Source organism: Campylobacter vicugnae, from assembly GCF_002139875.1.
Classification (GTDB): domain Bacteria; phylum Campylobacterota; class Campylobacteria; order Campylobacterales; family Campylobacteraceae; genus Campylobacter; species Campylobacter vicugnae.
Window position 1 is genome coordinate 55,522 of sequence record NZ_CP018793.1, and the last position, 461,373, is coordinate 516,894.

The window sequence follows — 461,373 nt, forward strand, 5'->3', positions numbered from 1 at the left end:
AAAAATTGTTCTTACTATAACTACAGATGGTCAGGTATCACCTTTAGAAGCGTTTAAAAACTCAATCGAGGCTATGTATAAGCAAATGGCTATATTTAACAATATTTTAAATATAGATATAAATATGGCTATGACATCATCTCAAGGCTCTAGTGAGCATTCAAAACTTCTAGAGAACATTGAGAATTTAAATCTATCAGCTAGAAGCTTTAATTGCCTAGATAAAGCTGAGATTAAATTTATCGGTGAACTTGCTTTAATGGAAGAGAGTGAGCTAAAAGAACTTAAAAATCTAGGTAAAAAATCTCTTGATGAGATTAAAGCTGTAATGGCTGAAATTGGCTATCCATTTGGTGAAAATAAGCTAGGTGATAGCAAAGAATCGCTCAGAAAAAAGATAGCTGAGTTAAAATCATAAAAGCGAAGGAAATATAATGAGACATAATCACGGATATAGAAAACTAGGCCGCACTAGCTCTCACCGTGCTGCTTTGCTTAAAAACCTTACGATTGCAATCGTTAAGGCTGGTAGAATTGAAACTACACTGCCAAAAGCAAAAGAGCTAAGAAGCTACGTAGAGAAATTAATCACAAGAGCTAGAAAAGGCGACTTCAATGCTCATAAATATGTATTTGCATATTTACAAGATAAAGAAGCTACTAATAAACTAGTAACTGAAATTGCACCAAAATATGTAAATAGAAATGGTGGCTACACTAGAATCATCAAAACACGCGTTAGAAAAGGCGATGCTGCTGAAATGGCTTATATCGAGCTAGTTTCTGAATAATATTTTGCTAGGAGCAATCCTAGCACTATTTTCATTTAAATTTAGTTTAACATTACCTTCTTTATATTTATTAAATTTCCTATATAAAATACTAAATATTTTACTATATTAGCGATAAATCATTGCATAGCTGGAACTTCTTATTATTTTTATATAATTGATATAGCACTACGGTTGTGCTTAGCTAAGTTTATCAATTATTGATTAAGCCCAAAAGTCTAGTAATTTAGAAAATTAAACGACAAAAAATCAAATATATTCTCTAATAATATAGAAATTTATTTTATTTAAATTTAATTAGTAAAGCATTTAATTTTAAAACTAGAAATTTATCTTTAATATATGTAATTAATAAAGATACATATAAAGCAGAATATGCTAGTAATAAATTTATCAATCAAGATAATCTAATCAGCATAGCTTCTACCATAGTAGAGATTAAATAATAAGATAGAGCTTATTTAGCTCTATCTTAAAAAGCCTAAATATATATAGTTTATTTGTTAAAATATAGCCTAAAATAACAGCTTAATATATCTAGTTAAGGTTTTAAATATTTTATAGTAAATTAAAATTAAATTTGATACAATCGGCAAAGTATGTAGTTTATCAATATTTTGCTACTTTATTATTCAATGGAGTCATAAATGAAAAATATATTTACAATTCTATTACTCTCGCTACTATTTATAGGGTGTGCCATATCTGAAAAAGGCAAGACTCATGAGCTTGTGATTTTGCATACTAATGACCATCATGGTGCTATTTTGCCTATTAATTCTAAAGGTGGGTTAGCTCAACGCTCAACATATATTAATAGCGTTAAATCTACTAGTCCTAATCTTTTAATCCTTGATGCTGGAGATATGAATACTGGTAGCGTTGTATCTGATATGTTTGATGCTTTGCCTGATATAGAGGCATATAATGCTATAGGTTATGATGCTGTTACTTTGGGTAATCATGAATTTGATGGTGGGTATCAAAAGCTATTAAAACAGATTAAACATTCTAAATTTAAATGGCTCTCAGCCAATGTATTAGATCAAAATAAAACTCCAATTGTAGATCCTTTTATAATTAGAGATTTTGATGGTTTTAGGGTTGGAGTTTTTGGAATTACTACTTTACAAACTAAGTCAAGTTCATCTCCGGGCTCTGAATTAATATTTGAAAATGAGATAAGTAGCGCTAAAAAATATATAAAAATTCTAAAAGATACCTATAAAGCTGATATTATCATAGCTTTAACTCATCTAGGTTCAGATAAAGAATCACCAGAGCAGATAACATCTATAATGCTAGCCAAAGCTACTAGCGGCATTGATCTTATCGTAGATGGGCATTCTCATACCAAATTTCAAACTCCATTATATGTTAATCAAACCGCTATAGTCTCAGCAAATGAGTGGGGTAAATATGTAGGCAAGGCAAAGCTAATAATAAAAGATAAAAAACTAGTTGATATACAATGGAAAGATACAGCCATTACAGAGCAAGAGTTTGTTGCCGATCCTAAAATTTCTAAAATATTAAATCCATATATAGAAGAGGCAAACCAAAGCTTAAACGAAGTTATCGGCGTCTCTAGCGATAAATTTGAATTTAAAAACAATATAACTCGCTACCAAGAGAGCACCATAGGCAATCTTGTCTGTGATAGTATAGTTGGATATCTCAAAGATCATAATATTAGTGTAGATTTTGCGATGATGAATGGTGGAGGTATACGCTTTGGACTACCAAAAGGAGAGATAAAAAAAGAGGATATCCTTACAGCATTGCCATATAAAAATAATATATATGTGGTAAAAATTGATGGTAAAACTCTTTTAGAGCTTTTTGATGCAGTTGCTAAAGTGCCACAAGGAAGCGGATCATTTATGCAAGTATCTTCGGCTGTTTCTCATACTATCTTGTATGAAAAAGATAATAAAAATGGCAAACTTTTAAATCTTAAGTTAAATTCAGCTCCTATAGATATAAATCGCACCTACTATTTAGCGACTAATGACTATGTGATTTATAGCGATCCACGCTATAAAGATATATTTAGCAATTTAGAAATATTTGATAATTCAGTGCTACTTAGTCAAGTGGTAATAGACTATATCAAAAGCCAAAAAACCAAAATAACCCCAATAATAGATGGTAGAATTACAATAATTAAGCAATAATTCTAATTTTGCATAAATCCCCAGCCTATTCATTAGTATTAAGGCTGGGTTAATATATTCTCTTTAGCCATAAAGCTAGTGAATTATGATATAATCTAAGCTATATTTTAAAATTAAGGAGTGTAATTTGGCAAAGATTAAGTTATCCGCACTTGCGTGTGCGATTCTTGTTGGGGGGGGCAGTTAGTTGCTGAGGATTTCTATGACATACCAGAAATAGATCTTAGCCTTTCTATGGATACTGGCCACTTGCAGTCTGTCGACATTAACAGTGAAGAAAAATGGATAATGGGTGATGCCACGGATGCAATTATTAATGTAGATAACAATGGAGAGCTAATATCTTATATTATATCCTTTGTTCAAGCCGATATAAACATTAAAAATAATTCAAATGCAATTTTTGAAAGGCACCCATCTAGAAGTGAAAATCTTGCAAGTTATGAAAGTAAAATATATGTTGTTAATAATAGTAAACTAGAGATTAATAATAATGCAGAATTTTATGATGGAGCGCATCTTATTGTTAAAGATAACTCAAATGCTACAATTAATGCCACACTAACCGTAAATGACTCTGGTACTATTGAATTTGTAGATGGCGAATTTGTTGTAAATGATGGTGGTATTAAGATTGATAAATCAAATTTAAATGTTGAAGGTGAAGCAACTTTTGGTAATTCTGATACAGAGTTAAATAATAGTTCAATTGTAAATTTCAAAGATAAATTAAATCTTTTTGATAGTGCTATGCTTCTTAAAAATGGTAGCACATTAGATGTTGGCGGCGTGGCTGACTTTGAAGACTCTGCTCTTGTTGTTCAAAATGGTTCTAAGGTGATGTTTAATGATAGCTTTACAATGAAAAATGAAGCTGAAAAAAGTATAATTATACTAGATAATGGTTCAGAAATTAATGTCAAAGGGGATTTTGAAAACCATGGTGTAATCTATTATGGAGCGAGTGCAGATAATGTCCCTAAAATCACAGTTGATGGTAAAACAACTTTAAAAGATACCACAGAGATTGGAGTCTATGCAACAAGTGGCGATATATCAAATTTAAATCAAGTAGTATTTTTAGAGAGTAAAGAAGCGATAGAAAATCAAGCAACCGATGAAAATATCTATGCAATGTATTTTGATCCAAATAATGAAGATGCAAATGAAGAGGGCTTAGTAAAATATGATCAAAATATAATTGATGCTGTTTTAAATTTAAGTAAAGATAGCAAAAAGCTATTAGCTCAAATTTAAATGTCTGATGATATGCAAAACAAACCAATTAACGAAAAAATCGATTTTGTAGCTAAGTCTGCTCAAACAACAGGTGTAAATCTAACCGCCCAAGATTTAGATATCATCACATCACTATTTGCTATAGAAGATGCTAAAGGCAATGGCTTATTAGCAACTGAGGTTATAAAGCTAGCTGCTCAAGCCGCACAAGGTAATCAAGAAGCTGCTCAAACAATATCTAAAACAATATCTAAAACCGCTCAATCTATTCAAAAGAACTCACAAGATTCTATAACTGCTACTTCAAATTTGATAAATACATTTAACTTGGCTACCAAAAATGAAGTAAGCAAAAGAATTTCAAATGTTACAACTCGCTCAAATGCGAGCCAACTTGCAAATTTTATTGAATCTCTTGAGGGGCAAAAATTTGCTGATGCTAGCAGTGGTGTGCTTCTTTCAATGATGGCTGATGAGATGGCTGCGTATCAAAACTCATTTTATCTAAATGCCCTAGGTGCTAAAGGCGACTTTAAAGATGGCACAAATCCAAAAATCTACGGCGCAATTTTAGGCTATGATAGAATGATAGATGACTTGCTAATTGGTGGTTACTTCTCATATACAAACTCAGAAACTGAAAATATCGAGCTTGATAGCGATATCTATGAACTTGGTCTTTATTCTAGATATTTTTTAGATAATAATGAATTTGGCTTTAATATAGCTGGAGGTTATGGTAAAAATGATTTAAGCTATACTCAAAATATATTTGGGATAAATAAAATCTTGCAATCTAATTTTGACTCATCATATATTGCTTTAGGATTAGATTATGGTTATAGATTTGCTATCAATGATAATGCAAGTATTAAACCATATATTGGAGCAGACTATCTATATTCTAAAACTCAAAACTACACTCTAAAAGATGAAACCGGAGCAGACTTTCAAGAAGTACAAAGCAATACAGTTAAGAATTTAAAAGCTAAACTAGGTCTTGAGATGGTTAAAAGCTTTGATGAAATTTCAATCTATGCAGATGCTAAAATCAAAAGAGATTTAATCAATGATGAAGGATTTACTAGAAGCTCATTTGCAGGTTCAAGTGCTGGATTTAATATCCAAGGCAATGATAAAAAACATACAAATTTCGCAATTGATACTGGAATTGTATATAATGCAACTAAAAATCTAAGTATAAATCTAAACCTAGGAGCTGATGTAAATAGCGATGATAAAATATATAGCACAAGCTTTGGAGCTGCTTATAAATTCTAACAATTCGAGCCTAGAAATAGGCTCTATTTAATCTAAATTTTTTATACTGCTATATAATTATTAAAAATACAAAAGGATAAAAATGATACCATTTAGCGATGAAGAGCTATATGAGCCAGTTTTAGAAAGTCTTAAAGTTGTAATGCCTATGCTTGAGCGTGATGGTGGCGGTATGAAGCTTTTGGGGATTAAAAATGGAGTTGTTTATGTGCAATTAACAGGACATTGTAACGGCTGTGCTGCAAGTGGTCAGACGCTTAAATTTGGGATTGAAAAGCAGATTCGCAACGATATTCATCCAGAATTAACAGTAGTAAATATTCCAATTGGTCAAGAATTTGATATTCAAAAGATTTAAATCAAAAGTCCTATATTTAGCAAATTTAAATTTGACTAATTAAATAATAATTATAAATTATATTGCAAACTTTAGATATCATATAGGTTTTGTCAAAGTAATAATTTAAATATTTAATATGCATAATGCTTAAAATAGGGCTTAGTAATAGACGCTATTTAAACTAAATTTTTTATATTTTGTGTATAATTAACCAAAAAATCTAAGTTATAGCATAATGCTTTTAAGAGGAAATAGATGGGGCAAGATTATAAAGAGATCGCAATCAAGCTATTTAAACAGGGGAAATTTGATCTAGCAAAAATAAGCTTTAATATTGCATTTAATGAGACTCCAAGCGATGAATTGCTGGCATTTATAGAGCTTTGTGATATGGCAAAAGATAGCCCAAGCGATGCGCTTACACTATTTGAGATATATTTTGATCCAGCTAATGATGATAGCGCTCAAAGCATTAATGAGATTATAGATATTATGCAAAGCTCAGTCCAGCAAAGCACTATGGAGATAGAGAGTCAAAATGCTATTACCTATGCAGATTTTAAAAATTTATTAAATCAAAATGATTTTAGAACTCTTTTTGAGAGCATACTATTTTCTACAAGAATTATAATTACACATAAAGATGAGCTTTTTGAGCTTGTAAATTTTTTGGTTGATCATGGATTTTTAGATATTGGATTAAAATATTTAGAGGGTTCGGCTAAGATGTTTATGGGTGATGAGAGAATGGAGCTTATGCTAGAAAAGATTAGAGGTAAAGATGAAAATAGCCTTAAATAATACATTTATTACTGATAACTCTAAAGATGTTGAGTCTAGATGCTATTTTGTAGTAACTAATTCAAATTCTAAATATGCCGATGATGCCTTAGATAGTGGTGCGAATTTAATTAGTCCAAAGCAAGCTATGGAGCTTTTAGGGCTTAAAAATTGTATAAAAATTATTGGAATTACTGGCACAAATGGAAAGACTACAACTGCGTTTTTACTCGCTCATACTCTATCAAATTTAGGTCATAAAAGCGCAGTTAGCGGGACATGTGGCTCATTTATAGATGATAGACAAATAGCTAAAAAAGGATTGACAACAAGTCAAATTCTAGAGACTATAAGTTATATAAAACAAGCTGTTGAGAGTGGATGCGAGTATTTTATTATGGAGGTTAGCTCTCATGCTATAGCACAAAATCGCATTGAGGGATTAGAGTTTGAGTTAAAGATTTTTACAAATCTAAGCCAAGATCATCTAGACTATCATAAAAGTTTTAGTGAGTACGCTAGAGTAAAATCTAGCTTTTTACTAGATGAATGTAATAAAATTATAAATGGTGATGATTTAAATATTAGTTATAATAATACAAACTTGCTTACATACTCGCTTTTTAGCGGAGATATTTACGCAAGTAGTTTTGAGTTAAAAAGCGGTATAAATGCTACTATAAAAAACAGTACCGAAGAGGCCAATTTAAGCCTTGATTTACACGGTAAGTTTAATCTATATAATGCGCTTGGAGTAATTGGCGCTACTAAAAAGCTTTTAAATTTGGATTTACAATCTATATGCGATGGGCTTAAGGGCTTTAAAGGCGTAGCTGGTAGAATGGAAATAGTATCTCATAAACCAGCTATTATTGTAGATTTTGCACATACTCCAGATGGGATTGAAAAGGTCTTAAGCTCACTAGAAGAAAGTGAGCTGATTGTGGTTTTTGGTGCTGGAGGTGATAGGGATAAAAGCAAGCGTCCTATAATGGGTCAAATAGTTGCAAAATATGCTAAGGTTGCAATCGTAACAAGCGATAATCCTCGTAGCGAAGATCCAAATTCAATAATAGAACAAGTCGCTTCTAAAATGCCGCCAAATACCATTAAAATTACCGATCGTAAAGAGGCCATTAAAAAGGCAATAGATATACAAAATGGCGAAATTTTGCTAATTTTAGGTAAGGGCGATGAGGATTATCAAGAGATAAATGGAGTAAAATATCCATTTAGCGACCAAGAAGTTGTCAAAGAGATATTAAATAAAAAGGATAAATAATGAAAATAGAAATGTTAGCTAGTAAAATTCACAGAGCTACAGTTACGGATGCGAATTTAAACTATGTAGGCTCAATTACAATAGATGAAAAATTAATGAAAGCTGCTAATTTGCTTGAGTTTCAAAAAGTTGAAATTTTAGATGTAAATAATGGTGAAAGATTTGCTACATATGTGATAAAAGGGGATAAAGAGGGCGAAATCTGTCTAAATGGAGCAGCTGCTAGAAAAGTTTGCATAGGAGATATAATTATCATTGTAAGCTATGCTACAATGAGTATTAAAAAAGCTAAGAAATTTATACCAACTATCGTTCATGTAGATGCTAATAATAAAATAGATAACTAAAAAAGCCAATTTTAAAGGCTCTTTTGCTATAATCGCCAAAATTTAGAAGGTAGATATATGTTTAAGGATTTTGATTTTTCAAAGATGGGTGAAATGCTAGCTCAAGCTCAGCAAAAGGCAAATGAATTTGAAGCTCAAATCGCTGCAAAGGAGTTTGAGAGCAAGTCTGGCGGTGGGTTAATTAGTGTAAAAATTAATGGTAAATCTGAAATTTTAGATATTTGCATAGATGATTCCTTGCTTGAAGATAAGGATAGTTTGCAAATTTTGTTAATCTCAGCTGTAAATGATGCTATAAAATTAGCAAATGATGAGAAGCAAAGTGCAGCTGCATCGTTGCTTGGTGGATTTGGAGGTATGAGATGATTAGAATTTTGGCTATTATTTTTGCTGCAAGTGCGTTGCTATATGCTGCTCCAGAGCCTACTATTGCTGATAGAGCTGCGATATATGAGAAGATGAGAGAGTCGCAGTTTAATTATAAAGATAATATTGCAATCGCTTTAAATGGCGAATATGCAGCTGTTGTATATGATAAGAAAAATCCATTAAATAAAAAAGATTATATCAAATTTGATCCATATCTTGGACTATATCTTATTAAGCCTGGATTTACTCTTCGTGGGGCATTTATGCTAGATGAGCTTGATAGCAGACAAGATATGTGGGTTATGACTTTAGAAGAAAATATTGTAAATATGGGTCATATTAAGAGTTTTGGTAGTGAGCTTGGTCAATTTGATGAGTTGAGTTTTAATACTGGTAAAGCTGGAATGTTGGTTTGTGATTGTGCTTCTATGGTTGGTATTAGCCTTGGAGATAATAAGTTTATCCCAAATAGATATCTAAAGCATTTTGCTCGTTATGATGATGTATATTATGGTGATATTGGAGTTAAATTTACCGAGAGCAACTCTACTATTAAGGTATTAAGCGCAAATCCATTTGGTGCTGGAAAAGAGCTTAGAAGTTCTGATGAGGTTTTATCAGTAAATGGCAAAAAGCCTACTAGTCTAAGAGAGATAAATGAGATGATATTGTTTGCTGATAAAGGATCGGTGCTTAAATTTGATATCGCTCGCGGTTCGCAAATTTTGCACTATGATATCAAGATGTCAAATATCACAGCAAAAAATATCCCTGATGATAATAAAACTACTGAGATCAAAAAAATCCCACCAAAACCAAAATTTTTACCTGAATTTGGTATAAACATAAATAAAAATATGGTAATAACTAGCATAAAAGCAAACTCAAAAGCTAGTAAGTTGGGTTTAAAAGTTGGCGATAAAATTATGCAAATAGATGGAGTAAATGTTAAAAATGCACTTCATGTAGATGAGATTATGAAAACTAAAAATGCTCAAACTTACTACCTAATTTCTAGAGATGATTTTCAGTTTTTTGTACGAGTAAATAGATGAACTTTCTAGAGTATCTAGAATCAAATTTACCTAGCGTAGAGAGTTTTCATCCATATTTTAATGAAGCTCTTGCTTGGGTTTTAAAAGCTGGAGGAAAGCACTTTCGCGCTCAATTAGTAATTGGCACTGCAAGGGCCATTAATCCATCGTGCGATCCATATGCAGCAGCTTTAGCTGTGGAGCTTTTGCATACATATTCGCTTATTCACGATGATCTTCCAGCAATGGATAATGCTAATCTTCGCCGTGGCGTGCCAACCTTGCATGTAAAATATGATGAAGTTACTGCAATCTTAGCTGGAGATGCGCTAAATACTGCGGCATTTGGAGTGTTGGCTAATTCAAATTTATCACCACAAATTGCTATAAAATGCATACAAGTGCTAAGTAAAAATGGCGGTCTTGATGGAATGATAATTGGTCAAGCAATTGATTGCTATTTTGAAAATAAAAAATTAAGCTTAGATGAGCTTGAGTTTTTACATCTGCATAAAACAGGCGCATTAATTGCTGCAAGTATGCAAATTGGTGCAATAGTAGCTGGTGCAAGCGATGAAGAGTCAAATGATATATATAAGGCTGGTTTAAAACTAGGTCTTGCATTTCAAATTCACGATGATATAATAGACGCTACAAGTAGTAGCGATAAAGCTGGAAAACCTACAAATAATGATAGTTCCAAAAACTCATTTACAAATTTACTTGGTGTTGATAAAGCCATAGAAGCTAGAGATGAGCTAGAAAAGCAAATTATCAATCAAATTCAAAATCAAGATGTAAAAGAGTTGGTTTCAAACTTAATAAACAAATACCTAAAAGGATAAAAATGTATAAAAAACAAGCAGATACAATAAGATTTTTATGTGCTGATATGGTGCAAAAGGCAAATTCAGGTCATCCAGGTGCGCCAATGGGGCTTGCTGATATAGTTACAGTTTTAAGCACTCATCTAAACCATAATCCTAAAAATCCAAATTGGTTAAATCGTGATAGATTAGTCTTTAGCGGTGGTCATGCTAGTAGTTTGGTATATAGTTTTTTACACCTTAGCGGGTATGATGTTAGTATAGATGATTTAAAATCATTTCGCCAACTCCACTCTAAAACGCCAGGCCATCCAGAGATTGAGACTCCAGGGGTAGAGATTGCTACTGGGCCACTTGGTCAAGGTGTTGCAAACGCAGTTGGTTTTGCTATGGCTGCAAAATCAGCTCAAAATTTACTAGGTAGCGATATTATCAATCATAAGGTATATTGCCTATGTGGAGATGGTGATTTGCAAGAGGGGATTAGCTATGAGGCATGTGCGTTAGCTGGCAAGCATAATCTTGATAATCTTGTAATAATTTATGATAGCAATGAGATCACAATAGAAGGCAATACTAATATAGCTTGGGCCGAAGATGTTAAGGTTAGATTTGAAGCAGCTGGATTTGAAGTTGCTAAGATAGATGGTCATAGCTATGATGAGATTGAATTTGCTCTAAAAGAGGCTAAAAATAAAACCAAACCATATCTAATAATAGCCAAAACTAAAATAGCCAAAGGTGCTGGCGAGCTAGAAGGTAGCCATCATGCACACGGCGCTCCACTTGGTGCTGATGTAATAGCAAAAGCTAAAGAAGTAGCTGGTTTTGATCCAAATTTAAGCTTTTTTATAGATGATGATGTGAAGTTTTGGTTTAATCTTGCGCTAGAAAGAGGCGACTTGGCTAATGCTACTTGGGATAAGCTTGTAAGCCAGTTAGATGATGAGAAAAAAGAGCTTTTACACTCTTTATTAAATCCTGATTTTAGCAAGATTGAATTTCCAGCCCTAAAGGGTCAAAAAATGGCTACAAGAGATAGCAATGGTAAGATTTTAAATGCTATTGCTAAGGCACTACCTGGATTTATCGGTGGTAGTGCTGATCTTGGCCCAAGCAATAAAACTGAGTTAAAAGATTTTGGTGATTATCCAAATGGTAAAAATATACATTTTGGTATTAGAGAACATGCGATGGCAGCAATCTGTAATGCATATGCTAGATATGGTATTTTTATTCCATTTAGTGCGACATTTTTTATATTTAGTGATTATCTTAAGGCTGGTGCTAGACTTGCAGCTCTTATGGGGCTTAAGCACTATTTTATATGGACGCATGATAGTATCGGCGTGGGAGAAGATGGCCCAACTCATGAGCCAATTGAACAGCTTAGCACATTTAGAGCAATGCCAAATTTCTATACATTTCGCCCAGCTGATGGTGCTGAAAATGTGGAGTGCTGGAAGGTTGCGCTTAATTTAAATGCTCCTTGTGCGTTTGTATGCTCAAGACAAGGATTAAATCCTTTAGATGAAGCAAAATTTGGTAGTGTAGCAAATGGCGCATATCTAATTAAAGAAAGTCAAAATCCGCAAATTACATTAGTAGCTAGTGGTAGTGAGGTAGGATTGTGTCTTGAGGCGGCAAATTTACTTGAAAGTATTGATATTGGTGTAAATGTGGTATCTGCACCGTGTTTTGATCTATTATGTGAGCAAGAGTCTAGCTATATTAACCGCATATTTGCACCACAAACAAAAATCTTAGCCGTAGAGGCTGCAACGGCACTTGAGTGGTATAAATTTGCTGATAATGTATTTGGAATGAGTTCATTTGGCGCTTCTGCTCCAGCTGATGAGCTATTTAAGCATTTTGGATTTAGTGCTACAAATGTAGCAAATATTGCTAAAGAGATGTTAAAATAAAACCCCTAGCCAAATGGCTAGAGGTTATAATACAAATTTAGAGTACTTTTTAAGTAGTGAAAATAGCTCTAAACGCTCACTATCACTACTTACTAGCACGCTTAGATTGAAGCTTTTAAATTTACCATTTTTACTGCTATTTGATGGAGTTATTTTATGGTTTCTCTCTCCTACACACTCTTTAGTTATGTTTTTTTCATCAGCATTACTATCAAAAATAACCTTATACTCCCAAAATGTAGGATATACGATATCTGGTTTTTTGCCATTTAGATCGCAAATTTTAGCCATTTTTTCTCCTATATTCGCCACTTTTGCCGCCACTTTTTGATTCTAAAGCGATATTGCTAATTATCATTGATTTATCAATTGCTTTAATCATATCATATATGGTAAGTAGTCCAATGCTTACAGATGTCAAAGCCTCCATCTCTACTCCAGTTTTGCCTTGAGTTGCAACTTTGGCAATAAGCCTAAATCCTGGTAAATGCCCCATATCTTCTATATCGATATCGACTGAATTTAAAGCAAGAGGGTGGCACATTGGGATTAAATCACTAGTGCGTTTAGCCCCCATAACAGCAGCTATTACTGCAGTTTGTAAAACAGGACCTTTTTTACCAGTATTTTCTTTAATAGCTGTGTAGGCTTCTTTAGACATTGTAATAGTCCCACTTGCCATAGCAATGCGTTTAGTGATATCTTTATCAGCGACATCGACCATTTTTGGCAAATTTTTTTCATTTAAATGAGTTAGCATTTTTATCCTTTTTTAATTGATTATATCAAATTTTATCTTAATAGTTTTACTTAAGCTTATATTTATCATATATTAAAAAATTAATTATATAATTCAAGTTCCTAAACAAATAACCTCCTTTTTGTAAAAACACTCACTCTTTTGAGTGAGTGTTTTATTTAGTTTTTTAATCAATATTATATTTTTTATTGTTTTATGGGCAGATGTCCGAGTGGTTGAAGGAGCACGCCTGGAACGCGTGTAAGGTGCAAGCCTTCGGGGGTTCAAATCCCTCTCTGTCCGCCATGAATTATAAAAAATATATTAAAGTTTTAATTTATATGGATTGTTTAAATAAGAAAAGACCGCCGAAGCGATCTTTATGGTATTAGAGTTTTGACTCATAGCGTCTAAGCATATAAAGTCTTTTAAGCATTTTTTTACGAGCTGAGATTTTTTGTTTTTTACGAATTTCAGTCATAGGCTCAAAAAAGCGTCTAGCACGAACTTCAGTAACTACTAAGTTACGGTCAGTTTGTTTTTTAAAGCGTCTATATGCTTCATCAAAAGACTCATTTGGATGTACCTTAACTCCTGGCACGATCCTCACCACCTTTCGTTGAAATTTTTGAGTGCAGATTATATCTAAATTTAACTTAAATTTATATTTTATAATTATAAAATAATCTTATTTAACCATATTTTAAAATAAGAAGTTATATAATCAACAATAAAATCACACAAGGAATAACAAATGTCTTGTAAGCCTACGCATTACACTAAACGCCGTTATAGCGTGTATGCTATTGTTACTTTGATTGCTTTGGTGCTTCCATTTATTCGCATTAATGGCAATCATCTATTTTTGCTAAGTTTTGATAAAAAACAGTTACATCTACTCTTTACTTCATTTGATATGCAAGAGCTATATTTAATGCCGTTTTTGCTTATTATTTTGTTTTTAAGTATATTTTTTATGACTACTTTAGGTGGTAGGGTTTGGTGTGGATGGACCTGTCCGCAGACAATTTTTCGTGTAATTTATAGGGATTTAATTTGCACTAAAATCCTTAAAATTCGCAAAAATATCAAAGATAAACAAAAAGAATTTGACGAAAATATAATCAAAAAAACTATCTCAGTAATTATTTGGGCAGCTCTTGCATTTGTAGCTGCTAGTAATTTTATGTGGTATTTTGTACCACCTGAGGATTTTTTTACCTATCTTGCTAATCCAGCCGAGCATAAGCTTTTAGTTGGAATTTTAATAGGTATTACAACATTTTTAGTTTTTGATGTGGTATATTTGGCTGAGAATTTTTGTATATATGTTTGCCCGTATGCTAGAGTACAAAGCGTTATGTTTGACAATGATACAATTCAGGTGATTTATGATGAAAATCGTGGTGGTAAATTATATGATGGACATACAAAATTAGGTAAAAAGCCAACTACTCCAGGTGCTGAGTGTATAGGTTGTGAGGCATGTGTAAGAGTATGCCCAACTCATATAGATATTAGAAAAGGTATGCAACTTGAGTGTATCAACTGTCTTGAATGTAGCGATGCTTGTAGCGAGGTAATGGGCAAACTAGGCAAAGAGAGCTTAATTAATTGGACTAGTGCTAAGGCTATTAAAACTAAAAGCAAGGTTAAATATTTTAGATTTAGAACAATTGGCTATATGGTTGCATTATCTATTGCTGTGATTGCGCTAGGACTAATGACAACCAAAAAAGAGCATATGCTATTAAATATAAATAGAGCTACTCAACTTTATAGTATTAAGGTGCTTGATGATAATACACCAAAAGTGCAAAATGCATATACATTTTTAATACAAAATACTGATAATGTTGAGCATTCATACTATTTTGATGTTAATGAAACTAGAATTAAAATCGATAGACCGCTTAAGTCAATTACATTAAAAGCTGGTGGAAAGAAAAAAGTAATTGTAGTGCTTAGCACAACTCAAACATTAGTAGATGATACAAGACGAGATACTCCAATAGATATTACAATTAATGCATATGCTAAAGATGCTAAAGAGACAATTAGTGTTGATCGCAAAACCATCTTTGTGTATCCTAAACAGATTGAATTAGAAAAGGCTATACAATCAAAATAAATTCACCTAAAAGGAGACTAATTGCTCTCCTTTTAGATAATGAATATCAAAAATAATTTAGCATATTAATTTTTTCTTAACAAAATTTTTGTAAAATATCAAAATTTAATTCAGTTCAAATACACAATTTGAAAGGTTATTATTATGAATAAATTTGGCAAATTTTTAACTCTTGGCTTTGCTGCTTTGATGATAGTAGGTTGTAGCGATAGCAAAAAAAGCAATGCTCCACAAGCAGCTCAAGCACTTCCAGTAAGCGTAACTGTGGCAAAAATGGGCGATATTCCTATTAATCTTGAATTTAACGGCCAAGTTGTAAGCGAAATGGATGTAATAATCAAAGGCAAGGTATCTGGCTCTATTGAGAAGCAGTTTTTTACCCCAGGTAGTATGGTTAAGCAAGGTGATAAATTATATCAAATTGATGAATCAAAATATAGAGCAATCTATAATGATAGATTAGCAAATTTTAAAAACGCTAAAGCTCAATATGATAGAGCAGTAAATCTAAAAGCTAAAAATGCAATATCGGCTAAGGAATTTGACGCAGCTAGTAGCGCATACGGCTCAGCTTTAGCAAATTTAAATAACGCTAAAATTGATTTAGATTACTCTGTGGTGACTGCACCATTTGATGGAGTTATTGGCGATACACTTAAAGATGTTGGTTCATATGTTAGCACTACTGATAATGATTTAGTTCGAATCACAAAACTAAATCCAATATTTGTTGAATTTGGAATATCAGATCGCGATAGGCTTGATATTGATGAAAAAAGCAAAAGCGGTCAGTGGAAACAGCTACATTCAACCGTGCAGATAAAGTTAGCTGATGGTAATGAGTATAATGGAACTATAAGCTTTCTTGATAGTGTAGTAGATTCAAAAAGTGGAACTGTAAAAGCAAAAGCTAAATTTGATAATAACCAAACTCAAATTCGCCCAGGCGTATTTGCTGCTGTAAAAGTATATGGATTTTATCAAAAAGATGGATTTAAAATCCCGCAAATTGCAGTATTGCAAGATTTAGTAAATCCATTTGTATATGTAGTAGAAAATGGCAAAGTATCAAAAAGAGCTATTAAAATAGCATCTCAAGATGCCGTTAGCGTGGTTGTATCAAGTGGATTAAAAGATGGAGATAAGGTGATTTTGGATAATTTTAAAAAGATTCAAGATGGCTCACCAGTCCAAATAGTAGAAACAAAAGGCGAGTAGATGTTTTCTAAATTTTTTATCAATCGTCCAGTTTTTGCCTGCGTAATATCTATTATTATAGTTTTAGCAGGTCTTATCGGTCTTAAAAATGCTGCTATAGAGGAGTATCCACAGCTTACGCCACCACAAATTGTGGTGCAAGCTACATATAGTGGCGCAGATGCTCAAACTATCGCAAGTGCAGTTGCAGCTCCATTAGAAGAGGCTATAAATGGCGTTGATGATATGATATATATGCAAAGTACATCAAGTTCAGCTGGTACAATGAGCTTAAATATTTTCTTTGAGATTGGCACAGATCCTCAAACTGCTTCAGTAAATGTAAATAATAGAGTAAGTCCAATTTTATCAAAACTTCCAGAAGAGGTTCGCAGAGTCGGTGTAAAAGTAGATGAAAGAAGTAGTAATATCTTAGAGGTTCTAGCTTTTTATGACCCAAGTAAAAAGATGAACGATACTGAACTATCTAATTATGTAAGTATCAATGTAGCTGATGAGTTAAAACGCGTTAAGGGTGTAGGTGATGCTGTTGTAATTGGTAATAAAGAGTACTCTATGAGAGTATGGATAAAGCCAGATTTATTAAAGCATTATGATATGACTGTTAATGAAGTAATTTATGCTATCCAAGAACAAAACTCACAATATGCAGCTGGAAAGATAGGTGAACAACCTATGGCTACTGGAAATCCATATGTATATTCTATTAAGCCAGAAGGAAGACTAACTCAAATTAGCGAATTTGAAGATATTATAATTAGAGCTGATTTAAACGGAAATATTATTAGGTTAAAAGATGTTGCTAATGTTGAGCTTGGAGCTCAAAGTTATGCATTTTCTGGACGCTTTAATGGCGGTAGTATGATTCCAGTACTTATATTTTTACAAAGTGGAGCCAACGCTTTAGAAACCGCCCAAGCAGTTCAAGCCAGAGTTGAAGAGTTAAAAGATAATTTTCCAGGAGATATGACTTATAGAATAGCATATGATACGACTGAGTTTGTTCAAGTTTCAATTGATGAGGTTGTTAAGACTTTTATAGAGGCTATTATTTTAGTTATAATTGTTATTTATATGTTCCTTGGAAATATTAGGGCTACATTTATTCCACTGCTTACTGTTCCAGTATCAATTTTAGGTGCGTTTGCTGGAATTTATGTAATGGGATTTTCGGTAAATTTAATTACACTTTTTGCACTTATTTTAGCAATTGGAATTGTCGTTGATGATGCTATTATTGTTATAGAAAATGTTGAGCGGATACTTCATGAAGAGCCAAATTTAAGCGTTAAAGAGGCTACGATGAAAGCCATGGATGAGATTATGGCGCCTGTTATCTCTATTGTACTAGTTCTTTCAGCGGTATTTATTCCAGTTTCATTTATGGAAGGGTTTGTTGGGGTTATACAAAAGCAGTTTGCACTTACACTAGTTGTCTCTGTATGTATTTCTGGGTTAGTAGCACTTACTCTTACACCTGCGCTTTGTGCAATAATTTTACGCAAAAAAGAGAAACCGCCATTTTGGTTTGTCCGTAAATTTAATGAATTTTTTGATTTTTCGACTAGGATTTTCTCTGCTGGTGTAGCTAAGATTTTACGCCATGTTGTTATTAGTTTGATTAGTGTAGCGATTATTATATTTATGATGATTGAGCTATTTAAGGTTATTCCTAGTGGGCTTGTACCAGCTGAGGATAAAGGTAGTGTATTAACTATTATCAATCTACCTCCAGCATCAACTCTACCTAGAACGCTTGAAGATGCCGCGTTTATAGAGAGTATAGTATCTAAAAATCCAAATGTAAAAAGCGTTACTACACTAACAGGCTATGATATGATGGCTGGATCGCTTAGAGAAAATGCTGGTATGATGTTTATCACACTTCAGCCGTGGGATGAGCGTCCAGGTAAAGAGAATGAAGCTGCGACAATAGCAGGGCAGTTTATGGGAACTCTATATGGTTCTGATAGAAACTCATTAGCCTTTGTTACGACTCCGCCTCCTATTATGGGATTATCAATGACTGGAGGATTTGAGCTTTATGCGCAAAATATCACAGGTAAAAACTATAACCAAATAGAAGCTGATGTGCAAAGAGTTGTGGCTAAAGCAAATCAAAGTCCGGTTTTAACTCAAGTTAGAACTACGCTAGATACAAATTTCCCTCTATATAATTTAACTTTAGATAGAGAGAAAATCAAGATGATGGGAATCTCATTTAGTGATATATTTGATACGATAAATTCAACTATCGGTCAGTATTATGTAAATGATTTTAATATTCTTGGTAAAACATATAAAGTAAATATTAGAGCATATGAGAGTTATAGAGATTCGCCTGAGGATTTAGGGTTGCTTTATGTGCGTAGTAGAAGTGGCGATTTAGTGCCATTAGATTCTATTATGACTCTTACAAGAGGTTTGGGGCCTGATAATGTAGATAGGTTTAATGGTTTCCCAGCGGCTAAGATTATGGGTGAGCCAAGACCTGGATACACTTCAGGTGATTCTATTAAAGAGATTGAAAGAATCATTAAAGAGGAGCTTGGTAAAGAGTATAATATAGGCTGGGCAGGCTCAGCATATCAAGAAGTTAGCAGCACTGGTAAGGGTACTCAAGCCTTTGTGTTTGGACTTATATTTGTATTTTTGATTCTTGCAGCGCAGTATGAGAGATGGCTAATGCCACTAGCAGTTGTAACGGCTGTACCATTTTCGGTATTTGGAGCGTTAGCATTTACATATTTAAGAGGGCTTAGCAACGATGTTTATTTTGAGATTGGGTTACTTCTTTTAATAGGCTTAGCAGCCAAAAATGCAATTTTGATCGTTGAGTTTGCGATGCAAGAGCATATTGGAGGAAAGAGCATTAAAGAGGCTGCAATTAATGCTTCAAAGATGAGATTTAGACCAATTGTTATGACATCGCTTGCCTTTACATTGGGCGTTTTACCTATGGCAATTGCTACTGGAGCAGGTGCTGCATCACGCCATGCACTTGGAACTGGAGTAATTGGCGGGATGATAGCAGCTACTACAATTGCCATATTCTTCGTTCCACTCTTTTTTTACATATTAGAGAGTTTTAATGAGTGGCTAGATAGCAAAAGAGCTAAATTTGGAGTTGAAGATGAATAAGATTATAACGATTTTGATAGCAGCACTGATTGGCGGCTGCTCTCTTCGCCCTGATATGATTGAGATACAGCAAGAGTATAGATATCAAATGGATGTTTATAGTGTGAGTGAAAAGTGGTGGGAGAGTTTTGGTGATGAAAAGCTAAATGCTCTAATCCAAAAATCTTTAAAAAATAATAGTGATTTATTAATAGCGCTAAACAATATAGAAAAAGCTAGAGTTAGTCTAAGACTTGATAGAATAGAGTATTTACCAAATATATCTTTGCAAGGCGAAGCTAGCAAGAGCGATAAAGGCTATAATAATCCTACTGTTGAACAATTCTCTCTTAGTGCAGTATTAAGCTATGAGTTGGATTTATGGGGTAGAGTAAGAAATAAAGCCAATGCTAGCGAAGCTATATATAATGCGACTAAATTTGACTATGAAAGTGCAAGGATTAGTTTAGCAAGCAGTGTAGCAAATTCATATTTTTTACTTATTTCTTTAAAAGAACAAGAAAAAATATTACAAGATACGCTAGATTCATACATTAAAAGTGTAGAATATAGAGCCGTTCAGCTAGAATCTGGCGAGATAGATGAGTTAGTTTATGCTCAAACTGTGGCTGCTGCTGATGGAGCTAAAGCTCAATTGGCTCAATTGCAAATAGAAATTTCACAAGCAAACTCAGCATTAGCTATATTAGTTGGCGAAAGCTTAGATGAAATTTTATATGCAAATGTAGATACTGCTAGTAATTTACCGACCTTGCCAGATGTGCCAAGTGGTATAAGCTCAGAAATATTACTAAAAAGAGCTGATATTGCTAGTGCAATTGAGAGATTAAGATCAAGTAATTATTTAATCGGAGTGGCTAGAACGCAGTGGTTGCCTCAAATATCTATTACAGGACTATTTGGATATACTAGCAATGAGCTTGATGAGTTGATTAGTTCTAATAGATCTGTATGGAATATAGGCGGTAGTTTAATTGCTCCATTGCTTGATTTTGGCCGTGTGTATAATAATGTAGAGCTTGCAAATTTAGAACAAAATGCTTCATTTTTAGCCTATGATAAAGCAGTCAAGAGCGCTTTTGGCGAGATTAGAACTGCACTTGATGGTAGAAAAAATTCTATTATAAAAGCAACAAGCACTGCTAATTTAGTCGCAAGCCAACAAAAGGTCTATGATATAGCCAAAAATCGCTATGATGCTGGATATAGTAGCCATTTAGAACTTTTAGATTCTCAAAGAAATTTACTATCAGCCAAGCTTAGTTTATCAAGTGCAAATTTAGAAGCTGCAAATAGCGTTGTAGCTGTATTTAAAGCATTTGGCGGAGGATTTGAGTATAAGCCAGATGATGAGATAAATGAGCTTTTAGGAGTAAAATCAAATTTAAAAAATTAAATTAATTTTTTAAAAATTTATGATATAATTAAGCCATTTTATTTTAAATTTTTAAGGAAATAGCTTGGATAGTTACCCCATTTTTATGATATTTTTGGCGGCTGTTTTTATATTTTTAAACGGCTTTTTTGTTTTGTCTGAATTTTGTATTGTTAAAGTTAGAAGATCACGCTTAGAGGAGCTTGTAAAGGAAAAACGCCCAAATGCCAAGCTCGCTCTAAGAATGTCAAATTCTCTTGATACTTATCTTAGTGCTACTCAGCTTGGGATTACGCTTAGCTCTCTAGCACTTGGTTGGATTGGCGAGCCAGCTGTAGCCGATATAATCCAAGAACCACTTAAATCTGCTTTTGGTATTGATAGTGAAACTACCTTACATACAATTTCATTTATTATAGCTTTTAGTTTTATTACTCTTTTACATGTTGTACTTGGTGAATTAGTGCCAAAATCAGTAGCCATCGCCAAGGCTGAACAAGCAGCGCTTTTAATCGCTAGACCATTATACTTTTTTTGGATTATATTTTTTCCTGTTATTCGTACTTTTGATTTTATTGCAGCTATGTTTTTAAAGCTTATTGGCATTAGACCAGCTAGAGAGAGTGAGTTAGCGCATTCTGAAGAGGAGATTAAAATCATAGTAGGCGAGAGTTTAAAAGGTGGCGTGCTTGATAGTATGGAAAGCGAGATTATCAAAAACGCCGTTGATTTTAGCGATACGGTAGCCAAAGAGATTATGACGCCTCGTAAAGATGTAATTTGTCTAAATAAAAAGCTAAGCTTTGAAGAGAATATGAAGATTGTGGCTCAAAGCAAATATACTAGATTCCCATATATCGATGGAAGCAAAGATAGTGTTTTGGGTATGATACATATTAGAGATATTTTGCAAAATGATTTAGATGGAAATATAGAAAATCTAGATAAAATTGTAAGAAAGCTTATTATCGTACCAGAAAATAGCTCAATTTCTAAAATTCTAGTAATGATGAATAAAGATAGAATTTCAGCTGCGCTTGTAGTTGATGAGTATGGCGGCACTGCAGGTTTGCTTACAATGGAGGATATTATAGAAGAGATTGTAGGCGATATCAATGATGAGCATGATGACAAAGATCAAAGTTATAAAAAAATCTCTGATGATATTTATGAATTTAACGGAAGATTTGAGATAGAATCAGTTGAAGAGATTATGGGTATTCGCTTTAATGAGGAGACCGAGCAGCTTACAATTGGAGGTTATGTGTTTAATCTATTTGAGAGATTGCCAGTTGTAGGTGATACCATTGAAGATCAAAATTGTCTATATGAAGTTATCAAAATGGATGGCGCTAGCATAGGTATAGTCAAAGCTACCTTATTAAATTCTGATGATAGTGAAATATTTGATTAATATACTACGCTTTTGGCGTAGTATATTTCAAATTTTATTTTTATAAATTTTTTAAAATATATCTATTATACATAAACTCTAAATTCAAGCCATAAAAAATTTCTAATAATTAATTTAATTTTAAATAAAATAATTAATATATTTTTCTAATCTCGTTTTTTTTTTTTTTTTTGATAACCTACCGTTTGCAAATCAAATTTAAGAAAGCAAAAAGTAGAAAATGAAGATTAAGGTAAATAAGTTTGTTAGAGAGTATTTGGAAGAATTTAATGTCTTAATGAGCTATCCAAATGGTAAAGTTTGTCGCTATAAAGATGATGAAATAATAAATGTGCCAGATACAGGATTTATGGAAGAGTATTCTACTATAAATAAAGGTAATAATGCTTGTCAAATGGGTAGTTTTAGCTATTCAAATGCAATTATTCCAAGATTAGATATAAAAATGGGACGATATTGTTCTATTGCAAATGGTTTAAGTTTTATTGCTGGAAAGCATCCTTTAGATGCTATCTCAACATCATCTTTTATATATGATTCAAATTTTTATATTTTTAAAGATGCCAGTATAGAGCGTATCAAAAAATCTTATACTCATACTCCATACGGAATGCTTATTCCGCCATCACCACCAACAATTTTTGAAAACGATGTATATGTTTGCACTAATGCTCTATTAAAGCCTGGAATTACATTACATACAGGATGTGTAGTTGCTCAAAATGCTATTGTGACAAAAGATGTGCCCCCATATGCTATCGTAGGTGGAAGTCCTGCTAGAATACTTAAATACCGCTTTGATGAATTGACTATTAAAAGACTTTTAGAGTTAAAATGGTGGGAATATCATTTTGCAGATTTTGATAACATAGATCCAAAAAAAGATATAAATTACTATTTAGATGAATTAGAAGATAGAATTATAAAACGGATAATAAAGCCATTTGACCCTAAAAAGATGCAGTTTGAAGAGTTAATTCAAAGAAGCAAACAACAAATTTTAATAACTAAGCCAACTTCGCAATCTTCTTTACAACCAACACCACAAGAGCAGATAAAATTATTGCAAGATAAGATAAATAACTTAGAAATAAACTACCAAAAAGCTCTAAAAACCAAAAACCACCTAAGTTACAAACTAGGAGAAGCACTCATAAGAGCTAACAAAAATTGGTATAAAGGTGGATATGTTAAATTTATATTTGAAGTTATTAAAATTAAAAAAGAACATAAAGCAAATATTAATAATACCCAAGGCAAAGCGTATCAGTGATTTTGATACGCTTTTCAAATGGAGTTGGCGAGAAGTACTTGCATTTTTCTATATAAATATAAGTAGAGTAGGCAAGCCCAAGATCATCATATAGTTTTTTAAGATTTACAAATTTGAATTTATCTACCATTTTAATCTCAAGTATATCATGAAGATTAGAGCCATTAGAAGCTACTAGATGAGAACTAGCTACCCCAGTAAAAGAGCAAAATGCACTAGCAAGCACAAATCCATCTAAATTTGTGCAAGATTTTAGCGCATATTGATATTTTATAGGAATTGATTTTTTATGTAAAAATATAGTTCTAGAATCTTGATATGAGGCTGCAACGATATTTTTCCAAAACTTATAAGCGCCATTTGAGATCTTGCATATAGTAGAAAATTCGCAATTAAGCACATAATCATCTAAAAAACTATTTGATGATAACGTAAATTTAACCACTTTTACTCCAAAATTTCTCATATTTTAATAAATAAATAGAAAAAATTCAAGAATTTCATAAATTTATAAAATTTCTCAAATTTATCCACCTATTTAAGCAACTTTTAAGCATATCTCTTATATAATTCCAGCTCACGAATTGAGAAACACCTTAACCATCTTTTAAACTTGGTTAAATCATCTCTTTATCGTTTTTGTTTTTTAATTTATATAATGTTAAACTATCTTTTATAGTCAATCTTTGAAATCTAAACAAGTGATCGATTGAGCCAGAATCTATATTATATAATATTAGATTCAACACTTATATACATAATATAAAGTTTTTAGATTAAAACTTCATAATACTTAAGTAGTTTATCTACTTTAATTTTTTATGGAGAGTTTGATCCTGGCTCAGAGTGAACGCTGGCGGCGTGCCTAATACATGCAAGTCGAACGGACAAGTAAGAGCTTGCTCTTATGAGTTAGTGGCGCACGGGTGAGTAATGTATAGTTAATCTGCCCTACACTGGAGGACAACAGTTAGAAATGACTGCTAATACTCCATACTCCTTCTTAACACAAGTTAAGTCGGGAAAGTTTTTTCGGTGTAGGATGAGACTATATTGTATCAGCTAGTTGGTGAGGTAATAGCTCACCAAGGCTATGACGCATAACTGGTCTGAGAGGATGATCAGTCACACTGGAACTGAGACACGGTCCAGACTCCTACGGGAGGCAGCAGTAGGGAATATTGCTCAATGGGGGAAACCCTGAAGCAGCAACGCCGCGTGGAGGATGACACTTTTCGGAGCGTAAACTCCTTTTGTTAGGGAAGAACAATGACGGTACCTAACGAATAAGCACCGGCTAACTCCGTGCCAGCAGCCGCGGTAATACGGAGGGTGCAAGCGTTACTCGGAATCACTGGGCGTAAAGGACGCGTAGGCGGATTATCAAGTCTTTTGTGAAATCTAATGGCTCAACCATTAAACTGCTTGAGAAACTGATAATCTAGAGTGAGGGAGAGGCAGATGGAATTGGTGGTGTAGGGGTAAAATCCGTAGAGATCACCAGGAATACCCATTGCGAAGGCGATCTGCTGGAACTTAACTGACGCTAATGCGTGAAAGCGTGGGGAGCAAACAGGATTAGATACCCTGGTAGTCCACGCCCTAAACGATGTATACTAGTTGTTGCTGTGCTAGTCATGGCAGTAATGCACCTAACGGATTAAGTATACCGCCTGGGGAGTACGGTCGCAAGATTAAAACTCAAAGGAATAGACGGGGACCCGCACAAGCGGTGGAGCATGTGGTTTAATTCGAAGATACGCGAAGAACCTTACCTGGGCTTGATATCCTAAGAACCTTGTAGAGATACGAGGGTGCTAGCTTGCTAGAACTTAGTGACAGGTGCTGCACGGCTGTCGTCAGCTCGTGTCGTGAGATGTTCGGTTAAGTCCGGCAACGAGCGCAACCCACGTATTTAGTTGCTAACAGTTCGGCTGAGCACTCTAAATATACTGCCTTCGTAAGGAGGAGGAAGGTGTGGACGACGTCAAGTCATCATGGCCCTTATGCCCAGGGCGACACACGTGCTACAATGGCATATACAATGAGACGCAATATCGCGAGATGGAGCAAATCTATAAAATATGTCCCAGTTCGGATTGTTCTCTGCAACTCGAGAGCATGAAGCCGGAATCGCTAGTAATCGTAGATCAGCCATGCTACGGTGAATACGTTCCCGGGTCTTGTACTCACCGCCCGTCACACCATGGGAGTTGATTTCACTCGAAGCCGGAATACTAAACTAGTTACCGTCCACAGTGGAATCAGCGACTGGGGTGAAGTCGTAACAAGGTAACCGTAGGAGAACCTGCGGTTGGATCACCTCCTTTCTAGAGTACAAAGTGATGATCTCACAATTATCACTTCAAAGGAGTCTCAATCACACTTGTTTAGGTTTGAGGGATTGACAAGGGGAATTAGCTCAGCTGGGAGAGCGCCTGCTTTGCACGCAGGAGGTCAGCGGTTCGATCCCGCTATTCTCCACCATAATCTATTATAAAGATAGTATATTTATTAAAGCCTAATCAGAGAGTTTAGCTTAAACTTTCTTATTAGACTTTATAAATAGTCTAAAGTTATTTAATTTACCATTGTTAAAAGTCACAATCAAGTTTTAATATTTAAAACAATTTTACAGGACTTGTTAAAGCTTTGAATTTGATTTGATTGCAACTACTCTATATTATGTTATCCCAATATAGTTTATATAGAGTATAAATATTAACTTCACAAGCTATTAAGTTTTTAAAGCTTACTTAATAGTATGTTAATGCTTTCCGTCTTATTAAATTTAAATTCAAATATTATAAATCTAAATAGAGATAAATAGGAACTAAGAGATTAATTCTTAAATAGTTTTAAATAACTTCTTTATAATTATCTATTTTATTCTTATCTATTTAACTTTATCTTTAACAAGGAAGTGATGCGAATTAGAATATACATAATAATCTAATAAAAAAGGTAAGCTACTAAGAGCAAATGGTGGATGCCTTGGCTAGTAGAGGCGATGAAAGACGTGCCAGGCTGCGATAAGTCTCGGGGAGCCGTCAAGGGGCTTTGATCCGGGAATTTCTGAATGGGGCAACCCAGTATATAGTGATATATACTACCGCAATGCGGAGCGAACGTTGGGAATTGAAACATCTTAGTACCAACAGGAAAAGAAATCAAAAGAGATTACGCTAGTAGCGGCGAGCGAACGCGTAAGAGGGCAAACCACTAGCTTGCTAGTGGGGTTGTAGGACTGCAATATAGACTTAAACAAACTAATAGAATAAGCTGGAAAGCTTAAGCGTAGAGGGTGATACTCCCGTATATGAAAGTGCGTTTATACTTAGCAGGATCCTGAGTAGGGCGGGACACGTGTAATCCTGTCTGAAGCTGGGTAGACCACTATCCAACCCTAAATACTACTACTAGACCGATAGTGCACAAGTACCGTGAGGGAAAGGTGAAAAGAACTGAGGTGATCAGAGTGAAATAGAACCTGAAACCATTTGCTTACAATCATTCAGAGCCCTATGATTTATCAGGGTGATGGACTGCCTTTTGCATAATGAGCCTGCGAGTTGTGGTGTCTGGCGAGGTTAAGGAAACCCGGAGCCGTAGCGAAAGCGAGTCTTAATAGGGCGTATAGTCAGATGCTGCAGACCCGAAACGATGTGATCTATCCATGAGCAGGTTGAAACTGGTGTAAGAGCCAGTGGAGGACCGAACAGACGGCCGTTGAAAAGGCTCCTGATGACTTGTGGATAGGGGTGAAAGGCCAATCAAACATCGTGATAGCTGGTTCTCTCCGAAATATATTTAGGTATAGCGTTGTGTAGTAACTTTGTGAGGTAGAGCACTGAATGGGCTAGGGCATACACCAATGTACCAAACCCTATCAAACTCCGAATGCGCAAAGTGTAATCACAGCAGTCAGGCGGCGAGTGATAAAATCCGTCGTCGAGAGGGGAACAACCCAGACTAACAGCTAAGGTCCCTAAATCTCATTTAAGTGGAAAACGATGTGGAGTTACTGAAACAACCAGGAGGTTGGCTTAGAAGCAGCCATCCTTTAAAGAAAGCGTAATAGCTCACTGGTCTAGTGATTCTGCGCGGAAAATATAACGGGGCTAAAATGAGTACCGAAGCTTTAGACTTGTTTTTACAAGTGGTAGGAGAGCGTTCTATTCAGCGTTGAAGGTATACCGGTAAGGAGTGCTGGAGCGGATAGAAGTGAGCATGCAGGCATGAGTAGCGATAACTCAGGTGAGAATCCTGGGCGCCGTAAACCCAAGGTTTCCTACGCGATGCTCGTCATCGTAGGGTTAGTCGGGTCCTAAGCAAAGTCCGAAAGGGGTATGCGATGGAAAATCGGTTAATATTCCGATACCAATTATTATGTGCGATGGAAGGACGCTTAAAGTTAGTGGAGCTAGCGGATGGAAGTGCTAGTCTAAGGGCGTAGGTTGAGTTATAGGCAAATCCGTAACTCTCTATCCGAGACCTCAAAGGCTCTTGACGCTCTTCGGAGTAGATGGAGAATCCATGATACTATCGAGCCAAGAAAAGTTTCTAAGTTTAGTAATAATTGCCCGTACCGTAAACCGACACAGGTGGGTGGGATGAGTATTCTAAGGCGCGTGGAAGAACTCTCTTTAAGGAACTCTGCAAAATAGCACCGTATCTTCGGTATAAGGTGTGCCTACCAGTGTATTAAGATTTACTCCCAAAGCATTGAAGGTTACAACAAAGAGTCCCTCCCGACTGTTTACCATAAACACAGCACTCTGCTAACTCGTAAGAGGATGTATAGGGTGTGACGCCTGCCCGGTGCTCGAAGGTTAATTGATGGGGTTAGCATTAGCGAAGCTCTTGATCGAAGCCCGAGTAAACGGCGGCCGTAACTATAACGGTCCTAAGGTAGCGAAATTCCTTGTCGGTTAAATACCGACCTGCATGAATGGCGTAACGAGATGGGAGCTGTCTCAAAGAGGGATCCAGTGAAATTGTAGTGGAGGTGAAAATTCCTCCTACCCGCGGCAAGACGGAAAGACCCCGTGGACCTTTACTACAGCTTGACACTGCTATTTGGATAAAGATGCGCAGGATAGGTGGGAGGCTTTGATCCATAGACTCTGGTTTATGGTGAGCCATTGTTGAGATACCACTCTTCTTTATTTGGGTAGCTAACTAGCTTGAGTTATCCTCAAGTAGGACAATGTCTGGTGGGTAGTTTGACTGGGGCGGTCGCCTCCCAAAATGTAACGGAGGCTTACAAAGGTTGGCTCAGAACGGTTGGAAATCGTTCGTAGAGTATAAAGGCATAAGCCAGCTTAACTGCGAGACGTACATGTCAAGCAGAGACGAAAGTCGGTCTTAGTGATCCGGTGGTTCTGTGTGGAAGGGCCATCGCTCAAAGGATAAAAGGTACCCCGGGGATAACAGGCTGATCTCCCCCAAGAGCTCACATCGACGGGGAGGTTTGGCACCTCGATGTCGGCTCATCGCATCCTGGGGCTGGAGCAGGTCCCAAGGGTATGGCTGTTCGCCATTTAAAGCGGTACGCGAGCTGGGTTCAGAACGTCGTGAGACAGTTCGGTCCCTATCTGCCGTGGGCGTAAGAAGATTGAGGAGAGTTGACCCTAGTACGAGAGGACCGGGTTGAACCAGCCACTGGTGTATCAGTTGTTCTGCCAAGAGCATCGCTGAGTAGCTAAGCTGGGATGTGATAAGAGCTGAAAGCATCTAAGCTCGAAGCCAACTCCAAGATGAATCTTCTTTTAAGAGCTCTAGTAGACTACTAGTTTGATAGGCTGGGTGTGTAATGGATGAGAGTCCTTTAGCTGACCAGTACTAATAGCTCGTTTGCTTATCTTATAAGCATCACTTCCTTGTTAAGGATAAACTTTTATTCTTAATAGGTTCTGTTTGATATTAAGACAGTGATTTTTAACAATATTATTTAACATTAGTAGTGTTAAATAAGATATTATAATTAATATGATGTTTTATTTAACACTGCTCGTGGCTATACAGATGAGGAAACGCCTTGCTCCATCTCGAACCAAGAAGCTAAGCTCATCATGGCCGATGATACTCTCCCTTACTGGGATGTTGGAAAAGTAGGTTGCTGCGAGCTTTGTTGTATTCTATATCTTATTTTATTCTATAATCAATATTTATTATATAATCAATGTTTTATATTCTTTATCTGTTTTACTAGTATGTTTTAGGTTTATATCTATTTATATCTATTTATATCTATTTATATCTATTTATATCTATTTGCCATTATTTTTCTTATATCTAGGGTTTTATATTTTTATAATATTTAGTTTATGCTATGTTAAAAGCTACTTTTTATTATATTAGTTTGATTGTATGTTTTATTATTTTATGTGTAAAGATTTAAAGCTAAGGTGATGTAAATTAAATTGATATTTAGCTAATAAAACTATATTATATTTAATATATAATGGTGATAGGTTTAAAGTGGAAGTTGTATGATTATCTAAATTAAATTCTAAAACTATAACCCATAATCTAATTTATATTAAAATCTATGTTTAGTGGCTAGATGGATTTAGGGGGTTGTGCTTTTTGTTATGATGGTTTTTGCTTAAAATAAATATTGTTACTGATTTTTACTAAATTTAGATAAAATTATCAAAATTAATTAACTTAACTAAAGGACAATAAAATGAGTGATATTTTTACTGCTAATATTCCGGCTAAGGGTTATGCAATGCTTTCAAAGGATTCTAAATTTAGCCAATTTGAATTTACTCGCCATAGCGTAGGTGATAGTGATATTTTGATTGAGATTTTATACTCAGGTATTTGTCATAGCGATATTCATACGGCACGAGATGAGTGGGGTGGAACTATATATCCGTGCGTTCCAGGCCATGAGATAGCTGGACAAGTTATCGCAGTGGGTAAAAATGTTACTAAATTTAAAGTTGGAGATTACGCAGGTGTAGGCTGTATGGTAAATAGTTGCCAAGAGTGCGAAGCGTGTAAAAATAGCCAAGAGCAATTTTGTCAGCGTGGTCAAACAGTTTATACCTATAATTCAAAAGATCATTTTCACGAAGGCAAAAATACATATGGTGGCTACTCAAATAATATCGTAGTTAATCAAAATTTTGCTATTAAAGTTAAGGCAAATGCACCACTAGACAAGGTAGCTCCTTTGCTTTGCGCTGGTATTACTACATATTCTCCACTTAAATTTTCTAAAATTAAAGCTGGAGATAAAGTTGGAGTAGCTGGTTTTGGCGGTCTTGGAATGATGGCTTTAAAATATGCTATAAAGATGGGCGCACAAGTAAGCGTATTTGCTAGAAATGATAAGAAAAAAGATCAAGCCCTAAATCTTGGAGCTACAAATTTTTATACAACGACTAATATAAATGAAGTAAAAGAGCGTTTTGATCTTATCATCTCAACTATACCAACTTCATATGACCCAACTGCATATATTGATCTACTTAAATTTGGTGGTGAGTTAGCTATAGTTGGGCTTCCTCCGCATAAGATAGCACCTAAAATAAGCATTATTGATTTAGTTCATAAGGCTGGTAAAAAGATTTATGGTTCGCTAATTGGTGGAATCAAAGAGACTCAAGAGATGATGGACTTTTCACTTGAAAATGAAATTTACCCTGAAACTATAATAGTATCGCCATCGCAAATCGATGAAGTATATGAGAAGCTCGCAAATGGCTCTGGGGAATTTCGCTATGTAATTGATATGAGAGCAAAATAGGCGTTAGTGTGGCGTTTGTAATCTTTGCTATATCGATGATATTAATCTATACTAGGCCATGTGGCTTTCCGGCGTGGGCTAGTGCATTAGCTGGTGGAATTGCTACTATTATCTTTGGCGTGGTGAGTATTCCAGTAGCTTTTGGAGTTTTGATGATGGTATGGGACTCTACGCTGGTGCTAGTAGCGCTTATTATCATCGCTATGGCTTTAGAAAAGATGGGATTTTTTGATAGTTTAGCTAGTAAGATTATATTGCTATGTGCTAAGGGTAATGATGGATACAAGGTTAGTACGCTTAAGTTTTTTATTATTATGATGTTATTTGGGTTATTTGTAGCGACATTTTTAGCAAACGATGGAGCGATTTTAGTTCTTACGCCACTAATTTTTGCTATATTTTCTAAGGATAAAAGCAAATTTGACCTAACTGCGCCACTAGTTGTATTTTTGCTATTTTTTGGTTTTTTGAGTGATTTTGGCTCTAATGCTTTGATTATCTCAAATCTTACAAATATTATAACTGCTAAGCTTTTTCATATCTCCTTTGGTGAGTATTTTAGCTCTATGATTTTGGCTCAATGTTTTGTTTTTATAGCTGCTTGTATGCTTTTTTGGGTTTTTATGGCTAGAAGGCTACCTAAGGAATTGGAATTTAATCTACCTTGTAAGGAGCTTAGTAAGGCTAGATTCATAATTTTGCTTAGTTTGCTTGTATCTTTGCCTTTTGGTAGTGCGATTTTTGAAGCAATGGATTTACCTATTAGTATGTTTATGATGTTTATAGCATTTATTGCTATAATGATGCAAAAAAGTGGAAAATTTGAGCTTTTCAAGCAGGCTCCATTTGGTGTAGTTATCTTTAGTGTAGGTCTTTTTGTAATGGTTTATGGCGTTGGGATGGCTGGAGTTTTGGATTTTTTGCGTTTAAATATTGAAAATCTTGCTAAATTAGATCGCTTTTTATCTTTGCTTAGTGTGGCTGTTGGTTCTAGTATTGGCTCAGCGCTAATCAATAATCTTCCTATGGTAATGCTAGGCGACTTAGCGCTTAGAGAGTTTGGAGCAGATAATGGGCTTGTATATGCACATCTGCTTGGATGTAATATCGGCTCAAAATTAACTCCAATTGGCTCGCTAGCTACACTGCTGTGGCTTGCAAGTTTAAAAAGATATGGAGTAAATATCAGGCTAATTGATTATTTTAAATTTGCTTTTATTTTTAGTTTTGGAGCTCTTTTGGCAGCTATTTTTGGGCTTTGGATCGGTCAAAGAATATGACTTTTAGAACGCATTTGGCTATTGGAGCGCTTGGGGTTATGGGGTTTGTAAGCGTGATTGATTTAAGTAAAGCTGATATGATGCTAGCTACTGGATTGATTTTGCTTGGGTCTGTATTGCCTGATATTGATGAGCCTAGAAGCTTTATTTCTAGAAAATTTCCTTTGATATCTAGATTAACAGCGATCTTTTTTGAGCATAGAGGGCCTACTCATTTTTTATTTATTCCAGTATTGCTCTTTATGGCGTGGGCGATTTTTGGGGTGATGGCTTGTGGGGCTTTGGGTTTTGGGATATTGATGCATCACATAGGTGATATGCTTACACCTAGTGGGATTTGTGGATATTTTTACCCTTTTAAAAAGCGATTTGTGATGAGAATTTTGCCTAAAAATTATGCTATTAAAACCGGCTCAAAACTTGAATTTAGCGTAGTATTACCTGCTATATTAGCACTAGATGGAGCGCTTGGTGCTAAAGTTTTAGGCATTGATATTGATATGGCAAAGATTTTAGATATTATGAGCTTGATTGGAGTTTAGCAGTGGGCTAAATTTACAATCAAACTCCTAAAGAAATTGCTTTGTATTATACTTTTTAAATATTTTTTTCATTTTATATATTTTTAGTAGCACGCTTAGGGCACCTTTTTTATGCTTTCTAGCGTATATTATCATCTCACCTAAAATACAACACAAGCCAAAAAGCTCACTAGAGATATTATCGCTACTTAAATTTGAATCATTTTGTGGATTATTTATTAGATTTTTAATGGCAAAATAGCCAAAAATCCCACTACTTACTCTTAAAATCTCAGCGCCTAAAGCTGCAAATAGCTTATACTCTTTTATATCTTTTTTCATCTCTAAAAGCTCATCTTTAAAATATGGAGTATCTAGGGCAAATTCCCACCAAATATCGTTTATATTTCTATTTTGGCTATCTGTATAGCTTTGTAAAAATCTCCATGGCTTTTCGCCATAGTGGATGATTTTTGGCTCTTTGTAGCTTTGCATAAACTCAGCTCTAGTGCAGTTTAGGCGATGTGGGTTTTCATCCTTGCAGATAGAAAAGCAAAAGCTAATTGATGAAAAATTATAAGCAATTGGTAGTTTAAGTAGTTTATCATTTGGGATTATAGCATTTAGTAGATCTTGGTCAGCAGCTTTTATGTATGTGCATTTTTGTGCTAAGGATTGGCATTTTTGTTCTATTTGGTTTTGTTTGTAGGCTTTGGTATTGATAAGTAAAAAGCCGGCATTAAAATAGTCATTTGTAAATTTATGCGTGATAGTTTGGTTATCTTGCTTATATTTTATTTTGCGTTTTTTACTGCCTGGGTCATTTATTGCAGCTAAAATATTATCTCCTAAATCAATAGCAAAAAGCTCCCTAATATCAAACAAACACAGCATATCAGCATCTAGATACAAGCATCTATCTATGCTAGGGTCTAGATAGGATTCAAGCTTTAATCTATAATATGTTAAAAAATTACTATGGGCTGCTCCAGAGATTGGAAAGTTAGAAAACTCTTTATCATCTATTATATGGGTTAGAATTTGGCATGGATATATTTGATTAAGCTCGCTTTGAAGGGAATTTAGTTTGTTTTGAGTTTGGCTTGATATATTATCGCTAAGAATGTGAAAGATATAGCCTTCTTGCTTTTGCTCATTGCTTAAATCATCAAAATTAATAGCTTTATAACTGCTAAATGAGCTATCTTTTGGCGCATCAAAGCCACTATTTTTACATATATCTTTAAAGCTTAAATTTGTATTTGTATTTTTAATTATACTATTTATAAGTACTGCTGTATATTTGATATAATTCTCATCTGAACTAAATATAATATGAAACATTTTAAGCCTTTTTTAGCTTGAATTATAGCAAAATATGGTAAGATTTAACTCATTAATTTTACTTGCCAACTTTAAGGGGTGTATGATTTTGAAGAAAATATTGATAGTTGTTCCTGATTTAAGTATAGTTGGCGGCAGGGAGCGTGTTGTAGCGAATTTGAGTAATGAGCTTGTTAAAAATTATAAAATTTATATAACTAGTATATTTAATGCTAATAAAAATATAGTATTTGATTATAGTAAAAATATAGAATTAATAAAATTATCTGATATTAAAGAAATCACCTTACCAAATGTAAAAAACCAATTTTTTAAAATTTTACGTGAATTAGCTAGACCGTTAGTTAGATTTGCAAATAGAATAATTATAAAAATAATGAGCAGGCGTTTTATAAAATTAGCAAAAAAAATTGAGCCAGATTTTATTATCGATAATAGTGATAGTTTTATCAATGGTAAATTTGTTTTAAAAAATAGTGCTGTAATTAAACTTATTCATGGCAAATTTGATATTTATAAGAATTTTAATTTAGATGGTTTGCAAAATTTTGTATTGCTTTCTTCTCAAGAGCTTGATAGCTATAAAACAAAATACCCAAATTCTAATTTTTATATCATTCCAAATTTCCTCCCAAATATCTCAAATTTAAATACTAATTACTCACAAAAAGTAGTTGTAAGCGTAGGTAGGCTATCAAAAGAAAAAGGCTTTCTTCGTTTAATAGATATTTGGAAATTAATTCAAGATAGCAAAGAATTCAAAGATTGGAAACTACATATTGTAGGAGATGGTGAGTTAAAAGAGAAGATAGAAAATAAGATAAAAGATCTAAATTTAACTAACTCTATAATATTAAAACCATTTACTAAAGATGTAGAGAGTGAGTATCTAAGTGCTAGTATATATGCTATGACAAGCCATTTTGAAGGGTTTGGAATGGTTCTTATAGAGGCTCAGTCTTATGCATTACCAACCATATCATTTGATATTGCAACTGGTCCAAGAGATATAATAGAAGATGAAAAAAGTGGATATCTGATAGAAGATAACAATCTTAATGAATACGCAACTAAACTAAAAACTCTGATGAGTGATGAAAATCTAAGAGCTAAAATGGGAGCAAAAAGCAAAGAGATAGTTAAAAGTAAATTTAGTAAAGATGTTGTAATGAAACAGTGGATGGAGTTGTTTGAAAGGTTAAAAAATGCAAAATAGCCCAAAAGTATCAATCATAATTCCAGTATATAATGTAGAAAAATATTTAAGAGAGTGTTTAGATTCAGTAGTTAATCAAACTCTAAAAGATATAACAATAATCTGTGTAAATGATGGTTCAACTGATTCTAGTTTAGAAATTTTAAAAGAGTATGCTAAAAACGATAGTAGAATTCATATCGTAGATAAGATAAATGGCGGACTTGGTGCAGCTAGAAATTCAGGTATAAAATATCTAATAGATAATAATATAAATCCTAAATATATCTATTTTGCAGATTCAGATGATTGGCTAGATATTCAAGCTTTAGAAAAACTATATAATAAATCACAAGAGTCAAATTCGGATATATGCATAATGAGTTTATTGCTATACATAGAGAAAGATAAAAGAATAGAATCAAGTGATTATTTTAAAACCGATTGTTATAAGATTAGAAAAAATAATGTATGTGATTATAGTGAAATTAAAAATGCATTATTTGGACGCTTTGGAGCATTTTTAAAATTTTATTCATATGAATTTTTAATAAATTCCCTATGGGAAAATGAAGAATTCTATCCACAAAATTTACTTTTTGAAGATGTATATCCGCATATTAAATCCTTAATACTAGCTAAAAGAATCGCATTTTTAGATGAGGCTTTGTATTATTACCGTATTAGAGAAGGCTCCATAATGACGTCTAGTGCAAAAAGCAAAAGAACTTTTGATATTTTTAAATCAATTTATATGGTGGAAAATTTTTTAAAAAATAAGCAACTGCTAAATGAATTAAAAGATAATTTTATGGAATTCATATGCGAATTAATTCAAGGGCATTATTTTTGTTGTCCATTGGAATATAGGGATGAATTTGCTACAGAAGCCAAAAAATATTTATCTAAATTTGATGATTCTTTTTATTCGCTAAATAAAATAAAAAAACAGCATTTAAAGTTAATGTTAAATTTAAATAATCCATATGATAAAAAATTAATTAAAATAAAAAATAAAATTATATATAGATTTAATAGGTTAAAGTGGAGTTTGGGAATATGAAAATTTTGCTAATTATAGATGATGCAACTATTGTTGGCGGAGTTGAAAGAGTTGTATCGAATTTGAGTAATACTTTTTTGGAAAATAAACATGAAATTTGCGTTATTAGTTTATATGGATATGATAAAAAAGATCGAAAACTCCCATTTTTATATGAAGAACAGATTAAGCTATATTTTTTAAAGCATATACATTCTAAAGAGCTTCGGTCTTTGCAAGTATCTAATATATTTTTAAAACTTTTGAGAGAGATTTTGCGACCAGCTGTTCAAACTATAAATTTTTTTATAAAAAGAAGCAAATTATCGGAATTTAAAAATATTATTTCAAATTTTAAACCAGATTTTATTCTTGATAATTCATATTCTTCTATATTTGATAATTATTTGTCTAATCAAAAAGCTATAAAAGTAATTCATATTGGTTTTGATATTTATAAAAATGTAGAGTTAAAACATGAAAACATAATATTACTCTCATCTAAAGAGCTTGATAGCTATAAAACAAAATACCCAAATTCTAATTTTTATATTATTCCAAATTTTCTCCCAAATATCTCAAATTTAAATACCAATTATTCTCAAAAATGTGTAGTATCAATAGGTCGTATGGATAGGAGTAATCAAAAAGGCTTTCTTCGCTTAATAGATATTTGGAAGTTAATTCAAGATAGCAGTGAGTTTAAAGATTGGAAACTACATATCGTAGGAGATGGCGAGCTAAAAGAGAAGATAGAAAATAAGATAAAAGATCTAAATTTAACTAACTCTATAATATTAAAACCATTTACTAAAGATGTAGAGAGCGAGTATCTAAGTGCTAGTATATATGCTATGACAAGCCACTTTGAAGGACTCCCTATGGTGCTTATAGAAGCTCAGTCTTATGCCTTGCCAACCATAGCCTTTGATATCGCCACAGGCCCAAGCGATATAATAGAAGATGATAAAAGTGGATATCTGATAGAAGATAATAACCTTAATGAATACGCAACTAAACTAAAAACTCTAATGAGTGATGAAAATCTAAGAGCTAAAATGGGAGCAAAAAGCAAAGAGATAGTTAAAAGTAAATTTAGCAAAGATGTTGTAATGAAACAGTGGATGGAGTTGTTTGAAAGGTTAAAAAATGCAAAATAGCCCAAAAGTATCAATCATAATTCCAGTATATAATGTAGAAAGATATATATCTGAGTGTTTGGATTCTTGTATTAATCAAACCCTGCAAGATATAGAGATTATAATCGTAGATGATTGTGGAAGCGATAAAAGTATAGATATAGTAAAAGAGTATGCCAAAAAAGATAGTAGAATAAAGATTATTTATAATAAACAAAATCAAGGGCCATTCGTTAGTAGGAATAATGCTGCTATACAAGCTAGTGGAGAATACTTTTTATGTTTGGACTCGGATGATTTTTTAGATTTAAAAGCTTGTGAGATAGCATATAATGCTACTAAAGATGGGTATTATGATATTGTTAAATTTAATGTTTATAATTATGATGGAAATACTTGCTGGCATATGGAGTGGGTAACTTTAAATAATTATAGTTTTGAGTCCTTAGAAGAATATGCTAATTATATTTATAGACAAAAAGATTATCCTAGATGGAATTTGGCTTTTATGATGGTTAAAAGAGATATCTATTTAAAAGCTTTTGAAATTTTAAATTTAAAAGATAGAATTACAATGGCAGAGGATGCTTTGATGAGTTTTGTACTTTGTAATTTATCTAATAAATTTTGTTATATTTGTGATATTTTGTATTACTATCGTCAAAATGAGAATTCAACAACTAAAAGTAGCTGTAATAATGTAATTGAAAAAAATATACAAGACCTTATATTTGTAATTAATAAAATAAAAGAAATTTCAAAAAAGTATAAATTTAATACTAAAATTACTAAATTATATATAATTTATTTGCGATATTGCGAATACAATATAAGGAAACAGCATAAAAAAATCAATAAGATTATATTTAAAATATATAATAAATATTTTAAATATAATAGAAGTTTAAGAGTTAAATTTGGGATTTAAAGGCATAAAGTGGGCAAGATTAAAGTATCAATAATAATTCCAGTATATAATGTAGAAAAATATTTAAGAGAGTGTTTAGATTCAGTAATTAATCAAACTCTAAAAGATATAGTAATAATCTGCATAAATGATGGTTCAACTGATTCTAGTTTAGAAATTTTAAAAGAGTATGCTAAAAACGATAGTAGAATTCATATCGTAGATAAGATAAATGGCGGACTTGGTGCAGCTAGAAATTCAGGTATAAAATATCTAATAGATAATAATATAAATCCTAAATATATCTATTTTGCAGATTCAGATGATTGGCTAGATATTCAAGCTTTAGAAAAACTATATAATAAATCACAAGAGTCAAATTCAGATATATGTATAATGGAGATTGCGCGATATATTGAAGCAACTAATAAAATAGACAAAGAAGATCCTTGGTATACAAATAAGTGTTATAAAATTAGAAAAAATGATGTATGTAGTTTTGATGAAATTAAATCAGTTTTATTTTCTAGTTGTTGTGTGGCATATTGTCATTTGTATTCATATCAATTCTTAATAAATTCCCTATGGGAAAATGAAGAATTTTATCCACAAAATTTACTTTTTGAAGATGTATATCCGCATATTAAATCCTTAATACTAGCTAAAAGAATCACATTTTTAGATGAGTCTTTGTATTATTACCGTATTAGAGAAGGCTCTATAATAGCATCTAGCGCAAAAAGTAAAAGAATTTTTGATATTTTTAAAACTTTTGATTTAATAGAAAATTTCTTAATAGAGCAGAATTTAATGAATGAATTAAAAATTGATTTTTATAATTATGTATGTTGTAGTATAAATTCGAAGTTATCTTTGATCGATTTTAAAAAGGAGTTTGCTAAAGAAGCTAAAAAGTATTTATCTAAATTTAATGACTCTTTTTTGTCATCTAAAAAATTAAAAAAACAGCATTTAAAGTTAATGTTAAATTTAAATAATCCATATGATAAAAAATTAATTAAAATAAAAAATAAAATTATATATAGATTTAATAGGTTAAAGTGGAGTTTGGGAGTTGGGGGGGGGGTGCTAAGAGAGTTATATGCAATTTTAGTAATTCTTTAATTACTAGTGGATATGAAGTGATGGTTTTTAGTATTGCACTTAGCAAGCAATGTCCTTATGAATACCACCAAGAAGTTGCAATTAGATTTATTAAAGAAAATGTAAAATCTAAAGGATTGGCAAAGGTTTTACACGAGATAAAAAGATTAATAATGCCTATAAAAAAATGGAATGCAATCAAAAAAGAGTTATATTTAAACAAATAATTAATGAATTTAATCTAGATTTTATAATATGCCACACTCATTTTGATACTAGTTTGACTAAAATATTTAAAAAAATGCAAGATAAAATTATTAAAGTTGTACATAATTCTTTTGATACTTATGAAAAATGGCAAATAGATCTAAATATTTATAAAAATAGTTTTTAAAATTTATGATAAATATTTTAGATTTAAACGAAGACTAAGAGTTAAATTTGGAGTCTAATACTTATTAACATAAATACTTTGATTAAAGATTATTATGCTCATTTTATTTACTTGTAGCGATGGCAATCTGGCAAATAAGCTAAAACTAAAAACTACTACATAATAATTAGATAGTGAGATTAAAGCCCTAAACCTCCCACCCATCAAGTGCATTTTGTAGCGTATCAATTGTAGTTTCTATCATTCCAGCTAGGCTAAAGAAGTAGTATCCATGCTGACGCACATACTCAAAAATTTTCTTATCACGCTCATTTTTGTTGGCTTCAGGACGCACCATCATAGCAGTAAATTCAAGCTCTTGATGCACGCAAAAGTTATACGCAGTATACATATATAAATCGCCAAAGCTCTTATCAGCGTCTAATGTAGCCTTTAAGCGATCAATTCTATCTTTTAGCTCGTAGAATTTGGCATATCGCGGCTCTTTGTTAGCGGCTAAATCTCTATCAGCACTCTCTACTAATTTGCTAATTCTTTTAAATAGCTCTTTTATCAGCTCGTTTCTTTCCTTGCCAACTTTGATGAAATTCTCTATAATCTCTTTTTGTTTAGCTAGTTTGATCTGACTATCTTGGGTTGAGATTGGCTCAGGTTTTACTAATATTTTTTCTATGTTTTTAGATATGATTTCATCTACAAGCTCTTTAAAAGGCTTTTCTATAGTTCCTTTTATTCTAGATCCACCCTCAGTGGCATTATATACCTTAACATCAGTATATGAACTAAGCGTATCTATCATCATTTCAAAATACTCTCTAAATAGATCCCAAGTCTTAATAGATTTAACATAAGTTTTACCACCATATCCTAAGACTGTAGTGATATTTGGCTCATACTCTTTAGATGAGATAGTAGGTGAAGTCTCGCCCAATACCATTCCCTTAGCATGTGTAGTTCCATCGCTTGCCATAGCTAAATCTTGACCTATAAATATTATTTGCTTACACCCTAGATCAATAGCTAAATCAAATGCAAAGTGAGCCGTACTTGGTCCTTTACACATATAGTTTTTGCTATCTTCTTGCAATGCATATTCAAATCTTAAAGGCTTATGAGCAAAAGCCACATCTCTGCCATTTAAAAGCTTAATGGTGTTTGGATGAATAAGCGAACTTACTACAAATGTTATGCCATTATCAAATTGACTTACTTGAGTATCAAAAAATTTCCCACTAAGTTCTATTCTCTCCATAGTAGTAACAAAGTCTGGTTTTAGATTATTTTGTTTTAAAATCGGATATGAAGCATCAGCAGATATGATAATAGCATATGGTTGGACTCTTCTTAAAAGCTCAAGTTGCTTAGTTAGACTAGGTCCTGTAGAGACTATGATGGCTGTTTGATTGCGATTTTGATTTAAATTTAAAATATCTTTTAAGCTATAATTAGCATAAAATTTAGGCATATTTTCTACTACATGCTTGATTCCTATTAGCGTATCTTCTGCAGAATTACCAGCTGCTTTAATATTTAAAAGCTGTACATTTAACAAGTTTTTATTTAAAGAGTTAGCACTTGTTTGATAATTTTTAGCATAGTAATCATTATAGATATGAAAGTCATAGCTTCTAAGATTGTAGGTAATATCTTTTGAATTGCAAAGTATATGCAAGTAGGCTTCATTTAAAAAACTAGGACAAAAGGTCAAAAATCTATCATCTTTTATATCTTTACTAAAGTCATTTAGATGAAAAACTATAAAAAATATCTCTAATTCTGGTTCAAATACTACAATCTTTTTATGATTTTTATTCTCTAGCAAAGATTTATAGAAGTTTCCATTACCAAGACCGTAGAAAATAGCGATGGATATAAAGCATACTCTTTTTTAAATTTATCTAGCATTGCTTGAGTGTGTTGTGCTGGAGAGCCGCTATAAATAGGCTCTTTGGTGTGAGTATTGATGATATTTATATCTAGGGTGCTTTTGCCAGCAAATACATCAAATTTGCTATTGCTTTTTAAATCATAAATAGCTTTAGCTAGTATGAAATTTATAGAACAGAGCGCAATTATATTATTGATAAATGGAGTTGTTCCACCATTTGCTTTAATATCTTGATCGATTGCGTTATGAAGCTCTTTTACCGCATTTGGATCTACTTGGTGATTATAATTTTTATGAAATATATTATCCATTCCATCGCCTTATTAGATTGTGCTTTATTTTTAGACTATCTAGCCATTTGGCTATTATGAAATTTTCAGCCTCATCAATGCTACTAGGCTGTGTATAGTATCCTAAAATTGGAGGCGCAATTCCTACTCCAAGAGCTGCAAGATCTGCCATTTGACGCAGTGAAATAGCACTTAAAGGGGTTTCTCTTACGGCTAAGATTAGATTTCTTCTTTCTTTTATCATTACTGCAGCTGCTCTTAAGAGTAGATTATCACCAATTCCGCAACTAATCTTAGCCAAAGTATTAATAGAACAAGGTGCTACTATCATAGCATCATACATAGCTGAACCACTAGCTGGAGCTGCGCTAATATCATCTATATCATAAATTTGAATTTGCTTATTTATCTCTATGCTTAGACTCTCTTTTTGCATCGATAGTTTGGCATTTTGGGTGATGATTAGGCTGGTATTGATATTTAGACTTGCTGTAGTATTAGCTAGTTTGATACCAAGATGAGCCCCGCTAGCTCCGCTGATTGCTACTATTAGCTTCACTCTATTATATGTCCTACAAATTTAGAGTAATTATCTATTATATCTTTACCTTTTCTAAAGCCTAGGGCACACCCTTCAAAGGCAAAAAACATACCAGCTTGATAGCTATTGCCGTTTTCATCTTTAGCAAAATCAGCAAACTCTTGATATAAAAATTTGCCATTTGCATACTCTCCATCATTTTGTATCTCTATGCTACCATCGCTATTTATTATAGATACATTTGCACCCTCTCTGGCTAAAAATGGCTTTTTGACCTGCTTTTTGCCATTTAATGGCTCAAAGCTTGATTCTAAAAGTAATGGGTGATTTGGATATAAATCCCATAAAATTTTCATAATTCCTTTACTTTGAAATAATAAAGTATAGGCTGGATTTAAAATTATGGCTTTTTGGTTTTTGATTATGTTTTTTATGATTAACGCTAGGTCGCTCTCATCAATGGCAATCATCTCCCATGGAATTAGCTTAAACCAGTATTCCCAGTTTTGTCCATTCCAAAATATACCATTTTCATCATCAAAGCTCACCTCACTGGCAAAGGCAAAATCACACTCAAACCCAGCATCTCTAGCTGAAGCCTCAAGCAGTCTTGTAGTATTTTCATCTTCGCTACTACCAGCTATAGAGCTAAAAAGAATCTTCCATCCTTCATAATACTCATCAAATCTACTAGTATCTTCTTCAAGAGTGATTAGGCGTTTGAAGTTTTCAACTAGTGCTTCATAGACATCATTAAACTGAGCTGCCTCATCAAGATTGTTAAATTTAAGCATTGCCCATTGGATTATCGCTGTTTCAAAAAGACTTGTAGGCGTATCGGCGTTAAATTCAATTAATTTAATAGGCTTACCATCTATACCCCCAGCTAAATCAAATCTACCATAAAGATGCCAATGAACATCATTTTCCCAGCTAGCTTTAATGATATCCACTAGATTAAATGGAATCCCAAGTTCATGGAATAGATCATTATTAATAACATACTCAGCAGCAACTACATACATATCATATAGCTCATTTGTCGCTTCATAAAATGCCTCGGCTTCATCTTGGGTTATGCTTACTAGCTCATTAGATATATATCTGCTACCATCAAGATCGGTATGCCAGCCAAAGCCGATACTTTCTAAATATCCATTATCAAGTGGTTCAATTTTTTTAAGCTTCACTTTTATCCTTTTTATTTTTACATTTATTGTAGCTTTAAGCCATCAAATATATAGTTTATAATCAAACCTAATTTATTAAACACTCTTTGCAATTTCTTGCATTTTTGCCATTAGCTTTGTGCGTTCAGACTCGCTTGGATTGCCATAGAGTAGCTGATTCATAGCTTACATAAAGTCAAATGTAGCAAAAAGCTTAGAGTCGCTATTTGCCATATTTGATGCGTTTGAGATGGCTGAGGTTAATTTTGAATTATCGCTAGATAGATCTTGCAAAATTTTATCAAATTTGGCATTTTGACTCATAATAGCTTGGTTTTTAGCTATATTTATTAGCTTGGTATTTAGTTCATTATTAATTATCATATCTTTGCCTTTGTGAATTTAAATAAAACAAGCAAAATCTAAGCCAAAATCATCATCCTCCAGTAGCTTGGCTTGAGCCACTACCACTTCCACCGCCAAAAAATCCACTTCTACCACTATTTCCAGCTTTTGAAGCAGCGCTTGCAGTTCCAGCTCTATTAAAGCTATTTACGCTTCTATTATATGCACTTGGATTTTTATATGCATTTTGGCGACTGTTTTGATAGGCTGGATTATTAAATAGTTTTGAGCCTATCCAGCTTCCTATTATCGCTCCAGCTGCGCTAGCTAGTATCGCTTCGCCTAATCCTAGGCCACCGCTTCCGCTACTTAGGGTTGAGTTTGTTAGGCCACTTTCTCCAGCTTCAATTTTGGCATTTTCTTCTTGAAGTAGTTTATCTATTTCAGCTTGACTTAGTAGTCTTTCGCTCATTGTGCCATCTGCACCAGCCTCACGCAAGAATATTCTAGTCTCATTGCTTGGAAACTCATCAGCAATCTTATAGCTTCCATCGCTATTTTTTTCTATAAAAACAGTTGCGCCTTGCTTTTGAACTGTCTGTTCTAAAGATGAGCCTGTAGAGCCACTCTCTCCACATCCTGCCAAACCAAAGGCCATTATAGCACCAACTCCACTGGCAACGCCTATATCTTTTAATCTTTTGATATGTTTCATAGCTTTCCTTTATTGTAAAGTTTGATTATAAAAATATATATTAAATTCAAATTTAACCTATCTCATATTTTAGCTTATACTCGCCAAATTCATTTTTAGTAAATATCTCTTTATTATAATGACTTTCAACAATTTGCCAAAATTTAGATTTACTAATACCGATAAAATTACAAAAATCCTCTACACATCTAGGATCTAATGCATGATCTCTTTCTTTTACTAGCTCAATGGCTTTGGCTCTATCTAATAGCCCATATCTTACCAACCTAGCAGCATAATCTGTAGCTGTGGCATGGCCAAATTTAGGATATTTCATCCATGCATGCACAGTATATGCTACAGTATCAACCTGGTCAAAATCCTCAATAGTATGGGTTCTATCCCATTCGCTTTTTAAATCGCTAAAGCCTCTGCTTTTTGCAAAAATATAGTTAGAATATGAGTTCCATTTAATAAAATAGCTTAGATATATTGGCTCAAGGCTATCTATATAGTTTGAACTAGCTGGATCATAAAATAATTGCAGATCTTTTGGGTCTATATCTACCCCGCTTAGATCTATATCGCTAGCTACGCCATTTAAAAATATATCCTTAGCACTTGGAGTCTCAGCTGCGTCGCTACCACCATACTCATAGCTTACATTTTCACCATAAATTAAAAGTGGAGTATTAAATTTAGCTGCCATAGCAAATGGATAGCTATATATTAGGCGATCTATATACCAAGTAGGTTTGCCATATTTTTCAAATGTATATAGCATTAAGGCTTTTTGAGTTTTGATATTTGGTTTTAAAGAGATTATATGGCAACCAAACTCTTGACTTAAATTTCTTAAATTACTCTTTCCAGCATTTGTCATTGTAAAATTATCTTCAACGCTAAAAAGAACCGGATTCATTCCAAGCTTCTCTTTCATTATATGCACTTGAAAATGGCTATCTTTGCCGCCACTTACAGCAATAGCGCAATCATAATCATTTGAGCCATTTCTGCCCCTATGCTTATCACATAAAGCCTCAAGCTCTTTAAATCTGGCTTTATAATCGATTTTTTGTTTATTTTCGTGATTTATACATGCGCTACACTTTAGTCTCTCATCGCTTAAAGTAGTAAATTTAATCCCAGGCCTACTATCTGGCATAACGCAAAAATCACAATATCTCATCAACCCCCCCCCTAAAACTTTATTCATTCATATATCCTTTTTAAATTATTTAAATTTGCACTTGCATTTAAAAGTAGCATATCAGCAATGACTAGTCTAGCCATAGCAGTAGCTACTACACTCCCACGCACGCCGATGCATGGGTCATGTCTGCCACGAAGCTCACATATAACCTCATTGCCATCTAAATTTATTGTTGGTTGGGCTTTAAAAATGCTTGGCGTTGGTTTAAAATGGCTTTTTATAACTATATCATTGCCATTACTAATTCCGCCTAAGATTCCACCGCAATGATTGGTGATAAAGCCATTTTTATTCATACAATCATTATTAAAACTTCCTAGCATAGTAGCAACATTTATTCCATCGCCTATCTCTACGCCTTTGACTCCATTTATCCCCATCATCGCACTGGCTAAAGCAGCATCAAGTTTATTATAAAGCACCTCCCCAAGCCCAGCTGGGGCGTCTTTTATGATGGTTAAAACAGTAGCGCCTAAGCTATCATTATCATTTTTTGTGTTTAAGATTAGCTCTTTAGCGCTATCTTGGTTACTTTGATCAGCCCAAAAAATTTCACTAGAATTAGCAAAATCAAAATCAATCTCTTTTGCTTTTATATCTCCAATTTGCGTTACACAGCTTTGTACGCTTATGCCAAATTCGGCTAGCAACAAGGCCGCAAATGCCCCACCAGCTACACGGCACGCACTCTCTCTAGCGCTACTTCTGCCACCGCCCCTATGATCTCTAATGCCAAATTTAGCAAAATATGTATAATCGGCATGTCCTGGACGAAATAGATCTTTGATATTATCATAATCTTTGGAGTGTTGAGAGGTATTAGCAATTACAAATCCAACTGGACATCCAGTGGTAAATCCATCATAAATTCCACTTAAAATCTCAACCTTATCGCTCTCTTTTCTAGATGTAGCGTATTTGCCTCCTGGGCGTCTTTTATCAAGTTCATTTTGTATAAACTCCATATCAACTTTAATGCCAGCTGGAAGGCCATCTATTATTCCACCTATGGCCGTTCCGTGGCTCTCTCCAAAAGTGCTTAATTTAAGCTTATTGCCAAATGTATTCATAATTGACCTTTAAATTATATTTTTTAACATCTCTAAAGCCTTTAAAGCACAAGCTTGTTCGGCTGCTTTTTTGCTATTTCCAGTAGCTCTTGCTATCTCTTTGCCATTTAATAATACTGCCATTTCAAAGCTTTTTTTATGATCTGGCCCACTAGAGCTAATTAGTTCATATTTTGGTGCTGTGCCTATTTGGGCTTGGGTTATTTCTTGAAGTGTAGTTTTGTAATCTTTAGTTAGCGAGTTTAGATTGATATCTGGAAAGTTTTTTTCTAATAAATCTATAAAGATTACTTTGACGCTATCTAATCCACTCTCTAAGTATATCGCTCCCATTAAAGCTTCTAAGGCGTCGCTTATTAAGCTTTGTTTATCTCTACCGCCGTTATTTTCTTCAGCTGGTGAGAGATATAAAAACTCTCCAAGCTTAAGCTCTTTAGCGATTTTGGCTAGACTATCTTCATTTACTAATGAGGCTCTTAGTTTGCTTAAATCTCCTTCGCTTTGGGTGCTGAATTTATGATAGAGATACTCACCAACTATTAAATCTAGCACCGCATCGCCTAAAAATTCAAGCCTTTCGTTATTTATAGAGCTTTTGATGCTTTTGTGAGTTATGGCCTCTTTTAATAGATTTATATTTTTAAATTCATATTTTAGAAGCTTTTGAATTTGCTTTAGTTTGTCCATCTATTGCTCCTGTTTTTGTAAATTTGTCGCAGCTTCTCTAGCTAGCTTATCACATAGTTCATTTTGTGGATGGCCAGCGTGAGCTTTTATCCAATGAGCTTTGACTTGATGAGTTTGGATTAGACTATCAAGCTCTTGCCAAAGCTCTACATTTTTGACATTTTTATATCCTTTTTTCTTCCAGCCATCTAGCCATATATTTATCCCATTTGCTACGTAGCTACTATCAGTATAGAGATTTACACAGCATGGCTCTTTTAATGCTTTTAAGCCATTTATTACTGCTAAAAGCTCCATTTGATTATTTGTAGTATTTGGCACAGAACCACTGGCATTTTTGCTGTGAATTCCAAACTCTAAAATATAGGCCCAACCACCAGGGCCAGGATTATTTAAGCAACTTCCATCACTAAAAAGCGATACTGTCTTCATCGCTCTCCTTTATAACATTTGGAATAATAGCACAACTTCCAAGCCTAGCGCAGTGATTACATCTATAAAAAAATAGTGGATATGAGCTTTTGCACTCGCTACAAATATAGCTAAAGCTTAGTGTAGCATTTAGGCCATTTGCATTGGCAGTTTTGAGAAGTTTTAGATTAAAATCATTAATTGGTATATCATTTTTGCCTTTAGCACTATATAGCTCCATATACTCATCACCATCTAATACTCCATCATTTGTGTATAAAATATCTATGCAGTGGTTTAAATTTGGTTTTGATTTTATCTCATTTATATCTTTATTATTTGCTATATATAGCTCTAATATCATACGATCTATTAGCTTAAACTCGCTAGAGAGTTTTTTAAATTTGGCTATTTTTTGATCGAAATTTATATCGCTATTTTTAAGTTTTAATGCCTTTGTATAGGCGATTTGCTCAGCAACTTCTATCTCTTGTTCGCTTAGAGCGTCTAAAACCTCAAGGCTTTGATCATACATTCTAAGTTTTTCAAACCCAAGCCCAAGATGGCTAAGCGCATCAATATTTTTAGGACTGATTTTAATCGATTCTAAAAATACCTCTGTGGAGCGTTGTATAAAACCAGCTTTTAGATAAACTTTGCCTAAATTTAAGAATATAAACTCTTTTTCGCTCTTTTTAGTTGCTTTTTTAAGAGCAATTAGATATATGCTAATAGCTTTGTTAAAATCTCCACTTCTAGCAAATATCCCAGCTAAAACTCCAAGCGAATTTGAATCTATATCAAGATTTAGTAGCATATCTTGATATTTTTGGTCTAGATTGCTTTGAGATTGAAATTTATTGACAAATTTATCTATGCTATTTTTTTGATCTTTAAGCGAAAAAACTCCCCAAAAATAGCTAAAAATAGCTACCAAAAGAAGTACGCTAAAAAGCACAATAAGCCCAAAAATAGGATCTCTATACTCAATGAAAAAAAAGTCCAAACCAAACTACCTTGCTAAATTTAATGGCGATTATAGCTAAATCAATGTATAATCTCGCTTATGATATCTAAAAATAGTATAGAAAATTTAAAAAATATAGTTGATATTGCTGATGTTGTAGGCAGTTATATACCGCTTAAAAAATCTGGTGCAAATTTTGTATGTGTCTGTCCATTTCATAATGACAAACATCCATCAATGTCTATAAGTCCTAGCAAAGGTATATATCACTGCTTTTCTTGTAAAGCTGGTGGCGATGCTATTAAATTTGTTATGGAGTATGAAAAATTAGGATATGTTGAAGCTATTGAAAAACTAGCAAGCATATATAATGTCGCATTAGAATATACAAGTAGCAAAAATGAACCAAAGATAGATAAGAAAATTTTAGAGAATTTAAATTTGCATTATAAGACGCTTTTGTATAAAAATCCTGAAGCCCTAAACTATCTAAAAAGTCGCTCCATCACTGATGCTATTATAGAAAAGTGGGAGCTAGGCTGGGCAGCAGGCTCACAAAATACTCTAAATTTACTTCAAAATGAAAACATAGAGCCAAAAGAGGCTTTAGAAGTTGGCGCTATAAAACAAAATGAAAGTGGATATTACGCTAGTTTTATCAATCGTATAACCTTTCCAATATATAATCATCTTGGGCGTTTGGTTGGTTTTGGTGGTAGGACAATTAGCGATAATCCAGCCAAATATATTAATAGTCCGCAAAGCCAAATTTTTGATAAATCAAAGATATTTTACGGCTATGATAAGGCTAAGAGTGAAATATATAGGTCGCATTCTATTGTAATTTGTGAGGGTTATATGGATTGCATTATGCTACATGCTGCTGGAATAAATAATGCCGTAGCAGTTTTAGGTACAGCCCTTACTCAAAAGCATATACCTTTAATACAGCGTGGAGATATCAAAGTAACTCTAAGTTTTGATAGCGATAGTGCTGGAATTAATGCAGCCTTTAAGAGTGCAAGATTGCTTATGGAGCATCAAATAGATGGTAAAGTAGTATTAATTAGTGGTGGCAAGGATCCAGCCGAACTAGTAGCAAGTGGCAAAGATATGGAGCTAAGAGATATGTTAAGTGGCGGTGTGGAGCTTGGCGAGTTTTATATAACTCAACTTGTAAAAAATTTAAATCCCAAAACCCCAATAGAGATAGCAAAATCACTAAAAGCTATTCAAGAGTTTAGCTTTGGTTTAAATCCAATTGTAGCTGATGCGTATGTGCCTTTAGTATCTACACTTTTAAGGATCGATCCAGGCTCATTTAGACTAAGCAAGACTACAAAAAGAAGAGATAATTCAAATTTAGCAAAAACTCAAACAAATATTCAAATTCAAAATCTTCCAATTATAGAAAAAAAGGATATTGCAGAGCTATCAATTTTAAAAAATATGCTTAAAAATCCTGAGTATTGTCAGATTGTAGAGCAGTATTATGGGGTTGAAATTTTTAAAGATAAGGCTACATATAGAGCAGTTGTAGGTTCGCAAAGTCAAAATAATGAGTATATAAGAGAGCTAGAGTTAAGCCAAAATTTAGAAGAGTATAAGAGTGTAAATGAGCTTCATAATGCTATTAGGCCACTTGCAGTAGGATATTATGAAAGGCTTTTAAAAAACAAAAATCTAACAATTGAAGAGATAATAGAGTGTAAAAAAAGAATATCAATGTTAAAAGGAAAAAGATGAAAAGAAAGTGTTTAGCACTATTTAGCGGCGGGCTTGATAGTATGCTAGCTATAAAATTAATTACAATGCAAGGTATTGAGGTTCATGCTTTAAATATAGATATAGGATTTGGCTCAGATCCGGTTAAAAATGAGATATTAGCTAGACGCGCAGCTATGGCTGGAGCTAGTTTTGAGAGTGTAAATGTGCGTAGTAAATATCTTCAAGATGTGCTATTTAATCCTAAATTTGGCTATGGAAAGCAGTTTAATCCATGTATTGATTGTCATGGATTTATGTTTAAGACTGCAATTTCTATGTTAAAAGATTATGGTGCTAGCTTTGTAATTAGTGGTGAAGTAGTAGGTCAAAGACCGATGAGCCAGCGAAATGATGCGATGGTGCATGTCAAAAATTTAGCCGATGATAGAGATGATATAGTGCTTAGACCATTATGTGCTAAGCTTTTAAAACCTACAATGCCAGAGCGTGAAGGCTGGGTAGATAGAGAAAAATTGCTAGGATTAAATGGTCGTGGCAGAAACGCTCAGTTAAATTTGGCTAAAGAGTTTGGATTTGATGAGTTTGAAAGCCCTGGTGGAGGCTGTCCATATACAATGGAAGGATTTAGTAATAGGATTAGGGATTTTATCAAATTTGATAATAATATGAGTGAAGATGATCTACAAAGCTTAAGATATGGTAGGCATTTAAGACTTCCTGATGGCGCTAAAATGATAATAGGCCGTGATCAAAATGATAATGAAAAGCTTGAAGCTTTAAAATTAGAAAAGATGGATAGTATAAATTATGATGGAATTATAGGAGCGCATAGTTTTATAGATAAAAATGCAAGTGATTTAGATAGAGCTTTGGCTGCAAAATTAGCAATTAGTTATTGCAAAAGCGAACCAAATGTAGTGTATAAAGCCAAAATAGGCGATAAAATTATAGAAGCTACAAAATGTGATAAGAGCGAAGCTGCAAAATATTTTATCTAGGATTGGCGTGGGTAAATTTCAAAAAGTCTATATAGAAATTAGCGATGTTTGTGGGTGCGAGTGTAGCTTTTGTCCTTCGCCAAATATAGCTAAATTTGGAGCGATGGATCTTGAAGTTTATAAAAGCATTTTATCTCAAATAAAAGGCAAAACCAAAGCTATATGCTTACATCTTTTGGGTGATCCTTTGGCTAATGCTAATTTAGATCTTTATTTAAATTTGGCTCTTGATAGTAATTTTAATATCGACTTAGTAACAACTGGTAAATATCTTAAAAACCATGATTTTGCCATGCTTTGCAAGGCTCATCAAATATCGTTTTCTCTAAGTGCATTTTTAGATAAAAATGCCAAATTTAAAGATGATTATATAGATAATTTGCTTGAGTTTTGCAAATTTAAAAACGCTATAAATAGCGAGATTTTTATCAATTTTAGAGTGCAAAAACATATGCTAAATTTAGATAAATTTCATCTAATAAAGGATAAATTTGAGCAGTTTTTTGGCGTTAAGATTGATTATCAAAATAATAGATTTCGTTTAGGATATAAGATATTTTTGAATTTCAAAGAGTATTTTGAGTGGAGAGAGCCAAATAGCCAAAATATACAAAAATATTGCCACGGCCTCTCATCTCAAATTGGGTTTAAAAGTAGTGGCGTAGTGGTGCCATGCTGTATAGATGCAAATGCTGATATAAAATTAGGCGATATAAAAAAGCAAAGCTTAGATGAGGTTTTAAACTCGGCAAAAGCTGTAGCAATAGTAGATGGATTTAAGCAAGGCAAAGCCATAGAAGAGCTATGCAAAAAGTGTGAATATAAGGCGGTTTTGGACTAATTTAGGCTAGTGTTTTTAATTTACTTAAAATTTAGCCTTAGTAAATATAAAATTTAAATTATTTAAGCTAAATTTAATCTATTAATAAAACAAATTTAACTCTGAAATTCAGCACTTTTAAGTGAAATTTAAGTAGATAGCCTTAAATTTCAACTTCTTAATCTAGCAAATTTAAAAATTCGCCCTTATATGCTCTTTGTAGCTATTTATATACTCATCTGTCTTTGGATTTTTAATTACATCATTACAAATAAAGCTTGGCAATGCCTTCATACCGTAAAATTCCATCGCCTTATGCATAGCAAAGGTTGCGCCATCATATCCACACCTTCAAAAAACTCATTTTTATCCTTAAATGCCGTAATTGGCGCATTCCAAGTGGTGCTTATCATATATTTTTTATTTGTAGCTAGTCCGCCTGTACCAAAATCTTTATCATCATCTAAAATTAAACTTTCATCTTTGCTCTTTTAATTTTGTGATTTTAATTATATATTTTAAAATATTTTCTAAAACAAGCATTAAATTTCAAGTGCGAGTTAAGAGATTTGGCAAATTTTAGAATTAGCCATAAATTTAAGCTTTTGCTTTAAGTTTTTCAAAGTCAAACTCATCAGGGTGGTTTATAGCGTAGTTAAATTATACTTTGAAATCTATCTTTGAATTTTCTATATTTGCTTCTATGTTTTTTATTACAGAGCTTAAATCCTCTTTTAGTGTATTTTCATCCATTAGAAGTCCTGCTTTTGCTAAAATTGCTTTTTGCTCAGCATTTAGTGAGCTTACTCCGCCCATAAATTGTTGTAAAAGAGCTTTAGCTAGTAAGTCTTCGCCGACATTTATTTGTTCTATTTTATCCCCTATCATAGCTGTTATAATGTCTGTTACATCTTGTTCGTGTTCGTTTTTATCCATTATCTCACCATAAGCTATTTTACCATCACTATTTTTATCATTTTGTATTGTTTTATTTAGCTCCTTTTCTATGCTATCACTTGCGTATTTTCCAGCAGCATAAGATGAAGAATGCTGATTTTTAAAACTATCTCCAAGTTTCATATAACTCTCTGTGCTAGTAGAAGTATCAGTCATAGAATAAAGATTAAAAACTCCGTGCGAAGTAAAACCAGAATTTGTATTTGCTAACTCATCTTGACTTAGGTATCCATCGCCATTAGCATCGCTACTAGCATATCCACGCTTGTAAGCTATATCGCCAAACCACCCAGCCACAAAGCTTTCAGCCTTACCACTAAGTATTTGCGAACCATCGCTTTTAGTAAAGAAATCTTGTTTTCCAAATACTCTTTGGAGTTTTTCTAAATTTTCATCGCTAAGTCCAATTTTTATAAATTCCCCACTTGTTTCATCTTTGAAATAGACTTGATTTTTAAAAGTGCTTTCATTAAAATTAACCTTAATACTAGTGTTAGTAAGGCTATCTATGCTCTTATCAAGCTCTGCTAATTCAGTCTTAGAACGATTTTGCACATCTTGACTAAGTACTCCATACACGAAATTATTAGAAATGGTCTCATAGCCATAATATTTCATATTTGTAAGATTCATTGATAGCCTTTTATTGTTTAACGAATGCAACCTATCCACGCACAAAAGGCATTTGAATAGATACTTTGATGATTTGTTTGTGGATTGGTATTTGCGTTTTGATTATTTGAACTTGCAGTGTGAATATCTAATTGATAGCGTATATTACCATATCTATCTACATAATAACCAGCAAAAGCAGAACTAGCCAAAGTGGCGACTAAAACTGATGAAAAAAGTAATTTTTTCATATTTTCTTCTTTCTTTATTGTTAAGCTTGTTTTTATTATAACAAAAAATCAAAATTATTAAATGATTTTTGTAGTATTTGTTACAATTTTTTAATCAAGTGTTACTATTTTACACAAAAATTATCTTAAATTAATAAATTTAGCTATTTTATATTAGAAATTTTTCTTATAAATTGCTTTAATATAGATTATAGTGTTACATTTGCTATGTGCTTAAGAGTTTAATATATAAAATCATTGGCTAGAAATTTAAGCTTTTGCTTTAAGTTTTTCAAAGTCAAACTCATCAGGGTGGTTTATAGCGTAGTTAAATTTTTGCCTATCGATTTTTTTATCCCAAATTCCTACGATTAGACAAGCCACTGCGTTGCCACATAAATTCCCCACCGCACGCATCTCGCTCATAAATTTATCCACTCCAAGTAGCACCGTTACAGCCACCACAGGTATAACATCATGCATAGAGCCAAGCGTCCCAGCAAGCACTACAAAGCCTGAGCCAGTTACTCCTACGGCACCCTTGCTTGTAACCATCAAAATTAGTAAAATACTAAGCAAATGCGAAAAACTAAGCTCTATATCAAAAGCTTGAGCTAAAAATATAACACAAGCTGAGAGATAAATATTTGTACAATCTAGGTTAAAAGAGTAGCCAAAAGGGGTGATTACACCGACGCAACCTTTATGAATTCCAGCACTTTCAAGCTTTTTCATAAGTGGGGCTAAGGCAACTTCGCTTGAGCTAGTAGCAAAGACAACTAGCACCTCTTTAGCAATAAACCGCATAAATTTAAATATATTTACCTTAACAGCGTAGCAAATCACACCAAGCACCACAAAAATAAAAACCAAACACGACACTAGCATAGTCCCAAGCAGACTTAGCATACCTATCAAACTCTCAATGCCAAATTTGCCAATGAGATACGCCATCGCACAATACGCCGCTAAGGGGCTTAGCCACATAAAGATACTAAGAGCTTTTAACACCCAGTTTTGAGCCTTTTCAATAGGATTTATGAAAAAATCTTTGATTTTCTTTGGTGAAAAGCTTAACACAATTGCTAAAAACAAAGCCATGAAAAGCACTTGAAGTGTGTTTGCTTTGATAAATGGGGTGATAACGATACTTAGGGCTAAAAGAGTATTTTTAAGCATACCTATCATAAATCCAAATCCGCTAAGCGTGTTTAAGTCATCATAAGGTAAAAGCGGAGCTTTTGGCACTGCGTTTGCTAATATCGACCAGATCGAGCCTACATCTTTAGAAGCTCCAGAGAATTTCTCAACACTACTAGTATCAAAGGAGTTAGCATCTAGATGCATTCCCGCTCCAGGTGCTAAGAGCAATGAGCCAAAAATGCCCATAGCTAAGGCTATCGTGCTAACTACTTCAAAGTAGATAAAGCCCTTTAAGCCTATGCTACCAAGGTCTTTTAGACTATCTAAGCCTACAATACCTGAAATAATGGTAAGAAAGATAATGGGTCCTACCATCCACTTTAAAATCATTATAAAATAGTCAATTCCAAATTTACTATCAATTCCAATTTGCGGAAAAGTATAACCTACAAAAATACCAAGCACTATTGCTAAAACAACCCAAAATGCGAGATTTTTTAATACTCCAAGCATACTAAAACCTTAAAAAAATGATAAATTTTATCACAATAAATCTTAAATTTTTTAAGAAAATCAAGTGGAATTTTGAATAATCATTAGATTTTTGGTTTAGGTATTTTTGAAATGTTGTTTTATTTTTAATTTCATTTTTTGATATAATGCTAAATTTTATAAAGCTAAATTAAGTGAGTTTATAATGTTTGATATACAAAAAGCAAAGCAAGATAATAACTTTAGAGAGTTAAAGCACTCAAGCATAAGCTCAAAATTTCTAAACTTAAATGGCAAAAGACTGCTAAACTTAGGCAGCAATGACTATCTTGGGATAGCTAGTAATAGGGCATTAAGAGATGAATTTTTGCAAATTTGTTTAGATAGTGAGTGGTATTTTGGCTCTGGGGCTAGTAGGCTAGTTTATACTTCAAGTGATGAATTTGAGCGTTTGGAGAGTTGGTTTGAGAATAAATTTAAAAAAAGTGCGTTAATTTTCAACTCTGGGTATTGTGCGAATTTAAGCTGTATTAGTGCCTTAAATAGTGATGATACGCTCTTTATAGCTGATAAATTAATTCATGCTAGTATGATTGATGCATTAAAATTATCAAATGCTAATTTCAAACGCTACGCCCATAACGATAATGAAGCATTAGAGAGTTTAGTTAAGCAAAATTATGATAAATTCAAACGAATTATAATTCTAAGCGAAGCTATTTTTAGTATGGATGGGGATAGGGCTGATATAGAGTTTATGCTATCATTAAAAAGGCGTTATGATAATATTATGTTATATATAGATGAGGCTCACTCGTTTTTTGCCTTAAATGAGCTTGGAATTTGTGGCGATATGAGCTGTGATATTGATTTTATCCTTGTTACGCTTAGTAAGGCTGTAGGAAGTAGTGGAGCTGTGCTTTTAGGTAGCAAAGAATATAAAGATATATTTATAAATAGTGCTAGAAGCTTGATATATTCTACTTCTATACCACCTATAAATGTAGCTTGGAGCAATTTTATTCTAGCTCAAGATCACTCAAAACGGCGTGAAAATTTAGTAAATTTGATAAATTATTTAAATCTCAACTCAACCCATATCTGCCCTTTTGTCGTTGGAGAAAATGCCAAGGCCTTAGAGCTTTCAAAGGCGTTAAACGAGCTTGGCTACTTTGTCCCAGCTATCCGCCCACCAACAGTCCCAAGTGGCAAGGCAAGACTTAGAATTAGCTTAAGGGCGGATTTACAAGATAGCGATTTGATGAGTTTAAAAAGGCTTTTAGATGAAAATTGATCTTATTAAAGAGGCTAAAAAACTCATTGTATTATTCTTGGGTTATGGCTTTGATAAAAGTAGCATTAGCCACTTAGAGCTTGGAGATTATGGGCTTTTGGTGGTTAGTGATTATAGTGATCTTAGTTTTGATAGAGAAATTTTAGCCAATAAAGATATATATTTAATCTCTTGGTCTATGGGTGTTTGGGCTGCAAATTTGGCACTAAAAAATACCCCCTTAAAAGTCGCAATTGCCATAAATGGCACCCCTTTTGGAATAGATGAAAAATATGGGATTAAAAAAGATATTTTTTATAAAAGTATAAGCGAGTTTGATTTTGAAAGCTTTAAAAAACTCTGTTTTTTAGGCATTAATGAGCAAAAATTTAAAGATTTTACATTTAATCAAAATGCTAAAATCGAGCTTATAAATCTTTATAAAAACGCTATTTTGCCTTGTGAGAACGCTATTTCGTGGGATAGGGCTTATATTAGTAAGCGTGATTTAGTCTTCGATAATCGGGCGGTTTTAGAATATTTTAAGGATAAAGCTAGGATTATAAACGCTCCGCATTTTATATTTTTTAATTTTAAAAGCTTTGGAGAGATAGTTGAAATTTAAAAGTGCGAAATTTTATGACCTTTATGCCAAACCGCAGATTTATGCGGCAAATGCTTTGATACAAACTCTTAAAGATTATAGACAAAATTTCGATGATATTTATGAGATTGGTGCTGGAAGTGGGGTTTTGACAAGATTGATTATGGAGAATTTGAGTTATGAAAATTTGATTTTAAATGACCTTTATGAGAGTGAATTTATGAGTAAATTTAGCACTCAAATAGGCGATATTACCCAGTTAAAGATTAAAAATAAACAAGATTTAATCATCTCAAGCTCAGTTTTTCAATGGATTAATGCCCTTGAGAATTTGGCTAATAAGCTCAAATTTAGCTTAAAAAGTGGTGGGATTTTGGCTTTTAGTATATTTATTGATGGGACTTTAAAAGAGCTTTCAAGTTTTACAAATCAGAGTTTAGAGTATAAAAATTTAGACCAACTAAAAGCAATTTTTAGTAAAAATTTTGAAATTCTAAATGCACAAGAGAGCCAAATCAGGCTAAAATTTAACAATCTAAAAGAGCTTTTAACTCACCTTAAACATACTGGAGTAAATAATATAAAGGGCGAATTTAAGCTTACAAAAAGCAGTATTGAAGCCTTAAATTCACACTTTAACAATGATTTTAGCTTAAGTTATAAATTCGCTATTTTCATCTGCTTAACATAATCAAAATCCTCCAAGCACCTCATCTATGCTTTTTACGCACCTTTTTATCGCCTCATCCATCTCATTTTTTTGAATATTTAGCGGTGGATTAAAGTATATAACATCGCCAAGTGGCCTTAGTATAAGACCATTTTTTAAAGCTTTTTTATAAATTTGATATCCAGTTCTTAAGGCTTGGTTAAATGCCTTTTTGCCATCTTTTTGCTCCACTAGCTCAATTGCGTTTATCAGCCCAATAGTGCGAATTTGACCTACATTTTTATGCGAGCTTAGAGCAGAGTTTATCTCATTTTTTAGATAGATTGCGTTTTGTTGGGCTTGGCTTAATATATTTTGACTCTCAAATATATCCAAAACCGCATTTGCCGCAGCGCATCCAAGTGGATTGCCGCTATATGTATGAGAGTGCATAAAGGCCTTGCCTTGCGAGTATGGTGCATAAAAAGCATCATAAATCTCATTAGTAGTAGCCGTAATAGACATTGGCATATATCCGCCAGTTAGCCCCTTTGAAAGTGTCATAATATCAGGGCTAATATTTGCGTGCTCACAAGCAAACATCCGCCCAGTCCGCCCAAATCCAGTAGCGATCTCATCAGCTATTAGTAGCACTCCATACTCATCGCAAATTTGCCGTAGCTTTTTAAGATATAAGGGTGGATATATTTTCATTCCAGCAGCAGCTTGAAGTATAGGCTCAACTATCAAAGCCACGCTCTCATGGCCATACCTTTCAAAAACTGGCATAACATAATGCTCAAAATATTTAGTAGCTATCTCATCGCAACTACCATCAAATTGGCTTCTATACATATCAGGGGCTTGCAAGCGAATAGCCTTCATCAGCATTGGCTCATAAATTTTAGCATACAAATCAAGAGCCCCAACGCTCAAAGCACCGATAGTTTCGCCGTGATAAGCATTACTTAGACAGATAAATTTATCCTTATGCGTATTGCCTACTTGGTGCTGATATTGAAACGCCATCTTAAGCGCACTCTCTACAGCCGAGCTGCCATTATCTGAAAAGTTAAATTTATCTAGCTTGGGCGGAAGAATTTGCCTTAATCTACTAGCTAATCTCACAGCACCTTCGTGCGTGAAATTAGCAAATATCACATGCTCAATCTCATTAAGCTGATTTTTAATAGCATTGTTTATATACTCATTTGAGTGCCCTAGTAGATTACACCACCAAGAGCTGATTATATCGATATACTCTTTATCATTTTCATCATAAATTTTAACCCCATTGCCACGCTTTATTACAATTGGTGGTAGCTCCTTATAATCATACATTTGCGAACACGGATGCCATATTAGCTCCAAATCCATCTTTGCTATATCTAAAAGCATATTTATCCTTAATTAAAAATATCTAAAATCTCATTTTTGCTTATATCCAAGCTTAGCTCATCTCTTTTTACGCAAGATAAAATTTTTAGACCAAATAGCTCATTTATCATCTTTTTATTATCTATGCAAATGGGGCAATTTTCATCAAAATTATTTAATATCGCGCCCTTTATATTAACGCCATTTTGCCTTAGATAAAAGCTAGTTAGCCCAGTTTGATTTATCGCTCCAAGGGTTGCATCTGATACTATTATAACGCTTAAATTTAAAGTTTTTACCAGATCAAGTAGCATTATCTTCTTATCATCATATCTAAGCGGACATATCGCACCACCGGCTCCTTCAACTACCATAAAATTGCAAATTTCATCTAGCTTTTTAAATTTAGATATGATAATATCCATATTTACGCTCTTATTCTCATTTTTAGCCGATAAATGCGGAGAATAGGGCTTGATAAAATTATAAGCACTCATTTGAGAATAGCTAAGCTCAATCTTAGAAAACTCACGCACAAACTTCACATCAAGCGGGATTATCTCCCCATTATCATCTATCAAATTTCCGCTAGAAACTGGCTTGAAATAGCTGGTATTTAGTCCAAATTCACGCATTTTCTTTACTATTAACGCACTTATATAGCTCTTACCTACATCGGTGCCAGTGCCTAAAATAAATATCTTTTTACTCATCTTACTTCCCTTAGATATTATAAATTTGTATTTTAAGATTTTAAGGCTAAATTTTACATATTTTTAACCAAAATATCATAAAAATTTTACAAGCTGATTTTATAATTTCGTCATAATTTATCATATGGAGTTTTTTATGGAAAGAAGAAATTTTTTGAAAGTTTCTAGCGCTGTTTTGGCTTATGCGGGATTTTTTTCGCCTTCTAGTGTGTTAGCCAATGAGAAAAAACATTTAATAGGATTTAAACAAATCGCCCCTAGCACAAGCGATAGCGTCATAGTCCCTGAAGGATATGAGGCTAAAAAGTTAATTAGTTGGGGCGATGCGCTCTTTAGCAAGGCAACGCCTTTTGATGAGAGCAAAACTATCAATAAAGCAGCCATAGCAAATGCGAATTTGGTATTTGGCGATAATACCGATGGTATGGCGTGGTTTGGCCTTGATGAAGATAGAGCGATTTTAGCTGTTAATAATGAGTATATGAATCCAGAAATAATGTTTAATCACCATGGCAAAAATATGAGCTTAGATGATGTTAAGTATGAGCAAAATTCCGTTGGAGTAAGTATATTTGAGATAGCTAGAGATAGCGATGGGGATTATAGCGTTGTGCTAGACTCACCATACAATCGCAGAATCACAGCTAATACCAAAATGGAGATCCAAGGCCCAGCTAGAGCTAATAAGCTTATGAAAACAAAAGCCGATAAGAGCGGTAGCGAAGTCTATGGAACTATAAATAACTGCGCTAGTGGCAAAACGCCATGGGGGACATATCTTACTTGTGAAGAGAATTTCAATGATTTCTTTGGGTCTAGTGATGAGAATTATGCATTTAATCCAGCACAAAAACGCTATGGCCTTAGCGTAAAAGGTGAGAATTATGAGTGGAAACTAGATGAGAGATTCGATATCGCTAAAAACGAAAATGAGCCAAATCGCTTTGGTTGGATAGTAGAGATAGATCCATATAATCCAAACTCAACCCCAATCAAACGCACCGCCCTAGGCAGATTTAAACACGAAAATGCCGAAGTAGTAATAGCCAAAAATGGCGAAGTCGTGGTATATATGGGCGATGATGAAGTTAATGAGTTTATGTATAAATTTGTCAGCAAAGCCAAATACAATCCAAACAAACCAAATAGAGATATTTTAAACGAAGGCACACTATATGTAGCCAAACTAAAAGATACCGACGATTTTACAGGCGTAGGAGAGTGGGTGGCTTTAGAATATGGCAAAAATGGCTTAGATAGCAAAAATGGCTTTCATAATCAAGGCGATGTCTTGATAAATACTAGATTAGCAGCTAGCATAGTCGGTGCTACACCTATGGATAGACCTGAGTGGATAGCAGCTGACCCAGATGGAAAATACCTATATGTAACCCTAACTAACAACACCAAAAGAGTAGAAATAAGCGAGTCAAATCCAAGAGCCAATAATATCTATGGCCACATCCTAAGATGGTCCCCAAAAGGCGATAATCACGCTGATAGTGGCTTTAAATGGGATATATTTTTGCTTGCGGGAAATCCTTTGAAATATCCAAATGATTTAAGAAAAGGAACTAGCAATATCAATGTAGAAAATATGTTTAATAGCCCAGATGGATTGAAATTTGATAAATTTGGCAGACTTTGGATACAAACAGATGGTAAATACTCAAATAAAGGCGATTACGAAGGGATGGGAAACAACCAAATGCTATGCGCTAATCCTATCACCGGCGAGGTTAGAAGATTTTTAACCGGCCCAGTTGCTTGTGAGATTACGGGCATTGCCTTTAATGAAGATTATGCAACTATGTTTGTAGGAATCCAACACCCAGGCGAAAATCTAGCTAGTAGCCACTACCCAAATGGTGGCAACTCAACCCCACGCAGCACAATAGTCCAAATCCGCAAAAAAGATGGCGGAGTGATAGGCTCGTAAATAATATTTAATTTCAAAGCCCATATTTGGCTACTTTGCCAAGTAATAAAGAAAATTATTTTTAAGCTTAGTGGGGGCTTTTTGTTAGATTTGATGGCACTACGAACCCCCCCCCCATATGAAACATAGCTTTTAATGTTATAATACTATTTAAATTTTTATCAAGACATTTATTTTGGGGTGCGATATGAAATTTGTATTTAAAGATTATAAACTACTAAGTCTAGATGAGAGCTTTGAGATTTTAAGCATTAGAAATAATAAGGCAATTAGAGGTATTAGCTTAGATAGTGGCGTAATTGATATACAAATTCACAATAGCTGGATTTTGAATTTGCCAAAAGGCTCATACTTTGCGATGATATTTAATGATGATATTGTGGGTGGGGTGAGTTTTAATAATGGCTTTTGGGGGATTTTTTATAAAGAGAGTGCCCAGCCTTTGATAAGATCAATTTTTGCTTATCTATTTTTATCAAAAATTTTAAAAGATAGCGATTTTATCTACTCTAAGATTAAATCAAACAATCAAAACGCCTTGAGATTTAATCAATTTTTTGGCTTTGATATAATCAAAAGTGATGGGATCTACACCCTAAAATTAGAAAAATCCAAATTTATCTCACTAAATAACAAGCTAATTAATAGGGTAAAATCTCTAGCTGATAATAGCAAGGTGGAGTTTATCTAAGCTTTCTATCTTTTTTAAAGCGATTAGTAAGATCAATTTTTTTAACTAAATTTATTTTAACAGGTACTTTATATCTCTCTAGCTTAGCTTTGCAGTGAGATTTAATGAGCGCTTTGGTGTCATCTTTATTTAGAGTGCTTACTACATCGCATACTACCATTTCTCCAGTGATTAAAGATGGCTTAGAATATACTATCACATCACTAATTTGTTCAAGTTCCATTATGCAAGTCTCAATCTCACAGGCTAAAAGCTTATTGCCAACTACATTAATTAGCTCCTTGCTTCTACCTAAAATTTGCAAAAAACCATCCTTGTCAATATCAACTAAATCCCCGCTATCAAACCACTGATTGATATTTTCATCGTGATTTAAATAGCCTAAAAACATAGTATCAGATCTTAAAAATAGCCTTCCATCTACAATCTTATACTCATTTGGATCAAGCTTAAAGCGTGTTGAGCTTGAGGATTTGGATATAGTGCGTAGTATTCCAGTCTCGCTAGTGCCAAAAGTTTGAATAAATTTAAGATTTTTAAATGTTGATTTTAATCTTTTTAGTAGGTTTTGATTCATGCGTTCAGTGCCGTAAGTTATCAGCCTTAAAGAGCTTAAATCATAATTTTGATACTCCTTGCTAATTAATAATAAATTTAAAAAGCTTGGAGTAGTTGGCAATATATTGACTTTAAATTTTTCTATACTTTTGCATATATTTTGCGGGGTAAAATCTTTTGCTATGACAAGAGTAGAGCCACTTATGAGTCCAGCAAGTAGGCTATTTATCCCACCAATATGATCAAAAAGCAAAAATAGCAAAACTCTTAAATTTCGCTCTTTTTTATCTTTATGACTATTAATTAATCTGCTTAAATCATGCAATATCGCCTTTGGCTTGCCTAAAGTAGCACTAGAAAATAGTATTAATCCATTTTTATTTTTAAGTTTGTTATTTATAGGATTTGAGGTTTTTAGATCTATTATTTTGCGATCTAAAGTGATGAGTTTGTGAGCATTAGAGCTATCTAGATAGCTTTTGGTATGCGCTATATTTGGTATCATTGCTATAGTGTTTTGATTTAGATAAAGAGCGATAAATAAAGCGATATTATCAAAGCTATATTTTCCATAAATTGCTATAATTTGATTGCTATTTTCATCTATATTATTGCTATTTTTTAACTCTTTTGCAATTTTTATTATAAGATTTGTAATTCTTGATTGCACTGCCACCCCCCCCCTATGCATTTTAAAAAGCGTAAAAATTTGCTAAAATTTTACTAAATTTAACCTTTGTATATGTTAAAATAATAAAAATCAACAAAAGGTATCAATATGCAAAATATAGTTATATTTGGCACTGGAGCAGCTGGTAGAGCGATATATAGAGCTTTAAAAGATGAGTTTAATATAGTTGCATTTATAGATAATAATCCTAATAAACAAGGCACAAAATATTGCGATATAGAGATTTATAGCGTGCAAAATGTGGTAAATCTTAAATTTGATTATGTATATTTGGGTGGAATTTGGGCTGATGAGATGGAGGCTCAACTCTTAAATTTAATAGATAAAAGTAAGATAAAAGTTTTAGATGAAAAGGATATATCATTTTCTACTCCATCTCGTCAGGTAGCTACTGATGAGATTATGAGAGTGCTCGATGGCTATTTTAAAGAGATTAAAATGGACTATTTTTTGTGTAATTCTGCCCTTATTTCACTGCTTCGTGGTAACTCTTTAAGCGTAGTTAGTGATGTGGATTTATATGTGATGAATTATGCTGATTTGGAGTATTTAGCCAGAGAGCTTCCGCATTTTTTAGGTAGTGAATATAAGCTAAATTTACGCTATGTCAAAGGCGACGCAGCTGTAAGAACAGATGGCCAGATTAAGCGAATTTGTATCACAAATAATCTATTAGAGAGTATTGTTATAGATATTGGTCTATTTGATGAGTATGAAAATTTTATGGTGTGCGATTATGATGATGGGAGATATTTTTATTTTCCAAAGGAGATTTTTGAAGGCGGATTTACTAGGCTTGAGTATATGGGTTTTGAGCTAAATGTATTAAAGCATTATAATGAGTATTTAGAGTTTATGTATGGTAAAAATTACTTAGAAATGCCAAAAAGATTTAGCTCAAATGACTATTTAAATTTAAAAACCAAGGACGAATTAGAAGCACTTATAGCGAGGCAATGACTCTAATGCAGACGCAGTTTTGCCCTGGTGTTGGGGCAAACTCGCTACTTTCATCAATATCAACAATTTTAAAGCCATTTTGGATTAAATTTGCTTTAAATATATCTGGGTCTATAAATCTTCTATAATGCCCATCGCTTATAAACTCCCTCTCTCCCACAGCCTTACCAACTCCAAATTTATCATCATTTATACTTCTAGCTTCTACTACAAAAAGCCCACTAGGCTTGAGTAAATTTTTGACATTTTTTATCAGCCCTAGCTCAGCGATATCATCAATAGCATGTAGCGTAAAACGGCTATAGCATATATCAAATTTATCTTTTAGGTTAAGTGGCGCAGTAAAATCAGCACAAATCCAGCTAGCTTTTTGGTTTTGTTTTTGCAAATTCTCAATAGCAATATGCGAACCATCAATAGCTACAACATCAATACCTTTAGCGTTAAAGTATAAAGAATCCCTACCATTACCACAGCCAAATTCGATCAAGCTTGCTTTGTTTTTATTGCGCAAAAAATTATTAAATATGAATTTAGCAAATTTGCTAGGCTCTTTAATCTCATCGTGTTCTAAGCTATAAAACTCATCCCAATAGGCACTATCTCTAAGCATCAAAAACCATCCCAAATATTATCACACCCCAGCATAAAACAGCACTACTAATAGCTATAAATACAGCTGCACTCCCGCAATCTTTGGCGATTTTGGCTAAAGGGTGAAAATCTGGAGTGATGATATCCACGCAAGCCTCAATAGCGCTATTTACGCACTCCATAGCAAGGATAAAAAGCAAGCTTACCCCAAGTATAATCTGCTCTATACCACTAAGTGGCAAAAACCAAATAGCTATAAATAAGGGTATAATGATAAATAGCTCAATTCTAAATGAGTGTTCATTTTTTACCATCGCTTTTAAGCCGCTTAATGCGTATATTGTATTGCTATAAAAGTGGTATTTAGGTTTCATTTTTATCCTTAGGATATGCAAATTTGCTAAATTATATCTTTATTTTTTAAATTTTGCTTTTAAATTATTTAGGATCATCTGTAAATGGATTGTTCTTATAGATTATAAAATACCTTCCACTAAACATCAAAAAGACAAGACCTACAAAAATAGCTGGCACTGTAATGTAAAAACTATCCCAAAAATCTGATAAAAATACCCTAGAAATCACTGCTATAAATAAAAACCCAAGCCCCATTTTGCCACATATTGGCAGATTTAAAACAACTTGACCACTATGGCGAAGAGATGATACATTAAAGATAAAAAATACAAACCCAAGAAGAGTCCAAATAGTAATCCCGTGCAAAATCTTGCTACTAAAATCAAGCCCTAAAAGCAAATTTAATCCAAAAGCGCTATATAAAATCCCACTACCTAAAAGTAAAATATAGTAAATCAATGTATAATGCACACTAAGAAAGAATTTATAGTGCCATTGAGCTAGCAAACTAAGAGTGATAAGCCCAGCTCCAAAAGCTATAAATCCTTGTGTTTCTAAATTTAAATTTAAAAGAGTCGCATAAGCTAAAGTAATAATTGATAAAAATGATATATTTTTTAAAATTGGATTTGGAATAAATGTATATGTATTATTATCTTTGCCAAATTTTTTATCAAGTGCAAGATTGCCAAGCGTCATACTAACTCTAAAACCAATTAAAATAATTCCAGCTACATAGCAGTGCAAAAGCGCATAAGAGTTAAGCCCATAAAATAGCCCTAAAATTTCAACCAAAGTGATACTAAATAGCAAAAAGATTAAGGCAAAATTATCATAATTTTTACCTAAAATAAGCCAAAAAGATACAACTAAAGCTAAAAAACTCCAAAAAATAGCTATAAAAATATGCCCATTAAATCCTAAAATTTGAGATATTAAAGCTAAAATTAAAATGAGAAATCCACTTATACTATAACTCATTAAACTTTTTTTATAATTAGCCCAATCAGGCACAGCAGTAAATAAAAATCCGCAAAAAGCTGCAGCACAAAAAAGCTCTAAAAATATAAATTGATGAAAAGATATAAAATCCCCAATCCTAAATATCAAAACCAAAGCACCAAAAATTGCTAAAATACCAGCAAAAATATAGTATATTCTCATCGGATGAGCAAAAAAATCATAAATCAAACTATCTTTAATCAAAGTATATTCTCCCTTTAAATTCACTATCAAATAGCGATTTAATCATATTTTCGTCCAAATTTTCTTGAGTAATTTGTAGTGATTTTTCTATATTCATTCCATATCTTGATAAAAATATAATTCTATTAGAAATCTTACACGCTTCATACACATCATGAGTAACTAATATTACACTAATACCGCTATTTTTGGCTATTGATTTTAATTTGTTAATTAGTATTTCTCGCATAGCAAAATCAAGCCCACTAAAAGGCTCATCAAGTAGCATTAAATCAGCACCTACAACAATAGCTCTAATAAATGCTACTCTAGCTCTCATACCGCCACTTAGCTCTTTTGGATATCTGCTTGCTTCTTGCTTGCTAATGCCTAGCTCTTCAAGCATAGAATAGATCTGGTTTGGATCTGGCTTTTGCATTACTATGGCGATATTTTCATAGGCATTAAGACTCTCAAAAAGTCTATGCTCTTGAAACATATAGGCTATTTTTTTACATATTTTTATCTTTCCATCATTTGGCTTTAAAAGTCCGCTAATAACTCTTAAAAATGTACTTTTACCACATCCACTTGGACCAAAAAGCGTAACAATCTCGCCTTTTTTAACATTTAAACTAAAATTTTTTATAATCTCTTTTTGAGCTATATGGTAGCTTAAATTCTCAACACTTAAAACACCCATTAGTTCTCCTTAATCCAAGGCAAAAATATAATATTAATAGGTTTTATAACAAGAAAATTAAAAAGCAAAATTATCCCTATCATAATAACTACATAAGCCAAAACCTCAGTAGTATCAAGGTAGGCTCTAGCATCAGCTATCTTAGCTCCTACGCCATCACTAGCACCAAGAAGCTCGGCCATTATTGCTATTTTAACCCCCATAGCTGTTATGATATTTAGCGAATTTAAAAGATAGGGTAAGATATGCGGTAGATAGTAGGCTTTTAATCTTTTGATTAAATTTAATCTATAAGCTATACAAACCTCATTTAGTCTATTATCAAGCGTAATTACACTTAGCATAGAATTAGCAAAACTCAAAGGAAAAATTGCTATAAATACAGTAAAAATCACACTCATATCTCCAAACTCAAACCAAAACAGAGCCAAAACAATCCATATAATCGGTGGCATAGCTAAAAATATATCCATCAGCGGTTTAAAAATTTTGGCTAAGGTTTTAAAACTACCTGCAATTACGCCCAAAACCCACCCAATAATAAAGGCCAAAACTATACTAATAGCTGTTCTATATATTGTTAGTGAAATTTGGCTATTGCTACTTGTAATTAGCTCAAATGAACGCTTAAGCACATCAAGTGGAGCTGGTAAGATAAAACTACCGCTAAACTCAGAACCGATCTGCCATACGCCTAAAAATATAGCTATAAGTCCAAGTCCGCTAAGCCCTTCAATTAAATAGTTACTAATTTTATGCAAAGGGCTTAGCTTAATCTCAATTCCATCTTTTATTATCATAGATATAGCTCTTTACTAGGCATTTTACCTCCTATTAATTTTGGGTTTATATCATAAATAATATCAAAAAATAGATCTAAATTTTGAGCGATATCTTGACATCGTTCTACTTTTAAATTCGCATAATTTAGAGCTTCTTTTATTGCTGGTTGCGGGATAGGAAGGTATTTAGAGCCAAATTGTGCTGCTAGATCAAAACTAGAGTTTATCCATACTAAAGCCTCTTTTAAATCCTTATGAAAGGTATTGAAAAATTCCAAATTTTCTTGATAAAACTTGCCATTTACTATTAATCCAGCTTGTGGAATTGTAGGAACTTGTTTAAATGTATCAGCCCAAATTTTTTGTATATCTAAAGATCGTTTTACATCTACTCCATTTTTCTTAGCTGTTAAGCTCATTGCTGAGGCCATAGGCTCTGATATAAGGATATTATCAAAATCTTTTTTAAAAAACATCATCATCGCCTCAGGTGGAGTCTGGACATATGTGATATCGATTTCATTTAAATTTATGCTATTTTTTATACATAATGCTCTAAAGACAATATCTGGCAAATCATTTTTAAAGGCCATAATTAGCTTTTTGCCTTCTAAATCTTTTAATGAGTTTAAATTCTCACCCTTGCTAAATATATAGTTTAATCCATTTGTTAAGATATTTAGCATTTTTACATCAAGCCCTTGATTTGCCAAATTTAGCCCTACATTTATAGGTGATGCTGAAAGCAAAAACGAACCACTAGCAAACCCAGCTCTTAATTGGTCTGGATTTCTCCACTCTTTATAGTTTAAATTTATTAAATTTTTTGCCTCTCCTTGCTTCATTGCTACAGCCACAACAAGCGATATAATCGCAGGTGCGTTCCATATATCAAGTCTTAATTTTTCACTGCTAAAAAGTAAATTTGGGATACTCAACGCCCCAATGCTAAAGGCTATGCTATGTTGTAAAAATTCTCTTCTACTACTCATAAAATCTCCCATAAATAAGTTTATAATCATACAAAAATTATCCTAATAATTATTAAATTTTTTCTATTTTTTAGCTTATAAATATAATTTTAATTGAATTTGATTTATTTATAAATAGAAAGAATTAATTTGCCTACCTTGTTTGGTAGGCTTTGAGATTATTTTAATTAATTTTTTAACTCTTTATCATAATCCTTGCCAGAAAAGATTCTAACTCTATTAGTGTTAAATTCATCACTAAATATACTCCTACTAGGCTCAAAATCCTCGCTTGTAATACCTAAAATATCCATAAATCCATGGATAAAATCATCGCTCATAAATGGCTTATTTTGGGCTTTTTTGATCTTTTCTATTATTTGTGGATTTTTAGCCTTATCACTAAGATATATCATAAATGGAATTTCAATCATATATCTAGATGCTTTAGCAGAGTTATGCCCCTTAGATTCTCTAAAGTCATATACTTCATCAGCATGATCGCTAATATAAAAGATAATCGCATTTTCATCTTTATAGAGTTTAAAAATTTCGCTTACTACATAATCATTGTAAGCTATGGCGTTGATATAATCTAGCTTCTCTTTTAGCCCTTTATTGCTGATTTTATCACCATTTGGATATTTATCTAAATTAGCGTTTTTAAGCTCATCCATATCAAAATATTTTATATTTTATTATTTTTATCAAATCTATTAGCATAGCTCATATGTGTTCCCATTAGATGGAATATATGAAATTCCTTATCAGCTTGAACTCTATATTTGTTATACACTTCTAATAACTTTTCATCAAAATTATTTTTTAACTCAAGACTAGTGGCAACCCTAGTAAATTCTCTAATCTCAGCACGATCAGATATAACCTCAGGTATATTACCCCATATAGACACAGCCTCTTGATTGCTAAACCACTGCGTTTTATATCCAGCGATTTTCATTAGATCTATGATATTCATATGTTCATACCATTTTATGCTTTGGCTATTTTCATAGTTGCTAAATGTTAGTAGCTTTGCTAAAGCTGGATTGGTATATGACTCAGGCGAAATAGTATCGCTAAACTCAAATAGATTACCACTATCTTTAAAAGAGTTTAAATTTGGCGTAGTATCAAGCTAAACCCATATAGACTTTGGTAGTTTCTTTGAGTAGATTCGCCAATTATTAGCACGACTTTTGGGATATTAAGAGTTGTAGTTAGATTATAATCTTTTTGCATTTGAGTATCTAGAGTTTTAGCTAATGCTCTAAATTCATTTAGATACCTGTTTTGTTCAGTTATTCCATCTTTGATAGTTAAAAACCATCCGCCAAGCCTTAGCCTCTCATCTTCTAAATATTTTGTCCCTTTTGAAAAAATAGCAACTGATATGATAAGAAAAAGGATAAAATATACTTTTGAATTTAGTGGTTTTGGATTAAATTTAAAAGGAAAATAGAAAAATAAAATAGAAGCCACAATAAAGCCAAATAGAGCCAAAGCAACATTTAAACTAAAATAGCTTTGCATAAACTCAGCAGCTTCACTTGCTTGCGAGGCTAAAAGCGTATCAAAAAATATTGGATTTAGATAGTTTGAAAAATTGATAAATAAAAATATCTCAACAATACCAATAAATGCATAAATTAACACAAAACAAGTCTCTAAAATATTTTTAAATTTAATTGGTAAAAAGCTAAAAAGATAAAATAGACAAAAAAATAGCCCAAAAGTTTGGAAAAATATCTTAATAAATTGCTTTAATCCCCACTCTATGCTAGGCTCAAGCAAAGCAAAAAGCAATGCATTAACAATAGCAATATACTAAAGTTTGCGATTTAATAGCATTTGTATTATCCTTTTGTAGATTAAAAGCCAGTATTGTAGCCAAAATTTATATAATTCCCAAATGCAATTGTAGATAATTACACCACATAAATAGCTTTTTATCTTAAATTTGATAAAATAGTGGCTTTAATTTTATTATCAGGTGCAAAATGGCTACCAAACAACTCTCCTTAAAAGCTCTTAGTATTCCTATATTTTTTGAACTATTTTTGCGTTATTTATCGCTGATTATAAATACCTTAATGGTCGCTGCATACTCAAATTTTTTAGTTGGAGCTATGGGTGCTGGTAATCAAATTCTTGATATTTTTATAACTATTTTTGCATTTTTAAGTATCGGTTGTTCAGTTGTCATCACTCAAGCAATTGGAGCTAAAGATAAAATCCTAGCTAGAAAGGTAATCCACCAAAGTCTATTTTTAAATTCAATTTTAGGTTTAGTTTGTTCAATAGGTATTTTGTGGCATGGAGATTGGATTTTAGAATTAATGAATGTGCCAAAAGAGCTAATGAGCCAAAGTATAATCTACTTGCATATGCTTGGAATTTGCCTATTTTTTGATGCTGTTGGGATAGTTTTGGCATCAATAATTCGTGTTTATAATAGAGCTTATAGCGTGATGTTAGTAACTGTATTGATGGACGGCATTACAGTTATTGGCAATTACTATGTGTTGCATTATACGCAAAGTGAGCTATTTGGCGTAGGGTTATCTACGATTATAGGGCGTGTTGTAGCTATTATTATTTTGGTATTTATGCTAGTTTGCCTACTTAAATTTAAACCTACGATAAAAGAATTTATAAAAATTGAGCGTGATGTATTTAATAAAATTATAAAAATTGGTGGCTGGGCAGCTGGGGAGAATCTATTATGGATTATTCAATATACTATTGCTTTTGGTTTTGTAGCTAGTCTTGGCAAGGAGAGCTTGAGCGTCCAAACCATATATTTTCAAATTTCTTTATTTATAATGCTAATTGGTCAAGCAATCAGTATAGCAAATGAGATAATAATTGGCAAATTAGTAGGTGCTAAAAAACTACAAATAGCATATAAACACACTTGGCGTGCTTTATATATAAGTATTTTAGCATCATTTTTAGTAGCACTTGCTAACTTTATATTTAATCAGCAGACAATGAGTGCGTTAAATTTAAATATAGAATTAAAAGAGCTAATGATTCCACTATTTACTCTATCTATATTCTTAGAAGTTGCTAGAACATTTAATATTATAATGGTTAATTCACTTCGTGCTAGTGGAGATGCGAGATTTTGCTTTTATAGCGGAGTTGTATTTATGTTTGGGGTTTCGCTTCCAGTAGGTTATATTTTGTGTTTTAATTTTGGACTTGGAATTTTAGGTGTTTGGATTGGATTTTGTGCTGATGAGGCGCTGCGTGGTATCACTAATGCATGGCGTTGGAAAAGCAAAAAATGGCAAGATAAAGCCGTAGTTTGATATAATCAGATAAAAATTATATTAATCAAAATTAAACCAAATTTGAGCAAAGTTTTGAGCAAAAAATATACTCCAAAATATGCTAAAATCGTATTTTAAGTTTAATTTAATTGACAAAAAAATTAAATTTCATTACAATTTCATTTAACATTTTTATCTTTTTGGGAAGGAGGATAAAGTGCAAGGTAATAGTAATAACTCTACATTTATGTGGTTTTTAGTTGTTTTAGTAATTATCATTGCAGGTGCTGGATATACTTTTTATAATGCCAAAGGTATGTCGTATTTTAGCGATGATAGTGCAGCCTGTAACAACTGCCATGTTATGAATGATGTATATGCTAGCTGGCGTAAAAGCCCACACTCAAGAGAGATTAACGGCAAGCCAATTGCAAGCTGTAATGACTGCCATTTACCAAATGAGTTTGTAAATAAATGGATAGCCAAAGCTCAAAGTGGTGTTTCTCACGCTTATGCATTTACCTTTAATCTAGATGATTTACCGCAAAATTTCACTGCGACTAAAATGAGTAAAAATATGGTACAAGCAAACTGTGTACGCTGTCACTCTCAAATGGTATCAGTAGTGGTAAATCCAACAACAACTGTAAATCATGCCAATGAACAGCTAAGCTGTGTAAAATGCCATGCTAATGTAGGTCATACACGCGGATTTTAAGGCTGATTTAAATACTTTGATAACAAAGTAAATTTAACTTTTATAGAAAGGATAAGAGTATGAAAAAGGCTCTTTTGGCGGTATTAGCTATTGTTGTCTTGATCGGCTTTGTGCTATTTAACAAAGACATTTCAAGCAAAAAAGCTCAGCCTGATATGGCTGGCGTAGTCTCTAAAGAAGTGGTGAATATGAGCGATGATGATCCACGCTTTGATGTTTGGGGTAAAAATTTCCCTGAATATGTAGATATGTATTCAGCAGTTGAAAATGAAGCACCATTTGAGACTGAATTTGGTGGTAACCACGCATATTCTAAACTAATTAGATATCCACAACTTACAGTTTTATGGGCTGGATATCCATTCTCTATGGACGCAAATGAAGAACGCGGCCACTTCTGGATCCAAGTAGATCAAATGGATACAGCAAGAAACAATAAAGACTTCTTAAATTCACACGGTTTTGCAGGTTTTGGTGGTCAGCCAGCTGCTTGTATGAACTGCCACAGCGGTTGGACAAAATGGCTAGAAAATAACGCTGCTCTAGGCGATACACCTCGTGAAAAATGGGTATCATTTAACAGTGCTAAATACTGGACAATGATCAAAAATGTACCAGCTCTAGAAGGCATAGCAGAAAATAGCCCAGAACATAGCGGCCCTCACGGCGGTAAAAGAATGGGTGTTGCCTGTGCTGATTGTCACGTACCAAACACAATGGAACTTCGTGTAACTCGTACAGCTCTAATTAACGCTTTAACAAAATGGAGAGGCTACGAAGCAGATCCAGTAACTGGTGTTAAAGCTACAAGAAGTGAAATGAGAACTCTAGTTTGTGCGCAATGCCACGTTGAATACTACTTCCGCCCAACTGGTGAGAAAGTAAAAACTATCGGTGAAACAATCGCTAATGATACTAGCAAAAAATGGTGGAACGGCACTCAAAAAACTTATGATGAGTTTGATAGCTGGAGAGATGGCAACAAAGCTACTGAAATTGAAGTTGCAGGTATTGAGCTAGTATTCCCATGGAAACAATGGGGTAAAAATGAGCCATTTAGAATTGAAATGTTTGATGAGTACTATGATGAAAACTCAACTCGCAGCATATTCCCACAAGATTGGGCTCACAAAATTACTAAAGCACCAATGCTAAAAATCCAACACCCTGAAACAGAGCTATACTCAAGCTCAGTTCACGCAGCAAATGGTGTAAGTTGTGCTGATTGTCATATGCCATATGTAAGAAAAGGCTCAAGCAAAATGACAAATCACAATGTAACTTCTCCGCTTAAAGATATCAACGCTGCTTGTAAAAGCTGCCATACTCAAAGCGAAGAGTACCTAAAAGCGCAAATCACTGATATCCAAAGATCAATCGCATTTGATCTAAGATCTGTGGAGTATGCTACAGTAAGCCTAATCAACGATATCAAAAATATGCGTGATAGACTTGCAACTCTACCTGAATTCCAAAAAGATGGCAAAGCAGATGATAAGAAAATATCTGCAGTGCTAAAAGAAGTTTTAGAGTTACATAGAAAAGGTCAAATGAGAGGTGACTTCATAGGTGCTGAAAACTCAACAGGTTTCCACAGCCCAAGAGAAGCTAGCAGAATGCTACTTCAAGCTCTAGAAATGGCTAGAATGGGTCAAACTAAACTAGCTGAAATAGCGCTACAATACGGATTTAGCGATTTTAAAACTAGCAACCTAGGTTTTGAAGATATTCAAAAACTAAACCCAGGCGATATTCGCTATAAAGTTGATCTAAATGACGCTCGCCAAAGCACAGGTAAAAACCATAAAGCAGGCGATCGCTACTATGAACATCATAATATAAATGATGGTCCAGATGCTAAACTTTTAGAGCTAGATAAAAACAACAAACCTTACAACTATAAGGTTCTTGACTAATCTAGATAATAGGGCGGGGCTTAGGCTCCGCCTTTTATCCATAAATCAAATTTCATTCTATTAAATCCAATAATCATAATACAACTATTATCGCTTTTTATATCAATAAAAAAGAATTTATAATTTTGATAATTAATATTATTATAAGTATTCTTTAGCTACTATTTTACGATCAAATCAACAAAAGGAAAAATAGATGAAAAAACTACTTTTAACTGCGGCTTTTGCTTGTATGGCTTTAGCTAATGAGATAAATTTATATAGTGGCAAGGGACTAGATCCAAAACTTGCTAATATATTTGAATCCCAAACAGGTATTAAAATCAATATCATCAAAGATAAAGAGCAAATGGCTAAAATGAACGCACCAGATTCTAAAGCTGATCTATTTATGGGTATGGATGTAAGCACATTTGCCAAATTGCAAAATGATGACAAGCTTGCTCCAGCTAAATCTAAAATCATAGACTCCATCGTCCCAGCAAATTTAAAAGATAAAAATAACGAATGGATAGGATTATCTAAAAGAGCTAGAGTAATCGTCTATGACAAAAAGGCAATTGATCCAAAATTAATCCAAAATTACGAAGATTTAGCAAAGCCAGAGCTAAAAGGCAAGCTATTAATGCGTACTTCAAATGTATCATTTAATAGATCTTTACTAGCATCTATCATTGCAAATGATGGCGAAGACAGAGCCAAAGAGTGGGCCAAAGGAACTCTAAATAATCTAGCTAGAGATCCAAAAGGCGGCGATAGAGAACAAGCTCGTGGCGTATATGAAGGCATTGGAGCAGTAGGTGTGATGAATAGCTACTATATCATCACGCTACTAAATTCTAAAAAGCAAAGCGACCAAGAAACAGCCAAAAGTCTAGGCGTGATATTCCCTAATCAAGATGGCCGTGGAACTCATATAAATATCACTGGAATCGCTCTTTTAAAATCTAGCCAAAATAAAGACGCAGCTATTAAATTTATCGAGTTTATGCTAAGCAAAGAGGCTCAAGAGATTTTAGTATCTACAAGCCACGAATACCCAGTAAATAAAGATGCTAAACCAAGCAAAGAGATTACAGCATTAGGCAAATTTAAAGAAGATAGCATATCGCTTAATAAAGTTGCTAATGAGCTAGAAAACGCACAAAAAATCTATAAAGAATTAGGCTGGAAATAGTTTAATATATAATTTTATATTTTTATTGCGATAATAAGCTACCGTTAAAGCTATGCTTTACGGGGCTTTTTAAATTTGCTTTTTACATTGTATAATTTTAGCAAAATTACCACAAAATAAATTCATTAAAATCCTATAAATATAAAATTTTTTCTTAATAAGCCTTGATAAACAAAGAGATTTTTCTACCGCAAAATAATATTCAGCGCTAATTAAGTCAAATTTAAGTATAATCTTGTCGAAGTTCGTAGGGGCGACGGAGTAGCGGATTTTCCGCTCCGCCCTATCTTTCATTCACATATTTTAATAAATCACTGCCAAATTCTCGTAACAAATCATCTAAAAATATATTTATATTATCAGGGTGCAACCCTATCCAAACATTATGAATTTCTGTGGTAATTCTAGGTGAGATATGTCCGTTATTTGAACGAATTTTAAGTATATTTTCCCAATGAAATGAGCGATTTCGAAGTGTTTTTAAAAGATCAAGCGATATTTTTACTTTATCTTTATTGCTAAATTTATGCTTTATCCCATTTTTACGGTAAAAATTTCTATTATATTTATCATATTTTACAAAATCCATATCCTTTAAATTCATTATTTTGCTTAGCAATTTTTGCTTATGTATAATAAAAATTATATTGCCTAGTGATAGTCTAGATATATTTTGCGAATGAGACAGCTTGCTATCTACCATTTGAGAATAATCTTTACTTATCCAGTCATCGCCAACTTTAAGACACATTAAACGATCAAGCTGGTTTCTAAGCACTATCTCGATAAATCCTAGCTTATGTGCTATACTGCCAATAAGATTTAGATTTTTCCTATGCTGCTTGATATCAAACTCATAGGAGGCTAATCTATCTTTTGAAAATAATTCCATAGCTCTACTAAAATCCATCAAATTCCTTTATTTTTATTCTTTTTTGCTGTTAAATTTTACTTTTTTGAGTTGAATTTATCTTTAAATTTTTATCTTTTTTGGAAGTGTGCTATTGCGAGTGATGCGTGATAATCTCATTATCATCACACAAAACAAATCGCAAAAAATTAAATTTTGGAACGCATTTTGCTTTTGATAAGACCAAATAAATTTTAAAATACAAAGGATCACTCATGATGGGAGCATTATGGTCTGGAGTTACTGGTCTTCAGGCACACCAAGTAGCGATGGATGTAGAAGGTAATAACATAGCAAATGTAAATACCGTAGGTTTTAAATATTCTCGTGCTAGTTTTGCTGATCTTTTTAGTCAAACCCAAAAGGTAGCCACAGCACCTCAAGGTAATCTAGGTGGTAAAAACTCTATGCAAATTGGTCTAGGCTCTACTGTAAATACAGTTACTAAAATATTCAAGCAAGGTACAATCCAAACTACAGACAAACAAAGCGATATGGCTATCCAAGGTGATGGATTTTTTGTAGTATCAGCTGATGGCGGTAAAACCTATATGTATACTAGAAATGGTGACTTTAGCTTAGACTCTCAAGGTAATTTCGTAGATCGCAACGGCTATATAGTCCAAGGCTGGATGAGAAATGAAGATACCGGCATAATCGATCCTACAGGCCCACTAGATAATATCGTAATAGAACCAGGTATGTCTATGGAAGCCAACCCTACTAGTGAGCTAGCTATCATCGCCAATCTAAATTCCGGCTCAAACATCGGAACCAAAAACTCTCCTATCTATACACTAGATCAGTATAATGACTTTTTAGATATCAACGGCAATGGCTTATGGGATGATGGCGAGGCTAAAAATCCAAATGATTTAAATAACAATACCTATTATATTAACTCAAACAAAGAAGTAGCAGTTAAAGAAGCCGGCGTAGATCTAGGCGTAGTCTTTAATGGTGCTGGTGAAGGGCTAAACCTAAGAGAAGGTCAAGGTATGTGGGTTAGCTATGCTGATGCGAAGGCTACATTTGGGCCACTTAATAATAATGCTAATAATCTAGATATACATATATCTATTAATGGTATAGAGATACCTAAAACTACTGTAACTAAAATGGATGATGTAGCTAAAAAGATAAATGAATTTACCAATCAAACTGGGGTTCGTGCTACAGTAATTAATGGCAATGAATTACAACTAACTAATAATAACAATCAAGGCACTACCGATGCTTCTAAAAATATCAAAATTAGAAAGCTTGAAGGCGATACTACATCTATCCAAACAACAAATGTAATAACAGCATATAAATATACCTACTCATCAGCTGCTGGTACTAATGCAGGGCATAGCTATAGCGATAGCGCTGCAAGGGTGGTAAAAACTACAGAAGATCTAAGAAAAGCTATGCAAACAGACGCTAGAGAGTATGTCAATTATAGTGGTACTAGAGTATCAAACGCAGTAAATGGCGCTACATACTTTGTAAATGCTGTTATAGCTAGGATTGATGGCGGACAAGGTGGTTTTGCTCCTGGTAACCAAAATACAATAGAGCAAGCTATAGAGGATTTAAATAATGCTATTACAGATCAAACTTTATTTGCTAATCTTCAAGGTAAGGGCGTAGTATCTGCGCCTATATCTGAATCAGCTGTTGCGTCTATAAATAATATTATAAACGATATAGAGGCAATTGGTGCTGATGCTGGAAATCAATACAATAGTGTAAATGATCTAAAAGAAGCTTTAAGAGAATTAATCACAGATGATAAGCTAGCTGCTATGGCAGCAGCTGAGTGGGACTCTCCACGAGATGCTGATGGTAATGGTAACTTTAATAACAACACTGCAAATGGCTTACCTGGTGCAGATCAAGATAATACAAATAGCAACGCTACATATAGAGATATAAATCTAAATGATGGAGTGCAAGTAACAGTAAATGAAAAGGGGCAATTCGTATTTAAAAACCCTTCAGGAGATGCAAGTTACGGACAAAATGATGGGCACACTATAGTCAATCAAAATCAACAAGGTGGTACAGATGTAAAAGATAGCCCAAATGCCTTTACTGATGCTAATGGCGTAAAACAAACTCCATCAAATCAAGATACATATATAAATGATTATAATATGCAAATAGCAGTAACTGGATATAGCAATATAGAAGAAAATATCAATGAAAACTCAGCTCTAGCTGATGTATTTAAAAGCCTTAGTGGTGGTCTAAGCACAGGAACAAGCGAGAGAATCTCAAGCAACCTTACAATGTCTAGCCACGCAGCTACAACTGAGATATATGATAGTCTAGGCTCTAAGCATGAGATTAAATTTGAGTGGAGAAAGGTCAGCTATAGCCCAGAAAATGGTACCGAGTGGTCTTTGCTTATTCAAGTGCCAGAACCAGGTGTATTAAATGCTGATGGAGCAGTATCAAATGTAATATCTGGCTCAGCTAGATTTAATAACGATGGAACATTGCTAGGATTTACTCCTACTACTTTGACATTTACAGCAAATAACGGCTCAGCCCCAGGTCAAAACATAGAGCTAAACTTTGGTAAGATAGGCGACTCAAATGGTCTAAGAAGTAACGACAATCCAAGTGCTACTGATAATATCGTACAAGATGGCTACGCAGCAGGAAATTTAACTGGCACTAGAATAGATGAGTCTGGTACTATCATAGGAAGCTTTAGCAACGGTAGGAGCTTTGGTCTAGCGCAAGTAAGCCTTGCAGTATTTACCAATAATGAAGGTCTAGAGACTAGAGGTGGTAATATATTTAGCCAAACTGCCAATAGTGGTGATCCGGTATTTGGTGCTGCAGGGACTAGCAGACGTGGAACTATCACAGCAAGTGCTTTGGAGATGAGTAATGTGGATTTAAGCCGTGCATTAACCCAGCTAATCGTAGTCCAAAGAGGCTACCAAGCCAACTCTAAAACTATAACTACAAGCGATCAAATGCTTACTAGCTTATTGCAGATTAAGCAGTAATTTAAAGCGGTACGAGTAGCGTGATAGTCAAACGATACTAACTATCGTTTGGCGACGCTACGAGACATAAAAGCGAAGCTACCTTGCGTGATAGTCAAACGATACTAACTATCGTTTGGCGACGCTACAAGAGATAAAAGCAGAGTCGCCTTCTCATATAAAACTTTGCAAAATCGGTATTTAAATTTGGATATTTATTTAAATTTAGATTGTTAAAATAGATAGGAATAAAATTAGACTTGATTTTATAGATCAAGTCTAATATATTTTTATAGTCAAATGCTAAAAATGTAGAGAAATCAAAAGCCTAAATTCACTCCGCCACCATCATTTATCTGATAATTAGCATCGCGACCTATATTGTATCCAGCGCCACTTCCGCCACCAAGTGGGCGACAAATATTGTCTTTTTTGACGCTACCTTGAGTAATTTTGCCATAAGAGAGCTTTGGGTCTGCTCTAGTGATCTCTATAGTTCCGACTTTTGTTTCTACTCTAGAGTCTGATGTGCTTTCTTTGGTGTAGCTATCTTGGAGTCTTTCGCCCTGTGAAAAGCACTCATAAACATCTCCTATATTAAGCTTTTGTGTAAATACAGCTTCACCGCCATTTACTGCGGCTACTTTTAGCGGATATATTGCATTTAGTATATCTTGGCTTATTTTAGATGCTATTTTTGCGATAGCAGATTCACTGGAGTTGATATTGTTTTTTACATTTACGGCCATTGTTAAGGAATTTGAGTATTTGATCTGGCGAGTAGCAAATAAGATCACTTGATAATCTACAGCAACTTCTATTTTTGCAGTAGTTTTGCCAGTTAGATTGCTTGTTTTTGTTTGTCCTTGAGCGCCAGCTATATTAAAAAGTAAAAAATAATCACTCCCAATTACATTTTTAAGCTTATATATCTCATCGCTTGCAGCATCTGCTGAACCTATAAGAGCCTTTTCCATAGCGTAATAGCCGCTATTATCTCGGTCAAGTATATTGAATTTACGACTTTCTAATAGATCTGCTATTATGTATTTTTTGAGTCTTTCGCCTAATTGTCTATATTCATGCGAAGAGCTATCAAATACGCTCACAGATCTCCTGGATTTAGAGCTTAATCCAGGAGCTTTGTAGGATTTTGTAGTTTTTGAGTTTTTGATAGCAACCTTAGCTACCCAATTACCCTTGCTATCTTGATAAGCATCAATTACTTCGTAACTATCAGCTCTGCCTTTTGTAGCTTTAGTAATATTTTCATTGTAGCTATCTACCATATCTGAGCCGCTATTGCTATTAACTGAAATAATATTGGATTGTTTAATGGAATTGATATTAACTCCACTCATTTTGCCAATAGCTTCTACAATAGCATTATTTATAGCTTCTTCTCTAGTTACTCCATGCCCTTCACCTGTGCTTGTTTTGGTTACTGTTTTTGTAACTACTGAGGCGCTAGAAGTGCTGGCAAATAAAGCAAAAATTACGAAAAATAAAATATGCTTCATATCAAACTCCTAGAAATCGTCTATAGTATTTACTATACGAGATTTGCGTTCTATAGTATTTCCTGGCTGTGTTTCAGTCCGTATTTGACTCGCGCTGCCATTATCGTTGTTATTAGAAATCATATCTGTGGTATTTTTATAAGAAGCATAAGAATAAGCTCTTACAACCCCAACATGTGGTATGCCATTTTCATCTACTAAATTCCAGCGTCGTATAGTGCGAGTACCTCTAATATCGCCTCTTGTTGTAGCTCTGATTTTTTGGCTAACTTGATCTATTATATTAGCTATAGCTTGGCTGGTAACTTGTTCTCCGCCTTCTGTGAGATTTGTTTTTTGAGTGATTGTCTCTTCTAGAATTTCTCCTGTTTTAACACTATCGCTAAAAGATAGATTAACATTCATAAATTCTTGTATCGCTTGATCTGCTTTATTAAGAGCTGTATTTTCTGCTATTTGCATTTTTCTATTTGCAAATCTACCCTTTGTATCTTCTAGGGAAATTCCCCAACGACCATAGCTTAATAGTACAGGCGCTCCTGTTTCATCATAGACTAATCTTAGTCCATATTCTTGCAAGAATCCCTCTTTGTCTTTTGGTAAAAATTCTGTGATTTTCTTGCCTTTTCCTGTAATTAATGAAGGTCTTTTTAGTCTCATATCCCTTGCTATATCTCTTGTTTTTTTGCTCATTACAGCAACGACACCTATCTCATACCCATCTCCAGCAGATGCTTTTGCTATGTAAGTTTGCACTGGCACTAATCCGCTCATACTGCCAAAGGCTTTTTGCATAATATCTTGAGTAAATTTTTCAGCATATAGAGTCTTTTTTCTTTCTTCTGTTAGTCCTTCTACCTCAACTCCTAATTTTTTTAGTTCATTATCTAATTTTGCGCCGGCTAATTGCGTTACTTTATCAAATATCTGTTTCATTGTTCCGCCTTTTGGCAGTTCTTCAAATTCCATTTTATTTGTAGAATCATCTTTTTCATAGCTACTTATAGTTTCACCTGCATGCTTACCAAAGGCATCTCTGATAAAGTTTCCTTGCAGTGATATCATAGCTTTGTTGTATCCGATTTCAGCGGCTTTAGCAAAATCGCTATCATTTTGGCTAAAAGGTATATCTGCTGTTCCATAGTAGAAAGTGCGCTGCTTCTCATCTGTTACTCCCCAGTCAATTCCCATATCGTTTGCAAAATCATCTATAGAATCTTGAACACTTTTTGGCTCTACATTGACCATGCTAGCATCTGAAATTTGATTTTGGCTACTTATATCAGCTTGAGTTAGCTCAGCTGGTTTTTCTCCTTGAGCAAATAGCAAACTAGCTGCAACAAGCGAACATAATATAATTTTTTTCATTTTGTTATCCTTAATATAAATATAAACCCTAGCCGAAGCTAGGGCAGAGATAGAGTGATAAATTACCAGCTTACGCTTTTGCTTGAACCGGCTTTATTGATTGTTTTTTCATCTTCCCAATATACCAATCCAGATGTAAGATCAGTTAAACCTAGCAAAAAGAAATACTCAACTTTTGTTTTGCCATTGTTTAATTTTATATTATCTTGACGAATTTTGCCAAATAGTGAAAAATCAGGCGAAACTAAAGTGCCTTTTTTGGCTATTGTTTTTTGATTGAACTCATCATTATCTCTTAGCTCTCTGACATCTTCGCTCATTGAATCAAGCGCCCCACCTGCAGCTACAGCAGAAGTTAATACGAATTTGCCAGATCTTCTCATAGCTTGAGTGATTTTGCGAGTTAGTTTTTCAGTGTCTAGCCTTAAGGCTGTGTCGTTTTTGATACGGCCGATAGCTACAACTTTTCTAACTCCTGGCTTTTGGTTTGCAAAAGCTGGATCGCTTAAAAGGCTATTTATCATAGTTTCAGCTGCAAGTTCAAAGTCTTCAGAGCTTAAGCCCATAGTTGCGGTGTCGCCTTGGTTTATATTGCCAGAGTTGTCTGTATACATAGGTTGTGGAGTACAACCACTAAATATAAATGTAGCTGCTGCTACACTAACTAAAAGAAGTTTTTTCATTTTGTTCCTTTTGAAGTGAGATGTATTTTAAAGCTTTTTGCTCTTTGATCTTGTGCAAGTTTGTTTATAATTAGCTCACGATTTGAATTTAAGCGAATATTTTTATAGTGATCATCTATAGCATTTCTCAATACAAAACCTTGCTCGTCTAGCCAATCTACTTTATATGATAGATTAATTGCGGATTTGCTTTTTAACACTATTTCACACTCTAAAAGACCATTGTTATTAAAGCGTTTTTTTACGCTTTGAACAATCTTTGGATCAATAGCTTCAAAAGTTACCAAGCTAGAATCATAATAAGAATCTTCTAAGACCACATCGGTAGTCTTGTTTGTGCAACCTGTAATTAGTGTTGCAAATATTGTTATAATAAGTAGTAATTTTTTCATATTATCTCTCTTGTACTATTACTTGTGGTTGTGTTTTTTTGTCTATAGAGCGAACCCAGATAAGCGCGTTTTTCTTTTTATCTACCTTGCCGCTAGCTATTGTAGCGCCAGTGGAATCTTTTATGGTATATGAGCCATTGTTTGGCACCATAGCAATATTTGCTGTTTTAGGTAGAGTTTGCCATACTCTAGTATCGGCTACATTTATAGCAGACATAGTCGCGCTAGTAAGCAGTGAAAGCATACCATTTCCGTCATTTGCTACAGCAGCGCTGGTTGCAGATTTAGCCGCCATTGATAATATAGATTTTGTTATAATCCCTGGGAGCTCTATTTTAAACTCAGTAGCAAAGATATCATCAAAATTGCTTACTTGCGCGGCTTTATTGTTGTTTATGGATATATTTTTATAGCTTGCGTCTCTCTTTTTTAGCGTAGGTAGAGCAAGATTGAGTGTAGCTATATTGTTAGAAGACATTACATAAGGCATATTTATTCTAAAGTTTTCTTTGATCGTGCCAAGACCATCTTCATAAGCTAAAAATATATAACGCTTGCCATCATCTCTAGTTCTTTTGGCTTTATTTTGTAGGGTTCTATTTATGTTGGCAAAGGTTCTATTTTTAGGATTTGCTATAGCTATTTCTCTGAATTTATCTGCTGAATTTGCATAATCACCATCTAAAAAGAAAAAGACCGATGCAAGATAGGTAGCATATGGATTTGTAAATTTTTCGCTTGTTTTAAACTCGGCAAATAGTTGAGAATATTGCTCTTGTATTACTTTAGAGTTTTTGGCATTTTCTTTGTAGTTTGGATCATCTTTTTTAGCTTTTTCTAGCTCTTTTTTGTTGGCTGCTATTTGAGCTGCAAAATAATCTTTTGCTTTATCTTGACGGAGCAAGGCTCTATTGAACTCAACTCTAGCATTTTCATAATCGCCTAAACTCATAAAATTTAGCCCTTTATATACATTTACCATTATACGCTCATATAGATTGCCATCATAATCAGTAAATGTATCATTTAAAAGCACGCCTATAGCGTTTTTAGTAACTTTGCTAGTAGTGCTTTCTAAATCCACATCAAATTTATAGCTATCTTCTGCTAAATCCAAAAATTCATTACTTAATTCAAATTTTCCACAACTTCTAGCTACTGATGCGGCATTGATAGATAGATAGATTGGGTCATCTCCATCTTTTGCTTTTTGTAGCTCATCTGCTAAATAATTTTTAGTATCGCAAGCTGGAGTTTTAAAATCTTGAACAAAATCTGTTGGTTTATTGGCAATAGAAAAAGCAGTGCTAGAACACCCGCTTAAGCCTATACCTACAGCTGCCAAAATGGCACAAGATAACACTATATTTTTACGCATTATTTTCCTTTTATATTAGAGGTGAGAGTAAAAATTATATAATATAAACAAATAATAAATATTAAATTATGACTTAAAATAAAATTTAAATTTATGATTAATGAATGTCTTTATATTTTTTTAAATTTTTATGAAAACCAGTTGGAGTATTTATATGGATTTTAATTCAAATTTGAGATAATCAACTACAAATTCCTATCTAATAGCTTATCAAATAGATTTATCTTGCAAGGCTCCATATTTTCATTGCGCAAATCTTTCTGCGATGCTTATGTTATAATGTCAAAAGTAAAAAAGTGGTATAAAATACTTATAGGCAATAACAGGACAGACAGCAGCAGAGATTATATACTCAAAAGCTAATAAAGATAAAGAGCATATGGGTTTAGCTACTTGGAAAAACTCTCCAGATGGCAGGATATTGCAATCAGATGTGTTAATAGCCAAAAATTATTTAAGCGAAAAAGGGATAAAAGCGTTAGAAAGGGCTGTTAGTGGGTATTTTGATTATATAGAAGATTTAGTAGAGCGTGGAAATATATTTAATATGGAGGAATTTGCTAGTAGTGTAAATGAATTTTTAGAGTTTAGAAAATATAATATTTTACAAGATAAAGGCCAAGTCTCTAACCAGCAAGCTAAGCAAAAAGCCATAGCAGAGTATAGTGTATTTAATAAAACGCAAAATATAGAATCTGATTTTGACAAAGAAGTTAAAAAAATGCTAGGTGCAAGTAAACAAATAGACTATTTTGCTTAGATTTGCCATTAGATAGCCTTTGATATGGTAATTTACTCTAAAAGTAACCTAATAAAAATACAGCAACCTAAAAAGTAACCTAATTCATTGGAAATTATTATACCACAATTGAAACTAAAAATAATCAAAAAACTAATAAAGTATGATAAAAAGGGAATTGAAACGAATTAAAAAAGATTGATTGAAACTTAAAAGAAGCTTAAGTGGTGGAGTTAAGCGGGATCGAACCGCCGACCTCTTGAATGCCATTCAAGCGCTCTCCCAGCTGAGCTATAACCCCATTTTGAAAATATTTGAAAATATTACACTTATTTTGCTTAGAATTTTATGAAATTTAATTAAATTTAGTGAAATTTTTCAAAATCAAATTAAATTTTAAGTTTTCTTTTGATATTATTCAACTTTCAAAATTGATGCGGGAATAGCTCAGGGGTAGAGCACAACCTTGCCAAGGTTGGGGTCGCGAGTTCGAATCTCGTTTCCCGCTCCATAATTGCCCAGGTGGTGGAATGGTAGACACAAGGGACTTAAAATCCCTCGGAAATTACTTCCGTGCCGGTTCAAGTCCGGCTCTGGGCACCACTAATATATGGCGACATGGCCAAGTGGTAAGGCAGAAGCCTGCAAAGCTTTTACCCCCAGTTCGAATCTGGGTGTCGCCTCCAGTTTTACAGGATTTAGATGCGTTATATATTTTGTGCTTTTATCTTGTTATTATGCGGATGTTCTAATACTTGGCACGGAGTCAAAGAGGATTCTAAAGAAGCCTATGAGTGGTCCAAAGATAAGGTCAATCAAGGTGCTAGCTGGGTAGAGCAAAAAACTTCTAAATAATTCACTCGGGAGATGGCTGAGTGGTCGAAAGCGGCGGTCTTGAAAACCGTTGAGGTGTGAAAGCCTCCAGGGGTTCGAATCCCTTTCTCCCGGCCACTTTTAATCTATAACTTTTAAGGCTTTTTATGCAAAGCACTACAAAAATACATGGATTTTCTAAATTTAAATTAATTATTGTTTTAGCTTTTATGTCTAGTATAGCACCGCTATCTACAGATATGTATCTGCCAGCACTATCGCATGTGCAAAGTAGTTTTGCTGCTAGTGAGTTTCTTGCTCAGCTTAGCCTTGCTAGTTTTTTTATAGCATTTGCTTTGGGGCAGTTAATTTATGGTCCTCTTAGCGATACTTTTGGTAGAAAAATTCCACTAATTATCGGGATCGTTCTTTTTATCGTTTCAAGTCTTGGGTGCGTGCTAGTAGATAATATTTATGTTTTTATCACTTTAAGATTTTTTGAAGCACTTGGCGGATGTGCTGGGGTTGTGATTGCTAGGGCGATTGTAAATGATAGTTTTGATATCAAAGATGCAGCTGGTGTATATGCTTTAATGATGGTATTTTCATCGCTTGCGCCGATGTTATCGCCTACATTTGGCGGAATTTTGCTTGAGTATTTTTCTTGGCAGAGTATCTTTGCAGTGCTATTTATTTTAGGTATTTTGTTGCTTTGTTTTATTATTTTTGGGCTTAGAGAATCTACTATAACGCGTATTAAATTTTCTCATAAAGCTACTATGGATAGCTATAAATTTGTATTTAAAGAGCCTATTTTTATACTTTATTGTCTGCTTGGGGCTCTTTCTTCAGCTGTGCTTTTTGCTTATATTACTGGGTCGTCGTTTGTATTTATAGGCTATTTTGGGCTAAATGAGATGCAGTATGGGCTATTATTTGGTATTAATGCATTTGCTTTTGTACTATTTGCTAATATTAATGCTAGACTTACTAGAAGTTTTGAGTGTGAAAATTTGCTTAAATTTGCTTTATTTGCAATGCTATTAGCTCTTATTATGGCTAGTTTTGGGGCATTTATGAAGCTTGGGTTTTGGGTTTTTGAGATAGGTATTTTTATAACTATTGGTACTTTAGGATTTATATTGCCAAATTCTACGACTTTAGCAATGGCAAGGTTTAAAGATCACTCCGGTACCGCATCAGCTGTACTTGGAGTAATGCAGTTTGGGTTAGCTGGAGTGATCGCTTTTGGCGTGGGTATTTTTGAGGCAAATACCCCGCTATTTTTGGCTTTGGTTATGCTTTTACCGTGCGTTATAGCAGTTATTTTGCTTTATAAACGCACTCATCAAAGATAAATTTATGCTCATCAGGTAGTGCAGCGTAGATGGCGTTTGCAAGATTTTGAATCTCCCAAAGTGCGCTTTTAGAACTTCTTAAGCTTATAAAGTTTTGCAAACTTCTAGCATTTATACTCCAGGTAAGCTCAGTTTTGTAGCTTTCTGGCAAGCAGTATTTAGCAATATCAATACTGATATTTTGAGATAGAATTTGGCGAAGATTATTAAGTGCGTTTATGCTAGCATTATCTACATCTGCGTTACCGCTTAGCACTAGGTAGCGGCTTGCATTTTCCCAATCATTTTGTGCAAATTCACCCTCATTTTTTAATTCTTTTAGAGTATAGCGTGTGCTTTTGACACTTAGGCTTGCCATTCTGTGGCGTGCTAGTTCTTGAAGGAGCGCTCTGCTAATTCCTTTGATATAGAAGTTATAGTGTAGATGTTCTAAGGTGCTTGCATGCTTTAATTTGTTTCCTACTCTATCTATAAGAGCGATATCAATCTGGCCACCGTTATCGCCCTTATCAAAGCTTTGCCAGCAAGTTCTAATAGCGTTTGAACAGACCCAAAGTGGAGTATGGTTTAGTAATTTTACTTCCATTTTATCCCTTTATTTATAGATAACTACTTGGTCTAAGCTTTGGCGAATTTTAGCTGGTGCTACTTCATCGCTATAGCCTAGAGCAATTACAAGAACAGGTCTAAAATTCTCTCCTAAATTTACAAAGTTATTTAACTTATCAGCATCAAACCCAGCTACAATGCAGCTTTTAACACCTAGACTTTGAGCGATATTTACCATATTGGCGCTTGCCATATAGCATTGTAGTGATGCGTAGTGCATTAGCTCTTCATTGGTTTGTGGGTTAAACCTTGCTGCGAAGTGATCAAGGGCTTTTTGAAGTCTCTCAGGAGTGCGAGGTTTGCGATCTACTTGAGTTCTTATAAAATCACAACCCTCTTTTAAATCATTGCGTGCGATTATGATTATAGCGTGGCTACATCCGCTTACTTGGGCTTGATTATTACAGATTTGCCCTAATTCTTTTAAATCATTTTCTTTGCTTACAACCATAAATTTCCAAGGCTCCAAACCACACGAGCTAGGACTTAATCTAGTAAGATCTAAAATTTCATTAATGATATTATCATCAATTTTTTGGTTATTAAATTCTCTACATGAATAGCGTTCTTGCATTATTTTTTTCATTTAATTTCCTTTAATTTTTATGGATTATAGCTTTATTTTGTCAATATTTGGTTAAAATTTTTTAGACTGTATGAAATTTTAATTTTATTAATAAAAAATATGTAAAATCATAGGCTTAAATTTTATTATTAAGGAAGTATTTATGAAAAAAATATTGTTTGCATCTTTGTTGATTAGTTCAGCTATGTATGCAGAAGTCATCGCATATGGACCTGGTGGCCCAGCTCCTGTTTTAAAAGAATTAGCAACTGAATTTGAAGCTAAAAAAGGCAAAAAAGTTAAAATAGTTGCAGGTCCTACTGGTCAGTGGATTAATCAAGCAAAAGTAGATGCTGATATTATTTTTGCTGGTAACTCATCTATGATGGATGGATTTATTAAAGTATTTGATGGTAATTTAGATGTTAAAAATGTAGAAGTTTTAAATATTAGAGAGGCTGGAATAGTAGTTAAAAAAGGCAATCCTAAAAATATAAAAAGTTTTAAAGATCTACTTAAAGATAATATTAATGTAATGGTTGTAGATGGTGCTGGTCAAGTGGGTCTATATGAAGATATGGCGCTTAAAAATGGTAAAAGAAAACATCTATTAAAACTTAGAAAAAATATAGTGTATTATGCGCCAAATTCAAAAATGGCAGTTGATCGCTGGAATAGTGATGATAGCATAGATGCACTTATAATATGGTCTCATTGGACTAAAGTTTTAGGTGAAGATAAAGTAGATTTTGTACAAGCTGGTAAAGATTCTATAATTTATCGTGCAGCAGAGATAGCTGTAACAAATAGCACAAAAAATAGAGAAGATGCTATGGAATTTATAAAGTTTGTCCAATCTAAAGATGCTCAAAAAGTATGGAAAAAATGGGGCTGGGAAGTAAAATAATTTAAATTTAAAAAGGCATGGAGATGACTCCTGCCTTTTATATAAGTAGGTTTATTTTTTTGCCATTCTTTTGCGTACTGTTGGGTCTAAGTAGCGTTTTCTTACTCTAATATTTATTGGAGTAACCTCTACTAATTCATCCTCTTCAATCCACTCTAAAGCACGCTCTAAGCTTAGTTTGCGTGGTGGCACTAGCTTGATTGCGTCATCGCTTCCGCTAGCTCTTACATTGGTTAGATTTTTACCTTTAATTGGATTTACATCTAAATCATTTGGTCTGCTATGTTCGCCAATAATCATACCTACATAGACTTTTGTTTGCGGTTCGCAAAATAGCACACCACGATCTTGAAGGTTAAATAGCGAATATGCAAGAGCGACGCCATTTTCCATGCTTACTAATGCACCATTGCTTCTATGTTCAACTGTACCAGTAAGTGGTCTAAACTCTAAAAAGCTGTGATTCATCACGCCTTCACCTTTGGTATCGGTCAAAAATTGACTTCTAAAACCGATTAATCCGCGTGCTGGAATCTCAAATTCGATTCTAGTTTGACCATCGCCAGTAGGATTCATACTTACCATCTCAGCTTTTCTTTTGCCAAGTTTTTCAATTACTGCTCCAGTGCAGTCATCTGGAGCATCTATTACAAGTAGCTCAAATGGCTCACATTTTACTCCATCGATCTCTTTTACAATTACTTCTGGCCTACCAAGACAGAACTCAAAGCCCTCTCTTCTCATATTTTCAGCTAAAATTGTAATTTGTAATTCACCACGACCGCTTACTTTAAATTTACCTTCGCCTATATTTTCATATTTCATAGCGATATTGGTTTTCATCTCGCTCTCTAGACGCTCATCTATCTTATTTGATGTTACATATTTGCCCTCTGTACCTGATAGCGGGCCATCATTTACGCTAAATACTACGCTTAAAGTAGGCTCTTCTATATGAAGTGGATCAAGTGGCATTGGTGAGTTAGGATCTACTACGCTATCTCCTACATCAAGAGCATCAAATCCGGCAATTGCTACGATATCTCCACTGCTTGCTGTATCTATATCTGTGCGTTCAAGTCCTAAAAATCCAATAAGTTTGCTAATTCTACCTGTGGTTTTGCTACCATCTGCTTTAGCTAGCATTACGCTTTGGTTTTTACTAATTGTACCATTAAAGATTCTAGCAATGCCGATTTTACCAACATAATTATCATAATCTAGTGTGAAAACTTGAAGTTGCAGTGGATTTTCATCTTTGCCACTTGGAGCTGGAACATGATTTATAATAGTTTCAAATAAAGGTTCCATATTGATATTTTCATCTTCTAGCTTATGTTTAGCATAGCCATTTTTTGCCGCAGCATATACGATTGGAAACTCAAGCTGTTCATCATTGGCATCAAGTGCGACAAATAGATCAAAAATTTCATTGATAACTCTATCAGGATCGCCAGCTGGTTTATCGATTTTATTTACTACAACGATTGGGCGAAGACCTAAAGATAGGGCTTTTTTTACAACGAATTTGGTTTGTGGCATTACGCCTTCTTGTGCATCTACAAGAAGCAAAACTCCATCAACCATCTTTAAAACACGCTCAACCTCACCACCAAAGTCGGCGTGTCCTGGAGTGTCAATGATATTAATTTTATAATCTTTATAGCGAATAGCTGTATTTTTGCTAAGAATTGTGATACCACGCTCACGCTCTATATCATTGCTATCCATAACTCTTTCACCTATATTTTGGTGTTCTGTGAATGTGCCTGATTGTTTAAGTAGCTCATCTACCATTGTTGTTTTACCGTGGTCAACGTGTGCGATGACGGCGATATTTCTGATATTTTCCACTAGATTTTCCTTAAATATTTTCAATTTTTAGGGGCGATTATATCTAAAAGTTGCTAAATTTGCTTTGAATTTAATAAATATAATACAAAGCCTAAAAATCGGAATAGAATTTGCTATATAAAACCAAAATTATTTAAGTTAGGATATTAAATGCAAGGTCTAAATGAAGCTCTAGCAAGCCTAAATACCACTAATCAAGTTCAAAATAAACCAGTTAAAGCTGATCAAAACAACGCTCAAAGTGAGCAAAATGATAGCTTTTATAAGATGATTGAAAATAGTGTAAAAGAGTATGAAAGCTCTCAAAATGAGCAAAGTCAAGACTCCACATCAGATACTACAAGAGATATGGAGTCTAAATCAAACACACAATCAACTAGCCCAAAAAGTCAAAAATCTGGTAAAAATGATAATATCAAAAATGATAAAATAGCACAAAATATCGTACAAACAACTAATCAAAATCCGCAAAACATAGATGAAATAATGCTTGAAAATGCTGATTTTATCACTCTTCTTGGGCTTTTAGAATCTCAAAATGGAAGTATGAAAACAGGCATTAGTAATCTAGTAAGTGCAAATTTAAATAAATTTTTAGCCACTGAAAAAAATATAAAAGAGCTAAAAGGGGCTAAAAGTTTGCAAGATTTACTAAATTTAAGTGAAAAATTTGGACTAGGATTAAGCAAGATAAAGATTACAAAAGATGGCCTTGAAGCTTTAAAAGGTGAGTTTAAAAATCTGCATTCTAAGGGATTTTTTAATAATGTACCTGTATTAAAAAACCCAATTGAAGTGCATGCTATGACAAAAAAAGATATAGAAAAAACTATTCAAAAAATAGAAAATAGTGATAAAAATCTTCTAAGTAAGTTAATGCTAGGCCAAAGTGTAGAAGTAAAAAAAGATAATAAAACTATAATAAATGATGATGAGATAAAATCTCAAGCTAAAATAGAGCCAAAAGCAGAAGCAAAAATTGATTTAAAAGATCTATTAAAAGAGACTTTTGCTAGTAAAGATGATAGTAAAAAAGCAGCATTAAACGAGCAAGTAAAATCTGATATAAAAACTCAAACAGTTCAAAATTTAAGCAAAGATACTCAAAATATTGAGCAAAAAACTCAGCCAAATTTAACTACTCAAATTGATAACCAAATCAAAGAGAGTATTAAGCAGCCAACTACTCAAGCAAGCACTAAATCTCAAAATATCTCAAACATTGATGAGTATCTAGCAAATATAATGCAAAAAGCAATCAAAGAAAGTGGCGAACAAAGCGCCAAACCAACACCAGCTACTATTATAGCAGAATCTATGAGTAGTTCAAATGATTCAAATTTAAGCGAGCAAAGTAGTCAAAATTTTGATCAAAATAGTCAATCTAATACACCAATAAAAGATATTGTAAATAGTGCTAAACTAAATGCAAAAGAGTTAAATTTAAAACATGTGTTTGATAATTTTGCTACACAACTTCAAGAAAAAATAAGTGAATATAAACCGCCAATTACTAGATTCCATCTTACTTTAAACCCTGGCAATTTAGGCGAAGTAGAGATTACACTAATAAATCGCGGTTCAAATTTGCATATTAATTTTAATTCAAATAATCAAACAATGCAGCTTTTTATGCAACATCAGGCTGAATTTAAGGCAAGCCTTGTAAATATGGGCTTTAGTGAGTTGTCAATGAATTTTAGTGATAATGCAAATAAAGAACAAAATCAAGGTGAAAATAAAAGACAAAAATTTAATATCAATGAAGATGAACAAACTGAACAATCTCAAAGTGAAGAGACAGTTTTAGAAGTAGTATTGCCAAAATATTTTTAAATTTGGAATGCTAATTGCTTAAAATAGGAAAATATAAGAGAAATTAGGAGAAAAGTATGGCAACATCTATAAACCAAACACCACAATTTACTACAGATCTTTGGGCAGCAAATGAGGCAGCTCAAAAAGCAGATGCTGTTACAGGTGGAGTAAATCCAAACTCGCAATTAGATAAAGATGCCTTCTTAAAACTTCTTTTAGTTGAACTTCAACATCAAGACCCAACCGAGCCAATGGATAGTGCTAAGATGCTTGAGCAAACTAGTCAGCTAGCTACAGTTGAGATGCAAGAAAAAACTAACCAAGTTATGACACAACTAAGTGAGCAGATGCAAGCAAGCGCTTCGCTAAATGCTATGAGTGCATTAGGCAAGATGGCGAACTTAGCTAACTCTGTAGCTAAAGATACTCCAACCTCAGAGGTTGATTTTAGCCTATATTTTCCAGTAGAGGCAAAAAGCGGGACAATAGAGATCTATGATACGCTAGGTAATGTAGTTCGTAATGTTAGTATAAGTGATGTTAAAGCTGGTGTTAGTCAATTTAGATGGGATGGTAAAAATAACAATGGAGAGCCGACTCTTCCAGGAGAGTATCTAGTAAAAGCTAAATATTTAGATGCTAATGGCGGTAATAGAGAGACTGTTTTAGGCCAGTATCCAGTAGAAGCAGTTAAATTTGATAAAGGCGTAGCATATATTAAAGTAGCTGGTGAGTATATAGATATGAATAGCGTACTTGAATTTACTGAACCAATTGCTTATAATGTTACAAACTCAAACCAAAATAGCAGCTCAAGCAGCGATAAAGATGATGAATCAGATAAACCAGTAAATGATAAAGATTCAAAAGATGAAATCGCTAATAATGATAGTCAAAAAGATGAGGTTACTCAATCATGATAACAGCATTTTATAATGGTGTAAACGGTGTAAAGACAGCTGAATTTGGCCATAACACAATTGGAAATGATATCTCAAATATCAATACTGTAGGTTATAAATCCTCAACTGCTGAGTTTAAAAGCCTATTTTATACCACATTAGCAAGTGCTTCAAAATCTCCTGTAAATTCACAAATAGGCTTAGGCTCAACTAAGATGGCTACGGCTTTAAATTTCACTCAAGGAAGTTTGCAAACGACTGATAAGGTCTTTGATATGGCTATTGATGGAGATGGATTTTTTGGCTTAATTGGAGTTGATGGTGAGCAGTATTTTACTAGAAATGGCGATTTTACTAGAGATGTAAATGGTGATATGGTAAATAGAAGCGGTATGTATCTATTAGGAACTACAGCAAATTTAACTGGCACAACACTTGGCAAGAGCGCATTAGATAAGTTAGGCGTAAGAGATGGCAATGTAGAAGCCTATACTTTAGATGTAGGAGAGAGTATAGAATTAAATGCTGTAAATGCCCAAACTAAGATAAATTTACCAGATGTATTATATGTCCCAGCTACCCCAACTACAAAAGTAAGCTATGCTGGATATCTAGACTCAACAATAACAACTGAACATCAAAGTGTAGAGCTAAATACTCAAGCATTAGAGATAGAAGTAGATAAGGATAAAGGTACGATATCAATTGCAGGTAACCTTCATCAAACTCCTGAAATTCACTATCCAAACTCGCTTAGTAAAGATGTTATAATCACTATAACTGACCAAAATGGTAAAAGCGTAGAGGTTAAAACTCAGACTTTAGATGGTGGGGCTTTTGTGGCGAATTTTGATAATACTACTGCTATGTTAAATTTAGATGGCGAATTAACTTATACTGCTAGTGCAGTTGTCCCTCAACAGATTGCTAATACTCAAAAATTTACTACCGATATTTGGGCGCCAAATGGGGATAAGAATTTACTACAACTTGAATTTACAAAGCAAGTTCCTCAAGCTGAAAATATAGCATTTGATGCAGTAGCAACAGTGCTAAGTCCTACTGGAGAGATTATTAGCGCTACTCAAGGCGTATTAAGTTATAATGAAAAAGGAGCGCTAGTTAGCAATACTTTAGGTGCTATTAGCAATGGTGGAGTAAATTTGGATTTAAATTTAGGCACCCCATATAATGCAAATGTAGCAAATACAGGCTTTGATGGACTTCGTCCAGCCCAGCAGAACAATCCAGAATTAAGAGTATCAAAAGATGGCAAACCTGAAGGCCTACTTCATGAATATACTATGAGCGATAATGGAGATATTTTGGCTGTCTTTGATAATGGAGATATGGCTACAGTGGCTAAGGTTGCTTTATATCACTTTCAAAACAATCAAGGCTTAAGCAAAGCTAGTGAAAACACATATCAAGCCAGTGCTAACTCAGGCGATCCGATATTTTATACCGATGCTAATGGCGATATAACTTATGGAGCTGTAATTAGAAATTATACTTTAGAGATGAGTAATGTCGATTTAGGCGTATCTTTAACTGATATGATCGTAATGCAAAAGATGTTTGATGCTAGCTCAAAATCCATCACAACTGCTGATGAGATGATAAAAAATGCTATAAATATGAAACGCTAAAAAGCAATATTTATAACTTTACTTTAGCGGCTTGTAAATTTATATTATAGTTTAATAAATCTAATAGCACAAAGGAAAGTATCCTTTGTGTTTTATTCTATTTTTAATTTCTATTTTGCTTTATTTTTATATTTTCACTCAATCGGCAACAACACCATTGCATATTTAATATTTGGTGTTGCATTGTTTGTATTAATTACTAAATAGACAAAATTTCATCAGTAAATATAAGAGCTATTTTGACTTAATACTTAATAGAATTGATATTTTATATATTTTATATAGTAGATATATTAAGCAATTTATTTGTATAATTGGCTTTTTGAACTTTTAGGAAGGAGTTAGTATGCAAGGTTATTCTTTAGCTTCATCTACTTGGGATGAAAAAGAGTTAAATGCCATAAATGAAGTTATCAAAAGCGATATCTTTACTATGGGAAAAAAAGTCGCACAATTTGAGCAAGATTTTGCTAAATTTGTCGGTTCAAAATATGCTGTGATGACAAGTTCTGGTTCTACAGCCAATCTAATTGCAACTGCAGCACTATTTTATACTAAAAATAATAAATTACAAAGAGGCGATGAAGTCATAGTTCCAGCAGTTTCTTGGAGTACTACATATTATCCATTACATCAATATGGATTAAAGCTTAAATTTGTAGATATAGATTTACACACGCTAAATTATGATTTAGAAGCTTTAAAAGATGCAATTAGTGATAAAACTAAAATGATAATGTGTGTAAATTTGCTTGGAAATCCAAATGATTTTGATGCGATTAAAGCAATTATCGGAGATAGAAATATTATTTTATTAGAGGATAATTGCGAATCTATGGGCGCAGAATATAATGGCAAACAAGCTGGCACTTTTGGCATTATGGGAACATTTTCTACATTTTATTCTCATCATATGGCGACAATGGAGGGCGGATTTGTTGTAACAGATAATGAAGAGCTTTATCATATATTATTATGTCTTAGAGCGCATGGATGGACTAGAAATTTACCAAAAGATAATCTAATAGCACCAAAAAGCGATGATTGGTTTAGTGAGTCATTCCGCTTTGTGTTGCCTGGATATAATGTCCGACCAGTTGAGATGAGTGGAGCAATTGGTATAGAACAGCTTAAAAAGCTTCCAAATTTCTTAAAACATAGAAGAGAAAATGCAAAACTATTTAGTAAATATTTTGCAAATCATCCAGATTTTATTATGCAAAAAGAGATCGGTTCTAGTTCTTGGTTTGGATTTTCACTAATTATTCGCCCTGAATCTAAATTAAAAAGAGCTGATATTATCAAATTTTTAGAGGCTAATAATATAGAATATCGCCCAATTGCTACTGGTGATTTTACACAAAATGAGGTTATAAAATATTTTGATTATGAGATTCATGGTGAGCTAAAAAATGCCAAATATCTACAAGAAAATGGATTTTTTGTAGGTAATCATCAAGTAGATATAAGCCAACAAATAGAATTATTCAATAAAGTTGTGGGGGGGGTTCTGTAGCTAAACCTTTAACTATCGCCATTTACACTTCACTTCAAAAGGCTGCATAATGGCGATAGAATTTGATATCCAAGAATCTAAAAAATTAAAAGGTGTATATATAATTACTCCAAATAAGTTCAAAGACCTACGTGGTGAAATTTGGTCTGCATTTACTAGCCAGACTATTGATAAACTTCTTCCAAATAACCTTAGATTTATACATGATAAATTTATTCATTCTAGACATAATGTAATTAGAGGCATACATGGCGATAAAAATACTTATAAATTTGCTACATGTGTATATGGGCAGATTCATCAAGTTGTAGTAGATTGCCGTGAAGACTCTCCTACATATTTACAATATGAAAAGTTCATAATAGATGCCAATAACCAGCAGATGATTTTGGTACCTGCTGGATTTGGCAATGCACATTATGTAAGCTCTCAAAGTGCTGTATATTATTACAAATGTGCTTATATCGGTAAATATACCGATGCAGATGAGCAATTTACTTATGCTTGGAATGATCCTAGAATAGCTATTGATTGGCCTACTACTAATCCAATATTATCAGAGCGCGATATATTAGCAATGCAAAAATAAAAACTATTAGCCAAATTTAAGTAGAAATTTGGCTAATAAATGCAATAATCGAAATTTAAATTTGCCAATTATTAAGGAATTAAATGGATAAAAATTCTAAAATTTATATTGCTGGACATAGGGGTTTAGTAGGTAGTGCAATTTTACAAAAATTTAAAGATGAGGGTTATTTAAATTTAATCTACAAAACGCATGATGAATTAGACTTAACAGATCAAATGGCTGTTAAAGAATTTTTTGAACAAGAAAAACCTGATTTTGTGATTCTCTCAGCAGCAAAGGCTGGCGGAATTTTGGCAAATAATACTTATAGAGCAGATTTTATTTATCAAAATTTAATGATAGAGTGCAATGTGATACATCAAGCATACTTAAGCGGAGTTAAAAAATTGCTTTTTATCGCTTCGACAACTGTATATCCGATGAATGCAACATTGCCAACATCTGAGAATAATATGCTAACTGGCGATTTAAGTTATGCTAATAAACCATATGCTATATCAAAGATAGCTGGTTCTTTAATGTGCGAGTCTTATAATCTACAATATGGTACAAATTTTATCACAATAACTCCAACTAATTTATATGGAAATAATGATAAATTCGACTTAGAAAAATCTCATGTAGTTCCTGGAATTTTGCGTAAAATGCACTTAGCAAAGCTACTAAATGAGAAAAGATATAATGAGCTTTTGGCTGATTTAAATTTAGAAACTTTAGATGAGGCTTTGGAGTATTTGGCTAAATTTGGAGTTAATGCAAATAGTGTAGAGATTTGGGGTGATGGCACGCCTACAAGAGAGTTTTTGTATAGTAGCGATTTGGCCGATGCGGTAATGTTTATTATGCAAAATATTGAATTTAAAAATCTACATAATAATCAAAAAGAGATTCAAAACACTCATTTAAATATCGGTCCAAATGAGAATATAACTATTAAAGAGTTAGCTATGCTTATTCGCGATGTTGTAGGTTTTAAAGGTGAGCTTGTCTTTAATGCAAATTTACCAAATGGTGCTATGAATAAGCTAACTGATTGTTCTAAAATTCATAGTCTTGGCTGGAAACATAAAATAAATTTAAAAGAAGGAATAGAAATGATGTATCAATGGTATAAAAATAGTATTAGGGGGGGGGTAGAGTCTAAATTTATAAATTTAACTTATACAACTTCATTTGATACAATAAATAACTTAAATTTCATTGCAGATTCTAAAAGGATTTGCAATGGATAAAAATTCTAAAATTTATATCGCCGGACATAAAGGAACTTTAGGTATCGCTCTTTTAGATGAGTTAAAAAGCGATGGATTTGTAAATATCATTACAAAAACCAAAGAAGAGCTAAATTTAATTAACCAACAAGCTGTAAATGATTTTTTTGAACAAGAAAAACCTGAATATGTGTTTTTATGTGCTGCTAAATTAGATACATTAGGTCTTTTTACTCCTGCTGAAGTAATATATGAAAATATTATGCTTCAATCAAATATACTTCAAGCTGCTTATGAAAATAATGTTAAAAAATTAATCTATTATGGATCAGCTTGGGCATATCCACAAAGTGCTATAAATCCTATTAAAGAAGAAAGTTTATTAGAGTCTAAATTAGATGATAAAGCAACTGCTTATGGGTTATCTAAAATTATTGGTACTAAAATGTGTGAGGCATATAATTTACAATATAAAACTGATTTTATTGTTTTATATCTTGCAAATTTATATGGCCAAACTGCAGAATTTGATCTACAAAAAGCAAAAGTTCTTCCAGCATTACTACGCAAATTTCATATCGCTAAACTTTTAAATGAAGAAAGATATGATCTTGTATTAAAAGATTTAAAAATGAATTCATTAGAAGAGGCTTTGGAGTATTTAACCAAATTTGGAGTTAGTAAAAATAGTGTTGAAATATGGGGGAGCGGTAGAGTAATAAGAGAGTTTATACATGCTAAAGACTTAGCAAAAGCTTCTATTTTTATAGCTCAAAATATTAGTTTCAAAAATTTGAAAAATTATAATGAACCTCATTTGAATGTAGGAAGTGGCGAATTTTTAAGTATTAAAGAATTGGCTTATTTAGTTAAAGACATAGTTGGTTTTAAGGGCGATGTTATTTTTAATACAGATAAACCAGATAGTACTATGAATAGAATGCTCGATAGCTCAAGATTAAGATCTCTTGGCTGGAAACATAAAATAAATTTAAAAGAAGGAATAGAAATGATGTATCAATGGTATAAAAATAGCATTAGGGGGGGGGTAGAGTCTAAATTTACTTTACGCTTAAAATCTACCAACGCAACCTTGCAAAGAGAGGTTGCGTAATGGCGATAGAATTTGATATCCAAGAATCTAAAAAATTAAAAGGCGTATATATAATAACTCCTAGCAAGTTTCAAGATTTAAGAGGTGAGATTTGGTCAGCGTATTCAAGCGACGCTCTATTGAAACTTTTGCCAAATGGCTTAAATTTTGTGCTTGATAAATTCACTCTTTCAAAACCAAATGTATTAAGAGGAATCCATGGCGATCATAAATCATGGAAGCTAGTAACTTGTGTAACTGGAGAGATACATCAAGTTGTCGTAGATTGCCGCAAAGACTCTCCAACATATTTGCAATATGAAAAATTTATTATTAATTCAGATAATCAAAAATTAATTTTAATTCCTCCGCGTTTTGGTAATGCTCAATATGTTAGTTCAGATTGCGATTCAATGTATTATTATAAATGGGCATACGAAGGCGAATATGTAGATGCTAAGGATCAATTTACATTTGCTTGGAATGATCCTAGAATAGCTATTGATTGGCCAACGGATAAGCCAATTTTATCTAATAGAGATATAGAAGCAATGACTCAAGATCATACAAAAGGATTTTAATGGATAAAAATTCTAAAATTTATATCGCCGGGCATAGAGGAACGGCTGGTACGGCTCTTGTAGATAATTTAAGAGCTAGAGGTTTTAATAATTTAATACTTAGAACTCGTCAAGAGCTTGATTTAACCAATCAAGAGGCAGTTGCAGATTTGTTTAAAAATGAAAAACCTGAATATGTGTTTTTATGTGCCGTATTACCATGCGGTGCTGCAAATGTTGCTCAAAGAGCTGATTTTATCTATGTAAATTTAATGATGCAAAATAATATCATTCATCAATCTTATTTACATGGAGTCAAAAAGCTTATATGCTATGGTTCGGGATATATGTATCCATATTCTGCTCAAAATCCTTTAAAAGAAGAATATATGATGCAAAGCAATCTTGAATATAATGCATACACAATGGGAATAGCCAAAATAGCAGGGGCAGCAATGTGTGAAGCGTATAATATTCAATATGGAACTAATTATTTATGCTTAGCACTTAATAATCTTTATGGAACTAGGGCGAATTTTGACTTTGGTAAAAGTAGAGTTTTACCTGCATTAATTCGTAAATTTCATCTTGCTAAGATGTTAGAAGATGATAATTTTGAAGGTGTTTTGGCAGATTTAAATATGAATGAAAAAGAAGCAACTGAAATTCTAAATAATTATGGAATCGCCAAAGATAGTGTAGAAATTTGGGGGACCGGTAAGGTTAAAAGAGAATTTATCCATAGTGATGACTTAGCCGATGCTAGTATTTTTACTATGGAAAATATTAATTTTAGCGATTTAGCTAAGGGCAAATATCCTCAAAATACTCATATTAATATTGGCTCTGGAGTTGCTTATAGTATTGCAGAAGTAGTTGATATGATTAAAGGCATTGTTGGATTTAATGGTCAGTTATATTTTAATACATCTAGACCAGATTCAACAATGGATAGATTGATGGACGTTTCTAAGATAAATTCACTAGGATGGAAACATAAAATTGAGTTAGAAGAAGGCATTAAAATGATGTATCAATGGTATAAAAATAGCATTAGGGGGGGGGTAGAGTCTAAATTTATAAATTTAACTTATACAACTTCATTTGATACAATAAATAACTTAAATTTCATTGCAGATTCTAAAAGGATTTGCAATGGATAAAAATTCTAAAATTTATATCGCCGGGCATAGAGGCTTAGTAGGTAGTGCAATTGTAGAGGAATTGCAAAAGCAAGGATATACAAATTTAATATATAAAACCCATAATGAACTGGATTTGATTAATCAAAAAGCTGTAAATGAATTTTTTGAACAAGAAAAACCTGATTATGTATTTTATAGTGCTGCTTTTGTAGGGGGATTTATTAAACAAAAAAAATATCCCGCTGAGTTTTTATACAATAATATCACAATGCAAAATAATGTAATTTGGGCTGCTGCAAATAATGGAGTTAAAAAATTAATTTATTTAGCTTCTGCATGTGTTTTTCCTAAGGATGCGCCATTGCCATTAGAAGAAAGATATATGCTCGAAGGTGCTTTTCAACCTAATAATGAAAGCTATGCTATAGGCAAAGTAGCAGGAATTAAACTATGTGAATATTTAAATCTAGAAAAAGGGATGAACTTTTTATGTGTAGCACCAACTAGTATTTATGGTGAAAATGATAATTTTGATATCGAAGATTCTCACGTCCAAGCTGGCATATTTAGAAAAATTTATTTAGCAAAAATGCGTAATGAAAATAATATAAACGCTCTTTGTAAAGATTTAAATTTAAACCAAAAAGAGGCCTTAGAATTTTGCGATAAGCACGGTATATTTGACAATCATATCAAGATGATTGGTACTGGTGCTGCAGCTAGAGAATTTGCCAATTCTAGAGATTTAGCTGGATTTTGTATATATTTAGCACAAAATATAGACTTCAAAGATCTTTGCGAATATGATGAAAAAGATAATCTTATAAGTTCATTTGTAAATTTTACAGATGGAGAGCCAGTAAGTATAAAAGAGCTATCGTTTTTAATTGCTAAGTTGATGGATTATAAAGGTGAGTTAATTTTTGAAAAAGAACTAAGTCGCAATGATGGAACATTGAGAAAAACAATGAGTAGGAAAAAATTTAATAAACTCGGATACCAAAATAAAATTTCGCTAGAGAAAGGATTGCAGACAATGATTAATTCGTACAGTATGGGGGGGGTAGAGAGTAAATATCTTCAATTAAAATTTGCTTTTTTATATAATATAATCTTAAAATATAACTTACTGACTTTACTTCTCTTCTATAAAACCTATAAATCTTTAGAAGGAGAGAAGTGATGTTTTTATATGATTTTTTACAAGATTACTACAAAAAAATCTATGTAGATAATATAGAGATTTTCAAAAATAAAAAGATATTAATTACTGGCTCTAATGGGCTTATAGGGTCAAATTTTGTTAATTATTTTTATTTTCTAAATATAAATTTTAATTTTAATATTAAAATTATTGCTCATTCATTTTCAAAGCCTGTTGATTGGCTGCCTAAAGATAATAATATAATGTATTTGCATTCTGATTTAAATAAAGAATCTTTTGATTTTCATTTCGATTATCTTATCCATGCTGCAACATATGGTCAGCCAAAAAAAGTTCTAGATAATAAAATAGGAACCGTATTGCTAAATACAACAACGCTTATAAAGCTTTTGAAGTTAGCACATAAAAATTCGGCTAAAGTACTATTTTTAAGTTCTAGTAGTATTTATGGGGAAACTAGTGTAATTCCAACTCCTGAAAATTATAATGGAGATTTAAATACATTCAATCCAAGTTCGCTATATGCAGAATCCAAAAGAATGGCTGAGACAATCTGTAAGGCTTATATAGATGATTATAATATGGATATAAAAATTGCCAGAATTGCTATAGCTTATGGTCCTGGAGTTAAACTTAATGATAAAAGATTTTTGAATGAATTTATTAAAAAAGCTTTAGATTATCAAGAAATTGCAATGATAGATAGAGGTGAGGCTAAAAGGCAGTTTAATTTTATTACCGATTGCATTGAGATGTGTTTAAATATATTACTTCATGCAAAGGAATATATTTATAATGTAGGCGGAATATTTGATGAGAATCAAAATAAAATTGTTAGTATAGCAAATATTATAGGAGATTTACTAAATGCCAAAGTCATTGTGCCTGAATATGAAAATATACAAAACTTACATGCTCAAAGCATAGTTAATTTAGATATTCAAAAATATATTAATGAATTTAAAAAGAATTCTTTTGTATCTCTTAAAGATGGTATAGAGTTAAATATAAAATGGATAAAAATGTTAAAGGATAATATATGAATTTAAAAGAAAAATCTAAAGAAGTTAGAATTGAAACTTTAAAACTTCACCAAAGAGCTAAAGAGATTAGAATCGCATCTTCTTTATCTCCTATTGAAATTTTTGTTAGTTTATTTTATGGTGGAATATTTTCATTTTATCCTAAAGATCCATTGAATGATAAAAGAGATAGATTGATTATATCAAAAGGCCACGGTTCTATTTGTTTGTATCCAATTTTAGCTGATTGTGGGTATTTTTCTAAGAACGAGTTATTAAATATTTCAAAACCAGGTAGCTTTTTAGGTAGTATTCCAGACCCTGTAATTCCCGGGTATGAAACTATAAATGGTTCTTTAGGGCACGGTCTTGGCGTAGGGAGTGGAATGGCATATGCACTAAAAATTTCAGATAAATGTCAAAAAGTGATAGTTGTAGTAGGAAATGGAGAATTGCAAGAAGGTTCTAACTGGGAAGCAATTATGTTTGCAGCTAATCATAATCTAGATAACTTAATTTTAATAATGGATTCAAATAAAAAGCAAATGCTAGATTTTAGTATCAATATATTAGATATTGAGCCTTTTAAAAATAAATTTGAAGCTTTTGGATGGGAATGTATAGAAATTAGCGATGGTCATAATTGCGATTTAATAATTGATGGTTTGCAAGAGGCATTTAGCAATAAAAATAATAAACCAAAAGTTATTATAGTAAATACCATTAAGGGTAAAGGTGTGCCAAGTTTAGAACAAAGTCCATTAGCACATGTGTTATCACTAAGTGATTTAGAAATAGATGAAGCAATAAAAGGAATAGAAAATGAATAAAACAATGAGAGATACATTTTTTGATTCTTTATATGAATCAATGATTGAAAATGAAAATATATATTTAATTACAGCTGACTTTGGTGCTCCAATGTTAGATAAAATTCGAATATCATTTCCGCAAAGATCAATTAATGTTGGTATTGCCGAACAGAATGCAGTTAATGTTGCAACAGGTTTGGCATTAGAAGGTAAAATAGTGTATGTGTATGGAATAGCACCTTTTATTAGTATGAGACCATTTGAGTAGTTGCGAATAAATTTAAGTGCTTTAAGCTCTTTAAGGAATTTAAATGTAAATATTGTTAGTGTTGGTGCGGGCGTAAGTTATTCTGTTAGTGGTCCAACACATCACTGCTTAGAAGATTTGGGAATTATAAAAACTTTGCCTAATTTTGAAGTTTTTTCTCCTAGTGATTCAAGTTTAGTTAAAACATACTTTAATTACACAATAAATATTAAAAAGCCAAAATATTTGCGTTTTGATGTACATAATTTACCAAACTTAGAATTTAAAATGGATAATTTTGATGATGGTTTTAGAATTTTAGAAGGCAAAAATAATATAGTATTAATATCAACGGGTTATATGTCTAATAAAGTTTTTAATCTTAGTAAAGAATTTGATATAACTTTGATAGATATGTACTCCTTAACTAGTTATAATAAAGTCAAGCTATTTGATTATTTGCAATATTTTGAGCATATTATTACTTTAGAAGAAGGATTTGCAAATAGTGGAGGTTTAGATAGTGAGATTAACTTTAATATAAAAAATAAAAATATTATCAATATGGGCTTTCCTAAAAAATATACATTTGAAATAGGAAATAGAGAACAAATTCATAGTCTTAATGGAATTGGTATTATAGATATTCAAGAAATTATTAAAGACTTAATTAAATAAAATTTAGAAATTATTTAGTAATTAAATGCTACCATAATGCAATCTAATTTTAAGGAAATTTAATAATGAAAGCTTTAATTACTGGATTTACTGGACAAGTTGGCTCTCAAATGGCTGATTTTTTACTAGAAAATACAGATTATGAAGTTATAGGTATGATGCGTTGGCAAGAGCCGATGGATAATGTTTATCACTTAAGTGATAGAATCAATAAGAATGATAGAATTAGCGTATTTTATGCCGATTTAAATGACTATTCAAGTATCCAAAAACTTTTTGAGACTCATCGTCCAGATGTTATTTTTCACTTAGCCGCACAATCTTTTCCTAAAACATCTTTTGATATTCCTATTGAAACTTTACAAACTAACATTGTAGGAACGGCTAATATTTTAGAAAATATTAGAGTTTTAAAGCAAAAAGATGGCTATGATCCAGTTGTGCATGTATGTAGCTCTAGTGAGGTATATGGTAGAGCAAAAGTAGGTGTAAAACTAAATGAAGAAACCCCATTTCACGGTGCTAGTCCATATAGCATTAGCAAAATTGGAACTGATTATTTAGGTAGATTCTATGGAGAAGCGTATGGAATAAAAACATATGTAACAAGAATGGGAACTCATAGCGGCCCAAGGCGTAGTGATGTATTTTTTGAAAGTACGGTAGCAAAGCAGATTGCACTTATTGAAGCAGGATTGCAAGAGCCAATTATAAAAGTTGGAAATCTCTCAAGTGTTAGAACATTTCAAGATTGCAGAGATGCTATTAGGGCATATTATTTGCTTTCAGTAGAGAGCGCTAAAGGTAATGTGCCTTGTGGAGAGGCATTTAATATTGCTGGAGAAGAGGCGTTTAAATTGCCTGAAGTAATTGAGATTTTACTAGGATTTTCTACTAGATATGATATTACAGTGCAAGAAGATGCTGCTAGATTAAGACCAATAGATGCTGATTATCAAATGTTTGATAATACTAAAATTAAAAGCTTTATTAATTGGAAACCAGAAATTCCAGCTAGAAAGATGTTTGAAGATTTGCTAAATCATTGGCGAGATGAGATTAGAAAAGGCCGAATTCCGTTAAATCGTTGATTTGTGAAATTAAGCAATTATTCAAGCTTGTAAGTGAGGCTTACAAGCTTGATGTTGTTATTCATAATAACGCATAATTTTATAGCCATTTTCTTGCAAAAATGCATCTTTGTGCATTAATTTTAAATCGCTTTGCATCATATCATTAACTAAGTCGTGTAAATCAAATTCTCTTTTCCAGCCTAGCTCACGCTCAGCCTTACTTGGATCGCCAAGCAGCAAATCAACCTCTGTAGGTCTAAAATATCTGGGGTCAATTTTTACAACTATTTGTCCGATTCTTAAATGCTTACTAGATAAATTTAGCTCTTTTAAGCGTTCTAAGTCTAATTTGGTAATGAAGCCTACTTCATCAATTTCTTTACCCTTAAAGTCTAAAATAATACCACAATATTTAAATGCAAGTTTGACAAAATCACGAATTTTAGTTGTTTTACCTGTGGCAATTACCCAATCTTGTGCCTCTTTATATTGTAAAATCATCCACATCATTTTAACATAGTCTTTTGCATGACCCCAATCTCTTTTTGCATCTAAATTACCTAGATATAAAATTTTTTGTAAATTTAGTGCTATTTTTGAAACGGCTCTTGTAATTTTTCTAGTTACAAATGTCTCACCTCTTACTGGGCTCTCATGATTAAATAAAATTCCATTACAAGCAAAAATATCGTAAGCCTCTCTATAATTTACTGTAATCCAATAAGCATACATCTTAGCCACTGCATATGGAGAACGCGGATAAAATGGCGTTGTTTCACTTTGTGGAATTTCTTGCACCTTTCCATATAGCTCAGAAGTAGAAGCTTGATATATTTTAGTTTTTTGTATTAAATTTAAAAATTTCACAGCCTCTAATATTCTAAGAGTTCCTAAAGCATCAGCATTAGCTGTATATTCTGGTGTTTCAAAGCTAACATGCACATGACTTTGCGCAGCTAGATTATATATTTCATCAGGTTGAATATCGGAGATTAATCGTGTTAAATTCATAGAATCTGTCATATCGCCAAAATGTAAATGAAAATTATGCCGACTCTTATCATGATGCCCATCAAATAGATGATCAACCCTATCGGTATTAAACAAAGATGAGCGACGCTTAATTCCATGCACTTCATAGCCTTTGCTTAATAAAAATTCGCTTAAATAAGCACCATCTTGTCCTGTAACGCCGGTAATTAAAGCCACTTTAGCCATTATTTATCCTCTCTTCCAAAATCATCATCAAATCTAATAATATCATCTTCTTTTGTATATTCACCTACTTGCACTTCTATAAGAACTACTGGAATTTTTCCTTCATTGCTAAGCCTATGTTTTTGCCCCATTTTTATATAAATAGATTCATTTGGTCTTACTAATTGAGTTTTTCCATCTATTTCTACTATTGCTGTTCCACTGAGTACTATCCAATGTTCATTTCTATGAAAATGCTTTTGCAAGGATAATCTTTTGCCGCATAGAACTTCTATGCGTTTAATTTTATAACCTTGATTATCTTCTAAAATTGTATATTTCCCCCATGGTCGGTAAATTGTTAGTGGATTTTTGCTTAAATTTTCATTATCTTTTATATATTCATAAATTTCTTTAACTTTTTGAGCTGAATTTTTTTGAGTAACTAAAAGGGCGTCGCCTGTATCAACTATAATAAGATTTTCTATATCTATCCCAGCAATGAATTTATTGTGATTTGAGCTAAAGAAAAAATTATTTTTACAATTGATGAGTTTATTATTTGAGTTTATAAAGTTATCATTATCGCCTTTTATTTCTTCATGTAAAGCATCAAAATTGCCTACATCATTCCACTCTATATTAGCTGGAATGATTTTTAATTTTTTGGTTTTTTCCATAAGTGCATAATCGATGCTTATGGATGGGATTTTTTGCATATATTCTTTAGGTATTTTTATTAAATTTTTCTCTTTTATTGCATTATTATAGGCATGTAGGCAAGATTTATATATATCATTTGATAATAGCCTCATCTGTTCTAAAAATATAGAAGCCTTAAATAAAAATATGCCGGAATTCCATAAATAATTTTGTTTATTTATAAACTGCTGAGCTGTTTGCAGATCTGGTTTTTCATGAAATTCTATAACATCATAGTCATTATGTTTAATATAGCCATAGCCAGTATGTGCGCAGCTAGGCTTAATACCAAATGTTACTATAAAATTATCATTTGCAAAATTTATACCTTTATTTATGGTTTCTTTATAAGATTTAATATCTTTAATTAAGTGATCACTTGGCGTTATAAGCATGATCTCATTTGGTGGCAGACTAAGTGCTGCGAGTGTAATAGCAGCAGCAGTATTTTTTGCTATCGGCTCCAATATGTAATTAATATTATCATTTTTTAATTGATTATGAGCTAGAAAATATTGTTCTTGATTAGCAACTATTAAAGTCTTATTGCAAAAACTAGCATTCCTTTTAAATGTTAATTCAAATAATGAGTTATCATTAAAGATTTGTAGAAATTGTTTAGGCATTAATGTTCTACTAATTGGCCAAAGTCTAGTGCCATTACCGCCACATAAAATAATGTTTATCATTCAAAATCCTTAGTTTAAAAAAAGGGGACGATTAATTATAATTTTTTATTAAATTGATTTAAAAAGGATTATTTATGGTTGTTGCGTATATTAGAGTTAGTACAAATAAACAAGATTTAGAGGTTCAAAAACGCCAAATTATTAAATACTCTAAAGAAAAATGTATAAAAATTGATAATTTTATCAGTATTGAAATGAGCTCTAAAAAATCAGCAGAAAAAAGATTAATAAAAAATTTGATAGAAAATTTAGGAGCAGGTGATTTACTTATAACTACTGAAATTTCTAGATTAGGTAGAAATATGCTTGAAGTTATTAATTTAGTTTTAGAATTACACAATAAAGGTGTTCAAATTTGTTTTTTAAGACAAAAGGAGCTTAATAATTTTAATAATCCTACTTTTAAACTTATTTTATCAATCTATGCGTATTTAGCAGAAATGGAAAGAGATTTTATATCTCAAAGAACAAAAGCGGGTTTGGATAATGCTCGTTCTAAAGGTAAAAAAATTGGACGACCAAAAAATTCATTAAGTAGTTATTACGATAAAGATATTAAAGTAATTAAATATTTGATAAAAAATGGAAATTCTATTAAAAATATTTGGATAAAACTTGGCTATAATAAGCATAAAAGCTATGGGGGGTTTTATGCTTTTTGTAAAAATAGGTATTTGATTTAATATGATTTTTAAGCTAAATTCTATTATAATTAATCGTCCCTTTTTTACAAAATACTTAGGATGAATAATGAAAATTATACGCTCACAAACTCCACTCAGGTTAGGTCTAGCTGGTGGGGGGACGGATATAAATTTATATTGTGATAAATACACTGGATATGTACTAAATGCGACAATATCGCTATATGTGCATTGTACATTAATAGAGCGCAATGATGGCAAAATTATATTTGACTCAGCAGATACTAAATCTTATGGCGAGTATCCAAGTGTTATGTATCTAGAAAATGATGGCAATGGTGATATTTTCAAGGCTGTTTATAATAGAATCGTAAAAGATTTTACTCATAAACCGCTTAGTTTTTCACTGCATACTTACTCAGATGTTCCTAGTGGTAGCGGTCTTGGTGGAAGCTCTACTTTGGTTGTAGGTGTGATTCAAGCATTTGTAGAATGGTTGAATTTACCTCTTGGAGAGTATGATATAGCTCATTTAGCTTATGAGATAGAGCGCGAGGATTTAGGTATTGTAGGTGGCGCTCAAGATCAATATGCAGCTACATTTGGCGGATTTAATTTTATGGAATTTTACGATCAAAAAAGAGTAATTGTAAATCCATTAAGAATTAAAAATTGGATAGCTAGCGAATTAGAGGCTAGGACTGTGCTTTATTTTACCAATATTACTAGAGAAGCCAAAGATATAGAAGAGCATAAAAAGGGCAAACTAGGAGATACAAAATCCCTTGAGGCTATGCATGCAATCAAGCAAGATGCAGTAGATATGAAAGAGGCTTTATTTAGAGCAGATTTTAATAAAATAGCTCAAATTTTAGGTAAATCATGGCAATCTAAAAAGGTTATTTCAGAAATAGTAACTAATGATGAATTAGATAGAATATATAATCTTGCTATGAGTAATGGCGCATATAGTGGTAAAACAAGTGGAGCTGGGGCTGGTGGATTTATGTTTTTCTTAGTCGATCCAGTAAAAAAATATAATTTAATTAAAATTTTAAATCAAGAACAAGGCTATGTGCAAGACTTTTCATTTACTAAAGAAGGAACAAAATCGTGGAAATTATAAATAATTATATAAAAAGTCATTTTAAAGATTCTATTGCAGTTAAAAATCAAATTTTGCAAGATGAAGCTATTATAGAATTAATTAAAAAAGTTGCTATAGAGATTACTGATGCCTATAAAAATGGCAATAAAACGCTACTTGCTGGCAATGGTGGAAGTGCTGCTGATGCACAGCATATCGCTGGAGAGTTTGTAAGTCGTTTTTACTTTGATAGACCAGGAATTCCAAGTATAGCATTGAGTACTGATACAAGCATTTTAACAGCAATTGGCAATGACTATGGATATGAGAAGCTGTTTGCAAGACAAGTGCAAGCTCATGGAGTAAAAGGCGATGTATTTATAGGTATTTCTACAAGTGGCAATAGTGCAAATATCATAGAAGCTTTAAAAATTTGCAAAGAAAAAGGAGTAATAAGCGTAGGATTAACTGGACAAAGTGGTGGTAAAATGGCAGATCTTTGCGATTACTGTATCAAAGTCCCTTCAAGTTCTACTCCAAGAATTCAAGAATCGCATATTGTTATAGGTCATATCATTTGTGCTATTGTAGAAGAAGAGATATTTGGTAAGGGATTTAATTAGTGGATACAACCAAAGAAGCAATTATTCTATGCGGTGGGCTTGGAACGCGTCTTAGAAGTGTGATATCAGATATTCCAAAGCCAATGGCGCCAATAAAAAATAAACCTTTTTTGGCGTTTGTATTAGAATATCTAAAAAAACAAAATATTTCTAGAGTTGTTTTAGCGGTTTCATATAAATATGAAATTATACAAGAATATTTTGGAAATTCTTATCTTGGAATGCAGATATTATATAGCATAGAAAAGGAGCCTTTAGGCACTGGTGGAGCTATCTTAGAGGCTTTAAATTTAATAAATAGCGATAGTTGCTATGTATTAAATGGTGATACTTTTTTTGATGCAAATTTAGATAGATTAAAATTAGATAATAGCGATATCTGTGTAGCTTTAAAGCCTATGAAAAACTTTGATAGATATGGAAGTGTTGATATAGATAATAATAGCTATATTTCTGCTTTTAATGAGAAGAAATTTACATCAAATGGATTGATAAATGGTGGAGTTTATTTAATTAAAAAAAATATATTTAACTCATTTAATTTACCTAATAAATTTTCATTTGAAGAGTTTTTTCAAGAAAATTTTTTAATTTTTAATGCTAAAGCTACTGTTTTTGATGATTATTTTATAGATATTGGAATACCACAAGATTATAAAGCCTTTATAGATAAAAACTCTTAGAAATGATGCCTTTAAATTGTTTATATATATGTAAAATGATAATTAAAATTTATAGTTAATCTTTGAAATATAGTTTAATATTATGAATAATATAAGATAAATAGTCATTGCATAAAAATTCTAAATTTGGATATTTGATGTGATTAAATTTATATTATAATTATTTTGAATAATAAGATATTTATATAACCCAAGATTTTAGGATTTGTATAAAATCTTGGGTAGCAATATAAGTATTATTAACGTTTTTTACACTCTTTTTGAATATTTTTGCATTTAAACCATAACTTTATATATCCACCTTTATACCAATTTTTACTAGCTTCTATCATAGCTTCTCCAAGTTTGTATGTTAGGCACTCTTTTTCTTTTAGGGCTTCTTTATAATCTGGATATGACTCTAGTGGTGGGAGCTTTAAGCTTGGATTAGCTTTAATTTTTTCATTATAGGCTATTTGTTCTTTTTTATGCATATCTTTTATATAGCTTAATATATAAGGCATTCTTATATATCCCCATATGCTTTTAGAATTTTCTATCATAGCTTTGCCAAGCTTATAGCTTAGTTGGTTGTGGATACGGGATTTGGCGGTATATATACTTTGTTGTTTTATATTTTCCTTACTTGTTAGTTGTAGAATTTTAATTTTCTTTTTTAATTCTTTATTTTCTTGGATTGCATTGCAATCATATCCTAGCTCTTTTTCTAAAATTTGTGCTTTGAGTTTTTTATTTATTAGATCTTGTTCTAAATTTGAAATCTCTAAGGATTGTTTTTTGATAGGATAGGAGTTGATTTGGTTGTTTAAAATATTAATAATTTCCTTATTTTTTGATAGCTCTAAATTTAGTATATCGATTTTTTTTGTTAGTTCTGGTAATTTATTAGCATTATCTAATATACTTTGTTTTGTTTCTACAAAAGGGTCAAATTTGACATTTTGATATAATTCTCTTAATATAATAAAATCTTTAAAACAGATATATCTTATTGGAACTACAAAATAATCACTAGAAAATCTTGGAGTGATTACATCGCAATCAAAATTATTTATCCAACAAAGATCGCCTTCATTTACAAATCTCATATCTATAAATGGCAAATGTCTAAAATAATTATTAACGCACCAAGTAATTTTATCTTTAATGCCCAATTTATCTTTATGAAAATCAAGATAAAAATCTATATAATCACTCAACTTAAATGGATTAATAAATAAAATATCTGGTCTTGTATATATATATATATCGTAATTTATATTATTTTCTTTTTCATATTCTCGTCGTATTTGATTTACTCTTTTTACACTAACATACATTCCATGACCTAAACTAGGATCGTATGTATCAAGTTTAATTTTTGCAGGTTTATAAATATTTTTTATATCCATAATACATTCAGAACTTAATTTTTTATTTTCCATAGAGGCATAAACTCTATTTTGATGTCTGCTATATTGAGTTTGATATTCATCCCAAGTATGTATAAAAATATCTATATTAGCATAGTATAAATTTGGTTTGATAAAATTATTAAAAAATGATTCATATGTTTTTTTGTAGGTTCGCATATGCCCAAAAAAGTGTATAGCAATTTTTTTCATATTTACTTTCCTTGATTTATATAAACTACTTATAGTTTTACATCTATAAAACTTTATTTTTATGTTCTTTTATAATCGAAAGAGCTTTAAAAATAAATAAAATAAAACCTCCTTTATACCAATTATGTCCTGCTATAATTAATTCTTTTCCGAGCTTGTAACTTAAATAATTAGTATATTTATTAGCATTTGATAATTTCTTTTGTAGCTTATTGATATTTTCTTTATGAAAATTTATCTCATTTTGTAATAATTCTACTGATTTAGATTTTTCTGAAATAATTGTTTTATAAGTTTGATTCTCATCTTTTAAATTTTGAATAAATGAATGTTTAATCATCTCATCATATTCATCTAATTTAGTGTTTTCTCTGCACAATAAATACTCCATGTTTTGTCTATATTTAATAAAAATATTTAATGGATTATCTGGATGTTTATATGCGGTAAGAGCACACATAGTTCCATCATGGTAATTACTCACCCAAAATAGATCGCTTTCATTAGGAAATCTAGGATCCATGACAATAAAATTTAAAGGATATCTAAAATGCCAACAACCAACAAAATTAAATTTATCTGGCAATTGCTTATCTTGAAAAGATGGATGAGTGGCATAAAAATTAAGATATTCATTTAATCTAAATGGTTTTAAAAAATATATATCTGGCCGTGTAGTTAGAAAAAAGTCATATTTAATATTATTCTCTTTTTCATACTCCAATCTTAATTGATTTACTGCTCTAATTTTATGATATCTTTGTGCTTGTTTTCCATTATCTTTTTCAAAGACTATTTTTTTTGGATTATAGATATTTATAACTTCGTTCATATCTTCTTTAGTTAAAGGTTTATTGGATAAAGTTGGGAATAAATTTTGTTTAGCATGCCAAGCATTCGAATCTGTAACATTAAAAACATCCCAAGTATGGATGAAAATATCAACCATATACCCATCTTTAATATTTGGATATATAATATTATCTAAAAAACTTTTGTAAGTTTGTTTGTATGTTCTCATATGTCCATATAGATATACGGCTATCCTCTTCATCTCATATTCCTTTTATTCACATCATTTACTTTTAAATTTTGATAAATTCAATCATTTCATTTAAGCAATTGTTTGCTAAACAAAGAATTCTATCTGTACCCCCCCCAGAAGTAGAAGCTGCTAAAATATTGTTTCTTAAAAGATATAATTCTAAATCTATATCATCTTTTGATATGTTAAATTCATTTTTAAGAATATTGATGGTTTCTTTTATTTTCTCTCGTTTTTCAAGATAGATATATATTCTAAGTTTAGCCCAAGTTAGCATTAATTTATCATTGCTATCTATTTGCATATTTTCTAAAGTATCTAGTACCCACTCTATCTCTTCTTTAGAGTTTTTATTATTAGATAGCACACCTTTTATAAGCTCAATTTTAATATGAGTATTAAACTGAGTTTTATCTTGGATACTTAAAAGAAATTTACTAGCCTCATAGCCATTATTTGATTGTAATGCACAATATAGATATTGTTCTATATCATTTATATCTATATTTTCAAAATTTTCCAAAATATATCGATATCTGCAAGATGCTTCATAAAAACACTCATATTCTAAAGCATCTTTAGCTTTTTGCCTTATTTGCTCTATTGTGATTTTTGATTCATATGGCTTATCAAGCTCTACTATTGCTTGATATATCCTCTTGCAACACTTACCATCTCTAAAAGCAAATGTATTTTCTATATTTGATCTATATGGCTCACCTACTTGACAATTATTTTTTATTAAAATTTCAAGCTCTATTAAAAGCTCTTCTTGGGTAGTGACAACAGGGCCAAAACCATCTCTTTTATAATCAAAATATCCTTTAGTATATGTATGACTATTAAAGAACTCCTCTTCATCGAATTGATAATAGATTACTGGTTTTTTAAGATATCCCATTTCAAAGGCTGCACTAGTATAATCAGTTATCATTAAATCTGATTCTTGAAAATATTTTTGAAATGATTCTCCATCTTCTCTGTATCCAATTTTAATATAATTTGGAATATTTAAATAATTTAATATATCTCTCATATTAAAGTGCGGTACAAATGTAATTGTATAATTATAATCATTGGCTAGTTTTTCTAACGCATTGCTATTGAGTAAAGATAACCATTTAATAAAATATTCAGATTCTAAGAAATTATCTGCTATTTTTCTATCAAAAGTTTTTTCTCTAGGTAGAACTAAATAATTTCTCCATGTAGGCATAATCATTATATTTTTATTATTAGTCCTATTTCCAGCTAGCAAGGCATCGTGTCTTGCCTGACCTGTTAAAGCTACTTCTTTTTTTGTTAATTTATAACGAAATTTGCTATTAAATAAAGAATCAAATTCTTCATAAGTCGTACTAGTTCTTAACTTTATAGGTAGTTTGTTAAAATATTCCGATATATCTACCGCATCGGTGCCATGACCTAAGAATATAAACTTTTGCGCTATATTTAATTTTACTTGATAGCCATTTGGTGTGTGAGAGCTTATGAAAAATTTGCATTTTTTAGCAATTTGATAAAACTCTGCGCTATAACACTCAATTAGATTAAAGCCATCTTTTTCTAATCTAATCCAATCTGGGCAATCCCTCATTAAAGCAAAAACTATTTTTTGATTTGGATAATTTTTTGCTACATATCTGTATAATCGTTCGGCATTATCATCAGCTTCTATATCTCTATCGATAAAAAGCCATACATCTTCTATATTATTATATAGATCAAATTCTTTGCGAATGCTATTGATGCTATGATCATAATTTTTAAATCCTATCATAGATTGCTTACCATCAATAAAGATTTGTAACTTATCTTTTGCAAATTTAGGAACATGCACCCAAAGTAATTTTTCATAGCAAAAAATTCTATCTAAAAAATTATGCTCTATAATTTTTTCATAATCAGGATAAACTTCATTGCCATCAAATCTTATCGATTCTATAGATGTTTTTTGTCTGCTATAATATTGCACAAGAATTTGTTCTTTAACGCAATCATAATCTATTATATAAGATATATTATATGGCAATGTATCTTGTTTAAAGCAATTTAAAATTCCAAATTTATAAAAATAATTATTTCCATTGGCATTAAAAGAGGATATGACTTCACTGTCTGTTAATTCAAATATCTTACTTAATAAGTTTTGATATTGCTCTTTTTCTTGATCGCTCAAAAAGGCAATTTTTTGAGCATTATCCACAAGATTTCTAATTTGATATATGATCATAGAAAAAGCGGAGTATTGCGCGTGCAAAAATAAGCCATTATTTTTATTTCTGCTATCAAGCAATGTTTTTAAACAAATATTTATGGCATCAAGGTAATAGGCTTTATCTTTACTGCTTCTATTCATTGTGGAGTTAGCAACTTCTCTTTTTCTTATATAGTATATGCATTGTGGTAAATATGCAACTTTTTGATTTAAATTGCAACTTAAATAATAATCAATAGTAAAAGCCATATCTTCATAATATTGAATTTCATAGAAGTTGATATTATTATCTAATATATTTTTTATTAAAAATATGGAGCGCGTAGAACTTTGAACTTCCATTCTTAGATTTTGTATATCTTTTATAACAAGCCCTTTATCATGTTTAAAATGTGATAATGGATGCTTTTGATAACTCTTAAATTGTTCAAAATATAACATCTGTTTAGCATGAATAGTAACTATATTCTTATTCTTCGCCAAAAATTCATCTACTTCATAAAAATAGTCCCTATCTAAAAAATCATCTGGATCAGTAAATGTAACCCAGGTAAATTTATCTTTTAGATTAGGGTCTTCTTGGAGTAGTTTTAGTCCTAAATTTCTAGCACTTGCTTGACCGCCATTTTCTTTATAAATATATGTTATGTTTTTTGGATATTTTTTTTGATAATGTTTTATGATTTTAGCTGAATTATCGCTGCTGCCATCATCTACACATATAATATGTATGTTATTTTTAAAATCCAATCTTTGATTAATGATAGAGTTAAAATAATCATTTAAATATTTTTCTACATTATATACGGCTGAAACAATAACATATTTAGAATATCCATTTTTCTTTTTTGGAGTTATTGCTTTTGCTTTATTTTTTATAGGGATATATTTTTTTAAAAACATATCTTTAAAAAAGAGCTTTGGATCTCTTTGTAATTTATTTATCTTTTTTTGTAGTGACATATCTTTCCTTTTAAATAATTTTTGCTAGTTTTATTCCCAATTTATACGCTTTATGGTTTAGCACTTTTAGTGCATAATCTTTGTCCCAGTAATTATCTATATCAAATTTACATTTTTTAGCATATGCTTTGTCCTTTAAAATTTGATATATATAAAATGGTGTTTTTAAAAAATTTTTTAATGAAATTTTGCTGCTAATTAATACTAGTCCAATCCAATAATATACACTTGATTGCACAAGGGCAAATGCACCTATATTATGATCTTTGGCATACTTTTGTGCGAGCGGTAGATATCTTTTATATCCTAGTGGGTCATTTAAAAAGTTTTGCAAATTTAAAGCAAGCATACAATAGCGATTTAAAAATGTCTTTTCTAAAAGATTATATATTTCTTTATCATCTTTAAAACTATCTATGAGAGATGAAAGCATAATAGCGGCTCCACCAGCTCGGTAATATTTAGAAAAAATCATAGGATTATCATAGAAATATCTTAGATATTTTCTTAATCTAAATGGGATAGAATTAATGTTAATCTTGCCACCATAGTTCATGGTGCTATCGTTTCTAATTATGTAATTATATAGCTTTTTAGGATATACTTTAATCTTATTAGCATTAGAAAATAGCATAATACCAAAGTAGTTATCCTCTTCACGAACATCTAAATATCTTAAATTTAGTTTTTGTATATAATCTGTATCTATCATAACCCAGCAGCCACTAGCAAAGCTATGTAAGTCTATTTTAGAGCTTAATTCCAACCAATCTTTATTTGATATAGTGATTTTGTTTTGAAGATTATAGTTTTCAATACTAGCTATTATATTTATAATAAAAATTAATTTTTATTATAAATATATATTTTTTACATATAGCCTGCATAGATTTAATTGGTTTTTAAGAGATTTTTATATAATATTATTAGATTTTATTATATTCAAATAAAGGTTGAAAATTAATATGCATAATAAAAGCGTAGGCATAGTTATACCTATTTATAATGCTGCTAAATATTTAGAAAAATGCCTACATTCTATTAGCATACAAACTTATAAAAATATAAAAATATTATTAATAGATGATGGTAGTACAGATAAAAATGTAGATAAAATAATCAAATCCTATATTCAAAAAGATAATAGATTTATAGGTATCAAAATATCAAATTCAGGTCAAGGTATAGCTAGAAATATTGGAATAGAACACTTTATAAATACTGATAAAACAGACTATATTCTCTTTGTGGATTCTGATGACTATATAGACGAAAATTGCATAGAAGAGCTAATAAAAAATATTGATGATGCTGATTTTATATGGTTTGATTTTAGATATAAATTTGAAAATATCAAGCCACATAGCAATCCAACTAGTATTGAAAACTATAATCTTCAAAACAAAATTACTATATCAAATAAAGATTGGTTGGAGTTAAGTGCTTAATAAAAGCAGCTCTATAAAGGATTAAACAATGAAGCGTGTCTTAACATTTGGAACATTTGATCTATTTCATTATGGGCATTTGATGGTTTTACAAAGAGCTGCAGATTTAGGAGATGAGCTATTTGTAGGAGTATCATCTGATGCATTGAATTTTTCTAAAAAAAATCGCTATCCTATATATTCTCAAATGGAAAGAATGGAGATAATTAAATCTTTAAAGTGCGTAACCGGAGTGTTTTTAGAAGAGTCGTTGGAGCTAAAAAGAGAATATTTACTTAAGTATAATGCCAATATTTTAGTAATGGGTAATGATTGGGAAGGTAAATTTGATGAATTTAAAGATATAGTAGATGTTGTTTATCTGCCTAGAACACCTAGTATATCTACTACAGAATTAATAGAAAAGATTCGTATATGAGCATTAAAAATATAATTAAAAATACATATATAGAAACAAAAGGATATTTATATTGTTCTACTTTTATATGTTTTTTAATTAATTTGTATATGCAAAAATCAGCACAACAACGATACGCAAAGCAATTAATTAATATATTAAATAATATGCAAAATTATTTTGCATATTATTATAAGGCAAAATATAATTTTTATTTTGCCAATTATGAAGTAAGTCTTAAAAATATTAATATTTTTTTGAAAAAATATCCCTATCATGTAGAAGGTGGATATCTAAAGTCGCAAATTTTATATTGCATGGGAAATAAAGAAAATTCTTGGAAAATTTTAGAAAATATTTTAGAATTTAGCACAAGATTAAAAACTTGGCTTGTGCTTAGTAAAATAGTAGAAAATGAAGATGATTTTAATAAATTTGAAAATTTATATTATAAATATAATCAAAATACAAATAAACAAATTACGCTATATCTTATACATGCTGGAATCAAAGGCATGGCTTATAAACGGACTAAGTATTATTTAGAAAATTTAATTTTAAATCATAAATTTAGTTCTAAAAATAAAATATCAAAAAAAGAATTAAATAGTAAAGATGCAATAAACGCTCTAAAAGATATTAAAAATTTTTTTAATAAATTAAATATTAAAATATTTTTAGTTAGTGGTACTTTTTTAGGTTGTATAAGAGAAGGAAAAATACTATCTCATGATTATGATATAGATATAGGAATTTTTAATGAGTCTATAAATTGCGATATTGCTAAAGCTATATGCAAAGAAGGTCTATTTTGCATACATGAATACAATACCCCTGGTATTATAAAAGTAAAGCATATAAATGGAATTTTAATAGATATTTTTATACATTACAAAGAAGATGATAAAGTATATCATTTGGGCGGCAAAGCTAAATGGTATAATACGCTATTTGAGCTTAAAGAGTATGAGTTTTTAGGTGAAAAATATTTTGGTGCAAAAGATTCTAATCTATATTTAACTGAAAATTATGGAGAAGATTGGAGAATCCCAAAGACTTCTTTTGATAATGTATTAGATACGCCAAATGCTATAATAATTAATGATGATCTATATATTTTACATCTTTATAAACTATTAATGAGTAAATATTCTATATATCACCAAGAAAAAATACTTAATGAACTTTACAAGTATGATGAAAATAATTTTATAAATAAATATAAAATTCATAAAGGATATTAGATGTTAAACCCTCTATTTAATTACTATTTTTCTATGGGAGCTTTATATTATCATCGTAACAAAAACTATCAAAAGGCACTTGATTACTATATTAAAGCAAATTCTTATAATAAAAATAATGCTAAATGTATTTTTAAAATCGGAATGTGTTATTTTAAAATGCAAGATTGGAATAATGCAAAAACATATATTCAAAATGCAATAGCATTAAATCCAAATCAAAAACACTGGAAAAAACAATTAGATCAATCTCAAAACCATATAGAATCTGGCGGCATATCCCGTGGTAAGCTTTGGTGGAAGGAAGTAGAGGATTTAAAAGATGAGATTGCAACTAAAGGCGGTAATTTTGCAAGATATAAAAATCTTGCTATTGCTCTTGAGATGATGTTAAGGTTTAAAGAAGCTGCATTGGCCTATTCCCAAGCATTAAAATTATTAAAAGATTTATCTAGTATTGATGCTGAATATTATTATAAAATGGGTTATTGTTATGAAAAAGGCATGGAGAATCAAAGCGATTTAGATTTAGCAAAAGAGTTATACAAAAAAGCAATATCCATTGATGAAAAATTAGAATCAAATTTATATGGAATAGGCGTATTCCATCAAAATAAAGGTCTATGGATAGATGCTAATAAAGCATATTTAGAATATTATAATGATAATATATCAACTAACCACGATGATAATATGCTATATAAAATAGGAATGAGTTTTGATAGGCTTTATGATTGGGAAAATGCAGCTATATATTATGAAAAAGCATTAGAGATTAATTATCATAGGCCTTATACTCATTATAGATTGGGTTTTGTTTATGAGAGACAAAAAGAGTATGAAAAAGCAGCTTATTATTATCAAGAAGCTGTAGCTCGCAATAGCGAACATAAACCATATTGGTATTATAGGCTGGGGTATTGTCTTAATAAATTAGGCAAATTTGAAGAAGCAAATAAAGCATTTATAGAACAAAATATAACTTCGCAAAACCCGTATGGTGTTGATGATAAAATATTAAAAAATAAAGCTTTTAAAGATAGAGCTATATATACTCATTATCTGGAAAATACCGCAATCATATCAAAAACTATATTGTATGAAACATTCCATGGCAGACTCATGAGTTGTAATCCATATGCTATATTTTTACATTGTATTAATAGTGTTGATTTTAAAGACTTTACGCATATATGGGTACTTGAAAGCGCTTATGATATGAAACCTGAATTTAGAAAAATGAAGAATATAATCGTAATCAAAAGAGGAAGTCATACATATCTAAAATATCTAGCACAATCAGAGTATTTAATTAATAATACAACTTTTCATTCATATTTTACTAGAAGAGAAGGACAAAAATATCTAAATACATGGCATGGGACACCTTGGAAATCGCTTGGCAAGCATATTAAAACCAGTTTTATGGAGCATGCTAATACTCAAAGGAATTTTTTACAAACTACTCACATAATAAACCCTAGTAAATTTGTAGAAGATGTCATATTGAAAGATTATGATATAGATGGTACTTATAATGGCAAAACTCTTATTAGTGGCTATCCTAGAATAGACTTAACCTTAAAAAAACAATTGCAATTAAAAGAGAGATTTGGTATTAAAGAAGGGGAGAAGGTTTTATTATACGCTCCTACATTTAGAGGACATTTTGGAAGTCCAAGATTTGAGGCTCAAAGCATCATGAAACACTTAGAAAAGTTGTGCATAATGCCCTTTAAAGTTCTCTTTAAAGGGCATCATGAAACACTTAGATATATAGAAGGGGAGAATTTAAATTTTTGCAGCGCAAATGATAGAGATATAGATACAAATGAACTTTTAAGTATTGTGGATGTATTGATTACTGATTATTCTAGTATTGCATTTGATTTTATGCTGCTTGATAGACCTATTATATATTTTACATATGATTATGAAGAATATAAAAATGAGCGTGGATTATATTTTGATATAAACGAGATTACACAAAATCGCTGCGATACTATAGATGATGTGATAAATCTATTATCTAATAAAGAATTTTTAGATAAGAAAAATAGATATATGCACCTAAAAGATAAATTTTTTCCTTATGAAGATGGAGATGCTACTAAGCGTGTTGTCGATTTCTTTTTCTTTAATAAATATGATGATATATCATCAAATAAAACAAATGATAAGATAAATATTTTATTTTTCGAAGGACCATTTATGCCAAATGGTATAACAAGCTCAATGAAAAATTTGATCAATAATATAGATCAAGAAAAATATAGAATATTTTTATCAATTGAACCAAATAGCATAGCTCCATATCCTGAGAGATTAGAGCAATTTAATGATATCATTGATAAGGTTCATGTTTTGCCTAAAGTAGGTGCCAAGAATCTTACATTAGAAGAATCTTATATAGAAAGTAAATTTAACCCAAAATCAAACAAAGAACAAGAAAATATCTTACAAAATATTTATAAAAGAGAATTTAAACGCATTTACGCTGATAGTAAATTTGATATAGTTATTAATTTTGAAGGTTACAATGTCTATTGGGCTAGATTGTTTGCATATGGTACAAAATTAAAGAAAATTATTTATATGCATAATAATATGCTAGGAGAATTTAATAAACGATTTCCTAGTTTAGAAATGGTATTTTACACTTATAAATATTATGATAAACTAATATCAGTATCAAAAGAGACAAAAAATACAAATCAAATAAGTTTATCAAAAAACTACAATATAGATTTAAATAAATTTGACTATATAGAAAATGCGATAAACTATCAAGAGATTATAGAAAAAAGTAATATAGCATTGCCTGCTAGTATTGAAAATGCTTATTTTCAAAATAGATTTAAGGTATTTATAAATGTAGCTAGATTATCTATAGAAAAAGATCAAGAAAAATTAATTCGTGCTTTCAAAGATGTGAATACAAAATATCCAAATACCAAGTTAATAATACTAGGAGATGGACCTTTAAAAGAAAAATTAGAAAATTTAATCAAAAGATTAAAATTAAAAAAATCTGTATTTTTACTTGGTAGAATATCAAATCCATACCCTTATTTAAAAAAAGCAGATTGCTTTGTAATGAGTTCAAATCATGAAGGGCAAGGTTTGGCTATGATAGAAGCTTTAATTCTAAAAAAACCAGTTATTAGTACTAATTTTTCTTGTGCTTATGATGTATTAGATAGTGGTAAATATGGATTAATTGTAAATAACAATATAAATTGTTTAGCAGAAGCTATGAAAAAATTTATATCTCAAGGATTAAAATTTAATACATTTAAGTACAAAGAATATAGTGAAAAAGCAATACTCGATTTTTATAATATTATTTAGTAGAGATGACTACACATCTCTACATTCTTGATAAAATTTATTCATTAAATTAGTATTGTATATAAATGGATTAAAGTTGTTGCATAATTTTTTTCCATTTATATAGTCTATCATGGCATTTTTCAACCCTTCTATGGTGTTATCTACTAATATTCCACCATTTTTCTCTAAGACGCTTCTATTGCCTGCGATATCAGTAGCAATAATATATTTATCTAAAACCAATGACTCTAATAAAGTTACAGGCTGCCCTTCATGATTTGAACTCATTACAAAGCAATCTGCTTTTTTTAAATAAGGGTATGGATTTGATATTCTACCAAGTAAAAATACAGATTTTTTTAATTTTAATCTTTTGATTAAATTTTCTAATTTTTCTTTTAAAGGTCCATCTCCTAGTATTATTAACTTGGTATTTGGATATTTTGTATTCACATCTTTGAAAGCACGAATTAATTTTTCTTGATCTTTTTCTATAGATAATCTAGCTACATTTATAAATACCTTAAATCTATTTTGAAAATAAGCATTTTCAAAATAATATTTATATATAATATATAATCAATATTTAGGAGTGCGATATGACTTGGGGACAAACCGAACCAAATATAGTATGGAAAGATGAAGATTTAATAGAAATAGCTCACGATAAAAATGCTTTTCAAAGTTCAATTTCTAAATGGTCATTAAAAGATGATGCAAAGCGAGCTATTAAATCAGATCTTAAAGTAGATGATTATGCTTTTCATACAGGAATAGAAAATAATCCTTGGTGGATAGTAGATTTAGAGAATACTTACGATATTGAATATATTAAAATAATTAATAGAAAAAATTATCAAGATAGACTAAAATCAATTAAAGTAGAATTTTCAATAGATAAAAATTTATGGTTTGCAATAGATAGAAGTTTATATGATTTTAGGGGGGGGTATGATACTATAATTATTCCTTTGCACTCCTATATCCAAGCAAGATATATAAAAATTTCCTTAGAATCTAAAAATTATTTACATTTTAAAAAAATAGAAATATTTAAAAGAAAATATCCTGCCTTAATTGTAGCAACTAGGTTTGATGGTAGTGGCGGTAGGTTAATGGCTATGCTAAATGCAATGTATATTGCAAAAAAAACAGGAGCAAAATTTGGTTTTATATGGGATGAAAGAGAGTTGCACGATAAAAATGATGTATTTGTAGATAATCAAGATAATATATTTGATAGTAAATATTTAAAAGAATACTCTTATACAAATAGTATTAAAGTAGATTATTGTGATAATCGTATAAATTATATTGGTGATTATAGTAATTTTTTAAAAAATTCCCCTTGGCGTTTTGGTTGGAAAATAGCTGATAATAAATGGCTAAATAATTTAATATTTACAGATTTTAATTTAGAAGACTATAGAATAGAATGTCAAAAATTTTGGGAAAATATCGGATGGAATGCCGATATTAAATCTATTATAAGTCAAGCAATAATAAAATCAGAAGAATTAGGTTCATATGTAGCACTACATTTAAGAAATGGAGATGTTGTATCACATGCCTTAAAAGGTGTTTTATTTACAGAAGGAGTTAGGAATAGATTATTTCCAATTGAAATTGCTATTGGAATAGTAGAAAAATTTTTAAATAATCAACAAAAAGTTGTGTTATTTTCTCCGGATCAATCAGCTAAAATAGTGCGTGATAAATTTGATAGTATAAAACAAAAAAATATTATTTTGGCTCAAGATTTAATGATAAATCCAACATATAATCAACAACTATTTTTTGATTTAGTATTAATGGCTAAATCAAAGGAAATTATATCCCCATCTTTTTCCACTTATGCTTTATGCGCAGGTTTAATTTATGGCAGTAAATTATCAACAATTGACGAAACAATTACTAGACAAGAGCAGTTGTATCTATTAAATAAATATCAAAATTATTACACAACGCCAGAATTAAAAAGCGCTAGTTATTTTTATTGGTATAAACTTCTAGAAAAAGAAAATAATGTAGATGAATTAATTAAAATTTGCGAATTAGGATTTATTGAAGATAATAATTTTGTCTTTATGGTTCGCAAATTTGAATTACTATTAAATAATCAAAAATTTAAAGAATGTGATGAAGCAATAAAAAAATTATCTTCCAAAGATAAAATAAATGTTATATCTGGATTTTTCCCAAAAAATATATATAATATTAGTTATAAAACTAGTATAGATATTTTTATCACAACCGCCTCTATTAAATATCCATATATAAGCTACATTGCATCAAAAATATCTGTATTCCAAAAAGATTTAAACAATGCACTTAAATTTATAAATTACTCTTTAAATACAATACCTGATAACGAAGAGTTTATAGCTTTTAAAAATGAGATCAAAACTTTAATAAACAAAGCCAATCCTCAACAAGTGCAAATAAATATCAAAGATCCAAATAAACAAGAACGCAATTTAGAAGAATTTACTTTACAATATGGCACCGCCAAATCCCGTATCCACAACCAACTAAGCTATAAGCTTGGCAAAGCTATGATAGAAAATTCTAAAAGCATATGGGGATATATAAGAATGCCTTATATATTAAGCTATATAAAAGATATGCATAAAAAAGAACAAATAGCCTATAATGAAAAAATTAAAGCTAATCCAAGCTTAAAGCTCCCACCACTAGAGTCATATCCAGATTATAAAGAAGCCCTAAAAGAAAAAGAGTGCCTAACATACAAACTTGGAGAAGCTATGATAGAAGCTAGTAAAAATTGGTATAAAGGTGGATATATAAAGTTATTGTTAGATATAAAAAAGATGAAAGGGTAGATAGATAAAAATATATGTATTTATACTACTTTTATAGATATTATGATATCATAGGTAATAATGTTTTATATCAATTAATGGAGAGTGCTAGTGTTTTTTTCAAAAAATAGAGATATTGTATGGAAAACAACAGATTTAATAGAAGTAGAATATACTACCAGCAATGATGATGTAGCCAACGGATGGCTGATTTATAATTTTAAACACGATATTTCTTTAGAGATTATCCAAATTTATTTTAAAAATTTTATAGATAATAATGATATAAAAAAAGGGGGGGGGGTAATTGAATATTTTCAAAATAATAAATGGATAGCATTAGATAAAATTGCAACTATAGGCGATAATGAAAACGAATTAATTTATTTATTAAAATCGGAATTAACTACAAATCTTCTTAGAATAAATCATTTATATCCAATAGATCAAATAAAATTTTACAAAAGAAAATTTGATGGACTCTTAATAGCTGGAAGAATGGACGCTTTTGGCTCTAGAATGACAGCATTTATTACGGCTATGTATTTATCAAAAAAAATTGGTTTTAAATTTGGATATACATGGGAAAAATTAGATTCTCCTGGTGGAACTTTTATGGATGATGATGAAGAGCTTTTTGAGAAAGAATTTATAAATGAATGTTCATATAAAAGTAAACTTTCAAAAGGTGATACCAATACATTATGTTTTAATACTATTTCTGAACTTAAAAATAAGCCGTATAAAAAATATTGGGGTTCATATGTTATGAACTATTATGTTGCCAATAATAGTCATATTAAAGACCTTGATGAAAAGGATTACTTGGCTAATTTTGGACCTATATTAAGAAGCATACCTTTTAAAGAAAAATATAAAGAAGCAATAGAACAAAGCGATTTAATATCTGCTAAACTAGGCGAATTTGTAGCTATTCATATGAGAGGCGGAGATAGCATTTATGATAAAAATTACAGAAGAGCTATATTTTCACCAGTTATAATGAAATATGTTTTTCCAGCAGAAGTTGTAGTGTATGCCATTAAGCATTTTATCGAAAAAGAAAATAAAAAAGTAATTTTATTTGGTGCTGATATTAAGGCTAATATTGCTATTAAAGAATATTTAAAAGATTATGCAATAAAAAACCAATTACTTATTGCATCAGAACTGCATCAAAACTATAATACAATGCAAGCTACTATATTTGAACTTATTTTGATGTCTAATGCCAATATGATTTTAGCTAATCATTCTACATATTCAAAATTTGCCGCAGCACTTGGTAATGTTGAATTAAAAAATTTTAATCAATATTTTACCAATAAAGAGATATACGACTCTATTATGTATTATCTTGATAGATTTGATACTCATAATATTCAAAAATCTGCAAGTTGTGCATATGCACTTGATTTAGCATATAAGAAATTAAACATTAATACTGCTATTAAAATAGATATTGCAAACCGTGGATTAGAATTTGATTTTAATAATTCTATTTTTAGAGTTATGCTAACTTATATTTTAATTAGCGATAAACAGTATCAAAGAGCTGATGAATATTTAAAAAATATATTATTAGAACGCAAAGAAGAATTTCTAGAAGCATTGCTTAGAGTATTGTGGGGTCAGCATATTGTGTTTGCTCCACAATTTTTATCATTTATCACAACTGCCTCTATTAAATATCCATATATAAGCTACATTGCATCAAAAATATCTGTATTCCAAAAAGATTTAAACAATGCACTTAAATTTATAAATTACTCTTTAAATACAATACCTGATAACGAAGAGTTTATAGCTTTTAAAAATGAGATCAAAACTTTAATAAACAAAGCCAATCCTCAACAAGTGCAAATAAATATCAAAGATCCAAATAAACAAGAACGCAATTTAGAAGAATTTACTTTACAATATGGCACCGCCAAATCCCGTATCCACAACCAACTAAGCTATAAGCTTGGCAAAGCTATGATAGAAAATTCTAAAAGCATATGGGGATATATAAGAATGCCTTATATATTAAGCTATATAAAAGATATGCATAAAAAAGAACAAATAGCCTATAATGAAAAAATTAAAGCTAATCCAAGCTTAAAGCTCCCACCACTAGAGTCATATCCAGATTATAAAGAAGCCTTAAAAGAAAAAGAGTGTCTAACATACAAACTTGGAGAGGCTATGATAGAAGCTAGTAAAAATTGGTATAAAGGTGGATATATAAAGTTATTGTTAGATATAAAAAAGATGAAAGGGTAGATAATGAATATACCTAAAATACCATTTATTAATATGTTGAATACATGGAATTTTGACATTATAGATAAGATATATCAAGATAAAATTGTAACCGACAATAATAAGATGATTGAATATGTAAATTTTTTATATAATACCGGACAAATAGATAAAATTAGGCATATTATAAACTTATTAGACGATGAATATATCTCTACATTTGTTGGATTAAAAGAGTTATGTGATATAAAAAATATTGATAATTCTATTTTTAATAATCATTTATTTTCAAAAATTAATAAGGATATTTTGGCTTGTGTTTATATAAATTATTTTATTAAATATGAAGAACTTGATTTAAAAGAGTGCCAGGAATTACTCAATAAATATATAGTAACTTCCAATAATGTTGTAACCATTAGCTATTTTCTAAAAACTACAATTGATTATTTTGAAATATTTAATAATATGTATTTTAACAATATACATATAATATTGCATATTCTTCAAAATAAATTTAAAAATAATTTAGTTGATGGTTCAAATTATTATTACAATAAAGTATTATTAAATTATAAAAAATATTTTTTGAACAATCAAAAATTTAAACAAAATGCCAAAGTAGCTTTGTTAATCGGTGGAGCTTTAAGAGGAGGAAATTGGCTACACACTATTAATAAAAATATTGATGAAATTGGTTTGAATGCAGATGTATTTTTATTTACATGGGATAAAGAGTATTCATGGATTGGACTTGGCGGAGTTCCTGTAAGATGGGTAGATAGAATGCTTCCTTCTAGTTTAGCCAAAAGTGCCCCCCAAGAAGTTGCAACAAAGTCAAATTTTAATAAATATTTCCCATTAACATACAATAAGTTATCTAAAGAATATGCAACATCACTAGATCGTTCAAAATTAAATAAAATAAAAAATTTAGTTTCTTATAGTATAGAAAATGAATTGGATTTTATAAATAAATATAAACTCAAACCAGAATGGAATGTATGCAAATTGCATTATGGCAATTTAAGATTATTGCAAATATTAAAAGAATACGAAAAAACACATAATAAACAATATGACTATATTATTAAAATAAGACCTGATATTGTATGTAAATCTGAGTATAATATAGAGTCAATTTTAGAGATTAATGATATGGAAATAGGAGCTTATTATGGTTCAATAGGCTTAGATGACAATATACTAGTTGGCAAATATCACACTATGAATTTATATTTATCTCTTTTTGAGATATCAATACAAAATAAACATTTACCACTTTTTGCTAATGCTCCACGTATAGGGGCGCATGATGGAACAGCTAAATATTGCTCATTATTAGGTATTAAAGCCATAATGCCTAAAATTACCAAAGAATCATTTAAAAACATAAGCGAATATATTATTCCAGATTTTTCAAAAGAGTTGCAAGAGGATTTATCTAATAGCAATTTGAATGAAGATACACTGAAAAAATGTAAATTGTTTTTTCATAGTTTAAAAAATGAATCGCAAAAATTTGAAATAATCAATAAAGATTTACAAATAAAAATTATAAAAAATAATTTGAATTTATTGCTTTATAAAACCGCCAAATCCCGTATCCACAACCAACTAAGCTATAAGCTTGGCAAAGCTATGATAGAAAATTCTAAAAGCATATGGGGATATATAAGAATGCCATATGTATTAAGCTATATGAAAGATATGCATAAAAAAGAACAAATAGCCTATAATGAAAAAATAAAAGCTAATCCAAGCTTAAAGCTCCCACCGCTAGAGTCATATCCAGATTATAAAGAAGCCTTAAAAGAAAAAGAGTGTCTAACATACAAACTTGGAGAAGCTATGATAGAAGCTAGTAAAAATTGGTATAAAGGTGGATATGTTAAATTTATATTTAAAGCTATCAGACTAAAAGAGAAGTATATGAAAAAATAGTAAAATATCTATTAATTATTGTATTTTATGTTAAATTTGATATACTATAATTCAAATATTTAAATAGGAAAGTATAATGCAAATTATTTCTCATCGAGGTTGGTGGAAAAGTAGTGATGAAAAAAATCAACTTATAGCATTTCAAAGAGAATTTCAATATTGTTCAGATTTAGCATCTAAATCTTATAGGGGGGGGGTAGAGACTGATATTAGAGATTATAATGGTTCTTTAGTAATCTCCCACGATATTGCTACACAAGATTCTTTAAGCTTAGATAAATTTTTCTCCCTATATTCTGATTATAATATCTATACAAATTCTACTTTAGCTTTAAATATCAAAGCTGATGGCTTGCAAGTAGAGCTTAAATCAATATTGCAAAAATATAAAATAGATAATTATTTCTTTTTTGATATGTCAGTTCCTGATGCTTTAGGTTATATTAGACATGGATTAAATATTTTTACTAGACAAAGTGAATATGAGCAAATTCCATCATTTTACCAAGAGGCAAAAGGTATCTGGCTAGATGAGTTTTATACTCACTGGATAAATTCGCAAATCATAGAAGAACATCTAAATAATAATAAAAAAATTTGTATAGTTTCTCCAGATTTACACAAAAGAGATTACATAAAAGAGTGGCAAGAGTATAAAGAAATTGAAAGTAAATTTAAAAACGCAAATTTAATGCTTTGTACAGATAAAATAGAAGAAGCTAGGAGATTTTTTAATGCATAAGATAAAAGCAGTTATTTTTGATATGGATGGTGTGCTAATAGAGGCAAAAGATTGGCATTATGAGGCACTCAATAGAGCTTTAAAACTCTTTGGTATGGAGATTAGCTATGCTGAACATTTAACAACTTTTGATGGATTGCCAACAAAAAAGAAATTGGAAATTTTATCAATAGATAGAAACTTACCAAAAGGTTTGCATAGTTTTATTAATAAAATGAAACAGCAATATACTATGGAAATTGTATATCGTGCTTGCAAACCTAGATTTTACCATCAATATGCTCTATCTAGATTGCATAAAGAAGGGTATAAAATGGCTGTTTGTTCAAATTCAATTTTTAATACTATTGATGTAATGATGCAAAAAGCTGCTCTTAATCCATATTTTGAATTTTATGTCTCAAATGAAGATGTAAAACATGGTAAGCCAGATCCAGAGATGTATATAAAAGCAATCTCTAAGCTAGATTTGGATCCAAGAGAGTGCCTAATTGTAGAAGATAATGAAAATGGTATTAAAGCAGCCAAAGCAAGTGGAGCCAATGTAATGGTGGTAAAAGAAGTAAGTGATGTTAATTATGAAAATATTAAAGAGCATATTGCTAAATTTCAAAAGGAAAATCTATGATAAATATTGTAATTCCATTAGCAGGAAAGAGTAGTTTTTTTAAAGAAGATGAGATAATTTTCCCAAAGCCATTTACTGAAATTTGTGGTAAAACTATGATAGAGATGCTTATTGAAAATTATCAAGTTTTTCAAGAAAAGCAGTTTATTTTTATTTTAAAAGAAGATGATGTTAGGGATTTTCATTTAGATGAAGCAATTAAGGTATTAGCCGGCAAAGATAGCAAAATTATAATTATTAAAGAACAGACTCAAGGTATGGCTTGTAGCGCATTACTTGCTGTAGAATGGATAGATAATGATAATCCACTCATAATAGCAAATGCAGATCAATATTTTGAGATAAATTTAAATCAAGTAGTATCTAGTTTTGATAATTATAAAGCGGGGGTAATTACATTTGAATCAATTCATCCTAGATGGGCATATGTTAGACTGGATAATGATTCAAATGTAATAGAAGCAGTAGAGAAAAACCCAATTAGTAAAAATGCAATTGCTGGATTTTATTATTATAGACAGGGCAAGGATTTTGTGCAGGCTGCTCAAAAAATGATAGAAAAAGATGTGCATTTAAATGGTAAATTTTTTATTGCTCCAACCTTAAATGAGCTTATTTTAATGGATAAAAGTATCGGTATATATAAAGTAGATAAGGAATTTTATCATACATTTTATAGTATGGAAAAAATCAGAGAGTATGAAAGGATTAAAAATGCTTAAAAAATTAACTCAAGAATATATAAATAAATTCAATGCAAAAGATTTACAAGGTATCGGCGATATGTTATCTAATGATTTTTATTTAGAAGACCCAGTAGTAAAACATATCGATGGAAAAAGTGATTGTCTAAATGCAATTGGCAATATATTTAATAGTTTTTCGAATTTAAATTTTAGCGCTAAAAATATCTATATTGATAATAAAACTAGCTTTATAGAATTTATATTAATTTTAGATGAAAAACATTTAGAAGGCGTAGATATTATAGAGTGGAATGAAGATAATAAAATTTCAGCTCTTAGGGCTTATTTGTATGAGGTGGCAAATGGCTAGAGTTGCATTGTGTATAAGTGGGGCTTTTAGGGGTGAAGATTTTATAGAAAATTTAAAAAATATTATAAAAGAATTTAAATTATTAGAAGTTGATGTATTTATTCATTCATGGGATAGTTATAAAATTTGGTATGGTTTAGGTGGTTTGGGACGTGGATGGATAAGGAACTGGTATAGTGAAAATATTATTAAATACGCTCCAAAAGAATTAATTGGCGATAATTTAAATTTTAAAAATATTTGTCCTAGTATATATGACATATTAGAAAAAGAAGTTGATTGTTATATAAATGGCAATATATTGAAAACAATTAAACAATTGCCCAACGTTAAGTCGGTTAAACTATCAAATGAAAAAGAATATTTTAGAAAGTATCAATCAAATTTGGAAATTGTTAATTCTGCTAAAATGTTTTACGGATTTTGGCAAGTTTGTAAATTGTTGTTAGATTATGAGAAACGAAATAATTTTTATTATGATTATATTATAATACTAAGACCAGATAAAAAATATTTTAGAAAATTTGATTTAGAATTTATTAAAAAATTACAAGATAATGAAATTGTATATGAAGGTTCTAATAGATTAGCTGGTGATACTTGGTTTTATGGTAAAAGATATGCGATGGTGGAATTTTTATCTTCGTTTGAAAAAGCAAATAAATATAAACATTTAATTTTTTTTAAGTATTTTCCACAGGGTATATGCTGTGCATCAATAGGATATTTATCGCATCATATACTAAGCAATTACATATCATTTATAGGTTTAAAATCAAATTATGTAAACAATTTAAAATACTTAAATATATTTAATAATCCAAAAATACCAAATATTAAAAAAGCTTTGCTAAATGATTTGAGTAACTTGCAACAACATAAACACAAAGAATATATTTTGTTCTTTGATATATTAAATTGCAATAAAATACTAAAAAGTCAAAACGCAATTAGAAAAATTCAAAACCAGCTCTCTTATAAACTAGGCCAAGCTATGATAGAAAACTCTAAAAGTATATTAGGCTATTTAAAAATGCCATATACCTTATATTCTATTAAAAAACAACACAATATTGAACAAATTGCTTATAATAAAATTATAAAAGATAACCCAAATTTAAAACTTCCGCCATTAGAGTCATACCCTGATTATCAAGAAGCTTTAAAATGTAAAAATCATCTAAGTTATAAACTTGGAGAAGCTTTGATAAAAGCCAATAATAAAGGCTTTATCACCGGTGGGGGGGGGTATTGGCTGCTATTTGAAATTAGCCGCATAATAAAACAATATAAAAACAAAAAGGCAAAAAATGAAAATAGATAATTTAAATGATATGATTCGTGGTTGGTTTATTGGTGATTTTGAACCAAATGTATTAAAAACAGATCAAGTAGAAGTTGGAGTAAAAACCTATAAAAAAGGTGATTATGAAGAGAGACATTATCATAAGGTAGCTACTGAAATTACCGTAATTACTAAAGGGAAAGTAAAAATGAATGGCGTGATATATAAAGAGGGCGATATCATAACTATAAAGCCGTTTGAAGATACAGATTTTGAAGCATTAGAAGATTCTCAAAATGTAGTAGTAAAAATCCCAGCAGCTAAAAATGATAAATATCTAGGAAAATATGGAGAATAATGATGAGTAAAATAAATATTTTAATACCAGCAGCAGGTGCTGGAAGCCGTTTTGCCAAAGAAGGATATATCAAGCCAAAGCCTTTTATAGATGTGCTAGGCAAGCCTATGATTATGAGAGTTTTGGATAATTTAAAGGTTGATAATGCACATTATATTATTATATTGCAAAAGGCTTATTTAGAAAATGAAAAAAAACTTTGCGAACAGATATCTAAAGACTACAATGTTAGCTTTGTTAGCGTAGAGTCATTAACCGAAGGGACTGCTTGTTCTGTGCTGCATGCAAGAGAGTTAATAGATAATGATATACCATTAATGATAGCAAATTCAGATCAAATAATAGATATTGATATAAATGATTATATTAATGATTGTAAAAATCGTAATTTAGACGGTTCTATTTTATGTTTTATAGATAAAGAAAAAAGCCCAAAATGGTCTTTTGTAAAAATGAACAATGAGCTAATTGTAGAAGTAAAAGAAAAAGAGGTTATATCTGATATTGCTACAGTTGGAATTTATCTATTTTCTAAAGGAAGTTTATTTGTAGATTCAGCTATAGATATGATTGCTAGAAATGATAGGGTTAATAATGAATTTTATACTGCTCCAGCCTATAATTATGCAATTAAAAATGGAGCAAAAATTGGTTGTTTTTTGATGAATTTTGATGATATGCACGGTATAGGCACTCCAGATGATTTGCAAAAATATATAAAATTTATTAAAGGATAATTATGACACAAAAAAGATTAGCTATACAATTTTTTGGTCATACGAGAACATATAAAAAGACTTATGAGAGCTTTTTTAAACATATAGTTGAACCTAATTTAAAAGATGGTTGGGAAGTTGATATATTTATACATACTTGGGATATGAGTAGTAGCAGTGATAGAAGTTGGCATAATGGAAGGGATTTATTTGATATTCATCCACTAAGTCAAGATGATATAGAAAATATAAGAAAGATATATAGTCCAAAAAGTTTTTTAGTAGAGCATTTACAAGAAGGTGCTCACGGGGGGCGAATCTAAAAAAAGAGGAAATAGACTAAGAGAATCCTATGAAAAAGAAAATAGTATAAAATATGATTATATTTTATATACTAGAATGGATATTTTGTTTGCATCGCCTCTTAATATACAAAGATATATAGACTTATACACAAAAGGTAGTATGAAAAATTTTCCATTACCACAAAAGCATTGCTTTGCAGCATTTAATCCATTTGTGAGAATGCCTGTTATTGATATAAGATATATAAATGAGGGTGATATAGTTTATTTTACTAATTATCCACATGATGAGTTTAAGCCAGAGAAGTGTTTAGAACTCTTTATAATAATGATCGATTATAAATTGCATAGAGATTTTTTCTTACAAAGAAGAGATTTTATTCATGGATATAATAGCTCATTGGAAGCTAAATTAAAAATAGAACAAGATAAATTATCTAAAACAAATTTACAGCTAAATATAAAAAACCAAGAATTAACAAAAGCAAATACGGAGTTAAAACATCTAAAAGATACTATCAACTCCATATCTATCAAAAAACAATCTTTAGAGATTTCAAATTTAGAACAAGATCTAATAAATAAAAAACTCAAAGCACAAATTTTAGAAAAAGAGCTAGGATATGATTGCAATGCAATCCAAGAAAATAAAGAATTAAAAAAGAAAATTAAAATTCTACAACTAACAAGTAAGGAAAATATAAAACAACAAAGTATATATACCGCCAAATCCCGTATCCACAACCAACTAAGCTATAAGCTTGGCAAAGCTATGATAGAAAATTCTAAAAGCATATGGGGATATATAAGAATGCCTTATATATTAAGCTATATAAAAGATATGCATAAAAAAGAACAAATAGCCTATAATGAAAAAATTAAAGCTAATCCAAGCTTAAAGCTCCCACCACTAGAGTCATATCCAGATTATAAAGAAGCCCTAAAAGAAAAAGAGTGTCTAACATACAAACTTGGAGAGGCTATGATAGAAGCTGATAAGAGCCCACTAAAACTAGGCTATCTAAGCTTATGGTTTAAATGTAAAAATATTCAAAAAGAGTGTAAAAAGAGATAAGTAATACATCCATTCTTTAAAACGCTGATATAAATTTAGTATTAAATAGATATTGATTTTTGCTAAATTTATATCTTTATATCCAAAAATCTCTTTTAATAACTCTCAAAATTAAATTTAAATTCATTAATTTGATAATAATTTTCAAGATTATAAAATCTCTATATTGTAGGCATATTAGGGCTTAGAAGTAGATCAATTAAAAATATAGTAATAATATATATAATATAATTAAATTAATTTTAAGTATTACTAAGATACAATTTCTCCATATAAATTATCAAATAGTTAATTACTATATATTTAATATATGATATAGTATATAACTTGAGAATAGATAGCAATAACAACAATATAAAAAGAGTACTAAAGCATATATCAAACTTTTTATTACTACCACTAAGTATATTAATATCCATATCCATACTTAGTGGATGTTCATCTAAAAATATAGATAGTATTAATAATAGCAACCTTGTTACCGCTTCTTTTACTAATGGTAATGGAATGTTTTTAAAACTAGATGATTCTAAAGGATTTGTAGGAGATAGCATTAAAGCCCCAGATGAATTAAAAGCTCCTGATAGAAATCCTAATATAAGCAGTGAGAATATTAGGCCTATATTAAAAGCATCTATGCTAAGTGATGAGTTTACTCCACCACTAAGTCTTAGATCACTTGATACTGGCTTACCTCTTATAGTAAATTTAAATAAGTCAGATGAGACATTTAATTGGAATTTAAGAGAGGTAAAGGCATTTAACCCAAGTATAATAAGTAGTATAAAATCAATTGATAATTTTAGAAATCTTAAATTTGAGTATATACAGTTTGTATCAACTAATAATATTGATATGTGCTTAGCAATTGATGAGAGTGGGCTATTTACTCTAAAGAGTTGTAGTGATGATTTAAATAATAAGAAGTTTGAGACTGTATATCAGCTAATACCAATGAATACTGATGCAGTACAGATTAGATCACTTGTATTAAATGGTAAAGAGTGTATAAGTACATTTGAAAATCCAAATCTAGAGCCTTGGCAAAGAGTTGGTATAAATAGATGTACATTAGATGAAACCTTTATAGCTGATATAAAAAGATTATGGGCTATAATGCCTGAGCTTAAAGCTGCGATGGTGTTGTTGCCAGTGGAGTAGGTAAGGGTTATTTTACAGATATGATTTAAATTTAAAAATATTATATAAAAGGATAATTATGAGTAGTTTTATTTTAAAATATATAATTTTATTATCACTGGGATTTGTTGTTGCTAATGCTAGTAGCGGGTATTTTATAGGAGTTGGAAGCGGGATAAATCATAGCTATATCAAAGAAGGTAATGCAGATGTAATCTCAGATAATAATCTTGGATTGTCTGCAAAAATTGGTTATATTTATGATGATAATCATAGATTTTCCTTTGCTTATAAATATAATGCAAAGCTTACAGGAGATGAAAGTTATGATATCAAAATAAATGGATATGATCTAGGCAAGGCTAAATCAAACTATAAATTTACAAGCCATAATTTTTTACTAGGTTATGATTATACTCCACAAATTAATAGCAATTTAAGAGCATTGGCTGGGGTATTTGCTGGTTACTCTTTGGGTGTGTTAGATGTGAGCAATAGCCTGATAAAAGAGGTAGCAAATGCTGTGCCAAATATCTTAGATGGATTTAGTTATGGGGCTAAATTAGGTGTAATCTATGAGGTTGATAGTAATTGGGATATAGAGTTAGGCGGTAAAATTATGCAAACTATATATAATAACAAAGAGATAAATCTGGATTTCTCTCATAATGGAACAACATATAAAATAGAAAATGAGCCTCTTAATCTAAAACAGCTTGATACTGGAGTATATCTTGGGGTTAATTATAAATTTTGATATTAAAATTTATTAGTTACAATATACAAAAATAGGAATAAGATGGAAAATGTAGCAAAAAAGATAGCTCAATTTAAGGCTAAATTTGAAACTATAATGATTGCAAGTCTTAGTAGCAAAAATCAAGTAATCTGTTCAAATACGCCATTGTTGCAAAGTAATTTGGGTAATTTTATCTGCATTAGTAAGTCAGCTGAGCATTTTGATTCAATAAGCACAAATCCGAATAATATAGAAGTTATGTTTATAGAAGATGAGCAAAATGCAAATATACTAGCTAGAAAACGGCTAAAATATAGAGCCAATGCGGTATATTTACCTAAAAGCTCGCAAATTTTTGATCAGGTTTTTGCCGAATTTGAGGCTATGGATGAGATGTATAGCGTGATTAAAAATATGGCTGATTTTCATATTTTTAAGCTTGAATTTGGCAAAGGTAGGGCTGTTTTTGGTTTTGGGCAAGCATATGATATCGATGGCGATATAATTACTAAAGTTATAGCCAATCACCGTAAAAAAGTAAAAATTTAAGATTGTCATACCAAAATAAGTTATGACAATCTATAATAAAAGATGATTTTAATCTAATTTAAATTTTTTAATAAAACAGACTATTTACACTTTCATCGTGATATACTCTACGGATAACCTCGCCAAATAATGGAGCAGTGCTTAAAACTTTAATATATGGACTTTGCTCTTTTAATGGAATAGTATCTGTAGTTACTAGCTCATCTAAGGCTCCGCTGTTGATTCTCTCATATGCTGGGCCGCTTAGAACCGGGTGTGTGCAAAACGCCATTACGCTTGTGGCTCCATTTTTTTTGAAGACTTCAGCTGCTTTGACAATGGTGCCAGCTGTATCTATCATATCATCAATGAGTATGACATCTTTGCCATTTACATCACCTATGATATTCATCACTTCGCTCTCATTTGCTTTTTCACGGCGTTTATCTACTATTACCATATCTAAATTTAGGCTTTTAGCTAGACTTCTAGCGCGTGCTACGCCACCTACATCAGGGCTTGCCACAATAGGATTTTTAAGATTTTTACTCTTTACATAGTCTAAAAATACAATAGTTCCATATAGATTATCTACTGGAATATCAAAAAATCCTTGAATTTGTCCAGCGTGAAGATCCATAGTAACTACTCTATCTATACCAGCTGTTTGCATCATATTTGCTACTAGTTTAGCTGTGATTGGTACTCTTGGAGCAGCTTTTCTATCTTGTCTAGCATAGCCAAAGTATGGTACCACTGCTGTTATAGAGCTTGCACTTGAGCGTTTTAGAGCATCAGTTAGGATTAGTAGCTCCATTAAATTTATATTGGCTGGAGCACAGGTTGGCTGAATGATAAAAACATCTTTACCCCGCACACTTTCGCCTATTTGTACGCTAATCTCTCCATCGCTAAATCTCTTTATACTAGCTTCGCTAAGCGGAATTCCAAGATATTTAGCCACCATTTTTGAAAACTCTACATTTGCTGTCCCAGAAAAAATCTTATATCCACGCATTTTTGCCCTTTTTGGAAGTATAGGGTTAATTTTAGCCTAAATTTGCTTAAAAATTAGATGGATTTTGTAGGCTAAATTTAAGTTTATGAGCGATATGTAAGCAAATTTATTATAAAATCTTGTAAAAATTTAGGGCTAATATGGGAAATTTTATCTGTTTGCACTGTAAGGGCGAGTTTGATCAAAGTGCTGCTATAAGCGATGAGAGTGGGCATGAGTTTTGCTGTAATGGATGTATGAATGTATATGGATTTTTAAACTCTCATAATCTATCTGAATTCTACGATAAACTAGGCAATCAAAAGCACTTCAAAGCGCCAAATTTAACTAAAATTGATACTGAAGTATTTTATAAAAATTATGTAAAAAATAGCGATGGATTTTGTGAAATTTATCTGATTATAGAAGGAATTCACTGCTCAGCTTGTGTATGGCTAAATGAAAAAGTATTAATCTCAAGTGATGGAATTATAGAAGTATCGCTAAACTCAGCCAGTCAAAAAGCACATATAAAATGGGATAATAGCATAATTACCTTAGATCAAATTTTGCATAAAATTAGCTCTATTGGCTATACTCCAATCCCATATGATCCACAAAAAGCCGATGCAAGAGCAAGTCAAAAGCGTCGTGAATTCTATGCTAAAATGCTTGTAGGGATATTTTGTACGATGAATATTATGTGGGTGGCAGTGGCTTTATATGGTGGATACTTTAGTGGAATGAGTAAGGATATAAAAGATATCTTGCATTTTGCGGAGTTTATTTTGGCCTCTCCGGTGCTTTTTTATACTGGTAGTGAGTTTTTTAAAGGGGCATATTATGCTATTAAAAACCGCCAAGCTAATATGGATTTAAGTATTGCTTCTGGGGCTAGTATAGCATATTTTTATTCAGTATATGCGATGCTTAGTAGAAATGGCGAGGTATATTTTGACTCTGTAGCTATGATTATTACTTTTGTATTTATTGGTAAATTTCTTGAGGTTATTAGCAAGAAAAAATCAATAGATACTCTTGATCTGCTTGGTTCTCTTTTAGTAAATCAAATTTATGTAAAATCTAATGATAAATTTGAGTTAAAAGATGTCAATGATGTAAAATTAGGAGATATCATCAAGGTGCGTAGCGGTGAGCGTGTAATGATTGATGGTAGCGTAGTTAGTGGAGCAGGTAGCTTTGATTTAAGTAGCATTACTGGAGAGAGTTTGCCAGTAGTAATTGGCTCTGGTGGCAAGATTGTAAGTGGAGCTATGTGCATAGATGGAAGTGTAGAGTATGAAGCAACTGAGCTTTTTAAAAGTTCAGTTCTTAGTAAGATTATCGATCTTTTAAATAAAGCAAGCTTTAAAAAACCAAATATAGAGCTTTTAGCCAATCAAATTTCAGCTAAGTTCTCTTTAGCGATTTTGCTTTTAGGGCTTGGAACATTTGGGGTATGGCTGTTTAATTCTGAACAGATTAGCACAGCAATTATAGTAGCTATTAGTGTGATTATTATTGCTTGTCCATGCGCTTTAAGTCTTGCTACACCAGTTGCTACTTTAATAGCATTAAGTAGCGCAATGCGTGGCGGGATAATCTTTAAAGAGGCTAAGGTAATTGAGAGTTTAGCAAAGTGTAGTTGCGTTGTGTTTGATAAGACTGGTACTCTAACAAAATCAAAACTAAGTGTAATTAAAGCAATAAAACTAAAAGAGTATAATCCAGATTTACTATACTCTTTAGCCCTTGCTTCTACTCATCCAGTAAGTGTAGCAATTAGAGATTTTAGTGTTAATAAACAGCTAAATTTAAGTGATATAAAAAACCATAGCGGTCTAGGAATGAGTGCAAAATATGGCGATTTAACTATTTATGGTGGTAGTTCGCGATTTATGAGTAAGTTAGGATTTGGAGAGTTTGAAGCTAGTGGGCTTAATTATTATTTTGCTATAGATGGCGAAGTTGTGGCTAAATTTGAGCTTGAAGATGAGCTAAGAGATGAGTCTATAAGCGTGATAAAATCTCTTAAAAATAATGGATATAAGGTAGTGATGCTAACTGGAGATAATGAAATAGTCGCTAATAAAGTTGCTAAAAAATTGGGAATTAGTGAGTTTTATGCTAGTAAAGATCCATTACAAAAGTCGCAAATTATTAATGAATTAAATGAAAAAACTCCAGTAGTAATGGTAGGAGATGGGGTTAATGATGTAGTTGCGCTAAGTATGGCTAGTGTGGGTATTTGTATGGGTAGTGGAGCACAAATTAGCGTTGAAAGAAGCGATGTAGTGTTGCTAGATGATAATTTAAACTCACTTGTAAAAGCACTTAATCTTTCAAGATTAACATTTAAAACCATTAAGCAAAATTTAGGTTTTACTTTGATATACAATGCCCTTACTATTCCACTAGCTATGGCCGGGTTTATTATCCCGCTATTTGCGGCAATCTCGATGTCGTTTAGCTCTATTATAGTGGTATTAAACTCTACAAAAATTAGACTAAAAGGATAAAAATGGGTGGTGTGATAGCTATAATGCTAGGGATCTCTACTTTGCTTGGTGCTGCTGCACTTTTTGGGCTTTTGTGGGGAGTAAAAACTAGGCAATTTGATGATTATTCAAAATTTTTAGATGGTACCAAATTTGATAGTGAAGATGCACTAAATGATGCTATAAATTTAGAAAAACGCAAAAAAGAGTTGATAAAAAAGAATAATAAAGATAGCGGATATAGGCCACCAGATTAATAAACAATATAAAAGCGTATTGATATAAGAGCAAAAGCCTAGCTAGCAAACGCTAGCTAGATAGAATTATTTAAGTGTAGAGATATAGTCATTAACTGCTGCCATATCAGCATCACTTAGAGTTGCCATTTGACCTTTCATGATGGCACCCATATTGATTTTACCTTTACCACCATTGATAGCGCCAGCTTTGTAAGCTTTCATATCAGCTAATCTTTGAGCTGGGTCAATTTCAGTTAGAACTGGAACTTTATTTAGATATTTTTTGTCAGCTTTTTGTCCGTGGCAAACTGCACATTTTTTATAAATTGCAGCACCATCAGCAGCAAATGCACCTACACAGGCTAATGCGATTAATAGAACTATTTTTTTCATTTTATATCCTTATTTGGAAAATTTTATACTGGTATTATAGTGGCAATATTCTGAATTTTAGATTAAATTCTACAATTAAATTTCTAAAATTTTGCAAACTAAATTTGGGTTATATTAAGTGAATTTAAACTAAAAAATAGATAAAATCAACATATGGAAAAGATTAAAGCACTATTTTTAGATCGTGATGGGGTGATAAATTACGACCCTGGTTATGTTTATCGTATAGAAGATTTTGAGTTTATGCCTGGAATTTTTGAGGCTTTGGCTGGATTTATGGCGCTTGGATATGAGATTTTTGTAGTTACAAATCAATCTGGAATTGGTAGGGGATATTATAGTGAAGATGATTTTGCAAAGCTTAGCAAGTATATGATTGATGAGTTTAAATCTTATGGTGTTGAGATTAAAAAAATATACCACTGCCCTCACACTCCAAGCGATGATTGTAATTGTAGAAAGCCTAAGCCTGGAATGATATTGCAGGCTTTAGATGAATTTAATATTAGTTTAAAAGATTCATTAATGATAGGAGATAAGCCAAGCGATTTAGAAGCAGCACGAAGAGCTGGAGTAGAAAGTGGCTATTTAATCGGCGATGAATTTAAAAGCGTATTAGAAGTTTTAGAGCATATAAAAGGACAAAAATGAAGATATTAATAACTGGTGGAGCTGGATTTATAGGATCAAATTTGGCTAAATATTTTATGGATAAACATGAGGTTTTAGTAGTGGATAAATTTCGCTCTAATGAGACTTTTAGCAATGGAAATTTAAAAAGTTTTGGTCATTATAAAAATTTGATCGACTTTAAAGGCCAAATTCATTGCGGAGATATATGCGATAGAGATACTGTTAAAAAGATGAGAGAGTTTAAGCCTGATGTGATATATCATGAAGCTGCTATATCTGATACAACTGTGGCTGAACAAGATGAGATAATGAGAGTGAATTTAAATTCATTTAAAGATATTCTTGATATTGCTTATGAAAATGGCTCAAAGCTAATATATGCTAGTAGTGGTGCTACATATGGAGATGCACCAAGCCCACAAAGTGTAGGCAAAGGCGAAAATCCTGGCAATGTGTATGGATTTTCAAAGCTTATGATGGATGAGATGGGGCGTGAATTTAATGCCAAAACTGGACTTCATATTGTAGGACTTAGATATTTTAATGTATATGGAGATGGAGAGTTTTATAAAAATAAAACTGCCTCTATGGTATTGCAGTTTGGACTTCAAATTTTAAGTGGAAAAGCACCAAGGCTTTTTGAAGGTAGCGATAAGATAAAAAGAGATTTTATATATATAAAAGATATAATCTTAGCCAATGAACTAGCTATAAATGGAGATAGTGGAGTATATAATGTTGGCACTGGCAATGCTAGAAGTTTTCAAGATATCGCTGATATTTTACAGCGTGAGATCGGCGTAAATTTAGGTAATGAGTATATTGCTAATCCATTTGCGTCTCAGTATCAATTCTTTACTCAAGCTGATATCGCCCCTACGATAAAAGGGTTGAAATATAAACCAAAATGGAGCTTAGAAGATGCTATAAAAGATTATCTACCAGCAATAAAAAGAATTTATAATAGTGAGTTTAAATAATGGCTAAGGTCTTAGTAGTTGGGGATTTAATGATTGATCACTATATCTGGGGTAGTTGTGATCGCATTAGTCCAGAGGCTCCAGTACAAGTAGTAAATATCAAAAATGAAACTAAAAGGCTTGGCGGCTGTGGCAATGTAGTATCAAATTTAATCGCTCTTGGTGCAGAAGTAGGCGTAGTAAGTGTAGTTGGCGATGATGAACTAGGGGTTGAGATTTTAGAGCTTTTAGAAGCTCGTGGAGCTAAGGCTGAGTTAGTAATTAGTGAAACAGGCAGAAAATCAAGCCAAAAAAGCCGTGTAATGGTATCACATCAGCAAGTAATTAGGCTAGATACTGAGAGTATAAGTGATATAAATTGCGCTGATGAGATTGTCAGTAAATTTGCAGATATTTTAGCTGGTTATGATATTGTTTTGCTAAGTGATTATGGCAAGGGAGTATTGAGTAATTACTTAACCAAGCAGATAATATCAATTGCTAAAAATAATCATAAGATGGTATTAGTAGATCCAAAGGGCAAGGATTATAGTAAATATAAAGGTGCGACACTTTTAACCCCAAATAAAAAAGAGGCAAGCGAGGCGTTAGGCTTTGGCATTGATAATGATGAGAGTCTAGAGCTAGCATTAAAAACTATGAAATTAAACTATGAATTAGAGTACTCTTTAATCACTCTTAGCGAAGATGGAATTGGGCTTTTAAGTGATGAGGTTAAGAAATTTCCAGCTCTTGCTAAAGAGGTTTTTGATGTAACTGGTGCTGGTGATAGCGTACTAGCTACTTTGGGTTATTGCTTAGCTAGCAAGATGAGTATAGAAGAGGCGATAGATAATGCAAATTTAGCCGCAGCAGTAGTTGTAGGTAAGGTAGGAAGTGCAGATGCAAGCTGGGGCGAAATAGAGAATCTAAAGAGTAAAAAAATTGGTTTTGAGCGTAAAATTGTCAAGCTTGATGAGCTTTTAAAGGTTGATAGAAGTGGCAAAACTTTAGTTTTTACCAATGGTTGCTTTGATATTATGCATATTGGTCATATTAGCTACTTACAAAAGGCTAAAATGCTTGGCGATATATTAGTAGTAGGGTTAAATTCAGATAACTCAGTAAGAGAGTTAAAAGGCAAAGATAGGCCAGTAAATGTGCAATATGATAGGGCTGCGATGTTGTGTGCGATGGAGTTTGTCGATTTTGTCGTGATATTTGATGAGCTAACTCCACATGAGTTAATCAAAGCAATTAAACCTGATATATTAGTAAAAGGTGCAGACTACAAAGGCAAAGAGGTCGTAGGTAGTGAATTTGCTAAAAGAGTTGAGTTAATAGAGTTTATTGAGGGCAAAAGCACCACAAAAATAATAGAAAAAATCAAAAGATAAGAGGCTAAAATGAGTATATTTACAGATGAATTAAAAGCGCATCTAGAGGTAGCAAATAGAGTTTTGTCCATAGATGAAACGGTGATGAGTGTAGCAAATACAGTAGTAGCAACGCTAAAAAACGGTAATAAAATCTTAATTTGCGGCAATGGAGGAAGTGCAGCTGATGCGCAACACTTTGCTGCTGAGCTAACCGGTAGATATAAGAGTGAGAGAATCTCTCTTCCAGCTATTGCATTGACTACTGATACTTCAGCGCTTACTGCAATTGGCAATGACTATGGATATGATGAGGTATTTGCAAGACAGCTTAGTGGTGTAGGAAATAGCGGAGATTTACTAATAGGTATAAGCACAAGCGGTAATAGTAAAAATGTATTAAAAGCATTTGAGATTGCAAAACAAAAGGGTATTAAAACCATAGGATTAAGCGGCAGAGATGGTGGAGCAATGAATGAGTTATGCGATATAAACGTAGTTGTGCCTTCTAATGATACGGCTAGAATTCAAGAGATGCATATCTTAATAATTCACACTATTTGCGCTGCAGTAGATGGAGCATTTTAAGGGGTCAATTTAGATATAATAGCACCCAATTTAAAGGATAAAAATGCAAAAACCATCAAAACTAGCACAAATCCCGCAAATTCGTTTTGCAGGCTTTACTGAAGATTGGGAACGGCGTAAGCTAGGAATAACAAAAACTTTTTTACAGATGGCAACTATGGAGAGTCATATCCAAAGGCATCAGATATGGCCGATAGCAGTAAAGGTATTCCGTTTCTTACAGGTGGTAATTTGAAGGAAGGCAAACTAGATATTTCAGGTGCAAGTTATATCACAAAAGAAAAACATGAGAAACTAATCTCAGGACATCTTGTTGAAGATGATATCGTAATTGCTGTTCGAGGTTCGTTAGGCTATGTAAATAAAGGGAATTTTGGGTGGAATATAAATTCTCAGCTTGCTATTTTAAGAACTGATAAAAAAGAATTATACGGAAAATTTTTGCTTCAATTTTTAATTTCAGATATGGGACAAAATGAGTTGCTGAAAAGGCAAACGGGTTCAGCATTAAAACAACTACCGATCGGGGTTATTAAAGATGTGGAAGTGCCTATTACGTTGGTGGAAGAACAAACCAAAATCGGCGAATTATTTGCAAATTTAGACAACCTCATCACCCTTCATCAACGTAAGGTTGAAAAATTGCAAAAGATAAAAAAATCTTGTTTGCAAAATTTATTCCCACAAAACAACCAAAACACCCCCAAAATCCGCTTTAAAAATTTTAATGATGAGTGGGTGGAAAATAAATATAAAAATATAGGTCAATGTTTATCTGGTGGAACTCTAAGCTATGAGGATTTAGATAAAAATGGAATTTATAAGTGCATATTATATGGAGAGCTTTATACTCGCTATGACTACATAATAAAAAATATAGTTTTTAGAACAAATAAACTTGGCAATAAAGTTATTAAAAATGATATTTTATTTCCACAATCTACAACAGTTGATGCAATATCATTAATTTCTCCTGCTTGTATGAATGATGACGAAGCCCAAACTAGCGGAGTTTTTGCTATTAGACCACATAAAAATATTGATGGAAATTTTATAACTTATTACACAAAAGGAAATTTTTATCAAAGAAACAAATTAGCCAAAAATGCACAAGGCTTAACAATAGTTCATTTATATTATCAATCTATAAAAGATGAAACTATTCTTATTCCAAATTTAGCAGAACAATGCAAAATTTCAGAATTCTTTACTAAACTTGATAAGCTTATCACACTTCAACAGCGCAAGGTAGAAAAATTAAAAAATATTAAAAAAGCATTGCTTAATAAGATGCTTATCTAACAATCCTTATAAGCTAGAATAAATTTTTAATCTAAATAATCTGCCTAGTTAGTTCTAATGCAAGGGCTGGTTTTAGCTCTTTCATACACTCATGAGAGCCTAGCGGACAGACCCTTTTCATACATGGCATACATGGTAAATTTAGATGTGCTAGTCTTGCTTTTGGATTATTATATGGGCTAGTTCTAGTAAAGTTAGTTGGGCCAAATAGTGCAACTGTTGGCACCTTAAAAGCAGCTGCGATATGCATTGGTCCGCTATCATTGGTTATAAATAGCTCAAGTCCGGCAATATAGCTAGCAAGCTCTTTGATTGATGTTTTAGCGCATAGATTTTTATGCGAAATTTGATTTTTGGTTAGAATTTCGCTAATTTCATCGCAAATCTCTTTTTCACCATTACCGCCAAAGATAACTATATCAAATTTACTACTTAAGCTCATTGCTACATCGGCAAAATAGCTTGGATACCATCTTTTAGCACTTCCATATGTAGCACCTGGATTTAGACCTAGTGTTGGTTTTGTATATTTTTTTGGAGTAAAATTTAACTCAAGTTCATTAGTTAAAATATCTATATTTAAAGCTTTTGCACTAAAATTTAGATAATCAACTACTAAATGATCGCTTTTATTAATTGGCTTATAGACTCCACTTTTTCTAGCGTGGATAAAAAATGCCAAAGCTTTTGAGGCTAGATGGCTTCTAAAGCTAATAAATGCATCAAATTTAGGCTGGGATTTGGCTAATTTATATAGATATGCTAGGCGAAATTTGGATTTTTTGGACTCATCTATTATGATATCGCCAAGATTAGCAAATAGAGCTGTACTAGCCGCAGAGCCAAAAAATGTTAATTTTGCATCTTTAAAATTTGCCCTAATATTTGCAATAGCAGCACTACTCATCACTCCATCGCCAAGCCATGTTGGTAGCTCAATGAATATTCTCACTAATTACCTTTAATATTTGATTTAAGTTGTCTTCTACTGTGTATTTTTTAGATAGTTTAATATTTTGAGCTGAGATATTAAGCATTAAGCTATGATCGCTTAGCAAAAGATTTATAAATTTAGCTACATTTTCATCATCTTTGCTCTGTATGATAAACTCATCTTTTAAGATCTCGCTAGCTCCATTTTGAGCAGTAGTAAAGCATACACAGCCATAACTTAGGGCTTCTAGAATTTGAGTGCTAAATGGGTTATAAAGCGAAGGCAGTACAAATATATCTGCTGCTTCATAGTAGCGATTTATCACTTTTGGGGTTGGTTTAAAGATTACCCTAACTCCAAGCTTTTTAGCCATTTGTCTATATTTTGGTGTAGCCTTATCATTGCCGATAATTATAGCATTTACCTTATTGATATGAGTTAAAAGCTCTATAAACTCTTTGGCTCCATCTTTTTTAAAATTATCAGAAACAAATAAAATAATTGGTAGCTCCATATCTATGCCAAGTTCTTTGCATAGCTGCATTTTAGCACTACCTTTTTGTATCTGTGTTGGTAGATTGATTCCTGGATAAATTGTAGTTATTTTATCTGGTTGTATATTATAGATTGTCTCTAATTGATAGCGTACTAAATTTGAGTTAGTTATGATTTTTATAGAGTTGTTTATACATCTTTTTTCAATTATGCTTTCTATAATGCTAATAGGATTTAAAAACCAAAATTTATCTAATTTTTTATATATATTTTGTACTCCACTACTAGCTAGATATATATCAGCGCTATCAAATTTATCTAAGCAGATATAAAATTCATCTTTTTTTTGTTTTTTGGCAAGTTTATTGATTTTTATCAATTTAGTTATTGGATTCTTGCTTTTGATATTATCATAATTTTTGATTATAACATCAAATCCTTTTGAATTTAGAGCGTTTTTTAGTCGCTCTAGGAATCTTTGGTTTTTGTTTGTAAGGTTTATTTCTAAGATTGATATATTTTTCATTTTTCTATTTTAACATAGTTAGGCTTATAAATCGGTTTAGCTATCTAATTTTTGTGAGATAAAGTGATTTTTTATCTCATTTTTTATCCAGTTTATATCTAGACTAACTAGACAATCGCTAATATGTGAATTATTACAACCCTCTTTACCACATGGGACACACTTTAAATTATTTTGAATTACAGTGTGAATACCCATTTTTTGGATCCCGCCTTTGCTTTGATAGAGGCTTTTTGATTTTGAATTATCCCATGGACCCCAAGCAGATGTATAGCTAGGCCCAAAAATAGCTATACACGGTACATCATTGGCTGCAGCCATATGCATTATTGCAGTATCAGTACCGATATATAGCTTTGATTTAGAACTTAAAAATGCCACTTCATCTAAGCTTAAATTTCCCATAAATACAATTGGGTTTGAGCTACAAAGTGATAAGATATTTTTCATTTTGCTTATCTCATTTGGATTTTTATCACAGGTTAATACAACTCTTTTATCTAGCTCAATTTCGCAAAAATCAATAATTTTAGCTACTGCTTCATCGCTTAAACACTTATAATCAAACCTAGCCATAGGATGAATATGGATAAAATAATCTGGCAAATTTAAATCATAATTATTAAAATATAAATTTACTTTAGTAGTGGCAATATCTTTACCCAAAGCATTAATGGCAGATAGATTTTGCATTATGATATGGCCGTTTGGTTTGGATTCGTGAGTTATGAGTTTGTTTAGAATTTGGTTTGTGCCTTTGCGTGATACTATGGTTTTAGCTCCACTAAATTTAGCCAAGAATATCCCACGATCGCTAGTTTCAGTATTTATTACTATATCAAATTTCTCTTTTCTTAACTCTAAGGCGTATTTTAACTCAAGCCAAATTCGCTTAAATATATTAGATTTTTTAATAGTGCCTCTATCATAGATATGGATTTTATCAATTTGTGGATTATTTGCTATTACTGCTTGAGTTCCTTGATTTAAAGCAAAATGTATAGAAGCATTAGGATAATGGGTTTTAAGATTAGCAACTAGTGGAGTAGTTAAAAGCACATCGCCTATAAATCTAAATTTAATAATTAAAATTTTCATTTGTAAATCTCTGGGTAGAACTGTTTAAATTTCTTATGCATCCAAAAGTACTCATCTGGCTTGCTTTTTATCATATCTTGAGTAGCGCTACTTTGGGCTTGTGTGGCTTGTTTGATTTTATCACCATTTAGTTGATTGATATCTATTGGGTCATAAAAGCTAATCTCATTTTTATCGCCAACTCTTTTGATAAAAGCTGGGATTATTATTGCATTAAGCTTAGCAGCAAAGATACTAGCAGCATGCGTGTGCGAGATACGATTAGAAAAAAACTCACACTCTACTCCATCTCTAATATCTACATTTTGATCAACTAAAATACCAAGAAGCCTTCTATTTTGCAATGCTTTCATAATCGCTCTTGCGCCACCACTTTTAGGAATTACTTCTATATTAAATCTACTTCTATTTTTGCTTAAAATTCTATCCATCACAGGACTATCAAGGTTTCTGCCTACAATGCTTACAGGGCCAAATTTAGCCGCCATCGCAAGGCTAAAAAGCTCCCAATTGCCATAATGTGCAGTGGTGATGATGATTGGACGTTCTTTGAATTTATCTAAAATTTGAGCATTTTTAAATTCAACTTTAGATAGAATTTGCTCTTTTGTGTTATTTTGATTGCGTAAAAACTCCACGCCAAAGTGGGCAAAATTGCGATAAGTTTGTAAAATAATCTCTTCTATATTCTCAAATTTACACATTTTTAGATTGATTCGCATTATATTTGTATGTTTTTTATCAAATTTATAAAAGCCTTTTGCAAGTAGATCAAAAAATATATTTTGAATAGCTTTTGGGGTGTAGATTGCGATAAATCTAAGCATATAATATAGCCATAAATATAAAAAATCAACCATTTAAAAGCTCCGAATTTAAAATATTTTTTGCTAAATTTGCTATATTAATTGGCGATATCTCATTTATGCAGTAATCGCTCTTATCTATATTTTTTGCATCGATTTTTTTGCCTGTATCAATAGTATGATTTATAGGCGTGATAAAGCTATTTCTATGGCTTGGGCGATTTCCAAAAAGAGTGATACTAGCTCTATTTTGAGCCCAAGCTAGATGAGTTATACCGCTATCATTGCCAACTACAAGTCCTACGCTTTGCATAAAATCTATTACTTTAGCTAAACTCATAGGACTAAGTACTTTAGCATGAGTATTATAAGCAATTTTACTAGCAAGTTCATACTCTTTAGCATTTGCTGATATGATATTAATCTCATAATCTTTTAGCAAATTTATAACTTCATTAAACTTATCATAGCATTTGCTCATTTCGCTTGCAAATGGTGCTATTAAAATAGTTTGAGATGGTTTAGGCTCTATATTTGAGATGAAACAAGCAGATTTTTGCTTGATATCATTATCATTAAAGCTAAAGCCCAAAGCAGCGCTAGCAAGAGCTAAATTTCGCCTTATAATATTTTGATTATAATCAATTTTAAACTTACTCTTATAAAATATAGAAGCTAGTGGCTCTTTTATGCTATTTTTATCAAACCCAGCTATATTGCTACCTAAAACTCTAGCTACAAGAGCTGATTTTATAAGGCCTTGAAAATCTATAATAAGATCAAAATGATTACTAAATTCTCTAAGAATTTTAAAACTTTTAATAAATTTTTTATCCTTTAAAGGAAGTGCGATAACATCAACGCCATCTAAAAAATGAACAATACTACTAAATTTTTCATCTACAAACCAGCTAATTTTAGCATCTTTAAAATGCTTTTTGATAAATTGCACAACAATGCTTGTATGAACGATATCGCCAAGGGCTGAGAGTCTAATAATTGCTATTTTCAACTAATTTTCCAAGATTTTTTGCTATTATTTTATCTAAATTTGATTAAAAGTTGGTAATTTATGAGCGGTTATATATGTGTATTTGATTGTGAGACTGTGCCTGATTGTGACTCTTTAAGGGAAGCTTATGGTTATGAAGGCGATGATAAGAGTGTAGCACAAATGGCGCTTACAGAACAAAAAGAGCGAAGTGGAAGTGAGTTTTTGCCAGTTTGTTTTCATAAAGTAGTAACTATTAGTGCAGTAATAGCTGATGAGTTTGGTAGATTTAAAAGAGTATCTACAATTGCTGGAGATAGTGAAGAGAAAAAAATAGCTGAATTTATTAAATTTATAAATGAGCATAATCCTAGACTTGTAAGTTATAATGGTAGAGGCTTTGATCTGCCTATGCTGATGATAAGAGCAATGCGTTATAATATAGAAGCTAGTGAGTATTTTAACACCAATGATAGAGCTAATGGCAAGGATAAATGGTGTAATTATAGAAGTAGATATGATGGAGTTTTTCATCTTGATTTGCTTGATCATATTAGCGATTTTAAGGCTGTAAGCGGGCTAAAGCTAGATCTGCTTTGTGCTAGTTTAAATCTGCCTGGTAAATATGATGTTTGTGGCGATGAGGTAATGAGTTTATATTATAATGGACAGCAAGATAAAATTGATGAATATTGTGAATCTGATACGCTAAATACATATTGGTTATTTTTAAAATATGAATTATTGCGTGGTAGGTTAAATTTAGATGATTATGCTAATTATTTAAGCTTGATGAATGAGTATCTAAACACCCAAAAATCAGATATGAGTTATAGTATAGTATTTGATAGATATATAAAAAATGAACTTGATAGATTGGGGCGTAGATGATTAGAATCTGTTTATTAATTTGGTTTGTTTGTTCTAGTGCTTTTTCTTCTGTAATGCTTCTTAAAGAGTATAAAGATGAAAATCTAACTGGCTGGATGATGAGCGAAAAATATGATGGCGTGCGTGCTATTTGGGATGGCAAGGAGTTAAAAAGTCGTAATGGTAATATAATTAATGCACCATCTAGCTTTATAGCTCAATTGCCTGATTTTGCACTTGATGGAGAGCTGTGGAGCAATAGAGGAGAGTTTGAGCTAATTGCTTCTATAGTACTAGATAAAAATCCTGATATTAAAGCATGGCAAAATATTAAGTATATGGTATTTGATCTACCTAAATTTGATGGAAATTTAAGTGATAAAATGGCCTATTTAGAAGAGTTTTTAAGCCTAAATCCAAGTAATTTTATAAAAGTTATAAAGCAAATATATATCCAAAATAATTTACATGCTTTTGCCTTTTTAGATGAGGTTGTAAGTAAAGGTGGTGAAGGTATAGTAGTTCGTGATCCAAATGCATCATATATAAGCGGCCGAAGTGATAAAATATTAAAATTAAAAAAGTGGAATGATAGTGAGTGTCAAATAGTAGCTATAAATAATGGTAAGGGCAAGTATGAAGGTGCTATGGGTTCAGTAGATTGTGTAGATATTTTTAGTAAAATTAAATTTAAAATCGGATCTGGATTTAGTGATGAAATACGAAAAAATCCCCCAAAAATAGGCACCATAATCACATATAAATTTCAAAATCTAACCAATAATAATAAGCCAAGATTTCCAGTATTTTTACGAATTAAAAGAGGTGAATAGATGAAAAAAATTATATCTTTATGCGTATTGATTGTTAGCTTAAATGCACTAATACTATATGAGCCAAAAACAAAAGAGCAAAAAGAGGGTTACAGATATGGTCAGACGATGCGAATGCTAGGTATGGGCAAATGGGAGTGTGATAGGAAATTTAAAAATATCGATAGCGAAAAACTAGAGTGGTGCGAGTATGGTTGGGTTGATAAAAGTGAGGAGATAGATGCTAGAAAGCTTGATTAATGGTATAAGGCTTGTCAATTTTACTAGCTTAGATACTAAAGAGATAAAGATAATTTATAATTGGCGAAACAACCCTAAAATCGCTAAGTATATGATAAATAAAAGCATAACATGGGATGAGCATTTAGGCTTTATAGATAGCCTTACAAATTCTCAAGATAAGATCTATTTTTTAGTCTATAAAGATGATTTAGCAATTGGAGTAATTTCATTTGTAAATATCTCTAAAAGCTCTTGCGAATTTGGGATATATGCTAGTCCAGATTTGCGTGGTATGGGCGATTTGCTTATGGGTGTGGTTGTAGATTATGCGTTTAATAGGCTGCGTGTTAAAGAGATTTTGGCTAAAGCTTTTATGGATAATTTAAGAGTTATAACGCTTTATACAAAATTTGAGTTTAAGATAATTAAAAAGGATAAAGATATGATATATTTTAGCCATCAGGGGGGGGTAGAGCTTAATATACCTCTTTGCCAAGAAAGGCTCTTGGCATGAAGATTGCAATTCTTACTACAGCTAATCAATGGTTTGAGCCATATGCATTAAGATTGCAAGATCTATTAAGTCATCGTGGATTTGATAGTCAAATTTATAATTTTCATGAGCAAATTAGTGGTTATGATGTTGTTTTTATACTTAGTTATCATAGGATAATCAATAAAGAGTTTTTGATTAAAAATCGCCATAATATTGTTATTCATGCTTCTGATTTACCAAGAGGTAGTGGCTGGTCGCCAATGTTTTGGCAGATTTTAGAAGGTAAAAATGATATAGTTTTTACTCTTTTTGAGGCTGATAGCGGCGTTGATAGTGGAGATTACTATCTTAAGGAGAGTTTAAAATTAAGCGGCCTAGAGTTAAATGATGAGCTTAGAGAGTTGCAAGCTAATATGTGTATTGAGATGAGTTTAAAATTTATAATAAATTATAAAAATTTAACTCCAATCAAACAAATAGGAGAGCGTACATTTTACCCAAAACGCAGCCCAAAAGATAGTCAGCTTGATCCAAATTTAAGCTTAAATGAGCTTTTTAATCAATTAAGAATTGCTAGCAATGATGAGTATCCAGCATATTTTTATAAGGATAAAAAGAAATTTATTTTAAAAATTTATAGTCAAGATGAGAGTTAAATTGGCTATAATATTGCAAATTTAAGGAGTGAAAATGAATATTTTGATAACTGGTGGTGCTGGATATATTGGTTCGCATGTATTAAAGGCTTTATTAGAGCGCGCAACTGATAAGATAACTGTAATTGATAATTTTTATAGTGGTTCGCAAGATGCATTAGTAGCACTTGAGAGTGTAGGCAAATTTGATTTTATTAAATGTGATTTAGCTGATACTGCTCATCTTAAAGAGATTTTTGCTTCGCATAAATTTGATGCTATTATACATTTTGCTGCGTATATAGAGGTGTTTGAGAGTATGCAAAATCCATTAAAATACTATCTAAACAATACTGCAAATACTGCAAATCTTATTAATCTTGCGGTGGAATTTGGCGTAGAGAAGTTCATATTTAGCTCTACAGCTGCAACTTATGGTGAGCCAAAAGATGGAGTAGTATGTGAAAATAGCCCACAAAATCCTATAAATCCATATGGTACATCAAAGCTAATGAGTGAGCAAATTTTAAAAGACGCAGCCACTGCAAATAGCAAATTTAAGTATGGGATTTTAAGATATTTTAATGTCGCTGGAGCTTCAAGCGACTCTTTAATCGGTCAAAATTATCCAAACGCAACTCATTTAATTAAAGTTGCTACACAAACAATAACTGGCAAAAGACCAAATATGAATATTTTTGGTCGTGATTATGATACTAAAGATGGAACTTGCATTAGAGATTATATTCATATCGAAGACCTTGCTAGCGCTCATTTGGCAGTTTTGGATTATTTAAATAGCAATGATAGCGATATCTTTAATGTTGGATATGGGCATGGATTTAGCGTACTTGAGGTTATAGATACTGCTAAAAAGATAAGTGGTGTGGATTTTGAAGTAATAGACGCACCAAGACGCTTAGGCGATCCTGCTGTGCTTATAGCAGATTCATCTAAGCTTAGAAATCTTACATCTTGGAAGCCTAAAAAGGATAATCTAGAGACTATTATAGCTTCAGCACTTGCATGGGAGAAAAAGATTTAATCCAAATATAGTGTTTATGACTTAATGTAATTCTACTTTTATAGCTTCAGATAAATAGCATTTATAATACAAATTTCAAGCCCTATCAAATAGATAGGGCAAAATTATAAATAATAAATTAAAATATCTATATTGTGTTACCTATAGTTACATAATAAATATATTATCTCATAAAATCATATAAAATTTAATATGAATAATGTATAATTAATTAAAGGGTTATAAAGGTTAGGAGATTGAAAAAGGGTAGTTTGATTTGTGCTGATCTGTATAAAAATATAATTTATGATTATACAGATGGCTATATTGCTAAAGAAAAAAAGAGAGTAAATAAAAGTAAATTTTGTGCTTGTTATATTGAGGCTAGATCGCTTAGCACTTTGCGATATAAGTATGACAAAACAGGTAACTTACATAATAAAATTATAACATATGCATATGAAGAGCTACTTTTAGACCCGGCTAAAGAGTATAAGATAAGCTATTTTAAAAATAACGATGATAGCTATATGATTTATGTTATCGATGTGCAAAAGGCACTAAATAATATTAATCAAAATTTGCAAAAATCATTAAAAAATATAAATATTATTATTCCTTCGCCTTTATTAATGAGTGGATTTTATGCTGGTAGATTGCTTAATAAATCTGGCGTGGATTGCTATATATTTTTTGATGAAAATGAGAGCTATGTAAGCTTTTATAAAGATGGAGAGTATATCTTTTTTCACCTTATAATTAGCGATACTTTAGCATCTATAGCTAGACAAAATAATCTTGAGTATAAAGCTGAGATTATAGATCAAAATATTGATAAATTTAACCAACTAATAGATGCTACAATTCAAACTATACAAAGTATTATAAACATTGATAGAATCACTCCAGATAGAGTATTTCTAAGCTCATTTATAGGCGATTTAAAGGGATTGAGTTTAACTATATCTAAAGCTTTAAATAAGAGTATAAATGGCTTTGATTTTTTGGCTAAATTTGGTAGTTTTACACCTATAAATTTGATGTTGGCTATATATGTTAAGGAGCTATTATATCGTGATAATGGGCTTAATTTTAGACTATTAGATAAGCCCGAGCCACTATATAAAAGAGCCGATGGAAAGCTATTTATTAGCCTTGCTGCTGGAGTCATCTTGGGGATTATCTATCCTATTTATATGTTTATTTTAGCGTTTAGTTTAGATATGAATTCTAAGGATTTTGGAGTAAATTTATCTTTACAAAACTCTAATGCAGATAATCTAAATAAGAATTTAATGATAATAAATAAAGAGATAGAAAAAATAGATAAAGATATTCAAAACATAAAAAATCATATAAATACAAAATTATCTAAAATAGATAGTATCGCTACTAAGATCAGTGATCATAATCTAGCTATAGTATTAACAAATATAGCAAAATCTATGCAAAATTACTCATTGCAAGCTAGAGATATAAAACTAAATAGCAATAAAATAACTATAGCCATAGTATCGCAAAATACACAAAATATAAATAGTTTTATAAAGATATTTAAAGATAATGCTACTATAAGCCAGATAATTAGCAATAAAAATCTATTTGAATCAAATATTACAATAGGCTTATAATATGGATCTTAAAGCCTTATTAGAACAAAGAAACCAAAGAGAACAATATATGATATTTATGGGATTGTTTTTGGTTGTTTTTTATCTATTTTATCTTAGTTGGAGTTATTTTGATAGGATTTATTCTAAGGCTTTGATGAGATATGAAACTCAGCTAAATAGCTATCTAAATAGTAATTCACCAGAGCAAATTCAAAATCACTTAGATATAGCAATTAAAAAACTTCAAGATAAAAAGCAAGAGTTGGATAATCTAACAAAAGAGCATAATTTTATTAATACTCATGCTAAATTACTAGCAAATTATCTATCTAAATTTAACTCTAGCAGCGAGATTTTAGGCTTTATTGACTCGAAAGCTCAAAATCATAATTTAAAAATAGATCATATCTTGCCAAATAGTATAAAATTAAATAGCAATATCGCCTATGATTATAATATATCATTTAGCTCTGATTTTATCTCAGCTTTAGGATTTATAGATGAGTTAAGGGGTGCTATGTTTGATATTAGTGAGGCAAAACTAGAGCCATATAGCAGTCAAATTCGTATTATATTATGGGATTTTAAATGAGAATTTTAGTTGTTATTTTTATGTTTTGTATGGGTATATTTGCTCAAGATGTAAATGATAAGTATAAATATATACTAGATTTATATGATAAAACTATTGCAAGAGTAAATTTAAATGAGATAAATCAGCTTAAATCCCCATTTTACATAGAACAAATAGACCAATTAGAATCTAATCTAACAGACCTAAAATTAGAAGCTATAATAGAAAATAGGGTAAAAATAGACTCTAAATGGTATGAAATGGGCAAAGATTGTCAAAATTTGTGTATTATCGAAATAAAAAATACAACTGTTACCATACTATACCATAATAAGCGATTTTATCTAAAAATGCTAGAGGATAATGTAGATGTTAAAGTTTTTTAAGCTTATTTTATTTTTGATTGTTATGGTGGCTACTTTAAATGCCAATGAGTGTAAAAATAAAAAATTAGATATGAATTTAAAGCCATCTATAACCTCATATGAGATCCTATCTCAACTAGCTAGTATATGCAAATTTAGCATTGCTTTAAGCGATGCTAACACGACAAAAATACTCCAAACTCCTACAACGCTAATTAGCATTTCAAGGCTTAGTTTAGATGATATTATCAAGATTATAGCCCAATCAAACGCACTTAGCTATGAGTTTAAAGATAATATTTTAAATTTATCCTTTACTCACACCAAAACCTTTAAAATGGACTATATAATCTCTTCAAGATATGGTCAAGCTATTACTAAAGCTTCAGTTGATTCGGCTCCAATTGAGATTAATAGCGACTATATAAATAATCAAAATAATGATGAAAATAGTCAAGATAATATAATTAAAACTACTGAAAAATTTGACTTTTGGCAAGATCTTGCTTCTGAGTTAAAATTTGTTTTAAATAGCCATAATGATCCATTCATCGCTCCAGCTCCTATAATCAATCCAGCTGCTGGCCTAATCCATATCACTGGTACTTCTGCTCAATTAAAAAGAGCTAGTGAGTATCTAAATTTACTATCATCTAGATTAAAAAAGCAGGTTTTAATAGATGTTAAAATCATCTCTGTTGAGCTAGATAATAGCTATACAAAAGGCGTTGATTGGAGCAAATTTGAGCTTGGATTTAGTAGTTATTTAGATGATAAAAGCCCATCTAGACTAAGCTTTAATAAAGGCACAGCGCAAAATCCAGCCCATAGCCTTAGAAATATTTCTGGTGGATTTATAATTGGTGGGAATTTGAGTTTGAGTTTAGATGGAGTGCTAAATTTTTTAAATAGCAATGGCAAAACCCATATAATCTCAAGCCCTAAAATTATGGCTATGAATAATCAACAAGCCTTAATATCTGTAGGTGATAATATTAATTATAGAATTGCTGAAGATATCACAAATAACGAAACTAGCGAAATCACCAAAACTACATATAAACAACACTCTGTTTTTATAGGAATATTATTAAATTTACTTCCTGAGATTAGCGATGATAATCGCATAATGCTGCGGATTAATCCTAGTCTAAGCAGCTTTAAATACTCAGCCGATGATGCCAAGCAAAATCTCCCAAGAGTTATTGCTCCAGATACAATGCAAAAAAAGCTCTCCACAGTAGTAGAAGTAGCTAGTGGAGATAGCATAATCTTAGGCGGGTTAATTGCTAAAACTATAGCTAATGAGATAAATAAGGTTCCTATTTTAGGTGATATTCCACTTCTTGGATATCTATTTAAAAGCGATGCACAAGTAGATAAGAAAAATGAATTAATCTTTATAATCACTCCAACTATAATGAATCAATCCATATCTCCAAGTGATTTAGGCTATGAAAGCAGCATACTATGAATGAGATTATATCTAAACTTCAAAGTGGTGTTATAACGCTTAAAGAAGCAGCTAAAGAACTAGGAGTTAGCCAAGATGAGCTTGGTATAATTTTAAGTGATAAATTTGGCTATGAAATAGCAGATATGAAGGTTATAGATTACTCTTTGGCTGATAGTTTACCTTTAGATATGATGATGAAATTTGAGATTTTGCCTATTAAATTTGAGTCAAACTCAATATATATCGCTATGAAAAATCCATTTGATACAGCTACTATTTTAAAGCTTAGAAATATTTATAAAGATAAGATTATAAAGCTATTAATTGCTCCTTCAACTATGCTAGATAGGGCATTATCTAGACTTTCATTGCATTATGGATTAAGTAATATTATATCTCAAGTAAGAGTTCAAATAAGCTCTAAAAGCTTAAGCGATGATAGTGCCGTTTTAAGATTAATCGATAGAGTTTTAATAAGCGCTATAAAGCTTGGCTCAAGCGATATTCATATTGAGCCAACTAGCTTAGCTTCTAGTATTAGAGTGCGTGTTGATGGGGTTTTATGCGAGTTGTTTGAATTTGATAAAGATATATATAATAGCTTAATTAGCAGATTAAAATTACTAGCAAATTTAGATATTGCTGAATATAAAAAACCTCAAGATGGTAGATTTTCTTATTTTATAAATGGTAGAAATATTGATTTTAGGATCTCAGTTTTGCCAGTTATTGGTGGGCAAAGTGTGGTGCTTAGAATACTTGATACTCATAAGATGATTGTAAATTTGCAAAACCTTGGACTAAATGAGTCAAATTTAAACTCTTTAAAACGCTCAATATCTAAAAGCTATGGAATGATTTTAGTTACAGGCCCAACAGGAAGCGGCAAAACTACTACCATCTATTCAGCATTAAATGAGCTAAAAGGCTCAACCAAAAAGATAATTACAATAGAAGAGCCTATAGAGTATCAAATGAGCCATTTACAGCAAGTAGCAGTAGGACACAGAACTGGCATAAGCTTTGAAGAAGCCCTACGCTCTGCATTGCGTCAAGACCCTGATATTATTATGATAGGTGAGATTAGAGATCATCAAAGCCTTCGCACAGCTATAGGCTCAGCATTAACTGGCCATTTAGTGCTTTCAACTCTTCACACTAATGATGCTATAAGTGCTATAGATAGAATGACAGATATGGGATTAGAGCGGTATTTAATAAGTGGTGCAGTTATAGCTATAATGGCTCAGCGATTAGCTAGAAAGCTATGCCAACACTGCAAAGAAAAGGTAGAACACAATCACTATAAAGCCCATGGATGCGCTCATTGCATAGGAACTGGATATAGTGGCAGGGTAGTTATTAGTGAGATTTTAGAGATTAGCCCACATCTAGCCTCGCTAATTGCTAAGAGTGAATCTAGCCAGATGATTTTAACTGAAGCTATCAAAGAGGGTTTTATCCCTATGCAAAATAGTGCTATGAAATTAGTAGAAAGTGGCATTACTAGTCTTGAAGAGATTTTGAGTATTACTTAGATGAAATTATATAAAGCAAAGATAATAATAAATAAAGAAATCACAACTCGCTCTATAAAAGCCTTGAGTTTGCAAAATGCTAAGGATATTTTGGCTAAAGAAGGTGTAGTAATATCTATTAAAGAGATTAATCAGTTTGGATTAAATTTGAGTTTTGGCAAGATTAATGAGAGGGATTTATCTATTTATATTAGACAGCTTAGTGTGCTTTTAGAAGCTGGTGTGAGTGTGCTTGATGCTTTTGTAAGTGTAGGAAATGGATGTGATAATGCTAGGCTTAGGCAGATTTTTAGTGATATTAGTATGGATCTACATGCTGGGGCTAGTTTAGAACAAGCTCTAAGCGGATATAAAAAAGAGCTTGGAGTAATTACTTTAGCAATGTTTAGCTTAGGGCAAAATAGTGGAAAATTATCCAATTCATTATCGCTTCTTAGTTTTATGCTTGAAGAGATAGATAATAATAAAACTAAATTTAAAAAAGCCATCCGCTATCCAGCTATAGTTTTGCTAACTCTTATTATAGCTTTTAATATATTAATTGCTATGGTTGTACCATCATTTAATAGCGTATTTGCTAGTGTTAGCAAGGAGCTTCCTTTGGCAACTAGGATTATTTTAGGGCTAGAGAGTTTGATAAATGATTATGGATTTTTTGTCGTTTTTGGTGCTATTTTATCTACTTGTTTGGTGTTATATTTTTATAAATTTAGTTTTAAATTTAGATTTAAATTTGATAGTTTTGCTCTTAAAATTCCACTACTTAAAGGGATAATTTTGCACAGTTCTTTAGCTAGGTTTAATCTTATTTTATCTCAGCTTATTAGCGCAGGAATGGCTATGGATAGAGCCTTAGATATTGCAAACACAGTCATAGAAAATAGCTATATAAGATCTAAAATTAATCAATCAAGTAAAGATATTTGTAACGCAAACGCTCTAAGCACATCTTTTAAAAAAAGCGGCCTATATGAAAATATTGCCATAGAGATTATAAAAGCAGCAGAACAAAGCGGGGCTTTAGATGAGATGTTTGGCTATGTGGCAAATTATTATAAACAAAAATATGATTTAGTAATTGATAATTTAAGTGCATATTTAGAGCCAATTTTACTTGTGATAATATCAGCAGTAGTTTTGCTTTTAGGGCTTGGTATATTTATGCCACTTTGGGAGTTATCTAGTGGCGCTATATTAGATTAGATTAATAAGTTTTTGGATATAATTTATAAAATTTAGGAGTTAAAATGAATAGTAATATGCTATATAATCGTCAAAAAGAGATTGGCGATGAGGCCTTTATTACGACAAAGACAGATTTAAAAGGTTGTATAACTTATGCTAATAGATATTTTTTAGATATTGTAAATGCTAAAAACTCAGATTTAATAGGTAAAAATCATAATATAGTTCGCCATCCAGATATGCCAAGATATGTATTTAAGCTACTTTGGGATAGGATTAAAAGAAAAGAAGAGATCTTTGCCTTTGTAAAAAATATAACTTTTGATGGTGCGTATTACTGGGTTTTTGCCAATGTTACAAGCTCTCTTGATGAAAATGGAAATATAATAGGCTATTACTCAGTTCGTCGCAAAGCAAATCCGTCAGCTGTAAAGAAGATAATCCCAATATATCAAAAAATGCTAGAATTAGAAAAATCTGGCGGAATACAAGCTAGTCAGAAGTATATAACTGAATTTCTAGCTAATAATAATATATCATATGATCGTTTTGTAAATGAGCTACAAAGAGTAAAAGGGTAAGCAATGGCAATATTTAATAAAAAAAATAAATTTGATGATGTAGTTTATAATGAAATTTTAAATGTTGCATGTGGTGCATCAAAGGGGAATTTAGAAGCTAGGATAACAAACATAGATAATAACTCTAGATTGGTCAAAATTGCTAATTGTATAAATGACTTGCTTGATCAAGTAGAAGCCTTGCAAAGAGAGACTCAAAGCAGTATTGTCGCAGCTAAAAATGGTGATGATTATAGAAATATATATACACAAGGATTTACAGGTATTTTTAAAAGCAATGCTGAGTCTTTAAGCGAGGGCGTAACTGGTGTTTTAGAGGGGCAAAAAGGTAAGATTAGAGGGATTTTAAGTCAGAAATTTACAGAGCTTGGCAATGGAACTAATGGCATAGATACAGTCCAAAGAGATCTAATAGCTAGCGTAGATGATCTATCTAAAGTGGTAGATTCTAGCAAACAAACTGCAGCCATAGCTGCTAGAAGTATTGATGATATAGAGGAGTTAAGTTCAAATTTTAATGTTATAACATCAAATACTAATCAAACCACACAAAGTATCTATCAAAGAGCTACTGACATTAGTAGTGTAGTAAATTTGATTAAAGATATAGCTGATCAAACAAATTTGCTTGCATTAAATGCTGCTATTGAAGCAGCGCATGCTGGCGAACATGGTAGAGGTTTTGCAGTTGTAGCTGATGAGGTAAGAAAATTAGCTGAAAATACCTCAAGAGCTACAGCAGATATAGAAAGTACAGTCGCTATGCTAAGTCAAGATGCTGATGAGCTAAATCGTTCAACTGATATGATTAATCAAGTTGCTCAAACTGCAATTAATAATACAAATAAATTAAAAGAGACTCTTCAAAACTTTAGCACCGATGCAGCCTCAACAGCTAAAATTTCAGAATTAACACAAAATAAAACAATTGGAATTTTGACTAAAATTGATATAATACTAGCCAAAACCATAGCTTATAATAACGCATTAAATGAGCTAAAATTTACTCCAAAGCAAGAAGCGCATATAGATGAGTTATTGCATGATTATGAGAGTAATTTTGCCAAATTCAGTCCAGAACAAACTACTAAAATCAAAGAGGCTTTAGAGTTGATAATTAAAGTTTTAAGAGATGACAATAGACAAGATATAGATAAATTTGTTGATAAATTTAATACCATAGAACAAAATAGCAATTTTATCTTTAAAAGTATAGATAGCGTAGTATCAAATAAAAATTAATTTAGGATTTATATATGAGTTTGGATTTTACCCATCTGCATTTACATACTGAGTATTCACTTTTAGATGGAGCTAATAAGATTAAAACTTTAGCTAAAAGACTAAAAGAGATGAATATAAAATCTTGTGCTATTACTGATCATGGCAATATGTTTGGGGCAATTGAGTTTTATAAAGGGATGAGAGCTGAGGGGATAAAGCCAATTATAGGTCTTGAGGCCTATATTCATAATAGTGATGATATAAGCTCTAAAGAGAGTAGATATAGATTTCATCTATGTCTATTTGCCAAAAATGAGATAGGCTACCAAAATTTAATGTATTTAAGCTCGATGAGTTATATAAAGGGCTATTATTACTATCCAAGGATAAATAAAAAGCTCTTAAAAGAGCATAGTGATGGTTTGGTTTGTAGCTCGGCTTGTTTGGCTGGTGAGGTTAATTTTCATCTAAATTTAAGTGAGAGAAATTTAAAAAGAGGCGCAGGTGGTTATGAAGCAGCAAAGGCTGCAGCGCTAGAATATAAGGATATTTTTGGTGATGATTTTTATCTTGAGATTATGCGTCATGGGATATTTGATCAGCAACGCATAGATAATGATATTATTAGATTATCTAAAGAGACTGGTATTAAATTAATAGCTACAAATGATGCTCACTACACCACTAAAGATAGCGCTATAGCTCAAAAGATATTTGTCTATATATCTGCAAATAAAAATTTTGATGAGAGTGTAAGAGAGCAGGTATTAAGCGAATTTTATGCTAAATCTCCTGAGCAGATGAGTGAGATTTTTGCTGATATTCCAGAGGTTATAACCAATACTCAAGAGATAGTCCAAAAGTGTAATCTAGAGATAAAGCTAGGAGATGCAACTCCGCCAAATTTTAAATTTACTCAAGAGTATGCTAAGGCTAGAGAGTTAGCCTTGCCAAATCCAACTATGGAGTATGATCTAGATAATGATAGTGCTTTATTTGAGTATGAGTGCAAAGAGGGGCTAAAGAAGCGTTTAGAATTTATCGATCCTAGCAAACATCAAATTTATAAAGATAGGCTAGATTTAGAGATTAAAACTATCAAAAATATGAAGTTTCCAGGATATATGCTTATCGTTGCTGATTTTATCAATGAAGCTAAAAAACGCGGAATTCCAGTAGGTCCAGGGCGTGGCTCAGCTGCTGGTAGCTTGGTAGCCTATGCACTTCGCATTACTGATCTTGATCCTATACCTTATAATTTGCTATTTGAGAGGTTTTTAAACCCAGAGCGTATAAGTATGCCTGATATTGATGTGGATTTTTGTCAAAATCGCAGGGGTGAAGTAATTGATTATGTTATACAAAAGTATGGTCAATATAATGTGGCTCAAGTAGCAACATTTGGTAAATTACTTGCTAAGGGTGTTATTAGAGATGTAGCTAGAGTTATGGGAATGCCATATTCTGATGCTGATGCGATGGCAAAATTAATCCCTGATGAATTAGGTATTGCACTACAAGGTCATATCAATAAAAAGGGCGAGTTTGAACCAGGAGCTTTTGAAAAAGAGCCAAAAATTGGAGAATTAATAGAGAGTAATGAACTAGCAAGAAGCGTGTGGAAGTATGCTTGTGAGCTTGAAGGATTAAATAGAAATCCAGGTATGCACGCTGCTGGTATAGTAATTAGCAATGAAGAACTATGGAAAAAAGCACCGCTATGGAAGCAAAGTAACGCCGAAGATGGCCACTATGTAACTCAATATACTAAAGATTATCTTGAAGATGTAGATCTTATTAAATTTGACTTTTTAGGGCTTAAGACTCTAACAGTAATTGATAATGCTATAAAGCTAGTTAAAGCTAGGTTTGATAAAGATATTTTGTGGGAGAGAATTGACTTTAACGATCCAAAAACATATGAAACTATACAAAGCGGTAATACTCTTGGCATATTCCAAATAGAGTCAAGTGGTATGCAAAAACTAGCTGCAAAATTAAAGCCAGACTGCTTTGAAGATGTTATTGCGATGATTGCTTTATATCGTCCAGGGCCACTTAACTCAGGTATGGTAGATGATTTTATAGATATCAAACATGGCAAAAAGAGTGTAGAGTATGCATTTGAGGCATTGCGTCCAATTTTAGAACCTACATATGGGGTTATAGTTTATCAAGAACAAGTTATGCAAGTAGTGCAAACTGTAGGTGGATTTAGCCTTGGTGGTGCTGATTTAGTTCGTAGAGCAATGAGCAAGAAAAAAGAAGATGAGATGCTTAGATTAAAGACTGAGTATCTTGAAGGTGCAGCAAAAAACGGCTTTGATACTACTAAAGCTGATGCTCTTTTTGAATTGATTATGAAATTCGCAGAGTATGGATTTAATAAATCTCACTCTGCAGCTTATGCACTTATTACATTCCAAACAGCATATTTAAAGACATATTATCCAGCTGAATTTATGGCCGCACTTTTAAGTAGTGAAGAGAATAATGCTGATAAGATAACTAAATATATTGAAGAGATTCGTCGCCTTGATATAGAGCTTTTGCCACCTAGTGTAAGTAAGAGCAAAAGTGAATTTAGCGTTATTAGCAAAGATGGTAAAGATGCTATTATTTATGGTCTTGGTGCCATAAAGGGTGTAGGCGGTTCAGCAATTGAAGAGATTATAGCCATTAGGCAAGAAGGGATAGATACTTTAGAGGATTTAGTATCTAAGAGCGATTGTACTTTAGTAAATAAACGCGTATATGAATCGCTTATAAAATCTGGTGCTTTAGATGAATTTGGCTATAACAGAAAAACTTTAGTTCAAAATATTGAGTATCTCACTGAACAATCTAAAAAAAGTAGCGATATTAAAAAAGAGGCAGAATTCTCTTTATTTGGTGATGATGAGAGTATGAACGAGATAAGACTAAATTTAAATATCGCTCAAGATGAATTTAGCCAGCGTGAGCTTTTAGGATTTGAACAGGAGTATTTAGGTGTATATATTAGCGGCCATCCTCTTGATGAGTTTAAGTCTAATATATCAAAGATACCACATACAAATTCATCTGAATTTGATAGCATAGAAGATAGTAGCGAGATAGTAGTAATTGGTAAGGTAGAAGATATATCAGTCAAACTAACCAAATCAGGTAATAAAATGGGTATAATCACTATACTTGATATGCACGGAAGCATAGAAGCAACAGTATTTGCTCAAATGCAAAAAATCGAAACACTTTCAAAAGATGAACTAGAAAAACCACTTGTATTTAAGATGGTATTAAATAAAGATGATCAGCAAATTCGGCTAAAAGTAAATGAAATATACACTTTAGAAGAGGCACAAAATACAAAAATTACTCTAAAATCAAACAAAATTACAGCTGAAGAGTTAGAACAAAATAAAGAGTATTTTAACTCTATTAAGCACTCTACTATCTTAGATGTGCTAAAAAGTGCTAAAAATGGCGAACATCTAATAATTGCTAAAATTAATAATATAAGCATTAAAGATACAAAATCAGGCAATAAAATGGCAGTTATTAGCGTAGCTGATAAAAGCTCAAATGCCGATATGTTTGCTTTTGATGTAGCGTATACTCAAGCTAGCCAGATTGACGATACTAATAGATTATACGCTCTTAAAATCACTCCTCCACGAGATGCAAACTCAAAAATGATTATAAATCAAATAATTGATATTGACGAGGCTAAAAATGGAGATATAGCCCTAAGAAACGCACCTAGAAAAAAATCCCAACAAGACTCTATACAAACTACTAAGCAAGCAGTATCATTGGTAGATAAATTAGAGATTGATTTAGAATTAAGCCATTTAAATAAAAGTAAAATAAATGAAATTTATCAACTCGCTTATAGGCATAATGCTAAATCTGGAGAGAAGAAGAGCTTGCTTTTAAGAGTAGTAGATGAAAATAAAAATCAAGTAATGCTATTTACTACCGAATTTAGCGTAAGTGATGAATTTGAAAATGAAGTAAAAATGCTTTTAGTTGGATAAATATATTAAATTATTGAGCATTAATTATTAAAAAAAGCAATAAAACCCAAATGCTAAAAACGTATTTTTAGCATTTAAAAAAATTGATAGCTTATTTAAAAGACTTAGGTAAAAACTGAAGTAAATAAATTTTGATAGAATCAAAAACAAACTTACAAGGAGTAAGCGATGTTATATTTGATGATGGAGAAATTAGTCGATATGTTAGAAGAAGCAAAGGGGGATTTAGTTGCAGAGTTGGAGATTTATAAAGCTATGATTGGATATCTCAAAATAAAGCCAGCAGAAGCTCAAGAGAAATCAGACATAGAAATGATTAGAATAATATAAGAGCAGATCGATTTTCAAACCACAATGATGGAAATAGTTATGGAAGAGATGGTATTACTGAATTAGATATTAAACAAACAATTACTAAACTATCTTCTATATACAATAGTATTAATACAGATATTAATAATGATCTAAAAAATTGCAAAATTATTTTAGACAGATTGGAATTAGTATCTAAATTTATTTTGTCAAATAAGATAAATAAAAAGCTATCTTAAGCAATTAATTTTAAATATAAATATATTATGTTTTTTAATAAAAGACGGATAATAATTAATTTGTAAATTTTGATAATAATAACTAAATAAAATCTACAAAAAATTATAGAGTTTTAAATAAAAAAATCATTAATATTTTTAAATGTTGCTAGCACACTAGCAACATTTTAGCAAAATATATCAAAATTTCTTCTTCTTAACCTCTTGCACAATTGCATTTGCAATCATATCAACTTCATTGGCTATTTTATCACTATCTTGAGCAATTTGAGTATTTTGTCTAGTTAGAGCATCTACATTTACTACAGCTTCATTTATCTGATTGATAGCTACTGTTTGTTCATTAATACTTTGACTCATCTCATTGATACTTTGGCTTAGTATATTTACATTTGCCTCGATTTCACCTAGAGATTTTTGAGTGCGTTCAGCTAGTTTTCGCACCTCATCAGCTACAACTGCAAACCCTCTACCATGCTCACCAGCACGAGCTGCTTCTATGGCTGCATTTAGCGCTAGTAGATTTGTTTGGTCTGCAATATCTCTAATTATTGTAATAATATTTTTGATATCTTCGCTTTGTTTGATTACCTCTGTTGCTCTATCATTAATAGAGTTCATTGAGCTACTCATCTCTTCAACTGCTGCAGCACTCTCTTGCAAGGATTCGCTTTGAGATTTTGCACCTTCATTTAAATTTGCTACAAAGCTTTTTAATTGATCGGCTCTACTTTGTAAGTCATTTGCTTGGTCTAGATTACCTTTTAACATCTTAGTTACTTCATCACCTAAAAGATTAGTAACAACCTCTACTTCACCTTTTGGATTACCAATTCTACTAGTAAAGTCAAGCTGTTTAAACTTATCAAATACACCTTGAATAGCATTAATATCACTACCTACTTTTTGTTCTAATACATCAAGCATATGGTTTAGGACGTTTTTAAGCCTTAAAAGCTCAGGCGATATTGGGTTTAATTTTATTCTAGCAGATAAATTGCCATTTTCTACATCATGAACTTTTTGAAGTGCTTCTTCAACTGCTTTAGAGTCTTTTTCTAAATTTGCTTTAATAGAGATGATATTATCATTTATAGCTTTTGCCATATTGCCTATCTCATCATATTGAGTGATTACTGCTAGGTGAGCATCATCTCTTTTGTGGTTTAAGAAATCAAAAAACTCAAGAAGAGAGTTTCTAATATTTTCAATTCTATGAACTAACATTTTAGTTGCAAAGAATAGGGCAAATCCACCAAGTAAAGCTACAAATATACCTAAAATTATAAGGCTGTTTCTAGCTGATCTAACTTGAGCAAATATCTCATCGCTTGGTACAAGCGTAGCAAGACCCCAATTCTCATCTACATAATTTATATTGATTTTTGATAGCATAATATAGGCATCTTGATTTAAATTTTTACTAAAGCCCGCAACTCTTGCATAATTATGGTTTGGATCTGTTAAAACCGGCATTAATTGAGCCAAATTTGGATTTACTTGAGCTATTGCTTTGCCTCTATTGGCTGGATTTGTATTGGCTACCATAATACCTTTGTTTGATGTTAAAAAGCTTATATCAGTATTATATAATTTAACCTCTTTTAATCTATTTACAAAAAAATCATCAAGATCTAAATCAGTACCTATTATACCTATAGTTTTGCCATTAAATTTAACAGGGAATGTGATAGAGGCCATAGTCATTACCTTGCCTTCTATATGATCTTCGTATGGCTCTGTGATAGTAGGCTTATCAAGACCGTTGATAAAGTAATCTTTGGTTTTATAGTCATCTTCTAAACGCTCAAATCTACCATGCATATTTACATACATAGCTAGATCTCCAGCTTGTGTATATCTAGGGTCGTTTGAGTTTGGATTTTTAGCGTAGATGCTATTATCAACACTATAAAAGAATACGCCAGCAGATAGCTTAGTATCTTTAAGCGTTGCATTAAGTAGTGAGCCAATTGCCTCGATAGGCATTGGAGTGCCTGTTGCAAGACCTGCTTCCATAACATTAGCATATGCGTGCAAATCATCAGCAAGTTTATTAAACTCAGCAGCTATTAAGTCAGCATGAGATAGTGAGCTAGATTCCATATAGGCTATAGCTGTATCTTCAGCTCTATTGGTTGATTGGTATGTAGCTACGCTTACTACCATGGCAACGATAAGCCCGCTAAATACAAAACCAGCGATTGCTAATTTTATGGATAACTTCATATGTTTAAACATAACTCATCCTTTAAAAATAATATTTGATGGCATTTTATCAAAGGTTATATTTATAATAACTTAAAATATATATGTTAATTATCATAAGTAAATTATATATAAGTATAGATTTAAGTTAAATTTAAATTTAACTTAAATCTAGTTAGTTATTTGCAATTTAAAGTATAGTTTGTGGTATGATTTTTAAAATGAGCTGGATAAGGCATAGTAAAGCTAAAGCTCTTTTGCTCGCCACTTGCTAGATCTTTGACGATTAAAAACTCAGCCTTTTGTGAGCCTTTTTGGCTGTGAGAGCTACCGATATAAGTTTGGAAAAATCCACGATTTTCAAAGGCGCTTGCTTCAAGCTTTTTGACTGGAGTATTGATTAGTTCTATATTCATTACACATGAGTTGATATAACCATAGCCTACATTTTTTACTACTCCGCTGTAGCTTATAGTTTCGTTGATTAAGGTGCGTTTGCCATATAGGTCATCTATGACTGCTACTTTGGTGTATTTATCTATTAATATCATAGAGATTATAGCTAAAGAGCTCATTACTGCGACATTAGCTATTATAAAACTAATGGCAATTTTTACCCGTTTTTCTTTTAAGATTATTAAGTAGGTAAATCCACCAAACATAGCTATTATAAGAAGCAACATAAGAATATGAAATAGATTGAAATAACTCATTAAAAACACTCCGAATTTAATTTTGTGCTATAGTTTTGTGGGCGAAAATCTCTTATTATAAATTTAATTTGTTCAGTATGACCTGGTGGTATCTGTTCTATTATGGCTGTTTGTGTGTGAAATGGAGTCAGTCTAAATTTAAAATTTTGCACACTATTTTTACCAATAGTGTGAAAGCTTAATCTTACTCGGCACTTTTTAAATACTCTTTTAGAGGTATTAGTAAGATTGATATCAGCTATCATAATATCAGAGTAGTATAATTGACGAAGCGGTGCAGCTACAATCTCTCTTGGGCGTGTAGTATTATCAATAAATTTAAGCGAATAATACATTCCAGCACCAAGTCCGCCAAAATCTAATAAAAATAAAAATAGCGCAAAAAGTGGCTTTTTAAATAGCATATAAAGTGCTAAAACTAAAATTGCAAAAAATAGCAAAATCACCCATGAAAGAGCGATATAATCATAAAATCCAAAGTTATTTATGTAGAATTTAATTGTAGTTGAGATGCTACTTGTCACGGGAATTCTTCTCTTCTATTCCGCTTATGCCTTCACGGCGTTTTAACTCATCTAATATGGCACTTGGATGAATATCATAATCAGCCAAAGCTACAATCATATGAAATAAAACATCAGCTGCTTCATATATTGCATCATATTTTGGATTATCTTTTATATGCTCGCCAAAGTTCTCTTTATTATGATTTGAATAGAGCTTAAATCTTTGTAAATCTTTAATAGCCAAAGCAAATTCGCAAGCCTCTTCAGATATCTTTTTGAGATATTTATCTGGTGATTTGGCATATAGCTTGCAGATATAAGAATCAGGTTTTGGGCTTAGCTTTCTATCTAGAGCTATGTGATAGAGATGGTCTAAAATATCGTATTTTATCTCTTTATTTAAATTTAGCCTATTTTTTTGCTCTAAATTTAAATAGTTAAAAAAGCAAGATCTCTCTCCAGTATGACAAGCGATACCGCCTACTTGTTCTACTTTTAAAAGTAGTGCATCGCTATCGCAATCAAGGCTAAGAGATTTTACAATTTGAAAGTTGCCGCTCTCTTCACCCTTTTTCCAAATTCTAGATTTAGTGCGTGAGTAGTAGTGGGCTAGGCCAGTGTTTTTAGTAAGCTCAAAGGCCTCTTGATTCATATATGCAAGCATTAAAACTTCATTAGTGGAAGCTTCTTGAACTATTACTGGAAGCATATTATCAATCTTATCCCAATTTACACTCACACTCATCTAATATCCTTAATTTTGTGTTGAAATTTGTCTTTGTTTATCTTTGGTATCTACCCAGATATTTGGAACAGCTCCACCAGGAGTTAAGAATATCTTAGCATCTGTATTTGTTTTTAAAGCTTCATTGAACTCTTTTTGAGTTTGGATCTGTTTTAGCTCTAAAAGATTATTTGTAAGACTTCTTGCTATTTGTGAATTTGAGTAAGCTTGTGCGTCAGCTTCTATTTTTACAGCATCGGCTCTACCTTGGGCTTCGATTTTTACAGCTTCAGCTGTACCTTTAGCAAGGGCGGCTTTTTTAAGTGCTTCTTGGTTTGCACGCTCAACCTCATATTTAGTTCTTTCAGCCTCTTGTTTTGCTATTTGAACTCTTTCAATCTGCTCTTTTACTTTTGGTGGTAAGATTATCTCTCTTAGCTGAACACTAGCTAATTCTACTGGCTGATTTGGCTGCTTGTCTATATCTGAGCGAATGCCCATATCAATAGCTGCTGCAATATCATTTCTACGCTCTGGAAGCTCTTCGGCTGTGTATTTACCAGTTACATTTCTTACAACATTTCTTACAACTGGGTCTATTATTTTATTTTCCCAGCTAAAGCCCCACGCAGCTATTGTTTGTGGTGCATTTTGTGGATTTAGACGATACTGAACAGTAATATCCATACTAACAGGAAGTCCACGAGAGTCTAAAACCGATATAGTATCTTTAGTTTCAATTCCACTACCACGGAAATTTGTCTCATTTCTACCTTCTGTAGAGGTGTAATTAATCTGTCGAACTTTAGTATCAACTATACGCACCTCTTGAATAAAAGGTATAAAGAAGTGAAATCCTGGTTGAAGTGGATTTGGGTCAAATTTACCAGCAGTAGATTTGATACCTACCTCACCTGAGTTGATAACCACAAATGGCTTAGCTACTACTAAGATGACAATTATAGCGATTAAAGCATATATAACACCGCTAAATTTACCTAACCCTCCGCTCAAATTTGGTACATTTGGTTTTTTAAAATTAAAATTTGGCTTTCTCTCATCACTATTTGAGTTGCCATTTTTTTTATTAAAATAATCATTTAAATCTGCAGGCAATTTCTATCCTTTAATTAAATATAAGTAAGTAGATGTTCGTATTTTGGATTTTTACCCATTACGATATCAAAATATGCACTTTGAAGCTTTTGTGATACTGAGCCTCTTTTACCGCTACCAATTATTCTACTATCTATGCTGCTAATAGGAGTAACTTCTGCAGCAGTACCAGTAAAGAATGCCTCATCTGCGTTATAAGCCTCATCTCTTGTAATTCTTTGGCGTAAAACTGTGTAGCCTAGATCTTTTGCTATTTGGATTACATTTTTTTGTGTGATACTCTCTAGACTTGTATCATTTGGTGGGGTGATTATTATGCCATCTTTAACTATAAAGAAGCACTCACCGCTACCCTCAGCGATAAATCCTTGTGGATCAAGTAGTAAAGCTTCATCACAACCTGCCTCATGAGCTTCGTAATTTGCCATTTGAGAGTTAAAGTAGTTAGCGCTTGCTTTGGCTTTTGACATCATAGAAAATGGTGCTGGTTTCATCCATGAAGCAATTTTGACTTTTATACCATTTTGAAGTGCCTCTTCGCCCATATATGCACCCCATTGCCAAGCCGCAATTGCTACATTTACTGGGCAACCGATGTGGCTAACACCCATTTTGCCATATCCTAAGAATACAAGCGGACGAATATATACATTGTCTGTGTAAGTATTGCTTTTTAATAGGTCAATATGAGCTTGATTGATCTGTTCGTAAGTAAATGGAATTGTAATCCCGCAAGCCTTTGCTGATTCAAAAAGCCTTTTAGTATGTGCATTTAAGCAAAAAATCGCTAAGCCTTTTGGCGTCATATATGCTCTAACCCCTTCAAACACTGCATTTCCATAGTGTAATGAGTGAGTTAAAACATGAGTTGTAGCCTCGTGCCATTTGACTAGTTTGCCATCATACCATATATGTTCTGCTTCTGGTAGTGCCATTGTGTAACCTCTTTATGAAAAATTTTTAGACAATATTCTATCTAAATTTAATTAATAAACTGGTAAAAATTTGATAAAGAGTAAAAATATTGAATTTAATCTTTTAATAATATCTAAGAAATAGTATATAAAATTTACCCTTTTATCTTTTGTTTTTTAATCTTAGATATAATTTGCCAAATTTAATTGAAAAAGGAATTAAGTATGCCAATTATAAATATTAAATTAGCCGATCCGATGCCAAGTAGGGAAAAATTAGATGAGATCGCCGTTAAAATCACAGATATAATGGTAAATGATTTAGGTAAAAAGCCTGAGCGTGTGGTTATAAATTTTGATGAGATTAGAAGCGATGCGACATATTTTGGTGGTAAATCTGTCCAAGCTATGAAAGAGGGTAAATAATGGCAGAGAAAATAAAAGAAGCTATGGTATTTAATCAAGAAGATATTGATCGCAAAGTGGTATTAACAGCTGGTGATAAGGCTCCAGAGTTTGAACTAGAAAATAGTGATGGAGTAAGTATTAATTTAAGAGATTTTAGAGGTAAAAATGTAGTATTATACTTCTACCCTAAAGATAATACTCCAGGATGCACGACTGAAGCGTGTGAATTTAGTGCAAATTATGATGAGTTTATAGCCAATGATACTGTAATTGTAGGAGTTAGTCCAGATAGTACTAAGAGCCATAGTGGATTTATCGCAAAGCAAAATTTAAAACATATCTTATTAAGTGATATTAATAAAGAAGTTGCAAAAGCATATGGCGTGTGGCAGGTAAGAAAAAACTATGGCAAAGAGTATCTAGGCATAGTAAGAACTACATTTATCATAGATAAAGAGGGTAAAATAGCAAAAGTTTATAAAAGTGTAAAAGCAGCCGGCCATGCTGCTAAAGTCTTAGCTGATTTAATAAAGTAGGCAATTTGTTAGTACATATATGTTGTAGTGTAGATAGTCATTACTTTATTACTGAGTTGCAAAAACTATATCCAAATGAGCGTATTATTGGATATTTTTATGATCCTAATATACACCCTTATAGTGAGTTTTTGTTAAGGTTTAAAGATGTTAAGCGAAGTTGTAAAAAGCTTGGCGTAGATGTAATATGTGGTGAGTATGAGTATGAAGAGTGGCTAAAAGGTACTAAAGGACTTGAAGATGAACCAGAAAAAGGCAAAAGGTGTTCTTATTGTTTTGAGTTTCGTGTAGGAAATAGCGCAAAGGCCGCCATAGAATTAGGGTGTAAAAAGATTACTACAACCTTACTAATGAGTCCTAAAAAGGATTTTACACAGTTAGAAAATGCACTAAATAACGCTATAAAAGGGACAAATTTAGAATCTGTTGCTGTGGATTTAAGAAAAAATGGCGGTACGCAAAGACAATTTGAACTAGCTAAAAATGATAAACTTTATCATCAAAATTATTGCGGATGTATCTATGGTCTTATAAAACAACGCAAAGATGAAGAGGTAATAGATGAGTTATGTGAGCCTCTTGGAGCGCAAATTCAGCCTAGTTCAATACGCTATAGATTAAAGCTATATAAAAGAGTAAGAAAATTTGAAAAAAGCGGTACTAAATTTGATCTAATCAGACAAAAGATATTAAATTATAGATTAAGATTTGCTAGAGTGAAATTTGAGCAAAATGTAATTCCTAGCTACTTTTTATTCTATTCGCATTTTAGATTAAAAAGTTCTAAATTTAATATTGAAAAACAATCAGATTTTATCAATATAAATAAAGATGATATTAAGATTATTACGCTTAGTAAGTTTAATTTGCTTGGTGGTTTTAAATATAAAAATACAATTGATATAATATTTAATCCACCAAAATTAAAAAAAGAGCTAAAATTGCGTAAAAGACTTACTGGTTCGCACTTTAATCTAAGCCCTATAATAGTAATCGATGAGATAAGATCAGGTAAATATATAGTAGAAGCTAATACTCAAATATTCCCTTCAAGCATAGAGACGGTGATAAAAATTTAAAAAAATCTATCTAAATTTAGTTAAAATTTCTAATATTTTTTATAAAATTCAACTAATATTTTGCTAAATTTAGATACAATCTAGCACTTTTTATTCCGAGGTATTTTATGATAGATGTAGTTGAAATTCAAAAAATATTACCACACAGATATCCATTTTTGCTTATTGATAGAGTGGTTGAGCTAGAACCTAATAAATGCATTAAAGGGTATAAAAATATTACAATTGCTGAACAAGTTTTCCAAGGTCACTTTCCAGGCCATCCTATATATCCAGGTGTTATGATTATTGAAGGTATGGCACAAGCTGGTGGTATTTTGGCATTTAAGAGCTTAGGCGAAGAAGAGCAAGTAGATACTCAAAATAAAGTAGTATATTTTATGAGTATTGATGGAGCTAAATTTAGATCTCCTGTTCGTCCTGGCGATAGATTAGAGTATCGTTTAGAGGTATTAAAGCATAAGGGAAATATTTGGGTGTTAGCCGGTCAGGCTTATGTAGATGATAAGCTAGTAGCCGAAGCTGAGCTAAAGGCGATGATAGTAGATAAGTAATAAGTAGAAAATATGCAGATTCATAGTACAGCAGTAGTTGAAGATGGTGCGATTTTAGGCAAGGGATGTGTAGTAGAGCCATATGCTTTTGTCAGTTCAAAGGCAGTCTTAGGCGATAGTGTTACAATAAAACAAGGTGCTAGAATTATCGGAGATACCCACATTGGTAGTGGTAGCAAGATTTATAGCTATGCAATTGTTGGTGATATACCGCAAGATATTAGCCACTCTATTGAGGATACTGGTGGGGTTAGAATTGGTAAAAATGCAACTATTAGAGAGTTTGCTACAATTAATTCAGGAACTAAAAAAGGCGATGGATATACTATAATTGGTGATAATAATTTTATAATGGCTTATACGCATATAGCTCATGATTGTCGCTTAGGAGATGGGATTATTTTAGCTAATGGCGTAACCTTAGCTGGACATGTTATCATAGATGATTATGCAGTTATTGGTGGTCTTACTCCGGTGCATCAATTTGTGCATATTGGTGAGAGCTGTATGATAGCTGGAGCATCGGCTCTAAGCCAAGATGTAGTACCATTTTGTTTAGCTGAAGGAAATAGAGCCTATATTAGAAGCTTAAATTTAGTTGGAATTCGTAGAAGATTTGATAAGGATATAGTGGAACAGATTAATAAAGCTTATAAATTTCTATTTAAAAGTGGTGGCGGATTAAAAGATAGAGCCTTAGAGCTTTTAGAGCAAAATCCTACACTAGAAGCTAGAAAAATGTGCGAGTTTATCATAAATACAAAAAGAGGAATACCGCTTGATAAGGGGAGAGATTAATGGCTAGAAAGTGTAGTTTTTGCGGTGAGAGCGAAGCAAACGATAGAAAACTTTTAGCTAATGAGAGTGATAGCTCATTTATATGCGAATTTTGCGTAGATGCAGCATATAGTGCAGTTCATGGTGATGAATCAAGTCAAAATAACCAGCCTGTTATGGATTATAAAGATATTACGCCAAAGATTTTAAAGGGCGTTTTAGATGATTATGTAATTGGCCAAGAAAGAGCAAAAAAGGTATTTAGCGTAGGTGTTTATAATCATTATAAAAGAATATTTAAACAACACAGCATTGAAGATGATACTGAAATTTCAAAATCAAATATTTTGCTAATTGGTCCTACAGGAAGTGGCAAGACCTTAATGGCTCAAACTTTAGCTAGATTTTTAGATGTTCCAATAGCAATTTGCGATGCTACTAGTTTGACTGAGGCCGGATATGTAGGAGAGGATGTAGAAAATATCCTTACAAAATTATTAAATGCAGCTGGCGGTGATGTAGCTAAAGCTCAGCAAGGAATTGTTTTTGTAGATGAGATTGATAAAATTGCTAGAATGGGTGAGAATAGATCAATTACTCGTGATGTAAGTGGCGAAGGCGTCCAACAAGCGTTATTAAAAATTATTGAAGGCAGTGTAGTAAATATCCCGCCAAAAGGTGGAAGAAAGCACCCAAATCAAGATTTTATTCAGATTGATACTACAAATATTTTATTTGTTTGTGGCGGGGCTTTTGATGGACTTAAAGATATTATTGAGCGTAGGCTTGGTAAAAATGTTTTAGGTTTTGGTCAAGAAAAACGTGGCAAGAGTGATAAATCAAATTTGCTTAGTCTTGTAGAACCTGATGATTTAGTGCATTTTGGGCTTATTCCTGAACTTATTGGTAGATTGCATGCTATTACTACCTTAAATGAGATTACAACTGAGGATATGATAAGAATCCTAACTCAGCCAAAAAATGCACTTTTAAGACAGTATGAAAAGCTATTTGCTATTGATGGTGCAAAACTTAAATTTGAAGATGAAGCTATAAAAGAGGTGGCAAATCAAGCTATCAAGCGTAAAACAGGCGCTAGAGGCTTAAGAAGTATAATGGAAGATGTGATGATAGATATAATGTATGATCTTCCAGAGTTAAAAGGTTATGATGTAATAATATCAAAAAATGTAATTGATGGTGAAGCAAAACCATTATTAATGAAAGCAAAATAAAGGAGATATATGATTTTAGATCAATTAGTAGGACTTTTTTCTAGCGATATGGGAATCGATCTAGGTACGGCAAACACATTAGTTTTAGTAAAAGATAAGGGTATTGTTATAAACGAACCAAGCGTAGTAGCAGTCCAAAGAGAAAAATATGGCAAACAAAAGATATTAGCAGTTGGACATGATGCTAAAGAGATGGTAGGTAAAACTCCAGGCGATATCGAAGCGATTAGACCTATGAGAGATGGAGTTATTGCTGATTTTGATATGACTGAGAAGATGATTAGATATTTTATCGAAAAAACTCACAGAAGAAAGACATTTTTACGTCCTAGAATCATAATCTCTGTACCATATGGCTTAACTCAAGTAGAGAGAAAGGCTGTTAGAGAGAGTGCATTATCAGCTGGTGCTAGAGAGGTGTTTTTGATTGAAGAGCCTATGGCAGCAGCTATTGGGGCAAACCTACCAATCCGCGAACCTCAAGGTAGCTTAGTTGTAGATATTGGTGGTGGCACTACTGAGATTGGTGTTGTTTCTCTTGGTGGTTTAGTAATATCTAAAAGCATTAGAACAGCAGGCGATAAGTTAGATGCAAGTATTATGAACTATGTAAAAGAGAAGTATAACTTGCTAATTGGTGAGAGAAATGGTGAAGATATTAAGATAAAAATCGGTTCAGCAATCCAACTACCTAAAGAGCTATCTATGGTAGTAAAAGGTCGTGATCAAGTAAGCGGTCTATTAAGTCGTATCGAGCTTACAAGTGAGGATATTAGAGAAGCGATGAGAGAACCACTAAAAGAGATCGCTGATGCACTAAAAACGGTCTTAGAAAATATGCCGCCTGATTTAGCTGGTGATATAGTAGAGCGTGGTGTAGTGCTTACAGGAGGCGGAGCGTTAATTAGAGGTTTAGATAAATATCTATCTGATATTGTCAAACTACCTGTATATGTAGCTGATGAGCCACTTCTTGCAGTAGCTAGAGGTACTGGTAAGGCTTTAGAAGAGATAGGACTTTTGCATCAATTAATCAATGAATAAAATTAAATTTTTATTGATAATAGTCTGTTTAGGATTTATAACATTTTACCTAAGTGATTATGCTAGAAGTATAGTGATAAATAGCACAAATTTTGTGCTATCACTATATCAAGATACAAGAGATTTTATTATAGAGACTATTGATGAGCATTTTGATCAAGCTGATGAGATAAGGGCTCTTAGAGAGCAAAATGCAGAGTTAGAACACTCTGCGACATTGCTCTCGGCATTTGCTTATAAACTAGATACCTTACTAAGCGAGCAAAACTCAACTAGATTTAATCCTGATGTTAAGCTTGTTAGAGCAATATCATATATGAATATTGGAGATCATGATAAAATTTGGATTGATTTTGATGAATTTGATGAGAATAGAATTTATGGCCTAATCTCTCAAGGTAAGACTGCTGGTATAGTAGTAAATAAAGATGGAAATCCATTAGCACTACTTCAAACAGATCCAAAATCTACATTTTCAGTAAGTATTGGCGAGCAACAAATTGCTGGAATCGCTACTGGAAATGGCAAGAATATTGTAGTTAAATTTATAGCTCAGTGGCTAAATCCAAAAATAGGCGATGAAGTATATACAAGCGGGCTTGATGGAATATTTTTTGGCGGAGTGCCAGTTGGTAAAATTAGTAAAGTATATGAAGAAGAGCTATATAAAAGCGCAATCGTTGAAACTGATCTAAAAATACAAGTTCCAAGCTATCTATATATAGTAACAAACCAATAATAGTTAAATTTCATCTAAATTTCTAAAACAAATTCTTAAATTTGGGATTAAATTTTATCTCTTTTTATGCTGATTTTTATCTACAATTCAATATAATTACGCTTAGTTTTTATTTGAAATCAAAATAAATTGATAATCTTAAAATGCATATAAATTAAGAGGGGTAGAACTATGCCAAAAAGAGAAGATATCAAGACAATTTTATTAATAGGTAGTGGTCCTATTATCATCGGCCAGGCTTGTGAATTTGATTATAGTGGTACTCAGGCTGCTAAGACTTTAAAAGAGTTAGGCTATAAAGTAGTACTAATTAACTCAAATCCAGCTACAATTATGACAGATCCAGACTTTGCCGATGCAACATATATTGAGCCAATTACTAAAGAGAGCATTAGTAGAATTATTAAAAAAGAGAATGTAGATGCGCTCTTACCTACGATGGGTGGTCAAGTTGCTTTAAATGTGGCTATGGAGCTTTATGAAAATAATATGCTTGGCGATGTTAAATTCCTAGGTGCTAATCCAGAAGCGATTAAAAAAGGGGAAGATAGGGTAGCATTTAAAGAGGCTATGATTAAAATCGGTATGGATCTACCAAAATCTATGTATGCATACAATATGGAAGAGGCTCTAAAAGCTGCTAATGAGATTGGATTTCCGCTTATTATTAGAGCGAGCTATACTCTTGGCGGTGCTGGTAGTGGTGTGGCATATAACCTTGATGAGTTTAGAGATATTGCTGAGAGTGGGATTGAGGCTAGTCCAATAAATGAGATTTTAATAGAAGAGAGTTTGCTAGGATGGAAAGAGTATGAGATGGAGGTTATTAGAGATAGAGCTGATAACTGCATTATCGTCTGCTCTATTGAAAACTTTGATCCTATGGGCGTGCATACAGGTGATTCTATAACTGTAGCTCCAGCACTTACTTTAACTGATAAAGAGTATCAATATATGCGTGATGCAAGCTTTAAAATCTTGCGTGAAATTGGCGTAGATACTGGAGGCAGCAATGTGCAATTTGCTGTAAATCCAAAAAATGGCCGAATGACTGTAATTGAGATGAATCCACGCGTAAGCAGAAGCTCAGCCCTAGCTAGTAAGGCTACAGGCTACCCAATTGCTAAGGTAGCAACTATGTTAGCTGTTGGCTTTACTCTTGATGAGATTAAAAACGATATCACAGGGACACCAGCAAGCTTTGAGCCAGTAATTGATTATATAGTAACTAAAATTCCTAGATTTACCTTTGAAAAATTCCCAGGTTCTAATCCATATCTAGGCACTGCGATGAAGAGTGTTGGCGAGGTTATGGCAATTGGTAGAAGTTTTAAAGAGAGCGTTCAAAAGGCTCTTTGTAGTTTAGAAAAAGATTATAGTGGATTTAATCATCTAAATTTAAGCGATGAAGATTTGGTTTTTGGATTAAGAAATGGCCATGAAAATAGAATTTTATATATTGCACAAGCTTTTAGAAATGGTAAAAGCGTAGAAGATGTTTATGAATTAACTAAGATTGATAGATGGTTTTTAACTCAAATTTATGAGATAATTGAATTTGAAGACCGTATCGATATGGATATTTTAAATGATAAAGAGCTATTAAGAAAGGCTAAAACTTGGGGCTTTAGCGATAAGATGATAGCGCATTTAATCAATTCTAAAGATAATCTAGAACTAAGTCAAAATGATATATATTATGCTAGAATGCGTCACCAAATTGGCTTAGAATATAGCGAGGTTGATACTTGTGGTGGCGAGTTTCTAGCACTGACCCCATATTTATATAGTAGCACAAATATCACTCCAAATTTACCAAATCTACCTACAAATAGCAATAATAAAAAGGTTTTAATAATTGGCGGAGGCCCTAATCGTATAGGTCAAGGTATCGAGTTTGATTATTGTTGTGTTCATGCTAGCTATGCTTTAAGAGATTTAGGTGTTACAACTATTATGTATAACTGTAATCCTGAAACTGTATCAACTGACTATGATACTAGCGATATTTTATATTTTGAACCAATTGATTTTGAACATTTAAGAGCGGTAATTGAGCGTGAAAATCCAGATGGTGTTATCGTTCATTTTGGCGGACAGACTCCACTTAAATTTTCTAAACGCTTATCAATGATCGGTGCTAAGATCATTGGAACTACAGCTAGAGTAATCGATATTGCTGAAGATAGAAAAAAATTTAGTGAGTTTATCCGCTTAGTTAATGTAGCTCAACCTGATAATGATACTGCTATTAGCGAATCTGAAGCACTAGAAAAGGCAAATAAAATCGGCTATCCAGTTTTAGTTCGCCCTAGCTATGTCTTAGGCGGTAGAGCAATGAGAAGAGTTCATAGCGAACTTGAGCTTAAAGAGTATATGAGTGAAGCAGTTAGAGTTAGTAATAACTCTCCAGTTTTACTTGATAAGTTTTTACAAGATGCAACTGAGCTTGATGTAGATGCTATTAGCGATGGCAAAGATGTATATATCGGTGCGATTATGGAACATATAGAAGAGGCTGGAATTCATAGTGGTGATAGTGCTAGTATCCTTCCTCCTTGCAATCTTTCTAAAGAGATTATAGCTCAAGTTGAGAGTTGCACAAAAGATATAGCGCTTAAATTAGGCGTAGTAGGTTTGATGAATATTCAATTTGCTGTATATAATGATAAATTATATATTATCGAGGTTAATCCAAGGGCTAGCCGTACAGTACCATTTGTAAGTAAAGCTACAGGCTTGCCAATGGCGAAGGTAGCAACACGCGTAATGTGGCAAGGTAATTTAAAAGAGGCGCTTGAGTTTTATGATCAATTTAAAGTAGTTAAATTTGATGGTGAAATTTATAAACCAAGCCTAAATGGTGTAGTATGCGTTAAAGAGAGCGTATTCCCATTTAATAAATTAAGTGGAGCTGATCTAATCTTAGGGCCAGAGATGAAAAGTACTGGCGAGGTTATGGGTATTAGCGATAGCTTTGAAAAGAGTTTTGTTAAATCGCAAATTGCAGCTAAAAATATCTTGCCAAGTGGTGGTACTGTCTTTATCAGTTTAGCTGATGCAGATAAGAACCGCGGTATTGAACTGGCTAAGAAATTTGAAAATTTAGGTTTTGAGATTGTAGCAACTGGTGGTACATATAAAACTCTAGCTCAAGCTGGAGTAAAATGCGAGATGGTTTATAAAATTAGTGAAGGCCGTCCAAATATCGAAGATAAACTCAAAAACTCACAAATTGCACTAGCAGTAAATACTAGCGATTCTAAAAGTAGTACAAGCGATGCAGTTAAGATTCGCCAAGCGGTATTAAGGTTTAAAATTCCATATTTTACAAATATGAATGCAGCTTTAAAAGCAGCTGAATCAATTAGCTCAAATGAAGAGGCCTTAGAGGTTAAGAGCTTGCAAGAGTATCTAAACAGATAATAAATTTGCCACGCTTAGTCGTGGCAGCTTATTTAAGATATATTTAAATGATCTACCTAGCGCAAACTGATACAACAGCTGGATTTTTAAGCAAAGATTTAAAAAAGTTAAATGCTATTAAAAATCGCCCATTAAATCAACCATGTTTAATATGTGTAAGCAAATTTAAAAATTTGCAAAACTTTTCACGCGTACCAAAAAAGTATAAAAATCTAATACGCCGCTCCAAAAAAACAACATTTATATATCCAAATTTAAAAGCCATCAGAGTAGTAAAAGATCATCCTCATACTAAGTTATTAGATAAATTAGAGTGGGCATATTCTACTAGTGCAAACCCTCATAAAAAAGCATTTGATATCGAATTTGCGGTAGCTAATGCTGATATAATTATAGATACAAAATTCACCCCAGCACAAGCTTCAAAAATTTATAAAATATCTAAAACAAATATAAGAAGAATTAGATAATTTCATCATCTTTTACTATTTTTTCTATTAGGCCAAATTTAATATGCTTAATTCCATATCCGCCAGCTTGAATAAATCCTACGCTATCGTTTGGATGAATTTTATATATTTTAGATTTAATTTTGAGCTTTTTTCGTTTGCCAAAAAGTGCGTTAATAAAGCTTATTGTGCTATTTCTTTGCCAGTTTAGATCTAAATTTACCCTAAAATGTTTTGGTAGTTTTTTCTTTTTACTACCAATTAAAAAGTATCGTATAGACCCAGTTAGCACCTCGCCACCATATAGATGAAGTCTAGACCATACAGTCATAGAGCTTAGAATCTCTCTTAATCTATTTTGCTCATCGCTATTTGGGCGTATTTTATTGTGATTTTTATGTATTAGATTTAAAAAGTTATGTTTAGTAATTATCTGCTTATTTTGCCTAATTTGTTTAGACATACTAATTCTAGTTTTATCAAAAACTACAAAGCTTAGCACTGTATAGTTGCTTAGATTAAACTCCTTATTAGCTAGAAAATCTTTAAAAATTTGAGTATGTTTAAGTAGTTTGGCAAATGGATCTTGATGTGCGATGGTGCGTTTTTTGGTTGTTTGTATCCACTCATCGCCTTCAATCTTAATGCTACCAACCCAGTGCTTAAACTCTATAAGATAAATTTTAAATCCATCAACTATGATAAAATCTATCTCATGAAGTCCAGCTTCGCTATCTTTTACGCGTTTATTTTTATATATATTTAGACCTTTAATCTGGCTAATAGTATCAAAAAATTCGCTTTCAGCTAAATTTCCAGCACGACTAACCATATCAGGTGGTGTTATGCTTGGATTTGATACTAGCTTATAATTTTGCCAAAAGTTTTTTAGCATTTAATTAGCCTATTTACTGCAAGTGCAGCTAAATTTAATCCAAAACTCGCAGTTACTCCAATAAAGCTTCCTAAGTTGGTGCAGTTTGGCAATTCGCTAGAAAAAACTACCTTAAAATCTCCATTAAATCCAGCCTTTTTTAGCTCATATCTAATTTTTTTAGCAAATGGGTCATTGTAGGTTTTCCATATACTATCTATTTTTATAGCAGTCGGATCTAATCTTTTAGCTCCCCCCATTGAACTTAAAAGCTTTTTATAAGTTTTTGTAATTAGAGCAATTTTTGCTGGTATATCATCAATGCAATCTATAACCAAATCAAACTCATCTAAATTTAAATTATCAATATTTTCTGGAGTAAGTCTTAAATTTACACACTTTATACCAGGATATAATTTAGCAAATACATCTGTTTTATATTCGCCTACAAAGTTGCTACCTATTTGGCGATTTTGATTAGTTATATCAAATTTATCACAATCTACTGCAGTTATGCCTATAACTCCGCTACGGTATAAAGCATCAATGCAAACCCCACCTACGCCACCACATCCACACACTAGTACTTTAGCATTTTGAAGTTTTGCAAATCCATCGCCAAATATCCAGCGACTTCTAGTAAATCTATCGTTCATTAATTGTCCAGTTTTTTAAAATTTCAATACTTTTATATGAGGTCATATCAAGCTTAATTGGTGTTAAACTAGCGTAGTTTTGATTAAGAGTTGTAATATCGCAATCATAGCCTAAATCAGCAGCATAGCGAATCCCAGGCGTACCTAGCCAGTAGTATTCAAGGCCTCTTGGATTGCGATGAATTTGTGCATTTGTGTTATAATTTTGCTGACCTACTGGCACTATCTTTAAGCCTTTATATTCATTTTTTGAAACTGCTGGAATATTTAAATTTAAAAACTCTCTTCCATCTAGCGGATAGCCATTTTCAAAGATATTTTGTACAAGTTCTAAGGTAATTTCACACGCTAGATCAAATCCAAATTTATCCAAACTATCATTATTATACAGCTGTGAAACAGCAATTGAATTTACCCCTTGAAGTGTGCCTTCCATTGCTCCGCCACAAGTACCTGAATATGTGATATCTTCACCGACATTTGCACCATGGTTTATTCCACTTATTACAAGATCTGGCTTTTTATGCTTAAACATTGTCTCAAGCGCTAAATAGATACAATCACTAGGAGTAGCATCATCAAGCTTAAAAAATCCATCATCTAGTTGAATAAATCTAAGCGGGCGAGTAAGTGTAATAGAGTGAGCGCAGGCTGATTTTTCGCTACTAGGTGCTACGACTGTAACATTTGCTATTTGGCGTAGCTTATCACGCAAAGCAAGCAGACCAGCAGCTTCAAATCCATCATCATTTGTTATAAGTATCTCTTTCACATTTTTCCTTTTTTGATTAAATTTTACCTATAATTTTTAAATTGTTGGCTATAATTTAGGCTAAATTTAAAAGGGAAATTATGAAAATTTTAGTTTCATCGCTAGAAGCATCGGCAAATTTGCATTTAAAAGAGATATTAACTCATCTTAATAATGTGCAAATTTGTGGCATATTTGATAAAAGATTTGGAGATGCGCTATATGATAGTAAGGAGTTTAGCGCTATGGGGTTTGTTGAAATTTTGCCACTGATTTTTAAGGCTAAAAAAGCATTAAAGCAGATGGTAGAACTAGCTCGTGATTGCGATAGAGTTTTGCTTATTGATAGTCCAGCTTTTAATATCTCATTAGCTAAAGCCATTAAAGAAGCAGGGCTAAAGTGTGAAATAATCTATTATATCTTGCCACAAGTGTGGGCATGGAAGAAAAAGCGAGTAGCAAAGGTGGAGAGATATTGTGATAGGCTTGCATCTATTTTGCCATTTGATGAGAAATTTTATAATAAAAGCGAGTATGTAGGGCATCCACTTTTAGATGAGATAAATGTGCAAAAAACCACCCATACAAAAAATTCAATTATAGCTTTTATGCCAGGTTCAAGGCGTAGCGAGATTAGTCGCCTTATGCCTTTATATAAAGAAGTAGCTAAAAATATTGAGGCTAAAAAGCTCTTAGTTATACCCCCATTTTTGGCTAAAAATATAGATGAATATTATGGCGATGTGAGTGAATTTGAGATTGTATATGATGCTAAAGACGCCTTAATGGCTAGTGAGTTTGCCTTTATCTGTTCTGGTACTGCAACGCTAGAAGCAGCACTTATAGGTACTCCGTTTGTGCTTTGCTATAAGGCTAAAGCAATTGATATTTTTATAGCTAGAAGATTAGTAAAGCTAAAATACGCAGGATTAGCAAATATAATATTTGATTTTATGGGTAAAGAGCCACTTCATACAGAGTTAATACAAGAGAGTGCTACAGTACAAAATCTATTAAAATCTTATGAGCATTACGATGCGAATAAATTTTTAAAATCATGCAATGAACTAAGAGAGTATTTAAAACATGGAAGCGCAAAGAGTGTTGCTGAGATGATTTTAAGATAAAATAGGATAGAATCGCAAATTTAAATATATGAAGGAAAAGTTATGACAGAGCCGATGACAATGTATGGTTATGAAAAAATTACTGCTGAGTTAAAAGATTTAAAAACAGTCCAAAGACCAGCAATTGTTCAAGAGATCGATATAGCAAGAAGCCATGGAGATTTAAAAGAAAATGCCGAGTATCACGCTGCTAGAGAGAAGCAAGCCTTTATAGAAAATAGAATTGCTGAATTAAGCGATATTGTAAGTAGAGCCAAAGTAATTGACCCAAGTGAGTATGAACATGATAAGGTTAAATTTGGCTCTACTGTTACAATAATGGATGTAGATACTGAGATGGAGACTACATATACAATAGTTGGAGTTACAGAGAGCAATCTTGAGCGAGGATTAATCTCGATTTCAACACCAATTGCCAAGCAGCTAATAGGCAAAAAAGAGGGCGATGATGTGGTTTTAACCTTGCCAAATGGTAGGGTTGAGATTGAGATTGTAGAGGTTAAATATCAAGATATAGTTTTTGAATAATTTAGTTAGGATATAGCTATGATAAGAGTAGGAATAGTCGGAATTAGCGGATATACCGGCTTAGAATTAGTAAAGATGATAGTAGCTCATCCATATTTTGAGTTAAGCTACGCTGGGGCTAGTAGTAGCGGAGTTTTATCTGAGAATTTTAGCAGTTTAAAAGGTGTTATTGATATAGAAATCAAAAAAGCAGATGCTGATGAGATAAAATCTAAATGTGATTTAGTATTTTTAGCTTTACCGCATACTGAAGGAATGAAATTAGCAAGTATGCTTAGAGGTAGTGGTGTAAAAATTGTAGATTTATCGGCTGATTATAGGGTAAGTCAAGCTAATTATGAGAAAAACTACTGCCCACATCTAGATCCAAAAGGGTTAGAAGATGCTGTTTATGGATTAGTAGAGATAAATCGCAATAAGATAAAAAATGCAAATTTAATTGCAAATCCAGGCTGTTATCCTACTTGTAGCTTGCTAGGGCTTTTGCCATTTGCTAATATGCTCAAAAGCGATGTGATGATTGATGCAAAAAGTGGATTAAGTGGAGCTGGAAAAGGGCTAAAATCAAGTAGCCATTTTATTAGTGTAAATGAGAATATGAATGCTTACTCGCCTCTAACGCACAGACATAGTGATGAGATTAGTGAGCATTTAAATTTAAATCTTAGTCAAAAGATTGATGTGATGTTTGTCCCGCATTTGATCCCACTTAGCCGTGGAATGTTAGTTAGTAGCTATGGATTTTTAAATGATGAATTTAAAGATATTGATCCGCTTGAAATATTAAAAGAGTTTTATAAAGATGAGAGATTTATACGAATAAGACGCGAACCTGTAAGCATTAAAGATGTAGCTGGAACGCACTTTTGTGATATTTATGCTATGAATCATAATGGTAAAATTTGGATAAATTCAAGCATAGATAATCTACTTCGTGGCGCCTCATCTCAAGCAATAGCAAACGCAAATTTAATTATGGGAATAGATGAGAGTACTGCTTTGCCTATTATAGGAAACTCTATATGACCATTTTAGATGGGGCGATATTTATAGCTGATGCACATGAAAACAATAAACGGCGTGAATTTTTAAAACTTATTAAAAGTTTTAATAACGGCATTTTGCCTACTCCACCGCAAATATTTTTAGTAGGAGATATATTTGATTATCTTAGTTGTACAAGTTATAGCCAAATAGTTTATAAAGAGTGGATTGATGAGCTAAATTTGCTGGCTAAAAAAACTCAAATTTACTATTTTGAAGGTAATCACGATTTTAATCTTAGTTCTATTTTTAATCAAATTAAGCTATATCCGCTCTCATCTCAACCAGTAATTTTTAATCTAAATAATAAGAAAGTTGCCATAGCGCATGGGGATATATATTTAGGATTTTTTACCCAAACCTCACTTAAAATGCTTCGTAATTCTACATTTTTAAAAATTATGAATTTCGTTGATTGGATATTTAAATTTAAAATTACGAAAAAGATTTTATCAAGCCAAGAAAATAAAGAATTATCCTATAAAATATCAAATTTTAAAGAGCTTATAGCTAAAAAAATAGATAATTATAAAAGCGATATGGTGATAGAAGGACACTATCATCAGGGGGTTAAATTTCAAATAAATACAAAAGATTATATAAATTTACCTTGTTTTGCGTCTGAGCGTAGTTATTTTATTGTAAAATATGGTACTGAAATTAAATTTCAACTCACAAGGAGCCCAAATGTTTGATGATAATATCTTAAAAACGGGTTCGAATGAGATGGAGCTTGTTGATTTTCGTATCTTAAAACAAGGCAAAGATACTGTATATGAAGGAATATATGGAGTAAATGTCGCTAAGGTAAAAGAGATCATTAAGATGCCAAATCTCACCGAACTACCAGGTGTGCCTGATTATATTGAGGGGATTTTTGACTTGCGTGGTGTTGTTATCCCTGTTATTAATCTTGCTAAATGGATGCAGATTGAAGAGCCTAAAGAGGCTATTTTAAAACCTAGAGTTATTATTGCTGAGTTTAGCAATATATTTATTGGTTTTATAGTTCATGAAGCTAAAAGAATTAGACGCATTAATTGGAAAGATATAGAACCAGCAAATTTTGCTGGAAGTGCTGGTACTGGTACTTTAGATAGGTCTAAGATTACAGGTGTAACAAGAATAGAAAATGATGATGTTTTGCTTATTCTTGATCTTGAAAGCATTGTAGAAGAGTTGGGAATTTATCAGCCAAAAATGGAAGTTGAGGTTGATGATATCCATAAATTTAGTGGCGTAGCTCTTATTTTAGATGATAGTTTAACTGCTAGAAGACTCGTTAGCGAGGCATTAACTAAGATGGGCTTAAGAGTAGTTGAGGCTAAAGATGGTGTAGAAGGATTAGAGAAATTAAATGATCTACACTCAATGTATAAAGATGATTTAGATCAAAATCTTAGAGTTATCATCAGCGATGTTGAGATGCCACAAATGGATGGGTTCCACTTTGCAGCAAATGTAAAAGATGATAAGAGATTTACTAATATTCCTATTATCTTTAATTCATCATTGAGTAATGAATTTAGTGAGCTTCATGGTAAAGATGCAGGCGGAGATGCATTCTTGACTAAATTTAACGCCACAGAATTCTATAAAGCAGTTTCAAAAGTAATTGAAGCACGTAAAAAATATATCAGTTAAGAGGTGATTTATGGATGATATGCAAGAAATTCTTGAAGACTTTTTAGTCGAGGCATTTGAACTTATTGAGCAGATTGACCATGATTTAGTTGAATTAGAGTCTAATCCTGAGGATTTAGAGCTATTAAATCGTATTTTCCGCGTTGCACATACAATCAAAGGTAGCTCATCATTTTTAAATTTTGATGTCTTAACAAAGCTTACACATCATATGGAAGATGTGCTTAATAAAGCTCGTCATGGAGAGCTTAAAATCACTCCGGACATTATGGATGTAGTTCTTGAATCAGTTGATATGATGAAGGCACTTCTAAGAAGCATTAGAGAGCGTGGCAATGATACTGATGCTGGTGTAAGTATATCTGATATATGTCATAGGCTTACAGCTATTAATGAAGGTAGAGATCCAAATGCTGATGAAGATAGACAGGCTCAACCGCAAGAAGAGACACAATCTAAACCACAAGAAGATAGCCAGCCAGAACCAGAATCAGCAATGGATCAAGAGCCTGAAGTAGATGTAAATAGTCTAAGTGATGCTGAAGTTGAAGCTGAGATAGAAAGACTGTTAAAAGTTCGCAAAGCTGAAGATCAAGCTAGAAAAGATAAACAAAAACAAAATAGTCAAGAGTCAGCAGCTACACAAGAGCCAACTCCTAAGGTTCAAACTCCTAAAGCCTCAAAAGAACAAACTGCACCGGCTCACTCTAATGCATCAGCTGTAGAGCAGACTATTAGAGTTGAGGTTAAAAGACTTGATAATTTAATGAATTTAATCGGTGAATTAGTTCTTGGTAAAAATAGACTTCTTAAAATTTATGATGATGTAGAAGAGAGATATGAGGGCGAGAAATTCTTAGAAGAGTTAAATCAAGTTGTTAGTCAGCTAAGCTTAGTAACTACTGATATTCAATTAGCTGTTATGAAGACTAGAATGCTTCCAATTGCTAAGGTATTTAATAAATTCCCAAGAATGGTGCGTGATCTAAGCCGTGAACTAGGCAAACAAATTGATCTAGAAATTAGCGGTGAAGAGACAGAGCTAGATAAATCTATAGTAGAAGAGATTGGAGATCCGCTAGTTCATATCATTAGAAATTCATGCGATCACGGCGTTGAAGATCCTAAAGATAGACTAGCAGCTGGCAAACCCGAAAAAGGTATAATTCAACTAAAAGCCTATAATGAAGGTAACCATATCGTTGTTGAAATCGTAGATGATGGTAAGGGAATTGACGCTTTAGCTGTGAAGATGAAGGCACTTGAAAGAGGTATCATCACAGAAAGAGAAGTTGATAGTATGAGTGATAAAGAGGCGTTCTCTTTAATATTCAAACCTGGATTTTCTATGGCAAAACAAGTTACAAATGTTAGTGGCCGTGGTGTTGGAATGGATGTTGTTAAGACAAATATTGAGAAATTAAATGGTATAATTGATATAGATAGCGAAGTGGGTAAAGGCACAATAATTAAGCTAAAAATCCCTCTAACTCTAGCTATTATTCAATCTTTATTGGTAGGTTCTCAAGAGGAATTTTATGCTATTCCACTGGCAAGCGTAAAAGAGACTGTAAGAGTCCCAGTAGATAATATCTATACAATTGAAGGCAAAAATGTCCTTAGACTTCGTGATGAGGTTCTTAGTCTTGTTAGACTTAGCGATCTATTTGGCGTTAAACAGGTATTTGAAAGTGGTGATCAGACATATGTAGTTGTGATTAATGTAGCTGATAGTAAGCTTGGCATTATTGTAGATAACTTGATTGGTCAAGAAGAGATTGTTATTAAATCACTTGGTAACTATCTGCAAAATATCCGCGGAATTGCTGGCGGTACAATTAGAGGTGATGGTAAGGTAACACTAATTGTAGATGTAGGTATGATTATGGATATGGCAAAAGAGATCAAAATAGATATTAGAGCTAGTATGGAATCAAGCGCACAAATGGCTAAAAAAGAAAAACCAAGCGATTATAAAGTTCTTATCGTAGATGACTCTAAAATGGATAGAACAATTATGCAAAAATCGCTTGAGCCAATCGGCGTAACCGTGATAGAAGCGACTAATGGTATTGAAGCGCTTAATATAATTAAATCAGGCGATCATAGTTTAGATGCGGTGCTAATAGATATTGAAATGCCAAGAATGGATGGATATACTTTAGCTGGAGAGATTAGAAAATACTCTAAATATCGCAATCTGCCATTAATTGCAGTAACAAGTAGAACAAGTAAGAGCGATCGCTTAAGAGGTGTCGAAGCAGGTATGACTGAGTATATTACAAAACCATACTCACCAGAATACCTAGAAAATGTCGTCAGAAAAAATATAAAGCTAGTGTAAGGAAGTAAAATGAGCGATAAATTAGGTGAAGTTTTACAAAGACAAAAACAGCAAATAAGCGAACCAGAAAATACTAAAGATAGAGAAGAGATAGAGCAGCTTGTAGGTTTTATCGTTGGAGATGAGGAATTTGCTATTCCGATTTTATATATTAAAGAGATTATTAAACCAATTGAATATACTAGAGTACCTAGTGTTCCGCCATATGTGCTTGGTGTATTTAATCTTAGAGGTAGCGTAATTCCTTTAATAGATTTAAGGATTAGATTTAATCTTGAACCTAGCAAAATGACACCAAATACTAGATATATCGTTATGCAAGATAATGATAATATCGCAGGATTTGTTATCGATAGACTTACAGAGGCTATTAGAATAAACACTAATAGAATCGATCAGCCGCCTGAAACTCTAGCTAAAGATAAAGGAATGATCCAAGGTATCGGTAAAAGAGATAGCAATATCTTAACGATATTAAAGGTTGAATCTTTGTTAAAACGCGATTTTTAAGGCATTTAAATGATTAAACTTTGCGTTTTTGATTTTGATTCTACGCTTATGGATGGTGAGACTATCACCATCCTTTCAAGTGCAATGGGCATGGATAAAGAGGTTGGCGATATCACCTCTAGAGCAATGGCAGGTGAGCTTGATTTTTATGAAAGCTTAGTAAAGCGAGTTAAGCTAATTGAGGGCTTAGAACTTAGCAAAGCCTTAGAGATTACTTCAAATTTACCATTTATAACTGGTGCAAAAGATATCATCTCATATCTAAAATCTAAAAATATTAAAACGGTTGTATTTAGCGGTGGATTTCATATCGCAACAGATGCTGCACAGCAAAAGCTGGGTTTTGATCTAAATTTTGCTAATGAGCTACATCATAAAAATGGAATTCTAACTGGAAATGTAGGCGGTGAGATGATGTTTGGCGATTCTAAAGGTAAGATGCTTGCAAGACTTAAGAGCTTTTTAGGCTTAAGTAGTGATGAAGTAGTTTGTGTAGGTGATGGTGCAAATGATATATCTATGTTTAAAGAGTCTAGCATTGGAATTGCATTTTGTGCTAATAAGATATTAAAAGAGGCAGCAACTCATATCATAGATATTAAAGATTTAAATGAGATTAAAAAGATAATATAAAGGTGCAAAATGAAAGAGATTAATTTTTCTCTTTGGTGTGATTTTTTAGAGCGTGATTTTATAAATTCAGAATTTATAGAGTTAATTCAAAATGGTACAATTAATGGTGCTACAAGCAATCCAAGTATATTTAAAAACGCTATTTGTAACTCAAAAGCATATAGTGAGCTAAAAGAGAAATTTGGCAAAAAAGATACAAAAAAACTATATGAAATTTTAGCTACAAATGATATTAAAATGGCAGCTTCTAAAATGTTAATTAATTATGCTAAAGGCGATGATGGATTTGTAAGTATTGAAGTTGATCCAAATTTAACTTTAGCAAGCGATATAATAGAAGAAGGCAAAAGACTATATAATGCAATTAAAATGCCAAATGTAATGATTAAAATTCCAGCCATATCATCTGGATTTGAAGCAATGAGCGAATTGATGAAAAAGGGAATTAATGTAAATGCAACGCTAATATTCTCAGATTCACAAGCTAAAAACTGCCTAGAAGCATTCAAAGAAGGTACAAAAAAATATAGCAAAAGATTTCCGCAAACCACACTTCCTCAAGGTGTAATTAGTGTATTTGTAAGTCGTTTTGATAGAATGCTTGATGAGCAGCTTAATCAAAAGGCTAAGTTTGGTATTTATAATGCAACTAATATATATAATCAAATTCAAAATGCTAATCAAAGCAATGTAAGAACTCTATTTGCTAGCACTGGAGTTAAGGGATCAAACTTGCCGGCTCATTATTATATCAAGGAGCTTTTATATCCAAATTCGATAAATACAGCTCCGCTTGATACTATTAAAGCTTTTATGGCTAGTGGAGATTTTGCTCCTAAAGCGCTGCCAAGTAGCGATGAAATATCTGCATTTATGCTTAATGCTCAAGAGAGTGGTGTAGATTATAATAGAGTTTGTACTCAGCTTTTAGATGAAGGTTTAGAAGCTTTTGTAGTGGCTTTTGATGAAATTTTGACATCGTTATCATAAGTTTAAATTTAGATTTTTTGGATATAATTGCCACTTATTTTATTTTAAGGAAATATAATGTTAGAAGGCATTGTTAGAGAGAGTATTGACAAAAGAAGCACAAAAGCTCTTAGGAAAGATGGTTATCTAATCGCTAACATTTACGCAAAAGGTATTGAAAATATCAATGCTGCTTTTAAGGTAAATGATTTTATTAAGACTGTAAAGTCTAAAAGCGGTTTGAAATTTGATGTAAGCGTAGGTGGTAAAACTTACAATGTTGTTGTTGTTGATTATCAAAAACATCCAGTAACAAGTATGCTAAAACATGTTGATTTAAAAGTAGTTTTACCAGATGTAGAGTCTAAATACCTTGTCCCAGTTGTTCCTGTAGGTACTCCAGCAGGTATTAAAAACAAAGGCGTACTATTACAATCTAAAAAACGCTTAAGCGTTAAATGTAAAGGTAAAGACCTTCCAGATAGCTTTAAAGTAGATGTAACTCCACTTGATATAGATGATACAGTATTGGTTCGCGATATTGTAGCTCCACAAAATGTTCGCATTATTGATGCGGGTCGTATAGCAGTTCTAGGTGTAGTAAAAGCTAAATAATGACCTTAGTAGCCGGACTAGGCAACATCGGTAAGGAGTATGAAAATACTCGCCATAATGTTGGATTTATGCTTATTGATTCTATGCTACAAGATGGCGGATATATCGATGTAAGTTCGGCTAAATTTCAAGGTGAGCTATATAAAAAAGGCTCACTTCTTCTTCTTAAACCATCAACATATATGAATGCAAGCGGCAAGTCTTTAAAGGCCGTTAATGATTTTTATAAACCTGATCATATCATTGTAGTACATGATGAACTTGATATCGCTTTTGGTGCTATAAGATTTAAAAATGGCGGAAGTAGCGGCGGTCATAATGGTATTAAATCAATTGATTCTTTAATAGGTAATAATTATGACAGAGTTCGCATAGGTATAGGGCGTGGTGATAAAGGCGTGATTAATTATGTTTTGAGTGATTTTGATAGTAATCAAATAAAACAACTCCCTGATATTTTACTACATGCTAAAAATGCAATTTTTGCTCTAGTTAGCTCAAAAGATATCGCAGCTGTCTCATCTAAATTTGCACTTAAAGCCTAAAATTATCTTAATTTAAATTTGATATAATACCATAATTAAATTTAGGATCAATATGAAATTACAAGATATTAAAACCCCAGCTTATGTATGTCAAAAAAGCAAGCTTGAGTCAAATTTAAATCTACTTCATTATGTTGCTAAAGAGAGTGGAGCAAAGGTTCTTTGTGCGCTTAAAGGTTTTGCATTTTCTCCTGGTATGCCGCTTGTTTCATCTATTTTAGATGGTGCTACTTGCAGTGGTTTAATTGAGGCTAAATATGCCAAAGAGCATGGTTTTAAAGAAATTCATACTTATTCTCCAGCTTTTAGCGATGATGATATAGATGAGGTTTTAGCTATTAGTCATCATGTGGTTTTTAATAGTTTTACACAGTGGAAAAGATTTGCTACTAAGGCTAAAAATAGTAGCGCTAGCATAGGTTTAAGAGTAAATCCAAATGTCTCAGCTAGTCCAACTGATATGTATAACCCGTGTGCTAAATACTCACGACTTGGAATTACAAAACAAAATTTTGAATTTGATTTTCTTGATGGTATTGATGGGCTGCATTTTCATGCGCTTTGTGAAGAGAGTGCTTGGAGTCTTAAGATTGTTTTAGAGGCATTTGAAGAGCAGTTTGGAGATATTTTACCGCGTATGAAGTGGGTAAATTTTGGTGGTGGGCATCATATTACTAAAAGTGGATATGATGTTGATTTGCTTATTTTGCTTATTAAAAACTTTTCGCAAAAATATGGAGTTGAAGTCTATATAGAACCAGGAGAGGCTGTAGGTTGGGAGTGCGGATTTTTAATCGCAAGCGTGCTTGATATTGTAGATAATGAACAAAAGACTTGCATTATTGATGCTTCAGCTGAGTGCCATATGCCTGATACTATTTTAATGCCATATCGTCCAAAAATAAGAGGTGAGAGTCAAAATGGCAAATTTAGCTATAGATTTGGTGGGGCTACTTGTTTGGCTGGAGATATTGTAGGGGCTGAAGCAGGAGATCCGATTTATAGTTTTGATAACTCAATAAATATCGGTGATAAGGTAATCTTTGAAGATCAAATTCACTATACAATAGTTAAAAATACTACCTTTAATGGCGTAAAACTTCCAAGCTTAGCAATGATGGATAATGATGGCAAGGTTACTGTTTGTCGTGAGTTTGGCTATGATGATTATGCCAAGAGAAATTAAGTAAGCTATGGCAGACGATCAAGAAAAGACAGAAGAAGCCACCCCCAAGAAGATTGAGGATGCTAGAAATAAAGGCAATGTCCCAAAATCGCAAGATTTAAGCGGTTTTGTTACCTTGCTTGTTGGGTGTGTTGCGCTTATTGCTTTGATGGGTTTTATGGGTGATAGGGTGATGAATTTATATCTATACTATCAAGATATAATTGGCACTCCGCTTACTAGAGAGCTATTTTTTAAGATTGTAATTCACTCAATTTTTCAATGTTTGTTTATACTTTTACCTCTACTTATTTGTGTTATGATTGCTGGAATTATTGCTAATATTATGCAGTTTGGATTTATTTTTACTACTGAGCCGCTTACGCCAAATTTGTCTAAGCTTGATCCGATTAAGGGTCTTGCAAATCTTTTTTCTCTTAAAAAAGCGGTTGAGACGGTAAAAATTTTAGTTAAGGTTTCAGCTATTTTTGGTTGTGCGTTTTACGTATTTTTACAGTTTATCACTGAGTTGCCTTATACAATGTTTTACACGATGTTTGACCAGCTTGTATGGCTTAGAAATAAGATGTTTATTCTAGCTGGGATTATGCTGCTACTATTTATGCTTATTGCAATTGCTGATATTTTTATTGTTAGATATCAGTATTTTAAAGGGCTTAGAATGTCTAAGCAAGAAGTTAAAGATGAGTATAAACAGATGGATGGAGATCCACGCGTGAAGGGACGAATTCGCCAATTGCAGATGCAAGCAGCCAAGAAGCGTATGATGCAAAATATCCCAGCAGCCGATGCGATAATAACCAATCCAACTCACTATGCTGTAGCTATCCGCTATGATAAGGATAAAGAGTCTGCTCCTGTTGTCTTAGCCAAAGGTGTTGATCATTTGGCTCTTCGTATTAGACAGATTGGGATTGAGCATGGGGTGCAGATTGTAGAAAATCCACCTCTTGCTCGTGAGCTGTATCGTCTGTGTGATATAGATGATCAAATCCCAGCTAATCTATTTAAGGCCGTGGCTGAAGTTTTAACATTTGTTTATTTAGGTAATAAGACTAAATTTGCTAAAAGATTAAATGGTTAGGATTTTTGTGAGTTGTATTATTAAAAATAATAATTATCGCAAATAAGTATTTTAATAAATCTTTTTTAACTTATAAAATTTCTATGTATTATTATGCTTTAGTAATTAGATGTAATTTTGAATCCAAATTAAATTTGGATTCAAAATTATAGATTTAAAACTTAAATTCGCTAATTTTATCTCTTAGATCTTCAGCTTTATGCTCTAAAGTATCAGATACTGAGCTAATCTTATCCATAGAATCTGAGATATTTTGTAATCTATCATTTAGAGTTTTGTTGTTGCTTAGTAGATTATTTGTTTTATCATTTAACTCTTGTGAGCTAGCTATTGTTTGATTAGCTAGGGCGATGATGTGATCAATTCTATTATTTGCTGTTTGAATTGTATTTTGAATATTTTGAGCTTCATCAACAAATGTAGTAAAATCTTTTGAAGTATGTTGGATTTTATTGCTTACATCATCGATTGATCTAGTTATAGCATTAATTGTTACATCAATCTCATCTAAAGATTTACCAGTTCTTTCAGCTAGTTGTCTAACCTCATCAGCAACAACTGCAAAGCCTCTGCCATGTTCGCCAGCACGAGCTGCTTCTATAGCAGCATTAAGCGCAAGAAGATTTGTCTGATCAGCTATATCAGAGATAGTTGTAAGGATATTTTTTACATTTTGAGCATCGGTATTTAGCATTGAAATATTAGTTAGTAGCTCTTGTTGGCGACTAGCATCAAGAGTAACAAGCTCAGAGAAATCAGATATTACATTAGAAGTCGAGCTTAATTCTTTTTTAGCTGTTAATATATCATTCATCGTATCATTGCTTTTTTGTGCGCTATCGCCTAGGCTATCTTCTACGCTATGACCAATTTTTTGTGAGTCGTTTGATAGTTTAAAGCCCTCTTGAGTATCGTTTTGAACTATTTTTGACTCATTTAATAGGTCATTTGCAATTTGTAGATTTTGTTGAATTTGGGTATCTAATTGACCAAATAGTTGTCGAATAACTCTTAAAAATCCCTCTATTTGCTCATAGATTAGCCCGATCTCATCTTTGCCTTTGTTTAGAACATTGTTTGGTCTAATATCTTTTGTTTTTTGGACATATACTAGATAGTTTAGGATTTTAGCAATTCTACTATTAATATTATGGATTATAATGTAACTAAATCCAAATGTAGCAATAAACGCAAAGGCTAAAATTCCAATTGAGAAAACAAGCACATCAATATTGCTTTGTCTTATCTGGTCTATATCTTTGATCAATCTAGCTGCTAGTCTATCTTCTACCTGTTTTAAAATATCAATCTTTTTAGTTATAGTAGCAAACCAATATGTACCACTAGTCTCAAATCCACCAGTAAATGCATTTTTCATCGCCACAGCTCTCATACGCTCGACTTCTTGAAAGTCTTTGTTGCCACTGGTTATATTATTGTAATTGACTAATTCCTCAGTTGCTACATATTTTTTAAACTCTTCTATATATAGATTTTGAGCTACAACTAATGCGATAAATTTGTTATAAATTCCATCGCCGAATTTATCAGCTGAGAATGTATTTGATAAGACTGCTCTTTCTTGACCGGCATTTTCTTTGGCATTTATAAAGCTTACAAATGCAGTTAAAGAGCGGATTATCTCGTAGTTGTTTGAGATATTAGAGATTACTACTATATTGTTGATTAGCTTTGCGATTGTGCTTGTATAATAGCCTAAGACATCTCCTACTTTAACGCTAAAATTATCTACGCCACTTCTTATGGATTTGATATTATTTAATGCATTTACAGTATCTTTTATAGAGTCTCTAAGCTCTACTGGATATGCATTTAACTCAAATTCAGCTAGATCTTGATTGAGTTTGTTTATCTCTTTATCGCTTAGTTGGCGTTGGTTTAGCAAGATTTTTTTAAAATCTTCACTTTTACTACCAAGATATCCTGATGATGAACCTCTTTCTTTTTGTAATTCATGAATTACAAGTGAAATTTGAGATGAGAGCAAAATACCATCTTCAAGCAGCTGAGTTCGTTTGTAGGTATCATACTCTTTGTTAATTAGATTGCCAGCTATAATCATAGCAACGATTAAAGGGATTACAATTAGAATAAGCATTTTATTCTTAATTTTAAAATTGTCGAAGATTGACATATTTCATCCTTTTAAACTTGTGGATTTTATTTACTTGATATTTTACTCTTAATAGATTATTTTTAGATTAAAATTTGGGTTTTTTATGAAAAAAATTATTTTATAGTTAAATATATTTTTATAAATTTTATTTTAGTATAAAAACATATAGAATTATTATTAAATTCAGAGCCACATTAACTCTTTTTTGCGACTCTAAATTTAAATAGTTTATTTAAATATTCCACTACTACTTAGAGTGATATCATTATCTATCCACTCTTTAACAGCTGGGATTTTAACTAAGGTAGCACATAGTGGCTCATCTTGAATATTAGCATTATTAATCTCAATAGAATCACTTGTAAGAGTGATATTTAGGCACCTTGTCCAAGCTTCGTTTTTATCTAGTGATTTTTTATATGTTGGGGCAAGTTGCTCTAAATTGCTTTGAGATTTTAATTCACCAGCTGGTAGTTTGCCATTTATAGTATAGTATGCAGTAAGCTGAACTATAGTATCTTTAAGCAATGTAGCCGATGTTACTGCACTTGCATCATCTTTAGTTGCAACTAGCCTAGGTACTGCGATACTAGCTAAAATGCCAAGCACCACAATAACAAATACAAGCTCAATCATAGTAAATGCATTTCTCATCACGCCACCACATTTGGAAAATCATATACTAATCTTCCAGATTTTATAGTTTTGATTGCAGCACCTTTTAGCTTTTTGCCTAAAAGTGGTGAGTTTTGTGATTTGGATTTATTTAGCTTCTCATCGTAGAGATATTCAAAATCAGGATCGACAATTGTAATATCAGCCAAATAACCCTCAGCGATAACTCCTCTATCGTTTAGTTTTAGTAGTTTGGCTGGATTTAGGCTAGTTAGTTCTACCATTTTATTTAAATTTATCACCCCATCACGAACTAAATTTAAAGTAAGTGGAATGAGCGTTTGAAGACCTAAAATTCCAAATGGAGCCTTATCAAATTCTCTTTGTTTTTCATCATTATGATGTGGAGCGTGGTCAGTACAGATGATATCTATAACTCCATTTTTTAGCCCCTCTCTCATCGCTTCTACATCAGCTTTAGTGCGAAGCGGTGGAGACATTTTGTAATTTGTATCGTAGTTTTCTAGCTCACTCTCATCAAAAGTAAAGTGGTGCGGGCAGACTTCACAAGTGATATTTATCCCCTCTTTTTTAGCTGTCTCTATCAGTTTTAAACTCCATGCACTACTAACATGAGCTATATGGATATGGCCACCTGTGAGCTTAGCTAGTAGCATATCACGGCTTATCATTATCTCTTCTTGTTCTCTTGGCATACCTTTGATGCCTAGCTTCATAGACATTTGGCCTTCATTCATATGGCCATTTCTACATAGTGAGCAGTCTTGAGAGTGATTGATAATAAAAGAGCCATGAAATGCCGAGTATTCAAGTGCAGCACGCATTACATCACTAGAACTAACAGGCAATCCATCATCACTAAATGCTACACATCCAGCCTCGCTCATCTCGCCCATTTCAGTGATACCGCCACCTTTCATACCTTTAGTTATAGCGCCAATTGGCATTAGATCTATTAAGCCGCGTTTTTTAGCCTTTTCTATCATATCTCTAGTTATTGTAGCATTATCATTTACTGGGTTTGTGTTCGCCATTGGGCAACAAGCAGTTACCCCGCCAGCTACTGCAGTTTGCGATCCAGTGATAATATCATCTTTATACTCAAATCCTGGATCTCTAAAATGCACATGGATATCAATTAAGCCCGGCATAACTAGTTTGCCATTAGCATCTATTACTATATCAGCAGATGGCTCATCTGTAGTAATGGTGATAATTTTATCATCTTGCATTAATATATTTGCTTTTTTGCTCTCGTTGGCATTGATTATTGTTCCATTTTTTATTAAAGTTTTCATTATAGCCCTTTTAGATTTTTATAAACTATATCTAATATAGCCATACGCACAGCTACGCCATTTTCTACTTGTGATAAGATTGTAGATATGCGTGGATCATCAGCTACATCGCTATTTAACTCTACTCCACGATTGATTGGTCCTGGATGGAGGATTATTACATTTTCTTTTGCTTTTTGCATTCTAGCTTTGCTTAGTCCAAAATATCTGCAATACTCTCTAATGCTTGGAAATGGAGTCTCATCATCACTTCTTTCTAGCTGAATTCTAAGCATTATAATAGCATCGCTTCCACTGACTGCCTCATCCATATCTTTGCAAATTTCACAACCAAAAACCTTGGCATATTGCATCATTTGTGGTGGCCCAAATAGTTTAACTTTTATACCTAATGTTTGCATAGCATAGATATTTGATCTAGCTACTCTAGAGTGAGCTATATCACCAATGATTGAAACTGTAAGATTATTAAATGAGCCAAATTTTTCATATATTGTAAAGAGATCTAATAACGCTTGAGTAGGATGCTCATTGCAACCATCTCCTGCATTTATCACACAGCTAGGAGTGCGAGAAGCGACAAATTGCGCTGCACCTGAACTACTATGGCGCATTATAAAGATATCTGTTTGCATAGATTCTATATTTTTGATTGTATCTATTAGGGTTTCGCCTTTATTGGTGCTTGAGTTACTAGCAGTGAAATTTATAGCATCACTAGATAGCCTTTTGGCTGCAATTTCAAAGCTTGTGCGAGTTCTAGTAGAGTTTTCAAAAAATGAATTTACAACCGTTACACCTTTTAGAAGTGGAGACTTTTTCTCATTTTGTAAATTTAAATTTTTGTAATCTTTAGCTAGGTTTAAAATTTGATATATATCCTCGGTGGTAAGATCTTTTGTAGAGATGAGATCCTTTTTGGAGTATGCCATTTTTGCCCCTTTTTTTAATACGATATTTTATCTAGATTTGGCTTAATGGTAGATTTAATTTTGAAATTTTATTAATTTATTTAAATTCAAATTTTATTGACAATTTAAGAAAATTTGTATAGAATTAGAACTTTAAAACTACAATTTTATTCGTTGTAACTGCTTATTTATTCACAATATTAAAGAGGACTAATGGAAAGTAAGGAAACTGCTCAACAGACTAAAAAACAGCACACACGCACTCATACGCCAGTTGATGGTTATAAAATAGAAGAGCTTAGACTTCAAGATTTAGATAGCTTAGTTGCCATCGCTGAAGAGGTCGGGGTACAAAATCCTAGAGAATTTCGTCGTCAAGAGCTTGTATTTGAGATTTTAAAAGCTCAAACTAAGCAAGGCGGGTTTATCTTATTTACTGGAATTTTGGAGATTGTAGAGGGTGGTTATGGATTTTTAAGATCCACTGATGCCAACCTAAGCGACTCAGCAAATGATACTTATGTAAGTTTAAGCCAGATTAAAAAATTTGCTCTAAGAGTTGGTGATATTATCACAGGTCAAGTACGAGAACCAAGGGAGCAAGAGAAGTATTATGCTCTTTTAAAAATAGAGGCAATCAATTATAAATCTATAGCCGAAGCAAAAGAAAGACCGCTATTTGATAATTTAACTCCACTATTTCCAAATCAAAAAATTCAACTAGAATATGATCCGATGAAGCTTACTGGTAGGGTACTTGATCTATTTACTCCAATTGGTAAGGGTCAGCGTGGCTTGATTGTTGCTCCACCTCGCACTGGTAAAACTGAGCTAATGAAAGAGTTAGCTCACGGTATTACAAGAAATCATCCAGAAGTTGAGCTAATAGTCTTGTTAATTGATGAGCGTCCCGAAGAGGTTACTGATATGCAGCGCAGCGTACGCGGAGAGGTATTTAGCTCTACATTTGATCTGCCTGCTTCAAACCATGTAAGGGTAGCTGAGTTAGTTATAGAAAAAGCTAAAAGATTAGTAGAAATGGGTAAAGATGTTGTTATCTTGCTTGATAGTATTACTCGTCTTGCAAGAGCCTATAATACAGTAACTCCAAGTAGTGGTAAGGTATTAAGTGGTGGCGTTGATGCAAATGCCTTACATAAGCCAAAGAGATTTTTTGGTGCAGCTAGAAATATAGAAAATGGTGGAAGTTTAACCATAGTAGCTACTGCTCTTATAGATACTGGTTCGCGTATGGATGATGTGATATTTGAAGAGTTTAAAGGTACTGGAAATAGCGAGATTATCCTAGATCGTACTATCTCAGATCGTAGAATTTATCCAGCTGTTAATATCTTAAAATCAGGCACAAGAAAAGATGAGCTTTTACAAGGCAGTGATGATCTGGGCAAAATTTGGGCGATACGCAATATTATAGCTACAATGGATGATATTGAGGCTCTTAAATTCTTATACTCAAAAATGTTAAAAACAAAAAACAATAAAGAGCTTCTAAGTATAATGAACGAGGGCTAAAAGTGAAAGCCTTAGCACTTAAATATCGCCCAAAGAGTTTTGATGAGCTAATCGGTCAAGAGGTTGTAGCCAATACTCTTACGCATGCTCTTGACTCTAATAGATTGGGTCATGCATATCTATTTTCTGGTCTTAGAGGAAGTGGCAAGACTAGTAGTGCTAGGATTTTTGCTAAAGCTCTTTTATGTAGCAAAGGTATTAGTGCGCATCCATGCGAAGTTTGTGCTAACTGCGTAATGGCTAATGAAAATCGCCATATGGATATTATTGAAATGGACGCAGCAAGCCATAGAAAAATCGATGATATTAGAGAGTTAATTGAACAGACTAAATATTCTCCAAGTAGTGCTAGATTTAAAGTATTTATAATAGATGAAGTTCATATGCTTACTAAAGAGGCTTTTAATGCACTTTTAAAGACGCTTGAAGAGCCGCCTGAATATGTCAAATTTATTCTAGCTACAACTGATCCACTTAAGCTTCCAGCTACTGTTTTATCTCGTACCCAGCACTTTAGATTTCACTCTATTGCCAAAGCTAGCGTGGTTAAGCATCTTGAGTTTATATTAAATAAAGAAGGAATTGAATTTGAAGAGCGAGCTTTAGAAGTGCTAGCTAGAAGCGGTGGAGGAAGCCTTAGAGATACGCTTACTTTACTTGATCAAGCTATAATTTATTCACACCAAAAGCTTACCCATAAAGTTATTGTAGATATGCTAGGACTCCTTGATCCAGCTAAGGTAGATGAGATATTTGCCGTGATTAACTCAAGGGATAAAAATGAGCTTTTAAAACTTTTGCACGAGTTGCAAAACTATGATTCTAGCTCTATTATTGATGAGCTAATAGAGAATTTAAAATATAAATTTATCCATCAAAATGGTGATTTTTCGCTTTTGATTTTTGAGAGATTTTTTAGAATTTTGAGTGAAGCAAAATCTATGTTAAATAGCTCAGCTGATCCGGAGTTTGTGTTATTTATCACTTTATTTATGATGCTTGAGGCATTTAATCTTACAAATATTGATGATGCGATATCATCACTAAAATCACAAAATAGCACCCCTGCAAATCAAGTAGCCCAAATTCAACCACAAGCTATACCAAATCAAACCATAATCAAACCACAATCAAAAGATGATTATCAGATTTTTGTAGATGCTTTATATGATAAAAGCTATGAGCTAGGCGTACTTTTTGATGAGTGCGTAAGATTAATAGGGTTTGAAAATGGAACTTTAAGCCTTGAATTTGCGATGAGTAATGAGCGGCTAACTTTTGCTAGAAAGTATTATAATGAAGTGATTTTGCCATCTGCAAAGGGAGTTTATGGGCAAGATATTAAGCTTGTAGTTCAAAAGAGCGAACCAAAAAAAACCACTCTTTTAAGTCGCGCTCCACTTCCTCCAGTAATAGAACAAAATCAAAATATAGAAAATGAAGTAAATAAACAAACAAATGAGTTAAACTCAAAAGCAAATAGCCAGGCAAAAGGAGTGCTATCATTAAAATCATCAATGAGCCAAGAGGAGATAAATTTAAAAGAGTTAAAACGGCTATTTGGCGAGCCGCAGATTTTATCAAATAGTTAGGAAAAATATGAAAAATATTAGAAATTTTAGCATTATCGCACATATCGACCATGGTAAAAGTACTCTAGCTGATCGCATTATTACTGAGTGTGGAGCTGTAGATGAAAGAGCTATGAGTGCGCAAGTTATGGATACAATGGATATAGAAAAAGAGCGTGGAATTACCATAAAGGCTCAATCTGTTAGACTTGGCTACACACTTGATGGTGAGCATTATATTTTAAATTTAATTGACACTCCAGGACATGTGGATTTTAGTTATGAAGTTAGTAGAAGTTTAGCAAGTTGCGAAGGCGCTTTGCTAGTTGTAGATGCATCTCAAGGCGTAGAGGCTCAGACTATAGCAAATGTATATATCGCACTTGATAATAATTTAGAAATTATCCCAGTAGTTAATAAAATTGACCTTCCAGCAGCTGATCCTGATAGGGTAAAAGATGAGATAGAGCATGTTATCGGTCTTGATTGTAGCGAGGCTTTAGAAGTGAGTGCAAAAAGTGGAGTTGGTATAAAGGAGTTAATAGAGACTATAATACGCAAAATCCCACCACCAAAGGCAAATTTAGATCTACCGCTAAAGGCGCTTATTTATGATAGTTGGTTTGATAACTATCTAGGTGCTTTAGCGCTTGTAAGATTATATGATGGAAGTGTTAAAAAAGGCGATGAAGTCTATGTAATGGGCACTGATAAAAAGCATATGGTATTGGATTTAATGTATCCAAACCCAGTCGCACCAATCAAAACAAATGAGCTAAAAGCTGGAGAAGTTGGCATAGTAGTGCTAGGGCTAAAAGATGTAGCAAGTGTAAGCGTAGGCGATACTATTACTCTAGCTAAAAATAGAGCCGCAGAACCTATAGGCGGATTTGAAAAGGCTAAGCCGTTTGTATTTGCTGGTTTATATCCGATCGATACAGATAAATTTGAAGACTTAAGAGATGCTCTTGATAAATTAAAGCTAAATGATAGCTCTATTAGCTATGAGCCTGAGACATCAGCGGCTCTTGGCTTTGGATTTAGGGTTGGATTTTTAGGCTTGCTTCATATGGAAGTGGTAAAAGAGAGACTAGAGCGTGAGTTTAATCTAGATCTTATCGCCACAGCTCCAACAGTAACTTATCAAGTAGTTTGTACTGATGGGGCTATTTTAGATATCCAAAATCCAAGCGAGCTACCGCCAACAAATAAGATAGATCATATAAAAGAGCCATATGTTAAGGCTACAATTATAACACCTAGCGAATTTTTAGGCAATATTATTAGCCTTTTAAATTCACGCCGTGCTATTCAAACTAAAATGGATTATATCACCACTTCAAGGGTGCTTTTGGAATATGATATACCGATGAATGAGATTGTTATGGACTTTTATGATAAATTAAAAAGCGCTACTAAAGGCTATGCAAGCTTTGATTATGAACCAAGCGAGTATAGAGTAGGAAATCTTGTCAAGCTTGATATTAAAGTAGCTGGTGAAACAGTTGATGCTCTTTCTATCATCGTGCCTGATGAAAAAGCTATGAGCAAAGGTAGAGACTTTGTAAAAGCTATGAAAGAGATAGTGCCTCGTCAGCTTTTTGAAGTAGCAATCCAAGCTAGTATCGGTAGTAAAATCATCGCCAGAGAAACGGTAAAATCAATGGGTAAAAATGTAACTGCTAAGTGCTATGGTGGTGATATTACTCGTAAAAGAAAATTACTAGAGAAGCAAAAAGAGGGTAAAAAGCGTATGAAAGCTATTGGTAAGGTTACGCTACCTAGCGAGGCGTTTTTGAGTGTGCTTAAGATAGATTAGGAAGAGATTGTGAAAAGAGTAGTTTTTATTATATTTTCATTTATGTTAGTAGGGTGCGGTTCTGATAGTAGCAGCGCTGTAGATATATTAAATCAAGTAAAAGATGGCAATATCAAAGAGGCGATTAAGGTTGCCTTGCCAGAAGAGATTAAATCTAGCCCAGCAATGGAGTATATAGAAGGCGCTATAAATGCTACAATAGAACAAAATAAAACTACTAATACTAGCAAAGTAATCAAAGATATAGAGATATTAAGTCAAAATAATAGTGAAAATAATACTCAAATAACTATTAAAATTAAATCTGAAAATAGCCATATAGATGGTGATAAAATTCGATTACAAAGAGATAGTAGCGGCAAGTGGCAAATAGTAAAATAGTATATAAAATTAACAATGGCACAAAATTTGCTAGTATAATTTAAAAGGAAGATTATGCCATATATTAACATTAGAGTAACTAAAGAAAATGGTGAGCCTACAGCTGAGCAAAAAGCACAGCTTATAGAGGGTGTAACAGAGTTAGTAAGTCGGGTCTTAGGTAGGAATAAATCTAGTACCGTTGTAATCATCGATGAGATAGATATGCAAAATTACGGCCTAGGTGGAGAGAGTATAAAATCTATAAGGGAGAGAAAATGAGAGCAATTTTGGTTTTAGTTTTGGCGATGATTTTGGGTGGATGTGCGACAAGTAGTAGCACTACTAAAGTAGCAGCTACAAAGTCTTATGATACGCTATTTCGTATAAATACAAAGTGCGAACCATGCTCACAAAAGGGTTATGAGACTACTATAGATGGTAGAACATATAGAAGCGATATAGCTCTAAATTGCTGTGAAAATAGTCGCACAATAGATACATCAGCATCATTAAAAAAGGTATATATCCATAGAGTAATCGACCTAGCAGATTCTCAAAAATCTGTAAAAGTAAATGGTAAAAGTTTCAAATTTGATAAAAATTTTGCCTCGATATTTTACATGGCTCTTACAACTGAGTTAGAATCTCGTGGAATATATGTAGAAAATAGCAGTAACTCGCCTTATACATATAGGGTTGATTTTGATTTTACTGATATTAAAAGCGTATATAGTCTAGGTGCAAGCTATTTAAATTCAAAATTAGTTGGCACACTAAATATCAAAAATATCAATAAAAAAAGAACAATTTTAATCACAACAACTCAAAGTGTAAGCGATCTAAATGCTAGCGATCCAGCTGATTTTGATCTATTTATGAATTTGCTTATTAAGCAATCAGCCAATAAAGTAGCTCAAGAGATTTCAAAACTATAAGGTGTGGATATGAGAGTAGCTATTATTGCGATTTGTATGTTTGTTTTGGCTGGTTGCTTTGGATCTAGCTCTGTGCTAATGCTAAAAGAGTATAATCCTACTACGCAGATCTCTAGCCATAAATCAGTTTTAATAAATAGCATATCTGATACTAGAGTAAATCAAAGCATAGTAGCTACTATTACTGATTCTAAAGGTAGTGTAGAACATAGTATAATGCTAGGTGCAAGCTTAAAAGATATCTTTGCTAAAGCACTTAAAGAGCAGTTAAGAGCAAGTGGTGTTGTAAACGGTAGAGATATTATTGTAGATATAGAGATAGCTGAATTTAGTGCTAATTTAAGTGGTTATAGTGGTGAGAATTTAAAAGGCAAAAGTAAGGTTATAATAAAAATTAAAAAAGGCGATACCACTATCACCAAGACAATATCTCAACCTCAAAGCAAATATGTCTTACTACCTAGAGTAGCTGAATTTGAGCCATTTATAACTGATATGCTAAATGATATGGTGCTTTCTAGCGCCAAGGCTATCTTGGCTAATTAATGCGATGTGTCAAATGCGCTAAGATATCACTTAAGATAATATGTAAAGATTGTCAGCGTGTGCTTAGTGAGTATGAGCAAGGGTGTAGATTAGTAGATGGGTTTAAGGTATATTATTTTTATAAATATAGCGATATTAAGGAGATATTAGCCACTAAACATCATCTACATGGTAGCTTTGCTATTTGGCATTTATGCCGCATTAGTTTGGCTAAATTTGCTAAGGAATTTAGCTTTGGTAGCAAGGTTGCGGTGGTGCCACTTGATGATAATATAAAAAGTGGTTACTCTCACACTGCTATTTTAGCTAGGTCTTTATTAAATTTAGAACTATTTCCTATTTATAGGGCTTTGCGTGCTACTAATGATATTAAATATGCTGGTAAATCCTTAGAGTTTCGCCGTAAAAATCCACGCGGATTTAAGCTTTTAAAAGAGATTAAAACACCAGTAATCTTAGTAGATGATATCATAACTACTGGTACTAGTATGCTAGAGGCTAAAAAGATATTAGCCAAAGCTGGAGTAAATGTGCTTTTTGGTTTAGTTTTAGCCGATGCTAGGGAGTAGATTAGAATAAATTAACTCATTTAAACACTCTTTAAAAGCTATTTAAATGATTTTTTGATAGAATCTTGGATTTAAATTTAATAAAATAATTAAAAAAAAAGGGGGGGGGTTGAGCATGGAACAAAATAGAATGTATAAGCTAATCTCTAAACTTTACAAAATTCCACGCAGTATCACAGGAGATGGCTTTAGAGATAGTCTTGATATAATCGATGAAGCTATTGGGGGGGGTAGAGCGATTTAGTATCCCAAGCGGTACGCAGGTTTATGATTGGAGAGTTCCACCTGAGTGGGTAATCCGTGATGGGTATATAATTACACCAAATGGCAAAAAAATTTGCCAATTTAAAGAACACAATCTACATATACTTAACTACTCAGCACCTATTGATAAAAAATTAAGCTTAGATGAGTTAAAAGAGCATATATACACTATACCAGAACTACCAAACGCTATTGCTTATGTTACTAGTTATTATGAGCGTAGATGGGGATTTTGCATATCTTATAATGAGCTAAAAGAGTTACCAGATGGAGAGTATCACGCTTTTATAGATAGTGAGTTTAAAGATGATGGCGAGCTAAATTACGCTCATATCATTATCCCATCTACTACTGGCAATACCAAAGAGATTTTAATCTCATCATATCTATGCCACCCTCAAATGGCAAATAATGAACTTAGTGGCCCAACAGTATGGAGTGAGCTTATTAGATGGGTTAGAAGTTTAAAACATAGAGAATATACATATAGATTTGTAATAGTTCCTGAGACGATAGGCTCAATTTGCTATATTAATCGTAATTTTAAAACGCTTAAAGAGAATGTAGTAGCTGGATTTGTGCTTAGCTGTATTGGCGATGATGGAGACTATAGTGTCGTTTTAAGCCCTGATGAAAATAGCCTAAGCGATATAGCTACTCTTCACACTATCAAGCATATAACCAAAGAGCCAAAAATATACAAATTTTTAGATCGTGGAAGTGATGAGAGACAGTACAATACGCCAAATTTAAATCTTGGTGTTACGACAATTTGTAGAAGTTTATTTGGTCATTTTGATGAGTATCATACTAGTTTAGATGATTTGGATTTTGTTACTCCTTCTGGACTTGAAGGTGGATTTAATTATGCTAGAAATTTGATTGAAAATTTAGAAATCAATAAAAAATATATACTTACTACAATTTGTGAGCCAAATTTAGGTTCGCGTGGACTTATTGGCACTCTTAGTATTAAAGGTTCATATAACGTTGAGTATAAAAAACTTCGCACATTTTTAGCCTATTGTAATGGCAAAAGAAGCGTTATAGAGATAGCTGATATTTTAGGTGTAGAAGCTAGAAGTCTAAAGCCTATAATAGACAAATTGCTTGAATTTGAATTAATAAAAGAGATAAATACAAAAGATTAAGGAACTTTTTATGGCTATTGACAAAAAGTTAATGGGAGAGGGAGATGATTAGCAATATTTATGAGTTTTTAGATAAGAGTGTAAATTTATATCCCGATAAAAAATTATTTGTAAGCAATAAAAAAAGTATTAGCTATTTGGAATTTGACCAACAAGCCAAGTCTTTAGCTAGTAAGATTTTAGAATTTAAATTAAATAAAAAGCCAGTTTTGATAATCCTACCAAAGTCTATTGAAGCACTTATAGCGATGTTTGGCGTAGCTAAAAGTGGAAATTTTTATAGTATTATAGATGAGAAAATGCCAAAGGCTAAGGTAGAAAAGATAGTAAAAATCCTAAATCCAGTTTTGATTATTAGCTCAAAATCTATAGAGTGCGATTATGGTATAAAAACTATATATGATGATGAATTTGATAGTTTTAAGCCAAATTTAGCCTTGCTTAATAGTGTCGAAATTATTGATACAGACTTGCTTTATGTATTATTTACAAGTGGTAGTACTGGAGAGCCAAAGGGTGTAAGCATTAGCCATAAAAGCGTGATTGATTATACATTTTGGGTTAGTAAAACCTTTGATGTTGGAAGTGATGAGATATTGGTAAATCAAGCACCATTTTATTTTGATAATTCTATTTTAGATATTTTTACTACTATTAAGTGTGGTGCTACATTACATCTTTTAGATACTTTTGAATTTGCTTTTCCTAGTAGGGTGCTTGATTATTTAGAGGCAAATGGCGTTACTATGATATTTTGGGTGCCTAGTGTATTGATATATTTTGCAAATACTATGGCATTAGAAGGGAGAGAGTTAGCCACTCTTAAAAAGATTTTATTTTGTGGGGAGATAATGCCAAATCGTCAGCTAAATATATGGCGTAAGGCTTTACCTGGTAGAGTATTTGCTAATTTATATGGTCCTACTGAAATTACTGATGTGTGCTGCTATTATATATGCGATAGAGAGTTTGGCGATGATGAGCTTCTTCCTATTGGCAAAGCGTGCAAAAATACTCAAATTTTACTATTTGATGAGAATTTAAATTTGATAACTCAGCCATTTATAAAAGGTGAATTATGTGTGCGAGGTAGCTCACTTAGTTTAGGATATTATGCTGATTTATCTAAAACCTCTAATGCCTTTATCCAAAATCCTTTGCATAATAACTACTACGACCCGATATATAAAACAGGTGATATTGCAGCGTATAATGAGTATGGTGAGTTAATCTGTTATGGTAGATTAGATTCTCAAATAAAGTTAAATGGCCATCGCATAGAACTAGGCGAGATAGAAGCAGCGCTAAACTCTCATCTATTTATAGATCGTTGTGCGTGTAAATTTAATGGCAAAGAGATAGTAGCATTTTATGAATCTAGTGATGAGATAGCAGATATTAAGGAATTTCTAGCCTTAAAAATACAAGGATATATGATTCCAAAAAGCTTTATAAGAGTAGATAAATTCGCTCTAAATGCTAATGGCAAGATAGATAGAAAGGCTCTAAATTGTTATTATCTAAAATTAGAAGGGACAAAGATAAGATATGATAGTGCTGTTGTAATTGGTAAAGGCAAAATTGCCAATGAATGCGTAAAAATGCTAAAAGAGCGTAATATACCAGTTGAGCTTGTTAATTATAATGATATAAATTTAGATAGCTATTTTAACTCTTTAAAAAATAAGTTCATAATAAGTGCCAATAATTTTTATATATTTAAATCAAAATGTATAGAAAATAACATCATAATAAACTACCATAATGCTTTAATATCTAAACATAGAGGAGTTAATGCTCATATCTGGGCTATATGGGATGATGATGAATATAGTGGAATCGTATGGCATAGAGTTGATAATGGAATTGATACTGGAGAGATCTTAATACAAAAATATATAAAAATTGATAATATGAGCGCTAAAGAGCTTTTATTAGCTCAACATAGAGCAGCTATTGAGAGTTTTAAAGAGCTTATAGATGTGGAATTTGAAGTAAAGCAGTTAATCACAAATGATAAAAATGGCAAACTTCACAAAAAGAAAGAGTTGCCAAATAATGGGATTTTGGATTTATCTTGGGAGCAAAAAAAGATAAATAGATTTTTAAGATCTTTTGATGTGGGTGTATTTTGCGATATAGAGTATCCTAAGGTTGAAGTCAATGGAGTATTTTTAGAGATTGAGAGCTATGAAATAAATAGCGATGTGATAACTCTTAATTTTACAAATGGTGAAAGATTAAATTTAAAAGGATTAAAATGAAAGAGATAAAAGAGCTTTTTAATAAAATTGGTAAAAGTGATATAGATGAGAGTATGACAAATTTGCTAAGCGATGGAATTATTGATAGTATGGATATAATGGCATTAGTAGTTGAGATAGAAAAATTATATAAAAAACCTTTAAAATCAAAATTTATTATTAATGAAAATTTTGAGAGTTTTGAATCGATTTGTAAGATGTTAGATGAGGCAATGCAATGAACTCTATTGCATTAATAGAGGCTAATGGTAGGATTTATAATTATAATGATTTAATAAATTGCTTACATCAAATAGGAATAGGCAAGGGCGATATACTTTGCGTGCATACTGAATTAATCGCTCTTGGCAGACCACTTGTGAGCAAAAATGAGTTTTTAGATTCTATTATTAGGGCGTTTTATGAGGTTATAGGTAGGGCTGGGACGCTGATTATGCCGACATTTACATATAGCTTTTGTAATAATCAAATTTATGATAAATGCAATTCTAGAAGCACAATGGGGCTATTAACTGAGTATTATCGTCATTGCGATGGCGTGGTGCGAACTGATGATCCGATATTCTCTTTTGCTATTGGTGGAGCAAATGCAAGCGAGTATCTAATCCGCACACCAACATGCTTTAGCAAGGGTTGTGTATATGATAAGTTAAGACAAAATGGTGGCAAGATAGTGCTGTTTGGCCTAACTCATCTAGGATATACATTTACTCACTATATTGAAGAGCAAATTGGCGTAAGTTATAGGTATTTTAAGCGTTTTAGCGGTTTAATGATAGATGAGAGTGGCAATGAGAGTAAGCAAAGTATAGAGTATTATGTCAGAAAGCTCGATAAAAACTCTGAAATATCAATACCAAAGCAAATAGAGATATTAAAACGCTCTAATAATTTTAATCTTGTGCCATTTGGTAATGCTATGATAGTAGCTATAGACGCTCAAAAATATTACAAAGAGACCTATAAAGCTATAATACAAAATGAAAATAATATATTGCAGTAACTCTTAAGCTACTGCAATGAGTTAGCTACATATTGTAGCAAGAGCATATTTATCTAGTAATTCATTTAAATTTGATATAATAAACCTAACATCATCATCGCTCATCATCTGGTGGCATGGCAGACTAAGTTCTGCTCTATAAAAATCTTCTGCTCCAGATAAGAACTGCTCACCATAAAGCTTTTTGTAAAAACTAAATTGATATGTAGGTTTATAATGTACTTGCACGCCAATGCCTCTAGAGTGAAGCTCATTAAATATATCCTCTTTAGCACACCATAAATTTGAGTTTAAAAGTACTGGATATAGATGTCTGGCGCTGCGTATATGGCTTGGAATTTTAATTGTTTTTAGATGTTTTGAGTCGCTAAATGCATCTTCATAAATTGCTGCTATCTCATCACGCCTAGAGATAAACTCATCAAGTCTTTTAAGCTGAGATAGCCCAAGAGCGCACGCCACATCGCTTAAGCGATAGTTATATCCCATACTTATCATATCCATATTCCACGCCTGTTTTTTTACCATACCATGAGAGCGTGTAAGTCTAGCTGATTTGGCGATATCTTCATCATTAGTTAGTAGTGCGCCGCCTTCAAATGTAGTAATAGGCTTAATAGCGTGAAAGCTAAAGATAGTTATATCAGCTAAATTTCCTATCATTTTGCCATTTATACTGCTACCTAATGCATGGCTAGCATCATCGATAATCTTTATACCGTGTTCTTTGCTTATATTTTTTATCTCATCCATATTTACAGGTAGTCCGCCAAAATCTACTGCAGTAATAACTTTTGTTTGTTTATTTATTAGATTTTTTATGGAGTTTGGATCTATATTGCCATTTGATAAAACATCAGCAAATTTGACATTTACTCCACACATTATAGCTGCATTTGCTGTGGCTGCAAAGGTGATTGGTGTAGTGATTATCTCATCGTTTTTGCATACACCAAGAGCTATATATGCAGCGTGTAGAGCAGATGTGGCTGAATTCATAGCTACGGCAAATTTTGCTCCAGTAAGCTTACAAAGTGCTTCTTCAAACTCTACTACACGCTCTCCACAAGTAAGCATATCGCTTTTTAGTGCTTCTACTACTGCATCTATATCGCTATTATCAATCTTTTGTCTGCTATATACTATCATTTTAAACTTCTTTTATTGCAAAATTCTTGGTAGAGTGATTCCGGTTTGAGATTGATATTTGCCATTTTTATCAGCATAACTTGTCTCGCAAATCTCATCACCTTGTAAAAATAGAACCTGCGCTATCCCTTCATTGGCGTAAATTTTGGCTGGAAGTGGAGTTGTGTTTGAGATTTCTATTGTTATATGGCCTTTAAATCCTGGTTCAAATGGAGTTACATTGACAATTATTCCACATCTTGCATATGTGCTTTTGCCAAGACATATAGCTAATGTATCACGTGGCATCTCAAAATACTCTACAGTTCTAGCTAATGCAAATGAATTTGGTGGGACAATACATACATCACCTATAAAATCTACAACATTTTTTTCATCAAAATTTTTAGGATCAACAACTGTGCCGCCTACATTAGTAAAAATCTTAAATTCATTCCCAACTCTAATATCATATCCGTAGCTTGAAAGCCCGTAGCTAACAACTCCACGACCTATATTTTCTTCACAAAATGGGCTTATCATTTTGTGTTCTAGGCTCATTTTTCTTATCCATTTATCGCTTTTTAGACCCATAATTTTCCTTTTAAATTTAAGTTTGTAAATTATAGCGATTTTTACTTTAAACTAAAGTTTAGCTTATTATTTAGATAATTTAGATAGAATTATGCAATTTTACTTAAATCTAAGGAGAATTTTTATGACAAGAGATGAGATTAAAGAGCTTATGAGCTTTTTTGATGAGACTAACATCAATAAGATAAAGATTAAAAATGGCGATTTTGCTATAGAATTAGAAAAATATGAGCCGTGCGAGCAATCATCAGCTCCAGCATTAGCATGCCCACCAATTCCAGCTCCAGCACCAATTAATGTAGTAGTAAATGAAAAAACAGTTACAACATCATCAGCAACTGATACACTAAATGCACCAATGGTAGGTACATTTTATATAGCACCAAGTCCAGGCGCAGCTAGCTTTGTTAAAGTAGGTCAAACAGTAAGAAAAGGTGATACAATCGGTATTATTGAAGCTATGAAAATTATGAATGAGATTGAAGCTGAATTTGATTGTAGAATTATTAAGGCTATAGTAGCAGATGGCCAACCAGTTGAGTTTGGTATGGCTCTATTTGAGGTTGAAAAGATATGAGAGAGATCAAAAGAATCCTAATAGCAAATCGTGGCGAGATCGCACTTAGAGCTCTTCGTACTATCCAAGAGATGGGTAAAGAAGCAGTAGTAGTGCACTCTACAGCTGATAAGGATGCTCTATATGTCAAATATGCTGATGCTGCTATATGTATAGGTGAGCCTAGAAGTAGCGAAAGCTATTTAAATATCCCAGCTATTATCACAGCATGCGAAATTAGCGAGGCTGATGCGATATTTCCTGGATATGGATTTTTGAGCGAGAGCCAAAATTTTGTTGAAATTTGTGCTAAACATAATATCAAATTTATCGGCCCAAGCGTAGAAGCTATGGCTTTAATGAGTGATAAAAGCAAGGCTAAACAAGTAATGATGAGAGCTGGAATCCCAGTTGTTCCAGGTAGTGATGGAGCTATAAAAGATATAGAAATGGCTAAAAAATTAGCTAGTGAAATTGGCTATCCTGTTATCATTAAAGCAGCTGCTGGCGGCGGCGGCCGTGGTATGAGAGTGGTAGAAAAAGAAGAAGATTTAGAAAAAAACTTCTGGTCGGCTGAGAGCGAAGCTATGAGTGCCTTTGGCGATGGTACAATGTATATGGAAAAATATATCTCAAATCCACGCCATATAGAGGTTCAAGTCCTAGGAGATGAGCACGGCAATGTAGTGCATGTAGGTGAGAGAGATTGCTCAATGCAACGCCGCCATCAAAAACTAATTGAAGAGAGTCCAGCTGTAATCTTAGATGATGCTACAAGAGCAAATCTACATGAGACAGCTGTAAGAGCTGCTAAGGCTATTGGGTATGCTGGTGCTGGTACTTTTGAGTTCTTATACGATCAAAAAGATAATAAATTCTACTTCATTGAGATGAATACTAGACTTCAAGTTGAACATTGCGTAAGTGAGATGTGTAGTGGATTAGACTTGATAGAGTGGATGATTCGCATAGCTCAAGGTGAGAAGTTGCTAGACCAAAGCCAAATCAAGCTAGAAGGCCACGCCATAGAGTGTAGAATCACAGCTGAAGATCCAAAGAGCTTTACTCCAAATCCTGGTAAAATTACAAAATATGTCGCTCCAGGTGGTAGAAATGTAAGAATGGATAGCCATGTATATGAAGGCTATAGCGTTCCACCATACTATGATAGCATGATAGGAAAGCTTATCGTGCATGATACTGATAGAAATAAAGCTATTGCCAAGATGAAAGTAGCCCTTGATCAATTAATTATCCAAGGAATTAAAACAACAAAAGATTTTCATATAGGTATGATGAATAATGACGATTTTATCAACAATCTATATGATACAAACTATCTAGCTAAACATTAATAGCTATATAAATTTAATTAGCAAATTTGGGTATAAGACTCAAATTTGCTATATTAATGATTATTACAAATGCAATCTAGGTTAAAGAGTTAATTTAAATTTAGATTGTATCGCTAAATTTATTTAATATCTTATGATTTATACAAATATAGTTAAATTTCTATATTAATTGCAAATGATATAAGCTTATTTATAGGAATTTAATTAATGATAGTTATTATAAATCAAAATAATATATTGACAAATATTTAACTTTTTAGCTAATCTTTATCAAATTTGGGATAAAATATTAGCCAGATTTTTCAAGGAAAAAGATGGAAGACAATATTTTTAACTCAAATCAAGATGTAGCAACCATAGATGTAGAAGATTCTATAAAAGCTAGCTACTTAGACTACTCTATGAGTGTTATCATAGGTAGAGCTTTGCCTGATGCTAGAGATGGTCTAAAGCCAGTACATAGGAGAATCCTATATGCTATGAATGACTTAGGCGTAGGTAGTCGCAGCCCGTATAAAAAGTCTGCTCGTATAGTAGGTGATGTAATAGGTAAATATCATCCGCATGGCGATACAGCTGTATATGACGCACTTGTGCGTATGGCTCAGAGTTTTTCTATGAGAGTGCCAGCTGTCGATGGACAAGGAAACTTTGGTTCTGTAGATGGTGATAATGCTGCTGCAATGCGTTATACTGAAGCTAGAATGACAGTATTAGCTGAAGAGTTGCTAAAAGACTTAGATAAAGATACAGTTGATTTTATCCCAAATTATGATGATAGTATGGTAGAACCAGATGTATTACCGGCTAGGGTGCCAAATTTGCTACTAAATGGCTCAAGCGGTATTGCAGTAGGTATGGCGACAAATATTCCGCCACATAGCTTAGATGAGCTAGTAGATGGTCTTTTAGTCTTATTAGATGATAAAAATGCTACTTTAGATGATATAATGGCTCATATTAAAGGTCCAGATTTTCCAACTGGTGGTATAATCTTTGGTAAAAAAGGGATAATAGAAGCTTATCGCACCGGTAGAGGTAGGATTAAGCTGCGAGCCAAAACCCATATAGAAAAAAAGCAAAATAAAGATGTAATAGTAGTAGATGAACTACCATATCAAGTAAATAAAAGCAAACTACACTCTGATATTGCTGAATTAGTAAAAGAGAAGCAAATAGAAGGCATTAGTGAAGTTCGCGATGAGAGCGATAGAGATGGAATTCGTCTTGTTATTGAGCTTAAGCGTGATGCTATGAGTGATATTGTCTTAAATAATCTATTTAAATCAACTCAAATGGAAGTAACATTTGGGGTGATTATGCTAGCTATAAATAATAAAGAACCAAAAATATTCTCACTAATTGAACTTTTAAGACTATTTTTAAATCATAGAAAAACAGTAATTATTAGAAGAACTATTTTTGATTTACAAAAAGCAAAAGCTAGAGCCCATATCCTTGAAGGGCTTAAAATCGCTCTAGATAATATAGATGATGTAATAGCTCTAATCAAAACAAGCGCCGATACAACAAGTGCTAGAGATGGATTAATGAGTAAATTTGGCTTAAGCGAATTGCAAAGTAATGCAATTTTGGATATGAGATTAAGCAAATTAACAGGTCTTGAGCGTGAGAAGCTAGAAGCAGAGCTAAAAGAGATTTTAGAGTTAATCGATAGATTAGATGCAATTTTAAAAAGTGAAGAGCTAATAGAAAGCATTATAAGAGATGAACTTTTAGAGATTAAATCTAAATTTAAATGTCCAAGAATTACTGAAATTATCGATGATTATGATGATATTGATGTTGAAGATCTAATCCCTAATGAAAATATGGTAGTAACTATCACTCATAGGGGCTATATCAAGCGTGTGCCAAGTAAAAGTTATGAAAAACAAAAACGCGGTGGCAAAGGCAAGGTTGCAGTAACTACATATGATGATGATTTTATAGAGAGTTTCTTTACTTGTATGAGTCATGATACGCTGATGTTTGTAACTGATCGCGGACAGTTATACTGGTTAAAAGTTTATAAAATTCCAGAAGGTAGTCGTATAGCCAAAGGCAAGGCAGTAGTAAATCTTATCAATCTTCAACCAGATGAGAAGATTAAAGCAATAATACCAACTACAGATTTTTCACAAAATAAATCTTTGGCATTTTTTACCAAAAAAGGTCTTGTAAAAAGGACAAATTTAAGCGAATATCAAAACATTAGAAGTATTGGTGTAAAAGCTATAAATTTAGATGAAAATGATGAGTTAGTAACTGTAGTTATTGCTACAGGCGAAGGCTATGAAAAAACTAATATAGTAGATGATCCAAATATAGTAGTAGAAAATGAGCTTGAAGAGAGCGGATTTGATGCACTTGAAGAGGTGATAGATAGTGATATGGAAGCTATCTCTGAACTTAAAGAGAGCGAGATAGAACATATCCTTGAAAGCATTGATGAACTACCTGAATCAAGCGATGATAAGATGCTATTTGTCGTAACCAAAAAAGGTATGTGTATTAAATTCCCTCTAAGCAAAGTAAGACAAATAGGTCGTGTAGCTCGTGGTGTAACAGCTATAAGGTTTAAAGAAGAGGGTGATGAAGTAGTAGGTGCTGTCGTAATAGAAAATGACTCTCAAGAGATCCTAAGTGTAAGCCAAAAAGGTATAGGTAAACGCACTACCGCAGATGAATACAGACTCCAAAGCCGTGGCGGTAAAGGCGTGATCTGTATGAAGCTAACATCAAAAACAAAAGACCTAGTAGGCGTAGTTATGGTAGATGAGAGTATGGATTTGATGGCTCTTACAAGTAGCGGTAAGATGATTAGAGTAGATATGCAAACTATTAGAAAAGCTGGCCGAAATACAAGTGGCGTAATTGTAGTAAATGTAGGCAATGATGATGTAGTTAGCATAGCAAGATGCCCAAAAGAGGAGAGCGATGATCAAGATATGGATGTTATAGATGATGATTTTATCGCTGAACAAATGGCTAAAATTAGCGAAGTGGAATAAGTTTTGCTTTTATAGATTTTAGAATTCAATTTAAAAGGTTGTAAGGTATGAAAAGAGTTTTATGTGCATTGGTTGCAAGTTTGGCATTAACAGGTTGTGTAAATGCTGTATCTAGTTTTAATCAACAACCATCTGAAGTTGTGGTTCAAAAAGTAGATAAAGATGACATTAGAGATATTATCAAAAATGATAAGATGATTCCAACTATGGAACTAGATAGCGAAGCTGTATTTACTGCTGTAGGAGAGGGTATTCCACCTATGGATACAGTTAGTCCAGCTCAAGCTCGTGCATTAGCTAAACGCTCTGCTATTACAGATGGTTATAGACAATTAGCTGGCAAGCTTTATGGCGTAAAAGTTAATGCTAAAGATACAGTAAAAGATGCTATGCTACAAAGCTCAGTTATAGAAGCTAGAGTTCTAGGCCTTATAAAAAATGCTTCAGTAATCAACCAAGACTTTAAAGATGGTCTATATAGAGTTGAAATGGAGCTTAAAATAGATCAAGAAAAGTGGCAAGAGCTTTTTGCTTATTAATACTAACTCTAAATACTTTATTTAGTGGTGATGAGTTTATCTTTTGGGCTAAGCTTATCACCGCTAATGGGGTAATTAGTAGTGATAATATAACAATCTCAAGCTCTATGGTAAAAGAGAGCTATGAGAAAAAGCAAGTACTTTGTACTATTTTGGCTGCCAAGCCAACATATTTAAGCTCATTAGAGTATTTAAATTTGCATAAAGATGAGCTATTTGACTGCTTTATTAAAGAACAGGTTAAAATTTTAGAAAACTCAACAACTAATCTAAATTCAGCAAACTATATTACAGAATTAACTATTATCCCTCTTCGTTTTATAGTGGAATTTAAGCCCCAAGGTGCTACAATAAGCAAAATTATAAGGTAAATCATGAATGTTGTAATTGTAGAAGATGATATAAATATGCGTAAATCCCTTGAGATTGCTTTAGGTGATTATGAGGAGTTTAGTGTCAAATCTTATAAGAGTGCTACTGAAGCACTTAAGAAATTAAGTAGCGATACAGATGTAATAGTAACTGATATAAATATGCCTGGAATGGATGGATTAGAGTTTATCAAAGAGCTTGATGGCAAATACGATGTAATTATTATGACAGGAAATGCTACATTAAATAGGGCTATTGAGAGTGTTCGTCTAGGAGTGAAGGATTTTTTAACCAAGCCATTTGATATTGATACTTTGGCTACGGCGATTAAACGAACTAGCGTAATAACTCAAAAAACTAAAACTAAAAAACCAGATACCACCACAGAGATAAAAAGTAGTAATTTTTTAGCCGCTTCTGCAAATTTAGACAAAACTCTAAATATTGCTAAAAAGGCAGCCCAAACCGATGTAAGTGTGATGATAATGGGAGAGAGTGGCGTAGGTAAAGAGCTTTTTAGCAGATATATCCATGAAAACTCAAAGCGAAAAGATTCAGCATTAATGGCTATTAATATGGCTGCAATACCTGAAAATCTACTCGAGAGCGAGTTATATGGATATGAAAAGGGTGCTTTTACTGACGCTACAACGACTAAAAAAGGACTTTTTGAACTAGCAAATGGTGGAACTCTATTTTTAGATGAGATTGGAGAGATGCCACTAAATTTACAACCTAAGCTTTTGCGTGCGATTCAAGAGCGTGAAATCGTGCGTGTAGGAGCTAGCAAACCAATTAAAATAGATGTAAGAATCGTAAGCGCAACCAATGCAAATTTAGAACAAAAAGTTGCAAATGGTGAGTTTAGAGAGGATCTATTTTATCGTTTAAATACTGTTCCGCTTAAAATCCCACCACTTAGAGAACGCAAAGATGAGATTGTAGATATTGCAAATGCTACACTAAAGCGAGTTTGTGTTGAGTATGAATTAGGTCAAAAAGAGTTTAGTCAAGAGGCTATTGATGAGCTTTTAAGTTATGATTATCCAGGTAATATTAGGGAGCTTATTAGTATTGTTGAGCGTGCTGCTATACTAAGTGAAGGTAGTAGTATTAGTAAAGAGGATCTATTTATCTACGCTAAAAAGTAATTTAAATTCGAATTTGACTTATATTAAGCTAAATTTAGATAAAATATTGACCTAAATTTAAATCTAAGGCGTAGTATGAGAAAGTATAGTATAGCAGTAGTTGGAGCTACTGGAGCTGTGGGCGAAGAGATTTTTCGTGTTTTAGAAGAGATGGATTTTCCAGTTAGTGATGTGTTGCCGCTTGCAAGTGCAAAGAGTGTTGGGAAAGAGATTGAATTTAAAGGCAAAAATTATCCAATTGTAGAGCTTACTGATACTGTATTTGACGAGCATGAAGTAGATATTGCATTTTTTAGTGCTGGTGGTAGCATATCGGCTCATTTTGCACCATTTGCAGCAGCAAGCGGAGCAATAGTCATAGATAATACTAGCCATTTTAGAATGGATCCAGAAGTGCCATTAGTAGTGCCTGAGTGCAATCCAGGAGACATTGCTCAATGGCAAAATAAAGGCATAATAGCAAATCCAAACTGCTCTACAATCCAAATGGTGCAAGTGTTAAAACCTCTTGATGATGCTTTTGGTATCCAAAGAGTAGATGTAAGCACATATCAAGCTACAAGTGGTGCTGGTAAAAAAGGAATGGAAGAGTTGGTTATACAGATGCAAAAATTCTTTGAATTTAAGCTTGATGAGTGTGAGCCAAGTGCATTTAAACACCAAATAGCACTAAATGTAATTCCGCATATTGATGTGTTCTTAGATAATGATTACACAAAAGAAGAGATGAAAATGGTTAAAGAGACCCAAAAAATCCTTCACAAAGATATACAAGTGAGTGCAACTTGTGTTCGTGTGCCAGTTCTTAGAAGTCATAGCGAGAGCATAACTATTAAATTTAAAACTCCAATTGATGCACAAAAAGCAACTCAAATTCTAAAAAATGCTCCAAGCGTTGTAGTTCAAGATAGTCCAAAAGATAATCTTTATCCAATGCCAATTCACGCAAGTGATACAAATGAGACATATGTAGGCAGAATCAGAAAAGATAATTATGATGATAGCATACTACATTTATGGTGTGTGGCTGATCAGATTAGAGTTGGTGCAGCGACAAATGCGGTTAGAATCGCACAAAAATGGATAGAGATGCAAGAGCAGAATGGATAATATTAAAAACAAGATAGAAAAGCTATTTGAAGGGCTTTTGTGGAAGTCTAGAATGGTAACCTTGCTTCCAGTGATCTTTGGATTGCTAGGAGCTTTTGTGATGTTTATTGTTGCTAGTTATGATATTGTTAAGGTAATAGTTTATGCATGGAATTACCTAATTTTAGGCGACCATAGTATAGATCTGCATAGTGATGGCGTAGCTCTTATTATTGGGGCTATAGATCTGTATTTGATGGCATTAGTATTTTTTATCTTTAGTTTTGGAATTTATGAGCTTTTTATTAGTGAGATTGATACAATTAAGAGTTCTAGACAGGCTAGAGTGCTTGAAGTGCATAGTTTAGACCAGCTAAAAGATAAGATAGGTAAAGTCATTGTGATGGTTTTAGTGGTTAATTTCTTTCAGCGTGTTTTGCATGCTAAATTTACTACACCTCTTGAGATGGTCTATCTAGCGTTATCTATTTTGGCTCTTTGTTTGGGTTTATACTTTTTGCATAAGAGTTCACATCATTAGGATTAAAGGATATTTATGATTTTTATAGATGCATGTTTAGGCAAAAAAACTCCTTATACTCCAGTTTGGATGATGCGTCAAGCTGGTAGATATCTACCTGAGTATATGAGAGTTAGAGCTGAGGCTGGGGATTTTTTATCACTTTGTAAGGATTATGAAAAAGCTAGTGAGGTTACACTTCAACCAGTTGATATTTTAGGCGTAGATGCAGCAATTTTATTTAGCGATATATTAGTAGTACCTATGGAGATGGGTATGGATCTTAAATTTGTAAAAGGTGAAGGTCCAGTATTTCCTAAGCCAATTGCTACAATGGAGGACTTAGATAGACTAAGTAGCGATAAAGCAGTTAAAAATCTAAGCTATGTCTATGATACAATTAAATTAACTAGAGATAAGCTAGCTAAAGATAAAGCCTTAATAGGATTTTGTGGTGCTCCATGGACGATTGCTACATATATGATAGAAGGTGGAAGTACAAAAACATATAATATCTGTAAAAAGATGGTATATGATAATCCTCAATTCCTTCATGCTATTCTTCGCAAGGTAACAAATGCTCTTAAATTATATCTAGCTGAGCAGATAAAATCTGGAGTAAATGCTGTTCAGATTTTTGATAGTTGGGCTGGAGCATTAGAAAAAAGTGCTTATATGGAATTTGGATTTAGCTATATTAATGAGATTGTTGATTATCTGAAAGCAAACTTCCCAGATACTCCTATAATAGTATTCCCTAAAGGAATTAGCGGATTTTTAGATGATATTAGTGGTAATTTTGATGTATTTGGTGTGGATTGGAGTACCCCGCTTGCTAATGCTAAAAAATCTTTAGGTGCTAAATATATTTTACAAGGCAATATGGAGCCTACAAGATTGTATAACAAAGATGCGATTGATGAGGGCGTAGATGAAATTCTATCTATAATGGGCGGAAAAAGGCATATATTTAATCTTGGTCATGGTATTTTGCCAGATATTCCAGTTGAACACGCTAAATATTTTATCAAATCTGTCCAAGAAAAATCTGCAAAATATGCAAAATAATGGCATATAAATTTATATTTGGTCCAGTGAGTAGCCGCCGCTTTGGCAGCTCTCTTGGAATAGATTTAAGCCCAGATCAAAAAAGCTGTAATTTTGATTGCTTATATTGTGAGTTAAAAAAAGCCAAAACTCTTAGAGCTATAAAAAATGAGCCAAATTCCAAAGTTATAATAAATGAGCTTAAAAATGCTCTTAATGAGTTTAAAGATATCGATGTTATAACTCTTACAGCTAATGGTGAGCCAAGTTTATATAGTGATTTATTAAATTTAATTACTCAGATAAATACTCTTAAAACTACGCAAAAATCACTAATTCTTAGCAATGGTAGCGCTGTTTTAAATCCCAATGCTATTGAGGCTCTTTTAAATCTTGATATTGTGAAGTTTAGTCTTGATAGTGCAATTCAAAAGACATTTCGCAAAATTGATAGAAGTATTGATAATATAGATGTAGATAAATTAGTAGAGCTTATGTCGCAATTTAGATCTAAATTTAAAGGCGAGCTTATTATGGAGATTTTGGTTGTAGCTGGATATAATGATAGCGATGATGAGTTTATAGCTTTAAATAGAGCTTTTAAAAAGATTTTACCTAATAGAATAGATATCAGCACTATAGATCGCCCACCAGCTCATAATGTTAGAGGCGTTAGTAGTGAAACATTGCACTATTTAGCAACTTTTATAGATGCTGCACCAGTTAGCATAGCTTCTAGAACCCCTTTAAAATCTAAATTTGATTATAGTAAAGATGAGCTTGAAAAGCTTTTAAAGCTTCGTCCGCAAAGTTTATATGATATAGAAAATAACTTTACTACAAATGCAAAGATAAATTTAGAAACGCTAATAAATGAAGATAAGGTTATAGAATGTGACTTAGCTGGGATGAAATTTTATAGAATTTGAAAAAAATTTCTAATTTAAGCTAAATTTAATTGACAAATAGCTAATTATTGGCTATAATTCCAACTCATTTATACGATATTCCGGATTAGCTCAGCGGTAGAGTAGTCGGCTGTTAACCGATTGGTCGCTGGTTCGAATCCAGCATCCGGAGCCACTTTTTTAAATCACCTTTTTTATAATCTTAAGTATTTTTCCAACTTTATTTTTTTAATTCTTTTACAGATAATATTATGGTTATTTGATTCTAAATTTTTCTTTTTAAACTTAAGAAATAAAAATTACCCAATATATTGCTATCTTAAATTTTATTTTATTGTAAATTGTTTGCATTGTAAAAGTAATCTATAAAATCAAATATTATTTTAATAATATACTATATCAATATATTATAAATATTTTTCTCTAGCTTGTTTTATTATATTTAGAATTATTTTGTATAATTAATAAAAATAGCGATAAAAGGATAATTATGAAAGTATTAATGGCATTGAGCGGTGGAGTAGATAGCTCAATGAGTGCCAAATATTTACAAGATCAAGGTTATAGTGTAGTAGGTTGCTATATGATGTTGCACGGAAGAGAAGAGTATCACAAAAAAAATATAGAAAATGTTAATAAAGTTTGTGAATTTCTAGGTATTCAATCACATGTGCTAGATCTTCAAGATGTATTTAAAAAAGAAGTTTATGATCTATTTGTAAATTCATATAAACAAGGAATTACTCCAAATCCATGCGCTCATTGTAATCGCTTAATTAAATTTGGGGCGCTTTGGGAGTTTGCTAAGAGCTTAGGATGTCAAAAGATTGCTACTGGTCATTATGCTAGAATAGAAGATGGCTTGATCAAATCAGCTATAGATGATACTAAGGATCAAAGCTATTTTTTAGCTAATCTTGATCCGCAAATATTGCCTCATATTATCTTTCCGCTTGGAGATAAACTCAAGGTAGATATAAAGGCTCAAGCTGCACAAATACCACAAATCGCATCTTTAGCCTCACAAAAAGAAAGTAGTGAAATTTGCTTTGTTGATACGACTTATATTGATGTTTTAAAAAGACATTATAATACCAATCTTCCAGGCATAGTACGCAATGCAAAAGGCGATGCTATCGGCACTCATGAAGGTTATATGCATTATACTATTGGCAAACGAAAGGGCTTTAATATCAAAGGTGCTCATGATCCGCACTATGTTACTGCGATTAATGCTAAGGCAAATGAGATTATAGTGGGTAAAAAAGATGAATTAGAGTGTTATGGATTTAAAACTCGCAATTTTAATAATTTTACAGCTCAAAATGAATTTGAAGCATTTGTAAAGATACGATATAGATCAAAGCCAATTTTATGCACAGTATGCATATGCGATGGTGTTGCAAATGTAAAATTACAAAGCAACGCCGGAGCAGTTGCTAGTGGCCAATTAGCAGTGTTTTATGATGATAATCAAAGGGTTTTAGCAAGTGGATTTATAGCTTGATTTATATTAAATTTAATTGGTAATTTAGGCTATTAGCTCTTAATTATTATAAGCCTTTTTAGTGTTAATTTATCTATGTTAGCCTTTAAATTTGGATTTCAAAAGCCTTAGAATTTGCTACTTTACTGCTATTTTATTAAGGCTTTTATAATGTGATTATCGCAGTTACTTGCTTTTAACTGCGATATACTAAAGAGTTATTACAAGCTATTATTTGATAAGATTAAAGTTGATACATATATGAATTATCATAAATACCTTTTATTCTAGCATTTATGCTCTCTTTCCACTCATCTCTTATATTTAAAGTTTGAAGCTTTGGAATCAAATGCAGATTTTGCTTTGGAGCAAAAAATAGCATATTTAGCTCCATTACACTTAGCTGGTTTTCATCGGTTTTAACTACTTCTATTATATCTTTGCAGTTTATTTGGCCAGGTTCTAAAACCTCATAATACCACCCACTAAGTCCATTTTCAAATATAAATTTAGTCATACCTTCAGCTATTATTTTGCTTAATTTTGCACACGGTTTTCTAGGTTCGCTAACTCTTAAAAGTGTAGATCCTACACGGTGAATATCGCCTATACATACGCTATTTTCATCAAGACCAGATATGCTTAAGTTCTCTCCCATTTGTCCTAGCTCTAATTTTTTAGACGCAAATTTGCTAAAGGCTAAATAGTTACTTACTGCATTGGCAAAAAGTGCTTTATATTTGCCTCCGTGATGAATAGTATCGCTAAGCTTATCTCCCTTAATTCCATTAAAATCACAAAATCCACTATCTATAGCACTTTTGTGCATAGCGCTACTAAATTTGCCATAGTTTTTTATAGCACCGATGTTTAAAGATTCTACCACTGCCATAAAATACTCTTTTGATTTAGTGTAGAGATTAATAAATTTATGCTCTGTTTTGATATATTATTTATAAATTTTTGTACTGCTGGAGTCTCATACCAGATAGAAACAGCAACATTGCTTAGATTTTCTAGCTCTTTTTTAGCTTCGTGATAGCTCATAATCCCATCAATTAGCCCTAGTTCTAAGGCCTTATTTGCTAAAAATACCCTTGCATTTGCCCACTCTTGGCTGCTATTTAGATCTAGATTTCTAGCCTTAGCAACATCGGTGATAAATAGATTGTAGCTATCATTTACTAAGGATTGAAGGGCAGCTTTTTCATCGCTATTCCAGCTACGAGTAAAGGTGCCAGCCTCTTTAAACTCTCCAGCTTTGACTACTTGGGCTGTGATTCCAAGCTTTTTAGATAGCTCTTCTAAATTTGGCGTTTGAATAATTACGCCAATAGATCCAATAAAACTAGCACGATTAGCATAAATTTTATCAGCATTAATTGCTGCATAGTAACTTCCACTTGCCATAGTGCCACTAGCGTAAGCTATTACTGGTTTATGGCTTTTAAGAGAAGTTATAGCATCACTAATAGCCACACTAGAGCTCATATCTCCGCCTGGACTATTGATGTTGATTAATACACCTTTAATAGATGGATCTTTGGCTAGTTCTATTTGAGCTAACATCTCTGTATCATCGATTATTGCTCCATTTAGATTAATCTCCATTAGATTAGCTCCAGATTTATCAGAGCTATTTGCTACAATAATTAAAAGTATCAATATAAAAATCATACTTTTAAAATACTCATTTATAAATTTAAAAATCCCTTTAATAGGGGCGAATATACTTTTTAATAGTTGCATTTTTCTCCTTTGATATATAGGGCTTTAGCCTCTTTGGTGTGAAGTATTAATTCTATACAGAGCTGATCTATATCGCTTACATCAAAACCATTAAAAATAGCTATATCAGCGATATTGCCAGCTTTTAACTCGCCTAAATTTAAATTTAGCGCTTTGGCTGGATTGGTAGTTACTGATTTTATAGCAAATTTAGCAAATTTAGTTAAATTTATATCGCTATGAGTCATCATAGCAGCCCTTAGCTCATCCCATATATTTAGGCTAATATTAGAACTTAGACCATCAGTAGCTAAGGATACATTTATATTATTATCAAGAGCGTTTGATAGATCAAATTTAGCACTTAATAAGCGGTTTGAAACAGGGCAACTAGCTATTGAATGAAGATTTTTATCTAGTAGATGTAAGTAGTTTTTAGCAAAAACAGAGTGAATAAATAGAGTTCTAACATCTTTAAAGAGTTCTATAAATGAACTAGGAGTGTAAAAAGGTTTGGCATTTTTATTAAACTCTTTAAAAAACTCGCTAAAACCACTATCACTGCTCTCTAGCCATCTTTTTTCATCTAGGCTCTCCATAAAGTGTGTAGCTATCATCATATCATTTTCTTTGGCTAAATTTATAGCTTTTTTGGCTAGTTCTATGTGAGTAGAGTATGGAGAATGCACGCTAATAGCTGGGATAAATAGATCGCTTTTTAGTTCATTTGAGGTTTTAAAGCGTTGTAAAAATCCATTCCATTGCTGCTCTATCATTGCTATGTTTGATCCTAAGATTTCATTAAAATACACCGTTCTAATAGGCGAATTAATACAATGTAAAGCACTCAAACCAAAGCTTGAAATCTCGCCAATAGTGCTTACTCCAGCCTTTAATTGTGTAGATATTGCTTGTTTGATAGTGTTATCTTTATTACTATTTGCAAGGGTTTGCCCATTTGCTATAATGCTTTTTAACCAGCTTACAAAATCGCCATAATCAAGATTGGTTTTATTAGCACTATATTCAAGATGAATATGTGAGTTAATAAGTGCTGGCATAGCAATATCATTGCTAAAATCAATTACTTTAGCATCTTTATACTCATTGATAAGTTCATCAAATTTGGCTATTTTTTCAATTTTATCACTAAAGGCTATGGCAGAGTTTTGCAACACTTCAAAGCTTTCATTGCATAAAATTATAAATTTGGCTTTTAATATTTTCATAATTTTTCCTTAAAAAGCATACATTATAGCCAAAATTTAGCCAATATTTTGTAAAATAATTGTTATGCAATTTTTTATCGGAGAAAAATATGAAAATAATGGTAATCCAAGGACCAAATATTAATATGCTTGGAAAGAGAGAGCGTAAAGTTTATGGCGTGATGACAATGGATGATATTCATGAACAGATGAAGGCTGTAGCTGAACAAGCTGGGGTTGGAATTGAGTTTTTTCAAAGTAATTTTGAGGGTGAAATCGTAGATAAAATTCAAGAATGCCTAGGAGAATTTGATGGTATTATCATCAATCCAGCGGCCTATACTCATACATCAATTGCTATTAGAGATGCGTTATCATCTGTAAATTTACCAGCTATTGAGGTGCATATTAGCAATATTTATCAAAGAGAAGAGTTCCGTCATAAAAGTTTAATAGCGCCAGTTTGTGCTGGACATATTGCTGGATTTGGGCCGATTGGCTATCATTTAGCAATGATTGGAATGCTTCAAATATTTGAACAAATCAAACGCATGGAAGCAGATTCTAAAGATGCATAACTATATCTTAAAAGATGAAAATGCTGTATATTTTGAGTGTGGTTATAGCTGTGATAATGAGATATTTATAAAATTTGGTGATAAGAGATTTTTTATCACCGATTCTAGATATGCCATTGAAGCTAGAGCCAGAATTGAAAATAGCGAGGTAATTGAATCAAAAGATATAATAAAAAGCGCTAGAGTTTTACTAAGAAGTCTTGGAGTGCGTGATATGGTTTTTAATCCAAGTGATTTTAGCCATTTTGAATTTGCAAATTTAAGTCGTGATTTACATCTAAACTTCAAGCCTAAAAATGAATTCTCAAAGCTAAAACGCCAGGTAAAAAGTAGCTTAGAGATTGAGATTTTGCGTCATGCTGCACAGCTAGGGGCTAGTAAATTTGATGAGCTATCAAAGATTATAAAAGAAGGTATGAGTGAAAAATTGATAAATTTTAATGCTGAGAATATATTAAGAGATAGTGGAAATTTAGCTCTTAGTTTTGATCCTATTACTGCGATAAATACAAATGCAGCAAAGGCTCATGCTCTACCTCTTGATGAGCGTATAAAAAATGGTGATTTATTATTAGTAGATGCTGGGGTAAAATATCAAAGATACTGCTCAGATCGTACTAGAACGGTGGAGTTTGGGGATAAATTTGAGTTTAGCAAGGAGCAAAAATTTACAAACTCCAAACAAAATGAGATCTATCACATAGTAAAAGAGGCTCAAAGCCTAGCTATAAAAGCAGCCAAACCAGGTGTAAAAGCCTGTGATATAGATGCTGCAGCAAGAAATTTTATAGCTAAAAATGGATATGGTGATTGCTTTTTTCACTCTACTGGTCATGGAGTAGGGCTTGATATTCATGAATTTCCTATAATTAGCCCACGAAGTAGTACTATAATTGAGCCTGGAATGGTTTTTAGTATTGAACCTGGAATTTATATTGAGGGTGAGTTTGGCGTGCGTATAGAAGATGTTGTAGTTATAACTAATGATGGATGTGAAGTGCTTTGATGGAAAAAATATGCATAGATGGAGCTAAAATGCTACTTAGAAGTAGATATTTTCCTTGTGAATTTAAAACCTTTGCTTCGCATAAATATACTGCTATCATCGGTCTTGGAGGTAATATTGGTAATACTGCAAGAATATTTGATAGATTTTTAAATTTGATTTTAAAAGATAGGCGTTTTGCTATTATGCAAAGTTCGCCAATGCTAGTCAATAAAGCATTTGGCTATGCTAGCAGAGATTATATAAATGCAGTTATAATCCTTAAAACTTCCTTATATGCTAAGGAAATTTTAAGGATTATGCACTGTTTTGAAGCTAGATTTAAGCGTACAAGAGAGTTTAAAAACTCGCCTAGAACATTAGATTTAGATATATTATATTTTAGTGCTAAGAGTTATAATAATAATATTTTGACCCTACCTCATCCAGGGGCTAGTAGCAGACCAAGCGTATTTATCCCGCTAGGTCTTATGAAAGGAGTATAATGGCTACAGTTTTAAAGACTTTTACAGGAGAGAGTGCAATAGAAGCACTTAAAAAAGCCAAAGAGGAGTGTGGTGAGAGCGCAATGCTAGTAACCACTAAGCAAATTCAGCCAAAAACTCTAAACAAAAAGCCTCTATATGAGATTTTAGTAAGCGTAGAAGAAAAAGCACCCTCACAAACTGCTGCACAAAAAAACAAACAAGCCCAAATAACTCAAATTCAAAAACAGATTGAAGCATATACATTAGGTTCAACCCAAAGCCCACGACCAGCATCAAAGATTGATAACCCATATACAAATAATAACTCAAATATAGAACAAGAAAATAGCGATATACTACTAAATATTTCCCAAGCTGCAAAAGAGATTAGTAAGGTAGCTGGAGTAAGCAACGAACTAAATGAGTATAAATCTGCAGAGTATGATAAAAAAATTGATGAAGTAGCCAAAGAGGTAAATAAACTCAATCAAAAAATCTCCATGATAGCTGATATGATTTGGGATGATAAGTCTCAAAATCGTGATGATATTATTATTCCACCAGAGTTTTCTACTATATATAAATTAGCCAAACAAAGTGGTATGAAAAGTGAACATCTAAAAGGTATAATGCAAGCTACAATTGAAAATATGCCATCATCTATGAAAAGCAATCCATCTACTGTAAAACGCTATTTTTACTCACTATTACGCAATATGCTACCTTGTAGAAGTGAGAGCTTTGAGAGTAAAAAACAAAGAATTATGATGCTTGTAGGTCCAACTGGAGTTGGTAAAACTACAACACTTTCAAAATTAGCTTATAAATTTGCTCATGGTGATGAGGTTAGATACAAAACTGGAATTATAACTCTTGATACATATAGACTTGGAGCCGTTGAACAATTATTTCAATATGCTAAGATAATGAATATACCAATACTTGATGCAATTGAACCTGATGATTTTCGCTCTGCTATTAAGAGCTTATCAAACTGCGATTTGATTTTAGTTGATACTATGGGAAGCAGTCAATATGATAGAGAAAAGTTATCTCGTCTTCATGCATTTTTAAAAGAGTGCGGAAGTAAGGTTGATGTAAGTTTAGTTGTATCGGCTGGTTCAAAAATTGATGATTTACTAGAAATTTATAATAATTTTGCAACTTTAGATATTGATACATTGATAATTACCAAATTTGATGAAACAAAGATATTTGGTAATATTTTTTCGCTGATTTATGAGACTGGCGTGCCGGTAAGCTTTTTTTCTACTGGACAAAATGTCCCTGATGATATTATGGAGGCTAAAAGCGAATTTTTAGTAAGTTGTGTTTTAGATGGATTTAAAGGAGATGAGTGATGGATCAAGCAGATAAATTAAGAGAGTTAATGATAGCTCAAAAGATTAAAAAATCAACCCACTTCATCGCAATCACCAGCGGCAAAGGCGGAGTAGGTAAATCTACAATAAGTGCAAATTTAGCCAATCTTTTAGCATCTAGTGGATATAAAGTTGTATTATTTGATGCTGATATAGGTCTTGCTAATTTAGATGTTTTATTAAATGTTAAAATTACCAAAAATATGCTAGATGTATTAAAAGGCGAGTGTCCACTTGAAGATATATTGATTAAAGTTAAGCCAAATTTAACTCTAATACCAGGCGAGAGTGGAGATGAAATTTTTAAATTTAATGATCAATTTTTATATGAGAAATTTTTAAATCAAGCCTCAGTTTTAAAAAATGTAGATTTTGTTATTATCGATACTGGTGCTGGGATCGGATCTAGTACGCAGGTATTTTTAGAAGCGTGTGATGAGATAATTGTAGTTACAGTGCCAGACCCAGCAGCTATCACTGATGCATATGCTACTATTAAAGTGATATCTAAGATGAAAAGTGATGTCTTTATGCTTATTAATCAAACTAGAAATTCAGATGAGGCACAAAAGATATTCCAAACAATTAAAACCGTAGCTGATAAAAATATTACTCATAGATTAAATTTAAGTCTTTTAGGTTGGGTTCCAAGCGATAAAGTAGTATCAAAAAGTATTAAACAAAGAAGTCTATTTAGCAGTGATGCTCCTCACTCTATTGCGACAATACAGCTCAAAAGGGCCGCAAATACTCTTCTTGAAAAATTGGAACGAAAAGTGCTTGATACTAGTGAAGATAGAAGTTTTGCTGGCTTTTTCAAGCGTTTAGTAGAGCAGTTTTAAAGGAATATTGTGAGAGCAGATAATTATATAGCATTTTTTACAGTGTGTGGATTTTTTATAGGTTTGATATTTGTAGTTATTAAAATTGAAGAGCCTGTAGAGATTGTTATATATACTTTGCTTATCACATTTTTCTTTTATATTGTTATCCATATTGTTATTATGAACTATATAGATACCAAAAAGATCGGTCTAAGGATATTTAATAAAGAGCATCATGAAGAGATAAATGATTATCTTCTTACTGAGCTTGCTATTAGAGAACGCAAACTTGAGAGTATTATTCACCATTTAGACCAAAAGCTCAAAAAATCGAGTAAAAAGCATGAATCACGCAAAGCAAAAGCAGCTTGAGGCCTATCAAACTCAGATAAAAAAAGAGCAAGATGAGCTAGTAATTGCCTATATGCCAGCTCTAAAAGCTATGGCTTATAGACTTAGGTCTCGCCTACCAAGTTCTGTAGAAGTAAATGATCTAATTAGTATCGGTACTGAAGCGATGGTAAAACTAAGCCATAGCTATGATAAAACTCAAAATGATAATTTTTGGGGATATGTCAAGCAAAGAGTGTATGGCTCAATGCTTGATTATCTTCGCAGTCTAGATACTATAAGTAGAAATAGTCGCAAACTAGTCAAAGATATAGATCATTTAATAGATGAATATTATAATAAACATCAGTGCGAACCAAGCGATGAGTATCTAGCAAAAGAGTTAAATGAAGATGTAGGCAAGATTAAAGAAGCTAGAAATTTAAGTGATATAGCCTCAGTTTTAAGATTAGATGATCAATATGAGATATTAAGCGAATATAGCACCGAAGCACAGATAGAAAAAGATGACTTAATAGAGCATATTAAGCAGATTTTAGCTGAGTTTAGCCAACGAGATCAGATGATAATTCAGCTTTATTATTATGAAGAGTTAAATTTAAAAGAGATAAGTGAAATTTTAAATATAACAGAATCTAGAATTAGTCAAATTCACAAAAGACTTATAATAAAAATTAGAGAAAGGCTAGGCTTTTAATGGCAGATATTTTAAGTCAAGAAGAGATAGATGCGCTTTTACAAGTTGTAGATGATGATGGAGATGGGCAGGTTACTGATATTCCAGAGCGTATAGAAGAGCCAAAACAGGTTGTAATATATGACTTTAAACGCCCAAATAGGGTTAGTAAAGAGCAGTTAAGGGCAGTTAAGGGTATTCATGATAAATTAGCAAGAAACCTCGCATCTCAAATTTCAAGTATTATGCGTAGCATCGTTGAGATTAGACTTCATTCAGTTGATCAGATGACTTATGGTGAGTTTTTGATGAGTTTGCCAAGCCCAACTAGCTTTAATGTATTTTCTATTAAGCCGCTTGATGGCAACTGCGTTTTAGAGATAAATCCTAGTATCGCATTTCCTATGATTGATAGACTTCTTGGTGGTAATGGAGATGGGTTTGAGAGTAATAATAGAGAGCTAACTGATATTGAGATTAATCTTTTAGATGCTATTTTGCGTATTATTATGCAGCGTCTTAAAGAGTCGTGGTCTATGATTACAGATATGTATCCAAATGTTGAAGCTAAAGAGTCTAGCCCAAATGTTGTCCAAATCGTTAGCCAAAATGAGATTGTTATTATGGTTGTTATGGAGATTATTATTGGCAACTCAAGCGGTATGATAAACCTATGTTATCCAGTTATATATCTTGAGCCGATTCTAAGCCGTCTGGCTAATCGTGATATTATGCTAGGCGAAACAAGTGCTAAAAAGAGCCGTAATAAAGAGTTAAAAACACTTATTGGCCGTGCTGAGGTATTATATGAAGCGATTTTAGGAAAGACAGTAATTAGTGTAAATGAGTTTTTAAATTTAGAAGTTGGTGATATATTAAGACTTGATCGTAATGCAGATGATAAGGCTATAGTATGCATAGATAAAAAAGAGGTATTCTTAGCTCAGATTGGAATTCATCGCTTTAGCAAATCTATTAAACTAGAAGAGCTTATCAAAACTGACCGAGATGAGATAAAAGCGATCCTAGAACAATATGAAGAAGAGAGAAAAGCTAAACTAATGGCATATAAAGAACCAGAAGAAGATAATGAAGATGAGGATGAATACGATGACTAGATTTTTTGAAATTTTTAAAAACGAGCTAAGTGCTACAATAGAAGGACTAACTGGTGCTACGCCAGTAATATCAGAGTATGCTGAGTATGACGCTCCAACTCAAAATGGTATTAAAACCCCAGTTGTGATCGCTAGTATTACATTAAGTGGAGATATTAATGGCAAGATGAATCTTGTAGCTAGTCCGCTTTTGCTTACTGCGATTAATGATCTAATGCTAGGCGAAGAAGAACCAAGCGGCAATACAACAATTGGCGATGATGAATTAGATGCAAGCAAGGAGATATTTTCAAATTTGCTAAGTGCGATTACGACAAGTCTTGGTGCAGCTAAGGATATGCCAAAGATTAATTTTGCAATCAATGCTGTAAAATATATTGATGAAAATCAAATTTTAGATCTTAGTTCGTTTGAAAAGTTATTTTTATATCCTGTTAATATCTCAAATTTAAATGAAATATTAGGAATTTGTATTGATTTTCCATTTTATAAATATTTTAACAAAACTACAGATAGTAGCTCTAAGAATTTTGATGATAAACAAGATATAGGTGATGAGATTAAAAATATTGGGCTAATTATGGATGTGCGTCTGCCAATTCGTGTGCGTATTGGCTCAAAAAAGATGCTATTAAAAGATGTTTTATCTATGGATATTGGTTCAGTTATAGAGTTAAATCAGCTAGCTAATGACCCATTAGAGGTTTTAATAGGCGATAAGCCAGTGGCTCTTGGTGAGGTGGTGATTGTAGATGGTAACTTTGGTGTGCAAATCACTGAAATAGGAACTAAAAAAGAGCGTTTAGAACAGCTTAAATAGACTAAATTTGGCACTACAAAAGCAGTGCCAAATTTAAATATACACTTTATAATATCTCTTATTTTCTTCCAATAAATATAAAATGCCTTGAGCTGCCTTCAAAGTTATATAGATTAATTGGTGTATAATCTCCCCAGTAAAGCGGCTCAAATAGACTAAAATCAGATTTAAGCTCTTCAATACTATGCGTAAATCTAATATATGAGTTTTCGCTCATTCTATTTGTTGGTGTGCCTTGGATATGAATTAAGCCATTTGGTAAAGGCTTGGATTTTTCATAAAGATCGTAGCACTCGTTAGCCATCATAGTAGCAAATATTATAGCACCATCATTGCAGAGGTTATATAGCTCTTTTATGGTTGAATTAAAGTTTTGATTATTTAGATAGTATAGACTTTGATTGGCAAATATAAAGTCCATCTTCTCATCAAAAAGGTGAGAAAATGATGAATTTGGTTCAATAATATGAAAGTCTTTTTCACAAATTAGCTCATCATTACGCCAAATTTGCTCTAAGCTTGGCACTATATCTATACCAAAAGGCCTAATCCCCCCCCCCGAACGCTTAGCAAAATATTTAGAGTGAACTCCATTGCCACAGCCAAAATCTAGTAAATTCCCGCTAGTTTTATTAAGAGCGAAATTTAAAATTCTCTCATAAAACCGAATCACATGGCCATCTGGAAACTCCAAACCATAACCTTGCGTATCATACTTTGTAACATATGCTAATAGTGAATTATCCATTTTTATCCTTTTAAATTTGATTTATTGATTTATAAGCAAAATCCATCATCTACGATTATATTTTGTCCATTAATAAACTTGCTATAATCACTAAGTAAAAATATTAAAGCCCCGCAGATATCATCTGGGTCTAACATACCTTTATTTAGACAGACATCTTTGTATTGACTTAGAAATATCTCATTTTGATTATCTAGTATTCCACCTGGACTTATGCAATTGACTCTAATATTATCCCCTTTTAGATATTTAGCTAGGTAGCGACTTAGATGAATAACTCCAGATTTAATAGCGCTATAAGCTACTGGAGAACTCATCTGTGTATTTTTATAGGTTTGAAATTTAGGTGCTACTACGCCTTGAATAGATGAGAGTGTGATTATATTGCCATATCCTTGTGATTTAAAAAATTTAGCAAATCTTTGCATAACCAAAAACGCTCCACCAAGTTGAAGATTGGTATTAACGCAAAAATCCTCATACTCTACATCAAAAAAGTGGTTAGAAAAGCTTTTTGTTCTTGGATAGGCTGAATTTACCACAGCATCTATTTTGCCATATTTTTGACTGATTAATTCTATTAGATTATCAAGTGAGCTTTTATTGGTTATATCAGTATGGATAAACTCACAATCTAGTTTTGTGTTTGGCTGATTTATATCTGCGTTGATTACTGTAGCGTGATTTTGTATAGCTGATTTTACAAAAGCTTTGCCGATTAATCCTGAACCGCCAATTATTATAACTACTTTATCTTTAAGCATTTTTACTCCTTAAAATATGCTCTACTATCATAAAATCAAGCTCATCATCTATATCAATGCTGCGATTTGCAGGCATTACATATAGTCCAGTTTTAGGCAAAAACAAGGTATCGTTATTTAATAAAACTAAAGATTTCCATATATAAATTGAAGCGTTCATATCATATGTAGCCGGAGCATCTTGACGGCGTAAAATTTGATTTGGTAGAGTTTTGCTAAGATTTATCTTGCCATCTATTTTTTCTATTAGATTAAAGTATGGACTTCTACGACTTGGCGTAGCAGTAATAAGAATATCATTATCATCACGCATAAACTGCTCAAAAGCCATATTAATATCGCTAGATAGACGCAAAGGAGATGTGGCATCAAGGTCTATAATATAATCAAATTTATGTTTATAATACTCTTGGCTTTTTAGCAAGGCATCACGGATTACAGCTAGTTTGCCAGCAGTATCACTAGCTAAAGCACTATCTCGTTTAAAAAAGACCTCTGCTCCATATTTTTGCGCTGTAGAGGCTATCTCATCGCTATCAGTACTAATTACAATATGCTTAAATAAACCGCACTCTTTGGCTTGATTTATAGTGTGAGCAATGAGTGGAAGACCAGCAATTGGGCGGATATTTTTATTTTTCACACCTTTGCTACCGCCTCTAGCACAGATGGTACATAGTATATTGCTCATATATTTTCCTTTTGAATTTGATCTATTAGTCGCATTGTATCCATAGCTTGAGAAAATGTACATATATGATTTTGCATATTTAAAGCATCCATATGCATTGCTTTAAATGTATCGTTTCTTTGTAAATTTGGTTTTTGTATTTGAGTGATTTTTCCATCTTGATCTACTATTTTAAGTCTATTTGTGATGAGGTCAAGATGATAGCTATTATTATTTGTTTCAATTAAAATTTGACGATATGGTGTTTTGCTTAGATAATTTAGGCTGATATTTATTAAAGTCTTATTGCATTTGGCTAAAATCATACAAATATCATCGCTAGTGATATTTAAATTTGAGACTTTAGCTTGGCAAGATTTAATCAATTCTAATTTAGAATCGCATAAAAAGCTAAGATAATCAATCTCATGGCTAAGATCGAGTAAAACCCCGCCACCAAGCTCCTTTTTAGCGCTATAAGAGCTAGTATATTTTCGTTTTCTCCATGATGGCAAATATTGACCGCAGCGTGCTTCAATAGTTAAAATTTCGCTTGGATTTAGCATATTTTTTAGCTCTAGAATTAGTGGATGAAAACGCAGATTATACCCAATAAAAATCTTATTATTTGGATTAAAATCTCTAAATTTATCAAATAAAGGCTTTTCGCAAAGTATGATTTTGCCGCTTACATTTGTATCTATATAGCTAAGATGTTCATAGTGTAAATGCGTTGGTGATGCAATGATAAAGTAATCAAATTTATCCAAATTTACACTTTTTAAATCATTAAAACACTCTAGTGATCTTATAATTTGTGAAGTGATAGCACTTACTTCTATTCCCATAGAAGTTAAAACCTCTGCGTGTCTAGTGCCGATTGAGCCCATAGAGATAATTAATGCTTTCACAAGAAAAACTCGCTATAAATTTCATTTGCCATATTATACTCTTCTATTCTTCCTATATCTAGCCATTTTTCATTGATTGGATAGGCTTTTGGGTTTTGTTGGTTTGTAGCTAGAGTGTTAAATAGATCTGGCATATCTAGATACTCATTTTTTGGTATTAAATCTAGAATTTGTGGATTTAGCATATATATTCCAGCACTTACATGAAATTTATGTCTAGGCTTTTCAGTAATTGATTTAATGGTATTATCATCTAAATTTACAACTCCATATGGGACTTGCATCTCATACTCTCTTACGCACATTGTAGCTATAGATTTATTGATTTTGTGATAGTGATGAAGTTTGCTAAAATCGGCATTAGTAAGCAGATCTGCATTCATTACAAAAAACTCATCTTCTATCTTATCTATCAAGCTTAAAGCCCCAGCCGTACCTAAAGGTTTGCTCTCTTGAATATAGCTAATATTTACGCCAAATTTATCCCCATCACCAAAGTAATCACAGATAATTTCAGATTTGTAATTAACACATATTGTAAAATTAATATATCCGTAGGCTGTAAAGCTTTCAATTATTGTTTGAAGGATTGGCTTTGGCCCTACATGTAGCATAGGTTTTGGGATTTTGCTAGTAAGGGGTCTAAGTCTCATACCAAGACCTCCAGCCATTAATATTACTTTGTTTGGTTTTGGAGTATTTGGTTCGTAGATATTTTTGATAGCTATTGCTACACCATTTTGATCTACAATTGGTATATAGCGTATATTTTTTGCCTTAGCTTTAGCGATTATAGAAGCTGGTATTGTAGGTGAGTTAGATATAATTGGAGTACGATAATATAGTGGTTCTATGCTATAACTAAGCTCCATAGAGTTTAGTAAGCCACGTCTGATATCTCCATCGCTTATAGTGCCAAGCAAAACTCCATTATCATCAACGACTAAAGCCATTTGCAAAGCACCATTATCTATGATTTTTAAAGCCTCTTTTATGGTGCTAGTTGGGCTTATTTTGATGGAGTTTATATCCATATTATATCCTTCATAGCGTTCAACCCCCCCCCAACTCAATCTACTGCTCATACTATATCCTTAAATCTTTTGATGGTGATACCTTTTAAATTTATATTTTTTAATATTTTAATTATAGCCTTACTTGGCTTTGCATTACCATATGGATTTTGCTTTTTTTGGACTATTTTTTGAAATTTTGGAGTATAGGCTAGTTTTATTGCTTTTAGAATTTGAGATTTTATAGGTTTTACATCAATTACACTTAAAGCCTTTAGCCTACCATCTTGTCTTGAACCGACATTTATAGTAGCAACACCCATACTTGGAGCTTCTAAAAGTCCGCTTGAGCTATTGCCTAAAATGATATCTACATGTTTTAAAGCACTTAGATATCTTAGACTACCTAAAGAGGCAAATGCAATGGAGTTTGGATTAGTCTTTACATACTCATCTATCATTTTATTTATCGCTATTCCACCAGCATCGCTATTGGCTTTAGTAAAGATGATGTTGGTATCTTTTAGCTCATTTATAGCTTTTAAAATCTCTTTAAATTCATTTTGATTATCTTTTTGTGTGGTAACTGGATGATAGGTAACTAAGATATTTTTTTTATTTAGTTTAAAATTGATCGAGCTTTGGAATTTGCTTTTATTTAGCAGCTTTAATCTTTTGATATTTTCTATTCCCATTCCGCCAACATTAAATATAAACTTAGGATCTTCGCCTAGTTGAGCTACTCTTTTGGCATACTCTTTGGTTGCAGTAAAGTGAATGTGAGACATCTTAGTAATGCTATGTCTAAAGGCCTCATCAATAGCTCCAGCACTTAACTCTCCGCCATGTATATGAGCAATAGGAATGCCTAGCACAAGTGCAGCACAAGCAGCACAAAATATCTCATATCTATCACCTAAAACAACTACAATATCTGGTTTTAAATCATTTAGAGCTTTGCTAATTTGAGCCATAGCTTCTGCCATAGATTTACACACGCCAAGAGCATCATTGGAAAAATTTAATATATCTATCTTTTTGTCAATATTAAATTCATTTTGAATTTGTAAATATGTATTGCCATATTCACTTCTTAAATGGCTACCAGTTACTATTAATTGAAGTTGCAAGCTCTTACTCATATTAAGCTCTTTAATAAGCCAATATAGTAGCCCATACTCAGCTCTAGAACCTGTAATTACGCAAATTTTTCTCATATTATCTCATCTTCTTTATAATCTTTTTGTGCTATTGTTCCTATTATCTCATCCCATCGCATTGGGTTAATTCCTGGTGGAGTTGTCCTTTTAGTAGTGATATTTTGTTCGGTAAAAATTTCCCCCTTTGCAATATCGCATTTTGCTACGATGGATTTTCTAGCTATGTTTATATTTTTGATCTCGCTTGGGCTTGGACGTTTAATACCATCGCCAAGGGCTAGTTCTATGGCTCTAATTCCTTCTACCATGGCCTTTAGCTCATCTGGTTCTAAGCTAGCCTTGTGATCTGGGCCAGGCTGATTCTTATCTAGGGTAAAGTGTTTTTCTATCATAGTTGCACCAAGGGCAACTGCTGCAATAGGCACAGCAATACCAAGAGTATGATCGCTATAACCAAATTTAACTCTAAATTCTTTAGCGATACTATTCATAGCTAGTAGATTAACATCACAAAATGGGGTAGGATACTCAGTATTGGCGTGCAAGATGGTTATATCTTCGAGTTTTATATAATCTTTAAAAACCCTCATAGCAGCTGCTATCTCATCCATTGTCGCCATACCTGTAGATAGGATTATTGGTTTTTGAAATTTAGCTATGGTGCGTAATAAAGGGAGATTTGTTATCTCTCCACTTGGAATTTTAAAAGCTTTAAGATTAAGGCTAAAGAGTTCATTAGCCGAATCTATATCAAATGCAGTAGATAAAAAATCAATACCAAGACTCTTAGCATGTGATATTAATTGTATATGATCGTTATAGCTTAATTCAAGCTGTTTTAGCATCTGGTATTGATTTTGATTTGCGTTTGTAGTTTGCTTTTGATAGGCGGCTTTTTGGGCTGTTTTACTAGCTAAGTTTTTAGCCTTAAAGGTTTGAAATTTAACCGCATCGGCCCCAGCCTTATAAGCCTCATCAATTAAAGCCTTAGCAGTATCTAAATTGCCATTATGATTGACTCCAGCCTCTGCTATTATATATACCTTTTTCATAGCTTACTCAAAATCATCAAGCTCTAATGGCTTAGCAAATTTAAGATCTTTAGTAGCCTTTTTGCCTATAACATCATCATAGTAGCGTGGATGAAGACCTTGAGCTGGACGAATAGAGCGGATATTTTCAGGGGTTAGAATTTGGCCTTTTTTAATATCTTGTGTTACAAAAAGCGATCTAGCGTATTTGCGATTTTGCTCATTAAAGCTATAATCAACCTTGCCAAGAGCTTTATAAGCATTTTTAACTGCTTTTGTCATCATGCTAAATTCATCTTGATTTAAAGAAAATCCACTATCTTCTCCGCCTAAAGCTCTATCAAGAGTAAAGTGTTTTTCTATCACGCTTGCACCTAAAGCAACAGCGCAGATTGGAACTTCTAAGCTCATTGAGTGATCGCTTAGCCCAACCTTTACACCAAGTGGAGCAAATCTAGATATCATATCAGATATTGTTGCAATATTCATATCTTCTATTTGGGCTGGATAGTTGGAGGTGCATTTAAGGATCGTTATATCGTGATTGCCAACACTTTTACAAGCTTCTATAGCTTCATAAATTTCATCAATTGTAGATACTCCAGTAGAGATTATCATCGGTTTTTTATGTTTTGCAGCATATCGAATTAGTGGATAATCCATAGCTTCAAAAGAGGCAATTTTATACCTACTAACATTAATACTTTCTAAAAAATCTACTGCACTAAAATCAAACGGTGTGCTAAAAAACTCAATCCCAATCTCATCAGCATAAGTTTTAAGATCAGCCTGCCACTGCCATGGCGTATAGGCTTTTTGATATAGTTCATATAGACTTTGACCAGCCCACAAGCCATCATCTCTAGTCATAAATATCTCATCGCGACAATCAATAGTAATAGTATCAGCGGTATATGTTTGAATCTTAATAGCATCTGCGCCAGAGTCTTTGGCAGCTTTGATAATTTTAAATGCTAAATCCTTATCCCCGCAGTGATTAGCCGACATCTCAGCTATAACAAATGGACTCATAGTAACTCCAAATTTAGTTTTGTAAATTGTATCTAAAAAATATCAAAATATAGCTATAAAATCGGAATATAATATAAATTCTAAACTACCTTAATGTGTATTATAAGGTAGTTTAATTAATTTTATAAACTAGAGGAATTTGAATTTGCATTGTTTTATCATGTTTTGGAAAGCTTTTAGCAGCAGCTGTGATAGTAGCTATAGCAGCATCATTTAAAGCTTTATGTTTGGAAGCTTTTAGTATTTTTAACCCTTTTAACTCCATATCTTTTGTCCAAATAAACTCTACTAAAACCTCTCCTTGTTGTTTTAATCTTTTAGCAGCGCGTGGATAGATATGGTTTTTATTTATAGCTGATTTTATTGCAGCTAACACAGGGTGATTTGTAGCGCTAGATATATTAAAACTCTCTATCTGTTGTGTTTGCTGTGCTGGAGCTGGCTGAGAGTTTATAGGTGTAGTTTTTGCTGGTTTTGCCTTTGTTGGAACTGGCTTTGCTGGGATTGGTTTTGGTGTTGGTTTAGGCTTTATAATTTCTTTTGGCTTTTGGATTGGTTCTATTTTTTCAATTGGCTTTGGTGCTGGAATTTGGATTATTTGATTTAGGCTAATGCTTTGAGTACTAATAGATGGAACAATAGGCTTTAAAATATTTAATCCAAACCAAATAAAAGGGATAAATAACATACTTGTTAGGCAAAATGACTGTATTTTGCTTGATTCTAAAACTCGTGTCATCGTGTTTTCTCCGTTATGATCGAGAAGTTTTCATGATTATTTGTTTTTAATATATCTATGATTTTAACAAAGCTATCAAATTTAGCACCTTTATCGCTTTTTAACTCTACTACAGTCTCTTTTGGCGTGGTTACAATTTTAGCATTTAGCTCATCAATTGCTATAATAGTATCATTTAAATAGAAGTTATCATCTTGATCGATTATTATGGTGAGCTTCTCTTTAGACTCAAGTGGTTGAGCTGAGCTAGCACTTGGCAAATCAACCTTAATCTGCCCGCTAGCAATAAATGTAGAGATACTCAATACCATTGCAAGCACCACTAGCATAATATCTATAAATGGGATTATATTTAACCCTTCGTTTTTAGGCAGTTTTATCAAGATTATATCCTATTTTTCATATCTGCTTGATATTAGATTTACAGCACGAAATAGATAGTTGTAAGCTATTAGGCTTGGTATTGCTACAAGTAGCCCAAGAGCCGTTGCTTTTAGTGCTAAAGATAGACCAAGAACTACGCTTTTTACATCTATAGTAGCTGAAATACTCATATCATAAAAGCTAATCATAATACCAATAACAGTTCCTAAAAGCCCTACATATGGAGCGTTTGAGTAGATTATATATAGTGTTGTAAGATTATAGCTTAGAGCATTATCAAGCTCGGTTTGGCTAGTGTAGCTGTTTATATCCACTTTGCGTAAGAACAACACTCTTTCTATCACACACCAACAAGCCACAAATGCCATAACTCCTAAGGTGGCAAATATAATATAATCTATATATTCTTTTAAAAATTCCATATAATTCTCCAAATCTTTTTGATAATTATACTCAATTCTACTTTAAACTAAGATTATAAAAATAGCATAAATTTAGAGATAAATTTGATATAAATTATTAAATATCTTTTGATTTCATAATCTTAAGAATTATTATCATAGTTAAAAGAGAACTATTATTAAATAAAATCATATTTATTATTCTTATTTATTTTGCTATAATTGCAATTTTATTGTCTATTTATAAAAAAGAGGAAAAATATGATTATTAATGGTGTTAAATATAAAATTCTTGATGTTATGGAAAATATAACTATAGCTGATAGCTTTATTAAAGGTGGCAATAAGATAGGTTTAGGACATGGGGAGTCAAAATTATATGTTGGTCAAGTAACTGACAATAAGACAATTCCATTTTTTAATCTAACCGATGAGAATAATATTATTAATTGCTTTATTTTAAAATCTGATTTATTGCAATATTTAAATGATACAATGGTTGAATATAAAAAACCTAGTCAAAAATATCAAAATATAGATTTGCTTCCAAATTTATGGAACATTAGATTAAATAATATCCAATCTAAAGATGAGCTTTTGTATTTTAATTTAAAATATTTAAACAAATTAAAACCACCTCGAATATATCTAAATTCAATCGATGGAAATGAAAATTACTCTATTATTAGAGAAATTGCGTTGCCAAATTTGAGTTATCTATCTTGTTTAAAGTTAAAAAATTTAAGTAATAATAAAATTATTTTTTATTTTAAAATTTTTGCAAATTTAGACTTTTTATATAATAACATATCATTAGAGCAAGATGAGAATATTGAGACTAAAAAAGCAAGAAGCGGACAAAATGTATATAGAACGGCTCTATTAAAAGAGTGTCCATTTTGCCCTATAACTATGGTTAATTACGATAGGTTATTGATTGCTAGTCATATAAAGCCCTTTGTGAAATGTACAGATGATGAAAAATACGATCCAAAGAATGGATTAATGCTAACTCCTACAATTGATAAGCTATTTGATAAAGGCTTTATCACTTTTAATGAGGATAAGAAAATTTTGCTTAGCCCTTGGCTCTCAACTCATACTTTTAATTGTTTGAATTTAAAATCAGGGACTAAGTATAATGCTTTGCCTTTTGATGAACAACGATTATTGTATATGAAATATCATAATGATTATATTTTTAAGGCGTGAAAAATCTCTTTTAAAATTTCAGATAATACATTGACAACTATGGAATTTCCAGCTTGTTTATACATTTGAGTATCACTAACTACAATTTTAAAAGTGTCATCAAATCCCATTAATCTTAAGCACTCTCTAGGAGTTAGTTTTCTAATTCTTCCAGTATGGGTTACATAGTTATCAATGCCTGCACGGTGCATTTTATGCATAGTATTTAGTAAGGGGCGTGCAATTTCGAGATCTGTTTTAGTACTAGTTTTAAAATTTTTTGTTCCTTGGGCTAAAACATAATTTTTTACTTTATCACTAAGATAATATTTTTCTTCTACTGTTCTGACATCAAAAAGAAATTCATCTGGTTCTAGTGAAGTTTCAAATATAAAATCACCGTGCCAATTGTATTGTTGGTTAGCCTTTTGACAAAGTGCTATTTCGCCATTGATTTGAGTATATCGTTTTAATCTATTTTTTGAGCTTGTGACAAATTTAACCCCTTTTTCTTTTAGGTAATATTTACTATCGGTATAATCTTGTAAAAAATCTTGCATGGTGCTATTTAATTTGATTTTTTTAGGAAAATTAAATGCAATATTATCTTTAAAACCTATTACAAATATTCTTTCTCTATTTTGCGGGATACCGTAGTCTTTAGAATTTAAAACTTCTGTGTAAATTTTATATCCTAAATCTCTAAATGTATTTTGTACTATCTCCCAAGTTTGCCCATTATCATGCGTTGTAAGACCCTTTACATTTTCATATATAAATACGCGTGGATTGCATTCGCTTATTACTCTAGCATAATCATAAAAAAGAGTTCCTCTAGTATCTTCAAAACCTTTTCTTTTGCCTACCATTGAAAAGCTTTGACAAGGACTTCCTCCAACTAAAATATCAATTTTATTTTTAAATTTTATTGCGTTAAATTTGGTTATATCATTATGCCAACGAGATTCATCAATATCGTAATTGGCAAAATAGCTTCTTTTTACAAAATTATCAATATCTCCAGCAAAAGCTATATCATGTGGAATTTTAAGCTTTTTAAGAGCTTGTTCAAAAGCTCCTATTCCGCTAAATGTCGTAGCTACAGTTATTTTGCTCATTTTTAATTTTCTTTCACCATAAATTTATATATTATTATGCCATAATCGCATTTATGTATCAAATTTGCAAACTTTATAAGTGGCTAGGATTTTGATTTCTATATCTAAATTTTAAAAGCCATTTGGTTATTATAGGAATTTAAAAGTTTCAAAATATAAAAAATCTATCAAGCTAGCTCCCTTAAATTCTTGCAATCTACTGCAAAATCATCTAGATTTTCCTTGCTATCTTTGATGGTCTCAATGGCTAAAAACTCCCCGCCACGCAGCAATTTCAGCACTCTAGCTAGATCGATACTTCCATCGCCAAAATGCATATGTGCATCAAGCTTTGCATTTTCATCATTATCGCTTATATGATAAATTTTGGGATTTAGTTCATTTAATTTAGCGATATACTCATAAGGATTTAATCCTTGATAGTTTGCACTACAAAGAGCATGTCCAGCATCAAGACAAAACTCACAACCAACCTCGTCTAAAATTCTAGCAATACCATTAAAATCAGCTCCTATGCAAAATGCCTCACCACTATTCATAGGCACAATATATGGTTTATTTTCCATAGCAAATTTAAGATTTTGAACCATTTTCATCTGTCTTATGCTCTCATTTAAACTTCCACCAATTCCTGGATGAAATACAGTATAAAGCGCCTCAAGTTCATTGCTATATCGTTTAACTTCATCACAAAGCATAAGATTATGCTTAAGTTTATTTGGATTAGAAAAGTCCAACCCACTACTAAAATGTGGGGCATGAATAGCAAATTTAATTTTATGTTCTTTAGCTAAGGTTTTCCATTTTGGTAGCATTTCAAGGCTATTTGGTACAGCATAAAGCTCTATATAATCATACACTTCACGCTCAAAAAGATCTATAGCAGGTACTATATAATTTTCATTTAAACTCCAAAGTTTTAGACCGATTTTATAATTCATTTTTAACCTTAAATTTCATCATTGCCATATTCCAATCCTCCATTGTATCGATATCTTGAGCCAAGGATTCATCTATTATATATGGCACAACATTATCACTATTTAAGCAAGAGGCTTTATGAAAATAAAACATTCCAGCATCGTGATACATAGGTTCTAAATCTTGACTTCGTTTTGGTGCGTTTTTAGGCTCATTGTAGCGTAAAAATCCATCTACAATTCTAAATGCTCTTTGAATAGGAAAGCTAAATTTAACAACAGGAGTTAATCCATCGGCTTTGCTAGATATAAACCTATCATACGCATCACGCAAAATTTGCCCATTTAAAAATGGCACACAAGGATATACGCAGCAGATGTTTTCAGGCTGTATCCCGCGCTCTTTATAGCACTTAAGAACCTCTTGTAATACATCATTTGTAGTAGCGTAGTCATCGGAATTTTGAGCTGATCTCATAAATGGAACACTAGCACCTAAATTATTAGCTATAGTAGCAATCTCATTATCATCAGTTGAGACCATAATCTCATCAAATATTTTAGAGTCTATACACGCATCTATAGCATAAGCAATCATTGGCTTACCCATAAAGTCTTTGATATTTTTACGAGGGATTCGTTTTGATCCGCCGCGTGCTGTAATTATGGCTAAATTTTTCATATTTACTCTTTATCTAGAAGTTCTTTTTCAAGATTATCTACAAAATTATTAAGCTTTTGAATATCTATTTTATAATACTCGTTTGGGTCTTGCTTGTCTTGATAAATTGAGCTATCTATTAGAAAAAATTTAATTCCAGCCTTATTGCAAGCCATTATTTTTAGTTCATCATTTAGGCTATGTTTATGCCCAGAGCCATGAAATTCTAAAATAGCAAATGGCAAAAATGCACTATTATATGATTTTGTTTGCTCTTTTGTATATATTTTTTCTTTTTTAATAAATAAAAAATCTGCTCTTAATCTATCAAAATAAAACCAAGGATTATCTGAGTCTTCATCATTATCATCATCGTTGAAAAAATTAATAAAAGCTCCAAGGCTAACTTGCGGGCAGATGATGAAATTATCAGTTATATTCTTTCTATTTATCAAATTTACATAGATAAAATTCTCTTGAGCATTTACTAAACGGCTATTGACTTTTAAATTTGAATTTGAAACGCCTAGCATCTTATAAGCGTGGCTATTTTTTTGCTCTTTTTCTAGTTCTTCAAGCCTATTTTTGATATTGGCTTGAAGTTGGCATAGATCTTCTTGCTGTTTTTGACACTCTTGTAAATCATATCTTAGCTTCTTTATAGTATCGCTAAGTTTGTTATTTTGAATTTCATACTCTTTTAAATTTTGCATTATAGACCTAAATCTTTTGCATTAAATATCGCTGGGACTCCACGCACGGCACCAGTATCAAAGATTTTATCTACTTGAGCTTTATACTCATCTACTTTTTTATCACTGATGTTTTGTGGTATTTTTGCATCAGAAGAGAAGTAGCTTCTTAAGATCTTAATTTTGCTTGTATCGTCATTTAGATTTTTGGTTTCATTTAATATAGCAATAGATTTTTTGATCGCTGCAATACCATGAGATGAGACTGGAGATAGGATTATTTTTAAATTTGAGTTTTTAAGTTTATTTTCTATCAACTCTAAATCTTGACGGCAGTAAGGACAATCTGGATCTGTAAATAGATATTTTGTCTCCTTATTTTTATCATTTCCTATGGAGATTATGCTATTTTTTGGCATTGTTTTGATTAGCTTGCCAAGGGATTTAGCAGCGTTTTCTAGGGCAATTTTAGCTTGTTCATTTTCGAAATTTGCTAGGTAGCTAATTTTATTTTTGACATCTATTATATCAGGAAAAATATAATTTCCATCGCTATATAGCACGGTATAAGCACTGTTTTTACCATCGCTCATTTTGATTTTAATCTCTTCGTAATTTGTATTTGGTAAATTGTTGCGTGATTCAATCGAGTATTTTATGGTAGCGCTGCTACCTTCAAAAATCTCTAAAATTTCAGAATCACTAAGCGAGCCAAATAGCATTCCAGAGCTTAATAAAGAGGCTATAACTATTTTTTTCATCAATAATCCTTTATGTAAAATATTAAAATTATATGGATAAATCTTAAATAAATATCAACAAATTTAATAAAATTGAAAATAATTTATAGTTTAATTATGATTATTGCCGATATTAAATTACTTAAAGTAACATTTTTTAAAATTTCATCTAAAAATTTTATTATAAAATTTTATTATTAAATTAATCAAAAATATTGTAATTGTATAGATGAAACTAGCTTTTAATAACCATTTCATCGTTAAAAAAAGATTAAAATTCTCTTAAATAAAATAAGTAAAATTTATATTTAATAAAAAAAATTATAAGTAATTGAATTTACTAGATTATAAAATTTATTTCTATTTAATTTTAATTATTATATCATTTGACACAAATTAAATTTTTGCAAGGAGTTTTGTTATGAAAAGTACATTACTTTTAAGTTCTGTATTAGTTGCTACATCTGTATTTGCTGCTAGTGATGCTGATCTTTTAAAAGCTGCTAAAGATGCTGGTCTTAAAGCACTTCCATCTACACAAGCACAAGTTGAAGAAGTATTAAAAGATTTAGGTGTAAAACCAAATAAATTTACAGAAGCAAAAGCTGAATTAGGTAAAAAACTTTACTTTGAACCACGCTTATCAAAAAGTGGCGTAATTAGCTGTAATACATGTCATAACCTAGGTTTAGGTGGTACTGATGGTGTTGCTGCTGCTGTAGGTCACAAATGGACAGTAAACCCACATCACCTAAATAGCCCAACAGTTTATAACTCAGTATTAAATACTACTCAGTTTTGGGATGGTCGTGCTATGACTTTAGTAGATCAAGCCAAAGGTCCAATTGAAGCTGAACCAGAAATGGCAACTCCAGCTAAATTAGCTGTAGAAAGAATCGGCTCACTTCCTGAGTATCAAGCAGAATTCAAAAAAATCTATAAAGATGGTGTAACATTTGATAACATTGCTGATGCTATTGCTAGCTTTGAAAGAACTCTTCTTACTCCATCTAAATTTGATAAATTTATGAATGGTGATTTAAAAGCTTTAAACAAAGCTGAAAAAGAAGGTTTAAAAACTTTCATCGATAAAGGCTGTGCTACATGCCACACTGGTATAAATCTTGGTGGTTCTATGCAAGCATTTGAAGTAGCTGGTAAATATAAATTTGCTAACCTTGGCGACTTTAAAGGCGATGTAAACGGCATGGTAAAAACTCCAACTCTAAGAAATATCACTGAGACAGCTCCATACTTCCACAATGGTGCTATTTGGAAACTTGATGAAGCTATAAAAGAGATGGGAAGCGTTCAATTAGGTATAGAAATTAGCAATGCTGAAGCAAAAAGTATTATTAATTTCTTAAAAGCTTTAACTGGCGAAAAACCAAAAATTGTTTATCCACAATTCCCAGTAAGTACAGAAGCTACTCCAAAACCAGAGCTATAATTTATAGCACGCCCGTCCAGCTTCGGGCGGGTTTTTTACTCTTAAATAAACTCAAATTCTCTTAAAATTTAGTTAGAATTTATAAAAAATTTAGTATAATCACGCCTTAATAGCCAAAAAAGCCCCATAAATTTTTTAGTTTTTAGTCTAAAAATGCTTTTTGGTCTTACCAAATTTATAAAGGATAGTTTGATGTATGCAATTATCAAACATGGCGGAAAACAGTATAAAGTTAGCGAAGGCGACTTCCTAAATTTAGACCATTTTAACGCTGAAGTAAAATCAAGTGTCGAAATTACTGAAGTTTTAGCAGTAAATGATGGCAGCTTAAAGGTAGGTGCGCCGTTTGTAAGTGGTGCAAAAGTTGTTTTAGAAGTAGTATGCGAAGGTAAAGATAAAAAAGTTATTATCTATAAAAAACGCAGAAGAAAAGACTCAAAATTAAAACGCGGTTTCCGTAGAGAATATACTCGCGTAAAAGTTACAAGTATCAAAGCCTAAGGAGTAAAGTATGGCACACAAGAAAGGTCAAGGATCTACCCAGAATAACCGTGATAGTATTGGTCGCCGTTTAGGTGTTAAAAAATTTGGCGGTGAGTTCGTAAGAGCTGGAAATATTATTATTCGCCAAAGAGGTACTGCTACTCACCCAGGAAATAATGTAGGTATTGGTAAAGATCATACTATATTTGCATTGGTTGATGGCTTTGTAAAATTCGAAAGAAAAGATAAAGATAGAAAAAAAGTTTCTGTCTATCCAGCTGCATAATTTAAGCCCCGTAACGGGGCTTTCTCTTTAATTTATTCCTTAAATAGCCTTTAGATAAAGGATATCCAAAATGTTTATAGATAGTGTAAGTTTTACTGTAAGTAGTGGCAAAGGTGGGCCAGGATGTGCTAGTTTTCGCCGTGAAAAGCATGTTCCACTAGGCGGGCCAGATGGTGGTGATGGCGGAAATGGCGGTGATGTATATTTTATAGTTGATAATAATACGCATACTTTAGCAAACTACAAAGGTAAAAGAGTTTTAAAAGCTGCAAATGGCGTACCAGGACTTCCAAGAAATATGACTGGTAAAAAGGGAGAAAATCTTGAGTTAATTGTACCGCCAGGAACTGCTGTGTATGATAATGATAGTGGAGAGTTGCTACTAGACCTTACAACTGAGGGTCAAAAAGAGTTATTTTTACTTGGAGGCAAAGGCGGTCTTGGTAATATTCATTTTAAAACTAGCGTAAATCAAGCACCTTCAAAAGCTCAACCAGGACTTCCAGGAGAGACTAAGAATATTAGACTTGAATTAAAGCTAATTGCCGATGTCGGTCTTGTTGGCTTTCCAAATGTTGGTAAATCTACCTTAATCTCAGCTGTATCAAATGCTAAACCACAAATTGCAAATTATGAATTTACCACGCTTACACCAAAGCTAGGATTGGTTGAAGTAGATCAATTCAATGGATTTGTGATGGCTGATATTCCAGGTATTATAGAAGGGGCTAGTGATGGCAAAGGGCTTGGAATTAAGTTTTTAAAACATATCGAAAGAACTAAAGTTTTGTTATATATGATAGATTTAGCAAACTACAGAAGCCTTGAAGAGCAGTTTGAAACTCTAAGATCTGAGGTTGAAAAATTCTCACCTTTACTTGCTAAACGAAGTTTTGCCATTGCTCTTACTAGAGCAGATGTGGCTGAAAATATTGATGAAAAAGTCCAAAATTTTATATCTAAATTTGGCTTTGAAACCAAACAAAGCGGATATAAAATTGATACTTCACTTCCATATTTTGTAATGCCAATTTCAAGCGTTAGCGGAGAAAATATAAAAGAGCTTAAATTTGGTCTTTTAGAGATTTTAAAAGATGATACTACAGCCTAAAATTAGGTGATAAATTTAGATAAATTTAGATATAATTCTAGCCCTAAATAATTATAAAAAGGGCTAGAGTGAAACGTATAGTTATAAAAGTTGGCTCACATGTTTTAAGCGATGAGAATGCAATTAGTCAAAGTAGAATAGACAATCTTTGTAAATTTTTAAGTGATTTAAGCAATAAATTTGAAGTTATTTTAGTTAGTAGTGGAGCAATTAGCGCTGGTCAAGCCAAATTTGATCTACCAAGAACAAGCGTTATAAATAAGCAAATTTTATCTAGTCTTGGGCAACCATATTTGATGGAAATCTACTCTAATACCTTATCAAAATATGGTAAAATGGCAGCTCAAATTTTGCTTACAGCAGGTGATTTTGACTCTAGAAAAATTACTAATCATGCCAAAAATGTAATTAATGGTTTGCTTGAAAATAAAATTCTACCAATTATAAATGAAAATGATTCTACAGGAATTAGCGAGATAGTTTATGGGGATAATGATAGATTATCAAGTGCAGTAGCATATTATTTTGATGCTGATTTGTTAGTTATATTAAGCGATATAGATGGCTACTATACAGCCGATCCAAGTCTAGATAAAACTGCTACAATAAGACCAGTAGTAAATAGCATTGAACAATCTGAATTAACTAAAATTTCGCAAACAGGCTCAAAGCATGGCACAGGTGGAATTACTACAAAGCTATTAGCAGCTGATTTTTTAATGCAAAATGGTAAAGATATGTTTTTAGCCAGCGGGTTTGATCTTAATGTAGCAAGAGAGTTTTTGTTAAACTCAAACCAAATTGGTGGTACAATTTTTAAAGGTAAAAGATGAAAAATATAGTTTTTATGGGAACTCCAAGCTATGCTAGTAAGATTTTAGAAGAGATTTATAAGGCTAAATTTAATATTCTTGCTATCTATACTCAGCCTGATAAACCAGTAGGTAGAAGCCAAGCTCTTACCCCGCCAGATGTAAAAAAACTAGCCATAGATTTAGGGCTTAATGATATCGTTTATCAGCCAAAATCTTTAAAAGAGAGCGGAGTTAAAGAGCATATTAAATCACTAAATCCTAATATTATTATAGTAGCAGCTTATGGACAGATTCTACCGCGTGATATTTTAGATATTGCGCCTTGCGTGAATCTTCATGCATCTATTTTGCCAGCATATCGTGGTGCATCTCCTATACAATCGGCTATTTTAGATAAAAATAGTTTAAGCGGAGTTACAGCTATGGCAATGAATGAAGGGCTTGATAGCGGTGATATTTTAGCCTTTAGTATTCTTGATATTACTGGAATGAATTCGTATGAATTATTTGATAAGTTAAGTATAATGGCGGCAAATTTGACTATTAAGATACTAAATGAGTATGAAAATATCAATCCAATCAAGCAGTTTGATGCTCTTAGTTCAAAGTGCAAAAAGATAAAAAAAGATGATGGATTAGTTGATTTTAGTGTTGATAGTGCTAGTCAAATTTGGGCAAAATTTTTAGCATATTATGGATGGCCAGGGATTTTTAGTAAAGATGGAATAAAGATTTTAGATATAGAAATTTCTGATTTAAATGGTGAAGTTGGAAAAATTTTAGGCTTAAGTGATGATGGATTTATCTTAGGTGTAAATGGCGGCAGTATCTTGATTAAAAAAATTCAAGCTGCTGGTAAAAAACCAGTAGATGCAAAAAGTTATTTAAATGGCAAAAGGCTTGGTCTTGGAGATAGAGTATCTTTGTGAGTGTCAATCGACACAAATTAAGTTAATTGAAGATATAAAATCATTTAAAAAATCTCCGCCATGCGCTTTAATAGCTGATTATCAAAGTAATGGGATAGGAAGTAGAGCAAATAGCTGGCAAAGTCCAAAAGGTAACTTATATCTAAGTTTTGCTTTAAATGAAAATGATTTGCCAAAAGATCTTGAACCAGCATCAGCTAGTATATATTTTGCTTTTATTTTGGTGCTAACGCTTAGAGATATGGGTTCAAAGCTTTGGTTGAAGTGGCCAAATGATATATATTTAGGCAACCGTAAAATAGCAGGCATAATCACAACTAAAAGCAAAGGCGTATATATATGTGGTATTGGAATGAATTTAAAAAATTCTCCACACTACGCAGATTGCCTAGATATAGAGCTTAATAGGGATTTGATAGTGGATTTATACTTTAAAAATTTAAATCTTAAGCCTCAATGGAAGCAAATTTTTAGCAAATATCTGATAGAATTTGAGTTATCAAAGAATTTTTGCGTCCATATAGATGATGAACAAGTGAGCCTAAATGGTGCCATACTACAAAATGATGGTTCAATAATAATAAATAATAAAAGGGTGTATTCAGCAAGATGAGTGAGGTTATAACCATTGCCAATCAAAAAGGTGGCGTAGGCAAAACTACTACAGCTGTAAATTTAGCAGCATCTTTGGCTGTGGCTGAAAAGAGAGTTTTGCTACTTGATATCGATCCACAGGCCAATGCGACAACTGGTCTAGGATTTAAAAGAAGTGATTATGAATTTAATATCTATCATGTCTTAACAGGTAGAAAAAATATAAACGATATAATATTAAAAACAGAGTTAAAAATGCTTGATATTGCTCCATCAAATATTGGGCTTGTAGGTATCGAGCAAGAATTTAGCGAGCAAAATAGAGATTATAAAATTATTTTAAAAAATAAGCTCTCTTCAATTCGTGATAACTATGATTATATTATTATTGATAGCCCACCAACTCTTGGGATTTTGACTATTAATGCACTTACTGCAAGCGATAGCGTTATAATACCAATTCAGTGTGAGTTTTATGCTATGGAGGGTCTAGCTCAAATTTTTAATACCGTAAAGGTGATAAAAGAGACTATAAATCCAAAATTAACTATAAAAGGCTTTTTGCCTACGATGTATAGCGCACAAAATAATCTCTCTAAAGAGACGGTAGCTGACTTGAAAAAACACTTTAGTAATAAGCTATTTAAGGCTGAAAACTGCGAAGATGGGTTTGTCATAATTCCTAGAAATGTAAAATTAGCCGAGAGTCCAAGCTTTGGTAAGCCAGTAATTTTATATGATATTAAATCAAGTGGCTCACAAGCATATCAAAATTTAGCTCACTCAATAATGGGGTAAGTATGGCACTTGGTAGAGGATTAGACTCCATCTTAGGTGATGTAGAGCAAGCATATAATAAAGAGTTAAATAAAGAATTAGTAGCTCAGATCGAGATTGATAGGATTAAGCCCAATCCATTTCAGCCTAGAAAAAATTTCAGCGATGAGGCTTTAAAAGAGCTTAGCCAAAGTATTGAGCGTCATGGTTTAATTCAGCCAATTATTGTTATTAAAAAGGGTGATGATTTTACACTAATTGCTGGAGAGAGACGCTTAAGAGCTAGCAAACTGCTTGGATTTAGCAAGATTAAAGCAATTGTAGCTAATATAGGTGATAAAAATTTAAGAGAGTTAGCACTAATTGAGAATATTCAAAGGGAAAATTTAAGCCCAATTGAGCTAGCTAACTCATATCAAGAGCTAATCAATGAGTATAAAATCACTCAAGAAGCTCTTGCTTCAATAGTAAAAAAGAGCAGAGTGCAAATAACAAATACTCTTAGACTCTTAGGCCTTGATGAGTATATCAAAACTTTAATAGATGAGGGTAAAATCACTCAAGGACATGCTAAGATAATGGTAGGACTAAATAGCGATAACCAAAAGCTTGTAGCTGATACCATAATCGGGCAAAAGTTAAGCGTTAGAGATACTGAAAATTTAGTAAAACGTCTAAAAACCAATAAAGAGAGTAAAAAATCAAAAGTTAATTTGGATAATATAGAGAATTTAAATTTGCTTAAAGATTTGATAGAGAATTTAGGTATAAAATGCAAAATAAGTGGCCAAAAACTCACATTAAATTTAAACGATAGTAAAAAAATAGATAATATAATAAAAATAATTCAAAAAATTCAGTAGAATTTATTTTTTAATATTGTAAAATATCCAATTAGTTTAATGAAATTACATAAGGAGAACCGATGCTACATATAGATCCGCCTTTGTTGCTGATTACGCTAGTGATCTTTTTAGGGCTTATCTTTGTGCTAAATTCCATTCTCTACAAGCCTTTGCTTGGTTTCATTGATGATAGAAATAGATCTATCAAAAATGATGAAGAGAGCGTTAGCAAAAATGCTAATGATGTTGGAAGTTATGAAGCTGAGATAGAAAGAATTCTAAATGACGCTAGAGCTGAAGCGCAGGCTAAAAAGCATACTGCTTTAAATGAGGCTAAAGAAAAAGCTGCTACTAGAGTTGCTATTAAAAAAGAGAGCTTAGAAGCTGATTATAACAGTTTTATGGCTGGACTTGCTGATAGAAAAGCTGAGTTAAAATCAAATTTAGCCGCTAAACTTCCAGAATTAAAAAGTACCCTTGCTGGTTCTTTATCAAAGATATAGGAGATTTTAATGAATATTAAGTTTATTCTATTGTTAGTAGCTCCGATATTTGCTTTTGGTGCTGGCAATGGAAGTGGTGAGTATGATATTGTTCCTAGAGTTATTAACTTTGTTATATTCTTTTCTATTCTTTACTATTTAATAGCTAAACCTATTAAAGCTGCATATAATGGCAGAATTAACTCTATTGCAAATAGATTAAATGCTATTCAAGAAAAATTAAAAGCATCAAATGCTAAAAAAGAAGAGGCTGCTAAAAGAGTAGAAAATGCTAAAGTAATGGCAAGCGACTTAGCTGATGCTATCAAAAAAGAGATAGAAATTATGTTAGCTAAGATAGAAAAAGATACTCAAAATGAGATTGCCATTTTAGAAAAAAGCTATGAAGAACAAAAAGAATTTGAAGAGAGAAAGCTTGTAAGAGCTGCAGTTAGTGAAGTTTTAGATGAATTATTTGAAAGCGATGCTATGAAGATAGATCAAAATGAGCTTATCAATCTTATTATGAAAAAGGTGAGCTAATGAGAGAAATAGTAGCCAAAAAATATGTAAAAGCACTGATCTTAGCTTTTAATGCTAATGAAATTGATAAAGTTAGCGATGAGTTTAGTAAGTTAGCTTCTGCGTTTAGCATATCTAAATTTAACTTTATCATTGACTCTCCAATGATTGATGCAAAATCTAAGGTTGAGTTTTTATTATCCTTAGTTGATGATGGTAAAAATGAGAAATTAGCCAACTTTTTAATGCTTCTAAGCCATAGAGGTAGGTTACATCTAATTCCAGAAATCTCAAAAGAATTAGAGTATCAAAAAGCTCTAAGAGATGCTAAATTTAAGGGAATAATATCTGGAAATATAGATTTAAGCCCTGCTCAAAAAAGCGAATTAGAAGATAAATTTTCTAAGAAATTTAATGTAAAAGTTGAATTAGAAACTGTCAAAAATGAGTTCAATGGTATCAAAATTGAGCTTGATGATTTAGGTGTTGAGGTTAGCTTCTCAATTGATAGATTAAAAGCTCAAATGAGTGAATATATATTAAAAGTAATTTAATAAGGAGTAAAAGCGTGAGTGTTAAGTTAAAAGCTGATGAGATTAGCAGTATCATCAAAGAACGCATAGAAAATTTTGATCTTAGCGTTAATATTGAAGAGACTGGCAAGGTTATATCAGTCGCAGATGGCGTGGCAAATGTTTATGGTCTTAAAAATGTCATGGCTGGCGAGATGGTTGAGTTTGAAAATGGCCAAAAAGGTATGGCATTAAACCTAGAAGAGAGCAGCGTAGGTGTTGTTGTTTTAGGTAGTTGTAATGATATTAAAGAGGGAAGCAGTGTAAAAAGACTTGGCAGACTTCTTAGAGTTCCAGTAGGCGATGCATTAATCGGTCGTGTAGTTAATGCTTTAGGTGAGCCAATAGATGGTAAAGGCACTATCGATGCTACTGAGACTAGATTTATTGAAGAAAAAGCTAAAGGCATTATGGCTAGAAAATCTGTTCATGAGCCACTTCAAACAGGTATTAAAGCAATTGATGGTCTAGTGCCAATTGGTAGAGGTCAAAGAGAGCTTATCATTGGCGACCGCCAAACTGGTAAAACTACAGTTGCAACTGATACAATCATCAACCAAAGAGGTCAAGATGTAATCTGTATCTATGTAGCAATCGGTCAAAAACAATCAACAGTAGCCCAAGTTGTTAAAAAACTTGAAGAATATGGCGCTATGGACTATACAATTGTTGTAAATGCAAGTGCTAGTGATGCAGCTGCACTTCAATATTTAGCTCCATATGTTGGCGTAACAATGGGTGAGTATTTCCGTGATAATTCTCGTCATGCGCTTATTATCTATGATGATTTAAGTAAACACGCTGTAGCATATCGTGAGATGTCTCTTATTCTTCGCCGCCCACCAGGTCGTGAAGCTTATCCAGGCGATGTATTCTATCTACACTCAAGATTACTTGAAAGAGCAAGTAAGTTAAGTGATAAACTAGGCGCAGGAAGTCTTACAGCTTTACCTATTATAGAAACTCAAGCTGGCGATGTTTCTGCATATATCCCAACTAACGTTATCTCTATTACAGATGGTCAAATTTTCCTTGAGAGTGATCTATTTAACTCAGGTATTCGCCCAGCAATTAACGTTGGTCTATCTGTATCTCGTGTTGGTGGTGCTGCACAAATCAAAGCTATCAAAAAAGTATCTGGTACTTTAAGACTAGATCTTGCTCAATATCGCGAGCTACAAGCGTTTGCTCAATTTGCAAGTGATCTTGATGAGAGCAGCCGTAAACAATTAGAGCGTGGTCAAAGAATGGTTGAAGTTCTAAAACAACCACCATATAGCCCATTACCAGTTGAAAATCAAGTTGTTATTATATTTGCAGGTAGTAATGGATATTTAGATGATATTCCTGTATCTGCTGTTACTAAATTTGAGGCTGAGCTCTATCCATATATCGAGGCTAAATACCCAGATATTTTTGAACAAATTCGTAATAAAAAAGCACTTGATAAAGATATCGAAGAGGCACTAGATAAAGCATTAAATGAATTTAAAGCAATATTTAGCGCTGAATAAGGCTAAAATATGTCAAATTTAAAGGATATTAAAAGAAAGATCAAGAGCGTTCAAAACACGCAAAAAACTACAAAGGCGATGAAGCTTGTTTCTACTGCTAAGCTTAAAAAAGCAGAAGAGGCGGCTCGCCATTCTCGTGTTTATGCTCTAAAGATCAATGAGGTCTTAAGTGAAATAGCTTATGAGATTAATAAGTTTAAAATCGTTGGCGAAGGAAATAAATTCTTTGACACAGAGGCAAAAGTAGAAAAAGTTGACATAATTTTTGTTACTGCTGATAAGGGTCTTTGTGGTGGTTTTAATATCTCAACTATCAAAATTATAAGAAATATGATAGAAGAGTATAAATCTAAAAAGATCAAAGTTCGCTTAAGAGCTGTGGGTAAAAAAGGTATAGAGTTTTTCAATTTCCAAGGTATTGAAATTCTAGAAGGATACCGTGGTGTAAGTTCAGCACCTACATATGAAAAAGCTCAAGAAGTTATAAGAGCAGCTATTGATGATTTTACAGCTGGTATTACTGATAAGGTTGTATTGGTTCATAATGGCTATAAAAATATGATTTCTCAAGAGATTAGGATCAATACTATAGCGCCAGTAGAACCACCAAAAAGTAAAGAAAATGATCAAAATGGTTCTTTAATGGATTTTGAGCCTGAGCATGATGATAGAATACTTGATGAACTTATGAGAAAGTATTTTGAGTATAGTATGTATTATGCTCTTATTGACTCTTTAGCTGCTGAACATAGTGCTAGAATGCAGGCTATGGATAATGCAACTAATAACGCTAAAGCTAGAGTAAAAGAGTTAAATCTTGCCTACAATAAAGCAAGACAAGAAAGTATCACAACAGAACTTATAGAAATTATAAGTGGCGTTGAGAGTATGAAGTAAATTTATAAGGAGTGATAATGAAAGGTGTAATTAGCCAAGTTATGGGTCCTGTAGTTGATGTTGATTTCAAAGACTACTTGCCTAAAATTAACGAAGCTATTGAAGTAAATTTTACTGTTGAAGGTAATACATATAAATTAGTATTAGAAACTGCTGCACATCTAGGCGATAATAGAGTTAGAACAATTGCTATGGATATGAGTGAAGGTCTTACTCGTGGCTTAGAAGCTACTGCGCTTGGAGCACCTATTAGCGTACCTGTTGGAGAAAAAGTTCTTGGTAGAATTTTTAATGTTGTAGGCGATTTAATAGACGAAGGTGCTGAAGAGAGTTTTGATAAAAAATGGTCTATCCATAGAGATCCACCTCCATTTGAAGAACAAAGTACAAAAAGTGAAATTTTTGAAACAGGTATTAAAGTTGTTGACCTTCTAGCACCATATGCAAAAGGTGGTAAAGTAGGTCTATTTGGTGGTGCTGGTGTTGGTAAAACAGTTATTATTATGGAGCTTATTCACAATGTTGCATTTAAACATAGTGGTTACTCTGTATTTGCTGGTGTTGGCGAAAGAACTCGTGAAGGTAACGACCTTTATAACGAAATGAAAGAATCGGGCGTTTTAGATAAAGTTGCCCTATGCTACGGCCAAATGAACGAGCCACCAGGGGCAAGAAATAGAATTGCTCTAACTGGTCTAACAATGGCTGAGTATTTCCGTGATGAGATGGGACTAGATGTTCTTATGTTTATTGATAATATTTTTAGATTCTCTCAATCAGGTTCAGAAATGTCAGCACTTCTTGGACGTATTCCAAGTGCGGTTGGTTATCAACCTACACTTGCTAGTGAAATGGGTAAATTGCAAGAGAGAATTACATCAACTAGAAAAGGTTCTATTACATCAGTTCAAGCTGTTTATGTACCTGCAGATGACCTTACTGACCCAGCTCCTGCGACTGTTTTTGCTCACCTTGATGCTACAACGGTTCTTAATAGAGCGATTGCTGAAAAAGGTATTTATCCAGCAGTTGATCCACTAGATTCAACTTCTAGAATGCTAGATCCACAAATTTTAGGTGAAGAGCATTATAGAATTGCTCGTGGCGTTCAAGCTGTATTACAAAAATATAAAGACCTACAAGATATCATTGCAATTCTAGGTATGGATGAGCTAAGCGAAGAAGATAAATTGACTGTCGATAGAGCTAGAAAAATAGAAAAATATCTATCTCAACCATTCTTCGTTGCTGAAGTATTTACAGGTAGCCCTGGTAAATATGTAAGCTTAGAAGAGACTATTGCAGGATTTAAAGGTATTTTAGAAGGTAAATATGACCACCTACCTGAAAATGCATTTTATATGGTAGGAAATATTGATGAGGCTATTGCTAAAGCTGAAAAGATGAAAGCGTAAGCTAAAAAGGAAGCTATATGAATACAATACATTTAGAAATAGTCACCCCAGAAGGGCTAATATTTTCTAATGATGCTAAAATGGTAGTCCTTCCTGGTGTAGATGGCGAGTTTGGCGTTTTGCCAGGCCACGCCTCTTTGGTTTCGCTGCTTCAAATCGGTGTAGTTGATATTGAAAATGTAGATGGAAGCCGTGATGCAGTTGCTATTGACTGGGGTTATGCTAAGATTGATGAGAATAAAATTAGTATTTTAGTTGATGGTGCCGTATATGTAAGTGGCAATAGCGAAAGCGATATCGCTAAATCTATAGAAAATGCTAAGACTCTTGTTAAAAAAATGCATGATAATAATGGAATCTTGGCTACTGCTTTAGCTAAGATAGAGAATTCCACAAAGGCTAGATAGGTGGAGTCTATAGAGCTTCTTATAAGTTATCTATCCAAAAGTAGTTTGGTGACAATCGTTGTTCTTACATGGTTGTCTCTCTACTTTGTTATTAGTTTTACTATTTTATTTTCACGCTATAATGGTCTTAATCGCTGGATTAAAAAAGAAAAACAAGCACTTGAGGCTATTCTTCTTGGTAAAAAACTTCAAGCTACAGATTCAGTTTTAAAAAAATGCCCTCAAGAAAATATAAGCAAAGAGCGTCTTGATGTATTTATATCTTTAGCTCAGACCAATTCTACAAGCGGATTAACAACGCTATCTATAATAGCTTCTACCTCGCCATTTATTGGATTATTTGGTACTGTTATTAGCATATTAGAGACATTTGCAGCTTTAGGTCAAGGGGGAGGCTCAGCATCGTTATCGGTGATAGCTCCAGCAATCTCAGAGGCTTTGGTTGCTACTGGTTGTGGGATATTTGTAGCTATTCCAGCTTATACTTTTAATCTCTTGATAAAGCGAAAAGCTTATGAGCTAATAAGTCTTATACAAAGAGAATCAAATTTGTTGCTTAGTAGTAAGTAGATGATGAATTTTGATGAAAATCCAGAATTAAATATAACGCCTTTAGTTGATATTATGCTGGTTTTGCTAGCTATTTTGATGGTTACAACTCCAGCTATTATATATGAAGAGCAAATTAGCCTTCCAGATGGCTCAAAGTCTAAGGTATTATCTCAAGAATTAAAGAGTTTAACTGTTAGAATTGATAGCCAAAGACAGGTATATATAGAACAGTCCAAAATGTCATTAAATGAGTTAAGTGATAATTTGGTTTTAATATCTAAAAAATATGATAAAAACTCTCCAGTATATATAAAAGCTGATAAAAGATTAATATACAATGATGTAATGTTTGTTTTAAAAAGTATGAAAAATGCAGGTTTTTCTAAGGTAGCTTTAGAGACAAATGGCTGATGAATAGTAGTTTTGGCATTTCATACAACACAACTAGTGCCTTATGGCTATCTATAATTTTATATTTTTTTATTATATTTATTATATTTTTTAAACTTAGTAGTTATGAAGAGAGTATAAAATATACTAATGAGCAAGATGCATTTATGGATGTTTTTGTAGTTGATACCACTTTGGGTGAGACTATAACATCTCCTAAACAAAAAGATAAAAAAATAGAAGATATAAAATTAAAAGAAGAAGAAATAGAGCCAAAGCCACAGCAAGAGACAACCAATAAAGATCTATCTCCTACAAAACCAGATAATCCAAATGTGAATTTTAGCGATCTTTTTAGCGAAGTTGCTCCAATAGATATCACTCCTAAAAGCACTCAAGCTGTTCAAAGTAATACTAAAAGCGAGCCAAAATCAAATTCAAAAAGTGCTGCTGATATCGTAGCATCGCTCCAAAAAGATATAAATAGTAAAGCTCCAAAATCATCTATGACTGGAGTATATAATAAATATATGGGTGATATAGTAGAAATAATTCAAAGTAGATGGGTAAGATATAAAGCTGATACAAATAATCAAGCAAAAGTTCAAATTATTATAGATAAATTTGGAAAGTTAAGCTATAGTGTTGATGAGTATTCACTAAATAGTACTTTTAATAGTAAGGTAAGAGATTATCTAGAGCAGTTGCAAAATTTAGAATTTCCAATCCCGCCTAATAAAAATACCATAGTGATAAATATAAATTTAATTGATCAAATAGAAACGGAGTTAGAGTGAAAAAGCTATTTTTATTATTAGCTATCTGTCTAGGATTATTTGCCGAAGGTGCCACTATAGATGTGGTAAATAAAGGGCTTGTATTGCCAAAAATTATCGTCCAAGATGCTACAAAAGATTTTGCCAATAGAGCATTACAAGATAAGTTTTTTAAACTTGTTGTAGGGGATTTAAAGGTTGGGTCTGCATTTGATGTATCAGATAAATATTATACTAGTGGATTTGATGATAGTGCTATTATTAGCGCAGAACAAAGAGCTGATTTAATATATAGATACGCCTTAACTCAGATAGGAGATCAGCTAAGTTTAAAGCTTAAAGTATTAAACACTAAGACAAATCAAGTAAGATTTAGCGGTGAATATACGCAAAGCGTGGATAAATTTGTATTTTTAGCACATAAAAGTATTGCTGATATGGCTAGAAATTTAAATTTATCTCCAATTGATTGGATGGATAAATCTATTATATTTTCTCAATATACAGCTCCAGGAAAGAGCAATATAGTAGTAGCTGATTATACTCTTACATATCAAAAGATTGTAGTAAGTGGAGGATTAAATATTTTTCCTAAATGGGCAAATAAAGACCAAAATGCATTTTACTACACAACATATATAAAATCTGTCCCTACTTTATATAAATTTGATTTAAATACTAATCGCAAAAGTAAAATTACCCAAAGCGGCGGAATGATAGTTGCAAGCGATGTAAGCCAAGATGGAACTAAGTTGCTTTTAACTATGGCACCAAATGATCAAAGTGATATCTATCTATATGATACTATCAATAAAAGCTTAAAAAGAGTTACTACATTTAGCGGGATTGATGTTAATGGTAATTTTGTAGATAATGATTCAAGAGTAGTATTTGTAAGCGATAGATTGGGATATCCTAATGTTTTTGCTACTAGTATAAATGGTGGCGCTGTAGAACAGATGGTATTTCATGGTAAAAATAATAATTCAATTAGTACTTTTGAAAATTATGTAGTATATTCAAGCCGTGAAAGTGTAAATGAGTATGCTCAAAAGACTTTTAATCTCTATCTAATTTCAACTAAAAGCGACTATGTTAGACAGCTTACAGCTGATGGAGTTAATACATATCCAAGATTTTCAAGCGATGGCGGAAGCATTGTATTTATTAAAAGTATAGGCGGTAGTAGTGCAGTTGGAATTATAAGAGTAAATGAAAATCGTAGTTTTCAATTCCCATTAAGAATAGGTAAGCTTCAATCAATTGATTGGTAAATCTATTTTTATGTCTTAAATTTCAGATAATTATGATATAATTTAGCCCAAAATTTCAATGAAAGGAATAAAATGAAAAAGTTAGTTTTAGTTTCAACTGTTGCTGCGGCTCTATTTATGGCTGGTTGTAGCTCAAAATCTCCAGAAGTAGATATGAGTGCAGATGCAAATAAAGCAGGTCAAGGTGCTATGAGTGATGCTGAAAGATTAAATGCATTACAATCTCAAGTGCAAAATGTATATTTTGATTTTGACAAATTTAACATTCGCCCAGATATGCAAAGCGTAATTAATCAAAATGCTTCTGTATTTAGTCAAAATAGTAACTTCAAAATTATGGTAGAAGGTAACTGCGATGAGTGGGGTAGCGATGAGTATAACTATGCTCTAGGCGTAAAAAGAGCAAAAGCTGGTAAAGACGCTCTAATAGCTCAAGGTATAGCTGCTGATAGAATCGAAATCACAAGCAATGGCGAAAGCAAACCTGTATGTACTGATAAAACAAAAGCTTGCGATGCTCAAAATCGTCGTGATGAATTTAGATTACTTCCATAATTTAATATTGTTAAATGAAAAAAATCATAAATATTGCAGTCATTTTGGCTGCAACTTCTATATTTGCTGAAGTTTCAGTATTTGATGCGGGTAATATAAATACAGATAATCCATACGGCCTTACCGAAAATGAAAAAGTGTTGCTAAATAATAAAAAAAAAGTAGATAGATTAGACCAAAATATCGGTACAATGCAGTCTGATGTTTCATTAGTTCAAGAAAATATCGAAGGCGTAAAAAGCCTTTTAGATAGTATAAATCAAAGAATTTTAGCTATAGAAACTAGGGTAAATGAGTTAGAAAATGGACTAAATTCGCAAAAAGCCACAACTGCTAAAGATATCACAAATCTTAAATCTCTGATTAAAGCTAATCAGACAAAACAAAATGAAGATGTCAAAAAGATAACAACAGCACTTAGTGAGCTAACTTCGCTAATTGATAACAAACATCCAAAGGATACAAACCAAAAATCAAATTTAGAATCCAAAGATAAAAAAATAGATACAGATAATCAAAAATCACAGCATTTAAAACAGCTTGATAATATGGCAGGTGCTGATCTACTTGCTATGGCAGATAAAGCTTATAAAGCCAAGGAGTATCTAAAAGCTAGTGAGTGCTTTACCGTTTTAATTAGTAAAAACTATAAACCAGCTTATTCAAATTTTATGCTTGGTGAGATTGAGTATTTTAATAAAAATTACAAAAATGCTGTGCCATACTATCAAAAAAGTGTTGCCATCAGTCAAAAAGGCAACTATATGCCAAAGCTATTGTATCATACAGCAATTAGCTTTGATAAAATAGGCGATACAAAAAGTGCTAATAAATTTTATAAAGCATTAAAGCAAGCCTACCCAGATAGCGCAGAGGCAAAGGCTGCACCTGATAGAAAATAATTTTTAGGAGAGAGATATGTCAAAAGTTATTAAAATGTTTTATGAGCTAAAAGATGCTAATAGTGGCGAACTTTTAGAATCAAATATAGGCGGTCAAGAGATTGCATTTGTAAGCGGTAAAAATCAAGTTTTAGAAGCACTTGAGAGTGGTGTTTTAAATTTAGAAGTTGGTCAAAAAGCTACAATTAAAATTCCAGCTAGCCAAGGCGTAGGCGAATATGATGAAAACGCTTTGCAAGTACTTCCTAAAGAGCAATTTGCAGGAATTGATTTAAATATTGGTATGGAGCTTTTTGGCGAAGGAGAAGATGGTAGCACAGTTCGTGTAACTGTAAAAGCTATCGGTGAAAATGATGTAACAGTAGATTTTAATCACCCATACGCTGGTAAAGATTTGGAATTTAATGTACAGATTACAGAAAATAGAGATGCTGATGCTGATGAGGAGCTAACAGGTGTTGTAGCTATGCCTCATGTATGTGGCTGCGGCGGTCACGATCATGGACATGGACATCACCATGGCCATGGTGGTTGCGGGGGTCATGGTGGCTGCGGCGGTCATGGCCATCATCATGATGATGAAGATGAGTGTTGCAATGGTGCTCACCATGATGAAAATGGTGGCGGATGCTGCGGTAAACACCACTAAGAGTTTGATATGAAAGTTGCATTTATTTTCCCTGGTCAAGGCTCACAGAGTATTGGTATGGGGCAAGAAATATATAACGAATTTAGCAGTGCTAAGGAGTTATTAGATAGTGCTAGCGAGTATTGCGGTATTGATTTTAAAACTTTACTCTTTGAAGCTAATGATAAATTAGGTGAGTCTGAATTTACTCAACCAGCAATTGTGTTAAACTCATTAATGTGTTTTGAAGCGTTTAAAAGTCAATTAAATTTAAAACCAGAGCTAAGCTTTGGACACTCTTTAGGTGAGTTTAGCGCTCTTAGTGTAAGTGGAGCAATTAAACCTTTAGACGCTATTAAAGTTGTAAATTTGCGTGGTAAATTTATGGCTCAAGATTGTGCAGAAATTGGCGCTGGAATGATGGTAATTTTAGGTCTTAGTAATGAAAAAGTTGAAGAGATCTGTAAAAATAGTAATAAGCAAATTTGGGCAGCAAATTATAACTGCGATGGTCAAATAGTAGTAGCTGGAATTAGAAGCGATCTTCAAGCAACCGTAGATGAGTTTAAATCTGCTGGAGCCAAAAGAGCAATGCTGCTTGATATGAGCGTAGCAAGTCACTGTCCTTTGCTTCAAAATGCTAGTATAAAGCTTGCTAGTGAGCTTGAGAATTTACTAAGTGAAGAGTTTGCACCGGTAATTTCAAATGTTACAGCTAAGACTTATACTACTAAAAAAGAGGCTTTAGAATTATTAAAACTTCAATTAACTAGCCCAGTTTTATATCAAAATAGTGTAAAAAATTATGTTGATGAGATTGATTGTTTTATTGAATTTGGTGCAAGCGTATTAAAAGGAATGAATAAAAAAATCTGCGATAAACCAACATATAGTATCACAAATTTAAGCTCACTCAATGAAGCTTTAGAGGCGTTAAGATGAGAATTGCTATCCTTGGGGCTATGAGTGAAGAGATTGAGTTTTTGCTAAAAGCAGTTGGTGATTATCAAAAGATTGATTATGCTAGAAATTCATTTTATAAAGCACAGTGTGGCAATCATGAATTAGTAATAGCTTATTCAAAGATTGGAAAAGTCAATGCAGCTTTAACTGCAACAATTTTAGTTGAGAAATTTGGCTGCGAAAAGCTGATATTTACTGGCGTTGCTGGTGCTTTAAATAAGAATTTAAAGATCGGTGATATGCTATATGCCACTACTACAGCTCAGCATGATTTAGATATTACAGCTTTTGGACATCCACATGGTTATGTGCCTGGAATTAATATTTTTGAAAATAGCGACGAGAAGCTAAATAGTGTAGCTAAAAAGGTGGCTGATTCTTTAGGTATTGGTTTAATTGGTGGAGTAGTTGCTACTGGCGATCAATTTATCTGCAATGAAGAGAAAAAAGAGTGGATAAAATCTACTTTTAAAGCTGATGCTGTAGAGATGGAAGGGGCAAGCGTTGCTCAAGTTTGTGCTGCTCTTGGTGTTGGATTTTGTATGCTTAGAGCTATTAGCGATGAAGCTGGTGGTAAAGCAGAGGTTGATTTTGATACATTTTTAACTCAAGCAGCAGATAAATCTGCTAAATTTGTTCTAGAAATGGTAAAAAATATATGATAGAACTAAGCAAAAAATTAATTAGACAAGTTGGCCAAACTAACGCTAAGTATAAGATGTTTGAAAAAGGCGATAAGATTTTGCTGGGTTTAAGTGGCGGTAAAGATAGCCTTAGTTTGGCACATATTCTTAAGCATTTTCAAAATGTAACTCCTGATAAATTTGAATTTGAAGCAGTAACGCTAAGCTATGGAATGGGTGAAAATTATGAATATTTAACTCAGCATTGCAAGGCTCATGGAATCAAACACAGCGTAATTGATAGTTCTATATTTGAGATTAGTAAAGATAAAATTCGTAAAAACTCAAGTTTTTGCAGCTTTTTTAGCCGTATGAGACGAGGATATCTCTATACATATGCACTAGCTAATGGATTTAATAAGCTTGCTATTGGACATCATTTAGATGATGCTGTAGAGAGTTTTTTTATGAATTTTACATACAATGGAGCTATGAGAACTCTAGCACCAAAATATACTGCTAAAAATGGCGTGATAGTGATTAGGCCGCTTATTAATGTGCGTGAGCGTCAATTGCGTGATAATGCTACTAGAAATGAGCTTAGAGTGATTGGAGATGAGGCGTGTCCGGCTATGAGATTTGATGTAAAAATGCCACATGCAAGAGCTGAAACTAAAGAGCTTTTAGCTACTTTAGAAAAGCAAAATCCAAAACTATTTGTAAGTTTGCAAGCTGCTTTTGAAAACATACATTTAGATACATTTTTTAAGGTTAATTAATAGCCAATAGCTTTTATAGCTATTTGGCTTTATTTACAATTAGCTTTTAAGATTAAAATCTATATAAATTCCAAGTTGCTTATCTCCATCATAAAGCTCTAAGCGATAATTCATCACTTCAACTACGCAAGAGCTAAGCACAACTGTACCTATATATAGATTGCCTCTATTTTCTAAATTTGCTTTTATAGTTCCCATATCCATATTTAAACCATAAATTCTAGCATTTAAATTTTTATATTGACCATTTAGCCCTTCTACTTTAAGCGTAAGTGGCACCATAGCTTCAAGTGGTCTTGGATAAAAAGAAAATCCAATCTCTTTTCCTTTATAGGATATATTGCAGTTTTGAGTATTTAAATCGCAAGTTATGTTTGAATCAGCAGAGATCTTTTGGGTTTGATCATTATAAGAATTTATTATAAAAGCAAATAACGCACCAACAATAATAGCACTTAAAACATATAAAATATTTTTCATTATTAATCCTAATCTAAATAATCAATCAATTTTTTATTAATTTTACTAAATTCAAAAATTCTACTAGCTGAGTTGTCATCGGCAAATTTTTTAGCATCTTCATAGCTAGCAAATGGGATTAAATCATCGCCACTAAAACTTACTACATTGCTACCAAAAACATAAAACGCCTCCGTAGCTTCGATGAGTTCTTTTGTTTTATAATCTGTAACATACATCTTTTTAAGCGGCACAACCTCTTTTGGTTTGCTTGTATAAAAGTAGTAAAACATCTGTTTGGCTGAGCTAAATAGTACTTTTTTACCATTTTTATATTCTAAAACTGCAATCCAATCAGGATATTTAAAGACATCTATGAATTTAATAGGACAAGTAGAGTTTGTATCTTTAAAAAACTCATTATCTTTTAAATTTGCCCCAAAAACTATTCCAGCAAAAAGAGCTAAAAGTATAAGTTTTTTCATATTAAATCCTTCTTAGAAAACGAAATATATCCAAATATCATGCAAATTATACCAAGTAAAGTTGGATATAGTGCTGAATATATTAAAAAATTAATTTTGCCAAATCCATCTAAAATAAAGTAAGCTGCTGGACCAATTACAGCTAAATTTGGATCAAATAGACTAATTGCTGCGATTCTAAAAACCTGCATAGGGTTTGCTAATGAGATGGAGTAGATGATATTTTCATTTATTGAGCTTTGCATCATTAGGCCTATTAATGCAAGGTCTAAAAATGCTAACAAAAATAGCCAAAATAAAAATGAAAATCCAAGTCCAAGTTCGCTACTTTTAATAAAACTTGAGATTAAAAATCCAAACGATAAAAAGGCAAAAGATAGCACTAAAAGCAATAAGGTGTAATAAAAAAATACTCCCCAAGGAATATCTACATTTTTAAAAATAGCTATAATAAGCGATAAGATAAGAGCTATAAATATAGGTAAAAAGACTGTGAATGCTCTTCCTAAAGCTTTGCCAAAATAGTACTCTTTAAGCGATATTGGAAAGCTAAGAAGATACTCTAAAGCGCCAGTTTCTCTATCTGAGTTTATACTTCGCACAGTTGTGATGAGAATAAAGATTGGCAAGATTATTATACAAATTTGAATAAATAGCAAAAGCATTCTAGTAAGTCCGCTAAATCCAGCAACTCTGCTATCAACAACTCCTGTTACAAAAAATATTGCTATCAATCCAGCAAAGGTAAGCAAATAAAATAAAAACCACTTTGAAGCAAATGTCTCTTGTATATCAATTTTTGCTATTAGGATTAAATTTTTCACTATTATACCTCGCTATCTTTAATGATATTGCCTAAATCCATCTCGACAACACGATTTACTATGCCTTTGACTTCGCTTATTCTGTGAGAGATAAAAATAAGTGTGTGAGATTGAAATTTGGATTTTAATATATTTATAAATTTCTCTCTAGCTTGAGGATCGAGATTGGCAGTAGGTTCATCAAAGAGTATAGTCTTTGAATCTCTTGCAAGAGCTAGAGCGATTAATACCTTTTGCTTCATACCGCCTGAGAGTTTGTAAAAAGGCTTTTTATGCTCTTTTTCATAGTTTAGATCTAACTCTTTTAGATAATTTATTATATTGTTTAGATCTGTTTTGGTTGAGCTTATAGAGTATTCACATAGTTGAGCGACACTAAGCCTAAGAGGTGGTGGAGTTTGAGGGACGAAACTTAGATATCTTAAAGCATTTTTTCTATCTATAATTGGATTGATATTATCTATGAATATAGAGCCACTATCGCAGATTAACTCACCTAATATCGCCTTCATTAAAGTAGATTTTCCAGCTCCATTTTGTCCCATTATTAGAACCTTTTGACCATCTTGAATGTTTAAATTTAGGTTATTTAGAATAATTTGAGAGCCAAATTTTTTAGTTAAGTTTTCTATTTTTATCAATATCAATCCTTATAAAAGCTTTTTAAGCCTATTTTCGTAATTTAAAGCATCTTGATGGCATACATCGATACATCTACCGCACATAGTGCAATCCCCGCTTATTATACTAAATTTCTCTCCTGGAATATCTTTATTCTTAGACTTTGTAATTTCTAGAACTTTTGGGACAATGCAAACATCCATACATACAGCACAGTGATCGCATTTTTCCTTATTCCAGCTAACTTTTATAGCTCTAAATTTAGATAATAATGAATATAGTGTTCCAATAGGACAAACATATCTACACCAAAATCTTCTACTAAAGAATACTTCAGCTAAAAATACTAAAACAGCCCACCAAATCGCAGCACTATATCCATATATAATAAATCTTGATACTATACCTACAACATTAAAAATCTCAAATATTAAATATCCACTCACTAAGCTTAAAATCCAAAAAATTATCAAAAATACATATCTTATTTTTGTATCAAATTCTCTTTTTTTGATTATTTTTTTACTAACTAATTTAGCATTTAATCTCTCGGCAAATTCGCCAAAAAAATTATATGGACAGACCCACGAACAAAAAGCACGCCCAGCAAAAAGCATATAAAAAGCCAAAATAGTAAATGTACCAATAAGTAAATTTATAGGTAATTGTCCTCTGCTAAGTATAACTTCGGTGGTGATAAACGGATCGGCTAGATGAAAGCCTAACATTCTAGACCCAGTGATATCGCCTTCAATAACTTGAATATCTGCTACAAATGAAAGCACAAACAAAAGATGAATCAAAATCATAGTAAAATATCGGTAAAATCTTATACTAGGACGCTTTTTGCCATCTTTTGTTGTGCTTATAAAAGTAGAGAAAAAACTAGCATTTGCTACTGTTTGGCGGCCTTGATATTTATTCATGATATTTATTTAAATTTAGATATCTCTTCAGCTAGAATTGTTAAATTCTCATCGCTGACATTATCTAAAAGTCCTTCCATTAAACTATTTGGTATTTTACCAGCTTTATACTCATTTAATCTAGCTAAAATATCTTCTTTGCTTCTGCCAATGATTGATGGAGCTAAGATTCCAGAGCCATCTTTAGCATGGCATGGTGCGCAACTTTGTAAATATAGCTTGCTTACTCCATCGCTGCTTACAGATACGCTTTGCTTTAACTCTTTAATCTTATTTAACTCATCGCTTGTTTGAAACTCACTTGAACTACTAGTAGTTTGCGTAACTGGCTTTGGTTCATTTTTTACTGGTTCTTGTGTTGCTTGAGTTGGGCTATCAGAGCTAAACAACATAAAAAGCATTAAAACAACAATCAAACCGCCCAAAAATAGAGCTATTACTTTGCCTATATTCATTTTTTACTCCTAAATTGTTCATTGAATTGGCTAATTTCATTGGCAATATCTGCCACCTCTTTATCATCCATTGATTTTACAAGATCTGCCATTAATATATTGGCTTTTGTTTTAGTGCGATATGCAATTATCATATCATATATCTGCTCGCTTGTCTTATCTAATAGCGATGGACCAATGATTCCATTAGCGTAATCATCATGGCAGGCTGAGCATTTGGTAATGAAATTTTTACTTAATTGGCCTCTTAGTAAGGCTTTATTTATACTTTGAAGTGGTGGCCTAGTAAAGGCAATAGCGCCAATAGATTTTGTAGTTTCATTTGATTCGCCAACTCCAAATTTGATATTTTTCTTTCCATCTATATCATATACGACCCATTCATCAGATTTTGTTTGATTAGCACTGCTACCTTTTTTGATTGTAATTGAGTTTGTAGTAGCTGTTTTGTTTGACTCTTGCGGATCGTTTTTAATATTTTGTTCACTTGAACATCCTATAAGTATTATTGCACTTAGTATAATCGTAATTGACTTTTTCATTTTGATTCCTCATAAATTTCGCTATAGCTTTTTTGTGGTAAGATTTCAATCACTCCAGCAAAGCACACCTCTTGACAGACTCCACATCCTACGCAATTTGACTCTATTTTTACAACCTTTTTTTCATTTAGTTGTATAAAACTTATAGCCTCATCAACTGGACAAGAATTTACACATAATGAGCAGCTTTTATCAATATTATCTTCTATAATCTTTTTAGCATCGCTCTCTCTTTGGTTATAGGTTTGGCGATTTAGTAAGATGCTAATATCATCTTGACTTACATTTTTATTTAGCGTTGCATAGCATTTTTGTATATCTCTTACTACAGCAACTCCCATTTTAACATCTTTTATAGAGTTTATACTATGGTCTAGTGCACCACTAGGACAGGCTAATACACAAGGAAATAGATCGCATAGATAGCAGCCTCTTTTGCTTGGATCGATATATGCTGAGGCTAAATTTATCCCATCATCAAGCCCCAAAAGTTCAATGCTATGATATGGACAGACTTGAACACACTGGCCACATTTGATGCATAAAGATTCAAAATTCTTAACACTTCCTGGTGGTCTAAGGTGTAGTTTTGGTTCATAGAATTTATTTATTAAAACTCCACTACCAGCAGCACATCCAATCGCAGCAATGCTAAAAATGCTAAACTCTCTTCTATTCATGATATGGCTCCATATGCGGACTTGTATCTGTGATTAATAGCTCTGGTTCAGAAAATGGGGCGAGTTTAGAGATGAAGTTTAAAATACTCATAATAGCACTTCCATAAAATAGTCTTAAATTTGGATAGTATTGCCAAAGTGAGTCAAGATAGGTAAAATTCTTATACTCTATATCACCAATTCCATCTTTATCTCTATCAAATCCAGCATAATCATCAAAGTAATTATTACTCCACTCATTTATATCAATTTTAGAACCAGGAGTATCATTTATAGCGACTTCCATATTGCCTATAAAATCATTACGATTAAATATGCTTTTATGCTGAGTAGCATGGAATTGAACTCCAACTGTGTTATATAGTATCTGATTATCTTCATAAACATTTGTAGTGCCTGGTTGAAACGGGGATTGGTCTAGATATAATCCTCTAGCATTATAGGCTAATATATTATCTTGTATTATAAAATCACTAGTATCTTTCATACCAATACCAACTCCAAAGGCACCAGTAGAGTTTAAAACTTGATTTTTTCTAGCAGTTGTTCCTGAGGAGAACATAAAAAATATACCAACAGAGTTGTATTTAAATATATTTTCTTCAACTAAATTCTTTCCAGCATACATAAAGTGTAGTGAATATCTGCCATATTCGCCATAATTTTTAAGAATTTTATTATTACTAGAATACCATACAACCATATCTCTGCTTTTGTATAGATGATTATTTTGTATTATATTATCATGGCTATACCATAGACGAATTCCATCACCTCTAAGACCTAAATCAACTGGCTTTGATGTGATATAATTATCAACTATTTTAGAGTCATTACACTGTTTAAAATTAACACCAAAAAGCGAATCTTTAATAATATTATTTATAATCTCAATCTTATTTGCTTTATCGCAGCTTATGGCTGAATCTATTGTAGTGTGGGAGTTTCCGCTATTTTCTATGGTTAAATTTAATAGCTTTACTCCTGGGCTTGTGATTTTTATCACATCGCCTTTTCCATCGCCTTTTATTATCGCACTTTTATCTTTTCCATCTATAGTAATTGGCTTATTTATAATGATATTACCACTATAAACTCCACTGCCAAGCTCTATTATATCTCCACTACTTGCACTATCTATAGCATCTTGTAGGTCATTTCCAAAAGTAAAGCTATATAGTAGAGCTATTAGGCAGAGTTTTTTCACGCATTTTCCTTAAGATATTTATTTTTAGAAAATATTGCTAAAATCGATAAAACACTCATAGCAATCATAACCCAAAATCCTATGGTAGGATATGAATGAGTGGTAAATTGTGCCACTTTACCATCGCCTAGAGCTGTTGGCATAAATGGTTTAATCTTAAATGCGCCCCACTCTTGCATATTATGACCATACCAGTATAGCCAGCCAGTAAATGCACTCATAAATAGTACTGGAGCGATAATTGTAGGGATTAGTAATAGCGAATTTCCTTTGCCGTTATAGTATAGATATAGCAACATAAAGATAGTTGCAATAAGCAAATAGTATGGCGCAATTGCTCTTTCTACATTGCCACCATGCTCCATAGGATACATACCTATATAGTGGTTTATAGTATTCATTTCATGCACATCACCACTATAACCATCTACATGAAAATATACTGGAATTCCATCTGGAAAGGCCTCTTTAGGATAGTTAGGAGCCTCTAAAGATACATACCATATAGGGAGGCTTGGTACTCCAATTTCAGATCTTGTTTCTATCATTTTTGCTAAATCATTTCTAACTTCTGGTGCCATTAGATGATTTTTATATTGAATTTTAGTGTAGAGATTATAGATTGGATATACATAACTTGGAATCTCAGCACCATTTTTAATCTTATTGGCTACACCATGATATGCAATTACAGGAATAGTAAATCCCACAGTCATTAAAATTAGAGCTAGTATGGTATAGAGTTGATACCTTTTCATTTTTACTCCTTTAATTAAATTTACTATCAGTCCATCTGGGCGGATAATAAATTTAATTAATGAGGCGGAATCTCCGCCCCATTTGCTAAATTTTAATACAATCCAGCATTTTCATCGATCCATTTTAGATACTCAATTATATCTTTGATCTCTTGGTCAGTCATATGTTGATTTGGCATTCTTAGATTAAAGAAGTTAATCATAGCTTTAACATAATCTTCTTCATATTTGCTAGCTGGGTCTTTAATAAAATCAAACACCCATTGTTCAGCATTTTCATGTCTTAGAAGAACACCGGTTAAATCTGGACCTGAACTTACTTGGCCAATAACATGGCAACCATTACATCCGCCTTTTAAATAAGCTTCTTCACCACGAGCTTGCACAGCTGTCATAGGTGTAGCAAGGGCTTTTGTTAGGTTGTTTTTAGCTCTTAGACCAACATCAGCAGTTTTAACCATATATTGCCATACTTGATACTCCCAAAGAATAGCGCCATTGACATCGCCTTTTTTATAAGCTTCATCAGCTTTTGCTTTTACTTCAGGAATTTTGCCATATTGATCTAGTGCATCTTCAACAAGTTGTTTAACTTTTGGATATTTCTCAAAGTGTTTCTCTTTTAGGAATTTTACAACACTTTGGATAACATCATCAGTTGCTTTATTTGTAGCGATTACTTTTTTGTATTCAGCTTCTAATTGAGCTGGGCTTAACTCTTTTAGTTTTGCTTTTTTGACTGATTCATATTTTTTCTTAGGATCTTTGACATATAGATATCCCATCATCTCTAGATGTAAAGCAGAACAAAACTCAGTACAGTAGTAAGGGAATACGCCTTCCATATCAGCTTTGAAATTCACGCTTGCAGTTTTACCAGGCTCTATAGATGCATGAACATTATATAAGTCAATTGCAAAGCCGTGAGTCTCATCTTGAGCTCTTTCTAAGTTAGTTAGATAGATAGTAACATTATCATCTTTATTTACTTCTATATGCTCAGGATTTATATGGCTTCTAACAAGAGTAGCATATACAGTTACATTTTTGCCATTTCTTTCAATTCTTTCTTGGCCTGCTAATGTCATACCTTCTGATTGCTCACCTGTTCTTGAGTTTGTACCCATTTTGTATGTCATTGCAGGTTTTAATTTACTAGCTGCAATTGAGATAACATCATGAGGTTCTCCAAGAGGAATTGGCATATCATAGATTAGCTCCATTTTTGCACCAGTTATATCGATTAATTGGTGATTTTGTGGATGAAGTGGGCCTACTGGATTAAATCTATCAATTGATAATTTATCAAGAGCTAGAGCATATTTTCCAATAGGTTTAGCAGATTTACCTTCCATTGTATCAAGGTGTCCGATATTATAATGGACATTTACTCTATCTAGAGTTTTTAGCTTTTTATAATCCCATTTTACGATTTGACTATCTACATATAGTGAGGTATAAACCACGCCATCTTTAGAATCAAAAGAGTTATGAAGTGGTCCAAGGCCTAGTTCTACTTGACCATGCAAAGATTTTTGCATATCTAAAATTGGAATTCCAAAAGGATCTTTACCTGCAAATTCTTTTTTATCTATTAAAGCTTTCATCTTTCTAAAGTCATATACGCTAGCGTGAGTATCTAGCTTTCCGCCTACTAGGATATATCTACCATCAGGGCTTACATCTACACCGTGTGGAGATTTTGGTTCTGGAACTAAAAATAGTGCATTATTAGCTACAGCTACACTAATAGGAATAACTCTGTGATTGTTGATTATTTTGTAATTTTTAGGATCTTTTGCTAGCTTTTCTAGAATTTGCCAGTTATACATATGCATGTAGTCAGTATCATTTCTACTCATACCAGCTTCAAATGGAGGAAGACCCTTTTCAATACCACCAGTATACATTTCTGAGTTAAAGCTATTTGTAAATGCCCAACCCATTGATTCACCCTTACCAGCGTCGCTTAAGTCTTGCATATATGGAGGAAGCTCAAGTGAAAATGAAGCTTTTTCATCAATTTTACCTTTTGGATAATCAAATTTCCAAAATGTAATCGCACCTCTATATACAGACTCATACTCTTCGATTGGATGATAATTATTATCTAATGGAGCTGCGTATTGGCTAGCTTCGATTACATACTCTGTATTTGGAGTAACAAAACTTCCACCGTGTTCACTTTTCATGATTGGATTTACCACGATTTGAGTGGTTTCAAAATCATGAAGATTGATTACAGCTGTTCTTGGGTTTGCTTTATCGTTGATAAATAGATAATCACCCACATATTCACCATTTTTTTCTGTGAAATTTGGATGGTGAGTATCACCCCAAGTTATATCTTTACCCCTAATAGCTCCACCTTTTAGCACAGCTTTACTCTCATTATCGTAGCCATAACCTTGCCATGGCTCTGGAGTAAATACACCTATGTATTTATAGATTCTCATAGATGGAACACCATATACGATTACTTGACCACTTTGACCGCCAGAACTAAAGACGATATATTCGTCTTTGCGTCCACTTGGTTGATAGGTTTTAGCCGCAGCTAAAATATCCTTCTCACTCAAGTTACGCTCTTTCATGATAGTTTCAAGCTCGCTAGCACCAAAAAGACTAGATAAGCTCAAACATAAGCCAGCGCCAAGCACTAATGGCTTTTTGATAAAACTATACATAAAGCTCTCCTTTTATAGAATTTGTATCAATTACTCAATACCAAAATTACAAGAAAAAATAGCACTATTCCATAGTATAACTTGGCTATTTTTACTAATAAATATATCCAAAATTGAATCATAGCCGATTTTTGTACTATTTTTTAAATTTAGATTTAAATCATAAATATATAAATTTGAATCCCAATCGCCAATATAAATATTATCTTTATAAATTTTTATTGTGCTTATTTGGTTGTTTGAGATTTTATAAATTTTATCTTTATAGATTATATTGCCATCTATTAGTCCTATGATTAGTTCTTGATTTAAATCCATCATTGCAGTTGGTAAATTTGATGTTTGCATAATTTTGTCAATTTTTAGTGTATCTAATTCAACTTTATATATATTTCTATCAAAACTAGCGATATAAAGAGCGTTGCCAATTATATGTGTAGTAGTTATCTTTGAATTTAGGTTTAAATTTGATTTTTTATATATATTATTAATTGTATCATAGATTATTAAAGTTGCATTGCCAAGAGTAAATATAATCTTATCTTTAATAAAATTTATAGATGTAATGCCATCTATTATATTGGTTTTTGTCGGGTCAATTAGGATTGATTTAACCCCCCCCCTTGGGTTAATTTGTATAGCATAGCCACTATCTAGGCCAATTATAAGATTTGAATTATTAAATTTAATTACATTGATTTTATCAGATTTTACATCCATTGAAGATAGGATTTTGTAAGTTTTAAGATCTGCTATATATAAATTTTTTAGATTACTATATGCTACTTGTGTTTGGCTAACATCTACGCTATTTATATCATTACTAGATTTTTGCACTAGTTGGCACTTTGCAAAGCCTATTATAACAAATACAAAGATACAAAGTAAAATTTTCATACCTTAATCTTTCTATCTTATTAATTTTTATAATGTTATTACATAATTTATAATTATATCATATTTTTTTCTAAATGATTATTGAAATTATTAAATTTATTAATTAAATTTGTATATTTATTACAATATGTAATTTATAAATATTAAAATTATGTTGATAATAATCTTGGATTTAAAAAGTGTATTAAATTTAGATGAGGTAGCTAGGCGAATTCGCCTAGCTAAAAAATTATAAGCTTAGTCCAAATACTGTAGTTGTAAGGAATATAACTGTTAGTGTAATTAAGAATATTCCTATTATATTTAGCCATAGACCAGCTTTGATCATATTGCTTATTTTGACATAACCAGAGCCGTAAGCAATAGCATTTGGTGGAGTAGCTACTGGTAGCATAAATGCACAAGTAGCAGCAAGTGCAACTGGAATTGTAAATAGCATTACGCTTTCACCCTCATACCCTAGACCAATTGCCACACCAGCAATTACTGGCAAGAATGCAGCAGCTGTAGCTGTATTTGATGTGATCTCTGTTAAGAATATAACAAGAGCTGTAACAACTAATATAATTAATATAATCGGCATAAATCCAAGAGCTGATACCTGATGTCCTATCCATAGGCTAAGACCAGTTTTGCTAAATTGAGCTGAAAGTGCTAGACCGCCACCAAATAGGATTAGAATATCCCATGGAAGTTTTTTAGCAGTATCCCAATCAATTAATCTTTCCCCATTTGAATTTGCAGGGATAATAAATAGCAATACAGCAACACTCATTGCTATAACTGAATCTAGGCTTGATACTTTAATACCATAGTGTTTAAATATAAATCCAAGGAATATCCAGCAAAGTGCTGCAAGTACAAATACTATACCAACTAACCACTCAGCTCTACTCATTGAACCTAGTTTTTTGTATTCTGCTTGAATAACTTCTTTGCCGCCTGGTATCTCATCAATTTCAGGTTTAAATAATACATAAACCAAAAGTGCCCAACAAGCAGCTAGCATAATTACAGCTAGTGGAACACCCATCAGCATCCACTCACCAAATCCGATCTCAATACCAAATTCATTTTTCATATGAGCTACTAAAAGTGCATTTGGTGGCGTACCAATAATCGTTCCAAGTGAGCCAATCGAAGCAGCATACGCAATACCAAGCATTAAAGCAATACCAAAATTTGAAGTATAATCTTTAGTTCTAGCTTTGATCTCATTTACTACATCTTTGCCTTTATGAATTACAGCACTTGCGATTCCGCCTTGAGTGCCTTTGCGACTTACTTCATCAAGATGTCTTAAATCACCTTCTATTGTGCCATCATCTTTGCCAGTTAATTTACTTACTAGATGAAGTACAGAAAGACCAACTGGAAGCATCATAACAGCAGTTGCAGTATTGCTAACCCACATTGACATAAAGCCAGTAGCTATCATAAATCCAGCCACAAGGCGTTTAGGGCTAGTACCTACTAAAAGTACAATGCCAAGAGCAATACGAGTATGAAGATTCCATTTTTGCATAGCAAGAGCTAGAACGAAACCACCCATAAATAGATAGATAGTATCACTAGCATATGGAGCAGCAGCATTTTTAAATGTATCAACACCAAGAATTGGGAATAAAACCATTGGAAGAAGAGCTGTAGCAGGAAGTGCAATCGCCTCAGTCATCCACCATATACCCATAAGAACTGCGATTGCAGCTACTACTGGAAGTGCATCTATATTTAGAGTTTTGCCATTTGCAGCTGCTGTAGCGATCTCGCCAGCATCGCTAGGCATAATGTAGTAAACAAGCATAGCTGCTAAAACACCGCCAATAAGGCCGATGATTTGTACAGCATTTGTCTGCTTGTCAACAGGAATGTTCGGATTAGACATCTGTTAACCTTTATTATGAAATTGTTTAAAATTGAATTATATCAATAATATTTGGAATTTGGCAAAATTTGATTTAAATTTATACAATTTTTTATAAATATGTGTAAAAATGTAACATATTATTATAATTTTGCTTTAAATTTCAACTATAAGCTTTATATAAATTTTAAAATCTAGTAAAAATAAATTTGATTAATTAGAAATTAATAACTATTATCATTTACAGAATATTTACTTCTTATAGCTAATATTTCGCCATCAAAATTAAATTTTAGGAGAAAATGATGAGAAAGATTATCGTTGCTGCACTACTTGGTGCTACGACTTTGGTATCAGCTGAACTCAATATATATTCAGCTAGACACTATGATGCTGACTTTGAGATATATAAAAAATTTGAGGCTCAAACTGGCATTAAGATAAATCACACAACTGCAAGGGCGCCTGAGCTAATTAAAAGATTGCAATTAGAAGGTAAGAATTCTCCAGCAGATATATTTATAACTGCTGATGTTTCAAATTTGACTGAGGCTAAAAATGCAAATGTATTAGCTCCAGTAGATTCTAAATTTCTAAAAGATACAATAGCTCCAAATTTAAGAGATAAAGATGATATGTGGTTTGCTATTACTAAAAGAGCAAGAATTATCGCATATGATAAAAATGCTAAAATCGATCCAAATTTGGTAAAAAATTATGAAGATTTAGCAAAACCTGAACTAAAAGGTAAAATCTTAGTAAGAAGCGCTACGGCTGCATACTCTAAAACATTACTTGCTTCAATTATTGCAAATGATGGCAAAGAAGAGGCTAAAAAATGGGCTAAAGGAGTATTGGATAATTTAGCAATGCCTCCAAAAGGTGGCGATAGAGACCAAGCTAGACAGATGGTATCTGGTGTAGCTCCATATGCTGTTATGAATACTTATTATATAGGACTTCTAAGAACATCTAAAAATCCAAAAGATGTAGAAGTAGGTAACTCAATTGGTATAATATTCCCAAATCAAGATGGCCGTGGTGCGCATATTAATGTAAGCGGAATTGCTATGACAGCATCAAGCAAAAACCAAGAAGCAGCTAAGAAATTTATGGAGTTTATGCTAAGCAAAGAGGTTCAATCAATGCTAACAAATATCAACTATGAGTATCCAGCAAGAAGTGATGTAGAACCTTCAGATGTAGTTAAATCATTTGGTAAATTTAAAGAAGATAGCATAGAAGTATCAAAAATCGCAGATAATGTAAAAGATGCAGTGCTTATCTATGATGAAGTAGGATTTAGATGAGAGATAAAACAAAAGCTATAAAGACCCTTGGGCTTTTTATAGCTTTTTTAGTTGTTGTTCCTGTTAAGTGATGTAGAACCTTCAGATGTAGTTAAATCATTTGGTAAATTTAAAGAAGATAGCATAGAAGTATCAAAAATCGCAGATAATGTAAAAGATGCAGTGCTTATCTATGATGAAGTAGGATTTAGATGAGAGATAAAACAAAAGCTATAAAGACCCTTGGGCTTTTTATAGCTTTTTTAGTTGTTGTTCCTGTTATTAGTATTTTTATTGAATTTGGCTCATATCTATTTGAGGCTTTTGCTAGTAGTGATGAGTCAAGACTAGCTCAAATTAGTGGAAATTTAAGCCACTTTTTTGAGTTTTTATTTTTTAGATTTGTTAAAGATACATTTATAGTGGCCTTTTTTGTGCTAATAATTTGTTATATTTTGGGCGTTTCTACGGCTTATTTGATTAGTAATTATAATTTTTATCTCTCTAGAATTTTAGAAAATTTACTAATTTTACCACTTGCTATTCCAGCTTATATTTTGGCTTTTGTTTATGTTGGAATTATGGATTATGGGGCTGAGTTTGAAAGTATATTTGGTTTTAGAATCGATATTTTTAATATTTATGGCGTTATTTTTGTGCTTAGTATATCTTTATATCCATATGTATATTTATTTGCAAAGTCAGCTTTTAAGAGCGAATCAATGGCTATTTATGAAGTGGGAAAAATACATGGATATAGCGAATTTAAGATATTTTATAAAGTTAGCATTAAGATAGCTATGCCAAGCATTATAGCTGGGCTTATGCTTGTACTTATGGAGGTTTTAAGCGATTATGGAGCTAGTGCATATCTTGGGGTAGATACATTTAGTGCAGGGATTTTTAAAACTTGGTATGATCTTGGAGATCCATACTCATCAAGTGCGCTTTCAGCAATTTTAATGCTTTGTGTTTTTGCTCTTATGTATGTAGAGTATAAAGAGCGTCAAAAGAGTAAATTTAGCTTTAATCAAGATATTAGTGAGTTTATTCAAAAAAGAGATCTTAGCAAATTTAAATCCATAATAGCAACTCTATATTGTTTTATAATATTATTTATAGGATTTATATTGCCATTTATATGGCTTGGATATTGGGGGCTTAAAGATTATAAGCTTTTTGAAATTGATTTTTATATTTTGAGTTTAAATTCGCTTATTTTAGCTGGAGTTACTGGGCTTGTTACTACTATTTTGGCATTTATTTTGTGTTTTGTAGCAAGAGTAAGCAAAGGTGGAAAATTTGGCTTTTGGATACTTAAGGCTAGTTCAGTAGGATATGCTATTCCAGGGGCTGCTATTGGCGTAAGTCTTATGATAGCAGCTGCATTTATAGGTGAGATTTTTAATGTAGCAATTTTAGGAATATCATTTAGCGTTTTAATTTTTGCCTATGTAGTTAGATTTTTAGCTACTGCTATATACTCTATTGATGGTGGTTTTGCTAAAATTCATACATCTATTGATGAGGCTGGATATATGCTACGCCCAAGCTATTTTATATTAATGATAAAGCTATATATGCCGCTATTAAAGCAGTTTTTCTTGCTCTCGTTTTTAGTTGTATTTATAGATACTATTAAGGAATTACCACTTACTCGTATGTTATCGCCATTTAGTTTTGAGACATTGAGTGTTAAGGCGTTTTGGTACGCTACTGATGAGAGAATTTATGATAGTGCATTACCATCTTTAATGATAGTGGTATTATCGTTATTTGTATTGATTTTTACCCATATATTTATAAAGGCAAAACGTGCTAGAAATTAGAAATTTGCATAAAAAATTTGGTCAAAATGAGGTTTTAAAAGGGATTGATTTAAGTCTTAAAAGTAATGAAATTTTATCTATTTTAGGTAGTAGTGGAAGTGGAAAAAGTACGCTTTTAAGATGTATTGCTAAATTAGAAAATAGTCAATACGATGAGTTAAGATGTGGATCAAATGTTGGATTTATGTTTCAAAATTATGCCCTTTTTCCTCATCTTAGCGTATATGATAATATCTCTTTTGCTCTAAATAAACTAAGCAAAAAAGAAGCAGATGATAAAATAAATGAGCTTTTGGCTAAATTTAGTATACAAGGACTAAAGGATAAAAAGCCAGATCAAATCTCAGGAGGACAAGCTCAAAGAGTTGCATTTGCTAGGGCAATTGCTGCTGGTGCTAAATTACTACTTTTAGATGAACCATTTTCAAATTTAGATCAAGGGTTAAAGCAAGCATTAAGAGTAGAATTAAAAGAGATGATTCAAAAAGAGGGTTTATCTGCTATTGTTGTTACTCATGATATTGACGATGCTTATTATTTAAGTGATAAAATAGCCTTAATTGATGGTGGTAAAATTTTAGATATCGGTACTCCAAATAAGCTTTTTTATAGTGTAAAAGATGAAAAAAGCGCTCAAATGCTAGGTGGATTGAATTATATACATAGTGATTTAACATCTCAAGATAAGTTTTTTGATTGGATTAAGTCTCGCAATAATATATTTGCTTATTCAGAAATTTATATGGGCGGAGAGTTTGAGGCAAATGTAATAAGCAAGAGTTTTATCGGACTATTTTATAAGATTGAATTAGAGTATAAAGGTATTAGATTTTACACGCTTTGGCCATCTTGTTTAGAAATTTCAAATAGTGTTAAATTTGGATTTTATAATTAGATAAATATCTTATTATTAAATTTTAGATATAATCCAAGGTTTTATTTAAAATATGGATTAAAGATGAATGAAATGATTAAGATTAGAGGTGCTAAAGAGCATAATCTAAAAAATATTAACCTAGATATTCCAAAAAACAGATTAGTGGTATTTACTGGTCTTAGTGGAAGCGGTAAGAGTACGCTTGCATTTGATACTTTATATGCTGATGGTCAAAGACGATATATAGAATCTCTCTCAAGCTATGCTAGACAATTTCTTGATAGAGTTGGCAAGCCAGATGTCGATCATATTGAAGGATTAACCCCAGCTATAGCAATTGATCAAAAAAGCACTAGTAAAAACCCTCGCTCTACAGTTGGAACGATTACTGAAATTTATGATTATCTAAGACTTTTATATGCTAGAATAGGTATTCAGCACTGCCCCAAATGCGATCAAGTAGTATCTCAAATGAGTGCAAGTGATATTATAGATCAAATTCTTAAACTCCCAAATGGCGCTAAAATCACAATTCTTTCACCTATTGTAAGAGAGAAAAAGGGTAGTTTTGCTGATACATTAGAGAGTCTTGCAAATAAGGGCTTTATAAGAGCGATGATAGATGGTGTGATGGTGCGATTAGATGAAGAGATAGAACTATCAAAGACTAAAAAGCATACTATAAAAGCTGTTATAGATAGAGTTGTAGTAAATGAAGAAAATAGTGCAAGAATTGCAGATGATGTTCAAAAAGGGCTTTATGAAAGTTTTGGTGAGTTAGAAATTGAAATTTTAAATGCTGATGAAATAGGGCTAGAGAGTTCTCATATTCACTTTAGCGAACACAATGCTTGTTTTAATTGCAAAATTAGCTTTAATACACTTGAGCCGCTTAGTTTTAGTTTTAACTCGCCTAAGGGGGCATGTCCTAGCTGTGATGGGCTTGGAATTCGTTTTAGTTTAGATTTAAATAAGATAATAGATGATAGTTTAAGTATTGAAGATGGTGCTGTTAAGGTAATGTATGGATTTAATAAAAGCTATTATTATAAATTCATAATGGCATTTTGCGAACAAAATGATATTAGTGTTAAAACACCATATTGCCAACTCGATGAAGATGCTAAAAGGTTAATACTATATGGCAATGCAAAAAGTATTGATTTTTTATGGAAACGCCATAGAATTAAAAAGCACTTTGAAGGAGTGCTAAAAGTTGCATATGAGATATTAAAAGATGATAAAGATTTTAGCGAGTATATGACTGAAAAAGTCTGTGAAAGCTGTAAAGGCAATAGGCTATGTAGCGATAGTTTGGCTGTTAAAGTAGCGTCTAAATCAATAGGCGATATTATTAACATGAGCATAGAAAACGCTACTAAATTTTTTAGTAATAATGATAGATTTGCTCACCTAAATCCTCAACAAACTCTAATAGCTACTCCAATTTTAAAAGAGATAAATGAAAGGCTATTTTTCTTATATGATGTAGGGCTTGGATATATTAGTCTTGGTAGAGATGCGCGTACTATTAGTGGTGGCGAGGCGCAGCGTATTAGAATCGCTAGTCAGATAGGAAGCGGGCTAAGTGGGGTTATGTATGTATTAGATGAGCCTAGCATTGGATTGCATGAAAGAGATACTCTAAAGCTGATTAAAACCTTGCGAAATTTGCAAGAAAAAGGCAATACAGTAATTGTAGTAGAACATGATAAAAAGACTGTTGAAGCTGCTGATTATATAGTAGATATTGGCCCTGGAGCTGGAGTTTATGGTGGTAATGTAGTTTTTAATGGTACATATAAAGAGTTATTAGCAAGTCAAACTCAAACAGCAAAATATTTAAATGGTCAAAAAGATATTAATTACTATCAAGGCAGAAAACAAAAACAGTGGCTAAGCTTAAGTGGAGTAACTATAAACAATATATCAAATTTAAGCGTTAAATTTCCACTTAGTAATCTTGTAGGTGTAACTGGAGTAAGTGGTAGTGGCAAGAGTTCATTAGTGCTTAAAGCTCTTTTGCCAGCCGCTGAGATAGAGCTAAATCGTGCTAAAAAATTTCAAGCTTTAAAGGGTGCTAAAATAGAAGGCTTAGATCAGCTAGATAAGGTTATCTATTTAGACCAAAGTCCAATAGGCAGAACCCCACGCTCTAATCCGGCTACATATACAGGCGTGATGGATGAGATAAGGGCGTTATTTGCAGCGACTAAAGAGGCTCAGATTAGAGGGTATAAAATCGGACGCTTTAGCTTTAATGTCAAAGGCGGTAGATGTGAAAAATGTAGCGGTGAGGGCGAGATAAAGGTTGAGATGCACTTTTTACCTGATATTAATGTAATATGCGATGTATGTAAAGGCACTCGCTATAATGCTCAAACTTTAGAGATAAGATATAAAGGCAAAAACATATCTGAAGTATTGGCTATGAGCGCTGATGAAGCGTTAGAGTTTTTTGCTAAAGTTCCTAAAATTCATTCTAAGCTTAGCACTATTTGCTCAGTCGGTCTTGGCTATCTTACTTTGGGTCAGCCAGCTACTACTTTAAGCGGTGGTGAAGCCCAACGGATTAAATTAGCCAAAGAACTTAGCCGCACTGATACTGGCTCTACTCTTTATATCTTAGATGAGCCTACAACTGGATTGCATTTTGCTGATGTTGATAGACTTACTGGAGTTTTACATCATTTGGTTGAATTGGGAAATTCAGTTATAGTAATAGAGCATAATTTAGATGTGATTAAAAATTGTGATTATATTATAGATATGGGGCCTGAAGGTGGAGCAGGAGGTGGCAAGGTAATTGCTAAGGGTAGTCCAATAGAACTAGCTAAAGGATATGAAAAAAGTGGCTCACATACGGGTAAATTTTTAGCTTTAGAGCTTGGAATTAAGTAATTTTATGGATATAGGAATTCGGCTAGGCCGAATTCTATTTTTAAAGATCGCCAAATAAGGCTTTTAAATTCTTTAGACCTTCTTCATTATTTATCTGGTTTGTTTGAGCTGTGCTATTTAACTCTTCTAATTCGATCTCATATTTTGTTAGCATACTTGCTAGTCTGATATTTATACCACTTGCACCAATTGCTTTTGATTTTTGTTCAGGTACTAGTGATACTATAGCCTTTTGTCCATCTATTTTTACAGAGCTTACTATAGCAGGAGCTAAAGCGCGTGCTACAAAAATAGCTGGTTCATTACTATACTCAATAGCGTCTATATTTTCACCATTTAACTCATTGCTTACAGCATTGATTCTTACGCCTTTTATACCTACTGTTGCACCAACTGCATCGATATTTGGGGTAGTAGAATATAGGGCAATTTTGGCTTTTTTACCAGGAATTCTAGCGCTATTTTGAATAATTACGCCACCATCTTTAATCTCAGGAACTTCAGCTTTTAAAAGTGCTTCAAGAAATTTAGGTGATGTGCGAGAAAGCTCAACTTTAATACCATCTTTTTTATCTAGCCTTACACTTTTGATAACGCACTTTACAACATCGCCAATTTTAAATTTTTCATCTTTGATGCGGTTTTTCATACTCATTACAGCTCTAATCTCATCAATTTCAATAAATGTATTCTCTTCAGAATCAACACGAGTAACTGAACCAAATACAAGTGAGCCAACCTTTGCATTATACTTTTCAAAAATTTTCTCTTCTATTAGGCGTTGGATATGATACTCTATCTCACGGCTAAGCGTTCCAGCAGCCGTGCGACCTAGATCTTCTATATTTATTTCATAGTTTAGACTATCTCCAATTTCAAGGCTTTTATCAAATTCGTGAGCTTTATCAAGGCTGATGAAATGCTCATCATCTAGGCGTTCATCATCTTCATCTACAACTAGGATTTTTTGATATAGGGTTATATTTTTTGTATCTGGATTTATCATAGCTTCATATTCGCACTCAGAACCATAAAGCTTCTTAGCAGCTGATTCAAAAGCCTTTAAAATTCTAGCTTTTACATCATCAATGCTTAAATTTTTCTCATGAGCGATTGACTCAATTATATCTGATATCTTCTCCATAAAATGCCTTTTGTGATTAGTTTGTCAAAATAATAAATTATTGAGATTTAAAATTTGCAAGGCTAGTATTTTATCCTATATAAGCTTTTATAAACTTTAAATATATTTCTACTTAGTGGTTTAAACGAAATTTTATAGCAAATTTGGTACAATGTTGAGTTAAAATCACTCAAAAAGGGATAAAAATGGAGTTAAAATTAGCTAGAGCTGAATTAGATGCAAAACCAAAAACAATTAGCTTAGAAAAGATTGAGAGTGCCGCGTTAAAAGATGGCGGAAAGATATTCTATTTTGATCGTGATAACTCACATAAGCAGCTTATTGCCTTAGTTGAGCATTTTGAGAATAAAGGGTTAAGCGTATATCACCGCACGGTAAAATATGGCCTAGATGAGAATGATTATATGTATGAGGTGCATATACTTTGAGTGGAGAAAATAGCAAGAAAAAGCTCTTTATAGAGACATTAGGATGTGCTATGAATGTTAGGGATACTGAACATATCATAGCTGAGCTTAATGATGAGTATGAGACTACTAATAAGATTGGTGATGCTGATTTAATTCTTATAAATACTTGTTCAGTACGCGAAAGGCCTGTTCATAAACTTTTTAGTGAAGTTGGTGGATTTGAAAAGGTTAAAAAGCCAGGTGCTAAAATAGGAGTATGTGGATGTACTGCTAGCCATCTTGGTTCTGATGTGTTTAAACGCGCTCCATATGTAGATTTTGTTCTTGGGGCTAGAAATGTATCAAAGATTAAAACCGCAGTTAAAACACCTAAATTTGTTAGTGTAGATATCAATCATGATGAGAGTGAGTATGCATTTGGCGAGTTTAGAACCAGTCCATATAAGAGCTTTGTAAATATTATGATAGGATGTGATAAAAAATGCACATATTGTATTGTTCCGCACACTAGAGGCGATGAGATTAGTATCCCTAAAGATATAATCTTAAATGAGATTACAAAAGCTGCTAAAAACGGAGCAAAAGAGATATTTTTGCTTGGTCAAAATGTAAATAATTATGGCAAAAGATTTAGTAGTTCTAATGCACAAAAGATAGATTTTAGCGATCTTTTGAATTTAATTAGTCAAATTGATGGTGTAGAGAGAATTCGCTTTACTAGTCCGCATCCTTTGCATATGGATGATAAATTTTTACGCGAGTTTAGCTCAAATCCTAAAATTTGTAAATCTATGCATATGCCACTACAAAGTGGAAGCACAGCAATATTAAAAGCTATGAAGCGTGGATATACTAAGGAGTGGTTCTTAGACCGTGCTAATAAGCTTAGATCGCTCTGTCCTGATGTGAGTATATCTACTGATATCATAGTAGGCTTTCCTGGTGAGAGTGATGAAGATTTTGAAGATACGATGGATGTGCTTGAAAAGGTAAGATTTGAGCAGGTGTTTTCGTTTAAATACTCAGCTCGCCCACTAACTCCAGCAGCTACTATGCCAAATCAAATTGATGATGCTATAGCTGGGGCTAGGCTCACACGCTTACAGTCTAGACATAATGAAATTTTAGATGAGATTGTAGCTGCTAAGATGGGTCAGGTTTATGAAGTTTATTTTGAAGAGCTTAGGGCTGATGGAATGATAGCAGGCCGTACGGATAATAACTTTTTAGTTCAAGCTAAGGGTAGTGAGGAGTTTTTAGGCAAATTTGCTAAGGTTAAAATCACTCAGCCACGAAGAATGGTGCTAAATGGCCAGATTATTTAAGGGTAAATTGGCTAATAAAATTATAGAGAATTTACTAGTTTTTTTAATTAAACTAATATATTTAACCTGTAAAAAAGAATTTATAGGCAACCAGCCTAAAAGCAAGCCTGTTGTAGCTCTTTTTTGGCATGAAAAATTGGCTTTTATGCCTTTTATATTTGATAGTTGTTGGCAAGGTAGAAAAGCAAATGTAATGATATCAGATCATAAAGATGGACAGATGATATCTGATATCATAAAACATTTTGGTATTGGTTCTATTAGAGGTAGCTCATCAAAAGGTGCTTTAAAGGTATTTTTATCAGCTATAAAATCTATTAATTATGGAGTTGATGTAGTAATAACTCCAGATGGCCCAAGAGGCCCAAGGCATAGTATCAGCGATGGTTCAGTAACTATAGCTCAAAAAACTGGTGTAAATGTAGTAGTTTTAAGTTATAAAGCAAGTAAATTTTGGCAGTTTAACAGCTGGGATAAGATGATTTTGCCAAAGCCATTTAGCAAGCTAACATATTATATTAGTAGTGAGTTTAGTCTTGAGGGCTTAAATATACAAGAAGCAAAAAATTTAATAGTTAAAAAATTTGATGAGGTGGATAGTATAATCTGAATTTAAAGCTAAATTAGCTAAAATTTTCAAAATTTAAGGTTTAATATGTCTGGTTTGATCTCTTGGATTCGTGGATTTTTGACTACTTTGTATGTTAGTATTGTGATCAAAGATAATCAATGCTATCTATTTTCACGCGCTATTAAAGGTGATAAGATTATAAATAGCAATGAAGCTATATTTGATATTACTAATGGGGTAATTGATTCTAAGCTTACAGATTATCTTAAAAAAAGAGCAAAAAAGTACCACTCTGTGTATTTTGCCGCTATGCTAAATAGCTCTAAACAATGGGCTTTGCCAGCAGTTAATGCTAGTGAATTTCAAAAATTTAATATAGAGTATAACCTAGTTGATAAGATTACAATAGATGACTGGAGTATAGTAGTACCAGATAGCGAATTAGCTAATTTCGAAGAGTCGCTAGGTGGGCTAAAACCAGATTTAATATATTCTCCGTTTGCTATTTTACACTCCCTTATAAAAGAATCTCCAAAAGATGGTAAAATTCTCTATTTATTAAATATGGATGATAGTAATACTATTATGATATTTGATGGAAACAAGATGAAATTTGGCGCTTATTTTGATACAAGAAAAGAGAGCGACGGATTTGATTATTATGATAAGGTATTTAGCAAAGAAGAGAGTGCAGATTTAGATAATATCATTGAAGAAGAACAAGATAGACTAAGTCAGCTTGATAATCTAGGAGATATTGGTTCATTTGAGGATTTTGATGAACAGAATTTAGATAAAGATGATTTTGAAGATATTCATCAAGAAGATATTGATGGAGTTAATAAAAATTTAGAAGATAGCGTAAGAGATATTGGTAAAGAGATTACGCTAATTAGCAATATCAAGCTAGCAATTAATGAGTATTATCAAAATGAAGTTTATGCTGGTGATTTCATCGAAGAAGTAGTGATCTTTGATGGGCTTAACTTGGATAATGAATTTTTGATAATGGCTGAAAATGAGTTAATGATTGAGAGTAAAGTTTATAAAAAAGATATCGATAAACTGCTAAATAATATGATGATTAAAGAGATTTGCAATGAGTTATAGTTTTATTAAGCCAAAAATCAAGCCTTTATTTTCTATTTTTACTAAGATTTGGCTATGGGCGATGATTATACTTAGTATTTTATCTATTTTTTGGGCGATATTTTTAGGTGTAAAAATTTATATTGTAAATTCAAATTCTCAAGATTTACAAGCTCAATATGATGAAAAATTGAAAGCCATTGATAGTATAAAAGAGCAGACTAAAATAACTTTAATAAAAAGAGATATGACACTAGATATATATAATAAAAATGCAATTTTAAATAAGAGTTTGATGAATTTATTTAATCTTGTGCCTGATGGAGTAACGCTAAATAGTGTATATTTGGATAATGAACTGCTTAAAATAAAAGGAGTAACGCCTACAAAAGATCATTTTAAATTATTATTTGAAGCGCCTTTAAAGTCTATATTTGCAGTATCTAATACAACATTTTATCAACTACCAAATGGATGGTATAATTTTGTAAGCATTAATAAAATAGACGCTACACAGATGGAGAATTTGACTGATGAGAATTGATAGAAGTCTAGAGAGTATTGATCTTACTAAGTTAGCTATTTTTAGTCTAATTTTTGTGGCATTTGCACTTGTTATTAGTTTTGCTGTTATTATACCAATTATTGATAAGCATAAAGTAGCTATAGAGATAAATAGTAAAAAAGAGATAAATTTAGCTAAAATAAATCAACTCTATAATGAAAATTTATCTATATATGAGAATTTGAATTTACAAAATACAAGAGCTTTAAATGCACTAAAAAATGGCTTTAATGAGATGAAATTTATTAGTGTTGCTGGAAAGTATTTTAATAATTTATATCTCTCAAGAGCTAAAGCTATCGATACTGATCCTAGATATATGATTAGCGAGGCTAGTCTAAGTGCTACAATGAAAAGTCCTCAAAATCTATATGATTTTATTGCTGATATGAATACATATGATAACCTTATAAAGGTGGATTTTCCTATCCAAATGGAGTCAAAAGGTGATTATATAGAGACGAGCTTTACTGTAAAAATTTATCAAGAGCGTTAAGCTGATTGAGATTCATCGCAAGATATGGGCGAAGCAAAATAGGAACCTTTAATATTCTAAATTTCTCTTTTATTTTCTTATCCATTATAGTTTTAATATATGGAGCGATGAAGTAGTAGTTTTGATTTGAAGTTATAGCAACCTTGTGTGAGACCACACAATCACTTTGAGTGCAAAGCTGTCTTGTTTTTTGGCTCATTAATACACCTAATCTTTTGCAAGCTTGATCGATTAAATTTATTGAATTTGGTGATTTTGCTACTACAAAAATATTGCCATTATCATACTCAAATTCCCCTAGTAATAGCCTTGCATCATTTCGCAAAAGTTCAAAGCTTTTTTTAATACCACTAGAAAACTGCCTCATAAACTCATCACTAAATTCAGCTCTAATTTTATTGCGAGCAAATTTAAGATTTTGATTTGATGAGTCAATGAAGTATTTGATATTTTCAGAGTGTAAAAACTCTAAAATCTCATTACGACTCACTCCTAAAAGCGGACGCACTATATCTATATCTTTACTTATATTTTGAAATTCAACTTTTTTTTTACTATGAGGCATCATTCCAGCTAATCCCACAGTACCGCTACCTTTGCTTAATTGCATTAATAACCACTCTAAGGCATCATTTAACTGATGAGCCAATATCAAAGTATCATAGTCAAACTCACACATAGTGCGAGCAAAAAAATCATATCTAATATCTCTTGCAGTTTTTTCAAAATTTGAGTTTGTAAGATTTAAATTTGCTCTATAAATAAATAGCTTTTTATCGAATTTATCACATAATTTTTTTGCGCTTAGTTCTTCATCTAGGCTGCTAGGGCGAGTTTGGTAATTAACCATTGCGCAATCAAATTCCACTCCAGCACTCTTTAAAAGATAAAAAAGTGCCGTACTATCAACGCCATAAGAGAATGCTAGTAGAGACTTTTTATCTTTTAAATATTGAAGTTCTAATCGCAAATAATCTGCCCAATTAATTTATCTTTGACATACTCTGTGATTTGGCAATCATAAATTTGCCCAACTTTAGGAGCTTGAATTTGGCTATCATTGATTAAGATCTCGCCATCAATATCTCTATCCCAAATTAACGCCTTAGCACCATAAAACATATCGCCCTCGCTACTTGTGCCATTAATTTGTACTTTGATAGTATTTCCAACTAAGCTTTTAAAGCTCTCATCAATGCTATATTTTATAATCTTTTCAATCTTATTTAATCTTTGAGTGATGATTTTTGGCTCTACTTGTTCCATTTCATAGGCTAGGGTATCTTCTTCTTTAGAGTAGGCAAATGCACTGATTCTATCAAATTTAAATTTGTTTAAAAACTCACAAAGCTCATCAAAATAGCTATCTTTTTCTCCTGGATGGCCTATTATTATTCCAGTACGCAAAAAGCTATTAGGTGCTTCTCTCATCATTGTCAAAAGCTCAATTATCTTATCTTTATTAGCGCCACGACGCATTATCTTTAGCATCTCATCATTTATATGCTGTATAGGCATATCAAAGTAATTTACAAATACTTTAGAGTCAATAATTTTTTGAATTAGTTTTGCGTTAGTAGTTGTAGGATATAGATATAAAATTCTAGCTGCATTTACCCCTTCTATCTTTTCAACCTCATCTATAAGAGCAATAAGCCCTTCATTTTCTCCATGATCACGCAAAAATGAGCTGATATCTTGTGCGATAAAGCTAAAATCGCTATATCCTCTACTAACTAGCTCTTTTATCTCATCAACAATACTTGAAATTTCTCTACTTTTTAGCTTTCCTTTAAAGCTAGGAATTGCACAAAAGCTACATTTTTGATTACAACCTTCAGAGATTTTGATATATGCGTGATAGCTTGAACCAGTAATTACTCTTTTAGTATTGGCTGCTTGCAAGTATGTTTCTGGGCTAAATAGATTTTGTTTTTTAAGGATTATCTCATCTATTTTAGCATAATCTCCAACGCCAGTAAATATATCTACCTCTGGCAACTCACGCATAAGCTCATCTTTGTATCTTTGCATTAAGCAGCCAGTAACTACTAAAACTGAATTTGGTTTTTTATAGCTTGCTAGCTCTAAAATTGTACTTATGCTTTCGCTTTTAGCATCTTCTATAAAGCCACAGGTATTTACTATCATTACATCAGCTAAGCTAGGATCATCTACTAAATCATACGCACTTAGCCTTCCAAGCATAATCTCGCTATCAACTAGATTTTTATTACATCCAAGTGAAACTAAATATAAATTTGCCATATTACACCCACAAATTATCAATTAAGCGCGTATTGCCTACATATACGGCAATTAAAATAATGGTATTACCAAGCTCAATGCTATCAATTGGTTTTAAACTCTTATCTACAATTGCTATATAATCAACTTTTAAAGGCTCTAGACAGCTATTCATTGCATCTTTTATCTCAAGAGAGTTTAATTTATTGGCTTTAATTAAATTGCTAGCTTTCATTAAAGATCTTGAGAGTTTTAATGCCTGAGCTAATTCATCATCATTTAAATATGAGTTGCGACTCGAAAGTGCTAAGCCATCGCTAGAGCGAACTATATCAACAGGAACTATATTAATTGGCATAAATAGCGATTTTACCATATGCTGTACTATTAAAAGCTGTTGAGCGTCCTTTTTGCCAAAGTATGCGTTTGTAGGATTTATGATATTAAAAAATTTAGTCAATACTGTACAAACACCATCAAAATGTCCAGGCCTTGTAGCGCCTTCGAGTGTGCTAGATAGCTCTTTTGGTGCTAAGATTTTTGGCTCTATTTGGCTATAAATTTCATTAGCATCAGGCATAAATATCGCATCTACTCCACATAATTCACATATTTTAATATCAGCCTCAGGTGTTCTAGGATATCTATCTAAATCCTCACCGGCTAAAAATTGTGTTGGATTGACAAAAATGCTTACTATAGTATGATCATTTTGTGATACAGAGCTTTTTAATAGCTGAGCATGGCCGGCGTGCAAAGCACCCATTGTTGGCACAAAGCCTACATTTCCACTGCAAGTAGCACGGAATTGACGCACTTCTTGTACTGTTTTTAATATCTGCATAAGACTCTCTTTTGAAATTTTTAATCTATAATTTTAGCATAAATTTCTAAAAATTTTTCCTTTAAATAATTAAATTTTAACCATATTTTAGATAAAATTTCGCCAAAAATTTAAAAGGTAAAACTTTGGATAACTATGAGTATAACGAACTTTTAAAGGGTTTAAAGATCAAGGTAGATAATATTGCTAAGGTTGTAAATCCCTCTTTAATACAATCAAGACTTAAAGAGATTGAAGCTTTAGAACAAGATCCTAGCTTTTGGAGTGATGTACAAATGGCTGGGCAAATAGGCAAAGAAAAGACCAAATTAAACTCTATGCTAGCTAAATTTCAAAATGCTAAAAACTCATTAAATGATGCTATAGAATTATTTGATTTAGCAAATTCAGAAAATGATTTAGATACTATAAATTCACTATTTGAGGACTCTGTTAAGTTAGAAGAGACTATTACAAATTTAGAAGTTGCCATGATGCTAAGCAGCGAAGATGATAGCAAAAATGCTATTGTAAGTATTCATCCAGGAGCTGGCGGAACTGAGAGTAATGACTGGGCTAGTATGCTATATAGGATGTATTTAAGATTTTGCGAAAGAGAAGGCTTTAAGGTTGAGACTTTAGACTTTCAAGAGGGCGATGAGGCTGGATTAAAAGATGTTAGCTTTATTGTAAAAGGTGAAAATGCTTATGGCTATTTAAAGGCTGAAAATGGAATTCATCGCCTAGTAAGAACCAGCCCATTTGATAGTGCTGGTAGGCGTCATACGAGCTTTTCAAGTGTAATGGTAAGTCCTGAGATTGATGATGATATCGAGATTGATATCGATGAAAAAGATATAAGATATGATTATTATAGAGCCAGTGGAGCAGGTGGCCAACATGTTAATAAAACTGAATCAGCCGTACGCATAACCCACCATCCAACTGGAATTGTAGTTCAATGTCAAAATGATAGAAGTCAGCATAAAAACAAAGCTACAGCTCTAAAAATGCTAAAATCAAGGCTATATGAGCTAGAGTTAGAAAAGCAAAGAGCAGCTAGCCAATCAGTAGAAAAAAGCGAAATGAGCTGGGGTCATCAAATTCGCTCATATGTTTTATTTCCATACAAACAGGTAAAAGACAATAGAAGCAATATCGCCTACTCGCAAGCTGATGCAGTTTTAGATGGCGATATCAAAAAGATAATAGAAGCTGTATTAATTAGTCAAAAATCAAGTAATTAAAGGGAGATAATGAGTTTAGAACTAGTGCTAACTGGACTTGGATATAATGTAAATGATGCGCTTTTAGAGCAGGTAAAAAGAGTTTTATCAGCATCTGATTTTGATGAAAAAGAGATTGAGCATATTATAAATTTACATGAAAAAATAAAACATAGCGATGGGTTTGTCGCTCTATCTAATAGTGAAGATAAATTTAAAATCAAATGTGAAAGCACTATTCCAGAAATTATTGATGAATTTAATGAGATTGTGCAATCATGGGCTAATAAGTATAAAATCGTAATAGAAAAATTAGCTGGTAAACAGACCTATTATATATTAAGGAGAGAGGATTGAGACAGGTTATAGTAGCAGTTTTAGCTGGGTTTATTCTGGCTGGTTGTGTGCAAAAATTCCCTGGGCCAATTACTGTTAAACCTGAGCCAATCAACACTAGCGAACAAGAGGTTAAAGCTAAGATTGATAATTTTTATAGTGAATGCTCAAAGCTAAAAGATGCCTTTAAATGCAAAAGATTAGCTGATGATATTTATAAAAGTGGAGATTTTAGAAGCGCAGCAATCGCTTATGATATGATATGTAGTGGTTTTCAATATATTCCAGCTTGTAAGCAGCTTGCTGATATGTTTGCTCATGGCGATGGTATGCCAAAAGATATTGACACTGCTGTAACAATCTATCAAATTGCTTGTAATAATGGTGATAATAACTCTTGTGATTTAGCTAGAAATTTAAGAGTACAAAACTCTAAAAAATAATTATAACCAAAGAGATTTTCTCTTTGGTTATTTAATTAAAATTTATAGTTATAGCCTAAATAAGCGCCATAATCCATTCTATTTTTATAGCCTTCCAAACCTGTAGATGTGTAGTCGCTTTTTAAACCAAATTCAATCTCATTGCTATCATTGATCGCATAAATACCACCAAGCTTCAATCCAAAAATACCACCTGTTTTAGTATCACCTACTTTTTCTGTTGAGCCATTATTGGCTGTATCAATACTTTCTCCTTTTGTTATAGCTACACCAGCGTAAGCTCCAATTAAAGCTTTAAAACTATCATTAATCGATGGAGTGTATCCTGCTCCTAAGATGATGTTATGTGATTGGAATTTTATTTCATTGTTGCTATAGTTTGAATCATTTACGCCAGATTTATCGCTAGACTCCATTTTATAGCTGTATCCAGTCCAAACTCTATAGATGTCAAAATCTTTACCAAATTTAAGACTTAATTCTCCAATTACATCTGATGGATCATCAGTTCTCCAGCCATCTGATGCATCAATATTAGTTGATAAAATCGCTCCTTCAACACCTATATAAGTATTATCTAAAAAATTAGCTTGAGCTACCGAGCTTAAAAGTGCAGTAGCAACCAAAGTTTTAAAACCAAATTTAGCTATGTTTGCCATAGTAATCCTTTTTACTAATTTACCTTATTATAATAAGTTGAATGAGAATTATACATTTAAGTATTATTAAAAACAACTTATTATGATAAGGTGTTTTATGCTTAGTGAGGAACAAATTTTAGAAGCTTATAAGAGAATAGGTAAAAATATAGCAAAAGCAAGAAAAGAGCGCAAAATTTCACAATTAGCTTTATCTTTAGAGATAGGATATAAATCTGTTAGTCTGGTTAGTTTTGCTGAAATTTGCCTAAATGGGGCACATTTTAATATTACTCATTTATTTCAAATATCTATAATTTTAAATGTGCCATTAATAGAGCTTTTAGATGGTGTTCAAGATATAATTGATATGGGCAAGATAGAGCAATTATCTAATTAAGTTAAATTTGGATTAAAAGGATTAAGGATATTTTAGGCCTATTGATAAGCTAATTTATAGAATTAAATGAGTAAAATAGATTAAAATTCAGCCAAGTTATACTAAAACCTGGCTAAATAGTCAATTATTCATAAGCTCCAATGGAGAGTATTTTTTCCATTCTAGCACTTACTACTTCATCAATTGATAACCTCTCAAGCTCTTCTAGCTGAGTTCTAATATATTCACCAACAGCAGCTATAGCGCCATCTCTATCTCTATGCGCTCCCATAACTGGCTCATCAATAACATCATCGATTAAATTTAGCTCTTTTAAATCATCAGCTGTGATTTTCATAGCTTTTGTAGCAGCTTCGCTTTTGCTAGGATCATTCCATAAAATTGCCGCACACCCTTCTGGAGAGATAACAGAAAATACAGAGTTTCTCATCATCGCTAGTCTATCAGCTACGCCAATAGCTAAAGCACCGCCACTTCCACCTTCGCCAATTACTATAGCAATAGTGCGAGTCTTAAGCTCACTAAGTTCAAATAGGTTTCTAGCAATTGCTTCGCTTTGGCCGCGCTCTTCAGCGCCTACACCTGGATATGCTCCTGGAGTATCGATGAAAAATATAACTGGAATTTCAAATTTTTCAGCTAGTCTAGCTACACGAAGAGCTTTTCTATACCCTTCAGGATGAGGCATACCAAAGTTTCTCATAATTTTATATTTGGTTCCACGACCTTTTTGTTCTGCGATTACTATAACCTTTTTATTGCCTATGTATCCACTATAACAAACAATAGATGGATCATCTGCATAGGCTCTATCGCCATGAATTTCATAGCTATCAGTTAGTAACGCTCTTATGTAATCAAGTGCATAAGGACGATCTGGGTGTCTAGCTAGATTTAGGCGTTGAAATTCATTTAAATTTTTATATGTTTTTGCTATCTCTTTTTCTAAATTTCTGCTTAGGATCTCAATAGCATGTTCATCGCCTTTAATCTTAGCATTGGCTATATCTTCATCAATTTGTTGAATGCCTTTTTCAAAATCAAGATAGCTAGCCATTATTTTAGCCTTTTAAATATTACTGAACCATTTGTACCGCCAAAGCCAAATGAGTTGCTCATTACAGCATTTAGTTCGCAATTTCTAGCACTATTTGGAGTGTAGTCTAGATCGCATTCAGGTGCTCTGTCTGTTTGATTAATTGTTGGTGGGATAATGCCTTGATCCATTGCCATAATAGCTATAACTGCCTCAATCGCACCAGCTGCACCAAGACAATGACCCGTTTGACCTTTTGTAGAGCTAATTGCTGGAATATTATCTTTAAATACTGCTTTTATAGCTGCAGTTTCATTAGCATCGTTTGCTGATGTTGATGTTCCATGAGCGTTGATGTAGTCAATTTTGATATTACTGGCCATCGCTAAAGCTTTACTCATAGCTCTTTGTGGGCCATCTTGACTTGGGCTTGTGATATGATGAGCATCACCGCTCTCTCCAAATCCTGCTACTTCAGCATAGATTTTTGCACCTCTAGCTATTGCGCTTTCATACTCTTCTAGTACTAATGCACCAGCACCTTCTCCCATTACAAAGCCATCTCTGTTTGCATCAAATGGTCTTGATGCAGCCGCTGGATCATCGTTTCTTGTAGATAGTGCTTTCATCGCAGCAAATCCGCCGATTCCTACAGGGCAGATTGCAGATTCAGCACCAATTACTAGCATAGCCTTTGTCTCGCCTATCATTATGCTCTTAGCTGCTTCGCATATAGCGTGAGTAGATGCAGCACATGCTGTTACGCTTGATAAGTTTGGACCTTTTAGATTGTGAGCTATGCTTACTAATCCACCTAGCATATTTACAAGTGCAGAAGGGATAAAAAATGGAGATATTTTTTTAGGGCCTTTTTCTAAGCATATATTGGAGTTTTTCTCTATATTAGGTAAGCCACCAATACCAGCTGCTGAGCTAACGCCAAATTCATTTGGATCAAATTCAGTAAAATTTGCATCTTTTATTGCATCATTGGCAGCTTTTAAGCCTAAATGTATAAATCTATCTGCCTTTTTTATCTCTTTTGCTTCCATTACAGTAGCTGGATCAAAATCATCTATTTGAGCTGCTATTTGTACGGGAAAATCAGTAGCATCAAATAGGGTTATCTTTTTTACTCCTGTTTTGCCATCGCAAATATTTTTAAAAGATATATCTTTATCAAGACCTAGTGCATTTATCATGCCTAAACCAGTTACTACCACTCTTTTCAATGCTACTTCTCCTAAAATTTAAATTTCAATCATTTATTATGATCAATTATTTTTTTAAACCTTCAACATAATTTACAACATCAGCAATGCTAATTAATTTTTCAGCTTCGCTATCTGGAATTTCAACATCAAATTTCTCTTCTAAAGCCATAACAAGCTCAACAACATCTAGTGAATCAGCACCTAGATCTTCGATGATTTTTGACTCCATTTTTACTGCATCAGCTGCAACGCTTAGTTGTTCTACTACAACATCTCTAACTTCGTCAAATATTGCCATAATTTTCTCCTAAAATAAAAATGAGTGTAATCTTACTATAATTTGCCTTAAAGTTTGCTACATATATAAGCCGCCATTGATTTTAAGTGTATCTCCAGTGATGTAACTTGAGTAATCGCTTAATAAAAATGCTATTGCAGTAGCTACTTCTTTAGCCTCACCAAATCTTTTTAATGGAATATTTGCTGAGTAGTTTGCCTTAATTTCATCGCTTAAAGCATCAGTCATATCAGTGGCTATAAAACCTGGAGTTGCACTATTAAAGCGTACATTTCTACTAGCTCCTTCTTTGGCAAAGCTTTTACTCATTGCTATCATTCCGCCTTTGCTTGCTGAGTAGTTTGTTTGGCCTGCATTTCCCATTTCGCCAACTATTGAAGCTACATTGACAACTGAACCAAAGCGTTTTTTACTCATTACTTTAAGCGCTTCTTTGCAGCCTATAAATGCACTTTTTAAATTTGCATCAATAACGCTATTAAAATCATCTACGCTCATTCTTAAAGCTAGTTTATCATTTGTAATTCCTGCATTATTTACTAGATAGCTTAACTCTCCATCGCTTTGAATAATTAGATTTATAGCTGCTATAAAATCCTCTTCATTTGTCGCATCAAATTTAACAACAGCGGCACTTCCGCCGTCTGCTTCTATTTGAGCTTTTAAATCATCTGCAAGCTTAGGATTTGATCTATAATTTATCCAAACTTTAAGTCCAAAACTAGCCAAAACTTTACAAATTTCAGCACCGATTCCACGGCTTCCGCCAGTAACTAAAACATTTTTTCCGCTAAATTTCATTTATTATCCTTTAAAATAGTGGTTTATCCATAACTTCTGGAATTTTTAAATCCATTAATTTTAGTATTGTTGGAGCTACATTGCTTAGCCCGCCATATTCTATAGTATCTATGCCATCAGCAATTAAGTAGCTAAATACATCAAATGTTGTGTGATTAGTTAGTAGTTCGCCATCGCTACTTTGCATTGCTTCGCAGTTTCCATGATCGCTAATTTGCATATATGAGTAGCCATACTCTTTGGCTTTTGCAATTATCTTGCCTAAGCACTCATCAACTGCTTCAACTGCTTTTATAGCTGCTTCATAATTACCAGTATGGCCAACCATATCGCCATTTGCATAATTTACTACTATAAATTCAATCCCATTTTCTATGCCTTTTATCACCGCATCAGTTACTTCATATGCACTCATAGCTGGCTGTTCATCATATGTTTTAACTTTTGGACTTGGTATTAATACTCTTGTTTCATTTTCTACAAGATCCTCTTTACCACCATTAAAAAAGAATGTTACATGAGCATATTTTTCGGTTTCGGCAGTGTGGAGTTGTCTTAATCCATTTTTTGCTATAACATCAGCTAATGTATCTTTAATATCATCATTTTTAAACATTATAGGAAAGCTAAATTTATCATCATAGCTTGTCATTGTAATTAAATTCTTGCAGTAAGTTTGACGATTAAACTCAGCAAAATCATCACTAGCCAAAGCAGCGCAAATTTGCCTTGCTCTATCGTTTCTAAAGTTGATAAAGATTATTCCATCATCTTTTTTAATTCCACCAAAATCTATAAAACTAGCTGGTTCTATAAACTCATCAAATATCTCTTTTTGATATGAATTTTCCATATATTGGACTGGAGTTATTGTTTGTAAATTTTCATTTTGAGCTATTATTTTATAAGCAGTTTCTACTCTATCCCATCTTTTATCTCTATCCATAGCGTAAAATCTACCGCTGATTGAGGCAACTGTGAATTTATTTTGAAGAGATTTTATGAAATTTATTCCAGTTTTTGGATTGACATCACGGCCATCAGTGATAGGGTGAGCATAAACATCTTTTTTATTTGCGATACAAATTTGGCATATAGCATCAAAATGATTTATATGTGAATGTACGCCACCATCACTATAAAGGCCAATAACATGAACTCTATTTACTTTATTTAGTAGCTCTTTTAATTCTGGATTATCTTTTAATTTATCTGATTCTATTGCTTTGTCAATCTTAACTAAATTTTGATATAGGATTCTTCCGCTGCCAATAGTCATATGGCCAACTTCGCTATTGCCCATCTGTCCATCAGGCAAGCCCACAGCTAGACCGCTAGTTTTTAATAAATTTTTAGCAGCATTAGCTTCAAGCCACTCATATGTTGGCTTTTTAGCAGCATTAAATGCATTAAATTCACTGCTTGGATTATATCCGATTCCATCAGTGATTACTAATATAGATTTTTTGCTCATTTGGCTTAGTCCTTATATAATTTTAAGCATATATTCTAGATTTTAAGTGCAATTTTAACAACAATTTATAAATAATTATAATTTTTTTAAATTTTTTAACTAGATTTATCCAAATGTTATCAAAAAATTTATATAATTTTGTCTTAAATTTTTTAGTTATCGTCTTAGGATTTTTGGTGTTTTATTATATTTATGAACTTTTTGAATTTAATTTTTTTAGTTATATTAGCGTTCGTGCTGGGATTAGCTTTTTTTTAGCTTTTGTTTTGACTCTATTTTTTATGCCTAAATTTATAGCTTGGGCAAGAGTTAAAAATGCTAATCAGCCTATATATGAGCTAGCTCCACAATCTCATCAACAAAAAGGTAAAACTCCGACAATGGGCGGTGTTGTTTTTGTTATTTGTGCTGTAGTGGCTACACTTTTTAGTGCAAATTTAAGCAATGCTTTTGTGCTTATTGGGCTTTTTGTTTTGAGTGGATTTTGTCTGCTTGGTTTTTATGATGATTATAGCAAGATAGTTGGTCGCCAAAATCACGCTGGTTTGCACGCTAGGGTTAAATTTGCTTTTCAAATTGGGCTTGGTGTGATAGCTGCTGTGCTTTTATATTTTTTTAGCGGACTTGATTCTTTATTTTATTTTCCATTTTATAAGCATGCGATTTTAGATATATCTATTTTTGCAATGTTATTTTGGGTTTTGGTATTTACTTCGGCATCTAATGCGGTAAATTTAACAGATGGATTAGATGGACTTGCTAGTGTACCTTCGATTTTTGGATTAGTTAGTCTTGGGATATTTGCTTATTTGATGGGAAATGCAGTTTATAGCTCTTATTTATTGCTACCTAAGGTGGTAAATTTAGGCGAAGTTGTGATCTTAGTTACTGCTGTTATTGGAGCACTTTTTGGATTTTTGTGGTTTAATTGCTATCCGGCTGAAGTTTTTATGGGTGATAGCGGAAGTCTTAGCGTTGGTGCTTTTATAGGATATATGGGAATTGTAACAAAAAATGAGTTACTACTCATTATAATCGGGTTTGTATTTGTGGTTGAGACGCTCTCTGTAATTTTACAAGTTGGTAGCTTTAAGATTAGAAAAAAAAGAGTATTTTTAATGGCGCCTTTACATCATCATTTTGAGATGAAAGGCTGGAGTGAAAATAAGATTATTGTAAGATTTTGGATGATAGCTTTGGTGGCAAATTTAATTGCTTTGATAGCTTTAAAATTAAGGTAAAAATATGGTAAAATCTCTATTTGGATATGCTAAAACCACAGAATCTATAGCTAAAAGTGGTGGCTGGAATATTTATGATGATAAATTTAAAATAGCAAGCAGTGATGAGTATGGAAATGCTCTATTGCCTGTGGATAAATTTGATCCAAATATTAGCGAATTAGAGATCCCAAGTCCAGGATTTCCGCCATCTCACCAACTAATAAAAAATGCTAAAAATTTGATTAGCGAGTATGATTATTTTAGAAATTATACTCCAAAAAGTATTTGGATTAGTGGAACAAATGGTAAAACCACAACAACTAAAATGACTGAGCATTTATTAAAAGATCGTGGTGCTATAATGGGTGGCAATGTGGGTATTCCGCTTGGTGAGTTAGTAGGTAAAGGGGCTAAAATTTGGATTTTAGAGACTAGCTCTTTTACTATGCATTATACGAAATTTGCAACACCTGATATATATGCGTTACTGCCTATTAGCGATGATCATATAAGCTGGCATGGAAGTGCTAAAGAGTATATAAATGCTAAGTTAAAGCCACTATCAATGATGAAAGAAGGCAGTGTAGCAATTATTCCTAAAGAGTATGAAAAATCAGTAAAATCATATGCTAAGATAATATCTTATGATGATGAGATTGATCTGGCTAATAAATTTAGTATAGATATTGGTAGGATTGATTTTAGGGTTCCATTTTTGATGGATGCGATTATGGCGCTTTGTATTGAGAGTATAATATTTAGTCGTTGTAGCATTGATCTGCTTAATAAATTTATCATTGAGCCTCACAAGCTTGAAGAGTTAAAGGACGCCAAAGGTAGATTATGGGTCAATGATACTAAAGCTACAAATATAGACGCAAGCCTTCAAGCCTTAGCCAGATATGAGGGGTCTAAGATTCATATTATATTAGGTGGTGATGATAAGGGCGTGAGTATAGAAAAAGTAGTCGCTACAGCTGCTAAGCAAGGCGCTACAATCTATGCTATTGGCTCAAATTGTGATGATATAGAAAAGATGAGTGATAAATTTGGTGCTAAAGTATTTAATGCTAAAGAGCTTTATAATGCTGTAAATTTGATAGATAAAGAGATGAATATAGACGATGTTGCTTTGCTTAGTCCAGCGTGTGCTAGTTTAGATCAGTTTAGTTCATATGCACATCGTGGAGATAAATTTAAAGAATTTATAGCAAAAATTATATAAAATCTCAAATTTGAGTTAAATTTTATATATATTTAAGTTTAAAATATGTATAATTACAACTCATTTTTAAGGTGGTTGGATAGCTCAGTCGGTAGAGCAGCAGACTGAAAATCTGCGTGTCGGCAGTTCGATTCTGCCTCTAACCACCATCTTCTTTTTGATTTTCTTGTGGCTTTAAATAATCTTATTCATTTACCTAATTATAAATTATTTTTATTTATTTTTATATCTTTTTAAGATAACATATACAGTCTTATGGTTGATTTTAAACATACTTAATTAATAGCAATATTCAACATATCCAATTCTTGGAACAATGGTCAAAGCTTTAGCCAGTCCCTAGCTGGTTATAATGGAGATGTAAATAAACTATTTGGGGGTAATGCTTATACACCTGAGTTTGATTATACATTTAAAAATGGTACTAACTCTTTAGCAACAACAGCTAAAGCTAATACTACAATACCTACAGCTACTGAGATGAATAGAGCTAAGCAGGTACAAAACAGACCTACTACAACAACTCCAGTAAATAATGTGAGTAAAGCAGCATAGTGTTGTCTCCTTAAATTAAGGGAGATTAAATTTGAATTTAAATAAAATATGAAAGGAAGTAAGAAGTATGGTTACAGCTAATGGTATGGCTCATTTTGCTCCAATGATGAGATTAGAAGCTCCACAGCTAAATATAGGTAATCCTTTTAAAGATTATATAGCCCAGGCTATAGCAGAAAGGGAGCTAGAGTTAAAAGAAAAGGGATTAGGCTTAGATGAACAAAAGTTAGCTTATGCAGCTGCTGATGCTGAAGCTGGTAGAGACCTTGCTAGAGAATTAGCTGGGCAAAAGGCAAAGGATACTAAAGATCTTTTAAAGCTTGAGTATAGTCACAAGAACAATCTTTATAATAAAGCTAAAGCTGATGAGGATTTAAAACAAAAAGAGAGTAATCAATATTATGGATTGTTAGAAAGCTTAGCAGACCTAGGTACAGATATATCAAATCCACATAATTTTTTTACAGCAGCTCGTACATATGCTGAAGCTTCAGGTCTTACTGATGTAGTAAATTTTTATACTAATAACGGAACCGAAGCAGCAAAGCTTAATAATTTATTTATGCAAAATTATATGAATAAAAATGTGACAGGAGATAGTATAAAAGGGTATAGTGGAGATGGTAAGACTAAGAAGATAAATTTTATAAATAAAAATTAAATAAAATATAACTTAAAAGGAAAAACATATTATGAATAAACTAATAATTAAATATATAGGTATGTTCTTTTTATTTTTAATTTTAGTTTTAGGGTGTATGGGGTTTATCATATATGATAAATTAATGATAGAGTATGAAAAACATATAAAAGAGGTGATAATGTGGAGTATAGATAATAGTGAAATAAAAGATCAAGGTATAAATATAGCTCAATGGGATATTGTAGGACAGGAGATAGAAAGAATAAAAAAATTGAGCAATCCTAATGAGATGTTTAAAGAGCTATATAGGGGGGGGCTAGTGGTAACGATCTAGCTCAAAGAGAGATAAATGAAGTTGATTCACAAGAGTTAGAAAAGGTAGGAACACAACAGTTAAAGAGGGTGGCAGAATTACAATCGATCATATTTAGAAGTGGTACATTTGATAGGAAATTAGATGCTTTAATACAAACAGATAAATATACAAAAGATATGCCTTTTGGTACAGGAGACTTAGATAAACTAGCTCCTGCTTTTGGGAATGCTATAAGAAAACAATTGTCTGAAGAAGATTTTAGAAAAGATCTTAAAAAAAGATATTCTAAATTTTCTCAAAAAGATATTGATGACACAGTTGAGTTATATAAAGATGTCTCATCAATCTTTAACCAAGAGATGAATTCTAAATTGAATGATATACCTTTAAAAAATTATGATGCTATTATGAAAGCGTATAATGATCATAAAGAGTACTTTGGAAAAGATAGTAAAACTTTTAAAAGTCTTATAAATCCTAAAGATGTATTTGATCGTTTAAAGGGTAGTAATGGTAAAGAGAGATTGTTTATAAGTTCTTTACTTGCTACTTTACCTACAGAGGATTTGGTAGGGATGTTAAAAGATAAAGGTACTAAAGGTTTTAATGCTGTTATGGAGCTTTTAGATTCTAGACCTGAGAATAGAAATTCATTTAATTCTGCTATTACTGCTGCTAATGAAGTCTTAGGTAATATGGGAAGTAATATTGGTCCAGACATTATCAAAGCAGTTATGCTACATAATAGTATGGGACTAGAGAATTTAGTATCTATAAATCCTAATATAGCTAATCTATCTGTAAATGATAGGGTATATAGAAATATATTAGACGATGATGGTAATGTAATCGGTAGAGAAGATACTGGACTGCTTAGAAATAACTATAATCCTATGATGTTTGTAGAGTTAGCTAAACTGTTAAAAGGATTAGAAGATAAAAGAACATTAAAAAATCAAGGTAAGAATATGATTAATCAAGGTTTATAATAAACTGATATAATACCTTTATCTTAATATCTACGGATATTAACCGAGTTCCTTAATGGGACTTGGACTTTTAATACAAAAATTAAAATCTCTAAATACATTGCAGATAGATTAATTTACAATAATAAATATTCTAATTATAAAAAATATAAGCATTTTTTTTGTTTATATTTTATATAATGGTAGAATTAAAAAGGATATTCTATGATAAAATATTTTAAAGTATCAGGATATAAATCTATAAAAGAGCCTATAGAATTAGATTTAAATCCTAAAGGGAAAAGAATTAAAGGGACTAAATATGAATATAACTATTTTAACAATAGGTTACCTAAATCAGTATTTTTATTTGGGCAGAATGCAGTAGGTAAAACTAATGTTTTAGAATCTATAGATAATCTATTTAATATTATAAATAAAGGTATAGACTTAGAACAACAAAAAACTTTTATAAATGCTTCTACAAATGAGTTAAAATACCACTTAGAGGTAATCTGTGGTAATGACCTATATACTTATAAATTAGAAATAAATCAAGAGAAGATACTATATGAATATCTATCTAAAAATAACGAACAATTTTATGAATTTAAAGATGATACTTTAGTTTCTAATCGCTATAAAGATTTTAAATCTTTACTTTCTGTTAAATCTAAAACTACTATTCTTCAAAAGTTAAAAGATAATATAATTTTAGAAATTTCTGAATTTATAGAATATGATTGTATGTTTTATAAGATAGAGCATGGAATGCGTGGTTATAAGATAAGAGATGAAGAGATTAAAATATTTTTTGAAAGAAAGAAAGATGCTGTTATAAATATTCTTACAATATTAGATAATAGCATAACTGATTTTTACTTCTTAGATTTAAAAGATAACTCTTATAAGATGATCTTAAAACGAGGAGATATAGATTTTGGTATAGAGCTAGAAAGTAGTGGGATTAAAAAAATAATTTGGTTAGTCCCAATTATAATATTTACTATGGAAAATGGTGGAATAACCCTTATAGATGAGTTAGATAGCTCTATAGGTACTATATCATTAATTAGATTTTTAAATAGTACAATAAACTCAGAAGATAATAAAAAGGGTCAATTCTTAATAAGTACTCATAATCCTTTACTCTTTGATACAGAGTTATTGTCTCCAGATCAAATATATATAGTAACTAAAGAAGATTATGCTACTAAGATAAACTCTTTAGATTCTTTTGAATTAAGAAAAGATAAAAGAAAAGCTTATTTAAATTTTCTTAGAGGTGATTATGAGTAAAATAAAACCTAGGATAAAAATAGAAGTTATAGTAGAAGGAGCCACTGAAGAAAATTATTTAAAAGAATTCACAAAACATAGTTTTGATGAAACTCTTAGGTTTAATTTTCACAATGTAAAGGGTGGTAGTTATCACTCTATTACTAAAAAGATAAGATCTTTTAAAGGCTTATCTGACTCTACTATATTTATCGTAACTGATATAGATAGATTAGCTAATGATGAAAATGAGCTTAGTAATTTTGAAATTATGTTAAAAGTACTAAATGAGTTTAAATATAGTTTTGCCTTTATAACATATCCTAATTTTGAAGGATTTTTATCACCTCATTTTAATCCTTATGAAAATAATATACTAAAAAGATTAAAGTTAAAAAACAAGGATGAGTTAAAATCTAAAAAAGATATCTATAACCATATCGTAAGAAATGGTGGTAATTTTGATAATATTTTTAAAAGATATAAAAAGGAAAATTTATGTTGTTATAAGAGAGAAAATAAAACTATATTTGATAAATCTAAAATACGACTAGAGCAATCCTCATTTATATATTTTATAGAATATTGTAATGGTTTAAAAAATAAAAAATAATGTTATAATTAAAAAATCAAATCATATTTTGCTCTGCAAAGAGAACAAGCTCAAAGCTTATGCTTTAGGGTACCCAGCCTAGTAGCTGTGGTATTTATATTTTAACTATGATGTAATACTAAGACTTTGAATAATCTATAAGAGTACCACTCCCTTTGCAGATATTATTATAGAGCTGTGAGTGGTCTGGTACAAGAATTGTAACTAATTTTGACAAAAATAATACTTAAATTTTTTCATATATTTTTATAAAATTATACTAAATTTATACTACATTTTTATTTAATATTCAGCTAGTTTAAATTAATGAGAAACTAAGTTATTACACTTTTATTTAATTTTTATGATATAATCCGTTTTAATTTTAGATTAAAGTAAATTTAAGGATTATATTTGATAACTGATTTGATTAATAATGTACTACCTCAAACTAATAAATCTCCACTAAACTCACAAGAGAAAGTAAAAGTGAAGATTAATAAAAATGAGCAGGTGTATTACTAGATATTGAGTGGATGACTATGGTAGGAGCTGCAGCAGCAAGTGGAGCTGCTATGGGGTTGAGTGCTGGTAGTAATGGTGGGAGTATAGGATCAGCACTATCTTCAGCTCTAACATCTCCAATGACATATATATCTTTAGCTGTAAATTTAGCTCTGAATATGTATGGCAGTAGCTTAGAAGCTAAGATAAAAGGTATGCAAAATGAGTTAAAAGAGATGGAGGAGAACTGGGAGAAAGAAGTTGATTCTAGAGTTAATCCTTTAGGTGGAATAGGTAAAACTAGTTCAGCAGGAGATGAGGACTTTGATAACTTCTATTCTTTAATGGATCAAGAATATTTATCTCAATCTCTATTCTTAGCTTCAGATGTAGAGATGAGTTCTCCAGTGTTTAATGATAGTAAATATGATAATACTAGGAAGGTATAATTAAAATATACCTTCAAATCCCCATACTAAAAAGTATTTCCAAAGATGTTCTAAATATAGATAAGATAAGACAATCATTGAGATATAAGCTAAGGCTTGTACTATTCTTACATATTTAAAAGATTTTGTAATATCAAATTTAAACCTTTTAATACTGTAATATAAAATAATGTTTGATATAGGAGATAGAAGTAAAAATAAAGAATGATTTAACAATAGCTCTCTTTTATCATCAGTTGTACATAACTTTTTACCAAGTAAAAAAGATAAAACAAAATATATAAACAATGCTCCAAAGAATATTAAAGTGGTTTTACAACAATATATAAAATGTTCCTTTATAGGGTTTTGTAAGAATATTTCCATAAGTTTTAATTGGTATTTAGACATGTTTATCCTTTATGTTTTCGTAATTATACTTTTAATTGTATTAAAAACTACTTGATTATTTTTAATAATATCTCTATAATGTTTTAATATATTTTTAAATTAATTTTAAAGGAGATGTATGCCTATAAATGAGTTTGAAGTGTTAGAGAAAGTTACTAGAAAAGCCCAAGAGAAGATGTCTTCTTTAGGTGCTTCTACAGCTTTAGATAAAGAGATGGAAGAATTAAATAATAAAGCTAACATACAAAAAGCTTTTAATGCTATGAAGTTTCTTAATTCTAAGAGTATAGAAGATGGATATAACCTACTTCAAAAAAATGAAAAAATAGATGGAGAGTTACAAGAAGCTCAAGATTTAAAAGACACAGCAATGGAGTCTTTGCTTTTAGATAATGTTACTGAGTTTTCAGATTATAATAGAGATAAATCCACACATGTAGCTGATTATAGTCTTTCAGCTAAGTGGAAAGATATGGGACTTAGATTAGCTTCTGGGATATCTCAAGGTACAGGACTTTTTGGAGATTACGCAGCTATTTTATAAAATACAATTAAAATATTTATCTTTAAAATATCTACTAAGTTTTTAATTATTAATTCTAACTTTATCCTAACTTTGATAAAATATAGCCATTAATTAATAGAGGAATATAATGGCTAGAGTTTTTTTAAGCGCTCCGTATATGGGTGGCAATGAACAAAAGTATATAAAAGAGGTGTTTGATAGCAATTACATAGCACCGCTTGGTGAGTTTGTAGATAGATTTGAAAATAGTATAAAAGATTATACTAAATCACCAAATGCAGTAGCTCTTAGCTCAGCAACTGCTGGATTGCATTTAGCGCTTAGAGTTTTAAAAATAGGCGATGGCGATGCTGTTTTGGCTTCATCTTTTACATTTGCTGCTAGTGTAAATCCTATAATGTATGAAAGATGTGAGCCTATATTTATCGATTGTGATGAGAGTTGGAATCTTAGCCCAAAACTTCTTAAAGAAGCGATTGCTAAAAGTCCTAAAAAGCCAAAAGCACTAATTATAACCCACTTATATGGCCAAGCAGCAAAGATGGATGAGATAGTAGAAATTTGTGCTGAAAATAATATAGCTATTATAGAAGATGCAGCTGAGGCTTTGGGCGGATTTTATAAAGGCAAAGCACTTGGAAGTATTGGCGATATTGGAGTTTATAGTTTTAATGGAAATAAGATCATAACCACAGGTGGTGGCGGTATGTTAGTTAGCCATGATAAAAACATAGCTAATAAAGCTAGATATTACAGCACGCAAGCAAGAGAGCCGCTACTACATTATGAGCATTTAGATTATGGGTATAATTATAGACTTAGTAATGTTTTAGGCGCTATTGGAGTGGGGCAGATGGAGGTCTTGCAAGATAGAGTAGAGAGAAAAAGGCAGATATTTGATATCTACTCAAATTTACTTGGTGATCTGGGCGAGTTTATGCCTGAAATTCCAAATTCGCGTGGCAATAGATGGCTTACTACGCTTTTATTTAAAGAGAAAAATAAGCATTTAAAAGTTATAGAAGCACTAAATAAACATGATATAGAAAGCAGACCACTATGGAAGCCAATGCACCTTCAACCAGTATTTAAAGGTGCTAAATGCGTTGTAGATGGCACGAGTGAGGATTATTTTAGTAGAGGAATTTGCCTTCCAAGTGGTGCTGATATGAGTGATGAATTAGTAGAAAAAGTTGCTAATATCGTTAGGAGTGCGCTGTGATTAGGGCTACTAAGAGGCGTAGAATAGCATTTTTTTTACTATGCGATATTTTGATATTTGCATTTAGTATATATTTTGCTTTTTTACTTAGATTTAGCGGGGATATACCTGAGATATTTATTCCTGGAATGATATATAGTGGGGCGATTTTACTTGTGATAAAGATCGCTATGCTGTGGGCTTTTCAAATTTATAGAGTGCCGTGGAGATTTTTTGGATTAAATGAGTCTAGAAAGATTACGCTAGCTTGTCTGCTTTGTGCGGGAATATTTTTTGGAATATTTTTGTCTTATGAGGAGATCTTTGCTCCTTTTCCAAGAAGTGTTATTATTATAGATGCGCTTCTTTCGGCTATTATGGTAGGTAGCTTAAGAATTTCAAAACGAGCTTTAATGGACTTTAAAAAGGCTAAAAATGGCAAACCTTGCGTTATTATAGGCTCTACTTCTAAAACTCTACAAATCCTAAAAGGACTCAAAAGTGGATATGCAAACTATTACGCCGTAGGTATAGTAGATGGTAGAAAAGATCTAGTAGGCACATATTGCGATGGCTATCAAGTAGGTCATAAAGATGAGCTAAAAAGCTATATAGAAGATGGCGTAAAAAGCGCTATAATAGCTCTAAAACTTATGCCAAATGAGCTTAAAGAGCTATATGATGAGCTAGATACTTTAGGATTTAAAGATATTAAAATATTTTCTTTAATTGGGCAAAAAAATGAGGGAATTACAGATATTAGCATAGAAGATTTACTAGCTAGAAAACCAAAAGACCTCGATAGTGCAGCTGTTGAGTCGTTTATAGGTGGCAAGGTAGTGATGGTTACTGGAGCTGGTGGAACAATAGGTAGCGAAATATGCAAGCAGTGCTTGAAATTTGGTGCTAAAGAGTTAATAATGGTAGAACATAGCGAGTATAATCTATATCAGATTAATGAAGCAACCAATGCTGATGAGCGTAATCGCTTAGTTATGTTAAATATCACTCATATTAATGAATTTGATTTTGTATTTTCTAAATTTCGCCCAGATATAGTGATTCACGCAGCTGCATATAAGCATGTTCCATTATGTGAGTTTAATCCCTTAATTGCTGTGCAAAATAATATAATGGGAACTAAAAATGTTATAGATTTAGCCAAAAAATATGAAACTAAAAAGGTAGTGTTAATCTCAACTGATAAGGCTGTAAGGCCGACAAATATCATGGGAGCTACTAAAAGGGTTTGTGAATTATATGCGTTAAATTCAAATACCAACTCTACTGAGATTGTTGCAGTTAGATTTGGTAATGTGCTAGGAAGTAGCGGTAGTGTTATACCTAAATTTAAAGCCCAAATAGCAGCTAATGAGCCACTTAGCGTAACTCATCCTGATATTACAAGATATTTTATGCTTGTTAGTGAGGCGTGTCAATTAGTGCTTCAAGCAGCTAGCATTGCAAGTGGTGGTGAGCTTTTTGTGCTTAATATGGGTGAGCCAGTTCGTATCGCTGATATGGCTAAAAGAATGCTAAGATTAAGCAATAAGGAGCATCTTGGAATCAAATTTGTAGGCTTGCGTCCGGGTGAGAAGCTGTATGAAGAGCTTTTGATTGATCCAAATGATGTAGCAACTAAATTTGAAAGTATCTTTGTAACTAAAAGCCAATCATATGATATCGATCTATTAAATAGTCAAATTTCTGATCTATTACAAAGTCAAAATGACGCAGAAGTTGAGCAAAGATTAAAACTTATTGTGCCTGAGTTTAATCATAATAAAAATAGGAATTAATGTGATTTTTAAAGAGATTGAAGAATTTAGCGAGATACGCTATAAGGCTAGAGCCTATTTATGCCATCTTTTAGATAGAAATATACCAAATAATCTCCCTGGTGTAAGCGCTCAAAATATTAAAGATGGTTTTGATAAAATTGCACATGAGGTTGATAGCTTTGATGCATTTTATATATTGGATAAAAATGGAATTCAACTAGATAATACCATAAGCCTAGATTCTAAAAATATATCTGGTAAAGGAATGAATAGAAGTAATAAGGCGTATTATTATAGATGTGTTCGTGAGAAGCGATGCGTATTAACTGATCCATATCCATCAAGCCTTACTAATCGCCTTTGTGTTACAGCTTCAATGCCTATATATAATGATAAAAAAGAGTTGCTTTATATAGCGTGTATGGATATTGGGTTAAAAGAGCTTTTAGCTATTATCAGCCCTGGTTCTGTAGATGGAATATTTGGTAAATTTACAAAATTTATATATTCGATTTTTTCTATTGCTCTTTTTGCGATCTCATTGGTTTTATTTGTTCATGGTATAAAGAGCTTTGTATTAAAAAGCTTTAATGAGATTAATATTAGCGAGGTTTTTGAATCCACTATTGTGCTTACTTTAGCACTGGCAATATTTGATCTTGTTAAGGCGATATTTGAAGCTGAGGTTTTAGGTCGGCCAAATCACCATCAAAATGGCGGTAGTAGAACAATGGTAAGATTTATAGGGAGTATTATTATAGCTTTAGCTATTGAATCTCTTATGTTGGTATTTAAATTTGCAATTACTGATCCAAGTCAGATATTATATGCGATATATCTTATTGGCGGAGTTGGTTTTTTGATGATTGCACTTAGTTGCTATCTGTTTATTTTAAGAAGGAGTAGTGTTGATAGGGATCATTGATTATGGTGCTGGAAATATAAGAAGCGTTCAAAATGCCATTGAGTTTTTAGGAGCTAAGAGTGAGTTAGTAAGCGATGCTGATCGTTTAAAACAATATAGTAGATTGCTATTACCTGGAGTAGGTGCTTTTGGTAAGGCGATACAAAGATTAAGAGATACAAATTTAGATAATGCAATTTTAGAGTTTATAGCTAGTGGTAAGCCGTTTCTTGGGATCTGTCTTGGGATGCAACTTTTGTTTAAAAAGAGCTATGAATTTGGTGAGCATAGTGGTCTTGGGGTTATTGATGGGAGTATTATTAAATTTGATGAATCTAAATTTGATAAGCCTCTTAAAGTACCACATATGGGCTGGAATATGGCTAAATTTACTAAACAAAGCAAGATTGTAGATGGCCTTGGCAAGAGTGCTTATTTGTATTTTGTTCATTCATATCATGCTGTTTGTGATAGTAAATTTGCTTTAGCTTATACTGAGTATGGGTATGATTTTGTCAGTGCTGTGGAGTATGAAAATGTCTATGGATTTCAGCCTCATCCTGAAAAATCACATGAGAGCGGACTAAGAATAATTAAAAATTTTATGGAGATGTAGATGGAAAAATATATGGCAATAGATTTAAAAGAAGGTAAAGCAGTTAGACTATCAAAGGGATTAATGGATAGTGCTAAAATTTACTCAAATGAGCCGTGGGAGCTAGCTAAGAGATTTAGCGATGCTGGGACTAAGTGGTTGCATATTGTAGATTTAGATGGAGCATTTGCTGGAGATGCTGTAAATTTAAAAACTATAGAAAAAATTGTAAATGCTACAAATTTAAATATACAAATTGGCGGTGGAGTACGCAATGAAGAGCGTATAAAAAGCTATTTAAACTCAGGAGTTAGTAGGTTGATTTTGGGTTCTGTTGCACTTAAAAATCCTGAGTTTGTAAAAGAGATGGCTAAAAAATATAGAATAGTTGTAGGAATAGATGCTAAAGATGGGTTTGTAGCAGTAGAAGGATGGGCTGAGGTAAGTCAGATAAGAGCTACTGAACTTGCTAAGCTATATGCAGATGCTGGAGTTGAAGCGATAATTGCCACAGATATTAGCAAAGATGGTATGCTGTGTGGGTTAAATTTAGAATTTACATCAAGCATTGCACAAGCTAGCAGCATTGATACGATTGCAAGTGGCGGTGTGGCAAGTTTAGCTGATTTAGAGGTTGCAAGCAAAGTCAAAGGCATATCAGGAGTTATAATTGGAAAGGCATATTATGAAGGTAAAATAGAACTTAGTGACATTTTTGGAAATAATTTTTAACTATTAAAGTTATTTTAAAAGTAATTTTAGATAAAATATCATCAAAGTTGTGAAAGGATAGTTAGTGAAGTTATTAGTTGTTGATGATAGCTCTACTATGAGAAGAATTATAAAAAATACGTTAGAAAGACTCGGTCATAGTGATGTGTTGCAAGCAGAGCACGGCGTGGAAGCTTGGGATATACTTTGTCAAAATCCAGATATTGGAGTTTTAATCACAGACTGGAATATGCCTGAGATGAATGGCCTAGAGTTAGTAAAAAAGGTTAGGGCTGAGTCTAAATATGAAAATATGCCTATTATAATGGTAACCACAGAGGGTGGTAAGGCTGAGGTTATTACAGCATTAAAAGCTGGAGTGAATAACTATATTGTTAAGCCTTTTACGCCGCAGGTTCTTAAAGAGAAACTTGAAGACGTTCTTGGGTAATGAAAGATAAATATTACGAATTAAAAGTCATATCCTCACAAATAGAGCCGTTAAAAGATCTTGTATTTGAATTTGGATTTACCTGTATAGAAGAGATCGATGGTGGCTTTATCATTAGAGACGAGGAGAGTTTAGACGATACTAAGTGGGGACTTGAAGAGTTTGCTAGTCGCTTTGGCTGCGAGATAACTACTGACTTACAAATCAAAGATAATATAGATTGGATTAATGAGTATAAAAAAGGCATAGCTCCAGTTGCTGCTGGAGATTTTTATATTAGACCTAGCTGGGAAAAGCCTAAAGATGGATTGATTGATATTATCATCGATCCGGCTCTTGCCTTTGGTTCTGGACATCATGAGAGTACAAACTCATGCCTAAAATTAATCTCAAAATATGCTAAAAACTATAAAGAAGCATTAGATGTAGGTTGCGGTAGCGGAATTTTAAGTATTGCTATGGCAAAGCTAGGTTTAAGTGTTAGTAGTTGCGATACAGATGAGTTAGCAGTACAAAGTACATCTCATAACGCCAAAATAAATGGTGTAAATATAGAAGATATTTGGACTGGTTCAGTAACAAACAGTGATAAAAGCTATGATATAGTAGTAGCAAATATTATTGCTGATGTTATACTATTTCTTGCAAATGACCTAAAATCCAAAGTAAAAACTGGTGGCTTACTAATTTTATCTGGAATTTTAACAAAATATAAAAGTAGAATTATAGATGCCTTTAGTCAATTTGAGTTAGTAGAGAATTTAACTCAAAATGAGTGGGAGAGTTTTGTATTTAAAAATCAAGGAAAATAATGGAAAATAAAAATCAACCAAATCAAAATAATAATAACTTTTTTAATAAAAATCCTATTTTGGTATTTGCAATTTTTGCTATAGTTATGGTGCTAATATTTAGAAGTATGAGTCCTGATGAAATGGGTATTTCTAGTGCAAATTCAAAAAATATTAGCTATTCAGAGTTAAAATCTTTAATTAAATCAAAGCAAATTAATGAAGTAGTAATTGGTCAAACCACTATAAAAGCTAGTGGAAATGGTCAAACATATATAGTAAAAAAAGTTGCTAACGATCAAACTTTAGTTCCACTTTTAGAAGAGAATAACATCAGTTATGGAGCATATAGTGAGAGTAATTGGCTAAGCGATATGCTATTTTCATGGGTTATTCCTGTGTTTATTTTCTTTGCAATCTGGATGTTTTTAGCCAGTAGAATGCAAAAAAATATGGGTAGCGGAATCCTTGGTATGGGAAGTAGCAAAAAGCTTATAAATAGCGAAAAGCCAAAGGTTAAATTTGATGATGTAGCTGGCGTTGAAGAGGCTAAAGAAGAGGTAAAAGAGATCGTAGATTTTCTTAAAAATCCTGAACGCTATATTCGTCTTGGTGCAAAAATTCCAAAAGGTGTGCTATTAGTAGGCCCTCCAGGTACTGGTAAAACATTACTTGCCAAGGCTGTTGCTGGTGAGGCTGAAGTTCCATTTTTCTCAGTTTCTGGTTCAAGCTTTATAGAGATGTTTGTAGGTGTGGGCGCAAGTCGTGTTAGAGATCTATTTGAAAATGCCAAAAAAGAAGCACCTGCTATCGTATTTATAGATGAAATTGATGCTATTGGTAAGAGTAGAGCAGCTGGTTCTATGATGGGCGGTAATGATGAGAGAGAGCAGACTTTAAATCAGCTTTTAGCTGAAATGGATGGATTTGATAGCGATAAAAGTCCTGTAATAGTTCTAGCAGCAACTAACCGCCCAGAGGTTTTAGATGCGGCACTTTTAAGACCAGGTAGATTTGACCGCCAAGTTTTAGTTGATAAACCTGATTTTAAAGGGCGTGTTGATATATTAAAAGTACATAGCAAAGAAGTTAAGCTTTCAAATGATGTAAATATGGATGAGATAGGTCGCTTAACTGCTGGTTTAGCTGGAGCTGATTTGGCTAATATCATTAATGAAGCTGCTCTTTTAGCAGGTCGTTCTAATAAAACTAAAATTGATCAACAAGATCTAGTTGAAGCAGTTGAGAGAGCAATTGCAGGTTTAGAGAAAAAATCTCGTCGTATAAATCCAAAAGAGAAAAAGATAGTTACATATCATGAGTGCGGACATGCTTTAATAGCTGAAACTACAAAAGGTGCTGATAAGGTTACAAAAGTATCGGTAATACCGCGTGGTATTGCAGCTTTAGGTTATACACTTAACGCCCCAGAAGAGAATAAATTTTTAATGCAAAAACATGAGTTGATTGCTAAGGTTGATGTATTACTAGGTGGTAGAGCTGCTGAGCAAGTATTTATTAAAGAGATTAGCACGGGTGCAAGTAACGATCTTGAACGCGCTACTGATATTATAAAAGCAATGGTATCAATGTATGGAATGACTGATGTAGCTGGCCTTATGGTGCTAGAAAAGCAACGCAATGTATTTTTAAATGGAGGCCAAACTCTAAAAGATTATAGCGATGATATGGCGCAAAAATTAGATGAGTTTGTAAAAAACTTCTTAAATGAGAGATATGAAGCAGTTTTATCTACTCTTGAGTTGTATCGTGGTGCTATAGAGAAGATGGTAGAATCTTTATATGAAGAAGAGACTATAGAGGGTGATAAAGTTAGGGCGATTATTAAAGAATTTGAAGAAGCAAATGGCTTACCTACTCGCTTAGTAGATGTTGAAGATGAGAATTCAGACATCAAAAAAGCAAAAGAGAATCAAGTAGATGAATAATCTAGGAATCATAAGCAAATATGGATATAAATGCATCACTATTTCGGTGGTGCTTTTAATACTATCTTGGATTTTTGATTTTTGGTTTAGTTTTTTTACTATCTTACTTTTAGCTACTTTGTGGGTTTATAGAAACCCTGAAAGACTACCACAAAGCGAAGATTCTAAAGCTATATTGTCTCCTATTGATGGAGTTGTAGAAGATATTAAAAAATGCAATTATAATGGTCGTAGTTATAGTGAAATTTTAATTCGCTCAAGAATTATTGATTGTGGTGTTTTGCGTGCTACTTGTGATATGGAGATATCTGATATTAAAAGGCGTAATGGTCTAAATTTGCATAGTAGCGATTCAAACTCAAATTTATTAAATAACCGAGCTACCATAATATCTAAAAATCAAGATATTATACTTCGTATTAGTACTTCAGCACTTACATCTAAGATTTATTTAGAAAGTATAACTTATGTTAAATCTGGTCGTAGAATAGGCTTTATTAAAGATGGCAAAGTCTCTCTTTTAATGCCTTTAAATACGAGAATATCTCTTACCAAAGGTGATAAAGTAAAAGCTTGTAATATTATAGGTTATATAGATGAGTAGTAATAATAAATTAATATATATACTTCCAAATTTATTTACAGCAGGTAGTGCATTTACTGGTATTATCAGTATTTTAGCTAGTGCTAATGGCGAATTTGGAAAGGCTATTTTTTATCTTGTAATCTCTCTTGTGCTTGATGGGCTAGATGGTAGAGTAGCAAGATTAACCAAAACCACATCTAAATTTGGTGTAGAATTTGATAGTTTGGCTGATTTAGTTGCTTTTGGTGTAGCTCCAGCTATGTTGTTTTATTTTAGTATTGGAGATGAATTTGGCAGATTTGGTTCATTAATTACAGCTATGTTTGTAGTATTTGGAGCTATTAGATTAGCTAGATTTAATGTTACAACTAATGAAAATGAACCAAATATGTTTATTGGGCTACCGATTCCTACAGCTGCTATAGTCGCTGGATTTTGGATTGGAATTTATAATAAATATGAGATTATGCAAGGATATGAGTGGATATTTATTATTTTAATGAGCGTGCTTTCTATACTTATGGTTTCTAATGTACGCTATCCAAGCTTTAAAAAGGTTGATTTTAGTCGTGCTAATTATATTAAAGCTCTTGTAGTGCTTGTAATACTATTTTCACTTTTATATCTATATCCTTTAGAATCAGCTACTGCTTTGATTTCTATTTATACTACATATGGTATAATTCGTGCTGTTTGGGCGAGATTTTTTGCCAAAAATATCAAGATAAAGGAACAAAAATGATAGCAAATAGTAAAAAAATTTATATATTTATCTATAAACTTTCTCTCCTTAATCTGCTCTGTAGCTCCTTTTAATAACTCTATGCATAGCATACTATAAAATATATTAAATTTAAGGATAATAAAATGGATAAAAATAAAATTATAATTTTTGATACAACATTAAGAGATGGTGAGCAAAGCCCTGGTGCATCTATGAATACTGAAGAGAAAATTCAAATTGCTCTTCAATTAGAACGCCTTGGCGTTGATGTTATGGAAGCTGGATTTGCTGCTGCTAGTCCTGGAGATTTTGATGCGATTAATCAAATAGCCAAACAGGTAGAATCCATTAAAGTTGCTAGTCTTTCAAGAGCTCTTGAGCGTGATATAAAAGCAGCAGCCGATGCAATCGCTCCAGCAAAAAATAGAAGAATTCACACCTTCATCGCTACTAGCCCAATCCATATGGAACACAAGCTTAAGATGAAGCCTGATGAGGTTATCAAAAGAGCAGTTGAAGCGGTACAATATGCTAAAAGTTTTGTAGATGATGTTGAGTTTAGCTGCGAAGATGCAGGTAGAAGCGATATATCATTTTTAAAAGAGATATGTGATGCGGTGGTAAATGCTGGTGCTAAGACTTTAAATTTGCCTGATACTGTAGGTTTTAGATTGCCATATGAGATAGCTGATATGGTTAGAATTATGAGTGAGTACATTGGAGATAGAGCTATTATATCAGTTCATAATCACAATGACCTTGGACTTGCAGTAGCAAATACTCTAGCAAGTATTAAGGCTGGAGCAAGACAGGTAGAATGTACTATTAACGGTCTAGGCGAAAGAGCTGGTAATGCAGCTTTAGAAGAGATCGTTATGGCGATCAAAACAAGAAGTGATGAATTTAGTGGATTATATACTGATATCGTTACTAAAGAGATATATGCTACAAGTCGTCTAGTAGCTAGTATTACAGGTATAGAACCACAACCAAATAAAGCAATCGTTGGTAAAAATGCATTTGCTCACGAGAGTGGTATTCATCAAGATGGTATGTTAAAATGTGCTCAAACATATGAAATAATCAAAGCTGAAGATATAGGAGCAGAGAAAAATGCTCTAGTTTTAGGCAAACATAGCGGTCGTCATGCCTTTAAAGATAAGTTAGTAAATTTAGGTTTTGATCTAAATGATGAAGAGATAAATGAAGCGTTTAGCAAATTTAAATTACTTTGTGATAAGAAAAAAGAGATTTTTGATGATGATATTAGAGCGCTTGTAAGTGATGAGATTATCAAAATTCCTGAGATTTATACAATCGAAACTTTAAGCACTAGCTCATGCAACTCAGGCCATTCAAGTGCAGCTATTAGTATTAAATTTAATGGTGAGATTATTAGTGATGCAGCTCTTGGCAATGGTACAGCTGATGCGATATTTAAGGTAATTGATAGAATAAGTAAGGTTGCTGGAGAGTTAAAAGATTATAAAGTCTCAGCCGTATCTCAAGGCAAAGATGCTCTTGCGAAGGTTACTGTAAAGGTGGCCTTTGGTCCTAGTGAACCTCCATTTATAGGTCATGGTTTAGATATAGATACTATGATGGCAAGTGCTAAAGCCTATGTAAGTGCTTTAAATAGCTATTTAAGTATGAAAAAATAGGTTTAAATTTGAATTTGGCTACTCTTTTAGCCAAATTCACTCAAAAATTAAATTTACCCACTAAAATACAACATATTTAACTAAAAAATCCGATATCTATAATAAACTTCTAAAAGGAGAAAATATGCAAATAAATGGCACAAATAGCTTAGATTTTTTAAGCATTAATCCAAATTCGCAAGATAGCATTGAAAGAATTAAAGAGGCTGCAAGCAAGATTGACGCAAGTGAGCTAACAAGAGGCTATCATATGCAGTTTATGCAACAAAGCTTTGAATTATCAAATGGTAATTTTAATATGCAAGTTAGCTTTATGAGTCTTAGCTTTGGGTTTAATAATCAAGATAATAGCTTTAATAATTTTACTCAAGAATTAAAAGATTTACTAAATCAAAATATAGATATTACTGGTTATAGCGGTAAGCCAATTGGCGACCTAAGCCCACAAGAAGCGAGTGATTTAATAAGCGATAGTGGATATTTTGGTATTGATAATACTGCAAATCGCATAGCTGATTTTGTTATTAATGGGGCTGGAGATGATGTAGAGATGATGAAAAGCGGCTTAGAGGGAGTAAAAGAGGGTTTTGCTCAGGCTGAAGCTTTATGGGGTCAGGCTTTACCTGATATCTCTCAACAAACAATGGATAAAACTCTAGATAGAATCAATCAAGCCATTATGGAACTTAGTGGTAATGTGGTTAATGTTACTGCGTAGTCTATTCTTATTTATATTACTGCTCTTAGTAGCTGGCTGTACAGCTGCTAAGAATCACGTAGAAATTGCTAAAAACAGCTATATAAAAGGCGTTATAACTTCAATTAGTAAAGTTAGTAGTGGTTATGTTTATATTATTGAATCTACTGATACTAGCAACGGTAAGCTCAGATCAGCTCAAGGATTTAGCTCTAAGCCTTGCAATGTTGGTGATTTGGTATATGCTAGATTAAATGGAGCTAAATTTGACTATTTTGCTATTTTGGTTACTGGATTTGAGCGAGTGCAAGAACCAGCCATTATCAAAAAACATCATCGAACCAAGCAAAATCTCACCACAGATAATATCCCAATTGTTGAAAATATTGAGTTTTAATCCATTATAAAAGCGATAATAATTTTTATAAATAAAATTTTTTATCATTTAGCCTTTAGAGTGATAATCTTTAATATATAATTTATCTTAAATCTTTATTTGAGTTTAACTTTAACCAGGCTATCTTTTTTATATTTTTTATCCATTAAATCTAAGCATAAATTCAAATTTCTTAAAGTCAAATTTAGATAAAATCATATCTCATAGTTGCTAATTAAAATTTGTAATAGCTTGTAATTTTAGCAATAATAGATTGATAATAACAGATTAAAACAAAGGATATAAATGAAAAAGTTTTCATTAATTGCTTTAGCTGCTGCGGTGGCTATTAGTTCAGCTGCTGCTAAAGAGATTAAAATCGGTGTAGTTTTACCTATTACTGGTGCTGTAGCGGCATATGGTCAAACAGCATGGGCTGGTATTAAATTAGCTAACAAGCTAGAACCAACACTAAAAAATGGAGATACTATTAGTTTAGTATTAGTAGATAATAAAGGCGATAAAGTAGAGACAGCTACAGCTACTACAAGATTAGTAAGCGAAGATAAAGTAAGCGGTCTAATCGGTGCAATGGTTACTGGTAATACTCAGCAAGTATTACAAATCGCAGATGAAAAAAAGGTGCCTATGATAGCTCCAGCCGCTACAGCTGATAAGCTGCTAGACCGTGCTAAATACGGTGCTAGAGTTACATTTATGGATTCATTCCAAGGGACTAGTTTTGCTTCATGGGCAGTAAGTCAAGGTATGAAAACAGCTGTGCTAGTAGTAGATCAATCTACATCATATTCGATCGGTCTAGCAAGAGCCTTTAAAAAAGAGTTTGAAAAACAAGGCAGCAAGCTACTAAAAGAGTTAAAAATTAGTAGTGGCGATAAGGATTTTAAAGCGATAGTATCACAAATAAATAGCTTAAATCCTGATCTAGTGTATATGCCATTTTATCATCCAGAAGCTGCGCTACTAGTACGCCAAGCTAGACAAATAGGGGTAAAATCACAATTTGCTAGTGGTGATGGTGTATCAAATGATACATTTATCGAGCTTGCTAGCGATGCATCAAATGGATATCTATATACAGATGCATTTGATAGCTCAAACCCACCAACAGCCAAATCAAAAGCCTTTGTAGAAGCATATGCAAAAGAAAATGGTGATAGTAATGTCCCTGGATTTACAGCACTTGGCGCTGACTCATACTATTTAATGATAGATGCGATGAATAGATGTGCTGATGGAGCTGATAGAGAGTGCGTAAATAAAGAGATCAAAAATAGCAAAAACTTTGAAGGCGTATCAGGTATAATAAATATCGATAAAAAAGGTAACGCAGAACGCTCAATAGTAATCAAAGAGATTGCTGGCGGTAAGGCGATGTATAAAGATACTGTAAATCCTAAGTAATTAAAGTTTTTAATATTACTTGGATTTAATATTATTTAAATTCGAGATTATTACGCTTATTTATATTTACTCGCAATGACAAAAGCTGTCGTTGCGAGTAGTAAAACTACAAAACAACTCTTAAGGCTTTTGAAATTTGAATTTATAGTTATTTAAATTTAAGATTGTCACACTTATTTATTTGTGAAGATTATACTTCTTATAATAGCTTATAAAATAAATTTGGAATACAAATTGCTTAAATACTCAAAATTGTTTGAAATTACAAATAAAAAGGACTTGTATGAGAGCAATCAGATTAATATTTATATCCTTATGTATGGCTGTAAGCTTGCAAGCTACAACGATCAAAGAGCTAGCTAGCGTAGTAGGAGTAAGAGATAACCAACTTATTGGCTATGGTCTAGTAGTGGGATTAAATGGCACTGGCGATGGAAGTAGTAGTGAATTTACTATTCAATCGCTATCAAATATGCTCCAAACTGTAAATGTTAAAGTAGATCCAGATGATATCAAGTCTAAAAATACAGCTGCAGTTATGGTAACAGCTAAGCTTCCTCCGTTTGCTCGTCAAGGCGATAATCTAGATGTAACTGTAAGCTCTATTGGTGATGCTAAAAATTTAATTGGCGGGACACTTCTTCTAACAGCTCTAAAGGGTGTAGATGGCGATATATATGCATTAGCTCAAGGTGCTTTGACTCTTGGAGGTTCTACAACAAAGGGTGGCAATCACCCAACAGTAGCTACTATAATGAGTGGAGCGCTAGTAGAAAAAGAGGTGGTATATGATATCTACAATAAACCAAGTGCGAATTTAAGTCTAAAAAACTCAAGCTTTCAAACTGCAATTGATATGCAAAATGCGATTATAGCCAAATTTGGTAGCGGTTCAGCTATGGCCTTAGATCCAAGAACTGTTAACATTACAAAGCCAGAAAGAGTTAGTATGGTGGAGTTTTTAGCTAGTGTATTGGATATAAAGATGGATTATAAAGCCGAAGAGAAGATTATAATCGATGAGCGAACCGGTACAATAATAAGTGGAGTAAATATTAAGGTTGAACCTGTGATAATATCTCATGGTGCTATAACTATACAGATAGATGATAGTGGATTTGACCCAGCAGCTCCTAGTGCAGGTGATGTAGATGTAGGTAATGTAGCTATAAATACAAATACAAATACTATTAAAATTAATGAAAATGATATAACAGTGGCAAATATCACAAGAGCCTTAAATAAACTAGGTGCCACACCAAAAGAGATAATAGCAATTATTGAAAATTTAAAAAGAGCTGGTGCAATCCACGCTGGTGTAGAGGTGATATGATGAGAGTAGATACAAGTGCAGCATTAAATGCATATAATGCATCAAGCACGCAAAATCTAGGTAAGATAAAACCAGTAGATGATGTAGCATTAAAAGAGCAAACTGATGCTTTTGAGGCATTTTTAGTCAAAGAGGTTTTAGATATTGCTTTAAAAAATGAAAATCCACTATTTCCTGAAGATCCAGGTGATAAGATTTATAACTCAATGTATAACGATGCTATGAGTAGAGCATTAAGTGGTGGATTTGGATTTTCGCAAATGTTGTATGATTTTTTAAAAGAGAGAGCCTAAATAAAAGTTGAATTTTTCCGATTTAGCTTAAATAAAATAATTAGCTAAAAAGGATTTACAATGATAGGTTCTATAAAAGCAAGCACTATATATAACAGCATAGTAACGCCAAAAAACGAAGATAAAAAAAACGAACAAGTAACGCAAACTCAAAGTAGTAGTAACAATACTAGAATAAAAGAGTTGGCTGCGATGATTGAAAATGGAGAGTATAAGGTAGATATAAATGTCTTGTCTAAAAAGATCGCAGACTCTTTAATCTAAGATTTTATCTGCTCCTTTGAGCTATCAAAGGAGCAAAATATGGTAAAACACTATCTAGACGAAGCAATATCAGAGCTTCAAGAATTAATCTCAATAACAAAACAAGATATACAAAATATACAAAAAGCTGATCACTCTTGTGTAGATGAACATACGAAAAAAAAGAACGAATTAGTACGCAAATTTGAAAAGACAAAATCTCAGCTAGATAGCGAATTAATCAAACTCGCACAAGCCAATAGTGGAACAGATCTTGCTAGTGTATTATCAGATGAGATAAAAGATAAGCTAGGCGAATTAAGGGAGTCTTTAGAGATTTTACAAAAGGTCAATAAAGAGTATGCCAAATCCGTAGTGGTAGTTAAAGAATTTTATGATTCGCTACTAAAGGCAATGCTAGGAGTTCAAAATGGAGTTAGCACATATGGAGATGGTAAAAACTCTAGCTTAGCAGATGCGGAAAAACTACTTAAATTAAGGGTTTGATATGGGAATTTTTGATTCTTTATATACTGGTGTAAGTGGGCTAAATGCAGCTCAAATTCAAATTCAAGTAACAGGTCAAAATATCACTAATGTAAATAGCGACTACTATACACGCCAAAGAGTAGTCCAATCAGCAGCCTATCCGCTTCATACTACTCCTGGTGATATAGGGCTTGGTACAAAAGTTGATACTATTATTAGAATTCATGATGAATTTACATTTACTAAGCTTAAAAACGCCTCTTCAAATAAAGAGAGTACAGCTTATAAAGAGCAGGTTTTAAAAGAGATAGCACAGAGATTTCCAGATTTGCAAGATACTGGACTTTTAAATGATATACAAAACTACTATCAAGCGTGGAACGACTTTGCTTCTCACTCATATGAGTCTAGCCAAAAGACAAATTTACTCAATATCACTACAACGCTAACAAATAGGATAAATGATACAGCCTATCAGTTAAAAAATATCCATACAAATATAAATGAAGATATCGTCTTAGCCGTAGAAGAGATAAATCGCATAGGCCAGCAAATAGCAGATATAAATAAGCAAATTCAATCAGTAGAGACTAAAGGCGGTTCAGTAAATGCTAATGATCTAAGAGATAAGCGTGATCAGTTAGAATCTACTATGGCAAATTTAGTAAATATCTCAACATTTAAAAACGATATAATGTCTGATAGTAGATATGGTGGAAGTATGACTGACCAAGGTAAGGATTATACTCTTGCTATTGATGGTGTTACTATAATAGAAGGGACAAACTTTCATCCATTAAAGCTAGATACTCAAGCCTCAATAGATGGATTTGCTACTATCTATTATGAGTTAAATGATGAGACTAGGATAGAGATGACAAACAAAATTAGCAATGGTAAGCTAGGTGCAATGCTTGATATGCGTGGTAGAAATCTTGATGGCGAGGGTAATTTTGTAGATGGGACTATAACAGATTTTAGAAATAATCTTGATACATTTGCCCAAACTATGATAGTAAATACCAATAACATCTACGCTTTAGCAGCACAAGACTCTATGCATAGTCAAGATCTAAAGGATATGGATGAGAGTATGACGCTACAAAATTATAGCTCATATGTTAAAGATGGAAGCTTTAAGGTAAATATCTATAATGCAACAGGCCAGGTAGTAGCAACTAAAGAGATAAAAATAGATGCATCTACTACTATGAATGATACAAGACAAGGCAATTCAATTGTAGCGCAATTTAATTCAAATACTGATGATGATGGAAATCATAATTTAAATGACGACCTTGATGATTATTTTGAAGCTATATATACATATGATGAAAAGACCGGTATGGGGCATTTAGGATTTTTGCCAAAGCAAGCTGAGGGTGAATATACTATATCTATTGAAGATAATGGGACAAACTTTGCTGGTGTTTTTGGAATGAGTCAGTTCTTTGAAGGTAATAAGGCTGCAAATATGCAAGTTGAACAAAGCCTAAGAGCTGATAGTTCAAAAATCAAAGGTAATAAAGCTCCAATAGATGGCGATAATGCTATGGCAAATGAGATGATACAGCTCCAAACTAAGCAAGTAGATTTTATAAACAAAGATGGAAGTATAAAAAATGAGAGTATTACTGGTTATTATAGATATTTAACTTCAGATATAGCTAGTAGAACTGAATCTGTCATTGCTTTAAATTCTACCAATCAATCTTTATATGCAAGTGTATATAGCGAACATCAAAGCATTAGCGGTGTAAATATGGATGAAGAGTTATCAAATTTGATTCGCTTTCAAAGTAGCTATGGAGCAGCTGCTAAGATCATAACTACAGTAGATCAGATGCTTAATTCACTTTTGAGTATTAAACAGTAATGAATAAATTAAAGCTTGCCTTAGATGATGAGTTGTCTAAGGCAAATACAATAAGTGGCCTATATAGTGCTGCTGATCCATTGCAAATTGCAACAAAATATAAAACAGATCCATTTATTACGCTTGTTTGTGCGCTTTTTGCCTATGGTAATGCTAGGGCGATTGTGAAGTTTTTATCTGGATTGGAATTTGATATTTTAAATTTGCAAGAGCAGCAAATAAGTGGTATTGTAAAAGGCAATGGTTGGTTATATAGATTTCAAAATCCTACGGATGTAGAGCAGATTTTTATTACCATAGCTAGGGCCAAGCGTGAGTTAGATTTAGAATCTATAATTGTTAATAAAATGCAAGATGGCAAGATAATATACGGGATAAACGCACTTATTAAATCAATATATAAGTTAAATAATTACCGCTCAAGTGGATATGAGTTTTTTTGGGGTAGAGAATTTGAAAATGAGCCAAAAAGCCCTTATAAACGCTATAATATGTGGCTTAGATGGATGGTAAGAGATAGCGATATCGATCTAGGATTGTTTAAAAATATTAGTAAATCAAGCTTAATTTTGCCGCTTGATACTCACACTCACAAGGTGGCTCAAGCAATTGGTCTATGCAGCCGCAAAAGCTATGACTATAAAGCAGCCAAACAGATTACTGATAATTTAGCTCTATTTGATTCAAATGATCCAATTAAGTATGATTTTGCCCTATATCGCATAGGTCAAAGCGGTAATTTACAAAAATTTTTAGAACGCATAAAAGGGTAAATTTAATAAAAACTTGCTAATATAATAGTCAAAAATCAAGTAGGCAAATATATGGAAGAAAGACTAAAAAAGCTAAAAAAAGCTACTAAAAAATTACAAATTTTAAATCAAAATCAAAGAGCGGATTTAATCTTAAATATAGCTAGCGCAATAGAGCAAAATATGGCTAAAATTATAAAAGCTAATTTAATAGATTTACAAAATGCTAAGGATTTAAGTCCAGCTTTGCAAGATAGATTAAAGCTAGATGAAGCGCGTATAAAGTCTCTTGCAGATGGTATTAGAGATATAGCTATGCTAAAAGATCCAATTGGTAAAATTCACGATGGTTGGAGTGCTAAAAGTGGTCTAAAGATAGAAAAGATTAGCGTTCCACTTGGCGTGATTGCTATGATATATGAGTCTAGACCAAATGTAACAGCTGAAGTAGCTGCTCTTGCTATTAAAAGTGCTAATGGCTGTGCGTTAAAAGGTGGTAAAGAGGCTATAAACTCAAATTTAGCCCTTGCAAATATAATCAAAGATAGCTTAGGCGAATATGGTGGCTGTATAGAGTATTTTGATATTAGTAGAGATGAGGTAAAAAATCTCATTAAAATGGATAGATATCTAGATCTTGTAGTGCCTAGAGGAGGTGAAGGGTTGGTTAAGTTTGTTAGCTCTAATGCCTCTGTGCCAGTGCTAAAGCATGATAAAGGTGTATGCCATATCTATGTACATCAAGATGCCAATATCCAAAAAGCTCTAAATATATGCATAAATGCTAAATGCTCACGACCCGGAGTTTGTAATGCTGCTGAGAGTATTTTAGTAGATGAGATGATAGCTGATGAGTTTTTGCCGTTGTTAAAAAGTGAATTGGATAAATTTAATGTAATAATCCATGGATGTGATAAATCTAAACAGATAATAAAGTGCCAAAGTGCAGATGAGCTTAGTTATTATAATGAGTATTTGGATTTTGAGTTAAATTTAAAGATAGTAAGTGGATTTGATGAGGCCTTAAGTCATATAGATGAGTATAGTAGTGGTCATAGCGAAGCTATAATAAGTGATAATTATAGTGTATGCGAGATGTTTTTAAGCTTGGTTGATAGTGCTTGTGTATATGCTAATGCCTCAACTAGATTTAGCGATGGCGGAGAGTTTGGCTTTGGTGCTGAAGTTGGCATAAGTACTTGTAAAATGCATGCTCGTGGCCCTGTGGGTGTAGATGAATTAACTACATATAAATATATTATTAGAGGTGATGGGCAGACTAGATAGCTACTCTAGTCTAAAGGTAAAAAATTTACTCCTATACCCACTATTACCTAGTCCATTATACTGGGTGATAGCTGCGTCTATATTTCCAACTTCTTGATATAATAATCCAAGCGCCAATCTAGACTCTGCATAAGTTGGATTAGTAAGCTTAGATAGCTCTAAATAACCTATGGCGCTATCTGGATGATTTGCACCGATACTTGCTACACTAGCTAAAAATAGGGTATTTGCATCATCTATATTTTCGTTATTTATAAGCTCGTTATAAATAGTATATGCCTCTTCATAATGGCCTGTAAATAGATCTAAATAGGCTAAAGTATATAATATATCTTTGGTATTTTGTGTTGAGACTTTTAGATCAGATACTATGTTTTCACGCTCTTTATGCAATAAGCCAGCGATTTGTAAAAGCTTGATATATTGAATTCTAATAATAGTAGCACCCCCATATAAAACACCTTTATCAAGTTTGGTTGTAAGAAATTTCGTCTGAATATCTTTGGCGTAATTTTTGATATTTTGAGAATCAAAGCGTATGGCTGAGTATATGATATTGACTAGTACATCATTTGGTAGCTTTTGATTGAGTATATCAGTAGCTGGAATTATAACTTCGCTTCTATTTGTGATATATGCAGTTATTATATTAAATACAGTATCTAAAACAGTATCATTTTTGTTTTTATCTAGCCAGCCATTTAGTGCGCTCTCATTACCTTGAGTGAGTTGAATCATCGCTTTATAGATATTATCTTGATCTAAATTTGAGTCTAATCCCATACTATCTAAGATCTCATTTGTTAGGCGTTTTGCATCTTTGCCTATCATTTTAGCAGTCATTATAGCATAAGCTCCAGCTATATAATTAGATGTATCAAGGTGATAGCTAGTTACAAAATGCTTATAAGCTTGAGCAAAATCTCCAAGTTGAGCAAAGGTAAGAGCTAGATTAAACTGCAATATAGAGTGGTTTGGATATAGCTTTATAATCTCTAAAAAGTCGCTATTTGCCTCTCTTAGTTGATTATTTAGTGCTTTTAAGATAGCATTAGAGAGCATTACATTTGCTTTAGATACTATACCGCTAGTTTGTAGATACTCACTTGCTACGCTATTTTCATCTACAAATAGACTTAAACCACCCTTTCTAATATACTCTATAGTCTGTTTAGGATCAAAGGCCTTATAAGGTGTGAAGTAAAATAGAATTTGATATAGGCTATTTTGATCAAAAAATATATTCATATCATAGTTTTGTTGGGCTAAGTTTATATCAAATAGTTCTGGATTTAATATAGTTTTTATAGGATAAGTATCTTTGACAAATGTAGAGTTGTAGTCATTTAGCATTTTTAAGGTTGTAGCAGCTGAGGCAAATTCTCCAGTTTTAATATCAATTAATGAGATTGCAAGATATGTTGATGGGGCATTTTTTTCATCTACTAATGCTTTATTTAGATACTGTTTGGCCTCTTTGTATTCGCCAAGTCGTGCGTGTAAAAGCCCAAGAGGTAGATTAATATCATAATCTTCTACGGCTTTAATTGCTCTAATTGCCTCTTTATCTTCGTGTAGATAGCTTAGAATTTTTGATTTTAGGTACTCTTTTTGGCTGGTATAATACTTAGAATCTGATAAATCTAAAGTATGTAAAGCTTCTATATAAAAACCTCTATAATAATTTACAAGTGCATTATAAAACTCATATAAATTTACATCACTATCTCTATTTATAAAGGCATTTGCTAAATCAATATAGTATTTAAATAGCTCTTCATCTTTAATCTCTAGAGCGCAAACGGCAATATTTATTGCGCTTACTGTGATATTTTCATTATTTGCAATCGCCTCTTTAAATGTCTCAATCGCTTCTTTATATAATCCTTGATTCATCTTAGATACACCTAAGTTGTACTTTGATAAAGATTCATTATATACAGCGATATTCTCATATAATTTTAGAGCTTCTATCTTGTTGCCGCTTTCATATAATTTATTAGCTTTAATTAGCATACTATCTATCTTAGAGCTTTGAAACTTTTGTGTAATAGTTGGCGGTATTATAGGATTAGCTTGAGTTGGCAAGATAGGCTCAGGCTCTTCATCTTTAGAAGTAAAAGCCATAATAGCAAGAATAATTAGTAAAATTATACAAAACAATCCAGAACCTATAAGCATTATTAGCTTTTTATCAAATTTAAATTTTGGTTTATGCGATATCTCTTCTGGTTCTTCTAAAGTCTCTTCTTGTTGTGGCGTTATTGGAGCTTGATTATCTTCTGGAGATTCAATAGGAATGATATCTTCATCAATATCCATATCTTTTTCTAATATTACTACTTCTTGTTGTTCTTGTTCTAGCTCTTTTAACTCATCTGCCACTTTAAAATCCTATTAGAAATATTTTTTTAACACTTCTGGTATAGTGATTGTACCATCGCTATTTTGGTAATTTTCCATTATAGCAATTAGCGTTCTACCTACTGCTAAACTAGAGCCATTTAGAGTGTGAGCTAGATTATTTTTCTTATCATCTTTATATCTGATTTTTGCTCGTCTAGCTTGGAAATCACGAGTATTTGAAATAGAGCTAATCTCTCTATATTTTCCTTGACCTGGTAGCCATACCTCTAGATCTATTGTCTTAGCAGCACTAAATCCTAAATCCCCACTACATAACATCATATGGCGATGTGGTAAGCCAAGAGCAGTTAGCATATCACTAGCACAGCTTACCATCTCATCTAGCATTGCGTCGCTTTGATCAGCTTTGGTAATAGCTACTAGCTCAACCTTTTCAAATTGATGCTGTCTAATCATCCCTCTAGTATCTCGCCCAGCACTACCTGCTTCTTGTCTAAAGCATGATGAGTAGCATGTCATTTTAATAGGTAATTTGCTAGCTGGAATTATCTCATCGTTATATATATTAGTTACTGGCACTTCACTTGTAGGGATTAAGTAGAGATCTTCACCATCTACCTTATATAAATCATCAGCAAATTTAGGTAGCTGCCCAGTGCCATATAGTGTATTAGAATTGACTAAAAATGGCACATTAACTAGCTCAAATCCACGACTAATATTAAAATCAATCATAAAATTTACAAGCGCTCTTGATAATCTAGCCCCATCGCCTCTAAGTACTGTAAATCTACTTCCAGAGATCTTAGCTCCAGTGCTAAAATCTAGCCATCCAAGTGCTTCTCCAAGCTCATGATGCTCTTTGGGAGTAAAATCAAATTCACGAGGATTTAAAACGCTTAAAATACATACATTATCATCTTCATCTTTGCCTAGTGGGACATCATCGTCTATGATGTTTGGCACACTTTTAGCAATTTTTTCTAAATTTAACTCTAGCTCATTGACTATATTTGATAGAGTTTGAAGCTCTTTTTTATTTATCTCTAGCTGGGCTTTTAGTTCGCTTACATCTTCTTTATTTCTAGCTTTTATGCCTAATTCTTTGCTTTTAGCGTTTTGGATAGCTTGAATATTTTCAAGCTCAAGCTTTTTAGCTTTAAGTGAGTTATAAGCTTCTAAAAGGCTAGCTAATACTCCATCATCAACCTTTTTAGCCTTTAATTTAGCATTAAATTCATCATAATTTGTCTCTATTAATTTTAAGTTTATCATCTTTTTTCCTTAATAAATTCCTACAGCATCTCTTACTTTTGCCATGATCTCATCAGAGGTTTTTTTGGCCTTTTTAGCACCGTGATGTAGTATATCTATAATTTCATTTTGATTATTCATATAGTATTGAAATTTTTCTCTAGCAGGGGCAAAATAGTTCCATGTCAGTTCATTTAAATACATTTTAAAATGGCCATAACCTTCACCGCCTTTGCTATATCTATCTTGTAAATTTGCTTGTTCTTGTTCATTTAAAAATAGTTTGGCAATTGCATATATATTGCAATTTTGCCAATCTTTTGGCTCCTCTAAAGGCGTGCTGTTAGTTACAATTGAGCTGCACTGTTTTTTTAGTGTTTTAGCATCGCTAAATATATCAATTGTATTTTTATAACTTTTACTCATTTTAGCTCCATCTGTACCTGGTACGGTAGCCACATTTTGAGCAACTTGCGCTTGGGGTAGAGTAAAAATTTCCCCATAAGCGTTATTGAATTTAAGTGCTAAATCTCTAGCTATCTCTACATGCTGAATTTGATCTTTGCCTACTGGAACTTTTTGAGCATTAAATAGCAATATATCAGCAGCCATTAACACTGGATAACTAAACAGCCCGTGATGTGCCTCTAATCCTTTAGCAACCTTATCTTTATATGCGTGTGCTCTCTCTACTAATCCCATTGGAGTAAGCTGGGATAGTATCCAGTAAAGCTCTAATACATCTTTGATATCACTTTGCACCCAAAATGTAGAACGCTGTGGATCTATCCCTAAAGATAAAAAGGCAGCCGCAGCTTCTAATGTATTGGCTTTTAGGCTTTTTGCATCGCTTAGAGATGTCATTGCGTGGTAATTAGCTACAAATATAAACATCTCATCATTGCTATTATTTTGTTTTTCAATCATAGGTTTAATGCTAGCAAAGTAGTTGCCTAGATGAAGTTTGCCTGAGGGTTGAAGTCCTGTTAGAGTTCTCAAATTTTATCCTTTTAGATGTTTGCGATTTAGTAGTTTAATGATTTTAGCAGCTACTTGCTGTGGAGTTTTATCCTCTACATTTATGATAAGATCAGCTTTTTTAGCATATGCTTCATCGCGCTCTTTATGCAAGGCTTTGGCTTTATTTAAGTCGCTTAGAAGTGGTCTTTTGGCTAGTTTTTTATCTGCATTTGGAGCAGATTTTATGCGTTCTATTATCTTATCAAAATTTGATTTTAGATATATTACGGTGCCGATTTTATTTAAATTTTTAACCTTATAAAATCCACCACCAGTAGAAATTACTGCTCCATTTACCGATTTTTCTAGAAATTTAGCTAAATTTTTTTCTATTTTTCTAAATTCAGCCTCGCCATCATCTTCAAAAATTTTTTTAATTTTTTTATTAGCAAAGCTCTCTATTAAATCATCTCCATCAATAGCAAAAACTCCCATTTTGCGTGCTAAAACTCTAGCTACGCTACCTTTGCCAACACCCATAAATCCTATTAATATTATATTTTTATATGTCTGTCTCACTTTTGCCCTTGTTTTTTGGTATTAGAACTACAGGAGTCCCATTTAGATTAAATCTCTCTCTAAGCTTATTTAACAAGTATCGCTTATAACTAAAGTGTAAAGATCTTGGTTTATTCATTACCAATGCAATTTTAGGAGGTGCAAACCCAAATTGAGCCGCATAGAAAATCTTAACAATCTTACCATGATCTCTAGGAATAGGGTGAGTTCGCACAGCCTCTTCTATTAATGCGTTTAGTTCAGAGGTTTTAATCCTTTGTGTGTAGTTTTGATATATCTCTTGGATTAAAGGGTAGAGCTTGTGGATTCTTTTGCCGCCAAGGGCTGAAACGCTTATAATTGGAGCATAAGCTAGGAATTTAAATCTATCTCTAATCTCAAAAGCTACCTTATCAAACTCATCATGATCTTTATCCCATTTATTTAGTACAATGATTACGCCAAGCTCAAATTTGCCAACTAATCCAGCTATTCTCTCATCAAGCTCAGTAAATGGCTCACTAGCATCTAAAACTAATAGCGCTATATCTGCTACTTCTAAAATCTTTTGAGTGCGATTTAGGGCGTATTTTTCTATACCTTCTATCTTTCCACGCTTTCTAATGCCAGCAGTATCGACAAACTCAAAAACTCTATCATTATATACAAAGCTCTCATTTACCGGATCAATTGTTGTGCCAGCAATGCTACTAACTACTGAGCGATCATCTTTAACAAGTGCGTTTAATAGGCTTGATTTGCCTACATTTACACGACCTACGATACCGACTTTGATGTTTTTATTTTCATAATCTATGGCTTTATTATCAAGGTCTAGTTCACCTTGTTCATTAAAATCTTCTAAAAACTCATCAAAATCATCTATGTCAGCTTTTAAATTTGCTTGTGGCAGCTGCTTGTAAATCCACTCGCACATCTCATCAACTCCACTAGCGTGGCTTACAGAGATATTAAATACTACGTTAGCACCAAATTCATTAAATTCCCAACTACGCTCTTCATCTTTTTTACTATCTACTTTATTTATTACTAGCGCTATTGGTTTATTTAGTTTTAATAAGCTATAAAATAATTTTTTATCTATATCATCTGGTAACATCTTTCCATCTACCATAAAGATTATTATATCAGCACATTTTGCGGCATTTAGAGTATTATTTTTGACATTGATAAAAAGCTCATTACTATCATCTATTCCGCCACTATCTATGAGTATGCAGCTTTTATCATCGATTTGAATTTGAGTTTTATTTGTATCTCTGGTAGTGCCGCTAACATCGCTAGTTATGGCAATTCTTTGCTTTGCTAAGCGATTAAAAAGCGAGCTTTTGCCGACATTTGGACGGCCTACTAGTATCACTTCCTTCATGAGTTTCCTTGAAAATTATTGGGATAGATTATATCTAAAAGCGTATTAAGCATTTATAAAATTGAAATTTAAGATTGAAATATATTTTATAGTTTTAAAATGTTTTATAATGTTTTTAATATGTTTAATAGGTTTAAAATTCATAATTTAAAGTATAAATCGGTTATAGATAAATACCCAAAATGTAAATTCTATTATGGATAATATGGTTAGTAATTTAGAAAGAAGAAGTTTTGTCTAAAAGTTAAAAGGGATGTAGATAATCCTAAACCCCTATGACTTTTGTTATACAAAAATATAAATTAATCAAGCTTATTATCCATCTTTAAATCTATGATAAACTCTTTAATTTTTTCTTTATCGGTTAAGGCTGGAAGTCTAGTATCTACAAATTTATCAAGCGTAAAGCGACTAGCAGTAGGAAATGCTCTATGTAACTCTTTACTTGGATTATAGGTGATATATTCATCTCTTTGAGCTAAGCTAAAAACTTTATCAATATCATTGATTAAGCGGTGGATTGTCTCTAGTCTTGAAGTGCGTGAGTTATTAGGATTAAAAATAGCATTTAAAACCGCAAAAATATCAGAATATTTTATAGTTTTTATATCTTTATTGCCAAAGCTTGGTAAGATATAGTTTTGGTGTTGTTTGGTTATTTTAGTTATGTAGCTTTGGCTTATGCCATTTTTTAATTTTTGCTTGATATATGTGTTAAATAAATTTTTATATAGATATTTTTCATCTTTACCCATAATTGTATTTATCTCTTTACCGCTCTCAAGCTCTTTTAAAATCTTTAAGTCATCACGCCTAGCTTCAGCTACGCTATAAATACCTTCTCTAAACTCACCTATTTTTTTAAATTTATTTCTTTGATATTCTACTGAAAAAGTTTTCATACCACTTGGATTAATCCAAATATAAAGCTCTTTTGGATTGCCAACTTTCTTTTTGTATTGTTTAGATAAAATTTCTAAGCTTCTTATATCTTTATCTAGCAAATTTGCCTTTGAGATATTTGCCATTTTAATCCTTTTTATCAAAAACTACGCTAATGATTATCTACTACGCTAATAACTACGCAATTTATTTGAAAATAATTATATCGTAAAAGAAAACAAAAAGAAACAAAATCCTATAAAAGTGCGATTTTATGAGAGTTAAAAGGAAATAAAAGAAATAAAAGAAACTTAAAATAAACTTAATTGGTGGAGGTGTGCGGGATCGAACCGCAGTCCAAAAACAGCCACATCACAGCCTCTACACGCTTAGTAGAAGTGAAAAATTCACCTAGCCTTGCTCACTTCCCAAAACAATTAGCCAAGCTAAGACTAAATTTCACTTCACTGCTCGTCAAACAGCAAAGCTACACTATCTAAAGGGTTGCTCGCCAATCTGGATAGATAGTATCACCAAATAGCAAGGCTCAACTGAACTTACGCAGCTTTAGCGTAAGCAGGAGCAAAGTTAACGTTGTTTGCGTTTAATTTTAATTTAGGCTTTATAAGCTATGCCTAAAGCTGCGTGCCACCATGACCCAGCCACTCCTGTCGAAGCCAAGTCACCCCCGTAAAAAGTGATAAATAATATTCAAATTTGACTTAAAAGTTAATAAATTAATTAAAAATTTCATTTGGAATAGCGATAATTTTAGGATTTAGAATTCTTAAATATATCTCATCATTTTCTATATCATCTAAGTAGCCTTGCATCTGATCAGCTACTAAAAGTAGCCAGTCGATAAGCTCATTTGAAGCAGTAGCACCTACTCCTCGCCTAGATTTTAGCCTGTTTGTGATATCTTCTACTATAGTTGTTAGTTTGACAATCGGGCTAAGTTTTAGATACTCGCTTGCTGTTTTGATATTATGAAAAATTCTATTAAGCTCATAGCTATTAGCATCAAACTCATCATCACGGCTTAAATTTACAATGAGTTTATCAAGGAGTCCAGTCATCACACCAAAATGCGTGAGATAATCCTCGATAATGTCTAGATCATAATCTGCTTCTAGCTGTTTTAATAAACCCATCTTTTGCTCTTTTGATTTTTGCCAAATTGTAACAAAATTTAAGTTAAATTTAGTAAAATATTTCAAAAATTTAAAGGAAAAAAGTGAAAAAAATAAAAATAGATGATCTAATCGCAAAGAAAAATAGAGAAAAAATTGTAATGATCACAGCCTATGATGCGTTATTTGCAAGGCTTTTTGATGAGTTTGCTGATATGATTTTGATTGGCGATAGTTTAAATATGAGTTTTGGTGGTTCTAGCGAGACTTTAGGTATTAGTGTTGATGAGATGATATATCATACAAAGGCTGTACAAAGAGCTACTAAAAGGGCATTTTTAGTCGTTGATATGCCTTTTGGTTCAGTTATAACACCAAAAATTGCATTGAAAAATGCTGTAAAAATTTATAAAAATACCTTTTGCGATGCTATCAAGATTGAAGGCGGTAAAGAGATGGCTGATACAATAAAGCTATTAAATCAAAATGGTATTGCTGTTATTGCTCATATTGGGCTAAAGCCTCAGCTATCACGCCAAGAAGGTGGATACAAAGTAGCTGGAAGAGATGAAAATGCTGCTCAATCTATAATTGAAGATGCTTTAGCACTTGAAAAAGCTGGAGCTAAAATGGTGCTAATAGAAGGCGTACCAAGTGAATTGGGTAAAAGGGTTACACAAGCACTTAAAGTGCCTACAATTGGCATTGGAGCTGGAGCTGGTTGCGATGGGCAGGTGCTAGTATGGAGCGATGCGTTTGGGTTTTATGATGAGTTTAAACCTAAATTTGTAAAAAGATATATGCAAGGGGCAAAGATGGTGCGTGAAGCTATGAAAAATTACGCCGATGATGTAAGAAGTGTTAAATTTCCAAGTGCAGAATATGAATATAGCAAATAGTAAAATAGTAGATATTCGCCTACCTAGCGAATGGTTGGAATTTGGGATTTTAGAAGGGTCGCATTTGATTACTTATGAGAATTTAAGTGGCAAGGTTAATCCGCTTTTTGTAAGCTCTGTGGAGAATATTTTTAAAAAAGATGATGAATTTTATCTTATGTGTGCTACGGCAAATAGATCTAAAGATGCGATGAAGTTGCTACAAAAGCACGGATTTAAAAATGTAAAAGAGATTAGAGGCGGGGCGTATTATTACGAAAAAATGGGCGCTAAATTTGATAAATTTGAGTTATAGGACTAGAATTTGGATAGGATTGTAGAGATTGAAAGAGTTAGCTTTGAAAGCGAGTATGAGGTCAGTCTAAGGCCTTCAAGTTTTGATGAATATATAGGTCAAGATAAGATTAAAGCAAATTTAGAGGTATTTATCGCTGCAGCTAAAAAGCGTGGCGAGTGTCTTGATCATGCTCTATTTTATGGCCCTCCAGGACTTGGCAAAACTACACTAGCGCATATAATCGCTTCAAAAATGGGAGCAAATATTAAGATAACTTCAGCACCAATGATAGAAAAAAGTGGCGATTTGGCCGCAATTTTAACTAATCTAGAAGAGGGCGATGTGCTATTTATTGATGAGATTCATCGCCTTAGTCCAGCTATTGAAGAGGTGCTTTATTCTGCTATGGAGGATTTTAGGCTTGATATTATTATAGGTAGTGGTCCTGCGGCTCAAACTATTAAGATTGATATACCTAAATTTACCCTAATAGGTGCTACAACTAGAGCTGGAATGATCTCAGCACCTCTTCGTGATCGCTTTGGAATGCAGTTTAGATTGCAGTTTTACACTGCTGATGAGCTTGGTAAAATTATCACTTTAGCAGCTAAGAAGCTTGGTAAATTAGCTACTAAAGAAGCAAGTTTAGAGATAGCAAGGCGTAGCCGTGGTACTCCTAGGATTGCACTTAGACTGCTTAGAAGAATTAGAGATTTTGCTGATGTAGCTGATGAGGCTCAAATCGGCCATGAAAGAGCTAAAATGGCACTTGATAATCTTGGTGTAAATGAGCTTGGATTTGATGAGATGGATCTAAAATATTTAAATATCTTAGCTTACTCTACTAGGGCGCTTGGATTATCTACCATTGCTGCAGCACTAAGCGAAGATGAGGGTACTATAGAAGATGTGATTGAGCCATATTTATTAAGTAATGGCTATATTCAAAGGACAGCTAAGGGGCGAATTTTAAGCGATGAAACATATAAAATATTTGGCAAAACTCCACCGCAAAATACAGTAGTTCAAACCCAAAAAGGGCTTTTTGATGAGTGAAAAATTACACACTAGTAAAATTTTTTATAGTGGATTTTTGTTGGTTTTATTAGTAGCTTTACTCTACTTGTTTAAAAGCTATTTGATGGCAATTGTTATTGGAATTTTACTAGCTATATCTACACTAAGTATTCAAAATTTTAGTTTAAGAGTTTGTAATAATCGCAATATTTTAGCTACTAGTTTGACTATGTTTATATTGCTAGGGGTCTTTTGTTTGCCATTTTTTTATCTTGTGATTGCAGTGGTAAAATATATATCAAATTTAGATATAAATACTATCACATCGGTATTTAATCAAATTAAGAGTTATGAGTTAAATTTGCCTAAAAATTTGGAGTTTATAAAGCCAAAGATTGAACTATTTATAGCTAGTTTGGATATTGAAAATATTATTAAAAAAAGCTTAGAATTTACAAGTAAAAGCCTAAGCAAGGGTGTTGATTTTGCTGTAGATATGAGTTTTATTATGATATTTATATTTTTTGTACATTATTATAGTAGGGCGCTTGGTAAGTATGTAGCTAGTATCGCTCCAATAGCTACAAAAGAGCTTAAAGAGATATTTAGCGAAGTAGCAAATACAATGAGTGTGGTATTTTACTCCACTATTGCAAATATGGTCTTACAAGGTATGCTTTTTGCCTTTATCGCTAGTTTTTATGGATATAATGGGGTTTTATTTGGGGTTTTATTTGGATTTGCTTCTTTGATTCCTATAGTTGGTGGTGCTTTAGTATTTGTGCCGCTAGCACTATATGAATTAAGCGTAAATGGCTGGGTAAATGCTCTTGTTATAGTTGTTTATACTGTTGTAGTTGTATCGACTGTGGCTGATAATTTTATAAAACCAGGCATTATTAAATTTATTAGTTCAAGGCTGCTTGGGTCGCAAGCTAAGATTAATGAGCTTATAATATTTTTTGCTATGATAGCTGGGTTATCTAGTTTTGGATTTTGGGGAATTATTTTAGGTCCTGCTATTGTAACGCTATTTATAGCTTCTATTAGAGTGTATGCAAAGTGATGGGTAAATTTGAATTTAATGGAGATATTTTGCGTCTTAGCGGGGCGTGGGATTATAGGGCTAGTAAGAGTGAATTAAAAAGATTAAAAAGCTTAAAGCCATCTAAGATTGACTTAGCAAATTTAGAACATATAGATTATTCAATAGCGATATTTATCTCTAAGAATTTAGGTGAATTTGAGCTGATTAATTCTAATGATAAATTTGATAAAATCTTTGCCTTAGTGCGAGATAAAGGGATTTTAGGCTTAGCTATTTATAAGCCAAGTAATATAAATTCGCTTGAGAAAATTGGCAAAATAATTATTGATATACGAGTAAATATTATCAATTTTTGTATATTTTTGGGGCAGTTTTTGTTTGTATTGATTGCTGGAATTAAAGAGCCTTTTAAGATTAGATTTCAAGAGCTATCTAATCATATAGTTAGTGCTGGTCTTGGAGCTGTTGGTATAGTCGGGCTTACTAGTTTTTTAATCGGTATTGTACTTGCTTATCAAGGTGCTAGTATGCTTAATCAGTTTGGTGCTAGTATATATGTAGTTGATATTATGGGGATTATGACACTTCGTGAGGTTGGCCCGCTTATTGCTGCTATTGTTATAGCTGGTAGATCAGCATCTAGCTTTACAGCACAAATTGGAGTTATGAAGATCACTGAAGAGATAGAGGCGATGAAGACTATGGGTTTTGATCCATTTAAATTTGTAGTTATGCCTAGAATTGTGGCGCTTATAATTGCTGTGCCTTTAGTGGTGTTTTTAGCTAATGCTATTAGTATTTTTGCACAGATGATAGTGTGTAAATTATATTTAGATTTTAGCTTTTATGAGTATTCACAAAGATTTAAAGAGAGTGTAGAACTTAGGCACTTTTTTGTTGGAATGCTTAAGACTCCATTTTTTGGTGCGATAATAGGGCTTATTGGTTGTATGAGAGGATTTGAAGTTAGCGGAAGCACTAGTAGTGTAGGTGAATTAACTACAAGAAGCGTAGTAAATGCGATATTTTGGATTATTGCATTAGATGCTCTATTTTCAGTAATTTATACAGAGCTTGACATATGATAATTGGCAAAGATATAGTAACTACATATAATGGCATAACTATTCATGAAGGTGCAAATTTTCATATAAAAAGTGATGAAATTTATGGCCTTTTAGGCGGATCTGGAAGTGGTAAAACTACACTGCTTAAGACAATGATATTTTTAAAAGAACCAACTAGTGGAAGTGTAAAGATTAATGGAGTAGATATCTGGAGAGCCTTACCAAAAGAGCAGCAAGATATGAAGTTGCAAATTGGAGTTATGTTTCAATTTGGTGCGCTTTTTAGCAATATGAATGTGCTTGATAATATTGGAATTATGCTTAGAGAGTATAGTGAATTTGATCCAAACGATATAGATGAGATAGCTAAAATGTGGCTTATAAAAGTTGGCCTAAAGCCAAATTCAATGACCCTATATCCAAGCGAACTAAGTGGTGGAATGAAAAAAAGAGTTGCTCTTGCTAGGGCTTTGGCTCTTAGTCCTAGGGTGCTATTTTTAGATGAGCCAAATTCTGGCTTAGATCCTATAAGTGCTAGAGCGATGGATAGATTAATATGCGATATTAGAGATAGTTTAGGTATTACTGTGGTGATGGTAACTCATGATATAGATAGTATATTTAATATTTTAGATAGATTTTTAATAGTTGATAATAAAAAGATTGTATTTGAAGGAGACCTAAAACAGGCTTTAGAGTTCAAGGATAATCCTTTAAAAGATCTATTTGCGATGAGGTAAAAGATGGAAAATAAAAACTCATATTTTATAGCTGGATTATTTTTTTGTCTGGTTGTAGGATTTATCGGGCTGTTTTTGCTCTTTATGCAAGGATATAATAGCAAAGATAAAAGAGATTATTATATATTGACAAAAGAGCTGCCAAATGGTGTGAAAAAAGACACTGAAGTACGCTTCATAGGTGTTCCAATAGGGCATGTTAAAGATATATATTTTAGCGATCCAAGCTCTGCTACTATTGAGATTTGCCTTAGCGTGGATGCTAATTTACCTATAAAGGTTGATAGTCAAGCTATAGTGGAGAGATTTGGTATTAGCGGGATTGCGCATATTAATATTACAAAAGGTAGCGATTCAGCTAGAATTTTTAATAAAAATGAAAGAGCTCAAATTAGCTTAGGTGAGGGTTTATTAGATAAAATAGGCTCAAGAACGGCAAATTTGGCTGTAAGTTTAGATAAAATTGCCAATAAAATAGATCTAGTTTTAAAAGATGAAAATCTTGATAAACTACTAAATTCAATTGATCGTTTAAATGCTTTTATGAATACCATAGCAAGTGATGATAATTTAATCAAAATTAATGAGTTTATTTCAAATTCACACTCTATAACTCAAGATATAAAAAGCGCGAATTTAGCTCAAGTCATAGCAAATCTAGATAAAACAATAAATGATATAGATGTGGTGTGGAATAATATTGATAAACGCATACAAGATGGTCAAATAGATTTTAAATCAATGCTATCTCCGACTCTAAATTCAGCTCAACAAAGTATAGATAATTTAAACGATCTATTATTGCAAATAAAAAATAATCTAAATAATTTGGAGGATAATCCTTATGAGTTTTTCTTTAAAAATAGAGAAAATTAGTAAAATTTTTACTATTTTTACAGCTGGTATAGCTGGAGTTGTATTCTCTGGTTGCTTGGCAAAAAATGCACCAAAATTGAGCTATTATGAGTTGGGATATGATGATAGTAATTCTGTTAATATCTGTGATAGACGGGCAGATACATTGGTAAATTTAGCTTATATCAAGGTACAAAATGGCTATGAAAATAGAGATATTATCATTAAAGATGGCATAAATATTGATAAATTACAAGATGCAAAATATATCTCTAGCCCAAAAGATATGCTGCAAAAAGCACTAATACTATATCTTAATAGCAATTGTCATTTAAAGCTAAGTAGCGATGCAAAATTGCAAATGGGCTTAAATATAACTGAGATAAGTATATGGCCAGATTATGCTTTTATAGAGATTGTTTTAGAAATAAAAGATGATAATAGGGTGTTATCAAATGAGATAATTAGTATCAAAGAGAGCTATAAAAACAAACCTATCGATGCTTTAAATTTGGCATTAAATAAAGCTTTGCAAAAGATTCACAGCTCGGTATTGGAGTATAGATAATTTAAATTTAGCTATCATTATAAAATATAAAGTTAAATTTAAATAGTAACAAGCCTAGAAATCTAGGCTTAAAAAGATTATTCTGGTTTTACGGTGTCTATAATCTCTTTTTGACAAGTGCTAGAACACTGCAAAGATGGCGAACTACTAAGCCTGAGCTATATGCAATTATCGAGGCTGGATTTAAACTTTATGAGATGATTGAGAGTGAAGATGAGAGAACTAAAGATATTAAAATATACTAAAAGAATCACTTAAAAAGAGATAGGCTGGCTATATTTATTTGCAATGATAATCTAAATAGCTTAAAATAGTTAAATTATGATTGCTCTTATGCCAGCTTTTTTGTTTTTGTACATTTAAGCCAGATATATAGCCAAAGACCAAAACCAAACATAATAATAGATAAAATTTGACCCATACTAAGTCCAAATGCAACAAACCCGATACCAAAATCAGGCTCTCTATAAAACTCACATATAAAACGCATTATAGGATATAGTATTGCATAAAGTGCAATTAGCTCACCATTGAATTTTTTATAATATCTATAAAAATATAAAATTATAAATATTACAAGCCCTTCAAGCACGGCTTCATATAGCTGACTAGGATGACGTAGCATTCCAGCACTTACTATACCCCAGCTTACATCTGTTGCGCGACCAATAAGTTCTTGATTTAAAAAATTACCGACTCTACCAAAGATATATCCAAGAGGAACGCTAATAGCTACAAGATCAAGATATAAAAGGATATTTTGTTTAAATTTATAGCAAAATAGTAAAGTTGCGATGATAAATCCCAAAACAGCACCATGATAACTCATCCCTCTAATACCTACAAACTCGCCATTTACAAATGGATTAAATATCTGCCATGGGTGAGTTAAATAATAGATAGTATTTGGGTCGTATATGATGATATATCCTATCCTAGCTCCTAAAATTACACCTATTTCAACCCAAAAAAAGTAGTTATCTAAAAGCGAATTTGAAATAGCTAGTTTATCTTTTTTGACAAAATATTTAGCAGCCCAAAGTGCAATTAATAGCGCTAGAACATACATAATTCCATACCAATGTACATTTATCCCAAATAGGCTAAATGCTACTGGATTCATATTTAAATAGATTAAATTCCAGCTATTTAATGTCAATTTTAAGTCCTAAATTTGCCTTAATAGTTTTGATAAAATCCATTATCAATTCACCCATAGCTTGATAGTATGGAGTTTTGGCGTTGTATCTTAGAAATTTAGCAAATAGTATAAGACTAGGCAAGAAAAAATCAACCAAATACAATCCAAGCAAAGCATGTGTTTTGTCATTTGTATCGTTTTTAAAGATTGCACTAAGTAGTGCAAACATATTTGATATATGTGTAGCGCGTAGATTGGCAAATGGTTTGTTAAAGTTTATCTGCTTATAAAAATGCTCCATATCCTCATCGCTAATTTGCTTAAAAAATTTTAAAGAACAAGCCCCTTTAAAGCCTTCTAAATCAGCTGCAAGATCGCTAGCTGTGCAGTGAGATAAGGCCTTTGATAATAGTTCGTTGCCTTTGGCGTTTTCGGGATTATCTGTTTTTATCATCCAGTTTGGTTTTAATTTTTTTATAGATTCATCGGTGATTGCGTTGGCAAAATTACTAGCAAAAACCATACAAATCATAGAGTACGCATCGGCTACTTTCATAATTTTCCTTAAATTTTTTGCTGATTTTAGCTAAATTTTGCTTAAAACTCAGATAGACTTTTAATAGCATCTACACCATATTTTTTTTGAATTTGCATTATGGCGGTGCTAATTTTGCTATTTTTTGGACTTTGAGTATCAAATAAGGATCGCTGTTGCTGCTTATCAAATCCAGTCGCACAAAGACTTAGATAGTTTATCTCATAATCTTTAAATTTATCTAAGTTTATAAATAGCTCTTTAGTTATCTGTTCTAAACATTTGTGAGTAAAGTTAGCATTAATAGTAGTGCTTATACTTATTTGTTCTTGTTTTTTATAGCGAAGTTTTAGCTCAATCTTGCTTGGGATTAAAGCAAGTGAGGCTACTTCAAAATATAGGTGCCTGCATAAAATCATTAATCTTTTATTTATACTATCTCTATTTTTAATAGGAGCAAAGCTTCTAGCTATGGCTAGAGATTTTCGTGGCTGATTTTTAATAATTTTGTCTTGATGGCTTAAATTTAAAGAGCTATAAAGATTTATGGCATATTTGCCAAGTTTGTCAAATATATGCTTGGCATTTAGAGCATCTTTAATAGTAGCAACTCCATATTTTTGTAAGCTTTTATAAAGAGATTTGCCTACTCCTGGAAGCTTGGAAATTTGTAGATTTTCTATCTCTTGGGGACTATTTATTTGATATATTTTGCTAGGTTTTGCTAGATTGGTTGCAAGCTTAGCTAGTAGTTTATTTGGTGCAATTCCTATACTACAAGGTAAATTTAGTTTATTATTTATTTCAAATTTAAGCTTATTAGCAAATTCTAAAGGATTAATATCATATTTTGTCCCAGCAAGATCTATAAAATATTCATCAATACTATATTTTTCAATTTCATCAGTATAATTAAGTAATAAATTATAAAGAGAATTTGATAATTTATGATATAGCTCAAAATCTGTTGGAGCTATGATTAAATCAGGACAGAGTTTTTTAGCTAGACTTGAATGCATAGTGCAGTTAATTCCTATAGCACGAGCTTCATAAGTAGCGCTTAAAATTATGCCATACTCATGATAGTCGCCAAATATATCAAATTTACTTCCACTTGCTACGGCAGCTTTTTTACCAATTAAGCTTTTATCTATTGTTGCAGCTGCACTGATAAAAAATGCATCAAGATCTATGTGAATAAACATAGTCTAAATTCTAGCTAGTTTTAATCGTAAAGAGTTCAAAACTACACTAATAGAGCTTAGACTCATAGCAAGTGCTGCCCACATCGGTGTAAGATGAATTCCAAAAGATGGCTCTAAAATTCCAGCAGCAATTGGAATACAAATAGTATTATATCCAAACGCCCAAGTTAAATTCTGTTTTATAGTAGTGTTGCTTTTTTTGGCTAGATTTATACTTTTTATAACTCCATTTAGACTATTTTGCATTAAGATTATATCGGCGCTATTTTTAGCTAGATCGCTTCCAGAGTTCATCGCTATAGAGATATCAGCAGCTTTTAAGGCAGCAGCATCATTTATTCCATCTGCTATAAATGCGACTTTTCCTGATTTTTTTAAATCTTCTATTATCTCATATTTTTGATGTGGTAAAACCTCGCTATAAACCATATCAATACCAAGTTCTTTGGCTACTAGATTGCTGATTTTATGGCTATCTCCGCTTAAAATTACTGGGGTTATATTTTGTGATTTTAGGCTATTTATTATCTCTTTAGCATTTGGCTTAATAGTATCGCTAATAACTATATATCCGCTAAATTTGCCATCAATTGCTACTAAAACAACACCATATCCAGCATCCATTTTTTGTTCTATTATGGCTTTTTGATTTTTGTCTATGGATATTAAATTTAAATTTAGTAATCTTTCATTGCCTATTAAAACATTATCGCTTTTAATTCCAAGCCCGCTAATATACTCAAATTTACTTTGAAATTTGACATTGATTAGCTCTTTGGCGTAGTTTGTAATCGCATTTGAAACTGGGTGTGAGTTTAGTGCTGAGATATTGGCTACTATGGATAAATCACTTTTATTAAGACTGGTTTCTATTACGCTTATATCTGCTGTTGTGATGGTTCCAGTTTTATCAAATACGGCAAATTTAATATCATTGAATTGCTCTAGGGCAACTGGATTTTTAATTAATATTGAATGCTTTAAAGCTAGTGATATAGCACAAACTATAGCAATTGGCGTAGCAAGTCCTAAGGCACAAGGACATGAGATAATAAGTACGCAAATAGCACTTAAAATTCCATTAAATTCCATACCAAAACTAGCCCAGATGCAAAATGTAGCCACAGAAGTAGCTATTACTAAAGGGATGAAAATATTTGCTACTTTATCAGCTATGCGTGAGATAGATAGCTTTTTACTAGCTGCGTTTTGAATAAGATTTAAAATTTGAGCCAGTAAGGTATCATTTGGACTTTTAGTAACTTTTATTAATATATGGCCATTGCAGTTTAGAGTACCACTATATACCATCTGACCAGTGCTTTTATAAACTGGCATACTTTCACCATTTATTGCACTTGTATCTATCTCGGCGCCACCATTTTCTATAATACCATCACATGGAATTATAGAGCCAGTTTTGACTAAAACTATATCCCCAATTTTAAGACTACTAGCTAAAGTCTCTTTGGTACTCCCATCGCTAGAGATGATAAAAGCCTTGGTTGGGCTTAGATTTATTAAAGATTTTAGGTAAGATGAAGCAGTGGCTTTGGCTTTGTTTTCTAAATATTTGCCAAGCAAGACAAAGGTGATAACCATTGTCGCACCGCTAAAGTATAGGTAGTTTAAATTTTGCGGAATTTGATTATGAAAAATTGTGGCAAAAATAGAGTAGCAAAATGCTGAAAAAGTACCCAAAAATATAAGTACATTCATATCATAATTACGCTCTTTTAAGCTCTTTAATGCATGAGAGTAGAAACTAGATCCGCAATAAAATATCCCAATACAAGCCAAAACAATCATAAATGGCATAGGTATAGGATTGGATTTACTCATCTCTGCCCACATAAGAACTGCACTAATTATAGAACAGATTATAAATTTATTTTGGTAATTTTTTAATTCTTGATTTTGAGCATTTTCAAGCTCATCTTGATTGTTTGCAATACCAAAACCAAGTTTAATAATTTTATTTTTTAATGCTTCTATATCAGCATTTTGATCATATTCAAATACAGCACAATGAGTGTTAAAATCTACATTTGCAGATTTTATTCCCGGGATTTTTAGTGCTGATTTTTTAATAGAATTTGCACAATTTACACAGCTCATTCCGCTGATTTTTAACTCAATCTTATTCAAGTAAATTCCTAAATTTCTTTAATAACTTCAAAGCCAAGCTCATTTAGCTCATCTATAAATTTAGCCTTAATCTCATCACTATTTATATCTATAGTAAGAATTTTTGGCTCACTTGTTAAATCAATGATAATAGTGCCAAATTCATCTTCAAGAGAGTTTTTTATCAAATTAACACAGCTTTGACAATTAATATTTTTAACTTCTAATTTCATAATTTTTCCTATTTTGATTTTGAATTTCAAAAATTATATAATTATATAGCTAATTAATATTTAACGATTTTTTGCTATAATTTACGCTTTATAAAATCCAAAAGGACAAAAATGGGAAGAGCATTTGAGTATAGAAGAGCTAGTAAAGAGGCTAGATGGGATAAGATGAGTAAGCTATTTCCAAAGTTAGCCAAAGCTATTACAGTTGCAGCCAAAGAGGGTGGAAGTGATCCAGATATGAACCCAAAACTTCGCTCAGCAATAGCTACAGCAAAAGCTCAAAATATGCCAAAAGATAATATTGATGCAGCAATCAAAAGAGCAAGTGGAAAAGATAGCAGCGATATTAAAACTATATTTTACGATGGCAAAGCAGCTCATGGTGTGCAAATCATTGTAGAAACTGCGACCGATAATGCCACTAGAACAGTAGCAAATGTTAAGGCTATATTTAATAAAAATGGTGGTGAAATATTACCAAGCGGAAGCCTTAGCTTTATGTTTAGCCGTAAGGCAGTTTTTGAAGTTGAGATACCAGCTGGCGATCTTGAAGAGCTTGAATTAGATCTTATTGATTATGGTCTTGAACTATTAGAACAGAGTGAAGATAGCTTGATGATATATGGAGATTATACAAGTTTTGGTACGCTTAGTGATGGGATTGAAAAGTGTAATCTAACATTAAAAAAAGGTAGTTTGCAATATATTCCAAACTCGACAATTACTCTAAGCGATGAACAGCTTGGCGAGATAGAAAAGCTTTTAGACAAGCTTGATGATGATGATGATGTACAAGCTGTATATACAAATATAGAATAATTAGATAAAGGATAAAAATGGAAGAGTTAAAAGTATATGAGATAGATGTTAATGAGTTAGCTAAATTTAAATTTGCAGTTATAAAAACAGATAAAGGTGATATGATAGCTGAATTATACCCACAAGAGACACCGCAAACTGTGGCTAATTTTGCAAATTTAGCAAAATCTGGATTTTATGATGGATTAAATTTTCATAGAGTAATTCCAAATTTTGTTATTCAAGGTGGTTGCCCATATGGTAGTGGGATTGGCGGTCCAGGCTGGAGAATTAAATGCGAATGCGTAGGACAAAAACGCAAACACAATAGAGGTAGTCTAAGTATGGCTCACGCCGGCAGGGATACTGGCGGTAGTCAGTTTTTTGTTTGTCATAGCGCTCAGCCGCATCTAAATGGCGTGCATACCGTCTTTGGCGAATTAATCAATGATGAGAGCAAGGCAGTGCTTGATTCTATTAGACAAGGTGATAAAATCACTACAATTGAGATTAAAGAGAGCCTATAATTTTTTAATAATTCAGATTCCCTTTGCCGGTAATCTGAATTTAATTTAAACTACTTTTAATATATTTACAATACTTAAGTCAAATTTAACTGCAATATTGGTATTATATTTAAAATCTAATTTTTTTCATTAAGGATACATATGAAATTTACTACTTTGTTTTATGCTATTTTTGGTGTAATTATTACAGTAGTCATTTTAAATTTGGTGGCCCTATTAGGGGTAATTAGCGTACAAGATGAGCTTATAGAAGCATCTGAGAAAAGATATCAGTCATATATGTTAGCTGATGAGCTTCGTCAAAGTTCTGATGATTTAACTAGACTTGCGCGTACATACAGCGTTACAGGCGATAGCCGTTATGTTGATCAATATAACGCTATATTAGATATTAGAAATGGTAAGGCGCCAAGACCTATGGATTATGAAAGAATTTATTGGGATTTTGTCGCAGTAAATAATCAAAAACCTCGTCCAGATAGTAATGAGACAATTGCTCTTACTAAAAAGATGGAAGAGCTTGGTTTTACTAAGGCTGAGTTTGATATGTTAAAAGAGTCAGAAGCTCGTTCAAATCATCTTGTAGATATAGAAACTAGGGCTATGAATGCTGTAGCAGGTAGGTTTATGGATGAAAATGGCAGATATAGCGTAATTGGCCAACCAGATGCTATTTTAGCCATCAATCTTACTCACTCTAAAGAGTATCATACAGAAAAAGCTAAAATTATGGAACCTATTGATAAGTTCTTTGTGATGCTTAAAAAAAGAACTGCTGATGAGGTTCAATCTAAAATTGATAAAACTACTCTATATTTTAATACAGTTTTAGGTTTGTTTGTTATCAATATTATAGTTATAGTTGTAGGCTCTATTATGCTTCGTAGAAAAATTTCGCAAATTGAGCCAGTTAGTGATGGTCTTAGAGGATTTTTTGCTTTCCTTGGACATGAAAAAGATGATTGCAAAACTATAGACATTAACTCAAAAGATGAATTTGGTGTAATAGCTAAGATGATTAACCAAAATATCCTAAACTTACGCACACAAATTGGCTCTGAGCGTAAATTTATTAATGAAACAGTAAAAACTCTAAAAGAGCTATCTCAAGGTAGTTTTAATGTGCGTTTAAATAGCAATTGCGACTCTCCAGCAATGATGCAACTTCAAGAAACTCTAAATAATATGGCTTTAGCTCTTGAGAAAAATATCAATGAGATAGTAAAAATTATAGGTAAATACTCAGAACATGATTATACTCAAAGAGTTTCAAATGAAAATTTAAAACACTATTTACTTAAAATGGCTGATGGTGTAAATGAGTTAGGTGATACTACTGTAGCGATGCTACGCCTATCACAAAAATCTAGCCAAACTCTATACGAAGCATCAAATGATATGAAAGACGGTATTAATAAATTAAATGAATCATCAAAACTACAAGCTACTTCGCTACAAGAGAGTGCAGCAGCTGTAGAGGAGCTAAGCAGCTCAATGAACTCTATAAATGAAAGAGCCGATGAAGTTATTAAACAAAGCGATGATATTAAAAATATTATTACTATAATTAAAGATATAGCAGAACAGACCAATCTACTTGCTTTAAATGCTGCTATAGAAGCTGCTCGTGCTGGTGAGCATGGTAGAGGATTTTCAGTTGTAGCTGATGAGGTTCGTACTTTGGCTGAAAAGACAGGTAAATCTCTAACTGAAATTGAAGCCAATGTAAATATTTTAACTCAAAGCATAACCGATATGAGCGCTAGCATTCATGAACAAACTGCAGCAATTAATCAAATTAATGAAGCAATGAGCGCTATAGAGAGTGGCACAGAGCGCAATTATAAAGAAACAACTAAAATAGCTGGTATCTCAAATGATGTTGAAGGAATGAGTAAAGAGATGCTTGCTAATATAAATAAAAATAAATTCTAACTTCAAATTTCGCCAACTATTTTATAGTTGGCGAAATTTTTAATTTTTTTCTAAAAACTCTTGACAAATCAAATAAAATTAGCTATAATTCCAGCTCACAAGTTAAAGGTGCTGGTGTAGCTCAGCCGGTAGAGCAACTGCCTTGTAAGCAGTAGGTCGGCGGTTCGATTCCGTTCACCAGCTCCATTTATCTTTACAGTGTTTGACCAGATACATATAGCAATCATTTTTCTTTTATTTAGGGTGAGATACTCAAGTGGCCAACGAGGGCAGACTGTAAATCTGCTGACTATGTCTTCCGTGGTTCGAATCCACGTCTCACCACCATTGCTATACGCGGGAGTAGCTCAGTTGGCTAGAGCATCAGCCTTCCAAGCTGAGGGTCGCGGGTTCGAGTCCCGTTTCCCGCTCCATTTGGATTTGACTGGGAGCTGTCTTTTTTGAATTTATATTCTATTCTGCAGTTATTCTTAGTCATTTTTAGTTTTTGGTGTTTGTATTAATTTAGTATAACTCTGTTTTGCCAAATTGCAGTTTCCATATTTTAGAAACGCTCATATGGCTCAGAGGTAGAGCACTTCCTTGGTAAGGAAGAGGTCGCGGGTTCAAGTCCCGCTATGAGCTCCATAAAAGTTAAAATAAGAAATACAAAAGATACAAACTTTAAGTATAAAAGTTGAATTTAATAACGGAGGATACAATGGCTAAAGAGAAGTTTTCAAGAAATAAGCCACACGTAAATATTGGTACTATCGGTCACGTTGACCATGGTAAAACTACATTAACAGCTGCTATTTCTGCTGTTCTATCAAGAAAAGGTCTTGCAGAGCTTAAAGATTATGATAATATCGATAATGCTCCTGAAGAAAAAGAGAGAGGTATTACTATTGCTACTTCTCACATTGAGTATGAAACAACTAATCGCCACTATGCACACGTTGACTGCCCAGGCCACGCTGACTATGTTAAAAATATGATTACTGGTGCTGCACAAATGGACGGTGCTATATTAGTTGTATCTGCAGCTGATGGCCCAATGCCACAAACTCGTGAGCATATCCTACTATCTCGCCAAGTTGGTGTTCCATATATCGTAGTTTTCATGAACAAAGCTGATATGGTTGATGATGCTGAACTTCTAGAGCTAGTTGAAATGGAAATTCGCGAACTTCTAAGCGAGTATGATTTCCCAGGTGATGACACTCCAATCGTTAGCGGTTCTGCTCTTCAAGCGCTTGAAGAAGCTAAAGCTGGTACAGATGGTGAATGGTCAGCTAAAATTATGGCTCTTATGGATGCAGTTGATAGCTATATCCCAACTCCAGCTCGTGCAACTGATAAAGATTTCCTAATGCCAATTGAAGATGTATTCTCAATTTCTGGTCGTGGTACAGTTGTTACTGGTAGAATTGAAAAAGGTCTTGTTAAAGTTGGTGATACTATAGAAATCGTTGGTATCCGCGATACTCAAACTACAACAGTTACTGGCGTTGAAATGTTTAGAAAAGAGATGGATCAAGGTGAAGCTGGTGATAACGTTGGTGTTTTACTACGTGGTACTAAAAAAGAGGATGTTGAAAGAGGTATGGTTCTATGTAAGCCAAAATCAATCACTCCACATACACAATTTGAAGGTGAAGTGTATATTTTAACTAAAGAAGAGGGTGGTCGCCATACTCCATTCTTTAATAACTATAGACCACAATTCTATGTAAGAACAACAGATGTTACTGGTTCAATCACTCTACCAGAAGGTACAGAGATGGTTATGCCTGGTGATAACCTTAAAATAACTGTTGAGCTTATCGCTCCAGTTGCGCTAGAAGAAGGTACAAGATTTGCTATCCGTGAGGGTGGTAGAACTGTTGGTTCTGGCGTTGTGTCTAAAATTATTAAGTAATTTAACTTATGGGTGCGAATTTAATTTGCACCCTTTTTAAGGAAAAAATATGGCAAGTGCAAATAGAGTTAAAATTGGTTTAAAGTGTTCTGAATGCAATGATATTAATTACACAACAACCAAAAATAGCAAAACAAAAACTGAAAAGCTAGAGCTTAAAAAATATTGTCCAAGATTAAAAAAACATACAGTTCATAAAGAAGTTAAGCTAAAATAAGCTAACTTCTTAGCTGTATCTATATAGGGCAGTAGCTCCAACGGTAGAGCGCCGGATTCCAAATCCGATGGTTGGGGGTTCGAATCCCTCCTGCCCTGCCACAAAAGGTTAGATATGGAAAAGTTTATAAGTTATTTAAAATTATCACGTACAGAGATAGGTAAAGTTATATTTCCTACCAAAGAGCAGATAAGAAATGCATTTATAACAGTTTTTGCTGTTGTTACTGTGGTTTCATTATTTTTAGCTTTGGTTGATTTAATTATGTCTTTTTCTGTTTCTAAGCTTGTATAAGGATCTACTATGGCACATAAATGGTATGCTATTCAAACTTATGCAGGTAGTGAGATGAGTGTCAAAAGAGCCATTGAAAACTTAGTAAAAGATCATGGCATTGAGGAGCAACTTTTAGAAGTTATTGTTCCTACTGAAGATGTTATTGAGATTAAAAATGGAAAGCAAAAAATAAACGAGAGAAGTCTTTATCCTGGTTATGCTTTTGCACATTTAGATCTTGATACTGCACTTTGGCACAAAATTCAGTCTCTTCCTAAAGTTGGCAGATTTATTGGTGAAGCAAAGAAACCAACACCTTTAAGCGATAAAGATATAAATCTTATTTTGGAAAAGGTTAATAAAAGAGCAGCTCCTAAGCCAAAAATTTCATTTGAGGCTGGCGAGGTTGTTCGTGTTACTGAAGGTCCATTTGCAAACTTTAATGCAACAGTAGAAGAGTATGATATGGTTCATGGTAAACTTCGCTTAAATGTATCTATATTTGGTAGAAGTACGCCTGTTGAAATTATGTATTCACAAGTTGAAAAGATAGTCTAAGGAGATAGTTTATGGCTAAAAAAGTTGTAGGCGAAATTAAACTGCAAATTGCAGCTACAAAAGCAAATCCAAGTCCACCAGTTGGTCCTGCTTTAGGTCAACAAGGTGTTAATATTATGGAATTTTGTAAAGCATTTAATGAAAGAACAAAAGATATGGCTGGTTATAATATTCCAGTTGTTATTACTGTTTATGCTGATAAAAGCTTTACATTTATTACAAAACAACCACCAGCAACCGACTTAATTAAAAAAGCTGCTGGTATCACTAAAGGTGCGGATAATCCGCTTAAAAATAAAGTTGGTCAACTTACAAAAGCTCAAATTCTTGAGATTGTAGATAAAAAAATAGTTGATATGAATACAAAAGATAGAGAACAAGCTGCTAAAATTATAGCTGGTTCAGCTCGTTCTATGGGTATAACCATAGTTGAGTAATCCTTACCACTAGGATTTAAAATTAGTGGTAGCACTTTAAAAATGCGGAGAAATTAATGTCAAAAAAAACTACAAAGAGATTTGCAGAACTACTTAAAAAAGTAGATTCAAATAAAATTTATAATTTAGATGAAGCTGTATCTACAGTTAAAACACTAGCTTCAGCGAAATTTGATGAAACAGTTGAGATTGCACTTAAATTAAATGTCGATCCTAGACATGCTGATCAGATGGTGCGTGGTTCAGTAGTTTTACCTGCTGGTACTGGCAAAACTGTTAGAGTAGCTGTAATAGCTAAAGATGCTAAGGCTGATGAAGCTAAAGCAGCTGGTGCTGATATAGTTGGTGCTGAGGATTTCGTTGATGAAATTGCTAAGGGAGTTATCAATTTTGATGTGCTTATTGCTACTCCAAATTTGATGGGCTTAGTTGGTAAAATTGGTCGTCTTCTAGGACCAAAAGGCTTAATGCCAAATCCTAAAACTGGTACAGTAACTATGGATGTTGCTCAGGCTGTTAAAAATGCTAAAGGTGGTCAAGTTAACTTCCGTGTTGATAAACAAGGAAATATTCATGCTGGTCTAGGTAAAGTTAGCTTTACAAAAGAGCAGTTAAATGATAATATCTCTGCCTTTATTAAGATGATAAATAAACATAAACCTGCAGCTGCAAAAGGTAAATATATTAAATCTGCAGCACTATCTTTAACAATGAGTCCATCTATATCTCTTGAAACTCAAGAGCTTATGGATCTTAAATAATTAATATTTTTATCTTAGATTGGAGATAGCCGAGGCGTAAGCTTAATTGAGCGATGTTCTCGCTCTCTCTGCTTGAAATCACCGGTCGGAAAGGAGAATGAAAGTGACTAGAAACGAAAAAGCTGAAATTATTTCAAACCTTGAGGCTGAATTTAAAGCTAGCGAAGCTATAGTTGTATGTGACTATAGAGGCTTAAGTGTTAAAAAACTTGAAGCATTAAGAATTGCTGCTAAAGAGCAAAATGTAAAAGTTCAAGTTATTAAAAATACACTTGCAAAGATCGCTTTAGCTAATTGTTCTAAAGATGGTATGGAGCTTAAAGATACAAATATTTTTGTATGGGGCGAAGATCAACTAGCAGTTACTAAAGTTGTAGCTAAATTTGAAGAAGCTAATAAAGATCTATTTAAAATCAAAACAGCTTATATCGATGGTGAAGTTGCTTCTGTGTCTAAAGTTGTTGCATTGTCAAAAATGCCATCTCGCGACGAACTTATTGCTATGTTGCTACAAGTTTGGAATGCACCAATTCAAAATTTCACTATTGGTTTAAATGCGCTTAAAGAAAAAAAAGAGCAATCTGCTTAATTTAAAAAATAAAATTTAGGAGAATTAAAATGGCAATAACTAAAGAAGATGTATTAGAGTTTATCTCAAATTTATCAGTTCTTGAACTAAGCGAATTAGTAAAAGAATTTGAAGAAAAATTTGGCGTAAGTGCTGCTCCAGTAATGGTAGCTGGTGCTGTAGCTGGTGGAGCTGCTGACGCTGCTGAAGAAAAAACAGATTTCAATATCGTTTTAGTTGATAGCGGTGCTAAAAAAATCGAAGTAATTAAAGTTGTTCGTGCTTTAACTGGTCTTGGTCTTAAAGAGGCTAAAGATGCTGTTGAAGGTACTCCATCAGTTCTTAAAGAAGGTGCGAGTAAAGAAGAAGCTGAAGCAGCTAAAAAACAACTTGAAGAAGCTGGCGCTAAAGTCGAACTTAAATAATTTACAATTTTGTAGGAGCGAGATTTTCTCGCTTCCAACTCCATTGTCGTTTTTACGACGTTCTTTCAATTAACTATTCTATAGAGGTAGTAAAATGCTAAATAGCCTTTATTCTGGAAATCGTCTTAGGGTAGATTTTTCTAATGTCGCTAAAGAGATTGATGTTCCAAATTTATTACAATTACAAAAAAAGAGTTTTGATCATTTTTTAAATCTTGATAATTCACAAACTGAAAGCGGAATCGAAAAAGTATTTAAATCTATTTTTCCTATTCACGATCCGCAAAATAGACTTTCGCTTGAATATGTCAGTAGTGAAATCGGTAAGCCTAGATATACAATTAGAGAGTGTATGGAAAGAGGTCTTACATACTCTGTAAATTTAAAAATAAAAATTAGATTAATAGTTCACGATAGAGATGAAAAAACAGGTGAGAAAATCGGAGTAAAGGATATCAAAGAACAAGAGATATTTGTTCGTGAAATTCCTTTAATGACTGATAGAATTTCATTTATTATTAATGGTGTTGAGAGAGTTGTTGTTAATCAACTACACAGAAGCCCAGGTGTTATATTTAAAGAAGAAGAGAGTCCTACAGTTGTAAATAAACTTATCTATACTGCTCAGATTATTCCTGATCGTGGCTCTTGGTTGTATTTTGAATATGATACTAAAGATGTATTATATGTGCGTATTAATAAACGCCGTAAAGTTCCTATTACTATTTTATTTAGAGCATTAGGATACAAAAAACAAGATATTGTTAAATTGTTTTATCCTATGCAAACTTTAAAAATTCAAAATAATAAATTCTTAGTAGAGTTTAATCCAGATGATTTTACTGGTAGAGTTGATTATGATATTAAAGATGAAGAGGGTAATATCTTACATCAAGCTGGAAAAAGACTTACTAAGAAAAAGGCTGATAAGCTTATAGAAGATGGTGTTAAATTTATTGAATATCCGCTTGAAATACTAGTAAATAGATATCTAGCTAGCCCAATTATTGATAAAGATAGTGGTGAGGTTTTATATGATACTCTTACTCAACTTGATGAGAGTAAGATTGCTAGAATTGCAAATGAACAAGATAGCATTGAGATTGCAAATGACCTAGCAAATGGAGTTGATGATGCTATTATTAACTCATTCTTGCAAGATTATGAGACTCTTAAACTTCTTAAACAAACAGAAGGCGTAGAAGATGAAAATGATCTAGCCGCAATTAGAATTTATAAAGTTATGCGTCCAGGCGAGCCTGTAGTTAAAGAGGCTGCTAGAAGTTTTGTTAATGATCTATTCTTTAATCCAGAAAGATATGACCTAACTAAAGTTGGTCGTATGAAGATGAATCACAAGCTTGGATTAAATGCGCCTGATTATGTTACAGTATTAACAAATGAAGATATCATAAAAACTGCTAAATATCTAATAAAAGTTAAAAATGGTCAAGGCCATATAGACGATAGAGATCACTTAGGTAATCGCCGTATTCGCTCTATTGGCGAGCTTTTAGCTAATGAGCTTCATTTAGGATTTGTAAAAATGCAAAAGGCTATTAGAGATAAATTTACAAGCCTAAGCAATAATATTGATGAGATTATGCCATATGATCTTGTAAATCCTAAAATGATCACTACTACTATTATGGAATTTTTTACCGGTGGTCAGTTAAGTCAATTTATGGATCAAACTAATCCACTTAGCGAAGTTACTCATAAGCGTAGATTATCAGCCCTTGGTGAAGGCGGTTTAGTTAAAGAAAGAGCTGGTTTTGAGGTTCGTGATGTTCATCCTACTCATTATGGTAGAATATGTCCAGTTGAGACGCCAGAGGGTCAAAATATCGGTCTTATTAATACCCTTTCTACATATGCTAAAGTAAATGATTTAGGCTTTGTTGAATCTCCATATCGTAAAGTAGAAAATGGTAGAGTAACAAATGAAATTGTCTATCTTACAGCAACTCAAGAAGAGGGTCATATTATCGCTCCAGCATCTACAATCTTAGATGAGAATGGTATGATTAGCGAGGATTTAATAGAGGTGCGCCAAGATGGTGAAATGATCCTTGCAAAAAGAGATGATGTAACACTAATTGACCTTTGTAGTGGTATGGTTATGGGGGTAGCTGCTTCATTGATTCCATTCCTTGAACACGATGATGCTAACCGTGCACTTATGGGTTCAAATATGCAACGCCAAGCTGTGCCCCTTTTAAAATCAACTGCACCTATTGTAGGTACAGGCATGGAAGCTATTGTAGCGCGTGATGCTTGGGAAGCTATTAAAGCAAGACGTGGCGGTGTAATAGAAAAAGTTGATAATAAAAATATATTTATTCTAGGCGAAGATGAAAATGGTCCATATATTGATCAATATACAATGGAAAAAAATATGCGTACCAACCAAAATACGACATTTAGCCAACACCCAATTGTAAAAAAAGGACAAAAAGTAGAAGCTGGTCAGATAATCGCTGATGGTTCTAGTATGGATCAAGGTGAACTAGCAATTGGTAAAAATGCCTTAATTGCCTTTATGCCGTGGAATGGATATAACTATGAAGATGCTATTGTAATGAGCGAGAGAATGATTCGCACAGATGCATTTACTAGTGTTCATATCTATGAAAAAGAGATTGAAGCTAGAGAGCTAAAAGATGGCGTAGAAGAGATCACTAGAGATATTCCTAATATGAAAGAAGAGGAGATCGAGCATCTAGATGAAAGCGGTATTGTAAGAATCGGTACTCATATTAAGCCTGGTATGATTTTAGTAGGTAAAGTATCTCCAAAAGGTGAAGTTAAGCCAACTCCAGAAGAGAGACTTCTAAGAGCAATCTTTGGCGAAAAGGCTGGCCATGTAGTAAATAAATCCCTATACGCTCCAGCAAGCATGGAAGGCGTGGTAATTGATGTTAAAATCTTTACTAAAAAAGGCTATGAAAAAGACTCAAGATCATTTAAAGCCTATGAAGATGAGAAAAATATCTTAGAAAAAGAGCATCACGATAGACTTTTAATGCTTGACCGAGAAGAGATGTTAAGAGTAACTGCTTTATTAGCTAATAACGAACTCCAAAGCGATTTAGAAGTTGGTAAAACTATATATGTAAAAGGCCAAAAGATACAAAAAGAGTATCTTGCTAATATAAATAGATTTACTCTAAATTCATATGTAAAAAGCTTTAGTAAAGATGTACAAAAAAGCTATGAAGATATGAAAGCTTACTTCCAAAATGAGAAGAAAAAATTAAAAGATGAGCATGATGCTAAGCTTGAAATTTTAGAAAAAGATGATATTTTACCAAGCGGAGTAGTCAAACTTGTAAAAGTTTATGTAGCTACTAAGCGTAAGCTAAAAGTTGGAGATAAAATGGCTGGTCGCCATGGTAATAAAGGTATTGTATCAAATATCGTTCCAGATGTAGATATGCCATATCTTCCAGATGGTAGATCAGTAGATATTGTTTTAAATCCACTAGGTGTTCCTAGTCGTATGAATATTGGTCAAATTTTAGAAAGCCACTTAGGTCTTGTAGGTATGAAGCTTGGTGAGCAAATTCAAGAGATTTTTGATAGAAAATCAAAAGAGTGGATAACAGAATTAAGAGCTAAAATGATTGAGATAGCTGATGTATCAAGATTGATGGACGCTAAAGCGATCTTAGAAAAAATTGATGATGAGAAGTTAATAGAATATGCAAGGGATTGGGCAAGCGGTGTAAGATTTGCTACTCCTATATTTGAAGGTGTTAAGCCTGAAGAGTTTAATAAGCTATTTGAAATGGCTAAGATTGATATGGATGGCAAAACTGAGCTATATGATGGCCGCACCGGATCAAAAATGGCTGAACGCGTCAATGTCGGTTGTATGTATATGTTAAAACTTCACCACTTAGTTGATGAAAAAGTTCATGCTAGAAGCACTGGTCCATATAGTCTAGTAACACAACAACCAGTTGGTGGTAAAGCATTAAGCGGTGGTCAAAGATTTGGTGAGATGGAGGTTTGGGCTTTAGAAGCTTATGGTGCTGCCCATACACTTCGCGAGATGCTAACTGTAAAATCTGATGATGTTGAAGGAAGATGGCTAGCTTATAAAGCATTAACTAGAGGTGAAAATGTCCCAAGTACTGGTATTCCAGAGACATTTTTTGTTTTAACAAACGAGCTAAAATCTCTAGCACTAGATGTTGAGATTTACGATGAGGATGATAATAATGAGTGAGTTAAAACCTATAGAGATTAAAGAAGATGCAAAACCAAGGGATTTTGAAGCATTTAAATTAAGATTAGCAAGTCCTGAACGTATAAAAGCATGGAGTTATGGCGAAGTTAAAAAGCCTGAAACCATCAACTATAGAACTCTAAAACCAGAAAGAGATGGCTTATTTTGTGCTAAAATATTTGGGCCTATTAGGGATTATGAGTGCTTATGTGGCAAATATAAAAAGATGCGCTATAAGGGTATCAAATGTGAAAAATGTGGAGTTGAAGTTACAAGCTCTAAGGTTCGCCGTTCTAGAATGGCACACATCGAGCTAGTTACTCCAGTAGCACATATTTGGTATGTAAATTCACTTCCTAGTCGTATAGGTACGCTTCTTGGTATTAAAATGAAAGACTTAGAGCGTGTATTATACTATGAAGCATATATAGTAGAAAATCCAGGTGAAGCATACTATGATAACGAAAATAGCAAAAAAGTAGAGCTATATGATGTTTTAAATGAAGAGCAATATATACTTTTAGAACAAAGATTTGCTGATAGTGGATTTAGTGCTAGAATGGGTGGTGAAGTAATCCGTGACATGCTTGAAAATTTAGATCTTGTTAGCATCTTAGAGCAGTTAAAAATAGAGATTGGAAGCACAAATAGCGAAGCTAAGAAAAAAAGCATTGTAAAAAGATTAAAAGTAGTTGAAAGTTTCTTAAATTCAGGCAATCGCCCAGAGTGGATGATGATTACAAATCTACCTGTGCTTCCGCCAGATCTTCGCCCATTAGTAAGCCTAGATGGTGGTAAATTCGCAGTTAGTGATGTAAATGATCTATATAGAAGAGTTATCAATCGTAATGCAAGGCTAAAACGCCTTATGGAACTTGATGCTCCTGAGATTATTATCCGCAATGAAAAGAGAATGCTGCAAGAATCAGTTGATGCTCTATTTGATAATGGTAGACGCGCAAATGCTGTAAAAGGAGCAAATAAACGCCCTCTAAAATCTCTAAGCGAAATTATTAAAGGTAAGCAAGGACGCTTTAGACAAAACCTACTTGGTAAAAGAGTTGACTTCTCAGGTCGTAGCGTTATCGTAGTTGGTCCTAGACTTAGAATGGATCAGTGCGGCTTACCTAAGAAGATGGCTTTAGAGCTATTTAAGCCACATCTTTTAGCTCGTCTTGAAGAAAAAGGCTATGCGACAAATGTTAAATTAGCTAAAAAGATGATAGAAGATAAGACAAATGAAGTTTGGGAGTGCCTTGAAGAGGTTGTTGCTGATCATCCAGTACTACTAAATAGGGCGCCAACTCTACATAAAATGTCTATTCAAGCATTCCATCCTGTGCTAATAGAAGGTAAGGCTATTCAGCTTCACCCACTTGTTTGTTCAGCTTTTAACGCTGACTTTGACGGCGACCAAATGGCTGTGCATGTGCCACTATCTCAAGAGGCTATTGCTGAGTGTAAAATTTTAATGCTTAGCTCTATGAATATCTTGCTTCCTGCAAGCGGTAAGGCTGTTACAGTTCCATCGCAAGATATGGTTCTTGGTATATATTATCTAAGCCTTGAAAAAGTAGATGTAATTGGTTCAAATAAAATTTTTGCTAGTGTTGATGAAGTAATGATTGCTGTTGAGACTCATTTCCTTGATCTTCATGCTAAGATTAAGACAATGGTTGATGGTAGAACTGTATTTACAACAGCTGGAAGGTTGATTATTAAATCAATTTTACCTGACCTTGGCGAAAATTCAGTTCCAGAAAGTATGTGGAACAAGGTAATGAAGAAAAAAGATATAGCAAATTTAGTTGATTATGTCTATAAAAATGGTGGTTTAGAATCAACTGCTGGATTTTTAGATAAGCTTAAAAATTTAGGCTTTAGATATGCTACAAAAGCTGGTGTAAGTATCTCAATAGCTGATATCATCATATCTGAAAGTAAATATTCATATGTAGATGAAGCTAAGAAAAAAGTTCGTGAAATTCAAAATCAATATGGCTCAGGCTTACTAACTGATTCTGAAAGATATAATAAAATTGTTGATATCTGGACAGATACAAATAACAAAGTAGCAAGCGATATGATGAAGCTTATCAAAAATGATAAGAGTGGATTTAACTCTATCTATATGATGGCAGATAGTGGTGCTAGGGGTAGTGCGGCTCAGATTAGACAGCTTGCTGGTATGAGGGGTCTAATGGCTAAACCTGATGGTAGTATTATTGAGACTCCAATTACTTCAAATTTCCGTGAGGGGCTAAATGTTCTTGAGTACTTTATCTCAACTCACGGTGCTAGAAAAGGTCTAGCTGATACCGCACTTAAGACAGCAAATGCCGGATATCTAACAAGAAAATTAATTGATGTAGCTCAAAATGTTAAGATTACAATGGATGATTGTGGCACTCACGAAGGTGTTGAAATTACTGAAATCACTGAGAGTGGCGAGTTAATTGAGAGTTTAGAAGAGAGAGTTCTAGGTAGGGTATTAAGCGATGATGTTATCGATCCTATTACTAATGAAATTTTATACACAGAAGGCACATTAATCGATGAAGCTAAGGCTAGAGTAATTATCGAAGCTGGTATAAAATCAATTAGCATTAGAACTCCAATCACATGTAAAGCACCAAAAGGCGTATGTGCGAAGTGTTATGGTATTAACCTTGGTGAGGGTAAATTAGTTAAGCCAGGTGAGGCTGTAGGTATTATCTCAGCTCAATCAATCGGTGAGCCAGGAACTCAGCTAACACTAAGAACCTTCCACATCGGTGGTACGGCATCTACTGAACAACAAGATAGACAAATCGTAGCACAAAAAGAGGGCTTTATTAGATATTATAATCTAAAAACTTATGAGAATAATGGCAAGTCTATTGTAATTAATAGACGTAATGCTGCTATCTTGCTTGTAGAGCCTAAAATAAAAGCTCCATTTGATGGTATTATCGATATTGAGATAGCTCATGAGGATGTAAATATTATCGTAAAAGGCAAAAAAGACGAAGTTAAATATGTCTTAAGAAAGCACGACCTAGCCAAACCAAACGAGCTAGCTGGTGTAAGTGGTAAAATAGATGGTAAATTCTATATTCCTTACTCAAAAGGCGATGAAGTAAAAGAGAATGAAAGTATCGTAGAGATGATCAAAGATGGATGGAATATCCCAAATCGTATTCCATTTGCAAGTGAAGTTAAGGTAGCTGATGGCGATCCAGTAACTCAAGAGATTGTAGCTAGTGCGCATGGTGTACTAAAATACTATATCTTAAAAGGTGATTATCTAGAGAGAATTAGAGAGATTAAAAAAGGAGATATAGTAACAGAAAAAGGCTTGTTTGTTGTAGTTGCAGATGAAGAAGATAGAGAGGCAGTGCGTCATTATATCCCACGCAATAGTATAATTGAATTTGATGATAGCTCTGATGTAGTAGCTACTGATATCTTAGCTAAACCACAAGCTGACTCTAAACTAGTTATAGCTGAGTGGGATCCATACTCAAATCCAGTAATCGCTGAAGAAGCTGGCGTGGTAGCATATGAGGATATTGAACCAGGATATAGTGTAACTGAGCAGTATGATGAAGCTACAGGTGAGAGTAGGCTAGTTATTAATGAATACTTGCCAAGTGGAGTTAAACCTACAATTGTTATTACAACTGATAATGGCAAATTAATTCGCTATCAACTAGAGCCAAAAACTGCGATATTTGTCAAAGATGGTGCTACGGTTCAAAGAGCTGATACTATAGCTAAAACACCAAAAGCTGTAGCAAAATCAAAAGATATCACCGGAGGTCTTCCAAGGGTATCTGAGCTATTTGAAGCACGCCGTCCTAAAAATACAGCAATTATTGCTGAAATTGATGGCGTTATTAGATTTGAAAAGCCTTTACGCTCTAAAGAAAGAGTAGTAATAGTAGCCGAAGATGGCACAACGGCTGAGTATCTAATAGATAAATCAAGACAAATTCAAGTCCGTGATGGTGAGTTTGTCCATGCTGGTGAGAAATTAACTGATGGTCTAGTAAGTAGTCATGATGTATTAAGAATCCTTGGAGAAAAGGCACTTCATGGATATTTAATTAGTGAAATTCAGCAAGTTTATCGCTCTCAAGGCGTTGCTATTAGCGATAAGCATATCGAGATTATCGTATCTCAAATGCTAAGACAGATTAAAATTGTAGATAGCGGTGATACGAATTTCATCGTAGGCGATATGGTTAGCCGCCGTAAATTCCGTGAAGAAAATGAGAGAATTATCAAAATGGGTGGCGAACCGGCAATTGCTGAACCAGTGCTTTTAGGTGTTACTAGGGCAGCTATTGGTAGTGATAGTGTTATCTCTGCTGCATCATTCCAAGAGACTACAAAAGTTTTAACAGAAGCTAGTATTGCAGCTAAATTTGATTATCTTGAAGATCTAAAAGAGAATGTTATCTTAGGTCGTATGATTCCAGTTGGTACCGGACTTTATCAAGATAAAAAGGTTAAAATTAAATATAATAACTAATCTTCTACTAATAATTAAGTAAAATTTGGATCTATTGATCCAAATTTTACTTAAATCAACAGCTAAAATTCTCATATAAAATTTGATTTAATTGTTAAATAAAAATATTGACTAAATTATAAAATCTTATTAAAATATACATACCTAAAAAGGAGATAAAATGAGATTTGAACCAAAACAGAGATTTATATTAAATATTAAAGATAAAGAGAGTCAAAAATTTCTTATACCAGAGTATCAAAGGCCTTATAGATGGAAAATCGATGAGTGTCAAACGCTTTGGGATGATATTATAAATGCGTTCTATGAAAAGAAAAAAAATAAGAAATTTGAATATTTTTTGGGCTCAATTGTAAGTTTTGAAAATAGTAACGGTGATTTAGAGATCATAGATGGACAGCAAAGAATCACTACTTTAACGCTACTTTTTAGAGCGTTTTTTGAGAGCTTAAAAAGTGAAGGTAAAAAAGATGAATTTCAAGATGATTTTGGTAAGTTTATTTGGAAAAAGATTAGAAATGAAGGCTTTGTTTTTAATGAGCCCTATTTAAGTTCGCAGGTTATCACTGACAAAGATAAAAAAGTATTAGAATATATTTTAATAGAAGATATTGATATTGAAAAATTAAAAAGCTTTAACTCTAATTATTCTAAAAATTTTATCTTTTTTCATGATGCTATAAATGATTTTAAACTAAAAAACGCCTCTGAGTTTTCAAATTTATGTGATACTATTTTATCTGATACATTTTTTGTATTATGTGTAACTTGTGATAGTCAAGAATCTGCAATGACTATTTTTAATACTCTAAATTCTCGTGGTATGCCACTTTCAAATGCCGATATTATAAAGGGCTACATTTATAAAAATATAGAAAATAAAGAAGAATTTGCTAAAAAATGGCAAGAAATTAGCTCAAAATTTGAAGAATACAGCCCAAAAGAAGATATGAGTGTGCTTTTTATTCAGGCAATGCATGCAATAAGAGCTTTACATAATTATACAGACACCACTACTCCAAGTGTTTTAGACTTCTTTACCAACAAAAATAAAAAGTTTAATTTTGGAGCAGAAGATAAATATCTTGTAGAACAAGAAAAAATAAAAGAACTTATGAATTTTATAGAAATTCTAGTTTATTTTTGGGGAGCACCTGAAGCATATTTAAGTCAAAAAGCTTACAGATATTTTAAAATTCTTTGTTTATATCAAAATGATATGTGGAGATTTTTTGTAGCTTTTTTGGTTTGGAGAAACAAGAATAATTTTATAAAAGATGAATTTAATGAGAATTTTAATAAAGAATTCGAAATTTATCTTCTTGAACTGCTAAAAGCAATGACTGTTAAAATTCTAAATAATAAAACAAATACAAATGAAATTAAAGATTTAGTTTTTAAAATGAATGCAGAGCTAAATCAAAATATAAATTTTTCTTATAGCAAATTCTTGCCAGAGAGATTTTTAAATAATTTTTCTAGTAGTGATAAGAATATCAAGCCAGACGCTAGAAAAGTAAAATATCTTTTATATTTATATGCTCATCTTTATGATGATTTTTCTAGTGATATACAAAGCTATAAATTAGAAGTAGAGCATATTTTACCTAAAACTTGGCAAAATACGAATTTTGATGAGTGGAACGAGACAAGTCATTCGCAATATTTGGAACAAATAGGTAATAAAATTTTGCTTAACAAACTAACAAATATTAAATGTGCTAATAACTTTTTTTCTTTAAAACAAGAAAAATATAAAGAGAGTCAAAACTCGCAAGAGGTAAGAGATCTTGGCAATAGAGAGGATAAAATTTGGTCAAAAGCTGATATAGAAGCTAGAAATAAAGCAATAGAACAAGCTTTAAAAAATTTTATAAACAAATAGATATTATTTAGCAATTTTGAATAAATTTTTGAATTGCTAAAGCATAGATTTATTTTAATATTTTAGCCTTGATTACTTTTTATTTCATCTTAAATTAAGTAAAATTTGAGTAAAATAGGCATTTTTTAATAAATTTAGTTGAAAGGAAAGATTGTGCCAACCATTAATCAATTGGTCAGAAAAGAACGCAAAAAAGTGATCGTAAAATCTAAATCACCAGCGTTGAAAGAGTGTCCTCAAAGAAGAGGTGTTTGTACTAGAGTTTATACTACAACTCCTAAAAAACCAAACTCAGCTTTGAGAAAAGTTGCCAAAGTAAGGCTAACAAGCGGTTTTGAAGTAATCAGCTATATCGGCGGTGAAGGCCACAACCTACAAGAACACAGTATTGTACTAGTGCGTGGTGGTAGGGTAAAAGACTTACCGGGTGTTAAGTATCATATCGTTCGTGGTGCTCTTGATACAGCAGGTGTTGCAAAACGTACAGTATCTAGATCTAAATATGGTGCTAAACGCCCAAAAGACGCTAAAAAGTAATCATTGACGCAGACTAGCCCTTAGATATGGCTTAGTTTGAGTAAAATTTAAATTTGAAGGAAAGTTATGAGAAGAAGAAAAGCCCCTGTTAGGGAAGTAATGCCTGATCCAATTTATGGCAATAAGGTTATAACTAAATTTATTAATTCACTTATGTATGATGGCAAAAAAAGTGTAGCTACAGAGATTATGTATGGCGCACTAAAAGCTATCGATGCTAAAGGTGGCGAATTAAAAGGTATTGATGTATTTAATAGTGCTATTGATAATGTTAAACCTATTATGGAGGTAAAATCTCGCCGTGTAGGTGGCGCTACATATCAAGTGCCTGTAGAGGTTCGCGCTGCACGCCAACAAGCTCTAGCTATTCGCTGGATTATTAGTTTTGCTCGCAAAAGAAGTGAAAGAACTATGATAGAAAAATTAGCTGGCGAATTATTAGATGCCGCAAATTCAAAAGGTGCTTCATTCAAGAAGAAAGAAGATACATATAAAATGGCAGAAGCTAATAAAGCATTTGCTCATTATCGCTGGTAATAAGGAGCAAATATGTCAAGAAAAACTCCATTAAATATGGTTAGAAATATCGGTATCGCTGCACACATCGATGCTGGTAAAACAACTACAAGTGAAAGAATTCTATTTTTTACAGGTATGAGTCATAAAATTGGTGAGGTTCATGATGGTGCTGCTACTATGGACTGGATGGAGCAAGAAAAAGAGCGTGGTATTACTATTACCTCTGCTGCTACTACTTGTTTTTGGAAAAATCACCAAATTAACCTTATAGACACTCCAGGACACGTTGATTTTACTATCGAAGTTGAGCGTTCTATGCGTGTTCTTGATGGTGCTGTAGCTGTATTTTGTGCTGTTGGTGGGGTTCAACCTCAAAGTGAAACAGTATGGAGACAAGCTAATAAATACCGTGTTCCAAGAATGGTTTATGTAAATAAAATGGATAGAATCGGTGCTAACTTCTATAATGTTGAAGAGCAAATCAAAACTCGCCTAAAAGCTAATCCAGTTCCAATTCAAATTCCAATTGGTGCTGAAGATGAGTTTAAGGGTGTTGTAGATCTAATTACTATGAAAGCACTTGTTTGGGAAGATGATACAAAACCAACTGATTTCGTAGTTAAAGATATTCCAGCTGATCTTGTAGAAAAAGCACAAGAGTATCGCAATAAAATGATTGAAGCTGTAGCTGAGACTGATGATGCTCTAATGGAAAAATTCTTTGGTGGCGAAGAGCTAACTATTGAAGAGATTAAAAAAGGTATCAAAGCTGGTTGTCTATCTATGAGTATGATTCCTATGGTTTGTGGTACTTCATTTAAAAATAAAGGTGTTCAACCACTTCTAGATGCAGTTGTGGATTACTTACCATCTCCAGATGAAGTTGAAGCTATTAGAGGTGAGCTTGAAGATGGCACTGAAGTAGTTGTAGATAGTACAGATGATGGCGAATTCGCTGGTCTTGCATTTAAGATTATGACTGACCCATTTGTTGGACAACTTACATTCGTAAGAGTTTATCGTGGCCAACTAGAGAGCGGTAGCTATGCTTATAACTCAACAAAAGATAAAAAAGAAAGAATCGGCCGTCTATTAAAAATGCATTCAAATAAACGTGAAGAAATTAAAGTTCTTTACGCTGGTGAGATTGGTGCTGTAGTTGGTCTTAAAGATACTTTAACAGGTGATACGCTAGCTAGTGAAAAAGATAAAGTTATCCTTGAGAGAATGGATTTCCCAGAGCCAGTTATCAGTGTTGCGGTTGAGCCAAAAACAAAAGCAGACCAAGAAAAAATGGGTATTGCTCTTGGTAAGCTAGCTCAAGAAGATCCAAGCTTTAGAGTTAGCACTGATGAAGAGAGTGGTCAAACAATTATCGCTGGTATGGGTGAATTACACCTTGAAATCATCGTTGATAGGATGCTAAGAGAGTTTAAAGTTGAAGCTGAAGTAGGTCAACCACAAGTTGCATACCGCGAAACTATTAAAAAAGCTGTTGAGCAAGAGTATAAATATGCTAAACAATCAGGTGGTCGTGGTCAATATGGTCATGTTTATCTACGCCTTGAGCCGCTTGAACCAGGTAGCGGATTTGAATTTGTTAATGATATTAAAGGTGGGGTTGTACCAAAAGAGTATATTCCAGCTGTTGAAAAAGGTTGTAACGAAGCACTACAAAGCGGTGTTTTAGCTGGTTATCCAGTAGAAGATGTTAAAGTTACACTATTTGATGGTAGTTACCACGAAGTTGACTCTTCTGAGATGGCATTCAAACTTGCTGCTTCTATGGGCTTTAAAGAGGGTGCAAAAAAAGCTGGTGCTGTTATCCTTGAGCCTATGATGAAAGTTGAAGTAGAGACTCCAGAGGAGTATATGGGTGATGTAATCGGTGACTTAAACAGACGCCGTGGCCAAATTAACTCAATGGATGAAAGAGGTGGCAATAAGATTGTTACTGCATTCTGCCCACTTGCTGAGATGTTTGGTTACTCTACAGACCTAAGAAGCCAAACTCAAGGTCGTGCTTCATATTCAATGGAATTTGATCATTATGAAGAAGTTCCTAAAAATGTATCTGACGAGATTATCAAAAAGAGAAATGGTTAATCCATTTTAAGCTCCGCTTTGGCGGAGTTTGCTCCTCATAGCTCAGCAGGATAGAGCGCAGAATTCCTAATTCTGAGGCCATAGGTTCGAATCCTATTGGGGAGACCATTTAATGGTAAAATTGAGCTTAATACCCTTGATTTACTTTTACTCAAGTTCCTTTCTTAATTATTTTTAAAAATAAGATTATAGTTATTGTAAGATAAATTTGCTTTTTAAAGCTTAGAGCATATATAAATCTTTTAAAGTTTTACTAAAAATTATTAAAAATTTTTTAAATTAATATATAACAAATTTTTCTATATCAAATTTGATTATTATATAAATTAACTATTCAATATCTATATTTTAAAAATAATAATTAATTTTAATATAAATTTAATATTTATTAGATTATAATTGATAATGGATTTCATTATTTGGAGGATTATATGACTTTAGATCTATTAGAAAATGGTAAAGTTGCTCGTATTTCTAATTTTAATGTAACTGAGCAATTGCTTGAGAGACTTTTTAGTTTAGGACTATCTAAAGCAAAAATTATTAAAAAGGTCTGTAGTAGTCTTGGCGGATCTACTATATTAATAGAGTGCGATAGGGTATGCTTGATGCTTAGATCTGATGAGGCTAAAAGCATTGAAGTGGAGAGAATTTAATGAAAAAGATTATTAAAATAGCGTTAGTTGGCCAGCCTAATGTTGGTAAAACGCTTTTAATTAATGCTATCAGTGGCTCGCATTTAAAAGTCGGTAATTTTGCCGGTGTAACAGTTGAAAAATCGGAAGCTAAATTTAATTATAAAAATTATATTATCAATATAATTGATTTGCCTGGCACTTACTCCATCTATGGTTACTCTCAAGAGGAGAAAGTAACTAGGAATTATATATTGCAAAATGATTATGACCTTATTATAAATGTTGCTGATTCGACTAATCTAGAGCGTAATTTAATCCTTACGACACAGATAATGGAAAAAAATAAAAAGATGATTTTGGCGCTAAATATGAGTGATGAGGCTACTAAAGAAGGTATAAATATAAATGCTAAGACTTTAGAAGAGCTTTTAGGAGTGCCGTGTGTTTTGGTTTCAGCCAGTACAAAATCAAATTTAGATAAATTGCTTGATTGTGTTATTAAAACTTATGAAGCTAAATATAAACCAAATAAGCGTATATTTAGCGATGCGATTGAAAATGAGATACAAAGAGTTTGTGAGTTTTTAAACGCTAAAAACGATCCAAATATAAAAAAGCTTAATCAAAGCATAGAAGAGATAGCTATTGCTTTGCTTAAACAAGATAATGAAATTTATAAAAACCTACATGATAAGCCAATTTTTACTGAGCTTTCACGCATTATTAGCGATAGTCATAAAAATTTATACATACAATATAAAACAGAGTCTGTAAATCAAATTTTTATGCAAGAGTATAGCGATTTTGTAAATGGTGCAATAGCTGAGAGTGTTAAATATAATAAGCCTAAAGAGATTAACTATACTAAGATTGTAGATAAGGTGCTAATTAATAAATATATTGGAATTCCTATATTTTTATTTTTTATGTGGTTGTTGTTTTGGCTTACATTTACGCTTGGGTCTATACCAATGGATTATATAGAGGCTGGATTTTCTGCGCTTGGTGATGTAATTAAAAAAAATATCGCCAATGAGATGCTTGCTTCGCTTCTAGCTGATGGGATTATTGGTGGAGTTGGTGCTGTTATACTATTTTTGCCAAATATTATAATTTTATTTTTTGGAATAGCACTTTTAGAAACTACTGGATATATGGCTCGTGTATCATTTTTGCTTGATGGATTCTTTCATAAATTTGGCTTACATGGTAAGAGCTTTATTCCGCTAGTTACTGGTTTTGGTTGTTCGGTGCCGGCTTTTATGGCTACTCGCACACTTAAAAACCAAAAAGATCGCTTACTAACTCTATTTATTATCAATTTTATGAGTTGTGGGGCTAGACTTCCTGTTTATGTGCTATTTGTAGGAGCGTTTGCTCCAGAGTCTCAAGCAGGTAACTGGCTATTTGCTATATATATTTTAGGGGCGATTTTGGGGCTTATTGCTGCTAAGATTCTTAGAATGACAGCATTTAAAGGGCCTGATGAGCCATTTGTTATGGAGATGCCAAAGTATAGAATACCTAATTGGAAGCTAGTTTGGTTTATGGTTTATAATAAAGCTAAAATGTATATTAAAAAGGCTGGTACCTTCATTCTAGCTGCAGCTGTGCTTATATGGTTTGCTAGTAGTTTTCCGTTACATAAAGATGTAGTAGCAGATTATGAACAAAAGATAGAGCTTGCTACAAGTGATGAACAAAAAGATGAATTGTCATTTGAATTAGAAAAATATTTGTTAGAAAATAGTTATCTAGGAATGACTGGTAAGATTATAGAGCCATTTTTTGCTCCGTTGGAGTTTGATTGGAGATTGAGCGTTTCTATTGTTAGTGGTTTAGCAGCTAAGGAGGTTGCGATATCTACAATGGGTGTATTGTATTCGTTAGGTGGCGAAGTAGATGAAAATAACGATGGATTAATACAAAAAATTCAAGAAGCTATACCGATTGAGGTGGCTATAGCGTATGTGCTATTTGTGATGTTATATAATCCTTGTTTAGCAGCTACAATTGTCTTTGGCAAAGAGGCTGGCGGATATAAATATATAACTTATCTATTCATTTTTACTACATTTGTTGCTTATTTGGTTTCGTTTATAGGGTTACATATAGCAAGGCTCATTTAGAGCTTTGCAAAGTATCGATTTAGCTTATTTTTTATAATTTTATATTTATATTTTATTGTACAAGTTTTGTTAAAATCATCCACTTTTAAGGAGTTATAATGATAAAATATATAATTACAATGATATTGGCCGCACTTACATTAATGGCCAATCCAAAAGGCAATAGTATGGAAAATTTAACAGAGATCTATCTAGGAGGTGGGTGCTTTTGGGGGACTCAGGGATATTTTGATCTTATTAATGGAGTGGTATATAGCGAAGTAGGTTATGCTAATGGCATAAGCGACCAAACTAGCTATAATCAGATTGCTCGTACAGATCACGCAGAAGTTGTTAGGCTTAAATTTGATGCTAATAGAGTTGATATTAATGAAATTTTAGAGCATTATTTTCGTATTATTGATCCGTTTTCTATCAATAAACAAGGCAATGATATAGGCAGACAGTATCGCACTGGTATATATTATAGTGATGATAAGCTAAAGAGTGTTATAGAGGATTTTATCAGTCGAAAGCAAGCTAAATTTACTAAACCAATTGCAGTTGAGATAGAGCCACTTAAGAATTATATAAAAGCAGAAGAGTATCACCAAAAATATTTAGATAAAAACCCAAATGGTTATTGCCATATTGATCTAAATTTGGCTAGCAAACCATTATATGATGAAAGCAAATTTAAAATTCCAAGCCTATCTGAATTAAAAGAAAAATTAAGCGATTTAGCATTTAAAGTAACACAAGAAAAGGCCACTGAGCGACCATATAGTAGTCAGTATGATAAATTTGATGAGCGTGGTATATATGTAGATATTGTAAGTAAAAAACCGCTTTTTAGCTCTAGCGATAAATATGATGCTGGATGTGGGTGGCCTAGCTTTACAAAGCCAATTACAACTGATGCGGCTAGTTATCATAGGGATTTAAGTCATGGAATGGAGCGTATTGAGGTTACATCTAGACAAAGCGGTAGCCATTTAGGCCATGTATTTGATGATGGGCCAATTGATAAAGGAGGGCTTAGATATTGTATTAATGGAGCCTCTTTGGAGTTTATTCCTTATGATGAGATGGATAAAAGAGGCTATTCTGAATATAAAATTTATGTTAAATAATTAAAATTTTTATGGGAGATACAATCTCCCATTTTTATTTTAAATTTACTATAAAATACTTGCTTTTAAGTATTTTATATTAAAATAGCGTGAGTTTAATAGAAAATCTAATTAAAATTATAAATAAATCTTTAAAATTAATAGATACTTATCTAAATTCTAATTTTATATAAAATTAGAATTTCTAATATGTTTGCGACATTTTCCCAATTATGAATATACATAAAGTAGCTCTAGTAGCTGGTGCATAGCGTAGTAAATAAGGGGAAAATCTTTACTCTTTTTAAGATTAATAAGATAGCCAATAGAACAAATAATAATGGCAAAAATATTTAAAAATAGATTAAGGGCATACCAAATAGCAAAACTAAAAGCGTTGAATGCTATGCCTGTCGTTATACTTTTCTTAAAACCATATCGTAAAATAGCCAAAGTTATAATCCATATAGGCAAAGTAATGATAGGCATTACAATACTAATTAAAAATAAGTTCTCAAACCTACCAACAAACATAAAAGTAAAACATAAAATAATAGCGATGAAACCCCATACTCTAAGGGTTAAATTTTTGCAAAACATACACATTAGCCACACGCAAACAAGAGTTATTATTCTTCATCTTGCTATTTCCATTATGGTGCTTTTTATTAAATTACTTTATTTTTATAGGTTTAAATAAAATATTTGTATCATCTACTCATTTCTAATATTCTATAGCTATTATCGCTGTGGTCTAAATTTCTATTTCAGTTGAACCACCAATGTCTCTATTTATGCCTAAAACGTCTACATTTTTATAACTACTATCTTTGTAGTCAAATATCTCTATCTCACTACCAGAGCGGACTTTATTGCCTTTTTTCTATATCTACATATGAGTGATTTTCCCAGTCATATCCGCTCCAACCAAAGCAAACACTAGTAAATAATATAATAGCTAAAATTTTGTTCATATTTTCTCCTTGTTATTAAAATTAAGAATAATTTTACCATTCCTCCTATACTTAAAAAAATACTTAATAGGGATATATAAATTTTACATAGTAAGATAGAATTATCTGTTATAATTAACTCTTATTTTGGATATATTTCCACTATTATATGAACTAGCTCTTCGTGCTTTGATAGCTCTTTTTTGATAAGATTTATATCAATTGGATCAATGGAATTTAGAGAGATTATACAAGTGTATTTGTCATTTGCTACTTTTAGAAGATGTAGATCTTTGATTTCTATATCACTTCTAAATAGGCGTAAAATATCTACCACTTTGCTAATTATTGGCTCATTCATATTAGCATCAAGTAGTATTTTGCCCGATTGTCTTAATAGCCCTATAGCCCACACTAATACCAAAATAGCGCCAATAATCCCCATAAGTGGATCTAAAAAATCAGCTCCAAAAAGCAACCCAAATCCCAAAGCCACAATAGCCAAAATAGAAGTAAGCGCATCAGTAAGGACATGTATATAAGCAGCTTTTAAATTCAAATCATCGTGATGATGATGGTGATTATGATGATGATCGTGGCTAGACCTTAATAGCCAAGCACAGATTAAATTCACTATAAGTCCGATAATAGCTATTAAAATTGCCTCTTTATATGCTATGGATTCTGGATTTATAAACTTTAAAATAGAGTGATAAATCATCAAAAACGCAATCACTAAAAGCGACAAGGCACTAGTGTAACTAGCTAGAATTTCCATCTTATAGGTACCAAAACTAAATCTAGCATCGCTTTTATATCTATTTGACATAATATAAGCAAAATACGCTAGTCCAAGTGCTAATGCGTGAGAGCTCATATGCCAACCATCGGCTAGTAACGCCATAGAGTTAAAGTATATACCGCCTATAATTTCAGCTATCATCATAGATATTGTGATTATCATCGCATATAGCGTGTTTTTCTTGGCGGTAAGATTAGCTGAGTGAAAATTGTGATTATGTGAAAAATTTAAAATATTAGGGTCTAGACTAGCATTATGGTATAATAATGCTTATAAAACAACCAAATAATCAGCCTTTGAGCAAATATAAAATAAGAAAAATTCTTTTTTGTTTTTGTTTAGATTTAAATGCTACTACAACATCTAAAATGTTAGCTATAAATCGCAATACCGTAAATAAATACTATCTTAAATTTAGAGATTTTATTTATAAATATCAGATGAATAAATTTGATACCATCATAGGTCATATTGAGTTAGATGAGAGTTATTTTGGAGCTACTAGAATCAAAGGTAGCCATATCAAGAAAAAAGTAGAGGCACTGATAAACAACCAGTGTTTGGTATATTTAAAAGAAATGGCGAAGTTTTTACTGAAATAGTTGAAGATGCATCAAAAGCCACACTTCAGGGCATTATAAGACAAAAGATTAGTCCTGAGAGTATAATTTATACTGATGGTTGGCGTGGATCTGATGGTCTAGTTGATGTAGGTTATGACAAACATTTTAGAGTAAATCACTCCAAAAATGAGTTCTCAAGAGATAGTTATATCCATATAAATGGCATAGAGAGTTTCTGGGGTTTTGCCAAAAGAAGACTAGCTAAATTTAATGGCGTAAGGGTTAATTTTGAACTACATTTGAAAGAGTGTGAATTTAGATGGAGAAAAGATGAGAAAACAATGTATAATATACTTAAAAAAGAATTTTAATGAAAGTATGCTAGTCTAGACCCAAGAGTATTCTTGGTAAAAATTTCTACCAAGATTAAAAGAATTTTAAAATTTGTATTCTAGTTTTAGGCCACCACTCACGCCGTGATTGCCATTTTTATCTACCATACCACCTACTTCATAAGCAAGAGCAAAATTTTCATTAAGCTTTTTTTGACCTAGTAGATTTAGTTTAAAGTTTAGGTTGTTTTTATTTATATCATAGCCGATGTATTCATTTGAGTTATTTAGCGTTACAAATGCTTTATCTTTTGAGTGATAGATATTTTGTTTTGCGATAAATTGGGCTGCATAAGATGAGCTTTGTGAGCTGATAGCATACTCCGCACCAATGCCCACACCAACATTGAAGTCGTTAAAATCTTTTTGTTTATACTCATTATTATTAAAGCCTTTTATTCCATTTAACCCAAGGTCAAGCACTACAAGTGGTTTAAGTGTGTGTTTGAAATTTGTATCATCTTTAAGATCAATTTTATATTTTAAGTAGTTGCTTGAAAGTAAGCCAGTTGATTTTACGTTTGCTTTTTGTGAGTCTGCAATGTAGCGGTCGCCTCTAATGAAAGCTAGATTTAGATTGTTTTGTATTTCAAATTTTTCGCCATTATAGAATGAATAGGCACCAAAATTGTAAATTTTTGAGTCATCTTTAAAATTTCTAGCTTCATAATTTGACTTAGTAAAGCCCATCATTAAGCCAAGTGTAAGTTCTGTGCCTTCGATATTTTGATCATAACCAAAATTTGCTCCGTGAAATTTCAGTTCACCATTTGTATCTTTTTCTTTAAAGTATCCGCCATTTATATTTGCCCAAAAGTTATTTTTTAGCCTTTGTTGCTCCATTGCGTCAAGCACAAGTTTTAGGCTAGGTTGGATATCGCTTTCAAGTCCTGCAAGTTTAAACTGGCTGATATCGGCATTTGCTCTAAAATAGTTAAGTTGCGAAAGCCTTGTGCTTATCATCTCATTATTTGCATAAAGTGCTTTTGTGTTTAAAATAACCGTGTTTTGGGCCATTGCTTTTAGGTCGCCCTCTATCTTTTTTACACGCTCTTTAAGTGCTTTTACATTTCCACTTCTAGCGGCATTATCTATCATATCTTGATCACTACTTGATGTTGAGCTTAAAATAGCAGATAAAATTTTCTTATCATTTTGGTTAGTTAGTCCGGTTGCTTTGCTTAGTTCGTTGACATCCTTTAAATTTCGCTCGCTAAATTTAACATAAAGCTTGTTATCTTTTACCTCAAATGTACTAAAAAGTCCATTTGGGTCGATAGCTTTAAAGGTTACGCCGTTGTTTGTAAGCGTGCCAGCTTTTAGAATTTCATACTCTTTGTTAGGATCGGTGGTTACGTCATCTTTTTGTATAAATTTTGAGAAGTCTATTTGCACTCTTGAACCGCTTGAAAGCTCTAAAATTTTCTTAAAGTCAATCTCTGCTCTATTTACTTCTCTTGCGTTTTTATCGGTTTTTATGTCAAGTAAGTTTGTGATTCTTACATTTGCATCCACATCTTTTATATTGTTGTGATTGCTTGCGTCATACGTTAGAGTGCCAAAATTTAAGTATGAACTTTCGTCTGATTTTAGCGTATTTGCGTTAGTTAGCTTGTGTTTGTTTAGCGTGATGTTTGAGCCATTTTGTGCGTCTAAGTTAAATTCTAACTCATCGTTACTATTTATCATTACATTTGAGTTTTTAAGTGCTTGTAATGTTGTGATGTCAAATTTTGATTTATCAGTTTTATTGATAGTTAGCTCAGTGTTTTCGCTCTTAATTGTGCTAGCTTTTAGCTCGGCATTGTCTAAATTTATATTAGCTGTCATTTTGGTAGCGTTTGAAAATGAAATTTCATTATCAGTTGCTATTTTCGCACCATTTTTAGCGGTTATATCTACTTTGGTAGTATGTTGAGTTGTTAAGTCTTTTAACTTTAGCTCACCACCATTCATGTAAAGATTGCTTGCTTGATTGCTAAGTTCTAGTTTGCCAGTTAGCGTTAGGGTTGATTTTTCAAGCTCTAAGTTTGTGTTGCTGATATCTGAGCCATTGGCATTTGAGTTTATTATCTTTGTTTTGTCGATTTTTGAGCCTTTTAAGATATTATCTATCTGAAAATTCTTTGCTTCTGTTAGAGTAAAACTCTCTGCTTGAAAATGCGAAGTGTCGTCTTTTTTTATGCGTGAATTATCGCCATTTATATTTAGATTTTTTACGACGGCTGTTGAGTAATTTTCTAATTTTATGCTACTTTTATCTGAAATTTCAAGATCACTTGCATTTAGACTTGATTGATTTTTTAGTGTGATTGATGTTGGGTTAAAATTCTTAGCGTTTGATGTGATTTTTGATTGATTAGTGGCAGTAATAGCACCATTAAATTTAATGGTATCATCGGCTCTGTTTTGCTCTTTTAGTACCTCAGAGCTTATTTCTTGCTGGTGGGTAAAGCCATCGCCTGTGGTATTTGCTCCGTCAAATTTATCGATGTAGTGTTTTATTTGGTCGCCACCAAAGACAACCTCTGAGCTTTGGTTTGCCGTGATGTTTGCTGTAACTTCGGCGTTTCGTCCCACGTGTAGTTTTGTATTGGTTACTTCTATGCCCTCTTTTGCTTCAAATTTTCTTGTGTCCCAGTCAGGTTGAGCTAGGGTCGAAGGTCTGGTTAAATCCATATAATCAGGCTGTGTTTCGACGGATTTTATTATCTCTATATTTTTTCTGCCTTTGTATCTAACATCGCTTGGATCTTTGTTTTCAGAGTTATCGCCAAGTGCGTGAGTTGTCGGATGACCTTGTAATACGATAGTGCCACCATTTGCACTAAATTTGCCATTTATATCAAAACCACCGTCAAAAACAAGCACTTTTGAGCCATTTGTGGTTATATCGATTTGATTGTTTTGACCGCTTTCTCCGATACTTGCGTGAAAAATTTTATCTTTATCATCGTTTTTTATCGTTAGTGTTGATTTTGTACTTGATGAATTGATGATTTTAGCGTTATTTGCATTTGCTGAAACGTTGCTAAAAGTTTGTGATTTGCCGTTTAAATCAAGCTTTCCACCACCATTTGAAAAGAAAATTTTATCGTTTAAGTCTATATTGTCGGCATCTAGCTTTAATGTGCCACGCCCACTGGTGATATAAATTTTCTTAAAAGCATTTGCATTTTTAAGAATAACCTCTCCATTTCCAAGTCTTAAATTTTCATTTGTGCTGCTTACATTTAGCACTCCACTGCCTATTTTGTGAATATCAACCAAAGAAGCTACTTCTAAATTTAAAGAGCCATTTTGTATATCAAAACCAGCGATATTTTTTATCTTTCCAGTGTTAGCCGGATCGCTTTTTAAAGACCAGTTCCCTTGTTTTACGACTATGCCACCGGTGCCAAGGTCTAATTCACTATTTAGCGTAATAGTGCCACCAACTGAGTTGCTAACAATATTATCTTTGTCTTTTTTAAGGTCGGTATTTTCTATCGAACTTTTTGAAATTTCGTTTTCATATTGTTTTTTATAATCATCAAAGTCTGTTTTAGTAACGATTGAGTATTCAGTTGTGCTTGAACCCATTGAAACAACACCAACCAAAACCCATTTATTTTTTGTTGTATCATAAACAAATAATCCAGAGCCACTATCGCCAGTGCTTGGGGTGTTTTCAAAATTTTTATTTTGATATACATTTAGCACTATGCCGTTTTCAAGACCATTTGCGTTGTTTCTGCCTTGCTTGTAGCTAGATATGTTATTTAATGAAATGTAGTTAATGCCACCACCTCTTGTGGAATTTTGCAGATTTCTTGCCTCTTGCCCACCATTGCCACGTCTAAAACCAAGCGTTCCAGTTCCAGCTTGATAAACATCGACATTATTATCATTTGGATTTGCGTCGCTTTTTTGTATATTTTTTATGTATTCATCTAAAAGTTTGATGTTTTTTTGTGCTGATTGATAGTCAGTAATTTTAGTAGAAACCTCTAAGCCGTCAATCTCTAATGGGTCAATCTCACCCTCAACTATATATTTATCCGTGCGTAAAAATATAGTATCACGCCCATATTGTTTTTTAGTATCCGTTGTGTTTTGTTGTCCTGATAAAAAGTTATAGGTTGTTAAATCAAATTTGCCTTTTAATTCAGAGGTGTTTTTGCCCTCAAAAATTCGCTCTAAGTGCTTTGCGGTTGTAACGTAGTTTCTACCAAGTGAGGTTACGGCTCCGTGATTGCTTCTTGCTGATTGGTCTGGAATTTTAGCAAATGTAAATGTATTGCCATCTTTTTGTTTTAGATTCACACTTTGATTAGGTGTGCTAAAAACACCCTTGTTTTGTCCAAGGTCTATAAAATCTCTATAATAGTTCTTGTCAAGATACATAATTTGTGCGTAGTTGCAGGTTACTAAGACGCTTGATAGGGCTATGGAAAGACCTATTTTATTATGAATTTTTATCAATTTGTATCCTTTTTTGATTATTAAAATTTAGCGATTGTAACATAAATAAAGTTAATTATTTCTTTAATAAAAAGCACATAAATATAAAATAACAAATGTGTGAAATTTTTAGAATTTTAAATGTATAGGGTCTAGACTAGCATTATGGTATAATAATGCTTATAAAACAACCAAATAATCAGCCTTTGAGCAAATATAAAATAAGAAAAATTCTTTTTTGTTTTTGTTTAGATTTAAATGCTACTACAACATCTAAAATGTTAGCTATAAATCGCAATACCGTAAATAAATACTATCTTAAATTTAGAGATTTTATTTATAAATATCAGATGAATAAATTTGATACCATCATAGGTCATATTGAGTTAGATGAGAGTTATTTTGGAGCTACTAGAATCAAAGGTAGCCATATCAAGAAAAAAGTAGAGGCACTGATAAACAACCAGTGTTTGGTATATTTAAAAGAAATGGCGAAGTTTTTACTGAAATAGTTGAAGATGCATCAAAAGCCACACTTCAGGGCATTATAAGACAAAAGATTAGTCCTGAGAGTATAATTTATACTGATGGTTGGCGTGGATCTGATGGTCTAGTTGATGTAGGTTATGACAAACATTTTAGAGTAAATCACTCCAAAAATGAGTTCTCAAGAGATAGTTATATCCATATAAATGGCATAGAGAGTTTCTGGGGTTTTGCCAAAAGAAGACTAGCTAAATTTAATGGCGTAAGGGTTAATTTTGAACTACATTTGAAAGAGTGTGAATTTAGATGGAGAAAAGATGAGAAAACAATGTATAATATACTTAAAAAAGAATTTTAATGAAAGTATGCTAGTCTAGACCCAATATTATTACTCATATTTAACCCTTTTTAAAAATATTATGATACTATATCCCAGTATAACTTATAAAAAATAAAGGAAAATTATGGCTCACATAGTAGCAAATAAAGATAAGCTTCTTTTGCGTATTAAAAAGATAAAAGGGCAAATTTCAGCCTTAGAAAAGGCCTTAGAAGATGAGAAAGATTGCTTTAAAGTACTTCAGCAAATTAGTGCCGCAAGAGGCGCTATAACATCTTTAATGGCAGAAGTCTTGGACGGGCATATCAAAGAGCATCTTGGAAATAGCGTTAGCCAAGAGCAAAGAGAGCAAGAGATAGCAAATTTAACTTCGCTTTTAAAGAGTTTTTTTAAATAATTATTAAAGAGCAAAATAATCTATTTTACTCTTTAAATTCTCTTAAATCATTTTAGCTTGAGCTTTTAAAATCTCTTTATATAACTCTCTAAGCTTAATTGTATATTCTCCGATTTTGCCGCCATTTATAGCCTTACCATCTGCTTTTATCACAGGTAATAATATTATAGTAGCAGCACTGATAAAGCACTCATCTGCATTATAGACTTCATCCATACTAAATTTTCGTTCTTCTATTTTTAATCCGATCTCTTTTGCTAAATTTAATAATCTTTGGCGTCTAATTCCTGGCAAAATTTCATTAGATAGCGGCTTGGTAATAAGCACACCATCTTTTATGATAAATGCACTGCTACTGCCAGCCTCAGTTACATATCCATCTTCTACCATAAAGCACTCATCAGCTCCAGCTATTGTGGCTTGATTTTTAGCATAGCATTGGCCTAGTAGAGAGATAGACTTTATATCTCGTCTTTTCCATCTGATATCTGGAGTTGAGATTATAGTAATTCCGCTTTTTGCCCCTGGATGTTCTAAGATGCTATCACTAAAGGCAAATGCCATAACTGTTGGCGTTATATTGCTTACAAAGCTAAAATCCCTTTGAGCAACTCCACGAGTAATTTGGATATATAATCCTCCTTCTTGGAGTGAGTTTATTTGTATTAATCTATTTAATATAGTTTCAAATTCATTTGTAGAATATGGCAAGCTAAGATCAATTTCGCTTAAGCTACGTTTAAATCTATCCCAAAAGCCTTGCTTTTCTACCATTACACCATTAATTACTGGTATAACCTCATAAATTCCATCTCCAAAGATAAATCCACGATCAAATATGCTGATTTTAGCACTATCTTTGTCTATAAAATCACCATTTAAAAAGACCTTTTGCATCGATATTAATACTGCCATCTATGCTCCTTTTTTAAATTTGAGATATTTTATCAGTTTTTGACTAATTTTTAGATATAATGCAGAATTTAAATTTTTAAAAAAGTATGAGAATGATGGAAAAAATTAAACAATTTATATTTAAAAATCTATTTGTCGTATCTAAGCAGCCAGTGCTTTTTCGTGATCTTTTAGAGGCTAATTGTCTGTATAATGAGGGCATGCTAATTGATCCTGCTAAGCTAAATTTCCGTTATAGAAATCGTAGATTTTATGCTATTTATGCTCTGCTTTGCTTTGTTGTTTTGGCGTTACTTGTGTGGATTTTGCATATATTGTTTAGCAAGTTTGAAGCTGATTTGCATATATCTGTTATTATTACAGTGATTTTGACTGCTTGTGTGTTTATTGGGTTTGATTATTTTAGAATTTGGACTAGAAGGCTAATTAGTCTTGAGCTGATTCGTGATGCGTGGAAGGTGCATTTTCCATACTTTCCTTATGAGAAGTATTCACAAAAAATTGAGATAATCTATAATGAGGCTATGAAGCACGAAGTCTCACGCAAGGATTTAGAAAAGTATGTTTTAGATAAGTTAGTTCATAGCATATCATCTAATAAGTAGATCGCTTTGAGATATCATCTTATCTTGTCTTTTAGCAATCTCTAAGAGTAGAAATTTAATCTGCTTATCTTGGCTTAGGATTCTATCTTCCATATTATCATAAAAATAGTATGGAAGTTTATTTACTCTTTTTTCTATCATTTCAAATCTTGTTGAGATTATGTTTATATCTGAGATTAGTGCATCTTTGACTATGTTTAGTTTGGTTGATTTATTAAGTAAATCGGTATAGGCTTTAAGATTGCTAAGAAGAGAGCTAATATCTTGTAGATTTTTGTAGATTTCTAGATATCTTTTTATCTCTTTGCTTCTATCGCTTTGGGTGATTGTGTTGTGATATTTTGTTAGATTATTTAGTATTACATTTTGTTGGGTGTTAAAACTGCTTTCAAGAATACTACTGCTAAGGTTTTTAAATTTAGGTAAAAGCTTTATATATGTATGACTTAGTATAATCTCATTAGTGTGGCGAAATAGCACAAAAGCTACGCCAAATGAAACTATAAAGCCTATTAAAATATCAATAATTCTAATATATACTACGCTTATTGCATTACCTAAAATAAGAGAATATACCATAGCAAATGCACACATAAAAGCTGCCATAGCATATGTTGGTGGAAAGCTTTTAAGATAAAAGGCTAAAAAAATCGATATCACGCAAAATATGGCAAATATACTCTCATTGGTTATTAAGTGAATTAAAATAGATGCTAAAGCAATACCTATTATAGCGCCTTTTATGTTTGCAATTCCAGCTATTTTTGTCATATATGAGCTATCTTTACTCATGCTTATTACGCCAATAGCTATCCAAACTCCATTATGCACATCACCAAAACTAGCAATGATAATAGCAATGCTTACACCAATAGCTAAGCGTAAGGAGTTTTGTATAGTTGGATTGTGTAGAGTTATATCTTTTAGTATCTCTTTTAGGCTTTTTTGTTTTTTGTATTCTAGTGTGATTTTGTCCTCGCCGCCATCTTTTATTAGTTCAAATTTGGAGTATAGAACCTCTAAAGATGCCTTAAAAATCTCATAATCGCTCTGCCTAGCCAATTTAAGAGCATCTATTTTTAATATGCTGTTTTTATCTATAAATATATTTTTTAATTGAATTAAATTGTTTGTAATTTCGCTATTTAGAGCGTTTAATAAATTTGGATTTTTTATAGATTTAAAGTATCTTTGCATAGCAACAAGTAGATGATAAATATCTTCTAATTTATATAGATAAAATATAGCCTTGGAGTGGTGTATGATTAGGCGTTCATCTTTTATGGTTGAGCTTTTATTGGCAAAGACCTTTTTGATTTGACTAATGTGCTCATTGCACTGTTTGGCTAAATTTAAAAACTCCTTATCACTAATATTTTGACTCATATTAATTAAATCATCAAGCACCATTGTGCAAGATTTTTTAGTAAATTTACCATATGTGCCAAAGCGTGTAAGCCTAAAAGCAATAGCAATTATACTCCCAGCTATAAAGCTTTCTAAAGAGTTTGCAAGATTCCAGCTAGATTGGTTTGAAGCAATGATAGTAAGAAGCCCAGTAGCATTTACTATAGTTAGAATTTTATTTAAATTTGCATTAAAAAGAGTGCTAAAGCCTACAAACATCATCCAAATAAGTGTAAAAAAACAAAACAACAGATGAAAGCTAAAAAGCGTACTAACAAATAAAATTGCGCATACGCCAAGGATAATATATAGTGTAAAATAGCCAATTTTTTGTTTTATATTGCCTTCAAGTGAAGTTAGAAAAAATATAATCATAGATGAATTGGCTGCATATAGCATACCTAAAAATCCACCGATATAATATCCAGTAGCTCCGCATACTAATATAGATATAGTAGCTTTGATAGAAAAGCTTAGCGAAAACCAAGCTGGATCGTAGTGATTAAAAAATTTAGCAATCTGATGCATCAGTCGCTCATATTATCAATTATTTGATTTTTATATCTGATAAACTCTAGGTCTTGTTTTAGAAGTTTATGCTCCTCTTTTAATACATTTAACTTGCTTTTTAGCTCAGCAATATCCTTGCTAGTGTAGTAAATTTCATTACTAAAATATACTTTAGGCAAGGCTATAGCTAAGATGATAAATAAAATTGCATAACCAATCAAAAGTCCCTTAAAGCTTAAATTATTCTCTTTTTTGATTCTTTTAGTATTTTGTTGTAGCAGATTTTCTTTATCTGTCATTTTTGCCTCTTAATATTAAAGATTCTCATCTTAGAGCAACTTGATCTTGAATTTGATTTTATCTCATCAGCAGTTGGGGTAATTGGTTTTTTGGTTATAATTTTGCCAATTGCATGATTGTTGCCACACTCACAACGCATCGCCTTAGGTGGGCAGATACAGCTAGATTGCCATTTTTTAAATTTATCTTTTATTATTCTATCTTCAAGCGAATGAAAGCTAATAATTGCTAATTTAGCATTATCTATTTGAGAGTTTTGGATTGAATTTAGTAGCTCTTTTAAGACATCTAGCTCTTTATTTACCTCGATTCTTATAGCTTGAAATACTAGCGTAGCGATACTTACTGAGCGATTTTGTAAATTTGAGTTTCCTATTATTTGGACTAACTCTTTACATGAGATTATCTCTTTATTTTCTCTTGTGTTTATGATTTTTTGAGCTATGGATTTAGCATTTGGCAACTCACCATATTCTATAAATATCCTTTGAAGCTCATCTTGGCTATAGCTATTTACTATGGTTTTAGCATCAAGTGGGTTTTCTTTATCCATTCTCATATCTAAATTATCGCTTTTAAGTGCAAAGCCACGCTCATTAAGATCTAGTTGAAGTGAGCTAACACCGATATCAGCTAGGATTGCTCTTATATCTTCTTGCGGAATTTGCTTAATGATTTGATTAAAGTTGCTTTTATAGATTTTGATTCTATCTTTATAATCTTTAAATTTATCTTGGCAATATTTTATAGCCATATCATCTTGGTCGCAAGCTATTATTTTAATATTTGGCAAAGCATCTAGTAGTGCTTTTGAGTGGCCACCATAGCCTAGCGTACAGTCTAAAATCACACCACTATTAATATCTTTAAAGGCGTCAATAACTTCATGGAGTAAAACAGGAATATGCACAGGATTCAAGAGATTGCCTTTTTACTAAAATTTGGTAAAAATTTTACCACAAATTTAATGAATAGAGCCTTATATTTTGGTATAATGCAAGTAATTTTGTGTAAGAATTTAGGAATAATTATGAATATAGAATACTCAATAAGCGAGATTAAGAAGATATCATCTTCGATGTTTAAAAAGAATTTTTTAGGTATTTTCCATGGTTCAATTTCAGCTAGAATAGAGCATAATCAATTTGTAATAAATAAAAAAGATGCAATTTTTGATGGGCTTAGTGATAGTGATTTAACGCTATTGTATTCCAAAAAAGATTATAGATGGAATGATGCTAGTATAGATGCTGATATTCATCTTAATATTTATAAAAATATAGCTGAGGCTAAATATGTTTGCTACTCTATGCCGCCATTTTTAACATCATATAGTATTAATCACTCGTTTTTTGAGCCTAAGGATTATTTTGGTTATATGAAATTTGGAAATATTTTTATATATGATCCAAAGCGTTTTGATGATTGGTATGAGCGCGCACCATCTGAAATTTGCCGCCATATGATAGAAAAGCAAACAAATATAGTAGTTATAAAAGGTTATGGTGTTTATGTTTATGAGCGAACAGCTCATGATTTAGCCAAAACAATAGCTTTACTAGAAAATAGTTGCAAGCTATTAAATCTATCAAATGGGTTTAGTGGTAATTTAACTTAAATTTAATTTGATAAATTTGATTTTAAAGGCTGATTTTAAGGTAATTTAAAAGCAATTATTGATACAATAAGGCCGTTTAATTGTCTATTTTATAAAAGGGTGTTAATGATAACTTGGATGCAAAAACATAAAAAATATTTAGTTGTTACGATTTGGGTTAGCACTATAGCATTTGTGGGTGCTGGATTTGTAGGCTGGGGTGCTTATGATATGAATACTAATCGTGCAAAATCTGTCGCAAAGGTAGGCGATAGAAGTATTTCAATTGGTGAATTTCAACAAAAATATGGCACAATGTATGAATATTATGTAAATGCCTCAAATGGTAAATTTAGCCAAGAACAAGCCGAACAAATGGGTCTTGATAAGATAGTTTTACAAAGATTAATCCAAGATAATATAATGCTAAATTATGCTGATGAACTAGGATTGAGTGTATCTGATGAGGAGATAATACTAGCTTTGATGGTTGATCCTAGCTTTTTAATTGATGGTAAATTTGATAAAGCAAAATATGAAAACGCACTAAAACAAGCCAGAATCACGCCTAAAGATTATGAGCATAATTTGGCTAATACTTTATTGCTTGATAAATTATTTAATGCTTTAAGGGTTGATGCAAACTCAAAAGATTTTGATATGTTAGCAGCTAGTTATTTTATGCAAGATAGGGTATCAATACAGATAATAAATGAGGATAAATCTAGCATAAAAGTAGATGAAAATGAGTTAAAATCAATTTGGGAAAAAAATAAAGATAAATATCTAACCAAAACCAAATATACTCTTAAAAGTAAATTTATACCAAAAGTTGCAAGTGATGAGAATTTAACTGCTTTAAAAGAGTATTATGAAGAAAATAGAGCTGAGTATAGAGATGGATTTGATAAAATTTTAAGCTTTGAAGCAGCTAAAGATCGTGTAAAAGATGATTATGATATGAGACAAACTAGAAAACTAGCATTAAGCCAATATTTAAAAGCAAAAAAAGGCGAAGTAGAACTTGAGTTTGATATAGTTGCTTTAGATGGGGATTATGGATTTGATTTTGAAGAGTTAAAAAATGCACAAGTTGGAGATTATATAAAACCATTTAAATATAGAGTAGATTATAAAGATGGATATTTAATCTCAAAACTAGAATCAAAAGAGCTTCCAACGCCTATGGCTTATGAAAACGCTAAAGAGTTTATAATAGATGATTATATAGATAATAAATTAAGCAAGAACCTAGAGGCTAAAGCTAAGAGTGCATTAAATAACTTTAATGGTACAGATATTGGTTTTGTAGCTAGAGATACCAGACCTGTAATTAAGGGCTTAAGCGAAAATGAAGTAAGTGAGTTTGTAAATTTAATTTTTGCAAATAGTGCTAAAGATGGTTATGTAATTTTGGGTAATAAGGCTGTGGTGTATAAAATTTTAGATCAAAAATTAGTAACTGCTAAGGAGCTATCTGGATATGAAAATTTACTTAGAAATAGCGCCCTTAGCATTAAAAATGAGCAACTAATAGAAGATTTACTCTCATCTCTTCAACATAGATATAAGATAGAACAATATTATAAAGGTCAGTAATCGTGGGAATTAAAATATTAGGTATTGATATTGGCTCTACGCAAATTTGTGCTGTGATGGTAGAGCACGACCCAAGGTCAAATAACTCTGTTAAAGTTATTGGTATGGGAACGATTAAATCTCAAGGGTTAAAAAAGGGTTCAATTACAAATATTGAACTAGCATCAAACTCTATAAAGTCAGTAGTAAGCGATGTAGTAAGAGTTGCTGGAACTAAATTTGATAAGGTTATAGTCTCTATATCTGGTAAAGATGCTAAGAATATAGACTGCAAAGATGTGATAAATATTCCTGAAAAAGAGGTTACAATTAAGCAGATCGAACGTGCTATAAGCTCGGCTGAATATAAGGTTAAAGTACCGCATGATTATGAGATTTTGCATACTTTACCATATAATTTTAAGGTTGATGAACAAGATAATATAGAAGACCCTCTAGGTATGAATGGTACTAGATTAGAGGTGCAAGCTCACATTATAGCTGTACAAAAATCTGCTATTATGAATTTAAGAAAAGCTATAGAAAAGGCCGGCTTAAAAGCTGATAATATAGTTTTATCAGGATATGCTTCTGCTATCTCTACGCTAAATGAAGATGAAAAATCTTTAGGCACTGTACTTATAGATCTTGGCGGTTCAAGTTGTAATATGGTAATTCACTCTGGAAATTCAATTAGATATAATGATTTTTTATCAGTAGGTAGTTTAAATATTACTACAGATATATCTACAGTGCTTCATACTCCACCAGCAGTAGCTGAAGAGATCAAAATAAAATATGGAACACTAAAAGCTAAAAATAATGAGCTTATAGTCTTGCCAGATTTAGGCGATGAAAACTCAAGCCACGAAGTAGATATAAATGTGATAATAAATGTTATATATATGCGTGTTGAAGAGGCTTTGATGATCTTGGCTAAAATGCTAAGTGAGAGTGGATATAAGGAGTATGCATCAGCTGGAATAGTCTTAACTGGTGGTATGGCTAAACTTGAAGGCCTTAAAGAGCTAGCAACTGCGATTTTTGATAATATGCCAGTTAGAATTGCTAGACCAAGGGAATTTGAAAGCTCAATTGATGTATTTAAAGATCCATCAAATTCATGTGCAATTGGGCTTTGCTTATATGGTGCTGGATATTTTACTCCATATGAGATAGATTCTGAAAGAAAGCTTCGCTATAAAGATGAGATAATGCTAAAGCCAAATCCTTTTGTATCTATCAAGGAGTTAGACGATAATGCAAGTAAGCCTGTATCAAGCAGTAACTTTAGCATATATGATGAGCCGGTGGCAAAAAGTGAATCTAAGCCAAAAGTTGAGTTGGATTTAAAGATCGATGATAATAGTGATAAAAACAATCTAAAATCAAATATGAACTTAGATAAGGTGAACTCTGTTTCTAAAATTGTGAACTATTTAAAAAATTTATTTTAATCAAGGGGGCTTGTGATGAGTGGTTTTACTGTAGAAGAAAAAAAGAATATTTATGGTGCTAAGATAAAAGTTGTCGGCGTAGGCGGTGGCGGCGGTAATATGATCAATCATATCATTAGAGAAGGTATTAATAATGAAGATGGTATGAAAACTGTAGATCTAATAATTGCTAATACTGATGCGCAAGCCTTAGATAGCTCAACAGCTCCACACAAAATTCAACTAGGTGAGAAAAAAACTAGAGGTCTAGGTGCTGGTATGCAGCCAAATGTTGGTAAAGAGGCTGCAATTGAGAGCTATGAAGAGATTAAGACAACTTTGGAGTATTCTGATATTGTATTTATAGCTTCTGGTTTTGGCGGTGGTACTGGTACTGGTGCAGCTCCTATTGTAGCTCAAGCTGCTAAAGAGATTGGTGCATTGACAATTGCCGTAGTTACCACCCCATTTAAATTCGAAGGCAATAAAAGAATGCGCCTTGCTGTTGAAGGGATTAATGAGCTTAAAAAAGAGTGCGATAGCGTAGTAGTTGTACCAAATGAGAAATTAAGTAATATAGTAGATAGAAAAGCTGGCATAAAAGATAGTTTTAAAATAGTTGATAGTATATTGGCACGCGCTGTAAATGGTATGAGTTCTATAGTGCTTAGCCATGGCGAAAGTGATATTAACCTTGACTTTGCTGATGTTAAAACAGCTATGAGTCATAGAGGTTTATCGCTTATGGGAGTTGGTGAGGCTCAAGGCGATGGTGCAGCTCAAGAGGCTTTAAAATGCGCTATGCAATCTCCACTTTTAGATGATATGGATATTAAAGGTGCTATGGGTGCTATAGTTCATTTTACTATCCATCCAGATTGTCCGATGAGTGATATGACTGAGGCTATGGAAATTATAGAATCAGCAGCTGATCCTGATGCAGATATATTCTGGGGTACAAAATGTGATATTAATATGCCTATTGATAAGGTATTAGTAACCTTAGTTGCTACTGGTTTTAGTGATAATAATGTAGCTAAACTTCAACCAGCTAAAGAGAGCGCTCCGGTTAAAACTGAAGAGCCAAAAGAGAGTATATTTAGTTATCGTAGAGTCTCTGGGCTAGATTTAAATATAAATAGCGATGATTTAGATATTCCAACTATTAGTCGTCATCAATTAGACTAATTTATTATATTCTCCCCCTTATATTTTGGTGGTCAAGCTTAAATTTGGCCACCAACTCTTAAATCTATCTTTTATTTATAACTTAAATTTAACTACAAATTCCAAAATCTACCTTTTATTTAAGCTAAACTAAATATAATAATAAATCAAATTTAATTTAAGGTGGTTAAATGGAAATTACACTTGATTTTTACTCAACTCTTTGTGCAATGGTTTTTGTACTCTTACTAGGTGCTTTTATTATCAAAAAGAGCAAATTCTTGCAAGATTATAATATTCCTGAGCCTGTTGTAGGTGGTATTATTGTAGCTGTTGCAATATTTATCGCTAATAGATATGCTGGAATAAATTTTAATTTTGATGGCTCTTTAAAAGATCCATTAATGCTTGCATTTTATGCTAGTATAGGTCTTAGTGCTGATTTTGCAGCATTTAAAAAGGGTGGAAAAATTCTTTTTGTATTTTTATTTATAGTTACTGGCTTATTGATTTTACAAAATTTAGCCGGTGTCGGTGTAGCCTTGGCTATGGGTGAAAATCCACTTATTGGCCTACTATCAGGTTCAATTACAATGAGTGGCGGACATGGTACTGGCGCAGCATGGGCAGCTGAGTTTATAAAAGAGCCTTATAGTTATGCTCCAGCTATGGAAATAGCAATGGCAGCAGCTACATTTGGGTTAATTGCTGGTGGTATTATCGGTGGTCCAGTGGCTAGATATTTAGTGGTTAAAAATAATCTAATAGCTAATAATGTAGCAAATAAAGATGATTCGACTCTATTTGAAAAACCTGAAAAAGAGAGATTGATTACTGCTGGTTCATTTGTTGAGTCTTTAGCTCTTATTGCTATATGTTTGCTTGTAGGTACTGAACTAAAAAAAATTGTAACATTTGTTACTATGCCGACATTTGTATGGTGTTTGCTAGTTGGTGCAGTGCTTAGAAATCTTTTATCAATTACTAAAATTCATACAGTATTTGATCGTGAAGTCTCTGTAATTGGTAATGTGAGTCTATCGCTATTTTTAGCATTTGCCTTGATGACTATCAATATTTCTCAGCTTATATCTCTTGCGCTTCCAATGCTAGCAATTCTTATAGTGCAAATTGTTATTATGGTGTTTTATGCGATATTTATTACATATAGATTTTGTGGTAAAAATTACGACGCAGCAGTGCTATCAGTAGGGCATTGTGGATTTGGTCTTGGTGCGACGCCTACAGCACTTGTAAATATGCAAACAGTAACTAAACATTATGGTCCAAGCCATATGGCATTTATTGTAGTTCCTTTAGTTGGTGCGTTCTTTATAGATATTATAAATGCATTTGTAATCTCTGGAATGGTAAGCCTACCTATTTTCCATTAGTATTATAAAGGGCGGCAAACTCTGGGCGATACTCAAAATGCATAGTATCAAAATGCTCCCATCTGCCGCCCCAGATAAATCCATTTTTTTCAAAAACTTCTATAATTTTATATGGAATTTGATTTTGATATCCATCTTTATGCCATAGCCAGTAGTGGCTGTGTGCTACATTGATATCTATAGCAATTCCCCAGCTATGAGCTGAGAGACGATTGGTTTGGGCTATATTTCTATACTTAAATGTTCCACCAATATCCTTAAGATAGATAATTAAATTTGGCTCATTTTCTACTAAGATATCAAGCTCATCGCTAACTCTTTGTAGTGCTTGTGCAGCGCCATTGATGGAACTAAATTTAAGCTTTTGATTTAGACTATTTTTTAGCCAGATAACCTCAGTTAAATTTGCCTTTACCTCTGCTTCATTTTTGCCATAAATTTCTCCAAAAAACTGCTTATTTCTGATTCTACCAGCATCTATTAACTTAGAATTTAGAGGTTTTAAAAGTGGATAATCTAGAGCAAACATATCTTTTACTCCAGGATTATTTAAAATATCGCTACTGCTTTCATAAGGCATAGACTCTCCATTACTAAAGATTATATTATTATTTTTAAATTTAATATCATAACTACTTTGAAGTGCTAATTTTGGATTTGGAGCTAATATATTCATCGATTCTACAAGGCTTAATAGATCATTGCTAATATCATCTCTATTTTTGCCTATTTCTATATCAGTTATAGCAGTGCGTCCGATGATGGCTCTGGCATTATTTTTAGTTTTTAATCCCCAAGAAGCATGAGTAACGCTGATTTTATCATCTATTGCTCCAGTATAGAGCATTATGTGGCCACGCATATATAAAAGCGTAGCATAAGGTATGCCAAATTCAATAATCTTCGCTTTTTTTTCATTATTGTTTAGATCTTTTAAATTTATGCTTTTAGCAATTTTAGATTGGGCTTTTGAGTTGCGTGGAAGCCATATCCCAAAACTAGCAAAATAATCTTTGGTAAATGCCGAACAATCTCGCAAACTATCAATTCCTCCCCAGCCATAATTCATACCCAACATCTCATTTATAATAGTTTTAGCATTTTGCGAGTTTAGATCTAGTGAAGTTGTAGCGATATTTTGACTAATTTTATACCCCTCAGGTGTAATAAAATTACCATTTTCTACTTTTGTATATGGTACTAAACCGCCTATTCTAGAGTAAAATTTAAAAGTTCCAAGCTTATCTTTGATTGCAATTTTATCTTTAATAAATATAGCAAATTTAGATTTTCTAAGTTTATTGGCTTGATTGTTGCTTAATATTTTTAAATCACTACTTGATATAAATCCAGTAAATGAATCGCTTTGTATAAATGCCCACGCACCATCAAGGCTAAAGTGTGAAATAAGCACCGGGTGATAAGCTTCTAAATTTGAGTCTTGCAGATAATCAAATGGATATCCTTCGCCTGGTTTATTGCTTAAAAATAGTCTTTCATTAGTAGGAAAACTTCTAACTGCTGTATCTTTTAGGACAATTGCTGGTTTTAAAATAGTTTTAAAAGCGGCAAAATTTGCATTTTGTCTATGCTTATTAAACCAATCTTCATCTCTTAAAATTTGACTTTCTCCATAATATTTTTGCTTTTGATGTGTGTATGTGCTAAATGCCCACATAGCATCTGTTATATTGACATCAAACCCATTATCCCAAATGCTAAAATATCTTTTTAAAAGCTCATTTTTGTCAGATTTTATATTTAGAGTTGTATCTGGTAGTATATTGGCATTTTGATTTAAATCTAGATTTAAATTTAAATTTAACTCACTTAAAGTATAACTTTGTTTAGAACAGCCTAAAAATATAAAAAATAGTAAAATTAGTGGTAAAATTCGCATTTTTATCCTTGAGTTTTTGGGTATAATTATAACAAAAATAGGGTAATTGTTTTGTTAAATCATATTTTAGAACTACTTAAAGAACACAATATATTTCTTACTGGTGGCGGCGGTGTAGGCAAGAGCTATATGACTACAAAGATTATGCATATCTACTCTAAAAACAATAAAAGAGTAGTAGCTCTTGGAAGTACTGGTATAAGTGCTGTAGGAATTGGTGGAGTAAGTATTCATAGCTTTTTTAAATTTGGGATTTGTAGCAACTATTTAGAGCTTAATCTATTTGATAAAAAACAAAAGGAGAAATTAAAAGAGTTATTTAATATTATTAAAAATATTGATCTTTTAATAATAGATGAGATATCTATGGTAAGTGCGGATCTTATGGAGATGATATGGCTAAGGCTAATACAAGGCAGTTTTAGCGGTCGTGTGATGGTGGTTGGAGATTTTTATCAGCTTCCGCCAGTTAAAAAGCAAGATAGTATTGGATTGTTTAACTTTAATTACGCCTTTTCTTCTACGGCTTGGTATAATCTTAAATTTATAAATATTGAATTAGTAGTCTCTAAAAGAACATCTGATATGCAATTTTACTCTATGCTTTCACGCCTTAGGTTAGGTATTATAGATAGTGAAATTTATAAGGCATTAAGCTCTAAAATTACAAATACAATTCCAAATGATAGTATAATATTGTTTGGCAGAAATATTGAAGCTGATATGCTAAATGCTAAAAAATTAGCCCAAATTCCAAATTTGCTTGTGAAAATAAAAGCTAATGAAAAAATATATGATGATAATTTGCATAAGGATACTTATGATAAATGGGTAAATAATTTAAATGCCTTAAGAGAATTAGAGATTAAAAAAGATGCCAAGGTGATGTTTTTATGTAATAAATGGGGTGAGTATTATAATGGCGAACAAGGCAAGATTCAAGAGATAAATCAAGATAGTAGCGGAGAGATTATAAGCATAAATGTATTAAAAGATAATGGTGTAGTAGTTGAGGTAGTTCCATTTACCTATTGGCTATTTGAGTATAAAAAAGATGGGCAAGATATTAAAGAAAATATAAGAGCTGAGTTTGTCCAGTTTCCTTTAAAACTAGCTTACGCTATTACCATACATAAATCACAAGGTATGAGTATTAAGCGTTTAGTGTGTAATTTAAATCATATATTTGCTAATGGACAGCTATATGTGGCATTATCAAGGGCTATTAGTTGGGATGAGCTTGGTATAATATATACTAGAAGTAAAGATTTTTACTCATATTTAAAAAGTGTGGTAAATATAGACCAAAGTGTAAATGAATTTTATGCAAAAGAGAAATTTATAAGGGAAAAAATATGAAAAAAATTATTTTATTTATGATGATTTTGTGCGGTTTTAGTTTTGCTGATGTAGTTAGCATTGAGGGGTTTGAGAGTGATTTATACTCAAAATATGATGCTAATAATCTTAAAAAAATCTCTATAGATTTAGAGATTATAACTAGAGATGATAATGTGCCAAAAGCACCTATTTATGATGCTTTAAATATAATTGTAGGAAGTTTTTATGCTGAAGATATTATGACATCAAAAGGCAAAGAGGGCTTTAAGACAACATTTATAAAATATATAGATAAAAAATACTCCATTAGTATAGATGAGATATATATCATCAAGCTTAAATTTGTAGAAGAGACAAATATCCAAAAGATACTTGATGCCATAAAAGCTATGCATAAAGATATGCTAAATGATGATGAGTCAAGCCTTCCAGCAGTGCCGGCTATGCCGACATTGCCAAGCTTGCCACAGGTGGAAAATTTAATCCCAGACAATAATTTTAATAAGAATTTTAATTAGCAATTATATCGTAATTATTTGGAATTTGTGGGATTAATAGCTGTGTATCTATTGTTTGATTTTTGCTTATTTGAGTAAATTCAATTATAGCTTGATTGCCTAGTTTATCTTCGTAACTAATGAGTTTTGGTAGGTTGTTTTCTATTATAATATTATAGGTTGTATCATCATAGATAGTTTGAAATTCATTATCTGTTAGTTTTTTGGCATTTTGTAAAATATTGGCTATATCTGGGGAGTTTTTTAGGTTTGTTATTATGGCTTGTTCTAGTTCTGGTTCGATTATTACTACCTGTTTTTTATTAAAATAGATTAGTTTTGTAGCTGGAGTTTTATAGTGCCAAAATGCTCCAATCTCTTTATCTATGGCTAATGTTCCAGTATAGCTTATTTTTTGGTCTTGACTAGTAATGGTTTGAATAAAATCTCCAAAAAGAGTTTTAAATTCAAGCTGACTAGAGCCAAAAAGATTTAAAGATAGAATAAAGATTAATATAAATTTTCTCATATTTTGCCTTTAATTTAATGATTTATAATTGCAGATTGTAGCCAAACTTAACAAATAAAAGCCTAAATTTAAGGGATTTTAGATAAAATAGCAACTTATTTTAATATAGGATATAATATGCTTTCATTCATTGCTAAAAAAATATTTGGAACCAAAAACGATAAAGAGATTAAAAAGTATTATAAAAGAGTAGCCAAAATTAATGCCTTAGAATCAAAATATGAAGCCTTAAATGATGATGAACTAAGGGCTGAATTTGTTGCTTTACAAAACTCTTTAATAGAAAGTAAGGTTACTAAAGATAGTATATTAAATGATGTTTTTGCTATTGTTAGAGAGGTATCAAAAAGAACGCTAAATATGAGACACTTTGATGTGCAATTAATAGGCGGTATGGTTTTAAATGAAGGCAAGATTGCAGAGATGAAAACAGGTGAGGGTAAAACTCTTGTAGCAACCTTACCAGTTGTTTTAAACGCAATGGATAAAAAAGGGGTCCATGTAGTAACTGTAAATGACTATCTAGCCAAACGCGATGCTACTCAAATGAGTGCTATATATAATTTTTTAGGCCTTAGTGTTGGTATTATAGTAGGTGGTGAGTATGATGATAGTAAGCGTAAAGCCTCATATGATGCTGATATTACATATGGTACAAATAATGAATTTGGCTTTGATTATTTGCGTGATAATATGAAATTTGAACTATCTAGCAAGGTGCAAAGAGAGCATAACTTTGTAATTGTAGATGAGGTTGATAGTATCTTAATAGATGAGGCTAGAACTCCATTAATTATCTCAGGGCCTACTAATCGCACATTAGATGGATATATTAAGGCTGATGAGGTAGCAAGAGCTATGAAAAGAGGAGAGCCAGCTACTACACCACAAGATAAGCCAACTGGGGATTTTACAGTAGATGAAAAAAGTAGAACTATAATAATAACTGAGGCTGGAATCGCTAAAGCTGAACAGCTATTTGGTGTAGAAAATTTATATAATTTAGAAAATGCAATCTTAAGCCACCATCTAGACCAAGCACTTAAAGCACATAATCTATTTGAAAAAGATGTACACTATGTAGTTCGTGATGAAGGCGTGGTAATTGTAGATGAATTTACTGGTAGATTAAGCGAAGGTAGAAGATTTAGCGAAGGCCTTCATCAAGCCTTAGAGGCTAAAGAGGGTGTAAAAATCCAAGAAGAGAGCCAGACTTTAGCTGATATTACTTTTCAAAATTACTTTAGGATGTATGGAACAATTGCTGGAATGACTGGTACAGCACAAACTGAAGCGGCTGAATTTGCTCAAATTTATAATTTAGATGTAATCTCTATCCCAACTAATCTACCGATTAAAAGAGTGGATAAAGATGATTTAATATATAAGAGTGAAAATGAGAAATTTAAAGCTGTAATAGAAGAGATAAAAATAGCAAATGCTAAAGGTCAGCCAGTATTAGTAGGTACTGCAAGCATCGAAAAAAGTGAGTTATTCCATAAAATGTTAGCTAAAGAGCGTATAGCTCACTCTGTATTAAATGCTAAAAACCATGAAAAAGAGGCACAAATCATTGCCGAAGCTGGAGCTAAAGGTGCTGTAACTATTGCAACTAATATGGCTGGTCGTGGTGTAGATATTCGTATTGATGATGAGGTGCGCGCTCTTGGTGGATTATATATTATTGGTACTGAAAGACACGAGAGTCGCCGTATTGATAATCAATTAAGAGGGCGCGCTGGTCGTCAAGGCGATCCTGGTGTTAGTAGATTTTATCTAAGCTTAGAAGATAATCTTCTTAGAATCTTTGGTAGTGATAAGATTAAAGCAATTATGGAAAGACTTGGAATCGAAGAGGGTGAGAGCATAGAAAGTAGGCTAGTTACTCGTGCAGTAGAAAATGCACAAAAAAAGGTAGAAAGCCTACATTTTGAGAGTAGAAAGCATGTATTAGAATATGATGATGTAGCAAATGAGCAAAGAAAGACAATATATAAGTATAGAGATGAGCTATTAGATCCAAATAGCGATCTAAAAGAGAAAATAATCTCAAATAGAGAAGATTTAGTATTAATGATGTTAAGCGAGGCTGATGTTATAGAAGGTGGGCTAAGCGAAGATTTTGATATGAATAGATTGGCTCTTGTGGTAAAAGAAAATAGTCTAATTGATATTGATCCAAATGAGCTTAAAGGGCTTGATTTTAATGAGCTTAAAGGATTTATTGTAGATAAATTGGCTGCTGATTATGAGCTAAAGATGTCGCAAATAGATATTGAACAAAGAAAAGGCATAGAAAAATTACTATATCTACAAATTTTAGATGCTGCTTGGAGAGAGCATCTATATCAAATGGATATTTTAAAGACTGGAATCGGCTTAAGAGGATATAATCAAAAAGATCCGCTAACTGAATATAAAAAAGAGAGTTATAATCTATTTATGGAGTTAGTAAATAGACTAAAAACAGAGAGTGTAAAAACTCTGCAAATAGTTAAATTTAAGAGTGAAGAACCAGATAATAATCTAAACAAAACTACAAATGAGTCAGTTAAAATAGATAAAAAACCATCTCGTAATTCACCTTGTCCGTGTGGTAGCGGAGCTAAATTTAAAGAGTGTTGTGGTAAAAGCGGACCAAAAATTGGAGTTTTTGCCTAGTGGTTAGGTATCTGCTTTTTAAATATCTTAGATTTGATCGCTCTCAGCCGTTTATTGCGTTATCAGCAATTTTGGCATTTTTGGGTGTGAGCGTTGGTCTTATGGTGCTTATTATAGCTATGGCTATTATGAACGGCTTTGATAAGGAATTTGAGCGAAAACTCTTTACTATGAATTATCCAATTACAATTTTAAGCTATATTAAAGGCGGAATTGATAAAGATGATGTAGATAGATTAAAAACAGAGTTTGATCATCTTAAATTTAGCCCATATATCTCTACTCAAGCTATTGTAAAACATGGCAATAAGCTTGAAGGTGGTTTATTGTTTGGAGTAAATTTTGATGATGAAAAACAGATAAACTCTGTGGTAAAAGAAGCACTTAGTAATACTACTCCAAGTGGTTTTGAGATTCTTCTTGGCAAGGGAATTGCTGATGATTTTGCCCTTTCGCTTAATGAGAAGGTTACTATGCTATTTATGCAGCTTAGTGCTGGTGGATTGGTATCTATGCCGACAATGAAAAGATTTAATTATGTAGCAAATTTTAGCTCTGGATTAATCGCATATGATAAGGCTTATTCTTATACAGATGTTAATGCTTTGGCTAAAATTTTAGGCTATGAAAGCGGTAGATATGATGGAATTCATATCTACTCAGATAATCCAAAAAACGATATTATCAAATTAAATCAAAATCTATCCCCAGGTCAAAGAGCTGTTGGATGGTGGGAGCAAAATGGTAATTTTTTTAGTGCTTTAGAGCTAGAAAAAAGGGCGCTTTTTATTGTTTTAATGCTTATTATTTTGGTAGCTAGTTTAAATATTATTAGCTCACTTTTGATGACTGTGATGAATCGTCGTCAAGAGATTGCTCTTTTGCTTGCACTTGGTGCTAGTAAAAGCGAGATTAAAAAAAGCTTTTTTGTTCAAGGTGTTGTAATTGGAGGAAGTGGGATAATCTTTGGTCTTATTTTGGGGCTTTTTGGGGTATGGTTGCTAGGTAGCTTTGATATAGTAAATTTACCTGCTGATGTTTATGGAAGCTCAAAATTACCAATGGAGTTAGCTTTAAGCGATTTGGCAATGATTTTAATTGGTGCGATAGCAATTGTTTTGCTATCATCATATTATCCAGCCAAAAAAGCTAGTAATGTAGATATTTTAACTACCTTAAGAAATGAATAAATTTACTTAGAGTTTAGTAGTTTTTGGCACAATATTAGGTTTATGTAGAAGGAAATTTATGGATATTACTCTATTTTTACAGCAGATGGTAAATGGTTTTAGTCTTGGATCCATGTATGCTTTGATAGCTATTGGCTATACTATGGTTTATGGTGTTTTAAGGCTTATCAACTTTGCTCATGGCGATATTATGATGGTTGGAGCATATGTGGCTTTGTTTTGTATGACTAGTATGGCGCTTCCTTTTGGATTTGCTTTGCTTTTTGCAGTTGTTGTATCGGCACTTCTTGGTGTTTGTACTGATAAGATTGCTTATAAACCACTTCGCTCAGCTCCTAGAATTTCGCTATTAATCACAGCTATTGGTATTAGTTTTTTACTTGAAAATGTGTTTCAAGTAGTGTTTGGTGGCACGCCTAGATCATTTAATGTACCTGAGTTTTTTGAACAAGTAGTAAGTATTGGTGCGATTACATTGCCAGTTAGTGCTATTTTTGTACCAGTAATTACTATATTTTTATTAATGATAGTGTTGTATGTGCTTTATAAAACAAAATATGGCATAGCAATTAGAGCGCTTGCTTTTGATATTAGTACAGTTAATTTAATGGGAATTGATGCAAATTTAATTATATCTATTGTGTTTGGGCTTGGCTCATCTCTTGCTGCTATTGGCGGTGTATTTTGGGCTATTAATTATCCTAGTATCGATCCATTAATGGGCGTATTAATTGGACTTAAGGCTTTTGCCGCTGCGGTGCTTGGCGGTATTGGTAGCGTTGGCGGAGCTGTGCTTGGCGGATTTATTATTGGATTTACAGAGGTTGTTGCTGTGGCACTATTTCCAGATCTTGCAGGGTTTAAAGATGCTTTTGCATTTATCTTTTTGATTTTAGTTTTACTATTTAAACCAACTGGAATTTTGGGATATAATTTTGAAAAGAGTAGGTTTTAGATGGCAAGTAGATTTAAATTTTGGTTAGCTGTTATTTTAGCAATTGGGTTTTTATTTTTCTGTGATGCGTATCTAGGCGAGTATAGTTTAGGAATTGTAAATAATATTGCTATATTTATTACTCTTGCTATTAGCTATAATCTTATAAATGGAGTTACTGGACAATTTAGTCTTGAGCCAAATGGATTTGTAGCTGTTGGGGCTTATGTAGCTGCTATTTTGCTTCTTAATGCTGATTCTAAGCTATATCAATTTGATGCAGCTGAGCCATCAAATATTATCTTAGCTATTTATACTAGTAATTTTATTTTAGCAATGTTTATCAGTGGTGTTTGTGCTACACTTTTAGCTTTACTGCTTGCTATGCCTGTATTTAGAGTTAGGGGTGATTATTTGGCTATTGTTACTTTGGGGTTTGGTTTTATAATTCAACTTTTAGCTGTCAATTTCCCTGCCTTTACAAATGGTTCAATTGGCTTAAATGAGGTTATGAGAGTCGATAGTAATGGAGATTTAAGCCGCTTTACAAATATTTTTTATAGTGGTGGACTAGCTATTTTTGCTACTATTGTAATTTTAAATTTAGTATATTCTAAATTTGGCCGTGCTATGAAGGCTGTTCGCGATGATGAAGATGCAGCTATTGCGATGGGGATTAATACCTTTGCTACTAAGACTACAGCGTTTTGTGTAAGTGCATTTTTTGAAGGTATGGGTGGAGCTTTACTAGTTGGATTATTAGGTAGTGTTAGTCCTGACCAATTTACATTTATGTTTACATTCTTACTACTTATTATCATAGTACTTGGCGGGCTTGGTAGTACTACTGGAGCTATTATTGGTACAGTGCTAGTAATTGGTGGTAGTGAGTGGCTAAGATTTTTAGATGAGCCTATGAATATCTTTGGCTATCAAACCGAGGCTTACCCAGGGCTTAGAATGGTTGTATTCTCACTAGTACTAATCTTTGTAATGCTATTTGCTAGAAAGGGCATTATGGGGCAAATGGAGCTAGGGGATCTATTTAGAGGTAGACGCAAATGATATTAGAACTAAGTAAAATTTGTAAAAATTTTGGTGGTGTAGAGGCCATCAAAGAGACTAGCTTTGGTGTAAAAAGTGGAGAGATTTTTGGGCTTATTGGGCCTAATGGGGCTGGAAAAACTACTATGTTTAATATAATTACTGGTGCCTATGAGCCAAGTAGTGGTGAGATCAAATTTGATGGCAAAAGATTAAATGGAATTAAGCCAAATAAAATTGTAAATTTAGGTATTGCTAGAACATTTCAAAATATTCGTCTTTTTGGTTCTCTTACTGTCTTAGAAAATGTATTAATCGGCTTAAATAGCTCAACAAAATATAGTTTTTTAGAAGCTTGTTTGCATCTTGGTAGATTTGCTAAATCTGAAAGAATAGCCAAAGAGCGTACTATGGCAATTTTAGAGCGTTTAGGTATTGCTAGATATGCTAATGAATTTGCTAAAAACTTAAGCTACGGAACGCAGCGCAAAGTAGAGATAGCAAGAGCGTTAGCAACTAATCCAAAACTACTTTTACTAGATGAGCCAGCAGCTGGTATGAATCCTAGCGAGACTGATGAGTTGGCAAATTTAATATTTGATCTTAGGGCTACTGATGGGTTATCTATTTTATTAATTGAGCATGATATGAAATTTGTAAATCATCTTTGCGATAGGGTTTTGGTGCTTGATTATGGTAGAGTGATTTTTACTGGCTCGCCAGCTGATGCAGTAAAACACGAAGATGTTATAAGTGCTTATTTAGGGGATTTTATACAATGATAGATGTTAGAAATTTGCATGTATATTATGGAATGATTGAGGCTGTAAAGGGGATTAGCTTTTCTGTGCAAACTGGCCAAATAGTAAGCCTTATAGGCTCAAATGGTGCTGGAAAGAGTAGTACCTTAAATGCACTTATAAACTCAGTTAAAAGAAGTGGCCAGATAAATTTCTTAGGATATGATACTAGTAGGCATAAAACTCATACGCTTGTAAGGCAAGGAATTGCTTTGGTGCCTGAAGGTAGAAGAGTATTTATAAACTTAACCGTAGAAGAAAATCTTAAAATGGGTGCTTTTAATAATGATGAAAACTATGAGCATTTAAAAGAGACTATGTATGATCTATTTCCAAGGCTTAAGCAAAAGCGTGATCAACTTGCTGGAACTCTAAGTGGTGGAGAGGCTCAAATGTTAGCTATATCTAGAGCTTTAATGAGTGAGCCAAAGCTTTTAATGCTTGATGAGCCTAGTCTTGGCCTTGCTCCTAAGATTGTAGGTGAGGTTTTTGATATTATTGAGAGGCTTAAAGAAGAGGGTATTACTATATTATTGGTTGAACAAAATGCATTTTTAGCGCTTAAAACTAGCGATTATACCTATGTATTAGAAAATGGCCATATCGTTATGGAAGGCGTATCAAAAGATATGATAGGCAATGATGAAATTCGCAAAAGATATCTTGGTGCGTAATTTTAATTTAGATAGATTTAGAGTAAATTTAAGTATAAATTAGGGCGAATCTCTTCGCCCGTTTGATTAAAATTTGTAGTTATAACCTACATATACACCATAGTTAAGTATGTTATCATAATCTTCTATACCAGTTGTTTGGTAGTTGCCTTTTATACCAAATTCAATCTCATTATTTTCAACAACTTCATACAACCACTACAAATAGATCTTTAATCGCTGCAACACTGCTCATTAATCTATATCAACCAAAACTTTTTTGCCAAATTTAATTTCCATTTCATAGCTACACTAAATTTAATAATAAAATAAAAATTATAAAATAGTAATTAAAAGTTACTTATAGTAACATTTATGGGGTAATCATCTGGCTTGGACTACCATTTACACTATGATAGATTGTGGTTTTGTATTTATATGCTTTTAGTTTTAGTAGTTTGCTTTGTAAATTTGGCTGAGTAGATGGAGCAAACCAAGCATTATTAGTAATTGCTATCATAAATTTAGGTTTATCAACAAACAACTCATCACGAGTTGCTTCATAGCATATAGCATTTCTAATCTTAACCCCATCTATCTCATAATCACTTACGTTATTAGCATGGCTATAATCTACGGCTGAATCAAAGAATATCTCATTTATTAAATTTTTAATAAAATTTGGAAGTGGTATCTCTTCGCCAAATGGCACTAATATTAGCTTGTCAAGTCTTTTTATTTCCCCTTTATCAAAAAGATAGGTTGAATTATATATCTTATTATCATTAGTTCCTAAAGCTCCAGCTACGATGGCGATTTGATGTGATTTTTGCTTTAAAACGCTAAGTAAAATTTCACTATGATCTAAAAATAGTGGAAATGCACTCTCAGGCAAAACTACAATTCTAGAGCCATCGCTTATAGCTTGATCGATCATATCAAGGTTATTTTTTACAATTTTATCTTTTGTGGAGCGCTCCCAGATTTTATCTTGACTAATATTTGTGCTAATAAGTGAGATATCAAATGGAAGACTTTTAGGCTCAGTTTTATAGTTGTAATTAATCGCTAAAGAGCAAATAAGCAATGAGATACCAAAATATATATTAAATTTAATAGCTATAAGTATAGATATAAGCACCAAAGCAAGAGTATAAATAGATGGGATAAAAAATGTATCAACAAATATTAGCTTGAAATTTAACCAATCAAAACCAAAAGGTGCAATATAACTAGCAAAAAGTAAAAAAATCGCCTTAATATAGATATTTTCTAGCCATCCAGCAGCCAAAAATATAAATCCATAAATCAGACAAATTCCTAAAATTTCAATAGGAATAAGATAGGCAAAATTGTAATAAATCAAACTAAAACTAATCCAATAAAACCAAAATAATCCAGTAAAAACTCCACTCCAAAACCAAATTTGCCTACTGCTTTTAAGAAGAAGATAAAAGCCAAAAATAGCACTAATAAGAGATAAATTTGCTATATATTTTAAATTTAATATATCTAAAAATATAAAAAGTGATAGCAAAATAGAGATTATAAAGCCGTTTATTATAAATTTTAATGTAAAATAATCCACTAATTTTTTCTTAAAGGATCCACATGGCAGAGAATTCGATGCTAACTTCATTATTACCTCTTGTTGTATTGTTTGCAATATTCTATTTTTTAGTTATCAGACCGCAACAAAAACAGCAACGCGAGCATAAAAATATGCTAGCAAATCTCCAAAAGGGCGATAAAATCGTTACAAATGGAGGATTAGTGTGTGAGGTCATCAAACCAGAAGATGATTTTATCAAAGTTAAACTTAATGATGACGTAATTGTTCGCATTGATAGAAATTTTGTCGCTAAAAAATTAGACAAAATCGAGTCAAGTGATGAGAAGTAGGATAACTTATAGGCTTATAATTTTTATCCTTGCTTTGGTGTTTGGCATCTTTTTTTCGATGCCAAGCTTTACTGGTAGCCAAAGTGGTCAAAAAGTAAGCCTAGGACTAGATCTGCAAGGTGGTCTATATATGCTCTTAAGCGTTCAAACAGACGCTGCAATAACCTCTAAAATCAAATCAATAGCCTCAGCTATAAAATATGATACTGATAAAAATGATATCTTAGTAGATAGATTAAAAGCTGATGAGAGCGGGATTAGTATAGCTCTTTTAGATAGTGATGATGCTAAGAAATTAGATGAAATTCTATCTAAAACTACTGGCATAGAGGTGCAAAAAAATGAGTTAAACTATAGAATTTTACTGACTCCACAAGAGAAGATTGATACTGCTAAATATGCTGTAGATCAAGCTGTAGAGACTATTAGAAATCGTCTAGATCAGTTTGGTTTGGCTGAGCCTACAGTTCTTAAACAAGGCGAAGATAAAATCTTAGTAGAGCTTCCAGGTATTAAAAGTTCAGCTGATGAACAAAGAGCTATGGATTTAATAGCTAAATCAGCCCATCTTCAACTAATGGCAGTTGATGAAAAGCGTCAAGATATGGCTCAAACTATGAACGAAGATGAAGCATCTGCATATGGCGATTTGCTTTTAAGCGATGCTAGAAACCCAAGATATAAGTATTTAGTAAATGAAATTCCAGTTTTAGATGGAAGTATGCTAGTAGATGCTAGAGTGGCATTTGATAATCAAACAAATACTCCAATTATTAATTTTACACTTAATGCCCAAGGCGCTTCTATATTTGCTGATTTTACCGGCGCTAATGTAGGCAAACGCTTAGCTATCGTGCTTGATGATAGAGTGTATTCAGCTCCATCTATCAATGAAAGAATTGGTGGTGGAAGCGGTCAGATAAGTGGTGGATTTAGCATAGAAGAGGCTCGTGATATTGCTATTGCTTTAAGAAGTGGGGCTCTGATCGCACCTGTAAATTTAGAAGAGAAAAGAAGCATTGGTCCTAGTCTTGGTCAGCAAAGTATTGACCAAAGTATGGTAGCTCTTGCTGTTGGTGCGATTTTGGTTGTGCTATTTATGATTTTGGTTTATGGACTGGCTGGAATTTTGGCAAATATCGCTTTGGTAGTAAATATATTAATACTTATTGCTGTTATGGCGTTATTTGGTGCTACACTTACCTTGCCTGGTATGGCTGGTATTTTGCTTACTATAGGTATGGCTGTGGATGCCAATGTTATCATTAATGAGCGTATTAGGGAGCTTTTAAAAGAGGGTCATAATATTCATACTTGTATCCAAAAAGGATACCAAAATGCTATGAGTGCTATTATCGATTCAAATTTAACTACGCTTATTACTTCAGCTGCACTATATGCTTATGGTACTGGACCAGTTAAGGGCTTTGCTGTAACTATGAGTATTGGTATTGCTGCTTCTATGCTTACTGCAATTTTAGGAACTCATGGTATGTTTGAGTTTTTAAGCCGTAGAATAGAAAAAGGTAGCACTGTCCTTTGGTTTGGCTATAAGATTAAAAGGGGCTAGAATGCAGATATTTGATAAAGGTAAAATTTATAACTTTATGGGTATGAGATGGATAATGTTTATCATCTCTGCTATTTTATTTTTTGGATCTATTGGGTTGCTTTTTACTAAAGGGTTAAGCTATGGTATTGATTTTGCTGGCGGTACTTTAATACAGGTTAAATATCATGATAAAGATGCCCCTATAGATCTAATAAGAGAGAGATTCTCAACCAATGAGATATTAAAAAATGCTAGTATTACCGAATTTGGCTCAGCAAGCGAGATTACTATTAGATATACAACAACTAGTGATAGCTTAGGAAATAATCCAGGTGCATTTGTATCTGAAATTCTTAAAGGTACTGGTGAGTTTGAGATTCGTAGAGTAGATGTAGTAGGACCAAAAATTGGTAGCGAACTAAGAGAAAAAGGGATAATGGCTGTAGCTGTATCTTTGGTGTTGATACTTATATATATTGGTGTGAGATTTGAGTGGAGATTTGCACTAGCTGCTATACTTAGCGAAATTCACGATGTTGTTATTGTGCTAGGAGCTATTAGCTTGCTTAGTATAGATGTAAATTTAGATACTCTTGCAGCAATCTTAACTGTTCTTGGTTACTCTTTAAATGATACTATTATTATTTTTGATAGGATTAGAGAAAGAGTAAAAGAGAGTAAATTTATTAAATTATTTGAAGTAATTAATGAATCTGTATCGCTTACACTTTCTAGAACTTTGATGACATCTGTTACTACGCTTTTAGCTGTATTTACACTATTTTTCTATGGTGGAGATATGATTCATGGTTTTTCTGTTATTATGATAATTGGAATTTTAATTGGTACTATGAGTTCTGTGTTTATTGCTGCTCCTATGCTTAGTTGGTTTAGATTTAGTGTTGAAAACTATAGAGCCTCAATTGTAACTAAAGAGCTAAGAAAAAAAGAGAAAGAAAAGCTTCGTGCTATGTATGAAAAAGGTACGGTATAAGGGGATAATATGGATTGGGGAAAGGTTATATTTACATTTTTTGCTCTTATGAGCCTTACTACTACAGCTGGTTTTTTATATGATAATAATGCTGTTGCGTTATTTATTGCTGCAAGTATAAATTTAATATCTACTTTGCTTAAAGTAGGTGTTAGAAATTTACTTGCAGCTGAGCTTTTTGCTAGTTCATTGGTAGCTGATTTGCACCTAATCCCAGCATTTGTGCTACTTGTAAGTGGTTTTAATCAAGGTATAGTATATACACTTGTTATTGGTGCAATTTTAGCAAATATATTTTCTATGCTTTTGATATTAATAGAAGCAAATAAAACTAGAGATGAATTCTAAGGATAAAATGATGCAATACAATGCTAAAGATATAGAGTATAAATGGCAAACTACTTGGAGAGAAACTAAATATAGTGAGCCAAAAAATGACTATAACCTACCTAAAAAATATATTTTATCAATGTTTCCATATCCAAGTGGAAGATTGCATATGGGTCATGTTAGAAACTACAGCATAGGCGATGCGCTTTCTAGATACTGGAGAAATATGGGGTATAATGTTCTTCAGCCAATGGGGTTTGATAGTTTTGGTATGCCAGCAGAAAATGCTGCTATAAAGCATAAAATTCACCCTAAAAAATGGACATATGAAAATATTGATTATATGATTAAAGAGCTTGATGCATTAGGGTTAAGCTTTTCTAAAAATCGCTTATTAGCTACAAGCGATCCACTCTATACAAAGTGGGAACAAGAGTTTTTTATTAAAATGTATGAAAAAGGCTTAGTATATCGAAAATCAGCAGTAGTTAATTGGTGCGAGAACGATCAAACAGTATTAGCAAATGAGCAAGTAGAAGATGGCAAGTGCTGGAGATGTGGGCATGATGTAGAACAAAAAGAGATGCCAGGATATTATCTTAAAATTACTCAATACGCTAGTGAGCTTTTGGAGTGTTTAAAGGATTTAGAAGGCAAGTGGCCAAGTCAAGTTATCACTATGCAAGAAAACTGGATAGGTCAAAGTAGTGGTCTTGAATTTGAATTTAAATTTGATGATAGTAGCAAGGATATTGTAGGCGAAGATGGATTTATGGTATTTACTACTCGTCCTGATACTATCTATGGTGTAAGCTATTGCGCCTTAGCGCCTGAACATAACATAACAAAGAAGCTTTTAAATAGTGAATTTATTAGTGCTGAAGTCAAAGAAAAAATAAAATCTATGCTAAACCAAACTCCTAAAGAGCGTCAAATAGCTGATAAAGATGGAGTTTATTTAGGTATTAATGCTATTCATCCATTAACTGGTAAGTTAGTGCCTATTTGGTGCGCTAATTTTGTTTTGGCTGAATATGGACATGGTGCTTTGATGGCAGTTCCTGCACATGATGAGAGAGATTATGAGTTTGCTATTAAATTTAATCTACCAATTAACAAAATAATTGAGTGTGATGAGCTGCCATATTGTCAAAAAAGTGGCAAGCATATTAACTCTGATATAATCAATGGTATGGATTATGATGAGGCTAGTAAAACTATTATAAACCATTTTCAAAATAGCAATATAGGCAAAGAGGTTACAAATTACAAATTAAGAGATTGGGGTATCTCTAGACAGAGATACTGGGGCGCTCCAATTCCTATGGTGCATTGTGATAGCTGTGGAGTAGTAGCTGAAAATATAGAGAATCTACCAATTGCACTACCTGATGATGTTGAGATTACAGGAGAGGGCAATCCACTTGATAAACACGCTAGTTTTAAACATTGTAAATGTCCAAAATGTGGCAAAAATGCTACTAGAGAGACTGATACTATGGATACTTTTTTTGAGAGTAGTTGGTATTTTGCTAGATTTGCAAGCGATGATAAGAGCTGGGAAAATACAGCATTTGATAAGCAAAGTGTAGATTATTGGATGAATGTTGATCAGTATATTGGCGGGATTGAACATGCGATTTTGCATCTACTTTATGCTAGATTTTTTCAAAAAGTATTAAGAGATCTTGGTTATTTGCGAGATAGTGAGCCATTTGCTAGTTTATTAACTCAAGGAATGGTGCTAAAAGATGGCGCTAAAATGAGTAAGAGCAAGGGTAATACAGTTGATCCTGATGAGATTATAGCTAAGTATGGAGCTGATACTGCAAGGCTATTTATCTTATTTGCTGCTCCACCACAAAAAGAGCTAGAGTGGAATGATAGTGCAGTAGAGGGGGCATTTAAATTTATAAATAGATTGTGCGATAGAGCCTCTAATGCTTATAAATGCTCTGTCTTGCCAGATATTAATCATAAAGAGCTAGATAAAGCAGAGCAATACGCAAGACTTAAGGTATATGAAGCACTTAAAAAATCAAGTGAAGTTTTTGAAAGTAGCTTTACATTTAATACATTAATTGCTGCTTGTATGGAGGCATTAAACGCGTTAAATGCTCAACAAAATAAAGATGTATGGACTGAAGGTTACTATATTATCTTAAATTTACTTGAACCGATAATTCCGCATATTAGCTGGGAATTAAGTAATGAGTTATTTGGGCTTAAAAATTTTAGAAAAATAGAGTTAAGAAGCGAAGTATTCCAAAGCGATACAATAAATTTAGCCATCACAGTAAATGGTAAAAGGCGTGCTGAAGTTGAGGTTGATAAGAGTCTAAGTGATAAAGAGATTATTGAGATAACTAAAACTCAAGTGGCTAAATGGATTGGCTCATCGCAAATTATAAAAGAAATTTATGTGCCAAATAAACTTGTAAATATTGTTATAAAGGGATAGAGTGAGACTATTTGCAGTTTTATTGTTAGCTTTTTTAATAGTAGGATGCGGATATAAACCATCTAGCGTGGTAGCTAGAGATATTTTAGGTAGTAGTGTTTGGATTGATGTAATCATTAGCAAAACTGATCCAGAAAGTTCAGTAGTTATCAAAGATGGGATAAAATCAGCCATGCTAAGACGCCTTAATACCGACCTAGTAGAAAAAGAAAAAGCTGATAGTATTATTATAGCCTCTATAAAGTCATTAACATTTACAGCTATATCTTATGATAGGTTTGGTTATGCTACAGCTTATAAAGCAAATTTGGTTATGGAGTATAGATTAAGACAAAAAGATGGAGTAATTAAAAGCATTTTAGCTAATGGAGATTATGATTTTCGTGTAACTAATCAGCTAAATGATAGAAGATTTACAGATAGTGTTATTAGTGATAGTGAGAGATTTGATGCTATTACTAATGCGTCATTGCAAAGCTTTGATGAGTTTATAAGTAAATTAGCTATGCAAGGTCTTTTTGATGGCCAGTCTAATTTCTGATGTTATTAAAGATGTTTTTAAGGAGGCGAGTGAAAAGAAGATCACTCTAACTCCTGATAACTATCATATGCTTTTTTGTGCCGCTGCAGCTAGGCGTGGGCTTGGAGCAAGTGAGTGTAAAAAATTAGAAAATTATATCTCAAAATTAGATCAAAATTATCAAAATGAGCTAAAAAAGATGAATGTGCGAAATATTGATGAGCTTTTTGCTTTTATTAGCTCTAGATTAAATCGTGCTAATCCTGTTGATGTAACAAAAATTAATCTAGCTCAAACAATGCTTTTAAAACGAATCTTACATGCTATAAATTTAATGCATAATACTAAAGCTAAAGAGCTAGCCAATTCAAGCTTATCAATGCTAGATGGTACAATAGGAGTAGAGAGTTTAAATTTAATTAGAGATCGCTGGTTTGAGTTTGTCTCTCATTTTGATGATACTTATCTAAGAAGATTAGAAAAATATGGAATTAAGCAAAACGATGATATAGAGACCATAATATCTAAAATAGAAAAATCAAAAGATAACTCCAAGGATATTGATCTAAAATATACTAAAATCTGTGAGTTGATAATCGCAGCTTTGGTTCCTTCTATTGCTCCAAGCGCTGATGATGATATAGCTAGAGTTAGTGAGCATTTAAGGCAAAATCCATCTTTGCTTAGTAGTCAAGCTATGGAAGATGATATTAAAAAGTGTATTTTAAAGCGTGTTCGTCTTGACCAAAATGAGATTAAACATAAAATTTCTATATTAGATGAAGTATTAAATAATCTAAATACTCAAATTCAAAATTTTGCTACAACGCTTTTAAATAATGGCAGTAGTGTAGATAGTGCTATTTTTGATATAGATAATATAAACTCAATTGATGATTATAATGCTATTAAGCAAAAGCTGCAAAAAACATCAAATTCGCTCCGTAGCGAGATATCAGCAATGGGGCTAAAGCTTAGTGATGATAGTAGAGTGATTCATGATTTAAAAGAGCGTATTAAAGAGCTTGAAGAGATGATAGCAAAGTCTTCTATTAAAAAAGATGAGCTAACAGGATTAAATAATAAAAATAGTTTTGAAGTAGAACTAGCAAATATTGAAGATGCAAATGCAAAGTATGGAGTTGATTATGCTCTTATGATTATTGAGATAAATTCCTTAGATGAGATTAGATTAAAATATGGAGCAAATGCTAAAGATGCTATCTTATCTACAATGGCTAAAATTGTTCAAAATCGTTGTATCAATGGAGAATTTATCGCTAGGACAAATTCAGATGAATTTATGATATTAGTAGCAAATTTAGACAAAAATAGTGCTATAAATTTAGCTCAAATAATGATAAATGATATTGCTGGATATAAATTTAGATATAAAAATGAACATATTATAGTTAGTGCTAGCTCTGGAATTGCTTTAAGATCTAGTGCTAATAATCAATCTGATATGATTCAAAAAGCTAGCAAGGGATTAATGATTGCTAAAAGTGGGGGGATAAATTGCATAAGAGTGGTTTGATGGATTATGAGATATTTTTAAACTCAAAACCCTTATATTATGATGAGATTGATTATAAACGCTTTCCTAATATTTATGAAAAGATAAAATCTAAATTAAATCCACCAAAAATTATCCATATCATAGGCACTAATGGCAAGGGAAGTAGCGGGAGATTTTTAACTCAAATTCTTTCTTCTTGTAGCAAAGTAGGACACTATACTAGTCCGCATATATTTGATTTTAGTGAGAGATTTTATAGTAGCTGTTCTACTATTGGCAAAGATGAGTTAAATTTGGCGCACACTAAGCTTTTAGATATTTTTAGCCTGTTTAGTGATGGTGATAAGATGATAGAGAGTCTAAGCTATTTTGAATGGGCTACACTTATGGCTGTAGTGCTATTTAAGGAGTATGATTATCTTGTAATGGAAGCTGGAATGGGTGGTGAATATGATGCTACAAATGTATTTGATAAGAGTCTTAGCATTTTTACTCCTATTGGATTAGATCATACTGATATGCTTGGAAATAGCCTTGAAGAGATTGCAAAAACCAAGCTAAATGCGATGTGTGATTTAGCACTTATTAGCAGTGAGTTTGCCTGTATGCAACTAGCTAAAAAGATTGCAAATGATAAAGGTGCTAATTTAATAATTCAAAAAGATATATTTACCAATGAAATTGATATATATGCTAAGAGATTTAATCTACCTAAGTTTTTACAAGCAAACCTAAGCCTAGCAGTAAATGCAGCTAATATTTTGGGTGTAAATAACCTATCTAATATTATCTTAAATTTAGATGCTTTAAATTTAAAAGGTCGATGCCAAAAGATAAAAGATAATTTAATAATAGATGTCGGGCATAATGCTCATGCAGCAAAAGCTATAGCAAAATATTTGCAAGATATTAGTTGGAGTAGAGTAAATTTGATATATAATGCTTTTGATGATAAAGATATTTTTGGAGTTTTATCAAGCTTAAAGCCTTTTATTGGTACAATCCAAATTTATAAATATCAAAGTCAAAATAGAAAATTAGCTGTTGATAAGATTATTCAAGTGGCAAAAGAGCTTGAGATTGAGTGTTTTGAGTTTGTAAAATTAGATGAGAATGAGCGTTATTTGCTATTTGGTTCATTTATGTTGGTAGAAAATTTCATTAAGGCAGAGATTGAAAGATAAAATCGTAATTACTATAACTGATGTTAATGGCTCTAGAAACTATTTATTAAGCCAGGTATTAAAGAAAATTTTTATATATGTTGTTGCTGTTGTATTGCTTGTTTTTGTATTTGGTGCTTTGTATATGGGCTATTTACAAGATGAGACAAATGCTCTTAGAGAGACTAAAGAAGAGCTAATAAGCAGTAGTGAAAATTTAAATATAGAGTATGAAAAGATGAAGCAAAAGCTCTCAACTAAAGAAGAAGAGCTTATGGCTATTGAGGATAAAATTTCACTTTTAGAAGAGCAAATTGGGCTAAATGATGATGTTAATAGCACTACAATTGATGATAGATTAGAACAGATTAAACTTACTGTTGAACAACAAAATATAATATTTTCTATGATCCCAAATGGTAAAGTAATGGAAGATGGCGGCGTAACGGCTAGTTTTGGCTGGAGAACTCATCCAGTATTAGGTCATAAGCACTTACATCAAGGGATCGATCTTAGAGCGCCAATTGGAACTCCAGTTTATGCACCAGCTGATGGTGTGGTGCAAGTAGCTGGATTTAATATAGTTAGTGGGTATGGATATTTGGTAGTTTTAGAGCATAATTTTGGCTTTAAAACTAGATTTGCTCATCTATCAAGAAGAGATGTGGTAAAAGAGGGGCAGTTTGTCAAAAAAGGCGATCTAATAGGCTATAGTGGAAATACTGGTATAAGCACTGGACCACATCTTCATTATGAGATTCGCTTTGTGCAGCGTCCATTAGATCCGGCTAATTTTATCAATTGGAACAGAAAAAATTATGAAGAAATATTTCAAAAGGAGAAAAGAGTATCATGGCAGTCTTTAGTAAAGGCAGTGGCAAATTTAACTCTGAAACAACCATAATATCAGAAGGTGCGTATATAAAGGGCGAATTAGCTTGTGGTTCGGTTTTATATATAGAAGGTCATGTAGATGGTATGATTAAATCTAGCAATACAGTTGTAATTGGTAAAAATGGAAAGGTTACTGGAATTATCTCAGCTTCTAAAGTTGTGGTAAATGGCGTTTTTGAAGGCAATGTAGATGCTGATTCGGTTGAGATTTTAAGTGGTGGATTTGTTTTAGGAGATATCTGTTCAGGTAGCCTAAGTATAGAGACTGGCGGAAGATTTGATGGTAAGAATTCGCTTAAAGCTTCAAATTCTATGAAATCATTAGAGAATTTAGAGATTATCGACACAGAGGAAAGTGGTGCAAGCAAGAATATATGAGTTTTTTAAAACTCATAAAAATAAATTTCAAATTCTAATAGTAAATGATGATAAAGATGCCTTTAAAGCTCATGCTGCAGCGACTTATGCTGGGCGTGAGTGCTTTGTTTTGCCAGATTTTAGAGCTAAAAATGGCGATGATTTAAGAGCTTTTAATAGCGAACTTTTAGATATTAGTAAGGCTTTAAGTAACTTTCATTTAAGCACAAATCCAAATAAATTAATTATTTCACCATTTAGAACGATCTTAAATAAACTCCCAAGCGCTAATCAATTAAGTGTAAAAACTATAAATTTTGCAGATACTATAGATCTAAAAAGTTTCAAGGATAAGATGCTAGCATATGGATATACATTTGTTGATATTGTAGAAAGTAGGGGTGAGATTAGAATCAGCGGTGATATTATCGATATTTACAGTGTAGCAGATGAGTGGCCGTGTAGAATTTTGCTTGATATTGATGTTGTTGAAAGTATCCGTAGATTTGATCCAGCAACGCAAAAAAGTATTAGCCAAGAACAAAGTTTAGTAATTACTCCATATGTAGCTGCACTTAGTAGTGATGAGTTTGAGACTGCCCTAGAAAATGCACAACATATCAAATCAAATGCCTTAGTAAATGATTTAAATTCATTTGGATTTTGGGTAATTGATGGGTTTGTGGATTATCTAGAGCAGTTTGAAGCAGTAAAAGATATATATCTAGAACTTGATGAATGTGATATGGATACTAGCAAGCTTGATAAGCTTTTAACCTTGCCAGAAGCAAAGATATATAGAGTTTTTGAAGGAAGTATAAATAGTGAGCTTATTGGCTTTCATAGCGATAAAAAGATAGAGATTTTAAGCTCTAATGAGAGTGCGTTTAGAGCCTTAGGATTGGAGTTAAATCCAAATTTAAGCTTTGTTTCAAGTGAGCTAATTTTAAATTTAATAAGCAAAGATGAGCTAATTATTAGCCTTAATCAGCTAGGCTCGCGTCAAAAAAGGCGTAAAGCTAGCATTGTATTAGATGAGTTAAAAGTTGGCGATTTTGTAGTTCATAGCGAGTATGGAATTGGTAAATTTGCTGGATTAGAGCTAATTTGCGTACTTGGTAATAATAAAGAATTTGTGGTGCTAACATATCAAAATGATGATAGATTACTTCTTCCAACAGAACATCTTGATATGATAGATAGATATATTGCTGGAAGTGGTGCAGTAGTAAATTTAGATAAGTTAGGCAAGGCTAGCTTTGCAAAACTTAAGCAAAAAGTAAAAGAAAAACTCTTTATCATAGCTAGTAAAATTATCGCTTTAGCAGCAAAGCGTGAGCTAATTGAAGGTGTAAAAATTGATCTTAATAGTGCTGAGTTTGCTAATTTTCAGATGCAAGCTGGATTTAACTACACTAGCGATCAAGATAGAGCTGTAGCTGCTATTTTAGAGCATTTAAAAAGCGGCAAGGTTATGGATATGCTCTTAAGTGGAGATGTTGGCTTTGGCAAGACTGAAGTAGCTATGAACGCGATATTTGCTTGTGTTAAAAGTGGATTTCAAGCACTATTTTTTGTCCCTACTACTTTGCTTTGTGCTCAACACTATAAGAGTTTATATGAGAGATTAAGTAGATTTGATATAGATGTTAGACGCCTTGATAGATTTAGCAGCACCAAAGATAAGGCTAGATTATTGGCTGATTTAAAAGATGGCAAACCTCTTGTAGTTATTGGAACTCATGCACTTTTGAGTGTAGAGAGTGCAAATTTAGGCCTTATAATTATAGACGAAGAGCATAAATTTGGTGTAAAACAAAAAGAGAAATTAAAAGAATTTAGCGAGCATTCACATATTCTTTCAATGTCAGCTACGCCAATTCCACGAAGTTTAAATATGGCGCTTAGTAGCATTAAAAGCTATGCTACACTTACTACGCCTCCGCTTGATAGATTAGATGTTAGAACCTTTGTTAAAGAGTGGGATAGAGGATTAATTAAAGAGGCTATAATGCGTGAAATTCGCCGTGCTGGGCAAATTTTTTATCTTCATAATAAAATTGCTGATATGCCTAGTATTGAGCGTGAATTAAAAGATATATTGCCAACATTAAAAATTCTTACTCTTCATAGCAAGATTGATGCCAAAACTAGCGAAGAAGAGATGATTAAATTTGCCAATGGCAATTATGATGTACTACTTTGTACCAGTATAGTAGAAAGTGGAATACATATCCCAAATGCAAATACAATTATAATTGATGAGGCTAATAAATTTGGTATTGCTGATTTACATCAATTGCGTGGAAGGGTAGGTAGAGGCTCTAGACAGGGATTTTGCTACTTTTTGGTTGAAGATAGGCAGAGTTTAAGCGATGAAGCGATTAAACGACTTGTAGCTTTAGAATCAAATTCATTCCTTGGCAGTGGAGCCTTGCTTGCCTATCATGATTTAGAGATTAGAGGTGGTGGTAATTTAGTTGGAGAGGCTCAAAGCGGTCATATAGAAGCTATTGGTTACTCTTTGTATCTTAAGATGCTTGAAGATGAGATAAATGCGTTATTAAATAAAGAGAATAAAAAAGATTCTCAAGTAGATATCAAGCTTAGTGTGAATGCCTTTTTAAATAGTGAATTAATTAGCGAAGATAGATTAAGATTAGAGCTTTATAGGCGTCTTAGCAAGTGTATTGATGTAAGTGAAGTCTATGAGATCGGTGCAGAAATTGAAGATAGATTTGGCAAACTTGATATATATACTAAACAATTTTTAGATATTATAGTTATAAAAATTATGGCCGCACAGCAAGAATTTAAGCATATTAGCAGCTATGAGCAAAATATATCATTAACTAAAATTGATGGAACAAAAGTTGCTTTAAAATCATCAAGCAAAGACGATGATGATGTCTTGGCTGAAATTTTGACCTATTTAAGGAAAAATAGATGACAATTTCAGGAGTTTCATACTATCAGCCATTATATTCAGTTGATACTGGGCAAAATAGCAATACAGCCAATGAACAAGATGGACAAAATGGCAATAATCAAACCCAAACTAAAAATCAAAATAGACATGAATTAACTCATGAACAAAAGATGCAAGTTATAGAACTGCAACAAAGAGATACAGAGGTGCGAATGCACGAGGCTGCTCATATAGCCGCAGGTGCTGGACTAACTACTGGAGCAACATATAGCTATCAAAGAGGCCCAGATAATAAGATGTATGCTATAGGTGGAGAGGTTGGTATTGATACATCTCCAGGTAGCACTGCTCAAGAGACTCTAAAAAAGGCCACTCAAATAAAGCGTGCCGCTCTAGCTCCAGCTCAGCCTAGTCCAGCAGATTTGCAAGTAGCTGCTACGGCTACTAACATGGAAATAGATGCAAAAATAGAAATTCAAAAAGAGCAATTAGAAGATAAAAAGAAAGAGCACAAAAGCGATAATAGTAGCCAAGATAGAGCAAATTTAGACCAAAGCTTAGAGCAAAACAATCAAAATAGAGTAAATAATCCATATGCTTTAAATTATGATTATAGCATTAGAACCATAGGATTATTTTAATGAAAATTAAGTGGAAAAATACTCCAGCAGCTATCGTAAGAGATGGTAAGCTAAAAGCTGTTAAAGATATTGCTAAAATTGATCTTGATAATTTTGTTCATTTAGATAGACAAATAGAACAATTAGAGCAAAATACGCTTAAGTTTATTGAGCACGGAGTGATAAATCATGCGCTTTTATGGGGTGAGAGAGGTTGTGGTAAGTCTAGTTTAGTGCGTGGAATATTTTGTAAATTTATAGATAAAAACCTGCGTTTAATCGAGATAAATCCGAGCGAATTAAATAGTCTTTATAAGATATTAGATAAAATCAGGGATAAGAAAAAGTATAAATTTATAATTTTTTGCGATGATTTTGGGTTTGAAAATGCAGATAAGGCATTAGCTCAATTAAAAAGTCTATTAGAAGGCTCTATAGAAGCCCCACCAAGCAATGCAATATTTTATGCTACAAGTAATCTAAAACATCTAGTAAGAAGTCGCTTAAATAGTGATAATTACATAGTTGAGAAAGAAAATAGCAGAGAGAATTTAAGTCTTTCTGATAGATTTGGATTGCACATTAGCTTTTATGAGCTTAGTGTAGATGAGTATATGGATATTATATATAGGCTCTTTGATGGCTATAATGTAGATAGAGATAGATTGAAAATTCAAGCCCTAGCTTATGCAGCGAGCAAGGGCGTTAGAAGTGCAAGAAATGCTAAGCAATTTTGGCAAAATACAAAGGATGATATTGAGAAGCTCTGAGCTATTTTTGGCACTTAATAGGGTTTGTGAGTTTGATTTTAGTATTAATAAATTTTGGTGGCCAAGATATGGGACATTTTGGGTTATTATTGGAGCAATATTAACTCAAAACACTAAATGGACAAATGTAGAAAAATCACTATTAAATTTAGAAAATGCTAATGTTTTAAGCTTAGAAGATGTAGCAAATTTAGATATTTTAAGCCTTAGTGAATTGATTAAGCCAAGTGGATTTTATAATACTAAAGCTAAAAGATTAAGCGCACTTTGTAAAAATATTGTAGCTAAGTTTGGTACATTTGATGAGTTTGCTAATAGCGTAAGTTTTGAGTGGCTTATATCACAAAAAGGCCTAGGGCTTGAGAGTGTATATTCTATCTTATGTTTTGGATGTAGGCGTGAAGTGATGGTAGTTGATAACTATACTAATAGAATTTTTATAGCTCTTGGCTATGAGTTTGAAAGCTATGAAGAGGCTAGAGAGTGGCTAGAGAGTATAGATAGAGATGAGATATATAAAAGCTTAGGCAATATAGATGATAATGAGCTATTTTGTCGCTATCATGGGGTTATTGTTGAGTTTTGTAAAGCACATTTAAAAGGAGGCAAATTTGATGATTTTGCCCTAAATTTATTTAGTGAGCTTAGCTAATTAAAATTATTATTAATTATCAATGCTTTTTGCGTAACAAGATTAATAAAGGTTTTAAATAAATCTTTATATCGGAGTTATATTATAAAATTTTTTACTTAAAAATATATTTATGATTAACTCTATCTATCATCTATATTTAACATTAATTTAACAAATATCATATAAAATTACTCCATAAATTAATTAAAAAGGATTTTTATGAAAAAGATTAGTATAGCAGCAATTTTAGCTTTAGCAATTAGTGCAAATGCTTCAGGTTTTACAGGAGGTAATGCACCAGCTAATCAAGGTGGATTTTTAGGTGGCCATTCAGGTGCAAATAGCGTAAAAGTAGCATTAGATGCAAAAGATGACACATTAGTAACTGTTAAGGGAAAAATCTTAAGTCAAGTAGCACATGAAAAGTATAAATTTAGTGATGGTAAAGATACAATTATTATTGAAATTGATGATGAGGATTGGGGTGGTTTAAGTGTTGGTCCAGATGAGACTGTTACAATATATGGTGAAGTTGATGGCAATACTATTAGAGCAAATGAGATTGATGTAAAAAGAATTACTAAATAAGACTTTAAGTGTTAGTCTAAATTTAATACAAAAAACTTCAAAAACCGCCAAAGCTTGAGTATAAATCACTCACTTTTGGGCGGTTTAAATTTAAACTTAGTAAAATTTAGTTAAAATCCAAATCTAAATCATCAAAAAGTAAAATAATGCAAAATATCTTAAATTCTATGAAAAATATAGCTGTTGTAGGCTTTAGCCCTAATGAAGCTAAAGCTAGTAATCATGTAGGTTGCTATCTTATAGATATGGGTTTTAATGTCTTTCCTATTTATCCAAAAAGTGGTGAGATAAAAGGTCGAAAAATATATCAAAGTATAGATGAAATTTCAGAAAAAATAGATACTATTGTGATGTTTAGAAAGGCCGAATTTGCCACTGAATTGGCTAAAAAAGCTATAAATTTAGGTGTAAAAAATCTATGGCTTCAGCTAGGAATTGTAAATGATGAGGCTAAGCAAATAGCACAAAATGCAGGATTAAATTTCATACAAGATGCCTGTATAATGATAGAGCATAAAAGGTTTAAAAATGATAAGTCTAAATAAAATTATTCAAGCTAAACGAAATATTGATGGATTTGTGGCTAAAACTCCATTTGGCTTTGCTCCAAAACTAAGCAAGATAGCTGGTGCTGATATATACCTAAAAAAAGAGAATCTTCAAATCACAGGAGCATATAAAGTAAGGGGTGCTTTTAACAAGATTGCAAATTTAGATGATAATGCCAAAAAGTGCGGTGTAGTTGCTGCAAGTGCTGGTAATCACGCTCAAGGCGTAGCAATTAGTGCTAAGCATTTTGGAGTAAAAGCTATAATTATTATGCCAGAGGCTGCTCCGCTTTCAAAAGTATCAGGAACTAAGGCTTTGGGTGCTGAGGTGATATTAAAGGGTAATAATTTTGATGAAGCTTATGCATATGCCTTAGAATATGCTAAAGATAATAATATGAGTTTTATTCATCCATTTGATGATGAATTGGTTCAAGCTGGTCAAGGGACAATAGCTTTAGAAATGCTCGATGAGGTTAGTAATTTAGATTATATGGTCGTGCCTGTAGGTGGTGGTGGTTTGATTAGCGGTGTGGCAAGTTGTGCTAAGCAGATTAATCCTGATATTAAGATTATTGGTGTTAGTGCAAAAGGTGCGCCAGCTATGTTTGAGAGTTTTAAAGATAAGTGCCAGCATAACTCAAAAAGCGTTCGAACTATAGCTGATGGAATTGCTGTAAGGGATGCAAGTCAGATTACTCTATCTCATATTTTAGAGTGCGTAGATGAGATGGTACAAGTAGATGATGAAGAGATAGCAAATGCGATTTTGTATCTTTTAGAGCAGCAAAAGATTATGGTCGAAGGTGCTGGGGCTGTATCTGTGGCTGCAATTTTGGAAGGAAAATTTGAATTTAAAAAGAGCGCTAAAATCGGTGCTATTTTAAGTGGTGGTAATATAGATGTACAAACTTTAAGCATTATTATAGAAAAAGGTTTGCTAAAAAGCCATAGAAAAATGATAATTAATGTTACTTTAATAGATAAACCAGGCGCTCTTATGGCGCTAGGTGATGTGCTTAGAAGTACTGGGGCAAATATTGTTAAGATTGATTATGATAGATTTTCAACCAAGCTAAGTTATGGCGATGCTAAGATTACAATAACTTTAGAGACTAAAGGCAAAGAGCATCAAGATACTATAGAAAAAGCATTAAAAGATGCTGGATATGAGTTTACTCAGGAGTTTTAATTAATTTTTTTGAGCTAAATTTAGATTTAAATTTAGCTCTTATTAGTTATCTTTTGAGCTACGCTTTTGTTTGTTACTTTTTTAATCTCATCAAAACTTGCGTTTTTAATATTCTCAAAGCTTCCAAAATAGTTAATTAATTTAATTATAGAACCTTTTGAAATGCCTAAATTGGCTAATTGGCTACTTTGCATATCGTTTTTTTGCCTAATTTTTTGATGAAAGCTAATGGCAAATCTATGTGCCTCATCACGCAAACGCTGAATAAATTGAAGTTTAATATCATTTGAGTTTAGGCTAAATTTGCCTATATTTGTGCAAATTTTATCATTTGCCTTGCCTTTGGCACGATGGGCCTTAGCGTCTATTTTTTCTTTAGAAATTGCGATTATATCTACATTTGCACCGCTACTTTTAATAATATCATTAGCTAAATTTAGTAGTGCATCGCCTCCATCTATTACCCATAAATCTGGAGCTGATGATTTATCAAAGCTTTTGGCTCTATGAGTTAGCATCTGTTGCATCTGGTCATAATCATTTATATTTTGAAGGTGCATGTGGCGGTATTTTGTCTTATTAAACTCTCCGTTTTCCCACACAACCATAGCTCCAATTGGATTAGAACCAAATAGATGAGAGTTATCAAAAATCTCAATTTTTAATGGTAGATTATTTAGCTCAAATGTCTCTTGAATCTCTCGTGCTAGGGTGTAGTCATTTGTTTTTATATGTTTTTTGATTAATTCAATGGCATTTTGATAAGCTATATTTACTAGCTCTTTTTTTTCACCTATTTTTGGCTGGATGATTTGAAATTTCTTATTATGGCGAGAGTTTAAGATATTTTCTAAAATCTTAGCATCTTCAAGCTTCATATATGTATAAATTTTAGTTGCACCAACTGGTTGGTCTATACTAAAAGCATCTAAAATCATTGTAGAATATAAAGCCTCTAGATCTGATTCTACCATATCTTTAGCCGGTTTTATAGTATGAGTAGATGCGCACACTCTACCATCTCGCACACTAAATCTGACCCCGCAAACAAAGCTACTACTAATATTTACACTAATTACTTCAAAATCTTCTAGTTTAGCTAAATCGATTTGAATTTTAATAGCTGTATCGTTGATTGTTTTTATCTGATCTCTAATCTTAGCAGCCTCTTCAAAATTTTCATTTTGAGCTAAGTTTAGCATTGTTTTTTCTAAATTTGGTATTAAAAGCTCTGGATTTTTAATCTTTTTTATAGCTTCATCTATGATTTTAGCATACTCTTCTTTATTTATTAATCCAAGGCAAGGTGCATGGCAGCGTCCAATTTGATAAAATAAACAGCCCTTTTTTTCTCTTAAACAAGATCTTTTTTGTACTAGTTTAAACTCCAAATACAAAGCTTCTAAAATTTCATTAGCACCTCTAAAAAATGGGCCAAAATATTTAATGCTATTACCTTTAAGCACCTTTCTAGTAATTTCAAATCTAGGAAAATCTACACTTAAATCTACGCAAATATACGGATATGTTTTATCATCTCTAAGTAAAATATTATATTTTGGATGAAGTTGCTTAATAAATGAATTTTCTAATATTAACGCATCTTGTTCGCTTGAAGTTGTAATCCACTCTATATGTATAGCTTCACTTATCATTTTGGCTATTCTAGGGCTTAGTCTTGGGCTAGGTGATGCATCAGCGTTAAAGTAGCTTTTTACTCGATTTTTTAAATTTTTAGCTTTGCCGACATATAAAAGTTTTGAGTTTTTATCAAAATATTGATAAACTCCAGGGCTATTAGGCAGAGATTTTAGTTCATCGATTAGCATTTATAGACTCTCTAAGCTTTTCAAAAAGTGCATAAATTTGCTCATCTTTTGCACTGTTTTTAAATAATCCATCACTTCTTTCTATAAATATAGGCTTTTGTTGTGGTGATACTTCTTGAAAATTTTTTAGTTTTGTAATAAAGATTACTACACTATTTATTGGTTGTAATGCACTATTTGGATTGCTATTAATATAGGTGTTTAATAGGTTTTTTATTTGAAATTTGATACTATCATGATTTAGCTCAAATTTGGCAAGTGGATGTGTAACAGCTATGAATAAAATTCCATCTTTTTGATAGCTAAATTTAATAAGCTTACTCTTAGCTACGCCTAATAAATTTAGTAAATTTCTTGCCTCTTTAGCAGCTTTTAAATTTTTATATTTAGGATCGTTGATAATATGATTAATAATCTCAAAACTTCGCATTTGGCTATTATAGCTGCTTTTTGCTTAATTTTTTTAGTAGGGTGTGGATATAAGTCTGATCCATTTTATACAGATTCGCAGCAAGTAAATGTGGCTAATTGATTTATCAGCCAAATTTAGATAGACTTGCACAAATTTAATTTTAGGATGAGTTATGAAAAATGCAGATATTTTGGTACTAGATTTTGGCTCGCAATATACTCAGCTAATTGCTAGAAGACTTAGAGAACAAGGAGTTTATACTGAGCTTGTACCTTTTAATGCTAGCATAGATACTATAAAAGCAAAAAACCCAAAAGGGATAATTCTAAGTGGTGGCCCAGCAAGTGTATATGATGAAAATGCATATTTTTGTGATGAGGCTATTTTTGAACTTGGACTTCCGATTTTAGGTATTTGCTACGGTATGCAACTAATCGCTCATAAAAATGGCGCAAATGTAGCTCCAGCTGCTCATAAGGAGTATGGTAAGGCAAATATTGAGATTATAAAAGAGTGTGATTTTATGAGCGGAGTGGAGAATAATAGCGTTGTATGGATGAGCCACTCTGATAAGGTAAATGAGTTGCCAAATGGCTTTGAAGTGATTGCTAAAAGTCAAAATAGTGAGTTTTGTGTATTTGGCGATTTTGAGCGTAAAATTTATGCTATGCAGTTTCATCCAGAGGTAGCTCATAGTGAATTTGGTAACGTAATGCTTAAAAACTTTGCTAAGATTTGTGGATGTGAAAGCACATGGAATATGGGAAGCTTTGCTAAAACTCAAATTGCTGCAATTAAAGAAAAAGTAGGCAATGATAAAGTTCTTTGCGCAGTAAGTGGAGGTGTAGATAGCTCGGTTGTAGCAGCACTTTTAGCAACTGCAGTACCTGAGAATTTAATAGTAGTATTTGTAGATAATGGTCTTCTTCGCACAAATGAAGCTAAACAAGTTGAAGAGATGTTTAAGCTAAAACTTGGGGTAAATTTAATCAGCATTGATGCAAGTGATCTATTTTTAGGCCGTTTAAAAGGCGTAACTGATCCAGAGAAAAAACGCAAAATTATCGGTGAGACATTTATTGAAGTTTTTGACGCTGAAGCTAAAAAACACTCTAATGTAAAATATCTAGCTCAAGGAACCCTATATACTGATATTATAGAAAGTAGCGTAGTTGGTGCTTCTAAAACTATTAAGAGTCATCATAATGTAGGCGGGCTACCTGATTGGATGAAATTTGAGCTTATCGAGCCTTTAAGAGAGATTTTTAAAGATGAGGTTAGAGCGCTTGGATTAGAGCTTGGATTGAGTCGTGATGTGGTATTCCGTCATCCATTCCCTGGTCCTGGCCTTGCTATTCGCATTATGGGCGAAGTAAATGAGCCTAGCTTAGAACTACTTAGAAAAGCTGATGTAATACTACGCGAAGAGCTAAAAAGCAGTGGCTGGTATGATAAGACTTGGCAAGCATTTTGCGTGCTTTTAAATGTAAATTCAGTTGGTGTAATGGGCGATAATAGAACATATGAAAATGCTGTTTGTATTCGTGTAGTAGATGCAAGCGATGGTATGACAGCTAGCTTTTCAAGATTGCCATACGATCTATTAGAAAACTGTAGCCGTAGAATTATAAATGAAGTAAATGGAATTAACCGCGTAGTCTATGATATAAGCTCTAAACCACCTGCAACAATTGAGTGGGAGTAAGGAATGACTGCAAAGCAAAATGTGTTGCCTAATTTATTGATAGAAATTGTGGAGTTTTTAAAACAGCAAAATCTGCATTTAAGCCAACAAAGTCGCGATGGACGAATTAACTCCGCTTTTAATGAAGATGAGATTTTTAATCTTTTAGATTCTAATTTCGCGATAAATCGTCCAAATATGCGTGATTGGGTGGATTTTAGTTTTTATGAAAATAATGTGTTTTATCCTGTGAATATCAAGGTCAGCACGACAAAAACGACTGATAATCTAAATTGCAAACTTGGAATTTACTATGCTTTAACAGGTAAAATTCCACCTTTTGGCAATGGAGTAAGCTGGGAAACATACTTTAAAACCCTAAAAGAAAACTTAACAACAAATGATAAGGATTACTACTTTTTAATCATTAATAAAGATAATCCTAGTGATGTATTTGCCACTTCGCTTAAAAGCCTAGAATCTATCTTGCCAAATGGTAATAATTTACCCTTTCAGGCAAAATGGGACAATAATCGCCAAATCATACAAAGAGATTTTGTAGAAGTGAAAGATTTTTTATTAGGCACATTTGAGCAGTCTTTAAAGCTTAGGGCTGATGCGTATTTGCATTTTAGGAAATACTTTTATGAATCTTAATGTTGAAAGCTTGGGGCAAGTTTTTACTCCATCGCATATTGTAAGTGATATGTTAGCCTTAGTGCAGAATAATGGGCGGTTTTTAGAGCCAAGTTGCGGTAATGGGGCATTTTATGAGAATCTACCTAGCAATAAAGTAGGGATTGAGCTAGATTCTAGCATTGCTTGTAAAGGGGCGTTGCAACTTAATTTTTTTAGCTATCCTGTAAGTGAAAAATTTGATACCATTATTGGCAATCCGCCTTATGTGAGATTCCAAGATATTGGGGCTCACACAAAAGAGCTTTTAACGCCCTTTATGTCTATGTTTGATGAAAGAAGTAATTTATATTTGTTTTTTATTTATAAGTGTATTTTGCATTTAAATGATGGTGGGGAGTTAATTTTTATCACACCTAGAGATTTTTTAAAAAGCACTGCGAGTGTGAAGCTTAATGAATTTTTATTTCGCACAGGGAGTATTACGCATTTTGTAGAGTTGGGGGATAGAAAGATTTTTGCAAAAGCCCAGCCAAACTGCATAATATGGCGTTTTGAAAAAGCAAATTTCACGCGTAAAACACAATGCTTAAAAGAATTTTCTTGCATAAATGGTCAAATCTTATTTACAAAAAAGACTTATACCATTCCTTTTAATTCATTATTTTTTGTAAAAGTTGGGGCTGTTAGTGGGGCGGATTCTATCTTTGGAAACGAAAAATGGGGTAATGCAGAATTTGTCGGCTCACAGACTTGCAAAAGCGGTAAAACAAAGAAAATGATATATGGTGAGTATGGTAGGGATTGTGCGTATTTGTGGGGATTTAAAACGCAATTATTACAGCGAAAAATTAAAAAGTTTAATGAAGCAAATTGGTGGGAATGGGGGAGAGATTATCATAAAAGCGAAATGCCCCGCATTTATGTTAATACCAAAACACGCAATAAAAAGCCATTTTTCTTACACCCTTGCAAAGCCTATGATGGCTCAATTTTAGCGATTTTTCCAAAGTTTAAAGTGGATTCTACAATGCTACAAGAAATATGTGATAAGCTAAATGACACAGATTGGCAAGAGCTTGGGTTTGTGTGTGATGGGCGGTTTCTTTTCTCACAAAGAAGTTTGGAAAATGTTATGTTGGATTCTGGGCTTTTTGAAAATATATTAAAATATGTATAAAGAGTATAGTATGCAATCTTTAAGAGGCAAGTTTGCAAAACAAAAATTTATAAAAGAGTATATAGATGTTAAAGTATTGGTATATACCGTTTTACTCAATGGCTATAAGAGATTCAATCAATGCGGTGGAGAGTTGGTAGATAAATATTATCAATTTAGTGCGGTACACAAAGACACTGGGCAAAAAGAAATATTTTATCTTGGTTATGATTGCGGACAACAATTACTAAAGTTATTAAATATTCCTATTGATTCTATAAAGCTTTTTAATCCATTTAAACAAACAATTAATGATGGGTTAAGCGCAATGAGTGATAAAAGTTCTAATATGCCAAAAGATAGGCAAGGCCAACAGACAACATTAGCCAATGAGCTTTTTGATATTATTAACATTATGTATGTGGGTTTAAACTTGAAAGATACTCATATTTTAGATGATATAATTATGAGACTGCGAAAAAATATAGGTGAAAATCCACCTGCTAGTAATTTTGCTTCGGTAAATACAATTCTCAATAAATATGGAACTATATCGGAAATTCTGGAAAGATTACAGAAAAATAATAGACCATTTAAAACATTTAATTTTTCACAGTCAAGAGCTTATTTAAAAGAATATTTGATAAAAAATAATAAAGAAAATCAAAATATAAACTTTTAAGCATTATTAAGCATTGCTAGATTTTAGAACTTTTGCAAATTTACACAAAATGGATAAAGTGATTAAGAGTGAAAGGGTATAAAACCACCTAATGGTAGGCATTGGAGATGTAGTTTAAAGGAGCTTGACAAGTTGCAAGAAGCAGGGCTAATTGAATGGAGTAAAAATAATAATCCACGCAAGAAAGTTTATGTAAATGAATGTAAGGGCAAAAAGATACAAGATATTTGGGAGTTTAAAGACTCTCAAAATCCAGCCTATCCTACTGAAAAAAATAGAGTAATGCTAAGGCGTATTATCGCTATGTCATCAAATGAAGATTCTATGGTTATGGATTGCTTTTGTGGCGGGGGTGGATTTTTACAAGAAGCCCTAAAATTAGGCAGAAAATTCATCGGCATTGATGAAAGCATTGAAGCAATAAAACTGAATCAAAAATGGATAAAAGAAAGTGAAAATTGTTTGTCTAGTGGCAATATTGCTTTGATTAATAAATTTATTATAGAATAGCAGGCATAAATTGCGTAGTATATGATATAAGCTCTAAACCACCTGCGACAATTGAGTGGGAGTAATTATTTGATATTTTCAGTCTTGTTATAAGACTGAAAATATATACCAACTACAAATTTATACGCTATTTATTTTTGAATATAAAGTGCCGATATTGCAGATGTACAAATGGATTTTGTGTATTATTTTAAAGAAATATGTATTATACCTATGAGAGTAGATAGATTATAATTATTATAATGTTAAAGAGCATTTACTCTTAAATATCGCAAACCCCACCATGTAAAAAGACTTTGTAGCTATTTTTTATAAATTTGCAAATCGGATTTTCAAATGGAGAGTTGCAAGATAGCGTGTTTAATACTGATATTATGAAAAGATTAAATTCGCATATATAAAAAATTATAGCTTTATAGTGTATTTTAGTGAAATTCTAGTTGATTTAATTATTAGTTATGCTACAATATTACTGTGTTATAGTTATATTTTTGATATAAAAGGGTTAATATGTTTGAAGCATTAATTGGCGATATAAATTTAGAAAAATATATGGGGCAGTGGTTGCAAATGGCAGCTAAGCCAGCTTTTTTTCAAAGTGGTTGTAATAAATCTTATGCTAAATATAAATTAGAGTATGAAGGCGATACTCCTATAGTTAAAGTTGAAAATAGCTGTTTTAAAAATGGAAAATTATCAGTATCTAACGGTACTGCAAGAGTAAAAAGCGGCCGCACACTCTCAGTTAAATTTAGCCCATTTATGAATATATTTAATAAGCCAAACTATGAGATATATTATATAGATAAAGGTTATAATGTAGCTGTTGTAGGTAGTCCAAATAAGGATTATCTATGGATATTATCTCGTCAAGTAATTTCAAAAGAGCAAATTTTAGAATTATTAAAAATAGCAAATAGTGTTGGTTTTGATATTAGCGATATTAAATTTGATATGTGGGAAAAATGATATATTTAGTTTCAAATACGCCATATGATGATAATGATATTGTATGGCTAAATCTTTGCAAAATTAAATTTTTTAAATTTGATGTTAATCTTAATAAATTTGATGCGATTATAGTAACTAGCAAAAACTCTATAAATGCACTTAAATTTAACTCTATAGCCCTAACTGATATTTTGGTTTTTGCTATTGGTAAGGCTACTGCTTTGGCGTGCAAGGAGTTTGGATTTACGCAAATTTATGAAGCAAAAAATTCGCACGGTGATGAATTTGGAGCTGAGATTTTAGAGAAATTATATGGTAAAAAGGTTTTATTTATCAAGGCCAAAGAGACAGTTTCAAATTTAGATATATACTTTAGCCAAAATGGCATTGATATTATAACAGTAGATGGCTATGAGAATTTAATATTAAATCCAAACGATATCAAAAAGCCAGAGCCAAACTCAACTATAATCTTTACAAGCCCTATGAATACACGGGCTTTTATACAAAATTTTGGCTGGGATAAGAGCTATCAAGCAGTCGCTATAGGCAAAGCTACAGCAGCAGCTTTAAGTAGCTATTGCGATAATGTTATAGTTTCAAATACACAAAATTTAAAAAGCTGCATAGAATTAGCCAAAAATATATCTCTATTATCTTAGTATTAGTAAAATTTAAATAACATTTGGAGCAAATACTAAAAAGATTATACCTAAAATTATGCGATACACTCCAAAACTAATATAGCTAAATTTAGCTACAAAATGTAAAAATAGTTTAATAATAGCTAGTGCTACTATGAAAGCTACTGCACTGCCAAGTAGAAATATCCAAATTTGATCCAAATTCGTAATAAATATATCTCTATTTTTATAACTATCATATGTAGCAGCTGCAAACATAGTAGGAATAGCAAGTAAAAAACTAAATCTAGCAGCTACTTCACGATTTAAACCACAAAGCAACCCAGTGATGATGGTAGCACCACTACGAGAAGTACCTGGAATCATAGCTAAACATTGACTAAGACCTATAATAAATGCTTGCTTGTAGCTAAGATTGTGTAAGTGATTTGTAGTAGGGGTATAGCTAGGGCGTTTTTGGAATAATTCAACTATTATAAATATAATACCACCAATTATTAGCATATACGCCACAGTGTTTGGGTCAAATAGCTCTTTAATATGTTTATATGCCAAAAATCCAATAATTGCAGTTGGGATAAAGCCAATAACAAGCTTAATCCATAAAGAAAAATCACTAACAAGACGCTCTTTAAACGCCCAAACTACAGCCAAAATACTACCAAGCTGGATAACAACTTCAAAGCATTTTAATGTTTGAGTTTGCTCTAAGCCTAAAAAGTGTGAAGTAAGAATCATATGACCTGTAGAACTAACTGGCAAAAACTCAGTAAGCCCCTCTACTATGCCTAAGATTATCGCTGATATTATATCCATTTTATCCCTTTAATATCGTGTTTAAGTTGGCTAGATTTTGCGTGATTGACCCAGGTGTATATAGTGCTGAAACAATGGCTATATAATCAATTTTAAGCTCTTTAACGATATTTAAATTTGAGCTATTTATCCCGCCTATTACTGCGATTTTACTAGTTAGATTATTTTTGGCTTCTTTTATTATATCAAGTGAGCAAATAGACGCATTTGGCTTAGTAGGACTAGCAAATAAAGCCCCAAAAGCTACATAATCAGCTCCATTTTTTACTGCATCTTTAGCGCGCTCTAAATCGCTATAGCAGCTTACTCCTATATATGCATTATAGCCTAAAATATCTCTAGCTTTTTGTAGGCTATCATCATCTTTGCCTATATGAACTCCACTAGCATCTACTATTTTAGCTAGTTGTACATCATCGTTAATTATAAATTTAGCACCACTATTTTTGCAAATTTGGCTTATATCTTTTAGCAAAGCGATATCGTGAATTTGGCTTTTATTTCTGTATTGAATGATTTTAACTTCACTAGTTAAAAGCTCATTAATCTGAGCTTTTAGTCTATTTAGTGGAGTGAAGTGTTGATCGGTTAATGCGTAAATTTGATTCATTTAAGGTCATATTTGATAAGTAATTTATCATAAGTACCATTTTCTTTAACCTCTTTTAATGCTGCATTAAATTTAGCCAAGAATTCACTATCTTTACCTTTATCAAATGCAAATGCAAACCCATCACTACCATCTGCTTCTTCTAAAAAGCTTATGATATCGCTATTTTTCTTAAGATATCCAAATCCTACTGAGCTATCAACGATAACTACATCTACTTTGCCAGCTTTTAAATTCATAATTGAACCAGCAATACCTTCAGTTGGTATAACTTTAGCTCCTTTTATAGCGTGAGCTACACCTTCTTGAACAGTACCAAGCATTACGCCAATTTTTAATTTACTAAGTTGTTCTTTATTAGTTATGCTATTATTTGTGGCTAATTTAAGATATAAATTTTTAGTAAAAAAGTATGGATCACTAAAATCAACAGATTTTTTACGCTCTGGTGTGGCACTCATAGCAGCTGCAATAGCATCTATTTTGCCAGCTTTTAAAGCTGGTATTAACGCATCAAAACCTACTTTGATAAATTTATATTCAAAACCAGCGATTTTTGATATCTCTCCAATCAAATCTATATCAAACCCGGCAATTTTGCCATTTTCATCTATATATTCAAACGGCGGATACTCAGCATCTGAACCAATAACAATCTCTTTAGCATTTATTGTAGCTACTGTTAAAAGAATAGCAATTGCTATTTTAAATATATTTTTCATTTTATTTTCCTATTTTAAATCATATTTAGTTAAAAGTTTATCATATGTGCCATCTTTTTTTAACTCATCGATTGCGGCATTAATTTTAGCTTGAAGTTCTGTGTGTTTGCCTTTATTAAATGCAAAACTAAAGCCTTCGCTACCATCTGGAAGATGTAAAAACTCAACTAAATCTGGATTTTGTTTAAGATATCCATAACCTATTGAACTATCTACGATTAGAGCGTCTGCTTTTGCATTTTTAACCGCCATTACAGCACCAAAAATTTCATCAATAGCCATAACTTGAGCATTTTTAATCTCTCTAGCTGCCATCTCTTGAACGGTGCCAAGCTGAGCTGAGATTTTTTTACCTTCAAGTTGCTCAAATTTAGTTAGCTCTTTATTATCAGCTCTTTTGATAAATAAATTCATAGTATGATAATATGGTTTGCTAAAATCAACAGCTTTTAATCTCTCTGGTGTAGCACTCATAGCAGCTGCGATTATGTCTATTTTACCAGCTTTTAGTGCAGGGATTAAAGAGTCAAATGAGATATTTACAATCTCAAATTTAAATCCAACTTTTTTTGCAATTTCAGCCATTAAATCCATATCAAAACCAGTTATTTGATTTTGTTCATTGACAAATTCAAATGGTGGATATGTGGCATTTGTGCCTACTTTGATTGTTTGAGCATTTGCTGCGACTATTAGCATAGTGATGCTAATTAAAAGTTTAAATAGTAGCTTCATTTTGTTCCTTTATTAGTGATTTAGTACTTTGTTTAAAAACTCATTTAGTCTTGGATGAGTAGTATCTTCAAATATTGTTTTAGGGCAACCATCTACGGCAATTACACCTTTATCCATGAAAAATATTCTACTAGCTACATTTCTAGCAAATCCCATCTCATGAGTTACTACAACCATAGTTAGCCCTTCATTTGCAACTTCTTTCATAATAGATAAAACCTCGCCAATCATCTCTGGGTCTAAGGCACTTGTAGGCTCATCAAATAGTATAACTTCAGGTTTTAAAGCTAAGCTTCTAGCGATTGCAATTCTTTGTTTTTGGCCGCCACTTAGTTTGTGCGGATATACATCGGCTTTGGATTCCAGGCCAACTTTTTTTAAAAGTTCAATGGCTCTATCTTTTGCCTCAGATTCACTGCATAATTTGGCTTGAATTGGAGCTAATGTTAAATTTTGCATTACAGTTTTATTGGCAAATAGATTAAAATGCTGAAATACCATGCTTACTTTTTGTCTAATTTTATTAATATTGACTTTTTTATCTAAGATATTTTGGCCATCTATTATTATCTCTCCATCTGTAGGCTCTTCTAATCTATTTAAACAGCGTAAAAATGTACTTTTACCGCCGCCACTTGGGCCAATTACAGCTACTACCTCACCTTTATTTATCTGCGTATTTATACCATTTAAAACGCATAAATCACCATAATTTTTTGTTAAATTTATTGTTTTAATCATGTCTATTTAGCCTATTTTCTAATAATTTTGCCATAACGGAGAATAGTTTAACATTAGCATAATATACCACACCAGCAAATAAAATTGGCTCTGGAGTAAATAGTGTAGCTTGCAAGCTTTTGCTCTGCATTGTTAAGTCAAATATTCCTATTAATCCTACTACAGATGTTTCTTTAAATAAGCTTATAAACTCATTAGCAAGAGCTGGTAGAATATTTTTAATCGCTTGTGGGAATATAATTAGACGCATTGAAACACTATAGCTTAACCCCATAGCACGAGCTGCTTCCATCTGACCACGATCGACACTATTGATACCACTGCGAACTATCTCAGCGACATACGCAGAACTATTAAGCCCTAAAGCAATCACAGCTGCATAAAAGTTATCGCTAAGCGTAGCAAGTATAACAAAAGCAAATATCATCAATTGCAATAATACAGGAGTGCCGCGTATAATATCTATATATTCATCTATGAAAAATGATAAAATTTTGATATTTAAGAATTTTAAAAAAGCTAATATAAAGCCCAAAACAATACCGATGCTAATCCCGCCAAAAGTAAGCATAATAGTAGTAAAATATGCATTTGTGTAGGCTGATTTTTGTGCTGATGTAAGCTCATTAGGAAATGTAAGCCACACGCCAGTAATAATTATACTAACAGAAAAGATGAATTTAAAAAATTTTTCATTGAGTAATTTGGTCAAATTTATAAACCTTATTTTGATTTTAAAGTAACTTGTAATTATACATTAAAATTAATTTTTTATAGCTTAAGATTTTTATATGATTATCTTTTTTATTGTTGATTTATGATGTTTTTAATATTATAAAACATTGAGATATAATTTAAAGGATAGCATATGAGAGTATTAGGATTAGATATAGGTGTAACATCTATAGGATGGGCTATAGTTGAGTTTGATCAAGATGCAAAAAATGAGATAGATAAAAAGAGTAATAATAAAATTATAGATTTAGGAGTTAGACTTTTTGATGGGGTTGCAGAAGATAGAAGCGGAAAGCTTTTAGCCCAAAATTGGCGTAATAGCAAAAGTAGCAGGCAAAGGTATAAACGCAAAAAAGAGCGTTTAAAAGCTATAGAAAACGAATTTAAATCAATTGGCTTTTTGGATAATAGCTATAATAAAGAGCAGTTTTTTGCTAAATTTCATTTTGAAAATAAAGATATATTTATCTTGCGTGCTAAAGCTTTAGAAGAAAAGTTAAGCCCTAAACAGATATTTGCTTGCATATACTATTTAGCAAAGCATAGGGGATATAGATCTGGTCCAGTTCCGCAAAGTTCTAAAAGTAAATCCAATAACAAAGATAGTGTAAAAACAATCAATGAAATTCAAAAGACAAAGAGTTTGCTTGGTTATGATATAGATAAAAATAGCTATCAAAAAACAATAGCACAATATGTAGTACAAAATATTCACAATAGCATTTATCGCAATCGTGATGGACAAGTGGTCTTTATGGCTCAAAAAGAGATGATAGAGTATGAAGCAAGAGAGATTTTAAGATATCAAAGTAAATTTTATAAAGAGATAGATGATAAATTTGTAGATAAAATTATAGATATTATCAATTTAAAAGCTCCAGCTATTGATGAGAAGAGTATAAATGAGATAATTGGCGATTGTGCTATTTTAAAAGATGAGAGAAGAGCTTTTAAAAATAGCATTACAGCTACTAAATCTATGATTTTTCAAATTATAAATAATACAATACAAAAATATCAACTAGATCCTATAGATAATCTATATATAGATGCTATGAATATTATCATTAAAAAGGGTAAATTGACATTTGAGAATTTAAATTCAATTTTATCATCTAACATAACAACCAAAGATAAAGAAAAACTTATAGATAATAAAGCTACAAATATGCTTAAAGATATTTGTAAGATTTTAAATATAGATAATTATAATGATATGAATAATAAAGAAGATGAGTTAAATGAGTTAATTTACATCTTTGCAATCTATAAAGACTTTATGCATTGTGAAGAGAAATTTGCCCAGCATTTGGCTAAATATAGCTATACAGATAGCCAAAAAGATGAGATTTTGAATTTATGTTTTAATAAGATATCTGGAACTTCAAATTTAAGTCTTAAAGCTTTAAAGGGTATTGAGCCATATTTAATAGATGGATATGTTTATACCATAGCATGTGATGAGTATATAAAACATCTAGATGATAAATCTAAAATAAAAGCAAATAGTATCAAAAGTAAATATCTAAAAGTATTAATTAAAAAAGAAAATCCAAGAGTTAGAAAAATTGTAAATCAAGCTATCATCTTAATCAATACTTTAATTAAAAATGGAGCTAAATTTGATCAGATTAATATTGAACTTGCAAGAGATTTACCACTTACTACTAAAGAAAAAAAGAGATATAGCGAGTCTCAAAAACGAAATGAAGAAAATAAAAAAAGTGCTAAAGCAATAGTTGGCCAAAATGCTAAAAATAAAGATATATTAAAAGCTAGATTATTAATAGAACAAGATTATCAATGTCCATATTGTAATATGAAATTAAATTCATCTGATATTGCTGATAATAAAGTAGAGATAGATCATATCTTGCCACTATCTTTAAGCTTCGATGATAGTTATACAAATAAAGTTTTAACTCATAAAGAGTGCAACCAGCTAAAAGGCCAAAGAATTCCAAGAAGTGGGTTTTTAGATGATGAGTGGTTTGTAAGTCATATAAACTCAATACCGCAATCAATGAGCAAAAGAAAAAGAGATAATCTTTTAATAACGCTAGATGAATTTGAAAAACATATAGAAAATATAGAAAAATCCAGAGCTTTAAATGAGACTAGATATGCTAGTAGGCTTATTAAAAACTATATAGAAGAGAATTTAAAATTTGAAGGAAATTGCAGCGATATATCAGATATTAAAAATCATAATATAAAAAGAAATAGAGTTCAAGTAAGAAATGGTAGCCTAACTCATATCTTACGCAATCTATGGCATATAGGTGATAAAAATATAGATGAACAAAGATATATAAAAGATAGAGATATTCATACACATCACGCTCAAGATGCGGTTATAATAGCATTTAGCACTCAAGGGATGGTAAAATCAATCTGCGATATATCTAAAAGAGCAAATAATGAGTATAGAGTATTGCCAAATAGTGGCGAAGTAATAAAACAGAGCAAAAACTCATCTATAATAGAGTTGGCTCAGCTTAGCAAAGATACAAATGATAGAATAAATAGAGCATTACATAGTAGTATGCCTATGGTTAATATGAACGAGACTTTAAATGAGAGATTAAAGTGGATTATTCCATCTAAAAAGGTAGATAGATTGCATAATAGTCGCAGCGTTCATGAGGATACAATATGCTCAATTAGATTAAAAGAAAATGGTAATTATAGAAGATTAAAAGATAAATCCGAATTTGAATATCTAATAAAAAATAATGTAGATAATCTGTATGTAATAAAGAGAGTAAGCGTAAAAGATGCTATCTCTAAAACAGTTAAAGAAAATAAGGAAGATAAATTTATTTTTGAATATTTAATAGATAAAGATAGTAGAAACAAAGAGTTATACTCTATGCTTAAAAACAATGATGAAGATGGATTAAATAGATATTTCCATGGCAAAAGCCTTGATAAAGCTAAAATAAGTATTCTAAGTAAATATGACAATAGAATGCGATATGTGCGTGGTGGAGTGGCAAATTTAGATAGACAAGATAGATATCTAATCTATAGAAAAGATGGAATATACCATGTAGGCGTAGTATATAGTGGAGATGATATCAAAGATGATAAAAGTGCTGTAATTGATATTTTAAAAAAAGGAGAAAAACATACTGATCATCAAAAAAGCAATAATGGATTTGAGTATGTAATGACTCTATATAAAAATGATCTGATTTTATATACTAAAGGCAAAAAAGAGCATATAAGATATATAGATGGTATTAATATATCTAATGTTGATTTTGATGTAAGCCATCCTTTAATTAATGACAATAAAAATAGAAAGATAGCACTACATGTTTGCAATTCCATAGAGCGACTTGATATAGATATATTAGGCAATGTATATAGAAATGGCAAAAACTTTACCAAAGAGGCAGCACAGATAATTCAAAATGAGATAAATAATAAGGATAAATAGGTGGCACAAAAGCTAAATATTTATGTGAGTAGTGATTCTAAATTAAGCATTAAAAATTCAAATTTATTACTTCAAAAGAGTGATGATATTATAAATATACCGATAGATATTATTAGCTCTATTGTGGTGGATTCATACCATAGCTACTTTTCTCAAAATTTATTATCTTGCCTATCAAGGCAAGGTATAACCTTGATAATATGCGATGAGGCACATATGCCTACTACTTTATTATTGCCACTTTGCACTCACTCTGTAGGCAATTTAAATTTAAGAGCTCAGTTAAAATGCAAAAATCAAACAAAAGCAATATTATGGCAAAATATAATAAAAGCCAAGCTAAATAATCAAGCAAATCTTTTAGATATATTTGGCCTAAATTCGGTAGATGTATTAAAAAATTTAGCCAATAAAGTATTGCTAAATGATAAAGATAATAAAGAAGCTTATGGAGCTAGGATATATTTTTTATCTACATTTGGCGATGAGTTTGCGCGTAGAGATGGCGGGTTTATTAATTCTATGTTGAATTTTGGCTACTCTTTAGTGCGATCTAAGATAGCTAGAACAATAGCAGCTAAGGGCTTAATGCCACAAATTGGCATTTATCATGACTCCTTTTTGAATAATTTTAACTTAGCTGATGATATGATAGAGCCATATAGACCATTTGTAGATGCTTATGTGTTTTGGTATTTGCAAAATAGCGGAGAGATTGATAGCGAATTTGACTCTACTCACAAGAAATTTTTGATATCAATATTTGATAAAACTATATTAATAGATGGTAAAAGATTTTTGCTAGATATTGCAATTGAACAAAGTATTGAATCTTTGCTTAGAGTATTTAAAGACAAAGAAAATACCAGACTTTTAATGCCTATTTTAGATAAGGATTTTTTAATTTAGATATGAATAGCGAGATTTTAATGCGTATTATGGTTATGTTTGATTTGCCAGTAGGGAGCAAAAAAGAGCGAAAAGAGGCTGCTAAATTTAGAAGTTCTCTTTTAAAATGTGGATTTTTTATGTTGCAATTTTCTGTATATGCTAGAATAGTGCGTGGATATGATAAGGCTGAGGTCATTACTAATAAGATAAAGTCTAAATTGCCTAGCAAAGGAAATGTGCGAATGATTACAATCACTGAAAAGCAGTATGCAAATATGGTAGTATTAAAAGGCGAACCAAAAAACTCTACAGAGAAACTAAGCTTAGAAAAAAGCTTATTTGAATTTTGAATATTTTGCCAGGATATACCTGGCAAATGGTTGCGATCTAAAAAGATCTTATTATAAGAATGCCCTTAGTTTTTATATGTTATAAGACCTAAATTATACAGTTTATTGATTTAAAATTTAATTAAGATATTAAAATTTAAATCAAAATACCATAAAATCATATCTATAAGAAGTTTCTATTATAACATATAGAAACTAAGGGGGTTCTTATAGCTAATATTTAGACATATTCAAATTACCATAATTATAACATATAGAAACTAAGGGGGTTCTTATAGCTATATCTAATTCATCTATGTTTATCCCTAATTATAACATATAGAAACTAAGGGGGTTCTTATAGCTTTATCAATCTTTACATCTTGTAGTAGCTGTATTATAACATATAGAAACTAAGGGGGTTCTTATAGCAGTTAAACCGCACGATAAAAAGCGCAGCACTATTATAACATATAGAAACTAAGGGGGTTCTTATAGCAAAGGAGTAGTATATGCAATCAAAATATTATTATAACATATAGAAACTAAGGGGGTTCTTATAGCCCAAAAAAGCAAAAATGAAACTAAATAAAGGATTATAACATATAGAAACTAAGGGGGTTCTTATAGCCGCAAACGGGCAATTAACAAATAAAAATAATTATAACATATAGAAACTAAGGGGGTTCTTATAGCTGAAAATGTATATACATTTGCTGGTCTTGAATTATAACATATAGAAACTAAGGGGGTTCTTATAGCTTGGGACACTTGAAATACCATCAAGACCCTATTATAACATATAGAAACTAAGGGGGTTCTTATAGCCTGCATATTCACCATATTTTACTTTTTCTATATTATAACATATAGAAACTAAGGTTTTTTATGATTAAAATTCAAATATGGAACACAACTTGCTTAATGCTTATAAAATTAACGCAGGAGCAACAATGCAAAATGGATATTATCAAGCGACTGGTGCGATGGTGACGCAGTTTAACCGCTTAGATATCATCACCAATAATCTTGCTAATGTAAATACTAGCGGATATAAAAAAGATGATGTAGTAATAGCTGATTTTGAAAGAATATTTAAAGAGACAAAAGATACTTTGCCATTAGAAAATCACACTAAAGATGCTGCTAAATTTCTAAATAGAACACTAAATAGGGTTCCTCATATCAATGAAGTTTATACCGATTTTGGAGTAGGAGGCTTAAAGCATACCAATAATCCTTTAGATGTAGCTATTGGCAAAAACGATATATTTTTAGTAGTAGATACTCCAGCTGGTGTGCGACTGACTAAAAATGGCTCTTTAAATTTAGATAATGAGGGTTATTTGGTAACTAAAGAGGGTTATAGAGTTTTGCCTGCAAATTATGAAGCTCAGCCGCCATTAACTAGAGGCATAGTAATCCCACAAGATGCTCCAATGACTATTGATAGTAATGGCAATATATACTCAAACCAAGTTCCAGTAGGTAGGCTATATGTTGCTCAACCTAGAGAGCTTAGAGAGTTGCAAAAAGAGGGAGATAATCTTTATAAAATTGATAATATGGATGATGTTATAGATAATGCTACAAGCGGCTCAATCTCTCAAGGATACGCACAGATATCAAATGTCAATCCAGTCAAAGAGATGGTAAGCTTGATAGAGACTCAACGAATGGTAGATATGTATCAAAAAGTAATGACAACACATATGAGCGATCTTAACCAAGACGCTATAAATAAACTAGCTTCAATGAGAGCTAATTAAAGGATAAGATAATGATAAGATCACTATATACAGCAGCTACAGGTATGATAGCACAACAAACACAAATAGATACAACTTCGCACAATATATCAAATGTTAATACAATAGGATATAAGAAAAATAGAGCTGAATTTGCAGATTTAATGTATCAAACAATGCAATACGCTGGTACGCCTACAAGTGCTACTACAATGAGCCCTACAGGTATGGAAGTAGGTCTTGGCGTTAGACCGACTGCTATTACTAAGATGTTTAATCAAGGTTACTTTAAAGAGACTGGAAATAATCTAGATATGACTATTGCTGGAAATGGATTTTTCCAAGTTCAACTACCAGATGGAACAACAGCATATACAAGAAATGGCTCATTTAAACTTGATGGTGATGGAAATATAGTAAATAGTGATGGATATAGACTTTTGCCAGAGATGACTATTCCAGCTGATGCAATTGAGATATCTGTCGGGATTGATGGAACTATATCTGTACTTCAACCAGGCAATGAAGAGATGACGCAAATAGGACAAATAGAGCTGGCAAGCTTTATAAATCCAGCTGGACTTCATGCTATGGGAGATAATAACTTTTTAGAAACAGCAGCAAGCGGTGCGCCAAATATTGGTAATGGTGGAGAGGATGGATTTGGTCAGATTAAGCAAGGGTTTGTAGAGATGAGTAATGTTCAGCTTGTTGAAGAGATGACAGATCTAATCACAGGCCAAAGAGCATATGAGGCAAATTCTAAAGCAATTACAACAAGTGATGAGATGCTCCAAACTGTAAATCAGTTAAAGCGTTAATATAGCTGATTAATATTTATTATAAAAGCCCTTTTTAAGGGCTTTTGCTGATTTTTAATTTCTCATTTAAATTATTTAATATTTATATCTTTAAATTTCTATAATGTAGGTTAGATAATATCATAAATTAAGCAAATTGAATT

The 461,373-nt window shown here is 32.4% G+C and carries 449 protein-coding genes, 15 tRNA genes, 3 rRNA genes, 1 other RNA gene, 10 pseudogenes and 1 CRISPR repeat array (1 of these 479 only partly in view); of the genes and pseudogenes, 331 read left to right on the forward strand and 147 right to left on the reverse strand.

The window, feature by feature from the left end; genetic code table 11:
* From CVIC12175_RS00365 to tkt, 13 genes are all read left to right on the forward strand, one after another.
* Positions 1–418 carry the end of a DNA-directed RNA polymerase subunit alpha gene (locus tag CVIC12175_RS00365; protein ID WP_086256359.1) on the forward strand. Its footprint begins 581 nt before the window's first position, so 418 of the gene's 999 nt are visible here — the last part of the coding sequence; its start codon lies off the left edge, out of view; its stop codon occupies positions 416–418.
* A 16-nt stretch (positions 419–434) separates the two neighbouring features.
* Positions 435–791, forward strand: coding sequence for a 50S ribosomal protein L17 (gene rplQ / locus CVIC12175_RS00370; protein WP_086247626.1), 357 nt, complete (start codon positions 435–437; stop codon positions 789–791).
* A 647-nt stretch (positions 792–1,438) separates the two neighbouring features.
* A complete protein-coding gene (locus tag CVIC12175_RS00375) occupies positions 1,439–2,968 on the forward strand; it encodes a bifunctional metallophosphatase/5'-nucleotidase (protein WP_086256358.1) in 1,530 nt (509 codons plus the stop codon).
* 288 nt (positions 2,969–3,256) lie between these two features.
* Positions 3,257–4,225 (forward strand): hypothetical protein, encoded by a 969-nt coding sequence (locus CVIC12175_RS00380; RefSeq protein WP_086302971.1) that lies wholly within the window; start codon positions 3,257–3,259, stop codon positions 4,223–4,225.
* A 12-nt stretch (positions 4,226–4,237) separates the two neighbouring features.
* Entirely contained in the window at positions 4,238–5,488 is a 1,251-nt protein-coding gene (locus CVIC12175_RS00385; protein ID WP_180383857.1) for an autotransporter outer membrane beta-barrel domain-containing protein, read from the forward strand.
* An 82-nt stretch (positions 5,489–5,570) separates the two neighbouring features.
* Positions 5,571–5,846: a NifU family protein gene (locus CVIC12175_RS00390; RefSeq protein ID WP_086254744.1), complete on the forward strand. Its 276-nt coding sequence runs from the start codon at positions 5,571–5,573 to the stop codon at positions 5,844–5,846.
* A gap of 237 nt (positions 5,847–6,083) precedes the next feature.
* On the forward strand, positions 6,084–6,629 hold the full coding sequence (locus CVIC12175_RS00395; protein WP_086247621.1) for a hypothetical protein: 546 nt from the start codon (positions 6,084–6,086) through the stop codon (positions 6,627–6,629).
* A complete protein-coding gene (locus CVIC12175_RS00400; RefSeq protein ID WP_086302970.1) occupies positions 6,610–7,890 on the forward strand; it encodes a UDP-N-acetylmuramoyl-L-alanyl-D-glutamate--2,6-diaminopimelate ligase in 1,281 nt (426 codons plus the stop codon). The genes CVIC12175_RS00395 and CVIC12175_RS00400 overlap by 20 nt, the downstream gene beginning before the upstream one ends.
* Positions 7,890–8,237, forward strand: a complete 348-nt coding sequence (panD, locus tag CVIC12175_RS00405) for an aspartate 1-decarboxylase (RefSeq protein WP_086249191.1) — start codon at positions 7,890–7,892, stop codon at positions 8,235–8,237. The genes CVIC12175_RS00400 and panD overlap by 1 nt, the downstream gene beginning before the upstream one ends.
* 57 nt (positions 8,238–8,294) lie before the next feature.
* Positions 8,295–8,603, forward strand: coding sequence for a YbaB/EbfC family nucleoid-associated protein (locus CVIC12175_RS00410; protein WP_086247618.1), 309 nt, complete (start codon positions 8,295–8,297; stop codon positions 8,601–8,603).
* Positions 8,600–9,661: a DUF7488 domain-containing protein gene (locus tag CVIC12175_RS00415; RefSeq protein WP_086249189.1), complete on the forward strand. Its 1,062-nt coding sequence runs from the start codon at positions 8,600–8,602 to the stop codon at positions 9,659–9,661. Before CVIC12175_RS00410 ends, CVIC12175_RS00415 begins: the two co-directional genes overlap by 4 nt.
* Positions 9,658–10,485 (forward strand): polyprenyl synthetase family protein, encoded by an 828-nt coding sequence (locus CVIC12175_RS00420; protein WP_086302968.1) that lies wholly within the window; start codon positions 9,658–9,660, stop codon positions 10,483–10,485. Before CVIC12175_RS00415 ends, CVIC12175_RS00420 begins: the two co-directional genes overlap by 4 nt.
* 2 nt (positions 10,486–10,487) lie before the next feature.
* Complete coding sequence (tkt, locus tag CVIC12175_RS00425) at positions 10,488–12,392, forward strand: transketolase (protein ID WP_086302967.1); 1,905 nt, start codon at positions 10,488–10,490, stop codon at positions 12,390–12,392.
* Between the two features lie 24 nt (positions 12,393–12,416).
* Here the strand turns inward: tkt and CVIC12175_RS00430 are convergent, their stop codons facing one another.
* Both CVIC12175_RS00430 and moaC read right to left on the reverse strand, forming a co-directional pair.
* Positions 12,417–12,683 (reverse strand): HP0495 family protein, encoded by a 267-nt coding sequence (locus CVIC12175_RS00430; protein ID WP_086315737.1) that lies wholly within the window; start codon positions 12,681–12,683, stop codon positions 12,417–12,419.
* Positions 12,676–13,152: a cyclic pyranopterin monophosphate synthase MoaC gene (gene moaC / locus CVIC12175_RS00435; protein ID WP_086315738.1), complete on the reverse strand. Its 477-nt coding sequence runs from the start codon at positions 13,150–13,152 to the stop codon at positions 12,676–12,678. The genes CVIC12175_RS00430 and moaC overlap by 8 nt, the downstream gene beginning before the upstream one ends.
* Before the next feature lie 197 nt (positions 13,153–13,349).
* On the opposite strand from moaC, the gene CVIC12175_RS00440 reads away from it, so the two are divergent.
* A tRNA-Ser gene (locus CVIC12175_RS00440) sits at positions 13,350–13,437 on the forward strand.
* An 82-nt stretch (positions 13,438–13,519) separates the two neighbouring features.
* On the opposite strand, the gene rpsU is transcribed toward CVIC12175_RS00440, so the two are convergent.
* The gene (rpsU, locus tag CVIC12175_RS00445; RefSeq protein WP_086315739.1) at positions 13,520–13,732 is read right to left on the reverse strand and encodes a 30S ribosomal protein S21; all 213 of its coding nucleotides are present in this window, start codon (positions 13,730–13,732) and stop codon (positions 13,520–13,522) included.
* A gap of 153 nt (positions 13,733–13,885) precedes the next feature.
* Between rpsU and ccoG the strand changes: the two genes are divergently transcribed.
* The 6 genes from ccoG (at position 13,886) to CVIC12175_RS00475 (ending at position 23,683) form a co-directional block, all read left to right on the forward strand.
* Positions 13,886–15,262 (forward strand): cytochrome c oxidase accessory protein CcoG, encoded by a 1,377-nt coding sequence (gene ccoG / locus CVIC12175_RS00450; protein WP_086315740.1) that lies wholly within the window; start codon positions 13,886–13,888, stop codon positions 15,260–15,262.
* Positions 15,263–15,406: 144 nt separating this feature from the next.
* Positions 15,407–16,480, forward strand: coding sequence for an efflux RND transporter periplasmic adaptor subunit (locus CVIC12175_RS00455; RefSeq protein ID WP_086302963.1), 1,074 nt, complete (start codon positions 15,407–15,409; stop codon positions 16,478–16,480).
* Positions 16,481–19,621: an efflux RND transporter permease subunit gene (locus CVIC12175_RS00460; RefSeq protein WP_086302960.1), complete on the forward strand. Its 3,141-nt coding sequence runs from the start codon at positions 16,481–16,483 to the stop codon at positions 19,619–19,621.
* On the forward strand, positions 19,614–21,017 hold the full coding sequence (locus CVIC12175_RS00465) for an efflux transporter outer membrane subunit (protein WP_086302959.1): 1,404 nt from the start codon (positions 19,614–19,616) through the stop codon (positions 21,015–21,017). The genes CVIC12175_RS00460 and CVIC12175_RS00465 overlap by 8 nt, the downstream gene beginning before the upstream one ends.
* 85 nt (positions 21,018–21,102) lie before the next feature.
* Entirely contained in the window at positions 21,103–22,410 is a 1,308-nt protein-coding gene (locus CVIC12175_RS00470; RefSeq protein WP_086249226.1) for a hemolysin family protein, read from the forward strand.
* Between the two features lie 220 nt (positions 22,411–22,630).
* On the forward strand, positions 22,631–23,683 hold the full coding sequence (locus CVIC12175_RS00475) for a CatB-related O-acetyltransferase (RefSeq protein WP_086315741.1): 1,053 nt from the start codon (positions 22,631–22,633) through the stop codon (positions 23,681–23,683).
* Here CVIC12175_RS00475 and cheQ read toward each other — a convergent pair.
* A complete protein-coding gene (gene cheQ / locus CVIC12175_RS00480; protein WP_236861079.1) occupies positions 23,652–24,128 on the reverse strand; it encodes a cheVAW transcriptional regulator CheQ in 477 nt (158 codons plus the stop codon). The two genes, CVIC12175_RS00475 and cheQ, sit on opposite strands and share 32 nt — an antisense overlap.
* 373 nt (positions 24,129–24,501) lie before the next feature.
* Between cheQ and CVIC12175_RS00485 the strand changes: the two genes are divergently transcribed.
* From CVIC12175_RS00485 to CVIC12175_RS00515, 7 genes are all read left to right on the forward strand, one after another.
* Positions 24,502–26,013 (forward strand): 16S ribosomal RNA (locus CVIC12175_RS00485).
* Positions 26,014–26,094: 81 nt separating this feature from the next.
* Positions 26,095–26,170, forward strand: a tRNA-Ala gene (locus tag CVIC12175_RS00490).
* A 475-nt stretch (positions 26,171–26,645) separates the two neighbouring features.
* Positions 26,646–29,551: ribosomal RNA gene (locus CVIC12175_RS00495) — 23S ribosomal RNA — on the forward strand.
* Between the two features lie 143 nt (positions 29,552–29,694).
* A 5S ribosomal RNA gene (rrf, locus tag CVIC12175_RS00500) occupies positions 29,695–29,813 on the forward strand.
* Together the 16S, 23S and 5S rRNA genes with 1 tRNA gene alongside form the textbook arrangement of a ribosomal RNA operon.
* 561 nt (positions 29,814–30,374) lie before the next feature.
* The gene (locus CVIC12175_RS00505; protein WP_086315742.1) at positions 30,375–31,445 is read left to right on the forward strand and encodes an NAD(P)-dependent alcohol dehydrogenase; all 1,071 of its coding nucleotides are present in this window, start codon (positions 30,375–30,377) and stop codon (positions 31,443–31,445) included.
* Positions 31,446–31,453: 8 nt separating this feature from the next.
* Positions 31,454–32,725 (forward strand): ArsB/NhaD family transporter, encoded by a 1,272-nt coding sequence (locus CVIC12175_RS00510; RefSeq protein ID WP_086315743.1) that lies wholly within the window; start codon positions 31,454–31,456, stop codon positions 32,723–32,725.
* Positions 32,722–33,267, forward strand: a complete 546-nt coding sequence (locus CVIC12175_RS00515) for a metal-dependent hydrolase (RefSeq protein ID WP_086315744.1) — start codon at positions 32,722–32,724, stop codon at positions 33,265–33,267. Before CVIC12175_RS00510 ends, CVIC12175_RS00515 begins: the two co-directional genes overlap by 4 nt.
* A 27-nt stretch (positions 33,268–33,294) precedes the next feature.
* On the opposite strand, the gene CVIC12175_RS00520 is transcribed toward CVIC12175_RS00515, so the two are convergent.
* The gene (locus tag CVIC12175_RS00520) at positions 33,295–34,590 is read right to left on the reverse strand and encodes a glycosyltransferase family 8 protein (RefSeq protein ID WP_086315745.1); all 1,296 of its coding nucleotides are present in this window, start codon (positions 34,588–34,590) and stop codon (positions 33,295–33,297) included.
* Positions 34,591–34,678: 88 nt separating this feature from the next.
* On the opposite strand from CVIC12175_RS00520, the gene CVIC12175_RS00525 reads away from it, so the two are divergent.
* Genes CVIC12175_RS00525 through CVIC12175_RS00550 form a run of 6 tightly spaced genes read left to right on the forward strand, consistent with a single transcriptional unit; the run spans position 34,679 to position 40,204 of the window.
* Positions 34,679–35,806 (forward strand): glycosyltransferase family 4 protein, encoded by a 1,128-nt coding sequence (locus CVIC12175_RS00525; RefSeq protein WP_192940153.1) that lies wholly within the window; start codon positions 34,679–34,681, stop codon positions 35,804–35,806.
* Positions 35,796–36,848, forward strand: coding sequence for a glycosyltransferase (locus CVIC12175_RS00530; protein WP_086315747.1), 1,053 nt, complete (start codon positions 35,796–35,798; stop codon positions 36,846–36,848). The genes CVIC12175_RS00525 and CVIC12175_RS00530 overlap by 11 nt, the downstream gene beginning before the upstream one ends.
* Complete coding sequence (locus CVIC12175_RS00535; protein WP_086315748.1) at positions 36,845–37,987, forward strand: glycosyltransferase family 4 protein; 1,143 nt, start codon at positions 36,845–36,847, stop codon at positions 37,985–37,987. Before CVIC12175_RS00530 ends, CVIC12175_RS00535 begins: the two co-directional genes overlap by 4 nt.
* Positions 37,977–38,894, forward strand: a complete 918-nt coding sequence (locus CVIC12175_RS00540) for a glycosyltransferase family 2 protein (RefSeq protein ID WP_086315749.1) — start codon at positions 37,977–37,979, stop codon at positions 38,892–38,894. Before CVIC12175_RS00535 ends, CVIC12175_RS00540 begins: the two co-directional genes overlap by 11 nt.
* A gap of 9 nt (positions 38,895–38,903) precedes the next feature.
* Complete coding sequence (locus tag CVIC12175_RS00545) at positions 38,904–39,998, forward strand: glycosyltransferase family 2 protein (protein ID WP_086315750.1); 1,095 nt, start codon at positions 38,904–38,906, stop codon at positions 39,996–39,998.
* Positions 39,999–40,018: 20 nt separating this feature from the next.
* On the forward strand, positions 40,019–40,204 hold the full coding sequence (locus tag CVIC12175_RS00550) for a hypothetical protein (RefSeq protein WP_152023626.1): 186 nt from the start codon (positions 40,019–40,021) through the stop codon (positions 40,202–40,204).
* A gap of 354 nt (positions 40,205–40,558) precedes the next feature.
* On the opposite strand, the gene CVIC12175_RS00560 is transcribed toward CVIC12175_RS00550, so the two are convergent.
* The 11 genes from CVIC12175_RS00560 to CVIC12175_RS00610 form a co-directional block, all read right to left on the reverse strand.
* Entirely contained in the window at positions 40,559–42,193 is a 1,635-nt protein-coding gene (locus CVIC12175_RS00560) for a motility associated factor glycosyltransferase family protein (RefSeq protein WP_086315753.1), read from the reverse strand.
* A complete protein-coding gene (locus CVIC12175_RS00565) occupies positions 42,187–42,570 on the reverse strand; it encodes a hypothetical protein (protein WP_086315754.1) in 384 nt (127 codons plus the stop codon). The genes CVIC12175_RS00560 and CVIC12175_RS00565 overlap by 7 nt, the downstream gene beginning before the upstream one ends.
* The gene (locus CVIC12175_RS00570) at positions 42,563–43,108 is read right to left on the reverse strand and encodes a UbiX family flavin prenyltransferase (RefSeq protein WP_086247583.1); all 546 of its coding nucleotides are present in this window, start codon (positions 43,106–43,108) and stop codon (positions 42,563–42,565) included. Before CVIC12175_RS00570 ends, CVIC12175_RS00565 begins: the two co-directional genes overlap by 8 nt.
* A complete protein-coding gene (locus tag CVIC12175_RS00575) occupies positions 43,105–44,280 on the reverse strand; it encodes a glutathionylspermidine synthase family protein (RefSeq protein WP_086315755.1) in 1,176 nt (391 codons plus the stop codon). Before CVIC12175_RS00575 ends, CVIC12175_RS00570 begins: the two co-directional genes overlap by 4 nt.
* 165 nt (positions 44,281–44,445) lie before the next feature.
* Positions 44,446–44,643 carry a hypothetical protein gene (locus CVIC12175_RS08490; RefSeq protein ID WP_086303106.1) on the reverse strand — a complete coding sequence of 66 codons (198 nt, stop codon included), beginning with the start codon at positions 44,641–44,643 and terminating at the stop codon, positions 44,446–44,448.
* 52 nt (positions 44,644–44,695) lie between these two features.
* Positions 44,696–45,319 (reverse strand): UPF0323 family lipoprotein, encoded by a 624-nt coding sequence (locus CVIC12175_RS00585; RefSeq protein WP_086303104.1) that lies wholly within the window; start codon positions 45,317–45,319, stop codon positions 44,696–44,698.
* A 52-nt stretch (positions 45,320–45,371) separates the two neighbouring features.
* Positions 45,372–46,487 (reverse strand): N-acetyl sugar amidotransferase, encoded by a 1,116-nt coding sequence (locus CVIC12175_RS00590; protein ID WP_086316013.1) that lies wholly within the window; start codon positions 46,485–46,487, stop codon positions 45,372–45,374.
* Between the two features lie 23 nt (positions 46,488–46,510).
* Positions 46,511–47,581 carry a chorismate synthase gene (aroC, locus tag CVIC12175_RS00595; RefSeq protein ID WP_086315756.1) on the reverse strand — a complete coding sequence of 357 codons (1,071 nt, stop codon included), beginning with the start codon at positions 47,579–47,581 and terminating at the stop codon, positions 46,511–46,513.
* A gap of 9 nt (positions 47,582–47,590) precedes the next feature.
* Positions 47,591–48,268 carry a ribonuclease III gene (gene rnc / locus CVIC12175_RS00600; protein WP_086256488.1) on the reverse strand — a complete coding sequence of 226 codons (678 nt, stop codon included), beginning with the start codon at positions 48,266–48,268 and terminating at the stop codon, positions 47,591–47,593.
* Complete coding sequence (rnhA, locus tag CVIC12175_RS00605) at positions 48,269–48,700, reverse strand: ribonuclease HI (RefSeq protein WP_086257195.1); 432 nt, start codon at positions 48,698–48,700, stop codon at positions 48,269–48,271.
* Positions 48,678–49,685, reverse strand: coding sequence for a tetratricopeptide repeat protein (locus tag CVIC12175_RS00610; protein ID WP_086257194.1), 1,008 nt, complete (start codon positions 49,683–49,685; stop codon positions 48,678–48,680). The genes rnhA and CVIC12175_RS00610 overlap by 23 nt, the downstream gene beginning before the upstream one ends.
* A gap of 60 nt (positions 49,686–49,745) precedes the next feature.
* On the opposite strand from CVIC12175_RS00610, the gene dnaG reads away from it, so the two are divergent.
* From dnaG to CVIC12175_RS00625, 3 genes are read left to right on the forward strand one after another with little or no spacing between them, the layout of a single operon-like run.
* On the forward strand, positions 49,746–51,392 hold the full coding sequence (gene dnaG, locus CVIC12175_RS00615) for a DNA primase (RefSeq protein ID WP_086315757.1): 1,647 nt from the start codon (positions 49,746–49,748) through the stop codon (positions 51,390–51,392).
* Positions 51,389–52,372 carry an ATP-binding protein gene (locus CVIC12175_RS00620; protein ID WP_086249355.1) on the forward strand — a complete coding sequence of 328 codons (984 nt, stop codon included), beginning with the start codon at positions 51,389–51,391 and terminating at the stop codon, positions 52,370–52,372. Before dnaG ends, CVIC12175_RS00620 begins: the two co-directional genes overlap by 4 nt.
* A 7-nt stretch (positions 52,373–52,379) precedes the next feature.
* Positions 52,380–53,213 (forward strand): radical SAM/SPASM domain-containing protein, encoded by an 834-nt coding sequence (locus CVIC12175_RS00625; RefSeq protein ID WP_192940154.1) that lies wholly within the window; start codon positions 52,380–52,382, stop codon positions 53,211–53,213.
* A gap of 171 nt (positions 53,214–53,384) precedes the next feature.
* On the opposite strand, the gene CVIC12175_RS08765 is transcribed toward CVIC12175_RS00625, so the two are convergent.
* The 4 genes from CVIC12175_RS08765 to CVIC12175_RS00640 form a co-directional block, all read right to left on the reverse strand.
* A complete protein-coding gene (locus CVIC12175_RS08765) occupies positions 53,385–53,513 on the reverse strand; it encodes a hypothetical protein (protein WP_257789266.1) in 129 nt (42 codons plus the stop codon).
* Positions 53,514–53,852: 339 nt separating this feature from the next.
* Positions 53,853–54,782: a hypothetical protein gene (locus CVIC12175_RS00630; RefSeq protein WP_086315758.1), complete on the reverse strand. Its 930-nt coding sequence runs from the start codon at positions 54,780–54,782 to the stop codon at positions 53,853–53,855.
* Between the two features lie 17 nt (positions 54,783–54,799).
* Positions 54,800–55,012 (reverse strand): hypothetical protein, encoded by a 213-nt coding sequence (locus CVIC12175_RS00635; RefSeq protein WP_086257191.1) that lies wholly within the window; start codon positions 55,010–55,012, stop codon positions 54,800–54,802.
* A gap of 249 nt (positions 55,013–55,261) precedes the next feature.
* Complete coding sequence (locus tag CVIC12175_RS00640; RefSeq protein ID WP_086315759.1) at positions 55,262–56,647, reverse strand: cation:dicarboxylate symporter family transporter; 1,386 nt, start codon at positions 56,645–56,647, stop codon at positions 55,262–55,264.
* A gap of 184 nt (positions 56,648–56,831) precedes the next feature.
* On the opposite strand from CVIC12175_RS00640, the gene CVIC12175_RS00645 reads away from it, so the two are divergent.
* Genes CVIC12175_RS00645 through CVIC12175_RS00655 form a run of 3 tightly spaced genes read left to right on the forward strand, consistent with a single transcriptional unit; the run spans position 56,832 to position 59,194 of the window.
* Entirely contained in the window at positions 56,832–57,920 is a 1,089-nt protein-coding gene (locus tag CVIC12175_RS00645; RefSeq protein ID WP_086256339.1) for an aminotransferase class I/II-fold pyridoxal phosphate-dependent enzyme, read from the forward strand.
* Entirely contained in the window at positions 57,910–58,524 is a 615-nt protein-coding gene (locus tag CVIC12175_RS00650; protein WP_086315760.1) for a pimeloyl-ACP methyl esterase BioG family protein, read from the forward strand. The genes CVIC12175_RS00645 and CVIC12175_RS00650 overlap by 11 nt, the downstream gene beginning before the upstream one ends.
* On the forward strand, positions 58,514–59,194 hold the full coding sequence (locus CVIC12175_RS00655; protein WP_086315761.1) for a methyltransferase domain-containing protein: 681 nt from the start codon (positions 58,514–58,516) through the stop codon (positions 59,192–59,194). Before CVIC12175_RS00650 ends, CVIC12175_RS00655 begins: the two co-directional genes overlap by 11 nt.
* Here the strand turns inward: CVIC12175_RS00655 and bioA are convergent, their stop codons facing one another.
* The gene (gene bioA / locus CVIC12175_RS00660) at positions 59,195–60,550 is read right to left on the reverse strand and encodes an adenosylmethionine--8-amino-7-oxononanoate transaminase (RefSeq protein ID WP_086315762.1); all 1,356 of its coding nucleotides are present in this window, start codon (positions 60,548–60,550) and stop codon (positions 59,195–59,197) included. It lies immediately after the preceding gene.
* 8 nt (positions 60,551–60,558) lie between these two features.
* Entirely contained in the window at positions 60,559–61,242 is a 684-nt protein-coding gene (bioD, locus tag CVIC12175_RS00665; RefSeq protein ID WP_086256335.1) for a dethiobiotin synthase, read from the reverse strand.
* Positions 61,243–61,378: 136 nt separating this feature from the next.
* Between bioD and CVIC12175_RS00670 the strand changes: the two genes are divergently transcribed.
* A complete protein-coding gene (locus CVIC12175_RS00670; RefSeq protein ID WP_086256334.1) occupies positions 61,379–63,181 on the forward strand; it encodes a PhoX family protein in 1,803 nt (600 codons plus the stop codon).
* A gap of 187 nt (positions 63,182–63,368) precedes the next feature.
* On the forward strand, positions 63,369–63,872 hold the full coding sequence (locus CVIC12175_RS00675) for a hypothetical protein (protein ID WP_086315763.1): 504 nt from the start codon (positions 63,369–63,371) through the stop codon (positions 63,870–63,872).
* On the opposite strand, the gene CVIC12175_RS00680 is transcribed toward CVIC12175_RS00675, so the two are convergent.
* A complete protein-coding gene (locus tag CVIC12175_RS00680) occupies positions 63,865–65,106 on the reverse strand; it encodes an ANL family adenylate-forming protein (RefSeq protein ID WP_192940155.1) in 1,242 nt (413 codons plus the stop codon). The genes CVIC12175_RS00675 and CVIC12175_RS00680 overlap by 8 nt on opposite strands.
* A 102-nt stretch (positions 65,107–65,208) precedes the next feature.
* Here CVIC12175_RS00680 and CVIC12175_RS00685 point away from each other — a divergent pair, with 102 nt between their 5' ends.
* Positions 65,209–66,081: a nucleoside-diphosphate sugar epimerase/dehydratase gene (locus CVIC12175_RS00685; RefSeq protein WP_086257190.1), complete on the forward strand. Its 873-nt coding sequence runs from the start codon at positions 65,209–65,211 to the stop codon at positions 66,079–66,081.
* On the opposite strand, the gene CVIC12175_RS00690 is transcribed toward CVIC12175_RS00685, so the two are convergent.
* The 8 genes and pseudogenes from CVIC12175_RS00690 to CVIC12175_RS08695 all read right to left on the reverse strand — a co-directional run.
* Entirely contained in the window at positions 66,065–66,694 is a 630-nt protein-coding gene (locus tag CVIC12175_RS00690; RefSeq protein WP_086315765.1) for a class I SAM-dependent methyltransferase, read from the reverse strand. The two genes, CVIC12175_RS00685 and CVIC12175_RS00690, sit on opposite strands and share 17 nt — an antisense overlap.
* Positions 66,687–67,049, reverse strand: a complete 363-nt coding sequence (locus CVIC12175_RS00695) for a diacylglycerol kinase (RefSeq protein WP_192940156.1) — start codon at positions 67,047–67,049, stop codon at positions 66,687–66,689. The genes CVIC12175_RS00690 and CVIC12175_RS00695 overlap by 8 nt, the downstream gene beginning before the upstream one ends.
* Before the next feature lie 64 nt (positions 67,050–67,113).
* A complete protein-coding gene (locus CVIC12175_RS00700) occupies positions 67,114–68,238 on the reverse strand; it encodes an NnrS family protein (RefSeq protein WP_086315766.1) in 1,125 nt (374 codons plus the stop codon).
* On the reverse strand, positions 68,231–68,920 hold the full coding sequence (locus tag CVIC12175_RS00705; RefSeq protein ID WP_086315767.1) for an ATP-binding cassette domain-containing protein: 690 nt from the start codon (positions 68,918–68,920) through the stop codon (positions 68,231–68,233). The genes CVIC12175_RS00700 and CVIC12175_RS00705 overlap by 8 nt, the downstream gene beginning before the upstream one ends.
* Positions 68,920–69,720 (reverse strand): ABC transporter permease, encoded by an 801-nt coding sequence (locus CVIC12175_RS00710; RefSeq protein WP_086315768.1) that lies wholly within the window; start codon positions 69,718–69,720, stop codon positions 68,920–68,922. Before CVIC12175_RS00710 ends, CVIC12175_RS00705 begins: the two co-directional genes overlap by 1 nt.
* The gene (locus CVIC12175_RS00715) at positions 69,717–70,694 is read right to left on the reverse strand and encodes an ABC transporter substrate-binding protein (protein WP_192940157.1); all 978 of its coding nucleotides are present in this window, start codon (positions 70,692–70,694) and stop codon (positions 69,717–69,719) included. The genes CVIC12175_RS00710 and CVIC12175_RS00715 overlap by 4 nt, the downstream gene beginning before the upstream one ends.
* A 167-nt stretch (positions 70,695–70,861) precedes the next feature.
* Positions 70,862–71,350 (reverse strand): sulfatase-like hydrolase/transferase, encoded by a 489-nt coding sequence (locus tag CVIC12175_RS08690; RefSeq protein ID WP_086315770.1) that lies wholly within the window; start codon positions 71,348–71,350, stop codon positions 70,862–70,864.
* An 11-nt stretch (positions 71,351–71,361) separates the two neighbouring features.
* Positions 71,362–71,748, reverse strand: a pseudogene (locus CVIC12175_RS08695) (sulfatase-like hydrolase/transferase); the annotation flags it as partial.
* On the opposite strand from CVIC12175_RS08695, the gene CVIC12175_RS08705 reads away from it, so the two are divergent.
* Positions 71,690–71,815, forward strand: coding sequence for a hypothetical protein (locus CVIC12175_RS08705; protein WP_257789267.1), 126 nt, complete (start codon positions 71,690–71,692; stop codon positions 71,813–71,815). The pseudogene CVIC12175_RS08695 and the gene CVIC12175_RS08705 sit on opposite strands and share 59 nt — an antisense overlap.
* Here CVIC12175_RS08705 and CVIC12175_RS00730 read toward each other — a convergent pair.
* On the reverse strand, positions 71,790–72,479 hold the full coding sequence (locus tag CVIC12175_RS00730) for an LTA synthase family protein (protein WP_086315772.1): 690 nt from the start codon (positions 72,477–72,479) through the stop codon (positions 71,790–71,792). The genes CVIC12175_RS08705 and CVIC12175_RS00730 overlap by 26 nt on opposite strands.
* A gap of 194 nt (positions 72,480–72,673) precedes the next feature.
* Here CVIC12175_RS00730 and CVIC12175_RS00735 point away from each other — a divergent pair, with 194 nt between their 5' ends.
* The 4 genes from CVIC12175_RS00735 (at position 72,674) to CVIC12175_RS00750 (ending at position 77,762) form a co-directional block, all read left to right on the forward strand.
* Positions 72,674–73,990 (forward strand): MATE family efflux transporter, encoded by a 1,317-nt coding sequence (locus CVIC12175_RS00735; RefSeq protein WP_086315773.1) that lies wholly within the window; start codon positions 72,674–72,676, stop codon positions 73,988–73,990.
* 208 nt (positions 73,991–74,198) lie between these two features.
* Complete coding sequence (nrfH, locus tag CVIC12175_RS00740) at positions 74,199–74,669, forward strand: cytochrome c nitrite reductase small subunit (protein WP_086257200.1); 471 nt, start codon at positions 74,199–74,201, stop codon at positions 74,667–74,669.
* Positions 74,670–74,728: 59 nt separating this feature from the next.
* On the forward strand, positions 74,729–76,585 hold the full coding sequence (locus tag CVIC12175_RS00745) for an ammonia-forming cytochrome c nitrite reductase subunit c552 (RefSeq protein WP_086254872.1): 1,857 nt from the start codon (positions 74,729–74,731) through the stop codon (positions 76,583–76,585).
* 196 nt (positions 76,586–76,781) lie between these two features.
* Entirely contained in the window at positions 76,782–77,762 is a 981-nt protein-coding gene (locus CVIC12175_RS00750; protein WP_086315774.1) for an extracellular solute-binding protein, read from the forward strand.
* Between the two features lie 283 nt (positions 77,763–78,045).
* On the opposite strand, the gene CVIC12175_RS00755 is transcribed toward CVIC12175_RS00750, so the two are convergent.
* Positions 78,046–78,672, reverse strand: coding sequence for a DUF2400 family protein (locus CVIC12175_RS00755; protein WP_086315775.1), 627 nt, complete (start codon positions 78,670–78,672; stop codon positions 78,046–78,048).
* A gap of 215 nt (positions 78,673–78,887) precedes the next feature.
* On the opposite strand from CVIC12175_RS00755, the gene CVIC12175_RS00760 reads away from it, so the two are divergent.
* On the forward strand, positions 78,888–81,680 hold the full coding sequence (locus tag CVIC12175_RS00760) for a flagellar hook-basal body complex protein (protein WP_192940158.1): 2,793 nt from the start codon (positions 78,888–78,890) through the stop codon (positions 81,678–81,680).
* 299 nt (positions 81,681–81,979) lie between these two features.
* Here CVIC12175_RS00760 and CVIC12175_RS00765 read toward each other — a convergent pair whose 3' ends face one another.
* From CVIC12175_RS00765 to CVIC12175_RS00785, 5 genes are all read right to left on the reverse strand, one after another.
* A complete protein-coding gene (locus tag CVIC12175_RS00765) occupies positions 81,980–83,179 on the reverse strand; it encodes a hypothetical protein (RefSeq protein ID WP_086315776.1) in 1,200 nt (399 codons plus the stop codon).
* Between the two features lie 9 nt (positions 83,180–83,188).
* Entirely contained in the window at positions 83,189–84,547 is a 1,359-nt protein-coding gene (locus tag CVIC12175_RS08455) for a DUF6844 domain-containing protein (protein ID WP_096030566.1), read from the reverse strand.
* A gap of 62 nt (positions 84,548–84,609) precedes the next feature.
* The gene (gene lpoB, locus CVIC12175_RS00775; RefSeq protein WP_086257178.1) at positions 84,610–85,230 is read right to left on the reverse strand and encodes a penicillin-binding protein activator LpoB; all 621 of its coding nucleotides are present in this window, start codon (positions 85,228–85,230) and stop codon (positions 84,610–84,612) included.
* Complete coding sequence (locus tag CVIC12175_RS00780; RefSeq protein ID WP_086257177.1) at positions 85,227–85,622, reverse strand: YcfL family putative periplasmic lipoprotein; 396 nt, start codon at positions 85,620–85,622, stop codon at positions 85,227–85,229. The genes lpoB and CVIC12175_RS00780 overlap by 4 nt, the downstream gene beginning before the upstream one ends.
* 1 nt (position 85,623) lies before the next feature.
* Complete coding sequence (locus CVIC12175_RS00785) at positions 85,624–87,000, reverse strand: COG3014 family protein (RefSeq protein WP_236861080.1); 1,377 nt, start codon at positions 86,998–87,000, stop codon at positions 85,624–85,626.
* Between the two features lie 319 nt (positions 87,001–87,319).
* Here CVIC12175_RS00785 and rhuM point away from each other — a divergent pair, with 319 nt between their 5' ends.
* Positions 87,320–87,760, forward strand: coding sequence for a RhuM family protein (gene rhuM, locus CVIC12175_RS00790; protein ID WP_086257176.1), 441 nt, complete (start codon positions 87,320–87,322; stop codon positions 87,758–87,760).
* Between the two features lie 204 nt (positions 87,761–87,964).
* Here the strand turns inward: rhuM and CVIC12175_RS00795 are convergent.
* Positions 87,965–88,040, reverse strand: a tRNA-Ala gene (locus CVIC12175_RS00795).
* A gap of 135 nt (positions 88,041–88,175) precedes the next feature.
* Here CVIC12175_RS00795 and CVIC12175_RS00800 point away from each other — a divergent pair.
* The 6 genes from CVIC12175_RS00800 to CVIC12175_RS00820 all read left to right on the forward strand — a co-directional run bounded on the left by CVIC12175_RS00800 (position 88,176) and on the right by CVIC12175_RS00820 (position 89,910).
* Positions 88,176–88,250 (forward strand) — tRNA-Gly (locus tag CVIC12175_RS00800).
* 5 nt (positions 88,251–88,255) lie between these two features.
* Positions 88,256–88,342: transfer RNA gene (locus tag CVIC12175_RS00805), tRNA-Leu, on the forward strand.
* A gap of 9 nt (positions 88,343–88,351) precedes the next feature.
* Positions 88,352–88,425: transfer RNA gene (locus CVIC12175_RS00810), tRNA-Cys, on the forward strand.
* 16 nt (positions 88,426–88,441) lie between these two features.
* Positions 88,442–88,594, forward strand: a complete 153-nt coding sequence (locus CVIC12175_RS08495; RefSeq protein ID WP_180380690.1) for a hypothetical protein — start codon at positions 88,442–88,444, stop codon at positions 88,592–88,594.
* A gap of 6 nt (positions 88,595–88,600) precedes the next feature.
* Positions 88,601–88,690 (forward strand) — tRNA-Ser (locus CVIC12175_RS00815).
* A gap of 29 nt (positions 88,691–88,719) precedes the next feature.
* Complete coding sequence (locus tag CVIC12175_RS00820; protein ID WP_086257175.1) at positions 88,720–89,910, forward strand: multidrug effflux MFS transporter; 1,191 nt, start codon at positions 88,720–88,722, stop codon at positions 89,908–89,910.
* Here the strand turns inward: CVIC12175_RS00820 and thyX are convergent.
* Positions 89,876–90,496, reverse strand: coding sequence for an FAD-dependent thymidylate synthase (gene thyX / locus CVIC12175_RS00825; protein WP_086303020.1), 621 nt, complete (start codon positions 90,494–90,496; stop codon positions 89,876–89,878). The two genes, CVIC12175_RS00820 and thyX, sit on opposite strands and share 35 nt — an antisense overlap.
* 9 nt (positions 90,497–90,505) lie before the next feature.
* Positions 90,506–91,105 carry a nitroreductase family protein gene (locus CVIC12175_RS00830; protein ID WP_086303018.1) on the reverse strand — a complete coding sequence of 200 codons (600 nt, stop codon included), beginning with the start codon at positions 91,103–91,105 and terminating at the stop codon, positions 90,506–90,508.
* Positions 91,106–91,247: 142 nt separating this feature from the next.
* Between CVIC12175_RS00830 and CVIC12175_RS00835 the strand changes: the two genes are divergently transcribed.
* Positions 91,248–91,991, forward strand: coding sequence for an extracellular solute-binding protein (locus CVIC12175_RS00835; RefSeq protein WP_086256320.1), 744 nt, complete (start codon positions 91,248–91,250; stop codon positions 91,989–91,991).
* 51 nt (positions 91,992–92,042) lie between these two features.
* On the opposite strand, the gene typA is transcribed toward CVIC12175_RS00835, so the two are convergent.
* On the reverse strand, positions 92,043–93,845 hold the full coding sequence (gene typA / locus CVIC12175_RS00840) for a translational GTPase TypA (protein WP_086303016.1): 1,803 nt from the start codon (positions 93,843–93,845) through the stop codon (positions 92,043–92,045).
* A 150-nt stretch (positions 93,846–93,995) separates the two neighbouring features.
* Here typA and fliK point away from each other — a divergent pair, with 150 nt between their 5' ends.
* The 14 genes and pseudogenes from fliK (at position 93,996) to CVIC12175_RS00915 (ending at position 109,346) form a co-directional block, all read left to right on the forward strand.
* Complete coding sequence (gene fliK, locus CVIC12175_RS00845; RefSeq protein ID WP_086303014.1) at positions 93,996–95,681, forward strand: flagellar hook-length control protein FliK; 1,686 nt, start codon at positions 93,996–93,998, stop codon at positions 95,679–95,681.
* Between the two features lie 56 nt (positions 95,682–95,737).
* The gene (locus tag CVIC12175_RS00850) at positions 95,738–96,583 is read left to right on the forward strand and encodes a flagellar basal body rod modification protein (protein ID WP_086303012.1); all 846 of its coding nucleotides are present in this window, start codon (positions 95,738–95,740) and stop codon (positions 96,581–96,583) included.
* Positions 96,580–98,214: a flagellar hook-basal body complex protein gene (locus CVIC12175_RS00855; RefSeq protein WP_086303010.1), complete on the forward strand. Its 1,635-nt coding sequence runs from the start codon at positions 96,580–96,582 to the stop codon at positions 98,212–98,214. Before CVIC12175_RS00850 ends, CVIC12175_RS00855 begins: the two co-directional genes overlap by 4 nt.
* Positions 98,215–98,560: 346 nt before the next feature.
* A complete protein-coding gene (locus CVIC12175_RS00860; protein WP_086315777.1) occupies positions 98,561–99,730 on the forward strand; it encodes a DegT/DnrJ/EryC1/StrS family aminotransferase in 1,170 nt (389 codons plus the stop codon).
* A 49-nt stretch (positions 99,731–99,779) separates the two neighbouring features.
* Positions 99,780–100,319: a dTDP-4-dehydrorhamnose 3,5-epimerase family protein gene (locus CVIC12175_RS00865; protein ID WP_086249311.1), complete on the forward strand. Its 540-nt coding sequence runs from the start codon at positions 99,780–99,782 to the stop codon at positions 100,317–100,319.
* Between the two features lie 83 nt (positions 100,320–100,402).
* Positions 100,403–101,554: a GDP-L-fucose synthase family protein gene (locus CVIC12175_RS00870; protein ID WP_086256314.1), complete on the forward strand. Its 1,152-nt coding sequence runs from the start codon at positions 100,403–100,405 to the stop codon at positions 101,552–101,554.
* Positions 101,547–102,647, forward strand: coding sequence for an NAD-dependent epimerase/dehydratase family protein (locus CVIC12175_RS00875; protein ID WP_086315778.1), 1,101 nt, complete (start codon positions 101,547–101,549; stop codon positions 102,645–102,647). The genes CVIC12175_RS00870 and CVIC12175_RS00875 overlap by 8 nt, the downstream gene beginning before the upstream one ends.
* Positions 102,647–103,207: a dTDP-4-dehydrorhamnose 3,5-epimerase family protein gene (locus CVIC12175_RS00880; protein ID WP_086249314.1), complete on the forward strand. Its 561-nt coding sequence runs from the start codon at positions 102,647–102,649 to the stop codon at positions 103,205–103,207. Before CVIC12175_RS00875 ends, CVIC12175_RS00880 begins: the two co-directional genes overlap by 1 nt.
* The gene (locus CVIC12175_RS00885; RefSeq protein WP_086303002.1) at positions 103,207–104,349 is read left to right on the forward strand and encodes a GDP-L-fucose synthase family protein; all 1,143 of its coding nucleotides are present in this window, start codon (positions 103,207–103,209) and stop codon (positions 104,347–104,349) included. Before CVIC12175_RS00880 ends, CVIC12175_RS00885 begins: the two co-directional genes overlap by 1 nt.
* Positions 104,342–105,514 (forward strand): NAD-dependent epimerase/dehydratase family protein, encoded by a 1,173-nt coding sequence (locus tag CVIC12175_RS00890; RefSeq protein WP_086315779.1) that lies wholly within the window; start codon positions 104,342–104,344, stop codon positions 105,512–105,514. Before CVIC12175_RS00885 ends, CVIC12175_RS00890 begins: the two co-directional genes overlap by 8 nt.
* Positions 105,514–106,539: an NAD-dependent epimerase/dehydratase family protein gene (locus tag CVIC12175_RS00895; protein WP_086315780.1), complete on the forward strand. Its 1,026-nt coding sequence runs from the start codon at positions 105,514–105,516 to the stop codon at positions 106,537–106,539. Before CVIC12175_RS00890 ends, CVIC12175_RS00895 begins: the two co-directional genes overlap by 1 nt.
* A complete protein-coding gene (locus CVIC12175_RS00900; protein ID WP_086315781.1) occupies positions 106,536–107,348 on the forward strand; it encodes a transketolase in 813 nt (270 codons plus the stop codon). Before CVIC12175_RS00895 ends, CVIC12175_RS00900 begins: the two co-directional genes overlap by 4 nt.
* 4 nt (positions 107,349–107,352) lie before the next feature.
* Positions 107,353–108,255 (forward strand): annotated as a pseudogene (locus CVIC12175_RS00910) (transketolase family protein).
* A 65-nt stretch (positions 108,256–108,320) separates the two neighbouring features.
* Complete coding sequence (locus tag CVIC12175_RS00915) at positions 108,321–109,346, forward strand: GDP-mannose 4,6-dehydratase (RefSeq protein WP_269466676.1); 1,026 nt, start codon at positions 108,321–108,323, stop codon at positions 109,344–109,346.
* Between the two features lie 57 nt (positions 109,347–109,403).
* On the opposite strand, the gene gmd is transcribed toward CVIC12175_RS00915, so the two are convergent.
* Together gmd and CVIC12175_RS00925 are read right to left on the reverse strand one after the other, a co-directional pair.
* On the reverse strand, positions 109,404–110,546 hold the full coding sequence (gene gmd, locus CVIC12175_RS00920; protein WP_086257171.1) for a GDP-mannose 4,6-dehydratase: 1,143 nt from the start codon (positions 110,544–110,546) through the stop codon (positions 109,404–109,406).
* On the reverse strand, positions 110,546–111,916 hold the full coding sequence (locus tag CVIC12175_RS00925; protein WP_086257170.1) for a mannose-1-phosphate guanylyltransferase/mannose-6-phosphate isomerase: 1,371 nt from the start codon (positions 111,914–111,916) through the stop codon (positions 110,546–110,548). Before CVIC12175_RS00925 ends, gmd begins: the two co-directional genes overlap by 1 nt.
* A gap of 74 nt (positions 111,917–111,990) precedes the next feature.
* Between CVIC12175_RS00925 and CVIC12175_RS00930 the strand changes: the two genes are divergently transcribed.
* From CVIC12175_RS00930 to hddC, 4 genes are all read left to right on the forward strand, one after another.
* Positions 111,991–112,599, forward strand: coding sequence for a recombinase family protein (locus CVIC12175_RS00930; protein ID WP_086256305.1), 609 nt, complete (start codon positions 111,991–111,993; stop codon positions 112,597–112,599).
* Positions 112,600–112,666: 67 nt separating this feature from the next.
* A complete protein-coding gene (gene hddA / locus CVIC12175_RS00935; RefSeq protein ID WP_086257448.1) occupies positions 112,667–113,686 on the forward strand; it encodes a D-glycero-D-manno-heptose 7-phosphate kinase in 1,020 nt (339 codons plus the stop codon).
* On the forward strand, positions 113,674–114,270 hold the full coding sequence (gene gmhA2, locus CVIC12175_RS00940; RefSeq protein ID WP_086257449.1) for a D-sedoheptulose 7-phosphate isomerase: 597 nt from the start codon (positions 113,674–113,676) through the stop codon (positions 114,268–114,270). The genes hddA and gmhA2 overlap by 13 nt, the downstream gene beginning before the upstream one ends.
* Positions 114,270–114,953 (forward strand): D-glycero-D-manno-heptose 1-phosphate guanosyltransferase, encoded by a 684-nt coding sequence (hddC, locus tag CVIC12175_RS00945; protein WP_086257450.1) that lies wholly within the window; start codon positions 114,270–114,272, stop codon positions 114,951–114,953. The genes gmhA2 and hddC overlap by 1 nt, the downstream gene beginning before the upstream one ends.
* 239 nt (positions 114,954–115,192) lie before the next feature.
* Here the strand turns inward: hddC and CVIC12175_RS08610 are convergent, their stop codons facing one another.
* From CVIC12175_RS08610 to CVIC12175_RS00965, 4 genes are read right to left on the reverse strand one after another with little or no spacing between them, the layout of a single operon-like run.
* Positions 115,193–116,557: a hypothetical protein gene (locus CVIC12175_RS08610; RefSeq protein ID WP_086315784.1), complete on the reverse strand. Its 1,365-nt coding sequence runs from the start codon at positions 116,555–116,557 to the stop codon at positions 115,193–115,195.
* Positions 116,558–116,600: 43 nt separating this feature from the next.
* Positions 116,601–117,611 (reverse strand): hypothetical protein, encoded by a 1,011-nt coding sequence (locus tag CVIC12175_RS00955; RefSeq protein ID WP_086315785.1) that lies wholly within the window; start codon positions 117,609–117,611, stop codon positions 116,601–116,603.
* Positions 117,612–117,642: 31 nt separating this feature from the next.
* The gene (locus tag CVIC12175_RS00960; protein ID WP_086315786.1) at positions 117,643–120,783 is read right to left on the reverse strand and encodes a CDP-glycerol glycerophosphotransferase family protein; all 3,141 of its coding nucleotides are present in this window, start codon (positions 120,781–120,783) and stop codon (positions 117,643–117,645) included.
* Between the two features lie 10 nt (positions 120,784–120,793).
* On the reverse strand, positions 120,794–121,495 hold the full coding sequence (locus CVIC12175_RS00965; protein WP_152023627.1) for a hypothetical protein: 702 nt from the start codon (positions 121,493–121,495) through the stop codon (positions 120,794–120,796).
* Between the two features lie 253 nt (positions 121,496–121,748).
* Here CVIC12175_RS00965 and CVIC12175_RS00970 point away from each other — a divergent pair, with 253 nt between their 5' ends.
* From CVIC12175_RS00970 to CVIC12175_RS00985, 4 genes are all read left to right on the forward strand, one after another.
* A complete protein-coding gene (locus CVIC12175_RS00970; RefSeq protein ID WP_086315788.1) occupies positions 121,749–122,231 on the forward strand; it encodes a glycosyltransferase family 2 protein in 483 nt (160 codons plus the stop codon).
* 28 nt (positions 122,232–122,259) lie between these two features.
* Positions 122,260–122,649 (forward strand): FAD synthase family protein, encoded by a 390-nt coding sequence (locus CVIC12175_RS00975; protein ID WP_086257446.1) that lies wholly within the window; start codon positions 122,260–122,262, stop codon positions 122,647–122,649.
* A 236-nt stretch (positions 122,650–122,885) separates the two neighbouring features.
* Positions 122,886–123,872, forward strand: coding sequence for a hypothetical protein (locus tag CVIC12175_RS00980; RefSeq protein WP_141082899.1), 987 nt, complete (start codon positions 122,886–122,888; stop codon positions 123,870–123,872).
* Positions 123,873–127,223 carry a CDP-glycerol glycerophosphotransferase family protein gene (locus tag CVIC12175_RS00985; RefSeq protein ID WP_086315789.1) on the forward strand — a complete coding sequence of 1,117 codons (3,351 nt, stop codon included), beginning with the start codon at positions 123,873–123,875 and terminating at the stop codon, positions 127,221–127,223.
* Between the two features lie 9 nt (positions 127,224–127,232).
* On the opposite strand, the gene CVIC12175_RS00990 is transcribed toward CVIC12175_RS00985, so the two are convergent.
* On the reverse strand, positions 127,233–127,778 hold the full coding sequence (locus tag CVIC12175_RS00990; RefSeq protein ID WP_086315790.1) for a glycosyltransferase: 546 nt from the start codon (positions 127,776–127,778) through the stop codon (positions 127,233–127,235).
* A gap of 26 nt (positions 127,779–127,804) precedes the next feature.
* On the opposite strand from CVIC12175_RS00990, the gene CVIC12175_RS00995 reads away from it, so the two are divergent.
* The 15 genes from CVIC12175_RS00995 (at position 127,805) to CVIC12175_RS01065 (ending at position 142,808) form a co-directional block, all read left to right on the forward strand.
* The gene (locus tag CVIC12175_RS00995) at positions 127,805–130,048 is read left to right on the forward strand and encodes a discoidin domain-containing protein (RefSeq protein ID WP_086315791.1); all 2,244 of its coding nucleotides are present in this window, start codon (positions 127,805–127,807) and stop codon (positions 130,046–130,048) included.
* 90 nt (positions 130,049–130,138) lie between these two features.
* Entirely contained in the window at positions 130,139–132,292 is a 2,154-nt protein-coding gene (locus CVIC12175_RS08500; RefSeq protein ID WP_086315792.1) for an O-fucosyltransferase family protein, read from the forward strand.
* Between the two features lie 3 nt (positions 132,293–132,295).
* A complete protein-coding gene (locus tag CVIC12175_RS08615; RefSeq protein WP_086315793.1) occupies positions 132,296–134,215 on the forward strand; it encodes a hypothetical protein in 1,920 nt (639 codons plus the stop codon).
* 76 nt (positions 134,216–134,291) lie between these two features.
* Positions 134,292–134,957, forward strand: a complete 666-nt coding sequence (locus CVIC12175_RS01010) for a PI-PLC domain-containing protein (RefSeq protein WP_086315794.1) — start codon at positions 134,292–134,294, stop codon at positions 134,955–134,957.
* Positions 134,950–135,585 carry an HAD family hydrolase gene (locus CVIC12175_RS01015; protein WP_086256515.1) on the forward strand — a complete coding sequence of 212 codons (636 nt, stop codon included), beginning with the start codon at positions 134,950–134,952 and terminating at the stop codon, positions 135,583–135,585. Before CVIC12175_RS01010 ends, CVIC12175_RS01015 begins: the two co-directional genes overlap by 8 nt.
* Entirely contained in the window at positions 135,582–136,307 is a 726-nt protein-coding gene (locus CVIC12175_RS01020; protein WP_086256516.1) for a glycosyltransferase family 2 protein, read from the forward strand. Before CVIC12175_RS01015 ends, CVIC12175_RS01020 begins: the two co-directional genes overlap by 4 nt.
* Positions 136,300–136,641, forward strand: a complete 342-nt coding sequence (locus CVIC12175_RS01025; RefSeq protein WP_086257438.1) for a nuclear transport factor 2 family protein — start codon at positions 136,300–136,302, stop codon at positions 136,639–136,641. The genes CVIC12175_RS01020 and CVIC12175_RS01025 overlap by 8 nt, the downstream gene beginning before the upstream one ends.
* Positions 136,634–137,965 carry a hypothetical protein gene (locus CVIC12175_RS01030; protein ID WP_086257437.1) on the forward strand — a complete coding sequence of 444 codons (1,332 nt, stop codon included), beginning with the start codon at positions 136,634–136,636 and terminating at the stop codon, positions 137,963–137,965. The genes CVIC12175_RS01025 and CVIC12175_RS01030 overlap by 8 nt, the downstream gene beginning before the upstream one ends.
* Positions 137,952–138,284 (forward strand): hypothetical protein, encoded by a 333-nt coding sequence (locus CVIC12175_RS01035; protein ID WP_086255084.1) that lies wholly within the window; start codon positions 137,952–137,954, stop codon positions 138,282–138,284. Before CVIC12175_RS01030 ends, CVIC12175_RS01035 begins: the two co-directional genes overlap by 14 nt.
* Positions 138,285–138,295: 11 nt before the next feature.
* Positions 138,296–139,021 (forward strand): glycosyltransferase family 2 protein, encoded by a 726-nt coding sequence (locus CVIC12175_RS01040; protein ID WP_086257441.1) that lies wholly within the window; start codon positions 138,296–138,298, stop codon positions 139,019–139,021.
* 2 nt (positions 139,022–139,023) lie between these two features.
* A complete protein-coding gene (locus CVIC12175_RS01045; RefSeq protein WP_086257436.1) occupies positions 139,024–139,323 on the forward strand; it encodes a hypothetical protein in 300 nt (99 codons plus the stop codon).
* Between the two features lie 142 nt (positions 139,324–139,465).
* A complete protein-coding gene (locus tag CVIC12175_RS08510) occupies positions 139,466–140,380 on the forward strand; it encodes a hypothetical protein (protein WP_086315795.1) in 915 nt (304 codons plus the stop codon).
* 327 nt (positions 140,381–140,707) lie between these two features.
* A complete protein-coding gene (locus CVIC12175_RS01055; RefSeq protein WP_152023628.1) occupies positions 140,708–141,541 on the forward strand; it encodes an RICIN domain-containing protein in 834 nt (277 codons plus the stop codon).
* Between the two features lie 58 nt (positions 141,542–141,599).
* Positions 141,600–142,277: a TonB-dependent receptor gene (locus tag CVIC12175_RS01060; protein WP_086257037.1), complete on the forward strand. Its 678-nt coding sequence runs from the start codon at positions 141,600–141,602 to the stop codon at positions 142,275–142,277.
* A gap of 42 nt (positions 142,278–142,319) precedes the next feature.
* Positions 142,320–142,808, forward strand: a complete 489-nt coding sequence (locus CVIC12175_RS01065; protein ID WP_086249414.1) for a pyridoxamine 5'-phosphate oxidase family protein — start codon at positions 142,320–142,322, stop codon at positions 142,806–142,808.
* A gap of 67 nt (positions 142,809–142,875) precedes the next feature.
* Here CVIC12175_RS01065 and CVIC12175_RS01070 read toward each other — a convergent pair whose 3' ends face one another.
* On the reverse strand, positions 142,876–143,805 hold the full coding sequence (locus tag CVIC12175_RS01070; RefSeq protein WP_086249415.1) for a ribose-phosphate pyrophosphokinase: 930 nt from the start codon (positions 143,803–143,805) through the stop codon (positions 142,876–142,878).
* A 140-nt stretch (positions 143,806–143,945) separates the two neighbouring features.
* On the opposite strand from CVIC12175_RS01070, the gene CVIC12175_RS01075 reads away from it, so the two are divergent.
* Positions 143,946–146,303: a heavy metal translocating P-type ATPase gene (locus CVIC12175_RS01075; protein WP_086302907.1), complete on the forward strand. Its 2,358-nt coding sequence runs from the start codon at positions 143,946–143,948 to the stop codon at positions 146,301–146,303.
* 2 nt (positions 146,304–146,305) lie between these two features.
* The gene (gene ccoS / locus CVIC12175_RS01080) at positions 146,306–146,539 is read left to right on the forward strand and encodes a cbb3-type cytochrome oxidase assembly protein CcoS (RefSeq protein WP_086249417.1); all 234 of its coding nucleotides are present in this window, start codon (positions 146,306–146,308) and stop codon (positions 146,537–146,539) included.
* Between the two features lie 66 nt (positions 146,540–146,605).
* Here the strand turns inward: ccoS and CVIC12175_RS01085 are convergent, their stop codons facing one another.
* The gene (locus tag CVIC12175_RS01085; RefSeq protein ID WP_086302905.1) at positions 146,606–146,914 is read right to left on the reverse strand and encodes a c-type cytochrome; all 309 of its coding nucleotides are present in this window, start codon (positions 146,912–146,914) and stop codon (positions 146,606–146,608) included.
* Positions 146,915–147,067: 153 nt separating this feature from the next.
* Here CVIC12175_RS01085 and gmhB point away from each other — a divergent pair, with 153 nt between their 5' ends.
* Genes gmhB through CVIC12175_RS08585 form a run of 6 tightly spaced genes read left to right on the forward strand, consistent with a single transcriptional unit; the run spans position 147,068 to position 151,772 of the window.
* Positions 147,068–147,565 (forward strand): D-glycero-beta-D-manno-heptose 1,7-bisphosphate 7-phosphatase, encoded by a 498-nt coding sequence (gene gmhB, locus CVIC12175_RS01090; RefSeq protein ID WP_086257040.1) that lies wholly within the window; start codon positions 147,068–147,070, stop codon positions 147,563–147,565.
* A complete protein-coding gene (rfaD, locus tag CVIC12175_RS01095) occupies positions 147,562–148,527 on the forward strand; it encodes an ADP-glyceromanno-heptose 6-epimerase (RefSeq protein WP_086257041.1) in 966 nt (321 codons plus the stop codon). Before gmhB ends, rfaD begins: the two co-directional genes overlap by 4 nt.
* Positions 148,527–149,903, forward strand: coding sequence for a D-glycero-beta-D-manno-heptose-7-phosphate kinase (gene rfaE1 / locus CVIC12175_RS01100; RefSeq protein ID WP_086257043.1), 1,377 nt, complete (start codon positions 148,527–148,529; stop codon positions 149,901–149,903). The genes rfaD and rfaE1 overlap by 1 nt, the downstream gene beginning before the upstream one ends.
* Positions 149,904–149,912: 9 nt before the next feature.
* Positions 149,913–150,470 carry a D-sedoheptulose 7-phosphate isomerase gene (gene gmhA / locus CVIC12175_RS01105; protein ID WP_086257045.1) on the forward strand — a complete coding sequence of 186 codons (558 nt, stop codon included), beginning with the start codon at positions 149,913–149,915 and terminating at the stop codon, positions 150,468–150,470.
* Between the two features lie 43 nt (positions 150,471–150,513).
* The gene (locus CVIC12175_RS08580) at positions 150,514–150,705 is read left to right on the forward strand and encodes a hypothetical protein (RefSeq protein WP_201791009.1); all 192 of its coding nucleotides are present in this window, start codon (positions 150,514–150,516) and stop codon (positions 150,703–150,705) included.
* Positions 150,657–151,772, forward strand: coding sequence for a restriction endonuclease subunit S (locus tag CVIC12175_RS08585; protein WP_201791010.1), 1,116 nt, complete (start codon positions 150,657–150,659; stop codon positions 151,770–151,772). The genes CVIC12175_RS08580 and CVIC12175_RS08585 overlap by 49 nt, the downstream gene beginning before the upstream one ends.
* Positions 151,773–151,803: 31 nt before the next feature.
* On the opposite strand, the gene waaF is transcribed toward CVIC12175_RS08585, so the two are convergent.
* The 5 genes from waaF to waaC are packed head-to-tail and all read right to left on the reverse strand — an operon-like array spanning position 151,804 to position 156,643.
* Positions 151,804–152,724: a lipopolysaccharide heptosyltransferase II gene (gene waaF / locus CVIC12175_RS01115; RefSeq protein WP_086315797.1), complete on the reverse strand. Its 921-nt coding sequence runs from the start codon at positions 152,722–152,724 to the stop codon at positions 151,804–151,806.
* Entirely contained in the window at positions 152,708–153,727 is a 1,020-nt protein-coding gene (locus CVIC12175_RS01120; protein ID WP_086315798.1) for a glycosyltransferase family 4 protein, read from the reverse strand. The genes waaF and CVIC12175_RS01120 overlap by 17 nt, the downstream gene beginning before the upstream one ends.
* A 36-nt stretch (positions 153,728–153,763) precedes the next feature.
* Positions 153,764–154,825 carry a glycosyltransferase family 9 protein gene (locus CVIC12175_RS01125; RefSeq protein ID WP_086302899.1) on the reverse strand — a complete coding sequence of 354 codons (1,062 nt, stop codon included), beginning with the start codon at positions 154,823–154,825 and terminating at the stop codon, positions 153,764–153,766.
* Positions 154,822–155,685, reverse strand: coding sequence for a lipid A biosynthesis lauroyl acyltransferase (locus CVIC12175_RS01130; protein WP_086302897.1), 864 nt, complete (start codon positions 155,683–155,685; stop codon positions 154,822–154,824). The genes CVIC12175_RS01125 and CVIC12175_RS01130 overlap by 4 nt, the downstream gene beginning before the upstream one ends.
* Positions 155,678–156,643 (reverse strand): lipopolysaccharide heptosyltransferase I, encoded by a 966-nt coding sequence (gene waaC / locus CVIC12175_RS01135; protein WP_086302895.1) that lies wholly within the window; start codon positions 156,641–156,643, stop codon positions 155,678–155,680. Before waaC ends, CVIC12175_RS01130 begins: the two co-directional genes overlap by 8 nt.
* Positions 156,644–156,703: 60 nt before the next feature.
* Here waaC and CVIC12175_RS01140 point away from each other — a divergent pair, with 60 nt between their 5' ends.
* From CVIC12175_RS01140 to CVIC12175_RS08515, 16 genes and pseudogenes are all read left to right on the forward strand, one after another.
* A complete protein-coding gene (locus tag CVIC12175_RS01140) occupies positions 156,704–157,513 on the forward strand; it encodes a 3'-5' exonuclease (RefSeq protein WP_086254292.1) in 810 nt (269 codons plus the stop codon).
* On the forward strand, positions 157,510–158,325 hold the full coding sequence (locus tag CVIC12175_RS01145; protein ID WP_086302893.1) for a DNA ligase: 816 nt from the start codon (positions 157,510–157,512) through the stop codon (positions 158,323–158,325). The genes CVIC12175_RS01140 and CVIC12175_RS01145 overlap by 4 nt, the downstream gene beginning before the upstream one ends.
* The gene (locus tag CVIC12175_RS01150; RefSeq protein ID WP_086254290.1) at positions 158,326–158,565 is read left to right on the forward strand and encodes a hypothetical protein; all 240 of its coding nucleotides are present in this window, start codon (positions 158,326–158,328) and stop codon (positions 158,563–158,565) included. It begins immediately after the preceding gene.
* A complete protein-coding gene (gene pseH / locus CVIC12175_RS01155) occupies positions 158,546–159,061 on the forward strand; it encodes a UDP-4-amino-4,6-dideoxy-N-acetyl-beta-L-altrosamine N-acetyltransferase (RefSeq protein WP_086315799.1) in 516 nt (171 codons plus the stop codon). The genes CVIC12175_RS01150 and pseH overlap by 20 nt, the downstream gene beginning before the upstream one ends.
* Positions 159,058–159,699 carry a formyltransferase family protein gene (locus tag CVIC12175_RS01160; RefSeq protein ID WP_086248746.1) on the forward strand — a complete coding sequence of 214 codons (642 nt, stop codon included), beginning with the start codon at positions 159,058–159,060 and terminating at the stop codon, positions 159,697–159,699. Before pseH ends, CVIC12175_RS01160 begins: the two co-directional genes overlap by 4 nt.
* Positions 159,700–159,733: 34 nt before the next feature.
* Positions 159,734–160,723 (forward strand): UDP-glucose 4-epimerase GalE, encoded by a 990-nt coding sequence (gene galE, locus CVIC12175_RS01165; RefSeq protein ID WP_086302891.1) that lies wholly within the window; start codon positions 159,734–159,736, stop codon positions 160,721–160,723.
* Between the two features lie 236 nt (positions 160,724–160,959).
* Positions 160,960–162,333 (forward strand): hypothetical protein, encoded by a 1,374-nt coding sequence (locus CVIC12175_RS01170; protein WP_086302889.1) that lies wholly within the window; start codon positions 160,960–160,962, stop codon positions 162,331–162,333.
* 1 nt (position 162,334) lies between these two features.
* The gene (locus CVIC12175_RS01175) at positions 162,335–162,907 is read left to right on the forward strand and encodes a hypothetical protein (protein ID WP_086302887.1); all 573 of its coding nucleotides are present in this window, start codon (positions 162,335–162,337) and stop codon (positions 162,905–162,907) included.
* Entirely contained in the window at positions 162,904–163,275 is a 372-nt protein-coding gene (locus tag CVIC12175_RS01180; RefSeq protein WP_086302885.1) for a hypothetical protein, read from the forward strand. The genes CVIC12175_RS01175 and CVIC12175_RS01180 overlap by 4 nt, the downstream gene beginning before the upstream one ends.
* Positions 163,259–164,728, forward strand: a complete 1,470-nt coding sequence (gene mshL / locus CVIC12175_RS01185; RefSeq protein ID WP_086302883.1) for a pilus (MSHA type) biogenesis protein MshL — start codon at positions 163,259–163,261, stop codon at positions 164,726–164,728. Before CVIC12175_RS01180 ends, mshL begins: the two co-directional genes overlap by 17 nt.
* A complete protein-coding gene (locus tag CVIC12175_RS01190; RefSeq protein WP_086257060.1) occupies positions 164,725–166,248 on the forward strand; it encodes a GspE/PulE family protein in 1,524 nt (507 codons plus the stop codon). The genes mshL and CVIC12175_RS01190 overlap by 4 nt, the downstream gene beginning before the upstream one ends.
* Positions 166,249–167,451: a type II secretion system F family protein gene (locus CVIC12175_RS01195; protein WP_086315800.1), complete on the forward strand. Its 1,203-nt coding sequence runs from the start codon at positions 166,249–166,251 to the stop codon at positions 167,449–167,451.
* A 56-nt stretch (positions 167,452–167,507) separates the two neighbouring features.
* A complete protein-coding gene (locus CVIC12175_RS01200; protein WP_086248769.1) occupies positions 167,508–168,014 on the forward strand; it encodes a PAS domain-containing protein in 507 nt (168 codons plus the stop codon).
* 567 nt (positions 168,015–168,581) lie between these two features.
* Positions 168,582–169,256, forward strand: a pseudogene (locus CVIC12175_RS08770) (methyl-accepting chemotaxis protein); the annotation flags it as partial.
* 14 nt (positions 169,257–169,270) lie between these two features.
* Positions 169,271–173,257, forward strand: a complete 3,987-nt coding sequence (dnaE, locus tag CVIC12175_RS01210) for a DNA polymerase III subunit alpha (RefSeq protein WP_086257064.1) — start codon at positions 169,271–169,273, stop codon at positions 173,255–173,257.
* Positions 173,258–173,425: 168 nt separating this feature from the next.
* On the forward strand, positions 173,426–173,587 hold the full coding sequence (locus CVIC12175_RS08515) for a hypothetical protein (protein WP_180380684.1): 162 nt from the start codon (positions 173,426–173,428) through the stop codon (positions 173,585–173,587).
* A 401-nt stretch (positions 173,588–173,988) separates the two neighbouring features.
* Here the strand turns inward: CVIC12175_RS08515 and CVIC12175_RS08775 are convergent, their stop codons facing one another.
* The 7 genes and pseudogenes from CVIC12175_RS08775 to CVIC12175_RS01240 form a co-directional block, all read right to left on the reverse strand.
* Positions 173,989–175,035, reverse strand: a complete 1,047-nt coding sequence (locus CVIC12175_RS08775; protein ID WP_407932395.1) for a methyl-accepting chemotaxis protein — start codon at positions 175,033–175,035, stop codon at positions 173,989–173,991.
* Between the two features lie 408 nt (positions 175,036–175,443).
* Positions 175,444–176,049 (reverse strand): annotated as a pseudogene (locus CVIC12175_RS08780) (cache domain-containing protein); the annotation flags it as partial.
* 146 nt (positions 176,050–176,195) lie between these two features.
* The gene (locus tag CVIC12175_RS01220) at positions 176,196–176,729 is read right to left on the reverse strand and encodes a DUF2393 family protein (protein ID WP_086248734.1); all 534 of its coding nucleotides are present in this window, start codon (positions 176,727–176,729) and stop codon (positions 176,196–176,198) included.
* A complete protein-coding gene (locus tag CVIC12175_RS01225) occupies positions 176,729–177,253 on the reverse strand; it encodes a DUF2393 family protein (protein WP_086254277.1) in 525 nt (174 codons plus the stop codon). Before CVIC12175_RS01225 ends, CVIC12175_RS01220 begins: the two co-directional genes overlap by 1 nt.
* Complete coding sequence (gene hisIE / locus CVIC12175_RS01230; protein ID WP_086257066.1) at positions 177,243–177,980, reverse strand: bifunctional phosphoribosyl-AMP cyclohydrolase/phosphoribosyl-ATP diphosphatase HisIE; 738 nt, start codon at positions 177,978–177,980, stop codon at positions 177,243–177,245. Before hisIE ends, CVIC12175_RS01225 begins: the two co-directional genes overlap by 11 nt.
* 9 nt (positions 177,981–177,989) lie before the next feature.
* On the reverse strand, positions 177,990–179,075 hold the full coding sequence (locus CVIC12175_RS01235; protein WP_086254275.1) for an SPFH domain-containing protein: 1,086 nt from the start codon (positions 179,073–179,075) through the stop codon (positions 177,990–177,992).
* Between the two features lie 14 nt (positions 179,076–179,089).
* Positions 179,090–180,010: a branched-chain amino acid transaminase gene (locus tag CVIC12175_RS01240; RefSeq protein ID WP_086257067.1), complete on the reverse strand. Its 921-nt coding sequence runs from the start codon at positions 180,008–180,010 to the stop codon at positions 179,090–179,092.
* Between the two features lie 204 nt (positions 180,011–180,214).
* On the opposite strand from CVIC12175_RS01240, the gene CVIC12175_RS01245 reads away from it, so the two are divergent.
* From CVIC12175_RS01245 to CVIC12175_RS01290, 10 genes are all read left to right on the forward strand, one after another.
* Positions 180,215–180,415, forward strand: coding sequence for a tautomerase family protein (locus CVIC12175_RS01245; RefSeq protein WP_086248729.1), 201 nt, complete (start codon positions 180,215–180,217; stop codon positions 180,413–180,415).
* Positions 180,415–180,933, forward strand: a complete 519-nt coding sequence (gene bcp, locus CVIC12175_RS01250) for a thioredoxin-dependent thiol peroxidase (RefSeq protein WP_236861082.1) — start codon at positions 180,415–180,417, stop codon at positions 180,931–180,933. The genes CVIC12175_RS01245 and bcp overlap by 1 nt, the downstream gene beginning before the upstream one ends.
* A 5-nt stretch (positions 180,934–180,938) precedes the next feature.
* Positions 180,939–182,012 carry an epoxyqueuosine reductase QueH gene (locus tag CVIC12175_RS01255; protein WP_086257068.1) on the forward strand — a complete coding sequence of 358 codons (1,074 nt, stop codon included), beginning with the start codon at positions 180,939–180,941 and terminating at the stop codon, positions 182,010–182,012.
* 107 nt (positions 182,013–182,119) lie between these two features.
* A complete protein-coding gene (gene fabZ / locus CVIC12175_RS01260) occupies positions 182,120–182,566 on the forward strand; it encodes a 3-hydroxyacyl-ACP dehydratase FabZ (RefSeq protein ID WP_086246967.1) in 447 nt (148 codons plus the stop codon).
* A gap of 12 nt (positions 182,567–182,578) precedes the next feature.
* Positions 182,579–183,364: an acyl-ACP--UDP-N-acetylglucosamine O-acyltransferase gene (gene lpxA, locus CVIC12175_RS01265; protein WP_086246966.1), complete on the forward strand. Its 786-nt coding sequence runs from the start codon at positions 182,579–182,581 to the stop codon at positions 183,362–183,364.
* Positions 183,364–184,578 carry an ATP-dependent Clp protease ATP-binding subunit ClpX gene (clpX, locus tag CVIC12175_RS01270; RefSeq protein WP_086255731.1) on the forward strand — a complete coding sequence of 405 codons (1,215 nt, stop codon included), beginning with the start codon at positions 183,364–183,366 and terminating at the stop codon, positions 184,576–184,578. Before lpxA ends, clpX begins: the two co-directional genes overlap by 1 nt.
* A 9-nt stretch (positions 184,579–184,587) precedes the next feature.
* On the forward strand, positions 184,588–185,622 hold the full coding sequence (locus CVIC12175_RS01275; RefSeq protein WP_086246964.1) for a rod shape-determining protein: 1,035 nt from the start codon (positions 184,588–184,590) through the stop codon (positions 185,620–185,622).
* Complete coding sequence (gene mreC / locus CVIC12175_RS01280; protein ID WP_086248724.1) at positions 185,615–186,361, forward strand: rod shape-determining protein MreC; 747 nt, start codon at positions 185,615–185,617, stop codon at positions 186,359–186,361. Before CVIC12175_RS01275 ends, mreC begins: the two co-directional genes overlap by 8 nt.
* 171 nt (positions 186,362–186,532) lie before the next feature.
* Entirely contained in the window at positions 186,533–189,787 is a 3,255-nt protein-coding gene (gene carB / locus CVIC12175_RS01285; protein WP_086315801.1) for a carbamoyl-phosphate synthase large subunit, read from the forward strand.
* 47 nt (positions 189,788–189,834) lie between these two features.
* A complete protein-coding gene (locus CVIC12175_RS01290; RefSeq protein WP_086315802.1) occupies positions 189,835–190,257 on the forward strand; it encodes a Sua5/YciO/YrdC/YwlC family protein in 423 nt (140 codons plus the stop codon).
* Here CVIC12175_RS01290 and CVIC12175_RS01295 read toward each other — a convergent pair.
* The 3 genes from CVIC12175_RS01295 to surE are packed head-to-tail and all read right to left on the reverse strand — an operon-like array spanning position 190,250 to position 192,538.
* The gene (locus tag CVIC12175_RS01295; protein ID WP_086255737.1) at positions 190,250–191,131 is read right to left on the reverse strand and encodes a nuclease-related domain-containing protein; all 882 of its coding nucleotides are present in this window, start codon (positions 191,129–191,131) and stop codon (positions 190,250–190,252) included. The two genes, CVIC12175_RS01290 and CVIC12175_RS01295, sit on opposite strands and share 8 nt — an antisense overlap.
* Positions 191,125–191,766, reverse strand: coding sequence for a tRNA threonylcarbamoyladenosine dehydratase (locus CVIC12175_RS01300; RefSeq protein WP_086257070.1), 642 nt, complete (start codon positions 191,764–191,766; stop codon positions 191,125–191,127). The genes CVIC12175_RS01295 and CVIC12175_RS01300 overlap by 7 nt, the downstream gene beginning before the upstream one ends.
* A complete protein-coding gene (gene surE / locus CVIC12175_RS01305) occupies positions 191,756–192,538 on the reverse strand; it encodes a 5'/3'-nucleotidase SurE (RefSeq protein ID WP_086248717.1) in 783 nt (260 codons plus the stop codon). Before surE ends, CVIC12175_RS01300 begins: the two co-directional genes overlap by 11 nt.
* 80 nt (positions 192,539–192,618) lie before the next feature.
* Between surE and lpxB the strand changes: the two genes are divergently transcribed.
* From lpxB to flhB, 13 genes are read left to right on the forward strand one after another with little or no spacing between them, the layout of a single operon-like run.
* Entirely contained in the window at positions 192,619–193,644 is a 1,026-nt protein-coding gene (lpxB, locus tag CVIC12175_RS01310; RefSeq protein ID WP_086315803.1) for a lipid-A-disaccharide synthase, read from the forward strand.
* A gap of 42 nt (positions 193,645–193,686) precedes the next feature.
* A complete protein-coding gene (greA, locus tag CVIC12175_RS01315; protein WP_086254263.1) occupies positions 193,687–194,172 on the forward strand; it encodes a transcription elongation factor GreA in 486 nt (161 codons plus the stop codon).
* Between the two features lie 18 nt (positions 194,173–194,190).
* The gene (gene argC, locus CVIC12175_RS01320; RefSeq protein WP_086302876.1) at positions 194,191–195,198 is read left to right on the forward strand and encodes an N-acetyl-gamma-glutamyl-phosphate reductase; all 1,008 of its coding nucleotides are present in this window, start codon (positions 194,191–194,193) and stop codon (positions 195,196–195,198) included.
* Positions 195,195–195,911, forward strand: coding sequence for a UDP-2,3-diacylglucosamine diphosphatase (locus CVIC12175_RS01325; RefSeq protein ID WP_086302874.1), 717 nt, complete (start codon positions 195,195–195,197; stop codon positions 195,909–195,911). The genes argC and CVIC12175_RS01325 overlap by 4 nt, the downstream gene beginning before the upstream one ends.
* Entirely contained in the window at positions 195,904–196,860 is a 957-nt protein-coding gene (locus CVIC12175_RS01330; protein WP_086246953.1) for a chemotaxis protein, read from the forward strand. The genes CVIC12175_RS01325 and CVIC12175_RS01330 overlap by 8 nt, the downstream gene beginning before the upstream one ends.
* Positions 196,861–196,870: 10 nt before the next feature.
* Positions 196,871–199,204, forward strand: coding sequence for a hybrid sensor histidine kinase/response regulator (locus CVIC12175_RS01335; RefSeq protein WP_086315804.1), 2,334 nt, complete (start codon positions 196,871–196,873; stop codon positions 199,202–199,204).
* 9 nt (positions 199,205–199,213) lie between these two features.
* A complete protein-coding gene (locus CVIC12175_RS01340) occupies positions 199,214–199,714 on the forward strand; it encodes a chemotaxis protein CheW (RefSeq protein WP_086246951.1) in 501 nt (166 codons plus the stop codon).
* A gap of 9 nt (positions 199,715–199,723) precedes the next feature.
* Positions 199,724–200,347 (forward strand): phosphoserine phosphatase SerB, encoded by a 624-nt coding sequence (gene serB, locus CVIC12175_RS01345; protein WP_086315805.1) that lies wholly within the window; start codon positions 199,724–199,726, stop codon positions 200,345–200,347.
* Between the two features lie 9 nt (positions 200,348–200,356).
* The gene (locus tag CVIC12175_RS01350) at positions 200,357–201,337 is read left to right on the forward strand and encodes a transaldolase (protein ID WP_086315806.1); all 981 of its coding nucleotides are present in this window, start codon (positions 200,357–200,359) and stop codon (positions 201,335–201,337) included.
* Positions 201,338–201,394: 57 nt separating this feature from the next.
* A complete protein-coding gene (locus CVIC12175_RS01355; protein WP_086255755.1) occupies positions 201,395–201,931 on the forward strand; it encodes a 50S ribosomal protein L25/general stress protein Ctc in 537 nt (178 codons plus the stop codon).
* Positions 201,931–202,476, forward strand: a complete 546-nt coding sequence (gene pth, locus CVIC12175_RS01360; RefSeq protein WP_086315807.1) for an aminoacyl-tRNA hydrolase — start codon at positions 201,931–201,933, stop codon at positions 202,474–202,476. Before CVIC12175_RS01355 ends, pth begins: the two co-directional genes overlap by 1 nt.
* A gap of 46 nt (positions 202,477–202,522) precedes the next feature.
* Positions 202,523–203,662: a carboxynorspermidine decarboxylase gene (nspC, locus tag CVIC12175_RS01365; protein ID WP_418219514.1), complete on the forward strand. Its 1,140-nt coding sequence runs from the start codon at positions 202,523–202,525 to the stop codon at positions 203,660–203,662.
* A gap of 7 nt (positions 203,663–203,669) precedes the next feature.
* On the forward strand, positions 203,670–204,746 hold the full coding sequence (gene flhB, locus CVIC12175_RS01370) for a flagellar biosynthesis protein FlhB (RefSeq protein ID WP_086315809.1): 1,077 nt from the start codon (positions 203,670–203,672) through the stop codon (positions 204,744–204,746).
* 154 nt (positions 204,747–204,900) lie between these two features.
* Here flhB and CVIC12175_RS08785 read toward each other — a convergent pair.
* From CVIC12175_RS08785 to CVIC12175_RS01390, 5 genes and pseudogenes are all read right to left on the reverse strand, one after another.
* A pseudogene (locus CVIC12175_RS08785) lies at positions 204,901–205,407 on the reverse strand (methyl-accepting chemotaxis protein); the annotation flags it as partial.
* 615 nt (positions 205,408–206,022) lie between these two features.
* Positions 206,023–206,901, reverse strand: a pseudogene (locus CVIC12175_RS08790) (nitrate- and nitrite sensing domain-containing protein); the annotation flags it as partial.
* A 210-nt stretch (positions 206,902–207,111) separates the two neighbouring features.
* Entirely contained in the window at positions 207,112–207,537 is a 426-nt protein-coding gene (locus tag CVIC12175_RS01380; RefSeq protein ID WP_086255765.1) for a type II secretion system protein, read from the reverse strand.
* Positions 207,537–208,817 (reverse strand): dihydroorotase, encoded by a 1,281-nt coding sequence (locus CVIC12175_RS01385; RefSeq protein ID WP_086302870.1) that lies wholly within the window; start codon positions 208,815–208,817, stop codon positions 207,537–207,539. The genes CVIC12175_RS01380 and CVIC12175_RS01385 overlap by 1 nt, the downstream gene beginning before the upstream one ends.
* Positions 208,817–209,749: an aspartate carbamoyltransferase catalytic subunit gene (locus CVIC12175_RS01390; RefSeq protein ID WP_086302868.1), complete on the reverse strand. Its 933-nt coding sequence runs from the start codon at positions 209,747–209,749 to the stop codon at positions 208,817–208,819. Before CVIC12175_RS01390 ends, CVIC12175_RS01385 begins: the two co-directional genes overlap by 1 nt.
* Before the next feature lie 192 nt (positions 209,750–209,941).
* On the opposite strand from CVIC12175_RS01390, the gene rho reads away from it, so the two are divergent.
* The 14 genes and pseudogenes from rho (at position 209,942) to CVIC12175_RS01450 (ending at position 221,746) form a co-directional block, all read left to right on the forward strand.
* The gene (rho, locus tag CVIC12175_RS01395) at positions 209,942–211,261 is read left to right on the forward strand and encodes a transcription termination factor Rho (protein WP_086246941.1); all 1,320 of its coding nucleotides are present in this window, start codon (positions 209,942–209,944) and stop codon (positions 211,259–211,261) included.
* A 2-nt stretch (positions 211,262–211,263) separates the two neighbouring features.
* Positions 211,264–212,853, forward strand: coding sequence for a DNA polymerase III subunit gamma/tau (locus CVIC12175_RS01400; protein ID WP_086302866.1), 1,590 nt, complete (start codon positions 211,264–211,266; stop codon positions 212,851–212,853).
* Positions 212,854–212,860: 7 nt separating this feature from the next.
* Positions 212,861–214,651 (forward strand): translation elongation factor 4, encoded by a 1,791-nt coding sequence (lepA, locus tag CVIC12175_RS01405; RefSeq protein WP_086302864.1) that lies wholly within the window; start codon positions 212,861–212,863, stop codon positions 214,649–214,651.
* A gap of 9 nt (positions 214,652–214,660) precedes the next feature.
* Complete coding sequence (locus CVIC12175_RS01410; RefSeq protein WP_086302862.1) at positions 214,661–215,032, forward strand: DUF4878 domain-containing protein; 372 nt, start codon at positions 214,661–214,663, stop codon at positions 215,030–215,032.
* Positions 215,033–215,086: 54 nt separating this feature from the next.
* Positions 215,087–215,293 (forward strand): 2-hydroxymuconate tautomerase family protein, encoded by a 207-nt coding sequence (locus CVIC12175_RS01415; protein WP_086246937.1) that lies wholly within the window; start codon positions 215,087–215,089, stop codon positions 215,291–215,293.
* Complete coding sequence (locus tag CVIC12175_RS01420; RefSeq protein WP_086302860.1) at positions 215,290–215,949, forward strand: hypothetical protein; 660 nt, start codon at positions 215,290–215,292, stop codon at positions 215,947–215,949. Before CVIC12175_RS01415 ends, CVIC12175_RS01420 begins: the two co-directional genes overlap by 4 nt.
* Before the next feature lie 9 nt (positions 215,950–215,958).
* Positions 215,959–216,495: a hypothetical protein gene (locus CVIC12175_RS01425; protein ID WP_086302858.1), complete on the forward strand. Its 537-nt coding sequence runs from the start codon at positions 215,959–215,961 to the stop codon at positions 216,493–216,495.
* Entirely contained in the window at positions 216,495–217,064 is a 570-nt protein-coding gene (locus tag CVIC12175_RS01430; RefSeq protein WP_086254245.1) for a ComF family protein, read from the forward strand. Before CVIC12175_RS01425 ends, CVIC12175_RS01430 begins: the two co-directional genes overlap by 1 nt.
* Positions 217,065–217,179: 115 nt before the next feature.
* A complete protein-coding gene (locus CVIC12175_RS08760) occupies positions 217,180–217,308 on the forward strand; it encodes a DUF4910 domain-containing protein (RefSeq protein WP_335582305.1) in 129 nt (42 codons plus the stop codon).
* Positions 217,277–218,479: a DUF4910 domain-containing protein gene (locus tag CVIC12175_RS01435; protein ID WP_335582306.1), complete on the forward strand. Its 1,203-nt coding sequence runs from the start codon at positions 217,277–217,279 to the stop codon at positions 218,477–218,479. The genes CVIC12175_RS08760 and CVIC12175_RS01435 overlap by 32 nt, the downstream gene beginning before the upstream one ends.
* A gap of 44 nt (positions 218,480–218,523) precedes the next feature.
* A pseudogene (locus tag CVIC12175_RS01440) lies at positions 218,524–219,987 on the forward strand (amino acid adenylation domain-containing protein); the annotation flags it as partial.
* 93 nt (positions 219,988–220,080) lie between these two features.
* The gene (locus tag CVIC12175_RS08635) at positions 220,081–220,743 is read left to right on the forward strand and encodes a formyltransferase family protein (protein WP_236861097.1); all 663 of its coding nucleotides are present in this window, start codon (positions 220,081–220,083) and stop codon (positions 220,741–220,743) included.
* A complete protein-coding gene (locus CVIC12175_RS01445) occupies positions 220,740–220,964 on the forward strand; it encodes an acyl carrier protein (RefSeq protein WP_086246930.1) in 225 nt (74 codons plus the stop codon). The genes CVIC12175_RS08635 and CVIC12175_RS01445 overlap by 4 nt, the downstream gene beginning before the upstream one ends.
* Positions 220,961–221,746 carry an AAC(3) family N-acetyltransferase gene (locus tag CVIC12175_RS01450; RefSeq protein ID WP_180380683.1) on the forward strand — a complete coding sequence of 262 codons (786 nt, stop codon included), beginning with the start codon at positions 220,961–220,963 and terminating at the stop codon, positions 221,744–221,746. The genes CVIC12175_RS01445 and CVIC12175_RS01450 overlap by 4 nt, the downstream gene beginning before the upstream one ends.
* Before the next feature lie 21 nt (positions 221,747–221,767).
* Here the strand turns inward: CVIC12175_RS01450 and pseC are convergent, their stop codons facing one another.
* Positions 221,768–222,895, reverse strand: coding sequence for a UDP-4-amino-4,6-dideoxy-N-acetyl-beta-L-altrosamine transaminase (gene pseC / locus CVIC12175_RS01455; protein ID WP_086315810.1), 1,128 nt, complete (start codon positions 222,893–222,895; stop codon positions 221,768–221,770).
* Positions 222,896–222,907: 12 nt separating this feature from the next.
* Entirely contained in the window at positions 222,908–223,468 is a 561-nt protein-coding gene (gene dcd / locus CVIC12175_RS01460) for a dCTP deaminase (RefSeq protein ID WP_086246928.1), read from the reverse strand.
* A 124-nt stretch (positions 223,469–223,592) separates the two neighbouring features.
* Here dcd and accB point away from each other — a divergent pair, with 124 nt between their 5' ends.
* The 12 genes from accB (at position 223,593) to mnmA (ending at position 235,526) form a co-directional block, all read left to right on the forward strand.
* Positions 223,593–224,045 carry an acetyl-CoA carboxylase biotin carboxyl carrier protein gene (gene accB, locus CVIC12175_RS01465; protein WP_086302852.1) on the forward strand — a complete coding sequence of 151 codons (453 nt, stop codon included), beginning with the start codon at positions 223,593–223,595 and terminating at the stop codon, positions 224,043–224,045.
* Positions 224,042–225,379, forward strand: a complete 1,338-nt coding sequence (locus CVIC12175_RS01470) for an acetyl-CoA carboxylase biotin carboxylase subunit (RefSeq protein ID WP_086302850.1) — start codon at positions 224,042–224,044, stop codon at positions 225,377–225,379. Before accB ends, CVIC12175_RS01470 begins: the two co-directional genes overlap by 4 nt.
* A gap of 314 nt (positions 225,380–225,693) precedes the next feature.
* Positions 225,694–228,393 carry a DNA gyrase subunit A gene (gene gyrA / locus CVIC12175_RS01475; protein WP_086255786.1) on the forward strand — a complete coding sequence of 900 codons (2,700 nt, stop codon included), beginning with the start codon at positions 225,694–225,696 and terminating at the stop codon, positions 228,391–228,393.
* A 47-nt stretch (positions 228,394–228,440) separates the two neighbouring features.
* On the forward strand, positions 228,441–228,932 hold the full coding sequence (locus CVIC12175_RS01480; protein WP_086246924.1) for an LPP20 family lipoprotein: 492 nt from the start codon (positions 228,441–228,443) through the stop codon (positions 228,930–228,932).
* On the forward strand, positions 228,908–229,303 hold the full coding sequence (locus CVIC12175_RS01485; protein WP_086256986.1) for a hypothetical protein: 396 nt from the start codon (positions 228,908–228,910) through the stop codon (positions 229,301–229,303). The genes CVIC12175_RS01480 and CVIC12175_RS01485 overlap by 25 nt, the downstream gene beginning before the upstream one ends.
* Positions 229,304–229,306: 3 nt before the next feature.
* Positions 229,307–230,455 (forward strand): sigma-54-dependent transcriptional regulator, encoded by a 1,149-nt coding sequence (locus CVIC12175_RS01490; protein ID WP_086256985.1) that lies wholly within the window; start codon positions 229,307–229,309, stop codon positions 230,453–230,455.
* A gap of 75 nt (positions 230,456–230,530) precedes the next feature.
* Positions 230,531–231,565, forward strand: a complete 1,035-nt coding sequence (locus CVIC12175_RS01495; RefSeq protein ID WP_086255789.1) for an aspartate-semialdehyde dehydrogenase — start codon at positions 230,531–230,533, stop codon at positions 231,563–231,565.
* Positions 231,558–232,085, forward strand: a complete 528-nt coding sequence (locus tag CVIC12175_RS01500; RefSeq protein WP_086254236.1) for a YqhA family protein — start codon at positions 231,558–231,560, stop codon at positions 232,083–232,085. The genes CVIC12175_RS01495 and CVIC12175_RS01500 overlap by 8 nt, the downstream gene beginning before the upstream one ends.
* A 15-nt stretch (positions 232,086–232,100) precedes the next feature.
* Positions 232,101–233,132 carry a uroporphyrinogen decarboxylase gene (hemE, locus tag CVIC12175_RS01505; RefSeq protein WP_086255791.1) on the forward strand — a complete coding sequence of 344 codons (1,032 nt, stop codon included), beginning with the start codon at positions 232,101–232,103 and terminating at the stop codon, positions 233,130–233,132.
* Positions 233,132–234,040: a radical SAM protein gene (locus tag CVIC12175_RS01510; RefSeq protein ID WP_086302848.1), complete on the forward strand. Its 909-nt coding sequence runs from the start codon at positions 233,132–233,134 to the stop codon at positions 234,038–234,040. The genes hemE and CVIC12175_RS01510 overlap by 1 nt, the downstream gene beginning before the upstream one ends.
* Positions 234,041–234,119: 79 nt before the next feature.
* Positions 234,120–234,194 (forward strand) — tRNA-Asn (locus CVIC12175_RS01515).
* Positions 234,195–234,479: 285 nt separating this feature from the next.
* Positions 234,480–235,526, forward strand: a complete 1,047-nt coding sequence (gene mnmA / locus CVIC12175_RS01520) for a tRNA 2-thiouridine(34) synthase MnmA (RefSeq protein ID WP_257789274.1) — start codon at positions 234,480–234,482, stop codon at positions 235,524–235,526.
* A gap of 223 nt (positions 235,527–235,749) precedes the next feature.
* Here mnmA and CVIC12175_RS01525 read toward each other — a convergent pair whose 3' ends face one another.
* From CVIC12175_RS01525 to mqnF, 3 genes are read right to left on the reverse strand one after another with little or no spacing between them, the layout of a single operon-like run.
* A complete protein-coding gene (locus CVIC12175_RS01525) occupies positions 235,750–236,397 on the reverse strand; it encodes an MOSC domain-containing protein (protein WP_086256982.1) in 648 nt (215 codons plus the stop codon).
* Positions 236,385–237,254, reverse strand: a complete 870-nt coding sequence (gene sppA, locus CVIC12175_RS01530; RefSeq protein ID WP_086256981.1) for a signal peptide peptidase SppA — start codon at positions 237,252–237,254, stop codon at positions 236,385–236,387. The genes CVIC12175_RS01525 and sppA overlap by 13 nt, the downstream gene beginning before the upstream one ends.
* Positions 237,242–238,462, reverse strand: a complete 1,221-nt coding sequence (mqnF, locus tag CVIC12175_RS01535) for an aminofutalosine deaminase family hydrolase (protein ID WP_086315811.1) — start codon at positions 238,460–238,462, stop codon at positions 237,242–237,244. Before mqnF ends, sppA begins: the two co-directional genes overlap by 13 nt.
* Before the next feature lie 89 nt (positions 238,463–238,551).
* Between mqnF and aroQ the strand changes: the two genes are divergently transcribed.
* Genes aroQ through fliY form a run of 9 tightly spaced genes read left to right on the forward strand, consistent with a single transcriptional unit; the run spans position 238,552 to position 245,663 of the window.
* Positions 238,552–239,019 (forward strand): type II 3-dehydroquinate dehydratase, encoded by a 468-nt coding sequence (gene aroQ, locus CVIC12175_RS01540; protein WP_086256979.1) that lies wholly within the window; start codon positions 238,552–238,554, stop codon positions 239,017–239,019.
* Positions 239,012–240,025: a M24 family metallopeptidase gene (locus CVIC12175_RS01545; protein ID WP_086302846.1), complete on the forward strand. Its 1,014-nt coding sequence runs from the start codon at positions 239,012–239,014 to the stop codon at positions 240,023–240,025. Before aroQ ends, CVIC12175_RS01545 begins: the two co-directional genes overlap by 8 nt.
* Complete coding sequence (gene folK, locus CVIC12175_RS01550; protein ID WP_086254229.1) at positions 240,025–240,510, forward strand: 2-amino-4-hydroxy-6-hydroxymethyldihydropteridine diphosphokinase; 486 nt, start codon at positions 240,025–240,027, stop codon at positions 240,508–240,510. Before CVIC12175_RS01545 ends, folK begins: the two co-directional genes overlap by 1 nt.
* Entirely contained in the window at positions 240,510–241,853 is a 1,344-nt protein-coding gene (flhF, locus tag CVIC12175_RS01555) for a flagellar biosynthesis protein FlhF (protein ID WP_086256977.1), read from the forward strand. The genes folK and flhF overlap by 1 nt, the downstream gene beginning before the upstream one ends.
* Complete coding sequence (locus tag CVIC12175_RS01560; protein WP_086256976.1) at positions 241,853–242,716, forward strand: P-loop NTPase; 864 nt, start codon at positions 241,853–241,855, stop codon at positions 242,714–242,716. The genes flhF and CVIC12175_RS01560 overlap by 1 nt, the downstream gene beginning before the upstream one ends.
* Before the next feature lie 9 nt (positions 242,717–242,725).
* Positions 242,726–243,070, forward strand: coding sequence for a hypothetical protein (locus tag CVIC12175_RS01565; protein ID WP_086246908.1), 345 nt, complete (start codon positions 242,726–242,728; stop codon positions 243,068–243,070).
* Entirely contained in the window at positions 243,042–243,746 is a 705-nt protein-coding gene (locus CVIC12175_RS01570) for an RNA polymerase sigma factor FliA (RefSeq protein ID WP_086255801.1), read from the forward strand. The genes CVIC12175_RS01565 and CVIC12175_RS01570 overlap by 29 nt, the downstream gene beginning before the upstream one ends.
* On the forward strand, positions 243,746–244,843 hold the full coding sequence (gene fliM / locus CVIC12175_RS01575; protein WP_086248677.1) for a flagellar motor switch protein FliM: 1,098 nt from the start codon (positions 243,746–243,748) through the stop codon (positions 244,841–244,843). Before CVIC12175_RS01570 ends, fliM begins: the two co-directional genes overlap by 1 nt.
* On the forward strand, positions 244,836–245,663 hold the full coding sequence (gene fliY, locus CVIC12175_RS01580) for a flagellar motor switch protein FliY (protein WP_086255802.1): 828 nt from the start codon (positions 244,836–244,838) through the stop codon (positions 245,661–245,663). The genes fliM and fliY overlap by 8 nt, the downstream gene beginning before the upstream one ends.
* A gap of 58 nt (positions 245,664–245,721) precedes the next feature.
* On the opposite strand, the gene CVIC12175_RS01585 is transcribed toward fliY, so the two are convergent.
* From CVIC12175_RS01585 to exbB, 11 genes are all read right to left on the reverse strand, one after another.
* Positions 245,722–246,411 (reverse strand): class I SAM-dependent methyltransferase, encoded by a 690-nt coding sequence (locus tag CVIC12175_RS01585; RefSeq protein ID WP_086256975.1) that lies wholly within the window; start codon positions 246,409–246,411, stop codon positions 245,722–245,724.
* A 29-nt stretch (positions 246,412–246,440) separates the two neighbouring features.
* Positions 246,441–247,175 (reverse strand): oxidoreductase, encoded by a 735-nt coding sequence (locus CVIC12175_RS01590; RefSeq protein ID WP_086255804.1) that lies wholly within the window; start codon positions 247,173–247,175, stop codon positions 246,441–246,443.
* Positions 247,168–247,866 (reverse strand): acylneuraminate cytidylyltransferase family protein, encoded by a 699-nt coding sequence (locus tag CVIC12175_RS01595; RefSeq protein WP_086246903.1) that lies wholly within the window; start codon positions 247,864–247,866, stop codon positions 247,168–247,170. The genes CVIC12175_RS01590 and CVIC12175_RS01595 overlap by 8 nt, the downstream gene beginning before the upstream one ends.
* The gene (locus CVIC12175_RS01600; protein WP_086315812.1) at positions 247,863–248,756 is read right to left on the reverse strand and encodes a Gfo/Idh/MocA family protein; all 894 of its coding nucleotides are present in this window, start codon (positions 248,754–248,756) and stop codon (positions 247,863–247,865) included. The genes CVIC12175_RS01595 and CVIC12175_RS01600 overlap by 4 nt, the downstream gene beginning before the upstream one ends.
* Complete coding sequence (locus CVIC12175_RS01605; RefSeq protein ID WP_236861083.1) at positions 248,753–249,841, reverse strand: nucleotidyltransferase family protein; 1,089 nt, start codon at positions 249,839–249,841, stop codon at positions 248,753–248,755. Before CVIC12175_RS01605 ends, CVIC12175_RS01600 begins: the two co-directional genes overlap by 4 nt.
* A complete protein-coding gene (gene neuC / locus CVIC12175_RS01610; RefSeq protein WP_086256973.1) occupies positions 249,838–250,986 on the reverse strand; it encodes a UDP-N-acetylglucosamine 2-epimerase in 1,149 nt (382 codons plus the stop codon). The genes CVIC12175_RS01605 and neuC overlap by 4 nt, the downstream gene beginning before the upstream one ends.
* The gene (gene neuB, locus CVIC12175_RS01615) at positions 250,983–251,981 is read right to left on the reverse strand and encodes an N-acetylneuraminate synthase (protein ID WP_086256972.1); all 999 of its coding nucleotides are present in this window, start codon (positions 251,979–251,981) and stop codon (positions 250,983–250,985) included. The genes neuC and neuB overlap by 4 nt, the downstream gene beginning before the upstream one ends.
* Before the next feature lie 3 nt (positions 251,982–251,984).
* Positions 251,985–252,992, reverse strand: a complete 1,008-nt coding sequence (gene pseI / locus CVIC12175_RS01620; protein WP_086256971.1) for a pseudaminic acid synthase — start codon at positions 252,990–252,992, stop codon at positions 251,985–251,987.
* Positions 252,993–253,104: 112 nt separating this feature from the next.
* Positions 253,105–253,731, reverse strand: a complete 627-nt coding sequence (locus CVIC12175_RS01625) for an energy transducer TonB family protein (RefSeq protein ID WP_086256970.1) — start codon at positions 253,729–253,731, stop codon at positions 253,105–253,107.
* Positions 253,728–254,114: a TonB system transport protein ExbD gene (gene exbD, locus CVIC12175_RS01630; RefSeq protein WP_086315813.1), complete on the reverse strand. Its 387-nt coding sequence runs from the start codon at positions 254,112–254,114 to the stop codon at positions 253,728–253,730. The genes CVIC12175_RS01625 and exbD overlap by 4 nt, the downstream gene beginning before the upstream one ends.
* A 9-nt stretch (positions 254,115–254,123) precedes the next feature.
* Entirely contained in the window at positions 254,124–254,537 is a 414-nt protein-coding gene (exbB, locus tag CVIC12175_RS01635; protein WP_086255810.1) for a TonB-system energizer ExbB, read from the reverse strand.
* A 240-nt stretch (positions 254,538–254,777) separates the two neighbouring features.
* On the opposite strand from exbB, the gene CVIC12175_RS01640 reads away from it, so the two are divergent.
* The gene (locus CVIC12175_RS01640; protein ID WP_086255811.1) at positions 254,778–255,728 is read left to right on the forward strand and encodes an HNH endonuclease; all 951 of its coding nucleotides are present in this window, start codon (positions 254,778–254,780) and stop codon (positions 255,726–255,728) included.
* On the opposite strand, the gene CVIC12175_RS01645 is transcribed toward CVIC12175_RS01640, so the two are convergent.
* The 5 genes from CVIC12175_RS01645 to CVIC12175_RS01665 all read right to left on the reverse strand — a co-directional run bounded on the left by CVIC12175_RS01645 (position 255,710) and on the right by CVIC12175_RS01665 (position 259,859).
* A complete protein-coding gene (locus tag CVIC12175_RS01645) occupies positions 255,710–256,825 on the reverse strand; it encodes a DNA cytosine methyltransferase (protein WP_086234191.1) in 1,116 nt (371 codons plus the stop codon). The two genes, CVIC12175_RS01640 and CVIC12175_RS01645, sit on opposite strands and share 19 nt — an antisense overlap.
* A 167-nt stretch (positions 256,826–256,992) precedes the next feature.
* Positions 256,993–257,766 (reverse strand): sugar phosphate isomerase/epimerase family protein, encoded by a 774-nt coding sequence (locus tag CVIC12175_RS01650; protein WP_086315814.1) that lies wholly within the window; start codon positions 257,764–257,766, stop codon positions 256,993–256,995.
* Entirely contained in the window at positions 257,756–258,427 is a 672-nt protein-coding gene (gene pseF / locus CVIC12175_RS01655; RefSeq protein ID WP_086256968.1) for a pseudaminic acid cytidylyltransferase, read from the reverse strand. Before pseF ends, CVIC12175_RS01650 begins: the two co-directional genes overlap by 11 nt.
* 2 nt (positions 258,428–258,429) lie before the next feature.
* Complete coding sequence (locus CVIC12175_RS01660) at positions 258,430–259,119, reverse strand: DUF2726 domain-containing protein (protein WP_086246892.1); 690 nt, start codon at positions 259,117–259,119, stop codon at positions 258,430–258,432.
* Positions 259,119–259,859 (reverse strand): thioredoxin domain-containing protein, encoded by a 741-nt coding sequence (locus CVIC12175_RS01665; protein WP_086256967.1) that lies wholly within the window; start codon positions 259,857–259,859, stop codon positions 259,119–259,121. Before CVIC12175_RS01665 ends, CVIC12175_RS01660 begins: the two co-directional genes overlap by 1 nt.
* A 400-nt stretch (positions 259,860–260,259) precedes the next feature.
* Here CVIC12175_RS01665 and CVIC12175_RS01670 point away from each other — a divergent pair, with 400 nt between their 5' ends.
* The 26 genes from CVIC12175_RS01670 (at position 260,260) to CVIC12175_RS01795 (ending at position 280,379) form a co-directional block, all read left to right on the forward strand.
* A complete protein-coding gene (locus CVIC12175_RS01670; protein ID WP_086256966.1) occupies positions 260,260–261,288 on the forward strand; it encodes a cytochrome-c peroxidase in 1,029 nt (342 codons plus the stop codon).
* 192 nt (positions 261,289–261,480) lie between these two features.
* Positions 261,481–261,789 (forward strand): 50S ribosomal protein L21, encoded by a 309-nt coding sequence (gene rplU / locus CVIC12175_RS01675; RefSeq protein WP_086246889.1) that lies wholly within the window; start codon positions 261,481–261,483, stop codon positions 261,787–261,789.
* 10 nt (positions 261,790–261,799) lie between these two features.
* Positions 261,800–262,057, forward strand: a complete 258-nt coding sequence (rpmA, locus tag CVIC12175_RS01680; RefSeq protein ID WP_034961947.1) for a 50S ribosomal protein L27 — start codon at positions 261,800–261,802, stop codon at positions 262,055–262,057.
* Positions 262,058–262,127: 70 nt separating this feature from the next.
* On the forward strand, positions 262,128–263,168 hold the full coding sequence (gene obgE / locus CVIC12175_RS01685; RefSeq protein ID WP_086256965.1) for a GTPase ObgE: 1,041 nt from the start codon (positions 262,128–262,130) through the stop codon (positions 263,166–263,168).
* A gap of 68 nt (positions 263,169–263,236) precedes the next feature.
* Entirely contained in the window at positions 263,237–264,001 is a 765-nt protein-coding gene (proB, locus tag CVIC12175_RS01690; RefSeq protein ID WP_086246887.1) for a glutamate 5-kinase, read from the forward strand.
* The gene (gene fmt / locus CVIC12175_RS01695) at positions 263,998–264,912 is read left to right on the forward strand and encodes a methionyl-tRNA formyltransferase (RefSeq protein WP_086315815.1); all 915 of its coding nucleotides are present in this window, start codon (positions 263,998–264,000) and stop codon (positions 264,910–264,912) included. The genes proB and fmt overlap by 4 nt, the downstream gene beginning before the upstream one ends.
* Entirely contained in the window at positions 264,872–265,525 is a 654-nt protein-coding gene (locus CVIC12175_RS01700; protein ID WP_236861084.1) for a biotin--[acetyl-CoA-carboxylase] ligase, read from the forward strand. Before fmt ends, CVIC12175_RS01700 begins: the two co-directional genes overlap by 41 nt.
* On the forward strand, positions 265,522–266,304 hold the full coding sequence (locus CVIC12175_RS01705) for a ParA family protein (protein WP_086248657.1): 783 nt from the start codon (positions 265,522–265,524) through the stop codon (positions 266,302–266,304). Before CVIC12175_RS01700 ends, CVIC12175_RS01705 begins: the two co-directional genes overlap by 4 nt.
* A gap of 2 nt (positions 266,305–266,306) precedes the next feature.
* A complete protein-coding gene (locus tag CVIC12175_RS01710; protein WP_086256962.1) occupies positions 266,307–267,146 on the forward strand; it encodes a ParB/RepB/Spo0J family partition protein in 840 nt (279 codons plus the stop codon).
* 62 nt (positions 267,147–267,208) lie between these two features.
* Positions 267,209–267,631, forward strand: coding sequence for a FoF1 ATP synthase subunit B' (locus CVIC12175_RS01715; protein ID WP_086256961.1), 423 nt, complete (start codon positions 267,209–267,211; stop codon positions 267,629–267,631).
* A 9-nt stretch (positions 267,632–267,640) separates the two neighbouring features.
* Entirely contained in the window at positions 267,641–268,153 is a 513-nt protein-coding gene (locus tag CVIC12175_RS01720) for a F0F1 ATP synthase subunit B (protein ID WP_086248654.1), read from the forward strand.
* Complete coding sequence (locus tag CVIC12175_RS01725; protein WP_086246880.1) at positions 268,153–268,686, forward strand: F0F1 ATP synthase subunit delta; 534 nt, start codon at positions 268,153–268,155, stop codon at positions 268,684–268,686. Before CVIC12175_RS01720 ends, CVIC12175_RS01725 begins: the two co-directional genes overlap by 1 nt.
* 14 nt (positions 268,687–268,700) lie before the next feature.
* Positions 268,701–270,218, forward strand: coding sequence for a F0F1 ATP synthase subunit alpha (gene atpA, locus CVIC12175_RS01730; RefSeq protein WP_086256960.1), 1,518 nt, complete (start codon positions 268,701–268,703; stop codon positions 270,216–270,218).
* Positions 270,219–270,227: 9 nt separating this feature from the next.
* On the forward strand, positions 270,228–271,115 hold the full coding sequence (gene atpG, locus CVIC12175_RS01735; protein WP_086246878.1) for an ATP synthase F1 subunit gamma: 888 nt from the start codon (positions 270,228–270,230) through the stop codon (positions 271,113–271,115).
* A gap of 17 nt (positions 271,116–271,132) precedes the next feature.
* On the forward strand, positions 271,133–272,530 hold the full coding sequence (atpD, locus tag CVIC12175_RS01740) for a F0F1 ATP synthase subunit beta (protein ID WP_086256959.1): 1,398 nt from the start codon (positions 271,133–271,135) through the stop codon (positions 272,528–272,530).
* A 17-nt stretch (positions 272,531–272,547) separates the two neighbouring features.
* Positions 272,548–272,937 (forward strand): ATP synthase F1 subunit epsilon, encoded by a 390-nt coding sequence (gene atpC / locus CVIC12175_RS01745; RefSeq protein WP_086246876.1) that lies wholly within the window; start codon positions 272,548–272,550, stop codon positions 272,935–272,937.
* On the forward strand, positions 272,938–273,507 hold the full coding sequence (locus tag CVIC12175_RS01750; protein ID WP_086246875.1) for a MotA/TolQ/ExbB proton channel family protein: 570 nt from the start codon (positions 272,938–272,940) through the stop codon (positions 273,505–273,507). It begins immediately after the preceding gene.
* Entirely contained in the window at positions 273,508–273,900 is a 393-nt protein-coding gene (locus CVIC12175_RS01755) for a biopolymer transporter ExbD (protein ID WP_086248650.1), read from the forward strand.
* Complete coding sequence (locus tag CVIC12175_RS01760; protein WP_086255820.1) at positions 273,900–274,676, forward strand: TonB C-terminal domain-containing protein; 777 nt, start codon at positions 273,900–273,902, stop codon at positions 274,674–274,676. The genes CVIC12175_RS01755 and CVIC12175_RS01760 overlap by 1 nt, the downstream gene beginning before the upstream one ends.
* Positions 274,673–275,929 (forward strand): Tol-Pal system protein TolB, encoded by a 1,257-nt coding sequence (tolB, locus tag CVIC12175_RS01765; RefSeq protein ID WP_086255821.1) that lies wholly within the window; start codon positions 274,673–274,675, stop codon positions 275,927–275,929. The genes CVIC12175_RS01760 and tolB overlap by 4 nt, the downstream gene beginning before the upstream one ends.
* A 72-nt stretch (positions 275,930–276,001) precedes the next feature.
* Positions 276,002–276,484 (forward strand): OmpA family protein, encoded by a 483-nt coding sequence (locus CVIC12175_RS01770; protein ID WP_086246871.1) that lies wholly within the window; start codon positions 276,002–276,004, stop codon positions 276,482–276,484.
* 14 nt (positions 276,485–276,498) lie between these two features.
* Positions 276,499–277,386 carry a tetratricopeptide repeat protein gene (locus CVIC12175_RS01775; RefSeq protein WP_086255822.1) on the forward strand — a complete coding sequence of 296 codons (888 nt, stop codon included), beginning with the start codon at positions 276,499–276,501 and terminating at the stop codon, positions 277,384–277,386.
* A 16-nt stretch (positions 277,387–277,402) separates the two neighbouring features.
* A complete protein-coding gene (locus CVIC12175_RS01780; RefSeq protein ID WP_086302833.1) occupies positions 277,403–278,035 on the forward strand; it encodes an FKBP-type peptidyl-prolyl cis-trans isomerase in 633 nt (210 codons plus the stop codon).
* A gap of 9 nt (positions 278,036–278,044) precedes the next feature.
* A complete protein-coding gene (gene fabD / locus CVIC12175_RS01785) occupies positions 278,045–278,956 on the forward strand; it encodes an ACP S-malonyltransferase (RefSeq protein WP_086302831.1) in 912 nt (303 codons plus the stop codon).
* Positions 278,953–279,639, forward strand: a complete 687-nt coding sequence (locus tag CVIC12175_RS01790; protein WP_086302829.1) for a 5'-methylthioadenosine/adenosylhomocysteine nucleosidase — start codon at positions 278,953–278,955, stop codon at positions 279,637–279,639. The genes fabD and CVIC12175_RS01790 overlap by 4 nt, the downstream gene beginning before the upstream one ends.
* Entirely contained in the window at positions 279,636–280,379 is a 744-nt protein-coding gene (locus CVIC12175_RS01795) for a tRNA 2-thiocytidine biosynthesis TtcA family protein (RefSeq protein WP_086248642.1), read from the forward strand. The genes CVIC12175_RS01790 and CVIC12175_RS01795 overlap by 4 nt, the downstream gene beginning before the upstream one ends.
* 39 nt (positions 280,380–280,418) lie before the next feature.
* Here CVIC12175_RS01795 and CVIC12175_RS01800 read toward each other — a convergent pair whose 3' ends face one another.
* From CVIC12175_RS01800 to CVIC12175_RS01860, 13 genes are all read right to left on the reverse strand, one after another.
* Entirely contained in the window at positions 280,419–280,859 is a 441-nt protein-coding gene (locus CVIC12175_RS01800) for a hypothetical protein (RefSeq protein WP_086256957.1), read from the reverse strand.
* Positions 280,860–280,867: 8 nt separating this feature from the next.
* On the reverse strand, positions 280,868–281,323 hold the full coding sequence (locus tag CVIC12175_RS01805) for a nitrous oxide reductase accessory protein NosL (protein WP_086254200.1): 456 nt from the start codon (positions 281,321–281,323) through the stop codon (positions 280,868–280,870).
* On the reverse strand, positions 281,320–282,147 hold the full coding sequence (locus CVIC12175_RS01810) for an ABC transporter permease (RefSeq protein WP_086302825.1): 828 nt from the start codon (positions 282,145–282,147) through the stop codon (positions 281,320–281,322). Before CVIC12175_RS01810 ends, CVIC12175_RS01805 begins: the two co-directional genes overlap by 4 nt.
* Before the next feature lie 2 nt (positions 282,148–282,149).
* A complete protein-coding gene (locus CVIC12175_RS01815) occupies positions 282,150–282,788 on the reverse strand; it encodes an ATP-binding cassette domain-containing protein (protein ID WP_086256955.1) in 639 nt (212 codons plus the stop codon).
* Between the two features lie 9 nt (positions 282,789–282,797).
* Positions 282,798–283,694 carry a NapH/MauN family ferredoxin-type protein gene (locus CVIC12175_RS01820; protein WP_086256954.1) on the reverse strand — a complete coding sequence of 299 codons (897 nt, stop codon included), beginning with the start codon at positions 283,692–283,694 and terminating at the stop codon, positions 282,798–282,800.
* A gap of 5 nt (positions 283,695–283,699) precedes the next feature.
* Complete coding sequence (locus tag CVIC12175_RS01825; RefSeq protein ID WP_180380682.1) at positions 283,700–284,149, reverse strand: c-type cytochrome; 450 nt, start codon at positions 284,147–284,149, stop codon at positions 283,700–283,702.
* Positions 284,146–284,691 (reverse strand): c-type cytochrome, encoded by a 546-nt coding sequence (locus CVIC12175_RS01830; protein ID WP_086255829.1) that lies wholly within the window; start codon positions 284,689–284,691, stop codon positions 284,146–284,148. Before CVIC12175_RS01830 ends, CVIC12175_RS01825 begins: the two co-directional genes overlap by 4 nt.
* On the reverse strand, positions 284,688–285,371 hold the full coding sequence (locus CVIC12175_RS01835; RefSeq protein ID WP_086256953.1) for a 4Fe-4S dicluster domain-containing protein: 684 nt from the start codon (positions 285,369–285,371) through the stop codon (positions 284,688–284,690). Before CVIC12175_RS01835 ends, CVIC12175_RS01830 begins: the two co-directional genes overlap by 4 nt.
* The gene (locus CVIC12175_RS01840; RefSeq protein ID WP_086302821.1) at positions 285,364–286,578 is read right to left on the reverse strand and encodes a nitrous oxide reductase family maturation protein NosD; all 1,215 of its coding nucleotides are present in this window, start codon (positions 286,576–286,578) and stop codon (positions 285,364–285,366) included. Before CVIC12175_RS01840 ends, CVIC12175_RS01835 begins: the two co-directional genes overlap by 8 nt.
* Positions 286,575–287,336: a cytochrome C gene (locus CVIC12175_RS01845; RefSeq protein WP_086256951.1), complete on the reverse strand. Its 762-nt coding sequence runs from the start codon at positions 287,334–287,336 to the stop codon at positions 286,575–286,577. The genes CVIC12175_RS01840 and CVIC12175_RS01845 overlap by 4 nt, the downstream gene beginning before the upstream one ends.
* A 92-nt stretch (positions 287,337–287,428) precedes the next feature.
* On the reverse strand, positions 287,429–290,023 hold the full coding sequence (gene nosZ / locus CVIC12175_RS01850) for a Sec-dependent nitrous-oxide reductase (protein ID WP_086255832.1): 2,595 nt from the start codon (positions 290,021–290,023) through the stop codon (positions 287,429–287,431).
* A 30-nt stretch (positions 290,024–290,053) separates the two neighbouring features.
* Positions 290,054–290,920 carry a hypothetical protein gene (locus tag CVIC12175_RS01855; RefSeq protein ID WP_086315816.1) on the reverse strand — a complete coding sequence of 289 codons (867 nt, stop codon included), beginning with the start codon at positions 290,918–290,920 and terminating at the stop codon, positions 290,054–290,056.
* Positions 290,921–291,149: 229 nt separating this feature from the next.
* Positions 291,150–292,805, reverse strand: a complete 1,656-nt coding sequence (locus CVIC12175_RS01860) for a DASS family sodium-coupled anion symporter (protein ID WP_086302815.1) — start codon at positions 292,803–292,805, stop codon at positions 291,150–291,152.
* 284 nt (positions 292,806–293,089) lie between these two features.
* Here CVIC12175_RS01860 and CVIC12175_RS01865 point away from each other — a divergent pair, with 284 nt between their 5' ends.
* From CVIC12175_RS01865 to uvrA, 5 genes are all read left to right on the forward strand, one after another.
* On the forward strand, positions 293,090–294,094 hold the full coding sequence (locus CVIC12175_RS01865; protein WP_086302813.1) for a Fe(3+) ABC transporter substrate-binding protein: 1,005 nt from the start codon (positions 293,090–293,092) through the stop codon (positions 294,092–294,094).
* A 54-nt stretch (positions 294,095–294,148) separates the two neighbouring features.
* Complete coding sequence (locus CVIC12175_RS08525) at positions 294,149–294,289, forward strand: hypothetical protein (protein WP_180384193.1); 141 nt, start codon at positions 294,149–294,151, stop codon at positions 294,287–294,289.
* Complete coding sequence (locus tag CVIC12175_RS01870) at positions 294,286–295,902, forward strand: ABC transporter permease (RefSeq protein WP_086257364.1); 1,617 nt, start codon at positions 294,286–294,288, stop codon at positions 295,900–295,902. The genes CVIC12175_RS08525 and CVIC12175_RS01870 overlap by 4 nt, the downstream gene beginning before the upstream one ends.
* The gene (locus CVIC12175_RS01875; RefSeq protein WP_086255837.1) at positions 295,889–296,797 is read left to right on the forward strand and encodes an ABC transporter ATP-binding protein; all 909 of its coding nucleotides are present in this window, start codon (positions 295,889–295,891) and stop codon (positions 296,795–296,797) included. The genes CVIC12175_RS01870 and CVIC12175_RS01875 overlap by 14 nt, the downstream gene beginning before the upstream one ends.
* 63 nt (positions 296,798–296,860) lie before the next feature.
* Complete coding sequence (gene uvrA / locus CVIC12175_RS01880; protein ID WP_086315817.1) at positions 296,861–299,680, forward strand: excinuclease ABC subunit UvrA; 2,820 nt, start codon at positions 296,861–296,863, stop codon at positions 299,678–299,680.
* 40 nt (positions 299,681–299,720) lie between these two features.
* Here the strand turns inward: uvrA and nusA are convergent, their stop codons facing one another.
* Entirely contained in the window at positions 299,721–300,824 is a 1,104-nt protein-coding gene (nusA, locus tag CVIC12175_RS01885; RefSeq protein WP_086248625.1) for a transcription termination factor NusA, read from the reverse strand.
* A 185-nt stretch (positions 300,825–301,009) separates the two neighbouring features.
* On the opposite strand from nusA, the gene CVIC12175_RS01890 reads away from it, so the two are divergent.
* Genes CVIC12175_RS01890 through CVIC12175_RS01915 form a run of 6 tightly spaced genes read left to right on the forward strand, consistent with a single transcriptional unit; the run spans position 301,010 to position 305,280 of the window.
* Positions 301,010–301,252 (forward strand): HP0268 family nuclease, encoded by a 243-nt coding sequence (locus CVIC12175_RS01890; protein ID WP_086225084.1) that lies wholly within the window; start codon positions 301,010–301,012, stop codon positions 301,250–301,252.
* Positions 301,249–302,559, forward strand: a complete 1,311-nt coding sequence (gene miaB / locus CVIC12175_RS01895; protein WP_257789268.1) for a tRNA (N6-isopentenyl adenosine(37)-C2)-methylthiotransferase MiaB — start codon at positions 301,249–301,251, stop codon at positions 302,557–302,559. Before CVIC12175_RS01890 ends, miaB begins: the two co-directional genes overlap by 4 nt.
* Positions 302,543–303,169: a lysophospholipid acyltransferase family protein gene (locus tag CVIC12175_RS01900; RefSeq protein ID WP_086257366.1), complete on the forward strand. Its 627-nt coding sequence runs from the start codon at positions 302,543–302,545 to the stop codon at positions 303,167–303,169. The genes miaB and CVIC12175_RS01900 overlap by 17 nt, the downstream gene beginning before the upstream one ends.
* Before the next feature lie 45 nt (positions 303,170–303,214).
* Positions 303,215–304,240 (forward strand): hypothetical protein, encoded by a 1,026-nt coding sequence (locus tag CVIC12175_RS01905; protein WP_180380653.1) that lies wholly within the window; start codon positions 303,215–303,217, stop codon positions 304,238–304,240.
* On the forward strand, positions 304,230–304,763 hold the full coding sequence (locus CVIC12175_RS01910) for a hypothetical protein (RefSeq protein ID WP_086257367.1): 534 nt from the start codon (positions 304,230–304,232) through the stop codon (positions 304,761–304,763). Before CVIC12175_RS01905 ends, CVIC12175_RS01910 begins: the two co-directional genes overlap by 11 nt.
* The gene (locus CVIC12175_RS01915) at positions 304,753–305,280 is read left to right on the forward strand and encodes a hypothetical protein (protein ID WP_086257368.1); all 528 of its coding nucleotides are present in this window, start codon (positions 304,753–304,755) and stop codon (positions 305,278–305,280) included. The genes CVIC12175_RS01910 and CVIC12175_RS01915 overlap by 11 nt, the downstream gene beginning before the upstream one ends.
* On the opposite strand, the gene tilS is transcribed toward CVIC12175_RS01915, so the two are convergent.
* Genes tilS through panC form a run of 3 tightly spaced genes read right to left on the reverse strand, consistent with a single transcriptional unit; the run spans position 305,252 to position 308,371 of the window.
* Positions 305,252–306,250, reverse strand: a complete 999-nt coding sequence (gene tilS / locus CVIC12175_RS01920; RefSeq protein WP_086257369.1) for a tRNA lysidine(34) synthetase TilS — start codon at positions 306,248–306,250, stop codon at positions 305,252–305,254. The genes CVIC12175_RS01915 and tilS overlap by 29 nt on opposite strands.
* The gene (gene rimO / locus CVIC12175_RS01925; RefSeq protein ID WP_086257370.1) at positions 306,241–307,548 is read right to left on the reverse strand and encodes a 30S ribosomal protein S12 methylthiotransferase RimO; all 1,308 of its coding nucleotides are present in this window, start codon (positions 307,546–307,548) and stop codon (positions 306,241–306,243) included. The genes tilS and rimO overlap by 10 nt, the downstream gene beginning before the upstream one ends.
* A gap of 1 nt (position 307,549) precedes the next feature.
* Entirely contained in the window at positions 307,550–308,371 is an 822-nt protein-coding gene (gene panC / locus CVIC12175_RS01930; RefSeq protein WP_086257371.1) for a pantoate--beta-alanine ligase, read from the reverse strand.
* Between the two features lie 125 nt (positions 308,372–308,496).
* Between panC and prfB the strand changes: the two genes are divergently transcribed.
* From prfB to CVIC12175_RS01945, 3 genes are read left to right on the forward strand one after another with little or no spacing between them, the layout of a single operon-like run.
* A complete protein-coding gene (prfB, locus tag CVIC12175_RS01935) occupies positions 308,497–309,597 on the forward strand; it encodes a peptide chain release factor 2 (protein ID WP_086257372.1) in 1,101 nt (366 codons plus the stop codon).
* A 9-nt stretch (positions 309,598–309,606) separates the two neighbouring features.
* Positions 309,607–309,933: a type II secretion system protein gene (locus CVIC12175_RS01940; RefSeq protein ID WP_086257373.1), complete on the forward strand. Its 327-nt coding sequence runs from the start codon at positions 309,607–309,609 to the stop codon at positions 309,931–309,933.
* Positions 309,930–310,355: an SEL1-like repeat protein gene (locus tag CVIC12175_RS01945; RefSeq protein ID WP_086257374.1), complete on the forward strand. Its 426-nt coding sequence runs from the start codon at positions 309,930–309,932 to the stop codon at positions 310,353–310,355. The genes CVIC12175_RS01940 and CVIC12175_RS01945 overlap by 4 nt, the downstream gene beginning before the upstream one ends.
* Before the next feature lie 35 nt (positions 310,356–310,390).
* On the opposite strand, the gene CVIC12175_RS01950 is transcribed toward CVIC12175_RS01945, so the two are convergent.
* A complete protein-coding gene (locus CVIC12175_RS01950) occupies positions 310,391–311,014 on the reverse strand; it encodes a hypothetical protein (RefSeq protein WP_086255845.1) in 624 nt (207 codons plus the stop codon).
* 97 nt (positions 311,015–311,111) lie between these two features.
* Here CVIC12175_RS01950 and CVIC12175_RS01955 point away from each other — a divergent pair, with 97 nt between their 5' ends.
* On the forward strand, positions 311,112–311,393 hold the full coding sequence (locus CVIC12175_RS01955) for a helix-turn-helix domain-containing protein (protein WP_086302526.1): 282 nt from the start codon (positions 311,112–311,114) through the stop codon (positions 311,391–311,393).
* Positions 311,394–311,517: 124 nt separating this feature from the next.
* On the opposite strand, the gene accA is transcribed toward CVIC12175_RS01955, so the two are convergent.
* Genes accA through gpmI form a run of 5 tightly spaced genes read right to left on the reverse strand, consistent with a single transcriptional unit; the run spans position 311,518 to position 316,216 of the window.
* Positions 311,518–312,450: an acetyl-CoA carboxylase carboxyl transferase subunit alpha gene (accA, locus tag CVIC12175_RS01960; protein WP_086254176.1), complete on the reverse strand. Its 933-nt coding sequence runs from the start codon at positions 312,448–312,450 to the stop codon at positions 311,518–311,520.
* Entirely contained in the window at positions 312,450–313,661 is a 1,212-nt protein-coding gene (locus tag CVIC12175_RS01965; protein ID WP_086257376.1) for a beta-ketoacyl-ACP synthase II, read from the reverse strand. The genes accA and CVIC12175_RS01965 overlap by 1 nt, the downstream gene beginning before the upstream one ends.
* 46 nt (positions 313,662–313,707) lie before the next feature.
* Entirely contained in the window at positions 313,708–313,941 is a 234-nt protein-coding gene (gene acpP / locus CVIC12175_RS01970) for an acyl carrier protein (RefSeq protein ID WP_086225098.1), read from the reverse strand.
* A 57-nt stretch (positions 313,942–313,998) separates the two neighbouring features.
* Positions 313,999–314,742, reverse strand: coding sequence for a 3-oxoacyl-ACP reductase FabG (gene fabG / locus CVIC12175_RS01975; protein WP_086302524.1), 744 nt, complete (start codon positions 314,740–314,742; stop codon positions 313,999–314,001).
* Between the two features lie 10 nt (positions 314,743–314,752).
* Positions 314,753–316,216, reverse strand: coding sequence for a 2,3-bisphosphoglycerate-independent phosphoglycerate mutase (gpmI, locus tag CVIC12175_RS01980; RefSeq protein WP_086302522.1), 1,464 nt, complete (start codon positions 316,214–316,216; stop codon positions 314,753–314,755).
* A gap of 176 nt (positions 316,217–316,392) precedes the next feature.
* On the opposite strand from gpmI, the gene mraY reads away from it, so the two are divergent.
* The 9 genes from mraY to CVIC12175_RS02025 all read left to right on the forward strand — a co-directional run bounded on the left by mraY (position 316,393) and on the right by CVIC12175_RS02025 (position 323,969).
* A complete protein-coding gene (gene mraY, locus CVIC12175_RS01985) occupies positions 316,393–317,457 on the forward strand; it encodes a phospho-N-acetylmuramoyl-pentapeptide-transferase (RefSeq protein WP_086302520.1) in 1,065 nt (354 codons plus the stop codon).
* 4 nt (positions 317,458–317,461) lie between these two features.
* Positions 317,462–318,664: a UDP-N-acetylmuramoyl-L-alanine--D-glutamate ligase gene (gene murD / locus CVIC12175_RS01990; RefSeq protein ID WP_086302518.1), complete on the forward strand. Its 1,203-nt coding sequence runs from the start codon at positions 317,462–317,464 to the stop codon at positions 318,662–318,664.
* 73 nt (positions 318,665–318,737) lie between these two features.
* Positions 318,738–318,813: transfer RNA gene (locus CVIC12175_RS01995), tRNA-Phe, on the forward strand.
* A gap of 473 nt (positions 318,814–319,286) precedes the next feature.
* Entirely contained in the window at positions 319,287–319,880 is a 594-nt protein-coding gene (locus CVIC12175_RS02000; RefSeq protein WP_086302516.1) for a hypothetical protein, read from the forward strand.
* Positions 319,881–319,911: 31 nt separating this feature from the next.
* Positions 319,912–320,196, forward strand: a complete 285-nt coding sequence (locus CVIC12175_RS02005) for a hypothetical protein (protein WP_086315818.1) — start codon at positions 319,912–319,914, stop codon at positions 320,194–320,196.
* A 224-nt stretch (positions 320,197–320,420) separates the two neighbouring features.
* On the forward strand, positions 320,421–321,167 hold the full coding sequence (locus tag CVIC12175_RS02010; RefSeq protein ID WP_152023629.1) for a hypothetical protein: 747 nt from the start codon (positions 320,421–320,423) through the stop codon (positions 321,165–321,167).
* Positions 321,168–321,371: 204 nt separating this feature from the next.
* Positions 321,372–322,445, forward strand: a complete 1,074-nt coding sequence (locus tag CVIC12175_RS02015; protein WP_086302512.1) for an AAA family ATPase — start codon at positions 321,372–321,374, stop codon at positions 322,443–322,445.
* Complete coding sequence (locus tag CVIC12175_RS02020; protein WP_086302510.1) at positions 322,438–323,037, forward strand: RloB domain-containing protein; 600 nt, start codon at positions 322,438–322,440, stop codon at positions 323,035–323,037. Before CVIC12175_RS02015 ends, CVIC12175_RS02020 begins: the two co-directional genes overlap by 8 nt.
* A gap of 521 nt (positions 323,038–323,558) precedes the next feature.
* Positions 323,559–323,969, forward strand: coding sequence for a hypothetical protein (locus tag CVIC12175_RS02025; RefSeq protein WP_086302508.1), 411 nt, complete (start codon positions 323,559–323,561; stop codon positions 323,967–323,969).
* On the opposite strand, the gene CVIC12175_RS02030 is transcribed toward CVIC12175_RS02025, so the two are convergent.
* Complete coding sequence (locus tag CVIC12175_RS02030) at positions 323,970–324,359, reverse strand: hypothetical protein (RefSeq protein ID WP_086302506.1); 390 nt, start codon at positions 324,357–324,359, stop codon at positions 323,970–323,972.
* Between the two features lie 118 nt (positions 324,360–324,477).
* Here CVIC12175_RS02030 and CVIC12175_RS02035 point away from each other — a divergent pair, with 118 nt between their 5' ends.
* The 22 genes from CVIC12175_RS02035 (at position 324,478) to CVIC12175_RS02140 (ending at position 345,010) form a co-directional block, all read left to right on the forward strand.
* Positions 324,478–324,903 carry a hypothetical protein gene (locus CVIC12175_RS02035; protein WP_086255859.1) on the forward strand — a complete coding sequence of 142 codons (426 nt, stop codon included), beginning with the start codon at positions 324,478–324,480 and terminating at the stop codon, positions 324,901–324,903.
* 109 nt (positions 324,904–325,012) lie between these two features.
* Entirely contained in the window at positions 325,013–326,107 is a 1,095-nt protein-coding gene (pglE, locus tag CVIC12175_RS02040) for a UDP-N-acetylbacillosamine transaminase (RefSeq protein ID WP_086302504.1), read from the forward strand.
* Positions 326,104–327,885: a UDP-N-acetylglucosamine 4,6-dehydratase (configuration-retaining) gene (gene pglF, locus CVIC12175_RS02045; RefSeq protein ID WP_086257140.1), complete on the forward strand. Its 1,782-nt coding sequence runs from the start codon at positions 326,104–326,106 to the stop codon at positions 327,883–327,885. Before pglE ends, pglF begins: the two co-directional genes overlap by 4 nt.
* Before the next feature lies 1 nt (position 327,886).
* Positions 327,887–328,792: a PDC sensor domain-containing protein gene (locus CVIC12175_RS02050; RefSeq protein ID WP_086246832.1), complete on the forward strand. Its 906-nt coding sequence runs from the start codon at positions 327,887–327,889 to the stop codon at positions 328,790–328,792.
* On the forward strand, positions 328,776–329,387 hold the full coding sequence (gene hisH, locus CVIC12175_RS02055) for an imidazole glycerol phosphate synthase subunit HisH (protein WP_086255862.1): 612 nt from the start codon (positions 328,776–328,778) through the stop codon (positions 329,385–329,387). Before CVIC12175_RS02050 ends, hisH begins: the two co-directional genes overlap by 17 nt.
* Positions 329,388–330,098 (forward strand): 1-(5-phosphoribosyl)-5-[(5-phosphoribosylamino)methylideneamino]imidazole-4-carboxamide isomerase, encoded by a 711-nt coding sequence (gene hisA, locus CVIC12175_RS02060; RefSeq protein ID WP_086257138.1) that lies wholly within the window; start codon positions 329,388–329,390, stop codon positions 330,096–330,098.
* Positions 330,099–330,162: 64 nt separating this feature from the next.
* Positions 330,163–330,528 carry a chemotaxis response regulator CheY gene (locus tag CVIC12175_RS02065; RefSeq protein WP_086255864.1) on the forward strand — a complete coding sequence of 122 codons (366 nt, stop codon included), beginning with the start codon at positions 330,163–330,165 and terminating at the stop codon, positions 330,526–330,528.
* Positions 330,528–331,340, forward strand: a complete 813-nt coding sequence (locus CVIC12175_RS02070) for a 50S ribosomal protein L11 methyltransferase (protein WP_086255865.1) — start codon at positions 330,528–330,530, stop codon at positions 331,338–331,340. Before CVIC12175_RS02065 ends, CVIC12175_RS02070 begins: the two co-directional genes overlap by 1 nt.
* A complete protein-coding gene (ftsH, locus tag CVIC12175_RS02075; RefSeq protein ID WP_086302503.1) occupies positions 331,340–333,268 on the forward strand; it encodes an ATP-dependent zinc metalloprotease FtsH in 1,929 nt (642 codons plus the stop codon). Before CVIC12175_RS02070 ends, ftsH begins: the two co-directional genes overlap by 1 nt.
* Positions 333,261–333,872, forward strand: a complete 612-nt coding sequence (locus tag CVIC12175_RS02080) for a phosphatidylserine decarboxylase (RefSeq protein WP_086302501.1) — start codon at positions 333,261–333,263, stop codon at positions 333,870–333,872. Before ftsH ends, CVIC12175_RS02080 begins: the two co-directional genes overlap by 8 nt.
* Positions 333,865–334,596, forward strand: coding sequence for a CDP-diacylglycerol--serine O-phosphatidyltransferase (gene pssA / locus CVIC12175_RS02085; protein WP_086246825.1), 732 nt, complete (start codon positions 333,865–333,867; stop codon positions 334,594–334,596). Before CVIC12175_RS02080 ends, pssA begins: the two co-directional genes overlap by 8 nt.
* A 125-nt stretch (positions 334,597–334,721) precedes the next feature.
* A complete protein-coding gene (locus CVIC12175_RS02090) occupies positions 334,722–336,239 on the forward strand; it encodes a 2-isopropylmalate synthase (RefSeq protein WP_086302498.1) in 1,518 nt (505 codons plus the stop codon).
* 124 nt (positions 336,240–336,363) lie between these two features.
* Complete coding sequence (locus tag CVIC12175_RS02095; protein ID WP_086255868.1) at positions 336,364–336,957, forward strand: hypothetical protein; 594 nt, start codon at positions 336,364–336,366, stop codon at positions 336,955–336,957.
* The gene (locus CVIC12175_RS02100) at positions 336,944–337,333 is read left to right on the forward strand and encodes a hypothetical protein (RefSeq protein ID WP_086255869.1); all 390 of its coding nucleotides are present in this window, start codon (positions 336,944–336,946) and stop codon (positions 337,331–337,333) included. The genes CVIC12175_RS02095 and CVIC12175_RS02100 overlap by 14 nt, the downstream gene beginning before the upstream one ends.
* A 285-nt stretch (positions 337,334–337,618) precedes the next feature.
* Positions 337,619–338,737, forward strand: coding sequence for an ABC transporter substrate-binding protein (locus CVIC12175_RS02105; protein ID WP_086255870.1), 1,119 nt, complete (start codon positions 337,619–337,621; stop codon positions 338,735–338,737).
* 283 nt (positions 338,738–339,020) lie between these two features.
* Complete coding sequence (locus CVIC12175_RS02110) at positions 339,021–340,070, forward strand: flagellar basal body P-ring protein FlgI (RefSeq protein ID WP_086255871.1); 1,050 nt, start codon at positions 339,021–339,023, stop codon at positions 340,068–340,070.
* Complete coding sequence (locus tag CVIC12175_RS02115) at positions 340,070–340,363, forward strand: rod-binding protein (RefSeq protein WP_086257136.1); 294 nt, start codon at positions 340,070–340,072, stop codon at positions 340,361–340,363. The genes CVIC12175_RS02110 and CVIC12175_RS02115 overlap by 1 nt, the downstream gene beginning before the upstream one ends.
* A 60-nt stretch (positions 340,364–340,423) precedes the next feature.
* A complete protein-coding gene (locus CVIC12175_RS02120) occupies positions 340,424–340,627 on the forward strand; it encodes a flagellar biosynthesis anti-sigma factor FlgM (protein WP_086257133.1) in 204 nt (67 codons plus the stop codon).
* A gap of 39 nt (positions 340,628–340,666) precedes the next feature.
* Positions 340,667–341,113, forward strand: a complete 447-nt coding sequence (gene flgN / locus CVIC12175_RS02125; RefSeq protein ID WP_086257130.1) for a flagellar export chaperone FlgN — start codon at positions 340,667–340,669, stop codon at positions 341,111–341,113.
* 1 nt (position 341,114) lies between these two features.
* Entirely contained in the window at positions 341,115–342,971 is a 1,857-nt protein-coding gene (flgK, locus tag CVIC12175_RS02130) for a flagellar hook-associated protein FlgK (protein WP_086257127.1), read from the forward strand.
* The gene (locus CVIC12175_RS02135) at positions 342,971–343,744 is read left to right on the forward strand and encodes a TIGR02757 family protein (protein WP_086255873.1); all 774 of its coding nucleotides are present in this window, start codon (positions 342,971–342,973) and stop codon (positions 343,742–343,744) included. The genes flgK and CVIC12175_RS02135 overlap by 1 nt, the downstream gene beginning before the upstream one ends.
* 51 nt (positions 343,745–343,795) lie before the next feature.
* Positions 343,796–345,010 (forward strand): glutamate-5-semialdehyde dehydrogenase, encoded by a 1,215-nt coding sequence (locus CVIC12175_RS02140; protein WP_086257125.1) that lies wholly within the window; start codon positions 343,796–343,798, stop codon positions 345,008–345,010.
* Here CVIC12175_RS02140 and CVIC12175_RS02145 read toward each other — a convergent pair whose 3' ends face one another.
* The 8 genes from CVIC12175_RS02145 to CVIC12175_RS02180 form a co-directional block, all read right to left on the reverse strand.
* Positions 345,011–347,395 carry a tetratricopeptide repeat protein gene (locus CVIC12175_RS02145; RefSeq protein ID WP_086302496.1) on the reverse strand — a complete coding sequence of 795 codons (2,385 nt, stop codon included), beginning with the start codon at positions 347,393–347,395 and terminating at the stop codon, positions 345,011–345,013.
* 12 nt (positions 347,396–347,407) lie between these two features.
* Positions 347,408–348,652: a serine--tRNA ligase gene (gene serS / locus CVIC12175_RS02150; RefSeq protein WP_086302494.1), complete on the reverse strand. Its 1,245-nt coding sequence runs from the start codon at positions 348,650–348,652 to the stop codon at positions 347,408–347,410.
* 9 nt (positions 348,653–348,661) lie between these two features.
* Positions 348,662–349,630: a tryptophan--tRNA ligase gene (trpS, locus tag CVIC12175_RS02155; protein ID WP_086255877.1), complete on the reverse strand. Its 969-nt coding sequence runs from the start codon at positions 349,628–349,630 to the stop codon at positions 348,662–348,664.
* Between the two features lie 3 nt (positions 349,631–349,633).
* Positions 349,634–350,170 (reverse strand): shikimate kinase, encoded by a 537-nt coding sequence (locus tag CVIC12175_RS02160; RefSeq protein ID WP_257789269.1) that lies wholly within the window; start codon positions 350,168–350,170, stop codon positions 349,634–349,636.
* Positions 350,154–351,539 (reverse strand): ribosome biogenesis GTPase Der, encoded by a 1,386-nt coding sequence (der, locus tag CVIC12175_RS02165; protein ID WP_086302492.1) that lies wholly within the window; start codon positions 351,537–351,539, stop codon positions 350,154–350,156. The genes CVIC12175_RS02160 and der overlap by 17 nt, the downstream gene beginning before the upstream one ends.
* Before the next feature lie 302 nt (positions 351,540–351,841).
* Positions 351,842–352,567 carry a phage integrase central domain-containing protein gene (locus CVIC12175_RS02170; protein WP_086302490.1) on the reverse strand — a complete coding sequence of 242 codons (726 nt, stop codon included), beginning with the start codon at positions 352,565–352,567 and terminating at the stop codon, positions 351,842–351,844.
* Positions 352,568–352,748: 181 nt separating this feature from the next.
* Positions 352,749–353,111: a transfer-messenger RNA gene (gene ssrA / locus CVIC12175_RS02175) on the reverse strand.
* Between the two features lie 47 nt (positions 353,112–353,158).
* Entirely contained in the window at positions 353,159–353,575 is a 417-nt protein-coding gene (locus CVIC12175_RS02180; protein WP_086316018.1) for a phosphorelay protein, read from the reverse strand.
* An 83-nt stretch (positions 353,576–353,658) separates the two neighbouring features.
* Between CVIC12175_RS02180 and panB the strand changes: the two genes are divergently transcribed.
* The 9 genes from panB (at position 353,659) to CVIC12175_RS08710 (ending at position 360,270) form a co-directional block, all read left to right on the forward strand.
* On the forward strand, positions 353,659–354,453 hold the full coding sequence (panB, locus tag CVIC12175_RS02185) for a 3-methyl-2-oxobutanoate hydroxymethyltransferase (RefSeq protein WP_086256482.1): 795 nt from the start codon (positions 353,659–353,661) through the stop codon (positions 354,451–354,453).
* Positions 354,437–354,748, forward strand: coding sequence for a rhodanese-like domain-containing protein (locus CVIC12175_RS02190; protein ID WP_086248575.1), 312 nt, complete (start codon positions 354,437–354,439; stop codon positions 354,746–354,748). The genes panB and CVIC12175_RS02190 overlap by 17 nt, the downstream gene beginning before the upstream one ends.
* A 9-nt stretch (positions 354,749–354,757) precedes the next feature.
* Positions 354,758–355,786, forward strand: coding sequence for a Holliday junction branch migration DNA helicase RuvB (gene ruvB, locus CVIC12175_RS02195; protein ID WP_086246798.1), 1,029 nt, complete (start codon positions 354,758–354,760; stop codon positions 355,784–355,786).
* Positions 355,779–356,813, forward strand: a complete 1,035-nt coding sequence (locus CVIC12175_RS02200; protein ID WP_086256481.1) for an AI-2E family transporter — start codon at positions 355,779–355,781, stop codon at positions 356,811–356,813. Before ruvB ends, CVIC12175_RS02200 begins: the two co-directional genes overlap by 8 nt.
* Positions 356,813–357,880 carry an MlaE family ABC transporter permease gene (locus tag CVIC12175_RS02205; RefSeq protein ID WP_086256480.1) on the forward strand — a complete coding sequence of 356 codons (1,068 nt, stop codon included), beginning with the start codon at positions 356,813–356,815 and terminating at the stop codon, positions 357,878–357,880. Before CVIC12175_RS02200 ends, CVIC12175_RS02205 begins: the two co-directional genes overlap by 1 nt.
* Entirely contained in the window at positions 357,877–358,602 is a 726-nt protein-coding gene (locus tag CVIC12175_RS02210; RefSeq protein WP_086315820.1) for an ABC transporter ATP-binding protein, read from the forward strand. The genes CVIC12175_RS02205 and CVIC12175_RS02210 overlap by 4 nt, the downstream gene beginning before the upstream one ends.
* 3 nt (positions 358,603–358,605) lie before the next feature.
* The gene (locus tag CVIC12175_RS02215) at positions 358,606–359,478 is read left to right on the forward strand and encodes an MlaD family protein (protein WP_086302484.1); all 873 of its coding nucleotides are present in this window, start codon (positions 358,606–358,608) and stop codon (positions 359,476–359,478) included.
* Positions 359,447–360,025 carry a hypothetical protein gene (locus CVIC12175_RS02220; protein WP_086302481.1) on the forward strand — a complete coding sequence of 193 codons (579 nt, stop codon included), beginning with the start codon at positions 359,447–359,449 and terminating at the stop codon, positions 360,023–360,025. Before CVIC12175_RS02215 ends, CVIC12175_RS02220 begins: the two co-directional genes overlap by 32 nt.
* A 110-nt stretch (positions 360,026–360,135) precedes the next feature.
* Positions 360,136–360,270 (forward strand): hypothetical protein, encoded by a 135-nt coding sequence (locus CVIC12175_RS08710; RefSeq protein WP_257789270.1) that lies wholly within the window; start codon positions 360,136–360,138, stop codon positions 360,268–360,270.
* A gap of 86 nt (positions 360,271–360,356) precedes the next feature.
* Here the strand turns inward: CVIC12175_RS08710 and lgt are convergent, their stop codons facing one another.
* The 5 genes from lgt to CVIC12175_RS02245 are packed head-to-tail and all read right to left on the reverse strand — an operon-like array spanning position 360,357 to position 365,266.
* Positions 360,357–361,148 (reverse strand): prolipoprotein diacylglyceryl transferase, encoded by a 792-nt coding sequence (gene lgt / locus CVIC12175_RS02225; protein ID WP_086302544.1) that lies wholly within the window; start codon positions 361,146–361,148, stop codon positions 360,357–360,359.
* Between the two features lie 22 nt (positions 361,149–361,170).
* Positions 361,171–361,722 carry a hypothetical protein gene (locus tag CVIC12175_RS02230; RefSeq protein WP_086302480.1) on the reverse strand — a complete coding sequence of 184 codons (552 nt, stop codon included), beginning with the start codon at positions 361,720–361,722 and terminating at the stop codon, positions 361,171–361,173.
* A gap of 41 nt (positions 361,723–361,763) precedes the next feature.
* Positions 361,764–362,906, reverse strand: coding sequence for a Y-family DNA polymerase (locus tag CVIC12175_RS02235; RefSeq protein ID WP_086302478.1), 1,143 nt, complete (start codon positions 362,904–362,906; stop codon positions 361,764–361,766).
* Positions 362,907–362,909: 3 nt separating this feature from the next.
* Positions 362,910–365,054, reverse strand: a complete 2,145-nt coding sequence (locus CVIC12175_RS02240; RefSeq protein ID WP_236861085.1) for a heavy metal translocating P-type ATPase — start codon at positions 365,052–365,054, stop codon at positions 362,910–362,912.
* Between the two features lie 8 nt (positions 365,055–365,062).
* Positions 365,063–365,266, reverse strand: a complete 204-nt coding sequence (locus CVIC12175_RS02245) for a heavy metal transport/detoxification protein (protein WP_086254936.1) — start codon at positions 365,264–365,266, stop codon at positions 365,063–365,065.
* 111 nt (positions 365,267–365,377) lie between these two features.
* On the opposite strand from CVIC12175_RS02245, the gene CVIC12175_RS02250 reads away from it, so the two are divergent.
* From CVIC12175_RS02250 to CVIC12175_RS02380, 27 genes and pseudogenes are all read left to right on the forward strand, one after another.
* Positions 365,378–366,085 (forward strand): YebC/PmpR family DNA-binding transcriptional regulator, encoded by a 708-nt coding sequence (locus CVIC12175_RS02250; RefSeq protein WP_086257089.1) that lies wholly within the window; start codon positions 365,378–365,380, stop codon positions 366,083–366,085.
* A 17-nt stretch (positions 366,086–366,102) separates the two neighbouring features.
* Complete coding sequence (locus tag CVIC12175_RS02255) at positions 366,103–366,591, forward strand: peptidylprolyl isomerase (RefSeq protein ID WP_086257087.1); 489 nt, start codon at positions 366,103–366,105, stop codon at positions 366,589–366,591.
* 1,530 nt (positions 366,592–368,121) lie between these two features.
* Positions 368,122–368,526: pseudogene (locus tag CVIC12175_RS08795) on the forward strand (methyl-accepting chemotaxis protein); the annotation flags it as partial.
* A gap of 110 nt (positions 368,527–368,636) precedes the next feature.
* Positions 368,637–368,712, forward strand: a tRNA-Thr gene (locus CVIC12175_RS02265).
* 56 nt (positions 368,713–368,768) lie between these two features.
* A tRNA-Tyr gene (locus CVIC12175_RS02270) sits at positions 368,769–368,853 on the forward strand.
* 9 nt (positions 368,854–368,862) lie between these two features.
* Positions 368,863–368,939 (forward strand) — tRNA-Gly (locus CVIC12175_RS02275).
* Between the two features lie 139 nt (positions 368,940–369,078).
* Positions 369,079–369,153, forward strand: a tRNA-Thr gene (locus CVIC12175_RS02280).
* A 73-nt stretch (positions 369,154–369,226) separates the two neighbouring features.
* The gene (tuf, locus tag CVIC12175_RS02285; RefSeq protein WP_086246781.1) at positions 369,227–370,426 is read left to right on the forward strand and encodes an elongation factor Tu; all 1,200 of its coding nucleotides are present in this window, start codon (positions 369,227–369,229) and stop codon (positions 370,424–370,426) included.
* Between the two features lie 49 nt (positions 370,427–370,475).
* On the forward strand, positions 370,476–370,643 hold the full coding sequence (gene rpmG / locus CVIC12175_RS02290) for a 50S ribosomal protein L33 (protein ID WP_086226555.1): 168 nt from the start codon (positions 370,476–370,478) through the stop codon (positions 370,641–370,643).
* A 25-nt stretch (positions 370,644–370,668) separates the two neighbouring features.
* Positions 370,669–370,744: transfer RNA gene (locus tag CVIC12175_RS02295), tRNA-Trp, on the forward strand.
* A 13-nt stretch (positions 370,745–370,757) separates the two neighbouring features.
* Positions 370,758–370,937, forward strand: a complete 180-nt coding sequence (gene secE / locus CVIC12175_RS02300; RefSeq protein ID WP_086246780.1) for a preprotein translocase subunit SecE — start codon at positions 370,758–370,760, stop codon at positions 370,935–370,937.
* A gap of 9 nt (positions 370,938–370,946) precedes the next feature.
* Entirely contained in the window at positions 370,947–371,477 is a 531-nt protein-coding gene (nusG, locus tag CVIC12175_RS02305; RefSeq protein WP_086248562.1) for a transcription termination/antitermination protein NusG, read from the forward strand.
* A gap of 11 nt (positions 371,478–371,488) precedes the next feature.
* A complete protein-coding gene (rplK, locus tag CVIC12175_RS02310; protein ID WP_086246778.1) occupies positions 371,489–371,914 on the forward strand; it encodes a 50S ribosomal protein L11 in 426 nt (141 codons plus the stop codon).
* A gap of 56 nt (positions 371,915–371,970) precedes the next feature.
* Positions 371,971–372,675: a 50S ribosomal protein L1 gene (rplA, locus tag CVIC12175_RS02315; RefSeq protein ID WP_086226553.1), complete on the forward strand. Its 705-nt coding sequence runs from the start codon at positions 371,971–371,973 to the stop codon at positions 372,673–372,675.
* 103 nt (positions 372,676–372,778) lie between these two features.
* Positions 372,779–373,264, forward strand: coding sequence for a 50S ribosomal protein L10 (gene rplJ, locus CVIC12175_RS02320; protein ID WP_086246776.1), 486 nt, complete (start codon positions 372,779–372,781; stop codon positions 373,262–373,264).
* Between the two features lie 29 nt (positions 373,265–373,293).
* Entirely contained in the window at positions 373,294–373,668 is a 375-nt protein-coding gene (gene rplL, locus CVIC12175_RS02325) for a 50S ribosomal protein L7/L12 (RefSeq protein WP_086246775.1), read from the forward strand.
* Positions 373,669–373,762: 94 nt separating this feature from the next.
* On the forward strand, positions 373,763–377,902 hold the full coding sequence (gene rpoB / locus CVIC12175_RS02330) for a DNA-directed RNA polymerase subunit beta (RefSeq protein WP_086256472.1): 4,140 nt from the start codon (positions 373,763–373,765) through the stop codon (positions 377,900–377,902).
* Positions 377,895–382,418 (forward strand): DNA-directed RNA polymerase subunit beta', encoded by a 4,524-nt coding sequence (rpoC, locus tag CVIC12175_RS02335; RefSeq protein WP_086315821.1) that lies wholly within the window; start codon positions 377,895–377,897, stop codon positions 382,416–382,418. Before rpoB ends, rpoC begins: the two co-directional genes overlap by 8 nt.
* A gap of 160 nt (positions 382,419–382,578) precedes the next feature.
* The gene (locus tag CVIC12175_RS02340; protein ID WP_086315822.1) at positions 382,579–384,303 is read left to right on the forward strand and encodes a DUF262 domain-containing protein; all 1,725 of its coding nucleotides are present in this window, start codon (positions 382,579–382,581) and stop codon (positions 384,301–384,303) included.
* A 153-nt stretch (positions 384,304–384,456) separates the two neighbouring features.
* Positions 384,457–384,840, forward strand: coding sequence for a 30S ribosomal protein S12 (gene rpsL / locus CVIC12175_RS02345; RefSeq protein WP_002850111.1), 384 nt, complete (start codon positions 384,457–384,459; stop codon positions 384,838–384,840).
* Positions 384,841–384,906: 66 nt separating this feature from the next.
* A complete protein-coding gene (gene rpsG / locus CVIC12175_RS02350) occupies positions 384,907–385,377 on the forward strand; it encodes a 30S ribosomal protein S7 (protein ID WP_086254136.1) in 471 nt (156 codons plus the stop codon).
* A 12-nt stretch (positions 385,378–385,389) separates the two neighbouring features.
* Positions 385,390–387,465, forward strand: coding sequence for an elongation factor G (gene fusA / locus CVIC12175_RS02355; RefSeq protein ID WP_086302477.1), 2,076 nt, complete (start codon positions 385,390–385,392; stop codon positions 387,463–387,465).
* 31 nt (positions 387,466–387,496) lie between these two features.
* Positions 387,497–387,573 (forward strand) — tRNA-Arg (locus CVIC12175_RS02360).
* Between the two features lie 323 nt (positions 387,574–387,896).
* Positions 387,897–388,121 carry a FeoA family protein gene (locus tag CVIC12175_RS02365; protein ID WP_086248557.1) on the forward strand — a complete coding sequence of 75 codons (225 nt, stop codon included), beginning with the start codon at positions 387,897–387,899 and terminating at the stop codon, positions 388,119–388,121.
* Positions 388,121–390,232 carry a ferrous iron transport protein B gene (gene feoB, locus CVIC12175_RS02370; RefSeq protein WP_086302476.1) on the forward strand — a complete coding sequence of 704 codons (2,112 nt, stop codon included), beginning with the start codon at positions 388,121–388,123 and terminating at the stop codon, positions 390,230–390,232. The genes CVIC12175_RS02365 and feoB overlap by 1 nt, the downstream gene beginning before the upstream one ends.
* A 98-nt stretch (positions 390,233–390,330) precedes the next feature.
* Complete coding sequence (msrB, locus tag CVIC12175_RS02375; protein ID WP_086257422.1) at positions 390,331–391,344, forward strand: peptide-methionine (R)-S-oxide reductase MsrB; 1,014 nt, start codon at positions 390,331–390,333, stop codon at positions 391,342–391,344.
* Between the two features lie 319 nt (positions 391,345–391,663).
* Positions 391,664–392,023, forward strand: coding sequence for a hypothetical protein (locus CVIC12175_RS02380; protein WP_086302475.1), 360 nt, complete (start codon positions 391,664–391,666; stop codon positions 392,021–392,023).
* Positions 392,024–392,418: 395 nt separating this feature from the next.
* Here the strand turns inward: CVIC12175_RS02380 and dmeF are convergent, their stop codons facing one another.
* Complete coding sequence (gene dmeF / locus CVIC12175_RS02385; protein WP_141083176.1) at positions 392,419–393,312, reverse strand: CDF family Co(II)/Ni(II) efflux transporter DmeF; 894 nt, start codon at positions 393,310–393,312, stop codon at positions 392,419–392,421.
* Positions 393,313–393,344: 32 nt separating this feature from the next.
* Here dmeF and CVIC12175_RS02390 point away from each other — a divergent pair.
* A pseudogene (locus tag CVIC12175_RS02390) lies at positions 393,345–394,012 on the forward strand (IS1595 family transposase).
* 66 nt (positions 394,013–394,078) lie between these two features.
* Here the strand turns inward: CVIC12175_RS02390 and CVIC12175_RS02395 are convergent.
* Positions 394,079–398,497 (reverse strand): S6 family peptidase, encoded by a 4,419-nt coding sequence (locus tag CVIC12175_RS02395; RefSeq protein WP_086315823.1) that lies wholly within the window; start codon positions 398,495–398,497, stop codon positions 394,079–394,081.
* A gap of 155 nt (positions 398,498–398,652) precedes the next feature.
* Between CVIC12175_RS02395 and CVIC12175_RS02400 the strand changes: the two are divergent.
* Together CVIC12175_RS02400 and CVIC12175_RS02405 are read left to right on the forward strand one after the other, a co-directional pair.
* Positions 398,653–399,320, forward strand: a pseudogene (locus CVIC12175_RS02400) (IS1595 family transposase).
* Positions 399,321–399,426: 106 nt separating this feature from the next.
* A complete protein-coding gene (locus CVIC12175_RS02405) occupies positions 399,427–399,699 on the forward strand; it encodes a metal/formaldehyde-sensitive transcriptional repressor (protein ID WP_086224842.1) in 273 nt (90 codons plus the stop codon).
* A gap of 42 nt (positions 399,700–399,741) precedes the next feature.
* On the opposite strand, the gene CVIC12175_RS02410 is transcribed toward CVIC12175_RS02405, so the two are convergent.
* Positions 399,742–400,614 carry a D-amino acid aminotransferase gene (locus tag CVIC12175_RS02410; RefSeq protein ID WP_086302473.1) on the reverse strand — a complete coding sequence of 291 codons (873 nt, stop codon included), beginning with the start codon at positions 400,612–400,614 and terminating at the stop codon, positions 399,742–399,744.
* Positions 400,615–400,706: 92 nt separating this feature from the next.
* On the opposite strand from CVIC12175_RS02410, the gene CVIC12175_RS02415 reads away from it, so the two are divergent.
* On the forward strand, positions 400,707–401,219 hold the full coding sequence (locus CVIC12175_RS02415; RefSeq protein WP_086248551.1) for a hypothetical protein: 513 nt from the start codon (positions 400,707–400,709) through the stop codon (positions 401,217–401,219).
* Here the strand turns inward: CVIC12175_RS02415 and CVIC12175_RS02420 are convergent.
* Genes CVIC12175_RS02420 through rsmH form a run of 3 tightly spaced genes read right to left on the reverse strand, consistent with a single transcriptional unit; the run spans position 401,205 to position 404,355 of the window.
* A complete protein-coding gene (locus tag CVIC12175_RS02420) occupies positions 401,205–403,154 on the reverse strand; it encodes an FUSC family protein (RefSeq protein ID WP_086302472.1) in 1,950 nt (649 codons plus the stop codon). The two genes, CVIC12175_RS02415 and CVIC12175_RS02420, sit on opposite strands and share 15 nt — an antisense overlap.
* Complete coding sequence (locus tag CVIC12175_RS02425) at positions 403,154–403,435, reverse strand: hypothetical protein (protein ID WP_086302471.1); 282 nt, start codon at positions 403,433–403,435, stop codon at positions 403,154–403,156. Before CVIC12175_RS02425 ends, CVIC12175_RS02420 begins: the two co-directional genes overlap by 1 nt.
* Positions 403,432–404,355, reverse strand: a complete 924-nt coding sequence (gene rsmH / locus CVIC12175_RS02430) for a 16S rRNA (cytosine(1402)-N(4))-methyltransferase RsmH (protein WP_086302470.1) — start codon at positions 404,353–404,355, stop codon at positions 403,432–403,434. The genes CVIC12175_RS02425 and rsmH overlap by 4 nt, the downstream gene beginning before the upstream one ends.
* Before the next feature lie 111 nt (positions 404,356–404,466).
* On the opposite strand from rsmH, the gene CVIC12175_RS02435 reads away from it, so the two are divergent.
* The 5 genes from CVIC12175_RS02435 to gltS all read left to right on the forward strand — a co-directional run bounded on the left by CVIC12175_RS02435 (position 404,467) and on the right by gltS (position 410,608).
* On the forward strand, positions 404,467–405,054 hold the full coding sequence (locus CVIC12175_RS02435) for a class II aldolase and adducin N-terminal domain-containing protein (protein WP_086246757.1): 588 nt from the start codon (positions 404,467–404,469) through the stop codon (positions 405,052–405,054).
* Between the two features lie 105 nt (positions 405,055–405,159).
* Positions 405,160–406,632: a peptidylprolyl isomerase gene (locus CVIC12175_RS02440; RefSeq protein WP_086302469.1), complete on the forward strand. Its 1,473-nt coding sequence runs from the start codon at positions 405,160–405,162 to the stop codon at positions 406,630–406,632.
* A 2-nt stretch (positions 406,633–406,634) separates the two neighbouring features.
* Positions 406,635–408,068, forward strand: a complete 1,434-nt coding sequence (ftsA, locus tag CVIC12175_RS02445; RefSeq protein WP_086302468.1) for a cell division protein FtsA — start codon at positions 406,635–406,637, stop codon at positions 408,066–408,068.
* Between the two features lie 15 nt (positions 408,069–408,083).
* Positions 408,084–409,235 (forward strand): cell division protein FtsZ, encoded by a 1,152-nt coding sequence (ftsZ, locus tag CVIC12175_RS02450; RefSeq protein ID WP_086246754.1) that lies wholly within the window; start codon positions 408,084–408,086, stop codon positions 409,233–409,235.
* Between the two features lie 170 nt (positions 409,236–409,405).
* Positions 409,406–410,608: a sodium/glutamate symporter gene (gene gltS, locus CVIC12175_RS02455; protein ID WP_086256828.1), complete on the forward strand. Its 1,203-nt coding sequence runs from the start codon at positions 409,406–409,408 to the stop codon at positions 410,606–410,608.
* Here gltS and CVIC12175_RS02460 read toward each other — a convergent pair.
* Entirely contained in the window at positions 410,595–412,508 is a 1,914-nt protein-coding gene (locus CVIC12175_RS02460; RefSeq protein WP_086315824.1) for a bifunctional C40 family peptidase/M15 family metallopeptidase, read from the reverse strand. The genes gltS and CVIC12175_RS02460 overlap by 14 nt on opposite strands.
* A gap of 51 nt (positions 412,509–412,559) precedes the next feature.
* Between CVIC12175_RS02460 and CVIC12175_RS02465 the strand changes: the two genes are divergently transcribed.
* Positions 412,560–413,867, forward strand: coding sequence for an ATP-dependent DNA helicase (locus tag CVIC12175_RS02465; RefSeq protein WP_086315825.1), 1,308 nt, complete (start codon positions 412,560–412,562; stop codon positions 413,865–413,867).
* Positions 413,864–414,367 carry a hypothetical protein gene (locus CVIC12175_RS02470; protein ID WP_086256826.1) on the forward strand — a complete coding sequence of 168 codons (504 nt, stop codon included), beginning with the start codon at positions 413,864–413,866 and terminating at the stop codon, positions 414,365–414,367. The genes CVIC12175_RS02465 and CVIC12175_RS02470 overlap by 4 nt, the downstream gene beginning before the upstream one ends.
* Here CVIC12175_RS02470 and lolA read toward each other — a convergent pair.
* On the reverse strand, positions 414,360–414,875 hold the full coding sequence (gene lolA, locus CVIC12175_RS02475; protein WP_086256825.1) for a LolA-like outer membrane lipoprotein chaperone: 516 nt from the start codon (positions 414,873–414,875) through the stop codon (positions 414,360–414,362). The two genes, CVIC12175_RS02470 and lolA, sit on opposite strands and share 8 nt — an antisense overlap.
* Positions 414,876–414,992: 117 nt before the next feature.
* Between lolA and secA the strand changes: the two genes are divergently transcribed.
* The 6 genes from secA to CVIC12175_RS02505 are packed head-to-tail and all read left to right on the forward strand — an operon-like array spanning position 414,993 to position 422,178.
* Positions 414,993–417,536, forward strand: a complete 2,544-nt coding sequence (secA, locus tag CVIC12175_RS02480; RefSeq protein WP_086256824.1) for a preprotein translocase subunit SecA — start codon at positions 414,993–414,995, stop codon at positions 417,534–417,536.
* On the forward strand, positions 417,536–418,726 hold the full coding sequence (locus CVIC12175_RS02485) for an ABC transporter permease (protein WP_086254120.1): 1,191 nt from the start codon (positions 417,536–417,538) through the stop codon (positions 418,724–418,726). Before secA ends, CVIC12175_RS02485 begins: the two co-directional genes overlap by 1 nt.
* A 58-nt stretch (positions 418,727–418,784) precedes the next feature.
* Positions 418,785–419,681 (forward strand): branched-chain amino acid ABC transporter permease, encoded by an 897-nt coding sequence (locus CVIC12175_RS02490; RefSeq protein ID WP_086224817.1) that lies wholly within the window; start codon positions 418,785–418,787, stop codon positions 419,679–419,681.
* Positions 419,682–420,725, forward strand: coding sequence for a branched-chain amino acid ABC transporter permease (locus CVIC12175_RS02495; RefSeq protein ID WP_086254119.1), 1,044 nt, complete (start codon positions 419,682–419,684; stop codon positions 420,723–420,725).
* Complete coding sequence (locus CVIC12175_RS02500; protein ID WP_086256822.1) at positions 420,722–421,486, forward strand: ABC transporter ATP-binding protein; 765 nt, start codon at positions 420,722–420,724, stop codon at positions 421,484–421,486. Before CVIC12175_RS02495 ends, CVIC12175_RS02500 begins: the two co-directional genes overlap by 4 nt.
* Entirely contained in the window at positions 421,483–422,178 is a 696-nt protein-coding gene (locus CVIC12175_RS02505; protein WP_086246744.1) for an ABC transporter ATP-binding protein, read from the forward strand. The genes CVIC12175_RS02500 and CVIC12175_RS02505 overlap by 4 nt, the downstream gene beginning before the upstream one ends.
* A 66-nt stretch (positions 422,179–422,244) precedes the next feature.
* On the opposite strand, the gene CVIC12175_RS08715 is transcribed toward CVIC12175_RS02505, so the two are convergent.
* Together CVIC12175_RS08715 and CVIC12175_RS02510 are read right to left on the reverse strand one after the other, a co-directional pair.
* On the reverse strand, positions 422,245–422,373 hold the full coding sequence (locus CVIC12175_RS08715) for a hypothetical protein (protein ID WP_257789271.1): 129 nt from the start codon (positions 422,371–422,373) through the stop codon (positions 422,245–422,247).
* A 157-nt stretch (positions 422,374–422,530) separates the two neighbouring features.
* Entirely contained in the window at positions 422,531–423,745 is a 1,215-nt protein-coding gene (locus tag CVIC12175_RS02510; RefSeq protein WP_236861086.1) for an apolipoprotein N-acyltransferase, read from the reverse strand.
* A 23-nt stretch (positions 423,746–423,768) separates the two neighbouring features.
* On the opposite strand from CVIC12175_RS02510, the gene yajC reads away from it, so the two are divergent.
* From yajC to ilvA, 17 genes are all read left to right on the forward strand, one after another.
* Positions 423,769–424,059, forward strand: coding sequence for a preprotein translocase subunit YajC (gene yajC, locus CVIC12175_RS02515; protein WP_086246741.1), 291 nt, complete (start codon positions 423,769–423,771; stop codon positions 424,057–424,059).
* Complete coding sequence (gene secD / locus CVIC12175_RS02520; RefSeq protein WP_407932394.1) at positions 424,049–425,629, forward strand: protein translocase subunit SecD; 1,581 nt, start codon at positions 424,049–424,051, stop codon at positions 425,627–425,629. Before yajC ends, secD begins: the two co-directional genes overlap by 11 nt.
* Before the next feature lies 1 nt (position 425,630).
* Positions 425,631–426,605, forward strand: a complete 975-nt coding sequence (gene secF, locus CVIC12175_RS02525) for a protein translocase subunit SecF (RefSeq protein WP_086256819.1) — start codon at positions 425,631–425,633, stop codon at positions 426,603–426,605.
* 9 nt (positions 426,606–426,614) lie between these two features.
* Positions 426,615–426,953, forward strand: a complete 339-nt coding sequence (locus CVIC12175_RS02530; RefSeq protein WP_086246738.1) for a DUF6394 family protein — start codon at positions 426,615–426,617, stop codon at positions 426,951–426,953.
* Positions 426,954–426,963: 10 nt separating this feature from the next.
* Entirely contained in the window at positions 426,964–429,396 is a 2,433-nt protein-coding gene (leuS, locus tag CVIC12175_RS02535) for a leucine--tRNA ligase (protein ID WP_086256818.1), read from the forward strand.
* A gap of 1 nt (position 429,397) precedes the next feature.
* Positions 429,398–429,937, forward strand: a complete 540-nt coding sequence (gene lptE / locus CVIC12175_RS02540; RefSeq protein ID WP_086248532.1) for an LPS assembly lipoprotein LptE — start codon at positions 429,398–429,400, stop codon at positions 429,935–429,937.
* The gene (locus CVIC12175_RS02545; RefSeq protein WP_086256817.1) at positions 429,918–431,453 is read left to right on the forward strand and encodes a GGDEF domain-containing protein; all 1,536 of its coding nucleotides are present in this window, start codon (positions 429,918–429,920) and stop codon (positions 431,451–431,453) included. Before lptE ends, CVIC12175_RS02545 begins: the two co-directional genes overlap by 20 nt.
* Positions 431,453–432,619, forward strand: coding sequence for a Mur ligase family protein (locus tag CVIC12175_RS02550; protein ID WP_086255451.1), 1,167 nt, complete (start codon positions 431,453–431,455; stop codon positions 432,617–432,619). Before CVIC12175_RS02545 ends, CVIC12175_RS02550 begins: the two co-directional genes overlap by 1 nt.
* A complete protein-coding gene (locus CVIC12175_RS02555; RefSeq protein ID WP_086256816.1) occupies positions 432,609–433,502 on the forward strand; it encodes a M23 family metallopeptidase in 894 nt (297 codons plus the stop codon). Before CVIC12175_RS02550 ends, CVIC12175_RS02555 begins: the two co-directional genes overlap by 11 nt.
* On the forward strand, positions 433,451–433,870 hold the full coding sequence (locus CVIC12175_RS02560; protein ID WP_086246733.1) for a bactofilin family protein: 420 nt from the start codon (positions 433,451–433,453) through the stop codon (positions 433,868–433,870). The genes CVIC12175_RS02555 and CVIC12175_RS02560 overlap by 52 nt, the downstream gene beginning before the upstream one ends.
* Complete coding sequence (locus tag CVIC12175_RS02565; RefSeq protein ID WP_086256815.1) at positions 433,851–436,799, forward strand: DEAD/DEAH box helicase; 2,949 nt, start codon at positions 433,851–433,853, stop codon at positions 436,797–436,799. Before CVIC12175_RS02560 ends, CVIC12175_RS02565 begins: the two co-directional genes overlap by 20 nt.
* Positions 436,796–437,419, forward strand: coding sequence for a putative metalloprotease CJM1_0395 family protein (locus tag CVIC12175_RS02570; protein ID WP_086256814.1), 624 nt, complete (start codon positions 436,796–436,798; stop codon positions 437,417–437,419). The genes CVIC12175_RS02565 and CVIC12175_RS02570 overlap by 4 nt, the downstream gene beginning before the upstream one ends.
* Positions 437,419–438,168 carry a DUF815 domain-containing protein gene (locus tag CVIC12175_RS02575; RefSeq protein ID WP_086256813.1) on the forward strand — a complete coding sequence of 250 codons (750 nt, stop codon included), beginning with the start codon at positions 437,419–437,421 and terminating at the stop codon, positions 438,166–438,168. Before CVIC12175_RS02570 ends, CVIC12175_RS02575 begins: the two co-directional genes overlap by 1 nt.
* Positions 438,149–438,820 (forward strand): 3-methyladenine DNA glycosylase, encoded by a 672-nt coding sequence (locus CVIC12175_RS02580; protein ID WP_407932393.1) that lies wholly within the window; start codon positions 438,149–438,151, stop codon positions 438,818–438,820. The genes CVIC12175_RS02575 and CVIC12175_RS02580 overlap by 20 nt, the downstream gene beginning before the upstream one ends.
* A 201-nt stretch (positions 438,821–439,021) precedes the next feature.
* Entirely contained in the window at positions 439,022–439,390 is a 369-nt protein-coding gene (locus tag CVIC12175_RS02585; RefSeq protein ID WP_086256811.1) for a NirD/YgiW/YdeI family stress tolerance protein, read from the forward strand.
* 146 nt (positions 439,391–439,536) lie between these two features.
* Positions 439,537–439,935 carry a CoA-binding protein gene (locus CVIC12175_RS02590; protein ID WP_086256810.1) on the forward strand — a complete coding sequence of 133 codons (399 nt, stop codon included), beginning with the start codon at positions 439,537–439,539 and terminating at the stop codon, positions 439,933–439,935.
* Positions 439,919–441,130 carry a threonine ammonia-lyase gene (gene ilvA, locus CVIC12175_RS02595; protein WP_086256809.1) on the forward strand — a complete coding sequence of 404 codons (1,212 nt, stop codon included), beginning with the start codon at positions 439,919–439,921 and terminating at the stop codon, positions 441,128–441,130. Before CVIC12175_RS02590 ends, ilvA begins: the two co-directional genes overlap by 17 nt.
* 32 nt (positions 441,131–441,162) lie before the next feature.
* On the opposite strand, the gene uvrC is transcribed toward ilvA, so the two are convergent.
* Together uvrC and CVIC12175_RS02605 are read right to left on the reverse strand one after the other, a co-directional pair.
* Positions 441,163–442,959: an excinuclease ABC subunit UvrC gene (gene uvrC / locus CVIC12175_RS02600; protein ID WP_086315826.1), complete on the reverse strand. Its 1,797-nt coding sequence runs from the start codon at positions 442,957–442,959 to the stop codon at positions 441,163–441,165.
* Positions 442,946–443,389 carry a hypothetical protein gene (locus CVIC12175_RS02605; protein WP_086315827.1) on the reverse strand — a complete coding sequence of 148 codons (444 nt, stop codon included), beginning with the start codon at positions 443,387–443,389 and terminating at the stop codon, positions 442,946–442,948. The genes uvrC and CVIC12175_RS02605 overlap by 14 nt, the downstream gene beginning before the upstream one ends.
* Before the next feature lie 154 nt (positions 443,390–443,543).
* Here CVIC12175_RS02605 and guaA point away from each other — a divergent pair, with 154 nt between their 5' ends.
* The 8 genes from guaA to CVIC12175_RS02645 all read left to right on the forward strand — a co-directional run bounded on the left by guaA (position 443,544) and on the right by CVIC12175_RS02645 (position 449,655).
* Positions 443,544–445,076 (forward strand): glutamine-hydrolyzing GMP synthase, encoded by a 1,533-nt coding sequence (gene guaA, locus CVIC12175_RS02610; protein WP_086315828.1) that lies wholly within the window; start codon positions 443,544–443,546, stop codon positions 445,074–445,076.
* 21 nt (positions 445,077–445,097) lie between these two features.
* A complete protein-coding gene (locus CVIC12175_RS02615; protein WP_192940163.1) occupies positions 445,098–445,712 on the forward strand; it encodes a restriction endonuclease in 615 nt (204 codons plus the stop codon).
* A complete protein-coding gene (locus CVIC12175_RS02620) occupies positions 445,702–446,871 on the forward strand; it encodes an Eco57I restriction-modification methylase domain-containing protein (RefSeq protein ID WP_086315830.1) in 1,170 nt (389 codons plus the stop codon). Before CVIC12175_RS02615 ends, CVIC12175_RS02620 begins: the two co-directional genes overlap by 11 nt.
* 10 nt (positions 446,872–446,881) lie before the next feature.
* The gene (locus CVIC12175_RS02625; protein ID WP_152023630.1) at positions 446,882–447,532 is read left to right on the forward strand and encodes a hypothetical protein; all 651 of its coding nucleotides are present in this window, start codon (positions 446,882–446,884) and stop codon (positions 447,530–447,532) included.
* Positions 447,533–447,610: 78 nt separating this feature from the next.
* Positions 447,611–448,042 carry a DNA methyltransferase gene (locus CVIC12175_RS08595; protein WP_086315832.1) on the forward strand — a complete coding sequence of 144 codons (432 nt, stop codon included), beginning with the start codon at positions 447,611–447,613 and terminating at the stop codon, positions 448,040–448,042.
* 5 nt (positions 448,043–448,047) lie between these two features.
* Positions 448,048–448,107: a GMP synthase (glutamine-hydrolyzing) gene (locus CVIC12175_RS08600; RefSeq protein WP_236861099.1), complete on the forward strand. Its 60-nt coding sequence runs from the start codon at positions 448,048–448,050 to the stop codon at positions 448,105–448,107.
* Between the two features lie 445 nt (positions 448,108–448,552).
* A complete protein-coding gene (locus tag CVIC12175_RS02640) occupies positions 448,553–449,011 on the forward strand; it encodes a lipocalin family protein (protein WP_086315833.1) in 459 nt (152 codons plus the stop codon).
* The gene (locus CVIC12175_RS02645) at positions 449,008–449,655 is read left to right on the forward strand and encodes a uroporphyrinogen-III synthase (RefSeq protein ID WP_086315834.1); all 648 of its coding nucleotides are present in this window, start codon (positions 449,008–449,010) and stop codon (positions 449,653–449,655) included. The genes CVIC12175_RS02640 and CVIC12175_RS02645 overlap by 4 nt, the downstream gene beginning before the upstream one ends.
* Before the next feature lie 12 nt (positions 449,656–449,667).
* Here CVIC12175_RS02645 and CVIC12175_RS02650 read toward each other — a convergent pair whose 3' ends face one another.
* The 6 genes from CVIC12175_RS02650 to CVIC12175_RS02675 are packed head-to-tail and all read right to left on the reverse strand — an operon-like array spanning position 449,668 to position 453,973.
* Positions 449,668–450,453 (reverse strand): undecaprenyl-diphosphate phosphatase, encoded by a 786-nt coding sequence (locus CVIC12175_RS02650; protein ID WP_086302455.1) that lies wholly within the window; start codon positions 450,451–450,453, stop codon positions 449,668–449,670.
* Position 450,454: 1 nt separating this feature from the next.
* A complete protein-coding gene (gene thiE, locus CVIC12175_RS02655) occupies positions 450,455–451,063 on the reverse strand; it encodes a thiamine phosphate synthase (RefSeq protein ID WP_086302454.1) in 609 nt (202 codons plus the stop codon).
* Complete coding sequence (locus CVIC12175_RS02660; RefSeq protein ID WP_086302453.1) at positions 451,060–451,785, reverse strand: transporter substrate-binding domain-containing protein; 726 nt, start codon at positions 451,783–451,785, stop codon at positions 451,060–451,062. The genes thiE and CVIC12175_RS02660 overlap by 4 nt, the downstream gene beginning before the upstream one ends.
* A 9-nt stretch (positions 451,786–451,794) precedes the next feature.
* Entirely contained in the window at positions 451,795–452,520 is a 726-nt protein-coding gene (locus CVIC12175_RS02665; RefSeq protein ID WP_086302452.1) for a basic amino acid ABC transporter substrate-binding protein, read from the reverse strand.
* A gap of 12 nt (positions 452,521–452,532) precedes the next feature.
* The gene (locus tag CVIC12175_RS02670) at positions 452,533–453,261 is read right to left on the reverse strand and encodes an amino acid ABC transporter ATP-binding protein (protein ID WP_086255435.1); all 729 of its coding nucleotides are present in this window, start codon (positions 453,259–453,261) and stop codon (positions 452,533–452,535) included.
* Positions 453,254–453,973 (reverse strand): amino acid ABC transporter permease, encoded by a 720-nt coding sequence (locus CVIC12175_RS02675; RefSeq protein WP_086315835.1) that lies wholly within the window; start codon positions 453,971–453,973, stop codon positions 453,254–453,256. The genes CVIC12175_RS02670 and CVIC12175_RS02675 overlap by 8 nt, the downstream gene beginning before the upstream one ends.
* A gap of 156 nt (positions 453,974–454,129) precedes the next feature.
* Between CVIC12175_RS02675 and cas9 the strand changes: the two genes are divergently transcribed.
* The 5 genes from cas9 to flgG all read left to right on the forward strand — a co-directional run bounded on the left by cas9 (position 454,130) and on the right by flgG (position 461,230).
* Positions 454,130–457,441: a type II CRISPR RNA-guided endonuclease Cas9 gene (cas9, locus tag CVIC12175_RS02680; RefSeq protein WP_086315836.1), complete on the forward strand. Its 3,312-nt coding sequence runs from the start codon at positions 454,130–454,132 to the stop codon at positions 457,439–457,441.
* Positions 457,442–458,350 (forward strand): type II CRISPR-associated endonuclease Cas1, encoded by a 909-nt coding sequence (gene cas1 / locus CVIC12175_RS02685; RefSeq protein WP_086302450.1) that lies wholly within the window; start codon positions 457,442–457,444, stop codon positions 458,348–458,350.
* Positions 458,351–458,352: 2 nt separating this feature from the next.
* Entirely contained in the window at positions 458,353–458,682 is a 330-nt protein-coding gene (cas2, locus tag CVIC12175_RS02690) for a CRISPR-associated endonuclease Cas2 (protein WP_086229221.1), read from the forward strand.
* 178 nt (positions 458,683–458,860) lie between these two features.
* Positions 458,861–459,489: a CRISPR direct-repeat array (repeat unit 36 nt; unit sequence ATTATAACATATAGAAACTAAGGGGGTTCTTATAGC).
* A 125-nt stretch (positions 459,490–459,614) separates the two neighbouring features.
* Positions 459,615–460,430, forward strand: a complete 816-nt coding sequence (locus tag CVIC12175_RS02695) for a flagellar hook-basal body protein (RefSeq protein ID WP_086254147.1) — start codon at positions 459,615–459,617, stop codon at positions 460,428–460,430.
* 11 nt (positions 460,431–460,441) lie between these two features.
* Positions 460,442–461,230: a flagellar basal-body rod protein FlgG gene (gene flgG, locus CVIC12175_RS02700; protein ID WP_086256803.1), complete on the forward strand. Its 789-nt coding sequence runs from the start codon at positions 460,442–460,444 to the stop codon at positions 461,228–461,230.
* Positions 461,231–461,373: the final 143 nt, after the last annotated feature.

Coding starts and splice junctions, on each gene's coding strand:
- rplQ (WP_086247626.1), top strand. CDS start 435: ATGAGACATAATCACGGATATAGAAAACTAGGCCGCACTAGCTCTCAC.
- CVIC12175_RS00375 (WP_086256358.1), top strand. CDS start 1,439: ATGAAAAATATATTTACAATTCTATTACTCTCGCTACTATTTATAGGG.
- CVIC12175_RS00380 (WP_086302971.1), top strand. CDS start 3,257: ATGGGTGATGCCACGGATGCAATTATTAATGTAGATAACAATGGAGAG.
- CVIC12175_RS00385 (WP_180383857.1), top strand. CDS start 4,238: ATGCAAAACAAACCAATTAACGAAAAAATCGATTTTGTAGCTAAGTCT.
- CVIC12175_RS00390 (WP_086254744.1), top strand. CDS start 5,571: ATGATACCATTTAGCGATGAAGAGCTATATGAGCCAGTTTTAGAAAGT.
- CVIC12175_RS00395 (WP_086247621.1), top strand. CDS start 6,084: ATGGGGCAAGATTATAAAGAGATCGCAATCAAGCTATTTAAACAGGGG.
- CVIC12175_RS00400 (WP_086302970.1), top strand. CDS start 6,610: ATGAAAATAGCCTTAAATAATACATTTATTACTGATAACTCTAAAGAT.
- panD (WP_086249191.1), top strand. CDS start 7,890: ATGAAAATAGAAATGTTAGCTAGTAAAATTCACAGAGCTACAGTTACG.
- CVIC12175_RS00410 (WP_086247618.1), top strand. CDS start 8,295: ATGTTTAAGGATTTTGATTTTTCAAAGATGGGTGAAATGCTAGCTCAA.
- CVIC12175_RS00415 (WP_086249189.1), top strand. CDS start 8,600: ATGATTAGAATTTTGGCTATTATTTTTGCTGCAAGTGCGTTGCTATAT.
- CVIC12175_RS00420 (WP_086302968.1), top strand. CDS start 9,658: ATGAACTTTCTAGAGTATCTAGAATCAAATTTACCTAGCGTAGAGAGT.
- tkt (WP_086302967.1), top strand. CDS start 10,488: ATGTATAAAAAACAAGCAGATACAATAAGATTTTTATGTGCTGATATG.
- CVIC12175_RS00430 (WP_086315737.1), bottom strand. CDS start 12,683: ATGGCTAAAATTTGCGATCTAAATGGCAAAAAACCAGATATCGTATAT.
- moaC (WP_086315738.1), bottom strand. CDS start 13,152: ATGCTAACTCATTTAAATGAAAAAAATTTGCCAAAAATGGTCGATGTC.
- ccoG (WP_086315740.1), top strand. CDS start 13,886: ATGTCTTGTAAGCCTACGCATTACACTAAACGCCGTTATAGCGTGTAT.
- CVIC12175_RS00455 (WP_086302963.1), top strand. CDS start 15,407: ATGAATAAATTTGGCAAATTTTTAACTCTTGGCTTTGCTGCTTTGATG.
- CVIC12175_RS00460 (WP_086302960.1), top strand. CDS start 16,481: ATGTTTTCTAAATTTTTTATCAATCGTCCAGTTTTTGCCTGCGTAATA.
- CVIC12175_RS00465 (WP_086302959.1), top strand. CDS start 19,614: ATGAATAAGATTATAACGATTTTGATAGCAGCACTGATTGGCGGCTGC.
- CVIC12175_RS00470 (WP_086249226.1), top strand. CDS start 21,103: ATGATATTTTTGGCGGCTGTTTTTATATTTTTAAACGGCTTTTTTGTT.
- CVIC12175_RS00475 (WP_086315741.1), top strand. CDS start 22,631: ATGAAGATTAAGGTAAATAAGTTTGTTAGAGAGTATTTGGAAGAATTT.
- CVIC12175_RS00505 (WP_086315742.1), top strand. CDS start 30,375: ATGAGTGATATTTTTACTGCTAATATTCCGGCTAAGGGTTATGCAATG.
- CVIC12175_RS00515 (WP_086315744.1), top strand. CDS start 32,722: ATGACTTTTAGAACGCATTTGGCTATTGGAGCGCTTGGGGTTATGGGG.
- CVIC12175_RS00520 (WP_086315745.1), bottom strand. CDS start 34,590: ATGTTTCATATTATATTTAGTTCAGATGAGAATTATATCAAATATACA.
- CVIC12175_RS00530 (WP_086315747.1), top strand. CDS start 35,796: ATGCAAAATAGCCCAAAAGTATCAATCATAATTCCAGTATATAATGTA.
- CVIC12175_RS00535 (WP_086315748.1), top strand. CDS start 36,845: ATGAAAATTTTGCTAATTATAGATGATGCAACTATTGTTGGCGGAGTT.
- CVIC12175_RS00540 (WP_086315749.1), top strand. CDS start 37,977: ATGCAAAATAGCCCAAAAGTATCAATCATAATTCCAGTATATAATGTA.
- CVIC12175_RS00550 (WP_152023626.1), top strand. CDS start 40,019: ATGGTTTTTAGTATTGCACTTAGCAAGCAATGTCCTTATGAATACCAC.
- CVIC12175_RS00565 (WP_086315754.1), bottom strand. CDS start 42,570: ATGGATAATATATTTCATAAAAATTATAATCACCAAGTAGATCCAAAT.
- CVIC12175_RS08490 (WP_086303106.1), bottom strand. CDS start 44,643: ATGATAATTAATAATGAACTAAATACCAAGCTAATAAATATAGCTAAA.
- CVIC12175_RS00585 (WP_086303104.1), bottom strand. CDS start 45,319: ATGAAACATATCAAAAGATTAAAAGATATAGGCGTTGCCAGTGGAGTT.
- CVIC12175_RS00590 (WP_086316013.1), bottom strand. CDS start 46,487: ATGAGATATTGTGATTTTTGCGTTATGCCAGATAGTAGGCCTGGGATT.
- aroC (WP_086315756.1), bottom strand. CDS start 47,581: ATGAATACATTTGGCAATAAGCTTAAATTAAGCACTTTTGGAGAGAGC.
- rnc (WP_086256488.1), bottom strand. CDS start 48,268: ATGGACAAACTAAAGCAAATTCAAAAGCTTCTAAAATATGAATTTAAA.
- rnhA (WP_086257195.1), bottom strand. CDS start 48,700: ATGAAGACAGTATCGCTTTTTAGTGATGGAAGTTGCTTAAATAATCCT.
- dnaG (WP_086315757.1), top strand. CDS start 49,746: ATGATATCTAAAAATAGTATAGAAAATTTAAAAAATATAGTTGATATT.
- CVIC12175_RS00620 (WP_086249355.1), top strand. CDS start 51,389: ATGAAAAGAAAGTGTTTAGCACTATTTAGCGGCGGGCTTGATAGTATG.
- CVIC12175_RS08765 (WP_257789266.1), bottom strand. CDS start 53,513: ATGCATAAGGCGATGGAATTTTACGGTATGAAGGCATTGCCAAGCTTT.
- CVIC12175_RS00630 (WP_086315758.1), bottom strand. CDS start 54,782: ATGAATCTTACAAATATGAAATATTATGGCTATGAGACCATTTCTAAT.
- CVIC12175_RS00635 (WP_086257191.1), bottom strand. CDS start 55,012: ATGAAAAAATTACTTTTTTCATCAGTTTTAGTCGCCACTTTGGCTAGT.
- CVIC12175_RS00640 (WP_086315759.1), bottom strand. CDS start 56,647: ATGCTTGGAGTATTAAAAAATCTCGCATTTTGGGTTGTTTTAGCAATA.
- CVIC12175_RS00645 (WP_086256339.1), top strand. CDS start 56,832: ATGTTTGATATACAAAAAGCAAAGCAAGATAATAACTTTAGAGAGTTA.
- CVIC12175_RS00650 (WP_086315760.1), top strand. CDS start 57,910: ATGAAAATTGATCTTATTAAAGAGGCTAAAAAACTCATTGTATTATTC.
- bioA (WP_086315762.1), bottom strand. CDS start 60,550: ATGCTTTTAGATATAGCAAAGATGGATTTGGAGCTAATATGGCATCCG.
- bioD (WP_086256335.1), bottom strand. CDS start 61,242: ATGAGTAAAAAGATATTTATTTTAGGCACTGGCACCGATGTAGGTAAG.
- CVIC12175_RS00670 (WP_086256334.1), top strand. CDS start 61,379: ATGGAAAGAAGAAATTTTTTGAAAGTTTCTAGCGCTGTTTTGGCTTAT.
- CVIC12175_RS00675 (WP_086315763.1), top strand. CDS start 63,369: ATGAAATTTGTATTTAAAGATTATAAACTACTAAGTCTAGATGAGAGC.
- CVIC12175_RS00685 (WP_086257190.1), top strand. CDS start 65,209: ATGCAAAATATAGTTATATTTGGCACTGGAGCAGCTGGTAGAGCGATA.
- CVIC12175_RS00690 (WP_086315765.1), bottom strand. CDS start 66,694: ATGCTTAGAGATAGTGCCTATTGGGATGAGTTTTATAGCTTAGAACAC.
- CVIC12175_RS00695 (WP_192940156.1), bottom strand. CDS start 67,049: ATGAAACCTAAATACCACTTTTATAGCAATACAATATACGCATTAAGC.
- CVIC12175_RS00705 (WP_086315767.1), bottom strand. CDS start 68,920: ATGGGTGTTTTAAGTGTTGAGAATTTAAGCTACCATATAGCTCAAAAA.
- CVIC12175_RS00710 (WP_086315768.1), bottom strand. CDS start 69,720: ATGATAATAAAAGATGGAATTGAGATTAAGCTAAGCCCTTTGCATAAA.
- CVIC12175_RS00715 (WP_192940157.1), bottom strand. CDS start 70,694: ATGAGTAGTAGAAGAGAATTTTTACAACATAGCATAGCCTTTAGCATT.
- CVIC12175_RS08690 (WP_086315770.1), bottom strand. CDS start 71,350: ATGGATGAGCTTAAAAACGCTAATTTAGATAAATATCCAAATGGTGAT.
- CVIC12175_RS00735 (WP_086315773.1), top strand. CDS start 72,674: ATGGCTACCAAACAACTCTCCTTAAAAGCTCTTAGTATTCCTATATTT.
- nrfH (WP_086257200.1), top strand. CDS start 74,199: ATGTGGTTTTTAGTTGTTTTAGTAATTATCATTGCAGGTGCTGGATAT.
- CVIC12175_RS00745 (WP_086254872.1), top strand. CDS start 74,729: ATGAAAAAGGCTCTTTTGGCGGTATTAGCTATTGTTGTCTTGATCGGC.
- CVIC12175_RS00750 (WP_086315774.1), top strand. CDS start 76,782: ATGAAAAAACTACTTTTAACTGCGGCTTTTGCTTGTATGGCTTTAGCT.
- CVIC12175_RS00755 (WP_086315775.1), bottom strand. CDS start 78,672: ATGGATTTTAGTAGAGCTATGGAATTATTTTCAAAAGATAGATTAGCC.
- CVIC12175_RS00760 (WP_192940158.1), top strand. CDS start 78,888: ATGATGGGAGCATTATGGTCTGGAGTTACTGGTCTTCAGGCACACCAA.
- CVIC12175_RS00765 (WP_086315776.1), bottom strand. CDS start 83,179: ATGAAGCATATTTTATTTTTCGTAATTTTTGCTTTATTTGCCAGCACT.
- CVIC12175_RS08455 (WP_096030566.1), bottom strand. CDS start 84,547: ATGAAAAAAATTATATTATGTTCGCTTGTTGCAGCTAGTTTGCTATTT.
- lpoB (WP_086257178.1), bottom strand. CDS start 85,230: ATGAAAAAACTTCTTTTAGTTAGTGTAGCAGCAGCTACATTTATATTT.
- CVIC12175_RS00780 (WP_086257177.1), bottom strand. CDS start 85,622: ATGAAAAAATTACTACTTATTATAACAATATTTGCAACACTAATTACA.
- CVIC12175_RS00785 (WP_236861080.1), bottom strand. CDS start 87,000: ATGCGTAAAAATATAGTGTTATCTTGTGCCATTTTGGCAGCTGTAGGT.
- CVIC12175_RS08495 (WP_180380690.1), top strand. CDS start 88,442: ATGCGTTATATATTTTGTGCTTTTATCTTGTTATTATGCGGATGTTCT.
- CVIC12175_RS00820 (WP_086257175.1), top strand. CDS start 88,720: ATGCAAAGCACTACAAAAATACATGGATTTTCTAAATTTAAATTAATT.
- thyX (WP_086303020.1), bottom strand. CDS start 90,496: ATGGAAGTAAAATTACTAAACCATACTCCACTTTGGGTCTGTTCAAAC.
- CVIC12175_RS00830 (WP_086303018.1), bottom strand. CDS start 91,105: ATGAAAAAAATAATGCAAGAACGCTATTCATGTAGAGAATTTAATAAC.
- CVIC12175_RS00835 (WP_086256320.1), top strand. CDS start 91,248: ATGAAAAAAATATTGTTTGCATCTTTGTTGATTAGTTCAGCTATGTAT.
- fliK (WP_086303014.1), top strand. CDS start 93,996: ATGCAAGGTCTAAATGAAGCTCTAGCAAGCCTAAATACCACTAATCAA.
- CVIC12175_RS00850 (WP_086303012.1), top strand. CDS start 95,738: ATGGCAACATCTATAAACCAAACACCACAATTTACTACAGATCTTTGG.
- CVIC12175_RS00855 (WP_086303010.1), top strand. CDS start 96,580: ATGATAACAGCATTTTATAATGGTGTAAACGGTGTAAAGACAGCTGAA.
- CVIC12175_RS00860 (WP_086315777.1), top strand. CDS start 98,561: ATGCAAGGTTATTCTTTAGCTTCATCTACTTGGGATGAAAAAGAGTTA.
- CVIC12175_RS00865 (WP_086249311.1), top strand. CDS start 99,780: ATGGCGATAGAATTTGATATCCAAGAATCTAAAAAATTAAAAGGTGTA.
- CVIC12175_RS00870 (WP_086256314.1), top strand. CDS start 100,403: ATGGATAAAAATTCTAAAATTTATATTGCTGGACATAGGGGTTTAGTA.
- CVIC12175_RS00875 (WP_086315778.1), top strand. CDS start 101,547: ATGGATAAAAATTCTAAAATTTATATCGCCGGACATAAAGGAACTTTA.
- CVIC12175_RS00880 (WP_086249314.1), top strand. CDS start 102,647: ATGGCGATAGAATTTGATATCCAAGAATCTAAAAAATTAAAAGGCGTA.
- CVIC12175_RS00885 (WP_086303002.1), top strand. CDS start 103,207: ATGGATAAAAATTCTAAAATTTATATCGCCGGGCATAGAGGAACGGCT.
- CVIC12175_RS00890 (WP_086315779.1), top strand. CDS start 104,342: ATGGATAAAAATTCTAAAATTTATATCGCCGGGCATAGAGGCTTAGTA.
- CVIC12175_RS00895 (WP_086315780.1), top strand. CDS start 105,514: ATGTTTTTATATGATTTTTTACAAGATTACTACAAAAAAATCTATGTA.
- CVIC12175_RS00900 (WP_086315781.1), top strand. CDS start 106,536: ATGAATTTAAAAGAAAAATCTAAAGAAGTTAGAATTGAAACTTTAAAA.
- CVIC12175_RS00915 (WP_269466676.1), top strand. CDS start 108,321: ATGAAAGCTTTAATTACTGGATTTACTGGACAAGTTGGCTCTCAAATG.
- gmd (WP_086257171.1), bottom strand. CDS start 110,546: ATGGCTAAAGTGGCTTTAATTACCGGCGTTACAGGACAAGATGGTGCT.
- CVIC12175_RS00925 (WP_086257170.1), bottom strand. CDS start 111,916: ATGATAAACATTATTTTATGTGGCGGTAATGGCACTAGACTTTGGCCA.
- CVIC12175_RS00930 (WP_086256305.1), top strand. CDS start 111,991: ATGGTTGTTGCGTATATTAGAGTTAGTACAAATAAACAAGATTTAGAG.
- hddA (WP_086257448.1), top strand. CDS start 112,667: ATGAAAATTATACGCTCACAAACTCCACTCAGGTTAGGTCTAGCTGGT.
- CVIC12175_RS08610 (WP_086315784.1), bottom strand. CDS start 116,557: ATGAAAAAAATTGCTATACACTTTTTTGGGCATATGCGAACCTACAAA.
- CVIC12175_RS00955 (WP_086315785.1), bottom strand. CDS start 117,611: ATGAAGAGGATAGCCGTATATCTATATGGACATATGAGAACATACAAA.
- CVIC12175_RS00960 (WP_086315786.1), bottom strand. CDS start 120,783: ATGTCACTACAAAAAAAGATAAATAAATTACAAAGAGATCCAAAGCTC.
- CVIC12175_RS00965 (WP_152023627.1), bottom strand. CDS start 121,495: ATGATAGATACAGATTATATACAAAAACTAAATTTAAGATATTTAGAT.
- CVIC12175_RS00970 (WP_086315788.1), top strand. CDS start 121,749: ATGCATAATAAAAGCGTAGGCATAGTTATACCTATTTATAATGCTGCT.
- CVIC12175_RS00975 (WP_086257446.1), top strand. CDS start 122,260: ATGAAGCGTGTCTTAACATTTGGAACATTTGATCTATTTCATTATGGG.
- CVIC12175_RS00985 (WP_086315789.1), top strand. CDS start 123,873: ATGTTAAACCCTCTATTTAATTACTATTTTTCTATGGGAGCTTTATAT.
- CVIC12175_RS00995 (WP_086315791.1), top strand. CDS start 127,805: ATGACTTGGGGACAAACCGAACCAAATATAGTATGGAAAGATGAAGAT.
- CVIC12175_RS08615 (WP_086315793.1), top strand. CDS start 132,296: ATGAATATACCTAAAATACCATTTATTAATATGTTGAATACATGGAAT.
- CVIC12175_RS01010 (WP_086315794.1), top strand. CDS start 134,292: ATGCAAATTATTTCTCATCGAGGTTGGTGGAAAAGTAGTGATGAAAAA.
- CVIC12175_RS01015 (WP_086256515.1), top strand. CDS start 134,950: ATGCATAAGATAAAAGCAGTTATTTTTGATATGGATGGTGTGCTAATA.
- CVIC12175_RS01020 (WP_086256516.1), top strand. CDS start 135,582: ATGATAAATATTGTAATTCCATTAGCAGGAAAGAGTAGTTTTTTTAAA.
- CVIC12175_RS01025 (WP_086257438.1), top strand. CDS start 136,300: ATGCTTAAAAAATTAACTCAAGAATATATAAATAAATTCAATGCAAAA.
- CVIC12175_RS01030 (WP_086257437.1), top strand. CDS start 136,634: ATGGCTAGAGTTGCATTGTGTATAAGTGGGGCTTTTAGGGGTGAAGAT.
- CVIC12175_RS01035 (WP_086255084.1), top strand. CDS start 137,952: ATGAAAATAGATAATTTAAATGATATGATTCGTGGTTGGTTTATTGGT.
- CVIC12175_RS01045 (WP_086257436.1), top strand. CDS start 139,024: ATGACACAAAAAAGATTAGCTATACAATTTTTTGGTCATACGAGAACA.
- CVIC12175_RS08510 (WP_086315795.1), top strand. CDS start 139,466: ATGAAAAATTTTCCATTACCACAAAAGCATTGCTTTGCAGCATTTAAT.
- CVIC12175_RS01060 (WP_086257037.1), top strand. CDS start 141,600: ATGAGTAGTTTTATTTTAAAATATATAATTTTATTATCACTGGGATTT.
- CVIC12175_RS01065 (WP_086249414.1), top strand. CDS start 142,320: ATGGAAAATGTAGCAAAAAAGATAGCTCAATTTAAGGCTAAATTTGAA.
- CVIC12175_RS01070 (WP_086249415.1), bottom strand. CDS start 143,805: ATGCGTGGATATAAGATTTTTTCTGGGACAGCAAATGTAGAGTTTTCA.
- CVIC12175_RS01075 (WP_086302907.1), top strand. CDS start 143,946: ATGGGAAATTTTATCTGTTTGCACTGTAAGGGCGAGTTTGATCAAAGT.
- ccoS (WP_086249417.1), top strand. CDS start 146,306: ATGGGTGGTGTGATAGCTATAATGCTAGGGATCTCTACTTTGCTTGGT.
- CVIC12175_RS01085 (WP_086302905.1), bottom strand. CDS start 146,914: ATGAAAAAAATAGTTCTATTAATCGCATTAGCCTGTGTAGGTGCATTT.
- gmhB (WP_086257040.1), top strand. CDS start 147,068: ATGGAAAAGATTAAAGCACTATTTTTAGATCGTGATGGGGTGATAAAT.
- rfaD (WP_086257041.1), top strand. CDS start 147,562: ATGAAGATATTAATAACTGGTGGAGCTGGATTTATAGGATCAAATTTG.
- rfaE1 (WP_086257043.1), top strand. CDS start 148,527: ATGGCTAAGGTCTTAGTAGTTGGGGATTTAATGATTGATCACTATATC.
- gmhA (WP_086257045.1), top strand. CDS start 149,913: ATGAGTATATTTACAGATGAATTAAAAGCGCATCTAGAGGTAGCAAAT.
- CVIC12175_RS08580 (WP_201791009.1), top strand. CDS start 150,514: ATGCAAAAACCATCAAAACTAGCACAAATCCCGCAAATTCGTTTTGCA.
- CVIC12175_RS08585 (WP_201791010.1), top strand. CDS start 150,657: ATGGCCGATAGCAGTAAAGGTATTCCGTTTCTTACAGGTGGTAATTTG.
- CVIC12175_RS01120 (WP_086315798.1), bottom strand. CDS start 153,727: ATGAAAAATATATCAATCTTAGAAATAAACCTTACAAACAAAAACCAA.
- CVIC12175_RS01125 (WP_086302899.1), bottom strand. CDS start 154,825: ATGAAAATTTTAATTATTAAATTTAGATTTATAGGCGATGTGCTTTTA.
- CVIC12175_RS01130 (WP_086302897.1), bottom strand. CDS start 155,685: ATGGTTGATTTTTTATATTTATGGCTATATTATATGCTTAGATTTATC.
- CVIC12175_RS01140 (WP_086254292.1), top strand. CDS start 156,704: ATGAGCGGTTATATATGTGTATTTGATTGTGAGACTGTGCCTGATTGT.
- CVIC12175_RS01145 (WP_086302893.1), top strand. CDS start 157,510: ATGATTAGAATCTGTTTATTAATTTGGTTTGTTTGTTCTAGTGCTTTT.
- CVIC12175_RS01150 (WP_086254290.1), top strand. CDS start 158,326: ATGAAAAAAATTATATCTTTATGCGTATTGATTGTTAGCTTAAATGCA.
- pseH (WP_086315799.1), top strand. CDS start 158,546: ATGCTAGAAAGCTTGATTAATGGTATAAGGCTTGTCAATTTTACTAGC.
- CVIC12175_RS01160 (WP_086248746.1), top strand. CDS start 159,058: ATGAAGATTGCAATTCTTACTACAGCTAATCAATGGTTTGAGCCATAT.
- galE (WP_086302891.1), top strand. CDS start 159,734: ATGAATATTTTGATAACTGGTGGTGCTGGATATATTGGTTCGCATGTA.
- CVIC12175_RS01175 (WP_086302887.1), top strand. CDS start 162,335: ATGGATCTTAAAGCCTTATTAGAACAAAGAAACCAAAGAGAACAATAT.
- CVIC12175_RS01180 (WP_086302885.1), top strand. CDS start 162,904: ATGAGAATTTTAGTTGTTATTTTTATGTTTTGTATGGGTATATTTGCT.
- mshL (WP_086302883.1), top strand. CDS start 163,259: ATGTTAAAGTTTTTTAAGCTTATTTTATTTTTGATTGTTATGGTGGCT.
- CVIC12175_RS01190 (WP_086257060.1), top strand. CDS start 164,725: ATGAATGAGATTATATCTAAACTTCAAAGTGGTGTTATAACGCTTAAA.
- CVIC12175_RS01195 (WP_086315800.1), top strand. CDS start 166,249: ATGAAATTATATAAAGCAAAGATAATAATAAATAAAGAAATCACAACT.
- CVIC12175_RS01200 (WP_086248769.1), top strand. CDS start 167,508: ATGCTATATAATCGTCAAAAAGAGATTGGCGATGAGGCCTTTATTACG.
- dnaE (WP_086257064.1), top strand. CDS start 169,271: ATGAGTTTGGATTTTACCCATCTGCATTTACATACTGAGTATTCACTT.
- CVIC12175_RS08515 (WP_180380684.1), top strand. CDS start 173,426: ATGTTATATTTGATGATGGAGAAATTAGTCGATATGTTAGAAGAAGCA.
- CVIC12175_RS08775 (WP_407932395.1), bottom strand. CDS start 175,035: ATGTTAGTTCATAGAATTGAAAATATTAGAAACTCTCTTCTTGAGTTT.
- CVIC12175_RS01220 (WP_086248734.1), bottom strand. CDS start 176,729: ATGAGTTATTTCAATCTATTTCATATTCTTATGTTGCTTCTTATAATA.
- hisIE (WP_086257066.1), bottom strand. CDS start 177,980: ATGAGTGTGAGTGTAAATTGGGATAAGATTGATAATATGCTTCCAGTA.
- CVIC12175_RS01240 (WP_086257067.1), bottom strand. CDS start 180,010: ATGGCACTACCAGAAGCAGAACATATATGGTATGATGGCAAACTAGTC.
- CVIC12175_RS01245 (WP_086248729.1), top strand. CDS start 180,215: ATGCCAATTATAAATATTAAATTAGCCGATCCGATGCCAAGTAGGGAA.
- bcp (WP_236861082.1), top strand. CDS start 180,415: ATGGCAGAGAAAATAAAAGAAGCTATGGTATTTAATCAAGAAGATATT.
- fabZ (WP_086246967.1), top strand. CDS start 182,120: ATGATAGATGTAGTTGAAATTCAAAAAATATTACCACACAGATATCCA.
- lpxA (WP_086246966.1), top strand. CDS start 182,579: ATGCAGATTCATAGTACAGCAGTAGTTGAAGATGGTGCGATTTTAGGC.
- clpX (WP_086255731.1), top strand. CDS start 183,364: ATGGCTAGAAAGTGTAGTTTTTGCGGTGAGAGCGAAGCAAACGATAGA.
- CVIC12175_RS01275 (WP_086246964.1), top strand. CDS start 184,588: ATGATTTTAGATCAATTAGTAGGACTTTTTTCTAGCGATATGGGAATC.
- mreC (WP_086248724.1), top strand. CDS start 185,615: ATGAATAAAATTAAATTTTTATTGATAATAGTCTGTTTAGGATTTATA.
- carB (WP_086315801.1), top strand. CDS start 186,533: ATGCCAAAAAGAGAAGATATCAAGACAATTTTATTAATAGGTAGTGGT.
- CVIC12175_RS01290 (WP_086315802.1), top strand. CDS start 189,835: ATGATCTACCTAGCGCAAACTGATACAACAGCTGGATTTTTAAGCAAA.
- CVIC12175_RS01295 (WP_086255737.1), bottom strand. CDS start 191,131: ATGCTAAAAAACTTTTGGCAAAATTATAAGCTAGTATCAAATCCAAGC.
- CVIC12175_RS01300 (WP_086257070.1), bottom strand. CDS start 191,766: ATGAACGATAGATTTACTAGAAGTCGCTGGATATTTGGCGATGGATTT.
- lpxB (WP_086315803.1), top strand. CDS start 192,619: ATGAAAATTTTAGTTTCATCGCTAGAAGCATCGGCAAATTTGCATTTA.
- greA (WP_086254263.1), top strand. CDS start 193,687: ATGACAGAGCCGATGACAATGTATGGTTATGAAAAAATTACTGCTGAG.
- argC (WP_086302876.1), top strand. CDS start 194,191: ATGATAAGAGTAGGAATAGTCGGAATTAGCGGATATACCGGCTTAGAA.
- CVIC12175_RS01325 (WP_086302874.1), top strand. CDS start 195,195: ATGACCATTTTAGATGGGGCGATATTTATAGCTGATGCACATGAAAAC.
- CVIC12175_RS01330 (WP_086246953.1), top strand. CDS start 195,904: ATGTTTGATGATAATATCTTAAAAACGGGTTCGAATGAGATGGAGCTT.
- CVIC12175_RS01335 (WP_086315804.1), top strand. CDS start 196,871: ATGGATGATATGCAAGAAATTCTTGAAGACTTTTTAGTCGAGGCATTT.
- CVIC12175_RS01340 (WP_086246951.1), top strand. CDS start 199,214: ATGAGCGATAAATTAGGTGAAGTTTTACAAAGACAAAAACAGCAAATA.
- serB (WP_086315805.1), top strand. CDS start 199,724: ATGATTAAACTTTGCGTTTTTGATTTTGATTCTACGCTTATGGATGGT.
- CVIC12175_RS01350 (WP_086315806.1), top strand. CDS start 200,357: ATGAAAGAGATTAATTTTTCTCTTTGGTGTGATTTTTTAGAGCGTGAT.
- CVIC12175_RS01355 (WP_086255755.1), top strand. CDS start 201,395: ATGTTAGAAGGCATTGTTAGAGAGAGTATTGACAAAAGAAGCACAAAA.
- pth (WP_086315807.1), top strand. CDS start 201,931: ATGACCTTAGTAGCCGGACTAGGCAACATCGGTAAGGAGTATGAAAAT.
- flhB (WP_086315809.1), top strand. CDS start 203,670: ATGGCAGACGATCAAGAAAAGACAGAAGAAGCCACCCCCAAGAAGATT.
- CVIC12175_RS01380 (WP_086255765.1), bottom strand. CDS start 207,537: ATGAGAAATGCATTTACTATGATTGAGCTTGTATTTGTTATTGTGGTG.
- CVIC12175_RS01385 (WP_086302870.1), bottom strand. CDS start 208,817: ATGAAAACTTTAATAAAAAATGGAACAATAATCAATGCCAACGAGAGC.
- CVIC12175_RS01390 (WP_086302868.1), bottom strand. CDS start 209,749: ATGGCATACTCCAAAAAGGATCTCATCTCTACAAAAGATCTTACCACC.
- rho (WP_086246941.1), top strand. CDS start 209,942: ATGGAAAGTAAGGAAACTGCTCAACAGACTAAAAAACAGCACACACGC.
- lepA (WP_086302864.1), top strand. CDS start 212,861: ATGAAAAATATTAGAAATTTTAGCATTATCGCACATATCGACCATGGT.
- CVIC12175_RS01415 (WP_086246937.1), top strand. CDS start 215,087: ATGCCATATATTAACATTAGAGTAACTAAAGAAAATGGTGAGCCTACA.
- CVIC12175_RS01420 (WP_086302860.1), top strand. CDS start 215,290: ATGAGAGCAATTTTGGTTTTAGTTTTGGCGATGATTTTGGGTGGATGT.
- CVIC12175_RS01425 (WP_086302858.1), top strand. CDS start 215,959: ATGAGAGTAGCTATTATTGCGATTTGTATGTTTGTTTTGGCTGGTTGC.
- CVIC12175_RS01430 (WP_086254245.1), top strand. CDS start 216,495: ATGCGATGTGTCAAATGCGCTAAGATATCACTTAAGATAATATGTAAA.
- CVIC12175_RS08760 (WP_335582305.1), top strand. CDS start 217,180: ATGGAACAAAATAGAATGTATAAGCTAATCTCTAAACTTTACAAAATT.
- CVIC12175_RS01435 (WP_335582306.1), top strand. CDS start 217,277: ATGAAGCTATTGGGGGGGGTAGAGCGATTTAGTATCCCAAGCGGTACG.
- CVIC12175_RS08635 (WP_236861097.1), top strand. CDS start 220,081: ATGCTAAAAGAGCGTAATATACCAGTTGAGCTTGTTAATTATAATGAT.
- CVIC12175_RS01445 (WP_086246930.1), top strand. CDS start 220,740: ATGAAAGAGATAAAAGAGCTTTTTAATAAAATTGGTAAAAGTGATATA.
- CVIC12175_RS01450 (WP_180380683.1), top strand. CDS start 220,961: ATGAACTCTATTGCATTAATAGAGGCTAATGGTAGGATTTATAATTAT.
- pseC (WP_086315810.1), bottom strand. CDS start 222,895: ATGATAGTATATAGCAGACAAAAGATTGATAATAGCGATATAGATGCA.
- dcd (WP_086246928.1), bottom strand. CDS start 223,468: ATGGGTCTAAAAAGCGATAAATGGATAAGAAAAATGAGCCTAGAACAC.
- accB (WP_086302852.1), top strand. CDS start 223,593: ATGACAAGAGATGAGATTAAAGAGCTTATGAGCTTTTTTGATGAGACT.
- CVIC12175_RS01470 (WP_086302850.1), top strand. CDS start 224,042: ATGAGAGAGATCAAAAGAATCCTAATAGCAAATCGTGGCGAGATCGCA.
- gyrA (WP_086255786.1), top strand. CDS start 225,694: ATGGAAGACAATATTTTTAACTCAAATCAAGATGTAGCAACCATAGAT.
- CVIC12175_RS01480 (WP_086246924.1), top strand. CDS start 228,441: ATGAAAAGAGTTTTATGTGCATTGGTTGCAAGTTTGGCATTAACAGGT.
- CVIC12175_RS01490 (WP_086256985.1), top strand. CDS start 229,307: ATGAATGTTGTAATTGTAGAAGATGATATAAATATGCGTAAATCCCTT.
- CVIC12175_RS01495 (WP_086255789.1), top strand. CDS start 230,531: ATGAGAAAGTATAGTATAGCAGTAGTTGGAGCTACTGGAGCTGTGGGC.
- CVIC12175_RS01500 (WP_086254236.1), top strand. CDS start 231,558: ATGGATAATATTAAAAACAAGATAGAAAAGCTATTTGAAGGGCTTTTG.
- hemE (WP_086255791.1), top strand. CDS start 232,101: ATGATTTTTATAGATGCATGTTTAGGCAAAAAAACTCCTTATACTCCA.
- CVIC12175_RS01510 (WP_086302848.1), top strand. CDS start 233,132: ATGGCATATAAATTTATATTTGGTCCAGTGAGTAGCCGCCGCTTTGGC.
- CVIC12175_RS01525 (WP_086256982.1), bottom strand. CDS start 236,397: ATGGCAGTGGTAGAATCTTTAAACATCGGTGCTATAAAAAACTATGGC.
- sppA (WP_086256981.1), bottom strand. CDS start 237,254: ATGCAACTATTAAAAAGTATATTCGCCCCTATTAAAGGGATTTTTAAA.
- mqnF (WP_086315811.1), bottom strand. CDS start 238,462: ATGAAAATATTAAAAGCCAAATTTATAATTTTATGCAATGAAAGCTTT.
- aroQ (WP_086256979.1), top strand. CDS start 238,552: ATGAAAATAATGGTAATCCAAGGACCAAATATTAATATGCTTGGAAAG.
- CVIC12175_RS01545 (WP_086302846.1), top strand. CDS start 239,012: ATGCATAACTATATCTTAAAAGATGAAAATGCTGTATATTTTGAGTGT.
- folK (WP_086254229.1), top strand. CDS start 240,025: ATGGAAAAAATATGCATAGATGGAGCTAAAATGCTACTTAGAAGTAGA.
- flhF (WP_086256977.1), top strand. CDS start 240,510: ATGGCTACAGTTTTAAAGACTTTTACAGGAGAGAGTGCAATAGAAGCA.
- CVIC12175_RS01560 (WP_086256976.1), top strand. CDS start 241,853: ATGGATCAAGCAGATAAATTAAGAGAGTTAATGATAGCTCAAAAGATT.
- CVIC12175_RS01570 (WP_086255801.1), top strand. CDS start 243,042: ATGAATCACGCAAAGCAAAAGCAGCTTGAGGCCTATCAAACTCAGATA.
- fliM (WP_086248677.1), top strand. CDS start 243,746: ATGGCAGATATTTTAAGTCAAGAAGAGATAGATGCGCTTTTACAAGTT.
- fliY (WP_086255802.1), top strand. CDS start 244,836: ATGACTAGATTTTTTGAAATTTTTAAAAACGAGCTAAGTGCTACAATA.
- CVIC12175_RS01585 (WP_086256975.1), bottom strand. CDS start 246,411: ATGGATAATTCACTATTAGCATATGTTACAAAGTATGATACGCAAGGT.
- CVIC12175_RS01590 (WP_086255804.1), bottom strand. CDS start 247,175: ATGCTTAAAGATAAAGTAGTTATAATAATTGGCGGTTCAGGATTAATC.
- CVIC12175_RS01595 (WP_086246903.1), bottom strand. CDS start 247,866: ATGAGCAATATACTATGTACCATCTGTGCTAGAGGCGGTAGCAAAGGT.
- CVIC12175_RS01605 (WP_236861083.1), bottom strand. CDS start 249,841: ATGAGCAGTAGATTGAGTTGGGGGGGGGTTGAACGCTATGAAGGATAT.
- neuC (WP_086256973.1), bottom strand. CDS start 250,986: ATGAGAAAAATTTGCGTAATTACAGGTTCTAGAGCTGAGTATGGGCTA.
- neuB (WP_086256972.1), bottom strand. CDS start 251,981: ATGAAAAAGGTATATATAATAGCAGAGGCTGGAGTCAATCATAATGGC.
- pseI (WP_086256971.1), bottom strand. CDS start 252,992: ATGAGTCCATTTGTTATAGCTGAGATGTCGGCTAATCACTGCGGGGAT.
- CVIC12175_RS01625 (WP_086256970.1), bottom strand. CDS start 253,731: ATGACACGAGTTTTAGAATCAAGCAAAATACAGTCATTTTGCCTAACA.
- exbB (WP_086255810.1), bottom strand. CDS start 254,537: ATGGAATTTTTAAAAGAATATATAGATTATATTATATTTGCCACCTTA.
- CVIC12175_RS01640 (WP_086255811.1), top strand. CDS start 254,778: ATGATTATTAATGGTGTTAAATATAAAATTCTTGATGTTATGGAAAAT.
- CVIC12175_RS01645 (WP_086234191.1), bottom strand. CDS start 256,825: ATGAGCAAAATAACTGTAGCTACGACATTTAGCGGAATAGGAGCTTTT.
- CVIC12175_RS01650 (WP_086315814.1), bottom strand. CDS start 257,766: ATGAATTATAAAATCGGTCTAAAACTTTGGAGTTTAAATGAAAATTAT.
- pseF (WP_086256968.1), bottom strand. CDS start 258,427: ATGAAAAATTTAGCCATAATTACAGCACGCGGCGGATCAAAACGAATC.
- CVIC12175_RS01660 (WP_086246892.1), bottom strand. CDS start 259,119: ATGCAAAATTTAAAAGAGTATGAAATTCAAAATAACAAACTTAGCGAT.
- CVIC12175_RS01665 (WP_086256967.1), bottom strand. CDS start 259,859: ATGAAAAAAATAGTTATAGCCTCTTTATTAAGCTCTGGAATGCTATTT.
- CVIC12175_RS01670 (WP_086256966.1), top strand. CDS start 260,260: ATGAAAAGTACATTACTTTTAAGTTCTGTATTAGTTGCTACATCTGTA.
- rplU (WP_086246889.1), top strand. CDS start 261,481: ATGTATGCAATTATCAAACATGGCGGAAAACAGTATAAAGTTAGCGAA.
- rpmA (WP_034961947.1), top strand. CDS start 261,800: ATGGCACACAAGAAAGGTCAAGGATCTACCCAGAATAACCGTGATAGT.
- obgE (WP_086256965.1), top strand. CDS start 262,128: ATGTTTATAGATAGTGTAAGTTTTACTGTAAGTAGTGGCAAAGGTGGG.
- fmt (WP_086315815.1), top strand. CDS start 263,998: ATGAAAAATATAGTTTTTATGGGAACTCCAAGCTATGCTAGTAAGATT.
- CVIC12175_RS01700 (WP_236861084.1), top strand. CDS start 264,872: ATGGCAAAAGGCTTGGTCTTGGAGATAGAGTATCTTTGTGAGTGTCAA.
- CVIC12175_RS01705 (WP_086248657.1), top strand. CDS start 265,522: ATGAGTGAGGTTATAACCATTGCCAATCAAAAAGGTGGCGTAGGCAAA.
- CVIC12175_RS01710 (WP_086256962.1), top strand. CDS start 266,307: ATGGCACTTGGTAGAGGATTAGACTCCATCTTAGGTGATGTAGAGCAA.
- CVIC12175_RS01715 (WP_086256961.1), top strand. CDS start 267,209: ATGCTACATATAGATCCGCCTTTGTTGCTGATTACGCTAGTGATCTTT.
- CVIC12175_RS01720 (WP_086248654.1), top strand. CDS start 267,641: ATGAATATTAAGTTTATTCTATTGTTAGTAGCTCCGATATTTGCTTTT.
- CVIC12175_RS01725 (WP_086246880.1), top strand. CDS start 268,153: ATGAGAGAAATAGTAGCCAAAAAATATGTAAAAGCACTGATCTTAGCT.
- atpG (WP_086246878.1), top strand. CDS start 270,228: ATGTCAAATTTAAAGGATATTAAAAGAAAGATCAAGAGCGTTCAAAAC.
- atpD (WP_086256959.1), top strand. CDS start 271,133: ATGAAAGGTGTAATTAGCCAAGTTATGGGTCCTGTAGTTGATGTTGAT.
- atpC (WP_086246876.1), top strand. CDS start 272,548: ATGAATACAATACATTTAGAAATAGTCACCCCAGAAGGGCTAATATTT.
- CVIC12175_RS01755 (WP_086248650.1), top strand. CDS start 273,508: ATGATGAATTTTGATGAAAATCCAGAATTAAATATAACGCCTTTAGTT.
- CVIC12175_RS01760 (WP_086255820.1), top strand. CDS start 273,900: ATGAATAGTAGTTTTGGCATTTCATACAACACAACTAGTGCCTTATGG.
- CVIC12175_RS01770 (WP_086246871.1), top strand. CDS start 276,002: ATGAAAAAGTTAGTTTTAGTTTCAACTGTTGCTGCGGCTCTATTTATG.
- CVIC12175_RS01775 (WP_086255822.1), top strand. CDS start 276,499: ATGAAAAAAATCATAAATATTGCAGTCATTTTGGCTGCAACTTCTATA.
- CVIC12175_RS01780 (WP_086302833.1), top strand. CDS start 277,403: ATGTCAAAAGTTATTAAAATGTTTTATGAGCTAAAAGATGCTAATAGT.
- fabD (WP_086302831.1), top strand. CDS start 278,045: ATGAAAGTTGCATTTATTTTCCCTGGTCAAGGCTCACAGAGTATTGGT.
- CVIC12175_RS01790 (WP_086302829.1), top strand. CDS start 278,953: ATGAGAATTGCTATCCTTGGGGCTATGAGTGAAGAGATTGAGTTTTTG.
- CVIC12175_RS01795 (WP_086248642.1), top strand. CDS start 279,636: ATGATAGAACTAAGCAAAAAATTAATTAGACAAGTTGGCCAAACTAAC.
- CVIC12175_RS01800 (WP_086256957.1), bottom strand. CDS start 280,859: ATGAAAAATATTTTATATGTTTTAAGTGCTATTATTGTTGGTGCGTTA.
- CVIC12175_RS01805 (WP_086254200.1), bottom strand. CDS start 281,323: ATGAAAAAACTTATACTTTTAGCTCTTTTTGCTGGAATAGTTTTTGGG.
- CVIC12175_RS01820 (WP_086256954.1), bottom strand. CDS start 283,694: ATGAATAAATATCAAGGCCGCCAAACAGTAGCAAATGCTAGTTTTTTC.
- CVIC12175_RS01825 (WP_180380682.1), bottom strand. CDS start 284,149: ATGAATATAGGCAAAGTAATAGCTCTATTTTTGGGCGGTTTGATTGTT.
- CVIC12175_RS01830 (WP_086255829.1), bottom strand. CDS start 284,691: ATGAAAAAGTCAATTACGATTATACTAAGTGCAATAATACTTATAGGA.
- CVIC12175_RS01835 (WP_086256953.1), bottom strand. CDS start 285,371: ATGAATAGAAGAGAGTTTAGCATTTTTAGCATTGCTGCGATTGGATGT.
- CVIC12175_RS01845 (WP_086256951.1), bottom strand. CDS start 287,336: ATGAAAAGGTATCAACTCTATACCATACTAGCTCTAATTTTAATGACT.
- nosZ (WP_086255832.1), bottom strand. CDS start 290,023: ATGTATAGTTTTATCAAAAAGCCATTAGTGCTTGGCGCTGGCTTATGT.
- CVIC12175_RS01855 (WP_086315816.1), bottom strand. CDS start 290,920: ATGAAAATTTTACTTTGTATCTTTGTATTTGTTATAATAGGCTTTGCA.
- CVIC12175_RS01860 (WP_086302815.1), bottom strand. CDS start 292,805: ATGTCTAATCCGAACATTCCTGTTGACAAGCAGACAAATGCTGTACAA.
- CVIC12175_RS01865 (WP_086302813.1), top strand. CDS start 293,090: ATGAGAAAGATTATCGTTGCTGCACTACTTGGTGCTACGACTTTGGTA.
- CVIC12175_RS01870 (WP_086257364.1), top strand. CDS start 294,286: ATGAGAGATAAAACAAAAGCTATAAAGACCCTTGGGCTTTTTATAGCT.
- uvrA (WP_086315817.1), top strand. CDS start 296,861: ATGAATGAAATGATTAAGATTAGAGGTGCTAAAGAGCATAATCTAAAA.
- nusA (WP_086248625.1), bottom strand. CDS start 300,824: ATGGAGAAGATATCAGATATAATTGAGTCAATCGCTCATGAGAAAAAT.
- CVIC12175_RS01890 (WP_086225084.1), top strand. CDS start 301,010: ATGGAGTTAAAATTAGCTAGAGCTGAATTAGATGCAAAACCAAAAACA.
- CVIC12175_RS01900 (WP_086257366.1), top strand. CDS start 302,543: ATGGCCAGATTATTTAAGGGTAAATTGGCTAATAAAATTATAGAGAAT.
- CVIC12175_RS01905 (WP_180380653.1), top strand. CDS start 303,215: ATGTCTGGTTTGATCTCTTGGATTCGTGGATTTTTGACTACTTTGTAT.
- CVIC12175_RS01910 (WP_086257367.1), top strand. CDS start 304,230: ATGAGTTATAGTTTTATTAAGCCAAAAATCAAGCCTTTATTTTCTATT.
- CVIC12175_RS01915 (WP_086257368.1), top strand. CDS start 304,753: ATGAGAATTGATAGAAGTCTAGAGAGTATTGATCTTACTAAGTTAGCT.
- rimO (WP_086257370.1), bottom strand. CDS start 307,548: ATGGCAAATTTATATTTAGTTTCACTTGGATGTAATAAAAATCTAGTT.
- panC (WP_086257371.1), bottom strand. CDS start 308,371: ATGCAGATATTAAAAACAGTACAAGAAGTGCGTCAATTCCGTGCTACT.
- CVIC12175_RS01940 (WP_086257373.1), top strand. CDS start 309,607: ATGAGTTTAGAACTAGTGCTAACTGGACTTGGATATAATGTAAATGAT.
- CVIC12175_RS01950 (WP_086255845.1), bottom strand. CDS start 311,014: ATGGCAAACATAGCTAAATTTGGTTTTAAAACTTTGGTTGCTACTGCA.
- CVIC12175_RS01955 (WP_086302526.1), top strand. CDS start 311,112: ATGCTTAGTGAGGAACAAATTTTAGAAGCTTATAAGAGAATAGGTAAA.
- accA (WP_086254176.1), bottom strand. CDS start 312,450: ATGGCTAGCTATCTTGATTTTGAAAAAGGCATTCAACAAATTGATGAA.
- acpP (WP_086225098.1), bottom strand. CDS start 313,941: ATGGCAATATTTGACGAAGTTAGAGATGTTGTAGTAGAACAACTAAGC.
- fabG (WP_086302524.1), bottom strand. CDS start 314,742: ATGAAATTTAGCGGAAAAAATGTTTTAGTTACTGGCGGAAGCCGTGGA.
- gpmI (WP_086302522.1), bottom strand. CDS start 316,216: ATGAGCAAAAAATCTATATTAGTAATCACTGATGGAATCGGATATAAT.
- murD (WP_086302518.1), top strand. CDS start 317,462: ATGGTAAAATCTCTATTTGGATATGCTAAAACCACAGAATCTATAGCT.
- CVIC12175_RS02000 (WP_086302516.1), top strand. CDS start 319,287: ATGGTTACAGCTAATGGTATGGCTCATTTTGCTCCAATGATGAGATTA.
- CVIC12175_RS02005 (WP_086315818.1), top strand. CDS start 319,912: ATGAATAAACTAATAATTAAATATATAGGTATGTTCTTTTTATTTTTA.
- CVIC12175_RS02015 (WP_086302512.1), top strand. CDS start 321,372: ATGATAAAATATTTTAAAGTATCAGGATATAAATCTATAAAAGAGCCT.
- CVIC12175_RS02020 (WP_086302510.1), top strand. CDS start 322,438: ATGAGTAAAATAAAACCTAGGATAAAAATAGAAGTTATAGTAGAAGGA.
- CVIC12175_RS02025 (WP_086302508.1), top strand. CDS start 323,559: ATGGTAGGAGCTGCAGCAGCAAGTGGAGCTGCTATGGGGTTGAGTGCT.
- CVIC12175_RS02030 (WP_086302506.1), bottom strand. CDS start 324,359: ATGTCTAAATACCAATTAAAACTTATGGAAATATTCTTACAAAACCCT.
- CVIC12175_RS02035 (WP_086255859.1), top strand. CDS start 324,478: ATGCCTATAAATGAGTTTGAAGTGTTAGAGAAAGTTACTAGAAAAGCC.
- pglE (WP_086302504.1), top strand. CDS start 325,013: ATGGCTAGAGTTTTTTTAAGCGCTCCGTATATGGGTGGCAATGAACAA.
- hisA (WP_086257138.1), top strand. CDS start 329,388: ATGGAAAAATATATGGCAATAGATTTAAAAGAAGGTAAAGCAGTTAGA.
- CVIC12175_RS02070 (WP_086255865.1), top strand. CDS start 330,528: ATGAAAGATAAATATTACGAATTAAAAGTCATATCCTCACAAATAGAG.
- ftsH (WP_086302503.1), top strand. CDS start 331,340: ATGGAAAATAAAAATCAACCAAATCAAAATAATAATAACTTTTTTAAT.
- CVIC12175_RS02080 (WP_086302501.1), top strand. CDS start 333,261: ATGAATAATCTAGGAATCATAAGCAAATATGGATATAAATGCATCACT.
- pssA (WP_086246825.1), top strand. CDS start 333,865: ATGAGTAGTAATAATAAATTAATATATATACTTCCAAATTTATTTACA.
- CVIC12175_RS02090 (WP_086302498.1), top strand. CDS start 334,722: ATGGATAAAAATAAAATTATAATTTTTGATACAACATTAAGAGATGGT.
- CVIC12175_RS02095 (WP_086255868.1), top strand. CDS start 336,364: ATGCAAATAAATGGCACAAATAGCTTAGATTTTTTAAGCATTAATCCA.
- CVIC12175_RS02100 (WP_086255869.1), top strand. CDS start 336,944: ATGTTACTGCGTAGTCTATTCTTATTTATATTACTGCTCTTAGTAGCT.
- CVIC12175_RS02105 (WP_086255870.1), top strand. CDS start 337,619: ATGAAAAAGTTTTCATTAATTGCTTTAGCTGCTGCGGTGGCTATTAGT.
- CVIC12175_RS02110 (WP_086255871.1), top strand. CDS start 339,021: ATGAGAGCAATCAGATTAATATTTATATCCTTATGTATGGCTGTAAGC.
- CVIC12175_RS02115 (WP_086257136.1), top strand. CDS start 340,070: ATGAGAGTAGATACAAGTGCAGCATTAAATGCATATAATGCATCAAGC.
- CVIC12175_RS02120 (WP_086257133.1), top strand. CDS start 340,424: ATGATAGGTTCTATAAAAGCAAGCACTATATATAACAGCATAGTAACG.
- flgN (WP_086257130.1), top strand. CDS start 340,667: ATGGTAAAACACTATCTAGACGAAGCAATATCAGAGCTTCAAGAATTA.
- flgK (WP_086257127.1), top strand. CDS start 341,115: ATGGGAATTTTTGATTCTTTATATACTGGTGTAAGTGGGCTAAATGCA.
- CVIC12175_RS02135 (WP_086255873.1), top strand. CDS start 342,971: ATGAATAAATTAAAGCTTGCCTTAGATGATGAGTTGTCTAAGGCAAAT.
- CVIC12175_RS02140 (WP_086257125.1), top strand. CDS start 343,796: ATGGAAGAAAGACTAAAAAAGCTAAAAAAAGCTACTAAAAAATTACAA.
- serS (WP_086302494.1), bottom strand. CDS start 348,652: ATGATAAACTTAAAATTAATAGAGACAAATTATGATGAATTTAATGCT.
- der (WP_086302492.1), bottom strand. CDS start 351,539: ATGAAGGAAGTGATACTAGTAGGCCGTCCAAATGTCGGCAAAAGCTCG.
- CVIC12175_RS02170 (WP_086302490.1), bottom strand. CDS start 352,567: ATGGCAAATATCTCAAAGGCAAATTTGCTAGATAAAGATATAAGAAGC.
- CVIC12175_RS02180 (WP_086316018.1), bottom strand. CDS start 353,575: ATGGGTTTATTAAAACAGCTAGAAGCAGATTATGATCTAGACATTATC.
- CVIC12175_RS02190 (WP_086248575.1), top strand. CDS start 354,437: ATGAATATAGCAAATAGTAAAATAGTAGATATTCGCCTACCTAGCGAA.
- CVIC12175_RS02200 (WP_086256481.1), top strand. CDS start 355,779: ATGAGTGAAAAATTACACACTAGTAAAATTTTTTATAGTGGATTTTTG.
- CVIC12175_RS02205 (WP_086256480.1), top strand. CDS start 356,813: ATGGGTAAATTTGAATTTAATGGAGATATTTTGCGTCTTAGCGGGGCG.
- CVIC12175_RS02210 (WP_086315820.1), top strand. CDS start 357,877: ATGATAATTGGCAAAGATATAGTAACTACATATAATGGCATAACTATT.
- CVIC12175_RS02215 (WP_086302484.1), top strand. CDS start 358,606: ATGGAAAATAAAAACTCATATTTTATAGCTGGATTATTTTTTTGTCTG.
- CVIC12175_RS02220 (WP_086302481.1), top strand. CDS start 359,447: ATGAGTTTTTCTTTAAAAATAGAGAAAATTAGTAAAATTTTTACTATT.
- lgt (WP_086302544.1), bottom strand. CDS start 361,148: ATGAATCCAGTAGCATTTAGCCTATTTGGGATAAATGTACATTGGTAT.
- CVIC12175_RS02230 (WP_086302480.1), bottom strand. CDS start 361,722: ATGAAAGTAGCCGATGCGTACTCTATGATTTGTATGGTTTTTGCTAGT.
- CVIC12175_RS02235 (WP_086302478.1), bottom strand. CDS start 362,906: ATGTTTATTCACATAGATCTTGATGCATTTTTTATCAGTGCAGCTGCA.
- CVIC12175_RS02245 (WP_086254936.1), bottom strand. CDS start 365,266: ATGAAATTAGAAGTTAAAAATATTAATTGTCAAAGCTGTGTTAATTTG.
- CVIC12175_RS02250 (WP_086257089.1), top strand. CDS start 365,378: ATGGGAAGAGCATTTGAGTATAGAAGAGCTAGTAAAGAGGCTAGATGG.
- CVIC12175_RS02255 (WP_086257087.1), top strand. CDS start 366,103: ATGGAAGAGTTAAAAGTATATGAGATAGATGTTAATGAGTTAGCTAAA.
- tuf (WP_086246781.1), top strand. CDS start 369,227: ATGGCTAAAGAGAAGTTTTCAAGAAATAAGCCACACGTAAATATTGGT.
- rpmG (WP_086226555.1), top strand. CDS start 370,476: ATGGCAAGTGCAAATAGAGTTAAAATTGGTTTAAAGTGTTCTGAATGC.
- secE (WP_086246780.1), top strand. CDS start 370,758: ATGGAAAAGTTTATAAGTTATTTAAAATTATCACGTACAGAGATAGGT.
- nusG (WP_086248562.1), top strand. CDS start 370,947: ATGGCACATAAATGGTATGCTATTCAAACTTATGCAGGTAGTGAGATG.
- rplK (WP_086246778.1), top strand. CDS start 371,489: ATGGCTAAAAAAGTTGTAGGCGAAATTAAACTGCAAATTGCAGCTACA.
- rplA (WP_086226553.1), top strand. CDS start 371,971: ATGTCAAAAAAAACTACAAAGAGATTTGCAGAACTACTTAAAAAAGTA.
- rplL (WP_086246775.1), top strand. CDS start 373,294: ATGGCAATAACTAAAGAAGATGTATTAGAGTTTATCTCAAATTTATCA.
- rpoB (WP_086256472.1), top strand. CDS start 373,763: ATGCTAAATAGCCTTTATTCTGGAAATCGTCTTAGGGTAGATTTTTCT.
- rpoC (WP_086315821.1), top strand. CDS start 377,895: ATGAGTGAGTTAAAACCTATAGAGATTAAAGAAGATGCAAAACCAAGG.
- CVIC12175_RS02340 (WP_086315822.1), top strand. CDS start 382,579: ATGAGATTTGAACCAAAACAGAGATTTATATTAAATATTAAAGATAAA.
- rpsG (WP_086254136.1), top strand. CDS start 384,907: ATGAGAAGAAGAAAAGCCCCTGTTAGGGAAGTAATGCCTGATCCAATT.
- fusA (WP_086302477.1), top strand. CDS start 385,390: ATGTCAAGAAAAACTCCATTAAATATGGTTAGAAATATCGGTATCGCT.
- CVIC12175_RS02365 (WP_086248557.1), top strand. CDS start 387,897: ATGACTTTAGATCTATTAGAAAATGGTAAAGTTGCTCGTATTTCTAAT.
- feoB (WP_086302476.1), top strand. CDS start 388,121: ATGAAAAAGATTATTAAAATAGCGTTAGTTGGCCAGCCTAATGTTGGT.
- msrB (WP_086257422.1), top strand. CDS start 390,331: ATGATAAAATATATAATTACAATGATATTGGCCGCACTTACATTAATG.
- CVIC12175_RS02380 (WP_086302475.1), top strand. CDS start 391,664: ATGGCAAAAATATTTAAAAATAGATTAAGGGCATACCAAATAGCAAAA.
- CVIC12175_RS02405 (WP_086224842.1), top strand. CDS start 399,427: ATGGCTCACATAGTAGCAAATAAAGATAAGCTTCTTTTGCGTATTAAA.
- CVIC12175_RS02410 (WP_086302473.1), bottom strand. CDS start 400,614: ATGGCAGTATTAATATCGATGCAAAAGGTCTTTTTAAATGGTGATTTT.
- CVIC12175_RS02415 (WP_086248551.1), top strand. CDS start 400,707: ATGATGGAAAAAATTAAACAATTTATATTTAAAAATCTATTTGTCGTA.
- CVIC12175_RS02420 (WP_086302472.1), bottom strand. CDS start 403,154: ATGCATCAGATTGCTAAATTTTTTAATCACTACGATCCAGCTTGGTTT.
- CVIC12175_RS02425 (WP_086302471.1), bottom strand. CDS start 403,435: ATGACAGATAAAGAAAATCTGCTACAACAAAATACTAAAAGAATCAAA.
- CVIC12175_RS02435 (WP_086246757.1), top strand. CDS start 404,467: ATGAATATAGAATACTCAATAAGCGAGATTAAGAAGATATCATCTTCG.
- CVIC12175_RS02440 (WP_086302469.1), top strand. CDS start 405,160: ATGATAACTTGGATGCAAAAACATAAAAAATATTTAGTTGTTACGATT.
- ftsZ (WP_086246754.1), top strand. CDS start 408,084: ATGAGTGGTTTTACTGTAGAAGAAAAAAAGAATATTTATGGTGCTAAG.
- gltS (WP_086256828.1), top strand. CDS start 409,406: ATGGAAATTACACTTGATTTTTACTCAACTCTTTGTGCAATGGTTTTT.
- CVIC12175_RS02460 (WP_086315824.1), bottom strand. CDS start 412,508: ATGCGAATTTTACCACTAATTTTACTATTTTTTATATTTTTAGGCTGT.
- CVIC12175_RS02470 (WP_086256826.1), top strand. CDS start 413,864: ATGAAAAAAATTATTTTATTTATGATGATTTTGTGCGGTTTTAGTTTT.
- lolA (WP_086256825.1), bottom strand. CDS start 414,875: ATGAGAAAATTTATATTAATCTTTATTCTATCTTTAAATCTTTTTGGC.
- secA (WP_086256824.1), top strand. CDS start 414,993: ATGCTTTCATTCATTGCTAAAAAAATATTTGGAACCAAAAACGATAAA.
- CVIC12175_RS02490 (WP_086224817.1), top strand. CDS start 418,785: ATGGATATTACTCTATTTTTACAGCAGATGGTAAATGGTTTTAGTCTT.
- CVIC12175_RS02495 (WP_086254119.1), top strand. CDS start 419,682: ATGGCAAGTAGATTTAAATTTTGGTTAGCTGTTATTTTAGCAATTGGG.
- CVIC12175_RS02500 (WP_086256822.1), top strand. CDS start 420,722: ATGATATTAGAACTAAGTAAAATTTGTAAAAATTTTGGTGGTGTAGAG.
- CVIC12175_RS02505 (WP_086246744.1), top strand. CDS start 421,483: ATGATAGATGTTAGAAATTTGCATGTATATTATGGAATGATTGAGGCT.
- yajC (WP_086246741.1), top strand. CDS start 423,769: ATGGCAGAGAATTCGATGCTAACTTCATTATTACCTCTTGTTGTATTG.
- secD (WP_407932394.1), top strand. CDS start 424,049: ATGAGAAGTAGGATAACTTATAGGCTTATAATTTTTATCCTTGCTTTG.
- secF (WP_086256819.1), top strand. CDS start 425,631: ATGCAGATATTTGATAAAGGTAAAATTTATAACTTTATGGGTATGAGA.
- CVIC12175_RS02530 (WP_086246738.1), top strand. CDS start 426,615: ATGGATTGGGGAAAGGTTATATTTACATTTTTTGCTCTTATGAGCCTT.
- leuS (WP_086256818.1), top strand. CDS start 426,964: ATGCAATACAATGCTAAAGATATAGAGTATAAATGGCAAACTACTTGG.
- CVIC12175_RS02545 (WP_086256817.1), top strand. CDS start 429,918: ATGGCCAGTCTAATTTCTGATGTTATTAAAGATGTTTTTAAGGAGGCG.
- CVIC12175_RS02550 (WP_086255451.1), top strand. CDS start 431,453: ATGGATTATGAGATATTTTTAAACTCAAAACCCTTATATTATGATGAG.
- CVIC12175_RS02560 (WP_086246733.1), top strand. CDS start 433,451: ATGGCAGTCTTTAGTAAAGGCAGTGGCAAATTTAACTCTGAAACAACC.
- CVIC12175_RS02570 (WP_086256814.1), top strand. CDS start 436,796: ATGACAATTTCAGGAGTTTCATACTATCAGCCATTATATTCAGTTGAT.
- CVIC12175_RS02575 (WP_086256813.1), top strand. CDS start 437,419: ATGAAAATTAAGTGGAAAAATACTCCAGCAGCTATCGTAAGAGATGGT.
- CVIC12175_RS02580 (WP_407932393.1), top strand. CDS start 438,149: ATGATATTGAGAAGCTCTGAGCTATTTTTGGCACTTAATAGGGTTTGT.
- CVIC12175_RS02585 (WP_086256811.1), top strand. CDS start 439,022: ATGAAAAAGATTAGTATAGCAGCAATTTTAGCTTTAGCAATTAGTGCA.
- CVIC12175_RS02590 (WP_086256810.1), top strand. CDS start 439,537: ATGCAAAATATCTTAAATTCTATGAAAAATATAGCTGTTGTAGGCTTT.
- ilvA (WP_086256809.1), top strand. CDS start 439,919: ATGATAAGTCTAAATAAAATTATTCAAGCTAAACGAAATATTGATGGA.
- uvrC (WP_086315826.1), bottom strand. CDS start 442,959: ATGCTAATCGATGAACTAAAATCTCTGCCTAATAGCCCTGGAGTTTAT.
- CVIC12175_RS02605 (WP_086315827.1), bottom strand. CDS start 443,389: ATGCGAAGTTTTGAGATTATTAATCATATTATCAACGATCCTAAATAT.
- guaA (WP_086315828.1), top strand. CDS start 443,544: ATGAAAAATGCAGATATTTTGGTACTAGATTTTGGCTCGCAATATACT.
- CVIC12175_RS02620 (WP_086315830.1), top strand. CDS start 445,702: ATGAATCTTAATGTTGAAAGCTTGGGGCAAGTTTTTACTCCATCGCAT.
- CVIC12175_RS02625 (WP_152023630.1), top strand. CDS start 446,882: ATGCAATCTTTAAGAGGCAAGTTTGCAAAACAAAAATTTATAAAAGAG.
- CVIC12175_RS02640 (WP_086315833.1), top strand. CDS start 448,553: ATGTTTGAAGCATTAATTGGCGATATAAATTTAGAAAAATATATGGGG.
- CVIC12175_RS02645 (WP_086315834.1), top strand. CDS start 449,008: ATGATATATTTAGTTTCAAATACGCCATATGATGATAATGATATTGTA.
- CVIC12175_RS02650 (WP_086302455.1), bottom strand. CDS start 450,453: ATGGATATAATATCAGCGATAATCTTAGGCATAGTAGAGGGGCTTACT.
- thiE (WP_086302454.1), bottom strand. CDS start 451,063: ATGAATCAAATTTACGCATTAACCGATCAACACTTCACTCCACTAAAT.
- CVIC12175_RS02660 (WP_086302453.1), bottom strand. CDS start 451,785: ATGAAAAATATATTTAAAATAGCAATTGCTATTCTTTTAACAGTAGCT.
- CVIC12175_RS02665 (WP_086302452.1), bottom strand. CDS start 452,520: ATGAAGCTACTATTTAAACTTTTAATTAGCATCACTATGCTAATAGTC.
- CVIC12175_RS02670 (WP_086255435.1), bottom strand. CDS start 453,261: ATGATTAAAACAATAAATTTAACAAAAAATTATGGTGATTTATGCGTT.
- cas9 (WP_086315836.1), top strand. CDS start 454,130: ATGAGAGTATTAGGATTAGATATAGGTGTAACATCTATAGGATGGGCT.
- cas2 (WP_086229221.1), top strand. CDS start 458,353: ATGAATAGCGAGATTTTAATGCGTATTATGGTTATGTTTGATTTGCCA.
- CVIC12175_RS02695 (WP_086254147.1), top strand. CDS start 459,615: ATGCAAAATGGATATTATCAAGCGACTGGTGCGATGGTGACGCAGTTT.
- flgG (WP_086256803.1), top strand. CDS start 460,442: ATGATAAGATCACTATATACAGCAGCTACAGGTATGATAGCACAACAA.